Below are 450,040 nucleotides of genomic sequence, written 5' to 3' on the forward strand. Positions count from 1 at the left end.
GAGCAGCTCCCCGGCGCGCTCGGCGCGGCGCCGTCCCTTGGCGGTGCGGGCCACCGCGAGCGCCAGCCCGATGTTCTCGGCGGCGGTGAGGTACGGCAGCAGATTCCGCGACGTCTGCTGCCAGACGAAGCCGACGGTGTGCCGACGGTAGGCGACCCGCTCGCGCGACCGCATCGCGAGCAGGTCGTGACCGGCGACGTGGGCCGAACCGGCCGTGGCGGTGTCGAGGCCGGAGAGGATCGTGAGCAGCGTCGACTTGCCCGATCCGGACGCGCCGACGACGGCGACCATCTCGCCCGGATCGACCCGGAGGTTCAGCCCTTGCAGCGCCTGCACCTCGACGCCGTCGGCGCTGAAGATGCGCACGAGGTCGACGCAGCGGATGTGCGGTTCGACGGACCCGGTGACGACGGTCATCATTCCTCCTCCTTGCGCAGGGCGCGCGCGGCGCTCACCCGGCCGCCCAGCACGGCGGCGATCGCCGTCGCGAGCGCGGCGACGACGACCGATCCGGCGAGCACGGCCACGACGAGCGGCACGTCGATCGTGATCGCCGGCTGCGCGTCCCCGCCCGTGAAGCCGGTCAGGTCGATGCCGGGCAGCACCGCTAGCGGCATCACGACGCCGAGCACGGCGCCCACCACCACCGCGACGGCCGTCATCGGACCGAGCTCCCACGCGACCAGGCCGCGTTCGCCGCGGCGGCCGAGCCCGAGGGTGGCGAGCAGCGGCAGCAGGCGGGCCCGCGCCGGACGGCCGACGATGAGGGCGAGCACGAGGGCGAGGGCGGTCAGCAGGCTCGTGACCACGATGGCGCCGACGAGCGCGGTGATCAGACCCTGCGTGTCGGGGCGTGCGGCGAGGGCGCCCGAGAGCTGCTCCGGCGTCAGGACGACGGCGCCGTCGCCGGCGATCCGCTCGATCTCGGCCGACGCCGCCGCGCGGTCGGCGCCCGGCTCGAACCGGATGAGCACCTGCCGTGGGACGAGCGTGTCGGTGAAGGGCTCGGCGTTGACGCGATCGATCATGAGCCAGGCCGTCCGCTCGGCGAACGGCGTGCGGCCCTCGATGACGCCGACGATGTCGACGTCGTGCCCGTCCATCTCCACCGACTCGGCGTCGGCGAGCTCGCGGTCGACCGCCCCAGAGACGAGGAGCGGGACCGGCGCGTCGTCGTCCGCCTCGTCCGCGAGCGCCTCGGGCAGATCGAGGGCGGTCTCGTGATCGGCCTGCACGTCCCGCACCTGCTCGGTGTCGACCACGATGAGCGTGGTGGGGCTGTGCCGGCCGTCGACCTCGAGATCGGTCGGTGTCGTCGAGTAGACGAGGGCGGTCGCCGCGACGCCCGGGACGGCCGCGATCGCGTCCTGCTGGTCGAGCGTCAGCCAGAGCGATGTGAGGCTCGCGTCGGCGCCGACCCGGGCGGAGGCGGCGTGCTCGGCGCCCGCGCGGACCGTCCCGAGCACCACCGAGGAGAACACGGCCACCGCGACCCCGACCACGACGGCGAGCACCGGCACGAGTCCCGCGGACGGATCGCGGAGCGCTCGGGCGGAGCCGAGGAAGGGCACCAGCCCGGCGCGGGCCTTCTGGCGTCGGACGATCGCGGCCAGGGGGATCGGGTACGCGCGGAGGACGAGCACGCAGCCGGCGAGCGCCACCAGCAGCGGCACGGCGGCGAGGAGGGGATCGATGCCTGCAGCAGCTGGGGCGGCGGCGCCGTCCCGAGCGGCGCTGGAGCGGGCGGCCAGCAGGCCTACCGCGACGACGGCGACGATCAGCGCGAGCGCCTCCCACACCCACCGCCATCGCGAGGGTGCGCGGCCGAGGTCGGCGCGGGACCGTCGCATGGGGCTGAGCGCCGGGGCGGAGGCGACGAGGAGGACGGCGGGGGTCAGGGCGAACGCGGCCGCCACGATCCAGCCGCCGGTCGTCGTCTGGCCGGGGGAGAGGAGCAGGGCCGCGGTACCGCCGAGCACCGCGGCCGGGAGTCCGGCTGCGAGCCCTTCCGCCGCGAGCGCGCCCCGCAGCTGGCCATCGCTCGCACCGCGCGCCGCCGCGAGCTCGAGGCCTGCACGGCGACGCTCGAACACGACGCCGGCGGCGAGCACGAGCACGGCTGCCATGACGCCGACCGGGCCGGAGGCCACGGTCGCCAGCACCGCGTCGACGGCGCCCTGCTGGGCGAGCTGTTCGCGGATCAGGTCGGGCAGCGAACTCGTGAAGCCGACCGTGCCGACCGTGCCGTAGGTGCCGAACCACTGCCCGTCGCCGAGGGCGACGACGGAGCTGCCGAGCTCGCCGAGCTCGGCTTCGAGCCGCGCGAGGTCGGAGGAGGCGATGGCGTCGGGGACGACGGGGAGCCAGACCGACGTCGAGGACGGCAGGGGCTGGGTCTGCAGGTGCGCCCACGCGGCCGGGTCGACGAAGCCCATGCCCGTGATCTCCGGCGGAGCGAGGCCACGATCGATGACGGAGGGGCGCAGGGCCGTCGGCAGATGCGACCAGTACCCGTCGCCGGTGTCGACCGCCTCGACGGTGCCGACGAGCACGACCGGCAGCGTGCCGAGCCCGCCGAGGTCTGCGCTGCGCTGTTCGCCGACGGACCAGGCCATCCGCTCGGCGATCGGCGCGGCCATCACGAACTCGACGGGCTCGTCGATCCCCGGAGGTCGCGTGACCGTGCCGGGCCGGGTCACGTCGATCAGCTGCTCCTCGAGCGACGGCGCCGGCCCGGGGATCGGGGCGGGCCAGTCGCCCTCGAGCAGGCGGAGGTGCTCCCGCATGCGCGGGTCCACGCCGGGCTGGATGCGGGAGACGGGTCCGCCGGGCGCGGCGCCCGTCGGGAGCGCGATCGCCGGGCCTGAGACGAGCGCGACCTGGGGGTCGCCGACGGCGTCGCGGAGCGGGTGCGGCAACGCGTCGCGCACGCCGACGAGCCGCTCCTCCTGGCCGCCCCACACCGCGTCCACCGTCGGGTCGAGCGTCGTGCCCCCCTCCGACGGACCGAGCTGGGGTCGCTCGCGGTACTCCGCCGTGAGGTCGAGCTCGTAGGCCGTCGCGGACGACAGCCGGTCGACGAGGGCGCTCGTGTGCAGCGCCTCGACGGCGCGCGGCACGAGCACGGCGAGGAAGGCGCTGACGGCGACGAGCACGGCGAGGGCGACGGATGCTCCGGGCCCGGCGGTGAACGCCCGGCCGAGGAGCCCCGCAGCGCCGACGTGCGAGCGATGCGCGCGGCTCATGCGTCATCCCCCCGGGCGATCGCGCGGGCCGCCCGCCGGCCGACCGCGGCCGCCGTGAACCAGGCAACCGCGAGGGCCAGCGCCGCGAACGCCGCGATCGCGAGCGCCCACGGCGCCGCGGCGAGGCCGGCCTCGGTCGCGAGCGCGGCGGGCGCACCCGGCACGGCGGCGCGGACGAGGCCGGGCACCGTGAGCACGGCGGTCACGAGGCCGACCGCGATGCCGACGACGATCGAAGCCGTGAGCTGCCACGCGAGCTCGGCGAACCGGGCCCGCGCCTGCAGACGGGCCGGGACGCCCACCGCGCGCAGCACGGCCTCCTCCGAGAGGCGAGCGGCGCCGAGCGCAGAGGCGAGTGCGGCGAGGGTGACCAGTGCGAACGCGAGCGCGCCGCCGGCCGCGGTCCAGAGCCCCCATGCGGCGGGTGCCACCACTGCAGCGGCCGAGCCGGTCGAGCGGGTGGACGCGGTGAGCGGCACGGGCTGCGCGCGCTCGAGCGCCAAGGCGACCGCGGCGGGGTCGGAGGCGGCCAGCCAGCGTTCGTCGTAGCGGGGCACGGCGCCGCCCTCGGCGAAGGCGGCCGACTGCAGTGCGCCGAGGTCGGCGAGCAGATCGCCCGATCCGGGCAGGGCCGGCAGGTCGCCGACGACCGTGCCGTCGAGCTCGACGCCGCCCGCGACCACGCGGAAGGTCATCGGATCTCCTCGGCCCGCGTCGATGGCGGCGGCGAGGCGCGCGCTGAGCAGCACCGGGACGGTGCCCTCGGTCTCGGGCACGGCGAGCCTGGCGCTCGGCTCCTTCGCGGAGAGCGACACGTCGCCGGCGAGCTCGACCGGTTCGCCGGCCGCCGTGACCTCGGTCACGGTCGCGACGGGGTCGCCGAGGCCCTGTGATCCCGTCAGGCGCAGTTCGAGTCCGATGAGTTCCAGGCCGTCGACGTCGGGGAGGTCCGCGGCGAGGTCGGCGCCCGCTCCGACCGGGATGGTGCCGAGCGGCACCGTGGTCGCGGCGCCTTGCGGGCCGAGGAGCCACGCCCGTGCGGAGACCGTCCCCGGCGTGCCGGCCGGCGCGGCGATGTCGACGTGTGCGGCGAGTTCCGCACCTCGGGGCACCGGTCGACCGCCCGGCCCTTCGGCGAGCGACGCGACGCGCGGGTCGAGCGCCGCCGCGGTGCCCGGCGCGACCGTGGCGAGCTCCGATGCGGGCACCGCCACGAGCGTCGCGGCATCCGACCCGATCCGGACCTCCGCGGTGAGCGCGGGCGCACTCGAGGTGACGCCGTCGACGCGGAAGGGGTCGTCGATCGCGAGCGGGTCGGCCGCTGCGGCGCCGCCGCGTCCGGCGAGCTCGACGCGGACCTGACCTCCCTCGCGGGACGCCGCGACGCGGTCGTCGAAGCCCTGCCAGGCGCCCGCGAACGAGGCGGCGAGGGTGAGTCCTGCGATCGCGACGATGGTGACCAGCGCGGCCGAGGCGTACAGGGAGGGGCGGCGGGCGAGCTGCCGGACGGGCAGCGCCGGGGTGAGGCCCCGCTGCGGCCCCGCCGTCCGCTCGAGGATGCGCCCGGCCGGGCCGGCGCCGAGCAGGGCGATGAGGCTCAACGCCACCAGCACCAGCACCGGAGCGAGGACCGCGAACGGGTCGGTGCGGCCGCCGACGAGCGGGCCGCCGTGGAGGAGGAACTGCGAGAGCGCGACGGCGGCGAGCACCGCGACGAGCAGGGTGCCGCCCGCGGCGGCCAGACGCGGTGCGCGGCCGCTGTCGTCGCCTGCGCCGCGGACGATCGGCCGGTGCGCGCCCACCCACGCGATGCCGGCGACGATCGCGATGGCCGCCGCCGCGACGACCGCGCCGGTGGCCCACGCGATGGCCGCCTGGCGCGGCTCGCCTCCTCGCGCCGCTCCGAGCAGCGCCTCCGCGACGACGACGCCGAGCGCCGCCGACGGCGCGGACACGACGAGCACCTCCAGGGCCGTCGTCCAGGCCAGGCGGGCGGGGGATGCGCCGCGCGCGCGGAGCAGCACGGTCTCGCGGCGGCGCGCCTCGTCGAGGAGCGAGGCCAGTCGCCAGATCGCCGTGAGCCCGCCGACCGCGACGACCGCGAGGGCGAGGGGGGCGATCGCCCGGACCGCCGTGTCTGCGGCGACGAGCCGGCCTGCGGTGTCGCCGAGCCGTCCGGAGGTCGTGAGGCCGGTCTCGCCGATCTCGGGCTCGTCGCGGAGTGCGGGCTCGACCGTCGGGATGATCCGCGCGAGCTCGCCGAGGCGCTCCGCGCTCGGAGCCGGGCCGACCGTCGCGGTCCAGCGCACGCGCACCGCCGCGGGGAGCTCGGCGAGGACGGCCTCGTCGACCAGCATCGGGCCGAAGGCGTCATCGGTGACGCCGGCGGCGACGAGGGCGTCGCCGAACCAGGTCGGATCCCCGGGATCCACCGGCTCCCAGGTGCCCGTCACGAGCAGCCGCGCCCCGTCGTCGCCCACCGCGACGACGTCGCCCGGCTCGAGGCCGAGCTCGGCTGCGGCCGTCGCCTGGACCGCTGCGGCGCTGCTGCCCGCGGCGTCGGCGGCCGCGCGCGACGCGGGCGAGTCCGCCCAGTCGCCCGCCACGAGCCTCGCGCGTCGGGATGCCTCGGGGTCGGCGATCAGCACGACCGAGGCCGGCTCGCCGTCCGCGGCGAGCGGGTCGCCGTCGGCCGTCGCCGGCACCGGCTCGCTCGCGACCGAGCGGGACCACACCGCCCCGCGCGGCACCAGCATCCGGTCGAGCACGCCGGCCGCGGCATCCGCCTGCGCCTCGGCGTCGCGGTCGAGCCCGGTCTGCCAGCGCACCGCGCCGGCCTCGCCGCGCGCGGCGCCGACGCCCTGCGCCACGCCCGTCGCGGGGGCCGCGGTCAGGAGATCGGCGAGCCCCCCGCCGAGGCCGGCCGCGACGAAGACCGTCGCGGCGATGCCCGCGAAGACGCCGCCGCGCATCCATGCGCGCGCGAACGTCGTCCGTGCCGTTCCCACCGGGGGAGCTCCTCGTGTCCGGGTCGGCCGCCGGCGTGCAGGGGCCGGGCGGCGAATCCGGACAGACTACGCCGGAAACGGGACTTGCGTCCAGAGCGCGCACCTCCATATCCTGAAGGGCTGGCCGACGCGTGTTCCGCTTCGGCCCGACGCTTCGAGGACGCAGGAGGACATCATGCAGACAGCCGGTTTCGACGTCATCGTCACGGCGGTCCTCGGTGCTGCGCGTCCCGCGGCCCCGGCGTCCGAACACGCCCGGTAGCGGCCCGCCGAGCCCACCGTTCCCCGCCGGTCCGCCGGCCCCTCTCGAGCGCTCCGGCGCCGGACTTCGTCGTCCGTCGCGGACGCGCCGCCCTCCACCGCCATCGTCTCCGTTCACTCGACGCGCGCCGCCGCGCGCACCCGTGCGACCCATCCCGGAAGGACCCGGTCTTGACCGTCACCGACCACCAGCACCCGCCCGATCCCCAGGCACCCGACCAGGCGACGGGCCAGCGCCCGGGCGCCGTCCGAGCGCTCTGGCGGCTCCGCGAATACGTCGGCCCCGCCATCTGGGCCTTGGCGGCCAGCGCCGCGGCCGCGCTGCTCGCCCAGCTCGTCTCGCTCACCATCCCGCAGGTCCTGCAGTGGATCGTCGACGGGCCGCTCACCGACGGCGACCGCGGGGCCATCGTTCCGCTGTCGCTGCTGGTCTTCGGCCTCGGCGCCCTCGAGGCGGCGATGTTCGCGCTCCGGCGTTGGATCGTGCTCACCCCGAGCACGCGCGTGGAGGCCCGGATGCGCAACGCCCTCTACGCCAAGCTCCAGGACCTCCCCGTGAGCTTCCACGACCGCTGGCCGAGCGGCCAGCTGCTCTCCCGAGCGGTCAGCGACCTCGGCCTGGTCCGGCGCTGGCTCGCCTTCGGGCTCGTGCTGCTCGTGGTGAACCTCCTCGTCATCGTCATCGGCGCGGCGATCCTCATCTCCATGAGCTGGGTGCTCGGCCTCGTCTACCTCGCCTGCTCGGTCCCCCTCTGGATCGTCGGGTACCGGTTCGAGGGCCGCTACTCCGAAGTCAGCCGTCGCAGCCAGGATCAGTCCGGCGACCTCGCGACCGCCGTGGAGGAGTCGGTGCACGGCATCCGCGTGCTGAAGGCGTTCGGGCGCGGCAAGCACGCCCTGTCGACGTTCCGTGCGCAGGCCGAGTCGCTGCGCTCGACGGAGATCGAGAAGGCGCGTCTCGACGCGAACATCTGGGTGTGGATCCTCGTGGTCCCCGCCGTGGCGCTCGCGATCTGCCTCGTGCTCGGCGTCTGGCTCGCCGCGCAAGGCGAGCTCACCGTGGGTGAGCTCGTCGCGTTCTTCGCGACCGCGACCGTGCTGGCGTGGCCGATCGAGTCGATCGGCTTCCTGCTCGCGTTCTCGCTCGACGCCCGCACCGCGACCGACCGGTTCTTCGACATCCTCGACGAGCCGAACCGCGTCGGCGATCCGGCGCGACCCGTGTCGATCGAGCGTCCGCGCGGTGAGCTGGCCTTCACCGACGTGCACTTCCGCTACCAGGACTCGCCCGAGCGCTTCGGCGACCTGCTCGACGGCGTCGACCTCGTGCTGCGGCCCGGTGAGACGATGGCGCTCGTGGGCCTCACCGGATGCGGCAAGACCACGATGACCGCCCTCACGACGAGGCTCTACGACGTCACGGGCGGCTCGGTCACGCTCGACGGCGTGGACGTCCGCGCGCTCACGCGCGAAGAGCTGCGCCGGCACATCGCGATGGCGTTCGAGGACGCGACGCTGTTCTCGGCGTCGGTGCGCGAGAACGTGCTGCTCGGCCGCCCCGAGCTGGCCGGCGACGACCCCGAGACCCGGGCCGAGGCCGACCGGGTGCTGACCGAGGCGCTGCGCATCGCGCAGGCGGGATTCGCCTACGACCTGCCCGAGGGCCTCGAGACGAAGGTCGGCGAGGAGGGCATGAGCCTCTCCGGCGGCCAGCGTCAGCGCCTCGCGCTCGCCCGCGCGGTCGCGGCCGACCCGGCGGTGCTCGTGCTCGACGACCCGCTCTCGGCGCTCGACGTCGCGACGGAGGAGAAGGTCGAGGCCGAGCTCCGCTCGGTGCTCGCCGACACCACCGCGCTCATCGTGGCCCACCGGCCCTCGACGGTCATGCTGGCCGACCGGGTCGCGCTCCTCGAGGAGGGCCGCATCACGGCCGTGGGCACCCACCAGGAGCTGCTGCGCGACTCCGAGCACTACCGGTTCGTGATCTCCAGCCTGGAAGACGAGGAGCGCCGGGCCGAGGCCCAGGAGGCCGACCTGTTCGACGACGATCTCGACGACCGGAAGGAGGCCGTGCGATGAGCACCGTGTTCGGTGTGCAGGGCGAGGAGCGCCACGAGTACACGAAGGCCGAGTCCCGGCAGATCCGGCGCCGGAGCCTCCGGCTGCTCGGGTCGCTGATGCAGCCGCTCCGGCCGCAGCTGTGGCTCACGATGGCGGTCATCGTCGTTTCGACGGCCGCGCAGGTGGCGGGTCCGGCGATCATCGCGTACGGCATCGACCAGGGGCTGCCGGCCCTGCTGAAGCAGGACTGGATGCCGGTCGGTCTCGCGGGGCTGGCGTACCTCATCACGGGCCTCGCGGGGGCCTTCCTCGTGGCGGGCTACATCCGGCTGGCCGCGCGGATCAGCCAGGCCGTGCTGATCGACCTGCGGACGCGGGTGTTCCTGCACACGCAGAAGCTCTCGCTGGAGTTCCACGAGTCGTACACGTCCGGCCGCATCATCTCGCGGCAGACGAGCGATCTCGACTCCATCAGGGAGCTCCTCGACGAGGGCCTCAACCAGCTCGTCCGCGGCGTGCTCTACATGGTGTTCACGGCCGTCACCCTCGTCGTGATGGACGCGCTGTCGGGGCTCGTACTGCTCGGCGCGCTCGTGCCGCTGGTGTTCCTCACCCGCTGGTTCCAGGTGCGGTCGCAGCGTCTGTTCCGCCGGTCGCGCGTCGCGAGCGCGAAGCTCATCGTGCAGTTCGTGGAGACCATGACGGGCATCCGCGCGGTGCAGGCGTTCCGCAAGGAGCGCCGCAACGAGCACGAGTTCGGCGAGCTCGTCGAGGACTACCGCGACGTCAACGCCCGGGTGCTCGGCCTGTTCGCGGTCTACAACCCGTCGCTCGCCCTCATCGGCAACACCGCGGTCGCGCTCGTGCTGCTGATCGGCGGCTTCCGCGTCGTCGACGGCGCGCTCGAGGTCGGGGTGCTGCTCGCCGCGGTGCTCTACACGAAGCGCTTCTTCGACCCGATGGAGGAGCTGGCGATGTTCTACAACTCCTACCAGTCGGCCGCGAGCGCGCTCGAGAAGATCTCGGGCGTGCTCGAGGAGGAGCCGAGCGTGCCCGATCCGGTGAAGCCGGTCGACCTCTGGACGGCCGAGGGGAACATCCGGTTCGACGGCGTCGAGTTCGCCTACACCGCAGACCGGGTCATCCTGCCGCGGTTCGACCTGGAGCTGCCCGCGGGGCAGACGGTCGCGCTCGTGGGCTCGACGGGCGCCGGGAAGTCGACGCTCGCGAAGCTCATCGCGAGGTTCTACGACCCGACCGACGGGCGCGTGAGCCTCGACGGCGTCGACCTGCGCGACCTGCACCCGAAGGACCTCCGCCGGGCGATCGTGATGGTCACCCAGGAGGCATACCTGTTCTCGGGGACGGTGGCCGACAACATCGGCCTCGGGCGACCGGATGCCCCGTTCGAGGAGATCGTCCGTGCGGCGAAGGCGGTCGGCGCGCACGAGTTCATCGAGTCGCTGCCGAACGGCTACGACACCGACGTGAACAAGCGCGGCGGCCGCGTGAGCGCCGGTCAGCGTCAGCTGATCTCGTTCGCGCGCGCGTTCCTCGCGAACCCCGCCGTGCTGATCCTCGACGAGGCGACGAGCTCGCTCGACATCCCGAGCGAGCGCCTCGTGCAGGAGGGCCTGACGAAGCTGCTCGCCGACCGCACGGCGGTCATCATCGCGCACCGCCTCTCGACGGTCGCGATCGCCGACCGCGTGCTCGTGATGGAGCACGGCCGGATCGTCGAGGACGGTTCGCCGGCCGAGCTCATCCGCGGCACGGGCCGGTTCGCGGCGCTGCACGCGGCGTGGCGGGACTCGCTGGTGTAGTCACGCGGCTCGTCGACGGGGGCTGGCGGGCGCCGTCAGCCCCCGATCGTCGAGACCAGCACGCCGCCGCCGCCGCGGAGCACTCGCCACACGCTGCCGCTGCCCTCGACGCGGAGGCTGCCGTCGCCGACGATCAGGACGGTGCGCTCGTCGATGCCGAGCGCACCGTCGACGAGTCCGGCTTCGACCGCGGCGACCAGCCGGGAGAGCGTGCCGCGCTGCGCGACGTGCACGTCGACCGAGACGTCGACGAGGCCGATGCCGGGCTCCACCTCGAGCTCGGGGCCGGGCTCGTCGGGATCCTCGGGGCAGACGACCACGCCGTCGATGCGGGTGCCGCCGCCGAGGGCGCCCTCCGCGGCGACCATGGCACCGGCCGAGACGCCGAGATAGGGCACGCCGGACGCGACCTGGCGGCGCAGCTCGCCGAAGAGCGGTTCGAGCCCCGAACGGACCTCCTCGACGATGCCGCCGCCGACGAGGATGCCGTCGACGTCCGCGATCGCGGTCGGCGGCAGCTCCTCGCCGCCGGGCGAGCTCGTCACGTGCACCTCGACCTCGCCGGCCGCGGCGAGCACGCGGTGCAGCACCTCGGCGCGCTCGGGCCCGCCGGGGTGAATCGACAGGATGGCCACCCTCGGCACTGTGCGCCCTGCCGTACCGGCACGTGCCCCCGCCTCGGCGAGGAACGTGGCGTAGAGCGGGGCATCCGTCGGCTCCAGCGCGCCGCCGCCCAGCAGGTGGACGCTCACGCGGCGGCCTCCGCCGGCTGCCCGGAGGTGGTGGACGGGGAGGGGGAGGAGACCCGGTCGGCGATGACCGTGTGGTCCGCATCGATGCTCATCCCGCCAGCGTACGGGGGTCGCACCCCCTCGCCTACCGGCGGGCCGGCCTTCGGTCGACGAGGTCGCGGTCGGGCACGTCGAACTCGGCGCGGCGGAACTCCGGCAGCAGCCACACGCCGTTGGCCCACACGATGAGGAAGACGACGATCGCGAGGCCCACGCCGTGCTGCTCCGGGCGCCCGGCGAGCGCCATGACCTCGACGACGAGCGCGCCGGCGATCCAGGCGGCACCGGTCGAGATCACGGACACGGTGAACCAGTCCACCCAGCGGGAGCTCGCGCGAGCGGCGCGAGTGAAGGTGACCGGCAACCAGTCGGCCGTGAGCGCGACGGCCACGAGCAGTCCGCCGACCGCGAGGACGGCGAGGTCCTGCTCGAGCGGCGGGGCGAGCGCCGAACGCAGCCACGAGGGGGAGCCGGGGGCCTCGACCCAGAGGATCTGCGCGAGCGGCAGCAGCCCGCCGAGGACGACGAAGACGGCGACCGAGAGGTTGGTGCGCACGAGGCGCGGGGCGACCGTCGTCGGCCTGGCCCCGCTCGCGGCGCGGACGGCGACGCTCACGAGTGCGGCGACGACGAGCGCGCAGAGCACGATCATGACGAGGTTCGCCCGGGCGACGGCGATCGCGAGCGGGATGAGGCTCGCGGCCGCGACGGCGGCGTACTTGGCGGCCGGCCACCGGGACGCCCGGCGCGACGCGGCGGAGGCCGAGCGCCGGTCCCCGTCCGCGAGCCCCCGCTCGACCCGTGTCCAGCGGGTCCGCGCCCGGACCACACCCGCGATGAGCCCGACGGCACCGGCGGACGCGACCACGATCGCCGCGACGATCGAGCCCGTGGTCGGCGCGAACGCGCTCCAGGTGAGGAGCCACGCGGCGCCCGCGGTGAGGCCGGCCACGAGGGCGAGCCGCGGCGGATCGGCGACGGCGGGCACCGCCACGACGAGCGGACGGAGGACGGCGAACACGGTCTGCAGGGCGACGGCGAGGATGCGGTTCGCCGGCATCGCGGCCCGGTCGACGAGTCGGATGGCGCGCGAGGCGAGGGCGAACCGGTACCCGGGGCGGAGGTTCCACAGCGTGTCGGTGCCGGCGCGGAGGCGTGCGCGCCTCGCCGCGGCGGCTGCGGCGACGCTGGTCGCGACGGGGGCGTCGGCCGGCGGGGCATCCGTCGCCCGCTCGTCCACCGTGAGCGGGCTCAGACGCTCGCGCCGGTACGCCGCGTCGTCGCTCTCCTCGAGCACCGAGGCCTGCACGCGGTCGATGCGGGCGGCGAGAGCGGCCGGATCCGCGTCCGCGGCGCCGGCCTCGCCCGCGCGTGCGGACAGCAGGCGGACGATGCCGGCGGAGCCGTCGAGCCGCCCCCACCACCAGTCGTTCACGCGCCAGTCCTTGGCGAGGAAGCCGAGGAAGTTGCCGAACCCGTAGCCTGCGAGCTTCGTCTGACGGTCGAGCGGCGCCGGGTCGGGCGCGTTCAGCTGGGCGATCGCGTCGTCGACGTCGAGCCGGGGCGTCCGGAGCGTCGTCTGCAGCCGGGTGAGGAACCGGTCGCGCAGCAGCTCGGTGTACTCCTCGGGTGCGGCGGGCGGCTCGTCGACGCCGATGGTCCAGTAGTCCACGCGAGACAGGGACGCGGGCACGCCGAGCGGGTACGCGAGGGGTGCGAGGTCGATCGCCCGTGCGGGCACCGCGGCGGAGCGGGCGAGGGCACGCCACGGCGATCGACGCCACCGGTCGGCGACGCTCGCGTCGTGCGCATCGATCGACGCGTCGATCTCGGCGGTTCTGGCACAGAGCACGTCGAGGCAGCGGTCGAGCGCCCGCCAGTTCGCCTCGGCGTCCACGGCATCGGATGCCTCGAGCCAGACCCCGATCCATGCGTCGAAGTCGGCGGGGCCGGGTGGGCGTCCGGCGGGCAGCGTGCGCAGCACGTGCAGCAGCACCCGCTCGGTGAGCGCGTCGACGGAGCCCGAGGCGTCGGCGAGGGCGGCGTAGGCGTCCCGCCGCACGTCGGTGAGCGCGACGCCGCGCCGGCCTCCCGGCACCTCCGGAACCTGCTCGAGCTCGCGCGTCCAGGCCAGCACGCAGTTCGCGGCGTCGGCGAGCGCGAGGGGCGAGCGCAGCGCCGCCCCCGCCCGGTCGCCCGCGATCACGGCGAAGCGAGCGGTGGCGGCCTCGTCCAGCCCGGCGAGGAGCGTCCGGTCGACGGGCGTGTACCTGCGCCGCCGCCGGCTCGGCGATCGCAGCTGCCACAGCGACGGCTGGGCGAGCACGTCGGCGAGGTGCTCGCCCAGGTCGCCGCCCATGGACCGGACGTACGCGGCACGGCGGCGCGCGACGTCCTCGGCGCCTGCGCCCGCCGTGGCCACGAGGCTCGCGCCCGCGAGCCGGCGGCCGGCCTCCATCGCGCGCTGCCCGTTGAAGCGCTGCAGGTCGGATGCCTCGCGCGCGACGGATTCGCGGCGGAAGCTCTTGGCGAACATGGCGCCGACGGCGCGGAAGAATCGGGACGCGTCGGGGTCCCACGGGGCCGGGCCGCCGAGGGCTGGGTCGGGCTCGGGGTCGAGGAAGACGAGGATGCGGTCGGCGAGCCGGTCGCTCGGGCGGAGCTTCGCGGCCCGGAGCGCCCGGTCGATGGGGACGTTGTCGAACACGGCGCCGTCGATGACCCGGAACGGCTCGGCGGGCCGCGTGCGGTGGGCCGCGAAGGCGAACCGCAGATCGGCGCGTTCCGCGACGCTCGTCGCGGTGACCGCGGTCGCGCTCGCCGGGGTGCCGGCGGCCGCCAGCGGGTCGCCCGGGACGTCGGAGTCCTCCGGCCCCGGCCACTCCGTCGACCGGATGAGCGCCGGCTCGAAACCGCCGGCGAGCGACGAGGTCGAGCGGGCGGCGAGCGCCAGCTGGTCGAGCTGCGCGGCGTCGTCCTCGGCCTTGCCGGGATAGGCGAGCGCGTCGCGCCGGGGCACGAGGTTGTCGAGGTGGTGGGTGTCGCTGCCGACGAACCGGAAGTGTCCGCGCCCCTCCGAGGCATCCTCCTCCGCCTGGTCGGCCGCGTCGATCATCGTCGTCGACAGGTCGACGCTCACGTAGTCGGCGACGAGGTCGGGATGCCCCGCGCCCGACCCGTGCAACTCCTCGAGCGCCTCGCGGACGTTCCGCCGGAAGTAGTCCTCCCCGCGCATGAGCGCCAGCGGTCGCCACGCGCCGGGTTCGTGCAGCAGCCCCCAGAAGCCGCCGACCCGCCCCCACGTGCGAAGCAGGCCGTCGAGCGCGACGCCGGCCCGTTGGGCGACGGAGTAGACGACGGCGTTCAGGCCTCCCGCGCTCGCGCCCGCGAGCAGGTCGATCTCCACGCGGTCGTAGCCGGCACGGTCGAGCAGGTCGGCGTACTCCCGCACCCGGCGCTCGACGGCCGGCGTGAGTTCGGCGCCACGCGAGGCCGGCACCAGGGCCCACGTCTCGTCGCCGACCTCGAAGAGCCGGATGCGCCGGAGCAGGTCGAGCTCGGCGGCGACGCCGCCGATCCAGACCGCGAGGCTCACCCCGCCGCGCATCGCGAGCGCCACCCGGAGCGTGCGGCCCGTCGCGGGTCGGGCGCCGAGAGGGAGCGAGGCGGCGAGCGTCGCCCCGACCGGTACGGAGACGACGGTCGGGGGGCGGCGATCGGGGCCGGGATCGGCCGTGGCGGCGGCGTCGGCGGCGTCGGCGGGAAGGGTCATCCGTGCTTCCTCGGGGAAGGCGGCGCCGGACCGCGCCGCGGGCGTCACCAGCGTGGCACGCCGCGGGCCCCGTCGCATCGGGGTGTCCCCTGAACTGGGTGCGTCCGGCCGCCGCCGGGACGCGCTACGCTCACCGAATGCGGGGCGCGACCTCCCGAGGGTCGCGCATGCGCGGAAGCGGAACGGACGGAGAGGCGATGCAGGAGCCGACGGCGTCTCCGCTGCGGGTGGCCGTGGCCGATGACGCCCTGCTGCTCCGCGAAGGCATCCAGAAGGTGCTCGAGGGCGGCGGCATCGAGGTCGTGGCCTCCGTCGGCACCGGAGACGAGCTGCTCGAGATCGTGGGCGAGGGCGGCATCGACGCCGCGGTGCTCGACATCCGGATGCCGCCGAGCTACCGCGACGAGGGCATCGTGGCGCTCGAGTCCCTGCGCGGCTCGGGGTCCGAGATCGGCGTGCTGCTGCTGTCGATGTACGCGACGCCCGAGTACGCGCTGCGGGTCATGGGCGCCGGCAGCGGCACCGGGTACCTGCTGAAGGAGCGGGTCTCCGAGCCGCAGACCCTCGTGCGCGCCGTCGAGACCGTCGCCTCAGGCGGGTCGGTCGTCGACCCGGAGGTCGTCGAGCAGCTGGTGCAGCGCACGCGCGCCGACGACCCGCTCGCCCGGCTCACGGAGCGCGAGCGCTCGGTGCTCGAGCTCATGGCGCAGGGCTACTCGAACGGCGGTATCGCGCAGACCCTCTTCCTCGGCCTGAAGACCGTCGAGACGCACGTGCGCTCCATCCTGCAGAAGCTCGACCTCGAGGAGTCGCCCGAGCACCACCGGCGCGTGCTCGCGGTACTGACCCTGCTCGGCGCGAGGTGACCGGGGGCCGGCCGTGATGGCGCCCGGCCGGAAGCGGCGGATCGCGCTGCGGACGGTCACGATCGTCGGCGTCGTCGCGCTCAGCCTGGCGATGGAGGTGTCGGGGTTCCTCGCGACGCCCGCCTCAGAGCGCGAGGAGATCTCGTACACGACCCTGCACGCCGCCGTGCCGCTGGTGTTCGCCGCCTGTGCGGGCGTGGCCTGGAACATCGGTCCGACGCGGTTGCCAGCGAGGCTCATGATCGGGTTCGTCGTGCTGTGGATCCCGCAGTCGATCTACCACGTGATCGGCGACGTGGGCTGGCTGTGGCCGCTCGTGCGCGGCGTCGATCTCGGCTGGGCCGTGATCACCGGCGTGCTCGTGCTGATCTACCCCCGAGGGTGGCTCGCCGGGGCGTTCGAGCGGTGGATCGCCGGCATCGCCCTGGGCGCGTCGCTCGTGAACCTCGTGACCGTCCTGCTGTTCGGCTCGCCCGGGCCGGAGACCTGCGACTGCGTGGCCAACCCGTACCAGGTGGCCGAGGCGCCCGAGCTGTTCGGCATCCTCGACAGCGCGTACCGGGTGGTCGGCGGCGCGCTGGCGCTCGTGATCGCCGGGCGCCTGCTCGTGCAGTGGGTCCGCGGCAGCGTGCCGGCCCGCACCGTCGCCTTCCTCATGCCCCTCGCGCTCCTCGCGTGGGCGAGCACGCTGGCGGTGCAGGCCGCCACCTACGCCGCACAGACCACCTCGGGAGAGGTGCTCGCCACGATCTCGCTCATCGCGATCGCCTCGGTGCCCGTATCGTTCGTCGCCGGGATCTCCCACGCGAGGAACATGCGGGCCCGGGTCGCCGACCTCATGCGCATCACCCGGGAGGGCGCAGACCGCGGGCTCTGGGCGGAGTCGCTCGCGCGCACGCTCCGCGACGCCTCGGTCCGGGTGTACTGGTGGGACGAGGAGCGCGCGGGCTACTTCGACGCCGCGGGCACGCCCATCGGGCCGAAGGACGACCCGCGGGGGAGCCAGAGCATCCTGCCGGTCGCGTCGCCGCTCGGGGTGCCGATCGCGCTCATCCGGCACGACCGGGTCCTCACCGACAACATGCGCCTGCTCGACGGCGTCTCGAGCGCACTCCGGCTCTCGGTCGACAACGGCCGGCTGCGCTCGGAGATCGAGCGCACGCTCGAGCACGTGCGCCAGTCGCGCCAGCGCATCGTGGAGGCGGGTGTCGAGGCGCGGCGCCGCATCGAACGCGATCTGCACGACGGCGCCCAGCAGCGGCTCGTCTCGCTCGGCATGAGCCTGCGGCTCGCGGCCGACCGCGCGGGCGAGCTCGGCGATCCCGAGCTGCTCGGCGAGCTGGAGGCCGCGATCGACGCACTCGGCACCGGGCTGCGGGAGCTCCGGGAGCTCGCGCACGGCATCCATCCGAGCCTGCTCTCGGCCGGCGGTCTCGCGCTCGCCGTCCCCGAACTCGCCGGGCGCTGCCCGGTGCCCGTCGAGGTGGACGTGCAGGCGGAGGGGCGGTTGCCCGAGCTCATCGAGTCGACGGCCTACTTCGCGGTGGCCGAGCTGCTCGCGAACGTCGCCAAGCACGCGCGCGCGACCCGGGCGTGGGTGCGCGCGCACGTCTCCGACGGCGAGCTCGTGCTCGTCGTGCGCGACAACGGCGCGGGCGGCGCGACGCTCGACGGCGGTACCGGCATGCTCGGCATCGTCGACCGCGTCGAGGCGGTCGGCGGGACCTTCGACATCGACAGCCCGCCGGGCGCGGGCACGACCGCGACGGCGCGGATCCCGCTGGGCGATCAGGCGCCGCAGGCGGCGCCTGCCGCGGAGCCTCGCGCGGGGGTCGGCGTCGCGGAGGGGTGACCGGCGTCAGGGGCGCCAGCGGCAGCGCGCGAGCTCGATGCGGTAGCCGTCCTCGTCGTCGGCCGGTCGCACCGGGGTGCCCTCGCGGCGGTAGTGCGCCAGCGCGCGCTCGGCGTGCCCTGCCGGCGGTCGACCGCCCGCGCGGACGACCCGCCACCACGGCACGTCCGAGCCGTATCGCGCCATCACCTGGCCGACGGCCCGCGCCCCGCGGGAGCCGAGGAGCGCGGCCACGTCGCCGTACGTCGCGACCTGGCCGGGCGGGATGTCGGCGACCACGGCGAGCACCGCCTCGACGAACCCCTCGGCGCGGGGCATCCGCTCGGCGCCGGGCATCCGCTCGCGTGGCGACGGGTCGCCGGTGCGAGGCATCCGGTCTGGACGGGGCATCCCGCCGTCAGAGCGTGAGGGCCCCGATGACGTCGCCGTACGCGGTCTCGCCGACGTCCTGGAAGCCGATGCGGTGGAAGAACTCGCCTGGGCCCTCCTCACCGGGCTCCCACAGCACGGTGATGCGCTCGAAGCCGCGCGCCTTGGCCTCCTCGGCGAGGGAGGTGGCGAGGAATCGGCCGACGCCCTGACCCTGCACCTCGGCGTCGACGTTGATGCGCCAGATGCACGCGCGGAAGAAGTCGTGCTCGTTGTCGGGGTCGAAGTTGCCGTGGATGAATCCCACGACCTTCTCGTCGAGCAGGGCGACCCGCTGCCAGGCTGTCGCGGGGTTCACCACCGACGACTCCGCGGAGTACGTCACGGGGGCGATGAACTGCTCCTGCCCGGGCTTCAGCGACAACTGGTTCGCCGCGACGATGTTCGACGCGGACAGATCTTCGAGTCGCAGCTCAGCCATGGAGCAAGGCTAACCGCTCGCGCGGGCGAGCGCGACGGATGTCTCGTGCCGCGACCGGTTTGTCTCGATGTCGAGATATTCCGGCGACGCGGTAAGCTGGTCGGCGGCGTGCCGAGCCGCCCGCGAGACTTCCTCAAGCTCCCCCGAAAGAGATCCAAGGAGATTCCTCTTGTCCAAGATCAAGGTTGAAGGCACCGTCGTCGAGCTCGACGGCGACGAGATGACGCGCATCATCTGGCAGGCCATCAAGGACCAGCTCATCCACCCGTACCTCGACGTGAACCTCGAGTACTACGACCTCTCCATCCAGAAGCGCGACGAGACCGACGACCAGATCACGATCGATGCCGCGAACGCGATCAAGAAGCACGGCGTCGGCGTGAAGTGCGCGACGATCACGCCCGACGAGGCGCGCGTCGAGGAGTTCGGGCTGAAGAAGATGTGGAAGTCGCCGAACGGCACGATCCGCAACATCCTCGGCGGCGTCATCTTCCGCGAGCCGATCATCATCTCGAACATCCCGCGCCTCGTGCCCGGCTGGAACAAGCCGATCATCGTCGGCCGCCACGCCTTCGGCGACCAGTACCGCGCCACCGACTTCAAGTTCGAGGGCGAGGGCACGCTCACGATGACCTTCACCCCGAAGGACGGCTCCGAGCCGCAGTCCTTCGAGGTCTTCCAGGCGCCCGGTTCGGGCGTCGCGATGGGCATGTACAACCTCGACGAGTCGATCAAGGACTTCGCTCGCGCCTCGCTGAACTACGGCCTCGCCCGCAACTACCCGGTGTACCTCTCGACGAAGAACACCATCCTCAAGGCCTACGACGGCCGCTTCAAGGACGTGTTCCAGGAGGTCTTCGACACCGAGTTCAAGGAGGCGTTCGACGCCGCCGGACTCACCTACGAGCACCGCCTCATCGACGACATGGTCGCCTCTTCGCTGAAGTGGGAGGGCGGCTACGTCTGGGCGTGCAAGAACTACGACGGCGACGTGCAGTCCGACACCGTCGCGCAGGGCTTCGGCTCGCTCGGCCTCATGACCTCGGTGCTCACCACGCCCGACGGCAGCATCGTCGAGGCCGAGGCGGCGCACGGCACCGTGACGCGGCACTACCGCCAGTGGCAGCAGGGCAAGCCCACCTCGACCAACCCGATCGCCTCGATCTTCGCCTGGACGCGCGGCCTCGCGCACCGCGGCAAGCTCGACGGCAACCAGGAGCTCATCGAGTTCGCCGACACGCTCGAGGACGTCGTCATCAAGACCGTCGAGTCGGGCGCCATGACAAAGGACCTCGCGCTCCTCGTGGGCCCCGAGCAGGCCTACCAGACGACCGAGGAGTTCCTGAACACCATCGACGCGAACCTCAAGGCGCGCCTCGGCGCGTGATCGCGCGCCCGCCGGCCTCCGGGCCGTGCGGGCAGGCTCGAGCGAAGGGCCGGATGCCGCGGCATCCGGCCCTTCGCCGTCCCTCGGCGCGCCGCGCGGGTCGCGTTAGGCTGCGAACGGGGCGGCCCACGGGGGAGGGGTGTCATGCGGAGGATCTGGCGAGCGGCCGGCCGGTACTGGGTGGTGACGCTCACGATCGGCATCGGGCTGACGGGCATCCTGCTGTGGGCGCTCGGGTGGACCACCGCCGTCGCGTGGCTGTTCAGCGGCTACGCGCTCGCCGTGGCGGCCTGGCAGGGCGTCGGCATGGTGCGCGACCTCCTGCGCGGACATTGGGGCCTCGACATCCTCGCGGTCACGGCGATCGTCTCGACCGTGCTCGTCGGCGAGTACGTGGCCGCCCTCGTGGTCGTGCTCATGCTGACGGGCGGCGAAGCGCTCGAGGACATGGCGAACCGCCGGGCGAAACGCGAACTCGATGCGCTGCTGACGCGCAGCCCGCAGTCGGCGCACCGGATCGACGGCGACGAGATCGTCGAGGTGCACATCGACGACGTGGCGGTGGGGGACCGGCTGCTCGTCCGGCCGAGCGAGCTCGTCCCCGTCGACGCGACGCTCGTCTCGGCGGCGACGAGCGTCGACGAGTCCTCGATCACCGGGGAGTCGGTGCCGGTGGAGAAGCACGCGGGGGATCGGCTGCTGAGCGGCTCCGTGAACGGCACGCAGGCCGTGGAAGTGCGCGCGGAGGCGACCGCGAAGGAGAGCCAGTACCAGCAGATCGTCGCGCTGGTGGAGGGCGCGGCCCGGTCGAAGGCCCCCGTCGTGCGCCTCGCCGACCGCTACGCCGTGCCGTTCACCATCTTCTCGCTCGCCCTCGGCGCGCTCGCCTGGTGGCTCTCCGGCGATCCGGTGCGCTTCGCCGAGGTGCTCGTGCTCGCCACCCCCTGTCCGCTGCTGATCGCGGCGCCGGTCGCGTTCATCGGCGGGATGAGTCGCGCGGCGCGCAACGGGCTCATCGTGAAGTCGGGAGGGGTGCTCGAGCAGTTGTCGGCGGCGCGCACGGCGGTCTTCGACAAGACCGGGACGCTCACCTACGGAGCGCCGGAGCTCACCGAGGTGCGACCCGAGCCCGGCTTCGACGCCGATGGGCTGCTGCGCATCGTGGCGTCGGCCGAGCAGTACTCCTCGCACGTGCTCGCGGCGTCGCTCATCGCCGCGGCGAAGCGCCGAGGGCTCGACCTCGCCGACGCGGCTCGGGCGAGCGAGGCGGCCACGAACGGCGTGCAGGCGGAGATCGAGGGGCGCCGGGTGGTGGTCGGCAAGTTCGCGTTCGTGCGCGAGCACGCCCCCGAGGCGGAGCGGACCGAGATCGCGCCGGGCGAGCTCGCGATCTACGTGGCGGTCGACGGACGCTTCGCGGGCGCCCTGCTCGCGAGCGACCGGGTGCGCGCCGAGGCGCGCGGCACCCTCGAGCGGCTCGACCGGCTGGGCGTGCACCGCACGATGATGCTGACGGGGGACGCGCAGGCGACGGCCGACCACATCGCGGCGGAGGTGGGCATCGGGCGCGTGCGCGCCGACTGCCTCCCGGCCGACAAAGTGGAGGAGGTCGCGGGCATCGCGGAGCGGCCGGTGATCATGGTCGGCGACGGCGTGAACGATGCGCCGGTGCTGGCGGCGGCCGATGTCGGGATCGCGATGGGGGCGAAGGGGGCGACGGCCGCGAGCGAGTCCGCCGATGCGGTGGTCCTCGTCGACGACCTGTCGCGGGTGGCGAAGGCAGTCGAGATCGGCCGCGACACCGTGCGCATCGCGCTCCAGAGCATCTGGCTCGGCATCCTCGTGAGCATCGGGCTGATGCTCGTCGCCTCGTTCGGGGTGATCCCGGCGACGATCGGCGCGCTCCTGCAGGAGGTCGTCGACCTCATCGCGATCCTCGCGGCGCTGCGGGCGATCGGGGGCCGTCGCGACGCGCGGGAGGCGGGTGTCGCAGCGGGGCAGGGTCGCCCGGCGGAGGTCACGACTCGGTAACGAGCGGTCCGGTCGGCTTCCGATGCTTGCGCCAGGTTTGTTCGTAAGCTTTACTAACAAACGTGACTGCTACGGAAGCATCCCGGACGACGGCCCAGGCCGACTCCGCGGCCCCCGCGACGCCCGCCCCGGGCGTCGCCGCCGAGCTGCTCACCTCCCCGTACGGCGCCCACGCCGCGGGCGGCCGCGCACTCCGCGCCACCGCCAAGGTCCTGCCCGAGCACGCGCGGAGCCACAACCGCTCCCTCGTCCTGCAGACGCTCTACTCCGCCGGAGCCCGCAGCCGCGCCGACGTGGCCCGCGAGACCGGCCTCACCCGCGTCACCGTCTCCGACCTCGTCGCCGAGCTCATCGCCGAAGGACTCGTCGTCGAACTCGGCCAGCGCGAGGATGCGCGACCCGGCAAGCCCGCCACCCTCATCGACGTCGACCGCGCCGCCTTCCAGATCGTCGGCCTCGACCTCTCAGAGCACGACCAGCTGCGCGGCGCCGTCATCGACCTCGACCGCAACCTCGTCGCCCGCGCCGACGTGCCCCTCGACGGCGCCACCGGCGACGAGGCCACCGCGCTCGTCGTCGGCCTCGCCCGCCGGCTCGCCGACCTCGCGACCGCACCCGTGCTCGGTGTCGGCATCGGGACGCCCGGTGTGGTCGACGCCGCAGGCGTGGTGCGCTCGGCGCCGAACCTCGGCTGGACCGACGAGCCGCTGCAGGCCCTCGTCGGCGGCGCGCTCGGCGTCCCCGTGCACGTGGCGAACGACGCCAACGTCGCCGTCCTCGCCGAACACGGCGCCGGCGACGAGCGGGACCTCCTCCTCGTGAAGATCGGCCACGGCGTCGGCGCCGGCCTCATCGTCGGCGGCCGCCCCGTGCACGGCACCGACTTCGCCGCGGGCGAGATCGGCCACGTCGTGGTCGGCACCGACGGCGGGCCGCGCTGCGCCTGCGGCAAGCACGGCTGCCTCGAGGCGTGGGTCGCCGTGCCGCGACTCGTCGCCCAGCTCGCGGCCATCGAGGCCGACGGCGGCGAGGCATCCGCCCGCGACGACGTGCTGCGCGAGGCGGGCCGCCGGCTCGGCATCGTGCTCGCGCCCGTCGTGGGCGCCCTGAACCTGGCGGAGGTCGTGCTGAGCGGCCCCGCCGAACTGCTCGACGGGGCGTTCCACGACGCCGCCGTCGACACCCTCCGGAGCAGGACGATGGCGGAACAGCACCGTGATCTCCGGCTGCGGATGACCGAGCTCGGGCAGGACATCGTCCTGCGCGGCTCGGCCGTCATGGTCCTCTCAGGACAACTCGGGGTCTCCTAGAGCCCCACCCCTGCACCACACGGGTGCCAGCCCCCGCTGTCGCCTTCACCCCACGAAAGGAAGCAACGAAATGAGGAAACTCGGCATCGTGGCGCTCGGCGCCGCTGCTGCGCTCACCCTCGCCGGTTGTGCCACCTCCGGAGGCACGGACGCCTCCGAAGAGGGCGCCGAGATCCGCGTCTGGCTCGTCGGCACCGACACGCCCGACGAGGCTCGCGAGTACCTGAAGACCACGTTCGAGGAGGAGAACCCCGGTTCGACCCTCGTCATCGAGGAGCAGGCCTGGGAGGGCCTCGTCGACCGCCTCACCACGAGCCTCTCCGGCTCGGACAGCCCCGACGTGGTCGAGGTCGGCAACACGCAGGCCGCCGCCTTCACGTCGGCCGGCGCCTTCGCCGACCTCACCGAGCACTACGAGGAGCTCGGCGGCGACGACCTGCTCCCCGGCTTCGTCGAGGCGGGCACGTACGACGACAAGTTCTACGCCGCCCCGCTCTACTCGGGCTCGCGCCTGGTCTTCTACAAGAAGGACGCGCTCGCCGCGGCCGGCCTCTCGGTCCCGACCACGCTCGACGAGTACGTCTCGACGGGCGAGGCGCTCGCCGCCGCGAACCCCGGCAAGTCGGGCATCTGGTGGCCCGGCCAGGACTGGCGCAACGCCCTGCCCTTCATCTGGGAGAACGGCGGCGAGATCGCCGTGCCCGACGGTGAGGAGTGGGACGCGCAGCTCAGCTCGCCCGAGTCGGTCGCCGGCCTGAAGCAGGTCCAGGAGGCCATGACCAAGGCCTCGGTCGCGCCGAAGGACGCGAACGAGACCGGCCCCGAGGTCGGCTTCTGCGACGGCACCACGCTGCAGCTGTCGGCCCCGAGCTGGGTCAAGTGGTCGATCCTCGCCCCGGCCGACGCAGAGACGCCCGGCTGCCCCGACCAGGAGGCCAACCTCGGCGTCTACGCCCTGCCCGGCAAGGACGGCGGCGCCGCCCAGGTCATGGCGGGCGGGTCGAACATCGGCATCGCGGCCAAGTCGAAGCACCCCGAGCTCGCGCTCGAGGCGCTGAAGATCATCCTGTCGGACGAGTTCCAGACGATCTACGGCGAGAACGGCCTCGTGCCGGCCAAGCTGTCGCTCGCCGACACGCTCGGCACCGACGAGGTCGCGCAGGCGACCGCCGAGGCGGCCGGCAACGCGCGGCTCACCCCGGCGTCGCCGAAGTGGGCCGACGTCGAGGCGGCGCGCATCCTGGAGGACCTCTTCGTGAACATCGCCCAGGGCGGCGACGTGCAGTCGCTCGCCGAGGAGGCGGACACGCAGATCGAGGACATCCTCAACGGCTAGTCGGATCCCCGGATCCGGCTCGCGGTGCGGCGGCACACCCCCCTCCCCGCCGCCGCACCGCACCCCCGAACCGGGCGGCCGCCGCTCCACACACGGCGGCCGCCCGACCTTCGGATCGATGCCAGCGCATCGGCCCGATCGCCCGACCTCCAGGAGACATCCACCATGACCACGGTCGACCGCGGCGACGCCGCACCGAGCGCCATCGAGGGCGAGCGGATCGTCGCCCCCGTGCCGCCGAGCGCCGACGGGAAATCGCGCCAGCGCGCGGCCCGCCGCCGCGGCGGTCTCACGCCCTACGCCCTGCTCGTGCCCGCGAGCGTCGTGCTGGCCGCCATCGTCGGCTGGCCGCTCATCCAGCTCATCATCACCTCGTTCCAGGAGTACGGCCGCGCCCAGGTCTTCGGCGCCCCGCCCGAGTGGGTCTGGTTCCAGAACTACACCGATGTGCTCACCGACCCCGTGTTCTACACGGTGCTGCTGCGCACCATCGCCTTCGCCGCCGTGTGCGTCGTTCTCACCATGGTGGTGGGCACGCTCATCGCGCTCATGATGACCCGGCTGCCGAAGGCGTTCCGCATCCTGCTCTCCGTCGGGCTGCTCCTCGCCTGGGCGATGCCCGCCCTCACCGCGACCATCGTCTGGGGGTGGATGTTCGACACCGACTACGGCGTCATCAACCACGTCCTCGTGAACTTCTTCGGCCTCGAGGAGTTCTTCAAGCACCCGTGGCTGATCGAGCCGCTGAGCTTCTTCACCGTCGCGACGATCATCATCGTCTGGGGCGCGGTGCCGTTCGTGGCGTTCACGCTCTACGCCGGGCTCACCCAGGTGCCCGACGAGGTGCTCGAGGCCGCCCAGCTCGACGGCGCCGGCGCCGTCCAGCGGTTCCGCCTGGTGATCTTCCCGTACCTCAAGCCCATCTTCCTCGTCACGGCGATCCTGCAGATCATCTGGGACATGAAGGTCTTCACGCAGATCTTCGCCCTGCAGGACATCGGCGGCATCCGCGCCGAGACGAACACGCTCGGCGTGTACATCTACCAGGTCTCGATCGCCGGCGGCGAGTTCGGCATCGGCGGCGCGCTGGCCATCATCTTCGCGCTCATCATGATGTCGATCTCGGTGTTCTACATCCGGCACCTCATCAAGGAGGACGAGCAGTGAGCTCCGCCATCCAGGTCACCCCGTCCACGTCGCGAGCCACGGCGGATCCCGTCCGTGCGCGGCGCACGGGCGGCGGACGCCGGCGCATCGGCACGGTCGTCTACAGTGCGCTCGCCGTGCTGCTGTTCTTCGTGTTCGCGTTCCCCGTGTACTGGATGCTGAACACCTCGCTCCAGCCGAACAACGACATCCGCGGCTCCGAGATCCACTTCTGGCCCGATAACTTCACCCTCCGCAACTACGAGACCGTGCTGTTCGACCCGGGCCGCACGCCGTTCCTGCCCGCCGCGGCGAACTCGCTCATCGTGACGCTGCTGACCGTGGTGATCGCGCTCGTGTTCGCGTTCCTCGCCTCGGTGGCGGTCACCCGGTTCCGCTTCAAGAGCCGGCGGGCGTTCATCCTCGCGATCCTCACGATCCAGATGATCCCGGGCGAGGCGATGATCGTCTCGGTGTTCCGCGTCATCGACGGCTGGCATCTGCTGAACACGATCGCGGGGCTCACGATCGTGTACATCGCGGCGGTCCTGCCGTTCACGATCTGGACCCTGCGGGGCTTCGTGAACGGCGTGCCGGTCGAGCTCGAGGAGGCGGCGATGATCGACGGCTGCTCGAGGGCGGGCGCGTTCTGGCGGGTCACCTTCCCGCTCCTCGCTCCCGGCCTCGTGGCGACCGGCGTGTTCGGCTTCATCCAGGCCTGGAACGAGTTCCTCATGGCGCTGGTGCTGAACGCCCGGCCCGAGATGATGACCCTGCCCGTGTGGCTGCGCACCTTCCTCGTGGCGAACGGCACGACGAACTGGGCGGCGATCATGGCCGGCTCGACGCTCATGGCGATCCCCGTGATCGTCTTCTTCCTCATCGTGCAGGGCCGGATGACGAGCGGGCTCGTGAGCGGAGCGGTCAAGGGATGACCGAGCTCCACCGGACCGGCGCGGGCGAGGGCCTGCGCCGGGACATCCTCACGACGCTGCTGCCCGCCTTCGACGGTCCCGAGGCGCCGCAGTGGGTGCTCGACCTGCTCCGCGAGGGCCTCGGCGGCGTCTGCCTGTTCGGCTCGAACGTCGTCTCGCCGGGTCAGCTGGCCGCGCTCACCGCGGCGCTGCGCGCGGCCGGCCCCGAGTCGGTCGTCGCGATCGACGAGGAAGGCGGCGACGTCACCCGGCTGTTCTACGACCGCGGGGCGCCCTACCCGGGCAACGCGGTGCTGGGCCGGCTCGACCTCCTGGAGGCGACGGAGCAGGTCGCCCGCGAGGTCGGGCTCGCGCTCCGCGAGGCGGGCGTCACGCTCACCTTCGCGCCGGACGCGGACGTGAACTCCAACCCCGACAACCCGGTCATCGGCGTGCGCAGCTTCGGCGCCGACCCGGTGCTCGCCGCCCGGCACACGGCCGCCTGGGTGCGTGGGGTGCAGTCGACGGGCATCGCGGCGAGCGCCAAGCACTTCCCCGGGCACGGCGACTCGGCGACGGACTCGCACCTGGCGCTGCCGGTGCTCGACGTGCCCGAGCAGGTCCTGGTCGAGCGCGAGCTCGTGCCGTTCCGCGCGGCGATCGAAGCGGGCACCGCGACCATCATGACCAGCCACATCCTGCTGCCCCAGCTGGATGCGGACCTGCCGGCCACCCTCTCCCCGCGCATTCTGCACAGCCTGCTCCGCGGGGAGCTGGGGTTCGAGGGCGTCATCGTCACCGACGCCCTCGACATGCAGGGGGCGAGCGGCGAGCGCGGCATCCCGGAAGCTGCCGTGCTCGCCCTCGTCGCCGGCTGCGACCTGCTGTGCATCGGGTCGGATGTCGCGCCCGAGACGGTCGACGCGATCGTGGCGGCCGTGACGGCGGCGGTCGACGAGGGGCGCCTCTCGCCGGAGCGTATCGCGGATGCGGCAGCCAGGGTGCGCGCGCTCGCTCGCACCCAGCCGGATGCCTCGGAGCCTGGCGCAGCCGGCGGGACGGTGCAGCCCGCGCCCTCGCCGATGGGACCCGCCCAGGTGGCACGCGCCTTCGACATCCGCCCCGGCGCGCTCGACGCCCTGCGGGGCGCCCGGCGCGTCGGCACGGTGGTGCGCGTCGACACGACGGCGAACATCGCGATCGGCGAGGTGCCCTGGGGGCCGTTCGCCGCGGAGGCGGAGGCATCCGCCCCGTCGTGGCTGTCTCGGGCAGGCATCGTCGTGCTCGCCGCGGACGCGCCGCTCGCGGACCCCGCCGCGCTCCCCGGCCCCGTGCTCGTCGTCGGCAAGGATCTGCACCGGCACGCGTTCGCCGTCGCGGCGATCGAGGGCCTCCGGGCGGTCCGCGACGACGTCGTGACGGTCGACCTCGGCTGGCCGAGCACCGACCGCGCGGTCGCCGACCTCGCGACGTTCGGCGCCTCGCGCCTCGTGGGCGACGCGCTCATCGACGTCGTCGGTCGTGCGCTCGAGGCCGACCCGGCGGTGCTCGCGTGAAACTCGGCATCGACATCGGCGGCACGAAGACCGCCGCCGTCGCGATCGGCGCGGACGGCGAGCTCACCGACCAGTTGCGGATGCCCACCGGGTTCGGCGCCGATGCCGTCGTGGCCACGGCGCTCCGCACGGTCGAGCGCATGAGCGAGCTCGCGGGCGTCGAGGCGTCGGCGTTCCAGTCGATCGGGATCGGCATCCCGGGGGCGGTCGACAGCCGCACGGGCCGGGTGGCCCACGCCGTGAACCTCGGCCTCGAGGGGCTCGACCTCGGGCCGCGTCTGTCCGATCGCCTCGGCGTCGCCGTCCGCGTCGAGAACGACGTGAAGGCGGCCGCGCTCGGCGCCCATCACCTCCTCGGCGTGGCCGACGGACTCCGCACGCACTCGATGGCCTACCTGAACCTCGGCACCGGCCTCGCGGCCGGCATCGTGCTCGACGGCCGCCTGCTCCGCGGCGGGCACGGGGTCGCCGGCGAGATCGGCCACATCCCCGTCGATCCGGCCGGCGAGCTCTGCGGCTGCGGTCAGCGCGGATGCCTCGAGACACTCGCCTCCGGCTGGGCGATCGCGCGCATGTGGCCGACGCAGCACGCGCTGCCGGCTCGCGACGTCTTCGACCGCGCCGCGCTCGGCGACGCTCCTGCCGTCGCGGTGCGCGAACGCTTCCTCACCGGCGTCGCCGCGGCCGTGCGCCTGCTCGTCCTCACGACCGACGTCGACGACGTCGTCATCGGGGGCGGGCTCGCCGCGCTCGGCGACGAGCTCGTGACGGGAACGCGTCGTATCCTCGACGAGTGGAGCGCCGACTCGGCGTTCCTCGCTTCCCTCGGCCTCGCGCGGCGCGTGCAGGTCGTTCCCCACGGATTCCCGGCTGCGGCGGTGGGTGCCGCGCTGGTTGGAGAGGACCCATGGCAGAGATCGTGATCGTCCCGGGCGAGCAGGAGGCAGGCGACCTGGTCGCCGACGCCATCGTCGCCCTCATCAAGGCCAAGCCCGACGCCGTGCTCGGGCTCGCCACCGGGTCGACCCCGCTCGCGACCTACCGCGCTCTCGCCCGGCGCATCCACGACGACCGCATCGACGTCCGCGGCATCCGCGGGTTCGCGCTCGACGAGTACGTCGGCCTGCCCGCCGGGCACCCCGAGAGCTACCGCGCGGTCATCACGCGCGAGGTCGTCGAACCTCTCGGCCTCACGCCCGAGCTCGTCCGGGTGCCGAACGGCGACCCGGCCGGCATCGAGCACGCGGGCGCCGACTACGAGGCGGCGATCACTGCGGCGGGCGGCGTCGACCTGCAGATCCTCGGCATCGGCCGCACCGGGCACATCGGCTTCAACGAGCCGGGCTCGTCGCTCGCGTCGCTCACGCGCGTGAAGACGCTGACCGCTCCGACGAGGGCCGACAACGCGCGGTTCTTCGACTCGCCCGACGACGTCCCGATGCACTGCATCACGCAGGGCATCGGCACCATCCTCCGGGCGCGGCACCTCGTCCTCCTCGCCTTCGGCGAGGCGAAGGCGCCGGCCGTGGCCGCGGCCGTCGAAGGCCCGGTGTCCGCGAGCCAGCCGGGTTCGGCGATCCAGCTGCACCCGCACGCGACGGTCGTCGTCGACGAGGCGGCCGCCTCGCAGCTCGCCAACATCGACTACTACCGGCACGCGTGGGCGAACAAGCCGGCCTGGCAGGGCATCTGAGCGTCGCCGGGCGCTGAGCGTCGTCGGGCGCTGAGCGTCGTCGTAGGCTGAGCGAGCAAATGCCGCGGGTGCGGGGCATCCATTCGCGGCATCCTCCGGGTCAGCGGGGGAGGACGTCCGCGATCGCGGTGAGGTAGGCGTCCTCGTCGAACCCGTCGACGATCGCGCGCTGCACCATGAAGCCGGGCGCGACGCCGAGCACGACCGGGGCGACGCGGTCGGCCCAGGCGGCGGGATCGCCGTCGACCCGCCCTGGCTCGGCGCGCGCCCATTCGGCGAGCGCAGCGGCGACGGTCGCGCGCAGTTGCATGAAGACGCCGTTGGCGAGCCGGCGGATCTCGGGGTCGATGGCCGCCTCGGCCCAGAGCTGGACGAACAGCACGCTGAACGGCTCTCGGCGGATGCCGTCGATGAGGATCGCCATGACCTGCGCCGGGCCGAGGGGGGCGCCGCCGCCCCGGCCGGCCGCGAGCTCTTCGCGCCTGGCGGCGAGCACGGTCGCCGCGACCTCGGCGAAGAGCTCCTGCTTTCCGGCGAAGTGGCCGTAGATCGCCCCCGCGGACAGGCCGGACTCCTGGATGATGTCGGCCATGGAGGTGCCCCGGTACCCCTTCCGCGCGAAGCAGCGGATCGCGGCGCCGACGATCTCGGCGCGTCGGGCGACTCGGTGCGCCTCGGTGACCTTCGGCATCGGGGCCCTCCTCTCGTGGCTTGACAAGCATACGGCTCGGGCGGACTATAAAGAACGAGTATTCGTTTTTTATAGAGAGGCCCGATCATGTCGGCACCGCACATCGCCCCGCGATCTGCACCCCACACCCCGATCGCGCGCGTGGCAGCCCTCGGCCTCGTCCTCGCCGCCATCGTCTCGGTGCTCGTCCTCGCCTTCGCCTGGCCGTCGGTGACGGCCGAACCACGCGACCTCCCCGTCGCGATCTCCGGGACGCCGGAGGCGGTCGACCTCGCCCGGCAGGCCGTCGACGACGCCCAGCCCGGTGCGATCGCCTTCGATGAAGTCGACGACCGCGAGGCCGCCGTCGCCGCGATCCAGGCCCGCGACGTGTACGGGGCCGTGCTGCTCGGCCCGGAGGCCGAGGTGCTCACCTCCTCGGCCGCGAGCCTGCCCGTGAGCCAGCTGCTGAGCGGGGTCGCCGACCGCCTCGAGGAAGGCGTCAACGCGCAGGCCGCCGCCGCAGCGGCCGCCGCGGGATCGCCCGTCGCGCCACCGCACATCGAGGTCGAGGTGACCGACGTCGTGCCCCTCGCCGAGTCCGACCCCCGCGGCACCGGGCTCACCGCCGCGATGTTCCCGCTCGTGCTGGGCGGCATGCTCGGCGGCATCGCCGTCTCGCTCGCCGTCATCGGCGCCCTGCGGCGCCTGCTCGCGGTCGCGATCTACGCCGCCGTCGGCGGGCTCGCGCTCGCCGCCATCCTGGGCCCGTGGTTCGGCGGGCTGCAGGGCGAGTATTGGCTGAACAGCGCCGCCATCGCGCTCGCGCTCGCGGCGGTCGCCGCGCCCATCACGGGGTTCGTCGCCCTCATCGGCCGTGCCGGCATCGCCGTCGGGCCGGTCGTCATGCTCCTGTTCGCGAACCCCATCTCCGCGGCGGCCATGCCGAAGGAGTTCCTGCCCGCGCCGTGGGGCGAGGTCGGCCAGTGGTTCCCGCCGGGGGCCGCGGCGACCTTGCTCCGCGACCTCTCGTACTTCCCGGCGGCCGATCAGGCCTTCCCGTGGCTCGTGCTCGCGTGCTGGGCGGTCGGCGGTGCGCTGCTGTCCGTCGTCGGACACTTCCGCACCGCGGGCGGCGCCGAAGCGGACGCGGAGGCCGCCGAGGCGGTGTGAGCTCGGCGGTGTCGCCGGCGGATGCCGCGGCAGCGCCTCCGGTCCTTCGCCGTGTCGGCGGGATTCGCCGGTGCGGGGCGCGGCGCACCGGCGAATAGGGCCGACACGGGGCGCGATCGGCCGGGAAGCGGGCGCCGCGCCGACCGGGCGTCAGCCCGCGAACTCCTTGCGGCCGTTGATGATGCCGCTCACCGCCGCCACCACGGCGAGCACGACCGCGACGACGGGCTGGCCCATGATCCACCAGGCGATCGCGGCCGAGGAGAACACCGCGATCTCCACGATCGCCTTCACGAACGGATCGACGGCGAACACCGCCTTCGGCGACCGGAACAGGCCCCACAGCAGGATCGCCAGCAGCGGAGCGCCGATGCCGATGAGCACGCCGGGCCACGGCAGCGGGAACGCCGTGAAGCCGAAGATGCCGAGCGTGACGATCGCGAAGACCTCCAGGAGGAAGCGCAGGACGTCGTTCGGGCCGATCTTCGGCATGGGCTCGGGGGTGCGGTCGTTCACGACCGTCAAGCCTAACGCGACGCGGTCAGCGGAAGATGATGGTGCGTGCGCCGTCGAGCAGCACCCGGCGCTCGGCGAACCATTTCACGGCCTGGCTGAGGGTGCGGCTCTCCTCGTCCTGGCCGATGGCGACGAGCTCGGCGACGCTGCGGGAGTGGTCGACGCGCACGACGTTCTGCTCGATGATCGGGCCCTCGTCGAGGTCGCTCGTCACGAAGTGCGCCGTCGCGCCGATGAGCTTCACGCCTCGGGCGTGCGCCTGCCGGTAGGGGTTCGCGCCCTTGAAGCCGGGGAGGAACGAGTGGTGGATGTTGATGCACCGGCCGGCGAGGGCGTCGCACAGCTCGGGCGAGAGGATCTGCATGTACCGGGCGAGGACGACGAGCTCGATGTCGTGCTCGTCGACGGCCTCCAGCACGCGCCGTTCGAACGCCGCCTTCTCCTCGGGGCCGGTGACGGGCGCGGACTCGAACGGCACCGTGTAGAAGTCGACGAGGTCGCGGAGGGTGCCGTGGTTCGACAGCACGAGCGGGATCTCGATGGGCAGCTGGCCCGCCCGCTGCCGGAAGAGCAGGTCGTTGACGCAGTGGCCGGCGGTGGACGCGAGCACGAGGGTGCGGAGCGGGCGGCCGACCTCGTCGAGGTGCCAGGTCATGTCCCACTGCGCGACCACGGGCCGCAGCGCCTCCTCGAACTCGGCGCGACCGGCGGGCGACTCGACCTGGACGCGCATGAAGAAACGCCCGGTGTCGGCCGAGGCGAACTGCTGGCTCTCGGTGATGTTGCCGCGTGCCGCGACGATGGCTCCGCTCACCGCGTGCACGATGCCCGGACCGTCGGCGCAGGCGAGGGTGAACACCCAGTGGTTCAGGTGGCCGTCGGCGGGGGAGGAGGTCATCCAGCCAGCGTACAAGCCGCACGGGTACACTGATGGGTGGTCGGCGGTCCCCGCACGGCCCTGGGCGCGCACACGAGCGCGTAGTCGACCCGCCGCGGTGCACATTCCCGCCGGCGGGGAACGCCGTCGGAGAGACATCCTGATGTCCGTCACCGAATCCCCGCGCTCGCGCGCGACCGCCATGCCGTGGCCGGGCCTCGTCGCCCTCGCTGCGGCCGTCTTCCTGTCCATCACGATCGAGCTGCTGCCGACGGGCCTTCTGCCCGAGATGGGGGCAGGACTGGCGGTGCCGGCCGCCCTCATCGGGCTCACCGTCTCGGTGTTCGCGTTCACCGTCGTGCTCACGTCGACGACGCTGGTCGCCGCCACGAGCCGGATGCCCCGCCGCGGACTGCTCGTCGCGGTGCTCGTCGTCCTCGGCGTCTCGACCGCGCTGTCGGCGCTCGCGACCGAGTACTGGATGCTCATCGCCGCGCGCGTGCTCGGCGGCCTCGCCCACGGCGTCTTCTGGTCGATCGTCGCCGCGACGGCGTCCCGGCTGGTGCCCGAGCGGCTCATCGGTCGAGCGGTCGCGGTCGTGCTCGGCGGCGGCACGCTCGCGATGATCCTCGGCGTGCCCGCGTCGACGATCCTCGGTCAGGCGCTCGGCTGGCGCGCGGCCTTCGCGATCGTCGGCGGGCTCACCCTGCTCGGGGCGCTGGCGGTTCGGCTCGCGCTGCCGCGGGCCGAGGCCGGCGCGGCGCCCACGGCCGCGAGATACCGGCCGGGCGACCCCGGCTTCGCGTCGGTGCTCCTGCTGTGCGTGGTGACGGCCGTCACGATGCTCGGCCAGTACGCCGTGACGACGTACGTGGCGCCGCTCGTGACCGACCTGATCGGGCTGCCGGCCGGTGCCGTGGGGCCGCTGCTGTTCCTCTCGGGCGTCGCCGGCGCCGTCGGCCTCGTCGCCGCGGGATCTCCCCTCGCCCGCAACGCCACCGCGGCCATGCTCACCGCCCTCGGCGTCGCCGCCGTCGCCCTGGCCGTGCTCGGGCTCGCCATCACCCCCGTGGTCTCGGTGGCCGCGTTCGCCGTGTGGGGGCTCGCGTTCGGGGCGATCCCGCCGCTGCTGCAGACCCGGCTGCTCCGGACGGCGCCGCCGACGCACCGGGATGCCGCGAGCGCGCTGTACACCACGGCGTTCAACACCGGCATCGGCGGCGGCGCCCTCGTGGGATCGATCGTGTTCGGCGCGTTCGGGGTCGCCGCCCTGCCCTGGGGCTATGCCGCGGTCCTCGTCGTGGCGGCCGTGCTCGTCGCCGTCGGCGCCAGGTCGGGTCGCCGCGGCAGCCCGATCGGGGATGCCACGCCGCCGGCTCAGCCCGCCGGGACGAGTACGCCGACGCGGCCGTCGACGACGTAGCGCAGTTGCACCGCGGCCCCGGGTGCGAGCCATCCGCGGCCGCTGACGACGGCGCCTGCCTGCCCGGCACGTCCGTTGCCGCCGCGCAGCTCGACCTGGTCGATGACGACGCCGTTGACGAGCACCTCGACCTGGGAGTCGGCGAGGCCGGCGAACTCGCCCTGCACCACCCGCCCGCCGCCGCGGGAGGTGATGGAGAGTCCGGGCGTGACGAGGGGATCGCTCGCGGCCGCGGCGGGGCCGGAGGCGTTGCCCGCAGGATCGACCTGGGTCGCGATGACGTCAACCGCCCCGGCCGGCAGGCCGTCGAACGCGGCCTGCCAGGCACCGGCGCCGTCGGCGACGACGGTCGCCGCCCGGCCCGCGGCCGTCACGGTCACGGCGGCGCCGGGTTCGGCGACGCCGGCGACGATGGGGAACACCCGGCCGCCGGCCGTGTCGACGCGGGAGATGACGGGCGGGTCCGCGTGGGTGTCGGCCGGAGGTGGTGGCGGCGAGGGCGGGGGTGTGCTGCCGCCCGATGCGCCGCTCGTGCCGCCGGCCGCCCCCGTCGAGGCATTCGGGCCGTCGCCGGCGGCCGCGGCATCCGGCGTCTCGGCATCCCCGCCTCGCCCGGGGTCCGTCGGCCCGGCGATCGGGGCCGGGCCGGTGTCGCGGGGTGCGCCGGGGTCCGCGGATCGCCCGGCGCCCGGGTTCGCATCGTCGGTGTCGGCGGACGGCGGCGCGGCCACGGCGGTCGGCGACTCCGCGACGAGCTCGGCGGTGCCGCCGCTGACGGGAAGGATCGCGCCGGCCGTGATGGCCGCCGCGACCAGGAGTGAGCCGATGCCGCTCGCGGCCGCGATCCCGCCGATGCCCGCGGCCGCCGTGCCCCCGGCGACGCCGGCACCCGCGGCGCCCGCGGCGATCCCGGCGGCGCCGCCCGCTGCGCCCGCTCCGGCACCGGCCGCGGTCCCGGCCGCGCCCGTGGCCGCCGTCGCGCTCGTGGCACTCGCCGAGGCGACGCCGGTCGCGGTGCCGGCCGCAGCGCCCGAGGTGCCGGCGCCGGTCGTCGCGCTGCCGGCCGCGAGGGCGACCGCGCCTCCGGCCGCGCCGACCGCGAGGTCCGCGCCCGGCGCACCCTGCTGCAACCAGGCGGTGTAGGTGCTCGCGCCGGTCACGCCTGCCGCGAGCGGCAGGAGCACGAGCGCCAGGCGCGCGCCCACGTCGCGCGCCTCGGCAGCGACGATGGTGCATTTGGCGCAACGATCGAGGTGGGCGTCGACCTTGCCCGTGTCGCGTGCGCCGAGACGACCTCGCGTATAGGCGCCCAGACGGTCGATCGTCCACCGGCACTCCGGATCGTCGGCGGTTCGGAGGTGCGCGGTGATCCAGGCCTGACGGAGGCCCTCGCGTGCGCGGTATGCGAGGGCGGCGGTGCTGTTGGCGCTCATGCCCACGAGCGGGGCGATCTCGGCGGGGCTCATCTGCTCGACCTCGCTGTACCAGAGCACCTCCTGCCAGCGGGTCGGCAGCGATCGGAACGCCTGCGCCGTGAGGCTGCGATCGAGTGCGTCGAGCGAAGCGGCCTCCGAGCTCGACGGGTCCTCGAAGGACTCGAGGGTCTCCAGGGTGGTCTCGTGACGTGCCCGCCCCCATCCGGCGGCCGTATGGCGGATGGTCGTGAACAGGTACGGCCGGAATGCGCCGGTCGGTCCGCCGCCCTTCCGGATCGCGTCGAAGATGCGCGTGAACGACTCGGCGACGAGGTCGTCGGCGTCGAGCGTGCTGAACGAGCGTGCCACCGTGCGGCCGGCGGACGAATGCCGTCGCCAGAGCTCCGCGAAGGCGTCGTCGTCGCCGTGCCGGGCTCGTTCCACCAGCGCCGAATCGGCGATCGCCTGGTCGTTCGGCATGCCCGCACCTCCCTCGGGTCGCGGCCGGGTGCGCATATTCCATCAGAAATCTGAGGAATCCGCGTCATGATCCGGGTCGGATGGCCTCTCTCAGGGTGAGGACCTCCACCCCGGCGACCCGAACCGGACGTGGAGCGCCGGGTCGTCCCGGCGGCCGGTCGCCGAGTTGGGGGGCGATGCGCACCGGATCCGGCCGGGTCGCGAGCGAGGTGGGGAACACCGCTCGAGGCCCGGCCGCCTCACTCATCCGGCCGTCGTCGGCTCGTCAGACCAGGCGGCTCCCGGCACCCCAGACGGCCTCGACGCGGAGCTCGTCGGAGAGCAGCACGGCGTCGGCGGCGAAGCCGCGGTCGAGCCGGCCGAGGTCGTGCGCGCGGCCGATCGCGGCGGCCGGCGTCACGGTGAGGGCGCCCACGGCCTCCTCGAAGGGGATGCCGCACTCGACGACCGCCCGGCGCAGCGCGTCGTCCTGGGTGAGCGTGGAGCCCGCGATCGACCCGGTCTCGCGGAGGCGCGCGACGCCGTCGGCGACGACGACGCCGAGGGAGCCGAGCACGTAGTCGCCGTCGGCCGCGCCCGTGGCCGCCATCGCGTCGGTGATGAGAGCGACCCGGCCCGGGGCGCCCCGGAAGGCCAGTCGCACGACGTCGGGGTGCACGTGGACGCCGTCGTTCACGATCTCGAGGGTGACGTGATCGGCGTGCATGGCGGCCACGACCGGGCCGGGCGCGCGATGGTGGATGCCGCGCATGCCGTTGAACGCGTGGGTGAGCACGCTCGCGCCCGCCTCGAACGCGGCGAGTGCGGTGTCGTAGTCGGCGCTCGTATGGCCGACCGCGACGACGACGCCGGCGTCGGCGAAGCGGCGGATCGCGTGGGCGGCACCCGCGTGCTCGGGTGCGATGGTGATCTGGCGGAGCGTGCCGGCTGCCGCATCCAGGAGCACGTCGATCGCCGCGTCGTCGGCGGTGCGGAGCGCGCCGGGGTCGTGGGCGCCGCGGAAGTCGTGATCGAGGAAGGGGCCCTCGAGGTGGGCGCCGAGCACGCGAGGGTCGCGCGCGGCGACGCGGGCGACCGATGCCAGGCTCTGCGCGAGCGACTCGATCGGGGCCGACACCAGCGAGCAGACCAGCCGTGTGGTGCCGTGCGCGGTGTGCACCGAGAGCATCGTCTCGATGGCGGCCTCACCGTCTTCGACCGAGGCGCCGCCGGCTCCGTGCGAGTGCAGGTCGATGAAGCCGGGGACGAGCCAGCGCCCCGCGGCATCCGTCACGGCGGCGTCGGCCGGCAGGCCCTCGCGCCAGTCGTCGCCGATGCCGCGCCCGCCGACGAGGTCGCCGTCGAAGCGCACCCACGAGTCGGGCACGGTGTCGCCCCCGGAGAGGAGGCGGGCGGAGTGGATGACGGTGACGGGGGCGGTGCTCACGAGGCAACGATAACGTCGTACCCCGCGTCGATCAGCCGCGTGCGCTGCTCCTCCGCGACCTCGTCATCGGTGATCACCGTCTGGAACAGCCGCGGACCCCCGATGGAGGCGAAGGCCCGCTTGTCGAGCTTGCTGGAATCGACCACGAGCACCGCGTGCGCCGCGCGGCTCGCCATCAGCGCGTTCACGGCCGCCTCGCGCTCGTCGTGCGAGGTCGGCCCGAAGACCGGGTCGATGCCGTTCGCGCCGATGAACGCGAAGTCGAGGCTCACGTTGCCGAGGACCCCGTCGGTGTACGAGCCCACGAGCTCGTAGGAGCGGGCGTGGACGACGCCGCCGGTGACGACGGTCTTGATCTGCGGCCGCATCGCGAGCTGCATCGCGATGTTGATCGCATTGGTCACGACGGTGAGCCCCGGGTCGGGCGCAGGGTCCATGATGTCCGCGCGCGACATGAGCGCGTCGGCGATCGCGGTCGCGGTCGTGCCGCCGCACAGGCCGATGACCGCGCCGCGCGGCACGAGCTCGCTCGCGGCACGGGCGATCGCGGCCTTCGCGTCGGGGTTCTGCTGGTGCTTGTACCGGATGGGCAGGTCGTAGGCGACCGAGTGGGCGACCGCGCCGCCCCGAGTCCTCGTGAGCAGCTGCTGGCGGGCGAGGGCGTCGAGGTCCCGGCGCGCGGTGGCCGGAGACACCCCGAGACGCTCGACGATCTGGTCGACCTCGATCTGGCCGTCCTCGGCGAGGAGATCCAGCACCGAGCTCAGGCGTTCGGCACGATTCATCCGTCGGATCCTTTCAGCGCGAACAGCTCCAGCAGGCGAGCCGCCTCGACGGCGATGGCCTCCCGGCCCGCGGCGAGGTACTTCCTCGAGTCCACAAGGGCCGGGTCCGCGGCGAGCGCATCGCGGACGGCGCCGGTGAACGAACGATTGAGGTGCGTGGACACGTTCACCTTCACGAGCCCCGATCGGATACCGGCGACGAGGAGGTCGTCGGAGACCCCCGAGGAGCCGTGCAGCACGAGCGGCACGGGTACCGCCTCGCGGAGCCGCTCGATGAGCTCGAGGTCGATGAGCGCCGTGCGCTCCGTCATGGCGTGCGACGAGCCGACGGCGACGGCGAGGGCGTCGACGCCGGTGTCGGCGACGAAGGCCGCCGCCTCGGCGGGGTCGGTGCGGACCCCCGGCGCGTGCGCGCCGTCCTTGCCGCCGATCTCGCCGAGTTCGGCCTCCACGGCCACGTCCGCCGCGTGGGCGGCCTCGACCACCCGGCGGGTGACGGCGACGTTGTCCGCGAAGGGCAGTTTCGCGCCGTCGTACATCACCGAGCCGAAACCGAGCCCGATGGCCCGCAGGGCGAGCTCGGGGTCTTCCGCGTGGTCGAGGTGCACGGCGATGCGCGCGCGCGAACCGTCGGCGACGGCGAGCGTGGCCGCCGCGATCGGTTCGAGGCCGCCGTGGTAGCGCACGCAGTTCTCCGAGATCTGCAGGATGACGGGCAGGTCCGCCCGCTCCGCCGCGGTGGCGAGCGCCTCGGCGGTCTCGAGGTGGAGGACGTTGAACGCTCCGACGGCCCGGCCGGCGGCGGCGGCCTCGGCGAGCAGGTCTGCGGTGCGGGTGAGGGTCATCGGACGGGCTCCAGGATGATCTCGCGTTCCAGCGCGGCGTGGTCGGGGTGCAGGTCGCCCGCGAGGGGCATGAGGACGGCGGACGCCGACCACGCCGTGGCGCGCTGCGCCATCCGGGCGAGCGCGTCGGCGGCGAGCGCGTCGGGGTCGAGCACGTCGAGCGCGTCGGCGTCGAGCGCGTCGAGCTGCCCGAGCCGGGTCTCGGCGAGGGTCAGCGCGATGGCGGCGACGGCGGCGTCGCCCGCCCCGGTGGCGTTGCCGCGCAGCCGGCGTCCGAGCCGTGCGTGGATGCCGCCGTCGCGGCCGATCGCGAGGAGCCCGTCGGCGCCGAGCGAGGCCACGACGACGCCGGCGCCGAGCTCGAGCAGACGCCGGGCGCCCGTGAGCGGGTCGGTCTCGCCGGTGGCCTCGGCGAGCTCGTCCCGGTTGGGCTTCACGACCGAGGCGCCGGCGCGGGCGGCGGCGAGCAGCGCGTCGCGCGGGACGTCGGCGACCACCGGCCTTCCGGCGGCGCGGAGGCGGGCGATGAGGTCGCCCACCGACTCGGGCGACAGGCCGGGCGGCAGACTCCCGGAGACGGCGACCGCCGCAGCGGCGCGGCCGAGCCGTTCGGCCTCGGCGAGGAGCGCGCCGGCCTCGGCCGCCAGGAGCGGTGCGCCGAGCTCGTTCAGCACGGTCGCCTCGCCGGCCGCGTCGTCGACGATCGCGACGCTTCTCCGGGTCGTGCCCCGCATGGGGACGAGGCGATGCGGGATGCCGCTGCGCCCGAGCTCCTCGGTGAGCTCGGCGCCTGCGGCGCCGCCGCCGGTGGTGAGGGCGAGCACGTCGACGCCCTGTCCGTGGAGCACACGCGCCACGTTCAGTCCCTTGCCGCCCGCCCGGGCCGCGCCCGTCGCCACGCGGTGGGTCTCGCCGGGGCGCAGCTCGTCGGCGTGCCAGGTGAGGTCGAGCGCGGGGTTCGGGGTGACGGTGAGGATCACGGCGCAGACCCCTCGGGCGAGCCGATGCGGCCGGCGAGGTCGCGGGCGGCGAGCGCCGTGCCGAGCACGCCGGCGTCGTCGCCGAGGGCGGCCTTCACGAGCTGCGGGCGGCGATGGAAGGAGAGCAGTCTGTCGAGCCGGGCGGCCAGGGGGTCGAACAGCGCCGGCCCAGCTTCGGCGAGCCCGCCGCCGAGCACGATGACCTCGGGTGCGAGGATCGCGACCACGCGGGCCAGCTGCTCCGCGAGCGCCTCGACCGCCTGACCCCAGATCGTCGCGGCGAGCTCGTCGCCAGCTCGGGCGGCGTCGAGCACCTCGCGCGCGCCCGCGACCTCGCGACCCGACGCGGTGCGGTAGCGCCGCGCGATCGCCCCGGCGGACGCGATGGTCTCGAGGCATCCCACGGCGCCGCAGGGGCAGCGCTCACCCTGCGGATCGCTCAGCGCGTGGCCGAGCTCGCCCGCGTAGCCGCCTGCGGTGAGCGGCCGCCCGCCGACGATGGCGGCCGCGGCGATGCCCGTGCCGATGGCGAGCACGAGCACGTCGTCGTGGCCGCGCGCGGCGCCCAGTCGGTGCTCGGCCTCGCCGGCCGCCCGCACGTCGTGGCCGAAGGCGGTCGGCAGTCCGAGCGCGCGCTCCGCGAGGTCGCGGATGGGCGCGTCGCGCCAGCCCAGGTTGCTCGCGAACACGCCGACGCCCGCGTCGTCGTCGACCAGGCCCGGGACGCTGAGCCCGGCCGTGACCGGCACGACCTCCGGGAACTCTGCACGGTACGCGGCGGCGAGCCGGGCGATGCCGGCCACCACGGATGCGGCGGGGTCGGCGGCCTCGAGCGGCGTGGGCGTGCGCCGGAGTCCGAGCACGCGGCCTGACGCGTCGACGAGGGCCGACTTGGTGTCGGTGCCGCCGACGTCGAACGCGAGCACGGCGGCGCCCCGGCCGAGCGGGGCTCCGGCCGGGGCGGTCACCTCGTCGCGTCGGGCCATCAGGCGTCGAGGATGACGGAGCGGGTGAGGCTGCGGGGGCGGTCGGGGTCGAGCCCCTTCGCGACGGCACGCGCGAGCGCGACGCGCTGCGCGCGCACGAGCTCGGCCATCGGGTCGAGCGAGCCCGCCTCGAAGCGCGCACCGGTCGCGGCGACGTCGCCCGCGAGACCCTCGGGCGCCTCGCCGAACTGCCAGGTGACGCGGCCGGGTGCGGCGATGGCGAGCGGGCCGTGGCGGTACTCCATCGACGGGTACGCCTCCGTCCACGACTGCGAGGCCTCGCGCATCTTCAGCGCGGCCTCCTGGGCGAGGCCGTACGACCAGCCGGAGCCGAGGTAGGTGAACTGCTCGGCGTCGACGAGCTCGGGGGCGAGCTCCTCGCCGAGCGCCGTCCGGGCGTCGGCGACGGCCGCCGTGAGGTCTTCGCCGAGCGAGGCCCGGAACAGCGCGAGGGCGGTGGTCGCGAACCGGGTCTGCACGACGGACTCCTCGTCGGCGAACGGCAGCGTGACCGCCTCGTCGACCAGGCCGACGAGGGGGGACTCCGCGTCGCCGATGACGCCGATGGTGCGCGTCCGGCCGGCGAGCTGCTCGACGAGGCGCAGCACCTCGGAGGTCGTGCCCGAGCGCGTGAGCGCGACGACCGCGTCGTAGCCGCGGTCGAGGGGCGCCTCGGATGCCGCGAACGCGTCGGTCTCGCCGTGCCCCGACCGCTCGCGGAGCCAGGCGTAGGACTGGGCGATGAACCATGACGTGCCGCAGCCGACGACGGCGATGCGCGCGCCGCGGGCGGGCAGGAGCGCCTGGAGGTCGGTGAGGCCGGCGGCGCGCTCCCAGAGGTCGGGCTGGCTGGCGAGCTCGCGGGCCATGTGCGAGTCGGGCGCGGTCTGGTGGGTCACGGTGGCGGCTCCTGCGGGATCGAGAATCGGTGACCACTCGATGATTGCAGATGATCGTTGGATGTGTCTATCGATCATTCTCGCGCTCGCCAGTGCAGGCGCGGCGGAATGTCAGGACTCTGAACAAATTCTGATAACGAATGCCGCGCGACAGTTGACGCGCCCGCACCGGCGGCATAGATTCCCTACCCGAGTGAATGATCATGATCATTTCTCCCTTGAAACGTTCAGGAAACGTCATCGCAACGCGCTGACATCCGGAACATCGCACCGACGCGACCGCTCCACCCGCTTCGGTGCACCACCCACCAGAGTGAGGAATCAGCAATGAAGAAGAGCATGCGGTTCGGTGCCGCGATCGCGCTCGCCGCGACGGCGTCGCTGACGCTCGCGTCCTGCGGGTTCGGCGGCGGCTCGTCCGACGGCGGCGACGCCGACGGCAAGACCACCCTCGACCTGCTCGTGCCGAGCTACTCCGACAACACCCAGGCGCTGTGGGAGGACGTGATCTCCGGCTTCGAGGAGGCCAACCCCGACGTCGACGTCAAGCTCCAGGTCGAGTCGTGGGACAACCTCGAGACCGTCATCGCGACGCAGATCCAGGGCGGCGAGGCTCCCGACATCTACAACGGCGGCCCCTTCGCCGGGTTCGTCGCCGACGACCTGCTCTACCCGGCCGAAGAGGTCGTGTCCGCTGACGTCTACTCCGACTTCCAGGAGTCCTTCCTCGCCAACGCCGAGGTCGACGGCACCGCGTACGCGCTGCCGCTCATCGCCTCGGCCCGTGCGCTCTTCGTCAACAACACCCTGCTGCAGCAGGCGGGCGTGACCGCGCCGCCCACCACGTGGGACGAGCTGCTCGACGCCGCGACGAAGGTCTCCGCGCTCGGCGGGGGCGTCGCCGGCTACGGCATGCCCCTCGGCTCGGAGGAGGCGCAGGCCGAGGCGGCCGTGTGGCTCTGGGGCGGCGGCGGCACCTTCGGCGACGCCGAGGCCATCACGATCGACGACCCGTCGAACCTGCCGGGCGCCGAGCAGATCAAGAAGATGATCGACGCCGGGGCCACCCAGGCCGACCCGGGTTCGACCGACCGGTCGCCGCTCATGGACATCTTCGTCCAGGGCAAGATCGGCATGCAGGTAGGCCTGCCGCCGACCGTCGGCCAGATCGAGGAGAACAACCCCGAGCTGGACTACTCGATCGTCCCGATCCCCACGCAGGACGGCTCCGCCTTCACGCTCGGCGTCATGGACCAGCTCATGGCCTTCAAGAACGACGATGACAAGAAGGAGGCCATCACCGCCTTCCTCGACTACTACTACTCGGCCGACGTGTATGTGCCGTGGGTACAGGCCGAGGGCTTCCTGCCGGTCACGAAGTCGGGCGCCGAGCAGCTCTCGGGCGAGGAGGCGCTGAAGCCGTTCCTCGACGTGCTGCCCGACGCGCAGTTCTACCCGAGCACGAACCCGCAGTGGTCCGCGGCCGACTCGGCGTTCAAGGCGCTGTTCGGCCAGCTGCAGACCAAGCCCGCACAGGACGTGCTGACCGAGATCCAGGCGCAGGTCGACGCGGGCTGATCCCGCCCGACCGGGGTGCGTCGCCGCGTGCGGCGGCGCACCCCCGCCCCTGCATCGCCACGCACCATCGGAGGGATCGGTGACCGACCGCTCATGAGCACCACCACAGACACCGCGGCCGCCGTGGCCCAGCCGGGTCGGACGCGCGCCGGCCGCGGTACGCCGCCCGGGACTGCCGGCCGGCGCCCCGGGCCGCGCGACCTCGTTCGCGCCCTGCCCTGGATCGGCCCCGCCATCCTCCTCATCGTCGGCGTGGTCTTCTTCCCCGCCGGCGTCATGTTCTTCAACTCCACGCGCGACATCTCGATCTCGGGGCTCGACCAGGGCGGGGTGGGCATCGACAACTACGTCGAGGTCTTCACGTTCCCCTACTTCTGGCCCATCCTGCTGCGCACCATCGTCTGGGTCGTCGTGGTCGTCGGCGTCACGGTCGTGCTCTCGCTCGTGCTCGCCCAGATCCTCGACAAGGCGTTCCCCGGTCGCCGCATCGTGCGGCTCGCGGTGATCATCCCGTGGGCCGCCTCGGTCGTCATGACCACGATGGTCGTGTACTACGGCCTCGAGCCGTACTTCGGCATCATCAACACCTTCCTCGTCGACGTCGGCCTGATCGCGACGCCCGAGGGCTACGGCTGGACCCGCAACCCGGCGACCGCGTTCGCCTGGTCGATCGTGGTGGCCGTGTTCGTGTCGCTGCCGTTCACGACCTACACGATCCTCGCGGGGCTCGCGACGGTGCCGGGCGAAGTGCTCGAGGCCGCCAAGATGGACGGCGCAGGGCCCGCCCGTACCTACTTCTCCGTCGTGCTGCCGCAGCTGCGCGGGGCGCTCAGCGTCGCGGTGCTGATCAACATCATCAACGTGTTCAACTCGCTGCCGATCCTGAAGGTGATGACCGGCTCGATCCCCGGCTACGACGCCGACACGATCATGACGATGATCTTCAAGTACATCCAGAACCAGCACAAGGTCGACGTCGCGAGCGCGCTCTCCGTCGTCGCCTTCCTGATCGTCATCGTGATCGTCGCGGTGTACGTGAAGGTCGTCAAGCCCATGCAGGAGGTCTGACCCGTGGCCGTCACCGCCCCCGCATTCGAGACCATCGCCGCGCCCGCGGCATCCCGGCGACGTCGCCGCTACACCGCCGACCAGGTGAGCCTGCCGCGCCTGCTGCTGCGGATGCTCGCCGGCCTCGTCGTGCTCGCGATCTTCGTGCTCCCGTACACGATCATGTTCTTCGGCTCGGTGAAGACGAAGGCGCAGATCCGGTCGGTCGACCCGACGTACTTCCCGACCGAGTGGCACTGGGAGAACTACGTCACGATGTGGTCGACGCCCGAGACGCCGCTCGTGCAGAACCTCGTGTCGACGATCGTGATCTCGGTGTTCGCGACCCTGCTCGTGCTCGCGGTGGCCCTGCCGGCCGCGTACTACACCGCGAGGTTCCGGTTCCCCGGTCGGTTCGTGTTCCTCTTCCTCGTGATCATCACGCAGATGCTGCAGCCGGCGGTGCTCACTTCGGGCCTGTTCCGGCAGTTCGCCGCGCTCGACCTCCTCGACACCTGGGCGGCGATGATCTTCATCAACGCGGCGTTCAACCTCTCGTTCGCCGTGTGGATCATGCACTCGTTCTTCGCCGGCATCCCGAAGGAGGTCGACGAGGCGGCGCAGATCGACGGCGCGGGGCGGCTGACCGTGCTGTTCCGCATCAATCTGCCCCTCGTCTGGCCCGGCATCGTCACCGCGATCGTGTTCACCTTCGTGGCGTGCTGGAACGAGTTCGCCGCCTCGCTCGTGATCCTCTCGACGGCCGGCAACCAGCCGCTCTCGGTGGCGCTGACGAAGTTCGTCGGTCAGTACGAGACGAGCTGGCAGTACGTGTTCGGGGTCTCGGTGGTGGCGATCATCCCGGTCGTGGTGCTCTTCATGCTCATCGAGAAGCGCCTCGTCGGCGGCCTCACCGCGGGCAGCGTGAAGTAACGGCGGCCCGTCGCTCAGGCGGCGCCCTCGTCGGTCGTCCAGAGCCCGAGGACGTTGCCCTCCGGGTCGGCGAAGTACGCGAACCAGCCCATGCCGGGCACCGCGGCCCGCGGCGCGACGACCGTGCCGCCGGCCTCCACGACCCGCTCGAGCGCCCGGTCGACGTCCTCCACGTCGACCGTCAGCACAGGGTTCGTGAGCTGCCCCTCGCGCCGGAAGATGGCGCCGTTGATGGCGCCGGGCTCGAGCGGCTGGCCGGTCTCCTCATCGGCGGGCGTGGTGCGCACCGCGGTGTAGTCGTCCATGCCGGGGATCGGCTCGACGACCCAGTCGAAGGCCGAGCGGTAGAACTGCTTCGCCCGGTCCTGGTCGTCGGCCGGGATCTCGAAGTGCACGATGCCTGGCATGTCAGTTCCCTCTCGCGGCGCCCCCGCGCCGCTCCCGGCCGCAGGATAGCCCGAGCGATCCCATGCCGACAGTGGCGGCGGGACATCCGCCTCAGTCTGCCCAGGGCACCCCGCGCACCGGGTAGTAGACGGTGCCCGAGGCATCCCACCGTGTCGCGAGCGAGGCGACGCGCGCGAAGAAGTTCTCGTGGTCGCGCTCGCCGGCGGGCGACCAGCCGATCTCGGCGATCGCGGTGATCCGCGGGAAGGCCATGAACTCGACCTCGTCGATGGTGCGCATGGTCTCGGTCCAGATGGGCGCCTCGACGCCGAGGATGTCGGCCTCGCCGAGTCCGGGCACGATGTCGGCCGGCTCCCACGCGTACGCCTCGTCGAGGGTCGTCGGACCCTTCGCCCAGTCCTGTCCGAGCGTTCGGCCGAGGGCGGTCTGCGGGTCGTCGACGTACTTCATGTCGAGGTAGGCGGCGTCGGCGGGGGAGAGGATGACCTGTCCGCCCTGCTCGACGAACGACATCGTGAGGGGCACCGCCTCGTCCTCGGCCTCGACGAAGCTCCAGTACTGGCCGATCGTGCCGCGCGGCAGCTCGCGCGAGGCGCCCATCTCGTGCCAGCCGATCACGGTCTTGCCGGTGGACGCTCCGGCGGCGGTGATGCGGGCGAGCAGGTCGCGATAGTCCTCGGGCGTCGTCGCGAGCGACTCGTCGCCGCCCAGGTGCAGCCAGGGGCCGGGGGTGAGCTCGGCGACCTCGCGGGTGACGTCGGCGAGGAAGCGGTCGGTCGCCTCCGCGCGCTCGGGCGAGGCGCACAGCGAGGAGAAGCCGACCTCGATGCCCTGGTACGGGGCCGGGGCGACGCCGTCGCAGTTCAGCTCGGGGTAGGCGCTGAGCGCGGCGTTCGTGTGGCCGGGCAGGTCGATCTCCGGCACCACGGTGATGAAGCGCGCGGCGGCGTGCTCCACGATGCGCCGGTAGTCGTCCTTCGTGTAGAAGCCGCCGCGCTCGCCGCCGACGGACGTCTCGCCGCCGACCTCGGTGAGCGCCGGCCACGCATCGATCTGCAGTCGCCAGCCCTGGTCGTCGGTGAGGTGCAGGTGCAGCACGTTGAGCTTCAGCAGGGCGATCGCGTCGAGATAGCGCAGCACCTCCTCGACGGGCAGGAAGTGGCGGGCGACGTCGAGCATGGCGCCCCGGTACGTGAAACGCGGGCGGTCGTCGACGGATGCCGCGGGCGCGGCGAACCCGTCGGCGGGAGCGGCGCCCGCCGAGCCGGAGAGTTCGGCGGGAAGGAGCTGGAGGAGCGACCGCGTGCCGCGGAAGAGGCCCGCGGGGGCGGCTGCGTCGATGCGGGCGCCCGAACCGCCGAGTTCGAGGGTGTAGGCCTCGGCGTCGGGGCCGCCGAAGGCGGCGCCGGCGTCGAGCCCGGCGGCCGCGGCGTCTGCCCCCTCGGCGGTGGTCTCGCGCACCGCGAGCACGAGGTCGGCGGCTTCGCCCGCGCCGCCCTCGACGACGGGCAGCTCATAGCCCGAGCCGGCCCGGAGGGTCTCGGCGAGGAGCGCCGCGACATCGGCGGCGCCCGGCCCGTCGGCGATGATCCGGCTGTCGGGGGTGAGCCGGAACGGCTCGTCGGCCTCGCGCAGCTCGAAGGCGGTGGGGGCGGGGATGATGCCGGGCACGGCGTCTCCGTTCTGGTCTGGGCCGGTGCAGCCGGCGAGGGCGGAGGCCGCGACGAGGAGGCCGGTCGCGGCCGCCATGAGTCGGGCACGGGTCGTGCGGGTGCGTCGTCGCATGCGCGTCCTGTCGGTTGGACGGCAGGGCCGCCTGATGGAAGGAATCCTTACCAAAGGGCATCCTGCCACGATCGGGCCGCGGGCGACAGGGCGCCGCGCGATCCGGCGACGAACATGACGGTGAGGCCTCGGCGGCGAGGCATCCGTTGCTATGCTCGACACGTCGCGACTGGCGTTGAGATGGGCACCATCGGGGAGCGACTGGCACGGACCGACCGCACGCCTGGGCCGGTACGCGAGCTTCGGCGCTACGTCGCTCGAGGCAGCAACCTCATTGGTCCGTCCCATTCCCTGAAGGAGCCAGTCTTGGCCGAATCCGTCTTCAACCAGCCGCTCGCAGAGGTCGACCCCGAGATCGCCGAGGTGCTCGAGCTCGAGCTCGGTCGCCAGCGCGACTACCTCGAGATGATCGCGAGCGAGAACTTCGTGCCCGTCTCGGTGCTGCAGTCGCAGGGCAGCGTCCTCACCAACAAGTACGCGGAGGGCTACCCCGGCCGCCGCTACTACGGCGGCTGCGAGTACGTCGACATCGCCGAGTCGCTCGCGATCGAGCGGGCGAAGAGCCTGTTCGGCGCCGAGTACGCCAACGTCCAGCCCCACTCGGGCGCCACGGCCAACGCCGCCGTGCTCTCCGCGATCGCCACGCCGGGCGACACCATCCTCGGCCTCGAGCTCGCCCACGGCGGCCACCTCACGCACGGCATGCGCCTGAACTTCTCGGGCAAGCTCTACAACGCCGTCGCCTACGGCGTCGACCCCGAGACGTTCCTCGTCGACATGGACCGCGTGCGCGATGCCGCCCTCGAGCACAAGCCGCAGGTCATCATCGCCGGCTGGTCGGCCTACCCCCGCCACCTCGACTTCGCCGCGTTCCGTGCGATCGCCGACGAGGTCGGCGCGAAGCTCTGGGTCGACATGGCGCACTTCGCGGGCCTCGTGGCAGCGGGCCTGCACCCGTCGCCCGTGCCGCACGCCGACGTCGTCTCCTCGACCGTGCACAAGACCATCGGCGGCCCCCGCTCGGGCTTCATCCTGTCGCGCGACACCGAGCTCGCGAAGAAGCTCAACTCCAACGTCTTCCCCGGCCAGCAGGGCGGCCCGCTGATGCACGTCATCGCCGCGAAGGCGACGGCGTTCAAGATCGCCGCGACCGAGGAGTTCAAGGACCGCCAGGAGCGCACCCTCCGCGGCGCGCGGATCCTCGCCGAGCGCCTCACCGCCGACGACTCCCGCGCCGCCGGCGTCGACGTGCTCACGGGCGGCACCGACGTGCACCTCGTGCTCGCCGACCTCCGCAACTCCGAGCTCGACGGCCAGCAGGCCGAAGACCTGCTGCACGAGGCGCTCATCACGGTGAACCGCAACGCCGTGCCGTTCGACCCGCGCCCGCCGATGGTCACCTCTGGCCTGCGCATCGGCACGCCCGCGCTCGCCACCCGCGGCTTCGGCGATGCCGAGTTCACCGAGGTCGCCGACATCATCGCCGAGACGCTGAAGGGCGGGGCGGATGTCGCCGCGCTCCGCGCGCGTGTCGAGGCCCTCACGGCCGCGTTCCCGCTGTACCCGGGCCTGCAGCAGTAGGCGCGTCCGCCGCGCGGCGGGGTCCGCCCGCCGCGCGGCGCAGCACCTGCTCACCGATCCACTCATTTGGAGAAGCACATGACGGCCATCACGCTGGACGGCGTCGCGACCGCGACGGCCGTGAAGTCGGAGCTCGCCGGCCGGATCGCGCACCTGCGTTCGCGCGGGGTCGTGCCGGGACTCGGCACGCTGCTCGTCGGTGACGACCCGGGCTCGAAGTCGTACGTCGCGGGCAAGCACCGCGACTGCGCCGAGGTCGGCATCGAGTCGATCCGGGTCGACCTGCCCGCGTCGGCGACGACGGCCGACGTGCGCGCCGCGATCCGCGATCTCAACCAGGCTCCCGAGGTGACGGGGTACATCGTGCAGCTGCCGCTGCCCGCCGGTCACGACGAGAACGCGATGCTCGAGCTGATCGACCCCGACAAGGACGCCGACGGCCTGCACCCGACGAACCTCGGCCGGCTCGTGCTCGGCATCGAGGGCGAGCTGCACTCGCCGCTGCCGTGCACGCCGGCGGGCATCGTCGAGATGCTGCAGCGCTACGACGTGCCGATCCGCGGGTGCCACGTGACGGTCATCGGCCGCGGCCTCACGGTGGGCCGGCCCCTGGGACTGCTCTTCACGCGGAAGGGGCTGGATGCCACGGTGACGCTCACGCACTCGCGCACGGAAGACCTGGCGGCCGAGGTGCGCCGGGCCGACATCGTGGTCGCCGCGGTCGGCGTCCCGCACCTCGTGAAGCCCGAGTGGATCAAGCCGGGCGCCGCGGTGCTCGACGTCGGCATCACGCGCGTGCAGGACGAGGAGACCGGCAAGGGCCGGCTCACCGGCGACGTCGACCCCGCCGTGGCCGAGGTCGCCGGCCACCTCTCGCCGAACCCCGGCGGCGTGGGCCCGATGACCCGGGCGATGCTCCTCGCGAACGTCGTGAAGGCGGCCGAGTTCCGGCTCTCCTGAGCCGGCTGGCGAAACGAACGGATGCCCCGTGGCCTCGGCCGCGGGGCATCCGTCGTCGATGCGGGCCCTACGCCGGCGCGCGCCCGGCGGCTCCCCAGCTGTGTTCGATCGTGTCGAGCACCGCGTCGTAGACCGCGGGCCAGTCGGCGTCGTGCGGGGCGACGCGCGCGAGCTCGAGACTGACGGCACCGTGGACCTGCGCCCAGACGGCGACGGCGGCGCGGTCGACGTCGTCGGTGCCGGCGGCGGCGATCGCGGCGCGCAGCGGGCGCAGGGAGGCGAAGGCGGAGGCGGGGTCGGGTTCGCAGCCGGCGAAGTCCTCGAGGCCGCCGCCGAACATGAGCCGGTAGAGCGCGGGATGCGCGAGCGCCCACTCGCGGTAGGCGAGCCCGAGGGCGCGGAGTCCACCGGGGGCGGCCTGCTCCTGCGAGGCGCCGAACGAGGCGAAGCCGTGCTCGATGACGGCCGCGAGGAGTTCCCCCTTGCCGCCGTAGAGCGTGTAGATCGCGGAGGTCGAGGTGCCCGCCGCCTTGGCGATGTCCCGGAGGGCGGCGCGCGCCGCGCCGTCGCGGTCGACCACCTCGGCCGTCACCTCGAGCAGGCGTTCGCGGAGCGCGTCGTCGTAGAGCGGAGGCCTTGCCATGGGCACGATCCTACCGTAACGTCGTTTCATAACATCGTTACAGAGCGAATGGAGCCTCCGAGATGCAGCGAGAAGTCTTCCCCGGCCGGTACACCGCGGCGCCCGAGGGCGAGCGCGTCACCGTGTTCCTCATCGGCATGCGCGCCAACAGCTGGTGGCGCATCGGCCGCGTCCAGCGCGTCGCGAAGCAGATGCCGCGGATGCTCCGTCACCTGGTCGAGCACCCGGAGGCAGGCCTCCTCGGCTTCGAGAGCTGGGTCGGCCGCACGACGATCCTCCTGTCGTACTGGCGCAGTCCAGAAGACCTGCAGCGCTTCGCGGCCGATCGCGACGCGCCCCACCTCGAGCCCTGGCGCGAGTTCATGCGCACCGCGCTCGGCACCGGGCACGTCGGCGTGTGGCACGAGACGTACGACGTCCCCGTCGCCGACGCCGAGGCGGTCTACGCCGACATGCCCGCGTTCGGGCTCGCGAAGGCCACGGCGCACGTGCCGGTCGGTCCGGGAATGAACACGGCGCGGCAGCGGCTCGGGCGGCAGCGCCCAGCGGCAGCGGCCGCGGAGCCGGCCCCCGCAGGAACGGCTGCCACGGAAACGGTCGGCGCGGAACCGTCGGCTGCGCACGCGCCCGTCGGGTAGCGGCCGACCCCGCCCGGCCACCCGCGACCACCTCGTCGTTCACCGGCGGGCCACCGTCGCGCCACGTCGCAGACGTAGCGTGCCCGCATGGCTCGTCCGAACCCAGCCGCGCGCGACGCCGCGGTCGCGATCATCCCCGCCCGTGGCGGGTCGAAGGGGTTGCCCGGCAAGAACGTGATGCGCGTGGGCGGGGTGCCGCTGGTGGCGCGCGCCGTCGCCGCGGCACGGGCGGCCGAGACCGTCGGCCTCGTGGTCGTGACGACCGACGACGACGACATCGCCCGGGTGGCGCGGGCCGGCGGCGCCCACGTCGTGACGCGGCCGGCCGAGCTCGCGGGCGACACCGCGTCGAGCGAGTCGGCGCTCCTGCACGCGCTCGACGCCGTGCGGGCCGACCGACCCGAGCACGCCGGGGCGCCGGTCGTCCTCTTCATCCAGGCGACGTCACCGTTCATCGATGCGGCCGATCTCGACGCCGCGGTCGACCAGGTGGCCACCGGGGCCGCCGACAGCGTGTTCTCGGCGGTGCAGAGTCACGTCCTCCTCTGGCGCGAGGTCGCGGGCAGCGCGCACGCCGGCTTCGGCGCCGGCGCGATCGGCGTGAACCACGACGCCTCGGTCCGGCCGCGGCGGCAGGAGCGGCCCGCCGAGTTCCGCGAGACGGGGGCGTTCTACGCCATGCGGGCCGCCGGCTTCCGCGACGCCGGGCACCGGTTCTTCGGCCGCATCGGCGTCCGGCTCGTGCCCGACCTGCACGCCGTCGAGATCGACACCGCCGCCGACCTCGTCGTCGCGCAGGCGCTCGCGAACCTCATCGACGGCGCAGCCCACGGCATCGATGCCGACGCGGTGGTCACCGACTTCGACGGCGTGCACACCGACGACACCGCCATCGTCGGCGAGGCGGGCGTCGAATTCGTGCGCGTGAGCCGCAGCGACGGCCACGGTGTCGCCCGGCTCCGCGCGGCCGGCGTGCCGGTGCTGATCCTCTCCGCCGAGACCCACCCGGTCGTCTCCGCACGGGCGGCGAAGCTCGGCGTCGAGGTGCGCCAGGGCGTGGCCGACAAAGGCGCCGCGCTCCGGGACTGGGCCGAAGGGCGGGGCATCCCGCTCGATCGCCTCGCGTACCTCGGCAACGACCGCGGCGATCTGCCCGCGCTCGAGCTGGTGGGATGGCCCATCGCGGTCGCCGACGCCATCCCCGAGGTCAAGCGCGTCGCCCGCGTCGTGCTCGAGCGCGCGGGCGGGCACGGCGCGGTGCGCGAGCTCGCCGACGCCGTGCTCGCCGCACGCCACGTGGGGCGCCGCCCCGGCGACGGTTCGACGTCGGCCGCCGAACCGCCCACCGCCGAAGCGCCCGCGCCCGCCGGCACGCCATCCACCGCCACGAGCACCGCCACCGCCCTCGAAGGAGCCTGACATGTCCGTCCGTATCGGCCGCCACGAGGTCGGCATCGACCGTCCCGTCTACGTCATCGCCGAGATCGGCCTGAACCACAACGGCGACCTCGAACTCGCCAAGCGCCTCATCGACGTCGCGGCCGCCGCCGGCTGCCAGGCGGTGAAGTTCCAGAAGCGCACGCCAGAGCTCGCGACCCCCGAGCACATGAAGGAAGTCCCGCGCGAGACGCCCTGGGGCACGATGAGCTACCTCGACTACCGGCGCCGCGTCGAGTTCGGCCGCGACGAGTACCTCGAGATCGCACGGCACGCCGACCTCGCGGGGCTCGACTGGTTCGCCTCGCCGTGGGACGAGCCGTCGGTGGCCTTCCTCGAGGAGGCCGGTGCCGCAGCCCACAAGGTCGCTTCCGCGTCGGTGACCGACCTGCCGCTGCTCCGCGCCATCGCGGAGACCGGCAAGCCGGTGATCCTCTCCACGGGCATGTCGACGCTCGCCGAGATCGACGAGGCCGTCGACACCCTCGGCGGCCCCGACACCGGGCGGCTCGTCATGCTGCACGCCACCTCGAGCTACCCCATGCCGCACGAGGAGGCGAACCTGCGCACGATCGAGACGCTGCGCGGCCGCTACCCCGGCGTGCCGATCGGGTACTCGGGCCACGAACGCGGACTGCAGATCTCGCTCGCGGCGGTCGCGCTCGGCGCCGTCGCCGTGGAGCGGCACATCACGCTCGACCGCACCATGTGGGGCAGCGACCACTCCGCCTCCCTCGAGCCGCAGGGCCTGGAGCACCTCGTGCGCGACATCCGCATCATCGAGACCGCGATGGGCGACGGCGTGAAGCGCGTGTTCCCGGGGGAGCTCGCGCCGAAGGCGAAGCTGCGCCGGGTGCTGGTGTGACGGCGGGTCCTGCTTCCTCGGATGCCGCGCCACGGCGTCTGCTCGTCGTCAGCGACTCCGATTCGTACACCAAGTGGGGCGCGGCGCTCGCGTCGCGGCTGCCCGCGGGCTGGGAGGCGGATCTCGCGATCCTCGCCTCGAACGTGCGGCCGAGCGCTCGGCAGCTGGCTGCGGCCCTCGCCGGCACGAAATGGACGCCGGACGCTGTGCGCGACGTGCACCTCGACGACCTCTCGGACCTCGTCACCAGGGTGCGGCCTGACGCGGTCCTTCTCGCCATGCGGGGCCCCCTCGTGCGCGTCGCGGCGCCGCACCTGCACGCGCTCGCCGACCGGCCGGTGATCGTCTCGGGCTTCCCCGGCCTCACGATCCCCGCCGTGCCGAAGGCGATCATCTACCGCGAGCAGACCGACCTCGTCGTGCTGCACAGCCGCCGCGAGGTGCGCGACTTCACCGCGCTCGCCGAGGACCTGCCGGCCGCACCCCGGTTCGGGCTCGCGAGCCTGCCGTTCCTCGCGGCGGCCGCGGAGCTCGACCGGCGACCGGACGCCGCCGATGTCGTGTTCGCGGTGCAGGCGAAGGTGCCCGCGTCACGGGAGGAGCGCGTCGAGCTCATCGGGATGCTCGCCGGCGCCGCGCGGCTCCGCCCGCAGGGGCGTGTCGTGGTGAAGGTGCGCGCCCGTTCCGGCGAGGCGCAGACCCACGCCGAGGCGTACGACCTCGCCGAGCTCATCGCCGACCCGTCGGTCACGCGTGAGCTCGGGTTCACGCTGCCGCCGAACCTCGTCGTCGAGGACGGACCCATGGCCGCACACCTGGCGCGGGCCGCGGCGCTCGTGACGGTGAGCTCGACGGCCGTGCTCGAAGCGATCGCCGCCGGGGTACCGGCGCTCCTCCTCGAGGACTTCGGGGTCGGGGCGAGACAGCTGAACCTCGTCTTCGAGGGCAGCGGGCTCTTCGGAGACCGGGCCGACCTCGCCGCGGGGCGCTGGCGGACACCCGAACCGGCCTGGCTCGCCGACAACTACTTCCACGAGCCGGCGGCCGACGACTGGGTCGCCCGGCTGGACGAGCTCGTGGCCGGCCGCGCGGCGGCGCCGCTGCCCGCGCTGCCGCGCCGTCACAACCTGACGGGCGGCGCGCTGCGCCGCGCGTTCGAGCGGCGCAACATGCTCGGCGAACACGACCGGTCGCTGCTCGGCGCGCTCTCCCTCGTCGTCGCCCTGCCGTCCCGCGGCGCGGTGCGGGCGGTCCGCCGCCTGCGGCGCCGCCTGGCCGGGGAGGGTCAGCTGCCGGCGACCGGGTGAGTCGCGGCGTGCTCGTCGACGTGGCGGAGGTAGGCGGTCGCGTTCCGGCGGATGCCGTCGCGCTCGGCCTCGGTGAGCTCGCGACGGACCTTGGCCGGCACGCCGGCGACGAGTGAGCCCGGCGGCACGACGGTGCCTTCGAGGACGACCGCGCCCGCGGCGACGAGCGAGCCCTCGCCGATGACCGCGCCGTTCAGCACGGTGGCGCCCATGCCGATGAGGGAGTCGGCGCCGATCGTGCAGCCGTGCAGCACGGCGCCGTGCCCGACGGAGACGCCGGCGCCGACTGTGAGCGGGTACCCCGCGTCGACGTGGCAGACGACCGTGTCCTGCAGGTTCGCGTTCGCCTCCACGACGATCGGCTCGGCCTCGGCCCTGAGGACGGCGTTGTACCAGACGCTCGACCCGGCGCGGAGGCTCACCTGGCCGACGATGATCGCGCCCGCGGCGACGAACGCGGTCTCGTCGACGGAGGGAGCGGGGATGCCGGCGAGCGGGATGATGCGGGCGGTGGGGTCGGCGCTCATGCCGCCAGCCTACGGCGGCGCGCGAGGACGAGGAGCCGGATGCCCGCGCCGACGGCGAAGACCGCGACCCCGCCGACGACCGACGGCCAGGGAAGGGTAACGACGAGGACGAGGCATCCGATCGCGCCCGCGATGGAGAGCCAGCGGGGGATGCGTCGCTCGGCGGCCGGCTGGGTCGCGGCCGAGAGGTTCGCGACGAGGTAGTAGACGAGCACGCCGAAGCTCGAGAACCCGATCGCGCCGCGGAGGTCGACGACGAGCACGAGCACGATGATCGCCGCGGCGACCGCGACCTCGGCGACCCAGGGCACGCGCGCACGCCGGGAGACCGAGGAGAGCGCCGCGGGAAGCTCGCGGTCGCGCGCCATCGCGAGCGAGGTCCGCCCGATGCCCGCGACCAGTGCGAGCAGCGCGCCGAGGGCGGCCAGGGCGGCGCCCGCCTGCACGACGGGGATCGCCCACCCCCAGCCGGCGAGAAGGACGACATCGTCGAGCGGAGCGTCCGCCGCGGCGAGGGACGCGACGCCGAGGGCGCCGAGCAGGACGACGCCGATGACGGCGTAGAGCGTCACGACCGCGGCGAGCGAGAGCGAGATGGCCTTCGGGATGGTCCTGGCCGGGTCGACGACCTCCTCGCCGAGCGTCGCGACGCGCGCGTAGCCCGCGAACGCGAAGAACAGCAGACCCGCGGACTGCAGGACGCCGTAGGGCGTCACCGGCGGAAGCGCCGCCGCCGCGTCGGCGGAGTCGAACGCCGAGCCCTGGCGCGCGACGTCGACGGCGCCGGCCGCGATCACGATCGCGAGCACCGCGAGCACGACGGCCACGATGACGGTGGCCGCCCGCGCGGTCCGCGTGATCCCCAGGAGGTTGATGCCCGCGATGACCACGACCGCGGCGATCGCGACCGGGCGCTCCCACTCCGCGGGCACCAGGTAATCGGCCGCCGTCATCGCCATCGCCGCGCAGCTCGCGGTCTTGCCGACGACGAACCCCCAGCCGGCGAGGAAACCCGGCCACTCGCCGAGCCGGACGCGACCGTACCGGTACGCGCCGCCCGACTCCGGGTACCTCGCCGCCAGCTGGCCGGTCGAGCCGGCGTTCGCGAAGGCCACGAACGCGGCCAGTGCGAGGCCGAGCAGCAGCCACTCCCCGGCGACCGCCGCGGCCGGGCCGAAGGCCGCGAAGACGCCGGCGCCGATCATCGAGGCCAGGCCGATGGCGACGGCACCTCGCAGGGTCAGACGCCTCGCGAGGGCCGGTGCGCCGTGCGGGGTATCCGATGGGGTCGTCGAGCTCACCCACGCAGGGTAGCGGGTCGATACGATCGGCAGATGACCACGCCGTCCCACCCCGCCGTCGACCGTGTCACCGATGCCCTCCGCGCCGCCGGCGTCGAGCCCCGCATCACCTGGTTCGACGACGCCGTGACGACCGCGCAGCTCGCCGCCGACGCCCTCGGCATCGAGGTGGGCCAGATCGCCAACTCGCTCGTCTTCACGCTCGACGACGAGCCGATCCTCGTGCTCACGTCGGGTCGGCACCGCGTCGACACCGAGTGGCTCGGCGCCGAGCTCGGCGGCGTGATCGGGCGCGCGTCGAAGGAGACCGTGAAGGCCGCGACCGGTCAGGTCATCGGCGGCGTGGCTCCCGTGGGGCACCCTGCACCGGTGCGCACGTTCGTGGATGTCGCGCTCGCCGACTATCCCGAGGTGTGGGCTGCGGCCGGGCACGCGAAGACCGTCTTCCCGACGACGTTCGACGAGCTCGTCCGCATCACGGGCGGGACGCCCCGCGCCGTCGAGCCCGCCGAGGCCGGCGCCCGGGAGACCGGCGCCGCCTGAGGGCGGCTGCGGGGCCCGGGGGTCCCGCAGTGGTCCCGACGGGCCGGCTCAGACGTCCCGCCGCGCGCCCTGCGACGGCGAGACGGTGAACACGGTCGGCGCGCGGAACCCGCGCTCGGCGAACGCCGTGAGCACCGCCTCGCTCACGGCCGGCACGAGCGGCTTCGCGACGAGCGCGATCGCCGAGCCGCCGAAGCCGCCGCCCGTCATGCGGGCGCCGACGGCGCCGTGCCGCTGCGACGTCTCGACCGCGAGGTCGAGCTCGGGCACCGAGATCTCGAAGTCGTCGCGCATCGACACGTGCGAGGCATCCAGCAGGGTGCCGATCGCCGACGGCCCGCGCTCGCGCAGCGTTCGCACGGTGTCGAGCACGCGCTGGTTCTCGGTGACGACATGCCGGACCCGACGGAACGTCTCGTCGTCGAGGAGCTCGGCCGCCCGCGGAAGGTCGTCCACGTGCACGTCGCGGAGCGACTCGACGCCGAGGACGCGGGCGCCCTGCTCGCACGACGCGCGGCGGGCGGCGTAGCCACCCGTCGCGTGCGCGTGCTCGACGTGCGTGTCGACCACCAGCACCTCGAGGTCCTCCTCCGCGAAGCGGAGCGGGATGACCTCGGCGTCGAGGCTGCGGCAGTCGAGGAACACGCCCGCGTCGGTCTCCGCGAGGAGCGACGCCGACTGGTCGAGGATGCCCGTCGGAGCGCCCACGACCCGGTTCTCCGCGAGCCGGCCCACCTTCGCGAGCGTCGGCCGGTCGAAGCCGAGGCCCCAGTGCTCGTTCAGGGCGAGCGCGACCGCGCACTCGAGCGCGGCCGACGACGACAGGCCGGCGCCGACCGGCACGTCGGAGGTGAGGTGGAGGTCGACGCCGCGGACCTGCGACAGGTCGGCGCCGAACTCGCGGAGCGCCCACACCACGCCGAGCGGGTACGCCGCCCAGCCGCTCACAGCGTCGGGGGAGAGCTCGTCGAGGTGCAGCGACACCGCCTCGGGCGCGAACGCCGACGCCACGCGGATGACCCGGTCGTCGCGGTCGCCGAGCGCGACCTGGGTGCGCCGGTCGAGGCCGAACGGGAAGACGAAGCCGTCGTTGTAGTCGGTGTGCTCGCCGATCAGGTTGACCCGTCCGGGTGCGCTCCACACCCCGGCGGCCCGCCGGCCGTACCACTGTGCGAACGCGTCGAGCGCGAGCGCGGCGTCGGTCATACGTGAACCCCTTCGATCGCGGTGCGGAGCGCCTCGGCCTGCGCCTCGGGCGTGACGTCGCCGATCCAGGCGCCCATGGCCGCCTCGGAGCCGGCGAGGAACTTCAGCTTGTCGGCGGCGCGGCGCGGGCTGGTGAGCTGCAGCGTGAGGCGCACGTCGTCGCGGCGCTCATGCACGGGCGCCTGGTGCCATGCCGCGATGTACGGCGTGGGCGTGTCGTAGAGCGCGTCGACGCCGCGGAGGAGGCGGAGGTAGACCCTGGCGAGCTCGTCGCGCTCGGCGAGGGTCGTCTCGGCGAAGTCGGGCACGTGCCGGTGCGGCACGATGTGGACCTCGATGGGCCAGCGCGCGGCGAACGGCACGTACGCGCTCCAGTGCTCGCCCCGCAGGAGCACCCGAGGTCCGGCGAGTTCGCGCTCGACGATGTCGGCCATGAGCGTCGGGCCGTAGGCGTCGATCGCGTCGAGCAGACGCTGGGTGCGCGGCGTGATGTACGGGTAGGAGTAGATCTGGCCGTGCGGGTGGCCGAGCGTGACGCCGATCGCCTCGCCCCGGTTCTCGAACGGGAAGACCTGCTGTACGCCGGGGAGGGCGGAGAGCTCCGCGGTGCGCTGGGCCCACGCCTCGATCACGGTGCGCGCGCGGGAGACGCGCTGCGTGCCGAACGAGCCCTCGTGCTCGGGGGAGAAGCAGACGACCTCGCAGCGGCCGATCGACGGCAGGCTCCGCTCGAGGCCGATGCCGCGGGTCGCCTCGAGGGCGGCGGCCGGCGACCAGTCGTCGTCGGCGAGCCCGGGCCCGAAGGAGGGGGACTTGTTCTCGAACACGGCGACGTCGTAGCGGCTCGGGATCTCGGACGGGTTGCCCGGCGTCTGCGGGGCGAGCGGGTCGAGGTTCGCGGGCGGCAGGAAGACGCGGTTCTGCCGGTTCGCGGCGATGGAGATCCAGTCGCCGGTGAGCGGGTCCTGGCGCATGCTCGCGGTCGCGGGCCTCGGGTCGAGCTCGCGGGCGTCGATCGCCCGCTCGGCTCCGAGCGTGGTGTCGGCGTCGTCGAAGTAGAGCAGTTCGCGGCCGTCGGCGAGGCGCGAGCGGCGCACCGCGATGCGAGGGTCCAGGTCGGTCACGCGCCACACGATACGCGCCTTTCGTTTGGCAAACAACTCGGTTTCGTATTGCAAAGCGGATGCCTCCGCGGGACAATCGGCTCATGTCCGAGCCCCTCGACGCCACCGGCCGGCGGGAACTCGCGCTCGCCCTCGTCGCCGAACGCGGGTTCGTGCGCGTCGCCGACCTCGCCGCCGCCTTCGGCGTGACCCCGGTGACGGCTCGGGCCGACCTCGACGCACTCGAGCGCGGCGGTGCCATCCGCCGCGTCCACGGCGGAGCCGTCCCCGCCGGCGAGGCCCGGCCGGCCCGACCCGAACGCGAGCCGACCTTCGAGGAAGCGCTCGAGACCTCGGTGCGACCCCGCCGGGCGATCGGAGAAGCGGCGGCCGCGCACGTCCGCAGCGGTCAGAGCCTCATCCTCGACGTCGGAACCACCACGCTGCAGGTCGCCCGAGCCCTCCGCGCGCGCACCGACCTCGAAGACGTCACGGTCTTCACCAACGGGCTCTCGATCGCGCTCGAGCTCGAGCCCGAGATCCCCCGCTTCACCGTCATCGTCACGGGCGGCACGCTCCGGCCCAAACAGCATTCGCTGGTGCATCCCCTCGCCGGCTCCATGCTCGACGAGGTGCACGTCGACCTCGCCGTGATCGGATGCAACGGCGTCGACGCCGTCCACGGGGTGACGAACGCCAACCTCCCCGAGGCGCAGGTGAAGACGCTGATGCTGCGCGCCGCCGCCCGCGCGATCGTCGTCGCCGACGCCGCGAAGCTCGGCGAGGTCCACCTCGGCCGCATCGCCCCGGTCGACGCGTTCGGGCTGCTGATCACGGATGCCTCCGCCCCCGACGTGCTCGTCGACGAGCTCGAGGAGCGCGGCCTGCGCGTGGAGCTCGCGGGCACCGCGTCGGCACCCGCGGCCCGTGACGGCGCGGGTCATCCGACGCCATAGAGTGGTGGGCATGACGCTGCCCACTGGCGAACAGTACGTGCTCGAGACCTCGACCGCGAGCGGCGAGGTCCGGGCGACGATCACGGCGGTCGCGGCCGCCCTGCGGACCCTCAGCATCGACGGCATCGACCTGGTTCCCGCGTACGGCGAAGACCAGACGCCGCCCTCGGGAGCCGGCATCGTCCTCGTGCCGTGGCCCAACCGCATCCGCGACGGCCGCTGGTCGCACGACGGGGTCGACCACCAGCTGGCGATCACCGAGCCGAAGCTGAACAACGCCATCCACGGGCTCCTGCGCTACACCGAGTACCGCGAGGTCGAGCGCGAGCGCGACTCCGTCACCCTGGCGGCGACGGTCTACCCCCAGGCCGGCTACCCCTACCTCCTCGGCACCGCCGTCAAGTACGAGCTCGTCGCCGACGGCCTGAAGGTCACCCACTACCTCGAGAATCAGGGCGGCGAGGCCGCGCCGGTCGCGGTCGGCACCCACCCGTTCCTGAAGATCGGCGACGTCCCGACCGACGACCTCGTGCTGCGTCTCGACGCGGCCAGCCACATCGAGGTCGACGACCGCCTGCTGCCCACGGGCGAGGTGCCGGTCGCCGGCACGGAGTGGGACTTCCGCGAGGGCCGCCGCGTGGGCGACGTGCGCCTCGACGACGCCTTCGGCGAGCTCTCGAGCGACGAGGACGGCATCATCGAGCACACGCTCACCGCGCCCGACGGCCGCGAGGTGTCGATCTGGGCGGAGGAGGAGTTCGGCTACGTCCAGGTCTTCACGACGCGCGAGTTCCCCGGAGAAGACGGCGACACCGCGATCGCCGTGGAGCCGATGACCGCGCCCGCCGAAGCGTTCAACTCCGGGCGCGGCCTGCGCTGGCTCGACCCGGGCGAGGAGTGGCGCCTGAGCTGGGGCATCCGCTTCCGCGGCTTCACGCCCGCGGACTAGCGCCTGCGCGGCTCAGCGCACGCACGACCCCGAATCGACCGGGGCGTCGAGTGCGGGCGCGCCGGCCGCGATCGGCGCGAGCGTCGAGACCGGCACGGCGTAGCCGACGTTCGCGACGTCCTCGCTCTTGGCGAAGACGACCCCGCCGACCTCGCCGTCGAAGGTGAGCACCGGTCCGCCCGAGTTGCCGTGATCGACCTGCGCGGCGAGGGTCGTGACCTCCCGCGTCGAGCGCTCGCCGCCCTCCACGATCGTGAGCGGCGCGGTGGTCAGCACCTGCGCGGGGCGCAGCTGGTACGGCCCTCCGAACGGATACCCCGCGATCGCCGCCTGGGCGCCGTCGAGGCGTTCGTTCGCAAGTGCCAGGGGCGCCACGTCGAGCCCGTCCACCGCGATGACGGCGAGGTCGACCTCGGGATGGAACGCCACGACTCGACCCGGCAGCGCCCCGACGCCGGGAGCCTCGACGATGGGCTCGTCCACTCCTGCGACGACGTGCGCGTTCGTCACGACCCGGTCGGGTGCCGCCACGAACCCCGAGCCCGAGAGGCTGCGGCCGCACTCGAACGCGGTGCCCGTGATCCGCACCACCGATGCGCCCGCCGCCGCGAGCTCGGGGTCGTCGACCGAGCCCGACGGCGCCTCCGGCGCGACGGTCGGGCCGCCGAGCACCTCGCCGAGCCAGGGCAGCGCCCCGCCGATCGCCGCGGTGCGGAGCTCGGCCATGAGCGTCTTCGCGGGGGCGGGCGTCACCTGATCGATGCCGCGCACCACCCAGGATCCGGCCACGGCCGGCGAGAGCACCGGCACGCCGAGCGCCGTCACACCCGACGCGACGAGGGCGACGACGAAGGCGGTGACGAGGGTGTTGCCGATGGCGCCGAGCACCCGGTCGAGGACGCCGAGCTTCACGGCCTTCGCCCCGGAGCGCAGCAGCCGACCGAGGGTCGCGCCGAGCCAGACCCCCACCGCGAGCAGCACGATCGCGGCGCCGATCGCCGCTGGGACGCGCCACTCCGGCGCGGGCACGAGCGACGCCGCCCACGGCATCACGAAGTACGCCGCGATGCCGCCGGCCACAAGGCCCGCGAGGCCGGCCGCCGTGCGGAGCAGGCCGGCACGGAAGCCGTTCACGAGCGCGCCGAGGAGCACGAGGACGAGGACGACGTCGAGGAGCAGACTCCAGGTCATCCCACCACCCTCCCGCATCAGCCTGGGATCCGGCCCAGCGGGCCGGGGCCGGGCCCGGCTGGGGGGTCGGGTAGGGTCGGTATGCCCGCCGGCGGTCCGGCGCGGCTGGCACACGATGAGGAGTGACGGATGCGCGTCGGGATGTTCCTGAACTACGCGGGCGGATTCCGCGAGGCGGCCGACGAGGTCGCCGAGCTCGAGGCATCCGGCGTCGACCTCATCGCGGTGCCCGAGGCGTACTCCTTCGACGCCGTCAGCCAGCTCGGCTTCCTCGCGGCGCGGACCGAGCGGATGACCCTCATGTCCGGCATCCTCCAGCTCTACACCCGGACGCCCACGCTCACGGCCATGACGGCCGCCGGGCTCGACTACGTCTCCGGCGGGCGGTTCGAGCTCGGCATCGGGGCATCCGGGCCGCAGGTCATCGAGGGCTTCCACGGCGTCGGCTACGACGCCCCGCTCGGCCGCACGAAGGAGCTCGTCGAGATCTGCCGTCAGGTCTGGCGCCGCGAGCCCGTCGTGCACGACGGCCGGTACTACCGCATCCCGCTGCCCGAGGGTGAGGGCACCGGGCTCGGCAAGCCCCTGAAGCTGATCAACCACCCCGTCCGCGACCGCATCCCGATCACCGTCGCCGCCCTCGGCCCGAAGTCCGTCGAGCAGACGGCTGAGATCGCCGACGGCTGGCTGCCGATGTTCTTCCACCCCGAACGCGCCGGCGACGTCTGGGGCGAGGCGCTCGCCGCCGGGCGGGCCCGCCGCTCGCCCGACCTCGGGCCGCTCGACGTGTTCGCGAGCCCCGCGCTCGCGATCACCGACCGGCCGGAGCGCGCGCTCGCGGCCGTCAAGCCGAACCTCGCCCTCTACGTCGGCGGCATGGGCGCGCGCGGCAAGAACTTCTACAACGACCTCGTCGCGAGCTACGGCTTCGCCGACGAGGCGCGCGTCATCCAGGATCTCTACCTCGAGGGGCGGAAGGCCGAGGCCGTCGCGGCCGTGCCCGACGAGCTGGTGCGGGCCGTGTCGCTGATCGGCTCCGCGGGCGAGGTCGCCGAGCGGGTGGCCGCGTTCCGAGAGGCCGGCGTCACGACGTTGACGGTCACGCCGCTCGCCGAGTCGTCCGCCGACCGCATCGCGCTGATGCGCGCGTTCCGGGGGCTCGTGGGCTGAGCCCACCACCCACCGCCCACCGCCGACCGCTCACCGCCCGGCGATCCGGGGCGCCGTGTCCGGTCACGGCGCGCGCGGATCGACGGCTCGCGACTGATTGCGTCACGGGTCTGGTGTCCGGAGTGCCGCCCGGTCTAGCGTGAAGGCACGCACGACGCCGTGCGGAAGGGGACACCTGGGGAGGAGCCGCCGTGACGGGAGCGACCGGGTCGGAACGCGAGCGACGGGGTTCCGTCGCCGGCCGCGTTCCCTGCGCTCCCGTCGGGCGGTGCCCCGGGGTACGATCGGGCGCGTAGTGGCCGAGGACGGGCGCCCGGGTCGGTGGCAGGATGCAGACTCGGAGCTATGGATGAGAGTTCGCCCGTACCGCGCTCCGTGAGCCGGCAGGCTGAAGGTCGTTTCCGTGCCCCCGGGGAATTCCGACATCCCGACCCGCTGATTAAAAGTCAGCTGCTCTGCCTCTGAGCTACGGGGGCGTGCGTGTCGACGAAGTGGTGCTCCGCCTGCCAGCAGTCTAGGCCACAGGCGGATTTCAACGCTCGAAGGGCTTCCGCGGACGGCCTGCAGAACATCTGCCGGGACTGCAATCGCGTGAAGGCGCGCGCCTATTATCGGGCGCATCGCGAGCACCACGTCCGAGTGATCATGGCGCGGAAGGCGAAGATTCGAGAGGCCACCATCAGTCGGATCGCCGAGTACCTGTTGGAGCATCCGTGCAGGGATTGCGGCGAGGCGGATCTGCGCGTCCTCGATTTCGATCACCGGGAAGGTGTCCGGAAGACCGCGGAGGTGATGCGGCTGGTTCAAGACGGATACGCCTGGCCACGCGTCTCCGCCGAGATCGCGAAGTGCGACGTCAGGTGCCGCAACTGCCATGCGAAGGTGACGTACGACCGTCTCGGCGCGAACTGGCGCTCGGCGCTCATGTCGCGCCTCGATTGAAGCCCGGCCGCGACAAGTCGTCCTGCCGCGACCGGACTCCACGCCCCTCGGCCTGCCGCTCAGCGCCCCCGGCTGTGCGCGGCGCCCTTCAGCGGCACCACCGTGAGCTCGCCGTCCGCGAAGACGTTCGTCGTCACGTAGAGCGACTCGGCGCGGATGGAGACGGCGCCGGGGCTCGGCAGATCGATGACGGGCGCGGCGACGCCGCTGCCGGCGCGCACCACCGAGACGCGTCCCGTGCCGTCCCCGCCGAAGAGCTCGGCGACGTACACGTCTCCGTTCGGGGCGATGGCGAGGTTCGTGGCGCCCGCGAGGCCGGTCGCGAGCGTGGTGACCGCTCCCGAGCCGAGGTCCACGGCGACGAGCGAGCCGCGGGCGCCGAGCGACGGATCCTCCGGGCCGCCCGGGAGGAGGGTGACGAGGAGGCGCCCGTCGGGGGCGACCTCCACATCCGTCGGCACGGCCTCAGGGACGAACTGCTCGCCCGCGACGCACGCCGGGTAGCCGAACGCCCCGGCTAGCTCGGCGGTCGCGGTGATCGGCTCGCTGGGCGGCAGCACCGCGGCGACGGAGACCACGCCGTCCGTGACCGCCCAGACGGCGTTCGCACCGGCGTCGGCGACGTAGACGGTGTCGCCCGCGATCGCGCTGCCGTACGGGTGCACGTCGAGAAGGCCGGGGTACGCGGCGGGCGGGTGCTCGGCCGTGAAGTCGTCGAGGCAGTCGGCCGGCAGATCGGGGAATCCATAGGTCTGCCCGCCGTCGGGGTTGAGCTCGGCCTCGGCGGCGGCGAGGTCGCCGAGCCAGGTCGTCGTCCCGTCCGAGAGCTCGTACAGGTCGGACTGCGTGTGGTCCGGCGAGGTCTGCGCGTAGACGACCGCGCCTCCGGCGGCGGCGGGCGCGCTGAGCTCGTCGGCCGGTGCGAAGGCCAGCTCGGTGACGGCGCCCCGCTTGTCGACGAGGCTGAGCGTGCCCGGTCCGAAGTGCTGGGTGACCACGGCGCGTCCGCTGCCGTCGACGGCGAGGCCGAGTGGTCCGGCGAGTCCCGTGGCACGCACCTCGGGCGTGCCGATCGAGGGCGCGGCCGCCGCGGGCGTCGCCGCGGCGATCAGGGCGATGGCCGCGGCAGCAGCCGCGGCGGTCGCGAGGGTGCGGTGGGTCATGGCTGACGATCTCCTCGGGTTCATGCGATCGAGGCCGGGGGAAGGGCGGAGCGCCCGGGCGGGTACCCGGACGGATGCCGCCGACCGCGGGTCAGGCTACGCCCGAATGTGTCAGGTGTCGAGGAAACCTCAGTCCCCAGTCCGGGGGTCGCACCATCCGGCAACCGTTCGGGCGACCGAGTGCTGCAGCAGGACCAAGGGATCCCCAGGGCCTCGCGGACGTTCACCCGTGACGGCGCGTGAGGAGGCGGAGTGCGTCTGCTGACGCGAGGTCGTTCGGAGTGTAGATCTCGAGGCGGTGGTCCGGGCTGTCCGGCTGCAGCCACACCTGGTAGGCGACGTTCACGGCACCGACGGTGGGGTGCTGGAGATGCATGTCGCCGGTGGTGCAGTCGGTGACCTCTCCGGCCGCCCACAGCCGGGCGAACTGATCGCTGCGCATGGTGAGCTCACCGATCAGACTTGCGAGTCGTGCGTCGTCCGGGAAGCGGCCCGCGGTGAGTCTCAGGTACGCGACGTGGATGCGCGCGAGTTCCTGCCAGTTGCTGTGCAGGTCCCGTGTGAGGGGGTCGAGGAAGAACATTCTCGGGACGGAGGGGCGATGGTCCACGTCACTCGCCGCGCCGAAGTCCACGTGTTCGGCGAGCAGCGCATGACCGGCTCGGTTCCAGGCGAGCACGTCCCCGCGCCGGCCGAGGACGATGGCCGGCGTCGTGTCGGCCAGCGAGGCGAGCAGCGCCAGCACACGGGGGTGCGGGTGCTCCACGGGCGGTTCGACGAGGCCGGCTCGATCGGCCTGGCGGGCGAGGTTGTGCAGATGGGTCGTTTCGACGTCGTCGAGCTCGAGCGCACGGGCCAGGGCGTTCAGGACCTGCGCTGACGCCGAACCTGCTTGGTCCTGCTCGAGCCGCGTGTAATAGCCGGCGCTGACCCCGGCGAGGTGGGCCAGTTCTTCTCGGCGCAGGCCTGGAACGCGTCGGCGGTCCCCGTAGGTGCGCAGCCCGATCGCGTCCGGGGTGACCTGGTCGCGGCGGCTCTTCAAGAATGCTCCGAGGCTGTCCACGTCCTCGAGCGTAGACAAGGAGCGGCCGGGGTGGGTGTACCTGCTGGGTGTACCCATGCCAGGTGTCTGGCTGTCGCCATCCGGGGCCGGGAGCGTTGACGGTATGGCTCAACAACCTTCCGGCTCGCGGACGGGCAGCGTCCGCGCCTGGCTCGGTCTCCTCGTCGTTCTCGGCCCCGTCCTGCTGGTCTCCATGGACGGATCGATCCTGTTCCTCGCGATGCCCCGGGTCAGTCAAGCGCTGAGTCCCAGCGCGGACCAAGCTCTGTGGATCCTCGACATCTACGGCTTCGCCGTCGGATCCCTGCTCATCGCCTTCGGGAACATCGGTGATCGCTACGGACGCCTTCGCCTCCTCATGATCGGCGCGATCTTCTTCGGCCTCGCATCGGTCGCTGGGGCCTTCGCGCCGACACCGGAACTCCTGATCGCTGCGCGCGCCGTCATGGGCATCGCCGGAGCGACCCTTCTTCCGTCCGCTCTGGCGGTGCTGAGCGAGTTGTTCACCGACCCGAAGCGACGCGCCCAGGCCATCGGCATCTTCGCCGCCGCCTTCGCTGCCGGGTTCGCGGTCGGCCCGATCATCGGCGGGGTGCTTCTCGAGCGATTCTGGTGGGGGTCCGTGTTCCTGGTGAACCTGCCCGTCATCGGGCTGTTCCTCTGTCTCGCTCCCGTGCTGCTTCGAGAGGTCCGAACCACGCGTCCCGGACGGATCGACCCGATCAGTGTCCTGACCTCTGCGGGCGGGCTCCTGCTGGCGATCTACGGCATCAAGCACGCAGCAGCCGAGGGGCTGACCGTGTCCGCGGTCGCTCCCGCGGTCGCAGGGATCGCAGTGCTGACGTGGTTCAGCGTCAGACAGCGGCGGCTCGAGCACCCGCTCATCGACTTCTCCCTCTTCCGCGACCGGACCTTCACTCTCGCCATCGTCACCGGACTGCTGCCCCTCGCCGCGTGGTCGGCCGCGGCCTACCTGGCGGGGATCTACCTGCAATCCGTCCTTGGCATCCCGGTCCTGCGGGCGGCACTCCTCGCGCTGCCCGGGGCCGTCGTGCTGACCATCACCTGCATTGTCACTCCGATGATCATCGACCGCGTCGGCAAGCGCACCGCATTGCTCGTCTGTCACTTCTCCATCGCCGTCGGTCTGCTTCTGCTGCTTCCCACCACGGTCACGGGTGGGATCGGCTGGTTCGTCGCGTCCACCGCTGTGGCCGGCATCGGCTACGGCATCTCGTTCGCCGTCGTTGCCGACACCGCCGTCGCCGCGGTCCCGCCCGAACGCGCCGGGTCAGCGGGCGCGATCGCCGAGACCAGCAACGAGATCGGCAACGCGCTCGGCATCGCGGTGCTCGGATCGCTCGCTGCCGTGGTATTCCGCCTTCAGGGCCCCGACCTCGCCCCCACACTCGATGAGACGCTCCAGGTGCCCGAGTTGGCGACAGCGGTCGTGGTTGACGCCAAGTCGGCGTTCCTCAGCGGTCTGCACATCGCCGCAGCAACGGCCGGCTTCCTGCATTTCGTTCTCGGCATCCTCGCGTTGCGCTGGTTGCCCCGAGACCGCGTCGCCCAAACGGCTGATCGAGAAACGGCGCCGGCTCGTTGACCGGCGCCGCCGCCCCCGACCCTGGACTGGACGGTCTCGACGTGGCGGCGGAGGTGGGCGCTGACGCAGGAGTGCATGCGGGAAGGCGCAGGGCAAGATCCGGGAGGCCTCGTCGAACCCTCAGCCCCAGTCCGGGGCCGCACCCCCATCCGAGGAGTATCGTGTCCGGGATGGCCGCCGACTTCCACCGACCCACCCGGTTCCCGCCGGGCATGTTCGAGGGCTTCCAGGGCGGAGCCGATCCGGCTCACCTGAGTCGGGTCGCGCACGACACCGCGGCCGCCCTGCTCTCCCGCGTCCGCTCCGACCCCGACCCCGAGGTCGTGCAGCGCCTGATCTCGTACACCGACCGGCACGGCATCGACACCATCGCCGAGCTCTGGTCGCAGGCCTCGGCGAAGAGCCTGCCGGGCGCCCTGTGGCGCATCTACCTGCTGCGCACCCTCATCCGGCAGGACCCCGCCGGCACGAGCCTCGCCTTCCAGCGGGGCACGGAAGTCTCACGCACGATCGACCAGGTCGTCGCCGGCGCGGCGATCCCCACGGGTCCAGACGAGGTGCGCGAGCTCGCCGACACCATCCTGCACGGCGTGTTCACGGGCGACTTCGCAGTCGCTCTCGAGCGCGCGGCCGCGTTCTGCCGGGTCGCCGCGGCCGGCTACGCCGACCTCGCCGACGATGCGGATGCCGCGGACGCCGTTCGTCCCGACCGTCCGGCCGAGCTCACCAGGCGGGCGCTGCGTCTCACGGAGCTCGCCGACGAGCTCGCCTCGTGCGCGAGGCTCTGGCGGCACGACTCGCTCGACTGACCGACGACGCGCGCGTGGAATACCCGCCGGCAGGACTCCGTTACACTCGATGTGCCGGGCCGCAGTAACCCCGGGCTCCAACATTCGCCGCTTCGAGCGGCCTCGCGCCGAGAGGCGTTCTGCGGCCCGGTATTTCCATGCCCGGGCGCGGTTCCTCCGCCCGTTCCGGTGCTGCCGGGCCGTATCCCGGCCGCCTCCGGCGCGTAGCATCGAGGCATGCCCGAGACCGTGACCCTGCTCATCGATCCCATCGCCGCCGACGCCGAGGGCGCCGACCTCGCGAGCACGTTCCGCGCCGTCGATGCCGCCGAACCCGCGCTCCGGGTGGGCGAGCTGTCGACGCAGCGCGGCGACGGTATCTTCGAGACGATCGGCGTCGCCGACGGGCACGCGCAGGAGGTGCGCCCCCACCTCGAGCGGCTGCGCAACTCCGCGCGGATCTGCGAGCTCCCCGAGCCGAACCTCGCCCAGTGGGAGGCGGCGATCCAGACCGCGGTGGCGCAGCTGCCGCGCGACGGCGAGTTCGGGATCAAGCTGGTGCTGAGCCGCGGGGTGGAGCACGGCCCGGCGCCGACCGCCTGGCTCACGACCTCCCGCGCGGCCGACTTCACGGTGCCGCGTGAGCGCGGCATCCGGGTGGTGACCCTCGACCGCGGCTACGACCGCGGGGCGGCCGAGCGCGCGCCGTGGCTGCTCCTCGGGGCGAAGACCCTCTCGTACGCCGTGAACATGGCGGCGATCCGCGAGGCCAAGCGGCGGGGCGCGGATGACACGATCTTCGTGTCATCCGACGGGTACGTCATGGAGGGGCCGACCTCGAGCGTCATCCTGCGTCGCGACGGCGTCTACTCGACGCCCGCCCCGAGCGGTGCCATCCTGCACGGCACGACCCAGCAGAGCCTGTTCGAGCACCTCGAGGCGACCGGGCACACGCCCGAGTACCGGGACATCCCCGTCGACGAGCTGCGCACCGCGGATGCCGCGTGGCTGGTGTCCAGCGTGCGCCTCGCAGCCGGCATCACCGAGCTCGACGGCGAGCCGATGCCCTACGACGCGGCCACGACCGCGGAGTTCAACGCCTACCTGCTCACGCCGCGCGACTGAGCCGCAGCCGGCGACGGCGGCGAGTCGCGACTCGCCGCCGAGCGCCGATCATCCGAAGCGGCCGGAGACGTAGTCCTCGGTCGCCTGCACCGACGGGTTCGAGAAGATCGTCGTCGTCGCGTCGTACTCGATGAGCTTGCCCGGCTTGCCGGTGCCGGCGATGTTGAAGAACGCGGTCTTGTCGGAGACGCGCGAGGCCTGCTGCATGTTGTGGGTCACGATGACGATCGTGTACTGCTGCTTGAGCTCCTCGATGAGGTCCTCGATGGCGAGCGTCGAGATCGGGTCGAGGGCCGAGCACGGCTCGTCCATCAGGATGACCTCGGGGGAGACCGCGATCGCGCGGGCGATGCAGAGGCGCTGCTGCTGGCCGCCCGAGAGGCCGGAGCCCGGCCGGTCGAGGCGGTCCTTGACCTCGTTCCAGAGGTTCGCGCCGCGCAGCGACTTCTCCACCAGGTCGTCGGCGTCGGACTTCGAGATGCGCCGGTTGTTCAGCTTCACGCCGGCGAGCACGTTCTCCTTGATCGACATCGTCGGGAAGGGGTTCGGCCGCTGGAAGACCATGCCGACCTGCCGGCGGACGAGCACCGGGTCGACGTCGGGGTCGTAGAGGTTGTTGCCGTCGATCAGCACTTCGCCCTCGACGCGCGCGCCGGGGATGACCTCGTGCATGCGGTTGAGGGTTCGGAGAAAGGTCGACTTGCCGCAGCCCGATGGGCCGATGAACGCGGTCACGCTGCGGGGCTCGATCTCGAGCGAGACGCCCTCCACCGCGAGGAACTTCGAGTAGTAGACGTTCAGGTCTCGGACTTCGATGCGCTTGGACACGGGTTTCCTAACTGGCGGGACGGGGTCAGCGGCCGAACTTGGGGGCGAAGTACCGGGCGACGAGTCGCGCGATGAGGTTCAGCGCCATGACGATGAGGATGAGGGTGAGGGCACCGGCCCAGGCGCGGTCGAGGTACGCCTCGGGCGGATTGCCCTGGTTGGCGTACTGCGTGTACACGAACACCGGCAGCGACTGCATGCGTCCCTCGAAGAGGTTGTAGTTCATGCTCTGCGTGAAGCCGGCGGCGATGAGCAGCGGCGCGGTCTCGCCGATGACGCGGGCGATCGCGAGCATGATGCCCGTCGTGATGCCGGCGATGGAGGTCGGCAGCACCACCTTGACGATGGTGAGCCACTTCGGCACGCCGAGGGCGAGGGATGCTTCGCGCAGCTCGTTCGGCACGAGCCGCAGCATCTCCTCGCTGGAGCGCACGACGACCGGGATCATCAGGACGGCGAGCGCGACGGCGCCGGCGATGCCGAGGCGGACGCCCGGGCCGAAGAAGATCGCGAACAGGGCGTAGGCGAACAGGCCCGCGACGATCGAGGGGATGCCCGTCATGACGTCGACGAGGAAGGTGATGCCCCGCGCGATGCGGCCGCGGCCGTACTCGACGAGGTAGATCGAGGTCATGAGCCCGATCGGGATGGAGATGAGGGCCGCCGTCCCGGTCATCAGGAGCGTGCCGACGATGGCGTGCAGCGCCCCGCCGCCCTCGCCGGTGACGTTCCGCATCGACATGGTGAAGAAGTCGCCGTCGAAGCGGGCGAGGCCGAGGCTCAGGACGGTGATGGTGACCGAGATGAGGGGGATCATCGCGAGGAGGAACGCGCCCGTCACGAGGGCCGTGACCAGGCGATCGGTCGCGCGGCGCCGACCCTCGACGATCGAGGAGAACAGCCAGATCGTGGGGGCGTAGAGCACGGCGGCCACGACGATCGTCGCGATCCAGTTGAACTCGCCGGTGCCGATCGCGACGGCACCGAACAGCGCGGCCGAGACGACGAGGGTCGCCCCGAGGACGCCCCACGGCGCCCAGCCGGGCAGCCGCCCGGCGGTGAGCGAGTTCGCGATCGGCGCGGCGGCGGGCGCCGGGCGGCCGGTGTCGGGAGGCGTGGTCGTGAGGGTCATCAGTTGGCTCCCGAGAATTCCTTGCGGCGGGCCACGATCCAGCGGGCCGCGGCGTTCACCGCGAAGGTGACGACGAAGAGGATGAGGCCGGTGGCGATCAGCACGTTCACGTTGAGTGCGTACGCCTCGGGGAAGCTGAGGGCGATGTTCGCGGCGATGGTCGTCGGGTTCACGGAGGTCAGCAGCTCGAACGTGACCACGTGCGATGCCGAGAGCACCATCGCGACGGCCATGGTCTCGCCGAGCGCGCGGCCGAGCCCGAGGACCGAGGCGGAGATGATGCCCGGCCGGCCGAAGGGCAGCACCGCGGTGCGGATCATCTCCCACCGGGTCGCACCGAGCGCGAGGGCGGCCTCCTCGTGCAGCACGGGCGTCTGCAGGAAGACCTCGCGGCAGATGGCGGTCATGATGGGCAGCACCATGACGGCGAGCACGACCGCGGCGGTGAGGATCGTGCGGCCGGTCGCCGAGGCGTCACCCGCGAACAGCGGGATCCAGCCGAGGTACTCGTTGAGCCAGGCGTACACCGGCACGATCGCGGGGGCCAGCACGCCGATGCCCCAGAGGCCGAAGACGACCGAGGGCACCGCGGCGAGCAGGTCGACGACGTAGCCGAGCACCGACGCGAGCCGGCGCGGTGCGTAGTGCGAGATGAAGAGGGCGATGCCGATGGAGACGGGCACCGCCATGAGCAGGGCGAGGGCGGCGGCCCAGACCGTGCCGAAGACGAGCGGACCGACATAGTCCCAGAAGTTGGTCGGCAGGATCGAGGCGTCCTCGTTGGTGGCGAAGAGCGCAGGGATGGACTGGACGATGAGGAAGATCGCGACGGCGGCGAGCGTCACGAGGATCATCGAGCCGGCGAACAGGGCCGACCGTGAGAAGACGAGGTCACCGAGGCGGAGCTTCGCCTTGATCGGTGCGGGAGCGGTGCTCATCTGGCCGGGGTCCTCGGTTCTTTCGGGTCGGGGTGGGGGACGGGCTGAGCCCGGCCACGGGATCCGCGAGGATCCCGTGGCCGGGCCGATCGACTACTTGATGGAGTCGATCGCGGTCACGACCTGCTCGCGCAGCGAGTCCGAGATGGGCGCGGAGCCGGCGGCCTCGGCCGCGGCATCCTGACCCTCTTCGCTCGCCACGTAGGAGAGGTAGGACTTCACGAGCTCGACGTTGTCGGGCTCGGCGTACTCCTGGCACGCGATCAGGTAGCTGACGAGGACGATCGGGTAGACGCCGGCCTCGCTGGAGGTGCGGTCGATCTCGATCGCGAGGTCGCCCTCGGCGCGGCCCTCGGCGAGCGGGGACGCGTCGACGATGGCCGCGGCGGCCTCGGGCGAGTACTCGACGAACTCGTCGCCGACCTTGATCGCGGCGGTGCCGAGGTCACCAGCGCGCGAGGCGTCGGCGTAACCGATGGTGCCGGTGCCGTTGGTCACGGCGTCGACGACGCCCGAGGTGCCCTGAGCGGCCTCGCCGCCCTCGAACGGCCACACGCCGTCGGCCTCCCACGTCCACACGTCGGGCGCGGTGGCGCCGAGGTACTCGGTGAAGTTCTCGGTCGTGCCCGAGTCGTCCGAGCGGTGCACCGGGGTGATGGCCGCATCAGGCAGCTCGACGCCCTCGTTCGAGGCGGCGATGGCCGGGTCGTTCCACTTGGTGATCGTGCCGGCGAAGATGCCCGCGACGGTCTCCGGGTCGAGGTTCAGCGAGTCGACGCCCTCGAGGTTGAAGATCACGGCGATCGGCGAGATGTAGAGCGGCAGCTCGACGAGGTCGGTGTCGGGCGCGCACTTGGCGAAGCCGCCCTCGGCGAGCTCCTCGTCCTTGAACGCGCGGTCGGAGCCGGCGAAGTCGCTGGCGCCCTCGAGGAAGGTCTCACGACCGGCACCCGAGCCCGAGGGGTCGTAGTCGATCGTGACATCCGGGTTCGCCGTCTGGAACGCGGCGATCCAGGCCTGCTGCGCGCTGTCCTGCGACGAAGCGCCGGCGCCGACCAGGTTGCCCGAGAGGGACGAGGCCGACTCCGCGGGTGCGGCGCCGCCCTCGTTCGAGGCGCAGGAGCTGAGCGCGATGGCGGCGACCGCGGCGACGACCGCGGCGCGGCCGAGACGTGAGACGTTCACTGTGTTCCCTTCAGGGATGGTTTGCAGGATTCCGGGCCAGCACTCGGCCCGACGCTGCGACGCTAAGCGCCTCGGATGACGAGCATCCGTTACGAGAGTGAACGGCAGGTGAACGGGAGTGAACGCGCGGATGCCGCGCCGTGGGGCTACGCCCGTGCGGGATGCGCCGGATGCGTCTCGATCGCGACGATGCCGGAGCTCGGGTTCGTCGCGGAGAGGTGCACCACGCTGAAGGCGCCCGGCTCGAGGGCGGCCGCATCGTCGACGTAGCCGCCGAGCGGGGTGCCTGTGGCGAGGGCGATCTCGCGGAGGATGCCGGGCAGGACCGGGTTGTGGCTGCACAGCACGGCCGTGCGGCCGACGCGCACCCGTTTGCCCACGACGCGGCGCACCTCGTCGTGGCCGGCGTCCCAGGCGTCCTGGCTGATGCCCTCGTCGCGCTTGATCGGCACGCCGATGGCCGCAGCAAGCGGCGCCACGGTCGTGACGCAGCGCACGGCGGGGCTGGAGACGATCCGCTGCGGCGACCAGGCGGCGAGCGTCGTGGAGAGTCCGGCCGCCTGCTGCACGCCGAGCTCGGTGAGCGGTCGGGCGGCGTCGGCGCCGTGCCAGCCCGACCGGCCGACGGCCTTGCCGTGCCGGACGACGAGCAGCGAGAAGGTCGTGGTGACCTCCTGCTCGACGAGGCGCGCGAACGCGTCGAGGATGGCCACGTCGGGCTCGTAGCTGAGGTAGCTCCTCGCACGCTTGATGCTCACCCACTCGAGGGCGGCGATCTCGGAGTTCGGCCGGAACGTCGAGCGCTGCACGGCCTTCTCCGACACCTCGGCGGCCCAGTAGTGCACGACCTTCTCGCGACCGCTCGGCAGGCCGTAGCGCGACTCGCCGAGCGGCACGCCGAGCGCGACCTGGAGCCCGGTCTCCTCGGCGATCTCGCGCACCGCGGTCTGCGGCAGCGATTCGCCGGGGTCGACCTTGCCCTTCGGGATCGTGACGTCGCCGTAGACGGTGCGGTGCACGACGAGCACGTGCACCCGGCCGTCGATGACGCGCCAGCACACGGCGCCCGCTGCGTAGACCGCCGTCTCGACCGCGCGGGTCACCGCCGCTTCCCCGGTCGCGTGCGCTGGGCGATCTGCTGCATGAGCCGATTCTGCAGGTCGTCGAGCGGATGCCCCGACTCATCGACCGAGTGGCGCGTCCACGTGCCGTCGCCCTCGAGGTGCCACGAGCTCGTGCGCTCGTCGAGCGCCTGGTCGAACAACCCGTCGATCTCGGCGAGATGGTCGGGATCGGTGAGGCGGACGAGCGCCTCGACCCGCCGGTCGAGGTTGCGGTGCATCATGTCGGCCGAACCGATGTAGACCTGGGGGTCGCCGTCGCCGGCGAACGAGAAGATCCGCGAGTGCTCCAGGTAGCGGCCGAGGATGGAGCGGACGCGGATGTGCTCGCTGAGCCCTGGGATGCCGGGGCGGAGGCTGCAGATGCCGCGCACCCAGATGTCCACCGGCACGCCCGCGTTCGACGCGCGGTACAGCGCGTCGATGATCGCCTCGTCGACCATCGAGTTGACCTTGATGCGGATCCGGGCGGGCTTGCCGGCCTCGGCATTGCGGGTCTCGGCGGCGATGAGCTTCAGCAGGCCCTTGCGGAGGTGCAGGGGAGCGACGAGCAGCCGCTTGAACTTCTTCTCGATCGCATAGCCCGAGAGCTCGTTGAAGAGGCGCGTGAGGTCTTTGCCGACCTGGTCGTCGGCCGTGAGCAGGCCGAGGTCTTCGTAGATGCGGCTGGTCTTCGGGTTGTAGTTGCCCGTGCCGATGTGGCTGTAATGGCGGAGCTTGCCCTGCTCCTGCCGGATCACGAGCGCGAGCTTGCAGTGCGTCTTCAGTCCGACGAGCCCGTAGACGACGTGCACGCCCGCGCGCTCGAGCTTCCGCGCCCAGGTGATGTTGTTCTGCTCGTCGAACCTCGCCTTGATCTCGACGAGTGCGAGGACCTGCTTGCCCGCCTCGGCGGCGTCGATGAGGGCTTCGACGATGGGGCTGTCGCCGGAGGTGCGGTAGAGCGTCTGCTTGATCGCCAGCACGTTCGGGTCTGCCGCAGCCTGCTCGAGGAAGGCCTGCACACTCGTCGCGAACGACTCGTAGGGGTGGTGGAGCAGCACGTCCTTGCGGGAGACGGCGTCGAAGATGTCGGCCGTGCGGTTCGGCTCGGACGGCAGGAGCTGCGCGTTCGTCGCCGGCACGTGGGTGGGGTAGTGCAGCTCGGGGCGGTCGATCCTCGCGAGGTCGAACAGCCCGCCGAGGTCGAGCGGCGCGGGCAGGCGGAACACCTCCTGGTGGGAGATGTCGAGCTCGCGGACGAGGAGATCGAGCGTGACGTCGTCCATGTCGTCGCTCACCTCGAGCCGGATCGGCGGGCCGAAGCGGCGGCGCAGCAGCTCCTTCTCGAGCGCCTTGATGAGGTTCTCGGTCTCGTCCTCCTCGATCTCGACGTCCTCGTTGCGCGTCACCCGGAAGACGTGGTGCTCGAGCACCTCCATGCCGGGGAAGAGGTCGCCGAGGTGGTTGGCGATCAGCTCCTCGAGGGCGATGTACCTGGCGTCGTCGGCACGTTCGCTGTCGCTCACCGGGACGAACCGGGGCAGCATCTGCGGCACTTTGACGCGGGCGAACTCGAGTCGTCCGGTGCGGCTGTTGCGCACCCGCACGGACAGGTTCAGCGAGAGGCCGGAGATGTAGGGGAACGGGTGCGCCGGGTCGACCGCGAGCGGCATCAGCACCGGGAAGATCTGCTGGGCGAAGAAGCCGCGGAGGTGCTCGCGCTCGGCCTCGCCGAGCTCCGACCACGACACCACATGGATGCCGGCCTCGGCGAGGGCGGGCTTCACGAGCTCCTGGTAGACCGCGGCGTGCCGCTCCTGCAGCTCGTGCGCCGCGCGCGAGATGTCGGCGAGGACGTCGGTCGGGGCGCGGCCGACGTTCGTCGGCACCGCGAGGCCGGTGACGATGCGGCGCTTGAGCCCGGCGACCCGCACCATGAAGAACTCGTCGAGGTTCGAGGCGAAGATCGCGAGGAAGTTGGCCCGTTCGAGGACGGGAAGGCGCGGGTCCTCGGCGAGCTCCAGCACGCGCTGGTTGAAGGCGAGCCAGCTGAGCTCGCGGTCGAGGTAGCGCTCGGCGGGCAGCTCGGGCGCGCCCTCGACGTCGAAGGGCTCGAAGTCGTCGTCGAAGTCGCTGGCCGTGCGATCGTCGTCGAGGGTGTCCGTCATCCCCTCATCATGCCACCGGGCTGCGACGCGCCGGTTGCGCGCGGGTCAACGACGGATGACGCGTCCCGCGAGCGCGCGGGCGCTCGGTCAGGGCGCGACGGGCGCGCCCTCCTCCTCCTCGTGGACGTTGAACCGGTACCCGACGTTGCGGACGGTGCCGATGAGGCCGTCGAGGTCACCGAGCTTCGCCCGGAGCCGACGCACGTGCACGTCGACGGTGCGGGTGCCGCCGAAGTAGTCGTACCCCCACACCTCGCTGAGCAGCTGCTCCCGCGTGAACACGCGGGACGGGTGCGCGGCGAGGAAGCGGAGCAGCTCGAACTCCTTGTACGTCAGGTCGAGCGGTCGGCCGTGCACCTTCGCGGAATAGCTCGCCTCGTCGATGACGACCCCGGAGGTCTGGATGCGCTCGGAGGGGGCGGCAGACTGGGCGCGCCCGATCGCGAGGCGGATGCGGGCGTCGATCTCCGCGGGCCCCGCGCCCTCGAGCACGACGTCGTCGACGCCCCAATCGGGCGTGACCGCCGCGAGCCCGCCCTCGGTCACGATGAGCAGCAGCGGCGCGGACAGACCGGTCGTGCGGAGGATCTGGGCGAGTGCCTTGGCGGCGGCGAGGTTGGTGCGCGCGTCGAGCATGACGAGGTCGGACTCGGGCGCGCGCACGAGCTGCTCGGGCGACGCGGGGATCACCCGCGTTCGATGAGTCAGGAGCGACAGAGCCGGGAGGACGTCTTCGTCGGCCGCCGGCGACAGGATCAGCAGCTGCGCCACGCACACCCTCCAGTAGTAAGGTGCGGTCAATACTACGGGACGCCGGACGCTGGGTGACGCGCCCGGAAACGGGGAGTGATGGACACGAGTTCGACGAGCGCGCGCGGGGGCCGGACGGCGGTGGCGGTGGCCTGGGCGGTCGCCGCGGCCGGCTCGATCGCGGTCGTCGCCGGCGCGGCGGCCGGCGCCGCCTGGGTCACGGATGCCTCGCCGCTCGGCCGGTTCGGAGCGCTCGGCGTGGTCTTCGCGCTGGCGGTGCTCACGGCGCTCGTCGCGCAGCTCGCGACGAGGCGGCCGGAAGGCTTCGTCGCGCGGGCCAGCTGGGCGGTGGCCGGGGCCGCGGTGGTCGTCGCGCTCGCCGCAGCGGTGCTCGCCGCGACGCCCGCCGGCTGAGCGGACGCGGGGTAGACTCGCAGCATGTCTGAGCTGCTCGCCCTCGAACTCCTCTTCATCGGACTGCTCGGCCTCGCGACGCTCGCGATCGCCTGGATCTCCGGCGTCGTGGTCTACAAGCTCTTCAAGGGCCAGCGCTAAGCGCTGATGCAGGCGTGGCGATGATCGAGCTGCCCGTCGACCTTCCGGCCGAGCTCGTGCCGCTCTCCTGGCTCATCGGCGTGTGGGAGGGGTCGGGCGTCATCGACTACCAGGTCGGCGAGGGCAAGGTCACCCGCGAGTTCGGTCAGCGGGTGAGCTTCAGCCACGACGGGCTGCCGCACCTGAACTACACCTCCTACACCTGGCTCTTCCCCGAGGAGGAGGGCGGTGAGCCCACGCCGCTCGCGACCGAGACCGGGTACTGGCGGCTCGCGCGGGCGCTCGGCGAGGGCGATCAGGGGCCGGCGCTGCTGCCGGCCTCGGGCGAGCCCCGCTTCGCGACGGCCGAGCAGGTCGAGTCGCTGCGCAACGCCGACGGCGGGTTCGACCTCGATGTGTCGATCGCTCATCCGGCCGGCATCCTCGAGCTGTATCTCGGGCAGGTGAAGGGCCCGCGCATCGATCTCGCGACCGACGCGGTGATCCGTTCGGCGGGCGCGCAGGAGTACTCGGCGGCGACCCGGCTGTACGGCCTCGTCGAGGGGCACCTGCTCTGGGCGTGGGACATCGCGGCCCTGGGTCAGGAGCTGCGCACCCACGCTTCGGCCCGGCTGGCGAAGGCCGACTGATGACGTCCCCGTTCCTCTCGCTGCCCGGCGCCGTCCCCGCGGAGGGTGTCGACGACGGCGTCGCGGGCCACTACGGCAACCCGATCATCGAGCAGCGACGCCTCGAGCAGGGCCGGGCCGTCGTCGACCTGTCCGATCGCGGCGTCGTCACCGTGACGGGGCCCGACCGGCTGAGCTGGCTGCACTCGATGGCGAGCCAGGCGCTCGCCCGGCTCGCTCCCGGCGAGTCGGCCGAAGCCCTGCTCCTCGACGCCAACGGCCACATCGAGCACGTCGCACACGTGCTCGACGACGGCGTCACCACCTGGCTGGTCGTCGAAGGCGCCGAGGCCGCACCGCTCGCGGCATTCCTCGACCGCATGCGGTTCATGCTCCGGGTCGAGGTCGCCGACGTCTCGGCCGAGTGGGCCGTCATCGCGGCGATGGACGAGGCGGCGCTCGATGCGGCCGTGCCGGCCGCCGCCCCGGCGGGGGTCGCCCTCGACTGGGCGGACCCGTGGCGGGAGGCATCCGGGTACCAGTACTCGCACGAGGCGCGGCATCCCGCCGAAGCGTGGACGTGGATCGAGCGGGTCGTGCCGCGCACGGCGCTCGCCGACGCGGCGCAGGCCGTCGCGGCCGGGCGGATCGAGGCGGCCGGATCGCTGGCCGCCGAGGCGCTGCGCATCGCCGCGTGGCGACCCCGGTTCGCGACCGAGGTCGACGAGAAGGCGATCCCGCACGAGCTCGACTGGCTGCGGAGCGCGGTCGACCTCGGCAAGGGCTGCTACAAGGGGCAGGAGACCGTCGCCAAGGTGCTGAACCTCGGGCGCCCGCCGCGCCGACTCGTGCTGCTGCACCTCGACGGCAGCGACACGGTGCTGCCCACGGCCGGCGAGCCCGTCGTCGGAGAGAAGACCAGACCCGAGCCCGAGCCGGGCGCGGAGCCCGAGCGCCGCACCGTCGGCCGCATCACCTCGAGCGCGCTGCACCACGAGCTCGGGCCGATCGCGCTCGCCGTGATCAAACGCGCGGTGCCGGCCGACCTGCCGCTCATCGTCGAGAGCCACGGCATCGACGTCGCGGCCGCGCAGGTCGAGATCGTCCCGGCCGACGCCGGCGCCGCGGTCGACGTGCCGCGACTGCCGCGCCTCGGCGTGCGGCACTGAGCTCCGCCCCTCGCCACCGGCCGGCGGTTCGCGTGCGGCTCAGCGCGGCGCGACCGCGTCCCAGTCGACGGTGAGCTCGCCGAGCCGCCACCGCCGCACGCCGTCGCGGACGGGCCAGCCCTCGTCGCGCAGGGTGCGCGCCACCCGGATGAACCGCTGACTCGGCCCATGCACCGACCACGGCGCGTGCACCCGCCACGCGCGATCGAGGGCGGTCAGCAGCTCGTGCACACGTTCGCCCGGCACGTTGCGATGGATGAGCGCCTTCGGCAGCCGCTCGGCGACGATCGACGGCTGCTCGAGCGCGGTGAGCCGCAGACTGAGCGTGAACGTCGCCGGCCCGGATGCCCCGAGCCCGACCCAGCTCGCGACGCGGCCGAGCTCGTCGCAGGTGCCTTCGACGACGAGGCCGTCGGGCGCGATGCGGGAGGTGAGCCGGCCCCAGGCGGCGGCGACCTCGGCCTCGTCGTACTGGCGCAGCACGTTGAACGCGCGGATCACGGCGGGGCGCCGGCCCTCCGGCGTCGGCACCTCGAACCCGCCGAGGGCGAATGAGACGTCGAGGTCGGGCGGGAACGCCGACCGGCCGGCGCGCAGAGCCTCGAGCTGCGCAGTCGCGGTGCGCACGCGTGCCGGATCGATCTCGAGTCCGAGCACCTCGACGTCGGGCCGTGCGCGTCGCAGCCTTGTCGCGAGCTCGAACGCGGTCACGCCGCTCGCGCCGTACCCGAGGTCGACCACGAGCGGGTCGGAAGCCCGGCGCAACTGGGGCTGCACCGCGATCCACCGATCGACGCGGCGCAGGCGGTTGGTGTTCGTGGTGCCTCGCGTGACGGTTCCGACGGGCATGGCCCCCAGTCTCGCAGGCCATAGGCTGGTCGCATGCCTCACACCCTCGTGCTGCTGCGCCATGGCAACAGCGAATGGAACCAGAAGAACCTCTTCACCGGCTGGGTCGACGTGCGGCTCAGCGAGCAGGGCCGCGCCGAGGCCAAGCGCGCGGGCGAGCTGCTCGTCGAGAAGCAGGTGCTGCCCGACGTGCTCCACACCTCGGTGCTGACGCGCGCCATCCAGACGGCCGACCTCGCGCTCGAGGAGGCCGACCGGCTGTGGATCGACGTCCGTCGGTCGTGGCGGCTGAACGAGCGCCACTACGGCGCGCTGCAGGGGCTCGACAAGGCCGAGACGCTCGAGAAGTACGGGCCCGAGCAGTTCCAGCTGTGGCGTCGCTCGTTCGACGTGCCCCCGCCCCCGCTCGACGACGACGCCGAGTACTCGCAGGTCGGCGACCCGCGCTACGCGACCCTCACCGACGACGAGCTGCCCCGCACCGAGTGCCTGAAAGACGTCATCGCGCGCATGCTGCCGTACTGGGAGGAGGGCATCGTCCCCGACCTCGCCGCCGGCAAGACGGTCCTCGTCACGGCGCACGGCAACTCGCTGCGCGCGCTCGTGAAGCACCTCGAGGGCATCAGCGACGAAGACATCGCCGAGCTCAACATCCCCACCGGCATCCCGCTCGTCTACGAGCTCGGCGACGACTTCATGCCCACGAAGCCCGGCGAGTACCTCGACCCGGAGGCCGCCGCCGCGGGCGCCGCTGCGGTCGCCGCGCAGGGCAAGAAGTAGCCGCCCGCACCACGCGCGAACGGACGACGAAGGGCCCGGCGGTGTTCGCCGGGCCCTTCGCCATGTCTCGTCGTGGCGGCGTCTACTGCTCCGGCACCCAGTCGCCGGTTGCGAGGTACTGCACCTTCTTGGCGATGGAGACCGCGTGGTCGGCGAACCGCTCGTGGTACCGGCTCGCGAGGGTCGCGTCGACGGTGTCGATCGCCTCGCCCTTCCAGGTCTCGCCGAGCACCTTGTCGAAGACGCTGAGGTGCAGCGCGTCGATCTTGTCGTCCTCGTTGCGGATCTCCTCGGCGAGCTTGACGTCCTCGTTGCGCAGCAGCTCGGCGAGCTTGCGGGCGATCTCGACGTCGAGCCGGCCCATCTCCGCGAACGTCGACCGCAGCGACTTCGGCACGACCTTGTCGGGGAACCGGTAGCGGGCGAGCTGGGCGATGTGGGTCGACATGTCGCCCATGCGCTCGAGCGACGCGCTCACCCGGAGGGCGGACACCACGATGCGGAGGTCCCGGGCGACCGGCTGCTGCCGCGCGAGGATGGTGATGGCGAGCTCGTCGAGCGCGACGGTCGCCTGGTCGATGCGGGGGTCCTCGGCGATGACCTCCTCGGCGAGGCTCACGTCGGACTCGTTGAACGCCCGGGTCGCCTTGTCGATCGATTCGGCGACGAGGCCGGCGATCTCGACCAGGCCGTCCTGCACCTCCCGCAGTTCCTGCTGGAACACCTCACGCATGTACGAACCCCTTGATCTCCACCGCCCGCGCGACGCGCGCGGGCGCACCGGTTCCCTCCGGCCCCGGTCATCCTCCCGGCGGCGGGTGAACAGCAGGTGCCGCGAACCTGAACACTTCCTAACGTAGCGCCGTACGGGGCCATCCGGGCCGTGCGGCCCTTCACGTCTCGTTATCGTGGTGCACATGGAGTCCACCTGGCTGGTGCTCGCCGCCCTGGCCTTCGGCGTCTTCCTCGGCGCCGCGTTCATGATCGTGCTGCACGTCGCGGAGCGCCGCGGGAACGCCGCCGCGCGCGTCGTCGCCCCCACGATCCCCGACGGCGTGGGCCAGGTGCTCGACGTGCTCGAGTCGGCCGGGATCGTCCTCGATCCCTCGAACAACGTGCTCCGCGCCTCGCCGGGCGCCCTCTCCATGGGTCTCGTGCGCGACCAGTCGCTCGTGCACGCGGAGTTCGCCGACCTCGTCGCCGGCGTCCGGCGCACCGGGGAGCCCGCCGACGCCGAGGTGATCGTGCCGAGGGGCCCGTTCGGCCAGGCCCAGCTGCGCCTTCGCGTGCGCGCCGCGCGGCTCGGCACGAGGTTCGTGCTGCTGCTCGCCGAGGACCGCACCGAGGCGCACCGGCTCGACGAGGTGCGCCGCGACTTCGTGGCGAACATCAGCCACGAGCTGAAGACGCCGATCGCGTCGGTGAGCCTGCTCGCCGAGGCGATCGACATGGCGGCCGAGGAGCCCGAGCAGGTGCGCCGGTTCGCGAACCGGCTCAGCGTCGAGTCGGCGAGGCTCGCCCACATCACGAACGAGGTGATCGAGCTCTCGCGTCTGCAGGCGCAGGACGCGCTGCGACCCGATGAGCTCGTCGACGTCGACGACGCATGCCGGGCCGCCGTCGAGCAGAACCGCGTCGTCGCGGCGAGCAAGGGCATCGAGGTCGCGGTGCGCGCCAAGAGCGGCGCGCAGGTCTGGGGCGACCGCTCGCTCATGGTCGTCGCCGTGCACAACCTCGTGGCCAACGCGATCGCGTACTCGAACGAGGGCGGCCGGGTCGGCGTGGGCGTGCGCGTCGACGGCGCGATCGTCGAGATCGCGGTCACCGATCAGGGCATCGGCATCGCCGAGGAGGACCTCGATCGCGTGTTCGAGCGGTTCTACCGGGTCGACCAGGCCCGGTCGCGCAACACCGGCGGCAGCGGACTCGGCCTCTCCATCGTGAAGCACACGGTGCAGAACCTCGGCGGCGAGGTGCGCGTCTGGTCGCGCCCCGGCCGAGGAGCCACGTTCACGATCCGGCTTCCGATCGCCGAGCAGGGCGAGGCGATCCAGACGGATGCCTCCGGCTCCGCCGACGAGGCATCCACTTATGACGACCATGCGGCCGCACCGGCCGCCGCCCCCGGAGGAGCATCCGCGTGACCCGAATCCTGCTCGTCGAAGACGAGGCCGCCCTGAGCGAGCCGCTCGCGTTCCTGCTGGAGCGGGAGGGGTACGAGGTGGAGGTCGCCGCCGACGGCCGCGACGCGGTCGCCGCGTTCGACCGCGCGGGCGCCGACCTGGTGCTGCTCGACCTCATGCTGCCCGGCCTGCCCGGCACGGAGGTGTGCCGCGAGATCCGGAACCGGTCGAGCGTGCCGATCATCATGCTGACCGCGAAGGACTCCGAGATCGACATCGTCGTGGGCCTCGAGCTGGGCGCCGACGACTACGTCACGAAGCCGTACTCGACGCGCGAGCTGCTGGCCCGCATCCGTGCGGTGCTCCGGCGCCGGGTGGAGGCGCTCGACTTCGACGAGTCGGTGCTGGAGGGCGGCCGGGTGCGGATGGACGTCGACCGGCACACGGTCGAGGTCGACGGGGCGGCGGTGCAGATGCCGCTGAAGGAATTCGAGTTGCTCGAGCTGCTCATGCGCAATCCGGGCCGGGTGCTGACCCGCGGTCAGCTGATCGATCGCGTGTGGGGCTCGGACTACTTCGGCGACACCAAGACCCTCGACGTGCACATCAAGCGCATCCGCTCGAAGATCGAAGAGGTGCCGTCGGAGCCCGTGCAGCTCGTGACCGTCCGCGGCCTCGGCTACCGGTTCGAGGCGTAGCGCGAGCGGACCGCCGATCCGCGGCAGGCCGCCGCCGCGGCGCGGGCCGCCGCTAGGGCAGCAGGTCGGCGTACTCGGGCAGCGAGCCGTCGAGCACGGGCACGCGGAGCTCGACGCCCTCGGCGCCCTCGGCGGAGAAGTAGATCGAGACGAGCGCGCCGGGGTCGGCCGACAGTCCTTCGAGCGTGAGCGGCTCGTCGCCGTCGGCGCCGAGGACGACCTGGCTGCCGGCCTCGACCTCGAGGGTCACGGGCTCGCCGCCGTCGACGGGCTCGGCCGTGAGCTCGGCGTCGTCCTCGCCGGAGTTGGAGACGGTGAAGACGAGGCTCGCGTCCTCCTCGCCGGCCTCGGTGATCACGAGGATGTTGCGGAGGTCGAGGGTGCCGACGTTGGCGGAGATGCCGTCGCTCGCGTCGTAGTGCTCGGTCGTCGCCTGGTACGTGACCATCGAGCAGCCGCTTGCGCCGATGACGATGCCGAGAGCCAGGGCAGCGGATGCCGCGAGACGCGCCTTCACAGAACCTCCAAGTGCGTGAGCGCGCGAGGCTGCCGGCCCGGCGCGCAGGGTCGAGACGAGCATAGCCTACGGGCGGTCGCGAGGCCGGAGGCGGAACCTTAGCAGGTGAGCGGTGTGATAAACTGAAAGTTGCCGAAAGGACACCGATTCATGCTTTTTGAGGTTGGCGAGACCGTCGTTTACCCCCACCACGGCGCCGCAACGATCGTCGAAGTCAAGAAACGCGTCATCAAGGGCGAAGAGAAGCTCTACCTCAAGCTGAACGTCACGCAGGGCGACCTCGTCATCGAGGTTCCGGCCGAGAACGTCGACCTGGTCGGCGTGCGCGACGTCATCGGCAAGGAAGGCCTCGACAAGGTCTTCGAGGTGCTGCGCGCCCCCTTCACCGAGGAGCCGACCAACTGGTCGCGCCGGTACAAGGCGAACCTGGAGAAGCTCGCGTCGGGCGACGTGATCAAGGTCTCGGAGGTCGTCCGCGACCTCTGGCGCCGCGACCAGGACCGTGGCCTGTCCGCGGGGGAGAAGCGGATGCTGGCGAAGGCGCGTCAGATCCTCATCTCCGAGCTCGCGCTGGCGGAGAAGACCGACGAGGAGCAGGCCTCGGTCGTGCTCGACGAGGTCCTCGCCTCCTGATACCGCGATCGATGAGCGGTGGCCGCGGCCACCGCTCATCGTGCTGTCCGGGGCCGGCGCGACCGGTTTCGGCCGGCCGGATCGGGCCGTCCGGGTGGGGCCACCTGCCCCGATCCGGTGAGGTCAGCCGCTCGCGCCCGGAGGGTCGCCCGGAGCGAGATCGCCCTGTTCGGGCAGATCGCCGCGCTCGACCGGTTCGCGGTCGGGATCGATGACGGGCACGTCCGCGAAGAGCGCGTCGAGTTCGGCGGCGTTCGGCACGTGCACCCCCTCGGCGGCCTCGGCGAGCGCCGACGGCTCGGTCGCCGCCGTGCCCACGAGCCGCACCAGGGCTCCGTCGCGGGCGACGACGTATTCGTGTCGGCCGTTCGCTTCCCGGTGCCACACGTCGCCGTCGCGCGTGCACGCGACCTCCGCGTCGGGAGCCTCCTCGATCGGCAGCGCCTCGCATCCCGCTTCGTCGAAGGTGCCTCGCGCCGTCGTGAGCCGGATCTGGTCGCCGTCGGCCGCGGCGACGTAGATCGCCGACATCCCGTCGTCGCCGTACACGCCCACCGACTGCCCGGCGAGGTCGTAGCCCTCGATCGACGTCGTGGAGACGAGGTCGGGTGCGATGCCCGCCGCCGCGGCGCGGTCGGCGAGGTCCTCGGGTGAGGCGGCGGTCGCGCACCCCGTGAGACACGCGATCGCAGCCGCGGCCGCGATGGTCTGCAGTCGTCTCATCGGGCCAGCCTGCCACACGTGCACGGGCTAGGGTCGGAGCGTGAGCGCTTCGACCGTCGCCGTCATCGTCGTGGCCGCCGGCAGCGGCACCCGGCTCGGGCATCCCGAGCCGAAGGCCTTCGTATCCGTCGGCGGGCGGCCGATGCTGGCCGTCGCGGTGGATGCCGTGCTGGGCATGCGGGAGACGCCGCACCTGGTGGTCGTGGTGCCCGAGTCGCGCGTGGACGAGGCCCGCGAGCTCCTCGGCCCGGTGGCCGCCGCGGCCGACGCCCCGCTCGACGTCGTCGCAGGCGGCTCGAGCCGGCAGGACTCGGTGGCACGCGGCCTCGGCGTCGTGCCGCACCTGGTCGATACCGTGCTCGTGCACGATGCGGCACGGGCGCTGACCCCTGCGCTCGTGTTCGACGAGGTGGTGCAGGCGGTGCGATCACGCGGGCACGGGGTGATCCCGGCGCTCGACGTCGTCGACACCATCAAGCGCGTCGACGCCGGTCGGCGTGTGGTGGAGACCGTCGACCGGTCCGAGCTCGCGGCGGTCCAGACGCCGCAGGGGTTTCCGCGCGACGCCCTCGACCGGGGGTACGCGACCGCTGCGGAACGCGGTGCGGAGTACACCGACGACGCCGCCCTCGTCGCCGCCATCGGCCTCGCCGTCGACGTGGTCCCCGGCGATGCGCGCGCCTTCAAGATCACCGTGCCCGCCGACCTGGCCCGCGCCGACCGGCTCGTGCGCGATCGGGCCGGGCACGCCCGGGAAGCCGGCTCGCCGGGGGCGTCCGAGCGGTTCGCGGGGGCGGGAGCATCCGTGCCGGTGCCCGCAGCGCCACGGATCGGCACCGGCGTCGACGTGCACGCCTTCGCCGACGACCAGGCCACGCCCCTCTGGATCGCCGGGCTCGAGTGGCCGGGCGAGCGCGGGCTCGCCGGCCACAGCGACGGCGACGCCGTGAGCCACGCCATCGTCGACGCGCTGCTCTCGGCCGCGGGCCTGGGCGACCTCGGCAGCGTGTTCGGCACGGACGACCCCGAGCTCGCCGGCGCGCACGGCGAGGTCTTCCTCGCCCGGGCGCGGCAGCTCGTCGAGCAGGCGGGCTTCCGCATCGGCAACGTGAGCGTGCAACTGCTCGGCAATCGCCCGAAGCTCGCACCGCGGCGCGAGGAGGCGCAGCGCGTACTCTCGGGGGCGCTCGGCGCCCCGGTCAGCGTGGCCGCGACGACGACCGATGGCCTCGGGCTCACGGGCCGCGGCGAGGGGGTCGCGGCGATCGCGACCGCCGTCATCCTCCCGACCTGACCAGGCCGGGCGCGCCCGCCGCCGGTAGGCTTGACGGGTGACGCTCCGACTGTACGACACCAAGGCCCAGGCGCTTCGCGACTTCGTGCCCCTCCGCGAGGGGCACGTCGGCATGTACGTCTGCGGACCCACCCCGCAGTCGAGCCCGCACATCGGCCACCTGCGCAGCGCCCTCAATTACGACGTCATGCGGCGCTGGCTCTCCTACCGCGGCTACGAGGTGACCTTCGTCCGCAACGTCACCGACATCGACGACAAGATCCTCGAGGCCGTCACCGGCGAGCAGTGGTGGGCGCTCGCCTACCGCGTCGAGCTCGAGTTCTCGGCGGGCTACCGCGCGCTCGGCATTCTCCCGCCCACCTACGAGCCGCGCGCGACGGCGAGCATCATGCAGATGCAGGAGCTGATCGCCCGCCTCATCGAGCGCGGTCACGCGTACCCCGCGACGGATGCCTCCGGCGACGTCTACTTCGACACGTCGAGCTGGCCCGCCTACGGCGAGCTCACCCGGCAGTCGCGCGAGCACATGGAGGCCGCGCCCGACGCGGACCCCCGCGGCAAGCGCGACCCGCGAGACTTCGCGCTGTGGAAGGGCCGGAAGCCCGAGGAACCCGAGTCCGCCTCGTGGGAGTCGCCCTGGGGCGCCGGCCGCCCGGGCTGGCACATCGAGTGCTCCGCCATGAGCCGGCGTTACCTCGGGCCCGAGTTCGACATCCACGGCGGCGGACTCGACCTGCGGTTCCCGCATCACGAGAACGAGCTCGCCCAGTCCACCGCGGCCGGCGACGGCTTCGCGCGGTACTGGGTGCACAACGGCCTCGTGAACATCGGCGGCCAGAAGATGTCGAAGTCGCTCGGCAACTCCGTCTACGCCGCCGAGCTGCTCGAGCTCGCGTCGCCGCTGGCGATCCGCTACCTGCTGGGCGCCGCCCACTACCGCTCGACGCTCGACTACGGCCCCGGCGCCCTCGCCGAGGCTGAGGCTGCGGTCGATCGCATCCGCACCTTCCTCGCACGCGTCGAGCGCCGGCTCGCGGGCACCCGGTTCGCCGGGGAGGGCGCGCCCGTCGTGCCAGAGCCGTTCGCCGAGGCGATGGACGACGACCTCGGGGTGCCGCAGGCGCTCGCCGTGCTGCACGACACGGTGCGCGCGGGCAACCACGCCCTCGACGGCGAGCAGCTGCACGAGGCTGCGGCCGCGCACGGCCAGGTCGTCGCGATGGTCGGCGTGCTCGGCATCGATCCGCGCGACCCGCACTGGGCGACCGCGGAGCAGGGGCCGGCCGCCGCCGCCCTCGACGCGCTCGTCACGCGCCTCATCGACGACCGCCAGGCCGCTCGCCTGGCCAAGGACTACCAGGCCGCGGATCGCATCCGGGCCGAGCTCGCAGCCGCGGGCATCACCATCGAAGACTCGTCTTCAGGAACGCATTGGAGCCTCAGCTCATGAAGGGCAGCACCGGCAAGGGACGCGGCGGAGCCGTTCGCAAGAGCGGCAAGGGCAAGCAGGTCGGCACCGGCGGCCACGGCCGCAAGGCGCTCGAGGGCAAGGGCCCGACGCCGAAGGCCGAAGACCGCGCGTGGCATCCGGCCGGCAAGCGGAAGGCGGCTGAGGAGCGCTACAAGGCGGCGGGCGGCAAGGGCCGGCCGGCCGGGGCGAGCACCTCGAAGGGGGCGCCCCGCGGAGCCTCGGGCGCCGCGCAGCGTTCGCGGAGCGGCGACGAGTCGGAGATCGTGACCGGCCGCAACTCGGTCGTCGAGGCGCTCCGCACCCGCGTGCCGGCGACCACGCTGTACATCGCCGCTCGCATCGAGATGGACGACCGGGTGAAGGAAGCCGTGAAGCTGGCGACCAACCGCGGCATCCCGATCCTCGAGGTGATGCGTCCCGAGCTCGACCGCCTCGCCGGCGAGGGCGGTGTGCACCAGGGCCTCGCATTGAAGGTGCCGCCCTATGAGTACGCGCACCCGATCGAGCTGCTCGACGAGGTGCTCGCGAACGACGAGACGCCGCTGTTCGTCGCCCTCGACGGCATCACCGACGCCCGGAACCTCGGGGCGATCATCCGGTCGACCGCCGCCTTCGGCGGGCAGGGCGTGATCGTGCCGCAGCGGCGTTCCGTGGGCGTGAACGCCGGCGCGTGGAAGACCTCGGCTGGTGCCGCCGCGCGCGTGCCGGTCGCGATGGCCACGAACCTCACCCAGACGCTGAAGCTGCTGAAGGAGCGCGGCGTGTTCGTCCTCGGCCTCGACGGCGGCGGCGATGTGTCGCTGCCGGGCCTCTCGTGGGCCGACCGGCCGATCGTCGTCGTGGTCGGCTCCGAGGGCAAGGGCTTGTCGCGGCTCGTGACCGAGACGTGCGACGCCATCGTGTCGATCCCGATCAGCTCGGCGACGGAGTCGCTGAACGCCGGCATCGCGGCCTCGGTGACGCTCTACGAGATTTCGAAGCTGCGCGCCGCGGCGGCGCCCGACGCGGCCGCTGCCCCCCAGGGCTAGACCTTCGCGCGCCAGTCGCCCTCGTCGTCGGGATCGACGACGGGGATGGCCGCCGTGTCGATCGTCGGCATCGCGGTGGTGATCGCACCGGTCGGCGGGTCGATCATGGTCGCCTCGTCACGCCGGTGGCGGAGCACGGTGTTGATGTAGCTCGTCACGGCCTCGGCGAGCGGGATGTCGTGCCCCTCGCGCTGTGCCAGGAACCACCGGTGGTCGAGCAACTGGTGGAAGACCTCCGCGGGCTCGAGCTTGCCGCGCAGCTCGGTCGGGATGGCCCGCACCACCGGCTCGAACACGCGCATGAGCCACTCGTGGGCCACCATCTCCTCGTCGAGGTCGCCCTTGCCGTACGCCGCGCGGTAGGAGTCGAGGTCGTTGAGGAGCCGCCGGGCCTGGTTCTCCCCGGCGTCGAGGCCCGTGAGCCGGAGGAGGCGGCGCTGATGATGCCCGGCGTCGACGACTTTCGGCTGGATGCGGACCGTCGTGCCCGAGTCATCCGTCTTGATCGCCAGCTCCTCGATGTCGAAGCCGAGCTCGTTCAGCCGGTTGACCCGCTCGTTGATGCGCCAGCGTTCGGCCGTGGCGAACGACTCGACACCGGTCAGCTCGGTCCAGAGGCTGCGGTACGCGTCGACGATGCCGTCGGAGATGCGCACGGGGTCGAGCTCGTCGGCGACGCGGCCGCCAGCCTCGAGGTCGAGCAGCTCGCCCGCGATGTTGACCCGGGCGATCTCGAGGTCGTTCTCGCGTTGGCCGTTCGAGAGCCCGCCCTCGTAGAGCTTGCCGGTCTCGGCATCGACCAGGTACGCGGCGAACGCGCCCGCGTCGCGGCGGAAGAGCGTGTTCGACAGCGACACGTCGCCCCAGAAGAAGCCGACGATGTGCAGGCGCACGAGGAGGACCGCGAGGGCGTCGACGAGCCGCGTCGCGGTGTCGGGGCGGAGCGTCTGCGAGAACAGCGCGCGGTAGGGAAGGGAGAAGCGGAGGTGCCGTGTGACGAGGACGGGCTTCAGCGCCTCGCCCTCTGCGTCGGTGCGATTCGTGATGACGGCGACAGGGTCGACGCAGGGGATCTCGAGTCGCTGCAGGGTCCGCAGCATCTCGTACTCGCCCTTCGCCATCTCGGCGGTCGTCTCCTTGATCGCCACGACGTGGCCACCGAGGTGGGCGAAGCGCACGAGGTGACGCGAGATGCCCTTCGGCAGCGCCGCGATCGTGTCGCTCGGCCAGGCCTCGAGCGGGAGGTCCCACGGCAGGTCGAGGAGGGCCGGGTCGGCCATGGCCGAGGTGATCGAGAGGGAGCCGCTCATGGGTTCGATCCTTCCAGATGCGCCGGCGGCGCGTGCGCGGCGGAAACGACGGATGCCGGCCGGGCCGAAGCCCGACCGGCATCCGATCGATCTGCGGAGACTAGCTCGCGGCGACGCGGTGGCCGAGGCGCTCGCCCGACTCGGCGTCGAACACGTGGACGTGGTTCGGCGTCGGGGTGAGGTAGACCGTGTCGCCCGCGAACGGGTGGGTGCGGCCGTCGACGCGCGCGACGATGTCGGTGCGCTTGCCCTCGATGTCGGAGTGGCCGTAGAGGTAGCCGTCGGCGCCGAGCTCCTCGACGAGGTCGACCGTGACGGCCAGGCCCTCGCCCTGCGTGGTCGAGACCTGGATGTCCTCGGGGCGGACGCCGACGGTGACCTGCGTGCCCGCGTGCTCGAGCACGTCGCGCTCGACCGGCACGACCGCCGTGCCGAACCGGATGCCGCCCTCGGCGACGTCGGCGTGGAACAGGTTCATCGCCGGCGAGCCGATGAAGCCCGCGACGAAGACGTTGTTCGGCTGCTCGTACAGGTCGCGCGGGGTGCCGACCTGCTGGAGGACGCCGTCCTTCAGCACCGCGATGCGGTCGCCCATGGTGAGCGCCTCGGTCTGGTCGTGCGTGACGTAGACCGTGGTGACGCCGAGACGGCGCTGGAGCGAGGCGATCTGGGTGCGGGTCTGCACACGGAGCTTCGCGTCGAGGTTCGACAGCGGCTCGTCCATGAGGAAGACCTGCGGCTGACGCACGATCGCGCGGCCCATGGCGACGCGCTGACGCTGACCACCCGAGAGGGCCTTCGGCTTGCGGTTGAGGTAGGGCTCGAGGTCGAGCAGCTTCGCAGCCTCGAGCACGCGCGCGGCGCGCTCGTCCTTGCCGACGCCGGCGATCTTGAGCGCGAAGCCCATGTTCTCGGCGACGGTCATGTGCGGGTACAGCGCGTAGTTCTGGAAGACCATCGCGATGTCGCGGTCCTTCGGGGGCACGTCGGTGACGTTGCGGTCGCCGATGAAGATGTTGCCCTCGTTGACCTCTTCGAGGCCGGCGAGCATACGGAGCGACGTGGACTTGCCGCAGCCGGACGGGCCGACGAGGACGAGGAACTCGCCGTCGGCGATCTCGAGGTCGAGCTGGTCGACGGCCGGACGGGTGCCGCCCGGGTACAGGCGGGTGGCCTTGTCGAACGTGACTGATGCCATGGTTCTCTGGTTCTCCTTCACCGGCAGGTACGTGCCGGACGATCCGTAGTGATGGATGAGTGCGTCGCCAGCGACGCCCACTCAGTATCGCACGCGCGAACCGCCGCGCAAGCCGCGGCCGCCGGCCGGCGGCGGGGCATCCGTCTTGGGTGTTTCCCAGCCATCGTCCCTACTATCGTGGTGGCGTCCGCACGCATGGATGCGCGCGCCCCCACGGCCCGGTCGCTGCCTCAGCGCCAGGGGCTCCCACAGCACAGTCCGAAAGTGACCATCGATGAGCAACGGCGGTTCCAGTCAGCCACGTCCGACCCGTAACGAGCGCAGGGAGGCGGCCCGCGAGAAGGCGCGACTCCTCCGCGAGGAGCAGAAGCGGCGCGATCGTCGCAAGAAGGTGCTCGTGCAGGGCGGAGTGATCGTCGCCGTCGTGGTGATCGCCGGTCTCGTGGCCTGGGCCATCTTCAACAGCGTCAAGCCGGCCGGCCCCGGCCCGCGCAACATGGCGAGCGACGGCATCGTGCTGCAGGGCGTCGACGGCGCCATCACCGCGGTCGAGACGCCGGCGCTGCAGCCGGGCGACGACCCCGTAGCCACCGTGCAGGACGACAGCGGCGACGTCGCCAACATCGTCACCTACGTCGACTACCTCTGCCCGTTCTGCGGCCAGTTCGAGGCGACGAACGCCGAGACGATGCGCACGCTCGTCGAGTCGGGTGCCGCGACGCTCGAGGTGCACCCGATCGCGATCCTGACGAACAAGTCCGCGGGCACCCAGTACTCGCTCCGCGCGGCCAACGCCGCCGCGTGCGTCGCCGACCTGTCGCCCGAGTCGTTCTTCGACTACAACGCGATCCTCTTCGAGAACCAGCCCGAGGAGGGCTCCACGGGGCTCACGAACGATCAGCTGAAGCAGCTCGCGTCCGATGCGGGCGTCGGGTCGCTCTCGCAGGTGAACTCCTGCATCGACGACGTCCGGTTCAAGGCGTGGGTGCAGGACGCGACCACGCGCGCGCTGAGCGGACCCATCCCGAACTCCGACCTCGAGGCCGTCACCGGCACCCCCACGGTGCTCGTCAACGGCAAGCCGTACGAGGGTTCGCTCACCGACCCGGGCGAGTTCCAGGCGTTCGTGACGCAGGCCGCGAGCGAGAGCTCGCTCGAGGCCACGCCCACGCCGACCCCGGCACCGGCCCAGTAAGGTTCGACCACCGCGAGGCGGGTCCGGCGACGCCGGGCCCGCCTCGTGCGTTCCACGGGCAGGCCGCCGCCGGTCGGTAGGATGGGCTCGAGGCATCCCTCGCCGGCTTGGCGCAATTGGTAGCGCACCGCTCTTGTAAAGCGGTGGTTGCGGGTTCGAGTCCCGCAGCCGGCTCCATGGACGAGACATCCGCGACCCCGACGGGCACCATCGAGACGGCCGCGTCGGGGCAGGTGCATCCCCACGCCGAGCGGACCAGGCTCCCGGTCTGGGTCGCCGTCGGCATCGCGCTCGCCTGCGGCGCCGGCACGGCGGTGCAGTCCCGCATCAACGGCGAACTCGCGACCGAGCTCGCCGACCCGTACACGGCGGCCGCGATCTCGTTCGGGTCGGGGCTGGTCGTGCTGCTCGTGGCCCTCGCCTGCTGGCGGCCCGGACGGGCGGGGTTCGCGCGGCTGCGGGGCGAGCTCCGGCACCGCCGCATCGCCTGGTGGATGCTCCTCGGCGGGCTCGCGGGCGCGTACTTCGTGACGACGCAGGGCCTCTCCGCCGGCGTGCTGGGCGTCGCCGTGTTCACGGTCGCGATCGTGGCCGGGCAGACGGTCGGCGGACTCGTGTTCGACGTGGTCGGTCTCGGACCGGGCGGGCGTCGCCGGGTGACGTGGTCGCGCCTGGCGGGAGCGCTTCTGGCGCTGGCGGCGATCGGATGGGCGATGTCCGCGCAGCTCGTCCACGACGTGCCGCTGCTGCTCATGCTCCTGCCCTTCGCCGCTGGCATCGGTGCGGCGTGGCAGCAGGCGGTGAACGGCCGGGTCCGGGGCGCCGCGGACAGCGCGCTGACCTCCACCGTGCTGAACTTCGCCGTCGGCACGACGGCGCTGGTCGTCGTCATGCTCGTGCACGCCGCGGCGGTGGGATTCCCCGAAGCGCTGCCGTCGGAGCCGTGGCTCTACCTGGGCGGTGTGCTCGGCTGCCTGTTCATCGCCGGGCAGGCCGTCGTCGTGCGGGTGATCGGCGTGCTCGTGCTCGCCCTCGCGGGCGTCGCGGGGCAGCTCACGGCCGCGCTCGCGCTCGACCTGCTGCTGCCGACGCACGGGCGAACGGTCGACGCCGCCACGATCGGCGGCACGGTGCTCGCCCTCGCGGCGGTCGGGCTCGCGAGCCTGCCCCGCCGAATGCACCGGCACGTCGCGGCGGACGAGCAGGCGGCGGGCGCCGGTTCAGTGCAGTGAGCTGAGGCGCCCGGCGGTCGTCGCGGACGGGCGGGTCGTGCGCGCGCCCTCGGGGCGGCCGCCCACGTAGAGCCAGCCCATCAGCCGTTCGCCCTCGCCGAGTCCGTGCACAGCGGCGACGGCGGGATGCCTCGTGTAGGGGCCGGTGCGCCACATCACGCCCCAGCCCGCCTCGTCGAGGAGGAGGCTCAGCAGATGCCCGACGCCCGCGGCGACGGCCTCCTGCTCCCAGACGGGGACCTTCGGATGCCCCTCCGTCACCGAGGCGACGATGGCGACGAGCAGGGGCGCCCGCAAGGGCTTGGCCGCGAGCTTCGCGGCGGCCTCGCCCTCGGCGCCCGCGGCGGCGGCCAGGGCCGTCCCGAGCCGGGCCCTGGCGTCGCCGCGGACGGCGATCACTCGCCAGGGCGCGAGCGACGCGTGGTCGGCCACGCGGCCGGCGGCCTCGACGAGCGCGGCGAGCTCGTCGTCGCCGGGCGCGGCATCCGTCACCTTCGGCGACGAGCGCCTCGCGAGCGCCGCCTCGCGGACCGACGCCACGGATCAGGCCTCGGGGGTGAACCCGAGGGCCAGCGAGTTCATGCAGTAGCGGTCGCCCGTGGGCGTGCCGAACCCGTCGGGGAAGACGTGGCCGAGGTGCGACCCGCAGGCCGCGCACCGGACCTCGGTGCGGACCATGCCGAGCGAGGTGTCCTCGATGAGCTCGACGGCCTCGGGGCGGACCGACTCGTAGAAGCTCGGCCAGCCGCAGCCCGAGTCGAACTTCGTGCCGCTCTTGAACAGCTCGGCGCCGCACGCGGCGCAGGTGTAGATGCCGGCGCGCTCCTCGTCGAGCAGTTCACCCGTCCACGGGCGCTCGGTCGCGGCCTCGCGGAGCACCGCGTACTGCTCGGGGTCGAGCTCGGCGCGCCATTCCTCGTCGCTCTTCTCGACGCGGTATCCCATCGTTCTCCTTCCGCCCCGGCCGCTCGGCCGGGATCGCGGGCGCCGTTCAGCCTAGTCCCGCGCATGGTGCAACCCCCGTGAGCGTGCCGCTGTTCCCCGGTCGCCGCAGGTCTGCTCGCGGGCGCGCCGTCCGGCTCGGCGTGCTCCCAGGCGCCCACTGCCTAGGATGTGCTCGAACGCGCGGCGACGGGCCGGGCGACGAGGGAGGCGGCATGAGCGACGGCGCAGCGGCCTCCCGTCCGCACCGCGAGCCGGCCGACGCGCCACCGGGCGCGTCCGGGACGACGGAGCGCAGCACGCCGGCCGACGCGCTCGGAGACCTCGACCGCCGCATCCTCGCGTTCGAGTCGCGGTCCTTCGCGGATCCCGGCGCCAAGGCCGAGGCCGTCCGCGCCGAGTTCGGCATCTCCGCCGCCCGGTACTATCGGATCCTCGGCGGCCTCATCGACTCGCCCGCTGCGCTCCGGCACGACCCCATGCTCGTCAAACGACTGCAGCGGATGCGCGATGCACGCGCCGCAGCCCGCTCGCGTCGCACCCTGTCCCTCGGCCGGTCGATCGACTGACCCGGCCCCGAACCCACGACTGGACCCCATGGCTCAGAAGTTCCCCCGCGACCGGTTCGACCGCATCCCGCACGGCATGGAGCGCGTCGGCGCGCACCGGGCGCCTCGGCGGCCCGGTCAGGGCTGGATCACGTTCGGCTGGGCCGCCCTCGCGACCGTGGTGCTCGCGGCCGCCGGCATCGTCGGCGTCGTCGTCTTCAACGACCGGCTGAACTTCGGCGACGAGCCGCAGGCGTCGCAGGCGCCCGAGCCCACCGCGACGGCGGCGCCAACCGTGGCGCCCGACATCCCCGTCACGGTGCTGAACGGCACGGCCACGGCGGGCCTCGCGGCGCGCGCGGCCGAGACGCTGCAGGCGGCCGGCATCCCCGTCGGCGCCACCGCCAACGCGAGCGAGCAGGATCTCACCGAGAGCTACGTGTACTACGCCTCGCCCGAGCTCGAGGGCGCCGCGCGGGGCGTCGCGCAGGCCCTTCCGGAGATGGACGTGCGGCTCGACCCGAAGTTCGCCGAGATCGGCACGCCGCTCGCGGTCGTGCTCGGCGCCGACTACGCGACCGCCACCGGCGGCTGATCGCGCCCGGCCCTGCGGGCCCGAATCGTTGCCATTCTGCGACATTTCGCCGCGGAACCCCTCTTGTGCGCGCCCGCCGCGTCCCTCCAATCTGGAGAAGGTCGCTCGATCCCGTGTGGAACGCCACGCATCATCCGGTGCACGTCAGCACGAAGGGGGGCCCGGTACTGGCCGCAGGCACGTGCTGACGACACACTGCAACATGGGAGCAACGCATGGCGAACGGAACCGTCAAGTGGTTCAACGCTGAAAAGGGATACGGGTTCATCACGGTCGACGGCGGCGGCCAGGACGTCTTCGTCCACTACTCCGCGATCGACATGGCGGGCTACAAGGTCCTCGAGGAGGGCCAGCAGGTCGTCTTCGAGGTCGGCACGGGGGCCAAGGGCCCTCAGGCCGAATCGGTGCGCCCCGCCTGATCTCACTCGTCCCGGATGCGCCGCCCGATGCGTCGGGCGGCGCTTCCGTGTCTCCGGGCGGCGCTTCCGTGTCTCCGGGCGGCGGCAGTCGCGACACGCGGGCGACCCGCGCCGCGCGGAGAGCGGACCGGCGTGTCCGGTCCGGCTACGATGACGCCATGCCGGGGGGAGCCGCGCGTCCCGCGCCGAGGCGCGCGGGCGTCGCCATCGCGACGTCGATCGCGGTCCTCGCCGTCGCCGCGCTCGCGGGCTGCGAGCCCGCCGGTCCGGTGCCGACCGGCACGCCGGCCCCAGGCGCGGCGGCGCGACCCGTGCCCGCCGACCCCGCCCCGCCCGTCGCGGTCGCGTTCGCGCCGCTCCGCGGGACGCCCATGGATGCCTCGGCGCTCGACCATCCCTCCATCGCGGTGAAGATCGACGATCACGAGGAGGCGAGGCCCCAGATCGGCCTGAACCGCGCGGACCTCGTCTTCGAGGAGCTCGTCGAGGGCGGGCTCACCCGCTACGCCGCCGTGTGGCACGCCGACGTGCCGGAGGAGGTCGGTCCCGTCCGCTCGATCCGGCCGATGGATCCCGACATCGTGGTGCCCTTCGGCGGGCTCGTGGCGTACTCGGGCGGCCAGGAGCAGTTCGTGGCCATGATGGAGGACACCCCGGTGGTGAACCTCGTCTTCGACTTCGACGACTCGGGCCTCTTCACCCGTGCCGACGATCGCCCGTCGCCCCACGACGTGCTGCTCGCGGCGGACGAGGCCGTCGGCCGGCACACCGAGCTGGGTCCGCCGCCGGTGCAGTTCGCCTACGGGTCCACCGATCCGCTCGCACCGCTGGGCGCGGCGGCGACGCCGACGTCGCGCATCGACGCGGTCTTCTCCGAGTCGCGGTTCCCGTCGTGGGAATGGGATGCCTCCGCGGGCGTGTGGCTGCGGCTGCAGGAGGGCCGGCCCGACACCGACGCGTCGGGCGACCGGGTGCGCGCGACCAACGTCGTGACGCTGCGCGTCGCCATCGACTGGTCGTACGGGGATGTGCCGCGCACGGTGCTCGGCGGCGCCGGCGAGGCCTGGGTCTCGGTGGCCGGGCGGACGGCCCACGGCTCGTGGTCGAAGGCGTCGCAGGAGGCGCCGATCGTGCTGAGCGCCGACGACGGGTCGCCGCTCCGGCTCGCGCCGGGCACGACCTGGATCGAGCTCGTGCCCGTCGACGGGTCGGTCGGCTTCACGCCCTGATCGCGGTCGCGCGTGCGGCATCCGCTCGCTTGCACTCTCGAATCGAGAGTGCCAGAATCGGTGTTAGCACTCGTCTCATCCGAGTGCTAACCCCAGAATCTCCAGACGTCCGGGAAGGGACGAGAGACACACATGGCAAAGATCATCGCTTTCAACGAGGAGGCCCGCCGCGGTCTCGAGCGTGGCCTCAACACGCTCGCCGACGCGGTCAAGGTGACCCTCGGCCCGCGCGGCCGCAACGTCGTGCTCGAGAAGAAGTGGGGCGCCCCCACCATCACCAACGACGGCGTGTCGATCGCCAAGGAGATCGAGCTCGACGACCCGTACGAGAAGATCGGCGCCGAGCTCGTCAAGGAGGTCGCGAAGAAGACCGACGACGTCGCCGGTGACGGCACCACGACCTCGGTCGTGCTCGCCCAGGCGCTGGTCCGCGAGGGCCTCCGCAACGTCGCCGCGGGCGCCGACCCGATCAGCCTCAAGCGCGGCATCGAGAAGGCCGTCGCGGCCGTCTCCGAGGAGCTGCTCTCGGCCGCCAAGGAGATCGAGACCAAGGACGAGATCGCGGCGACCGCGTCGATCTCCGCCGCCGACCCCCAGATCGGCGAGATCATCGCCGAGGCGATCGACAAGGTCGGCAAGGAGGGCGTCGTCACCGTCGAGGAGTCGAACACTTTCGGCACCGAGCTCGAGCTGACCGAGGGCATGCGCTTCGACAAGGGCTACCTGTCGGCGTACTTCGTCACCGACCCCGAGCGCCAGGAGGCGGTCTTCGAGGACCCGTACATCCTCATCGCCAACTCCAAGATCTCGAACATCAAGGACCTCCTGCCGATCGTCGACAAGGTCATCCAGACCGGCAAGCAGCTCCTCATCATCGCTGAGGACGTCGACGGCGAGGCGCTCGCGACGCTCATCGTCAACAAGGTGCGCGGCATCTTCAAGTCGGTCGCCGTCAAGGCGCCCGGCTTCGGCGACCGCCGCAAGGCCCAGCTGCAGGACATCGCCATCCTCACGGGCGGCCAGGTCATCAGCGAGGAGCTCGGCCTCAAGCTCGAGAACGTCACCCTCGACCTGCTCGGCCAGGCCCGCAAGGTCGTCATCACCAAGGACGAGACCACCATCGTCGAGGGCGCGGGCGACCCCGAGCAGATCGCCGGCCGCGTGGCCCAGATCCGCCAGGAGATCGAGAACACCGACTCCGACTACGACCGCGAGAAGCTGCAGGAGCGCCTCGCCAAGCTCGCCGGCGGCGTCGCCGTCATCAAGGCGGGCGCGGCCACCGAGGTCGAGCTCAAGGAGCGCAAGCACCGCATCGAGGACGCCGTCCGCAACGCGAAGGCCGCCGTCGAGGAGGGCATCGTCGCCGGTGGTGGCGTCGCCCTCATCCAGGCCGGTGCGAAGGCCTTCGGCAAGCTCGAGCTCTCGGGCGACGAGGCGACCGGTGCGAACATCGTCAAGGTCGCGATCGAGGCTCCGCTCAAGCAGATCGCCCTCAACGCCGGCCTCGAGCCGGGTGTCGTGGCCAACAAGGTCGCCGAGCTGCCCGACGGCCACGGCCTGAACGCGGCGTCCGGCGAGTACGGCGACCTGCTCGCGCAGGGCATCATCGACCCCGCCAAGGTGACCCGTTCGGCGCTGCAGAACGCCGCGTCGATCGCGGGCCTCTTCCTCACCACGGAGGCCGTCGTCGCCGACAAGCCCGAGAAGACGCCGGCTCCGGTCGGCGACCCGACGGGCGGCATGGACTTCTAGTCCAGGGCGTCAGCCGACACACGAAGGGCGTCTCCCGAGCGGGAGGCGCCCTTCGTCGTGTCTCGCGCGGTGAGGTGGCGGCAGCGAGGACCGGCCGCGTCACCTGGCGAACAGTCGCGCGTTCGCCTGTTCGACGTCGAGGTACTGCGTGGCGGCGACGCCGAGCGCCCGGTTGAGCCCCGCGAGGCTCTGCTCGACCTGGAGCTGCGTGGCGCGCCAGTCGGAGACGGCCGCCTGGAACGCCGAGGCGGCCTGCCCCGACCAGGACGACTGCAGTCCGGTGAGCTGGCCCATGAGACTCGCGACATCGGCCTGGATGCGGCCCATCACGGCGTGTGCGGACTGGGTGGCGGCCTGCACCTGCTCGCCGTCGACGTGGTAGCTGGTCATCGGGTTCCCTTCGGTCGTGGTGGGCACCACGGTAGGGAGCCCGGCGGAGATCGCCGCCCGGCCTGCCAGGGTCCGTGCGCGTTCGCGAGCCCGGTCCGGTGTGGAGGGCGGGTCGGTCAGCCCTCGGCGACGCGCTGCGGTGCAGACGGCGAGCCCGCGAGCGGCAGGGATACGCGGAAGGTCGCGCCGCCGCCCGGCGTCTCGACGACGTCGACGGTGCCGTTGTGCGCGGCGACGATCGAGGAGACGATGGCGAGCCCGAGGCCGGAGCCGCCGGTCTCCCGTGTGCGCGACGTGTCGGCGCGCCAGAAGCGCTGGAAGATCTTCTCCCGGATCTGCGGAGGGATGCCCTCGCCGTGGTCGACGACCTCGAGCATCGCGCGATCGGCGTCGTCGTCGACCGACACGCGGATCTCGATCGGGCTGTCGATCGAGGTGAACCGCACGGCGTTGCCCATGAGGTTGGTGATGACCTGGCGCAGCTTGTTCTCTTCGGCGAGCACCACGGCACGTCGCACGGTCGCGGTCGGCGCGCCGGCTCCCGCTGCGGCCTGCGCGCCAGGGTCGGCCACGGCGGCTGCTGCGGACGCCGTCGGCGCCGCGATCTCGGCAGACGGCGCCGAGCCCGGGGCGGCGGCCCCCGCGTCGACCGGTGTCGCAGGGGCGCCGGCCTTGGACCGCACGCGCCTCCCGCGAAGGCGGGCCAGCGTCGCGCCGGCGAACGACAGGTTCCCTCTCGCGCCCTTCGCCGGAGCCGGGTCGAGCTCGACCTGGAGAACGGGCGCGGTGCCCGTGGCATCCGGTGCCCGGTCCTCGGGCGCGATCACGGTGACCACGCGTCCGGGGTTCGCCGCCATGGCGTCGAGGGCCGCGTCGCGCGCGAGCGGCACGAGGTCGACCTCGGCGAGCTCCAGCGGCTTCGCCTCGTCGAGGCGGGCGAGGGCGAGCAGGTCCTCGACGAGGCCGCCCATGCGGATGGCCTCCTTCTCGATGCGGTCCATCGCCTGCCCGACCTCCTCGGGCGTCTGCAGCGCGCCCATGCGGTAGAGCTCGGCGTAGCCGCGGACCGAGACGAGCGGGGTGCGCAGTTCGTGCGAGGCATCCCCGACGAACCGTCGCATCTGCTCGATGGTGCGCGCCCGGTCGCGGAACGCGCGGTCGATGCGGTTCAGCATCGTGTTGAGCGAGCGCGTGAGACGCCCGACCTCGGTGTTCGGCGTCGCCCCGCCGAGGCGCTGGCTGAAGTCGCCGTCGGCGATCGCCGCCGCCGTGCGCTCGACCTCGCGGAGCGGGGTGAACGTCGAGGTGACCATCATCCGCGTCAGCAGCGCGCCGATGAGGATGACCCCGAAGCCGAAGCCCAGGAAGATCGTGAGGTACGCCGCGAGCAGCCGCTCGCTCTCGGCGGTGGAGATCGCGATGAGGACGGCGACGTTCGTGCCGTGGTCGACCTGCTGCACCGTGATGACCGCGCGGTACACGGGATGCCCCTCGGCGTCGGGCAGTTCCTGGACGACGTACCCGTCGCGGTTGGTCTCCAGCACGTCCATCGTGGTCAGCTGCCGGGGGATCTTCGGCGGCACGTTGGGGTTCTCGCTCGACCAGTTGTCCTCGCTCAGCGAGCCGTCGGCGTCGTAGACCGCGATGAAGACGTCACGCGAGTTCCGGAACTCCTCCCTCAGCGACCCGCCGCTCGCCATCGTCGTCAGCTTGTGCTCGACCTGGCTCTCCACGTAGTTGCGCAGCATCGCCGCGGTGCCGATGCCCGAGACGAGCAGCCCGAGGGTCAGCATGAGCACCGTCACACCCGTGATCTTGGTGCGAAGGGAGATGCGGTTCCACCGCTCGGTGAGGCTCTGATGCATGGCGGGCCGAGTCTACGGACGCTCCCTGGACCGGCGCTGTGCCGACGGCCTCGTCAGGGCTTGGACGACTTCAGCATGTAGCCGAAGCCGCGCTTGGTCTGGATGAGGGGTTCACTCGAGTGCTGGTCCAGCTTGCGGCGCAGGTACGAGATGTAGCTCTCGACGATGCCGGCGTCGCCGTTGAAGTCGTACTCCCACACGTGGTCGAGGATCTGGGCCTTCGACAGCACACGGTTCGGATTCAGCATGAGGTAGCGCAGCAGCTTGAACTCGGTGGGAGAGAGTTCGACGGGCACGTCGCCGACGAGCACCTCATGGGTGTCCTGGTCCATGGTGAGCTCGCCGGTGCGGATGACGGCGTCCTCCTCGGCGTGCATGGTGCGGCGGAGGATCGCCTTGATGCGCGCCACGATCTCGTCGAGCGAGAAGGGCTTCGTGACGTAGTCGTCGCCGCCGACCGTGAGGCCCGTGATCTTGTCCTCGGTGTCGTCCTTCGCGGTGAGGAAGAGGATCGGGGCGGTGTAGCCCGCCGAGCGCAGCCGCTTCGTGACGCTGAAGCCGTTCATGTCGGGCAGCATCACGTCGAGGATGATGAGGTCGGGTTCCTCTTCGAGCACGGCGGAGATGGTCTGGGCGCCGTTGCCGACGGCGCGGACGGCGAAGCCCGCGAAGCGCAGGCTGGTCGTCAGCAGGTCGCGGATGTTGGGCTCGTCGTCGACGATGAGGATGCGTGGTCCGTCGCTCATGTCGCCATTCTCCTGCGGATCGCCTGGATCTTTGCTGAACATTCTTCGAGTGTCGCCGGATGCCTCGCCGAGAGCGGGTCGGGTCGGCCCGGGCCGACCCGGTCCGTGGAAGGATCGCAGGCATGGCTGGTGGAGAGCGGATCATCGTCGTCGGCGGAGGCATCGCGGCCGCCAGAGCGGTCGAGTCGGCGCGAGCCGCCGGGTTCGGCGGCGATCTCGTCGTGCTGACCGACGAGCGGCGCAGGCCCTACGAGCGGCCGCCGCTGTCGAAGGGGTACCTGCTCGGCACGGATGCCTCCTCCGCGGTGTATCCGCTCGACGCCGCGTGGTTCCGCGAGCATCGCGTCGACGTCCGCACCGGAGTCGCCGTGCGCGGGCTCGATCCGGCGGAGCACACGGTGGATGCCTCGGGCGAGACACTGCGATACGATCGGCTGCTGCTCGCCACGGGCTCGTCGCCGCGCCGGTTCGCCGGTCCCGGAGCCGGGCTCCGAGGCATCCATCACCTGCGCCGGCTGACGGACGCGACGGCGCTCCGCCGCGCGCTCACTGGCGGCGGGCGCCGCGTCGTCGTGGTCGGCGGCGGCTGGATCGGACTCGAGGTGGCGGCGGCCGCCCGTCGGCACGGCAACGAGGTCGTGGTCGTCGCGCGAGGCGTGCCCCTGGCGTCCGCGATCGGCGCCGAGCTCGGAGAGAGCTTCCAGGCGATGCACGAGGGCGAGGGCGTCCGCTTCCGCATCCCCGACCAGGTGACCGCGGTCCGGGGCGTGAACGGCCGGGTCGCGGCCGTCGTGCTCGGCACGGGCGAGGAGGTGTCGGCGGACGTCGTCGTGTTCGGCATCGGTGCGACGCCGAACACCCGGCTCGCGGCATCCGCGGGCATCGACGTGCGTGACGGCGTGCTCACCGACGCGAGCCTCGCCACCAGCGCACCGGACGTCTACGCGGCGGGCGACGTCGCAGCGACCTGGAACGAACGGCTGGGGCGCCATCTCCGCGTCGATCACTGGGCGAACGCCGACGCGGGCGGGCGCCTCGCCGGTCGGGCGCTCGCCGGGGAGGCCGTGCGCTTCGACGAGCTGCCGTACTTCTACACCGACCAGTACGACCTCGGCATGGAGTACTCGGGGTACGGTCAGCTCACGGCCGGCGCACCGCCGGTGATCCGCGGCGACCTCGCCGCGCGCGAGTACGTCGCGTTCTGGCTGGCCGACGGCAGGGTCGTGGCCGGCATGAACGTCAATGTCTGGGATGTCAACGCGGCCGTCCAACGACTCATCCGCTCGGAACGCGTCGTCTCGCCCGAGGAGCTCGCCGATCCGGCCGTCCCGCTCGACGCACTCGCCGGAGACGCGGCATGACCGGCGCGCGCGGAGCGGCGGCGTCCGGCATGCGACAGACTCCTGCTCGACTCGGGCGGCGACGGATCGGCCCGCGCGAGTTCGACTTCGATCGGCAGGTCGCCGTGATGGCGATCGTGAACCGCACTCCGGACTCGTTCTACGACCAGGGTGCGACCGACGCCCTCGACCTCGCGGTCGCGGCCGCCCGCCGGGCGATCGACGAGGGCGCCGACTGGGTCGACGTCGGCGGGGCCAAGTTCGCGCCCGGACCGCCGATCCCGGTCGAGGAGGAGGCCGAGCGCGTGGTGCCGGTGGTCGAAGCGCTCGCCGACGCGGGGGTCGTGATCTCGGTCGACACGTTCCAGCCCGAAGTCGCGCGGGCCGCCCTCGCCGCCGGGGCGCACGTCATCAACGACACCACGGGACTGCAGGACGCGGCCATGGCCGACGTCGTCGCCGAGGCGGGCGCCGCCATCGTCGTCACGCACAGCCTCGCGAAGCCGCGCACCCCGTACCCGTCCCCGCGGTACGACGACGTGGTCGCCGAGGTCTGCGCCTTCCTCCGAGAGCGCGTCGCGCTCGCCGAGGCGCGCGGCATCGCACCCGACCGGATCATCGTCGACCCCGGGCACGACCTGAACAAGCACACGCTCGACTCGCTCGAGCTGACGCGGCGGCTCAGCGAGGTCGTCGCGCTCGGCCGGCCCACCCTCGTCGCGCTCTCGAACAAGGACTTCGTGGGCGAGAGCCTCGGCCGCCGCGACCGGCGCGACCGGGTGGAGGGGTCCATCGCGGCCGCCGTCTACGCGGTCCTGCAGGGGGCGCGGATCGTCCGCGTGCACAACGTGCGGGAGACGGTCGACGCGATGCGCATGATCGAGGCGATCGAGGGATGGCGGGAGCCGGTCTTCCTCGAGCACAACCGCTGACCTGCACGACCGCTGAACCGCACAACCGCTGACCCGCACAACCGCTGGACCCGCACAACCGCTGACCCGGCGAGGAGGAGCCACCCATGACGATCGACCGAACGACGCTGCTCGACGCCTACGCCCTGCCCGACCGGTCGACCCCGCGCGTCCGCATGAACTTCGTCTCGAGCCTCGACGGGGCGGTGACGCTCGACGGGCGCAGCGGCCCGTTGGGCGACGAGGCCGACCGGCTCGCGATGCAGGTGCTTCGGACGCTCGCCGACGTCGTGCTCGTCGGAGCGGGCACGGTCCGCACCGAGGGGTACGGCGGCATCCGCGTCGGCGACGAGGACGCGGCCTGGCGTCTGGAGCACGGCCTGGCCGAGCAGCCCCGTTTCGCGATCGTCTCGTCGGCGCTCGAGCTCGAGCCGGGGCATCCGGTGTTCGCGAACGCGACGACGCGGCCGATCCTCGTCACGCACGCATCCTCGCCCGGCGAGCGCCGAGCCGCGCTCGGCGAGGTCGCCGATGTGCTCGTCTGCGGCCGCGACAGGGTGGAGCCGCACGACCTCGTCGGCGCCCTGGCCGACCTCGGCCTGCCGCAGGTGCTGTGCGAGGGCGGGCCGCATCTGTTCGGCACCCTGCTCGAAGCCGGCGTCGTCGACGAGCTGTGCCTCAGCCTCAGCCCGATGCTCGTCGCCGGCGACGCGGGCCGCATCGTGCGCGGCGCGCCGGAGCACGCGCGCCCGATGCGGCTCCGGCACGCGATCCCCGCGGACGACCTGCTGCTGCTGCGCTACGCGACGGTGTGAGCCGGACGCAGCGCGGTGTGATCGCAGCTACGCCGCGGCAGCCAGCGTGTGCGCGTCGAGGATGGTGTACGAGTAGCCCTGCTCGGCGAGGAACCGCTGCCGGTTCTGCGCGAAGTCCTGGTCGACGGTGTCGCGGGCCACGAGCGTGTAGAAATTCGCGGACAGACCCGACTCCTTCGGCCGGAGCAGCCGGCCGAGGCGCTGCGCCTCCTCCTGGCGTGAGCCGAACGAGCCAGAGACCTGGATCGCGACCGTCGCCTCGGGCAGATCGACCGAGAAGTTCGCCACTTTCGACACCACCAGCACCGGGGTCGTGCCGTCGCGGAACTCCTGGAACAGTCGCTCGCGCTCGTCGACGGGCGTGGACCCGGTCAGCTGCGGCGCACCGAGCGTCTCGGCGAGCTCGTCGATCTGGTCGAGGTACTGCCCGATGACGAGGATCCGCTCCCCGGCGTGCCGTTCGACGAGCTGGCGGACCACGTCAAGCTTCGCCGGCGCGGTGGCGGCGAGCCGGTAGCGCTCGTCGTCGGCGGCGGCCGCGTACTGCAGGCGCTCGCCCTGCGGCAGGTCGATGCGCACCTCGTAGCAGGCGGCGGGGGAGATGAAGCCCTGCGCCTCGATCTCCTTCCACGGCGCGTCGAACCGCTTCGGGCCGATGAGGCTGAACACGTCGCCCTCGCGGCCGTCCTCGCGGACGAGGGTCGCCGTGAGGCCGAGGCGGCGACGAGCCTGCAGCTCGGCGGTCAGCTTGAACACCGGGGCCGGCAGCAGGTGCACCTCGTCGTAGACGATGAGGCCCCAGTCGAGGGCGTCGAGGAGCGAGAGGTGGGCGTACTCGCCCTTCCGCTTCGCGGTGAGGATCTGGTACGTCGCGATCGTGACGGGCTTGATCTCCTTGACCTGACCTGAGTACTCGCCGATCTCCTCGGCCGTGAGGGTCGTTCGGCGCAGCAGCTCGTCGCGCCACTGCCTGGCCGACACGGTGTTCGTCACGAGGATGAGCGTCGTGGTCTTCGCCGTCGCCATGGCGCCGGCACCGACCAGCGTCTTGCCGGCGCCGCACGGGAGGACCACGACCCCCGAGCCGCCCTCGAAGAAGTTGTCGACGGCCTGCTGCTGGTATCCGCGGAGGTGCCAGCCGCTCTGCTCGAGTTCGATCTCGTGCGGCGTGCCGGGCGTGTACCCGGCGAGGTCCTCGGCGGGCCAGCCGAGCTTCACGAGCTCCTGCTTGAGGGCGCCCCGCGCCCACGGCGCCACGAGGAACCCGTGGTCGTCGATCCGCTCGGCGAGGAGGGGGGCGATGCGCTTCGCGCCCGAGACTTCGGTGAGCACGGCGATGTCGTCGGATCGCAGGCGGAGCGCGCCGTCGTCGGTGCGGTCGATCACGAGCCTGCCGTAGCGGGCGACGGTCTCGCGCATGTCGACGGACACCGTCTGCGGCACCGGGAACTTGGCGTAGCGCTCGAGCGTGCCGAGCATGTCGTCGGCCGTGTGCCCGGCCGCGCGGGCGTTCCAGAGGCCGAGCCTCGTGATGCGGTAGGTGTGCACGTGCTCGGGGGCGCGTTCGAGCTCGGCGAAGATCGCGAGATCGTGCCGCGCATCCTCGGCGAGCGGGTGCGCGACCTCGAGGAGCACGGTGCGATCGCTCTGAACGATGAGGGGGCCGTCTGACATGACCTACCAGTCTACGCCCGTTCGTCGGGAGTGGGGCCAGCGGGGCGACCGCGGCTACTCGGCGGGCGCGGGGCTCACCGCGGCGATCGCCGACAGCGGCAGCGTCCGCTCGATGTCGGCCTTCTTGTCGCGGGCGCGGAGCCGGCCGTTCGCGACGCTCGCGGGCGCGAGCAGGTAGTCGGAGGTCTGACCGCCCGGCATCCGGACGGTGACGGTGAGCGTCTCCTTCGCCCGTGCGGCCGCCTCGAGCTGCCGCGCGAGCCAGGCCTGCTCGGTGGCGGGCCCGTCGGCGCCTCCCTCGAGCCGGTCGAGCAGCTCGACCAACGGATCGGACTTGGGCGGGGCCGGCGGCGACGCCGCGAGCCGGTGGCGCTTCAACCGCACGATGCGTCCGTCGGCGTCTTCGGCCGCCACCGGGTAGCGGGCGTCGGAGAGTGCCCAGAACACCACGTCGGGAGCGAACCGCGAGAGCAGGCGGTGCTCGCCGACGCGGCGGAGCGCGAGCGGCGAAAGGGACTGGTCGACTTCGAGGGTTCCGATGAGCTGTGCGTCGTCGCTCCGGATCGACGCGCGGGCCGGCGCATCCGACTCGGGGGCGGCCGCGACCCGGACGCTGCCGAACCGGCGCGCGGCCTCGTGCACGACGTAGTCGAGCGGCTGCGGCAGCCCGGTCAGCGAGATCTGCTCGAGGAAGGACCGGATCGACTCGGCCGACTCGCCGGCTGCGAGCCCGCGATTGACGGATGCCGCGCTGACGCGATAGGTCGAGGCGAGGTCACGGGCCTCGAGGTCGGCGAAGCCGCGCAGGCGCGCGTCGATCGCGGGTTCGAGCGGCCCCGGGGCGACGATCGACAGATCGTGCTGGAGGTAGACCCGGTCGACCGGCGGCGGGAAGGTCGCGGCCAGTTCCGCCGCGGCGAGGTCGAGGCGGCCGGCGACGACGAGGCGGGCCGCGGCGACCGGTTCCCCGGAGACGGCGAGGCCGAGCGCCTCGGCTTCGTCGGCGAGCCGCTCGAGTCCGGCGTCGAGCCACGCGCCCCCCGCCGGGTAGAGCCAGCGCACGTCGTCGCGGAACGCCGTCGCCGACAGCGTCTCGCTCCGGCGGGCGACGAGCTCGCGCAGCGCCGGCGGGATCCGATCGCGCCAGCACTCGGCGAGCCGGCGCCAGCGCTCGGCCGCGGGCTGCATGACCCACGTGCCGCCGAGATCGGACTCGAGCCAGTAGGCCCCGTCGCGGGCGACCAGACCGGCTTCGACGGCGCGATGGAAGAGCCGGGGGATCTGGTCGAGCTCGACGCCCGTCGCCTCCGCGAGGCGTTTGGAGTCGGGAAGCGAGAGCCCGCCTTTCGCGAGCTCGCGCGCGGGCTGCGCGCCGAGGGCGGAGACGAGCTCGGAGGTGGCGATCACCGTCGAGTAGGCGGCCTCGGCGCCTCGGCGGGCGAGGAGGGTGCGATCCACTCCGTCGACCGGGGCGAGCACCGCGGGTGCGGGCGCTGCGAGCTCGGCGGCGGTCGGCAGATCGGCGCCCAGCCGTGGCAGCAGTCGTGCGGACAGGGCGGTGGGCACGTGCTGACGCCCGTCGCCGGCGACGATCAGCAGGCGCTCGGCGAGATCGCCTTCGAGCGCGGCGAGGCGCTCGAGGATCCAGGCGGATGCCTCGAGCCGATCGAGCTCCGCGGTCAGGTCGGCGTCGTCGAACGCACCGTCGGCGCCGGCCACCGTCGCCGCAGCCGCGAGGACGGCGAGGTGCGGCCGGTCGAGCCGGCTGATGGCCTCGTCGACCGAGTCGGGGGCGAGCAGTGCCTCCGCGAGGTCGAACGGGTCGCGGATGCCGCTCGGGTCGAACTCACGCGTCGCGAGCGCACCCGCGAGCTCCTCGCGCGACATCGCGCGGAGCCTCGCGGCGAGCTCGAGCATGGGCGGCCGTCAGGCCGAGTCCCGCCGGGACTCGCGCCGGCGTCTCGTGCCGTTGATGATGAGCAGCGTCACGAGGAGCAGGAATCCGACCGGCAGCCCGATGAGCGGGAACACGAGCACGAAGGGCCAGACGCCCTGCTCCGCCCAGCCCGTGTCGCCGGCGTTGGCGAACGAGCCGATCATGACGGCGAAGAAGGCGATGATCGAGGCGCCGACGACGCCCGCCACCATGTACGCGAGCACGCGCTCGACGCGCTGGCCGGAGATGGGCGCCTGATCAGTCACCGTCCCAGCTTAGGACAGCGCGCCGACGAGCGCCCGCGACCTAGACTGGAGGGGGACGGCGCCGCGGTTCGGCGCGCCGGAACGACAACGAGCGAGGTTCATCGATGCCCACCGGCAAGGTCAAGTTCTACGACGAGGACAAGGGATTCGGCTTCATCGCCGCCGACGACGGCCAGGAGGTCTTCCTCCACGCGTCGGCCCTGCCCGCCGGCGCGACCGTGCGTTCGGGCACCCGCCTCGAGTTCGGCATCGCCGACGGCAAGCGGGGCGCCCAGGCGCTCTCGGTGCGCGTGCTCGACGCGCCGCCGAGCCTCGTGAAGCTGCACCGGAAGCCGGCCGACGACATGGCGGTCATCGTCGAAGACCTCGTCAAGGTGCTCGACGGCGTGGGCGGCGACCTGCGCCGCGGTCGGTACCCCGACAAGGCGAAGGCGCGCACGGTCGCCGCCGTGCTGCGACGCGTCGCGGACGACCTGGATGCCTGAGATCGAGCCCCACACGGTGCAGACGTCCGGCGGCGAGCCGACACAGCCCGTCGCCGACGAGGTCCTGCTCGGGTCAGTCGCCCTCGCGCAGCGGGCACTGCTCGAGAACACGCCGCCCGAGACCGTCGGGTCGGTGATCGGCCACATCGCCGAGGACGAGCACGTGCTCACCCTCCTCTTCGCCGCCGACCTCCCCGGCTACCGCGGCTGGCATTGGAGCGTCACGATCGCGCGGGTCGAGGGCGCGGAGCCGACCGTGCTCGAGACCGAGCTGATGCCGGGCGAGCAGGCGCTGCTCGCGCCCGAGTGGGTGCCGTGGTCGGAGCGGCTCGCCGAGTACCGCGCCGCCCAGGAGCAGGCCGCGGCCGAGGCGAGCGAGCGCGGCGACGAAGATGAGGGTGACGTCGACGACCTCGACGACGATGCGCTCGGCGACGCCGACGGCTACGAGGGCGACCTCGACGACCCGGAGGGCGACGACGAGTTCGACGGCGACGACCACGGCGACGACGAGTTCGACGGCATCGACATCGACGCGCTGGCCGACCCGATCGAGAGCGGCGGAGCCGACGGATTCGACGGAGCCGACGAGGACGACGCCGGTCAGGCCGCCCGGGACTGACCCGTCGGTTCCTCGCGCCCGGCGCGCATCCGGCGCAGCTGCACGACCACGAGCCCGGCGATGCCGAGGCTCGCGCCGATGATCGACATGGGCACGAGCCATCCGTAGCCCGCGTCGTCGAGCGGTTCGCGGAACCACCAGAACGCGGCGAGCGCGACGAGCCAGCCGGCTGTGCCCGCGGCGACCGCCTTCCGGGCGTCGGCGCGTGCCGGCTCGGGGCCCGGCCGGCGCTCGTCCTCGTTCAGCCAGAGCCGCATCGGCCGGTCAGTCCAGGTGCTCGAGGACGAAGTCGATGCACGCGGTGAGGGCGCGCACATCGTCGGGCTCGATCGCCGTGAACGTCGCCACCCGCAGCTGGTTGCGACCGAGCTTACGGTACGGCTCGGTGTCGACCACGCCGTTCTCGCGCAGCACCTTGGCGATGCGCGAGGCATCCGTCTGCTCGTCGAAGTCGATGGTGACGACCACCTGCGACCGGTGCGCGGGGTCGGCGACGAACGGCGTCGCGACGGCGGATGCCTCGGCCCAGTCGTAGAGCACGCCCGAGGACTCCTTCGTGCGCGCGTCGGCCCAGGCGAGGCCGCCCGACGCGAGCATCCACTCGAGCTGGCTCTCGAGCAGCAGCAGGGTGGAGATCGCGGGCGTGTTCAGCGTCTGGTCGAGCCGGGAGTTGTCGACCGCCTGCTTCAGCGACAGGAAGTCGGGGATGTACCGGTCGCTCGCCGCGATGCGCTCCACGCGCTCGACGGCGGCGGGGGAGAGCAGGGCGAACCAGAGACCGCCGTCGGAGGCGAAGTTCTTCTGTGGTGCGAAGTAGTAGGCGTCGAACTCGGCGGCGTCGACGAGGATGCCTCCGGCCGCGCTCGTGGCGTCGACGACCGTCAGCGAGCCCTCGTCGCCCGCGACGCGGCGGACGGGCGCGGCGACACCGGTCGAGGTCTCGTTCTGCGGCCAGCCGTAGACGTCGACGCCGGCGACGGGTGCCGGCTCGCTGCGCGTGCCCGGCTCGGCCGTGCGCACGTCGGGGGCGTCGAGCCAGGGCGCGGCGGCGGCCTTGGCGAACTTCGCGCCGAACTCGCCGAACGAGCTCAGCTGCGCCCTCCGCTCGATGAGTCCGAAGGCGGCGGCGTCCCAGAAGGCGGTCGAGCCGCCGTTGCCCAGGACGACCTCGTAGCCGTCGGGCAGGGAGAACAGCTCGGCGAGGCCGGCGCGGACGCGGCCGACGAGCTGCTTCACGGGCGCCTGGCGGTGCGAGGTGCCGAGCAGCCGGGGGCCCTCGGCAGACAGGTGGGCCAGCTGCTCGGGCCGGACCTTCGACGGCCCGCACCCGAAGCGTCCGTCGGCGGGCAGGAGGTCGCTGGGGATGACGAGGCTCGGCATGGCGACGAGTCTAGCGAGGGGGCGCCGCCCGCTAGGCTGGATGACGGGCTGCGACAGGGAGGGAACTGGTGACCGATCTCATCGACACGACGGAGATGTATCTCCGCACCATCCTCGACCTCGAGGAGGAGCACATCGTGCCGCTGCGGGCCCGCATCTCCGAGCGTCTCGGCCACTCCGGGCCCACGGTCTCGCAGACCGTCGCGCGGATGGAGCGCGACGGCCTCGTCGTCGTGTCCGGCGATCGTCACCTCGAGCTGACCCCTGAGGGCCGCAGCAAAGCCATCCACGTCATGCGCAAGCACCGTCTCGCCGAGCGGCTGCTCGCCGACGTCATCGGTCTCGACTGGGAGTACGTCCACGACGAGGCATGCCGCTGGGAGCATGTGATGAGCGAGCAGGTCGAACGCCGCCTCATCGAGATCCTCGGCAACCCCACGCACTCGCCGTACGGCAACCCGATCCCGGGCCTCGACGAGCTCGGGCTCCCGCCTGCTCAGCCCTTTATGACGGGCGTCCGCAACGTCGTCATCGCGCTCGACGAGACCGGCGCTCCGATCTCCGGGGTCATCCGCCGGCTGGGCGAGCCCGTCCAGTTCGATCCCGAGCTGCTCGCACAGCTGAAGCAGGCCGGCATCGTGCCGGGCGCGTCGGCCCGGTTCACCGCCCAGGGCGGCTATGTGCTCGTCGAAGTCGACGGCATCGAGGGCGGTCTCGAACTGCCGACCGAGGTCGCCGCGCACCTCTTCATCGGCGACTGACCACGGCGACGCTGCCCGTGCCGCTCGCACGGGTTCGTGAACGCACCGTTATCAGGATGTGACATTCGGGCATCCCTCGCGTATCCTCGGTCGAGTCCTCCGGCAGAAGCCAGCCGGCGGGAACGAAGATCGAGGCGCCTCCACCATGGCCCACCGCTCGATCCGGTACCCGTGAAAGCGCCGTCGTGCGCATCCCAGGTGGGGCGACCTTCGCGTCGCGGGCGACGGAGGTACCCGTTTTGGCTCGTTCCCCCCGGCGCCGCGTGAGCGGCACCAGCCCCCGCAAGTCCCGCATCACCGACATCCGCCCCCGGAAGCCCTCGCGCTCGAAGGAGATCGCGACCGCGGCGGAGATCCCGAACCCCGGCCGCAGCACGCCGGAGATCGAGGCGGCGCTGCCGTCGACCCGGCGCCTGCGCCGCGGCGGCTTCGCCAATGTCGCGGTGATCGCCGTCTCCGCCGGCATCGTCGGCACGCTCGCGATCCCGGCGTACGCGATGGCGCCCGGTTCGGTCGGCCCCCAGTTCGGTCAGACCGACCAGGCCCGGCTCACCGAGGCCGCGGCGCAGTCCGTCGAGGTCGCCGACGACGTGATCGCGGCGCCCGTCTCGAAGGACGCGTTCTCCGCGGTCACCGGCGAGGAGATCCGCGCCGCCGCCGAGGCGGAGGCCGCCGCAGCAGCGGCCGCCGCGGCCCGCGCCGCCGCCGAGGCCCAGATGACCTCCTACGCGGCGTCCTACAGCGGTCCCTCGGTCTCCGACCTGCTGGCGAATCCGCCGTACCCGAACTTCGACCTCGCGAGCGTCTACAACGTGGCGACGCAGTACATCGGCACCCCGTACGTGTACGGCGGTGCGACGCCCGCCGGCTTCGACTGCTCGGGCTTCGTCATGTACGTGTACGCCCAGTTCGGCGTCTCGATGCCGCACTCCTCCGCCGGCCAGGGCGCCATGGGCACGCCCATCGCGGAATCCGCCGCGGTGCCGGGCGACCTCGTCATCATGTCGGGCCACGACGGGTTCTACGCCGGCAACGGCATGATCCTGCACGCCCCGTACGAGGGCGCATCCGTGCGGGTGCAGCCGATCTGGACCAGCTCCTACGAGATCGTCCGCATCGGCATCTGAGCGGTGAACACCGCGTGACACGAGCCGCGAATGGCGCGCCGGAGGGTTCCGGCGCGCCATTCGTCGCGTAGCCTGTGTCGTGACGAACCGCGAACCGGGAACGGAGCGAGGGTGATGATCGACGTGCAACGCATCCATTCCACGGATGCGCGCGCGCTCTTCGATCAGCGCCGCAGCAGTCGGGCGAGCGGGCGCCGGAGTCTCCGGAGCCACCGCGAGCCGCATGCCGACGGGCACTGTCCACTGGACGGTGCCCGTTCTTCGTTTTCCGGGCAGATGCCGCCTGCGCCGCGGCATCCTCGTGGTGCGTCGTTCCGTTCACGCGGCTGGAAGCCATCCAGCACCGATCGAAAGGCACTCCATGCGCACCCTCGTGCTCAACGCCGGCTATGAACCCCTCGCGGTCGTCTCGTTCAAACGCGCGCTCCTGCTCGTCATGCACGAGAAGGCGACCGTGGTCCTGCACGACGAGGGGCATCCGGTGCTCGGCACGAGCGGCGAGTGGGAACGGCCGAGCGTGATCGTGCTGACCCGCTACGTGCGCCCGCCGCGCGTGCACCGCGTGCCGGTGAGCCGACGCGGCGTGCTGCGACGCGACGAGCACCGCTGCGCGTACTGCGGGAAATCGGCGGCGACGATCGACCACGTGCTTCCGCGGTCCCGCGGCGGACGCGACACGTGGGAGAACCTCGTCGCCTGCTGCCTGCGCTGCAACAACGTGAAGGGCGATCACACGCCGGCCGAGATGGGCTGGCAGCTGCGGTTCACCCCGCGGATGCCGCGGGATCGGAGCTGGGTGGTCCGCGGGTTCGAGCGGCCGCTGCCGCAGTGGAGCGAATTCCTGCAGGCGGCGTGATCCGTTCGTGACATCGGTGCGGGCTGTGCCCTATGGTGGTCTGAGTCCGGAGCGCCACCCCCGCTCCAAGACGAGTCAGACTCCCGTCGCACGCCACCCCCGGGTGCGGACGGGCTCCGGAGGTCCAGTACGTGAGCGGTGACGTGACGAGCGGCGCGCAGCCGTCGAGCAGGGCAGCACGCCGCGCGGCCGAAGCGGCAGAGCCGCGCCGGAGCCGCCGCCAGCCGACCTCCGATCACGCCGCCGAGGCACCGACCACGACCGCCCGCCGGGCACGCGCATCCGCAGCTGCGGCGCGCTCCGTGCCGCGCGCACCGTCCGCGGTCACACATTCCGTCCCGCCCGCCTCGGGCAGCGCGACCGTCCGACGCAACGGTCCCGCGAGGGTCTTCGCCGCCATCCTCGTCGTTCCCGCGATCGTCGGCACCGTGGCCCTGCCCGCGTATGCGATCGGGCCGGGCGCGCCTGGATTCGGGGCGTCCGACCGGTTCAGCCTCACCAAGGCCGAGGCGCAGGACGTCGACGTCTCCGCCCTGGCGAGCGGGGCATCCGTCTCGGCCGACGCGTACTCGGTGCGGACGAAGGCCGAGATCGACGAGGAGGCTGCCGCCGCCGAGCGCTCCGCGGCTGCGAGCCTCGTCAACCGGCCGGGCGCGTACTACACCCCGGCCCAGCAGGCCGAGGGCGACGACTACCCGTGGTGGAACGAGACGCCCGACGACTACGGCGGCGGCCTGTCGCCGCTGCGCTACTACTTCCGCGAATGCGTCGACTTCGTCGCCTGGCGGATGAACCGCGACGCGGGCGTCACGAGCCCGCCCTGGAAGTGGGACTGGTCGAACCTCGCCTCCGGCAGCGCGTATGCGTGGGCCGACGAGTGGGTGTCACGCGGCCGCGCCACGAGCAGCGAGCCGATCGTCGGCTCGGTCGCCTGGTTCCCGTACAACCACGTCGCGTACGTGCAGGCCGTGAACGGCGACGGCACGGTCACGATCGAGGAGTACAACCAGAACTCCGACCACTCGTACCACGTGCGCACCATCCCGGCGAGCTCGGCGATCTACCTGTACCCGCCGGCCTGACCCGAGGCGCCTCCGGCTCGGAGACGCCGCACGGCCGAGAGGCCGCCCCGCCCTCAGAGTCGGAGAACGCAGGCCGGCGCCGGCGTCGCCGCGGTCGCGGCGACGCGCACCGGCGCACCCGAGGCGCCGAGCTCGACGACGGCGACCGAATCCGAGCCCTGATCGGCGACCACGACGAACCGCTCGTCGGCGGTGAGCTCGAGGTCGCGCGGGTGCACGCCGCCCGTGGCGAGCGAGCCGAGATGCCTGAGGGTACGGGCCGAGGCATCCAGGCGCAGGGTCTGCACGCCGTCGAGGTCGCGGTCGCCGATGACGACGATGCCCGCCCGGGTGATGCGGATGGCGGAGGCACCGAACCCGCGCGCCTCGACCTCGGGCCCGAAGGGCACGGTGGCGCCCTCGACGTCCGACGAGAGGTCGATGACGCTCGCGGTGCGGTCGAGCTCGTTGGCCACGACCGCGAGATCGCCGGAGATCGCGAGGTGGCGCGGGCCGGCCCCGGCGTGGAGCGCGATGTCCTCGCCCGTATCGTGCGACAGCGTGCCGTCGGCGGAGATCCGGACGACCCGGACGCGGTCGGCGCCGAGGTCGGGCACGAGCAGCCGGTCGCGTGCGGCGTCGACCGTGACCTGGTGCGGGTGCGGCGACTCCTGCCGGTCGGCCCTCGGCCCGCTGCCGGCGAACGCGATGGAGGAGACCAGTCTCCCGTCCGCGGCGCGGTGCGCGGTGACCCGGCCCCCCGAGTAGTTCGCGGTCACCACGAACTCGCCGTCGGCCGAGAACGCGACGTGGCAGGGGTCGGCGGCCCCCGTCGGGGTGGGGCCCGCGACGGGTGAGACCCCGCCCTCGTCGATGCGCCACATGGAGACGAGCCCTTCGGCGAGCTCGTGCACGATCGCCGCCGCGCCCTCGGCCCGGCGAGCGAGGAACATCGGGTTCACGCCGACGTCGACGGGCTCGCCGAGCGCGGCGCTGCCGTCGGCCGCGACGTCGAGCGGACGGATGCCTCGTGCCGGCGACCCGAGCGCGCCGACCGTGGACGCCCCGATCCAGAACCTCGTCGACCCGCTCATCCCGCTCCCGCCTGTCCGTCGGCGCGCGTCGGGCACGCCGACGGACAGGGTATCGCGAGCCGGTAGACTCGAGCGGTCAGCCTCTGTAGCTCAATGGAAGAGCAGTTCCGTCCTAAGGAAAGGGTTGGGGGTTCGAGTCCCTCCAGGGGCACCACGCCCGGCCTCGCCGGTCATCAGCTCAGCGCGCCTCGCCGGTGCATCCGCCCGTCGGCGTCCAGCTCGATGACGGTGTCGATGCCGACCCGCTCGAGGAACGGCCGATCGTGGCTCACGATGAGCAGCGCACCCCGGTAGCCGTCGAGCGCCTCCGCGAGCTGCTCGACGCTCGCGAGATCGAGGTTGTTCGTCGGCTCGTCGAGCACGAGCAGCTGCGCGGGCGGGTCGGCGAGCAGCAGCCGCGCGAGGCCGACGCGGAACCGCTCGCCGCCCGAGAGGCCTGAGACCGGGCGGTCGACGCTGGCTCCCCGGAGCAGCAACCGGGCCAGCTGGTTGCGGATATCGCCCGGCGCGCGGTCGGGCGCGACGGAGCGGACGTTCTCGAGCGCGCTCGCCGCCTCGTCGAGCCCGTCGAGTCGCTGCGGCAGGTACCCGACGCGGTCGGTCAGCAGCACCCCGGACGGCCGACCCCGAGTCGGCTCGGAGCGGGAGACGAGCTGCTCGAGCAGCGTCGACTTGCCCGCCCCGTTCGGGCCGACGAGCGCGACCCGCTCCGGCCCCTGAACGGTGATCGTCCGGTCGCCGTCGCGGAACTCCGCGATCCTCCGGCCGCGCGGCACGTCGGGGTCGGGCAGCTGGAGGTGGATGTGCTCCTCGTCGCGCACGCGCGCATCGGCGGCGTCGAGGGCGGCCTGCGCGGTGCGCACCTTGTCGTCGAGCGTCTGACGCAGCGAGCCGGCCGACGCCTGCGCGCGGCTCGCGCGGTTGCCGGCGAGGATCTTCGGGATGCCCCCGTCCTTCTGCGTCTTCCGGGCGGTGCGGTCGCGGCGGGCGAGCTTCGTCTCGGCCTCGACGCGCTGGCGCTTCTCTGCCTTCAACGCCTGCTGGGCGGTACGGGCCGCCTGCACGGCCGCGGCCTGTTCCTGGTCGCGTTGCTCGCGCCAGGCGCTGTACGGCCCGCCGACCACCTCGATGACGCCGTCGTGCAGTTCCGCGGTCTGCTCCATGTGCTCGAGGAGCTCGAGATCGTGGCTGACGACGAGGAGCGTGCCCGGCCACTCATCGACGAAGGCGGCGAGCTTCGCCCGGGTCGGCCGGTCGAGGTTGTTCGTGGGCTCGTCGAGCAGCGTGACGGTGGGTCGGCGGATGCGCAGGCCGGTGATGGCGATGAGCATCGCCTCGCCGCCGGAGACCTCGGCGACCCGTCGGTCGAGGTCGGCGGCGGAGAAGCCGATCTCGTGCAGCGCCTCGTCGGCGCGGGCTTCGATGTCCCAGTCGTCGCCGACGGCGTCGAAGTACCGTTCATCGACGTCTCCCGCTTCGATGGCCCGGAGGGCGGCCAGGGTGGCGTCGATGCCGAGGAGCTCGGCGATCGTCGTGGTGCCCGTGAGGGTGAGCGTCTGCGGCAGGTAGCCGACGTCGCCCACGACGTCGATCTGGCCGGAGGTGGGGGTGAGGATGCCGGCGATGAGGCGCAGGAGCGTCGACTTCCCGGCTCCGTTGCGCCCGATGAGGCCGGTTCGTCCGGTGGTGAAGGTGCCGCTCACATGGTCGAGCGCGACGGTGCCGTCGGGCCAGTCGAAGGTGAGGTCGTGAAGGGTGATCGCGGATCTGGTGGACATGCATGCTCCTGCGCGCGAGGGCGCGGTCGTGCTCGGTGCGGCCGGCGGATGCCTCGGGCGAGGCCGAGGAGCGGGCGGACGAGCGGGATCGAGGGACGGCGCGATGCGCCGGGGACCGCCGCGGCGGGTGCCGGAACGGGCGGTCGGGTGAGCGGGGGAGGCCTGGCTGTGCCGCGGGGCGCGATGCGCCCGCACACGGGGGTGGCCGCCGACGGCTCGGCGGCTAGGCTCTGTCGACCTCGATCTCCATGTCGACCAGGATATCAGCCGGAATCGAGGGAATGGCCGGCGTGGGCGGCGGGGCGGGCCGCGGCTCCATCGTCAACCCGCTGCCGCCCGCGCGATGAACCGGTAGCCTGAGGCATCCGAACGGGTGGGAGTCACCGATGGGGAAGCTGACCTACGATTCGACGATGGGCGTCGACTTCGACGATCGGCTGCTGGCGCACCTGCAGCTGGTCATCGGCGCGAAGCTGCGACGCAGCGAGTCGTTCTTCTTCAGTTGGCGCGACGATCCCGCGATCGGCGATGGGCGCAGCACGCTGTGGATGCATCCGACCATTCCGCTCGTGTTCAAGTACTCCGGCGGGAGGCCGCCGTCGATCAACCGGGCGTGGGTCGAGGCCCTCATGGAGACGGCGAATTCGCCGTCGGGTCTCGTGATCGTGCCCGAGCCGCCCGACACGGCAGGATGATCCGCGGAGGTGGCGGTGTGAAACGCGTGAACGTGCTCTACGACGGGCTGCAGTACTCGATCGGACAGGCCGACGTGGAGGCGCTCAAGGCCGAGATCGAGGCCGCCCACGTCGAAGGACGGCCGAGATGGGTGACCCTGAACCTCGGCGAGGGGCGGCCCCAGCCGGCGGAGGTGCTCATGGGGCCGGGCATCCCGGTCGCGATCGTGCCGATCCCTCCCGACGACTGAGCACGGACGACGCCGCGTCGCGATCCCCGGCCGCCGGTCCGGTCACGCTTCGGGCCAGTCGAACTCGCCCTCCACTCCGGCGGGATCGGCGAGCCCGGGTGGCCCCACCACCGGGCGCGAGGTGATCGCGGCGACCCTGCGGCGCAACTCGTCGACGGCATGCTCGTCGACCAGTTCGTCGCCATCGTCGGCCTCGAGCGGCTCGCTGACGAGCTGGCTCGCCGGGCCGACGAGGAGTGTCGCCCGGCTGAGGGCGCCGCTCGCGGTGCGGACCGGGATCTCGACGGATTCGGCCGTCCGGTGCTTGGCCAGCGCCTCCGCCAGGTCCATGAGCTCCTTGGCGATGGCCGTCCCCGTGACGACCTCGCCCCCGGCGTAGTGGATGCGCTGCATGCGTCAAGCCAACGGGACGCGGTCGGCGGAGGCAAGCGGGTTGCGCGAAGGCGGGTCAACGTGCAGAGGGATGCTCCGGCGCCGCCGGAGTCCGGTCCGCCGTGGTGGCCTCCGCGCGCAGGATCTCCCGGGTTCTGGCGTCGGCGATCCGCGCGCTGACCGGGCCGATGACGACGAGGGACGCCCACGTCCACCGGCCCCAGTCCGCCCCGAACGCGTACGCGATCGGGATCGACGCGAGGAATACGGCGGGCGTCGTCATCGCGTCCACCAGGTGGACGCGGTCCGCGCGGCGCGGCAGGGGGGCCCCGATCAGGCCGTCACGGCGGGCGATGAGGAACACCGCAGACTGCGCGATCACGGCGGCCGCGATGTTCACCGCGTACACCGCGATGGCGAGCGGGGTGTCTGCGGTGCCGGGGTCGCTGATGCCCTGCGTCGAGAACGGGATGAGCACTACGAAGAACAGCGCGACGAGGTTCGCCGTGAGAATGCCCGGACTCACGCCGGTGAAGCCGGAGCCGATCCGGTGGTTCGTCCGCCAGAACACGGCGATCACGACGAAGCTCACGGCGAAGCCGAACAGCTGCCAGCCGAGGCCGCTGCCGAGCCACGCGCCGAGGCTCCACCAGTCGGAGGCGTCCGGCGGGTCGATGTTCACGACGAGGAGCGTCAGCGCGAACGCGTACACCGCGTCGAAGAACGTGAACGCGCGCGCGAACTCCACGCTCTCGCGCCGATAGTGCGTGCGGCTCACGTCCCCCACGCATCGAGCATGTCGTGGATGCCTCGGGCGAGGCATCCGACGCGCCGACCGTCTGCGAGCGGCTCAGTCCCAGTCGACCGAGTGCGTCCAGCCGGCGAGGTAGGCCCGCTCGTTCTCGCTCAAGCGCACTCCGAGGCGGGGCACCGGCTGGTCGTCGAGCTCGCAGAGTTCCAGGATGCGCCGCACGACGACGTAGCGGAGCGGCGCGTTGGGGTTCTCGAGCACCTCGCGCTGCAAGGGCCGTTCGAGCATCGGCCACCAGAGGCCGATGGGGGGCAGGATCTGGCCAGTGCGCGGGCGCTCGGGCGCCGGGGGCTCCAGGATGGTGGTCATTGGGCACGCTCCTCGTGGGTCCGGCCGGTCTCGGTGTCGCGGACGACCACCTCTTCGTCGGGGTCTGCGTCCTGCTCGGCGCGCTGGTGCTGCTCCGAGGCACGGACTGCTTCGTCGAGCTCGTCCGCCGCGGCTGGGTCCTGGGGATCCGGTGTTGACATCGTGGGCTCCTTCGTCTCATCGGGCGCATACGACGCTGGATGCGCCCACCTCGAAGATAGGTCGGGCCCGTCGCGGCCATCAGGGGATTGACCGGCCAGGAGGCGGATGCTACCCATGACGGATGGACCTCCCGGTGATGCCGCCCGTCGCCCCCATGCTCGCGAAATCGGTGAAGGAGATCCCCGACGTCGGACACGTCGAACCGAAGTGGGACGGGTTCCGCACCATCGTCTTCCGCGACGGCGAGGAGGTCGAACTCGGCAGCCGCAACGAGAAGCCGATGACCCGCTACTTCCCGGAGCTGGTCGCCGAGCTGCGGGAGCAGCTGCCCGAGCGCTGCGTCGTCGACGGGGAGATCATCGTCGCGATCGACGGCCGGCTCGACTTCGACGCACTGCAGCAGCGCATCCACCCGGCCGACAGTCGCGTGCGGACGCTCGCCGAGCGAACGCCCGCCTCGTTCGTGGCGTTCGACCTGCTCGCCCTCGGCGACGAGGACCTCACGGGGCGGCCGTTCGCCGATCGCCGGGCGGCGCTCGTCGCCGCCCTCGAGGGTGCCGTCGATCCGGTCTTCGTCACGCCGGCCACCGCCGACCTGGAGCTCGCGGGCGACTGGTTCACGCGGTTCGAGGGCGCCGGCCTCGACGGTGTCGTCGCCAAACCGCTCGACGGCACCTACCAGCCCGACAAGCGGACGATGTTCAAGATCAAGCACGAGCGCACCGCGGACTGCGTCGTCGCCGGATTCCGCTGGCACAAGTCGGGCGGCGTGATCGGCTCGCTCCTGTTGGGCCTCTACGGCGACGACGGCCGGCTTCACCACGTCGGCGTCGTCGCCTCCTTCCCGATGGCGCGCCGTGCGAGCCTGGTCGCCGAGTTGGAGCCGCTCGTCGAGGACGACCTGTCGCGGCATCCCTGGGGCGAGTGGGCCGACCAGCAGGCGCACGCGTCCACCCGGATGCCGGGCGCCGTCAGCCGCTGGAGCGCCGGGAAGAACCTGTCGTTCGTGCCGCTCCGGCCCGAGCTCGTCGTCGAGGTCGCCTACGACCACATGGAGGGCGACCGGTTCCGCCACACAGCCCAGTTCCGTCGGTGGCGACCCGACCGGGAGCCGGCGAGCTGCACCTACGAACAGCTCGAATCGCCCGACGGGCTCGATCTCGGGGAGATCCTGCCGCTCGGCGGCTGAAACCCCGCTCAGAGCACCGCGCGGAGCCCGGCGGGGTTCGCCGTGTGGTGCTCGAACACGAGGTTCGTCTCGGTGAGCGCGACCGCGGGGTTCGCCGACAGGTTCTTCAGCACGAACTGTCGCACGTGCTCGCTGTCGCGCACGCGGACGTGGATGAGGAAGTCCTCGGTGCCGCCGAGGAAGAACAGCTGCGCCACCTCGGGCTGGCGGCGCAGCTCGTCGGAGATCTGCTCCATCAGGTGCCGGGCCCCGGGACGGATCCGGACGCTGACGAGCGCCTGCAGCGTGTACCCGAGCGCGGCCGGATTGATCTCGGCGGTGTAGCGCACGATCACGCCCCGCTCGCGGAGCGAGCGCACCCGGGCGAGACAGGTGGAGGGGGAGACCCCGACCGCGCGCGCGAGTTCGACGTTCGGCGTTCGGGCGTTCTCGTGGAGGAGCGCGACGATGCGCCGGTCGATGTCGTCGAGCGCGACCCCCGCTGCGCTGATCTGCGGTGCATCGGTCACGGCGCGGCATCCTTCCGAATGATCGAATGAGATGTCGCCATCCTACCGAACATCGTTCAGTAGACCTTCCGTATCCGCGAACAAGCGGCGACCATTGAGGCATCCATCCCCGGAGCATTCGGAGACCACCATGCACGTCGGCGTGCCAGCTGAGATCAAGAACAACGAGTTCCGCGTCGCGATGACGCCGGCGGGGGTGCACGCACTCGCCCTCCGCGGGCACCGCGTCGACATCCAGGCGGGCGCGGGCGCCGGCGCCGGATACACCGACGACGAGTACGCCGAGGCGGGCGCGACCATCGTCGCCACGGCCGATGAGGCGTGGGCCGCCGAGCTCGTGCTGAAGGTCAAGGAGCCCATCGAGGCCGAGTACCACCACCTCCGCGAGGACCTGACGCTCTTCACCTACCTGCACCTCGCCGCGGATCTCCCGCTCACGCGCGCGATCCTCGACTCGGGCGTCACCGCCATCGCCTACGAGACGGTGCAGCTGCCCGACCGCTCGCTGCCGCTGCTCACCCCCATGAGCGAGGTCGCGGGCCGGCTGGCGCCGCAGGTCGGCGCCGCCGAGCTCCACGCCTCCAAGGGCGGGCGCGGCGTGCTGCTGGCAGGCGTCCCGGGGACGAGCCCCGCGAAGGTCGTCGTGATCGGCGGCGGCGTCGCGGGCGAGCAGGCCGCCGCGACCGCACTCGGGCTCGGCGCCGACGTCACCGTCTTCGACATCTCGCTGCCGAAGCTCCGCGAGCTCGATGCCCGCTACGACCACCGCATCCACACGCTCGCCTCGAGTCCGTACGAGATCGCCCGCCAACTGAAGGACGCCGACCTCGTCATCGGTGCGGTCCTCGTCCCCGGCGCGGCCGCACCCAAGGTCGTTACCGACGACATGGTCGCCTCGATGAAGCCCGGCGCCGTGCTCGTCGACATCGCGATCGACCAGGGCGGATGCTTCGAGGGCTCGCGGCCGACGACGCACGCGGACCCGACGTTCCGGGTGCACGACGCCATCTTCTACTGCGTCGCGAACATGCCGGGCGCCGTGCCGGCGACCTCGACGCCGGCGCTCACCAACGCGACCCTGCCGTACGCGCTGAAGATCGCCGACCTCGGCTGGCAGGCGGCGCTCGCCGAGGACGCCGCGCTCGCCAAGGGCCTGAACGCCACGGGCGGCCGGCTGACGAACGAGGGCGTCGCCACCGCGCACGGGCTCGAGCTCGCCTCGGCGTGAGCCGGGCGGCCGCGTCGTGGCCCGTGACCGGGCGGCGCCGGCGCGGTGCGGGCGGGGGATGCCGTCGACCCGCTAGGCGAGGGAGAGGAACAGCTTCTCCAGCTCCTCCGGATCCAGCCGCTCGCCGGCGCCGGCGTCACGGGCGCCGGGCCGGCCACCCGTCGCCTCCTCGGCGAGACAGTCGCGCAGCGCCGACGAGATGATGGCGAAGCCGGCGCGATCGAGCGCGCTCGACACCGCGGACAGCCGGGTCACGACGGTGCGGCAGTCCGCACCGGACTCGACCGCCTCGATCACGGAGTCCAGCTGACCGCGTGCGCGCTTCAGGCGGTTCGCGATACGGCGCTGCGCGTCGTCCGACGCGAGGCCGCCGCTCATGCTCCCTCGCCCATCGTCACGGGCAGCCCGGCGCGGTACCAGGCGACGATGCCGCCGTCGATGTTCCACGCGTCGACGCCCTGCTGCTCGAGGTACTGCGTCGCCTGTGCGCTTCGCCCGCCGACGTGGCACAGGACGTACACGGGGCGGTCGCGCGGCACCTCGTCGAGCCGGGCGACCAGCTCGCCGAGCGGGATGTGCTGGGCGCCGTCGATGCGCGCCTGCTCGAGCTCGGACGCCTCGCGGACGTCGAGCAGGTGGGCGCCGGCGATGGCGTGGGCGTCGGTGGGGGAGATGGACTGCATGGGATGCCTCCTGGCGTGGGTCGTGGGCGGAGTGAAGGGCGCGGCGGTCACGCGGCGCGGGCGGCGTCCGCGGCTTCGGCGGCGTGCTGACGGGCGAGCCGTCCGGCGCGCCAGGTGAGGTAGCCGCCGTCGAGGTTCACGACGTCGTGGCCGAGCTCGGCGAGCAGACGGGCGGCGGTGTGCGCGCCCTGGCCGACGCGGCAATGGACGACGACCGGCCGCCCCGCGAACTCGAGGTGCCGGTCGCGGAGCGCTTCGACGGGGATCCAGGTGGCACCCGGGATGGTCCCCTCCGCGAGCTGACCCTCCGCGCGCACGTCGAGGAAGACGGCCCCCGCGGCGATCGCGTCGTCGAGCTCGTGCCACTGGATGGTGCGGTCGAAGCCGTCGGCGAGGTTGCGGTCGATGGCCCCGAGCAGGTTCACCGGATCCTTCGCCTGGCCGTACTGCGGCGCGTACGCGAGCTCGAGGTCGGCGAGGTCTCCTGCGGCGAGCCCTGCAGACATCGCGGTGGCGATGACGTCGATGCGCCGATCGACGCCGTCGGTGCCCACGGCCTGCGCACCGAGGATGCGGTCGGTGTCGGCATCGACGACGAGCTTCAGCGACATCGGCGCGGCGCCCGGGAAGTAGGTGGCGTGCGAGAAGGGATGCGTGTGGATGACTCGCACCCGGCGGCCGCGCGCAGCCGCCGTCGCTTCGCTCCATCCCGTCATCGCGGCGGTGAGCCCCAGCACGTCCACGATCGCCGTGCCGAGGGCCGCACGCGTCGGTGCCGGCGCGCCCGCGATCACGTCGGCGACTGCGCGGCCGTGGCGGTTCGCGAGCCCGGCGAGGGCGACGAGTCGCCCGCTGCCGTCGACGGCGTCGCGCTTCTCGGCCGCGTCGCCCACGGCGAAGATCGCGGGATCGCTCGTGCGGTGGTGCTCGTCGACCGCGATGCCGCCGGATGCCCCGAGCTCGAGTCCGGCCGCGACGGCCAGCCCGACCTCGGGCACGACGCCCATGGCCGCGATCACGACGTCGGCCGCGAGGGACGAGCCGTCGTCGAGGACGACCAGCCCGGTCCGGCTCCCGGCACGCTCGAGGTCGACCGCCGTCGCCTCCCGACCGAGACGGACGTCGACGCCGCGGCCCCGCACGTGCTCGACGAGCGGTGCCGCCATCTCCGGGTCGAAGCCGGGGAGCAGCTGCGCGGAGCGCTGGACGATGGTCGTCGCGAAGCCGCGCCGGTGGAGGTTGTCGGCGACCTCGACGCCAATGTAGCCGCCGCCGAGCACGACGGCTCGCGCCGGCCGGGCACCGGGAGCCCGCTCGACCGCATCGAGCGCGGCCATGATCTCGTCCAGGTCGTCGAGGGTGCGCAGGGCGAAGACGGGCGCACCCGCCGCGACACGCCCGGGCAGGCGCGGCGTCGCGCCGGGGGAGAGCACGAGCTCGTCGTACCGGAGGATCTCGTCGGGACCGCCAGCGTCCGGCCTGACGGGGCGCACCGTCACGGTCTTCGCGCCCCGGTCGATCGCGACCGCCTCCCGGTGGGTCCTGGCGTCGATGCGGAATCGCTCGGCGAGCCGCTCGGGCGTCTGCAGCGCGAGCCCGTCGCGATCGGCGATCACGCCCGACACGTGGTAGGGCAGTCCGCAGTTGGCGAAGGACACGGCGCCGCTGCGCTCGAGGACGACGATCTCGCGTCGTTCGTCGAGCCGGCGGAGCCGGGTGGCGGCGGACATGCCGCCGGCGACGCCGCCCACGATGACGGTCCGGGGTGCGCGGGAGTCGGTCTGGTGCATCCGACGAGGGTAGCCCGATACCCCCGGGGTATCCAAAACGACGCTTCACGGCGAAGTTGCGCGGATCCGGGTCATCCGGCACGTATCCTCCCAGTGTGCCGCGGCTCGATCGGAACCCAGATGAGCAGGACCTGCTCCCTCCCGTGCCCGACGCCGTCGCCGACGACCTCACGCCTGAACCCATGAACCAGCACCTCACCAGTCCAGACGGCCTCAGCCTCGGCGACCCCGCGCTCGTGGCCGGCAACGTCGCCGATCCGGCGCGCCGTCGCTGGATCGCCGAGCTCGCCGCCGTCGGCGGACGCTCGCCCCTCGTGCGGTTCGTCGACACCCCGCTCACCCGCATCGAGCTCTCCACGACGCATCCCGGCGGCCTGCCGCAGTTCATCACCGGCAAGTCGACCCTGCTGTCCAGCCTCATCCGCGACGAGCTCGCGCTGCGCAACGCCAAGCTCGCCGCCGCAGAGATCACGCAGAAGGGGATCGAGCTCCGCTCCGTCCGCGGCATCGAGTCGGTGCACCTCGCCATCGGACTCGCGACCTGGCGCAACGACGGCGAGGAGTTCCTCGCCCCGGTCCTCCTCCGACCGCTCGCGATCCGCAGGTACGGCCGGGACTTCGAGCTGAAGCTGAAGGGGCAGCCCTTCCTCAACCCGGCCCTCGCCCGGGAGCTCCGCGAGCAGTTCCAGATCACGCTCGACGCCGACGCGTTCGTCGCTCTCGCGATCTCGAACGGCGTGTTCAAACCGCAGCCCGTGATCGACCGGTTGCGCGGGCTCACCACCCACCTGCCGTGGTTCCGGGTCGCGCCGCGGCTCGTGGTCTCGAGTTTCGCCGAGGTCGGGCCGGCGATGGCCGCCGATGCCGCCGACCTCTCGCACCCGGTCATCGACGCCATCGCCGGCAACCCGGCCGCGCGCGCCGCGCTCACCGCGGCCCGGCGGGAGCCCGCCGCCCTCGTGCCGCAGGATCAGCGTCCGCCGCAGGGCGACCGCCTGCTCCTCGACGCCGACCCCGAGCAGGAGCAGGTCGTCGCGGAGATCGAGGCCGGCGCCTCGCTCGTCGTGAAGACGTTGCCGGGCACCGGTGGGACCCAGACCATCGTCAACGCCGTCGGCGCGCTCATCGCGAAAGACCGCCGTGTGCTCGTGGTCGGCGCCCGGAAGGCCAGCCTCGACGGCATCGCGCACCGCCTCGGTCAGGTCGGACTGGGGGGTGCGGCCGTCACCACCGCCGGGCTCCGGCGCGAGCTCATCCAATCGATCTCGCGCAACGAGAAGGCGGAGCGCCCGCGCGTCGCCGACGTCGACGACGCGCTCGTGCGGCTCCGGAAGGTGCTGCTCGACTACCGCTCCGCGCTCACCCGGCGCGACCCCGACCTCGGCGTCACCGTGATCGACGCGCTCGTCGAACTGTCACGGCTTGCCCAGCTCCGGCCCGCGCCGCAGACCACCGCCAGGCTCGATCACGCGTGCCTCGTGCGGATCGCCGACCAGCGGCCCCAGGTCGCGCGCGACCTCGTCCGCGCCGCCGCGCTGGGAGAGTTCAAGTACGGCCCTGGGGACTCGCCCTGGTACGGCGCCGTGTTCGACACGGCCGCTGAATCCGAGGCGGCGCACGCCCTCGCGAAGCGACTCCACCAGTCGGGATTGCCGCGGCTCCTCGAGCGCGGCCGCGCCCTGATCGCCCAGACGAGGCTCCGCCAGTTCGAGTCGGTCGCGGAGCTCGGGGTCTTCCTCCGGCTGCTCCTCGACGTGCGCGACACCCTCGACCGGTTCCGGCCCTCCGTCTACGACCGGCCGCTCGGCGAGCTCATCGCCGCGACGAGCTCGCGCCGCGACTCGCCCGGCATGTCCGGTGCGAACCGGCGGCGGCTGCGCCGGCACGCGCTGGAGTTCGTCCGGCCGGGCGTGCACGTCTCCGACCTCAACGCCGCCCTGCGAGGCATCCAGCAGCAGCGCACGCTCTGGCAGCGCTACTCCGAGGCCGGGGCGACGCCCGGCGTGCCCGTCGGAATCGACGACGTCCACGTCGCATACCAGACCGTGTCGGCCGACCTCGCCACCCTCGATGTGCCGCTCGGCGTCGAAGGGACGCCTCGGCAGCTCGCCGCCCGCCCCATCCGCGAGCTGACGAGTCTGCTCGCCGGGCTGGCCGCCGACTCCGAGGTGCTCGCGAACCTGCAGGAGCGCACCGCGCTGCTCACCAAGCTCCGCGACCTCGGCCTCGATCCGCTCCTCCGCGACCTCTCCGAGCGGCACGTGGTCGAGCACCGCGTGGCCGACGAGCTCGAGCTCGCATGGTGGCAATCGATGCTCGAGGGCGTGCTCGCGCACGACAAGGCGCTGCTCGGCGCGAACACGCAGGTGCTCGACCGGCTCGAGGCCGACTTCCGGCTCGTCGACGAGGCGCACGCCTCGGCCGGCGGACCGCTCGCCGCGTGGCGGCTGGCGGAGAACTGGAAGGTCGCGCTCGTCGACCACCCCGACGAGGCCGACCGGCTGAAGCGGATGCTGCGCAGCGACCGAGTGCGTCCCGCCGACCTGCAGGAGCAGGTGCCGCACCTGTTCCGCGTCCTGGCGCCGGTCTGGCTCGCCTCGCCGTACGAGGTCGACCGCATCGACGACCGCATCGCGTTCGACACCGTCGTGCTCGTCGATGCGGGCGCGACGACGATCGCCGAGAACCTCGGTGCCATCCGGCGCGCCAAGCAGGTCGTGGCCTTCGGCGATCCCGTGACGCAGACGCCGACGCTGTTCGAGACCGGCATCGACGGCGGCGAGCGGGTGGGCAGCGCCGACACCGCTCACGGCGTGGACGCCCTGCACGCCGACTCCGCGCTCGCGCGGCTCGGAGAACTGCTTCCCACCATGACGCTCACCCGCAGCTACCGTGCGGGCGGCGAGGACCTCGCCGAGCTCGTGAACCGCCGCTTCTACGGGGGCCGTATCCAGTCGCACCCGTGGGCGGGCAGCTTCCTCGGCCACGGCAGCCTGCGCCTGCACTACGTCGACGGCAACGGGCTGCCCGATCCGCTCACCGGAACGGTCGAGAGCCTCGACCAGGAGGTCGCGAAGGTCGTCGAGCTCGTCATGGACCACGCGGTGAAGCGTCCGCGGGAATCGCTGATGGTCATCACCGCGAGCCCGCGTCACGCCGCCCGAGTGCACCAGGCCGTGCTCGCCGCGTTCGCCAAGCGCACCGACCTGTCCGACTTCATCCTGAAGGATCGCGCCGAGCCGTTCACCGTGCTCACGCTCGAGCAGGCCGTCGCACAGAGCCGCGACCGGGTCGTGTTCTCGGTCGGGTACGGCCGCACCCCGCACGGCCGCCTGCTGTCGAACTTCGGCGCGCTCGGCGAGCCGGGCGGCGACCGACTCCTCGCCGTCGGCATGACGAGGGCCCGCCGCTCGATGGACGTCGTCTCGGCCTTCCGGCCCGACGACATCGACGAGGAACGGCAGTCGCACGGCGTGCTCGCCCTCGCCCAGGTGCTGAGCCAGACCGAGGAACGCCAGGCCAGGGACCCCGCGGGCACGGCACCCGACGCCATGCTCGTCGACCTCGCCGCGCGCCTCGAGCGCCGCGGACTTCGGGTGAAGCTCGATTACCGCGGCAGGTTGGCCCTCGCCGTCGCGCACGCCGGCAAGGCGGTCGTCGTCGAGACGGATGCCGCCCTGGCCGGGCAGAGTCTGCGCGAGTCGCTGCGGCTGCGGCCCGACGTGCTCCGGCGGTTGGGCTGGCACTACCTCCGGGTGCACAGCTTCGAGCTCTTCGGCAACCCCGACGCCGTCGCAGGCCGCGTCGCCGCGCTGCTCGGCAAACCGGATGCGGAGCCGGCGGCCCGAGCCGCGTCGTGACCCGCGGTCCGGATGCCTCGCCGGGGTCGTCGCCCGACGAGGAAGCAACGACCGGGGCCGAGCGACGCGAGCCGCGTCAGCGGATCGAACGGGTGCCGGGTCGCTCCCGCCGCGCCCGGCTCACGCCCGCGCCGGGCAGCGATCCGTCGCCGGAGTCCGGCGACGCCGGCGTCGAGGAGCCGCCGGCGCGGCCGGCCGGGTCTCCCGACGACGAGCGCATCACCCGCGAGCGCCCGCCGCACTGGTGACCAGCGCGGCGAGTCGGGCTCGCCGCTACTCGGTGTGCCTGCCCGCGCCGCTTCGGTGCGTGGGAAGCTCGCGGTCGGCGAGCAGATCGCGGATCTCGGCGAGCAGCGTGAGCTCCGACTCGGGCTCATCGGGGTCGGGCTCGCCCGACCGGCGTTTGGCCTCCGCGCGGTCCTTCAGCGTGTTCATCGGCAGCACGAAGACGAAGTAGACGACCGCGGCGACGATGAGGAACGTCAGGATCGCCCCGAGGACCGCCCCGAAGCGGATCTCGGCCGGCGCGCCCCCGTCGAGCGTCGGGATCTCGACGATCAGGGCCGAGTCGAGGCTGTCGGCCCGGAACACGGCGCCGATCAGCGGGTTGATGAGGTTCGCCACGATGGAGTTCACGACCGCGGTGAACGCGGCGCCGATGACCACGGCGACCGCCAGCTCGATCACATTGCCACGGAGGATGAACTCCTTGAACCCCTTGAGCACGGCGCCTCCCCGATTCCCCTGCGCGTCCGCCACGTCTAGGCCACGCTAGCCGACGAGCTCGAGCCGGTCGACGCTGACGAGGAGGAGCCGCCGCCGGACGACGCGCCGCCTCCGGAGGAGGAGCCCGAGCCCGAGGAGCCCGAAGCGGAGCCCGAGCCGCCGGACGAGCCATCCGACGACCCGCTGCCCGAACCGCCACTGCGGGAGTCGGTGCGGTAGAAGCCGGAGCCGTTGAACGTCACGCCGATGGTGTTGAAGAGCTTGCGGAGCCGACCGCCGCAGACCTCGCACGTGGTCAGGGCCTCGTCGGAGAAGGCCTGGTGGATGTCGAAGGCGTTGCCGCACTCGGTGCAGCGGTAGGAATAGGTGGGCATGGCGGTCTCTCGGCTGGACGGACTGAGCGGACTGGCCGGCCGGCGGCCGGCTCAGAAGGCGACGATGCGCGTCGGCGTCACGACGCCGTTCACCGGTTGATCGTGCACCTCGCGGGGCACGGACTCGACGAACTCGCTGTCGAAGACGACGGCGTACACCGGGGGACATTTTCCCATCGACCCCAGGGTCTTGTCGAAATAGCCCCGACCCCAGCCGAGCCGCATGCCGGTCGCGTCGATGGCCGCGGCCGGCACGACGATGAGGTCGACGTCGTTGATCGCCATCGGCCCGAGCAGCTCGCCCTCGGCCTCTGGCACCCCGGTCGGCCCCATCCGCTCGGTCTGCTCCTCGCCGACGGTCCAGTCGAGCAGGCCGTCTTCCCGGGTGATCGGGAAGAGCACGCGGATGCCCCTCGCCTCGGCCCAGTTCACGAACGGGCGGGTATCGGGCTCGGTCGGCATCGACAGGTAGCACGACAGCGACCTGGCTCCGGTGGAGCCGACGAGCTCCTGGAGTCGGGCGGTGAAGCCCTCGGTCGCGAGCTCCCGCTCATGCGCCGGCATGTTCTGGCGGCGCTCGCGCAGCTCGGCGCGGAGGATGCGCTTGACCACGTCGGGATCGTCGGGCATGGCACACATCCTAGGTGCACGCGCAACGGGCACCGGCTCGTCAGGGCCGGCCGGTACGCTGTGCCGCATGACGAAACGGATCACGAAGGCAGTCATTCCCGCGGCCGGGCTCGGCACCCGCTTCCTCCCGGCGACGAAGGCCATGCCGAAGGAGATGCTGCCGGTCGTCGACAAGCCCGCGATCCAGTACGTCGTCGAAGAGGCGGTCTCGGCGGGCCTCACGGACGTCCTCATGATCACCGGCCGCAACAAGAACGCGCTCGAGAACCACTTCGACCACGTCGCCGAACTGGAGTACACCCTCGAGGCGAAGGGCGACACCGCGAAGCTCGAGAAGGTCAACGAGTCGACCGACCTCGCCGACATGCACTACGTCCGCCAGGGCGAACCGAAGGGACTCGGCCACGCCGTCCTCCGGGCCGCGATGCACGTCGGCGACGAACCGTTCGCCGTGCTCCTCGGCGACGACATCATCGACGCCCGCGACGTCCTCCTCACCCGCATGCTCGCCGAGCAGGTCGGGCGCGACGCGTCGATCGTGGCGCTGCTCGAGGTCGACCCCGACCAGATCCACCTGTACGGCGCCGCCGAGGTCGAGCCGACCGACGACCCCGACGTGGTCCGCATCACCGGCCTCGTCGAGAAGCCGGCCAAGGAGGTCGCCCCCTCGAACCTCGCCGTCATCGGCCGGTACGTCCTGAAGCCCGAGGTGTTCGAGGTGCTCGAGCACACGGCGCCCGGCAAGGGCGGGGAGATCCAACTCACCGACGCGCTCATGGAGATGGCGGGCGACGTCGAGGGCACCGGCGGCGTGTACGGCGTCGTCTTCCGCGGTCGTCGATACGACACCGGTGACAAGCTCGACTACATCAAGGCGGTCGTCCAGCTCGCGGCGGACCGCGACGACCTCGGCCCCGACCTCCGCGCCTGGCTCGCGGAGTTCGTGGCCGCACCGGCCGACGGAGGCGCTACAGTCTGAGCATGCCCGCCGCCGTCCTGCCGACGCTCCGCGACGGCGACGTCACGCTCCGGCCCATCCGGGCCAGAGACGCCAAGCCGCTCGAACGTGTACTGCTCGACAACCGCGGGTGGCTGCGTCGCTGGGAGGCGACGTATCCGGGCGGCGGCGGCGTCATCGACACCCGCGCGAGCATCCGGAGCCTCACCGCGCACGCGCGAGCAGGCCACGGTCTGCCGTTCGTGATCGAGGTCGACGGGCGCCTGGTCGGTCAGCTGAACGTCTCGTCGATCGCGTACGGGTCGCTGTCGTCGGCGACGATCGGCTACTGGGTGGCACAGGATGTCGCGGGCCGGGGCATCACGCCCACCGCCGTCGCCCTCGCGACCGATTACTGCTTCCGCACGCTGCGGCTGCACCGCATGGAGATCTGCATCCGCCCGGAGAACGGCCCCTCGCTGCGCGTGGTCGAGAAGCTCGGCTTCCGGTACGAGGGGCTGCGGCGGCGATTCATCCATATCGACGGCGACTGGCGCGACCATTTCGCGTTCGCCCTGGTCGCCGAAGAAGTCCCCGGCGGTGTGCTCGCGAGGTGGCGCAGCGGGCGGGTGCCCGAGGGGGTCGCGCAGGTCTCGCCAGATGATCGAGCGGCCGCTGCGCACCCCCTCCGTCCGGCCGATCGCTGACACGCCCCGCGCCGAGTGGAGCCGTGACGCTCGCGTGACCTAGCGTTGACCCATGGACGCGATCGGCGGGGGAGTGCTCGTGGCGGTCGCCGCCGCACTCTGGATCGCGTACCTGCTGCCGACCTGGCTTCGGCGGCGCCAGTACCTGGCGACCGAGCGGAACGCGGTCCGCCTTCAGCAGACCCTCCGCATCCTCGCCGAGACGGCCGAGACGCCCGAGGCCGTGACGGTCGAGGCGACGGCACGCGAGGTCGTCGCTCAGCAGCGCATCCTCGCCGAGCAGGCCGAGACGGCGCGCCTCGAGGCCGAGGCGGCGGAGCAGCGGGCGATCGCCGAACGTCTGCACGCCGCGGAACTCGCCGCCGCCGCGCGAGCGGAGGCCGAGGCGGCCGCGGTCCAGGCGGCGGTCGCAGCGGACGCCCCTGCCCCCGCGTGGAGCGAGGAAGGCGCCGAGCGGGCGCCCGCCGGTGCGGCCGCCCGACGACGCGCCCGTCGCCGGCTCCGCCGTGCGAGGGCGCTGTGCACCCTCGTGATGCTCGTGTCGCTCATCGTCGCGATCGTCGGACTCGTCGGGTTGGCGGCGGGCGGTTCCGCCGTGCCCGGGTTGCTGGGAGCGGCGGGAGTCGCCGGTGGTCTCACCGGCACCGTGGTGCTGTCGCGCCGCCGCGTGTCCGCCCCGTCCGTCGCGGTCGCGGCTCCGGTCGCCGAAGCGCCGCCGTTCGAGCCGTTCGAGTTCGCCGAGCCTGCGCCGGTCGCCGAGGCGGTCGACGAGGGCTGGACGCCGAACGCGCTGCCGAAGGCCCTGCATCTCTCGCGGGGCACGATCGCCGCAGCGGCGATGGCCTCGATCGAGGCGGCCGAGCAGCTGCGCAAGGCGTCGCTCGACGCGGAGCTGGCCGAGCGCGCCGCGGCGCTCGCACCCGCCGTGCCGACCATCGCGGCCCGGCAGCAGGCGCCCGCTGCCCGCGTCGGACGACCGGTCGGCGATGAGCCCGTGGCAGAGACGCCGGCGAACCCGTACGCCCGCATGGGGGTCGTCGAGGCCGCCGAGCCCGGGTTCGAGAGCCTCGACGCCGTGCTCCGCCGACGTCGCGAAGCGGTCTGATCCGCTCCGCGACGAGTGGTTCGGAGCACCCCTCCGAGGGTGATAGAGTCGATGACGGCTCGGGCCCATGGCGCAGTTGGTAGCGCGTCTCGTTCGCAATGAGAAGGTCGGGGGTTCGAATCCCCCTGGGTCCACCACGACGAAAGGCCGGCGAATCGCCGGCCTTTCGCATTCCCGCCCTCAGTCTGCGGTGATTCCCTGCGGCAGTGCCGCATCGCCGACCCCCGAGATCGCCGTCAGCGTCGGATGCCCGGCGCCGAGCAGGACCGCGTCGCTCGAGGCGTCGAACTCGCCGTCGACGTCCGCGACGGTGAGCCGCACCTCGCCCTCGCCGGGCTTGGCTGCCGTCGTCTGCACGATTCCGAAGGCCGCGAGCGTGGCCGCACGCGGGGCCAGACGACCGGTCGCGGGCGTGTTCGGCACGTTGAGGTTCAGCACCGTGCCGGGGTCGCTCTCGAGCAGCGGCACCAGCAGCGGCACGGCGACCTCGACGGCGGCCTGCCAGTGGTGCGCGTCTGGATCCATCCCCACGTCGAGCGACACCGCCAGGCCCCGCGCACCGCTCGCGCCACCGGTGAGGGCGGCGCCGACCGTGCCGGAGTGCAGGATCGCACGACCGACGTTGGCCCCGCGGTTCACGCCCGACAGCACCGCGTCGGGGCGTGTGCCGAACGCCCCGTGCGCCGCGATGAGCGCGATGAGGGCGGGCGCCGCCTGCACGGCGAAGCAGCTGGCGCGCTCGAGGCCCGCGACCTCGCGGCGTTCCATGCTGATGCGGCCGTCGGCGTCGGCGCCGATGATGGACGCGCTGCTCCCGCTCGACTCGCTCGCCGGCGCCGCCACGATCACCGAGAATCCGGCGTCGAGCGCGGCGAGGGCGAGCGCGTACAGGCCGGGGGAGGCGATGCCGTCGTCGTTGGTGACGAGGACGGTGCGCTCGAGGGTCATCGGCCGACCTCCTCGACACGGCCGGCGAGGTCGTCGGGACTCAGCCGCCCCGCGTCGTCGCCGCGGAACGGTTCGATCCGCACCTCACGGCGGAGTCGCCGGATCGCCTCGGCGTCGCCGGAACCGAGCCCGTGTCTCGTGACGTTCAACGCACCCGCGGCGGCGCCGAGCGCGACGGCGTCGGCGAGGTCGTCGCCGTCGGCGAGCGCGGCGGCCATGCCCGCGGTGAAGGAGTCGCCGGCGCCGCGGGGATCGACCGCCTCCATGCGGGGCACGTGGACCCGAGACGCGCCCGCCTCGGTGACGAGCAGGGTCGGATGCCCCGCACGCGTCACGACGACGTGCCCGGCGCCCGCCTCGCGGAGTCGTTCGGCGCCCGCCGCCAGGGAGTCGGCGGATGCCTCGTCGGCGTGGCCGGAGGCCACGAGCTCCTCGTCGCTCACCTTCACCAGGTGCGCCCCGCCGGCCACCGCCGCGTCGAGGCGTCGGCCGGCGAGGTCGACGACCACGGGTTTGCCCGCGGCTCGCAGATCCGCGGACAGGCGACGGTACACGTCGTTGGGGAGGGTGTGCTCGTCCGCGGGGCCGGAGAGGACCACGAGGTCGGCCGCCATCGCCTCACGCAGCGTCACCGCGTACAGCTCGTCGAGGTCGTGTCGGGAGAGCGGGTCGCCGGCCTGCTCCAGGATGCTCGCACGCTCGCCGCTGCGTCGGTCGCGCACGTACCCCGCCCCTCGGCCGGCCCGTCGGACGGCCGAGAGCCGGACGCCGTCGTCATCGAGCAGGTGGCCGGCGATCGTGCCGAGCTCACCCGTGAGTGTGGCGCAGAGCGTGACATCGGCGCCGAGTTCGCGGAGCATCCGTGCCTGCCAGACGCCCTGCCCGCCCGCGTGCACGTGCAGGTCGGGGCCGGCGGCGTCGTCCTCGATCGTCACGGTGACGAGCGGCGCCGGGGCGAAGATCACGACGTGTCCCATGGTGGGCCTCCCTCCGAGACGTCCCGCTCGCGAGGGATCCTCGTCGCGCGGGGCATCCGTTCGCCTTCGACGGTACGTCGGGTCGTCGCGGGCCGCACGGGGTTCCGCCTGCGGGCGCACCGGCCTATCATGGCGCTCGCCGCGGATGGGCGGATTCGGATGCGCAGGCCCGCCGGTCGGTACCGGGTCGGCGCGGAGCCCGCGCGTAGGGTGGAGCCGATGGCCACGTCACTCGACACGCATTCGATCCCGCTCACGGCGCCGCAGCGCTGGCGCGCCTACTGGGTCTGCGTCGCGGTCGCGGCGCTCACCATCCTCGACCTGACGAAGGTGAACGTCGCCCTGCCCTCGATCGAGCAGGCCTTCGGGGTGGGCTCCACCGAGCTGCAGCTGATCGTCTCGGGCTACGTCCTCACCTTCGGCCTCACGCTCGTGCCCGCCGGCCGCATCGGCGACCAGCGCTCGCGGAAGGCGATGTTCCTCATCGGCCTCTCGGCGTTCCTCGTCACGAGCGTCGTCTGCGCGCTCGCGCCGAACGCCACGGTGCTGCTCGTCGGCCGGCTGCTCCAGGGCGTCGCCGCGGGCATCCAGATGCCGCAGGTGCTGGGCCTCGTGCAACAACTCTTCCAGGGGGCCGAGCGCGGTCGCGCCTTCGGCCTGTTCGGGGCGACGATCGGCATCTCCACGGCGTTCGGCCCGACGCTCGGCGGCCTGATGATCGCCCTCGGCGGCGCGACCGACGGGTGGCGCTGGATCTTCTGGATGAACGTCCCGCTCGTCCTGGTGGCGATCGTCCTCGCGATCCGGCTCCTGCCCGGCGCCCCCGACCGGCCGGCCCGCAAGCTCGAGCTGGACCCCGTCGGTCTCGGGCTCTTCGCGGTCACCGTGGTGGCCCTCATGTGGCCGTTCCTGTTCACCACCGGAGCGCCGACCGACGACCCCGCGAGGTGGTGGACGCTCATCGTGTTCGTGCTCGCCCTCACGGGGTTCATCGCGTGGGAGCGGCACTACGCAGCGAGCGGCCGGCACCCGCTCGTTCCGCTGTCGCTGTTCTCGATCAGCTCCTATCGCAACGGCACGGCGCTCGCCACGGCGTACTTCACGGCGATGCCACCGAGCTTCCTGCTGACGACGCTCTACCTGCAGCACGGTCTCGGCCTCGAACCGGTCTACGCCGGGATGGTCACCATCGGATTCGCGCTGACGAGCGCGGTGGCCTCGTGGTGGGGCGGCACGGTCGTCGACCGGATCGGCCGCCCGCTCGTCGTCTGGGGCATCATCATCCTGATGGCCGGCATCGGCGGCCTTGTGCTCGTCGCGCTCACCACGCCGCCCGCGGTCACGCCGTGGGCCATGGCGGGCACGATGGTCGTCGCGGGCTTCGGCGGCGGCCTCGTGATCTCGCCGAACCAGACCCTCACGCTGGCCGACATCCCCGTGCGCCAGGGCGGACTCGCCGGCTCGGTCGGTCAGCTCGGCCAGCGCGTCGGTGCGGCCGTCGGCACCGCGGTGGCCTTGTCGTTGTTCTACGCGACCATCTGGCGTGAGGGTGACGGCACGGGCGAGGGAGGGGATCTCACCGCCTTCCACCACGCCTACGGGTACGGGATGGCATCGGTGGCGCTGTTCCTCGCACTGGCGCTCGCGCTCGGCCTCGCCGATCTCGGCGCGAGGAAGCGGCAGCGCCGCACGCTGGGGGCTCGGGAGGCCTGAGCCGCCGCGGGACCGTCTCAGGCGACGGGGGCGTGCTCCGGCATCGGAGCATCCGAGAACGCGTGCCGCGGAACGAACGCCAGCAGCACGGCCGCGACCGCGGCCGTGAGGCCGCAGACCAGCCAGACCGTCACGTAGCCGGAGAACGAGCCCGCCGTGCCCTCCGCACCGGACGGGGTGCCGGCGGCGAGGTGACTGGCGAGCGCGATGCCGAACACGCACGACGCGATGGCGCCGCCGACGGTCTTCACCGAGTTCGTGAGCCCCGTCGCGACACCCGTCTGGTGCGCGGGCGCCGCGGCCGCCGCCGCGGCCGGGAGCGCCGCGACGAGCGCGCCCGAGCCGACGCCCGCGATCGCCATGTTGGTGACGGTCTGCGCGTAGGTGTCGTGCAGTGGCAGGAACAGCAGGTAGCCGACGGCGACGAGCCCGGCCGCGACCATGAGCGTGATCCGCGGCGTGAGCCGTCGCGCCGCCACCGGGTAGAGCAGCGCTCCCGCGATCATCGCGATGAGGTAGACGCCGATGAGCAGCGACGTGGCGAAGCCCTGCGTGCCGAGGCCGTAGCCGTACACCTCGGGGTCGGTCCGGGCGAACGTGGACAGCGGCGCCTGCGCCCCCAGCACGCTCACACCGAAGAGGCCGGCCGTGAGGAACACCGGCCAGAGCGACGGCGAGCGGAACATGCGCACGTCGATCAGCGGGTCGGGGTGACGCAGCTCCCAGCGGGCGAAGGGCACGACGAGGAGGATGCCGATCACCACGAGCGACCAGCCGAGCGGGTGCCCGACGCCGTTCAGTCGCAGGAAGCTCAGGCCGCCGGTGAGCGCCAGCAGCGCCAGCGACACGAGCGTCAGCCCCACGGTGTCGAGGCGGCCGCCCGCGAGGTCGGGCGACTCACGCACGCCGAAGCGGATCACCACGAAGCACGCCACGACGGCGAGCGCCGGCACCAGCAGCACGACCGTCAGCGGCAGCGCATCGATGAGCGCTCCGCCGACGAGCGCGCCGGTGATCGCGCCGAGCTCGAGTGCGGCGACGAGCACGCCCGCGGCCTTCGCGGTGAGGGAGGCCGGATGCCCCGCCGCCCGTGAGCGCGACCAGATCAACGCGACCTCGAGCGGCAGCCAGACGACGTAGAACCCCTGCAGCGCCCATGCGACGAGGAAGACCGCGAACGAATCGGTGAACGGCAGCACGAGCGACGCGGCGGCGGTGATCGCGGTCGAGATGAGGAGCATCCGCTTGTGGCCGACCATGTCGCCGAGCTTCGCGAAGGCGGGCACGACGAGCGCGGACAGGGCGAGCTGCGAGCCCTCGAGCCAGTTCACGTCGGCGTCGTGGATGCCGAGGTGGCGCGCGATGTCGGTGAGCATCGGGGTGTAGTAGCCCTGGATGATCCCGCTCGTGAACTCGACGAACGCGAGGAAACCGACGATCGCGGCCAGTGGGCCGAACAGGGCTGGGCGGGGCATCCGTGCTCCTCGAGGGGTGCCGGCCGGGCCGGCGTGCGGTGGGGGTGCGCTCACCCTATCCCGCCGGCGCGGCTCCGCAGCGCGCGCCTACGCGGCCAGATGCGCGGCGGGCGTCAGCAGCGCGCCGAGCTCGGCCGCCGAGAGGGCCTGGCCGAAGGCCGGATGTCCCGGCTCGAGCGCCACGCCGTGCGCGAGCGCGCCGCCGTCGACCGGGTCGAACCCGATGGCGTCGATGAGGCGGGCGACGACGGCGCGGGCATCGGCGTCGTCTCCGACGACGGCGAGGGCCCGGCGCAGCCGCGCCCCCGGAGGCAGCGCGTCGTCCTCCATGTCGTGGTAGCCGAGGTGGTTGAGGCTCTTCACCACCCGGGCAGCGGGGTTCCGCGCGGCGTTCAGCTCGCTCGTCGAGCGGGGATCCTCGTCGACCTCGGCGATGTTGCCGTCGACCGGGGGCCAGTAGTTCATCGCGTCGACGACGATCCGGCCGTCGAAGCGGTCCCACGGCACGCTGCCGGCCTTGCCGAACGGGACGGCGACGATGACCACATCGGCGAGCTCGACGAGTTCGTCGGGGCCGACCACGCGGGCGCCCGGCGCGACGACCGAGACGAGCAGGTCCAGTGCGGTCTGCCGCGGGGAGCCGGCGATGAGCACCTCGTGCCCTGAGGCGACGAGCAGGCGTGCGAGCGCGGTGCCCACCTTGCCGGCACCGAAGATCCCGATCACCGGTCGCTCCGTCACCTGCTCCTCACCTTCTGCTCGGCCGTCCGCGCACCTCGATTGCATGCGTCTTCATCGACAACGCCGCACGGCCGTCTCGGCATTCCCGACCCGCCATCCTGGCACTGGAGGCCGCAGGCGTCCTGGGAATAGTCTCGTGGCGCCACCGGTTCGGTCATCTCGATGCAGGTGCATGTATCTCATGCGCCCGAACGACGCCCGTCGGCGCACGAGACGCCCGCCGGGGAGAGGGAGCCACCATGACGCAGCAGGTCGAATTCGGACTCGACACCTTCGGCGATGTCACCCTGGGCCCCGACGGCGAGCCGCTGCCGCACGCGCAGGTCCTCCGCAACGTGGTCGCCGAGGCCGAACTGGCCGACAAGCTCGGCCTCGACTTCTTCGGAGTCGGCGAGCACCACCGTCACGAGTTCGCCATCTCCGCGCCCGAGGTCGTACTCGCCGCCATCGCAGGCCGGACCGAGCGCATCCATCTCGGTTCGGCGGTCACCGTGCTGAGCTCCGACGACCCCGTGCGCGTCTTCCAGCGGTTCGCCACGCTCGACGGGCTCTCCGGCGGGCGGGCCGAAGTCATCCTCGGACGCGGCTCGTTCATCGAGTCGTTCCCGCTGTTCGGCTACGACCTCAGCCAGTACCAGGACCTCTTCGAGGAGAAGCTGCAGCTGTTCGCCGCCCTCCTCCCGCAGGAGCCCGTCACCTGGGCCGGGAAGCTCCGTCCGGCGCTCACCGACCAGTCCGTGTATCCGCCCGTCGAGCACGGCCGGCTGAAGACATGGGTCGGCGTCGGGGGCAGCCCCGAGTCCGTCGTTCGGGCCGCGCACTACGGCCTGCCGCTGGTGCTCGCGATCATCGGCGGCTCGCCCGCGAGGTTCGCCCCGCTCGCCGACCTCTACCGGAAGGCGCTCGACCAGTTCGGCCACGAGCCGCAGCCTGTGGCGATCCACTCGCCCGGGTTCATCGCCGAGACCGATGACGAGGCGCTCGACACGCTGTGGCCGCACTACCGGTCGATCATGGACCGCATCGGCCGCGAGCGCGGCTGGGGTGCCACGACGCGCGACCACTTCGAGAACGAGGCCCGGCACGGCGCCCTCTACGCCGGCTCGCCCGAGACGGTGGCGCAGAAGATGGCGGGGGCGATCCGGGCGATCGGCGCCAGCCGTTTCGACCTGAAGTACTCCAACGGCACGCTCTCGCACGAGTCGATGCTCGCGAGCATCGAGCGATACGCCACGCAGGTGGTGCCGCGAGTGCGCGAGCTGCTCGCCGCTCAGCCGGCCTGACGCGCGCGCCGGCGCTTCACCGATTCGCGGAACCACGCGGCATCCGGGACCCGGGCGAGGAACGTGCCGGCGATGATGGTGATGAGCACGTACCCCGTCGCGAGCGGGGCGAGCTGTGGAGCGACGCCCGCGCCGACGGCGAGCCCGGCGATCACGATGGAGAACTCGCCCCGCGGAGCCAGCGCGAAGCCGGCTCGCCACTGGCCGAGCGTGCCCACGCCGGCCTTCCGCGCGGTGTACACGCCCGTCGCGAGCTTCGTGAGGATGGTGACGACGGCGAGGGCGAGGGCCGGCAGCAGCATCGAGACGAGCTCGGCCGCGTCGGTCGTGAGGCCGAAGAAGACGAAGAAGATCGCCGCGAACAGGTCGCGCAGCGGCGTCAGCACCTGGCTGGCGTTCTCGGCCACCCGTCCCGACAGGGCGATGCCGACCAGGAACGCGCCGACGGCGGCCGACACGTTGACCTCGGCGGCGAGACCCGCGACGAGCATGGTCAGCCCGAGTACGCCGAGCAGCAGCGGCTCGTACTGGTCGGCCGGGAACAGCTTGGACACGAGGTTCCCGTATCGGAGGGCGACGAAGAGGATGACGCTCACCACAGCGACGGCGATCGCGACCGAGATGGCGCCCTGCCACAGGCTGAGGCCGATGACGAGCGCCGACAGGATCGGCAGGTAGAAGGCCATCGCGAGGTCCTCGAGCACCAGCACGGCGAGGATGCCAGGGGTCTCTCGGTTGGAGAGGCGGCCGAGGTCGCGGAGGAGCTTGGCGATCACGCCCGACGAGGAGACCCAGGTCACCCCGGCGAGGGCGACCGCCGCCACCGGCCCCCAGCCGAGCAGCAGGGCGAGCGCCGCGCCGGGGAGGGCGTTCAGCAGCGCGTCGACGAGGCCCGCAGCGCGCGCCGACTTCAGGCTGCCGAACAGCTCGCTCGCGGTGTACTCCAGGCCGAGGAGCGCGAGCAGCAGGATCACGCCGATCTCGGAGCCCGTCTCGAAGAACTCCTCGCTCGCGTCGAACGGGATGAAGCCGCCGTCGCCGAAGGCGAGGCCGAGGAGGAGGTAGAAGGGGATCGCGGAGATGCCGATGGCGTTCGCGAGTCGCCCGAGCAGACTCATGCCGAGGAGGAGCGCGCCGGCTTCGATCAGGAGCAGCGTGGTCTCGTGCATGGCGGCCCCGGTCAGTCGGGGCCGTTGGCGAGCAGACGGGAGACCCCGTCGAGTCCTTCGCGAGTTCCGACGACCACGATGACGTCGCCCGCGCGGAGCCGCTCCGCGGGGGTCGGCGAGGGGATGACGCTGCCGTCCCTGACGATGGCCACGATCGACGCGTGGGTGCGCGTGCGGGCCTTGGTGTCGCCGAGGGTCCGGTTGAGGTAGGGCGAGTCCGTGGGCAGCGCGATCTGCTCGGTGTAGAGGCCAGCGGTCTCGTCCGACAGGCTCGTGAGGCGCGAGAGCATCACCGATGCGCCGAGCACATCGGCGAGGGCTGCGGCCTCCTCGTCGTTCAGCGGGACGGAGTTGCGGCAGGCGTCGGGATCGTCTTCGTCGAAGACGCCCAGGTCGCGTTCGCCGTCGCGATGCGAGACGACGCTGATTCGGCGACCGCCCTCGGTCACCAGGTCGTGCCGGACACCGATGCCGGGCAGGTCGACCTTCTCGATGCGAATACCCACGCCCGACATCGTAACCCCGCCGGAGGGTGTCGCCGCCCGGGCTACGGGCGCGGCGCCGAGGGCGGCACCTCCGTCGGCGTCGTCCTCGTCGTCATGACGAGGACGGGGGTCCCGCCGTCGTCGTCCGTCGCGAAGGAGACGCGCACCTCGCCGAGCTCGCCGGCGGAGGTCGCGTGCGTGCCGCCGCAGGGGATCGAGGCCGGGCCGTCGGGCAGCTCGGCGACCCAGCGGCGCCGGTCGGTGAGCCCGTCGCCGTCCCGCTCGACGCGTACGGCACCGCCGTCTGCGACCCATTCGGCGAGCGTCGCGTTCACGGAGGCGGCGAGCCCGTCGAGCGCGTCGGGCGACTCGAGGCTCGCCGTGTCGAAACCGGCACGGCGCAGGGACTTGTTCAGGCGGTACCGGTCGACGGAGCCGCCGGGCCCGATGCGGGAGGACTGGATGGCCGTGCCGTCGAAGTCCGGCGCGCCGAGGGCGTCGGGCCGAGGCGTCTTGCTCCATCGATCGGCGAGCGCCTGGTTCAGGGCGAGGGAGGCGAGGTGGCAGGCCGTGTGGCCGATGGAGAGGGCCCGGCGGTAGGAGGCATCCGCTTCGAGCTCGACCGCGTCGCCGATCTCGACCGCCGCACCATCCTCGACGACGTGCGCGACGAGGAAGCTCCACCCCTCGGTGCCCTTCCGCACGGGGATGTCGGCGCCGACGTGCAGCGCTGTGCCGTCGGTGGCGGCGAGCACGGCGTCGACGATGGGCAGCTCGAGGCCGCGGACGCGGAGCACACCTCGGTCGGCGGGCTGGTCGGGCCAGCCCGCGTCGACGGGATGGATGCTCGTCGCATCGGTGAACACGGCACGGCGGCCGTCGCCGAGATCGGCGACGTGCACGACCACGGCCTGCGAGACGAGCTCGCCGGCCGGGTAGGTGACGCGCGTGTCGGCGGTGGGCAGCGCCACCGTCAGGCGCCCTGGCCGCGGCCGAGGAAGCTGATCGGGATGGCCATCGCGAGGGCGATGCAGAGGATGCCGGCGACGAAGACGATCGCCTCGAACCCGGCGACGTGCGTGGCCGTGCCCATGAGCCACATCCCGAAGAGGAAGATGCCCATGGCGATGATGAACAGGATGCCGTTCACGGTGACCTCCAGCAGCGCGAGTTGCGCCTGACCCGGTGCGGCGGCGCGATCCGCCGCCAGTCTACCGACCGGCGGGATCGGCGCGACCGGCGGGAGCAGACCGAGGCGAGCCGACGGTCGCCGACTCAGCCGCCCGACTCAGCCGCCGACCGGCCCGATCCACGCCGTCGCGACGGTCGAGTGCGCCGACTCGTCGTCCGACGGGTGGAAGATGCCCGCGAGCACATCTCGGTAGAGCCGGCCGAGCTCGTTGCCGGCGAAGTACGACGAGCCGCCCGCCACCCGCACCGCCTGGTCGACGACGTGCTTCGCGGTCTCCGTCGCCCGCACCTTCGCGCCGGCGAGCTTGGCGAACCAGAACCGTCCGTGGTCGGCGAGCGCGTCGACGTCGCGGGCGAGCGAGGTGAGCTGCGGCTCGATGCCGTCGTACGCGAGGGCGGCATCCGCGATGCGCCAGCGGATGTCGGGATCGTCGGCGAGGGGACGACCGTCATGCTTCATGGAGGTGCGGCGACGCGCCGCGGCGATCGAGAGTTCGAGCGCGCGCCCGCCGATGCCGGTGTAGACGGCTGCGAGCAGGAGCTCGAAGCAGGCGAAGATGCCGAAGATGAGCGGGTCGGCGTTGGGACCCGGGTCGAGCCGGCGCACGATCCGATCGGGTGCGGCGAACGCGCCGTCGAGCACCGTCGTGCGGCTCTGGCTCGCCCGCATGCCCATGGTGTTCCAGTCGTCGAGCACCCGCACGTCGGGGTCCTCGCGGTCGATGAAGCCGTACACGAGCTTCGGCGCGTCCTCCGACGCGGTGTCGAGACCCATCGTGCCGAGCCTGGTCCAGGCGGGCGAGAGGGAGGTGAAGACCTTCCGGCCCGTGTACCGGTAGCCGCCGCCCGCCTGCGGCTCGGCGACGGTGCGCGAGCCGAAGAGCATGAGGTCGTTGCCGGCTTCGCTGATACCGAAGCCGAAGACCTCGCCGGCCGCCGCCTCGCGCTGCAGCCACTCGAGCCCGTCGTCGCCTCGATCGCGCAGCACCTTCGCGACCCCCGTCCAGACGAGGTGCATGTTCACCGCGAGGGCCGTCGCCGGGGCGGCTCCAGCGAGCCGGATCTGGGCGCGCACCGCGTCCTCCAACGACCAGCCGAGCCCGCCGAGGTCGGCGGGCACGAGGCCGCGGAGGTAGCCCGCCTCGCGGAGCTCCGCGAGGTCCTCGTCGAAGAAGGCGTTGCGTTCGTCGTACCCGGCCGCCCGTTCGCGGATCCGGTCGATGAGGTCGTCCGTGAGCAGCTGTTCGGGAGTCACGGCGCCAGCCTACGCCCCGGCGTCCTCCCGGTGCGGCGCCGGGCGGGCCTCGTCGCCGCCGGAGGCGCCCGAGGCGTTCGGCGTCGCACCTTCGCGCCGCTGGCGTCGGGCGCCTCGGGTGGCGAGGAGCACGACGACGAGCACGACGGCGGCGATCACCGCCGCGGCGAGGAGCCAGGGCAGGAGCACGCCGAGCACGACCGCGAGGCCGGCGAAGAACCCGGTGAGCGCCTCCCAGCCCGCGACCACGCCGTCCCAGAAGGTGTCGGGCTTCGGGTCGGGAGCGGCCTGCTCGGTCACGAGATCGACCGACAACGTCGAGTATTCGACCTGGTCGACGAGGAGGGCGCGCTGCTGGGTCAGGCTGTCGAGCTCGGCCTGCCGGGTCGTCAGCTCGGATTCGATGGCGATGAGGTCGGTCGTCGTGGTGGCCTGCGCGAGGAGCTCGGTGAGCCGGTCGACGGAGGTCGTGAGCGCCTCGATGCGGGCGTCGAGGTCCTGCCGCTGCTGAGTGACGTCTGAGGCGTTCATCGAGACCTGCGTCACGGTGCCGAGCTCGCGAAGCGCATCGACCACGCCGTCGAGGTCCTCGGCCGGGACGCGCAGCACCAGCTGGGCGTTTGCGGGCTGCACGTCGGTGCCCGGCGTCTCGGTGCGGCTGTCGATGCGACCGCCCGCCTCCGTCGCGAGGTCCGCGGCGTCGTCCGCGGTGGCGATCGGGTCGTCGACGGTGATGGAGACCCAGGCCGTCGTGATGACACTGCGGTCGGCGTCGGATGCCTCGGCCGTGAGCTCGCGCGCGCCGTCGGCGGTGCCGCCTGCCGAATCCTCCGGCAGCATCTCGACCGGAAGATCGGGCTGGGCCGGGGCCGGCTCCACACTGACCGTCGAGGCATCCTGGCCGCCGGCAGTGCATCCCGCGAGGAGCAGGGCGGCGAGGCCGGCGACGATGGCGGCCGAGCGGATTCGAGGCGTCGTGGCGGAGCGCATGCGCTCAGGGTAGCGGCCGGCTCGAGGGCCGTGTCTGGACGCCCGCTGGCAGTCCGGTCACGATCGGATTGCTGTTCGCTGGGAGTCGTCGGGCGGCCCCAACGAACGTCCGCCGTCGCGCGTTCGCGCGGCGACTCAGTCGTCGTCGGGATCACGCCCGGTGCGTTCGCCGGACTCGAGCGCGCCGATCGCCGCGAGGTCGTCGCCATCGAGCGCGAACCCGAACACGTCGAGGTTCTCGCGGATCCGCTCGGGCGTCGACGCCTTCGGGATGACCACATTGCCGAGCTGCACGTGCCAGCGGAGCACGACCTGTGCGGGCGTTCGCGCGTGCTTCGCGGCGATCCGGGCGAGCACCGGGTCGTCGAGCACCCGGCCCCGGGCGAGCGGTGACCAGGCCTCGGTGCGGATGCCCCTCGTATCGTGGAAGCGCCGCAGCTCAGCCTGGGGAAGCCACGGGTGCAGCTCGACCTGGTTCAGCACCGGAGCGACGCCGGTCTCGTCGATGAGGCGTTCGAGGTGGTGCGCGTGGAAGTTCGCCACGCCGATGGATCGGACCCGGCCCTCTTCCTGGAGTCGCACGAGGGCGCGCCAGGTGTCGACGTAGCGGTCGGTCGAGGGCACGGGCCAGTGGATGAGGTAGAGGTCGAGCAGGTCGAGTCCGAGCCGAGCTATCGAGGCGTCGAAGGCGCGGAGGGTCGAGTCGTAGCCGTTGTCGTCCTTCCACACCTTGCTCGTGACGACGAGCTCCTCGCGCGCGACGGGCGCATCGCGGACCGCCTCGCCGACCTCGCGCTCGTTGCCGTAGAACGCCGCGGTGTCGAGGTGCCGGTACCCGGCGTCGATCGCGGCGAGGCTCAGCCGGCGCGCATCTCCGGGCGGCACCTTGTACAGCCCGTAGCCGAGCTGGGGGATCGACGCGCCATCGGCCAGCGTCAGGCGGGGGGCGGGGGTGAGCGGCATGGGGGCTCCTTCGCGGATGCGTCTCAGCTGGGGGTGAGCGGCACCGGCTCGGTGTCGGGGATCGGGCTCGCGTCGCGGCCGCGGAGGTCGGGATGCCACGGCCGGCCGATGGACGCCGCCACGACGCCGAGGAGCGCCAGGCCCGTCGCGGCGATGAATGCGCCCTGCGCGCCGTACCCGTCGATGAGGAACCCGGCGAGCGCCGAGCCGAGCGCGGCGCCGATGAGCTGCCCGGTGCCGACCCAGCCGTACGCCTCCGCGGTGTCGCTGAACTTCACGCTGGCCGACACGATCGCGAAGAGCACCGCGAGGGCCGGGGCGATGCCGATGCCGGCGATGAGAAGGGTGAGGGACAGCCACCAGAAATCCATCACGAACGCGGCGAGCGCGGTACCGGCGAAGACGATGAGCATCCGGCGCGCGGTCGACCAGGGACTGATGGGCACGTGGCCGAGGAACAGACCGCCGGCGAGGCTGCCGATCGAGAAGATCGCGAGGACGAGGCCCGCCTCCGCTCCTCCGTGCCCGAAGACCGCGACGACGCCGGCCTCGATCGCGGCGCACGCGCCGATGAGGAGGAACCCGACCACGGTCGCGAGCAGCACCGCCGGGCGCGCGAGCACGACGCCGAAGCGGCGCTTCGAGCGCGGGATGCGCACGCGGCCGAGCTCGGGCGACGTGATGAACCAGATGCCGCCGCCCACCATCATCACGGCGGCGAGCAGGATGCCCCAGACCGTGCCGATCTGGGTGGAGACGAACGTCGTGACGACGGGGCCGACGACCCAGATGATCTCCTGCGCCGAGGCGTCGAGGGAGAAGAGGGGAGTGAGCTGACGCGAGTTCACCATCTTCGGGTAGATGGTGCGGACGGCCGGCTGCACCGGCGGGGTCGACAGGCCGCAGACCAGGCCGATCGCCATATAGAGCGGAACCGTGAGCGGCAGCACGCCGATGGCGACGACGGAGCCCGCGCAGACGATGAGCGTGATGATGAGCACGGGCCGCATGCCGAACCGGCCCATGAGCCGGCTGGTGAGCGGCCCCGCGACCGCCTGGCCGATCGAGGTGGCTGCGAGCACGAGGCCCGCGGACCCGTAGGAGCCCGTCTGCTGCTCGACGTGCAGCAGGAACGCGAGCGAGAGCATGCCGCCGGGGAATCGGGCGGTGAGCTGCGCGGCGATGATGCGCGCGACGCCCGGCGTCTTCAGCAGTTCCGAGTAGCTCCCCACAGTCATCCCAGCCTAGCGACGAGCGGCGACGCCGCCCGACGCGCCGCCAGCGCGGTCGGCGGGAGCGGCCCTCGGATTGGGGGTGGTCGCGCGTTCGTATTATGCTCGCCCGGGCGACGGAGCCGAGAGCGATCACGCTCGTCGTCGCCCAGTCCCATCGACGACAGAGGAACCACCCGTGCACACACCCCGCCTGCTGATCCCGGCCGCGCTCGCGGCGACCACCGCGCTGCTGTTCACCGGTTGCGTCGACAACACCGGCGGAGCCGCTCCCGAGTCGGACGCGCCCGCCTCGACGATCGAGGTCGACGGGGCCGCCGCGGCGCTCCTGCCCGACGAGATCAAGGAGGCCGGCGTCCTCGTCGTCGGCACCGACGCGGCCTACCCGCCGAACGAGTACAAGGACGCCGACGGCAACCCGATCGGCTGGGACGTGGATCTCGTCGACGCGCTCGGCGCGAAGCTCGGCCTCGAGGTGCAGTACGAGATCGCGAGCTTCGACAAGATCATCCCGTCGATCACGGGCGGCACGATGGACCTCGGCATGTCGAGCTTCACCGACAACGCCGAGCGCCAGAAGCAGGTCGACTTCGTCGACTACTACGAGGCCGGCATCCTCTGGGCCGCGCCCGCAGGCGAGACCGTCGACCCGGATGACGCGTGCGGCCTGAAGGTGGCGGTGCAGGCCACCACGTACGAGCACACCGACGAGCTCCCGGCGAAGAACCAGGCCTGCCTCGACGCGGGCAAGCCGGCCATCGACATCGTGCCCTTCGACACGCAGGATGCCGCCGCGAACGCGGTCGTGCTCGGTCAGGCCGACGCGATGAGCGCCGACTCGCCCGTGACGCTCTACGCGATCTCGCAGACCGACGGCAAGCTCGAGGCCGCCGGCGAGATCTTCGACTCGGCCCCGTACGGCTTCCCGGTGCAGAAGGGCTCGGAGCTCGCGGCCGCGGTGCAGGCGGCGATGCAGTCGCTCGTCGACGACGGGACCTACGAGGAGATCCTGGCCGAGTGGGGCGTCGAGGACGGCGGCGTCGACACGATCGAGATCAACGCGGGCAGCTGAGCATGACCGGGGGCGGCGAGGCGCCGACGACGAAGGTCGTCCGGCTGCGGCATCCGTGGCGCGTCGTCGTCGCGGTGGTGCTCGTCGCGCTGGTGGCGGTCTTCGTCATCGACGCGGCGCAGCGACCGGCGTTCGACTGGCCGGCGGTCGGCAAGTACGTCTTCGATCAGCGCATCACGCAGGCGGCGGGGTTCACGCTGCTGCTGACGGTACTGGCGATGATCATCGGCATCGTGCTCGGCATCGTGCTCGCGGTGATGCGGCAGTCGCCGAATCCGGTGCTGAAGTCGGTCGCGTGGGTCTATCTGTGGGTCTTCCGCGGCACGCCCGTGTACGTCCAGCTGGTGTTCTGGGGCCTCGTCGCCACGATCTACACCTCGATCGATCTCGGCGTGCCCTTCATGGAGCCGTGGGTCTCGTTCCCCACGGAAGCGGTGCTGAACGCCTTCTGGCTCGCCGTCATCGGGCTCGCCCTCAACGAGTCCGCGTACATGGCCGAGATCGTCCGCGCCGGCCTGCTCTCGGTCGACCCCGGCCAGCACGAGGCGGCGACCGCGCTCGGCATGGGCTGGGGCAAGACGATGCGCCGCGTGGTGCTGCCGCAGGCGATGCGCGTCATCATCCCGCCGACCGGCAACGAGGTCATCTCGATGCTGAAGACGACGTCGCTGGTCTCGGGCGTGCCGTTCACGCTCGAGCTGTACATGCGGTCCCGCGACATCTCGGTCGAGATCTTCAACCCGGTGCCGCTGCTGATCGTCGCCTCGCTCTGGTACCTCGCCATCACCTCGGTGCTCATGGTCGGGCAGTACTTCCTCGAGAAGCGGTTCTCCCGCGGAGTGGGCGCCCGGCCGGACGGCGCGGGCGGACCGGGTGCCGGCGGAGCGGCGGCGACGGGTGCGACGGCCTCGATCGACGCCGACCCCATCGACCCCGACGCCGCGATCGGCAGCAAGCATGGAGGCGACGCCCGATGACCGACCACGCCACCGGCGCTGCGGCGCCGTCCACCCCCATGGTGCTCGCCGAGCACGTCTCCAAGCGCTTCGGCTCGAACGAGGTACTGAAGGACATCTCGCTCGAGGTGCGGCACGGCGAGGTGCTGTGCCTCGTCGGTCCCTCGGGGTCGGGCAAGTCGACCTTCCTCCGCTGCATCAACCACCTCGAGCGGGTCTCGAGCGGCCGGCTCTCGGTCGACGGCGCGCTCGTCGGCTACCGGGAGTCGGGCGACACGCTCTACGAGCTGCACCCGAAGGAGGTTGCGAGGCAGCGCCGGGACATCGGCATGGTGTTCCAGCGCTTCAACCTCTTCCCGCACATGACGGCGCTCGAGAACGTGGCGGAGGCCCCGGTGCAGGTGAAGGGCGTCTCGCGCGCCCAGGCACGGGCGCGCGCGCTCGAGCTCCTCGACCGGGTCGGGCTCGCCGACCGCGCCGACTACTATCCCGCGCACCTCTCGGGCGGGCAGCAGCAGCGCGTGGCGATCGCCCGCGCGCTCGCCATGGACCCGAAGCTCATGCTCTTCGACGAGCCGACCTCCGCGCTCGACCCCGAGCTCGTCGGCGAGGTGCTCGACGTCATGAAGCAGCTCGCCGCGAGCGGCATGACGATGATCGTCGTCACGCACGAGATGGGCTTCGCGCGCGAGGTGGCTGACACGCTCGTCTTCATGGACGGCGGGGTCGTGGTCGAGTCGGGCGATCCGCGCGAGGTGCTCGCGAATCCGAAGCACCAGCGGACCCAGGCGTTCCTGTCGAAGGTGCTGTGACGCCCGGGCGCTCGCCGGTTCAGCCGGCGAGCGCCTTGGCGATCCGTTGCGGGGAGACCGGCTCGGCCGCCCGCAGTTCCTGGGCGAACAGGCCGATGCGCAGCTCCTCGAGCATCCACCGGGCCCGGACGAGCCGGTCGTCCGCGTCGGGAGGGATCGGCACGGTGCCGCCCGCCTTCGTGTATGAGGAGAGCGCCCCCTCGAACTCGGTCATGAACCGGCGGTCCCGCCCGGGGTCGGCCTGCAGCTTCCGCACGCGCAGCGTGATGCCCTCGAGGTAGCGGGGGAGGTGACGGAGCCGCTCGAGGCCCGTCGCCGAGACGAAGCCCGACGGCACGAGCGCTTCGAGCTGGGCGCGCGCGTCCGCGAGGGGCGACATCAGCGCGAGGCTCGCGGCCCGGCCGATGGCCTGGTCGGCCTCTCGGGCTGCGCGCAGGATGCGGCTCACGAGCGACACGGTGTCGAACATGCGCTCCATCACGGTCGCCGAGATCGCGTCGCGGATCGCGTCGAACTCCCCTCGCGTCCAGACGAGGCCGTCGGGATGCCGGGCGCGCAGCTCGGCGTCGACGACGGCGAGAAGGCAGTCGTCGAGCAGCGCCCGCGGGCCGGGGTACGCGCTCTGCGCGAGCCGCAGCTTCTCGTCGTTCGACAGGTGATCCTGCACGTACGTCACGGGGGAGGGTGTGGCGAGTACGAGCAGCCGGCGGATGCCTCGCCGCGACGCGGCATCCCGCTCTTCGGCCGTCGCGGTGAGCCGCAGCGACACCGAGGCCCCGTCGTCGACGAGGGCGGGGTAGGCGCGGATCACGTTGCCGACCTGGCGCGTGTCGACGTGCTCGGGGAGGCGCTCCCACTCCCAGGCGGTGAGGCCCGAGCGCTCGGCGATCGCCGGTGCCGGCACGCCGGAGGCTGCGCCCGAGGCGGTGCCGGCGCGTGCGCCGGTCGGGGTGCCGTTCACCTGTCCGCCGCTGCCCGGGGCCCCGCCCGCCGCGGCTTCGGTCCGACGTCCGCGCCCGCCGTCCTCGCCCCGGAAGGTCGACGCCACCGCGCGGGCCGCCCGACCGGCGAGGCGTGTCTGCAGCGCGGCGAGATCCTTGTCGGCGCCGACGGTCCGGCCGCGCTCGTCGACCGCGCGGAAGGTGATGCGCAGATGCGGCGGGACCCGTTCGAAGTCGAAGTCCGACGGGTCGACGGGCGCGAAGGTGAGCCGGCGGATCGCCTGGGCCACGACGGAGGCGAAGTCGTCGCGCGGCTCCCCGGTCTCCGGTCCCGGCGGCAGCTCCGCGGAGATCTTCGCCGCCCACTCCGCGGCGGGCACGACCTGCCGGCGGAGCACCTTCGGCAGCGTGCGCAGCATCGCGGTGATGAGCTCGTCGCGGAGGCCGGGCACCTGCCAGTCGAATCCCGCCGGTTCGAGCCGCGGCAGCAGCACCAAGGGCACGATGACGCTCACGCCGTCGTCCTCGGTGCCCGGCTCGAAGCGATACGCGAGGCGCAGCGTCTGGTCGCCTTGCCGCCACTGTTCGGGGTAGCCGGCGTCCTCGGCGTCGGGTGCGGTGTCGACGAGATCGGCCGCGCGCATCGTGAGCAGCTGCGGCTCCCGGCGGAAGGCGCCCCGCCACCACGACTCGAAGGCGCGCGCGTCGGTCGCCTCGGCCGCGACGCGGGCGTCGTAGAACGCGAAGACCGCCTCGTCGCCCGCGAGGATGTCGCGGCGTCGGGTGCGCTCCTCGAGTTCGCCGAGCTCGCGCCGCAGTTCGCGGTTGGCCCGGACGAAGGCGAAGACGCGGCGGTCGAGCCGGCTGAAGTCCCAGTCCTCCTCGACGAGCGCATGCCGGACGAACAGCTCGCGGGCGAGCGCGGCGTCGATCCGCGAGAGCTGGATTCGCCGCTTCGGCACGATCGGCACTCCGAAGAGCGTCACCTTCTCGTCGGCGACGGCGGACCCCTGCTTGCGCTCCCACCTCGGCTCGCTCCACGTCCGCTTCACGAGCGGCCCGGCGAGCGGTTCGGCCCACGCCGGATCGATGGCGGCGTTCGTCCGCGCGAACAGGCGGCTGGTCTCGACGAGCTCGGCGCTCATGATCGCCGCCGGCGGCTTCTTCGCGAGCGCGGAGCCGGGGAACACCGCGAAGCGGGCGCCGCGTGCACCGAGGAACTCGGCCTGCTGGCGCCGGCCCTTCCGCTCGCCGTCGCGGCCGGCTCCCGCGCCCCCTCGGCCGCTCGACGTGCGTGCGTCGTCGCGCAGGCCGATGTGGGAGAGGAGACCGGCGAGCAGCGCCCGGTGGATGCCGTCGGGCTTCGGCGGCCCCGCCTCGCCGGCCACGTGCAGGCCGAGCGGCTTCGCGAGCCGGACGAGCTGCCGGTAGAGATCCTGCCACTCGCGCACGCGGAGGTAGTTCAGGTACTCGGCCTTGCAGAGGCGACGGAAGGCGCTGCCCGAGAGCTCCCGCTGCTGCTGCTCCAGGTGGTTCCAGAGGTTCAGCAGGGTGAGGAAGTCGCTGGTCGGGTCGACGAAGCGCGCGTGCGAGGCATCCGCCTGCTCCCGCCGCTCCAGCGGCCGTTCCCTCGGATCCTGGATGGTGAGCCCGGCGACGATCGCGAGGACCTCACGGGAGACCCCCTGCGCCTTGGACTCCAGCACCATCCGCGCGAAGCGCGGCTCGATCGGCAGGCGGGCGAGCTGGCGTCCGACGCGCGTCAGCCGCGGGCCGCGTCCCTCGTCGTCGGATGCCTCGAGCGCGCTCAGCTCGCGCAGCAGCTCGAGCCCGTCGCGGACACCGCGCGAATCGGGCGGCGTCAGGAACGGGAACTCCTCGATGCGGCCGAGGCCGAGCGAGGCCATCTGCAGGATCACCGACGCGAGGTTCGTGCGCAGGATCTCGGGGTCGGTGAACTCGGGGCGACGCTCGAAGTCGTCCTCGGCGTACAGCCGGATCGCGATGCCGTCGCTCGTGCGGCCCGAGCGGCCGGAGCGCTGGTTCGCCGAGGCCTGCGAGATCGGCTCGATCGGCAGGCGCTGCACCTTCGAGCGCACCGAGTACCGGCTGATGCGGGCCGTACCGGCATCGATGACGTAGCGGATGCCGGGCACGGTGAGGCTCGTCTCCGCGACGTTCGTCGCGAGGACGACGCGGCGGCGCAGGCCCGCCACCTTCGACGGCTCGAAGACGCGGTGCTGGTCGGCGGCCGACAGCCGCCCGTACAGGGGTAGCACCTCGGTCTCCCCGCCGCCTCGCCGCATCGCGTGGGCGCGCACCGCCTGCTCGGCGTCGCGGATCTCGCCCTCGCCCGAGAGGAAGACGAGCACGTCGCCGCGCGGCTCGCGATCCAGTTCGTCGAGCGCGTCGAGGATGCCCCGCTGCACATCGCGATCGGATGCCGCGGCCCCCTCGTCGTCCGCGTCATCCGAGCCCGCACCGGCGCCGGGCTCGCCGACGAGCGGCCGGTACCGGATCTCGACGGGGTAGGTGCGCCCGGACACCTCGATGACGGGCGCCGGCACGCCCGCGGCATCCGCGAAATGCCGCGCGAAGCTCGCGGGGTCGATGGTCGCGCTCGTGACGATCACCTTGAGATCGGGGCGCCGGGGGAGCAGCCGCTTCAAGTAGCCGAGCAGGAAGTCGATGTTGAGGCTGCGCTCGTGCGCCTCGTCGATGATGATCGTGTCGTACCGGCGGAGGTCCCGGTCTCGGTGGATCTCGTTCAGCAGGATGCCGTCGGTCATCACCTTGATCTGCGTGCCCTCGCTCACCCGGTCGGTGAACCGCACCTGATAGCCGACCAATCCGCCGAGCTCGACGCCGAGCTCCTCGGAGATGCGTTCGGCGATCGTCCGCGCGGCGATGCGGCGCGGCTGCGTGTGCGCGATCGACTCCCGGCCGAGCTCGAGGCAGATCTTCGGCAGCTGCGTCGTCTTGCCCGAGCCCGTCGCCCCGGCGACGATCACGACCTGGTGCTCGCGCAGCGCGCGCGCGATCTCCTCCCGCTGCGCGGAGACCGGCAGCTCGGGCGGGTAGGTGATCGTCGCAGACATAGCCCTCCATCGTACGGCGCGCGTTGATCGCGGACGGCGAACCGGCTGTCGGATGCCGCTGCCCGCGTGATGGGATGGAGACATGACGGAATCGCTCGTGCCACGCATCCAGCTCAACGACGGCTACTCCATCCCCCAGCTCGGCTTCGGCGTTTTCAAGGTCGACCCGGGCGAGACCGAGCGCATCGTGCGCGACGCGCTCGAGGTCGGCTACCGGCACATCGACACCGCCCGCATCTACGGCAACGAGGAGGGCGTCGGCCGTGCGATCGCCGAGAGCGGCATCCCGCGCGAAGAGCTCTTCATCACGACGAAGCTCTGGAACGACGACCAGGGGACCCAGTCCGTCTTCGACGCGTTCGACCGCAGCCTCGAGCGGCTGGGGCTCGAGTACCTCGATCTCTACCTGATCCACTGGCCCACGCCCGCCCAGGACCGCTACGTCGAGACGTGGAAGGCGTTCGAGCGCCTCCGCGAGTCGGGGCGGGTGCGCTCGATCGGCGTCTCCAACTTCCTGGTTCCGCACCTCGAACGGCTGCTCGCCGAGACCGACGTCGTCCCGGTCGTCGACCAGATCGAACTGCACCCGTACCACCAGCAGCCGGCCACCGCGGCGTTCGCGGCCGAGCACGACATCCGCATCGAGGCCTGGGGCCCGCTCGGACAGGGGAAGTACCCGCTGCTCGAACTCCCCGAGGTCGCTGACGCGGCCGAGGCCCACGGGAAGACGCCGGCACAGGTGGTCATCCGCTGGCACCTTCAGCGCGGCAACATCGTCTTCCCGAAGTCCAACCGCCGCGAGCGGATGGTCGAGAATTTCGACGTCTTCGACTTCGAGCTCTCCGAGGCCGAGATGGGCGCGATCACCGAGCTCGAGCGCGAGGGGCGCGTGAGTGCGCACCCCGACGAGGTGAACTGACGGCGACGATCTTCCGCCCGACCAGGGCCTCCGGCGATCTGCCGGGGGCCCTTCGTCGTCCTGGGGCGCGGTGCTCCGGAGCGCGACACGCCCGGGATGCAAGGCTGATTTGGCGCTGAGCGCGGGCGGCACGTAGATTCTTACCTGTCGCCGCGGCGGGCCGGAGAAAGCGAGAAGCGCTCCGGGCCGACGAGCGAAGATCTTAGCCAAATAACCTCGAAGGCGCATTGCGACTCGGTGATTTCAAGCCTAAGATTGAACCTCCCACCTCATCAGTGAGATCTACTTCCGAGTCGGGCTCGAAGACTGGGAACCAGCCTCGAACACGAACCGCTCGGTTCTGGTCGAGTCTGTGAGGTGGTACGGTAGACAGGTTGCCCTGGGGGCAGGTCGTGAGACTGAAACCCCGGTGCGTCCGTTTCTTGAGAACTCAACAGCGTGCACTATGTTCAATGCCAATTTTTTGAACCCTGTCCTGCTCTTCGGGGTGGGTGGGATTCCTTTGATTGATGGACAATTTGATTTTTTGAGTCAGTTGTTTCTCTGTCAGTGATTTGAACTCCCTGGCCGCCTTCGGGTTGGTTGGGAACCATTTTTTTTTGGAGAGTTTGATCCTGGCTCAGGACGAACGCTGGCGGCGTGCTTAACACATGCAAGTCGAACGATGAACTTCCAGCTTGCTGGGGGGGATTAGTGGCGAACGGGTGAGTAACACGTGAGTAACCTGCCCTGGACTCTGGGATAACCCCGAGAAATCGGAGCTAATACCGGATAGGACCCTGTACCGCATGGTGTGGGGTGGAAAGTTTTTCGGTCTGGGATGGACTCGCGGCCTATCAGCTTGTTGGTGAGGTAATGGCTCACCAAGGCGTCGACGGGTAGCCGGCCTGAGAGGGTGACCGGCCACACTGGGACTGAGACACGGCCCAGACTCCTACGGGAGGCAGCAGTGGGGAATATTGCACAATGGGCGCAAGCCTGATGCAGCAACGCCGCGTGCGGGATGACGGCCTTCGGGTTGTAAACCGCTTTTAGTAAGGAAGAAGCCGCAAGGTGACGGTACTTGCAGAAAAAGGACCGGCTAACTACGTGCCAGCAGCCGCGGTAATACGTAGGGTCCGAGCGTTGTCCGGAATTATTGGGCGTAAAGAGCTCGTAGGCGGTTTGTCGCGTCTGCTGTGAAAACTAGAGGCTCAACCTCTAGCCTGCAGTGGGTACGGGCAGACTTGAGTGCGGTAGGGGAGACTGGAATTCCTGGTGTAGCTGTGGAATGCGCAGATATCAGGAGGAACACCGATGGCGAAGGCAGGTCTCTGGGCCGTAACTGACGCTGAGGAGCGAAAGCGTGGGGAGCGAACAGGATTAGATACCCTGGTAGTCCACGCCGTAAACGTTGGGCGCTAGATGTGGGGACCTTTCCACGGTTTCCGTGTCGTAGCTAACGCATTAAGCGCCCCGCCTGGGGAGTACGGCCGCAAGGCTAAAACTCAAAGGAATTGACGGGGGCCCGCACAAGCGGCGGAGCATGCGGATTAATTCGATGCAACGCGAAGAACCTTACCAAGGCTTGACATAACCGAGAACGCCCTAGAAATAGGGAACTCTTTGGACACTCGGTTACAGGTGGTGCATGGTTGTCGTCAGCTCGTGTCGTGAGATGTTGGGTTAAGTCCCGCAACGAGCGCAACCCTCGTCGCATGTTGCCAGCACGTAATGGTGGGGACTCATGTGAGACTGCCGGGGTCAACTCGGAGGAAGGTGGGGATGACGTCAAATCATCATGCCCCTTATGTCTTGGGCTTCACGCATGCTACAATGGCCGGTACAAAGGGCTGCGATGTCGTAAGGCGGAGCGAATCCCAAAAAGCCGGTCTCAGTTCGGATTGAGGTCTGCAACTCGACCTCATGAAGTCGGAGTCGCTAGTAATCGCAGATCAGCAACGCTGCGGTGAATACGTTCCCGGGCCTTGTACACACCGCCCGTCAAGTCATGAAAGTCGGTAACACCCGAAGCCGGTGGCCTAACCCTTGTGGAGGGAGCCGTCGAAGGTGGGATCGGTGATTAGGACTAAGTCGTAACAAGGTAGCCGTACCGGAAGGTGCGGCTGGATCACCTCCTTTCTAAGGAGCATCTGGAGATCTTCGGGTCTTCCAGGCATGCCGGTTCTGAGCGAACGTCTCAGCCGGCTGCTCATGGGTGGAACATTGACATAGGCATCCAGTTCAAGGGTTCTGGTTCAGTACGCCGTTTTCGGATGGTTGGAACGATCGGGTCCGGCGGGTTGGGTGCGTGCACGCTGTTGGGTCCTGAGGGACCGGGCGCGGTCCTCGCTTTTCGGGCGGGGGCTGGTTTGGACTCTTCAGGCCTTCATTCATGCCGGCGGGTGCTGGTGGTGGTGGGGGTTCTGGCCGTCTGTTGAGAACTACATAGTGGACGCGAGCATCTTAGATCAACCCTTTCGGGGGTTGGTCACATAGGTGAGTCGCCAGGATCGGGTGCCTTCGGGTGCTTGATGTTTGGCGTATTCACTGGTCAATTTCGAACGCATCCTTCGGGGTGTGTCCGATTCGATCGAACTCATGTGATTTCAAGTTTCTAAGAGCAAACGGTGGATGCCTTGGCATCTGGAGCCGAAGAAGGACGTCGTAATCTGCGATAAGCCTCGGGGAGTTGATAAACGAGCTGTGATCCGAGGATTTCCGAATGGGGAAACCCCGCCAGGCCCTTTGGGTGACCTGGTGACTCCCGCCTGAATATATAGGGCGGGTAGAGGGAACGTGGGGAAGTGAAACATCTCAGTACCCACAGGAAGAGAAAACAACCGTGATTCCGTAAGTAGTGGCGAGCGAACGCGGAACAGGCCAAACCGGTCATGTGTGATACCCGGCAGGGGTTGCATGGTCGGGGTTGTGGGACCTTTCGGGTCGATCTGCCGGTCGACCACGGTGACGTGCATGGTATAGGCGAACCGGATTGAAAGCCGGACCGGAGTGGGTGTGAGTCCCGTAGCCGAAATGCTGTGCAGCCCGGAGAGGTATCCCAAGTAGCACGGGGCCCGAGAAATCCCGTGTGAATCTGCCAGGACCACCTGGTAAGCCTAAATACTCCCAGATGACCGATAGCGGACAAGTACCGTGAGGGAAAGGTGAAAAGTACCCCGGGAGGGGAGTGAAATAGTACCTGAAACCGTTTGCTTACAAACCGTTGGAGCCTCCTTGTAGGGGTGACAGCGTGCCTTTTGAAGAATGAGCCTGCGAGTTAGCGATCTGTGGCGAGGTTAACCCGTGTGGGGTAGCCGTAGCGAAAGCGAGTCTGAATAGGGCGATTCAGTCGCAGGTCCTAGACCCGAAGCGAAGTGATCTATCCATGGCCAGGTTGAAGCGACGGTAAGACGTCGTGGAGGACCGAACCCACTTCAGTTGAAAATGGAGGGGATGAGCTGTGGATAGGGGTGAAAGGCCAATCAAACTTCGTGATAGCTGGTTCTCTCCGAAATGCATTTAGGTGCAGCGTTGCGTGTTTCTTGCCGGAGGTAGAGCTACTGGATGGCCGATGGGCCCCAACAGGTTACTGACGTCAGCCAAACTCCGAATGCCGGTAAGTGAGAGCGCAGCAGTGAGACGGTGGGGGATAAGCTTCATCGTCGAGAGGGAAACAACCCAGACCACCGACTAAGGTCCCTAAGCGCGTGCTAAGTGGGAAAGGATGTGGAGTTGCACAGACAACCAGGAGGTTGGCTTAGAAGCAGCCACCCTTGAAAGAGTGCGTAATAGCTCACTGGTCAAGTGATTCCGCGCCGACAATGTAACGGGGCTCAAGCACGCCACCGAAGTCGTGGCATTCGCACAAATCGATAGGCCTTCGTGGTCCAGTCGTGTGGATGGGTAGGAGAGCGTCGTGTGCTGGGTGAAGCGGCGGAGTGATCCAGCCGTGGACGGCACACGAGTGAGAATGCAGGCATGAGTAGCGAAAGACGGGTGAGAAACCCGTCCTCCGGAAGACCAAGGGTTCCAGGGTCAAGCTAATCTGCCCTGGGTAAGTCGGGACCTAAGGCGAGGCCGACAGGCGTAGTCGATGGACAACGGGTTGATATTCCCGTACCGGCGAAGAACCGCCCACATGAAATCAGGAGTGCTAAGCATCCCAAGCCGCGCGGATCCCTTCGGGGTGATGCGCGGGGCGGCATGCGACCCCATCTGGTGGAGTGAGCGTATTAACAGGTGTGACGCAGGAAGGTAGCCCAGCCCGGGCGATGGTTGACCCGGGGCAAGCGTGTAGGCCGAGCGATAGGCAAATCCGTCGCTCACACAGGCTGAGACGCGATGCGGATGAAAAGTGGGTGATCCTATGCTGCCGAGAAAAGCATCGACGCGAGGTTCTAGCCGCCCGTACCCCAAACCGACTCAGGTGGTCAGGTAGAGAATACCGAGGAGATCGAGAGAATCGTGGTTAAGGAACTCGGCAAAATGCCCCCGTAACTTCGGGAGAAGGGGGGCCTGAAGCGTGAACCCACTTGCTGGGGGAAGCGTGGATGGCCGCAGAGACCAGTGGGAAGCGACTGTTTACTAAAAACACAGGTCCGTGCCAAGTCGCAAGACGATGTATACGGACTGACGCCTGCCCGGTGCTGGAAGGTTAAGCGGAACGGTTAGCTCTTCGGAGCGAAGCTGAGAAGTTAAGCCCCAGTAAACGGCGGTGGTAACTATAACCATCCTAAGGTAGCGAAATTCCTTGTCGGGTAAGTTCCGACCTGCACGAATGGCGTAACGACTTCCCAGCTGTCTCAACCGCGAACTCGGCGAAATTGCATTACGAGTAAAGATGCTCGTTACGCGCAGCAGGACGGAAAGACCCCGTGACCTTTACTACAGCTTGGTATTGGTGTTCGGTGTGGCTTGTGTAGGATAGGTGGGAGACTTTGAAGCGGGCACGCTAGTGTTCGTGGAGTCGTTGTTGAAATACCACTCTGGTCACTCTGGATGTCTAACTTCGAACCGTGATCCGGTTCAGGGACAGTGCCTGGTGGGTAGTTTAACTGGGGCGGTTGCCTCCCAAAGAGTAACGGAGGCGCCCAAAGGTTCCCTCAACCTGGTTGGCAATCAGGTGGCGAGTGTAAGTGCACAAGGGAGCTTGACTGTGAGACTGACAGGTCGAGCAGGGACGAAAGTCGGGACTAGTGATCCGGCAGTGGCTTGTGGAAGCGCTGTCGCTCAACGGATAAAAGGTACCTCGGGGATAACAGGCTGATCTTGCCCAAGAGTCCATATCGACGGCATGGTTTGGCACCTCGATGTCGGCTCGTCGCATCCTGGGGCTGGAGTAGGTCCCAAGGGTTGGGCTGTTCGCCCATTAAAGCGGTACGCGAGCTGGGTTTAGAACGTCGTGAGACAGTTCGGTCCCTATCCGCTGCGCGCGTAGGAAATTTGAGAGGATCTGACCCTAGTACGAGAGGACCGGGTTGGACGAACCTCTGGTGTGCCAGTTGTTCCGCCAGGAGCACCGCTGGTTAGCTACGTTCGGAATGGATAACCGCTGAAAGCATCTAAGCGGGAAGCCGGCCTCGAGATGAGATTTCCATCCCTTCGGGGGAGAGGCTCCCAGTAGACGACTGGGTTGATAGGCCGGATGTGGAAGCAAGGACGAAAGACTTGTGCAGCTGACCGGTACTAATAAGCCGATAACTTGACAATCACTACACCCACACGAGTTTGAACTCATTCAAGCAAAGGCCGTGTGCGGTGGCCTACGGATTGCTCGCGTCCACTCTGTGGTTCCCAACAGACGGAACCCAACAAACTCAACACAGACACACCCCCACCCCACACACACACACGTGTGACCAGGGTCGGGGCACCGAGACCACCAACCACCCCCAGGGGTGTGCTTGGTACTAGAGTTTCGGCGGCCATAGCGCGAGGGAAACGCCCGGACACATTCCGAACCCGGAAGCTAAGACTCGCAGCGCCGATGGTACTGCAGGGGCGACCCTGTGGGAGAGTAGGACACCGCCGGACATCCATTCGAGGAGAGCCGCCCAGTGATGGGCGGCTCTTCTTGGTTTAAGCGCGCGTGCCGTGAGGCCACGGGGCCCTCGCGTGTCGGCCACGCGCCGTCGTCATCGAGGCGGCCCGCGCAGCGGGCGATCGGGTCTACCGTTGACGCATGGCCCTTCGACTCCAGCACGCGGTGAGCCCGTACCTGCGGGCCCACGCGGGCAACCCCGTGGACTGGCATCCATGGGGTGCGGAGGCGTTCCGCGAGGCTGCCGAGCGCGACGTCCCCGTGATCGTCTCCATCGGATACGCCACCTGCCACTGGTGCCACGTCATGGCCCGCGAGAGCTTCGAGGACCTGGAGACGGCGCGGATCATGAACGAGCGCTTCGTCTCCATCAAGGTCGATCGGGAGGAGCATCCCGAGGTCGACGCGAGCTTCCTCGCTGCGGCCAGTGCGTTCACGCGGCAACTCGGGTGGCCGCTCACCGTGTTCGCGGACCCGCAGGGGCGCACGTTCTACGCCGGCACCTACTTCCCGCCGCGGCCCGTGCAAGGGATGCCGGCCTTCCGCGACGTGCTCGACGCGGTGTCCGAAGCCTGGCGCGACCGCCGCGGCGAGCTCGAGCAGACCGCCGGCGCGGTCGCCGAGGCGATCGCCGCGGCATCCGTCATGCCGACCGGTGCCACGCTGCCGGATCACGCCGCACTCGACGAGGCGGTCGCACGCCTGGCGGCCGAGGAAGACGCCGAGCACGGCGGATTCGGCGGCGCGCCGAAGTTCCCGGTCGCTCCCGTGCTCGCCTTCCTCGCCGCCGGCGGCGAGCAGGCTCGGCGGCTGGCGCGCAGGACCATGCGGAGGATGGGGGCCTCCGCGCTCCGCGACCCCGTCGAGGGCGGGTTCTTCCGATACGCGACGCGGGCCGACTGGACCGAGCCGCACTACGAGCGGATGCTGTCCGACAACGCGCTGCTGCTCGGCGTCACCGCCGAGCTGCTGCGCTCCTTCCCCGACGACGTCGCACTGGCCGAGACCGCGCGCGGACTCATCCGGTTCCTGCTCGAGGTCATGCGCCTGCCATCGGGCGGGTTCGCGAGTGCACAGGACTCGGAGAGCACGATCGACGGCCGGCGAGACGAAGGCGGGTACTACCGACGCGATGCCGCGGGTCGTGCCGGGCTCGAGCGGCCGCCGCTCGACCAGAAGGTGCTCACCGGGTGGAACGGGCTGGCGATCGGCGCGCTCGCGCGCGCCGGCGCGGCACTCGGCGGAGTCGATGGCGAGGCCGCGCTCTCCGCCGCTCGCGAGGCGGCCACGATGATCCTCACCGAACACGTTCGCACCGAAGGACTGATCCGTGCCTCGCTGGGCGGCGAGCGATCGACGGCGACTGCGACGCTGGAGGACACCGGCATGCTCGCCGAAGGCCTCCTCGAGCTCGCGATCGCGACGGGCGAGCCCGACTGGGCGGTGCGGGCGCGAGCGCTCGTCGACTCCTCGCTCGACGCCGCGGCCGCATCGCGAGGTGCCGGCGGAGGTGAGGCATCCGTCTTCGCTGCGCCCGGTGGTGCCGACCCGGTGCTCGCCGGGCAGGGGCTCGCCATGCCGCCCGACCCCGCCGAGGGGGCGACGCCGTCGGGGCTCACCGCGACGGCACGCGCCGCGTGGCTCCTCTTCGTCCTCGGCGCCGGCGACCGCTACCGCGACGCCGCGCGCGCCGCAATGGGCTCCGTCGCGGAGCTCGCGGTCGCAAGGCCCATCGCGTTCGGGGGAGCGTTGCGGCTCATGTCGGAGCTCGCCGCGCCGCTCGTGCAGGTCGTCACGGTCGTCCCCGACGGCGCGGACGTCGCTGACGACGAACTCCTGGCGGCGACCAGGCGGCAGGAGGCATCCGTCGCCGTGGTGGTGACCGCGTCGCAGGCGACGGCGTTCGCGGCCGCGGGCTTCGAGCTCTTCGAGGCGCGGAGCTCGCGCGACGATGCGCCGACGGCGTACCGGTGCGAGGCATTCGTGTGCGCCCTGCCGGTGACCGACGTGCGTGCGCTCGAGCAGGCGGCTCGCTCGTGAATCCGATCGAGTGGCTCTTCGACGCGACGCTCACGATCGGGGACCAGCAGATCCTGTGGCGCGAGATCGTGGGCAACCTCTTCGGCCTCGCGAGCGCGCTCGGCGGGCTGCGTCGCAAGGTCTGGGCGTGGCCGGTGGGCATCATCGGCAATGCGCTGCTGTTCACGGTGTTCCTCGGCGCGGTCTTCGACACCCCGAACCCGGTGAACCTGCTCGGTCAGGCGGGTCGGCAGCTGCTCTTCATCGGCGTCTCGATCTACGGCTGGATCGCGTGGGCCCGTCATCGCGACACCGCGGGCGACGGGGCCGCGGTGGCGCCCCGCTGGGCCGGCTGGAAAGTCCGCGTCGCCCTCGGCCTCGGAATGGTGGGCGGCACGCTCGTGCTCACGCCGATCTTCCGGGCGCTGGGCTCGTTCGAGCCGGTCTGGGCCGACGCGTGGATCTTCGTCGGATCATTCCTCGCGACGTGGGGCATGGCGAAGGGCTGGACCGAGTTCTGGCTGATCTGGATCGCGGTCGACCTCGTCGGCGTCCCGTTGCTGATCAGCGCCGGGTACTACGCGTCCGCGTTGCTCTACGCCTTCTACGGCATCTTCACGTTCATCGGATTCCTGACCTGGATGCGCGTGCAGCGCCGGGCGGCCGGGTCACGGTCCGAGAAGGTCACTCGCACGGCGTGACGCGCGCGGTCACCAGGTCGGGGTGACGCGGTCGAGCATCGACCACACCGCCGAGGAGAGGTCGGGATGGTCGAGGGCGATGTCGCGGAGGATCTCGAACTCGAACCGTTTCGCGTCGCCCGCCCGAGCCGTGGGGTGATGCGCACGAGCCCGGGCGAGGCTCCAGCGCTCGGACTGGAGCCGCTCCTCGCGCAGGGTCGCGACGACCTGCTCGTCGACGGAAGGGAGATCGGGCAGGAACACCCACGGGTCTTCGCCGAGCCGGCAGCGGAGCTCGATGAGCGCCGCGAGCTCATCGCGGGCATCCTGCCGGAGCCGCTCGAGCGTGGTCGCCTCGGCCATTCGCGACCCTCCCCTCTCGCTGGTGTCGATGCTACCCAACCTACGTGGGACGTATGACGGCGGGGTTACGGTGCACGTCGCCGCGTGACGGTCAGGTGACGAGCAGGTGTCGAGCCGAGGCCGCGACGCGATGCCGGCGGCCGGGCACGCCTGGTTGAATGGGCGGGGAGGTGGCAGATGGTCCGCGACGAGTCCACGACGAGCGACCGGTTCCCGCGACGCTGGCGGTCCGACGAGCCCGCGGCGGAGACGATCGAGCTGGTCGACCGTCTGCGCGCCGATCTCGAGGCGGCGGCGTACACGGTGGCGGGCGTCGAGACGCTCTGGGACGGTACCGGGGAGATCGGTGCGACGCATCCCGGCGACGCCCTGCGCCGCGGTCACCGCGTGCCCGCCATGCGGGCGCTCGACGCGGCATCCGGTTCGCAGCCCGCGCTCGTCGCCCTCGTCCGGGCGTTCCTGCTCGGGCTGCCGCAGCCTGCACGCGAACTCCACGCGGCGCTGCCGGCGCTGGGGCTCGCGGGCGCCGTCGAGCTCGGCCTCGTCGAGGTCGACGCGGCCGGCGGCGACGAGCTCGCCCGCCCGCTCGTCGACCTCAGGCCCTACTCCTTCGCCGACGCCGCGGGCGAGGGCGAGTGGTGGATCGCGTCGGACCCGGGCGAGCTCGCCCGCGGCGACGCGCTGCCCGAGGACCACGTCCTCGGCGTCGGTGGGGCGACGACGACGCTGAGCGGCCTCCTGGTGCAGACGCCCGCGGGGCGCACCCTCGATCTCGGTACGGGCAGCGGCATCCAGGCCCTGCACGCGGCGCGCTTCAGCGACCGAGTGGTGGCGACGGATGTCTCGGAGCGTGCGCTCGCGTTCGCACGCTTCACCGCGCGATTGAACGGCGTGACCTCGATCGAGTTCCGCGCCGGCAGCCTCTACGAGCCGGTCGCCGGCGAGCGGTTCGACCGCATCGTCTCGAATCCGCCGTTCGTCATCACGCCGCGCCGCGCGGGAGTCCCGTCGTACGAGTATCGCGACGGCGGGCTGGTCGGCGATGCGCTCGTGCGGGCAGTGCTGACCGGTGCCGTCGAGCACCTGCGGCCCGGTGGCGTGGCGCAGTTCCTCGCGAACTGGGAAGTGCCGACGGGGGCCGCCGACGGCGCCGGCCTCGAGCGCGTCGAGGGCTGGCTGCGCGACGCGGGCGCCGAGTACTGGATCGTCGAGCGCGAGCTGCTCGACCCAAGTGAGTACGCGGAGACGTGGATCCGCGACGGCGGCACTCGTCCGGGTACCGGGGAGTTCGAGGCGCTGCACGCCGCCTGGCTCGACGATTTCGCCGAGCGCGGCGTCGCGCGGGTCGGCTTCGGGTACGTGCTGCTCCGCCGGCCCCCCGACGGCGCGGCCCCGAGGATGCGTCGCGCGGAGCGCCTGCACGGTCCGGCGGCGGCGAACCCCGGCGGGCTCGGCGCCCACCTCTCCGCCGTGCTCGAGGCATCCGATCTCGTGGACCCGCTCGACGACGCCGAGCTGCGCCGCCTCGTCGTCGGCGTGGCGCCCGACGTGACCGAGGAACGCCACCACTGGCCGGGCGCCGAGGCGCCGACGGCGATCCTGCTCCGGCAGGGCGGCGGCTTCGGTCGGACCATCGACGCCGGCACCGCCCTCGTCGCCCTCGTGGGCGCGGCGGACGGCGAACTGCCGCTCGGCCTGCTCTCCGACGCCATCGCCGACCTGCTCGAGGCCGACGGGATCGCACTGTGGAGCGAGCTCGCGCCGCAGGTGCGGGCGCTGGTGCACGCCGGGATGCTGCGCCCGGTGGCGCGCTGATCCGTCTGGGGCCGGCCGCCGGGCGAGCACCCGGGCGGCGCCGGTATCCTCGTGAGGCATCCTGAAAGCGAGCCCATGCCCGACAGTCCGCTCTCCGACTCCCCGTACGAGGTCCTCGGCGTCTCGATCGACGCTGACGAGGCGACCCTCCGCGTGGCGTACCGTCGCGCGCTCCGGCAGGCCCACCCCGACACGGGCGGGAGTCCTGCGGCGTTCCACGCCGTCCAGCGGGCGTGGGTGCTGATCGGCACGCCCGAGGCGCGAGCGGCGTTCGATCGCGGACGCGGCGGGGCCTCGGGCGATGGCGGCTCGCGTGAGGCGTGGGCTCCGCCGGCGCCACGGGCCCGACGGGACTCCCGGCCGCTCGCACGATCGCACGGCCACCCGGGCGGCTTCTCGCGCGAGCGCTACCTCACCCTCATCCGCGAGTGGGTCGGCCGGGGCGTGTCGCTCGACGACCCGTACGATCCCGCGCTCGTCCGCAGCGCACCACGCGACCTCAGGCACATCCTCGCGGACGCGCTCGCCGAGGAGGCGACGGCCAGAGCACTGCCGAACCTCGGCATCGCGTACACGATCTGGCACGACCTCGCGACGGATGCCGCGGGCCCGTCGGCGCCGCCGAAGCTCGACCACCTCGTGCTCGGGCCCACCGGGCTGTTCGCCGTGCAGTCCGAGGACTGGGGCGGTCCCGTGGCGTTCAAACGGGGTGAGCTCATCGGCGAAGCGCTCGAGGGGGAGCGGCCCGTCCGGGCGCTCGCGGCGCGAGCGAAGGCGATCGGGCGGGCGGCACGGGTGAAGCCCACGGCGCTCGTCGTCGTCGTGCCCGACGAGCACGCCGCCGAGCCGCTGCAGCTGGGCGGCAGCGTGCGCGGGGCGACCGTGGCGCTGGTGCGGAGGTCCCGGCTCGTGAGCGCCATCCGCGAGGGCCTTCCCGGCAGCGCGCACCTCGGCGGCACCGAGGTGATGGAGGTGCGGTCGCGCCTGCAGGCCGTGGTGCGCTTCGCATAGGGTCGGAAGCATGCCCGCCTCCAGCACCGACGCGTACGTCTCCGATTTCGCGGAGTTCATCCAGGCCTCGCCGTCCTCGTACCATGCGGCCGCCGAGGTCGCTCGCCGGCTCGAGGCCGCCGGGTTCGAACGGCTCGACGAACGCGACGCGTGGCCTGAAGGACCGGGGCGTCGCCTCGTCGTGCGCGACGGCGCCGTGATCGCCTGGGTGCAGCCGGCGGGAGCCGGTCCGGCCTCGCCCTTCCGGATCGTCGGCGCGCACACGGACTCTCCGGGCTTCAAGCTGAAGCCGAATCCGTCGAGCGAGTCGGCCGGCCTCAGCCAGGCCAACGTGGAGGTCTACGGCGGGCCGCTCCTGAACTCGTGGCTCGACCGGGAACTCGAGCTCGCCGGCCGCATCGTGACCGCGGACGGCACCGAGCACCTCGTGCGCACCGGGCCGATGCTGAGGATCCCGCAGCTGGCCGTGCACCTCGACCGGGAGGCGAACAAGGCGCTGACCCTCGACCGCCAGCGCCACCTCCAGCCGATCTGGGCGGCCGGCGAGCCGGGCGACGTGCTCGAGCTGCTCGCCGAGCACGCGGGGATCGAGGCGAGCGCGATCGCGGGCACCGACGTGCTCGTCGCGCCTACGACGCCGCCCGAGCGGTTCGGGCGGGGCGGCGCGTTCTTCGCCTCCGGCCGGCTCGACAACCTCACCTCGGTGTACGCCGGGCTCGTCGGCATCGCGGCCGCCGCGGGGCGCGCGGCCGGGTCGTCGGGCGCCGGGTCGGCGGGCGCCGGGTCGGCGTCGGCTGGCGAGGGTCTCGCGCACGTCAGCGTGCTCGCCGCGTTCGACCATGAAGAGCTGGGGTCGGAGTCTCGCTCCGGTGCGTCGGGGCCGTTCCTCGAGGACGTGCTGGCACGGGTCGCTTCGGGTCTCGGAGCGACCGACGATGAGCGGCGGCGGGCGTTCGCGGCCTCGTGGATCGTGTCGGCCGACGCCGGGCACGCGGTGCATCCGAACTACCCCGAACGGCACGACCCCGTGACCCGGCCGCTGCTCGGCCAGGGGCCGCTGCTGAAGCTGAACGCCAACCAGCGGTACGCGTCCGATGCCCACGGCGCCGCGCTCTGGGAGGCGGTCTGCCGCCGGGCGGGCGTCGAGACCCAGCCGTTCGTGTCGAACAACACCGTCCCGTGCGGCACGACGATCGGGCCGCTGTCGGCGACCCGGCTCGGCATCCGCACCGTGGACGTCGGGGTGCCGCTGCTGTCGATGCACTCGGCGCGCGAGCTGGCCCACGTCGACGACCTCGCTGCGCTCGGCCGAGCGATGGAGGCGTTCCTGGCGGAGGACTGATCGTCCGCCGAGGCGGGGGCTCCAGTCGGCGCGCCGCCGGCGGCGCCCGGCCCCGGCCCCGGCCGCGGCGCGGGGGATGGCACGATGTCGCGGCATCCGGACCGGATTTCTCGCCAGCAGGAGGCCGCGCGCCTGCCAGGATCGCCCCATGACCACCCCAGCAGCCGTCACCAGCCCGTTGTTCGAGCACGTCGCTCCCGCCGAGGCCGCGATCGCGCACTTCCGCGGCCGGTTGGGATTCGAGACGGACCCGTCCGACGTGCGCGCCGCACTCGCCGAGGCGGCGGAGACGGGATCCCCGCTCGGCTTCGTGCTCGTCGACACCCGGAGCGACGCCGCGTGGGTGCAGGGCCATGTGCCGGGCGCCCTGCACCTGCCGACCCGGCGCATCGCCGCCGAATCGGCGGGACTGCTCGAACCGGGCACGCCCGTGGTGGTCTACTGCTGGAGCCCGGGCTGCAACGGCGCAACGCGCGCGGCCCTCGAGTTCGCGCTCGCCGGCCACCCCGTGAAGGAGATGATCGGGGGGTTCGAGTACTGGGTGCGCGAAGGCTTCCCGTTCGAGACGGCCGAGGGCGTGAGCGCGGCGCGTCCCGACCCGCTGACGAACGTCTCCTCGTCGGGCCTGACGCTCGGCGATGCGGCGGAGGGCGCGATCAGCTGCGCGTGCTGACCCTCGACGCCTCGATCAGACGAGCGTGACGAGCGGCGCGTCGGGATCGGCGGCCCATTCGTCGAGCGACCCGTCGTAGACGGCGACGGAGGTGCGTCCCGCCTGCCGGAGCAGGAGGCCGACTCCCGCCGCGGCGATGCCGCCGCCGCAGTACACGATGACCGGGCGGGCACCGCCCACGCCGGAGAGCACGGCGTCGCGCGCGTCGCCGTCGACGAACGTGCCCCGCTCGCGGTCGACGGCCGCGCCGATCGGCATGCTCACGCTGCCGGGGATGTGGCCGCGGCGCGCGCGGCGACCGGTCTCGCCCGTGAAGTCGCTCCTCGGTGCGGCGCAGACGAGCGCGGCGTCCGAGGTGCCATCGAGCACCGCGCGGACATCGGCCGCGTCGGCCCACCAGCCCGGCCGCTCGTCGAGCGAGAGATCGCCCGCGGCGCGCGGCGACTCGAACCCGGTCTCGAGCGGGTGGCCCTCGCCGCGCCACCGGCCGAGCCCGCCGTCGAGCACGGCGACGCGGTCGAAGCCCGCCGACGTGAGCAGCCACCAGAGCCGCGCCGCCCAGTGTCCGAGTGTGCTGTCGTAGACCACGACGGTGCGGGTGTCGTCGATGCCGACCTCGCGGGCGGCCTCGGCGAGGCGGTCGGTGCCCGGGCGGGTGAACGAGAAGGCGCCGAGCGGGTCGCTGAACTGCTCGAGGAGGTCGGCGAAGACCGCACCCGGGATATGGCCATCGATGAGGTAGGCGTCGAGGCCGGAGAGCCAGCGGAAGCCGGCCTCGGTCTCCGCGCCGATGACGCTCGCGTCGACGACCACGAGCCGCTCATCGCCGAGGTGGCGGGCGAGCCAATCGGGGCCGACGAGGGCGGAGGGCAGCTCGAGTGCGGTCATGCAGGCACGTTAGCGGCGGGGCACCAGACCTCGCACGGGGTACGACACGGGCCGTAATGCCGGGTGCCGGCGGCGGCTCAGCACTCGATGACGTTGACGGCGAGCCCGCCCTCGCTCGTCTCCTTGTACTTCGTCATCATGTCGAGGCCGGTCTGCCGCATCGTCTCGATGACGGTGTCGAGCGACACGAGGTGTGTGCCGTCGCCGTGCAGCGCGAGCCGCGCCGCAGAGACCGCGGTGGACGAGGCGATCGCATTCCGCTCGATGCACGGCACCTGCACGAGCCCGCCGACCGGGTCGCAGGTGAGCCCGAGGTGGTGCTCCATCGCGATCTCCGCGGCATTCTCGACCTGGCGGGGCGTGCCGCCGAGGACCGCGCAGAGCGCGCCGGCGGCCATGGCGCACGCGGACCCGACCTCGGCCTGGCATCCGCCTTCGGCACCGGAGATGGACGCGTTCTTCTTCACGAGGCTCGCGATCGCCGCGGCGGTCAGCAGGAACCGGCGAATGCCCGCGCGATCCGCGCCGGGCACGAACCGGAGGTAGTAGTGGCCGACCGCGGGGATGATGCCCGCCGCGCCATTCGTCGGGGCGGTGACGACCCGCCCGCCCGACGCGTTCTCCTCGTTGACGGCGAGGGCGAAGGCGTGCAGCCACTCCGTCGACGTGTCGCGGACGTGCTCGTCGCGGTCGTACTCTTCAAGCCTGCGTCGCACCTCGGGCGCGCGGCGGCGGACTCCGAGGCCACCGGGCAGGGTGCCCTCGGTCGCCAGCCCATGGCTCACGCACTCGGCCATCGCGTCCCAGATGGCGTCCAGGCCCGCCTCGATGCCGGCCTCCCCGTGGACGGCGACCTCGTTGTACCGGGCGATGTCGCAGAACGAGACGCCGTGCTCGTCGCAGAGCGCGAGCAGCTCGGCCGCGCTGGAGTACGGCAGCGGATGCCGCAGCGCCTCGGATGCCTCGGGCGCGTCGCCGTCGCGCCGGATGAAGCCGCCGCCGACCGAGTAGTAGGTCTCCTCGGCGATGGGAAGCGCCCGGCCGTCGGCCCACGCCTGCAGGGTGAGCGCGTTCGGGTGGCCGGGCAGTCTCGTCCGCGGTTCGAGGGAGAGATCCGACCGGCGCATCAGGACGGGATGCCGCCCGGCGAGCCGGAGCGAGGCTCCCTCGTCGCCGAGCCGGCTCCATGCGCCGCGCACCTCGTCGGGATCGCAGTCGTGCGGCTGCAGGCCGGCGAGCCCCGCGACGACGGCGTCGGGCGTGCCGTGCCCGAGCCCGGTCGCGCCGAGCGAGCCGTAGAGCGAGCAGGTGACGCGCGTGACCTGTTCGAGCAGCCCGTCGGCGGCGAGCCGTTCGGCGAACGCCCGGGCGGCTCGCATGGGGCCGACGGTGTGCGAACTCGACGGGCCGATCCCGATCGAGAACAGGTCGAGGGCCGAGACGAACGCTGTCACCCCTCAAGGGTACGCGCGGACTCGTGCACGATTGCCTCGTTCCACCGCAGATTCTTTGCGTCGGACGCGGACGCGGCGCACGATCGCGGAGCCGAGCCGTGCGCCCCGCCGGGCGCCGCCGGCCGACGGCTCAGGTCCACGCACGTAGGCTTGACGGATGCCCGGAACCGACCGCTCGCCCGTCCGCGTCCGCCTCATGCACGACGAGGAGACCGACGCCGTCGTGGACCTCGTGCTCGGGGCGTACGCCGGCGATTTCGAGCTCGCGGACGGCTATCGCGCCGACATCGTGGCGGTCGCCGAGCGGGCCGCGGAGCACCAGGTCTGGGTCGCGGTCGACGCCGTCGACGGGACGCTGCTCGGCACGGTCTCGACTCCGCGTGCGGGCCGGGCGATCTCGCCGCTCGCGCGAGAGGGCGAACTCGACTTCCGGTTCCTCGGCGTCGCGCACGCCGCCAGGCGCAGCGGCATCGGCGAGGTCCTCGTCGCACACGTCGTCGGGCTGGCGAGGCAGCGCGGCCTCGGCCGTGTCGTGCTCAACACCGGGCCCGACATGATCGCCGCGCACCGGCTCTACGAGCGGCTCGGCTTCGCGCGGCTGCCCGAGCGCGAGTACCGGTTCGAACGCGCCGACGGGTCGGGCTTCCTCATGATGGCGTACGGGATCGAGATCGGCCAGGTGGACCCGCCGGAGGCATCCGACCCGCTCGCCGACCCCGGCGAGCTCAGCGCAGCGTCTTCCGCGCGGTGATCTGACCGGTGTCGAATCCGAGCAGGTGCAGCCCGCCGTGGAAGCGCGCGTGCTCGACCTTGATGCAGCGGTCCATCACCACGGTGAGGCCCTTCGCCTCGCCGTCGTAGGCGGCCTCCTCGTTCCAGATGCCGAGCTGCACCCAGATGGTCTTCGCGCCGGCGGCGACGACCTCGTGGACGACCTGCGGGATGTCGCTGCCGCGCCGGAACACCACGACGATGTCGGGCACCTCGGGCAGGTCGGCGAGGCTCGGATACGCCGGCTGCCCCAGGATCTCGGTCGCGTTCGGGTTCACGAAGTAGAGCCGGTAGTCGCTGGACTGCTGCAGGTAGGTGCCGACGAAGTAGCTCGACCGTGCGGGGTTCGGCGAGGCGCCGACGATCGCGACCGACTTCGCCGCGCGCAGGATCGCGAGGCGCTGCTTGGCGTCGGGCCCGACCCACGTGCGCTGGGAACGGAGCAGCTTGGCGAGCGGCGAGTCGGGGGCGAGCTCGCACGAGAGGCCGTTGACGAGGCGGACGGTCTCGACCTCTTCGCCCGCCGAACCTGCAGGGTCGGCGGTCGCCGTCGCCGTCGTCGTGACATCCTCGGTGGTGGTCATCGCGTGCCTCCCGTCGCGGCCGTGAGCGCCTGGTCGAGATCGTAGATGAGGTCGTCGGCGTCCTCGATGCCGACGGAGAGCCGGATGACGCCCGGCCCGACCCCCGCGTCGACCAGCTGCTGCTCGGTGAGCTGCGCGTGGGTCGTCGAGGCGGGGTGGATGATGAGCGTCTTCGCGTCGCCGATGTTGGCGAGGTGGCTCGCGAGCGAGACCTCTTCGATGACCCGCTGGCCGACCTCGCGGCCGCCCTTCACCTCGAAGCTGAAGACCGAGCCCGGCCCCTTCGGCAGGTACTTGCGCGCCCGCTCATGATGCGGGTGGCTCTCGAGCCCGGCCCACCACACGTGTTCGATCCGAGGGTCGGCTTCGAGCCATTCGGCGACGACGCGCGCGTTGTCGACGTGCGCCTGGATGCGGTAGGGCAGGGTCTCCACGCCCTGCGCGAGCAGGAACGCCGAGTGCGGGGCGAGCGTCGGGCCGATGTCGCGCAGCTGCTCCGCGCGGAGCCGGGTGAGGAACGCGTACTCGCCGAAGTTGCCCGACCACTGCAGGCCGCCGTAGCTCGGCACCGGCTCGCCGAACAGGGGGAACTTCTCGGAGTGCCAGTGGAAGCGGCCCGACTCGACCACGACGCCGCCGAGGGTGGTCCCGTGGCCGCCGAGGAACTTCGTCGCCGAGTGCGTGACGATGTCGGCGCCCCACTCGATCGGGCGGTTCAGGTACGGCGTGGCGATCGTCGAGTCGACGATGAAGGGGATGCCGTGCGCGTGGGCGGCGTCGGCGAGCGCCTCGAGGTCGGCGATCTCGCCCGACGGGTTCGCGATGGTCTCGACGAAGATCGCTTTGGTCTGCGGGGTGATGGCCGCGGCGTAGTCCTCGGCGTCCGACGAGCGCACGAACGTCGTCTCGACGCCGAAGCGGCGGAGCGTGACATCCAGCTGCGTGATGGAGCCGCCGTACAGGTTCGCGGAGGCGACGAGGTGGTCGCCGGCGCCGACGAGCGAGGCGAACGTGATGTACTGCGCCGACAGGCCGCTCGCGGTGGCCACGGCGCCGAGGCCGCCCTCGAGGCTCGCGACCCGCTCCTCGAAGCTCGCGACCGTCGGGTTGGCGAGCCGTGAGTAGATGTTGCCGTACTTCTGCAGCGCGAACCGCGCCGCCGCGTCGGCGGTGTCGTCGAACACGAACGCGCTCGTCTGGTAGATCGGGAGCGCGCGGGCGCCCGTCACGGGGTCGGGGATGTTCCCCGCGTGGATCGCACGCGTCTTGAAGCCGTATTCGCGGTCTGCCATGCGATCACGCTAGACGTCGGCGCCCGGCCCCTGTTCGGCGGGCGTAACGCGGGGCAACGGATGACCGGCCGTCGTCTCACGGCCCGCAGGTCGGTCTCCCATCTGCCCGTCGGTGAGCCTACGGGCGGGCGGCCACGACCTCATCGGTCGAGACGACCTCGGCGAACCCGCCGCCCGCGAGGTTCACGGCCGTCGCCCTCGCGAGCTCGGCCGCCGTGAGCCGGAGGCCGCCCGGCCCCTCGAGATCGAAGGTGTGCGTCGCGTCGAGCGGAACGACCACCCGGTAGCCGAGGTTGCCGCCCATGCGCGCGGTCGTCTCGACGCACATGTTCGTCTGGATGCCGCACAGCACGAGCTCGCGGATGCCCCGCGCCCGCAGCCACCCATCGAGGTCGGGGTCGCCGTAGAACGCGGAGTTCACGTGCTTGGACACGAGCAGGTCGTGCCGGGCGGAGGCGACGACGGGCTTCAGGGCGTTGCCCGGCGTACCGGGCGTCAGCGGCGAGCCGGGCGACCGCGAGTCGTGGCGCACGAGGACGATGGGGCGCGAGGCATCCGACCACGCGTCGACGAGGCGGGCGATGTTCGCCTCGGCGTCGGGGTTGTCTCTGGCGCCCCAGACGGGGTCGTCGAAGCCCTGCTGGACGTCGATGACGACGAGGGCGGCGTCGGGGGAGAGCTGCATGCGGCCATCCTGCCCGAGGCGCGGCCGCCGGCGCCGCGCGAGGGCTGCCGACCTTCGTCGGGTTCCTGCCGCGCAGCCCAGCTAGGCTCGCCGGATGACCGCCGCGCCCGTGCTCGAACACGCCATCCTGCCCGTCGTCCCCGGCCGGGAGGCCGAGTTCGAGTCGGCCTTCGCGGAGGCGAAGACGATCATCCAGGCGATGCCGGGGTTCATCGACCTCACGCTGTCGCGCTCCGTCGAGACGCCGAACGAGTACCTCCTGCTCGTGCACTGGGACTCCGTCGAGGCGCACGAGGAGGGCTTCCGCGGATCGGCCGAGTACGGACGCTGGCGGGAGCTCCTGCACGGGTTCTACGACCCGTTCCCGGTGGTGGAGCACTTCCGCTCGGTGCACAGGGCCTGATCAGGCCCACTTGCTACCCTGAGGGCAGGTCGTCGATCGACGATCTCCGGACGAGGGAACCCAGTACCCGGAACGCGACAAGACTGGCACTCAGGGAGTGATCGGTCATGGCGTGGGTCGTGCTCATCGTGTCGGGTGTCCTCGAGGCCGTCTGGGCCACGGCGCTCGGCAAGTCCGAGGGCTTCACGAAGCTCTGGCCGTCGGTGGTCTTCTTCGGCGCGCTCGCCCTGTCGATGGGCGGGCTGGCGTGGGCCATGCGTGACATCTCGACCGGCACCGCGTACGCGGTCTGGGTCGGCATCGGCGCGGCGCTCACGGTCGTGTGGGCGATGATCACCGGCGACACGGATGTCTCGTGGGTGAAGCTGCTGCTCATCGCGGGGCTCGTGGGCTGTGTCGTGGGGTTGAAGCTCGTCGACGGCGGCAGCGGGCACTAGGGGGCCGCCGCTCGCGGCAGGGTGTCAAGAAAGCTTGACACGGTGTCGAACTCTTCGTACATTTGCGAGTGTCAAGGATTCTTGACATCTCTGAAGGAGGCTCGCATGTCGTACGAGGAGAAGGGCGTCTGGTCGTTCCTGGCCGTCGCCGTGGTCGGCTACGGGGTGTACCTGTGGCTCGTGCTCCCGCAGCTCGCAGCGCGGTCGGTCGCCGAGATCGACTACGTGTCCCCGATGCTGTGGACCATCGGCGGCGCGATCGTCGCCGGCATCCTCGCCCGCATCCTGGTCGAGATCCTGAGCCCCAGCGAGCAGCGCGGTGCCGACCAGCGCGACCGCGAGATCGACCGCACCGGTGAACGGGTCGGCAACTCGTTCATCGTGATCGCCGCGCTCGCCGCCCTGCTGCTCTGCTGGGTCGAAGCCGACTGGTTCTGGATCGCGAATGTGATCTATCTCGGCTTCGTGCTCTCCGCGCTCCTGTCGAGCGTGACCAAGCTGGCGGCGTACCGGACCGGAGGCTTCCAGTCATGGTGAAGCCCACCCGCGTCACGAACTCCATCCGTGCACTGCGCTTCGCGCACGGCGAGCTCACCCAGGCCGAGCTCGCCGCCCGCATCGGGGTCACCAGGCAGACCGTCATCGCGATCGAGCAGGGGCGCTACTCGCCATCGCTCGAACTCGCGTTCCAGATCGCCCGCGTCTTCGGCGTGCCGCTCGACGACGTCTTCCAGTACCCCGACGACGAAGGGGGCCGCTGATGGTCGCGGCGGTCCGACGGGGTGCGCCCGGCTCGGCCGAGCCGCGCGCGCCCCACATGGCGGCCGTGGCGCAGCACCGGTACGGCGGTCCCGAGGTCCTCGCGCTCGAGGAGGTCCTCGCCCCGGCAGCCGGGGCCGGCGAGGTGCTCATCCGGGTCGCGGCGGCGGCGGTCAGCGCCGGCGACGTGCTCGTCATGCGCGGCGAACCCCGGCTCGTGCGGCTCGCGTTCGGCGTGCGTCGCCCCAAGCGGCCCACCATCGGTCGGGATGTCTCGGGCGAAGTGGTCGCCGTCGGCGACGGCGTGACCCGTTTCCGCGTGGGTGAGGCGGTCTTCGCCGAGTCGGACCAGGGCGGCTGGGCCGAGCTCGTCGCGGTGCCCGAGCGCTTCGTCGCTCACCGCCCGGGCTCCGTCGACGCCGCTCATGCGGCCGCGGTGCCGGTCTCGGGCACGACGGCGCTTCAGGGCCTCAGGCTCGCCGGCGTCCGCGCGGGCAGCCGGGTGCTCGTGAACGGCGCGTCGGGCGGTGTCGGCGGGTTCGCCGTGCAGCTCGCGGTGGCGCTCGGGGCCCACGTGACCGGGGTCTCCCGCGGAGCGAAGGCGGCCCATGTCCACGCCCTCGGCGCCGACCGCGTGATCGACTACCGCACGACCGACTTCACCCGCCAGACCGCGGCGTACGACGTGGTGTTCGACCTCGTCGGCGACCGGCCGCTCGGCGCGGTCCGGCGCACCCTGGCCCCAGGCGGCACACTGCTGCTGGCCTCGGGACGCGGCGGCCGCGTGCTCGGCCCGATGCGGCGCATCCTCGCGGCCGGCCTGATCTCGCCGTTCGTGCCGCAGCGGCTCCGCATCCTCACCGCCCGGCGCAACGGCGACGACCTCGCCGAGCTTGCACGGCGCATCGACTCGGGCGAGATCCGGCCGGTCGTCGACGAGGTGGTGCCGCTCGAGCGCGTCGCCGACGCGGTCCGCCGGCTCGAGGCGGGCGACGTGCGGGGCAAGCTGGTCCTCGCGATCGGTCGGCCGGCTAGCCCCAGGTCGGCAGCCAGAAGTGCAGACGGCGGAACTCGGCCGTGATGGGGATCGCCGACCAGATGGGGTAGAACCAGACGGTCACGGCCAGCACCCAGAAGAGGTACACGGCCACGATCGCGATGCCCCGTTGGCGCCGCCACGTGCGGTCGCTCGGCCGACCGAGCACCACGCCGATCGCGATCGCGAGCCCGAGGATCAGGTACGGCTCGAACACGATCGAGTAGAACTGGAACACCGTGCGGTCGAGGTAGCCGAGCCACGGCAGGTAACCCGCCGCGAGACCCAGCAGGGCGATGCCCACCTGCCACTCCCGATACCGGGCGAGCCGGTACACGAGGTACCCGCACGCGGCGGCGGCGGCCCACCAGATGAGCGGGTTGCCGATCCCCATGATCGACTCCACGCACTGGTCGCCGCACCCGGGCACCTCGCGGTAGTACATGTTGGTCGGCCGGACCATGAAGAGCCACGTCAGCGGGTTCGACTGCCACGGGTGGTCGCCGTGCACGCCGATATGGAACGTGTACGCCGACTGGTGGTAGTGCCAGAGCGACTGCAGCCACGTCGGCACCCACTCGAAGACCCCCGTCGCCCGGTTCGCCGGGTCGTCGGCCCAGTGCCGCGCGTAGCCGCCGTCGGTGAGGATCCAGCCCGTCCACGAGGCGAGATAGACCGCCGCGGCGACGGGAACGAGGAGGAGGAAGGAGACCGGGCCCTGTTTCAGCAGGGCGCCCGAGAGCCAGAACGGCACGCCGGCCCGGCGGCGCGCGAGCGCATCTTGAACGACCAGCCAGAGACCGAACGCGGCGAGGAACCACAGCCCCGACCACTTCACCGCGGTGGCGGCGCCGAACGCCGCGCCGGCCGCGACCACCCAGGGCCGGGCCCAGAGCGCCGGGCCGTATCCGGGTTCGCGCCCGCGCGCCGCGGCCTCGGCGAGCCGGGACTCGAGCACCCGCCACGACCGGTCGCGATCGAGGACGACGAACCAGACGCCGACGAGCGCCAGGAGCATGAGCCAGGTGTCGAGCAGCGCCACGCGCGACATGACGATCGCGTTGCCGTCGACGGCGAACAGCAGGCCGGCGATGACCGCCACCACCGTCGTGCCCGTGAACCGGCGGGCCAGCATCGTCACGACGAACACCGCCAGCGTGCCGGCGAGCGCCGTCGAGGCGCGCCACCAGAACGCGTCGCCGGCGCCGAAGGCCGCCATCCCCAGGCCGATCAGCCACTTGCCGAGCGGCGGATGCACCACATAGCTCGGGTCGTCGCCGAACAGCATGGTGTCGCCCCGCGCGAAGTCGGCGTCCGCGCCCTCGGGCCACGTCGACTCGTACCCCTGATGCCAGAGAGTCCAGGCATCCTTCACGTAGTAGGTCTCGTCGAACACGATCTGCTGGGGATGCCCGAGGTTCCAGAAGCGCAGGATCGCCGCGACGAGGGTCACCGCGATCGGCGCGCCCCAGGTCCAGAGCAACCGGCGCCGAGGATCGGAGAGGACGCGCGACCACCACGCGTCGAGCCGGGTCCCGCGGGGCTCGGGGACGGCCGGTTCCGGTTCCGTGCGCTGTCCAAGGGCGGCGTCCGGGACCGTCTCCGCGGCGGCATCCGCGCCCGGCTCCGGGGCGGCGTCCGCCTCGCGCGCGCCGGCCGCCGGATCCGCAGTCATGCGCCCCACCCTAGGACAGCTGCGCCAGACTGGGAGGCATGATCATCCTCGGCGCGACCCCGATCGGCAACCTCGGCGACGCGTCCGCGAGGCTGCGGGAGGCGCTCGAGCAGGCGCGGGTCGTGGCATCCGAAGACACGCGCGTCACCCAGCGCCTGCTGGCGGGGCTCGGCATCGCGAACCGGCCGCGGCTCATCGCGCTGCACGAGCACAACGAGCGGCAGAAGGCCGATGAGCTCGTGGAGCTGGCACGCGACGCTGACCTGCTGGTGCTCACCGATGCCGGAATGCCGACCGTCTCCGACCCCGGATTCCCGCTCGTGCAGGCGGCCATCGCGGCGGGCGTCGACGTCACCGCCATCCCCGGCCCATCGGCCGTGCTCACCGCGCTCGCCCTGTCGGGCCTGCCCACCGACCGGTTCGCGTTCGAGGGGTTCCTGCCGCGGAAGTCCGGGGAGCGGGGCCGGCGCCTCGCGGAGCTCGCCGGCGACCGTCGCACGCTCGTCTTCTTCGAGGCGCCGACCCGTCTCGCGACCTCGCTCGCCGCGCTCGCCGAGGCGTTCGGCCCCGACCGTCCCGCCGCGGTCTGCCGTGAGCTGACGAAGCTGCACGAGGAGGTGCGCCGGGGCCCGCTCGGCGAGCTCGTCGCGTGGGCGGAGGCGGGTGTGCGCGGCGAGATCTGCATCGTCGTGGGCGGCGCCGCGGCTGAGGCATCCGACCCGGTCGACGCGCTCGCGCGCGTGCAGTCGCTCGCCGCCTCCGGCACTCGGCTGAAAGACGCGGCCGCGCTGGTCGCCGCGGAGACGGGGCTCGGCCGGCGCGAGCTGTACGAGGCCGCGCTCGCCGCTCGCCGGGCGTAAGGCTCGCCGGGCGGCGCATCCCGCAAGCCCTAGCTCGCCGCCGCCCTCCGCGGGACAATGGACGCACGCCCGCGACAGCGGGATGGAGGTGCGACATGTCCCACGCGGTCAGGTACTCCCGTCACGGCGGCCCAGAGGTGCTCGAGGTCGCCGAGGTTCCGACACCCGATCCCGGCGAGGGCGAGGTGCTCGTCGAAGTCTTCGCCGCGGGCCTCAGTCCGGTCGACTCCGCGGTGCGTCGTGGTGCGCACCCCGATCGATGGCCGGTCGATCTGCCCGCCCTCGTCGGCCGTGAGTTCGCGGGCGTCGTCGCCGCCACCGGCCCCGGGGTGAGCCGCTTCTCGCGTGGCGACGAGGTCATGGGCTTCACCGACGACGGTGCGCAGGCCACCCACGTCGTCGCGCGCGAGCACGAGATCGTACCGAAGCCCGCGGGCGTCGGCTGGGAGGTGGCGGGATCGCTGCACATCGCGGGCACGACCGCCTGGACGGCCGTCGAAGGACTCGGACTGGGCCCTGACGACACCGTCGTGGTGACCGCTGCGGCCGGCGGCGTCGGATGTCTCGCCGTGCAGTTCGCCCGGCTGCGCGGCGCGACCGTGATCGGCACGAGCGCCGACGCCCGCTTCGACTTCCTCCGCCAGTTCGGTGCGATCCCCCTGGCCTACGGGCCGGGACTCGCCGAACGGGCGCGGCTCGCCGCGGGCGGGCGGCCGATCACCGCCTTCCTCGACTTCCTCGGGGGCGAGGCGGCCGCGGCGGTCGAGCTCGGGGTGCCCGGCCCGCGGATCCTGACGACCCTCGACTGGGACGCCGTCGCCGAGCACGGGGCGATCCTCGTCGAACCGGGCGATGCCATCGCGCTCGCCAGAGTCGCCCAGCAGGTCGCGGCCCGACGGGTGCGCCTGCCCATCGCGGACATCTTCTCGCTCGACGACGTCGTCGACGCCTACCGCGCCCTCGACCGGCGCGACGCGCCGGGCAAGATCGTCCTCGGCGTGCGGATCGTCGGCTACCCGGGGCAGCGGATCCGGGAACCGGCGATCAAGGAGCAGGACGTGACGCTCGGGGTGCCGACGCCGCACGAGCACCTGCAGGTCGAGGAGGCCGTGCCGCCCGCGCTTGCCGACGGGAGCGTGCGCCGCAGGCGGCGGGAAACACGCGGATCCCGCCCGTAGGATTGTCGGCATGGCCGACGGCTCCTCGTTCTACATCACCACGCCCATCTTCTACGTCAACGACGTGCCGCACATCGGTCACGCGTACACGGAGGTGGCCGCCGACGTCATCGCGCGGTGGCACCGGCAGGCCGGTGAGGACGCCTGGATGCTCACGGGCACCGACGAGCACGGCCAGAAGATCCTGCGCACCGCGACCGCCAACGGCGTGACCCCGAAGGAATGGGCCGACCGGCTCGTCGAGTCGGCCTGGAAGCCGCTGCTGCAGACCGTCGACATCGCCAACGACGACTTCATCCGCACGACCGACCCGCGTCACGAGGAGAACGTCCAGAAATTCCTCCAGCAGCTCTACGACGACGGCCACATCTACACGGGCGAGTACGAGGGCTACTACTGCGTCGGCTGCGAGGAGTACAAGCAGGAGTCCGAGCTCGTCGACGGCACCGGCGAGTACGAGGGCCAGCTCGTCTGCGCGATCCACTCCAAGCCCGTCGAGCTGCTGCACGAGAAGAACTACTTCTTCCGCACCTCGGCGTTCGCCGACCGGCTGCTCGCCCTGTACGAGGAGCGGCCCGACTTCGTGCAGCCCGAGTCCGCGCGCAACGAGGTGCTCGGCTGGGTGCGCTCCGGCCTCGCCGACCTGTCGATCTCCCGGTCGACGTTCGACTGGGGTGTGAAGGTCCCGTGGGACGACACGCACGTCGTCTACGTCTGGTTCGACGCGCTACTGAACTACATCACCGCCGTCGGCTACGGGCAGGACGACGCCGAGTTCGCCCGCCGCTGGCCCGCGCAGCACATCGTCGGCAAAGACATCCTGCGCTTCCACGCGGTCATCTGGCCCGCGATGCTGATGGCGGCGGGTCTCGAGGTGCCGCGCGGGGTGTTCGGCCACGGCTGGCTGCTCGTCGGCGGCGAGAAGATGTCGAAGTCGAAGCTCACCGGCATCGCCCCCGAGCAGATCACCGAGACGTTCGGCTCCGACGCGTTCCGGTACTACTTCCTCTCGGCGATCTCGTTCGGCCAGGACGGCTCGTTCTCGTGGGAGGACCTCGCGGCGCGCTACCAGGCCGAGCTCGCGAACGGCTTCGGCAACCTCGCCTCGCGCGTGATCGCGATGATCTCGCGGTACTGCGACGGCGTGGTGCCATCGGCGGGCGAGCTCACCGCGGCCGATATCGAGATCGGGTCGATCGAGGCCCGCGCGACCGCGGGCTCGTGGGAAGCGATCGAGCGGCTCGCCGTGCACGAGGCGATCGGCGCCGCCTGGGAACTCGTCGACGCCCTCAACGGCTACCTCACGAGCGAGGAGCCCTGGGCCCTCGCGAAGGACCCGGCCAACCGGGACCGTCTCGAGACGGTGCTCGCGGTGGCGTACCACGGGCTCGGCACGCTGGCCGTGCTGCTCTCGCCGGTGCTGCCCAAGGCCACCGGGAAGCTCTGGACCGCGCTCGGCGGCGCGGGCACGGTGCAGCAGCAGCGCATCGACCGCGCCCACGAGTGGGCCGTCGGCGAGCGGGTCGCGCCGCTCGAGGCGCTGTTCCCGCGGGTCGAGGTGAGCGAGTGACGGGGCACGGCCCCGCACCCGAGCACCTGCGCACCCGATCCGACGGACGCGAGGCGGGCGCGGCGGCGTACCCGCCGGCGCCCGAGCCGCTGCCCGTTGCGGTCTACGACAACCACACCCACCTCGAGATCGCCGACGGCGCACTGCCGCTCTCGGTCGCCGAGCACCTCGACCGGGCGGCGGCGGTCGGCATCGCCGGCGCCGTGCAGGTCGGCACCGACGTGGCGACCAGCCGCTGGTCTGCCGATGCGGCCGAGCATGACGCGCGGCTCCTCGCGGCGGTCGCGCTGCACCCGAACGAGGCGCCCGAGCTCGAGGCATCCGGCACGCTCGACGAGGCGCTCGCCGTCATCGACGAGCTCGCGGCCCGGCCCCGCGTGCGTGCGATCGGCGAGACCGGGCTCGACTTCTTCCGCACCGGCGACGGCGGCCGCGGCGCCCAGTTCCGCTCGTTCGAGGCGCATATCGACATCGCGAAGCGGCACGACCTCGCGCTGCAGATCCACGATCGCGACGCGGATGACGACGTCGTGGCGACGCTCCGCCGGGTGGGCTCACCCGAGCGCACCGTCTTCCACTGCTTCTCGGGCGGAGCCGAACTCGCCGAGCTTGCGGCATCCGAGGGCTGGTATTGCTCGTTCGCCGGCAACGTGACGTTCAAGAACGCCGAGAACCTGCGCGAGGCGCTCCGCGTGGTGCCTCGCGACCGGATCCTCGTCGAGACGGATGCCCCGTACCTCACGCCGACCCCGCTCCGCGGCCGCCCGAACGCGCCCTACCTCGTGCCCGTCACGGTGCGGTTCATGGCAGAGGTGCTGGACGCCCCGCTCGACGAACTCTGCGCCGACCTCGCGTCGAACACGCTCCGCGTGTACGGCTCGTGGCAGGATGAGCCCGTGCGGAATGTCGATCCGACCGGCCGAAACCTCGACGGGGCCTAGGAGTGCACCGGCACGAGGGCGACGCCGCCCCGACCCAGCCGCGGCTGCTCGGCCCCGCCGAGATCCGCGATCTCGCCGAGCTGCTCGGCGTCACGCCCACGAAGAAGCTCGGCCAGAACTTCGTCCACGACGCCAACACGGTGCGCCGCATCGTGCAGACCGCGGGCGTGCGCCCCGGCGAGACGGTGCTCGAGATCGGGCCGGGGCTCGGCTCGCTCACCCTCGGCCTGCTCGAGGCGGGCGCCGCGGTCGTGGCCGTCGAGATCGACGGCCGGCTCGCCGAGCAGCTGCCGCACACGGTGACGCTCATGCAACCGGGCACCGAGCTCACCGTCGTCCACGAGGACGCGCTGCGGGTGACCGACGTGCCGGGCGACCCGGTGCGGCTCGTGGCGAACCTGCCGTACAACATCTCGGTGCCGGTGCTGCTGCACCTGCTCGAGCACGTGCCCTCCCTCGCATCCGGCATCGTGATGGTGCAGGCCGAGGTCGGCTACCGGCTCGCCGCCGAGCCCGGTTCGAAGGTCTACGGCGGGCCGAGCGTGAAGGCCGCGTGGTACGGCGACTGGCGCATCGCGGGGCAGGTCTCCCGCATGGTGTTCTGGCCGGTGCCGAATGTCGACTCGGTGCTCGTCGGGTTCGAACGGCACGAGGTGCCCGGCACGGAGGCCGAGCGCCGCGCCACGTTCGAGGTGATCGACGCCGCCTTCGGGCAGCGCCGGAAGATGCTCCGCCAGGCGCTCGCCGGCGTGCTCGGCGGATCGGCGGCCGCGGCCTCGGCGGTGCTCGAGCGCGCGGGCGTCGACCCCCAGGCGCGCGGTGAGCAGCTGGGCGTGGCCGACTTCCTCCGGATCGCGCGGGCCGCGGCGCAGCCCTGACCCCGGCGCGGTACGGTGGCCGCATGGGGGAGCAGCAGGAACCGAACGACGCCGCGCACGAGCCGGAGACGGATTCGGAGCCCGAGCCCGAGACCGAGCAGCCGATCACGCAGCCGACCGAGCCGGAGGCCGAGTCGACCGAGCCGGACGCCGACCCCGTCTCCGCATCGACCGAGCAGGCCGGCGACGCCGCCGTGCTGGAGGCGACCGGACGCGACCGCGACGACTGGTTCGCGGTCCTCGACGAACACCAGGCGATGGAGTGGCCGCACCGCGAGATCGCGACCTGGCTCGTGGGCGAAGGCGTCGACCCGTGGTGGGCGCAATCGCTGACGGTGTCGTACGAGCAGGCGCGCGGGCTCCGCGCGCCCGGCCAGCGGCAGGACGGCACGTTCGAGACGAGTGTGTCTCGCACGGTCGAGCTGCGAGCCGTACGGGCCCTCGAAGTGCTCGCGGGCGTGGTCGAGGCCGAGCTCGGCACGCCGCCGCTCGCCCTGAACGTCGAGGCGAAGCATCCCACCGCCCGCTTCCCGCTCGACGACGGCGAGTTCGTGCTCGCGGCGGCGAGCCCGCGCGCCGACGGCCGCGCCACGATCTCGCTCACCCGGGGGCGGATGCCCGACGGGTCGCGCCTCGCCGAGGTCAAGGCCGAGCTCCGCGAGTGGCTCGGGCGAGTCGACTGAGCGCCGTCGGCTAGCGTTGAGCGCATGACCATCGCGGCGACCGACGAGGCGGTGCACGTCCGGGCGCCCGGCAAGATCAACCTGTTCATGCGCGTCGGCGACGTCGCGCCCGACGGCTACCACGACGTCGCGACCGCGTACCAGGCCGTGTCGCTCTACGAGGACGTGCGGGCCTGGCCCGACGACCGCATCTCGGTCGGCTTCTCCGGCAGCGTCGACACGAGCGACCTGCCGACGGATGACTCGAACCTGGCCGTGAAGGCCGCGAAGCTGCTGGCGAAGACCGCAGGCGTGCCCGGCGGCGTGCGGCTCGAGATCGCCAAGCAGGTGCCCATCGCGGGGGGCATGGGCGGAGGCTCGGCCGACGCCGCGGCGACGCTCGTCGCGTGCGACGCCCTGTGGGAGACGAACCTGTCGAAAGAGGAGCTGCACGCCCTCGCGGCGAGGCTCGGCGCCGACGTGCCGTTCGCGCTCACCGGCGGCACGGCGATCGGCACCGGCCGCGGCGACCGGCTGAGCCCGGCGCTCGCCACCGGCTCGTTCCATTGGGTGCTCGCGGTCGCCGACTTCGGCCTGTCGACGCCGGCGGTCTACCGCGAGCTCGACGTGCTCCGCATCGAGCAGGCCGGCCGGCCGGGCAGCTGGAGCGCGCCGGCGGGCCCTCCCGTCGTCGAGGCGAACGTGCTGCAGGCGCTCCGCGCGGGCGACCCGCTGAAGCTCGCGGCGGCTCTGCACAACGACCTGCAGGCCGCGGCCGTGCGGCTCGCTCCCGCGCTCGGCGAGCTCATCGACCTCGGCGAGCAGGCCGGCGCCCTCGCCGGCATCGTGTCGGGTTCGGGCCCGACGGTCGCCTTCCTCGCCGACGGCGCAGACGACGCGATCGCCCTGCAGGTGGCGCTCTCGGCGGCCCGCGTGACGGCCGTGCACGCGCACGGCCCCGTGCACGGGGCTCGCATCCTGCACGGCTAGGCTCGTCCGGTCATGGCACACCTCCTCGGCGCCGAGCGCCTCCACCTCGAGTTCCCGACCCGCACCGTCTTCGACGAGGTCACCCTCGGTCTCGACGAGGGCGACCGGGTCGGCGTCGTCGGCCGCAACGGCGACGGCAAGTCGACCCTGCTGAAGCTGCTCGCCGGCCGGATCGAGCCCGACTCCGGCCGGGTGACCGTGCGGCGGGGCATCCGCATCGGCATGCTCGACCAGGCCGACGCCGTCGACCCGCAGCTGACGGTCGCGGAGGCCGTCGTCGGCGGCATCGACGAGCACGTGTGGGCGGGTGATCCTAAGGTGCGCGATATCCTCGCCGGGCTCCTCGCCGACGTGCCGTGGCAGGCCAGCGTGGGCGATCTCTCGGGCGGCCAGCGTCGCCGCGTCGGTCTCGCCGCGCTCCTCGTCGGCGACTGGGATGCGATCTTCCTCGACGAGCCGACGAACCACCTCGACGTCGAGGGCATCGCCTGGCTCGCCCGGCATCTGAAGAGCCGGTGGCCGGCCGGGCAGGGCGCCGTCGTGGTGGTCACCCACGACCGCTGGTTCCTCGACGAGGTCTGCACGGACACCTGGGAGGTGCACGACGGCATCGTCGAGCCGTTCGAGGGCGGGTACGCCGCCTACGTGCTGCAGCGCGTCGAGCGTGACCGCAGGGCCGCCGCCTCCGAGGCGAAGCGCCGCAACCTCATGCGCAAGGAGCTCGCGTGGCTCCGGCGGGGGGCGCCGGCGCGCACGGCGAAGCCGAAGTTCCGCATCGAGGCGGCGAACCAGCTCATCGAGCAGGAGCCGCCCGTCCGCGATCGCGTCGAGCTCAGCCGGCTCGCGGTCTCCCGGCTCGGCAAGGACGTCGTGGACCTCCTCGATGTGGGCGTCGAGTACCCCGCGACGGAGGGCGGCACCCGCACGGTGCTCCGCGACATCGAGTGGCGCATCGCGCCGGGGGAGCGGACCGGCATCCTCGGCGTGAACGGTGCAGGCAAGTCGACGCTGCTGGGGCTCGTGACCGGCGCGGTGCAGCCGACGAGCGGCCGCGTGAAGCGCGGCAAGACCGTGCGCTTCGCGACGCTCAGCCAGGAGCTCGCCGAGCTCGCGGAGTGGGGAGACGAACGCGTGAGCGCGGTCGTCGCGGCGCAGCAGCGCAGCTACACGATCGGCACGGGATCGAAGGCGGTCGAGCTGACCCCGGGGCAGCTGCTCGAACGGCTGGGGTTCACGAACGCCCAGCTCGCCACACCCGTGAAGCAGCTCTCGGGCGGCCGGAAGCGGCGGCTGCAGCTGCTGCTGATCCTCCTCGAAGAGCCCAACGTGCTGATCCTCGACGAGCCGACCAACGACCTCGACACCGACATGCTCGCGGCGATCGAGGACCTCCTCGACTCGTGGCCGGGCACGCTGCTCGTCGTCAGCCACGACCGCTACCTCGTGGAGCGGGTGACCGACCAGCAGTACGCCATTCTCGACGGGCATCTCCGGCATCTGCCCGGCGGCGTCGACCAGTACCTCGACCTGCGCCGCCAGGGCGAGGCGGCGGGCGTCGCGAGGGCCGCCGCCGAGCGGAGCGGCAGCGGGACGGGCGGTGGCGCGGCCGTCGCAGCGGATGCCTCGCCGGCCGGGGAGCCGGCGCTGTCGGGCGCCGACCGCCGGGCGGCGGAGAAGGAGCTCGCCTCGATCGATCGCCGCCTGGAACGGCTCCAGGCGGAGATCGCCGCTCAGCACGAGAAGCTCGCACGGCACGACCAGTCCGACTACGTGGGGCTCGGGGCGCTGGGCGACGAACTCTCGGCGCTCGAGGCGTCCGTGGCCGAACTCGAAACGCGCTGGCTCGAAGTATCCGAGCGTTTGGAGTCATAGGGTCGCAGGATCTGTGACGCTTCGTGACCACGTGGTGATCCGAGCGCAGATCCTTCACGTACGGTGGAACGGCACCCGCGATCGCGGCATCGACGCCCCCACCGACACCCTCCGTGGCGGAGCCATGCCTGCCCACGCCGACCAGCGGCCCGATCGCGTGCGCCACCGAGAGAGGAACCCCATGTCACGCCGCATCACATCCCGCCGTCTCACCACCGCCATCGCCGCTCTCGCGACGGTGCCGCTCGTCGCCGCGCTCGCCGCGTGCGCGTCGCCCGCGTCCGGCGGGTCGGATGCCTCCGGCTCCGACGACGTCGTCCGCATCGGCGTCGTGGGCAAGGGCGACCCCCAGTGGGCCGCGTTCGAGGAGGCCGCGGCCGACGAGGGCATCACCATCGAGATCGTCGACTTCGGCGACTACGCCCAGCCGAACCCCGCCACGACCGAGGGCGAGCTCGACCTCAACCAGTTCCAGCACATCGTCTACCTCGCCGACTACAACGTGTCGGCCGGTGAGGACCTCACCCCGATCGGCTCGACCGCGATCTACCCGCTCGGCCTCTACTCGACGAAGTACGACTCCGTCGACGACATCCCCGACGGCGAGACGGTCGCCGTGCCGAACGACGCCTCGAACCAGGCCCGTGGCCTCCTCGTGCTGCAGTCGGCCGGCCTCATCGAGCTGAAGAGCGGCGGCACGATCTTCTCCGACCTCGCCGACGTCGACGAGGCGAAGTCGAAGGTCAAGGTCACCGCGCTCGAGGCCTCGCTCACGCCCACGTCGCTGCCCGACGTCGCCGCGGCGATCATCAACAACGACTTCGTCGGCGACGCGGGGCTCTCCTTCGACGACGCGATCGCGCAGGACGACCCCGAGGACCCGAACGCGCTGCCCTACGTCAACATCTTCGCCACCCGCGCGGAGGACAAGGACAACGAGACCTACCTGAAGCTCGTCGAGATCTTCCAGACCGACCCCGAGGTGCAGGCCGGCCTGCTCGAGGCCTCCGGCGACACGGCGGTCGCGGTGACTACCCCGGTCGCCGACCTCGAGGAGTCCCTCGCCAAGGTCGAGGCCGACACGAAGGCCGCGAAGGGCTGACCAGTCCGATCGCTCGTTCGAGCGATCGCCGCACGAACGGGCGGTGGCGTCGGGATCCGGCCCCACCGCCCGTCGGTGCGTGTGAGGTCGGTGCGTGAGAGAAGGAGCATCCAGATGGCGCTCGTCGCCCTGAAGAACGTCACCAAGACGTACCCGCCGAGGGCCAAGGGCGGGCACGAGGTCGTCGCCGTCGACGACGTCACCCTCGAGGTCGAGGCGGGCGACGTGTACGGCATCATCGGCTACTCGGGTGCCGGCAAGTCCACGCTCGTGCGGCTCGTGAACGCCCTCGAGCCGGCGACCTCGGGCAGCATCCGCGTCGACGGCCGGGAGATCACCGGCCTGCCGGAGCGCGAGCTGCGCGGCATCCGGCTCGGCATCGGCATGATCTTCCAGCAGTTCAACCTGTTCAACTCCAAGACGGTGCACGCGAACGTCGCCTACCCGCTGCAGGTCGCCGGATGGTCGAAGTCCGAGATCGCCGCCCGCGTCGCCGAGCTGCTCGAGTTCGTGGGCCTGCGGGACAAGGCGCGGAACTACCCCGACCAGCTCTCGGGCGGGCAGAAGCAGCGCGTGGGCATCGCCCGCGCGCTCGCCACGTCGCCCCGGCTGCTGCTCGCGGACGAGGCCACGAGCGCGCTCGACCCCGAGACGACGCAGGAGGTCCTCGACCTGCTGAAGCGGGTGAACCGGGAGTTCGGGGTCACGATCATCGTGATCACCCACGAGATGGACGTCATCCAGTCGATCGCCACGAAGGTGGCCGTCATGGACGGGGGCCGAGTCATCGAGAACGGCGACGTGTTCGACGTCTTCTCCGACCCGCAGAACCCCTCCTCGAAGCGGTTCGTGTCGACGGTGATCAAGGGGGTGCCCTCGCCCGCCGAGCTCGCGGTGCTGCGCGAGCGCCACGAGGGGCGGATCGTGACGATCTCGTTCCGCGACGGCGACGCGTCGCAGGCGCAGGTCTTCCTCGAGCTCGCGAACGCGGGCCTCGACTTCGAGCTGGTCTACGGCGGGATCAACGACATCCAGGGCCGCGCCTTCGGGCACCTGACCCTCGCGATCCGAGGTGCGGCGAGCTCGATCGACGCCGCGCTCGCCTCGATCGCCGACCGCGCCGACGTGACGGAGGCCCGCTGATGGATCGCCTGTTCGAGCTCGGCAGCGAGTTCTGGGTCGCCGCCGCCGAGACGCTGTACATGGTGGCCCTCACGCTCCTCATCGGCGGCTTCTTCGGGCTGCTGCTCGGGATCGTCCTCTACTCGACGAGACCCGGCAGCCTGCTGTCGAACCGGCCTGTGTTCACCATCGTGAACGTCGTCATCAACTTCTTCCGGCCGATCCCGTTCATCATCTTCCTCGCGGCGATCCAGCCGCTCGCGCGGTACGTGATCGGCGTCGGCATCGGCAACAACGCGCTGATCTTCTCGCTGTCGATCGCGTCATCGTTCGCGATCGCGCGGATCGTCGAGCAGAACTTGATCACCGTGTCGCCGGGCGCGGTCGAGGCGGCGCGCGCGATGGGTGCCGGGCCGTTCCGCATCCTCCGCACCGTCGTGATCCCCGAGGCGCTCGGCCCGCTCATTTTGGGGTACACCTTCGTGCTCGTCGCGATCGTCGACATGACCGCGATGGCGGGCTTCATCGGCGGCGGCGGGCTCGGCAACTTCGCCCTCGTCTACGGGTACCGCCAGTTCGAGCCGGCGATCACGTGGGCCGCGCTGCTGCTCATCGTGGTGTTCGTGCAGGGGCTGCAGTTCTTCGGCAACTGGCTCGCGCGGAAGGTGCTGCGGCGCTGAGCCGCGGCCGCCGGCACCCGCGCCGACGGCCCGGCAGACGGATGCCCCGGACCGCTCGGTCCGGGGCATCCGTGTCGATCGACGGGGTCAGTGGCCGCTGCCGACTCCGGTGAGCTCGTTCGGGACGTGCGGCAGCTCCGCCGTGCGGACGACCTCGGCGGCCTCCAGGTCGACGACGTGCACCGCGGATGCCTCGGGGTCGGTGACGAGCACGCGGTGGCCGTCGACCGTGATCGTCGGCCGTGGCGACTGCCAGTCCATGGGCTCGGTCCACGGCTCGACCACGGGGATCCGGTTCACGACCGCGCCGGTCGCGGGGTCGATGACGTGGATGGCGCCGTCGGTGCCGAGGACGAGGGCCTCACCGTGGGCGCCGCGCGCCAGGGACCGGAACGTGTAGCTCGTGCCGAGGTCGACGAGGCGGAGGGCGGTCGCGGGATCCGCGCTCGCCGTGTCGATGAGCGCGATGCGCGTGGGACGCTCGAGTTCGGCGTCGGGGTCGGTCTTGTAATCGCCGAGGACCACTGACGACTCGGGGCTGCCGGCCTGGTTGCCGATGCGGCCGTAGGCGTCGGGGGCGGCGATCTTCGTGAACGCGCCGTCGCGCCAGACGACGGCGCCGTCTTCGCAGCCGAGCACGACCACGCCGCCGGCCGCGACGGTCTCGCCGTGCACGCCGGGGCAGGCGTCGGTGCGGGCGATCTCGGCGCGGTCGGCGTCGAGCACGATCGCCCCCGAGCGGGAGTCTTCGGTGCCGACCGTGGTGAGCAGGCCGCCGTCCTCGAGGGCGACGGCGACGCCGTGGTGGGCGGCGGCGCTGCGGTACGTCTCGGTGTCGACATCGTCGACGGCGTCGGCGTTGCGGAGGTCGTCGGACTCGAACAGGGCCACCTCGCCCGTGCCGTCGGCGAAGAGGGCGGTCGTGCCAGCGTGCACCGTGACGTGGCCGGGGTGCTCGGCGGGGAACACGAGATCGGTGAGCTCCGGCGCCTCGGCGTAGAAGTGGTCGTGGTCGCCGTGCTCCTCGACGGTCACGCCGGTGTCGAGCACGCGGAAGCCCTCGTCGGTCGAGACGAAGACGCGGCGGCCGTCGCCCGCGGGGTTCACGCGGAGGAAGCCCTCCGCGGGCAGGTCGGCGACGACCTCGAGCGTGTCGCCCTCGAGGACGAGCACACCGCCGTCGTAGGTCGCCACGAGGCGCGTGGCGGCGACCTCGGTCTCGCCCGTCGTGTCGGTGCCGGAGCCGGATGCGGTGGAGGGCTCGGCGCGGCCGCCGGCGCAGGCGGTGAGCGCCAGAGCGAGCGCGGCGGCGCCGGCGCTCGCCGCGAGGAAAGTGGTCGGTCGGGATCGTCGGATTGCGGTCATGGCGGCCACCGTATCGTTAACGATAATCATTCTCAAAACGGCGCCGGCACGAATTCGGCCGACCCCCGCGTTCCACGAGACGGCGGTGCGCTCAGTCGAACCCGAGGCTGAGCTTGCGGAGAAGTCCCGCGAGCCGCTTCTGCTCGGCCGCGGGCAGGGTCTGCAGCAGCTCCGCCTCCGCGTCGACGAGCCGCGTGATGGCCGCATCGACCCGGGTGAGCCCCGCCCCGCTCATCTCCACGAGGATGCCGCGGCCGTCGCGCGGGTCGGTCTGCCGGGTCACGAGACCCCGCTCGACGAGCCGGTCGATGCGGTTGGTCATCGTGCCGCTCGAGACGAGCGTCTGCTGCAGCAACGACTTCGGCGACAGCCGGTACGGCGAGCCCGCCCGGCGCAGCGCCGACAGCACGTCGAACTCCCACGACTCCAGCTCCGACCGGGCGAACGCCTGCTTCCTCGCCCGGTCGAGGTGCTTCGAGAGGCGGGCGACGCGCGAGAGCACCTGCAGCGGCGCGAAGTCGAGATCGGGTCGCTCGCGCTCCCAGTCCTCGACGATGCGGTCCACCTCGTCTGCTTCGGTCACCCGTTCATTATGGTCGCGCCGGAGCGGTGGAGCGGGATGCCGCGGCCCGCGGCATCCCGTCGCCGCATGGCAGACTTGAGGGCGCGCGAGCGGCGGGTCGACCCGCCCGGCCCGCGCGGTCCGCCATGGTGTAACGGCAGCACGACAGCCTTTGGAGCTGTGAGGACCAGGTTCGAATCCTGGTGGCGGAGCATGACCGATGAGAAGCTCGCGATCGTCGTCCTCGCCGCAGGGCAGGGCACCCGCATGAAGTCCGCCCTGCCCAAGCTGCTGCACCCGCTCGCCGGAGCGCCGATCGTGGCGCACGTGCTCGCCACCGCCCGCGCCCTCGACGCCGCCCGGGTGCTCGCCGTCGTCCGCCACGAGCGCGACCTCGTCGCCGCCGCCGTCGAGGCCGAACTGCCCGGCACGGTCATCGTCGACCAGGACGACGTGCCCGGCACGGGCCGCGCCGTCGAGCTCGCGCTCGACGCCCTCGGCGACTTCGACGGCGAGGTGCTCGTGCTGAACGGGGACGTGCCGCTGCTGAACGCCGACACCCTCGCCGGGTTCCTCGCGCAGCACCGCGGCACGGGCGTCGCGGCATCCGTGCTGTCCGCGCACTACGCCGACCCGAGCGGCTACGGGCGCATCGTGCGCTCCGGCGACGGCGCCTTCGACCGCATCGTCGAGCAGAAGGACGCCTCCGAGGCCGAGCTCGCACTCGACGAGATCAACGCCGGCATCTACGCGTTCGGCGCCGGGGCACTCCGCGACCAGCTCGCGAACCTCACCACCGACAACGCGCAGGGCGAGAAGTACCTCACCGATGTCATCGGGCTGCTCCGCGCGGCCGGGTCCGAGGTCGAGGCGCTGCCCGTGTCCGAGCCGTGGCTCGTCGCGGGCATCAACGACCGCGCCCAGCTCGCCGAGACCGCCGCCCGGCTGAACGCGCTCATCGTGCGCGGCTGGCAGCTGAACGGCGTCACGATCGAAGACCCGGCGACGACCTGGATCGACCTCGCCGTGCGCATCGAACCCGACGTCACGATCCGCCCGGGCACCCAGCTGAAGGGCGCGACCGCGATCGCCACCGGCGCCGTCGTCGGCCCCGACACGACCCTCGTCGACTGCGAGATCGGCGCGAACGCCGAGGTGAAGCGGACCGACGCCACGCTCGCCGTCATCGGCGAGGGCGCGTCGGTCGGCCCGTTCGCCTACCTGCGCCCCGGCACCGTGCTGGATGCCTCGGGCAAGATCGGCACCTTCGTCGAGACGAAGAACGCCCGCATCGGCCGCGGCAGCAAGGTGCCCCACCTGTCGTACATCGGCGACACCGAGATCGGCGTCGAGTCCAACGTCGGCGCCGGCTCGATCACGGCCAACTACGACGGCGTGAACAAGCACCGCACCAGCATCGGATCGCACGTCCGCACGGGCTCGCACGGCGTCTTCGTCGCGCCCGTTACGATTGGAGACGGCGCGTACACGGGAGCCGGCACGGTCGTCCGAAAGGATGTCCCCGCCGGGGCGCTCGCCATCAACGTCGCGCCCCAGCGCAACATCGAGGGTTGGGTCGAGCAGCACCGCTCGGGCACCGCGGCCGCGGAAGCGGCAGCGGCGGCACGGGAGGCCCGGGAGACCGACGTCGACTGACACCGGAGCCGGTGGGAAAAGGACAGCACATATGTCGGGAATCGAGACCACCGGATCCAAGAGGCTCGTCCTCGTGTCGGGGCGGGCGCACCCCGCCCTCGCCGAGCAGATCGCGGCCGAGCTCGGCAGTGAGCTCGTGCCGACCGATGCGCGCACCTTCGCCAACGGTGAGATCTACGCCCGGTACGACGAGTCGGTGCGCGGCGCCGACGCGTTCGTGATCCAGTCGCACACCTCGCCGATCAACGAGTGGCTCATGGAGCAGCTCATCATGATCGACGCGCTGAAGCGCGCGTCTGCCAAGCGCATCACCGTGGTCTCCCCGTTCTACCCCTACGCCCGGCAGGACAAGAAGGGCCGCGGCCGCGAGCCCATCTCGGCCCGCCTCGTCGCCGACCTGTACAAGGCGGCCGGCGCCGACCGCATCATGTCGATCGACCTGCACGCGGCGCAGATCCAGGGCTTCTTCGACGGTCCCGTCGACCACCTGTTCGCAATGCCCGTGCTGCTGAACCACTTCAAGGAGCAGCTCGATCCCGCGACGCTCACCGTCGTCTCGCCCGACATGGGCCGGGTGCGGGTCGCCGACATCTGGAGCGACAAGCTCGGCGCGCCGCTCGCGATCATCCACAAGCGCCGCGACCCGCTCGTGCCGAACCAGGTCTCCGTGCACGAGATCGTCGGCGACGTGCACGGCCGGGTGTGCCTGCTCGTCGACGACCTCATCGACACGGGCCGCACCATCGTCAAGGCCGCCGAGGCGCTGAAGGCGAACGGTGCGATCGGCGTGGTCGTCGCCGCCACCCACGCGGTCTTCTCCAACCCGGCGACCGAGATCCTCCAGTCCGACTTCATCGACGAGGTGGTCGTCACCGACACGCTGCCGATCGCCGAGGAGAAGCGCTGGGACCGCCTCACGATCCTGCCCATCGCGCCGCTGCTCGCGCGGGCGATCCACGAGGTCTTCGAAGACGGCTCGGTGACGAGCATGTTCGACGGCGCCGCGTAGGAGTCCGCATGTCGCAGGCCATCACGACCCCGCGCCCCTGGCTCGCGAGCTACGCCGATGGCGTCCCGCACGACATCGACGATCCCACCGGGTCGCTGTACGACCTCATCCGGGAGTCCGTCCAGGCCTACCCCGACCGGCCGGCGCTCGAGTTCTTCGGCCGCACGACGACGTACGCCGAGCTCGGCGCCGAGATCGAGCGGGTCGCAGAGGGCCTGCGCATCCTGGGCGTGCAGAAGGGCGACCCCGTCGCGCTCGTGCTGCCGAACTGCCCGCAGCACATCGTCGCGTTCTACGCGGTGCTCCGGCTCGGCGGCATCGTGGTCGAGCACAACCCGCTGTACACGCCGCGCGAGCTCCGGCACCAGTTCGAAGACCACGGCGCGCGCATCGTGATCGCCTGGGACAAGGTCGTCGACACCGTCCAGGCCTTCCCAGCCGACGTCCGGGTGCAGGAGATCGTCTCGGTCGACGTCACGCGGGCCATGCCGTTCGGCACTCGGCTCGCCCTGCGGCTGCCGATCGCGAAGGCGCGCGAGTCGCGCGCGGCGCTCACGACGAAGGTCCGCGGCACCACGCGCTGGGAGGAGCTCGCCCGCTCGGAGCCCATCGATCCGCACATCATCGCGCCCGAGGCATCCGATGTCGCGCTGATCCAGTACACCAGCGGCACGACCGGCAGCCCCAAGGGGGCGACGCTCACGCACGCGAACCTGCTGGTGAACGCCGCGCAGGCGCGCGCGTGGGTGCCGCAGGTGCCGCGGGGCAACGCCGTCGTGTACGCGGTGCTGCCGATGTTCCATGCGTACGGGCTGACGCTCTGCCTCACCTTCGCGATGAGCATGGGCTCGCGGCTCGTGCTGTTCCCGAAGTTCGAGCCCGACCTCGTGCTGAAGGTCGTGAAGCGGCATCCCGCGACATTCCTGCCCGCGGTGCCGCCCATCTACGACCGGCTGACGAAGGCCGCCGCCGCCGAGGGCGTCTCGCTCGAGGGCATCGAGATCGCCATCTCGGGTGCGATGCCGCTCTCGGCCGAGGTCGTCGAGCCGTGGGAGGCCGCCACCGGGGGCTATCTCGTCGAGGGCTACGGGCTCTCGGAGTGCTCGCCGGTGCTCATGGCGAACCCGGTCGCGCCGAACCGGCGCGCCGGCACCGTCGGCTTGCCGCTGCCGTCGACCGAGTGCCGGGTCGTCGACCCCGACGATCCGATGACGGATGTCGCGCCCGGCGCCGAGGGGGAGCTCGTAGTCCGCGGGCCGCAGGTGTTCACGGGCTACTGGAAGAAGCCCGAGGAGACCGAGGCGGTCTTCGTGGCCGACCCCGACGGCGGTGCGCCGTGGTTCCGCACCGGCGACATCGTGTCGATCGACGCCGACGGCTTCGTGCGCATCGTCGACCGCATCAAGGAGCTCATCATCACGGGCGGCTTCAACGTCGCCCCGAGCGAGGTCGAGGAGGCGATCCGCCAGCACCCCGACGTCGAGGACGTCGCCGTCGTGGGCCTGCCCGACGAGCACTCGGGCGAGCGGGTGGTCGCGGTCGTCGTGTCCCGCGAGGGCGCGACGTTCGACGAGGCCGCGATCCGGGCGTTCGCGCGCGACGGGCTGGCCGCGTACAAGGTGCCGAAGCGGGTCGTGCAGGCCGACGACCTGCCGCGCTCGCTCATCGGCAAGGTGCTGCGGCGCGAGGTGCGCAACTCCCTCCTGAACGGCTGACGGTGGCCTTCCTGTCGCCCGACACCGCGGCCGCGCTCGAGCGGCTGGCAGCGCTCGAGCGAGGCGGCGCGGTCGACCCGCTCGACCGGCTGCGAGGCATCCGGGAACTCGCCGTCGCGTTGGAGGCAGACCCGGCCGCGCTCGACGCCGCCAGGGACGCGCTCGCGAGCGGCGCCGACTGGGAGACGATCGGGAAGGCGGCGGCGCTCAGCGCCTCGGCGGCCAAGTACCGCTGGGCGGGCGACGATGCCGCGATCGCCGAGCGCCAGGAAGCGAGCCGCCGGCGGAAGCGCGATCGGCCGTCGAGCCGGCCCACCGACCTGCCGGGGCTCTCGGTGTCGGAGGCGGCGGCGAAGCTCGGGGTGACGCCGCAGGCGATCTACCAGCGGGTCTCGCGCGGGCTGCTGCGCGCCGAGACCGTGCAACTGCCCGACGGGCGCACGTACAAGCGGGTCTTCCCCGACGAACCCGTCGACGGGGGCGCGGCGGGCTGACGCCACGGCGAGCACGGGCGGCCGTGTGCGACGTCAGACGCCGCGCTCGCCGGGAAGCGGCGCCGCCGGCACCGACGGCACGAGGCCGAGGTTCGCGATCACCCGGTCGCCGCCCGGCCGTTCGGCGGTGCAGATCCAGCCGGGGCCGGCCGGCCCGAAGACCTCGAACGACACACGTGAGCCGGTGGCGTGGTCGTCGAATCGTGCCACGGTGATCCGGCAGGCGCGGTCGGCCGAGCTCTGCGCGACGGCGGCGAGCGACAGCACGAGGGGGGCGACCATCGCGACGAGCGCGACGACGACGACCCAGCGGAGCATCCGCTGACGGCGGGCGCCGCGCACCGGACCGGCCGCGTCGTCGGCGCCGTCGTCGGGACCGCCCGGCGCGAGCTCGGGCGGCAGCCCGCCGCCGCTCACGTCGCGCTCCGTTCGACGAGCACCGAGGCGACGCCGCCCGCGGCGGCGAGCACGGCGGCGGCCGTCACCCCGGCGAGGGCGCCGCGCGGCGGCGTGATGGTCAGCTCGGCGCCCGCGAGCTGGCGACGGCGGACCGCCGCGATCACGACGACCGCGCCCGCAGTGCCGAACAGCAACACGCCCACCGCCACGAGCCACGGCTCCCCGGCCACGAGGCCGGCCCGCAGCGACAGCAGCGCGTTGGCCGCGACGGCGAAGGCGGTACGGCTCCACGACAGGGCCGTGCGCTCGGGTTGGAGACCCGGGTCGGCGGTCGCGGCGAGGCGGAAGGGCGGCATGGCGACGGATCAGCTCGGCAGGAGGAGGAAGACCGTGAGGACCGCGGCCGTCACGAGGCAGACCACGGCGAGCACGACGATCACCCAGCTGTACGGCAACGGGCGTCCGTGGCGGATCGCGATCTCGTTCGCACGCCACCTCGTATACGCGAGCACGCTGAGGATCGCCGCCATCACGCCGAGGACGACCGCGAGGATCACGACGGCCGAGCGCGGCCCGAGCCCGACGGTGAACTGGTGCAGCAGCACGCCGCCCGCGAGCAGCGCGAGCGCCGTGCGGATCCAGGCGAGGAAGGTGCGCTCGTTCGCCAGGGTGAACCGGTAGTCGGGATCTTCGCCCTCACGTCGCCAGGCCGGCTCGCGCATGCCCACCCCCTCGTCGTCGGAGGGCGACGGCCCGGCGGTGGCGACCCGCCGGCCGGGCGTCGCCCGTCAGCGGCAGCCTAGTGCGACGACGGGGTCGTCTCGATTTCGGAGCGGTCGCCCGACCAGAGGGTGTGGAACACGCCGGGCTCGTCGACCCGCTGGTAGGTGTGCGCGCCGAAGAAGTCGCGCTGACCCTGGATGAGCGCGGCGGGCAGGCGCTTCGCGCGCAGCCCGTCGTAGTACGCCAGCGAGGAGGAGAACGCCGGAGTCGGGATGCCCGCCTGCGCGGCCGTCGCGACGACCCGGCGCCAGCTCTCCTGCGCGCCGGCGACGGCGTCGCGGAAGTACGGCGCCACGACGAGGGCGACGAGTCCCGGGTCCTCGGCGTAGGCCTCGGCGATGCGGTTCAGGAAGCGGGCGCGGATGATGCAGCCGGCGCGCCAGATCTTCGCGATGTCGCCCTTGTGGACGTCCCAGCCGAACTGCTCGGCGCCGGCGACGATCTCGTCGAAGCCCTGCGAGTACGCGATGATCTTCGACGCGTACAGCGCTCGGCGCACGTCCTCGATGAAGGCGTCGGCGTCGTCGACGGTCCAGTCGCCCGAGGGGCCGGGCAGGTCGGCCGCCGCGTCGCGCTGCGCGCGCTTGGACGACAGGCTCCGCGCGAAGACGGCCTCGGCGATGCCGGAGGTCGGCACGCCCAGGTCGAGCGCGTTCTGCACCGTCCACGCGCCCGTGCCCTTCGCGCCCGCGGCGTCGAGGATGACGTCGACGAGCGGCTCGCCGGTCTTCGCGTCGACCTGGCGGAGCACCTCGGCCGTGATCTCGATGAGGTAGCTCTCGAGCTCGCCGGTGTTCCACTCGGAGAACACGTCGGCGATCTCGGCGGGCGACTTGCCGGTGCCCTGGCGGATGAGGTCGTACGCCTCGGCGATGAGCTGCATGTCGGCGTACTCGATGCCGTTGTGCACCATCTTCACGAAGTGGCCGGCGCCGTCGGTGCCGACATGCGTGACGCACGGCTCGCCGTCGGGGGCGACTGCGGCGATGGTGCGGAGGATCGGCCCGAGCGTCTCGTACGACTGGGCGGTGCCGCCGGGCATGAGGGACGGGCCGTTCAGCGCGCCCTCCTCGCCGCCGGAGACGCCCATGCCGACGAAGTGGATGCCGGTCGGCGCGATCTCGGCCTCGCGGCGGATCGTGTCGTGGAAGTTGGCGTTGCCGCCGTCGACGATGATGTCGCCCGGCTCGAACCGGCTCACGAGCTCGGAGATCACCGCGTCGGTGCCCTTGCCCGCCTGCACCATGATGACCGCCGTGCGGGGCTTGGCGAGCGAGGCGACGAACTCGTCGTAGCTCTCGCTCGCGACGAACCCGGCCTCGGGGTGCTCGCCGGTGAGGGTGCGCGTGCGCTCGGGGGAGCGGTTGAAGACCGCCACCGTGTTGCCCTCGCGGCTGGCGAGGTTTCGGGCGAGGTTGGAGCCCATGACGGCGAGGCCGACGACCCCGATGTTCGCGCTGGCGGTTTCAGGCACTGACAACTCCTCGTGCAGAAGGCGGATTCGCTTCCCAGCGTAGTGTCCGCACCCTCACCGTTGCGCCCTGTTGCCGTGAGCCGGGTCCGCCCGTCGCGGGCTCGCGGGCGGCTGCGTGCGCGCGGCGACCCATCAGGTAGACTGACCCACTGAACTTCGGCGAGGGATGCCTCGCGCCGGGCGTGCCCGGCGAGGCATCCGTGATCGACGCGGTGGAAGGCTCACGGCACTTCCTCACGCTCCAGCGGCTGCGGCCGTGCGTTCGAGTTGAAGACACACCCATCATGAATCGGGCCGGTGAGCCCTGAAGGAGGTCCGCAATGGACGAGGACAACAAGATCGAGGCCGGCGTCCGCGAGTCGTTCGGCAAGGGTGCGGCGCGCAAGCTCCGCGCGGCCGGCAAGGTCCCCGCGGTGCTGTACGGCCACGGCACCGACCCCAAGCACCTGACGCTGCCCGCGCACGAGACGGGCCTGCTCATCCGCAAGGCGAACGCCGTGCTCGACCTCCAGATCGAGGGCAAGAGCCAGCTCGCGCTCGTCAAGGACGTCCAGAAGGACCCGGTGCGCCAGATCATCGAGCACCTCGACCTCATCGTCATCAAGCGCGGCGAGAAGGTCCAGGTCGAGGTCCCGGTGCACGTCGAGGGCGAGCCCGCGGCCGGCACCATCGCCGACCTCGACGCGCACACGCTGCTGCTCGAGGTCGAGGCCACCCACATCCCCGAGAACGTCGTCGTCTCCGTCGAGGGTCTCGAGGAGGGCGCCCAGATCCACGCCGGCGCCGTCGAGCTTCCGAAGGGCGCGACGCTCGTGAGCGACGCCGAGACGCTCGTCGTGAACGTGCACACCCCGCAGAAGGTCGACCTGGGCGAGGAGCCCGCGGCCGAGGAGGCCGCCGAGGCCGAGGCGCCCGCCGAGGAGTCGGCCGAGTCCGCCGAGTAATCCACTCGCATCCCTCCGGCCCCGGGCCCGCCGTCGCGGCGGACCGGGGCCGGTTGCGTCGGCGGCGTCGGGCGACCCGCGTCCGCCGACCACCCGGGCCGCCCGGGTACCCTCGATGAGGGCCCGCATGGGTCCGATTCCCCCGATCGGAGTGCGATATGGCGTGGTTCCGCCGGGCGCACGCACGGAAGGACCTGGCGATGGCCGAGAACACCTGGCTGGTCGTGGGCCTCGGCAACCCCGGCGCCCAGTACGCGGGCAACCGCCACAACGTCGGCCAGATGGTCGCGGACGAGCTGGCGACCCGGCTCGGCGCGGCGTTCAAGAGCCACAAGACCCCGTCTCGGATCGCCGAGGGCTTCGTCCGCCCCGGCGGGCCGAAGCTCGTGCTGGCGAAGCCGAACAGCTACATGAACACCTCCGGTGGCCCGGTCTCGGCCCTCGCGAAGTTCTACGGTGTGCCGGTCGAGCGGCTCATCGTCGTGCACGACGAGCTCGACATCCCCTTCGACACCGTGCGTCTCAAGCGCGGCGGCGGCCACGGCGGCCACAACGGGTTGCGAGACATCCAGAAGGCGATGGACTCGCCCGACTTCACGCGCGTGCGCGTGGGCATCGGGCGCCCGCCCGGCCGGCAGGACCCGGCCGACTTCGTGCTGAAGGACTTCGCCGGGCCCGAGCGGCAGACCCTGCCGAACCTGCTCGCCGACGCGGCGGACGCGGTCGAGGCGATCGTGGAGGACGGGCTCGTGGCCGCGCAGCAGCGCTTCCACGCTCCGGCGTAGGCGCGTCTCGCCCGCTCAGCGGACGAATCCGGTGTGCAGCCGGCCCCCGGCAGCGTTCAGCTCCGCGAAGGCCGCCGCGGCGAACGCATCGACCTCGCCCGCGAGATACGGGTCGACGAGGCGCGCAGCCCGCTCGGCGTCCCACGCCCGCAGTTCTCGGGCGAGGTGTTTGCCTGCACCCAGCCACCGGTGATTCGTCACCAGCGCGAGCTCGGCGACCCGCTGCAGCAGGGTGTCGGCGACGATCCGTCGCTCGAGCGGGTCGGCGGTGTCGGCCAGGTCGTCGAGCAGATCGGTGATCGCGTAGCGCAGCAGGTCGATCTCGTGCGGTGCGGGCCGGGGTCCGCTCGCCATGATCGGGGCCCACACTCCGCGGAGCGCATCGAGCCGGCGGTCTCCGCGCAGCGTCCGGCCCTGCAGCAGCATGCGCACGATCACCGGCCGCCACTCGGCAACGCCGCGACGCGCCCAGTGGTCGAAGCCCTCGGGTGTGTAGGCGAAGACCTCGATCGCCTCGCCCTCGTGCGCGAATGTCGCGGCGAGACTGTCGGCACCGTCGCCCAGGAACCCGTCGTCACCGAGCAGGAGCAGATCGATATCGCTGGTGGGCGTGCGCTCGCCGCGTGCCGTGCTGCCCGCGACGATCACGCTCGTCGCTCCGGGGAAGCGCTCCGCGGCGAACCGCCCGACGAGCCCGTCGTACACGTCCTGCATGGTTCAGATCAGGCCGCGGAGGAAGTCCTCGGGGCTCGTGCCCGCCGCCCTCGCACGCTCGACCAGCCGCGTGTGCTCCTCGGTCGTCAGTTCGAGCGTCATCGTCAGCCAGTCGGCCGCCGGGTCGTCGAAGTCGAACAGCGCGGCATCCGCCGTGAGCGGGGACTCGTCTGCGGCCGGCTCGGCGAGGGTCGCGCGTGCGGCGTCGGCCTCGGCGGCGGTATCGGCCTCGGCGGCGGTATCGGCCTGCGCTGCCGCGTCGGCCCGCGCCGCGACGTCGGCCTCGGCGACCGCCTCGACGACCTCGGCCGGGGCGTCGACGGCCTCGCACGCGCCCGTCCAGCCGGGGCCCGCGGGGATCTCCGCGCCGCGCTGGTAGGCCGTCGCGACCGCACGGGCGCGCGCGTCGGCCGCCTCGTTGAGCTCGTGGCCGACGTGCCCGCGCACCCACTCGAACCGGTAGCGCCGACCCGCCAGTGCCGCGTCGAGCTCCTGCAGCAGGTCGACGTTCATGACCGGCTTGCCGTCGGCCTTCCGCCAGCCCTTGCGCTTCCAGCCCGCCATCCACTTGGTCACGGCGTTGATCACGTACTGGCTGTCGCATTGCACGAGCAGCTCGTCGTCGAGGTGCGCGGTCGCGCGGAACAGCTCGAGCACGGCCTTCAGCTCGCCCTGGTTGTTCGTCGCGTGCTTCCACCCGCCCGCGGCCCAGCACCCCTCGTCGACGTACCAGGCCCAGCCCGCCGGGCCCGGGTTGCCGAGCGCGGATCCGTCGGCGGCGGCGATGATCATGCGGGTGGGTCCTTCCGTCGGCGGGTCGTGCGGCGCCCATGCTACCGGCGTGCGCCGACGGGGGAGCGACCTCGCGGCGGGGCAGCCGGAGCCGGGCGTGTCGGCGGCGGCGCGTAGACTGCTCCGGTGAGTCTGCAGGGTCTAGCCACCGCGCTGTCGCGCGCCGACACGGTCGACCGGGCGCTCGCCGAAGCCCTCCGCAGCGCCGATTTCTCGGCGCCGACCGGGCTCGATCCCGCGTTGCTCGCGGGCCTGCTCGAACGTCGCTCCGCCGCGGGTCTCCCGCCGGCGATGCTCGTCATCACGCCCACCAGTCGTGAGGGGGAGGCGCTGCGCGCCTCGCTCGCCCCGTACCTGCCCGGCGCCGAGCTGCTCGAGTTCCCCGCGTGGGAGACGCTGCCCCACGAGCGGCTGAGCCCGTCGGCTGAGACGGTCGGCCGTCGGCTGCACGCCCTCCGCCGGTTCCGCGAGTGGAGTGCCGCGCGCGAGGCCGGCGATGCGGGGCATCCGCTCGTCGTCGTGGCATCCGTGCGCGCCGCGCTGCAGCCGCTCGCCGACAACCTCGGCGATCTCGAGCCGATCGTGCTGACCCCCGGTGGCCGCGGCCACGACCTCGCGCGCATCGCCGAGCAGCTCGTCGACCTCGCGTACGCGCGCGTCGACATGGTCTCCCGACGCGGCGAGTTCGCCGTGCGCGGCGGCATCCTCGACGTCTTCCCGCCGACCGCCGACCACCCGGTGCGGGTCGAGTTCTTCGGTGACGAGGTCGAAGAGCTGCGGGCCTTCTCCGTCGCCGACCAGCGTTCGCTGCCCGAGCCCGTCGACCGCGTCGAGCTGGCGCCCAGTCGTGAACTGCTGCTCACCCCCGGGGTGCGGCAGCGGGCGCGCGAGATGCAGCACGAGTTCCCGACGCTCGCGGGCATGCTCGAGAAGCTCGGCGAGGGCATCCCCGTCGAAGGCATGGAGTCGCTCGCGCCGGCGCTCCTCGACCGGCTCGTCCCGCTCACGCACTACCTGCCGACCGGCGCCGCGGTGGCCGTCGTCGAGCCCGAGCGGGTCGCGAGCCGCGCCGCGAACCTCGGCGAGACGAACCGCGAGTTCCTCGCGGCGGCCTGGAGCGCGGCGACGCTCGGCGCCGAGGCGCCGATCGACCTCGCCGCGGGCGACTTCCTCACCGTCGGGGCCCTGCGCGAGGCCGCCCAGTTCAGCGCCCCCGGCGAACCCGACCCGCAGCGCGTGTGGTGGACCCTGTCGGCATTCGACGCGGGTGAAGCCGGCGAGGACGCCGCCGCCGATCCCGCCTCGGGCGGCTCGTCCTACGTCAGGCTCGCCGCGTCGGCGATGCCGAGCTTCCAGGGCAACGTCGACGGCGCGGTCCAGCACGTGGCCGGGCGACTCCGCGACGGGTGGAGCCTCGTCATGGCCGCCGCCGGGCTCGGACTCGTCGAGCGCGCCCGCGATGTGCTCGCCGAGCACGGCCTCGCCGGCCGCATCGTCGACGAGGTGCCCGCCGAGCTGGAGCCCGGCGTCGCCTACCTCGTGCAGGCCGATGCGGCGCGAGGGTTCGAACTCGCGGAGGCGAAGCTCGGGCTCATCGCCGAGGCCGAGTTCTACGGGCGCAGCGCCGGCTACGACGCCCGTCAGGGCAAGAAGCTCGCGAGCCGCCGCCGCAACGTCGTCGACCCGCTGCAGCTGAAGGCCGGCGACTACGTCGTGCACTCGACGCACGGCATCGGGAAGTTCGTCGAGATGGTGCAGCGCGAGGTCGCGACGGGCACCCGCCCGAAGGGCCCGAGCCGAACCGCGGGCATCCAGCAGCAGCCGACGGCCGTCCGCGAGTACCTGGTGCTCGAGTACGCGCCGTCCAAGCGCGGTCAGCCGGGCGACCGGCTGTTCGTGCCCATGGACCAGCTCGACCTGCTCTCGCGCTACGTGGGCGGCGAGGCGCCGTCGCTGTCGAAGATGGGCGGCAGCGACTGGGCGCAGGCCAAGGGCCGGGCGCGCAAGGCCGTCCGCGACATCGCCGTCGAGCTCGTGAAGCTGTACTCGGCCCGCATGGCCGCCAAGGGGCACGCGTTCGGGCCCGACACGCCCTGGCAGCACGAGCTCGAAGAGGCGTTCCCGTTCGCCGAGACGCACGATCAACTGCAGACCATCGACGAGGTGAAGGCCGACATGGAGCGGCCCATCCCGATGGACCGGCTGCTCGCGGGCGACGTCGGCTTCGGCAAGACCGAGGTCGCCGTGCGCGCCGCGTTCAAGGCGATCCAAGACGGCAAGCAGGTCGCGATGCTCGTGCCGACGACCCTGCTCGTGAAGCAGCACCTCGACACATTCGCCGAGCGATACGCCGGCTTCCCCGTCCACGTGCGCCCGCTCAGCCGGTTCCAGACCGACAAGGAGGTGCGCGAGACCCTCGCCGGCCTCGCCGACGGCACCGTCGACATGGTCATCGGCACGCACCGCATCCTCACCGAGCAGGTGAAGTTCAAAGACCTCGGGCTGCTCATCATCGACGAGGAGCAGCGGTTCGGCGTCGAGCACAAGGATGCGCTGAAGAAGCTGAAGACCAACGTCGACATCCTCGCGATGAGCGCCACACCCATCCCGCGGACGCTCGAGATGGCGGTCACGGGCATCCGCGAGATGTCCACGCTCGCGACACCCCCGGAAGACCGCCACCCGATCCTCACGTACGTCGGCCCGTACACCGACCAGCAGGTCGCGGCGGCCATCCGGCGCGAGATGCTGCGCGAGGGCCAGGTCTTCTTCGTGCACAACCGGGTCTCCTCGATCAACCGGGTCGCGGCGCAGCTGGCCGAGCTCGTGCCCGAGGCGCGCATCGCCGTCGCCCACGGCCAGCTCAACGAGCACGTGCTCGAGCAGATCGTGAACGACTTCTGGGAGCGCAAGTTCGACGTGCTCGTCTCGACGACGATCATCGAGACCGGCCTCGACATCTCCAACGCGAACACGATCATCATCGACCGGGCCGACAAGTACGGCCTGTCGCAGCTGCATCAGCTGCGCGGCCGTGTGGGGCGCGGGCGCGAGCGCGCGTACGCCTACTTCCTCTACGACCCGAACAAGCCGCTCTCCGAGACCGCGCACGACCGGCTCTCCACCATCGCGACGAACAACGAGCTCGGCGGAGGCATGCAGATCGCCCTGAAAGACCTCGAGATCCGCGGTGCCGGCAACCTGCTCGGCGCCGAGCAGGCCGGCCACATCGCCGGGGTCGGGTTCGACCTGTACCTCCGGATGATCGGCGAGGCGGTCTCGGCGTTCCGCGGCGAGGTCGCCGAGGGGCAGACCGAGCTCCGCCTCGAGCTGCCGGTCGACGCGCACATCCCCGAGGAGTACATCGGCAGCGAGCGCCTGCGCCTCGAGGCCTACCAGAAGCTGTCGGCCGCGAGCGGCCCGGCGGCGAAGGAGGGGCAGATCGACGCGGTGCTCGAAGAGCTCGTCGACCGCTACGGCGAGCCGCCCGAGCCGGTCGAGCACCTCGTGTCGATCTCGCGGCTGCGTCGCCAGGCGCAGCTCGCCGGGCTCAGCGACCTCATCGCGACCGGCACGAAGCTGCGGATCGCCCCGGCGAAGATCCCCGACTCGCGGCGGGTGCGCCTCGAGCGGCTGTATCCGGGCGCGAAGCTGTTCGCGCAGAACGACGTGATCCTCGTGCCGTTCCCGACTCCGGGCGGCGAGGCCCCGGGCGATGCCGACCTGATCGAGTGGGTGTCGCGCCTGCTCACCGCGATCTTCCCGGTCGAGCCGGCGCCGCCCGCCGAGCCGGCGGCGAGCGCCGCGACGACGGCCTGAGCAACGACCCGGCCAGCCGAGGTCTGCGGCGCTACGGCGCCAAGTGCCCCCACTCGGCGAGGAACTCCTCGACGCTCATGCGGTCGAGGTCGGCGCGGATCTCGAGCAGGAGCCGATCGGCCTCCTCGAGCGACCCGGCCGGGGTGCGGAGCACCGGGGCATCCGTCTCGCGGCGCACGACGACGAGATCGGCGACCGACGGGCCGCCGAGCCCGGTCGCCTCGCCGAGGGTGAGCACCGCGAAATGGAGCGCCTTGCGCAGCCCGCGGTGGCGGGGCGGGCGCAGTTCGGCGGCGAGGTGGCGGCTGGCCGGGTCGTCGGAGCGCACGGACCCAGTCTGCCTCACCGGGAGAAGGCGCCGCCGACGCCCGCACGAGCGCCGCGCTGCCGCCGGTAGTGCCGGGAGCGAGCCGAGACGGCGATCGCCGACACCACGATCGCGACGCCCGAGCCGAGCAGTACGGCGAGCGTGCCCTCGTCGGCGACGCCCGGGTGGCGGGCGAAGGCGAGCTCGTTCATCAGCAGCGACACGGTGAAGCCGACGCCGCCGAGCGCGCCCACGACCGCGAGGTCCGCGAAGGTCAGCGGCGTGCCGGAACGCCGTCGCGCCACGAGGCCCGAGAGGCCGCCGACGAGGGTGATGCCCACGATCTTGCCGACGGGGAGGCCGACGAGGATGCCCCAGAACGCCGGGTCGAGTTCGGAGGGGCTCACCTGCGGGACGGGCACCATCGCGGCGGTGAGGGCGAACAGCGGCAGGATGACGCCGTTGGACCACGGCTCGAGCGTGTGCGCCGACCGGCCGCCGGGGCGGCGCGCCATGACGAGGCCGAGCGCGACGCCGGCGATGGTCGCGTGCACGCCCGACTGGAAGACGAAGTACCAGGCGAGGACGCCGAGGATGACGAGGAGGGCGACGATCGGCCATTGCGGGCGGCGGGCGAGGATCCACGCCGAACGCGGCTTCATCACGCGGCTGACGGCACCGAACAGGGCGATCGCGATGCCGGCCAAGCCGAGGGCGGCGAGGTCGACGTCGGCGGTGAAGAAGAACGCGATGATGAGGATCGCGATGAGGTCGTCGATGACGGCGAGGGCGAGCAGGAACACGCGCACCCGCATCGGCAGCCAGCGTCCGAACACGGCGAGGATGCCGAGCGCGAACGCGATGTCGGTGGCGGTCGGGATGGGCCAGCCGTTGGCGGTCTCCGTGCCGCCCGCGAACGCGAGGAACACCAGGGCGGGAACGACGACGCCGCCGACGGCCGCGATCGCGGGAAGCAGCGCCTTCGACAGCGAGTTGAGCTCGCCGATGACGAGCTCGCGCTTCAGCTCCACGGCGACGATGAAGAAGAAGATCGCGAGCAGCCCGTCGCTGATCCAGTGGCCGACCGAGAGCTCGAGGCCGAGCCACGGCAGGTCGAGGTGGGCGTGCTTCAGCTCGACGAGCGCCGACCCGAACGGCAGGTTGGCGAGGAGCAGGCCGAGGCTGGCCGCGGTGAGGAGGAGGATGGCGGCGAGCCGCTCGGATCGGAGGACGTGCATGTGGCCCCTGTTCGGTCGGCCCGGTCTGGCGTCGACGCACCGGGTCGCTGACGGATGTCGGCGCTCGCGCGCCGGCCGACCAGACTTCCCGGCTCCCCGGGCGTCAGTCTACCGGCGGGCTCCGGCGACGTAGGCTGGCCGCATGTCGGATGCCGCGAACCCTGCCCCCGGCGAGCGCGGTGCGAGCCCGCACCCGGGGCTCGACGAGCTCGTCGCGACCGTCGCGCTGCTGCGCGCCCCGGGCGGGTGCCCGTGGGACGCCGAGCAGACGCACGAGAGCCTCGTGCAGTACCTCGTCGAGGAGTGCTGGGAGCTCGTCGAGGCGATCGAGGCGGGCGATCGGGCCGAGATGATCGAGGAGCTCGGCGACGTGCTCTACCAGGTGCTGTTCCACGCCGATCTCGCGGCGCACACCGACGGCGAGCGGTTCGACATCGACGACGTCGCCCGGCATATGACGGCGAAGATGGTGGCGCGGCATCCGCACGTCTTCGGCGACCGCGAGGCGGCGACCGCCGAAGACGTCGTCGCATTCTGGGACGAGCTGAAGGCCGACGAGAAGCCGCACCGCACGAGCGTGCTCGACGGGGTTCCGAGGGGCATGCCCGCGCTGGCGCTCGCTGCGAAGATGCTCGGCAAGGCGGAGAAGGCGGGCGTGCACGTCGCGCCGGGTGCGGATGCCGCGCCGCGGCCGTTCCCCGACGACGAGGCGGGCCTCGGGGAGGAGCTGCTCCGCCTCGTCGCGACGGCGAGGTCGCGGGGGCTCGACGCCGAGCGGGCGCTCCGCGGTGCGCTCCGCGGGCTCGAGGACGAGGTGCGAGCCGCCGAGGCGAGCGGGGCGGCCGGGGCGGCCGGGGTGGTCGACGCGCCTCGCGGCGCGGCGACCTGACCCGACCGCCATCGACTCGGGGCCGCGGCCTGCGTCAGCCGCGCCCCAACCCGTCGCGCCACGACGGGTGCGCCGGCCGCCAGCCGAGCCGACGCGCCGCGGCGTTGTCGGTCACGCGCGCGGGTCCGCGCGACCCGGTCCGCGGCGTCCCGGCGAAGCCGGCCCGGCGCGCGAGCACGGCGGCCCACTCGTCGAGCTCGGTCGGGTCGTCGTCGACGAGATCGACGACGCCGGGCGGCCAGTCGAGTGCGGCGACGACGCCGGAGGCGGCGTCGTCGACGTGCAGCCAGTTCGTGGTCGGTGCGATGGCGTCGACGACGCCGTCGCGGGCGAGCGCGGTGAAGGCGCCGTCGGCGGCGTACCAGGTGCCGGGGCCGTAGAGCAGCCCGAACCGCAGCACGACGCCGCCCGGGTGGGCGAGCGCGGCGTGTTCGAGCGCGGCGACCGGCGCGTCGTCGGGCGCCCACGAGATGCTCTCCGCGATGATCCGGCGGGCCCCGGCCGTCGTTGCGCGCGCGAAGAGCGCCGGCGCGCCCTCCTGCCGCAGCCGGGCGTTGGCCGCGTAGTCGAGCGAGGCGAGATCGGTGGCGAGGAAGACGACGGTCGTCGGGCGCACGGCGTCGAGGACCTCGTCGATCGAGTCGGGGTCGAGCACATCGAGCACCGCGCCGTGCGCGCCGTGTCGCTCGACGGCGGCCAGCCGGCCCGTGCGACGGGTCGTGCCGTGCACCTCGTGCCCGGCGGCCACGAGGGCGCGGGTGGTCGGCGCGCCGAGCACGCCCGTCGCGCCGACCACGAGGACGCGCTCCCGGCCGGCAGGAGGTGTGGAGGGGGCGGCGGAACCGGCGGCGGAGGCTCGCCCGGCCGCGGTCCGCTCCGCGTTCGAATCGCTCACGCCGCCGATCCTTCCACCGAGCGGCGGTAGAGCGCGACGATCTCATCGGCACCGAGTTCGGCGCCCGTGCGCTCGGCATGCTCCTGGACGACGGCGGCGAACGCCCGCTCCGCGGCCGGGTCGAGCACCACCCCCGTCTCGCGCTCGAGCAGGTAGCCGATGCCGCCCTTGCCCGACTGGCTGTTGACCCGGACGACGGCCTCGTAGCTCCGGCCCACGTCGGCCGGGTCGATCGGCAGGTACGGCACGTCCCACGGGGCATCCCGTTCGTCGAGGCCGAGCTCGGCGGCGCGGGCGGCGTGGTGCGCGAAGCCCTTGCGGATCGCATCCTGATGCGTGCCCGAGAAGGCGGTGTGCACCAGGTCGCCCGCGTAGGGGTGGCGCACGTGCACGGGCAGGCGGTTGCAGTGCTCGACCGTGGCCCGCACCTCGTCGAGCCGCGAGAAGTCGATCATCGGGTCGACGCCCTGGGCGTGCAGGTTCAGGCCGAGTGTCACGAGGTCGACGTTGCCCGTGCGCTCGCCGTTGCCGAAGAGGCATCCCTCGACCCGCTGCGCGCCCGCGAGCACGGCGAGCTCGGCGCAGGCGACGCCCGTGCCGCGGTCGTTGTGCGGGTGCACCGACAGGATGACCCCGTCGCGCCGGGGGAGGTTGCGGTGCATGTGCTCGATCTGGTCGGCGTAGACGTTCGGGGTCGCGACCTCGACCGTGGCGGGCAGGTTGAGAATCACCGGGCGATCGGGCGAGGCGTCCCAGATGTCGGTGACGACGTCGGCGAGCTCGAGCACGAAGTCGGGCTCGGTGAGGTTGAAGACCTCGGGCGAGAACTCGAACCGCACGCGCGCGTCGTCGCCCGCGGCACGACGCACCCGCGCGCTCTCCTCGGCGACGAGCGCCGCGAGCTCCTGCCGGTCGCGGCGCAGCACGCGGTCCCGCCAGGCGGGGGCGGTCGCCACGTAGAGGTGCACGACGACGTCGTTGCGGATGCCTCGGATCGACTGCATCGTGCGCTCGACGAGCTCGCGCCGGGCCGGGGCGAACACCACGAGGGTGACGTCATCGGGGGCCTCGTCGGTCTCGGCGAGCAGGCGCACGAAGTCGTAGTCGGTCTGCGAGGCCGACGGGTAGCCGATCTCGATTTCGGTGTAGCCCATGCGCACGAGCTCGCGGAAGAAGCGCAGCTTGCGCTGGGGGTCCATGGGCTCGGCGAGCGCCTGGTTGCCGTCGCGAAGGTCGACGGGCACCCAGAGCGGCGCGCGCTCGATGCGGGCCGACGGCCACCGGCGGGCCTCGGGCTCGGGCACGGGGACGCGCGCGAACACGTCGCGGTAGCGGTGCGACGGCATCGCCGAGGGGCGCTGCCGGTTCCAGCGCGGCGCGGCCGGAAGGGTCGGCGCGGCCGGAACGGTCGGCGCGGCGGTGGACGGGGTGGGTTCGGTCATGACGGATGCTCCTTGCCTGGTGTCGGACGACCGGCCTGGAGACGAACCCCGCGTCGAGGCAGCCGGTCGGTCAGCCCTCGCCGCGGCGGCGAAGGAGGAGGAGACCGTGGAACTGCATGTCGGGTAGGCTAGCGCAGGTCAGGTTGTCAGACAAGTAGGGATGCCACGTGGTGAGACTCGCGCTCCGGTCGCTACCCGTCCAGGCTGCGGAGCAGCTCGAGGCGCGCATCGTCGCGGGGGAGTGGCCGGTCGGCTCGCGGCTCCCCGGCGAGACCGCGCTCGCCGCCGAGCTCGGCGTCGCTCGCTCGACGGTCCGCGAGGCCCTGCGCATGCTCGTCGTCCGCGGCCTCGTCGAAAGCCGCCAGGGCGCGGGCAGCTTCGTGCTGCGCGAGCACGCCGACCCCGACTGGGCGCTCGCCGTGCGCCGCGCCCGGGTCGAGGAGGTGCTCGAGGTGCGCGAGGCGATCGAGGTGCAGGCCGCGCGGCTCGCGGCCCGACGCCGCGACGACGACGACCTCGCGCGCCTGCGCGACGCGCTCGAGGCCCGCGCCGCCGCCGTCGTCGACGGCGACGACACCGCGTACGTCGATGCCGACCTCGCCGTGCACCACGGCATCGTTCTGGCCGCGCACAACGATCTGCTGGCCGCCCTCTTCGACGAGGTGCGGCCGAGGCTGCGTTCGGTCATGCTCGAGATGCTCGCGCTCGGCTCGGCCGATCCCGCGTACCGCGCCGACCAGGCCGAGCACGAGGAGCTCGTCGCGGCGATCGCCCACCGCCGCGACGAGGAGGCGGCCGCGCTCGCCGAGGCGCACTTCGCGGCGATCAGGCGACGGCAGCGCTGACGGCCGGCGTCGCACGGGGTTCCCGCCGCGCATCCGGCGCGCGCCGGACTGGAAGAATGGTCGGCATGGCCGCTTCCGTCACCCCGCCGCGCGGCATGCGCGACTTCCTGCCCGCCGAGAAGGCCCGCCGCGAACACGCCCTCGGCGTGATCCGCCGCGTGTACCGCTCCCACGGCTTCGACGAAATCGAGACTCCCGTCATGGAGGAGGCCTCGCGCCTGCACGCCGGCCTCGGCGGCGACAACGAGAAGCTCGCCTTCGCGGTCATGAAGCGCGGCCTCACTCCCGACGACCTCGCCGCGGCCGCGGCATCCGGCGACGCGCTCTCGCTCGCCGATCTCGGGCTGCGCTACGACCTGACGGTCCCGCTCGCGCGCTTCTACGCCACCCACCAGGCGGCGCTGCCGCCCGTGTTCCGCTCGATCCAGATCGCACCCGTGTGGCGGGCCGAGCGACCGCAGAAGGGGCGCTACCGCCAGTTCGTGCAGTGCGACATCGACATCATCGGCGAGCCGGGCCGGCTCGCCGAGCTCGAGCTGCTCACCGCAACGGTCGCGGCCCTCGACGAGCTCGGACTCGCCGGCTGCGTCATCCGGCTGAACGACCGGCGCATCCTCGCCGGCATCCTCTCGTCCTGGGGTGTCCCCGAGGACCGCCGCGAGCGCGCCCTCATCACCATCGACAAGCTCGACAAGATCGGCCCCGACGGGGTCGCGATCGAGCTGCGCGAACTCGGCGTGACGGAGGCGGATGTCGCGGACGAGCTGCGCGCGCTGGCGGGCGCGGACTGGCACCTCGCCGACGGCGTCGTGCCGCCGCCCGCGTGGCTCGACCTCGACGCGTACGCCGACCTGCGGGAGCTCCGCGACGCCCTGCCCGGCGCGGCGATCGAGTTCGACCCGACCCTCGTGCGGGGCATGGGCTACTACACGGGCACCATCTTCGAGATCGCCCACCCCGACTTCGGGTACTCCCTCGGCGGCGGCGGCCGGTACGACCACATGATCGGGCGGTTCCTCGGCCGCGAGGTGCCCGCGTGCGGCTTCTCGATCGGGTTCGAGCGCATCGTCGACCTGCTCGCGGTGGCCGACGCCGACCGTCCGCGCGCCGTGGTCCTGGTCCACGACGCCGACGTCCCGGCCGCGACGCTGATCGCGCTGAAGACCGAGCTCGTCGCGTCGGGGGCGCGTGTGCGGCTCGAGCGGCGGGCGAAGAACCTGCGGGCCCTGCTCGACCGGGTGACGGCCGACGGCTTCGACGCGTTCGCGACCGTCGACGCCGGGACGACGGATGCCTCGTCGCTGTCGTTCCGCGACCTCGGCGCGTAACCGGCCCCCGCGCCACCCCTAGACTTGCTGGCGGATCACGACGGAGTCGTCCGAAGCCAGTTCCCATCACAGAGGAGATCACTGTGGCATTCATCGAAGCTGTAGGCGCCCGCGAGATTCTGGACTCCCGCGGCAACCCGACCGTCGAGGTCGAGGTGCTGCTCGACGACGGTTCGCTCGCGCGCGCGGCGGTGCCCTCCGGCGCCTCGACCGGCGCGTTCGAGGCGTACGAGCTGCGCGACGGCGACGCCGACCGCTACCTCGGCAAGGGCGTGCAGAAGGCCGTCGACGCCGTGCTCGACGACCTCGGTCCCGCGATCGAAGACCTCGACGCCGCCGATCAGCGTCTCGTCGACGCCGCCCTCATCGAGGCCGACGGCACCGAGAACAAGAGCCGCCTGGGCGCCAACGCTATCCTCGGCGTGAGCCTCGCGGTCGCGAAGGCCGCCGCCGACTCGGCCGACCTGCCGCTGTTCCGTTACCTCGGCGGCCCGAACGCGCACGTCCTGCCCGTGCCGATGATGAACATCATCAACGGCGGCGCGCACGCCGACACCGGGGTCGACATCCAGGAGTTCATGGTGCTGCCGATCGGCGCGCCTACCTATTCCGAGGGCCTCCGCTGGGGCGTGGAGACCTACCACGCGCTGAAGAGCCTGCTGAAGTCGAAGGGCCTGTCGACCGGCCTCGGCGACGAGGGCGGCTTCGCGCCCGACTTCGAGCACAACCGTGCCGCGCTCGACTTCATCTCCGAGGCGATCGGCAAGGCCGGCTTCACGCTCGGCACCGACATCGCGCTCGGGCTCGACGTCGCGGCGACCGAGTTCTTCGACAACGGCGTCTACCGCTTCGAGGGCAAGGACCGCACCTCGGCCGAGATGAGCGCGTACTATGCCGAGCTCGCCGACGCCTACCCCCTCATCTCCATCGAGGACCCGCTGGCGGAGGACGACTGGGAGGGCTGGGCCAAGCTCACCTCGACCCTCGGCTCGAAGCTGCAGCTCGTGGGCGACGACCTGTTCGTCACGAACCCCAAGCGCCTCGCCGACGGCATCGCGCGTCACGCGGGCAACTCGATCCTCGTGAAGGTGAACCAGATCGGCACCCTCACCGAGACCCTCGACGCCGTGAAGCTCGCGCAGCGCGCGGGCTACACCGCGGTGCTCTCGCACCGGTCGGGTGAGACCGAGGACACCACGATCGCCGACCTCGCGGTCGCGACCGACTGCGGCCAGATCAAGACGGGCGCGCCCGCCCGGAGCGAGCGGGTCGCCAAGTACAATCAGCTTCTGAGGATCGAAGAAGAGCTCGGCGACGCCGCGGTGTACGCGGGCCGCTCGGCGTTCCCGCGCTTCACGGCGTAACAGGCCCCGGAGGCATCGGGACGGGGGCGGCCGAACGGCCGCCCCCGTCCGTCGTTCCGGGCCGACAGCTGAGGAGGCGAGATGAGTGCAGCACCCCGGCGCCCGTCCGACCCCTCGCGACCCGGCCGGAAGGCGACCGGCGCCCGGCGCGCCGAGTCCGAGCCGGCGAAGCCGCCCCGCCGCGAGGCCGCCCCGGCGAAGGCGCCTCATGGGCCGGCCGTCGGCGCGGTGCGATCGGGCTGGCTGAGTGGCATCCGGCTCTCGGGCTTCTCGGTCATCATGATGGGCGTCATCGTCCTCGCCGTCGTCGTCCTCGCGCCCACCATCGCCGCCTTCGCCGAGCAGCGCCGGCACATCGCCGAGCTGCGCGCCGAGGTCTCCGCCCAGGAGGCCGAGGTGCAGGAGCTGCGCGAGCAGCGCGAACGCTGGAACGACGAGACCTTCATCATCACCCAGGCGCGCGAGCGCCTCTCGTACGTGCTGCCGGGGGAGGTCAGCTACCTCGTGATCGACGATCGCACCGAGGCCGCGAAGGCGGAGACCGGCGCGCCCGTCTCGGCCGAGGTCACCGAGCGGAAGGGCGACTGGATGCGCACCCTGCTCACCTCCGTGATGACGGCGGGCCTCGCGCCCGACGCGGCAGGAGCGGGCGGATGACCCGGCCGCCGTTCGAGCCCGTCGCCGAGCGCGACATCCGCATCGTGTCGGCCCAGCTCGGCCGCCCCGCCCGCGACGTGGTCGGCATCGCCGCCCGGTGCGTGTGCGGCGCCCCGACGGTCGTCTCCACCAAACCGCGGCTGGCCGACGGCACCCCGTTCCCGACGTTCTACTACCTGAGCCACCCGGTGGCGACGGCGGCGATGAGCTCGCTCGAGGCGGGCCAGCTGATGGTCGAGTGCAACGAGCTGCTCGCCGCCGACCCCGAGATCGCGGCGGCGTACGCCCGCGCGCACGACGACTACCTCGCCGACCGTGCGCACTACGGCGAGGTCGCCGAGATCGCCGGCGTCTCGGCCGGCGGCATGCCGACCCGGGTGAAGTGCCTGCATGCGGTCGCCGCGCACGCGCTCGCGGCGGGGCCCGGCGCGAACCCCATCGGCGACCTCGCGCTCGCCCGCTCCACGTGGAGCCCCGACGTGTGCCAGTGCCCCGACTACGGGCTGGGTGACGAGGAGCCGTCGGCGTGACCCGGCGCCGCCTGCTCGGCACCCTCGCGACCGTCGCTGCGACGGTCGCGCTCCTCGGCGTCGGAGCGGCCCCCGCCCACGCCGACCTCGTCCGCGACCACGAGTACTGGCTCTCCGAGTACGGCTTCACCAACGCCTGGACCACCTCTCGCGGCAGCGGGGTGAAGGTCGCCGTCATCGACACGGGGGTGAACGGCAACGTCGCCGAGCTCCGCGGCGTCGTCGTCGACGGCACGGATGTCTCCGGCATCGGCTCGGCCGACGGTCAGACGCCGGTGGGCTCCGACGACGAGCACGGCACGATGGTGGCCTCGCTGCTGGCGGGCCGCGGCACGGGGGAGGGCAACGGCGTGATCGGCGTCGCGCCCGAGGCATCCCTGCTGTCCGCCTCGGTCGCCTTCGGCACCGAGACGGGCGCGGCGAAGTCGAACGACGACCAGATCGCCGAGGCGGTGGTCTGGGCGGTCGACCACGGGGCGGATGTCATCAACATGTCACTGACGCGGAACACGCGCGACTGGCCCGAGAGCTGGGACGCGGCGTTCATGCACGCGTTCGAGAACGACGTCGTGGTCGTCGCCGCGGCCGGCAATCGCGGCAGCGGCACGAGCGAGGTCGGCGCGCCCGCCACGATCCCCGGCGTGCTCACCGTCGCGGGCGTCGACCGCGAGCAGAACGCGAGCTTCGACGCGAGCTCGCAGGGCATCACGATCTCCGTCGCCGCGCCGAGCGAAGACCTCGTCGGTGTGCTGCCCGACGGCAGCTACTCCATCTGGGACGGCACGAGCGGCGCGGCACCGCTCGTCTCCGGGCTGGTGGCGCTCGTGCGGGCGGAGTTCCCCGACCTCGACGCGGGGAACGTCATCAACCGCATCATCAAGACGGCGCAGCCGAAGGGCGACACCGTGCCGAGCCCCCTCTACGGGTACGGGCTCATCGACCCCGTCGCCGCGCTCACGGCCGAGGTCGCCGCGGTCGACCAGAATCCCGCCGACCAGCTGGCGGACTGGATCCGGCTGCACCGGCGCGCGGCGGGCGAGGCGACGCAGACCCCGCAGGCGCCCGAGACCATCACCCCCATCGCCGACCCCGTCCTGCCCGGCTCCGACAGTGCGAAGACGCTGCTGCCGACGCCGTGGACCCTGGCCTACATCACGGTGCCGCTCTCGCTGGTCGCCGGATTTGGTACGCTAGCAGCGCTGTTGGGCATCGGCGCCACTCGGCACACCAAGCGGACTGCACGCAGTCGCGAGCAGTGATCGCATACCTGAGAGTTCAAGGAGTCCATTCACCGTGCCCAAGATTCTGATCGTCGGCGGTGGCTACGCGGGGTTCTACACGGCGTGGAAACTCGAGAAGTGGCTTCGCCCCGGCGAAGCCGAGGTCACGGTCGTCGATCCGCTGCCCTACATGACCTACCAGCCGTTCCTCCCCGAGGTCGCGGCCGGGTCGATCGAGCCCCGCCACGCGGTGGTCGCGCAGCGCCGGCACCTGAAGAAGACCAACGTCATCACCGCGAAGGTCACCCGCATCGACCACGCGTCGAAGACCGCCACGATCACGCCCGAGGTGGGCGAGCCGTGGGAGTTCGCGTACGACGTCGTCGTGGTCACGGGCGGTGCGGTCTCGCGCACCTTCCCGATCCCCGGCATCGCCGACCAGGCGATCGGCCTGAAGACCATCGAGGAGGCCGTCGCCGTGCGCGACCGCGTCCTCACGAACTTCGACAAGGCCGCGGCGCTGCCGCCCGGGCCCGAGCGCGAGCGGCTGCTGACCTTCGTGGTCGTCGGCGGCGGCTTCGCCGGCATCGAGGTGTTCGCCGAGCTCCGATCGTTCGCGAGCGCGCTGCTGAAGTACTACCCGCAGCTCACCTTCGACGAGACGCACTTCCACCTCATCGAGGCGATGGGCCGCATCATGCCCGAGGTCTCGCTGCCCACGAGCCACTGGGTCATCAAGCACCTCGCCCAGCGCGGCGCCGAGATCCACCTCGACACGCAGCTCACGAGCGCCGTCGACGGCCGCATCGAGCTGTCGACCGGCGAGAGCTTCGACTCCGGCCTCATCGTGTGGACCGCCGGCGTCATGGCCAACCCGGCGATCGTGCGCACCAGCGACCTCCCGGTCGAGGAGCGCGGCCGCATCAAGACCCGCGCCGACCTCCGCGTGGGCGATGACGACGACTTCGTCGCCGACGCCTGGGCGGCCGGCGACATCGCCGCGGTGCCCGACCTCACCGGCGGCGGCGTCGGCGGGTACTGCGTGCCGAACGCGCAGCACGCGGTCCGCCAGGGCAAGCTGCTCGCGAAGAACATCGTCGCCGTGCTCCGCGGCGAGGAGCCCAAGGAGTACTTCCACAAGAACCTCGGCGCGGTCGCCGGCCTGGGCCTCGGCTCGGGCGTGTTCCAGTCGGGCAAGCTCGCCATCAAGGGCCTGCTCGCGTGGTTCGCCCACCGCGGCTACCACGGCCTCGCCATGCCGAGCTGGGAGCGCAAGTTCCGCGTGTTCTGGGGCTGGTGGAACAACTTCTGGCTCGGCCGCGACATCGTCTCCCTGTCGGCCACGCAGCACCCGCGTGCCGCGTTCGAGGCGTTCGCCGCACGCCCGAAGCCGCCGGCCGCCGAGGCTCCGGCCCCGTCGGTGCCCGCCTCGTCCGCGAAGGCCGATGCGAAGACCGCCGCCGCTGTCGAGGCGAAGTCCGCCGACGGCGCGAAGGCCGAGGCCGTCGCGGCGAAGTAGCGCCCGCTCAGTAGTCTGGAACGCGGTGGTGCCCTCGGGCGTCACCGCGTTTCCGGTTCTCCGGGCCGTGCGGCACGGTCTGCGCGGCACGGCGACCGAAGCGGCTCCCGTAGCCCAACGGCAGAGGCAGGCGACTTAAACTCGCTTCAGTCTGGGTTCGAATCCCAGCGGGAGCACCTGGTCGCGCCGCGCCGTCAGCGCAGATGGTCGAGCCGGCGCAGGATGAGCCCCTCACGGAGGGCCCAGGGCGAGACCTCGAGCTCGGAGACGCGGAACGCCCGCATCGCCTCGCTCAGCACGACGGCGCCCGCGACGATCTGGAACGTGCGATCGGTCGTGATGCCCGGCAGGGCGGGGCGCGCCTCCGCGGGGATGCGGGCGAGCCGCGGCGTCCAGTCGTCGAGCTCCTTGAGCGAGAGCACCGCTCGCTCGGCGGCGCCCGGGCCGTCGCTCGTCGTCCCGGCCAGTCGCGCGAGCGAGCGGATCGTCTTGGACGAGCCGACGATGTGGTCGGCACGCGGCTTCATCGGGAAGTCGGAGACGACCTCCGCGAGCACCTCCCGGGCATGGCGTCGCAACCGCGCGACCTGCTCCTCCGTCGGCGGGTCGTCGGGCAGGAACTCGACGGTCGAGCGCCCGGCACCCAGGGGAACCGACAGCGCCACCTCGGGATCTTCGTCGAGTCCCTGCGCGATCTCGAGCGAGCCGCCGCCGATGTCGAAGAGGAGGATCCGGTCGGCGGACCAGCCGAACCAGCGGCGGACGGCGAGGAAGGTGAGCCGGGCCTCGTCCTCGCCCGAGAGCACCTGCAGTTCGACGCCGGTCGCGCGGGCGATCTCGGCCAGCACGGCTTCGCCGTTCGCCGCCTCTCTGATCGCCGAGGTCGCGAACGGCAGCAGGTCTTCGATGCCGTCGGCGCGAGCGGCCTCGACCGCCGTGCGGATCGCGTCGACGATGCTCTCCACACCGGCCTCGCTGATCGACCCGTCGGGCTCGAGGTAGCGCATGAGCCGCAGCACCGCCTTGTGCGAGGCCGCCGGGATGGGGCGCGCGCCGGGGTGCGCGTCGACGACGAGCAGGTGGACGGTGTTCGAGCCGACGTCGAGGACTCCGAGACGCATGATGCGAGGGTAGCGACCTTCGTGCATACTGGTGCGACTGGGACGAATGTCCCACTTCGTGCGGCGACGGGGTCGGAAGGAGCGAGATGACGCGTATCCCGGCTCCCGAGCGTCGTGAGGCCCTCGTCGAGGCCGCGCTCCGCGTGGTCTCACGGGAGGGCATCGCGCGCGCCACGACCCGGCGCATCGTCGCCGAGGCCGGGATGAGCCTCGCGAGCTTCCACTACGCGTTCGACTCCCGCGACGAGCTCATCGACGAGCTCATCCGCACCGTCGTCGCGCGTGAGCAGCAGGCGGTGGTGCCCGAACTGCTGCCCGGAGTGTCGCTCCGCGAGCTCCTCCAGACCGGCATCGAGCGCTACCTCGCGCATCTCCGGTCCGACCCCGCGCACGAGCAGGCCATGCTGGAGCTCACCCAGTACGCGTTGCGCGACCCTGAGCGGCATCCGCTCGCCCTGGCGCAGTACGCCAGGTACACCGATCTCGCGGTCGACGCCCTGGAACGCGCCGCCGCGCACTCCGGTGCCACCTGGCGGGTCCCCGTCGACCAGGTGGCGCGGGTGCTCGTCGCGTTCACCGACGGCCTCACGATCACCTGGCTCGTCGACCGCGACGACGAGGCGGCGCGCCGCGTCGCCGCTGCGGCCGCCGACGCCCTCTCGAGAATGGCGGATGCCCCATGACCGACCTCGACGCCGCGACCGCTCCGGCCGGCGGGGCCTTCGACGAGCCCACGCGCCGGGTCGGCGCGGGCTGGATCGCCGCCTTCGCCTCGGCGTGGCTCGGCATCTGGATGGCGCAGCTCACGCCCGTGCAGCTGCTCCTGCCGGCGCAGATCGACGCGGTGCTGCGCCCGGAGCAGTGGACCGACAGCGTGCTGGCGTTCGGGGTCGTCTCGGGGGTCGCGGCGGTGTTCACGATCGTGGCGTACCCGGTGACCGGTGCGCTCTCCGATCGCACCGCGTCGCGGTTCGGCCGGCGCCGGCCGTGGATCGCACTCGGCGCGCTGGTGTTCGCCGCGTCGCTCGTGGTGCTCGGCTTCCAGACCGAGCTGTGGGCGATCGGTGCGGCCTGGGTCGCGGCCACGATCGGGTTCTGCGTTGCGACCGCCGCGCTCACGGCGACGATCTCCGATCAGGTGCCGGTCGATCAGCGCGGATTCGTCTCCGGCTGGATGTCGGCCCCGCAGTCCGTCGGCATCATCGTCGGACTCGTGATCGTGACGATGCTCATCACCGGCGCCGAGGCGGGCTATGCCGTGCTCGCCGGCGCGCTCCTCCTCCTCGTGCTGCCGTTCCTGCGCGTGCCCGACCGGCCGCTCGCGGGCGGAGAGCGCCGACGGGTCACAGCACGTGGCATCCTCGCCTCCCTGTGGATCAGCCCGCGGGCGTATCCCGACTTCGGCTGGACGCTCACGAGCCGCGTGCTCGTGTCGATCGGGAACGCGCTCGGCACGAGCCTGCTGCTGTACTTCCTCATGTTCGGGTTGCGCGACCCGAACGCCGAAGACGACCTGCTCGTGCTGACGCTCGTCTACATGGTGTTCGTGATCATCGCCTCACTGGTGTTCGGCCGACTCTCCGACCGGCTCGGGCGCCGCAAGGCTTTCGTGTTCGTAGCATCCGTGCTGCAGGGGGCGGCCGCGCTGCTGCTCGCGCTGGTGCCCGATCTCACGACCGCGATGATCGCCGCCGGCCTGCTCGGCCTCGGCTACGGGTGCTTCCTGTCGGTCGATCAGGCGCTCGCGACGCAGGTGCTGCCCGACCCGGCGGCCCGCGGCAAGGATCTCGGCATCATGAACATCGCCACGGCGGTGCCCCAGGCCGTCGGACCGCTCATCGGCGCGCTCGCCGTCGTGTGGACCGGTTCGTTCACCCTCGTGTTCGTGCTGAGCGGCGCCTGCGCCGTCGCCGGCGCGATCGCGGTCTCCCGAGTCAGGAGCGTGCGATGACCCTCGACCTCGCCTCACCGTCCGGTGCGTCGCAGGCGGATGCCTCGCGCCCGGCGACCTGGTCCGACCCGGCGGCCTACTGGCCCGAGCTGACGCGCGCGACATGCGGCCTCGACGCGCCGGTGGGCGTGCTGCACCTCGGCGCACTGCGGCACAACGCGGCCGATATGGCGCGCCGCGCGCACGGCCGGCCGATCCGGGTCGCCTCGAAGTCGATCCGCGTGCGCGCGGTGATCGAGGCACTGCTCCGGCTGCCGGCGTACCACGGCGTCCTCGCGTACACGCTCGCCGAGGCGATCTGGCTGGCGTCCAGCGTCGACGACCTCGTCGTCGGATATCCGACGGCCGAGCGCGAGAGCCTCCGCCGGCTCGGCACCGACCCCGACCTCGCCTCGCGGATCGCGATCATGGTCGACTCGCCTGCGCAGCTCGACCTCGTCGATGCCGTCCTTCCCCCCGGCCGCCGCGAAGAGGTGCGCGTCTGCCTCGAGCTCGACGCCTCGTGGAAGGCGCCGGTGCTCGGGCATCTCGGCGTGCGCCGGTCGCCCGTGCATGCGCCGGCCGACGCCGGCGCGCTGGCCGCCTACATCGCGGAGCGGCCCGGGTTCCGCCTCGTCGGGGTGATGGCGTACGAGGCCCAGATCGCCGGTGTCGTGAACCGTCCCGAGGGGCGCCCGGTCGAGGGCGCCGTGAACCGGTGGATGCAGTCGCGTTCGATGCCCGAGCTCGCCGAGCGTCGTGCGCTCGCCGTCGAGGCCGTGAGACGGCACGCCGACCTCGAGTTCGTGAACGGCGGCGGCACCGGTTCGCTCGAGTCCACCGCGGCGGATGCCTCGGTCACCGAGATCGCCGCCGGGTCGGGCATCTTCGGCGGGCATCTCTTCGACGGCTATGCGCACTTCACGCCCGCACCGGCTGCGGCCTTCGGCCTCGACGTCGTGCGGCGGCCCGGGCCCGACCACGCGACGGTGCTCGGCGGCGGCTGGATCGCCTCCGGCCCGCCGGCGCACGACCGGCTGCCGAAGCCCGTCTGGCCCGAGGGGCTCGAGTACGTGGCGCGGGAGGCGGCGGGCGAGGTGCAGACGCCGCTGACGGGCGACGCCGCCCGGTCGATGCGGGTGGGCGACCGGGTGTGGTTCCGTCACACCAAGTCGGGCGAGCTCTCGGAGCACCTCGACGCCTTCCAGCTCGTCGACGACGGCGAGATCATCGACGAGCTCCCGACCTACCGGGGAGAGGGGAAGACGTTCCTGTGACGGCGAGCGGAGCACTGTGGCGCAACTGGGGCCGGAGCGAGCAGGTGCGTCCGCACCGGGTGGAGCGGCCGGCGACCGTCGAGGCGGTGCAGCGCGCGGTCTCCGCCGCCGCGGCATCCGGGTTGCGGGTCAAGCCGGTCGGCGCGGGTCACAGCTTCACCGGCATCGCCGTGGCGCCCGACGTCCAGCTCGATCTCGGCGAGCTCACCGGGGTGCTCGACGTCGACGAAGGCGCCGGCCGCGTGCGGCTCGCCGCGGGGACGCGACTGCATCAGCTGCCGAAGCTGCTCGCCCCGTACGGCCTCGCGATGGCGAACATGGGCGATATCGACCGGCAGACGATCGCCGGTGCGATCTCGACCGGCACCCATGGCACGGGGCTCGGGTTCGGGGGCCTCGCCACGCAGGTGGTCGCCGCCCGGCTCGTCACGGGGTCGGGCGAGGTGCTGGAGGTGAGCGAGACGAGCCGCCCCGAACTGCTGCCCGCCGTCCGGCTCGGTCTCGGCGCGCTCGGCGTCCTGGTCGACGTCACACTGCAGCTCGTCCCGCGCTTCGTCCTCCACGCCGTCGAGCAGCCCGAGCCGCTGGACGCCGTCCTCGACGATTGGGAGCGGCGGGTCCGAAGCGCCGACCACTTCGAGTTCTACTGGTTCCCGCACACCGACACCGCCCTCACGAAGACGAACACGAGGTTGCCCGGGGACGCGCCCCGCGACCCGCTCGGCCGCATCTCGCGGTGGGTCGACGACGAGCTGGTCGCCAACGGCGCCTACCGCGCGATCTGCGCGCTCGGGCGCACCGCGCCGGGCGTCACCCCGTTCTTCGCGAGGCAGGTCGACAAGCTGACGGGGGACCGCGAGTTCACCGACTTCTCGCCCGCGGTGTTCACGACGAACCGGTCCGTCCGGTTCCGGGAGATGGAGTACTCAGTGCCGCTGGATGCGGTGCCGGCCGCGTTCCGCGAGGTCTGCGACCTGATCGAACGGCGCGGCTGGCGGATCAGCTTCCCGATCGAGGTGCGGGCGGCCGCACCCGACGAGAACTGGTTGTCGACCGCCTACGGCCGCGAGTCGGGGTACATCGCCGTGCACCGCTACTTCCGCGAGGATCCCGCCGAGTACTTCGGGGCGGTCGAGGAGATCATGCTCGCCCACGGCGGTCGCCCGCACTGGGGGAAGATGCACTCGCTGGGCGCCGAAGCGCTCGCCGAGCGCTACCCGCGCTTCGACGACTTCCTGGCGGTCCGCGACGAGCTCGACCCCGAACGGCGGTTCGGCAACGCGTACGTGGAACGCGTGCTCGGCGGCTGACCGGCCCTGATTCCGGGCCGCACGCTTCCTGCCAGTCCCATGGGAAACCCGGGGGCACGCGGACGCCCTCGGTAGGATGAGAAGACCGTCCGAATCACCCCCATCGCGTGCAAGGAGCCCGGCCATGGAATGGCTCATCCCCGTCCTCATCGTCGTCGCGCTGGTGGTGATCGTCGGCATCTATCTGTGGGCGACCTACAACTCCCTGGTCACGCTGAACGTCCGCGTCGACGAGGCGTGGAGCGACATCACGGTGCAGCTGAAGCGCCGCGCCGACCTCATCCCGAACCTCATCGAGACGGTGAAGGGCTACGCGGCGCACGAGAAGTCGGTGTTCGAGAACGTCACCCAGGCGCGTGCCGAGACGCTGCAGGCGCAGGGCCCGGCCGAGGCATCCGCAGCCGAGAACCACATGCAGCAGGCGCTGAAGTCGATCTTCGCCGTCGCCGAGGCGTACCCGCAGCTGCAGGCGAGCCAGAACTTCCTCCAGCTGCAGGCCGAGATCGTCGACACGGAAGACAAGATCCAGGCGTCGCGCCGGTTCTACAACGGCGGCGTCCGCGAGCTGAACACGAAGATCAAGGTCTTCCCGAACACGCTGTTCGTGCGCGGCCTCGGCTTCCACGAGCGCGACTTCTTCGAGGTCACCGAGGCGGCGGCGATCGCCGAGCCGCCCCGCGTGCAGTTCTGACGCCGGAGCGCTGACCGCACCCGATGTACCGCGCGATCGCCAAGAACAAGCGCAACACCGTCTTCACGATCCTGCTGTTCCTCGCCATCATCGGCGGCCTGGGCTGGCTCGCCGCAGCGATCTACGGTGATCTCACGATCGTCATCGTGACCTTCGTCGTCGCGATCGGCTACGCCCTCATCCAGTACTTCACGGCCGACAAGCAGGCCATCGCGATGTCGGGGGCGATCGAGATCCGGTCGAAGGCGGAGCATCCCCGGCTCTGGCGCACCGTCGAGAATCTGTCGATCGCGACGGGCACGCCGATGCCGAAGGTGTACGTCATCTCGGACCCGGCGCCGAACGCGTTCGCCACCGGACGCGACCCCGAGCACGCGATCGTGGCCGCCACGACCGGGCTCCTCGAGATCATGGACGACGCGGAGCTCGAGGGGGTCATGGCCCATGAGCTCGGCCACGTGCGGAACTACGACATCCGGCTCTCGATGATCGTCTTCGGGCTGGTCGTCGCCATCGGTTTCATCTCCGACCTGCTGGTGCGCATGGCGTTCTTCGGCGGCAACCGCAACAACAACGCCAACCCGATCGTGCTCGTCTTCGGCATCGTCGCGATGCTCGTGGCGCCGCTGGTCGCCTCGCTCGTGCAGCTCGCGGTGTCGCGCCAGCGCGAGTACCTCGCCGATGCCACGGGCGCGATGACCACGAGGCATCCTGACGCGCTCGCCCGGGCGCTGCTGAAGCTCGAGGCCTACGGCCGCCCGATGAAGCGGCAGAACACCTCGATGGCGCACCTCTGGATCGCCGACCCGCTGAAGCCGGGCGTCATCGACCGGCTGTTCGCCACGCACCCGCCGATCCCCGATCGCGTGAAGCGGCTGCAGGAGATGGGCGGCGGCTTCTAAGCGGGCGACCCGACGGATGCCCCGAGCTCGGCGGCGAGTGCGGGGGAGAGGTCGCCCCGCCCCGCGAGCACGACGTCGTCGAGCCCCTGCCACTGGGCGGCCGCCCGCAGCATGGGCGCGAGCCGCGCGGCGGTCTCGGCGGGCGCGGTCGGTTCAGCCCAGGCCGACTGGACGCGCAGCACCCCGGCCTTGCGGTCGCTCTTCAGGTCGACCCGGCCGACGACGTCGTCGTCGATGAGGAGCGGAAGCGAGTAGTAGCCGAACTTCCGTTCGGGCTCGGGGGTGTAGATCTCGATGCGGTAGTGGAAGTCGAACAGGCGCTCGGTGCGGGGCCGGAACCAGACGACGGGGTCGAATGGCGAAAGGAGCGCCGCGGCGTCGATGCGCCGGGGACGCCGCGCATCGCGGTGCACCCACGCCGGAGCAGGGCGGTTGCCGGTCTGCCAGCCCGGCACGGTGACCGGCTGCAGGACGCCGGCGTCCACCAGGTCGGCGATGGCGGGCTTCACCTGGGCGCGCGTGGTGCGCCAGTAGTCGGCGAGATCGGCCTCGGTCGCGATGCCGAGCGCGGAGGCCGCGCGGGCGACGAGCTCGCGGAGCGCGTCGGCGGCGAGCACCTCGAGGTCGAGCACCTCGGCGGGCAGCGCCTGCTCGGGCAGCGCGTAGACCCGTTCGAACCTGCGCCGCTCGACGCAGACCACCTCGCCGGTGCGGAACATCCACTCGAGCGTGCGCTTCACGTCGGACCAGCCCCACCAGGGCCCGCGGCGCTCGTTGGCGTCGTGCTCGATCTCGCTCGCCCGCATCGGGCCCTTCTCGCCGAGCTCGGCGATGAGCCAGGTCGCGAGCTGACGGTTCTCGGCGACCCAGCCGCCCCAGTCACTGCCCTTGCGCCGGTACTCGTCGCGGCGGAAGGCGAAGAGCGGCCACAGGTCGCGCGGGATGTAGGCGGCCTGGTGCGCCCAGTACTCCATGAGGCGCCCGCGGCGCCCATTGGCCATGCGGTCGAGCAGCTCGCGGTCGTAGCCGCCGAGGCGGCTGAACGCCGGGAGGTAGTGGCTGCGCTCGAAGACGTTCACGGAGTCGATCTGGAGCAGCCCCAGCCGGTCGACGATGCCCGCGACCTGCCGCGTGCCGGGGGTCGTGCCGACCTGAGGCCGTCCGAATCCCTGCGCCGCGAGTGCGATCCGTCGGGCGAGGGCGGGGCTGATGCGCTCGGCGCGGGCATGCTCGTCCATGGTGTCCCGAGCGTAGCGCGGGCTCCCGACACCGCATGCCGGCGACGGAATCCACCCGCCCTAGACTGGAGCGATGACGGACTCGAAGGGGCGGGCTCGGGCCAGGTTCGTGAGGCGTCGCGGGCGTGAGACGCCCTCGGGTGAGGCCGCGGGCACCGTGGCGCCCGTCGTCCGCACCGACGTGGCCGAGGCGGTGCCCTACGGCATGCGGCTCGCCGCCGCCTGGTCGTGGCGCCTGCTCCTCGTGGGCGGCGTGCTGGCGGTGGTGGTCTTCCTCATCATCCAGCTCCGGCTCATCGTCATCCCGGTGCTCGTCGCCGTCCTCCTCGGCGCCCTGCTCGTGCCGTTCTCGCAGTTCCTCCAACGGCATCGCTGGCCGAAGTGGCTCGCCGTGACCGTGGCGATGCTCTCGGCCCTCGCGGTCGTCGGGGGACTGCTCACCCTCGGCATCACGCAGATCGTCCGGGGCTCCGACGAGTTGGCTGCGCAGTCGCTCGTCGCGTGGGAGGACTTCCGGGAGTGGCTGCTCGAAGGCCCCTTCCACATCACCGAGGCGCAGCTGAACGACGCCGTCGCCCAGGTGGTGACGGCCATCCAGGAGGACACGGGGGTGCTCTTGAGCGGAGCCCTCTCGGTCGGCTCGTCGCTCGGGCACTTCCTGGCCGGGCTGCTGCTCACGCTCTTCGCAACCCTGTTCATCCTCATCGACGGGCGGGGCATCTGGAACTGGCTCGTCGGCATCTTCCCGCGGCGTGCCCGCGCCGCCGTCGACGGCGCAGGGATCGCCGGCTGGACGACCCTGCAGAACTTCGTGAAGGTGCAGATCCTCGTCGCCACGATCGACGCGATCGGCATCGGGCTCGGCGCCTTCCTCCTCGGCCTGCCGCTCGCCGTGCCGATCGCGATCCTCGTGTTCCTCGGCTCGTTCATCCCGATCGTCGGCGCCGTGGCCACCGGCGCGCTCGCGGTTTTCGTCGCGCTCGTCTACAGCGGGCTCTGGCCGGCCGTCATCATGCTCGCCATCGTGCTGCTGGTGCAGCAGGTCGAGGGCCATGTACTGCAGCCGCTCATCATGGGCACGGCCGTCAAGGTCCACCCGCTCGGCGTGGTGCTCGCGGTCGCGACCGGTTCCCTGCTCGCGGGCATCCCCGGCGCGCTGTTCGCGGTGCCGGTGGCGGCCGTGCTCAACGTCATGATCGTGTACGTCGCGAGCGGCGTGTGGAAAGCCGAGGCGCCCCCGGGCGCGATCGAGGTCCGCTCGCCGCTCTGGCGGACGGTGCCACAGAAACCGCCGGCCTTCGGACGAGGAGACGCACGCACGTGACACAGGGGTACGCGGGGCCGACGCTCGCCGAGTTCGAGCAGGCGGCCCAGACTGTGGCGGCGGTCGCACGCCGCACCCCGATGGAGTCCTCCCGGTTCCTCGCCGGCGAGCTCGGGGTGCAGGTCTTCCTGAAATGCGAGAACCTGCAGCGGACCGGCTCGTACAAGCTCCGCGGGGCGTACAACCGCATCTCGGCGCTGAGCGACGAGGAGCGGGCGCGAGGCGTCGTGGCGGCCTCCGCGGGCAACCACGCGCAGGGCGTCGCGTTCGCCGCTCGAGAGCTCGGCATCCGGGCGACGATCTTCATGCCGGTCGGGGTGACGCTGCCGAAGCTCGACGCCACGCGTGCGTACGGTGCCGAGGTCGTGCTCAGCGGCGACTCGGTCGGCGAGACCCTCACGGCCGCGGCCGCATTCGCCGAGGAGACGGGCGCGGTCATCATCCCGCCGTTCGATCACCACGACGTGATCGCGGGGCAGGGAACGCTCGGGCTCGAGATCCTCGAGCAGGCACCGGATGCCGCGACCGTCGTCGTGCCGATCGGCGGCGGGGGACTCGCGGCCGGCATCGCGAGCGCCGTCAAGCAGCGCGCGGCCGAACAGGGCCGGCGCATCCGTGTCGTGGGCGTGCAGGCGGAGAACGCCGCGCCCTACGTCGCGTCGATCGCGGCGGGCCTGCCGCGCGAGGTGCCCGTCGTGCCGACGATCGCCGACGGCATCGCGGTCTACCGGCCCGGCGAGCTGAACTTCGAGATCATCCGCGAGGCGGTCGACGACGTCGTCACCGTCACGGAAGACGACATCGCGCGGGCGCTGCTGGTGCTGCTCGAACGGGCCAAACTCGTCGTCGAGCCGGCCGGCGCGGTCTCGGTCGCCGCCCTCATGACCGGCAAGGTGGTCTCCGAGGGCCCCGTGGTGGCGCTGCTCTCGGGCGGCAACATCGACCCGCTGCTCATGCAGCGCGTCATCGCGCACGGGCTCGCGGCATCCGACCGGTATCTGACGCTCTCCATCGGCATGCCCGACCGGCCGGGGCAGCTCGCGCGCATCGCCGAACTGCTGGCGGGCGCGAACGCGAACGTGGTGGAAGTGCTGCACACCAGGCACGGCTCGGGGCTGCAGATCTCCGAGGTCGAACTCGAGGTCTCGGTCGAGACCCGCGGGCCCGATCATCGCGCCGAGGTCGTCGAGGTGCTCCGCCGCGCGGGCTACGAGCCCGTCGTGCGCACGAAGTAGGGGCGGCGAAGCCCGGCCGGGCGCCCGCCGATCTCGATGGGGTGGGCGCCCCGGCGGACTGCTACTGGCCGCCCCAGGTCTCGACCTTGACGATCTCGACCGCGATCTCGCGCCCGTTGGGCGCGGTGTACGTCGCCTGCTCGCCGACCTTCAGGCCCAGGATCGCGGCGCCGAGGGGCGACTGCTCGCTGAACACGTCGAGCTCGGAGTCGCCGGCGATCTCGCGGCTGCCGATGAGGAAGGTCTCCTCGTCGCCCGCGATGACGGCGGTGATGACGGTGCCGGACTCGACGATGCCCTTCGACGCGGGCGCCTCGCCGACCTGCGCGGTGCGGAGCAGCTCGGTGAGCTGGCGGATGCGGGCCTCCTGCTTGCCCTGCTCGTCCTTCGCGGCGTGGTACCCGCCGTTCTCCTTGAGGTCGCCCTCCTCGCGAGCGGCCTCGATGCGCTTGGCGATCTCCTCGCGGCCGGTCGTCGACAGCTGCTCGAGCTCGGCGGCCAGTCGATCGTAGGCCTCCTGGGTGAGCCAGGTGACGGTGGCTTCCTGCGCCATGGTGCACACTCCTGTGGTCAGACGTGTCCGAATAGACGTGTCGCCCCGGTGACCACCGAGGCGAAGCTCCTATTCTACGTGAGCCAGCAGTGCTCGACCAAACCCGTGTTCGCCTCCTGAGCGACCCGCACGGTCTCGGTGAAACTGCGCGTGTACCGGTCGGAGGCGGGGATCTCGACGACCTTCCAGCCGACCACGGTGAAGTCCTCGTTGAGCGCTTGCACGACGCAGGCGGTGTCGTTGCCGGCCGGGACCGAGAGACGCCAGCTCACCTCGACCGCACGCTCGTCGTTCATCAGGGTGTGGCCGGTGCCCGCGACCTCCACCGTCGGCTTCTGGCCGTCGAGCCCGGCCCAGACGACCCATGCGACGAGGATGACCGCGAAGACGACCCCGCCGATGAGGAGCATCCACCGATCGCGGCGACGGCGACTCGGGGTGCGGCCGTAGCGCTCGGCGATCGCATCGGGCGCGAGGCTCACTCCCGGCTCCCTCCGGATCGGATCGACTAGGCTTTCCCCCAGCCTAACCCGGCTCGGGAAGGCTCTCTCCCAGCGAAGGAACCGCCCCTCGTGCACCAGCTCGCCCTCTGGATCGTGACCGCCTCCACCGAGGACGAGTTCGACCCGAACGACGTCACGCCCGGGGTGATCGGCTTCGTCCTGACCATCCTCGTGATGATCGCCGTGCTGCTGCTGGTGCTCGACATGGTGCGGCGGATCCGACGGGTCAACTACCGGGCCGAGGTGCGCGAGCAGCTCGAGGCCGAACGCCAGGCTGCGGAGGCCGAGCAGGCCGGCGACGCCGACGGCGAGTCGGTCGACGGGGGAGACGACCGCCCGAAGGGCTGACGCTCCACCCGGCCGGGCTTCACCCCACGTGGTACGCGGGGTCGAGCGCGATCAGCAGGGTGGCCGTCCAGTGGCACATGAAGGCCAGCACGGTGCAGACGTGGAAGATCTCGTGGAAGCCGAAGTGGCCGGGCCACGGGTTCGGCTTCTTCACGCCGTACACGACGGCGCCGATCGTGTAGAGCACGCCGCCGACGATCACGAGCACCATCATCGCGACGCTCGCCGCGAGGAGGTCGCCCAGGTACATGACGGCGGCCCAGCCGAGGAGCAGATAGATCGGCACGTACAGCCACCTCGGCGCCGTGATCCAGAACACCCGGAACCCGATGCCGAGGAGGGCCCCGCCCCAGACGACGCCGAGCAGCAGCCAGCCCTTGTCGGGCGGGAGGGCCAGGATCGCGAGCGGGGTGTACGTGCCCGCGATGAGCAGGAAGATGTTGGCGTGATCGATCCGCTTCAGGATCACCTTGGTCCGCGGCCGCCAGTCGAACCGGTGGTACAGGGCCGAGTTGCCGAAGAGCAGCATCGACGTGAGCATGAACACTGCAGACGCCCACTTGGCCGGCGCGCCGTGCGCGAGCACGATCAGCACGATGCCCGCGGCGATGGTCACCGGGAACGTCCCGGCATGGATCCAGCCGCGCCACGTCGGCTTCAGCTCCGCCGGATCGGCGACCGAGGCGTCGAGCAGCGGGATGTTCGGCAGGTCGGGGCCGCCCCGGTCGTCGCGGGCGACCGCGGCGTCGCCGGCATCGAGCTCGGACACCGGATGCCCGAGGTGCTCGGCGACGTCTTCGGGGCGGCGGCGGCGGTCGGTGGAAGCCATGGGGAAAGCGTAAGCGCAGGCGGTCACGGCATGCTGTGAGGCGGAGGTAGCGTAGTGCCGTGCAGAACAGCGATCGGTCCCGAGGTCGCGGCATCCTCTACCGGCTCTACGAACGCCGGCTCCGCAACGACCTCGGCGACGCCGCCGCGATTCCGCGGCACGTGGCGATGATCATCGACGGCAATCGTCGATGGGCGAGGCAGCTCGGCTACGACTCGGCCGCCCACGGGCACCGGGCCGGCGCCGCGAAGGTGCGGGAGTTCCTCGAGTGGTGCGACGACCTCGGCATCCAGGTCGTCACGCTCTACCTGCTCTCGAGCGACAATCTGTCGAACCGGGAGTCGGCCGAGCTCACCGACCTCATCGAGATCATCGCCGAGCTCGCCGAGGAGCTCAGCCACTACCGAGACTGGCGGGTGCAGCACGTCGGCAGCGATCAGGGGCTCCCCGGACCGCTCGTCGCGGCGCTCGACGCCGCCGAGCAGCGCACGGCCGACAAGCGAGGGCTGCACGTCAACCTCGCCGTCGGCTACGGCGGGCGCACCGAGATCACCGATGCGATGCGCGCCATCGTGGCCGCCCATCACGCGGAGGGACGCAGCCTCGAGGATCTCGCTGAGCGCCTCACCCCCGAGCTCATCGGCGAGCACCTCTACACGGGCGGTCAGCCCGATCCCGACCTCGTCATCCGCACCTCCGGCGAGCAGCGCCTCAGCGACTTCATGCTCTGGCAGGCCGCCCACAGCGAGTTCTACTTCGTGGAGGCCCTCGGACCCGACCTCCGGCGCGTCGACTTCCTGCGGGCGATCCGCGACTACTCGAAGCGGCACCGCCGCTTCGGCGGGTGACATCCCGTCGCTCGTGTCTGCCAAGATATGCCTCGGAGAAGGGGGCACTCTCAGGTGACCATCGAAGACTTTCAGGCCGGGTTCGGCGAAGAACCCGGATACCTCGACTACGGCCGGGTCGGCCCGCTGTCGCGCGCGGTCGTCGAGGAGACGACCGCGTTCGGGCTCGTGCTCGAGCGCGCGAGGCACGGCAGCATGGACGCGTTCGGGGAGCAGGACGCCCGGGTGCGCGCCGCGGCGGCGGCGGTGACCCGGTTCCCCGCCGAGCAGATCGTGTTCCAGCCGAACGCGACGCAGGGCCTCATGCACGCCATGTTCGGGCTCACGGGCACGGTGCTGCTCTCGCCCGACGAGTTCCCGAGCCTGCCCATCGCCGCGGTCCGTGCCCAGGAGGCGCTGCACGTCGTGCAGCCGGCCTGGCTCGAGACCGACCACGGCAAGGTCACGCCGGCCGGCATCCGCGACCAGCTCGAGCAGAACGTGGCCGCCGTGGCGGTGAGCCTCGTCGACTCGCGTACGGGCTACCTGTGCGATCTCGAGGGCATCCGTCAGGTCATCGGCGACCGGCTGCTCATCGTGGACGCCATCCAGGGCTTCGGCGTCGTCGACGCGCCGTGGGAGGCCGCCGACATCATCACCACCGGCGGTCAGAAGTGGTGCCGCGCCGGGTGGGGTACCGGCGTGCTCGCCCTGTCCGAACGCGCCCTCGACCGGCTCACGCCCGTGTTCTCCGGATTCACGGGCACCGAGGAGTCCGAGCCGTGGGGCTACGTCCCGCCGCCCGCCGACGGCGCCTCCGCCTACCGCGTCTCCAACCCCGACCCGATCGCCGAGGCCAGGTTCGCCACGGCCCTCGAGGAGATCGACCGCGTCGGCGTCGCCGAGATCAGCCGCGCCATCGCCGAACGGGTGAGCCTCGTCATCGAGCTCGCCGACGAGTTCGCGATCCCCGTCTCGAGTTCGCGCGACGAGCAGGAGCGCGCCGGCATCGTCGTGCTCTCGCCGCCCGTCGAACAGGTCACGCTGCTCACCGCGTCGCTGCACAACCACGGCGTCACCGCGACGACGCGGCTCGGCTCCGTGCGCCTCAGCGTGCACGCGGCGACGAGCCCCGAGACCCTCGACATGCTCCGCGCCGCGTTCGTCTCGTACGCGACCGCCGCCACCTACTGACGCCGTCGGCAGGATCCGCCGGCGCCGCTGACCGAGGCGGTCGCGCCGATGCGATCGGATGCCTCCGACGAGGCATCCCGCCGCTCGGTGCCGCTTCGTGAACGAGCCATGACGCCCCGCGTGTCGCTGCCACGGATTCGCCCCCGCGGACGTACCGTCGGCACATCGGGCAAGTCGCCCGATCGAGTCGGCTCGTGAACCGCTCGTGGGAGGATCGCCGGCCGGCGCGAAGAGCCGAGCGGAAGCGCTCGGGGCGGGAGCGGTCGTGGCAACAGGTGCAACTTCCCAGTCCGACGGTCGGCAGACGGGCGCGCAGGCGCGCTCGCGGGTCGCGTCCTCACACGCGGCGGCGCAGGCCGAGCGGACCTATGTGCTCGACACGTCGGTGCTGCTGAGCGATCCCCGGGCGCTATTCCGGTTCGCCGAGCACGCCGTCGTGCTGCCCGTGGTCGTCATCACCGAGCTGGAGGCCAAGCGGAACGACCCGGAGATCGGGTACTTCGCCAGGCAGTCGCTGCGGATCCTCGACGAGCTGCGGATCGAGCACGAGCGGCTGGACTTCCCGATCCCGGTCGGCGACGGCGGCTCGCTGCGGGTCGAGCTCAACCACTCGAGCCCGTCGGTGCTGCCGAGCGGGCTGCAACTCGGCGACAACGACTCCAGGATCCTCGCGTGCGCCGCCAACCTCGCCAACGACGGGGTCGCCGTCACCGTGGTCTCCAAAGACCTGCCGCTGCGCGTCAAGGCCGCCGCGATCGGCATCGACGCCCAGGAGTACCGCGCCGAGCTCGCCGTCGACTCCGGGTGGACGGGGATGGCCGAGGCCACCCTCGGCTCCAACGACATGGCGAAGCTCTACGAGCACGAATCGCTCGTCGTCCGCGAAGCCGTCGGGATGCCGGTCAACACCGGGCTCGTGCTGCATTCCGACCGCGGCTCCGCCCTGGCCCGCGTCACGGGTGACGACGGCGCCGTCCGCCTCGTCCGCGGCGACCGCGAGGTCTTCGGAGTGCACGGCCGGTCGGCGGAGCAGCGACTCGCGATCGACCTCCTGCTCGACCCCGAGATCGGCATCCTCTCGCTCGGCGGCCGCGCCGGCACCGGCAAGTCGGCCCTCGCGCTCTGCGCCGGCCTCGAAGCCGTGCTCGAACGCCAGCAGCACAAGAAGATCATGGTCTTCCGTCCGCTGTACGCCGTGGGCGGCCAGGAGCTCGGCTACCTGCCGGGCGACCAGGTGGAGAAGATGAACCCCTGGGCGCAAGCCGTCTTCGACACGCTGGGCTCGGTCGTCTCCGACAACGTGCTCGACGAGGTCGTCGACCGGGGCATCCTCGAGGTGCTGCCGCTCACCCACATCCGCGGCCGGTCGCTGCACGACGCGTTCGTGATCGTCGACGAGGCGCAGTCGCTCGAACGGAACGTGCTGCTCACGGTGCTGAGCCGGATCGGGCAGAACTCCCGCGTCGTGCTGACCCACGACGTCGCGCAGCGCGACAACCTCCGCGTCGGCCGGCACGACGGCGTCGCGTCGGTGATCGAGACATTGAAGGGCCACCCGCTGTTCGCGCACGTGACGCTCACGCGCAGCGAGCGGTCGGCGATCGCCGCGCTCGTGAGCGAGATGCTCGACGGGGCGGAGCTGGCGTGACGGGCTGATGGCGAGGGTTCCGCCGATCCGCTCCGACGCGCTCGACGGGGCGTCCTACGATCCCGAGCGCCGGGTGCTCACCGTGCAGTTCGAGTCGGGCTCGGTGTACGAGTACTTCGACGTCGAGCCCGAGCTCGCGCTCGAGCTCGAGGCTGCGCAGCCGCACCCGTGGCGTGTCGTGGGGGAGCGCGTGAAGCAGCACCGGTTCCGCCGTCTGAACTGACGGCGTCGGGATCCGCGGTCGGGCGGCGGGGCACCCTGCGCCCGGCGGCGGCGACGGCGATGCTCGCTCGTCGGGGCGCGCGCGTCACCCGATGGGCGGCGGCGGCGTGGTGCCGGCGTCGCCGATCGAGGTCGTCAGCACCTCGAGGGCGTCGATGAGCGCCGCGGTGGCGTCGGCGCCGAGCTCGGCGCGCAGACGCCGGTCGAAGGCGACCGCGTCATCGCGCATGCGGGTGAAGGCGGCGCGGCCCTCCGCCGTGAACTCGATGCACTGCACCCGACGGTCGTCGGGGTCGCGCGTGCGCTCCACGAGGCCGCGATCCTCGAGGTTGCGCAGGTGATGGGTGAGGGTCGCGTCGCTGATGCCGACCGCGCGCGCCAGCTCTCGCTGGGTGGGGTGGTCGGCCCCGTCGAGCGCGAGGAAGATGAACCACGTCGCGCGGTTCCCGCCGTGGTCGGCGAGGATGCGCTCGAACTCGCGGTGCACGACCTGCGTGGCATCCCACAGGGCCATGCCGATCGGTCGGACGCCTCGGGTCTTCATAGCCGGAAGTCTAGGCCATTCGATGCAAAAACATTTGATATCAAATCGTTTGATGTCTAACGTTATCGACACCACCAGAGATCGCTCCGGAAAGGACCCAGACGGATGACCCGCTCCGACATCGCCGCATCACCCCTCACCGACCGCCTCCCCGCCGTGCTCGGGGATCGCCTGATCACCGCGGCGCACGAGGAGTTCGCACCGCTCGCCGCGACCACGTTCACCGGCGACGACCGGACACCCGAGGTCATCGCCCGGCCTCGCAACGCAGCCGAGACCGCCGAGGTCGTGCGACTCGCCGCCGAGGGCGCCATCCCGTTCGCCGTCCGCGGCGGAGGCCACGCGTACCACCGCCGATCGAGCGTCGCCGGCGGACTCGTCCTCGACACCCGGCTCCTCGACGGCATCGACCTCGACCCCGACGCCCGGATCGGCCGCGCCGGCGGCGGCGTGCTGGCCGGTGCCTACACCACGGCGGCGGGCGCGTTCGGGCTCGCGACCGGGTTCGGCGACACGGGCAGCGTCGGCGTCGCGGGGCTCACGCTCGGCGGCGGCATCGGCCACCTCAGCCGACGCGACGGGCTCGCGATCGACAACCTGCTCGCCGCCGAGCTGGTCCTCGCCGACGGCCGCGTGGTGCGCGCGAGTGCCGACGAGCACGACGACCTGTTCTGGGCGCTGCGGGGCGGAGGCGGAAACTTCGGAGTCGTGACCGCCCTCGAGTTCCGGCTGCACCCCACGGCGACCATCGTCGGCGGGTTCCTCGCGTTCGAGTCGTCGCCCGACGTCCTTGCGGCGCTCGTGCGGGCCGGTCAGGAGGCGCCCGACACCCTCTCCGTCATGGTGAACGCCATGCTGGCGCCGCCCGCGCCGTTCCTGCCCGTCGAGGTGCACGGCCGCCCGATCGTCGCGGCGCTCGTCTGCTTCTCGGGCGCGCCCGAGGACGCCGATGCCGTCCTCGCACCGTTGCGCGCGGCAGGCACCCCGATCGCCGACCTCGTGCGCCCGCAGGCGTACCCCGAGCTCTTCGCGGGACCGCCGGCACCGTCCGGGCTGCGCGCGAGCATCCGCACCGGGTTCCGCGACGAGCTCGACCCGGCCTGGGCCGCCGCCGCGCTCGACGCGATCGGCACGGCGGCCACGCCGGGCGCGATCGTCAACGTGCGGGTGATGGGCGGCGCCATCGGCCGGGTCGATGCCGACGCCACCGCGTTCGCGCACCGCGACCGCGGGCTCATGGTCACGGTCGTCGGGTCGCAGCCCGACCCGAACGGCGCCGACGGACGCGAGTGGGTCGACGCCACGGCGGGCCGGCTGGGCGTCGCGACCGGCGGATCGTACGTCAACTTCATCGGCGACGACGACCCCGACGGGGCTGCGGCGGCCTACCCCGAGGCGACGCTGCAGCGGCTCGCCGAGGTGAAGCGCCGGTACGATCCCGAGAACCTGTTCCGCTCGAACCACAACATCGCGCCCCAGGGCTGAGCGACGCCGGGCATCGGCGCAGACGACGGATGCTCCGTGCCGACCAGCGGCACGGAGCATCCGTGTGCGGGCGACGCCCTACTTCGCCTGCGGCGGACGCGTCATCGACAGCAGGTCGAGCGCCTGGTCGAGCTGCTCCTCGGTGAGCTCGCCGCGCTCGACGTAGCCGAGGTCGATCACGGCCTCGCGCACGGTGATGCCCTTGGCGACCGAGTGCTTGGCGATCTTCGCGGCGGCCTCGTACCCGATGAGCTTGTTCAGCGGGGTCACGATCGACGGAGACATGCCCGCGAGCGCCGCGACGCGCTCGCGGTTCGGCTCGAGCCCGGAAACCGTCTTGTCGGCGAGCACGCGGACCGAGTTCGCGAGCAGGCGGATGGACTCCAGGAGCGCGGTGCCCATGACGGGGATCTGCACGTTGAGCTCGAACGAGCCCGACGCGCCGCCCCACGCGACGGTGGCGTCGTTGCCGATGACCCGTGCCGCGACCATGAGCACGGCCTCGGGGACGACGGGGTTCACCTTGCCGGGCATGATCGACGAGCCGGGCTGGAGGTCGGGGATGAAGAGCTCGCCGAGGCCGGTGTTCGGGCCGGAGCCCATCCAGCGGAGGTCGTTGCAGATCTTCGTGAGGCTCACCGCGATGGTGCGGAGGGCGCCGGAGGCGTCCACGAGGCCGTCGCGGTTGGCCTGCGCCTCGAAATGGTCGGCGGCCTCCACGATCGGCAGCTCGGTCTCCTGCTGCAGCAGCTCGATCACGAGCTGCGGGAAGCCGGCCGGGGTGTTGATGCCCGTGCCCACCGCCGTGCCGCCGAGCGGCACCTCGGCGACGCGGGGCAGCGCGGTGCGGACCCGCTCGATGCCGAGGCGGATCTGGCGTGCGTAGCCGCCGAACTCCTGCCCGAGGGTGACCGGCGTCGCGTCCATGAGGTGCGTGCGGCCCGACTTCACGAGATCGGCCCAGGCCGCAGCCTTCTCCTCGAGCGCGACGGCGAGGTGGTCGAGCGCGGGGATGAGCTCGTCGATGAGCGCAGCGGTGACGGCGATGTGCACCGACGTCGGGAACACGTCGTTCGAGGACTGCGACGCGTTGACGTGGTCGTTGGGATGCACGTCGCGGCCGAGCTTCTGCGTCGCGAGGGTCGCGAGCACCTCGTTCATGTTCATGTTCGAGCTCGTGCCGGAGCCGGTCTGGTACACGTCGACCGGGAAATGCTCGACGAAGCCGTGACGGCCCGCGATGACGTCGTCGGCCGCCTCGACGATGGCCTGGGCCAGGTCGGCCTCGAGCACGCCGAGCCGGGCGTTCGCCTGCGCCGCCGCCTTCTTGATGCGCGCGAGGGCGGCGATCTGCGCCGGCTCGAGGCCGTGCCCCGAGATCGGGAAGTTCTCGACGGCGCGCTGGGTCTGCGCCCGGTACAGGGCGGACGCGGGCACCCGCACCTCGCCCATCGTGTCGTGCTCGATGCGGTAGTCGGCGGCGTTGTCCACCACGTGCGTGTTCCCTTCGCTTGCGTTTGGCTTCGGCGTGCTGCCGGATGCCTCGGCCGTTCGCGCGGCGCGGACGCTGAGCGTCAGATGCGGCCGACGACGACGTCGGTCTCGGCGCGGCCCTCGACGAGCCGGTAGTTGGCGCCGACGACTGCCAGCCTACCCGCTGCCACCGCGTCGCTGATCATCTCGCTGCGCTCGAGCAGCTCGTGCACGGTGTCGCGCAGGTGCTCGCGGCCGACGAAGCCCGCGTCGACGTGCGACGTGTCGACCGGGGCGCCGTCCTCGGTGCCCGTGACCCGTCGGACGGCGGGGACGATGCGCTCCACGAGTCCCGCGATGTAGGGCGGAAGCGGCGCCGCGTCAGCGGCCGTCGAGTCGATCGCGGCCCGGACCGCGCCGCACTCGTCGTGGCCGAGCACGAGGATGAGCGGGACGCCCAGCACCCCGACGGCGTACTCGAGCGAGCCGATGATCGAGTCGCCCATCACCTGGCCCGCGTTGCGGACGACGAATGCGTCGCCGAGGCCGAGGTCGAAGATGATCTCGGCGGCCAGGCGAGAGTCGCTGCAGCCGAAGATCGCGACGCGGGGGGTCTGCCCGACGGCGAGCTCCGTGCGTCGCTCGACGTCCTGATGCGGGTGCGAGGGCTTGCCCGACACGAAGCGATCGTTGCCGAGGCGGAGTTCCCTCCAAGCCTCGGCGGGGGTCACGGTGCGCTGCTGCGCGTCGTTCACGGGCGCTCCTCTCGCTGCCGGCGCTACTCCTGCGCGGCGATCGTGGGGGTGAGTGCCTCGGCGAGGATCTCGAACTCGTCGGGCGTGGCGGTGCCGAGCAGCACGAAGGTCGTGCCGTTCGCCTCGGTGGTGAGGCCGTACCGCGCGTTGCCCACGTCTTCGGAGGATTCGCGGTTGTCGTAGACGGTCCAGTCGACGCCGTCGATCGTCGTGGTGCCGGTCGCGAGCGTCCGGGCGAGGAGCCCGGCGACCCACGTGGGGTTCGCGCCCTCGGCCTGCGAGAGGCCGATGTACTCGTCGCTCGGGGTGAGGTAGCCGACGTACCAGGCGGTCACATCGTCGACCTCGCTGCGCCGGATCTCGGCGGCGTTCGCGCGCCATCCTTCGGGCAGCTCGGGCACCGCGAGCGGATCGCCCATCGAGGCCTGCGCCTGCTCCGCGGTGCCCGCGACATCGACGTCGCGCTCGATCGGCGTGTCGCTCCGCGGCACGATGAGCACGATCACGAGGACGACGATGAGGCTCGCGCCGAGCGCGAGGACGAGGTTCAGCACGGTCTGGCGCTGACGGTGCTTGCGGCTGTTCTCGGCCTTGCGGGCCGCCGTCTCCTCGGGCGTCTCGGGGCGGCCGAGCTCGGCGACCACCCGCGGCGGACGGGAGGAGGCCATCAGCCGGCCTGCTCGTCGCTCGGACGGGAGCCCGCGCGGGCCGCCTCGAGGCGGGCCTTCGCGCCGACGAGCCACTCCTCGCAGCGGGCGGCGAGCGCCTCGCCGCGTTCCCAGAGGGCGAGCGACTGCTCGAGCGTCGCCGACCCCTGCTCGAGCTCGGCGACGACCTGCACGAGCTCGTCGCGCGCCTGCTCGTAGCTGAGCTCGGCGACATCCGCGGGGGTGGGCATGACAGCCATTCTATTCGGCGCCGCCGACGGCCTCCGCCGCCGCGGGGCGGTGATCGGATGCCTCCCCCTCGGACACCGCCGCGAGCGTGCCGCCGGCGAGCGTCAGGGTGAGGGCCTCGCCGGCCGGGGCATCCGACGCCTCCCGGAGCACCCGGCCGTCGGCGCCCTGCGCGATCGCGTACCCGCGGTCGAGCGTCGCCTGCGGCGACAGCGCCCGGAGGTGCGTGCGGAGCGCGCTCACGCGCGCCTGCTGGCGCTCGAGCTGGCGCTCCACGAGGTCGGTGCCGCGGGCGACCCACCGGGTGAGCTCCTCGGCGCGCCGGTCGATGATCCAGTCGGGCGTGGCGAGCGAGGGCCGCGACCGGAGGTGGGCGATGCGATCGGTCTCGCGCGTGAGGATGGCCGACAGGCGCATGCCGAGCCGCGCGCGAGCGTGCTCGACGCGCGCGAGCTCCTCCGTCACATCGGGCACCACGCGCTTGGCCGCATCGGTCGGCGTGGAGGCACGCAGGTCGGCGACCTCGTCGAGGAGCGGCCGGTCGGCCTCGTGGCCGATCGCCGACACGATCGGGGTGGATGCCGCGGCCGCGGCCCGCACGACGCGTTCATCGCTGAAGCCGAGGAGGTTCTGGAAGTCGCCGCCGCCGCGCGCCACGATGATGACCTCCACCTCGGGGTCGGCATCCAGACGCTCGATGGCGCGCACGACCTCGGGCACCGTGCGATCGCCCTGGACGGCCGCGTACACGGTGCGGAACTCCACGGCCGGCCACCGCAGGCGGGCGTTGCGGAGCACGTCCTGCTCGGCGTCGGAGTCGCGACCGGTCACGAGCCCGATCACGCGGGGGAGGAAGGGCAGCGGGCGCTTGCGGTCGAGCGCGAACAGGCCTTCGGCCGCGAGCTGGGCGCGCAGCCGCTCGAGTCGTTCGAGCAGATCGCCGAGGCCCACGTGGCGGAGGTCGTAGACCTGCATCGTGAGCGAGCCGCCCTTGACCCACCAGCTGGGCTTCACGAGTGCGACGACACGGTCGCCCTGCTTGAACTGCTCGGTGAGTCGCGCGCGCACCGACGACCAGATCGTGAACGACACCGTGGCGTCGACGTCGCAGTCTTTGAGCTTGCCGTACACGTTTCCCGCCGACACGCCCCACTGGGTGAGCTCGCCCTCGACCCAGACGGTGCCGAGCCGGTCGACGTACTCCTTGAGCTTGCCCGAGAGCACCGACACGGGCCACGGCGTCTCGCGCGTGGTGGGGCCTTGGGCCAACGGTCGCTCCCAGCCGCTCGTCATCTGCCGCCGCGTAGGATGGGCACCGTGACGAGCACGACGGAAGCCCCGCGGATCGGCCTCGGCATGCCGAGGATCCCGAGCGTGCGAGGCCGGCTCAAGGATATCCCCGTCCCCGGACGCAAGCGCGTGCTGCTCGCGGCGCCCCGCGGCTACTGCGCGGGCGTCGATCGGGCGGTCGTCGCCGTGGAGAAGGCCATCGAGCACTACGGCGCCCCGGTGTACGTGCGCAAGCAGATCGTGCACAACATCCACGTCGTCACCGAGCTCGAGAAGCAGGGCGCCGTCTTCGTCGACGAGGTCGACGAGGTGCCGGAGGGTGCGCACGTGGTCTTCAGCGCCCACGGCGTCTCGCCCGCGGTCGTGAACGCCGCGGCCGATCGGGGCCTGCACGCCATCGACGCGACGTGCCCGCTGGTGACGAAAGTGCACCGCGAGGCGGTCCGCTTCGCGCGCGACGACTTCGAGATCCTCCTGATCGGTCACGAGGGCCACGAAGAGGTCGAGGGCACGGCGGGCGAGGCGCCCGACCACGTCACGCTCGTGAACAGTCCCGACGACGTTCCGAACATCGAGGTCCGCGACCCCGACAAGGTGGTGTGGCTCTCGCAGACGACGCTGTCGGTCGATGAGACGATGGAGACGGTCCGGCGTCTGCGCGAGCGGTTCCCGAATCTGCAGGACCCGCCGTCCGACGACATCTGCTACGCCACGCAGAACCGCCAGGTCGCAATCAAGAAGGTCGCGCAGGACGCCGATCTCGTGATCGTCGTCGGCTCGGCGAACTCCTCGAACAGCGTGCGGCTCGTCGAGGTCGCGCTGGAGTACGGCGCGAAGGCGGCCTACCGCGTCGACTTCTCATCGGAGATCAAGCAGGAGTGGCTCGAGGGCGTCGAGACCATCGGCGTCACGAGCGGGGCGTCCGTGCCCGAGGGGCTGGTGCAGGAGGTGCTGCTCGAGCTGGCCGACGCGGGGTACGCCGACGTCGCCGAGGTGAAGACGGCCGAGGAGGACCTCATGTTCTCCCTGCCGAAGGAGCTCCGCCGCGACCTCGCGGGCAACCGCGACGAGCGGGCCCTCGGCGGTCGCACGCGCGCCGCGAACGCCTGAGCGGGGTCAGCCGCGCCGAGCGCGCGTGATCGCCCCGCTCACGGCGCGGGGGTCGGCACCGAGCTGAGCGTCCGGTAGAACTCGGGATCGCTCGCGAAGACCACCATGCCGACGACGAGCACGACGATGAAGGCCGCCACCCCGGCGAGCACCGGCACCCACCAGGCGAGCCGCCCCTGGCGCATCCGCGCCCGAGACCACAGCAGGGCGCCCAGCCACAGCCCGAGCTGCAGCGCGACGCCGAGGCCGATCGCGACGGGCACCACGGGGCCCGGGGTGAACGATGCCGGCGGCTCGGTGCCGAGCACGGCCGCGGACAGGCGCGCCGATTCGAGCACGCTCTGCGGCAGCACGAGCAGCGAGAACGCGTTGTACAGCGCCCCGAGCGCGCCGAAGACGAGCAGCGCGATGGTCCAGCCTCGGTCGACGGGATGCGCCGCCGGTGCGCCGTCGGGGAAGCCGGAGGCTGCGGGCGCCGCCGTCGGCGGTGTCGCGGGCTCAGCCGCGGACTCGCGCTCGGCGGGCGGCTGCCAGCTCCAGCCGGGAGGGGCGTACTCGCCGTAGCGCGGACGGGGCCGCTCGTCGGCCGGTCCTCCGCCGGGAGGCGTCCCGTCGGCGGATGCGTCGGGCGTTCGAGCGGCCTCGTCCTGCGACATCCGGTGCCTTACGCCGTGATCGACTGCCCGGCGGAGCCGAGCTGACGGGTGGACTCGCCGACGCGCGCCGCCATCGCCGACTCGGCGACCTTGCCCCACGCGCGCGGGTCGTACTGCTTCTTGTTGCCGACGCCGCCGTCGACCTTCAGCACGCCGTCGTAGTTGGCGAACATGTAGCCCGCGATCGAACGCGTAAAGGCGTACTGGGTGTCGGTGTCGATGTTCATCTTCACGACGCCGTTGGCGACCGCCTCGGCGATCTCCGCGTCGGTCGAGCCGGAGCCGCCGTGGAAGACGAGGTCGAGGGGCTTCGGGCCGGTGCCGTACTTGGCGGCGAGGCCGTCCTGGATCTCCTTGAGCAGCGACGGGCGGAGCTTGACGTTGCCCGGCGCGTAGACGCCGTGCACGTTGCCGAAGGTGAGGGCGGCCATGTACCGGCCCTGCTCGCCGAGGCCGAGCGCCTCGACGGTCGAGATCGCGTCCTCGAGGGTGGTGTAGAGCGCCTCGTTCGAGCCCTCGTGCTTGACGCCGTCCTCCTCGCCGCCGACGACGCCGATCTCGACCTCGAGGATCGCGTTGATCGCCTTCATCCGGGGCAGGATCTCCTTGGCGATCTCCAGGTTCTCGTCGAGCGGCACGGCCGAGCCGTCCCACATGTGCGACTGGAAGATCGGGTTGCCGCCGGCCTTCACGGCCTCCTCCGACGCCTCGAGGAGCGGGAAGACGAAGTCCGCGAGGGCCGGCTTCGGGCAGTGGTCGGTGTGCAGCGCGACCGTGATCGGGTACGACTTCGCGACCTCGTGCGCGAAGCGGGCGAAGGCGAGCGCACCGGTGGCGCGGGCCTTCACGGTGTGGCCGGCGAAGTAGTCGGCGCCGCCTGTGGTGACCTGGATGATGCCGTCGGAGCCCGCCTCGGTGAGGCCCTGCAGCACCGCGTTGAGGGTCTGCGACGAGGAGACGTTGAACGCCGGGAACGCGAAGCCCTTCGACTTCGCGGTGTCGAGCATCTCGGCGTACTGCTCGGGGGTGGCGATGGGCATGGACGCTCCTTCGAAGACGAGGTGGGTTCGCGCACGAGTCTAGCCAGTCGCGAGCCCGCCTCGAATCGGCCGGAACCGGTGGCCGGCGCGCGGCCCGGGGGCCTCGGTGCGGCCCGTCGCCCGTAGCGGCGCGAGGATGGAGGCATGCACGAGCGACTCGCCGACGGCTTCCTCCACGCCTGCGCGGCCGCGGCGCGCACCGCGCTCCCGCTCGTCGGCGCCGGCGACGGCGACGCGGTCGACGGGGCGGCCGTCGCGGCGCTCCGCGCAGGGCTCGACGACCTGCCGATGTCGGCGCGCGTCGTCGTGGGCGAGGGGGAGAAGGACGGCGCGCCCATGCTCGCGCCGGGGGAGCGGCTGGGTCGCGGCGGTCCCGATGCGCCGGCGTTCGACCTCGCGATCGATCCGGTCGACGGGACGCGCCTGGCCGCGGCGGGCCGTTCCGGAGCGCTCGTCGTGGTGGCGGTCGCGCCGCGCGGCGCACTCGCCGACCTCGCCGCGGCGCACTACCTCGAGAAGCTCGCGACGTGGCTGCCCGCAGCACGTCAGGCGGATGCCTCGGGCGACGGCCCCGCGCCGCTCCTCGAACGTCTGCCGTGGCTGGTGCACCGGATCGCGGCGGCTCGCCAGGTCGATGCCGGGCAGGTGGTCGTCGCGGTGCAGGACCGGCCGCGGAACCGGGCCTACGCGGACGCCGCCGCCGGGGCGGGCGCTCGCGTCGAGCTGTTCGAACACGGCGACGTCGAGCGGACGTTCCGGGCGGCCCGGCCCGGTCACGGCATCGACATCGTCGCCGGCATCGGCGGCGCGCCGGAGGGCGTGCTTACGGCGGTCGCCGTGCGCTCGCTCGGCGGCGACCTGCGGGTCCGGCCCGCCCCGCAGTCGGAGGCCGAGGCAGGGCGGATCCTCTCGGCTGGGATCGCGCCCGATCGGGTGCTCGGCCTCGACGACCTCTGCGCCGCGAGCCCCGGCGAGGAGACGGTGTTCGTCGCCGCGGTCACCCAGGCCGACGTCGGGGTCCCGTTGACCGGTGCGACCCGTCGCGGGCGAGGCATCCGCGTCGCGGCCTGGACGTCGGCTCGGCCCGCCGACGCGGTGACCATCGACTTTCCCGACGGTTAAGAACGCCCGATCTTGCACGGACGTGCGGGCCTCAGGCGGGCTCCGGTGAAGGCCCCGCGGCTAGGCTCGAATCGGTGGGAGACCCCGCCGACCGGCCCCGGAAGGACCTCGAAGGTGAGCACCGACGACAGCCTCTACCTGCACCCCGACCGCAACATCGCCCTCGAGCTCGTGCGCGCGACCGAAGCCGCCTCGATCCGCGCCTACCCATGGATCGGGCGGGGCGACAAGATCGGAGCCGACGGCGCCGCCGTCGACGCGATGCGTGCCTTCCTCGGCACCGTGAACTTCGACGGCGTCGTCGTGATCGGCGAGGGCGAGAAGGACGAGGCGCCGATGCTCTTCAACGGCGAGCGGGTCGGCAACGGGCGCGGACCCGCGTGCGACATCGCCGTCGACCCGATCGACGGCACCTCGCTCACCGCAGCCGGGCGGCAGAACGCCCTCTCGGTGATCGCCGTCGCCGACCGCGGCACCATGCTCGACGCGTCGAGCGTCTTCTACATGGACAAGATCGTGACGGATGCCTCGGGCAAGGGCGTCGTCGACATCCGCAAGCCGATCGGCGAGAACCTCCGCGCGCTCGCCGCGGCGAAGGGCAAGCAGGTCGGCGAGCTCCGCGTCGCCGTGCTCAACCGGCCTCGGCACGAACAGCTCATCGCCGACATCCGCGAGGCCGGGGCGGGCACCCGGCTGATCAGCGACGGCGACGTCGCGGGCGGCATCAACGCCGCCCGGTACGAGTCCCGCATCGACATGTGCGTCGGCATCGGCGGCAGCCCCGAGGGCATCACGACCGCGTGCGCGATCAAAGCGCTCGGGGGCTTCATGCAGGGCCGGCTCGCCCCGAAGGACGACGCCGAGCGCGCCCGCGGCGAGGCGGCGGGGCTCGACTGCGACCGCGTGTACGAGCTCGACGACCTGGTGCGCAGCGACAACACCTTCTTCGTCGCCACCGGTGTCACCGACGGCGAGCTCGTCGACGGCGTGCGGAAGAAGGGGCCCGTCATCCGCACGGAGTCCATCGTGCTCCGAGGCCGCTCCGGCACGATCCGCCGCATCGTCGCCGACCACCTCGTCGAGAAGTGGCTCGACGAGGGCGACCGCTGACCCAGCCCTCGTCGCGCGGTCGTGGTCGACGGCGTGGGCGGCATCCGCGATGATGAGCGGATGACTCGCGCCGAGCGTCTCCCGCGCGCCCTCCGACCGTTCGGCTCCGGGCAGTACCGCCTGCTCGTCGCCGCGCTCGCCGCATCGCTGCTGTCGTCGGGCGCCTGGCTGGTCGCCGCGGTCTGGCAGGTCGTCGAGCTCGGCGGCTCGCCGATCGACCTCTCCCTCGTCGCGACGGGGTCGGCCCTCGGGCTCGTCGCCGCTGTGCTCGTCGGCGGTGTCGCAGCCGATCGCATCCCGCAGCGGCGGATCCTGTTCGTCGTCGAACTCGTCCGCGGCGGCGCGTTCGCGGTCGCGGCGCTCCTCGCCGGCACAGGCATCGTCGAGGTGTGGCACATCGCTGCGATCTCGTTCGTCCTCGGCGTCGCCGACGGGTTCTTCTACCCGGCGTACTCGGCGTGGCTGCCGTCGCTGCTGCCAGCCGACCACCTCCTCGCGGCGAACGGCATCGAGGGGGTGCTGCGACCGGCCGTCATGCAAGCGGCGGGCCCCGCACTCGCGAGCGCGCTCATCGCGGTGCAAGCGCCGTGGCTCGCGTTCGCCGTCGTGGCGGTGCTGCAGGCCGCTGCGGCCGGCGTGCTTGCCCTGATGCGGACGACCGCCGTCCGCCGCGACTTCGAGGTCACGGACGCGCACCCGTTCCGTCAGGTGGTGGGCGATTTCCGCGACGGGTTCGCGTACCTCGTACGCACCCGGTGGCTGTTCGCGACCCTGGTGTTCTCGATCGTGCTGGTGTTCCTCATCATGGGCCCGATCGAGGTGCTCCTCCCGTTCGCGGTGAAGGATCAGACGGGTGGCGGCGCCGGCGCCTTCGCGCTCGTGCTCGCCGCGTTCGGGCTCGGCGGCGCGGTCGGCTCGCTGGCCGTGGCCTCGCTGCCGCTTCCGCGGCGCTACCTCACGCTCATGATCCTCGCGTGGGGGGTCGGCTGCGTGCCGCTCGCGATCATCGGCTTCACGTCGTGGCTCTGGGTCATGGTGGTCGCCGTCTTCATCGTCGGCGTGCTGTTCGATGGGGCGCAGGTCGTGTGGGGCACCCTGCTGCAGCGCCGAGTGCCTCCGGCGATGCTCGGCCGCGTCTCGAGCCTCGACTTCTTCGTCTCGCTCGCGCTGATGCCGATCTCGATGGCGGTGGCCGGCCCCGTGGGCGAGGCGATCGGGCTCGCACCGGCGTTCCTCATCGCCGGGCTCGTCCCGCCGTTCCTCGCGCTGGCGACGCTCGCGTTCGCCCGGCTCGGCCGGGACGAACTCGCGCACCCGCTCGATGCGGCGCCGCCGGATCCGACGATCGTGACCGGGCCGGAGGCCGCCGCAGGATTCGAGGCGCCGGCCGACGAGCGGCAGCCCGGGGTGCCGGGCGAGGAACGGCAGCCCGAGGCACCCGAACGCTGAGGGTGGCGGCCGGGGCCGGCACGTGGAAGGCTGACGCCACCGGATGAGGGGAGTCCGCAATGGTGGAGATCCGCGACGCGTTCCCCGGGTTCAGCGTGAACGACGTGAAGGCCGCACGGCGGTTCTACCGCGAGGTGCTGGGACTCGGGGTCGCCGATGAGATGGGCGGGCTTCGGCTGACGTTGCCGTCTGGGCAGTCCGTGTTCGTGTACCCGAAGGACGATCACGAACCCGCGTCGTTCACCATCCTGAACTTCATGGTGGGTGACATCTCGCAGACGGTCGACGACCTGAACGCCGCGGGCGTGGTGACGAAGATCTACACCGAGGGCTTCGCGTTCGGCACGGATGAGCGCGGGATCAACTGGGGGTCGAAGTCGGGTATGGGCCCCGACATCTGCTGGTTCAAGGATCCGGCGGGAAATGTGCTGAGCGTCATCCAGGAGTAGCAGTTCGCCGCGCGGAGGCGCAGCGCGGCGCAGGCCGCAGCCGAAGCCGGCCCGCGTCGGGGCCCGAGGCCGGGCGCGCTCGAGCGGCGCTCAGATCGAGCGGATCTCGGGGTCGATGTCGGCGATCAGCGTGTCGTGGTGCACGACGATCTCGGCTTCCACATCGACCTCGACCTCGAGGTCGGCCTCAGCCTCGAGCTCGCCCGCCGAGGCGGCGGCGGCCGTGAACTCGTACGCCGCCAGTTCGCGCGGGCTCTCTTCGATGCCCTCGAGGGTGGCGAGCACCTTCGTCTCGTCGAGCGCCTTGAGCTTGCGGGCGGTCGGCAGCACGCGCGACTCGAGCGAGCCGACGAAGGTGTTGTAGTCCTTCACGGTGCGCTCGATCGTGCGGCCCAGCTTTTCGATCTGGCCGGCGGTCGTGGCCAGGCGCGAGTAGAGCTCGCGGCTGAGGTCGAAGAGAGTCTGCGCCTCCTTGGTGAGCACGTCCTGCTGCCAGCTGAACGCGACGGTCTTCAGCACCGACCAGAGCGTGACCGGCGAAGCGAGCGCGACACGCTTCGCGAACGCGAACTCGAGCAGCGACGGGTCGGCCTCGAGGGCGCTCGAGATGAGCGACTCGCTCGGGATGAAGGCGATGACCATCTCGGGCGAGGCGCCGAGGCCCTCCCAGTAGGTCTTTCCGCCGAGGGCGGTGATGTGGTCGCGCACGGCCTTGACGTGCTGCTTCATGAGGGTTTCGCGGCGCGCACCGTCGGCGCCGGTCGCCGTGGCGGCGATCTGGCTGGCTTCGAGGTAGGCGTTGAACGGCACCTTCGCGTCGACGGCGATGTGCTTGCCGCCCGGCAGATGGATGACCATGTCGGGCCGGCCTGCGCCGGCGTCGGTCGTGATCGACCGCTGCGTGTCGAAGTCGACGCGCTCGATGAGCCCGGCCGCCTCGACGACGCTTCGCAGCTGCGTCTCGCCCCACACTCCGCGCGTGCTGTTCGACCGGAGCGCAGAGGCCAGCGACTCAGCCGTCGAGCGCAGGCGCTCCTCGTTCTCGGCGGCGATCTTCAGCTGCTGGCTGAGCTCGCCGTGCTGCTGATGGCGCTGCGTCTCGAGGGCGGTCACCTTGGACTGCATCTCGGTGAGCGTCTGCTTGACGGGGGCGAGGGCTTGCAGCACCTTGCTCTCCGCCGCCTCGCGCGCCTCGCGCTCCTGCTGTTCGGCCCGCTGCCGCTCGACGATCTCGCGGTACTGCTGCCTGGCGGACTCGATCTGCTCGCGGAGCCCGGCCGTCGTGGCGTCGAGCGCAGCGAGCTCCGCGCGCAGCTCGGCCTGCACCTGCTGCTCCTCGGCGCGGATGCGCGCCTGCTCCGCCGCGTGCGCGGCGTGGACGCCGGCGAGCTCGGCGTGGTGCCGCGCCTCGACGAGCGCCGGGTCTTCGGCCGGCGGCATCGCCGAGCCGGCCTCGGTCGCGCGGCGCGAGGCGACGAACCAGGTCGCGAGGGCGCCCAGGGCGCCGCCGACGACGAGGCCGATGACGAGCAGCAGGATCTCCATGCCGACGAGTGTCGCAGCCGCCGCCGACATCCGCGCGGAACCGGCGCGGCGCGGGCGAACCCCGTCGACTACTGCAGCGCCATAGGCCCGTGCACCGCGGCTCTCCGGCGGGAGGCCGCGACGCCGAGGGCGCCGGGGCGCACGGCGGTGCGGCGGGCCAGCCGGTCGAGATCGTCGACCTCGTGGCGCTTCGCCGCGTGCACCACGATCGCCGCGCAGGCGAGTGCGTCATCGAGCGCGTTGTGGTGCGAGAAGTCCTCGAAGCCGGCGGCCATCGCCGCCGACGGCAGCCGGTACGAGTCGAGATGGTAGGTCTTCCGCGCCACCTGCAGGCTGCAGAGGTAGGCGTGATCGGGGACGTCGATCGCGAACGCCTCGCACGTCTTCTGGATGACGCCCATGTCGAAGCCCGCATTGTGCGCGACCAGCCAGTCGTCGCCGGCGAACGCGCGGAAGGACGGCATGAGCTCGGCCCACGTCGCGGCATCCGTCACCATGTCGGGCGTGATGCCGTGGATCCGCACGTTCCACTCCGAGAACTCGTCGTGCGGGAACGGCGGCCGCAGCAGGTGGTACGCCCGGTCGACGACGCGCCCGTCGCGCACCTTCACCAGTCCCACCGAACACGCGGACGCTCCGGACGAATTGGCGGTCTCGAAGTCGATCGCGGTGAAGTCCACTGGCATGTCCCGCATCGTGCCACGTGCCGCCGACGGTTGACGGATGCCTCGCCGCGGGCGTGGAATGGGCGCGAGGACCCGCCCGGAAGGGAGGCCGAAATGGCCGAGGCATCCGACCCATCGCTCGTCACCGACCCCGCCGACCCGGCGACCCGGCGGTCGGCGAGATCGTTCGGCCTCGCGGCATCCGTCTACCAGACGGCCCGGCCGGGGTACCCGGCCGAGGCGGTCGCGTGGCTCATCGGCGATGCCGAGCGCGTGCTCGACCTCGGCGCGGGCACGGGCAAGCTCACCGAGGCGCTCGTCTCCCTCGACCGCGAGGTGATCGCCGTCGACCCCGTCGAGGAGATGCTCGAGGAGCTGGAGGTGCGCGTCCCCGGCGTGCCCCGCATCCTCGGCGTGGCCGAGGACATCCCGATCGAGGACGACTCGGTCGACGCCGTCGTCGCCGGGCAGGCGTGGCATTGGTTCGAGGCCGACCGTGCCGTCGCGGAGATCGCGAGGGTGCTGAAACCCGGCGGAGTGCTCGGACTGGTCTGGAACAGCCGCGACACCCGCGCGGGGTGGCTGCACGAGGCCGGTGAGCTCATGCACGAGCGGCACGACGCGAGCGTCACGTTCGAATCGTACGTCCGCATCGGCCCGCCGTTCGGGGCCATCGAGGAGCATCAGGTCGAGTGGGTCGAGACGATGACGCGCGCGCGGTTCCTGGACCTCGTCCGCTCGCGGTCGGCCTTCATCACCGCCGGCGAGGCCGAACAGCAGTCGACGATCGCGGCGATCGAGATGCTGCTCGCCACTCATCCCGACGTCGCCGGCGCCGCTGAGCTCGCGGTGCCCTACGTGACCCGCTGCTTCCGCGCCCGGCTCGGCGGCTGAGCGATCACGTGCGCGACTCGCCGTCGACGCGGTCGAGCCAGTCGACGAGCAACGCGTCGAGCAGCGTCGGCCGTTCGATCTGCAGGTTGTGACCCGCGACGTCGAGCACGGCGAAACTCGCGTGCGGGTAGTGCTCGAGGAGGTCCCACTGGTCGAGGTAGCCCGTCACGTTGTCTTGGCGGCCCGTCACGATCAGTGTCGGCGCGAGGAGTGGCCCGTCCGACTCGGGCGGGCTCGTCAGCGCATACGCCGACCGGATGCGCGCCACCGCTGCCTGGTCGGCGCGCGAGAGTCCCGGGGCGATCTCGGCGCGGAACCGGCGCCAGGTCTCGGGCGACTGGACGACCGCGATCTCGGTGAAGTCCGCCGCCTCGGCCGGGTCGAGGCCGGCGACGAGCTCAGGGTCGGACCGGCGGACCTCCAGCGGCGGTACGCGTCGATCGTGCGACTCGACCGCGGTGCCCATCGGGCAGATGAGCGCCAGGCCGAGCACTCGGTCGCGCCTCCGGTTCGCGATCGCCCGCGCGAGATATCCGCCGAAGGACTCACCGACGAGAAGGAACGGCGCATCGCCGATCGCCTCGTCGAGGAACTCCTCGACGCGCGCGAGCACGTCGTCGGTGCTCGAGACGCCGTCGCCGGGTGAGCGGCCGAGCCCCGGCAGGTCGGGATACAGGCGGCGGATGCCGCCCCGGGCGGACAGCACGGGCTCGAGGCATCCGCTCATCAGCTCATGGTCGACGGGGAATCCGTGCAGAGCGACGAGCGGGACGCCGTCGCCGCGATCGAGGGCGTTGAGACGGTGGGTCACGTCCGCCACAGTAGGCGCCGCCGCCGACATCGGGTGCACGGGTCGCGGCAGGTAGGCTAGACGCCCGTGGCACTCACCATCGGAATCGTCGGCCTCCCCAACGTCGGCAAGTCGACGCTGTTCAACGCTCTCACCAAGAACCAGGTGCTCGCGGCGAACTACCCCTTCGCGACCATCGAGCCGAACATCGGCGTGGTGAACCTGCCCGACCCGCGGCTCGAGGTGCTCGCCGGCATCTTCGGCTCGGAGCGCATCCTGCCGGCCACCGTCTCGTTCGTCGACATCGCCGGCATCGTCCGCGGCGCGAGCGAGGGCGAGGGGCTCGGCAACAAGTTCCTCGCGAACATCCGCGAGGCCGATGCGATCGCGCAGGTCGTGCGCGGCTTCAGCGACTCCGACGTCGTGCACGTCGACGGCGCCGTCGACCCGAAGGCCGACATGGAGACCATCAACACCGAGCTGATCCTCGCCGACCTCGAGACCCTCGAGCGCGCCATCACGCGCTATGAGAAGGAGGTCAAGGGCAAGAAGCTCGACCCGTCGGTGCTCGCCGCCGCCGTCGAGGCTCGTGACGCCCTGCAGGCCGGCACGCCGCTCTCGGCGACCAAGATCGACCTGGAGCCCGTCAAGGAGCTCGGTCTGCTCACCGCGAAGCCGTTCATCTACGTCTTCAACGTCGACGAGGACGTGCTGACGGATGCCTCGAAGAAGGCCGAGCTCGCAGCGCTCGTCGCGCCGGCCGAGGCTGTCTTCCTCGACGCGAAGATCGAGTCCGAGCTCATCGACCTCGACCCGGCCGACGCGGCCGAGCTGCTCGCCTCCACCGGGCAGGAGGAGTCGGGCCTCGACCAGCTCGCGCGCGTCGGCTTCGACACGCTCGGCCTGCAGACCTACCTCACCGCCGGCCCCAAGGAGTCGCGCGCGTGGACCATCCGCAAGGGATGGAAGGCGCCGCAGGCGGCGGGCGTCATCCACACCGACTTCGAGCGCGGCTTCATCAAGGCCGAGGTCATCTCGTTCGACGACCTCGTCGCCGCCGGCTCGGTCGCCGAGGCCCGCGCCAAGGGGAAGGCCCGCATGGAGGGCAAGGACTACGTCATGCAGGACGGCGACGTCGTCGAGTTCCGGTTCAACGTCTGACGAAGCACCGGGGGACCGCGCGCCCTCTCGTCGGCACGGCTGGCTGATCCTCGAGGCCACGCGATCGCACCATGAGGGACCGACGAGTTCCCCGCTCAGCGACCCCGCGGCCGATGCGTGAGAGCTCCCGCAGACCGCGCCGCCGGCGCCAGTCGTCGGGCTACCGCCACTGTCTGGTTCAGACGATCGCCGTCCTTGCCCATACACTGCGAAGTGCGAATGCCTTGGGGGAGGTGCGGCCGAGGGGGCCGCTCGCGTGAAGGAGGGGGGCCCGCATGGGTCGGAAGACGCTGCTGCTTGCAATCGCACTGACTGCAGCCTGTCTGTCGGGAATCGCCGGAGCCGCTCCGGCGATCGGGGCCACATGGGGCGCGCCGTCACCGCATATCGCGCCGAGTACGGACGCGGCCGACGAGCCCCCGCCACCCGCTGAGGAGAGTGATCCGTTCGCCACGGATCCGTCGGCGACGGATCTGCCGGCGACGGATCCGCCCCCGACCGTGCCGGTGCCGACGGTGCCGGCGCCGGCGCCCTCGGCCCCCGACGAGGTAGCTCCCTCGCCGGAACCGACGGTGGTTCCCCCTGGCGATCCCGGGACGACCTCAGATGGGGCGACGCTCCGAGCCGCCGCTACCGTCATCGAGCCGTTCGGGGCTGGAACGCACCGCCTCGCCGGTGCCGATCGGTTCGCCACCGCGGTCGCGATCTCGGGCCGGTTCCAGCCGGGTGTGCCCGTCGTCTATCTTGCGACCGGCCTCGACTTCGCGGATGCCCTCGCGGCGGCGGCCGCCGCCGCGAGGCAAGGCGGACCGCTCCTGATCACGACGCCCGACGTGCTGCCGGCGGTCATCCGCGACGAACTGATCAGGCTCGCACCAGCACAGATCGTGGTCGCGGGCAGCGAGCTCGCGATCTCGCCGGCTGTGTTCGCCGAGGTGGCGACGCTCGCTCCCGTCGTGCATCGGATCGGCGGAGCGGACCGCTACGAGACCGCGGACCTGCTCATCGACGGGGCGTTCCCGGTGGCAACGCAGGCGTATGTGGCCACCGGCCGGGCGTTCCCCGACGCTCTCGCCGCGTCTGCTGCAGCCGCGGAGATCGACGCCCCCGTCTTCCTCATCGACGGACTTGCCGCAGTCGTTCGCGATGAGAGCATCGCCCTCATGCGCTCGCTCGGCGTGCGAACAGTCCGCATCGCCGGCGGCGATGCCGCTGTGGGAACTGCGCTCGAACGCGACCTCGACGCAGCTGGATTCGCCGTCGTGCGCCATCAGGGTGCCGATCGGTACCAGACCGCCGCAGCCATCAACGAGGCAGTGTTCGGCGACGAGGCCTCGATCCCGGCGGCCTTCTTGACGACCGGAGGCGACTTCGCGGACGCGCTCGGCGGCGCTGCGCTTGCCGGCGGCATCGGCTCGCCGATCTACTTGGTCCGGACCGAGTGCGTGCCGCCGGAGGTAGCCGACGCGCTCGTGGGCCTGGCGCCCAGCGCCAGGGTCGTCCTCGGCGGGCTGGAGTCAGTCGGCGAGCCCGTTGCGCGCGGCATCGAGTGCGCCGTCGTGTGGACGAAGCCCGCGACCGGCCGCATCACCGACGGTTTCGGTCCGCGCGCCCCGATCTGCACGCCGGGCGGGTGTACGCAGTCGTTCCACCGCGGCACCGACATCGCCACCGGATGCTGGGCGCCGATCCGCGCCGCCTCCAGCGGCCGTGTCGTGACGGCTGGCGTCGTCGGAACCTACGGCAACTTCGTGAAGATCGATCACGGCAGCGGCATCCAGACCGGCTACGCGCATCTGTCCAACGGTGGCGTCCTGGTGCGCGTCGGGCAGTACGTTCAAGTCGGAGATCAGATCGGCTGGTCCGGAGCGACGGGGGCGGCCACCGGCTGCCACCTCCACTACGAGGTCTACGTGAACGGCAGCCAGGTCGACCCGGTTCCCTTCATGCTGTCGAGGGGGGTGATGCTCGGCTGATCGAGGCGCGACGTCCCCCGCGCGACGGCCAATCGCGCACCGCCCCCGTCCAGGGCGGATCAGTCGGGCGTCGTCTCCGAGCGCAGACGCGGCTCCGTTCGCCGGCGCGGGGTGAACCCGGCCTTGTCGGCGTAGAAGGAGCGGATGCGGTCCATGTCGTGCGAGACGTCGCCGGTGAGCTCCATCGTCGGGCCGAGCCCCGTGGTCATGGTCGTGCGATCCACATAGCCGAGGGTCACCGGCATCCCGGCGTCGCGGGCGATGCGGTAGAAGCCCGACTTCCAGTACTCGTTCGCCCCCCGCGTGCCGTCGGGCGTGACCACGAGGCCGAAGACCTCGCCGGCCCGCACACGCGCCACCACCTCGTCGACGACGCGTCCGGCATCGGCTCGGTCGACGGGGATGCCTCCCAGCCGACGCATGATCGGACCCCGCCAGCCCGCGAAGAGGCTCTGCTTGCCGAGCCAGCGCACGTCGATGCCGAGCTGCCAGGCGATGGCGAGCATGAGCACGAAGTCCCAGTTCGAGGTGTGCGGCGCGCCCACGAGCACGGTGGGGCGCGTCGGCGCCGGTTCGGTGACCAGCTTCCACCGGCTGCAGGCCCAGAAGAGGCGGGAGACGAGTCGACGGAGCATCCGGCCACGGTACGCGACCGCGTATGGCGGCCGCGGCATGCGCACGCGACGCGTCAGGCCTCGGGCAGATCGTGGCAGACGACGTCGGTGATCCAGGCGTCGGCGTAGTCGTCGTGGCCGTACACGAGCGGGACCAGCTCGCCCGCGCCGATCGCGGTGAATCGGAGGGTCCGCGTCTCTTCGGGCTCCATCACGCTCGGGTCGGATGCGAAGCCGACCCACACGGTGAGGACGTTGCAGTCGGCTTCGGGGAAGATCGCTCCCTCCCAACAGCCCTGCTCGAACTCGACGGGGCAGTCGGCCGCGAACCGTCCGTCTGTGTAGTACTCGAGCTCGGCCGGGAACGTGAACGCGGTCGCACCGGAGCCGTAGTGGATGACGCCGTCATCGCCGGTGCCGTCGCCGCCGACCGGTGCCGCAAGGGTCATCCGGTCGAGCACGGCCGGGAGGGCGAAGGCGATGCCCGCCGCGAGTCCCAGGACGAGCACGGCTGCGGTCGCCGCGATGCCCGCGATCCATCCGCCCGACAGCCCCCGGGACGGCCGCGGAGGCTGCGTGAACGCCTGCTGCGGCGCGATGGTCTCGAGCAGCACGCGGCGGGCTTCTCCGAGCGTCTCGGCCCAGCCCACGGCCGCGCGCCGGCCTTCGTCATCCGGGTAACGCGACGGATGTCTCGCCCAGAGCTCGGCCCGGAACGCCTCCTCGACGGTCGTCGGGGTGAGCGGGGCGACGGGGTCGAGGCGCAGCAGGGTGCGCGCGGTGTTCGGGTCCACGCCGTGATCATATGGCCGCGGTGAGTGGGGCGTACAGCGGCCGGGGTGATCGTCATGGCCGCGCCCGACGCCGCGGACCGTGACGGCGTCGGCGGCCTGTGCGATGCTGACGGCATGCCCGAATCACCGGAGGTGCAGGCACTCGCCGAGGAGCTCGACGAACGGCTGCGCGGGCGCACGATCACCGGCGTCGACGTCCTGGAGTTCCGCGCGGCGAAGACCAGGTCGCGTCCGCCGTCCTCGCTCGAGGGCGAACGCATCGCCGGGGTGACCCGTCACGGCAAGCTCCTCGACGTCGCGGTCGAGGCCGGCGCGCACCTCGTCGTCTCTCTCGGTCGTCATGGCTGGGGGAGATGGGCCGACGAGACGGCGGATCCCGCGCCCGGCGAGCGTCCGCCCGCACTCGTCTCGATCGGCTTCGACGAGGGGCCCGCGCTCGAGCTGACCGACGCCGGCGGCTGGGTCTCGCTCGGGCTCTGGGTCGTCGACGACCCCCGCGAGGTGCCCGCGATCGCGAAGCTCGGCCCCGACCCCGCCGACGAGTCGTTCACGCGAACCGACTTCGACGAGGCGTTCGTCGGTCGGCGCAAGCAGACGAAGGCCGTGCTGCAGGAGCAGGAGTCGCTCGCCGGCATCGGCAATGCGTACTCCGACGAGATCCTCCACCTGGCGAAGGTCTCGCCGGTGGCGCACGCCTCGACCCTGACGGGCGAGGAGCTCGACCGCCTGTTCGCCGCCACGACGGGCGTCGTGCGAACGGCGATCGCCGAGCGGCGGGGCATCCCCATCGACCAGCAGAAGGCGGCCAAGGTGGCCGCGATGCGCGTGCACGGCCGCACGGGCGAGGCGTGTCCCGTCTGCGGTGACGAGATCCGTGATTTCTCCTTCGCGAGCACCACGGCGCAGTACTGCCCGACCTGCCAGACCGGCGGCGAGCGGCTGCCGTTGCGTCCCGCGTGAGCGCCGGTCGCCGGGGGCGCTCGACGCAGCTCGGCCGCATCGGCCATCATGGGGGACGATGACGACTGACACCGCCCGGCTGCTCCGGGCCTACGACGACCAGCTCCGCACCGACGCCGAGACGCCCAGCGCGATCGCCGTCACCCGATCCGGGCCGCTGCGCCTCGTGACCTTCGCCGGTGGCCGCGGGTTCGTTACCTACCGCGACCTCGGCGGCGCCGACGCGGCAGAGGTGGCCAGGCTGGTCGAGACCGCGGTCGCCCACTACCTCGCCGACCCCGCGATCGACCGCGTCGAGTGGAAGACGCGTGGACACGATCACGCGCCGGGCCTGCACGACGCCCTTCTCGCGAACGGGTTCTCGCCCGAGGAACCGGAGTCGATCATGGTCGGCGAGGCGACCGCGCTCCTCGCCGAGGTGGAGCTTCCCGCCGGCACCACGCTGCGGAAAGTCACCGAGGAGGCCGACGTGCGGGCTGCGAGTGCGATGGCCGACATCGCGTTCGGCGACGCCGTCGACCCCGGACAGGCTGACGCACTCCTGCGCCGCCTGGCTCGGGACGACGGCATGGAGATCTGGGTGGGCGAGGTCGACGGCGAGATCGTCACCACCGGCCGCTTGGAACCGGTGGCCGGGACGGAATTCGCCGGGATCTGGGGTGGTGCCACTCTGCCGGCCTGGCGCGGGCGCGGCATCTACCGAGCCCTCACGGCCGCTCGGGCGCGGTCGGCGATCGCCGGGGGCAAGCGCCTCATCCACAGCGATTCGACCGAGTACTCCAGGCCGATCCTCGAGCGCTCGGGTCTCGTGAAGGTCTCGACGACGACGCCGTACCAGTGGCGGCGGCCGCAGGCCGCGTGAGGGCAGCCGGCGCCGGCTCAGGCCGCGTGCGACCGGTCGTCGACGCGGACTCGGCTGACCGCCTCGGGCGCTGAGGTGAAGCGCCCGGCGCGGCCGTCGGTCGTCACGTACTGCACGCGGATGCCTCGCCCGATGCGCGCCAGCTTCGTGACCTCGTACTCGCGCCCCGAGGTGTTGACGAGCGTGTCGCCGACTCGCAGGTAGCGAGTCTGTCGCAGTTCGATGGCCTCCATGCTGAGAGTGTCTCAGCAGCCACTGACATCGCGACTGCGCCCCCGGTGCGGATCAGGACCCCGGAGCGACGCACTCCACATCCTGGATCCAGCCGAATCGGTAGTCGTCGTCCGCGAAGGTGACGTAGGTGGGGCTCCCTGATTTCGCGTCGTCGAATGTCAGCCGCTCGACCGCGTCGGGGACCGTGGCGGTGTACTCGTCGGTGTACCCGACGGTGACCACGAGGCGTGCGCAGTCGGCTTCCGGAAGAACCGCCATCTGCCAGCAGCCCCGGACTTCGTCGGGCGGGCAATCCTGCCAGAGCCGCCCGTCCGAATAGACCTCGAGGCCCGCCGGGAAGCTGTAGGCGGTGTAGTCGGCGTCGTACCGGTCGGTGGCGATCTCCGACTGCGCCTCCTGTCGTTCAGCCGCGGTCGATGCGGCCGAAACGGCTGCGGAGGCGAGGAAGAGCCCCGCCGCGAGGACCGCACCCAAGCCGGCGATCGACCCGGCGACGATCCCGACGACCACCCAGGGGCGCCGCCTGGCGCGCGGATCGCCCGGGGTCGGGGCGGGCGGGGTGGCCGGCGTGCCGGCGTTGATCAGGCTCTCGCGCGCCGCCGACAAGGTGCGGGCCCACGCCTCGGCTTCGCGTCGCTCCTCGCCCTCCGGGTATCGGGAGGGATGGCGGTCCCAGGTCGCCGCCAGATACGCCGCGTCGATCTCATCGAGCGTGACCGGGTGGTCGGGCGGGAGGCGCAGCAGCGCGCGTGCGGTGTTCGGGTCCACAGCGCGATCATAGGGGGCCGCCTGCCTGTCGGTGACACCCGCCATCGCAGCGGGGAGAGATGGAGATTTCGGGCGGGATGTCGGTGGGCGGGTGCAGGATGGAGGGGTGCCTGAGCTGCCCGAAGTGGAGGCGCTCGCGCGGTTCCTCCGCGAGCGCGCGGTGGGCCATGCCATCGCGTCGGTCCGGCTCGCGTCCATCTCGGCGCTGAAGACGTTCGATCCGCCCGTGCAGGCGCTCGAGGGTGCGGTCGTCGACGGGGTCGCCCGGCACGGCAAGTTCGTCGACCTCGACGCGGGCGGCGTCCACCTCGTCTTCCACCTCGCGCGGGCCGGATGGCTCCGCTGGTACGAGGAGGTGCCTGCGACACCGGTGAAGCCCGGCAAGTCGCCGCTCGCCCTGCGGCTGCGGTTCGACGACGGGGCCGGGTTCGACCTCACCGAGGCGGGCACCAAGAAGTCGCTCGCCGTGTATGTCGTCCGCGATCCCGCGGAGGTGCCGGGCATCGCCCGCCTCGGGCCCGACCCGACCGCGCCTGGCTTCAGCCTCGACGACTTCGCGGCGGTGCTGGCCGGTCGGCGCACGCAGGTCAAGGGCGTGCTGCGCGACCAATCGGTGTTCGCGGGCATCGGCAACGCCTACTCCGACGAGATCCTGCACGCGGCCCGGATGTCACCGTACGCGTTGGCCGCGAAGCTCTCACCCGAACAGGTCGAAACGCTCTACCGGGCGATGCGCGAGACCCTGGCCGAGGCCGTGGAGACGGCTTCGGGCCGGCCGCCCGCCGAGCTGAAGGACGCGAAGCGGCGCGGCATGCAGGTGCACGGCCGAACAGGAGAGGCCTGCCCGGTGTGCGGCGACACGGTGCGTCAGGTCATCTTCGCCGACTCGACGTTCCAGTACTGCCCCACGTGCCAGACGGGCGGAAAGCCGCTCGCCGATCGGGTGCTGTCCCGGCTCGTGAAATAACGAGGGTATGCGCAACGCGCCGACGCCGGTCGGCGCGTCGCGGATACTCGCACGGATCCGCTGCTCGGCCAGGATGAACGGATCAGCTGGCGCGTTCAGGTGCGCGGATCGCCGTCGGTGCGGCGGCCCTCCTCAGGACGGACCGTCGTCGCGTCGGCGCGCGAGTCGCCGACCGCGGCGTCGTCGGTCGCGCCGGCCGCATGGCGCGGCACGCCGCCGTCCGCAGTCCGGTCCGACCGGTCGCGATCGGCGGTGACATCCGGGTCGAGGTCGTCCGCCTTCCTCAGCCGCGCGTCCGTCTCGTCCCGCAGCTGCGCCGCCTCCGCGCCGCGCGACTCGCTCTCGCGCGCGAGCCGGTCGGCTTGGAGCTGAGCGGCGCGGGCATCCGCCTCGGCCTTCGCCGCTGCGGCGGCGGCCTGCGACGCCGCCACGTCGTGCGCGGCGGCGCGCTCCTGCGTCTGCTGCGCTTCGGCGCGGATCTCTGCGGCCTTGCGGCGCTGCTGCTCGGCTCGCGCCTCCCGTGCGCGTCGCGATGTCAGGGCCACGACGATCGCGATGATGACGATGACGACGACGATCGCGACGATGATCCAGATCACGGTGCTGGTGTCCATGGCTGTCCGCCTCCTCGGTCGGGTTCCCCGACAGTCGACCGCGGATGTCCGCGGCGCGGCAACGGGTTGCGTGGGGCCCTCGGTTGCGCCATGATCCCTGCGATCATGAGGGGGTGACGTCTCCCGATGTGCGCTGGCCGCGGCCGGCGGGTCCGCTCGTCCTCCGGCCCGCGACCGATTCCGACCTCGACGAGGTCCTGCGCTGGCGCAACCGCCCCGAGGTGACGCGATGGTTGCTCCGGACGGAGGTCGACCCCGACGCGTTCCGGCGCGTCTGGCGCGAGCGGGCCGTCGACCCGACCGACCATGCGGCCGTCGCCCTGCTCGGCGATCGGGTCGTGGGTACCGCCTCGTTGCAGGTCGTCGACGCGATGGGCCAGATGCACGTCGATCCCGGACCGTGGCGAGGTGCCGAGGCCGAGCTCGGCTACCTCGTCGACCCCTCCCACGCGGGTCGCGGATTCGCCACGGCCATCGCCGGTGCGATGCTCGACCTTGCCTTCGGCGAGCTCGGCGTGCACCGCGTCACGGCCGGCTGCTTCGCCGACAACAGCGCATCCTGGCGCGTCATGGAGAAGCTCGGCATGCGCCGCGAGCAGCACGGCGTGCAGGATTCCTGGCATGCCGAGCTCGGCTGGGTCGACGGGTACACCTATGCGATGCTCGCCGAGGAATGGCAGCGGAGCCGGCGCACCGCCACTGGTGAGGGCGCCGCGTGAGCGCAGATCCGCTCGTCGCGCGCCTGCGGGCGGCGGGGTGCGTGTTCGCCGAGGAGGAGGCTGCCCTGCTCCGTGGCGCCGCCGCCGACGATGCGGCCCTCGAAGCTCTCGTCGCGCGCCGCGTCGCGGGGGAGCCGCTGGAGCCCCTGCTCGGATGGGTGGAGTTCAGCGCGCTCCGGATCGAGGTGGTGCCCGGCGTCTTCGTGCCGCGGCGTCGCACCGAGGCGCTGGTGACCGAGGCGGTGCGGCTCGCACGCGAGGTGGCTTCGCCGGTCATCGTCGACCTCTGCTGCGGCGTCGGCGCGATCGGTGCGGCCGTCGCGGCCGGTGTTGCGCCGAGGCCGTTGGGCCGCCTCGTCGCCGCCGACATCGACCCGCTCGCAGTCGAGGTCGCCCGGCGCAACCTGCGTCCGTTCGGTGGTGAGGCCGTGGTCGGCGACCTGTTCGCCGCGTTGCCAGGGGAGCTGGCTGGATTCGTCGACCTGCTCGTCGTGAACGCGCCGTACGTTCCCACCGCCGACATCGGATGGATGCCACGCGAGGCGCGCGAGCACGAACCGATGCGCACGCTCGACGGCGGGACCGACGGATTGGACGTGCACCGGCGGGTGGCCGCCGGTGCACGTGATTGGCTGGTGCCGGGCGGGCGGGTGCTCATCGAGACCAGTGAGGCGCAGGCCGGGCGGACCGCCGACGCGCTCGCCGAGGCGGGTCTGACGACCCGGATCGGGGTCGATGCTGAGCGGGGCGGCACCTACGCCGTCGGGACGGCGCCGCGCTGACGCCGACCACGTCCGGCGTGCGGTCGTTCCAGACCGGTGACGCGGCCTGTCACGACGGACGCCGCGCGGCGAGGATGGCCGACACCTCGTCGTCGCTCGTCTGAGTGAAGTCGAGGTAGTGCATTCCGACGGCCATGAACCCGGTGGGCGTCGCCAGGCACACGACGTCGTCGGCCTCGGGCACGGCGGCGTCGACGCCGGGCGGTCCGACCGGAGCGGCGAGGACGACCCGCTCGGCGCCGAGCGCCCTCGCGATGCCGCAGGCGACCCGCGCAGTCGCCCCGGTCGCGACTCCGTCGTCGACGATGACGGCGGTGCGCCCGCGGAGATCGACGGCGTGCCGGCCGCCTCGGAACCGTTCGACCCGCGCCGCGACTTCCGACCGCTCACGCCGTTCGATCCGATCGAGCTCGTCGCCGCTCGCATGCGCCGCCCGGCGCAGTTCCGCATTCCAGACGGCTGCCGCATCCTCGCCCACCGCCCCGATCGCGACCTCCGGCTGCCCGGGCATCCCGAGCTTTCGTACGACGAGCACGTCGAGCGGGGCGTCGAGCGCTCGCGCCACCTCGTCGGCGACGGGCACTCCGCCGCGCGGCAGTCCGAGTACCACGGGCCGGTCGAGCCGGCCGTCGCTGGCAAGGTCGGCGAGCCGGGCACCGAGCCTCCGGCCGGCGTCCCGCCGGTCGCGGAACCGCTCCATGGGCGACATCCGAACCGAGTTCGGGTGACGCGTCAACCCCCTGTCTCCCCGCTCTCCGAACCGGTAGTGTCGCAGCCACGACGGGAATCGGAACGTGGTGCTCGGAGGGCCTCGCGCGGGGGTGCGGGACGTCATCGAGATCACGGTGGCCGGTCGGGGGACCGGCTCGGCGGGCGGTGCTGGGGGCATCGCCCGCCCTTTCCCGTGCCCGGATCGTGCAACGGGACGTTCGAGTCGAGGAAGCATCGCCTACACTGATGGAACCTTCCCCCTGAGCGGGGAACCCGTTCAGACCGGGATCGGCGGTGCCCCCCTTGATGCCGCCGGTCGGCTTGGAGTGTCCCCGTGGGTCGTCACAGCATCGCTGCTCCGGCGAGTAAGCCGGGCCGCCGCGCCCTGATCCTGTCCATCGTCGCTGCCGTCGCGGTCGTCGGCGTCGTCGCATCCGGGGTGTACCTCTGGGTCGGCGGCCACCTGAACCCGCTGTTCGCGGCGGCGGAGCCGGGCTGTGAGACACCCGACGAACTGCTGATCGTCGCCGACACCTCGATCGCTCCGGTGCTCTCTGACGTCGCGGCGGAGTTCGACGCGTCGGGCGACCTGTGCGTGAGCACGGAGGTGCGGGCGCAGGATGCCGCGGACACGGCGGCCGTCGTCGCCGGCGGCGGTCTCGATGCCGACGCCTGGGTGCCCGATTCCAGCGTCTGGATCGACCGCGTCGCGGCGACCGCGTCCTCGCTCGGCCAGCCGGCGCCCGCGGTCGAGGCTCGGGAGTCCGTGGCGAGCTCGCCGGTCGTCTTCGCCGTCCCGGCCACCCGCGCCGAAGAGGTCGTTGCGGCCGAGCCCGCGAGCTGGACCCGGGTGCTCACGGGCACCCTGCCGGCGATCATGCCCGACCCGGAGGCATCCGCGTCGAGCCTCGCCGGTCTGCTGGCGCTCCGCGCCCACGCGTCGCCCGCCGATCCGCGCGCCTTTCCCGGCGCGATGATCGCGCTCGGCAAGGCGATCCCGGCATCCACGAGCGCAGCGTTCAGTGCGGTGTCGTCCGCGCCGCAGGCGAGCGTTGTGATCACCAGCGAGGCGCAGCTGGCCGCGTACAACCTCGACGACCCCGCGGAGCAGCTGGTTGCGGCGTACCCGGCCGACGGCACCGTGTCGCTCGACTACCCCTTCCTCGTGCTGGCGCCGGAGGACGGCGGTGCGGATGCCGCGTCCGAGAGCGAGACCGCCGAGCCCGGCGACGCCGCCGGGGAAGCCACCGGAGACGGAGCGGACGAGGCCGCGACGCAGCCCTCGCACGCCGAGCTCCTCGACCGCTTCGAGCAGGCGGTCCGCGACGCGAGCGACCGGTTCCTCGCGGCCGGGTTCCGCGCGCCCGACGGCAGCGGCGAGCTCGACGTGGCGGGCGTGGGCGCGACGGCCGCTCCGCCGGCGGCCCCGCTCGACGGCGCCGCCCAGCTCGAGATCCTCCGCGCGTGGGGTGTGCTGACGCTCCGGTCGCGCATGCTCGCCGTGATCGACGTGTCGGGCTCCATGGAGGAGCCCGCCGAGAACGGCTTGCGTCGCATCGACATCTTCCAGCAGGCCGCCATCGGAGCCATGTCCAAGTTCTCGGGCGAGGTCGAACTCGGGGTATGGGTCTTCTCCACGGCGCGGAACGGCGACCTCGACTACGAGGATCTCGCGCCGATCGCCCCGCTCGCCGACCAGGCGCACACCCAGGGCATTCAGCAGATCATCGGTTCGCTGCCGGCCCGCCTCGGCGGGGCGACCGGCCTCTACGACACGACGCTCGCGGCGGTCCAGCGCGTGCGTGAGACGTACGACCCGGAGAAGGTCAACTCGGTGCTGCTCATCACCGACGGCAAGAACGAGGACGAGAACGGCATCTCCCTCGAGCAGCTGCTCGGCGAGCTGCAGAAGATGAACGACCCGGCGAAGCCGGTGCCGGTCATCATGATCGGCTTCGGTCCCGACACCGACCTCGGCGCGATGCAGCAGATCGCGAAGACGACGGGCGGGGCGGCGTATTCGGCCTCCAAGCCGGAGGATCTCGGTCTCGTGCTCGTGGACGCCCTGACGCAGCGCACCTGCCGGCCGAACTGCGGCTGAGCGGAAGACGGAGCGGGGCCCGGTGGCGAACCACCGGGCCCCGCTCCGTGCGTGGGTTCGTGTCGTCGGAAGGGCGCGACGCGTCAGTGTCCGACCGGCGCGCCTTCGGCCATGTCGGCCGGCTTCCGCACGAACAATGCGCCGACGATGGCGGCGATCGAGATGATCGCCCCGACCGTGAAGGCACCGCGGATGCCCGCGGCCTGAGCGGCGAGGTCGCCCGCGCCGGCCGCGGCGGCCGCGGTCTCCCTCGCCGCCATGACGGTGATGAAGAGCGCGGTGCCGACGGCGCCGGCCACCTGCTGGATGGTGCCGATGATGGCGGAGCCGTAGGAGTAGAACCGGGGTTCCACCGACCCGAGCGCCGAGGTGAACAGCGGCGTGAACATGAACGCGAGCGCGACCGACATCACCAGGTGCAGCCCGAGCACGAGCCAGAGCGAGGTGTCCTCGCCGACCATGGTGAGCGACCACAGCACGGCACTTAGCACGACGCTCGCCGGCACGAGCAGCGGCGTGGGCCCGAACCGGTCGAAGAGCCGCCCGACCGTCGGGCCGAGCAGCCCCATGAGCAGGCCGCCGGGAAGCAGCATCAGGCCGGTCTGCAGCGGCTCGAGCAGTAGCACGCGCTGCAGGTAGAACGGCAGCACGATGATGGTGCCGAACAGCGACGCCATGAGCACGACCATCATGCCGACCGAGATCGAGAAGTTCTTCGACCGGAAGGTGCGCAGGTCGAGCAGCGCGCGGTCGCGGCGCTGCAGCAGCAGCTGCCGCCAGATGAACGCGCCGAGCGCGAGCCCGCCCACGACGAACGCAGCCGGCAGCGCCCACGCAGGGGTCGCCGACGCGTCACCGCCGCCTTCGCCGCCGATGAGGCTCAGACCGTACACGAGGCCGCCGAAGCCGAACGCGGACAGCACGACCGACCAGAGGTCGATCGGCAGCTTCCGCGGCTCGTTGACCGTCTCGACCTTGCGCGCCCCGATGACGAGCATCACGACCGCGATGGGCAGGACGAGCCAGAACATGAAGCGCCAGCTGAGCGTGTTGAGGATGATGCCCGAGATGGTGGGGCCGACGGCGGGCGCCACCGACATCACGATCGAGACGCGGCCCATGAACCGGCCGCGGTCGCTCGGAGCGACGACCGTCATGAGGGTGGTCATGAGCAGCGGCATCATGATCGCCGTGCCGCTCGCCTGCACGACGCGGGCCGCGAGCAGCACCTCGAAGCCGGGAGCCAGCGCGGCGAGGAGCGTGCCGGCCGAGAACAGGCTCATCGCGGTGATGAAGATCGGCTTCGTCGGGAAGCGCTGCAGCAGGAAGCCCGTGATGGGGATGACGACGGCCATGGTCAGCATGAACGCCGTCGTCAGCCACTGGGCGGCCGTGACGGAGATGTGGAGGTCGTCGACGAGGTGCGGCACCGCGACGCCCATGATCGTCTCGTTGAGGAAGACGACGAAGGTCGCGGCGAGCAGGAGCCAGATGACGCGGGTGTTGCGGGCGCCGTGGTCGGGCTGGTGGGCCCGGACCGCGGCGTCCTCCGCGGCGGCGCGCGGGCTGTCGGCGAGGTGGGTGGGTTCGGCCGACGTCGAGCCGGAGGGCTCGAGGTCGACGGAGTCGAGGTCGGATACGGCGCGTTCGGTCACGGAGCGGTTTCCCATCGGTCGCGGCGCTCGACGGCGCCGGGCAGTCACGGCGTCGTCGGAGTGAGGGTGGGTGGAGCGAGACGGAACGGGCGGGCTCGTGGCCCAGTCGTTCCGGTAGACAGGCACAACCTCGTGGCGAGGAGGTGCTATTCCCGTTCGCGGCGAAGGATAGGAACGTATGCAGTTCGTGCGCGCGCGAGGCGGGGATCAGGGAGCGGGCGCGGGCCCGTCGGTCGGCGACGGCTCGGGGAGCCATCCGTCGAGCAGGCCCTCTTCGGGAGCGAGCTCGGTCTCTTCGCGGCGCTCGCGTTCGGCGTCGTCGCGGGCCAGGCCGGCCCGCTCGGCGTCGGCCGCGTCGCGGGCCTCGGAGTCTCGGTCAGGCGTCTGGTCGGTCATGCCGCCACGATACCGCGCACGGCCGACACTGCTCTGGCCACCGCGTCTGCGGCGAGCGAAACCTCCTCGGCCGTGGTCTCCCGGCCGAGGGTGAACCGCACGGCCGTCTGCGCCAGTTCGGCGGGCACGCCCATCGCGGTGAGCACATGCGAGGGCTCGTCGCGTCCGGCGGCGCACGCCGAGCCGCTCGAGGAGAGGACGCCGTCGCGTTCGAGCTCGAGCAGCACCGCCTCGCCGGCGGCGCCGGGGAAGACGAACGACGCCGTGCCCGGGAGCCGGGCCACCCGGTCGCCGGTCAGCTCGGCGCCGGGGATCTCGGCGAGCACCCGGTCGACGAGCGCCTCGCCGAGGGCGCGGACCCTGGCCGAGGCATCCGCTCGTTCCTCCTCCGCGAGGCGCAGCGCGGTCGCGAACGCCACGGCACCCGCGACGTTCTCCGTGCCGGATCGGCGACCGCGCTCCTGGCCGCCGCCGTGCAGCACGGGCTCGATCGGCAGCCGTCCGCGCACGATCAACGCCCCCGTGCCCTTGGGCGCGCCGACCTTGTGTCCGGCGAGCGAGAGCGCGTCGGCACCGAGCCCGTCGAGGCCGAGCGGCAGCCATCCCGCGGCCTGCACGGCGTCGGTGTGCACGGCCGCGCCGGCCGCGTGCGCGATGCGTGCGAGCTCGGCGACCGGCTGGACCGTGCCGACCTCGTTGTTCGCCAGCTGGACGGACACGAGCGCGGTGTCGGGCCGGATGACCCGGGCCAGGGCATCCGGGTGCACGAGGCCGCCGCGGTCGACGTCGACCACCGACACCTCGAAGCCGTGCCGGCGCTCGAGGAAGCGTGCGGACTCCAGCACCGCCTCGTGCTCGATCGCCGAGACGACGACGTGCCGCCCGCGGGGTGTCGCGAGCGCGAGCCCCTTCACGGCGAGGTTGTCGGCCTCGGTGCCGCCGCCCGTGAAGACGGCGTCACCGGGCCGTGCCCCCACGACCGCGGCGACCTCGGCCCGGGCCCACTCGAGCGCCCGGGCCGCCTCGTCGCCGAGGCGATGCCGGCTCGACGGGTTGCCGAACGCGCCCGTGAGGTAGGGCCACATCGCCTCGAGCGCCTCGCGGCGGACCGGCGAGGTGGCGGCGTGGTCGAGGAAGATCACCTGGGGCTCCGTTCAGCCGATCGCGATGTCGAGTCCGAGGTCGAGCGAGCGCACAGAGTGGGTCAGCGCGCCCACCGAGATGACGTCCACGCCCGTCGCGGCGATCTCCGCGACCGTCTCCAGCGAGACGCCGCCCGACGCCTCCACGATGGCGCGGCCGGCGATGCGGGCGACGCCCTCGCGCAATTCGTCGGGTGTGAAGTTGTCGAGCATGACGGTGTCGGCTCCGCCGGCGAGCACGGCGTCGATCTGGTCGAGCCGGTCGACCTCGACCTCGAGGTGGGCGGTGTGCGGCATCCGCTCACGCGCGGCGCGGAGGGCGCTCGCGAGGTCGACGCCGCCGGCGGCGAGCACCGCGAGGTGGTTGTCCTTCGCCATCACCGCGTCGGAGAGGCTCCGGCGGTGATTGCGGCCGCCGCCGTCGCGGACGGCCTGCCGCTCCAGGCTGCGCAGGCCCGGCGTGGTCTTGCGGGTGTCGACGATGCGGGCGGTGGTGCCCGCGACGGCGGCGACGTAGGTCGCGGTGAGCGTCGCGATGCCGGACATCCGCTGCACGAGGTTCAGGGCGACGCGTTCGGCGCGGAGGATGCCCCGCGCCGGGCCGGTGACGCGCGTCAGCACGGCTCCGGCGTCGAAGCGGTCGCCGTCCGCGGCGAGCGGCTCGACGGCGATGCGCGGGTCGGCCAGGCGGAACGCCGCGGCGAAGACGTCGACCCCCGACAGCACGCCCGCTTCACGCGCGACCAGGTCTGCCGCGGCGGTCGCCGTCTCGGGGATGAGGGTTTCGCCCGTGAGGTCGCCCCACGGGGCGTCCTCGTCGAGCGCGGCGCCCACGATCCGTTCGATCTCGCGTCGGTCGGTCATCAGGCGGCCTCCAGCTCGGGTGCGGTGGATGCCCCGGCCGGGGCATCCGATCGGAAGTGGGCGCCGACGCTCTCGCGACGTGCCAGGGCGGCGTCGACGGTGAGCCGGGCGAGGTCGAGCAGGTTGCGGTCCTCCGCACTCGCCCGGTCGACGGGGTCCGGCGCGCGCCAGGCGGCGAGCCGGGCGGATGCCTCGGCGAGACCCGCCGCGTCGCGTTCGAGGCCGGCCCGGGTCCACATGAGCTGCTGCAGTGCGGCGCGGTCGACCGTAGGCGCCTCCGCCCGGATCGCAGCCGGGGCCGACCGTCGGGCCGCGTCTGCCGGATCGCTCGAGTCCGCGGCGCCGGCCTGGCGGGTGGCATCCTCAGCAGCGGCTCCGCCGGCTAGCGCGCGTGCCGCTCGGTCGGCGAAGACCGCGGCCTCCAGCAGCGAGTTCGAGGCGAGCCGGTTCGCGCCGTGCACGCCCGTGCGGGCGCACTCGCCCACGGCGAGCAGGCCCGGAAGGCTGCTCCGGCCGTCGAGGTCGGTGATGATGCCGCCCATGGCATAGTGCGCGGCCGGGATGACGGGGATGGGTTTCCGCGACCAGTCGAAGCCGGCATCCCGCGTCACCCGGTCGAGGCCGGGGAACCGGCGGGCGAGGAACGCGCCGCCGAGGGCGGTCGCGTCGAGCAGCACGGCGGAGCCGCCCTGCTCGGCCATACGACGCCAGCTCGCCCGGGCGACGACGTCGCGAGGAGCGAGTTCCGCGCGCGCGTCGACGGCGGGCATGAATCGGATGCCCCGCGCGTCGAGCAGTACCGCCCCCTCGCCGCGGACGGCCTCGGAGATGAGCGGCGTGCCCGGCGCCGCGAGCGCTGTCGGGTGGAACTGGGTGAACTCGAGATCGGCGACCGCCGCGCCCGCCCGCCACGCTGCGGCCACGCCGTCGCCGGTCGCGACGGCCGGGTTCGTCGTATGCCGGTAGAGGCATCCGCTGCCGCCCGTCGCGAGCACCACGGCGTCGGCGCGATGCTCGGCGACCGTGCCGTCGGCGTGCAGGATCGCCGCGCCGGTCACGCGGCCGCGCTCGACGAGGAGGTCGACGAGCATCGCCCGCTCGACGATCGAGACGGCGCGGCGGCGGACGGTGGCCACGAGCGCCTGCTCGATCGCCGCGCCGGTCGCGTCGCCGCCCGCATGCACGATGCGGGCGCGGGAATGCGCGGCCTCGAGCCCGCGGTCGAGGCCCGACTCGCCGCGATCGAACTCGACGCCGAACCGGATCAGGTCGCGAACGCGCGCCGGGCCCTCGTCGCAGAGCACGCGGACGGCGGCGGGGTCGCCGAGACCGGCGCCGGCTTCCAGCGTGTCGCGGAGGTGCCGCTCGACCGAGTCGTCGGGGAAGAGGGCCGCGGCGATACCGCCCTGCGCGTAGCGCGTGCTGCCCTCGGCGAGGTCGGCCTTGGTCACGAGCTCCACGCGGTGCCCGGCGTCGGCGGCGCGCACCGCGGTCCACAGCCCCGCGATGCCGCCGCCGACCACCAGGACGTGCCCCATGTCAGGCCCCGGCGGCACTGGTGGTCTGTGCGCCCGGCTTGGCTGCGAGCATGCGCTCGAGGGCGACGCGTGCCGGCGCGGCCACCGCGTCGGGCACGGTGATGCGATTCACGACGCGGCCGGCGACGAGCTCCTCCAGCACCCAGGCGAGGTAGCCCGGGTGGATGCGGTACATCGTCGAGCACGGGCACACGACCGGGTCGAGGCAGAAGATCTCGTGCTCGGGATGCTCCGCCGCGAGGCGCTGCACGAGGTTGATCTCGGTGCCGATGGCGAACGTCGACCCGGCGGGTGCGGCCTGGATGGCCTTCACGATGAAGTCGGTCGAGCCCGCGGCATCCGCGGCGTCGACGACCGGCATCGGGCACTCGGGATGCACGATGACCCGCACGCCGGGCTGCGACGCCCTGGCCGCCTCGATCTGGTCGACGGTGAAGCGCTTGTGGACCGAGCAGAAGCCGTGCCAGAGGATGACGCGGGCGTCCTCGAGGTCGGTCGCCTCGTTGCCGCCGAGGGGTTTGCGCGGGTTCCACATCGGCATCCGCTCGACGGGCACGCCCATCGCCTTCGCCGTATTGCGGCCGAGGTGCTGGTCGGGGAAGAACAGCACCCGCTGCCCGCGCTCGAACGCCTGCTCGAGCACCGTGCGCGCGTTGGAGGACGTGCACACGATGCCGCCGTGCCGGCCCACGAAGCCCTTCAACGCGGCGCTGGAGTTCATGTAGGTGACCGGGATCACAGGCACCCGGCCGTCGGCGTCGACCTCGTCGAGGCCGCCGTAGACCTCGGCGAGCTGCTCCCAGCATTCCTCGACGCTGGACTCGTCGGCCATGTCGGCCATCGAGCAGCCGGCCGCGAGGTTCGGCAGGATCACGGCCTGCTCGGGGCGCGAGAGGAGGTCGGCCGTCTCGGCCATGAAGTGGACGCCGCAGAAGACGATCGCCTCGGCGTCGGGGCGGGTGAGCGCCGCGTTCGGGAGCTGGAAGGAGTCGCCCACGAAGTCGGCGTGCCGGATGACCTCGTCGCGCTGGTAGAAGTGACCGAGCACGACGACGCGCTCGCCGAGGGTCGCTTTCGCGGCCTCGATGCGCGCGTGGAGTTCGTCATCCGACGCACGGCGGTACGCCTCGGGCAGCGAGCCCTGGCGCGGCGAGCCGGCCGGGATGACGTCGCCCATGGACGCGCCCGGCCCGTAGCCGGCCGGGCCGGCGTCGAACTCCCACGGTCCGCGGGCGAGCTCGGGGGAGCACGCCGCGCCGGCCGCGGCGCCCGTCGAAATGAGACGGATGCTGCGATCGACGGATGCCGCGTCGCGGAGCTCGTCGGCGGTGATGGTCATGGCCGTGGCCTTTCTTCTCGGAGCGCTTGGTCCGCCCGGAACGGCTCGTCCGCCAGGAACGGCTCGCCGGTGCGCCGACCTGCGGGTGCGGTGTCGTAGCGGTAGAGCTTCGGCGGCCGATGCGGGGTGCCGGCGACGACCTCCCCGGTCTCGCGCAGGCCGCCCGACGCGAGCATCGTGCGCCGGAAGTTCGCGGGGTCGAGCCCGCGCTGCAGCACGGCCTCGTACACGGAGCGGAGCTCGGCGAGGGTGAACGTCTCGCCGAGCAGCGCGTGGGCGATCTCGGAGTACTCGACCTTGGTGCGCAGGCGCCAGAGCGCGTACTCCACGATGCGCCGGTGGTCGAAGGCGAGCTCGGGCAGGTGGTCGGCGGGCACCCAGCGCACGTTCGGGCCGGTCGCGGCCTTGGCCGCTTCGTCGCTTCGTACGAGGGCCCAGTAGACGACGGAGACGACGCGCTCGTCGGGGGAGCGGTCGACCTCGCCGAAGGTGTACAGCTGCTCGAGGTAGGTGGGGGCGAGCGCCGTGGTCGCGCGGAGGGTCCGGGCGGCGGCGGCCTCCAGCTCTTCCGCCGCGGGCAGCCAGCCGCCGGGCAGCGCCCATCGGCCGAGCTGCGGCTCGCGGGTGCGGCGGACGAGCGGGATCCAGAGTGCCGGCCGCCCGCTCGCGTGGTCGGGGCGGAGGGCGAAGATCACGGTGGACACGGCGAGCCGGATCTCGGGCACGGGTCTGGCCACGGGACACCTCGCCTTCCGATCGGGGAAACCGAACCTTCGAGTCAGCCTGACTCGAAGTGGGGATGCGCTCAGCTTACAGTCATCCCGACCAGAACCGGGAATCGCCGCGATCGATGGGCCCGGGGCATCCACCCGCTAGACTGACCGGACAATCTCACACCGGGCCATCGACGCGTCGCGGGAGAGCCGGCAGCCCAGCCATCGGCAGGGCCGGCCGGCACCGAAGGAGCAAGCCTCCCCGCCAATCTCTCAGGTCACACACCGCGATGACGAGGCCGCTCTGAAAAGTGGATCGAGCAGGCTCTGCCTCGTCCCGCCCAAGGTGAAAGCGCCCGAGCCCGACCGCTCGGCGTGAAACTCTCAGGCCCATGACAGAGGGGGAGTTCTCAACAGCGGCATCCGCCGCGCGATTCGCGCGACCCAGGAGAACTCGTGACCACATCAGGCCCCACCCGGGCGCGGCTCAGCCCGCTCGACGCCGTGCACCGCGCCGCCGGCGCATCGTTCACCGACTTCGCCGGCTGGCAGATGCCCGTGCGGTACTCCTCCGACCTCGCCGAGCACAAGGCCGTCCGCGAGCACGCCGGGCTGTTCGACCTGTCGCACATGGGCGAGATCTTCGTCGTCGGCGCCGAGGCCGGCGCGGCCCTCGACCACGCGCTCGCCGGCAAACTCTCGGCGATCGCCGAGGGCCAGGCGAAGTACTCCCTCCTCCTCGCCGAAGACGGCGGCATCATCGACGATCTCGTCGTCTACCGCACCGGCGACGACCGCTTCATGGTGGTGGCCAACGCCGCCAACCGCGAGACCGTCGCGGCCGAGCTGACCGCGCGGGCCGACGGGTTCGACGCCTTCGTCTCCGACGAGAGCGACGACATCGCGCTCATCGCCCTGCAAGGTCCGGACGCGCTCGCCGTGCTGCTCGAGACCGAGGGCTTCGGCGTCGACGGCCCCGGCAACGACGACGAGGACTTCGACCGCACGCTCACCGAGCTGAAGTACTACCGCGCGTTCGCCGCGACCTTCGACGGCGAGCCGGTGCTGGTCGCCCGCACCGGCTACACCGGCGAGGACGGATTCGAGCTCTACCTCGCGCCCGAGCGTGCGGCCCGGCTGTGGGAGGCGCTCCGCGAGACCGGCGGGCCCCGCGTCGTGCCGTGCGGACTCGCGAGCCGCGACACCCTCCGGCTCGAGGCCGGCATGCCGCTGTACGGGCACGAGCTGACCCGCGACACCCTGCCCGTGCAGGCCGGTCTCGGCCGCGTCGTCGCGCTGTCGAAGGACGGCGACTTCGTCGGCCGCGCCGCCGTCGAGCGCGGCCCCGGCGAGGATGCCCCCGTGCTGGTCGGCCTCACCGCCGAGGGTCGCCGGGCTCCGCGCGCCGAGTACGAGATCTACGACGGGCCCGGCGAGGACGCCGTGCGCGTCGGCGTCGTGACGTCGGGGGCGCTGTCGCCGACGCTCGGCCACCCGATCGCCCTCGCCTACGTCGCGCCGGGGGCCGCCGAGCCCGGCACCACGCTGCACGTCGACGTGCGCGGCACGCGCGTGCCCGCCGCCGTCGTCGCGCCGCCGTTCTACCGCCGCTCCGCGTGAGCCGCGGCATCCCGTCAGCCACCACCGACCCAGCACGCCGTCAGCCGCGATCGAGGAGACACCCATGACCGACGTCACCGCCCTGCAGTACACCGAAGAGCACGAGTGGGTGCGCCTCGACGGCGACACCGCCGTCATCGGCATCACCGACTACGCCGCCGAGAAGCTCGGCGACGTCGTCTACGTCGACCTGCCCGCCGCGGGCACCGCCGTCAGCGCCGGCACCGTCGTCGGCGAGATCGAGTCGACCAAGTCGGTCGGCGAGCTCTTCGCCCCCATCGACGGCGAAGTCGTCGAGGCGAACCAGGCCGTGATCGACTCGCCCGAGCTCGTGAACTCCGACCCGTTCGGCGAGGGCTGGCTGCTGAAGATCTCCGCCGGCGAGCTGCCGAAGCTGCTGAGCCACGCCGAGTACCGCGCCCTCGTCGGCGAGTAAGGAACGACCCGCCCGATGAGCACCTCCTCGACGTACGACCTCGACGCCTTCGGGCGCCGCCACATCGGCACGACGCCGGCCGACCAGCAGCGCATGCTCGATGCGCTCGGCTACGACTCGCTCGACGCCCTGATGGATGCCGCCGTGCCGACCTCCATCCGCATGCGCGAGGTCGTCGACTCCGCGATCCCGGCCGCGGCGACCGAACGCGAGGCGCTCGCCGAGCTGCGGGCACTCGCCGAGGCGAACACGGTGCGCACGTCGATGATCGGCCTCGGCTACTCCGGCACGATCACGCCGGCCGTGATCCAGCGGAATGTGCTCGAGAACCCGAGCTGGTACACGGCCTACACGCCGTACCAGCCCGAGATCAGCCAGGGCCGGCTCGAGGCGCTCATCAACTTCCAGACCATGGTCGAGGACCTCACCGGCCTCGACATCGCGAACGCGTCGATGCTCGACGAGGGCACGGCCGTCGTCGAGGGGATGCTCCTCGCCCGGCGCGCCTCGAAGTCCGCGTCGAACCGCTTCGTGGTCGACGCGGACGCGCTGCCGCAGACCCTCGCGCTGCTCGAGTCGCGCGCCGACGCCGTCGGCATCGACCTCGTCGTCGCCGAGCTCGGCGAGCACACCGATGTCGCCGCGCTCGGCGAGCACTTCGGGCTCTTCGTGCAGTACCCCGGGGCGTCCGGGCGGGTCTGGGACCCGGCATCCGTCATCGCGGCCTCGAAGGCGCAGGGCGCCCTCGCCGTCGTCGCGGCCGACCTGCTCGCGCTCGCGCTCATCACGAGCCCCGGCGAGCTCGGCGCCGATGTCGCGGTCGGCACCTCGCAGCGCTTCGGCGTGCCGATGGGCTTCGGCGGTCCGCACGCGGGATACATGGCCGTCCGCAAGGGGCTCGAGCGGCAGCTGCCGGGCCGCCTCGTCGGGGTCTCGGTCGACGCGGCCGGACACCCGGCCTACCGGCTCAGCCTGCAGGCCCGCGAACAGCACATCCGCCGCGAGAAGGCGACCTCGAACATCTGCACCGCCCAGGTCCTCCTCGCCGTCATGGCGTCGATGTACGCCGTGTACCACGGGCCGCGAGGCATCCGGCACATCGCGGTCTCGACCGCGCAGAAGGCGCGGGCACTCGCCGGGGTGCTGACCGGGTACGGGCTGACGCTCGCGAACGAGGGCTACTTCGACACGCTCGAGGTGCATGTGCCCGGCCTCGCCCGCACGGTGGTCGAGCGCGCCCGCGACCTCGGCCTGCACCTGTGGGAGACCGACGAGGCGACCGTGCACGTCGCCGTCGATGAGACGACCACCCCCGCGCAGCTCGCGCTCGTCGCGCGCGCGTTCGGGCTGCCCGACGAGACCGAGGTCGTCGTCGAGGTCGCCGAGCAGCCGGCCTCCGTGCCCGCCGCGCTCCGGCGCACGTCGTCGTACCTCACCCACCCCGTCTTCAACACGCACCAGTCCGAAACGCAGATGATGCGGTACCTGAAGACGCTCGCGGACCGCGACTACGCCCTCGACCGCGGCATGATCCCGCTCGGGTCGTGCACCATGAAGCTGAACGCCGCGACCGAGATGCAGGCGGTCACGTGGCCGGCGTTCGCGGAGCTGCACCCCTTCGCGCCCGAGGCCGACGTGGTCGGCTCCCTCGGCCTCATCGAGCAGCTCGAGACCTGGCTCGCCGAGGTGACGGGGTACGACACCGTGTCGCTCCAGCCGAACGCCGGCAGCCAGGGCGAGCTCGCGGGCCTCCTCGCGATCCGCGGCTACCACCTCGCGAACGGCGACACCGAGCGCGACCTGTGCCTCATCCCGTCGAGCGCCCACGGCACCAACGCGGCCTCCGCGGTGCTCGCCGGGATGCGCGTCGTCGTGGTCGCCACCGACGAGCTCGGCAACGTCGACCTCGCCGACCTCCGCGCCAAGATCGCCGAGCACGCCGACCGTATCGCCGCGCTCATGATCACCTACCCGTCCACCCACGGCGTGTACGAGCACGACGTGCGCGACGTCTGCCAGGCGGTGCACGACGCCGGCGGCCAGGTGTACGTCGACGGAGCCAACCTGAACGCCCTCCTCGGCTTCGCCCGATTCGGCGACTTCGGCGGCGACGTCTCGCACCTGAACCTGCACAAGACGTTCTGCATCCCGCACGGCGGCGGCGGCCCGGGCGTCGGCCCGGTGGCGGCGAAGGCGCACCTCGCGCCGTATCTTCCGGGTCACCCCCTCGCGCAGCGTGCGGACCACGCGGGCGGCGTCGTGCACGGCGGCGGCCCCGTGTCGGCCGCGCCCTACGGCAGCCCCTCGATCCTGCCGATCTCGTGGGCGTACGTGCGCATGATGGGCGCCGAGGGCCTGCGGCAGGCCACCGCCTCCGCCGTCCTCGCCGCAAACTACGTCGCCGCGCGACTTCGCGAGCACTTCCCGGTGCTGTACACGGGCGAGCACGGCCTCGTCGCGCACGAGTGCATCCTCGACCTGCGCCCGCTCACGGCCGCGACCGGCGTGACGGTCGACGACGTCGCGAAGCGGCTCATCGACTACGGCTTCCACGCGCCGACCATGTCGTTCCCCGTCGCGGGCACGCTCATGGTCGAGCCCACCGAGTCGGAGGACCTGGCCGAGCTCGACCGGTTCGTCGAGGCCATGGTCGCGATCAAGGCCGAGGCCGACGCCGTCGGACGAGGCGAGTGGCCGGCCGAGGACAACCCGCTCCGGAACGCGCCGCACACGGCCGAGTCGGTCATCGCGGGGGAGTGGACGCACCCGTACACGCGCGAGCAGGCCGTCTACCCCGTGCACTCGCTCGTGCGGAACAAGTACTGGGCCCCGGTGCGGCGCATCGATCAGGCGTACGGCGACCGCAACCTCGTCTGCGCGTGCCCGCCGGTGGAGGCCTTCGCGTAAGACGGTTGCCGGCCGCGGGCCGTGCCGAGGCCCGCGGACGGTTCAGGCGCGGACGGGGCGCATCCGGACCGTCGCGTGCCGCCCGCGTTCGGTGAGGACGCGGGCGGCGCGGCGGCGCGCCTGCTCGGTGGCGCGCCGCTCGGCGGCGGCGAGCTCCCGCTCGTCCGGGGCGAGGAGGTGCTCGGTCGCGTGGTGGGCGAGGAGGCCGGCGGCGTAGGCGTGTGCGAGGTCCATGGATCGAGGCTCGCCCCGGCTGCGCTCCGCCGGAACCGGGCGGTCACGCAGTCCGCCCCCGGGAGTACACTGAGGATCTCTCGGTTAGGGGGCCGCGAATGATCTCCGTCGATCTCGTCGCCGTACTCGCGAGCGTCGCCTTCGTGGGCGCGATCGTCGGGTCCACCCTGCTCGCCTCGGACGGGCTCGGGCTCGACCGACGGGCCGCGATGCTCGAACGACGCGATCCCGGCACCGCCGAGGCGCTCCGCCGGGCCGGCGCGATCGGCGACTACTCGCGCGGCGGCATCTTCGGCGACGAGGCCTTCGCGGCGGTGTGCACCCCGACGAGACGATCGGCGCTCGACATGGCGCGCGTGCGCGCCACCGACTCCGACCTGCGCATCGAGCCGCCCGAGGAGGCGCTGCCGCCGATGCCCGCCACGGTCGTCGCGCTGGCCAGCGGGACGCACGTCGCGACGAGGCATCCGTCGCCCGCCGGCTCGCCCGCCGGCCCGGCGGCACCGCGTCCCGCGGCACCAGCGGTCACGCCGACGGGGGAGCGAACAGCGCCGGCCACCACATCGCCGCGAGCGGATACCCGATGAAGGAGACCAGGTCGAGCACCCAGTGCGCGACGACCAGCGGCATCGTGCGGCCCCACCGCGTGTAGCACCAGCCGAAGACGATGCCCATCGCCACGTTGCCCGCGAACGGGCCGAAGCCCTGGTAGAGGTGGTACGTGCCCCGCAGCACGGCGCTCGAGAGGATCGTCGCCCACGGCCCCACGCCGAGCTCCCGCAGTCGCGTGAAGAGGTAGCCCACCACGATGACCTCCTCCGTGAGCGCCGCCTTCAGCGCGGCCAGCACGAGGATCGGGATGGTCCACCAGTGCGCGTCGAGCGGCGCGGGCACGACCGCCACGGTGAACCCCAGCGCGCGCCCGGCCGCGTAGAGCGCGAGACCAGGGACGCCGATGACGGCGACGAGCGCGAGTCCGGATGCCGCATCGCGACCCGGCCGGGTGAGGTCGAGCCCGATGCGTCGGAAGGGGTCGACGCCCGGCCGCCACAGCAGGTACAGCACGAGCGCGACGACGGCGAGGCCGAACACGACGTCGAGGAACTGGTAGGTGAAGTCGAGCCACTCGCGGCTCGACCGCGACTGATTGATCGCGGCCGACTGCTGCGACAGCGGCGTGTCGGCCGTCAGGCGCGCCACGATCGAGACGATCGAGTACACGGCGGATGCCCCGAGCGACAGCGCCAGCACGATGGCGACCTCGATCCGCAGGCGAACGGCCCTCTGCATGCAGGAATCCTCGCATGGAGCGGCCGCACGCAAGAATCGTGCGCGCCGCGACGGAATCGACCCGACCCGCGAGTGCCTCAGGTTTCGCGTCGGTAACGGTTTGCCATTGGGTTTGGACTCGGACCTCGCAGGTTCGTAGTCTCGGGGTACCCGCGCGCGCACTGCCATAAGCCGTGTCGTCGTCGCGCACATCTCACAGGAGGAACATTGAAGATCAAGAGAATCGGCGTCGCCGCCATTGCTCTTGCCGCCGCCGGCGCGCTGACGCTGGCGGGCTGCACGAGCGGCGGCACCGAGCCCACCGAGGGTGCGAGCTCGTCGGCCGTCATCACCACGAACGGCTCCGAGCCGCAGAACCCGCTGGTCCCGACCAACACCAACGAGGTCGGCGGCGGCAAGATCCTCGACGCCATCTTCGCCGGCCTGGTCTACTACGACGCCGAGGGTGCCGCGCACAACGACGTCGCGGAGTCGATCGAGACTGAAGACGCGCAGCACTACACGATCAAGCTCCGCGAGGGCCTGACCTTCTCGAACGGCGAGCCCGTCACGGCGAACTCGTTCGTCGACGCCTGGAACTACGGCGCCGACACCGCCAACGAGCAGCTGTCGCAGTACTTCTTCGAGTCGATCGAGGGCTTCAGCTACGACGAGTCGGTGCCCGAGCTGCCCGGCCTCGTGGTCGTCGACGACACCACGTTCGAGGTCACGCTCAAGCAGCCCGAGTCGGACTTCCCGCTCCGCCTCGGCTACTCGGCGTTCTACCCGCTCCCCGAGTCGGCCTTCGAGGACCTCGAGGCGTTCGGTGAGAACCCGGTCGGCAACGGCCCGTACATGCTCGACGGTGAGGGCGCCTGGAAGCACAACGAGGAGATCAACCTCGTCGTGAACCCCGACTACGACGGTCCCCGCACCGCGCAGAACGGCGGCCTCGACATCATCTTCTACGCCACGCAGGACGCGGCCTACGCCGACCTCCAGTCGGGCGCCCTCGATGTGCTCGACGCCATCCCCGACAGCGCGCTGGAGATCTACGAGGACGAGTTCGAGGGCCGCTCGGTCAACCAGGCCGCCGCGATCTTCCAGTCGTTCACCATCCCGGGCCGCCTCCCGCACTTCTCGGGTGAGGAGGGCCAGCTCCGCCGCGCCGCCATCTCGAAGGCGATCAACCGCGAGGAGATCACCGAGGTGATCTTCGCCGGCACGCGCACCCCGGCGCACGACTTCACGTCGCCGGTCATCGACGGCTACTCCGAGGACATCCCCGGCGCCGACGTGCTCGACTTCGACCCCGACGCCGCGAAGGAGCTGTGGGCCCAGGCCGACGCCATCTCCCCGTGGACCGGCACCTTCCAGATCGCGTACAACGCCGACGGCGGCCACGCGAGCTGGGTCGACGCCGTGTCGAACCAGCTGAAGAACAACCTCGGCATCGACGCGTCGGGCGCTCCGTACCCGACCTTCGCCGAGGCGCGCACCGAGATCACCAACCGCACCATCCAGACCGCGTTCCGCAGCGGTTGGCAGGCCGACTACCCGGCGCTGTTCAACTTCCTCGGGCCGCTGTACGGCACGGGCGCGGGCTCGAACGACGGTGACTACTCGAACCCCGAGGTCGACGCGCTCCTCAAGGAGGGCCTCGCCGAGACCGACATCGACGCCGCCAACGAGAAGTTCCAGGCCGCGCAGGAGATCCTCTTCAAGGACCTCCCCGCGATCCCGCTCTGGTACTCGACGGTCAACGGCGCGTGGAGCGAGGCGGTCGACAACGTCGAGTTCGGCTGGAACTCGGTGCCTCTCTACCACGAGATCACCAAGAGCGAGTAATTCTCGATCGAAGACCGCCTGGGGTTAGACTCTCAGACGGCCGTGGGGCGGCAGCCGGTAGGTTGCCGCCCCACTCCCACGTATCCGCGCGGTGCGCGTTCGGCGTAGCATCGTGTGGTCACTCGCATCACGGTGAGGTTTCTTCCAACATGTCCTATTCCGCGGAAAGCGGGGCCTGATCCATGGCCGGCTACATTCTGCGCCGACTGCTCCAGGCGATCCCTGTCCTGCTCGGCACCACGTTCCTGATCTACTTCATGGTCTTCGCCATGCCGGGTGACCCCATCGTCGCCCTGTTCGGCGACAAGACACCGCCCCAATCGGTCATCGACAACCTGCGCGAGCAGTACAACCTCGACAAGCCGTTCATCGTCCAGTACTTCATCTTCCTGGGGGGCATCTTCCAGGGCGACTTCGGCACCTCGTTCTCCGGCGAGCCCGTGTCCGACATCCTCGCCCGCACCTTCCCGGTGACGCTGCAGCTGGCGATCATGGCGGTCATCTTCGAGATGGTGGCCGGCATCACGATCGGCCTCGTCTCCGGCCTCCGCAAGGGCGGCATCTTCGACGCGAGCGCGCTCGTCGTCAGCCTGATCCTCATCTCGCTGCCGATCTTCGTCGTCGCGTTCGTCTGCCAGTTCGTCTTCGGCGTGCAACTCGGATGGTTCCCGACGACCGTGGGCAGTGGCGCCCCGCTCGGCGACCTCGTGCTGCCCGCGATCGTCCTCGCGACGATCAGCTTCGCCCAGATCGTCCGACTGACGAGGGCGTCGGTCATCGACACCCAGGGCCAGGACTTCGTCCGCACCGCCGCGAGCAAGGGCCTGTCGCGCAGCCGCATCGTCCCCGTGCACGTCCTCCGCAACTCGCTCATCCCGGTCGTCACCTACCTCGCCGTCGACTTCGGCGTGCTCATGGTCGGCGCGACGGTGACCGAGGGCATCTTCAACGTGCCGGGCGTCGGCCGCACCCTTTACCAGGCGATCATCCGAGGCGAGGGACCGACGGTCGTCTCCTTCGTGACCGTCATGGTGCTGATCTACCTCGTGGTGAACCTGCTGGTGGATCTGCTGTACGCCGTTCTCGACCCGAGGATCCGCTATGCCAAGTAACACCAGACCCGATCAGCAGCACTTCGTCGCGGCCGTCGAGGACACCCCGCTCGTCGCCGTCGACTCCGTCAAGGCCGAGGGCAAGCCGTCGAACCTCTGGCGCGACGCCTGGGCCGACGTGCGCAAGCGCCCGATGTTCTGGATCTCCGCCGCGCTCATCCTGCTCGTGGTGGTCGTCGCCCTGTTCCCCGGCCTGTTCACGCAGACCCCGCCGAACAACGACTGCCAGCTCGCCAACTCCAACGGCGGGCCGACGGCGGGGCATCCGCTCGGCTTCACCAAGCAGGGCTGCGACATCTACTCGCGCATCGTGCACGGCACGTCGACGTCGCTGTCGGTGGGCCTCATCGTGACGTTCCTCGTCGCTGTGCTCGGCATCGTCTTCGGCGCGCTCGCCGGCTTCTACGGCGGCTGGGTCGACTCGGTGCTCTCGCGCCTCGGCGACATCTTCTTCTCGATCCCCTACATCCTCGCCGCCGTGGTCATCATGTCGGTGTTCTCGCAGTACGCGAACGTGTGGGTGATCTCACTCGCGATCGGCATCTTCGCGTGGCCGGCGACGGCCCGCGTGCTGAGAGCCGAGATCCTGAGGGTGAAGAACTCCGACTTCGTGATGGCGGCCACTGCGCTCGGCGTCTCGCGCTTCCGTATCCTGCTGCGCCACGTGCTGCCGAACTCGATCGCGCCCGTCATCGTGATCACCACGATCTCGCTGGCGTCGGCGATCGTCGCGGAGGCGACCCTGTCGTTCCTCGGCGTCGGCCTGCCGCCGTCGACGATGTCGTGGGGCAATGACATCTCCGCCGCCCAGACCAGCCTCCGGACGGCGCCGCAGACGCTCATCCTCCCCTCGATCGCCCTGTCGGTGACCGTGCTGAGCTTCATCATGCTCGGCGAGGTCGTCCGCGACGCGCTCGACCCGAAGGCGAGGGCCCGTCGATGAGCGACATCTCGAACGGACAGCACGTGCAGCAGCCCACCCACGGGGAGCGTCCGCTCCTCGAGATCAAAGACCTGCAGGTCGCCTTCAACACCCAGGAGGGCAAGGTCACCGCGGTCGACGGCGTGAACATCACGCTGTACCGGGGCCAGAGCCTCGCCATCGTGGGGGAGTCGGGCTCCGGCAAGTCGACGACGGCGCACGCGATCATCAACCTCCTGCCCGGCACCGGCCACATCGCCGGCGGTCAGATCCTTCTCGACGGCCAAGACCTCACGAAGGCGTCGAAGAAGGAGATGGAGTCGATCCGCGGTCGCAAGATCGGCTTCGTCCCGCAGGACCCGATGTCCAATCTCAACCCGGTGTGGTCGATCGGCTTCCAGGTCGAGGAGGCCATCCAGGCCAACGGCATCGCCTCCGGCCGCAAGGCCGTGAAGCAGCGCGCCATCGAGGTGCTGAAGCAGGCCGGCCTGCAGGACGCCGACCGGCGCCTGCGGCAGTTCCCGCACCAGTTCTCGGGCGGCATGCGTCAGCGCGTGCTCATCGGCATGGGCCTCGCGGCCGACCCGCAGCTGCTCATCGCCGACGAGCCGACCTCGGCGCTCGACGTCACGGTGCAGCGGGTCATCCTCGACCACCTCGAGTCGCTCACCCGCGAGCTCGGCACCACGCTGCTGTTCATCACGCACGATCTCGGCCTCGCGGCCGAGCGTGCCGAGCAGCTCGTCGTGATGTACAAGGGCAAGGTCGTCGAGTCGGGTCCGTCGGTCGAGATCCTGCAGAACCCGCAGCACCCGTACACGCAGCGTCTCGTCGCCGCCGCGCCGAGCCTTGCCTCGCGCCGGATCCAGGCGTCGGGCAGCATCCACGCCGCCGAGACGGCGATCGCGGAGGAGGCGTCCGACGCCGCCGGCGAGGCGATCGACCTCATCGCGACCGCTGAGGCACGTGCCGAGGCCGTCGAGGCCGCGGCCGCCGCGCCGCCCGCGATCGTCGTGGAGAATCTGACGAAGGTCTTCAAGATCCGCGGCTCGGGCGACTTCAAGGCCGTCGACGACGTGTCGTTCCAGATCGCCCGCGGCACGACCACCGCACTGGTGGGCGAGTCGGGGTCGGGCAAGTCGACCGTGGCGAAGATGCTGCTGAAGCTCGAGGATGTCACGAGCGGCAAGATCCTCGTCGGCGGGAAGGACCTCGCGTCGCTGTCCGGTCAGGAGCTGTTCCAGCTCCGCAGCCGCATGCAGCCGGTCTTCCAGGACCCGTACGGCTCGCTGAACCCGCTCCGCAACATCGGCAACACGATCGCGGAGCCGCTGTTCACGCACAAGGTCGGCGACCGCAAGTCGCGTCGCGAGCGTGTGTACGAGCTGCTCGACCAGGTCGCGCTGCCGCGCACGCTGGTCGGCCGCTACCCGAACGAGCTCTCGGGCGGCCAGCGGCAGCGCATCGCGATCGCGCGTGCCCTCGCCCTGAAGCCCGAGATCGTCGTGCTCGACGAGGCGGTCTCCGCGCTCGACGTGCTCGTCCAGGCGCAGATCCTGCGTCTGCTCGCCGACCTCCAGGCCGAGCTCGGGCTCACGTACCTCTTCATCACGCACGACCTCGCGGTCGTGCGCGTCATCGCGGACAACGTCTGCGTCATGCAGAAGGGGCGCATCGTCGAGGCGGCGTCGACCGACGAGGTCTTCGACCACCCGAAGGAGCAGTACACCAAGGATCTGCTCGCGGCGATCCCGGGGGCGAACATCCCGCTCGGCGCGTAGCGGCGCACGTCTCGAACGCCCGGTCCGGCTCCATGCCGGACCGGGCGTTCGGCGTTCTCGCGGCAACGCGCGCTAGGCTGGACGGGCGCGCACCGTCATCGTCGGCTTCCGCGCTCCCACAGACTCCCATCCAGCGCACCCGCGCGGCCCCGGCGAGCCGGCTCCCGGCCCGCCGCCGACGGATGCCCCACCGCGAGGACACCACCCATGGCCAAGGCCACCCGCAACGACCTGCGCAACGTCGCGATCGTCGCCCACGTCGACCACGGCAAGACGACCCTGGTCGACGCCATGCTGAAGCAGACCCACTCGTTCGCCGATCACGCCCACGTCGACGAGCGCGCCATGGACTCCAATGAGCTGGAGCGCGAGAAGGGCATCACAATCCTCGCGAAGAACACCGCGGTGGAGTACAACGGGGCGCACGCGGCATCCGGCCCCGTGACGATCAACGTGATCGACACGCCCGGCCACGCCGACTTCGGCGGCGAGGTCGAGCGCGGCCTGTCGATGGTCGACGGCGTGGTCCTGCTCGTCGACGCGAGCGAGGGCCCGCTGCCGCAGACCCGGTTCGTGCTCCGGAAGGCGCTCGAGGCGCGGCTGCCCGTGATCCTCCTGGTCAACAAGACCGACCGCCCCGACGCGCGCATCGACGAGGTCGTCGCCGAGAGCCAGGACCTCCTGCTCGGCCTCGCTTCCGACCTCGCCGACGACGTGCCCGACCTCGACCTCGACGCCATCCTCGACGTGCCCGTCGTCTACGCCTCCGGCAAGGCCGGCCGTGCCTCGACCACGAAGCCCGAGAACGGCCAGCTCCCCGACAGCGAAGACCTCGAGCCGCTGTTCGAGGCGATCCTGCAGCACATCCCCGCCCCGACGTACGACGACGAGGCGCCGCTGCAGGCGTGGGTGACGAACCTCGACGCGTCGCCGTTCCTCGGCCGCCTCGCGCTGCTGCGCGTCTTCAACGGCCGCATCAAGAAGGGCCAGACGGTCGCCTGGGTGCGCCACGACGGCTCGCACTCCAACGTCCGCATCACCGAGCTGCTGAAGACGAAGGCGCTCGAGCGCCACCCCGCCGAGGAGGCGGGACCCGGCGACATCATCGCCGTCGCGGGCATCGAGGAGATCACGATCGGCGAGACGCTCGCCGACCCCGAGGACGTGCGCCCGCTGCCCGCGATCCACGTCGATGACCCCGCGATCTCGATGACCATCGGCACGAACACGTCGCCCCTCGTCGGCAAGGTGAAGGGCCACAAGCTCACGGCGCGCATGGTGAAGGACCGCCTCGACCGCGAGCTGGTCGGCAACGTGTCGCTCAAGGTCCTCGACATCGGCCGCCCCGACGCGTGGGAGGTGCAGGGCCGCGGTGAGCTCGCGCTCGCGATCCTCGTCGAGCAGATGCGCCGCGAGGGCTACGAGTTGACCGTGGGCAAGCCGCAGGTGGTCACGAAGACCGTCGACGGCAAGGTGCACGAGCCCTACGAGCACCTCACGATCGACGCGCCCGAGGAGTACCTCGGTGCGATCACGCAGCTGCTCGCGGCGCGCAAGGGCCGCATGGACGGCATGTCGAACCACGGCACCGGCTGGGTGCGCATGGAGTTCATCGTGCCGAGCCGCGGACTCATCGGCTTCCGCACGGAGTTCCTCACGATCACGCGCGGCACGGGCATCGCCAACGCGATCTCGCACGGCTACGACGAGTGGGCGGGCGCGATCACGACGCGCAGCAACGGCTCGATCGTCGCCGACCGCGCCGGCGTCGTCACGCCGTTCGCGATCATCGCCCTCCAGGAGCGCATGACCTTCTTCGTGAACCCGACCGAGGAGGTCTACGAGGGCATGGTCATCGGCGAGAACTCCCGCGCCGACGACATGGACGTGAACATCACGAAGGAGAAGAAGCTGACGAACATGCGTTCGTCGACGGCCGACACCTTCGAGTCGATGACGCCGTCGCGCCAGCTGACGCTCGAGGAGTGCCTCGAGTTCGCCCGCGAGGACGAGTGCGTCGAGGTCACCCCCGAGAAGGTGCGCATCCGCAAGGTCGAGCTCGACGCCACGGCGCGCGCGCGTGCCGCGTCGCGCCTGAAGAAGCAGGGCTGAACGCCGGCGCGCTATCGACGACGTGACGGATGCCCCGTGCCGGACGGCGCGGGGCTTCCGTGCGTCCGGCGGCTCCGAACGCCGTTCGGTACGTTCGCATGGATGGGATGCCCATGCAGCGGGCAGGTTCTTCTCAGGGTCGATGCGTACCGTGGCGGGGTCCGTTACCGGTTCGTGATCATTCGCGTCCCCCAGATCGCGGTACCGACGCCCCCGACCCCCGCGCTTCCCCCCATATGAGCACCAGCCCCCACGGCCGCCGCGCGGCCGCGCGCCCCCGCGCCCTCACCCTCCGCACCCCGACCCCCGCACCGGCCTCCGACTCGGCCCGGCGCTCGACGGGCGGCCGCCGAGCAGCGCCGTCCGGTCGATCCCGGCCCGTCGCCCGCCCGGCCGTCGCCCGCCGCTTCACCCCGCGCGACGGCCTCGCCGCGCTCGCGATGACCTTCGCCGGTGGCCTGCTCTTCGTGACGAGCGTGCCCGCCCTGGCCATCACCGCGACGGCGGAGGCTCCCGTCAACAACGTCTACGAACCGGTCGTGGCCGACGAGATCGTCGCCGCCCCGCAGCAGCTCGAGCCCGCGGCCGACGCCGGGCCCGTCGCGCTCGCGCCGGAGGCGTACGCCGTCGAGGCGGCCCCGCCGCCCATCCAGTCGAGCGTCGCCAGCCTCGGCACCGTCTCGCTCGTCAAGTCGGATGCGATCGTCTGGCCCGTCGTCGACCCGTCGCGCACGAGCTCGGGCTTCGGCCCGCGCGAAGCGCCATGTGCGGGCTGCTCGACGAACCACGACGGCGTCGACTTCACGCCTGGCGCCGGCACCCCCGTCATGTCGATCGCCGACGGCGTCGTGGTGCTCGCCACCGAGAACGGCGGCGGGCTCGGCGTCAACGTCGAGGTGCAGCACAACATCGACGGCGAACTCATCACGAGCTCGTACGCCCACATGCAGTACGGCTCGCTCGCGGTCACCGTGGGTCAGCAGGTCACCGCGGGGCAGCAGCTCGGACTCGTCGGCTCGACCGGCCAGTCGACCGGGCCGCACCTGCACCTCGAGATGTTCGGCGCCGACGGCGTGCGCTTCGACGGGATGGCCTGGCTGCACGCTCGCCTCGGCTGAGCCGGCTGAGCCGGCCGAGCCGGGTGAGCCGGCCGAGCCGGGTGAGCCGGCCGATCCGGCCGAGCCCGCTCAGCCGGTGGCGGAGTCGGTGAACCGCGGTTCCCGCTTCTCGAGGAACGCGGCGACGCCCTCGCGCTGATCGGCCGTGCCGAATGCGTCGCGGAAGCCCGCGATCTCGAGTTCGGTGGCGGTCGCCGTCGGCGTGCCCGCCGCAGACACGAGCACGCGCTTCGCGAGCGCGACCGCGGAGGCGGAGTTCGCGGCGACGAGGTCGAGCGTCTCCCGGGCGCCGGCGAGGAGCGCGTCGCGGTCGGCGAACCGCTTCGCGACCAGGCCGATGGCGACCGCCTCGTCCGTGCCGATCTGACGACCCGTGTAGATCAGCTCCTTCGCGCGGGCGGCGCCGACGGCTCGGGGCAGGCGCACGGTGCCGCCGAAGCCCGGGATGAGGCCGAGTTTGACCTCCGGCTGGCCGAAGCGCGAGGCATCCGTCGCATAGATGAGGTCGCACGCGAGCGCGAGCTCGAGCCCGCCGCCCAGCGCGAACCCGTCGACGGCGGCGATGACGGGCACGGGCAGCGCCTCGACGGCGGCGGCGACGGCGTGGCCGCGCTCGGCCGTCTCGGTGCCCTGCTCGGGTGTGAGCCCGGTCATGGCGCGGATGTCGGCGCCGGCGACGAACGCCCGGCCGCCTTCACCCGCGAGGATGACGCCCGCGAGGTCGCCGGGCTCGTCCGAGAGCTCGGCGAAGACCCGGGCCAGCTCGTCGAGCACCTCGGGGGAGAGGGCGTTCAGGCTCTTCGGCCGGTCGATCACGACGGTCGCGATGCGGCCGTCGCGCTCCACGCGGACGGCGGGCGACGGCTGCTCGTCCGCGGGGCGGGCGGGGGACTGGTCGGTCATCGTCGATCCTCTCCGGTCGGTCGGCCGCCGGGCGTGCGGCCCCCGTTCACGGTACGCCATGCGCGCCGCCGGCTCACGGCGGGCCGCGATCGCCCGACTAGACTCGCGGGATGTCCGATCTGCGCTCCAGCGGCCGCAATCCGTTCGTCGTGGGCATCGTGGCGTTCCTCGTCGGCGCCCTCTACGGCGCGGTGGGCACCATCGGCCATCGGCATCAGCTCCGCGTCGGCGAGCTGGTGATCCCATGGGGCATCGCGGCCGCGCTGATCGGCGTCGCGGCTCTGCTCGTCGGCCTCCGCCTCCTCCTGCCCGGGCGGCTCGCCGCCGCCGCGGCGGGCGTCGGCGTGATCGGCGTGGTCGCGCTCCTCTCCCTGCCGGGGCTCGGCGGCACCATCCTCATCCCAGCCACGATCGAGGGCACGGTCTGGGCCGTCGCTCCCGCGGTGATCGGGGTGCTCGTCGTCGCGTGGCCGACGATGTCGACGCTTCGTCGCACGACGACGCACGCGGCATCCGGCGACCCGGCCGCGGCATAGACTGGATCCTGTCAGCCGCTTCGAAGGGACAGCGCCCACCGTGACCTACGTCATCGCCCTCCCGTGTGTCGACGTCAAAGACCGCGCGTGCATCGACGAGTGTCCCGTCGACTGCATCTACGAGGGCGAGCGCTCGCTCTACATCCACCCCGACGAGTGCGTCGACTGCGGCGCGTGCGAGCCCGTGTGCCCCGTCGAGGCCATCTACTACGAAGACGACCTGCCCGACGAGTGGGCCGACTACTACAAGGCCAACGTCGAGTTCTTCGACGAGATCGGTTCCCCCGGCGGCGCGGCCAAGGTGGGCGTCATCCCCAAGGACCACCCGATCATCGCCGCCCTCCCGCCCCAGGGGCACTGATGGGGCTCGGGCCGCTGCCCGACTACCCGTGGGATTCGATGGGCCCGTACCGGGCCCGTGCTGAGGCACATCCCGACGGGCTGATCGATCTGTCGATCGGTTCACCCGTCGACCCGACGCCCGAGCTGATCCGCTCGGCCCTCGCCGACGCGACGGATGCGCACGCCTACCCGGCGACGGCCGGCACGCCGGCGCTCCGCCGGGCGATCGTCGACTGGTTCGCGCGGCGTCGCGGCGTGACGGGGCTCGACGAGGCATCCGTGCTGCCGACCATCGGCTCGAAGGAGCTCGTGGCGCTGCTGCCGTTCCTGCTCGGACTCGGCGCCGGCGACGTGGTCGTCCACCCTCGGGCGGCATACCCGACGTACGAGATGGGCGCGGTGTTCGCGGGGGCGACGGCGTTCGCGTCCGACGATCCTGCCGAGTGGCCTGCGGCGACGCGGCTGATCTGGCTGAACAGTCCCGGGAACCCCGACGGCCGCGTGCTCGGTCTCGACGAGCTGCGAGCAGCCCGCGCCCGCGCGCGCGAGCTCGGCGCGTGGATCGTGGGCGACGAGTGCTACGCCGAGCTCGGCTGGGAGGGGGAGTGGGCGACGGGCGCCGTTCCGAGCCTGCTCGACCCGCGGGTCACGGGCGGCGACCTCGAGCGCACGCTCGCCATCTATTCGCTCTCGAAGCAGTCGAACATGGCGGGGTACCGCGCCGCGTTCATCGCCGGATGCCCCGCCTCGATCGAGCGGCTCACGACGGCGCGCAAGCACGCCGGGCTCATGCTGCCGGCGCCGCTGCAGGCGGCGATGACCGTCGCCCTCGGCGACGACGAGCATGTCGCAGCGCAGAAGGACCGGTACCGAGTCCGTCGCGACCTGCTGAAGCCGGCGCTCGAGGCGGCCGGGTTCCGCATCGACCGGAGCGAGGCCGGGCTCTACCTGTGGGCGACCGAGGGGCGCGACGCGTGGGACTCGATCGGTCGGCTCGCCGATCTCGGCATCCTCGCGGGCCCCGGCCACTTCTACGGGGTGCACTTTCCCCAGCACGTCCGGCTCTCGCTCACGGCGACCGACGAGCGCGTGGCATCCGCCGCCGCCAGGCTGGGCACGTCGGCGCGGTGATCTCCGCGGCACGGCCCGGCGACAACCGGACGCAGGCCGGCCGGCGCATCCGGCCGACTGTGCGAACAGGCAACGGACGCCCGGTTGCCTTGGCGGATGCCACAGTGTGCCGCGGGCGCGTCTAGGCTGTAGTGGGCCGATGGCGCCGCCCGGGCGCCCGGCAGGAGAAGGTGACCGCGCAAGTGACGATCACAGGAGGCGCCGTGAGCGACGTCGAGAACCCCGCGGGAGGGCAGAGCCCCCTCACCGCGACGCTGAACTTCCCCGGCGGCACCGCGGAGTTCCCGATCCGGACGGCCGTCGAGGGCAACTCGAGCCTCGACCTGTCGACGCTGACCCGGCAGACCGGGTTCACCGGCCTCGACTACGGCTTCGTGAACACCGCGTCCACGCGCTCCGCGATCACCTACATCGACGGCGAGCAGGGCATCCTCCGCTACCGCGGCTACCCCATCGAGCAGCTCGCCGAGCACTCCACCTACCTCGAGGTCGCCTGGCTGCTCATCTACGGCGAGCTGCCCACGGCCGACCAGCTCGCCGAGTTCGACGAGAAGATCCGCCGGCACACGCTGCTGCACGAAGACCTCAAGCGGTTCTTCTCCGCGCTTCCGCACACCGCGCACCCCATGGCCGTGCTCTCGAGCGCGGTCTCGGCGCTGTCGACGTACTACGAGGACTCCTCCGACCCGCACGACCCCGATCACGTCGAGCTCACCACCGTGCGCCTGCTGGCCAAGCTCCCCGTGATCGCCGCCTACGCGCACAAGAAGAGCATCGGCCAGGCGTTCCTCTACCCCGACAACTCGCTGTCGTTCGTCGAGAACTTCCTGCGGCTGAACTTCGGCAACCTCGCCGAGCCGTACACGATCGAGCCGACGCTCGCGCGGGCGCTCGACCGGCTGCTCATCCTCCACGAAGACCACGAGCAGAACGCCTCGACCTCGACCGTGCGTCTCGTCGGCTCGACCGGCGCGAACCTCTACGCGTCCATCTCGGCCGGCATCCAGGCGCTCTCGGGCCCGCTGCACGGCGGAGCGAACGAGGCCGTGCTGCAGATGCTCGCCCGTATCCAGGACTCGGGCGAGGGTGTCGCGAAGTTCGTCGAGCGCGTCAAGCGCAAGGAAGACGGCGTGAAGCTCATGGGCTTCGGGCACCGGGTCTACAAGAACTACGACCCGCGCGCGAAGATCGTCAAGCAGTCGGCCGACGCCGTGCTCGAGGGCCTCGGCGTGAATGACCCGCTGCTCGACATCGCGAAGGAGCTCGAGCAGTTCGCCCTGGAGGACGACTACTTCAAGGAGCGGCGGCTCTACCCGAACGTCGACTTCTACACCGGCGTCATCTACAAGGCCATGGGCTTCCCCACGCGCATGTTCACCGTGCTGTTCGCCATCGGCCGGCTCCCCGGCTGGATCGCGCACTGGCGCGAGATGAACCTCGACCCGCAGACGAAGATCGGCCGCCCGCAGCAGCTGTACACGGGCGAGGCGGAGCGCCGCTACCCGGGCGCGTAGCGCGAGGCATCCGATCGCCGAAGGGCCGCACCACCACGGTGCGGCCCTTCGTGTGTCGCCGGTCGCGAACGGCGAAGGGCGGCGAGCGGCGGCCTCCGCGGTGTCACTGCGCGGGCTGCAGGGTCAGGGTCGCGCGCGCGGCGCGCTCGACCGCCTCCGCGCTGAAGGGCCAGTCGAGCAGTTCCCCGCGCTGCCAGCTGGGCGCCTGGTCGGCGTAGTGCGGGTGGAACGCATGGCCGGACGCGCCCGTGAGGTTCACCCAGCGGGAGCGGTCGAAGTCGGCGAGGTCGACGATCATGCGCATCGAGGGCACCCAGTGCACGTCGTAGCCCTCCGACGCGTCCCAGCCGATGGCGTTCGCGATCGCCGAGCCGCCGCCGACCTCGTACGGACCGCGGTTGAAGAGCCACTCGATCGGGGCGATGCCCGACTCGCCGAAGCTCTGGTTCGTCAGCGTGAGCGTGTGCAGGCGCCCCCACCGCCAGCGCTCGGCGTCGCCGCCCATCCGCCGGCTCGCCTCCTGCCAGGCCGCATCGAGGGCAGCGGCGATCACCGCGTCGCGTCCGGATGCCCCGGTGTCGGCGTCGCTCCACCACGCGGCGTCGGGCTCGTCGAGGAGACCGCCGACGACGGCGAACCAGCGGTCGCCGCCGGCAGGGTGGGTGCCCTCGGGGAGCCCGCGGAACATCCGGTCGAGCAGGGTGCGCCAGAAGACGGCGAAGTAGGCGGCCTCGGCGCTGTCGACGTCGGCGCGCGCGTCCCAGTCGGCGAGCAGCGCCTGGCCCTTCGCCGCATCGCCGTCGAGGTCGAGCTCGGCGATCACCGGCAGGAAGGCGGCCGCGTTGGCATCGGCCGTGTCGAGCTGGATGTCGGCGAGGTCGTCGGCGGTGATCGGCTCGCCGTCGGCCAGGAGGCCCTGGATGCGTCGTTCGATGGCCTGCGCCCGGTAGCCGAGGTCCCAGTCCTGCGTGAGCATCGGGCCCGACGCGGACGAGACCGCGTTGTTCGCGGTCACGAGGTAGCCGCGCTCGGGGTTGAACACGCTCGGCAGTTGATCGAACGGGATGGTCCCGGCCCAGCCGTTGCCGCTCGTCCAGCCGGGCAGGGGGACGGTGCCGTCGCCCGAGAGACGAATCGGGATCTCGCCGGGCGCCTGGTAGCCGATGTTGCCGTCGACGTCGGCGTAGACGAGGTTCTGCGCGGGCACGTCGAACTGCGACGCGGCGAGACGGAACTCCTCCCACGTCTGGGCGCGATCGAGGGTGAAGATCGCGGCGGGGGTGGTGCCGGGGGTGAGCGCCGTCCACTGCAGGGAGAGCTCGAGCCCGCCCTCGCCGACGCCGGCGGCGGCCGGGTACTCGTCGCCGATGCGCGCGAAATCGCCGCCGAGGTCGGTGACGATGGGGCCGCGGGCGGTGGAGCGGACCGTGATCGTCTCCGGCTCGCCGCCTGCGACCTCGATGGTCTCCTCGCGGAGCGTCAGCGGCCGCAGGGCACCGTCGAGCTCGTACTCGTCGCCCTGGACCTTCTCGAGGAAGAGGTCCGCCACGTCGGGACCGAGGTTCGTGAAGCCCCAGGCGATGCGCTGGTTGTGCCCGATGATGACGCCCGGCAGGCCGGCGAAGGTGTAGCCGGCCACGTCGAAGCTGCAGTCCTCGTCGAGCTCGGCGCAGCCGATGGCCTGCTGCGTCCAGACGGACGGCATCGCCGCGCCGAGGTGCGGGTCGTTGGCGAGCAGCGGCATGCCGGTGTCGGTGAGCGCCCCCGAGACGACCCACGAGTTCGAGCCGATCTCGTTGCCGGCGGGGCCGATGAGGGCCGGCAGGCCGTCGAGGGTCGCGCGGAGCGCGGCCACTGCGCCGGCGTAGCCGGAGGAGACGCCGGCGGCCGCGGCATCCGCGCCCGCATCGCCTGCCGCGGCATCCGCGCTGTCGCCGTCCGCTTCGTCGGCCGGCGCGGGCGCAGGATCGCCCTCGAGGATCGTCGGCATCTCGCCGTACGCGAAGCGGGGGTGGAGCCGCTCGACCTCCTCCGGCGGCAACTCGGTGGCCAGCAGCGCACGGTCGATCTCGTCCTCGAGGTTCGACCGGAGGTCCCAGGCCATGGCCTTCAGCCACGCGATCGAGTCGACCGCGCCCCACGGCTCGGGCCGATACCCGGGGTTCTGCAGCGCGAGCACGCCGTACTCGAGCGAGAGGTCGACGCCCTGCCGCTCGTCGAGATAGGCGTTCACTCCCTCGGCGTAGGCGTCGTAGTAGCCGCGCGTGGCCTCGTCGAGCAGCGCGTACTCCTGCTCCGCGACCCCCCGCCAGTCGAGGGTGCGGATGAACGCGTCGGTGGCCACCTGCGACTGCCCGAACAGCTCGGCGAGCCGGCCCGCGGTCACATGCCGCCGGAAGTCCATCTCCCAGAAGCGGTCCTGCGCGTGCACGTACCCCTGCGCGAGGAAGAGGTCGTGGTCGTTCGCCGCCACGATGCGCGGGATGCCGGCGTCGTCGCGCGTCACCGTGACGGGCTCCCTGAGCCCCGGCACCTCCATCCCGCCGTCGGTCGTGGGGAATGAGCGCTGGACGACCCACCACCCGAGTCCGGCCCCGGCGGCCGCGATCACGAGCACCGTGATCAGCAGCCCGACGAGGAACGACACCCACCGGCGCCGGCCGGTCCGAGGCTCGTCAGTGCCCACGTCACTCCTTCGTGCGTCGCATGGCGACGGCCGCCACCCGGCGGCCTGAGGGAATCACTGTACCCGACCCGGACCGCCCCGGAACGGCGGCCTCAGGCGTGCAGCGCGGCGTTCAGCGCGACGCCCGCTCCGGAGCGCTCGAGCACCTCCACCTGACCGGTGAGCGAGTTGCGCCGGAAGAGCAGATTAGGTACGCCCGACAGCTCGACGGCCTTGACGATCCGCGGCGTTCCGCCCGCGCCCCCGAGGAGGGAGACCTTCGTGCCGGCGGTGACGTACAGCCCGGCCTCGACGATCGAGTCGTCCCCGATCGAGATGCCGATGCCCGAGTTCGCGCCGAGCAGCGCGCGCTCGCCGATGGCGACCCGCTGCGTGCCCCCGCCCGAGAGCGTGCCCATGATGGATGCCCCGCCGCCGATGTCCGACCCGTCGCCCACGACGACGCCCTGCGAGATGCGGCCCTCGACCATCGAGGCGCCGAGGGTCCCGGCGTTGAAGTTCACGAATCCCTCGTGCATGACGGTCGTGCCCGGCGCGAGGTGAGCGCCGAGCCGCACCCGCGAGGCGTCGGCGATGCGCACCCGCTCGGGGGTGACGTAGTCGAGCAGGCGCGGGAACTTGTCGAGCCCGGTGACGTGGATGCCGGCGCGCTGCAGCGCGGGACGGAGCCGCTCGAGGTCGGCGGGCAGCACCGGCCCGGCGTTCGTCCAGGCGACGTTCGGCAGGTGCGCGAAGACCCCGTCGAGGTTCACGGTGTTGGGCCGGGCCAGCAGGTGCGAGAGGAGGTGGAGTCGCAGGTACGCGTCGGACGTCGACGCGGGAGGCGTGTCGAGGTCGATCTCGACGGTGACGACCTCGATCGTCACCGCGCGTCGCTCGTCGGCCCCCGCCGCTGCGACGAGCGCGGCGTCCGGCGCGTGGTCGTCGGGCTTCGCCCCGAGCGCGGGCGCCGGGTACCAGGTGTCGAGGACCGTGCCGTCTGAGGCGATCGTCGCGAGACCGTGGCCCCAGGCGGGGCGAGCAGGGGCGGAGGCGGTGGCGTTCGCGGGCATGCGACCAGCGTAACGAGGCCGCGAAGCCCGTGACGCGGCATCCGTAGACTGACGTCATGGCCGAACCGACTGCGCCCGCGCTCGACCTCACCGCCGACTCCGTCGCCATCACGCAGGCGATCTGCGACCTCCCCAGCGTGTCCGGAGACGAGGCGGCGCTCGCCGACGCGATCGTCGCCGCGCTGGCGGATGCCCCGCACCTCGAGGTCATCCGCGACGGCGACACCGTCGTCGCCCGTACGAACCTCGGGCGCGAGCGCCGGGTCGTCATCGCGGGGCACCTCGACACGGTGCCGATCAACCGGAACCTGCCGACCCGGTTCCAGACGATCGACGGCGAACGCCACCTCTGGGGCCGCGGCACCGTCGACATGAAGGCGGGCGTCGCGGTGCAGCTGAAGCTCGCGGTCGAGCTCGCAGCCCCCGCGTACGACATCACCTGGATGTGGTACGACCACGAGGAGGTCTCGGCCGAGCTCAACGGGCTGGGCCGGCTGGCCAGGCACCGGCCCGACCTGTTCGCCGGCGACTTCGCGATCCTCGGCGAACCGTCGAACTCGCGGGTGGAAGGCGGGTGCAACGGCAACCTCCGCGTCGAGCTGCGCGCGTATGGCGTGCGCTCGCACTCGGCGCGCAGCTGGGTCGGGGAGAACGCCATCCACAAGCTGGCGCCCGCGCTCGAACGGCTCGCGACGTACGAGCCCGCGACCGTCGAGGTCGACGGCCTCGCCTACCGCGAGGGCCTGAACGCCGTGGGCATCACGGGCGGCATCGCCGGCAACGTCATCCCCGACGAGGCGATGCTGCACGTCAACTACCGGTTCGCGCCGAACCGTTCGGTGGCCGAGGCGATCGAGCACATCCGCGATCTGTTCCCCGAGTACGAGCTCACCGTCGTCGACGAGGCCGAGGGGGCCCGGCCGGGTCTCGACGCGCCGTTCGCGCAGCGCTTCGTCGAGGCGGTGGGCGGTCCCGCGCACCCGAAGTACGGCTGGACGGATGTCGCGCGGTTCAGCGCCATGGGCATCCCCGCCGTGAACTTCGGCCCCGGCGACCCGCTCAAGGCGCACGCCGACGACGAGCGCGTCGCGACCGACCAGATCCTCTCCTGCGAGCGAGCGCTGCGTGCCTGGCTCACCGACGCCGTCTGAGGGGCGCCCCGAGGCGGGCACGGGCGCGGTGACGACGCGAGAGCCCGACCCGTTCCGCGTGCACCGCTGGTCGCCTCGGGTGCGCTGGCGCCTGCTGCCGTGGTGGGGACGGGTCGTCGTCGTGTACGCGTCGGCCCGGGCGGTCACGACCCTGTTCCTGCTCGTCCTCGCGGCAGCGCAGGGCCCGAACGCGTGGACGGGTGCGTCCCCGGGGCTGTTCGCGTACTCGAATCTCTGGGATGCCAGGTGGTACGCCCTCATCGCGCACGCCGGCTATCCGAGCGAGCTCCCGCTCGACGACGCCGGCCACGTCGCGGAGAACGCCTGGGCGTTCCTGCCCGTCTACTCGGCCGTGGTCCGGCTCGTCACCCTCGTCGGGGTGCCGTGGGACGTGGCATCCGTGCTCGTCTCGCTCGCCGCCGGGCTCGGTGCGGCGCTCGTGCTCCACCGGCTGATGAGCCGCTTCCTCGAGCCCGACCGGGCCCTCTTCGCCGTCGTGCTCTTCTCCATCGCGCCGGTCGCGCCGATTCTGCAGCTCGGGTACGCCGAGTCCCTCGCCTTCCTCTGGCTCGCCCTCGCCCTGCTGCTGCTCGTCGACCGTCGATACGGATGGCTCGTCCCGGTCATCGCGCTCTGGGCGTTCACGCGGCCCGGGACCCTCGCCTTCGCGCTCACGCTCGGACTGCATTGGATCGTGCGGTTCGCTCGGCGCGAGACCGAGCCGTTCCCGGTCCGCGAGCGGGTGACCGTCGCCCTCGTGGCCGCGTTCGCCGGCATCGCCGGACTGGCGTGGCCCGCGATCGCCTGGGTCGCGACGGGTGATGCGGCCGCGTACTTCGACACCGAGCTGGCGTGGCGCGCCGCGTACATCGGGTACGGCGAGCTCGTCCCGTTCACCGCCTGGTTCCAGGCGGCGGTGTGGTGGACCGGATTCGTCGGGCTGCCGACCTGGTGGGGCGTCGCCGCGGTGATCGTGCTGGTGCTCGGATTCGCCGTCATGCTCTTCCTGCCGGCGGTCCGGCGCCTCGGCGTCGACATCCGGCTGTGGCTCGCGAGCTACGGGCTGTACCTGCTCGCCGTGTTCTTCCCGCAGTCGAGCACGTTCCGACTCCTCGCCCCGATGTTCCCGCTCGTCGGGGCGCTCGCCGCGCCGCGAGCCAGGTGGTACCGCTGGTCGATCGTCGCGGTCTCGCTCGCGCTCCAGTTCGGCTGGCTGTGGCTCTGCTGGGCCATCGTCGGCCGCGACTGGTCGCCGCCCTGAACCGGCGAGCGCTCTCCACAACGCGCGCAGCGATTTCCCAGCCTTCGCGTTCGCGGGGGATAATGGAGACTCAGCCACGAAAGGGGTAGCTCAATGGCGGCCATGAAGCCACGCACCGGAGACGGGCCTATGGAGGCTGTGAAGGAGGGGCGACTCATCATCGTGCGCGTACCGCTCGAGGGTGGGGGGCGACTCGTCGTCTCGGTGAACGACGCTGAGGCCAAGGAGCTCTACGACGTCCTCGGCGGCGTCGTGAACCCCGCCTGACGCGGGGTTCGGTGTCCGGGCCGCCCGGCCCGCCGGTGCAGACCGGCGGCCGGGCGGCCCGGACGCTCAGCGGATCGCGGTGGGTGCGGACGCGCCGAGCTCCGTCACGGACCGACCTGCCGTCTGCGCGGCGGGGCCGGTCAGCGCGTGCGGCCGCGCGCTAGGCGCCGAGCTTCACGATCTGCAGCAGTCCGTCGCCCGCCGGCGAGATCGACGTGACCACCGCCGACGAGCCCGCGAGCTCGCCGATGAGCGTGCGGAACGCCGTCGCGGTCTCGTCGCGCTTCGCCGGATCCGCGACCCGGCCCTTCCAGAGCGCGCGCGCGACGATGACGCTGCCCTTCGCCTTCGCGAGCCGCAGGCCGTGCTCCACGTACTCGATGACGTTCGGGGCGTCCGCGTCGAGGAAGACGAGGTCGTAGCTCGCCTCGTTCATCCGCGGGAGCACCTCGCTCGCCCGGCCCGTGATGAGGCGGACCCGCGCGGGCGCGATGCCAGCGTCCGCGAAATGCTGCCGGGCGTGCTGCTGGTACTCGGTCTCCGTGTCGATCGACGTCAGCAGTGCCGTGGGCGCCGCCTGCAGCAGCCACAGCCCCGAGACGCCGATGCCGGTGCCGACCTCGATGATCGACTCTGCCCGGGACGCGGCCGCGATGACGGCGAGCTGCGCCCCCACCGCGGGCGAGACGGGCTCGACGCCGAGCTCGAGGGACTGCTGGCGCGCGCGGGCGATGATGTCGTGCTCGACGACCGACTCGTCGACGTACTTCCAGTTCAGGTCGTGTTCGGACACGTTGCGGCTCCCTGCAGTGACTCAACCCCCAAGGATAGGGGCGCGAACCCCGTCGCTGCGGACGCCTCGCCGCCCTCTATCCTGGAGGGGTGTTCGGTCTGACGTTCGAGAAGCTCCTCATCATCGGGGTGATCGCCGTCTTCCTCCTCGGCCCCGAACGCCTGCCGCACTACGCGGCGAAGCTCGGGCAGCTGGTGCGCTCCCTGCGAGATCTCGCCAACGGCGCCAAAGACCGGATGCGCGACGAGATGGGCCCCGAGTTCGACGACGTCGACTGGAAGAAGCTGGACCCCCGCCAGTACGACCCGCGTCGGATCATCCGCGAGGCGCTCTCCGACGTCGACCCGTTCGCCGAGCCCGAGCGGCCCGTCGTCGCGAGAGCGTCGGTGAACGAGAACTCCGCCTACCTGCAGCGCAAGCGCAAGCGGGAGGCGCTCGGCGCCGGCGAGATGGCACCGTACGACTCGGAGGCGACCTGACCGGCGTCCGTCTTCCGGACTCCGGCGGGCCGGCATCTCGCTGGCTCTGACCTCTGACCTCTGACCTCTGACCCGGCCGGCGCCGCTGGCGTCGCTCGAATCGATTCGATACAGTCGTGGGCGGTGACTTCCCCCGCGCCCGTCGTGGAGCCCCCACCCGTCCTCACACCCACGCCTCCACCGAGAATCCACATGGCCAGAACCCTCACCACCGGCGCGCCGTGGCGCGTCATCACCGTCTTCGCGGTGCCCCTGCTCATCGGCAACGTCGTGCAGCAGCTGTACCAGATCGCCGACGCGATCGTCGTCGGTCGGCATCTCGGGGTCGACTCCCTCGCCGCCGTCGGGGCGACGGGCAGCCTGCTCTTCCTGCTGCTCGGGTTCGCCTGGGGGGTGACGTCGGGCTTCGCGATCCCGACGGCCCAGGCGTTCGGCGCCCGCGACCACGCCGCCGTGCGGCGCTCGGTGGCCATCGGCACGCTGCTCACGGGCGCCATGAGCGTCGTGCTCACGATCGGCGCGCCGCTGCTCGCCGGACCCGCGCTGCAGCTCATGCAGACGCCGGAGGAGCTGCTCCCCGAAGCGACGGTGTTCACCCAGGTGAGCTTCCTCGGCTCTGCCGCTGTCATGTTCTTCAACTACCTGTCGGCGATCATCCGCGCCGTCGGCGACTCGCGCACCCCGCTCGTCTTCCTCACGCTCGCGTGCGCGCTCAACGTCGCGCTGGTCCTCGTGATGGTCGGCGTGCTGGAGTGGGGCGTCGCGGGCGCTGCGCTCGCGACGGGCGTAGCCCAGGCGGTCTCCGTCCTGCTCTGTCTCGAGTACGTGCGCCGACGCCTGCCGATGCTGCATCTGCGGCGCGAGGACTGGCGATTCTCCCGGGCCGAGTTCTCCGAGCACCTCCGCGTCGGCCTCCCTATGGGGTTCCAGGCCTCGATCATCGCGATCGGCACGCTCACGGTGCAGGTCGCGCTGAACGAGCTCGGCGCCGGCGCGGTCGCCGCCTATACGACGGCCTCGCGGGTCGACTCGCTGGCGGTGGCGTTGCTGCAGTCCATCGGCCTCGCCGTGTCCATGTTCGCGGCGCAGAACCTCGGCGGCCGCCGGCCGGATCGCATCCGTCGCGGCGTCGTGCAGGCCGTCTGGATCTCGATCGGCGTGAGCGTCGTGCTCGGCGCCGTCCTGATCGCCTTCGGCGCCGACCTCGTGCGACTCTTCGTCGACGAGGGCTCCGACGCCGTCGTCGCGGACGCGGCGACGATGCTCGCGGTGAACGGATTCCTGTACGCCTCGCTCGGTGTGCTCTTCGTGCTCCGCGGGGCCCTGCAGGGGCTGGGGCACACCCTCGTGCCGACGCTCACGGGCGTCGTCGAGCTCGTGATGCGCGTGCTGGCCGCCATCGTGCTCGGCGCGGCGTTCGGCTTCGTCGGCGTGGTGTGGAGCAACCCGCTCGCCTGGCTCGGCGCGGTCGCGCTGCTCCTGCCGGCGTACCTCCGCGAGCACCGCAAGCTCGGGCGCATGCGCGTGGAGCCGCGGACCGCGACCCCGACGACGCCGATCGCGGTCGTCGGCCCCGTCGACGGCTCGATGACGGTCGACGCCGTCGTCACGGGGGCCATCCCGGTGCAGGCACCGGTCGACGCGGTTCGGTCGCCGTTCCGGCGCCGTGCGGCCCGGGCGGCCCGCCAGCGGTCGAAGAGCCGCTGAGGCCCGACCCCGGTCAGGCCAGACCCCGGTCAGGCCCGGCGGATCGCCTTCAGCACCCGGGCGAGCAGCAAGAACGGTCCGGCGAGCACGCGGAACTCGCCTCCCGTCCGGGGCAGCTGAAGCAGCCCCGTCGCCCGCGACACCGTGACGGGCTCGACGAACCGCAGCAGCCCTTCGCGGCCGTTGCGCCGGCCGACCCCCGACGCCTTGACGCCGCCCATCGGCGCGGCCACCGAGGAGAACGAGCCCCGGTAGCCCTCGCCGAGGTTCACGCTGCCGGCGGCGAGCGAGTCGGCGATCCGCCGCCCGCGCGACGTCGAACGCGTGAGCACCGACGCGTTCAGCCCGTACTCGCTCGCGTTCGCCGCGAGCACGGCCTCCTCGTCGCTGTCGACCACGTACAGCGAGGCGATCGCGCCGAACGTCTCCTCGCCGTACACGCGCATCTCGGGGGTGACCCCGGTGAGCACCGTGGGGGAGAAGCACCACGGCCCGACATCCGTGCGCGGTTCGCCGCCGACCAGCACGGTCGCGCCCTTCGCGACGGCGTCGTCGAGGTGGGAGCGCACCCGCTCGAGCTGCGCCGAACTCGCGAGCGAGCCGAAGTCCGACTCGAAGTCGAGCGAGGTGCCGATGCGGGCGTCGCGCAGCCGCGCCACGAGCGCGCGCTGGAACGGGCCCGCGATGCGCCGGTGGACGTAGATGCGCTCGATCGAGACGCAGAGCTGACCCATCGCGGCGAAGCACGCGTACGCGGCGTCCGCGGCGGCCTGTTCGGGGTCGACGTCGTCGAGCACGATCATCGCGTTCTTGCCGCCGAGTTCGAGCGAGGCGCCCACGAGACGGCGGCCGGCCTTCTCGGCGATGCGCCGCCCGGTCGCGGTGGAGCCGGTGAAGCAGATGTAGTCGACCTCGTCGGTGAGCGCTTCGCCGGCCTCGGCCGCCTCGCCGGCGACGACGGCCCAGAGCGCCTCGGGCACGCCCGCCTCGATGAACGCGCGCCGCAGCGCGAGGATCGACAGCGCGCCCTGGTCGTCGGCCTTCTGCACCACGGCGCATCCGGCCGCGAGCGCAGGCACGACGTCCATCGCGGCGAGGCTCAGCGCGTAGTTCCACGGCGTGATGACGCCGACGACGCCCTTCGGCGCGTAGCGCACGCGGGTCGAGACGACGAGCGGGATGCCCCCGCGTGCGCGCCGGCCACGCAGCGTCGCCGCGGCGGTGAGCGCGTTGTAGCGAGTCACGGATGCCGCTTCGAAGACCTCCTCGAGCGCCTGGCCGCGGGTCTTGCCGCTCTCGGTCTGGATGAGGTCGAGCAGCAGGTCGCTGCGCTGCAGGATCAGGTCGTGGGCGCGCAGCAGCACCCGGCGCCGGTGGGCGAAGCCGGCGCGTGCCCAGGCGAGCTGGGCGAGCCTCGCCCGCGAGACGGCGTCGCGCACGTCGTCTCCGCTCGAGCGCGGCAGGTCGTGATGCGGCTCACCCGTCGCGGGGACGGGCACGGAGATGGTGTCGGAGCCTGACGCGACCACATCGTCGGCGAGGCTCGCGAACAGGGCGGGGGAGGCCGTCTGGGCGCGCATGCGCACAGTCTAGGTCACCTGACCCACTTCGGCTCGGGGCATCCGCGCAGCCCTCGCTCGCGACCACTACACTGCCCCCATGACCGCACCGGAGCGTCCCCTCCCGCGCGGCGTCGTGGCGAGGTACGCGATCGGATCGATCGGCACCGGCGGGTTCGCGACGCTGCCCGGGCTCGTGCTCGTGTACTACCTGACCGACACGCTGGGCGTCGCCGCGCTCGCCGCGGGTCTGGTCGTGACGGCCGCGAAGGTGTGGGACGTGGTGATCGACCCGTTCATCGGCGAACGGAGCGATCGCGCGCTGGCCCGCACGGGCACCCGGCGCACGTGGATGCTCGCGGGTGCCGCACTGCTGCCCGTGGGCTTCGCGCTCACGTTCGCCGTTCCCGCCGGCATCGGCCCCGTCGGGTCGGCGATCTGGGTGTGCCTGGCGTTCCTCGCGACCGCCACGGCGTTCAGCGTCTTCCAGGTGCCCTACCTCGCGCTGCCGGCCGAGCTCACGGCGGGGTACGACGACCGCACGCGGCTGCTGACCTGGCGGGTCGTGGTGCTCACGGTCGCGATCCTCGCGTTCGGGGCGGGAGGTCCGGAGGTCCGTGCCGCGTTCGACGACGAGCACGTCGGCTACCTGGTGATGGCGATCGTCGCCGGCCTCGCGATCGGCGCCGGCATGCTGGTCGCGTCGACGACGGCGGTGCGCCGCGCGCCCCGACCCTCCGCGGCGGCCGGGGCGCCCGGCGGGGGCCTCCGTGACGGATACCGTGAGGGGCTCGACGCGCTCCGGCGCAGCGCCCCGTTCCGAGCGCTCCTCGCGACGTTCGTGCTGCAGGGACTCGCGACGGGGCTCATGCTCGCCGGCGCCCAGTTCGTGGCGACCTGGGTGCTGCGTTCGGAATCCGCCGTGACGCTGCTCTTCGTCGCGCTCATCGCGCCGGCGGTGCTCTGCGCGCCCCTCTGGGCCGCGCTCGCGCGGCGCGTCGGGAAGGAGAGCGGGTTCGCCATCGCGAGTTCCGTCTTCGCGGTCGCCGCCCTCTCCCTGGTCGGCATGCTGTGGACGCCGGGCGCGTGGGTGTACGTGCCGGTCGGCGTCGCGGGTGCCGCGTACGCGGGCATGCAGTCGCTGCCCATGGCCATGCTCCCCGATGTGATCTCGCACGACGCCGCACGGCACGGCGCCGACCGGGCCGGCAGCTTCAGCGGCGTCTGGACCGCGGGCGAGACGGCCGGCATGGCGCTCGGCGCGACGCTGCTGTCCATCGTGCTCGCCGTCACGGGCTACCTCGAGTCCACGGGGGCCGAGGTCGTCGAACAGGGCGCCGGCGCCGTCGCCGGCATCGTGATGAGCTTCAGCGTGCTGCCGGCCGCGCTCGTCGCCCTGAGCCTCATCGCGCTCCGCGGGTACCACCTCCGGCGCGACGACGTCGACGGCACCACCACCCCGGCGGAGCTCGCCGCCGATGCCGCGCCGGCGACGGGCGCACCCCAGGAAGGAAGCCGATGACCGAGCTGCGCCGCGACCCCGCCGCCATCCTGGAGGAACTCCGCGCCCTCCGCGACGCCGATGCGCCGACGCACGGCGGCCACATCCTCTCCTACGTGTACGACTCCGGCGTCGCAGAACTCGACGCGCTCGCGGCCGACGCCGCCCGGCTGGTGCAGCCGGTCAACGGGCTCGACCCGACGACCTTCACCTCGGTGGCCGCCCTCGAGTCCGCGGTCGTCGGGTTCGCCCGCGACGCGTTCAACGGCGATGACGAGGTCGTCGGTTCGGTGACGTCCGGCGGGACCGAGAGCTGCCTGCTCGCGGTGAAGTCGGCGCGCGACGCGTGGCGGGCGGCACGGGCCGGCACTCCCCGGACCCCGCGGCTCGTCGCCCCGGTCACGGTGCACGCGGCCTTCCAGAAGGCGGCCGCCTACTTCGGTCTCGCGCTCGATCTCGTGCCGGTCGACCCCGCGACGGGCAGCGCGCCGGTCGCGGCGATCGAGGAGCGGCTGGGCGACGACGTCGCGCTCGTCGTCGTGAGCGCCCCGTCGTATCCCTTCGCGACGATGGATCCGGTCGCCGACGTCGCGGCCGTCACCTTCCCGAGGGGCATCTGGCTCCACGTCGACGCGTGCATCGGCGGCTTCGCGCTCGCCTTCGGCCCGGAGCATCCCGGTGCGGCGCCCTGGGATTTCCGCGTCCCCGGCGTGACGACGCTGTCGGCCGACCTGCACAAGTACGGGTACGCCCCGAAGGGCGTCTCGGTGCTGCTGACGCGCGGACGCGACCGCCAGCGACGGCAGTACTTCGCGACGACGAGGTGGCCGGGCTACCCGGTGGTGAACCCCACGATGACCGGCTCGAAGCCGGCCGGCCCGCTCGCCGCCGCCTGGGCGATCATCCAGGCGCTCGGCGCCGACGGGTTCGCCGAGCTCGCGGCGCGCGCCGCGCTCGCCGCCGACGCGCTCCGTGAGACCGTCGAGGGCATCGAGGGGCTCCGCGTCGTCGGAGAGCCGGCCGGCCCGCTCCTCGCCGTCGCCACGGACGAGACGCTCGCCCCCGACCGCCGCGTCGACCCGCACCACTGGGCGGACGCCGCCCGCGCACTCGGCTGGCACCTGCAGCTGCAGCCGGGCCTGACCCAGGACGGAGCCGACCCGCTCCCGCGCACGACCCACCTCACGATCACGCCCGTCACCGCCGACGTGCTGGGCGAGCTTCGTCCCGCCCTGCGGGCCGCGGCCGACGAGGTGCGCGGGGTGCCCGCCGCGGACGGCCGGATGCTCCTCGCCGAACTCGCCGGCGGGCCGGAGGGCGCCGCGGCGCTCGCAACATCGGCGTCCGGGCTCGACAGCGACGGAGCGGCCCTGCTGCTCGCCTCGTTCGGTCTGCTCGGCGGGGCATCCGCGTTGCCCGATCGGATGGCGCCCGTGCTCGCACTGGTCGAGGCGCTGCCGCCCGAGCTGTCTGAGCGGCTGCTCGTCGAACTCCTCGCCCGGGTGGTCGAGCCGCCTGCGCGCGGCGGGAGCCGCTGAGTCCGGGGTCGGAGGTTCGCTGAGGCCAGGGTCCCGGCCTCGGCAAGCTCCGGCCGCGTCGGCCCGCCGCGGCCGACGCAGCCGCCCGCTCAGCTCGACGGCAGGCCGCAGCGCTCGGTGAAGTAGTCGAAGAGGTCCTGCTTCAGCGCGGGCCCGGACCGGACTTCGTAGAGTCCGCTCCACCCGTCGCTTGTGGTCACCTCGATGGGGATGATGGTGCCGCGCTTGTCCTCCGCACCGGCGTGGGGATCGCAGCGAGCCGGACGCACCGGCAGCTCGATGGTCGACGCCGACCCGCCGCCCTCGATGGTCGCGGTCACCGGCCAGTCGAGCCCGCCCTCCGCCGAGAGCAGGGTCGTGCCGAGCACCTGGTGCACCTCGACGCTGCCCTCGGCGCCGGCGACGGGCGCGACGGCGAGGTCGAGCACCGCTCGCCGCTCGGTGCCGGACCCCGTCGACCGCAGCCGTTCCGGAGGGGTGATCGCCACGATCTCCTCGACGGCCGCGGCGAGGCAGCCGGTGTGCTGCACGCGGGCGATCGTGTCGTACGGATCCGTCGCCGGCACGCGGCCGGCGACCGACGCATCACCGAGCTGGGCCTCGATGACGATCGACGGCGGGTCGGCCACCACCTCGTCGCAGGTCGGGCCGGGCAGGTCCATGCGGTAGGCGACCGAGCGGCCCGGCGGAACGCGTTTGGGCCCCTGGAGCTCGAGCTCGTCCTCCAGCCCGGCGGAGGCGACCGTCAACCGGTCGATCACGAGCGTCGTGTCCGCGCCGTTGTCGACCTGCACCACCAGCCGCCCGTCGACGACGTCCTGCCGGCTCTGCAGCACGCTCGCGGTGATCTCGCCGGGCACGGCTCCGTCTGGTTCGGCCGCGACGGCGCAGCCCGCGGTCACCGAGACGGCCGCGACGACGACCGAGGCCGCGAGACACCTCGTGCGGGTGACGGCGCGGCGGCGGGGCATCCGGTCACCGAACCGAGACGTCGAGTCGGCGGCCCTGCAGGGAGCGGGGACGGGCGGCGAGCGCGGCGGCGACCTGCTCGATCGCACGCGCCGCGGGGTCGTCGGGTGCGGTGGCGACGACCGGCGTGCCGGCGTCGCCGCCCTGCCGAAGCGCCACGCTGAGCGGCACGCTCGCGAGGAGGGGGACGGCCTCGGGCTGACCCTCGGAGAGCCGGCGGGCGACCTCGGCCCCGCCGCCGGCGCCGAAGAGGTCGATGAGCGCGCCGTCGGCGCTGGTGAACGCCGCCATGTTCTCCACCACGCCCACGACTCGCTGACCGGTCTGCCGTGCGACCACGCCCGAGCGCTCGGCGACGTCGGCGGCGGCCGGCTGCGGCGTCGTCACGACGACCACCTCGGCGTTCGGCAGCAGCTGCCCGAGCGAGATCGCGACGTCGCCCGTGCCGGGCGGCAGGTCGACCAGCAGCACGTCGAGGTCGCCGAAGTAGACGTCGGTGAGGAACTGCGACAGCGTGCGATGCAGCATCGGCCCGCGCCAGGCCACGGCGACGGATGACGCGCGCCCGCCGGGCTCGGCCGGTTCGACGAACATGCCGATCGAGATGACCTTCACGCCGTGGGCGACGGGCGGCAGGATCATGTCGTCGACCCGGGTCGGCCGCGCGGCGTTGCCGTGCTCGTCGACGAGGCCGAGGAGCGCGGGGATCGAGAAGCCGTGGACATCGGCGTCGACGAGCCCGACCGCCAGGCCGCGCGCCGCCAGGGCGACCGCGAGGTTCGCCGTGAGCGTCGACTTGCCGACACCGCCCTTGCCGCTCGTGATGGCGATCACCCGGGTCAGCGTGCCGGGGCCGAACGGGTTGCCGCGCGCCGCGCGTCCGCCGCGGAGACGCTCGGTGAGCGCCGCCCGCTGCTCCGGCGTCATCACCGAGAGCACCACCTCGGCGTTGCCCCGGCCGACGACCGTCTCGGCCGCCTCCCGGGCGTCGCGCTCGATGCGATCGCTCGCGGGGCATCCGACGATCGTGAGGCGCACGTCCACCCTGACCCGGCCCGCGTCGTCGGCCGTGACACCGCCGACCATGTCGAGCTCGGTGATCGGTCGGCGGATCTCGGGGTCGACGACCGCGCCGAGGGCGGCGTGCACCCTCGCCTCGAGCGATGCGCGGTCGGGCGCCGGGTCAGGAAGCGGGGGCAGGGGCACGCTCGGCGTCCTCCTCCTCGTCGCGACGGTCGAGCTCCTCCAGCACCTGCCGGAGCTCGGCGCGGATGAACTCCTTCGACGCGAGATCCTTCACGGCGAGCCGGAGCGCCACGACCTCGCGGGCGAGGTACTCGGTGTCGGCGAGGTTCCGCTCGGCGCGCTGGCGGTCCTGCTCGATCTGCACGCGGTCGCGATCGTCCTGCCGGTTCTGCGCGAGCAGAATGAGGGGCGCCGCGTACGACGCCTGCAGCGACAGCACGAGCGTCAGGGCGATGAACCCGTAGTCGGCGCGGTCGAACTGCCACTCGGCGGGAGCGAGCGTGTTCCACAGCATCCACACGAGCACGAACAGCGACAGGCCGAGCAGGAACCAGGGGGTGCCCATGCCGCGCGCGACCCACTCGGTGAACCGGCCGAACCGGTCGCGGTCGCCTGAGCCCCGGAAGGCGGGCGATCGCCGCATGCCCTTCGGGGTCTCGAATCGCCGGTCGTCGACGTCAGCGCGTGCCATCTCCTGCCCTCCTTCCGTGGTGGATCGGGATGCTTCCCGTCGCCAGCTGTGCGCGCGCGGTCGCGCGCCTGGTCACCTCGTCCTCCTCGGGATGACTTCGCCAGTCGTCGGGCAGGAGGTAGTCGAGGACGTCGTCGATGGTCACCACCCCGACGAGTCGGTGCTTCTCGTCCACGACCGGCACGGAGACCAGGTCGTAGCTGGCGAGGATGCGGCTCACCTCGGCGGCCGACGTGTCGGCGGTGACCGGCTCGAGGCCCTGGTCGATGAGCGAGCCGAGGCGCTCGTGCGGCGGGTAGCGGAGCATCCGCTGGAAGTGCACGACGCCGAGGAACCGGCCGGTGGGCGGCTCGTAAGGCGGGAGGGTCACGCACACGGCGGCGCCGAGCGCCGGCGGGAGGTCGTGCCGGCGGATGAGCGCGAGCCCCTCCGCGACGGTCGCGTCCGCGGACACGATGATGGGCTCGGTCGTCATGAGGCCGCCGGCCGTGTCCGGACCGTACGCGAGGAGGAACCGGACGTCCTCCGCCTCCTCCGGCTCCATGAGCTCGAGCAGGTGCTCGCCGCGCTCCTCGGGCAGCTGGGCGATGAGGTCGGCGGCGTCGTCAGGCTGCATGTGATCGAGCACGTCGGCGGCGCGGTCGTCGCCGAGGCCGGCGAGGATGTCGACCTGGTCGGACTCGGGCATCTCCTCGAGCACGTCGGCGAGACGGTCGTCTGGCAGTTCCTCGGCGACCTCCTGCCGGCGCTGCGGCGGCAGGTCGAGCAGGGTGTTCGCGAGGTCCGCGGGCTTCAGCTCCGAGTAGGTGGCGATGAGCTGTTCGGCCGACTGCGCCTGACCGGCCTGCGCGGCCTCGCGCACCTCGCGCCACGTCACGTACGCCGACGGGCCCTTCGAGAAGGGCGATGCGCCCTTGGGGCGGCGCACGAAGAGCTGGGAGACCTCCCACTCGCCGGGCTCCTGCTCCTCGATCGCGACATCCTCGATGGTCGCCTCGCCTGAGCCGTCGTTGAAGGCGACCTTGCGGCCGAGCATCTCGGCGATGACGCGCACCTCGCCGCCGCGCTGCTCGAATCGGCGCAGGTTGATGAGCCCGGTGGTGATGATCTGCCCGCCGCCGATGGAGGTCACGCGGCCGATGGAGAGGAACACGCGGCGTTTGCCGGGGATCTCGACGATGAGCCCCACGACGCGCGGCGCGTCGGACTTGCGGTAGACGACGAGCACGTCGCGCACCCGGCCGACCCGATCGCCTGCGGGGTCGAAGACGGCGCACCCGGCGAGTCGGGCGACGAAGACTCTCGTGGCGCTCACGCCTACCAACTTAGCCCCCGACAGCTGGAATCCGGCCGCGACCGCAGCCCCCGTGGGACAATGACCCGATGAGCACTCCGAGCCCGTTCGGCGGCCGCGCCGCCCAGGCGTTCCCGACCCTTCCGAAGGGCGAGACCGTCGCGAGTTTCGAGACCTATCAGGAGGCGCAGGCGGCGGTCGACCGTCTCGCGAAGGCGGAGTTCCCGGTGAAGGAGCTGTCGATCGTCGGCACCGACCTGACGAGCGTCGAGCGCATCACCGGCAAGCTGACGTGGGGTCGGGCGGCCGGCGCCGGCGCGCTGTCGGGCGCCTGGTTCGGCCTGTTCCTCGGTCTGCTGTTCTTCATCTTCTCGCCGACGGGTGCGGGGCTCGGCATCCTCGCCTCCGCGGTCCTCATCGGCGCGGGATTCGGCATGATCTTCGGCCTCGTCTCCTACTCCGCCAACCGGCGCCGGCGCGACTTCACCTCCGTCATGCAGGTGCTGGCCACGCGGTACGCGATCATCGCCGACCCGGCGCACGTCTCGCGAGCCCGCGACGTGCTGGGCGTCGACGCCCCGGCCGCGCCGCCTTCGGCGCCGACCTCGTCGGCGTCCTCCACAGCCGGTACCGGCGAGGCGGCCCCGCGGACGTACGGCGAGGCGACGGATGCCGCGCGCCGGGCCCGCGCGGCGGCCGAGGCAGCGGAGGCCGCGCCGGCGCGCCCGCGGTACGGCGAGCTGGCTCCCGAGCCGGGAGACGCCTCCGACCACGGCCCCGAGGCCACGGACGGCCGCGCCGCGGACGGCGGCGCCACACACGGCAGCGCGGCGGACGGCGGCGCCACGGGGCGCGAGCGCACGACCGGCGGTACGGGCGACGCCGACGGGCGCTGAGGCATCCGGCTCCCAGCCCTCGGTCGGATTCGCCGCCTATCGTCTCCCGCATGGTGAGCGAGGAGGAGCTCCGCCGCGACATCGCGAACGGTGAGCGACGCGACCGGCCCGTGCGCGTGGCGCTCCGGCGCCTCCGCGCCGGCATCGACCGGCATCCGCGGCTCCGGACGGTCTACCGTGCCGGCGTCGGCGTCCTCGGCGGCGTGATCGCGGTCGGCGGCCTCGCGCTCGTCCCGCTTCCGGGTCCGGGCTGGCTCGTCGTCTTCCTCGGCCTCGCCATCCTCGGCACCGAGTTCGCCTGGGCGAGGCGCGCCGCCGTCTTCATCAAACGGGCGCTCGACCGGTTCTGGACGTGGTGGCGCGCGAGACGCGCCCGCCGCGCCGAGAACTCCGGCTGACGCCCGTCGGCCCGATCAGCGGCGCCGTGCGCCCGCTGACCGGCCGAGCGGTCCCGATCAGCGCTGCGCCTGGCGCACCCACGCCTCGACCTCGTCGGCCGTGCGCGGGATGCCCGCCGACAGGTTCTCCGCGCCGTCGGCCGTCACGAGGATGTCGTCCTCGATGCGCACGCCGATGCCGCGGAACTCCTCGGGGACCGTGAGGTCGTCGGGCTGGAAGTAGAGACCCGGCTCGATGGTGAAGACCATGCCGGCCTCCAGCACGCCGTCCATGTACAGGTCGCGGCGCGCCTGCGCGCAGTCGTGGACGTCGAGTCCGAGGTGGTGGCTCGTGCCGTGCACCATGTAGCGGCGGTGGAACTGGTTCGAGGGGTCGAGCGATTCCTCGGCCGACACCGGCAGGAACCCCCACTCGGCCGTGCGACGGGCGATGACCTGCATCGCGGCGGCGTGGATCTCGCGGAAGACGATGCCGGGTCGCACGATCGCGAACGCCGCGTCGGCCGCCTCGCGGACCGCCTCGTAGACCTGCCGCTGCACGTCGGAGAAGGTGCCGTTCACCGGGAACGTGCGGGTGATGTCGGCCGTGTAGTACGAGTCCATCTCGACGCCGGCGTCGAGGAGCACCAGGTCGCCGGGCACCACGGGCCCGTCGTTGCGAGTCCAGTGCAGGATCGTGGCGTGGGGACCGGCCGCGGCGATGGAGCCGTAGCCGACGTCGTTGCCGTCGAGGCGCGCCCGCGTGGCGAACACGCCCTCGATCACCCGCTCGCCGCGCACCTCGGCCGTGATCCGGGGCAGCTCGGAGAGCACCTCGGTGAAGCCGCGGCTCGTGGCCTCGACGGCGGCGCGGAGCTCGGCGATTTCGAAGTCGTCCTTCACGAGGCGGAGTTCCGAGCAGACCCGCGCGAGCTCGCCGTCGGGCTCGTGGTCGGCACCGACCTCGAGGCTGAAGGGCGCGTCCTGGGCGTTCGTCGAGAGCGCCTCCTCCGCCGCGAACCGGATCCGGGCGTGGTCGACGCGCTCGGTCAGCGCGGCATCCGCCTCGCGGAGCACGAGGGTCGCGGTGTCGACGCGGTCGATGACGGCGTCGAACTCGCCGATGTCGCGCGTCGCGACGCCGAGGTCGGCCGCGACGTGCGCGAGCGACGGACGGGGGCCGATCCAGAACTCGCCGATCGCCGGGTTGGCGTAGAACTCGTCGGAATCGCGGCCAGCACGCTCGCGGAAGTAGACGGTGGCCAGGTGGCCCTCGCCGCCCTCGGGCTCGAGGACGAGCACGGCGCCCGGCTCGGAGTCCGATCCCCAGCCGGTGAGGTGCGCGAACGCCGAGTGCGCACGGAACGGGTACTCGGTGTCGTTCGCCCGCTGCTTGAGGTCGCCGGCGGGGATGATGAGCCGCTGGCCGGGGAAGGCCTGGGAGACCGCGGCGCGCCGCGCCGCCGCGTAGGCCGCCTGAGCGCGTGCGGGCGGGAGCGCTTCGTCGCGCTCCGCCCAGCCGCTGCTGATGAAGTCCTTGAACCGCTCGGAACCGGGCGTCGTCGAACGGTTCGCGTTGCGGTCGCGCTCGTCGGTCGCCGTCTCGGTCAGCTCGGGCTCGACGGGCGCGGTGGAGGTGTCGGTGGTCTCGGACATGGCATCCATTCTCGCACCGCCCGCTGGCCGGTGGCGCGGCGTCGGGCCGTCAGCCCGCGCGCACCAGCGTCGCGACGATCGGCCGGTGGTCGCTGCCGGCGTCGTCGAACTCGCCGAGGACCCGGAAGCTCGCGACCTCCCAGTTCGGCGTGGCGAGCACGTGGTCGATCGGGCTGCCGAGGACGGGGGGCAGATCCGTCGGCCACGTCCCGAGCCCGGCGGCGCCGCCCGCCCGCGCCGCGTCGCTGCAGCGACCGAGATCTCCGCCGTCGACGCCGCGGCCGGCGAAATGATCGAGCGTGGCGTTGAAGTCGCCGGCGAGGATGACGTCCTCGCCGGTGCAGAGACCGGCCAGGTAGTCGAGGTCGCTCCGCCAATTGCGCAGCTCCCACCGGATCGGCGCGACCGCGTGCACGGCGACGATGCGGGGGCCGTCGCCGTCGACCGGTTCGGCCACCACGGTCGGCAGGGTGTTCGTATTGCCCGGAGGGCCAGGCCACTCCGCCGACACCACCTCGTAGTCGCCGAGGTCTGGGCTGATCAGCAGCGTCGTCGATCGTGCCTTCGCGATGTCGTCGAAGGCGAGCGTGTGCACCCACATCGGCCGCCCGCCGTCGCGCATCGCGACCGCGACGTCCTCGCCGAGCGGGTCGGTGGTCTCGGGCAGCGAGATCACGTCGGCGCCCTCCCGCAGCGCGAGATCGGCGATGGTCTGCGCGTCGGGGACCTCGCCGAGCGTGTTCCAGGCGAGCACCGTCACCGCGTCGGCATCGGATGCCTCGGCCGGTGCCGCGCTCGAGCCGAGCCCGCGCATGGCGAGCACGGCCACGTTGCCGGCCGCGAACAGCGCGAGCACGCTCGCCATGGCGATGCCGAACCGGCGCGTCCGGCGGGGAAGTGCCAGCAGCGCGAAGAGCGCCGCCGCGGCGATCCCGGCGGCCGCTGCCGAGCCGCGGAGCGCGACCACGTGCGCGGAGATCCACTGGTTCTGCAGCCCGAACGCCTGCGGCCACACGAGGATCGCCGCGATGGCGGCGGTGACGACGACGGCGGCCCAGCCGAGGATGCGGGGGAGCATTCTTCCCACCCTAGCCACCAGAACGGGGCACGTCCGGGGCCGGGCGCTGGCGATCGCCTGGGAGTCGGCCGGGAGCCCGCTTGTAGCATGAGGGGATGCGTGCAGACGGGACCCGGGCCATCGGCGAAGCCGACCTGCACGTGCACTCGGTGGTGTCGGACGGCACCGAGACGCCGGGCGCACTCCTCGCGGAGGCGGCATCGATCGGGCTCGGCGCGATCGCGCTCACCGATCACGACTCGACCGCCGGATGGGCCGAGGCCGCCGCCGCGGTGCCCGGCACGGGCGTGGCGCTCATCCCCGGCATGGAGCTGTCCACGCGCGAGGGGTTCACCAGCGTGCATATGCTGGCCTACCTCGTCGACCCCCTCGATGAGGGCCTGATCGCCGAGACCGCACGTATCCGTGAGTCCCGCCTCACCCGTGCGGAGGAGATCGTCCGCCGCATCTCGCGCGACTACGACCTCAGCTGGGACGACGTGCTCGCCCAGACCATCGAGGGCACCACCATCGGTCGCCCGCACATCGCCGACGCGCTGGTCGCAAGGGGCCACGTGGCCACGAGGTCGGCGGCGTTCTCCGGCATCCTGCACCCGCGGGCCGGATACGCCCAGCCGCACTACGCCCCCGACCCGCTCACCGCGGTGCGCCTCATCCGGGCCGCCGGCGGGGTCCCCGTGCTCGCACACCCGGGAACGAGGGGCGCGGAGCGGGTCATCCCGGAGGAACGGCTCGCCCAGCTCGTGGACGCCGGACTCTTCGGCCTCGAGGTCGACCACCCCGAGAACCGGCCCGACGCCAAGCCGCGCCTGCGGCAGCTCGCCGAGCGGTTCGGCCTCGCGGTCACCGGGTCGAGCGACTACCACGGGTCGGGAAAGCCGAATCGGCTGGGGGAGTGCCGGACGAGCGCCGACGTCGTCGCCCGGCTCGTCGCGGAGGGCACGGGCTCGGCGCCCGTGCTGCCGTAGCGGCGGCGTCCACCGCCAGCCACTCCGGGAATCCGCCGTCGATGCCCCGCGTCAGCCGGGCACCGACGACGCTGCGTCTCAGCCCTGCTGCGCGGGCGCGGCCTGACCGCCACCCGACGACGAGCCCCGGCGGCGGCGGCGCCGGCGGGGCGCCGCGGCGTTGCCGTCGTGGTGCTCTCGGCCCGCGCCGTCGTGCGTGCCGGAGCCCGGGGCCTTGGTCTCGGCGTCCGCCGAGCCGGCCTCCCGCGAGGACGCCCTGCTCTGGTCGGCCGTGGCCGACGAGGCATCCGTCTCGGGTCGCCCGCCGCGGGTCCGGCGTCGCGACCGGCTGCGCGAGGACCGCTCGCCCGACTCGCCGGCGTCGCCCTCACGGCGCTCGCCGCTCCGGCCGGAACGCTCCCGGCCGGACTCGCCGCGGCCCGACTCGCTGCGCCCGGCCGTCGCGGCCCGCGGGGCCGCGGCGGCGGGCTTCAGCCGCCCCTTCGTGCCCTCGGGGATGTCGAGGTCGGTGTAGAGGTGCGGGCTCGACGAGTACGTCTCGACCGGCTCGGGCTGGCCGAACTCGAGCGCCCGGTTGATGAGCGCCCACTTGTGCAGGTCGTCCCAGTCGACGAAGGTGACCGCGATGCCCGTCTTGCCGGCACGTCCCGTGCGACCCGCGCGGTGCAGGTACGTCTTGTCGTCGTCGGGGATCGTGTGGTTGATGACGTGCGTCACATCGTCGACGTCGATGCCTCGCGCCGCGACATCCGTGGCGATCAGCACGTCCTTCTTGCCGGCCTTGAACGCGGCCATCGCGCGCTCGCGCTGATCCTGGTTCAGGTCGCCGTGCACGGCCGCGGCGTTGAAGCCGCGGTCGTTCAGCTCCTCGACGAGCTTCGCCGCCGCCCGCTTCGTGCGCGTGAAGATGACGGTCTTGCCGCGGCCCTCGGCCTGGAGGATGCGGGCGATCACCTCGTCCTTGTCGAGCGAGTGCGCCCGGTAGACGAGATGCTTGATGTTCGCCTGCGTCAGCCCCTCATCGGGGTCGTTCGCGCGGATGTGGATCGGCTTCGACATGAAGCGGCGCGCGAGCGCGACGATCTGGCCCGGCATCGTGGCCGAGAACAGCATGGTGTGCCGCACCGCCGGCGTCTTGGAGAAGAGCTTCTCGATATCGGGCAGGAAGCCGAGGTCGAGCATCTTGTCGGCCTCGTCGAGCACCATCTCCTGGACCTGCCCGAGGTTCAGCAGCCGCTGGCTCGCGAGGTCGAGGAGACGCCCGGGCGTGCCGACGACGATCTGCGCGCCGGCTTTGATCTGCTCGATCTGCCCCTCGTACGCCTTGCCGCCGTAGATCGCGACGACCTTCGTCGGGCGGTTCGAGGTCGCGAGCTCGAGGTCTTCGGTGACCTGGACGCACAGCTCGCGCGTCGGCACGACGACGAGCGCCTTCACGCCGGGCTCGGGGTCGTCGCCCAGCCGCTGGATGAGCGGCAGGCCGAAGCCGAAGGTCTTGCCGGTGCCGGTCTTGGCCTGGCCGATGATGTCCTGCCCGGAGAGGGCGAGGGGGATGGTCTGCTCCTGGATGGGGAAGGCATCGACGATGCCCTTCCCGGCGAGTGCGTCGACGATGTCTGACGCCACGCCGAGTTCGGTGAACGTGGTCACGGGAAGTTTCCGCCTGTCGGTCTTGCTCGGGTGCGCCCTGATCTCTTCCGCAGGCGCACGGTCGCGGTTCCATCGCCCGCGTACGCAACCCAGCCTAACGGAGTCGAGGATGCCTCCCCCGTTATGCTGTCCTGCGTGGTGCTCTGGTCAGCAAGGCGCGGTTCGCGCGAGACGCCGCGGCTCCGCCCGCGTGTGGCGCCGACCGACCTCGCCAGGGTCGACTTCACCGAGCTCGTCCCCGAGCCGGTCGCCTTCCTCGGCCAGGCCGCGTACATCCAGCTCGAGGCGTTCGAGAACCTCGCCCGCGCCGTGGCCACCGCGCCCTCGATCGACTCGAAGGAGGGCCTGTCGGCCGCGGCCGGTGTGGCGCTGCGCAAGCACCACGCCCTCATCGCCGAGCTCCGTCGCGAGGGCGTGGAGCCCGTCGAAGTGATGGCGCCGTTCGCGCCCGCGACCGACCGGTTCCGCGAGGCGACCGCCGGCGCCGACTGGTACGAGCTGCTGCTCGGCATCCACGTCACCACGGGCATGCTCGACGACTTCTTCGCCCGGCTCGCCGCAGGGCTGCCGCACGAGGTGGGCGACCGCGTCCGGCGCATCCTCGACGAGCAGGGCGCGGCGGAGGTGCTCCAGCGGGAGCTCGGGCGGGCGATCGCCGAGCAACGGGGGCTCGCCGACCGGCTGGCGCTCTGGGGCCGCAGCCTCGTCGGCGACACGCTGCTCATCGCACGGTCGGCCCTCCGCGGGGCCGAGCCCAGCGGCCGGTTCGACGAGGACGTCGAGCCCGTCTTCACCGAGCTCATCGCCGATCACACGCGCCGCATGGACGCGCTCGGCCTCACCGCCTGAGCGCTCGTCCTGAAGGGCTGCCGGGTTTCACGGCCTGAGCGCTCGCGCAGGGCGGCGTTCCCCGGTGGACGACGTGGCGACCGAGCGCGCGGCCTCAGCGCGCGACGGCCGCGCCGGGGCGCGACAGGCGCTCGAAGAGCGCGGCATCCGCCCGCTCGCGACGCGGCCCGATGAGGAGCACGGATGCCACGACCGCCGCGCCAGCGGCGACGAGGGAGACGACCCAGATCCAGCCGCCGTCCCAGGCCCAGCCGAGCCAGGTGAGGCCCACCCACACGACGGCGGCCACGGCCGCCCCGATGGCCGGCACGAGCACGCTGCCGTACGTCTGCCGGCGCGGCAGCGTGTAGCGCGCGATGGCGCCGAGGATCGCGCCGCCGAGCGTCACGAACAGCAGTTCCATCAGGCGACGAACCCGATGCGGCGGGATTCCTCCGAGCCGATCTCGATGTAGGCGAGCGCCGCGGCGGGCACCACGTAGACCGTGCCCTTGTCATCGGCGAGCTTGAGCAGCGAGGACTGCCCCGAGAGCGCGGCCTCGACGGCCTGCTGGATCTCGGCGGCCGTCTGGGACGACTCGAACCCGAGTTCACGAGGGGAGTTCTGGATGCCGATGCGAACGTCCACGATGCGCCTTTCTGTCGTGCTTGCAACACTATGGCACGCCCGATGGGAGCGTCCCGCCGTTCACTGTCGGCAGAACGGGTTAGCGTGACGGCATGCCCCGCACCACCCCGTCGCTCGAGCTCGCCGCTGGCGCTCCCGACCGCGCCGCGCAGCCTGCGTCGGCCCTCGCCCGCGCCGACGTCGATCCGGCCCGGGCACACGTGCTCGGGCTGCCCGACGGCGTCTCGGCCGCGGTGTTCGGCGCCCCCGGCTCGGGCAAGACCTCGCTCGCCGTCGAGCTCGTCGCCGACCGCGTCGAGCGGCGCGGCTACGACGTCGACGAGGTGCTCGTGGTCTCGGCGAGCCGGGCCACCGCGACCGCGCTCCGAGACCGCATCGCCGTCCGTCTCGGCGTCACCACGCGCGGCCCCATGGCGCGCACCGCGAACTCGATCGCCTTCCAGCTCGTGCGGGCGCGCACGGGTCGCCCCGTGACGCTCCTGACGGGCGCCGAGCACGACCAGCTCATCGGCGAGCTGCTCGAGGCTGCGGCCGCCGACGGCGGCGGGCCCGCCTGGCCCGACCCCCTCGGCGACGACGTCCGGCGGCTGCGGGGATTCCGCTCGGAGCTCCGCGAGCTCGTCATGCGGGCCGTGGAGCACGGCGCCGACGGGCCGGCGCTCCGAACGCTCGGGCAGGCGGCCGGGCGGCCCGAGTGGGTGGCGGCCGGCGACTTCCTCGACGAGTACGCCGAGGTGAAGGAGCTCGTGCGGGGCGCGCAGTACGACTCGGCCGAGCTCGGCGCGTACGCGGCCGCGATCCTCGCCGAGTCGGCGGCGGGCGACCCCGAGGCCGAGCTGGCGCTCGGCACCCTCGCGAAGCTCAGGCTCGTCGTCGTCGACGACGCGCAGGAGGCGACGCAGGCCACCGCCGCGCTGCTCGCCGGATTCGCCGCGCGCGGGGTCGCGGTCATCGCGCTCGGCGACCCCGACATCGCCGGCAACGGCTTCCGCGGCGGGCGCCCCGAGCTGCTCGGCTCGCTCGGCGCCATGCTCGGCGGACGCGCCGTCGAGCGCATCGACCTCGGCGTGCGCCACCGCGGGCGGCCGGCGCTGCACGCGCTCGTCGCCGAGGTGACGAGCCGCATCGGCGTCGCCCTCGGCGGCAGCCACCGCGCGGCCGCCGGGCTGAGCGACGCCGTCGCCGGCGCGAAGCCCCACGACGACGACCCGCTCGCACCCATCCTCGGCATCGAGGCGCCGTCGCACGCGGCCGAGTGCCAGTCGATCGCCGCGCTCCTCCGGGAGCGGCACCTGCTCGGAGGCATCCCGTGGTCGTCGATGGCGGTCGTGCTGCGCTCCGGCGGCGACGTGCCCGCGTTCGAACGCGCCCTCGCGCTCGCCGACGTGCCGACCGCGGGTGCCGTCGCCCGGATGCCGCTCCGCGACGCGCCCGTCGCGGCGGCGCTGCTGCGCGCCGCATCGCTCGCCCTCGGCCGCGACGAGCTCACCGGGCCGCTCGCGGTCGACCTGCTCACGGGTCCGCTCGGTCGCCTCGACGCGGTGGGGCTGCGCCGCCTGCGGCTGGCGCTCCGGCACGAAGAGCTCGCCGCGGGCGGCGACCGCACCGCCGACGAACTGCTCGTCGATGCGCTCGACGCACCCGGCGGGTTCGAGACCATCGACGCCGCGCCCGCGCGGCGGGCGGGCCGGCTGGCGAAGCTGCTCGCCGCGGCGAGAGGCGTCGCGACCCGCGGCGGCACCATCGAAGAGGTGCTGTGGGCGCTCTGGGACGGCAGCGGGCTGGCCTCGGAGTGGGGCGCGCAGTCCACCGGCACGGGGGTGCTCGCCGAGGAGGCGAACCGATCCCTCGACGCGGCGGTCGCGCTCTTCGCCGCGGCGCAGCGGTTCGTGGAGCGCTCGCCGGGCGCGCCGCCCGCTCGGTTCGTCGACGAGGTGCTCGCGAGCGAACTGCCCGAAGACTCGCTCGCACCGCAGCGCACCGCCGAGACGGTCTTCGTCGGCACGCCCTCGGCCCTCGTCGGGCGGGAGTTCGACGTCGTGGTCGTCGCGGGCCTGCAGGAGGGCGTCTGGCCGAACCTGCGGCCGCGCGGCACGCTGCTGCACGCGGCGCTGCTGCCGCGCGCCATCGCCGCCTGGCGTTCCGGCGAGCCGATGCCAACCCCCGACACGGCCGCCGAGGCGCGTGCCTCGGTCCGGAGCGACGAACTGCGCCTGTTCGCGCTCGCGATCTCGCGAGCCAGGCGCCAGCTGGTGCTCGCCTGCACGGCGAACGACGACGAGCAGCCGTCGGTGCTCATGGGATACGCCCCGCAGCGCATCCGGCCCTCGCGGCGGCGGCCGCTGCACCTGCGCGGCCTCGTCGGAGCGCTCCGGCGCGAGGCCGTCGATGCGGGGTCCGGCGAAGCGGCGGCCGCGCTCGCGCTGCTGGCCGAAGCCGGCGTCCCCGGTGCGCATCCCGACGAGTGGTACGGCCTCCGCGAGCCGTCGACCACGGTGCCGCTCGTCGACCTCGACCACGACCCCGAGGCCGTGGTCGACGTGTCGCCCTCGCAGATCGACCGGGCCGAGGAGTCGCCGCTCGGCTGGTTCGTCGACCACATCGCCTCGCCGCCCTCGGGCCTCGCCGCCTCGATCGGCACGATCGTGCACGCCGTCGTCGAAGCCGCGGGCGCGCGCACCGACGGCGACATCGGCGTCGAGACGCTCTGGGCCGACGTCGAGGCGAGGCTCGAGACCCTGCGGTTCGAGGCCGGATGGGTCGCCGAGCGCGAGCGGCGCGGCGCGCGGCGGATGACCGAGGGCGCTGCCGGATACCTCGCCGCCTTCGCCGACGACGGCAAGGTCCTGCTCGGCGCCGAGGGCCGGTTCACCCTCGTCGCCGGACGTGCGCGGCTCACCGGCACCATCGACCGCGTCGAGGCCTCGCCCGACGGCACGACCGTCATCGTCGACCTGAAGACCGGTTCGCGGCCGCCGACGGGTCCCGAGACCGCCGGGCATCCGCAGCTCGCGGCGTACCAGCTCGCGGCGCGGGGCGGCGTGGTGCCGAACGCCGGGCGGCTCGGCGGCGCGAAGCTCGTCTACGTCGCGAAGCCCGCCGGTGGCGCCGCGTACACCGAGCGCGCGCAGCAGCCCTTCGACGACGAGGCCGAGGCGGAGTTCCGCGGCCGGCTCGACGCGGTCGCGCGCACCATGGCGGGCTCGAGCTTCGAGACCTCGGCCGAGCTGCCGTTCCGGTCGCGCTTCGCGGGCTGGCACTACCGCGTGCAGATCGTGCCGGCGGTGTCGGCATGACCGCCCGCGCCATCGCCGCGGCCGAGATCGCCGACCGGCTCGGACTGCACGCCCCGACGCCCGAGCAGCGCGCCGTGATCGAGGCCGACCCGACGGGGCGTCACCTCGTCGTCGCGGGTGCGGGCAGTGGCAAGACCGAGACCATGGCCAACCGCGTGGTGTGGCTGCTCGCCAACGGCCACGTCGACGTGCCCGAGGTACTCGGCCTCACCTTCACCCGCAAGGCCGCCGGCGAGCTCGCCGACCGCATTCGCGAGCGGGTGGCGCAGCTCGTCGCCGGCGGCATCGCCGACCTCGACCTCGACCCGCTGGAAGCGGCCTCGGTCGGCACCTACCACTCCTTCGCGAGCGCGATCTACCGCGAGCACGCGCTGCTCATCGGCCGCGAACCCGACGCGGCCGTGCTCGGCGAGGCATCCGCCTGGCAGCTCGCGCGCCAGGTGGCCGCCTCGTCGTCCGACCCTCGGCTCATCGAGCTCGACCTCTCGCTCGACCGGGTGACCGCGGCCGTCCTCTCGCTGAGCCGCGCGCTCGCCGAGAACGTCGCCGACGCGCGCGACGTGCGCGCGTGGACCCGCGATTTCCTCGCGATGGCCGATCTGCCCATCGGGCGGCCGCGGAAGCGCACGCCCTTCGAGTCGTTCACGAAGGCGCTCGGCGTCGTCGACGCGCTGCCGCCCCTCCTCGAGCTCGCCGACGCCTACGCTGCGGCCAAACGCGAGCGCGGCTACGTCGAGTTCTCCGACCAGGTGGCGCTCGCGCTCACGATCTGCGAGGGGCATCCCGAGGTCGTCGCGGGGTACCGCGAACGGTACCGCTCGGTGCTGCTCGACGAGTATCAAGACACCTCGGTGGTGCAGACGCGGCTGCTCGCGGTGCTCTTCGGCGGCACCGCGGTCATGGCCGTCGGCGACCCCGACCAGTCGATCTACGGCTGGCGGGGCGCGAGCGCGGCGAACCTGGCCCGCTTCGGCCGCGACTTCGGCGGCGACGCCGGCGCTTCGGTGTTCGACCTGTCGACGAGCTGGCGGAACCCGCGGATCGTGCTCGACGCGGCGAACGCGCTCATCGCGCCGCTCGATTCGGGCGTGGCCAAGGCGCCCCTCGGCGCCTCGCCGTTCGCCGGGGCGGGCCGGCTGGAGGTGGCCTGGCACGAGACCATCGACGAGGAGGCCGCCCACGTTGCCGACTGGTTCGCCGCCCGCGTGCTCGGCCGGGGCGACGCGGCTCCCACCGGGGCCCTGCTGTGCCGGACGTTCGCGAACGTCGGCGTGTTCGCCCACGCCCTCCGCGAGCGAGGCGTGCCGGTGCACATCCTCGGCATCGCCGGCCTCCTCGATCAGCCCGTCATCGCGGATCTCGTGTGCGCGCTCCGCGTCCTGCACGACCCCACCGCCGGAGCCGAGCTCATCCGGCTGCTCGCTGGTGCCAGATGGCGTATCGGGGCGGCCGATCTCGCCGCACTCCGCGGGCTGGCGCGCTGGCTCGCCGAGCGCGACGCGGCCAGTCGGCGCCTCGAACCCGACGTGCGCCGCGGCATCCGGGATTCGATCGCGCCCGAGGAGTCGCCGTCGATCGTCGACGCCCTCGACATGCTCACCTCGACGCCCGACGAGCATCGCGCGCTCGCCGGGTTCAGCGCGGCCGGCCTCGCTCGCCTGCGGCGCGCGGGCGCCCAGCTGCAGTCGCTCCGGCGTCGCGCGGGGCTCGGCCTGGTGGACTTCGTCGCGCTCGTCCAGCAGGAGCTGGTGCTCGACATCGAGGTCGACGCGAACGGCGACCAGCCGCTCGGCCGGCCGAGCCTCGAGGCGTTCGACGATCTGCTCTCGGGTTTCGTCGAGGTCTCGGAGCAGCCCACGCTCGGCGCGTTCCTCGGCTGGCTGACCGAGGCCGAGCAGCGCGACCGTCTGGCGCCCCGCCAGGACGAGCCCGAGCCCGGTGCCGTGCAGGTCCTCACGATCCACGGGTCGAAGGGACTCGAGTGGGACGTGGTCGCGATCCCGCGGCTGGTCGACGACGAGCTGCCGGCGAAGCCGCGGACGACGGCCGGATGGCTCGCGGTCGGCGAGCTTCCGAACGACTTCAAGGGCGACCGCGACGAACTGCCCGAGCTGATGTGGCGGGGGTCGCAGTCGCAGCACGAGTTCGATGAGGCGATGACCGCCTTCCGGGCCGAGAACGCGGCACGCGACGCGGAGGAGGAGCGGCGCCTCGCCTACGTCGCGGTCACCCGCACGCGCGACGAGCTGCTGCTCACCGGCTCGTGGTGGGCGACGCAGAAGACGCCTCGGCAGCCGAGCCCGTACCTGCGCGAGCTCGTCCAGGCGGGCATCGTCTCAGGCGAGGCGCTCCCCGCGGCATCCGCGTTCGAGCAGAACCCGCTCGCCGAGCGCAGCTCGACGGTGGTCTGGCCGCTCGACCCGCTGGGCCCGCGCCGGCCACGGGTCGAGGCCGCCGCGGATGCGGTGCGGCGTGCCGCCGAACGGCCGACGGGGGCGGGCATCGGCCCGGCGCTCCGAGCCGAGCTCGACCTGCTGCTCGAAGAACGCCGTCGCCGGCTTGCGGGTCCCGACGCGCCGGCGATCCCCGTGCGCGTGCCCGCATCGAGGTTCAAGGACTACGTCGACGATCCGGCGGCCGTCGCCGAGCAGTTGCGGCGGCCCATGCCGCAGCGGCCGTTCCGGGCCACCCGTATCGGCACGCTCTTCCACCGCTGGGTCGAGCACCGGGCGACCGGCGAGGGGGACGCCGAGTCCATCGACGCGCTCGATGGCGTGCCGCTGGATGAGCTCGCCTGGGCGGACGACGCGGTGGGCGCCGCCGATGAGCGGCTGCCGGATCCGGCGCCCGAACGACTCAGGGAGCTCCAGGCGACGTTCGAGGCGTCGCCGTGGGGCGGGCTGCGGCCGTCGGCCGTCGAGCTCGAGCTGCACCTGCCGCTCGGCGCGCACGTGTTCGTCTGCAAGCTCGACGCGGTGTACGAGATCGCGCCCGATTCGGAGCTGGGCGCGGCGGGCATCCGGGCCCAGGTCGTCGACTGGAAGACCGGCAAGGCTCCGCGCGACGCCCGCGACCTCGAACTGAAGCAGACGCAGCTGGCCCTGTACCGGCTCGCGTACTCGACGTGGTCGGGCCTGCCAGTCGAGGCGATCGACGCGTGCTTCTACTTCGTGGAGGACGACCGGGTCATCCGTCCGGGCGAGCTCTCCGACGAGGCCGCGCTTCGTGCGGCATGGGCGGCTGCGGTCTCCGACGGCACGGTCGAGTCCGAAGACCGGCACCGCGGAATGCGCCACGACTCGGCCGCGCGCGCCGTCGGCGCCGCGGGCGGGCCGGGCGCGAGCGCCCAGAGCGTCGGCTGAGGCGCGCAGAGCCTCGGCTGAGGCGCCGCGAGCGGAGGACTCAGCTGCCGGATGCCGCGGCCGACGGCCCCCGGCCTTCCCCGGAGGCGCGACCGTCGCCCTGGCGCGCGGAACCGCCGGTCGCGTCGCGGTCGCGGTCGCCCGTCGCCGCGTCTCCGCGGTCGGCATCGCCGCCGGCGTCCTCCGAGCGCGCCGGGTCGTCCGCCCCGGTCACCGCGCCGGGAGGTGCGTCGCCGTCGCGCGGCGCCGCGTCGCCCCAGTCGCTGAGGTCGAGCGGGATGGGCGCGGTGAGATCGCCGACGGGCGCCTCATCGCCGACGCGCTGCAGGTCGGAGAAGTCGTAGGCGTCGGTGAGAAGGGCGCCGCCCGCCTCGCGCGGCACGTGATCGCGCGGTGTCTCGTCGAGCAGCCGCTCGACGTCGCCCACGGTGAGGATCGGCCCGGTCTCGGCCGCGAGCGGCTCGCTCGACTGGTCGTGCACGCTCGAGACGAGGCCGTCGAGGAGGCCGACGGCGTCGGCGATGATCGTGTCGTCGTGCGTGTCGACGCCGTGCAACAGCCAGCGTGCGAGCTCGAGCTCGGCGTGGAGCAGCGCGCGACGGGGCAGGTGCTCATCGGCGCCGCCGTCACGGGCGACGAGGTAGGCCTCGAGCGCCCGGTCGGCTGCGGCGCCGCGCGAGGTGAGCAACCAGTGCAGGTCTTGAGCCGGGTCGCCGACCGCGAGCTGCGACCAGCCGATGATGCCGGTCACGTGTTCCCCGGCCACGAGGATGGAGTCGGCGCTGAGCGACCCGTTCACGACGGTCGGCTCGAAGCGCCAGAGCGCCGCGTCGTCGGCCGCCTGCTCCCAGCGGCGCAGCAGCGCCGCGGGGAGTCTGCCCGTGTCGGCCGCGCGGCCGATCAGCGCGATCGCGTCGTCGCGGCACTCGGCCGCCGAGCGGCGCGGCAGCCCGGCGTCGGCCACGAACCCGCTCGGCAACGCGTGGATCGCGGCGACGGCGAGGCCGACGGACTCGGCGAGCCGGGATTCGGCCGTGAGCTCGTCAGCGCTCCGGGCGTCGCCCGGCACGTATTCCGTGACGACGGCGCGGGTGCCGTCGATGGGCGCCTGGCCGACGAAGTCGGGCACGTCGAAGGGCAGCCGCGACCGGATGCCGGGGGTCAGCGCGCGCAGCGCGACGAGGTCGGCGGATTGCTCCGTCTCGGCCGCCTGCGAGCGCGGCACGCGGATCACGAGGTGGCGCCCGTCGGCGTCGCGGAGCAGTACGGCGTCGAACCCGCCCTGCGCCCCGCGGGTGTGCGGGGCCGCGGCCCGCACCTCCAGTCCGGGCACCGCCGCCGTGGCCAACGCGGCTAGAGTGAGAGGGGGTCTGGCCATGGCACACAGCTTAAGCAGGCATCCTCGCCCGAGCGGCGACCGCCACGCCTTCCCGCCGACTCCGTCAGAGCCGCGTCGAGAGGTGGATGTTGCATGCACGCCGTGCCGCCGCTCGCTCGCACCCTGATCGATCGCGACGGCGAGGCTCGTGCCGACGGCGATCTCGCCGAGCGCTTCGACGCCGACCCGCGCGCGCGCATCGTCTCGGTGCACGCCGGCCGCCTGCTCGTCGCCCAGCAGGTGGAGGGGTCGCCGGTCGCTCTGGATCAGCGGCATCCCTCGACCGCGCCCGAGCCGATGCTCCGCGTCTACCTCGGCCGTACCGTCCCGGCCGGCGCACCGGTCGAGGTGCGCGTGTTCGACGAGGCGGGTGCCGAGGCGGTCGAGCCCGAAGCGGCTCGGTGGCAGAGCCTGCGGGCCCTCGCACCCGTGCTCGACGACGCCGACGCGAGCCTCGCGACCGAGGCCGTCGCGCTCGCGAACTGGCACGAGCGGCATCCGCGCTGCCCGCGCTGCGGCGGCGCGACCCACCCGGTGCAGGCCGGCTGGGCGCGGCGGTGCGAGGTCGACGACAGTCTGCACTTCCCGCGGACCGACCCAGCGGTCATCGTGCTGGTGACCGACGACGACGATCGGGTGCTGCTCGGTTCGAACGCGCTGTGGGAGCCCGGCCGGTTCTCGCTGCTCGCCGGCTTCGTCGAGCCGGGCGAGTCGCTCGAGGCGGCGGTGGTCCGCGAGATCGGCGAGGAGGCCGGTATCGCGGTCGACCGGGTGGAGTACCGGGCGAGCCAGCCCTGGCCCTTCCCGGCGAGCATCATGCTGGGCTTCACCGCCCGCGTGGCGGCCGGCGCGCACGCCGGCGAGGCCCGACCCGACGGCGAGGAGATCCTCGAGCTGCGCTGGTTCGGTCGCGACGACCTCGCGGCCGCGACCGACGACCTCGTGCTGCCAGGCCCGGCCTCGATCGCGCGCTGGCTGCTGGAGCAGTGGTACGGCGGACCGATCGACTCCCAGACCCCGTGGACGACCGGATGACCCCCGCCGACGCCGACCCGTTGCTCGCCGGCCTCGACGACGAGCAGCGCGTCGCGGCCGAAGCGTTGCTCCGGCCGGTGTGCGTGCTGGCCGGCGCCGGCACCGGGAAGACCCGGGCGATCACCCACCGCATCGCGTACGGGGTCGCATCCGGGGCGTACGACCCGAAGCGGATCATGGCCCTCACCTTCACGGCCCGCGCGGCCGCGGAGCTCCGCGGCCGGCTGCACACGCTCGGTGCCGGCCAGGTCCAGGCGCGCACGTTCCACGCGGCCGCTCTCGCGCAGCTCGGCCACTTCTGGCCCCTCGTCGTCGGCGGCCCGGCGCCGCGCGTGCTCGACTTCAAGGGCCGGCTGCTGGGGCAGGCAGCCGAGCGGGCGAAGGTGCGGGTCGACACGGCGACGCTGCGGGATGTCGCGGCGGAGATCGAGTGGCGCAAGGTGCAGCTGCTGAGCCCCGCCGAATACGAGCAGCGGCTGCCGTCGCGGGGCATCCCCGGGCAGCTGTCGGCCGAACAGCATCTCGCGATCGTCGCGGCGTACGAGCAGCTGAAAGACGAGCGCCGCATGCTCGACTTCGAAGACGTGCTGCTCGTGACGGCGGGCATGATCGAGACCGAGCCGGCGGTCGCCATGCAGGTGCGCGAGCAGTACCGGCACTTCGTCGTCGACGAGTACCAGGACGTCTCGCCGGCGCAGCAGCGGCTGCTCGAGCTGTGGCTCGGCGATCGTCGCGACCTCTGCGTCGTCGGCGACGCGAGCCAGACGATCTACTCGTTCGCCGGGGCGACGAGCGAGTACCTCCTCGGCTTCGAACGCACCTACCCGGATGCCACGATCGTGCGGCTCGAGCGCAACTACCGCTCGGAGCCGCCGATCGTGGAGACCGCGAACCGGCTGATGCGGGGCCGCGCGGGAGCGCTACGGCTGCGTGCGGCCGTGGCGGCCGCGGATGCTCCTGAGCCAGGCCCGACCGCGGCGCGGAGCGTCGCCGAGCCCGAGCTCCGCGAGTACCCCGACGATCTCACCGAGGCCCGCGGCGTCGCGGCGCGAATCCGCGAGCGGCTCCGGGCCGGGGCGAAGCCCGAGGAGATCGCGGTCCTCATCCGCGTGAACAGCCAGTCCGCACTCTACGAGCAGGCGCTCGAAGAGGCCGGCGTGCCGGTGCGCGTGCGCGGTGCGCAACGCTTCTTCGACCGGCCCGAGGTGAAGGAGGCCGTGCACCACCTGCGCGCGCAGGCGCTCGTGCCGGCCGAGGAACCGCTCTTCAAGTCGGTCAGCGACGTGCTGCGCGGACTCGGGTGGTCGGCGCAGCCGCCCGCAGGGCCGGGCGCGGTGCGGGCCCGCTGGGAGTCCCTGAACGCGATCGCCCGGCTGGTCGACGATGTGCCGCCCGGTACGACGTTCCGCGCGTTCACCGACCAGCTCCGGGCCCGGGCCGAGAGCCACCACGAGCCGACCCTGGAAGCCGTCACGGTCGCGACGCTGCACTCCGCGAAGGGCCTCGAGTGGCCCGAGGTCCACCTCGTCGGCCTCTCGGAGGGGCTGCTGCCGATCGCCTACGCCAAGGGGCTCGAGGCCGTCGACGAGGAGCGCCGACTCATGTACGTCGGCATCACGCGGGCACGGCGCCGGCTCGAGCTGAGCTGGGCCCGGCAGGCCGGTGGCTCCCGAGGGGAACGGGAGCCGTCGCGGTTCCTCCGGGAACTCGGCATCCGCACTCCGGATGCGACTCGTGACGGAGCACCTGCGGCGCGGCCCCGTCGGACGGGATGAGCCGGGAGGTTCCCGCGTCGCCGGGTCGTCCGCTCAGCAGGTCGTCGACCGCACGTGCGGCAGCGACGGCCGCCTCGAGCTCGATGCGCGCCGACCGCGGCGCCGGCGGCTGATCGACGAGCTGGGCGGCGATCGCGGGCCACGCGGCATCCGCGTCGCGTCGCTCGAGGTCGAGGCAGCGCAGGCACGCCGTCTCACCCGGCACGACGAGGGGCCCCACCACGGCGCCGTCGTCGGTGAAGAGCACGGGAAGATGGGGGACGTCGCGCCGCAGCAGCGGCAGGTGACGCATCGGCGGGATGACCCGCTCGGCGACGAGCACGACGACCGCGGCTCCGCTCGCCGGATCGTGGTCGGGGGCCCCGTCGGGAGCGGCCTGCCCGGCGCCCGGCCCGACGACCCGGTGCCCGAGGAGCGCGAGCGCGTGTCCGATCGTCAGCGCGGTACGCCCGGCGCCGTCGACCGCCACGACCGCCGGGATGCCCGGGGAGCGGGTGCGTGAGGCGGCCTCCGGCCCGGGCGCGCCGTCGTCATCGGCGCAGAGCGCCGGTGCGAGGGTGTCGAGCAGGGCGGCCACCGTTGCGGGCGGAGCCTCGAGGCCGGTCGCGACCGCGGCGAGGGTCGACTCGCTCACCCCGCGCCGGAGCAGCCGGACGAGATCGAGCTCGGCGCTGGACGGGTGCTGCAGCACGGCTCGCGCGCGGGGTGCGCCGAGCTGGAGCTCGTGCGGCGAGCGCCACACGACGGCGAGGCGGGGATCGATCTGCGGCGGCATGCGCCGAGCATGCCCGACCCGCCGCTCGGCCCGGGCCGATCATCCACAGGGCGCGCCCGGGTCCGGCCGAGCCGAGCCGGTGTCGCGTCGGGGTGAGGCCCGGCGTGACCCGTTCAGCGAGCCGGCGGCTCCTCGCCGTCCTCGCCGGGAGCGGTCGGCGTCTCCCCGCGGAGCAGCTGCTCGAGCGCCTGATCGAACTCGTCATCGGCCTCCGCGCCCGAGGTGTCGGCCCCGGTGAGGCGCGCGACGAGAGCGGCGGGGTCGTCGAGGTCGGCCGCCGTCGGCAAGAGGTCGGGGTGCGCCCAGAGTGCGTCGCGCGCCTCGACGCCGACGGCCTCGGTGACCCGTCGCCACATCGCGGCCGCGTCGCGGAGCCGGCGCGGGCGGAGCTCGAGGCCCACGAGGGTCGCGAGCGCCGACTCGGCCGGGCCGCCCGACGCACGGCGGCGTCGGATGGTCTCGGCCACCTGGGCCGCCTTCGGCAGGCGGCTCGTGGCATCGGCCGTGGCGACGTCGACCCAGCCCTCGACGAGCGCGAGCATGGTCTCGAGCCGGTCGAGCGCGGCCTGCTGCCCCTCGCTGCGCGGCCGGATGAGCTCGCCGTTCACGACCGCCTGCCGCAGTTCGTCGGTGTCGCTCGGGTCGAAGCCCTCGGCGAGCCGCTCGAGCCGGTCGGTGTCGATGTCGATGCCGCGCGCGAAGGTCGTGATCGCCGTGATGAGGTGCAGGCGCAGCCAGCGGGCGTGCCGGAACAGCCGCGCGTGCGCGAGCTCGCGCACGGCGAGGTAGAGCTCGACCTGGTCGGCCGGGATCTCGAGGTCGCGGCCGAACTCGGCCACATTCTGCGGCAGGAACGCGGCGCGGCCGTCTTCGATGAGCGGGATGCCGATGTCGCCGCCCGAGACCACCTCCGTGGCGAGCTCGCCGACGACCTGCCCGAGCTGCATCGCGAACAGGGTGCCGCCGACGCCCCGGAGCATCCGGCTCGCACCCTGGATCATGCCGCGCATCTCTTCGGGCGCCTGTTCGGCCATCACGCGGGTGAGCGAGTCGGCGATGCTCAGCGCCACCGGCTCGGCGAGCTGGGTCCAGACGGGCATGGTCGCGGCGACCCAGGCCCGCCGGGTGAGCAGCTCGGGGCCGCTCGGCAGCGCCGAGACGTCGACCGCCTCGTCGAGCCAGAGGGAGGCGACCTGGAACGCCTGGTCGAGCCGAGCGCGCTCGTCGTCGGCGATCTGGCGCTGCTCCGCGGAGGCGCGCTGCTCGCCCTGGCGCAGCGCGATGGACCAGTCGATGCCGTCGCCGGCACTCGCCATCGCCTGCTGGAGCTGGGCGAAGATCGCCTGCAGGCTCGCCGGGTCGCTCGGCAGCCCTGCGGCGCCGGCCAGGCGAGACGGGTCGATGCCGCCACCGCCCGACAGCAGCTCGCGGAGCATCTCGCGGAACTCCTCCTCGGGGTTCCGGTCGCCCCTGTCGTCGCCCATGTCGTCGCGGTCGGCCACGGCAGCCACCTCCCAATCGCGTTCCTTCCACGCTAGCGCCGCGCTCCCGGCCCGACCCTGGGAAATGGCCTAGGCTGGCTCTTCGGGTGTCCGCCCTTCGCGAACAGCGCCGGAGCCCGTTCGATCACCGCCGGAAGGATGACGGTTGAGCATCTTCGACGACGAGGCCCTCCGCTCGGAGGACCCGCGTTCGCGGACCGAGCCCGCGCCGCTGCGGCGGCCCCTCCGCGAGCGCGCCGGCTGGTGGGCAATCGGCATCGCGGTCGTCATCGCGGTCGTCTTCGCCTTCCTGCCCTCGCCCTACGTGATCCAGCAGCCCGGGCCGGTCTACGACACCCTCGGCACCGCCGACCACGACGGCGAGCAGGTGCCGCTGATCGAGATCCCCGATGAGACCACGTATCCGACCGGGGGAGAGCTGAACCTGCTGACCGTCAGCGTCGTCGGCCGTCCGGGCGCGACGCCCAGCTGGCTCGACGTCCTCGGCACCTGGTTCGACCCGACCCGTGCCGCGATCCCGCAGGAGGAGGTCTTCCCGCCCGGCATCACCCAGGAGGACCGCGAGGCGCGCAACGAGGCGGCCATGGTCGACTCGCAGCAGGACGCGATCGCGGCCGCCCTCGTCGAGCTCGGGTACGACTTCCCGCGCGAGGTGACGGTCGCGAGCGTCATCGACGACTCGCCGGCGGCGGGCGTGCTCGAGGAGGGCGATGTCGTCGAGACCGTCGACGGTCGCGAGGTGCACTCGGTCGACGAGCTGCGCACGGCCGTCTCGGAGCACGGAACGGATGCCCCGGCGAGCCTCACGGTCCTCCGCGACGGCGAGGAGCTCGCGCTCGAGGTCGTCCCGGTCGAGCGCGACGGCGTCACCGTGCTCGGCATCGGCGTGCGCATGGCGTACGAGTTCCCGATCGACGTCGAGATCCAGCTCGACAAGGTCGGCGGCCCGAGCGCCGGCATGATGTTCGCCCTCGGCATCGTCGACAAGCTCACGCCGGGCGAGCTGACCGGCGGCGAGGTCTTCGCCGGCACCGGAACGATCGACTCCTCCGGCGCGGTGGGGCCGATCGGGGGCATCCGTCAGAAGCTCTGGGGCGCCGAGCGCGAGGGCGCCGACTGGTTCCTCTCGCCGGTCGCGAACTGCGGCGAGGTCGTCGGACATGTCCCCGACGGCATGCGCGTGTTCTCGGTCGAGACGCTCGATCAGGCTCGAGAGATCGTCGAGGCCGTCGGCGAAGGCGAGGACCTCTCGGGCTTCCCCGGGTGCGAGGCCCCCGCCAGCTGATTCCAAGCCGGGCACGCCTAGGATGGATGCTCGATCCCGTTCCGACCGAACATGAGGCCGAGAGTGTCAGCACAGACGCACGAACCGAGGACTTCGCGCCGTCGCGCGCCCATCGCCATCACGATCGGCGTCGTCGCCGTGCTCGTGATCGCCTTCTTCGTCTTCGCGGGGTTGTACGCCGACGTGCTCTGGTACGACCAGCTCGGCTACCTCGGGGTGCTCACTACCGAGTGGGTCTCGCGCGTCGTGCTCTTCGTCATCGGGTTCCTCGCGATGGCGGTTCCGATCTGGGCGTCGATCCAGATCGCGTACCGCACGAGGCCGGTGTACGCGAAGCTGAACAGCCAGCTCGACCGCTATCAGGAGGTGTTCGAGCCGCTCCGCCGCCTCGCGATGTACGGCATCCCGGCGATCCTCGGCATCTTCGCCGGCGTCGCGACGTCGACGCGGTGGGAGCTCACCCTCACCTGGCTGAACCGCACGCCGTTCGGCGAGACCGACCCCCAGTTCGGCTTCGACATCGGGTTCTACGTCTTCGAGCTGCCGTTCTACCGGTCGGTCGTGGGCTTCGCCTCCGCCGTGGTGCTGCTCTCGGCGATCCTCGTCGTGGCGACGAACTACCTCTACGGCGCCATCCGGATCTCCGGCCGCGAGGTCGTCATCTCCAAGTCCGCGCGCATCCAGATCGCGGTGACCGCGGGGCTGTACCTGCTGCTGCAGGCCGTCAGCATCTGGTTCGACCAGTACGCCACCGTCACCGAGCAGGGCTCGCTCATCACCGGTGCGGCCTACACCGACGTGAACGCCGTCATCCCGGGGCGGGGCATCCTCGCCGCCATCGCCGTCGGCGTCGCGATCCTGTTCTTCGTCACCGCCGTGATCGGCCGCTGGCGGCTGCCGCTCGTCGGCACCGCGCTCCTCATCGTCTCGAGCCTCATCATCGGCTCGCTGTACCCGTGGGTCGTGCAGCGCTTCCAGGTCGACCCGAGCGAGCGTGCGCTCGAGGAGCCCTACATCCAGCGCAACATCGACCTCACCCGCGACGCGTACGGCGTCGCGGACATCGAGGAGATCCCGTACGAGGCGAAGACAGACGCCGAGCCCGGCGCGCTCCGCTCCGACGCGGAGACGACGGCCTCGATCCGCCTCATGGACCCGGCGATCATCAGCCCGGCGTTCAACCAGCTGCAGCAGTTCCGGCAGTACTACCAGTTCCCGAGCGACCTCGACGTCGACCGGTACGAGCTGGAGGACGGCAGCACGCAGGACACCATCGTCGCCATCCGCGACGTCGCGCTCGAGGGCCTCGGCGACGCGAACACCTGGTACAACTCGCACATCGTCTATACGCACGGCTACGGTCTCGTCGCCGCGGCGGGCAACCAGCGCTCGGCCGACGGACAGCCGGTGTTCCTGCAGTCGGGCATCCCGTCGACGGGTGCGCTCGGCGACTTCCAGCCGCGGGTCTACTTCGGCGAGAGCTCGCCCGATTACTCGATCGTGGGCGCGCCCGAGGGCGCCGACCCGGTCGAGCTCGACTACCCGGGCGGCTCCGACGGCGCCGACCAGACGCAGACCACGTTCGAGGGCGACGGCGGGCCGAAGCTCGACAACGCGTTCACGAAGCTGATCTACGCGCTGAAGTTCCAGTCCGAGCAGATCTTCCTCTCCGACGCGGTGACGACCGATTCGCAGATCCTGTACGACCGCAACCCGCTCGACCGGGTGCGCAAGGTCGCGCCGTACCTCACCCTCGACTCCGACACGTATCCCTCGGTCGTCGACGGACGGATCGTCTGGATCGTCGACGGGTACACCCTGTCCGACCAGTACCCGTACTCCGACAAGGTGAGCATGAGCGAGGCGATCGCCGACAGCGACCTGCCGACCCCGACGCTCGCGTTCGACGAGGTGAACTACATCCGCAACTCGGTGAAGGCCACGGTCGACGCCTACGACGGCTCGGTCACGCTGTACGCGTGGGATGAGCAGGACCCGATCCTCGAGACCTGGCAGAAGGTCTTCCCGTCGACTCTGAAGCCGATGAGCGAGATGTCGGGCGAGCTGATGAGCCACGTGCGTTACCCGGCCGACCTGTTCAAGGTGCAGCGCGCGGTGCTCGGGCGCTACCACGTCGACCAGGCGGGCGCCTTCTACTCGCGCGAGGACGCGTGGACGACGCCGAAGGACCCGACGGCGCCCGAGAGCAGCGCGCTGCTGCAGCCGCCGTACTACCTGACCATGCAGATGCCGGGCCAGGAGGCGCCGAGCTACTCGCTGTACTCCACGTTCATCCCCGAGGCTCGCGGCGCCCAGAGCCGCAACGTGCTGCGCGGGTACCTGGCGGTGGACTCCGATGCCGGTTCGGAGGCGGGCGTCCGTTCCGACGGCTACGGCAAGCTGCGCATGCTCGCCCTGCCGGAGGACGACAACGTCCCGGGTCCCGGTCAGGTGCAGAACACGTTCGACTCCGACCCGACCGTCGGACGCGAGCTGAACATCCTGCAGCAGGGCCAGTCGACCGTGACGAACGGCAACCTGCTGACGTTGCCCGTCGGCGGCGGCCTGCTCTACGTGCAGCCCGTGTACGTGCAGTCCTCGGGCGGCACCGCGTATCCGCTGCTGCAGAAGGTGCTCGTCGCCTTCGGCGATCAGATCGCCTTCCAGGACACGCTCGACCAGGCGCTCGACGTGCTGTTCGGCGGCGACTCGGGAGCTGCGGCCGGCGACCAGGAGGTCGAGCCGGGCACCGAGACCCCTGCACCGGACGGCGGCACCGGCGAGGGTGAGGGCGAGACCGAGCAGCCCACCGAGAACAGCGAGCTGCAGACGCTGCTGAACCGGGCCCAGCAGGCGCTCGAGAACAAGCAGGCCGCGCTGCAGGCCGGCGACTGGACGGCGTACGGCGAGGCCGACGCGGAGCTCGCCGAGATCGTCTCGGAGCTCGTCGCGCTCGCCGGTGAGGACGGGGCGAGCACGGGCACGCCGTCGACCCAGACGCCGTCCACCGAGGCGCCGAGCGCCGGCTGATGGCCGACGTCGACGTACGCAGCGGTGAGTGGCTCGATGACAATCGGGCCAACTGGGACGAACGCGTGCCGGTGCACGTCGGCTCGGAGTTCTACGACCGGTCGACGCTGCGCGCCGGCGGCAGCCAGCTCGATCCGATCGCCGCGGCCGGCGTCGCCCGCCTCTTCCCAGAGGGCCTCGACGCCGTGCGGGTGCTGCATCTGCAGTGCCACTTCGGCTCGGACACGCTCTCGCTCGCGAACCTGGGCGCGGAGGTCATCGGCCTCGACTTCTCGGTGCCGGCGATCGAGGAGGCCAGGCGCATGGCCGACGAGCTCGGTCTCAGCCGGCGGGCGCGGTTCATCGAGGGCAACGTCTACGACGCCCGCCGGCTGCTGCCTGAGCCCGAGTCGTTCGACCTCGTGTTCGTCACCTGGGGCACCATCACGTGGCTGCCGGATGTCGCGGAGTGGGCGAAGATCGTCGCCTGGTTCCTGAAGCCGGGCGGGCGGCTCTATTTCGCCGACGCGCACCCGACGGCGTGGATGTTCGACTACGCGGACGAGCCCGATTCGGAGGCGGGCGCGCCGGCCTCCGATGTGCCGGCGGATGAACCGGCCGCATCGCTGCCGGTGGTGAAGTACCCGTACGGGGAGATCGGCGCCGACATCCTCGAGGATCCCGCCGACTACGCCGACCCTGACGCGGTCCTCCAGCACGCGCGCACGTGGGAGTGGGCGCATCCGCTCAGCCAGACCATGGGGGCGCTCCGCGACGCCGGGCTCGTGATCGAGGAGTTCGAGGAGCACTACCGGCTGCCGTGGCGGATCTTCCCGCAGACGGTGCCGCTCGGCGAGGGCATGTTCGGCTGGCCCGATCGCCGGTGGATCCCGCTCGCGGCGGAGATCGTGGCAGTGCACCGGCCGGAGACGGCCCGGCGGGACGCGTAGCCCGCCGCGCCGTCTCGTCCGGCACCGCGCGCGACGGCCGGTCGCCGTGCGGCGACCGGCCGCCGTGCGGCGACCGGCCGCTCCGTCCTCAGTCGAGCGGGCCGGGCGCGGCGCCGCGAAGCGTGTCGCCCAGGGTGTCGCCCAGTTCGTTGCGCCAGTCGCCCGAGACATCCCACCACATGGCGCCGCCGTAGCCCTCGCTCGCGACCCACTCGGCCTTCGCCTCCACCGATGCCGGCGTATCGAGGCTCCACCATTCGCCGGTGGCGGCGTCGTAGCGCCAGGCGGCTCCGACCTCGGCGTCGAAGAACTCCTCACCGACGTCGCGGAGCTGGAAGTACGGCTTCGTGCCGATCGAGGCGGTCGCGGGCTGCCACGCCTCGGCGCCGTTCTCGACACCCGTCCAGCCCTGGCCGTACGCGGCGAGTCCGGCGTTCAGCTGCTCGGGGCGTGCCCCGGCGGCGAGGAACGCCTCCACGGAGTTGTCGAGCGCGAGTCCCCAGTTCTGCGTGCCGTCGGGGTGGAGGTTGCCCTGGTGGCCGGTCAGGTTCGGCACCCAGCCGCCGTGGTAGTCGTAGCCCTGCACGTTGAGGAAGTCGACGGCGGCGAACAGGCGCGGGTCGAGCCATCCGCCCGCATCGCGGTTCCACCCGCCCGCCGGCGCGAACGCGGTGAGCAGGTAGTCCTCGCCCGTCTCGGCGCCGAGCGCGTCGAGCTGGGCGCGGAACTCCTCCATGAGCGCGAGGAAACGCTCGGCGTCGTCGGGGGAGGCATTCGGGGTCTCGCCGCCGCGCACCGGCCACTCCCAGTCGACGTCGATGCCGTCGAAGATGCCGGCTGCGGCGCCCTGGCCGCCCTTGCCGTCGATCACCGGCAGGTTGCCGCGGAGGTAGAGGTCGATGCAGCTCTCGACGAGCGCGGCGCGGCGTTCGGGCGTCGCCGTGGCCTCGGAGAAGTGGTCGGACCAGGTCCAGCCGCCGAGCGAGATGAGGATCTTCGTGTCGGGGCTGACCTCCTTCAGCTTCCGCAGCTGGTTGAAGTTGCCCGACAGCCGGTCCTTCGGCTTGTCGTGCTTGCCGTCGACGGAGTCCTGCTTCGAGACGAGCCGCAGGTAGTCGTTGAACGCGTCGCCCTCGCCGGGCTGGGTGGTGATGTCGCAGGTGAGGTCGGCCGTCACGTTGCCGAAGGCGTAGTTCAGGTGCGTGAGGTCGTCGAGCGCGCCGGTGCGCAGGAGGTCGGCGACCTGGTAGTCGCGCGTGACCGGGGAGTCGGCCATGAGGTAGCCGACGGCGCGGTAGCCGTTGATGTCGCTCGGTCCCGCGACGGGCGCGGGCTTCTTGCCCGCCGCGACGGCAGCTTCGCCGGGGGAGCCGGGTGCCGCGATGGCCGGTGCGGCGAGCGAGACGCTCGCGATGGCCGCCGTCGCGACGGCGAGGGATGCCCCTCGGAGCACGTGTCTGAACCTCATCTGGATCCTCATCGATCGGGCCCGCCGGGCGGGCGATGGTCGTGGTGATCGGACGGTAGCAACGCGCAGTCGAGTATGGAAGGAGTCCTAACGAATAGTTCGGAAGCGTGCATCGAAGCGCGGTTCGGATGTCGCGAACCTCCAGCTGATCGCGGGAGGTGTGCACGAGCTGCAACGGCGCTGCGATGGCGGGGAGCCACGCGCAACCGGGGAGCGCACGGTCCTCGTGCCTCCGGATTCCCCCTGCACGCCGCTCTCGAATAACCGTGCTCGCTGGCTCCCGGCGCTCGATTCGACGTCGCCCGAAACGCATGCTAGAGTCTTCTCTTGTGCCGCGGGGTGGAGCAGTTCGGTAGCTCGCTGGGCTCATAACCCAGAGGTCGTAGGTTCAAATCCTGCCCCCGCAACCAACGAGGCCCCCGAGATCATCGATCTCGGGGGCCTTTCTTCGTCTCCGGTCGATGCGCTCCAGCTTCCGCGGGCGCTACGCGGCGGCCGCGGCGTCAGGCCCGGGTCGTCTCACTGACTCGAAGATGCGCGCGAAGCCCTCAAGGCCGTGTCCGGCGTCGCGCTGGCGCGCGATGAGGGACTGCACCATGGCGAGCGGTTCGGACCCCACGCCGGCTGCGGCTGCGGCCTCGACCAACTTCGACAGGTCGGAGAAGTCGAGGCTCTGCTGACCCGGGACCGTGTAGTCGCCGCCGTCGATGACCCGGCCGAATCCTTCGAGCTCGTGCGCCATCGCCGACAGCCACCCGGCAGAACGTTCGGCGAACGCGGTGGCGGAGACACCTGCGGTCGCGACCAGCGCCGCCCCCTGCATGTAGCCGGCGAACATCACGTACATCGCCGAGAGCAGGGCGATGTCGTAGAGCGACGCGAGGCCGGGGTCATCCCCGAGGTGGCTGCTCGTTCCCCACCGGTCGAAGACCTCCCGATACCGCTCGAACGCGTCGCGGTCGCCGCTGTAGAGGATCTCGCTGCCGGGGCCGCCGATCATCGACGGGACCGCCATGATGCCGCCGTCGAGCGACGTGAAGCCGCCGGCCTGCGCCCACCGGCCGAGCTCGCGGGCCTGGTCGGGCGAGGTCGTCGTCAGATTCACCAGCACGCGGCCGCGCAGGCGGTCGACGATCGGGTCGAGCGTCTCGTGCACCGAATCGTGGTCGAACAGGCAGACGACGACGAGTTCCGAGGCGTCGATCGCGGCGGCCGCGCTCGACACCTCGAGGACTCCCGCCTCGACGAGCCGATCGGCCCGGCCGGGGGTGCGGTTCCACACCGTGAGCGGGTGGCCGGCGTCGAGCAGGGCGGTCACGAGGGCGCGCCCCATCTCGCCGAGACCGAGGATGCTGACGGTGATGGGATGACTCATGCCGGTGCCTTTCATTGGGGAGAACCTCGCTGGGCGACATCCGTTCTCGTCGCCACCAGCATGCTGGCGGCCCACAGTGGAACCCGCAAGTACCCACTATTTCGTTCGATACATACCAACTGGGAAGTATTGGGTGCGCGGCCGCTGCGGGTGGGCAGGAGTGATTTAGCGGCTAAACTACAGGCGTGACGACCATCGCCCTCTTCGGCGCGACCGGCAAGACCGGCCGCCGCATGCTCCGCCGCGCCCTCGACGCCGGCTACGACGTCCGCGCGCTCGTGCGGAACCCCGACGCGCTCGACGTGCAGCACGAGCGCCTCACCGTCATCCGCGGCGACGTGCTCGACCCCGCCGCGGTCGACTCCACCGTCGGGGGCTCCGACGTCGTGCTGAGCCTGTTCGGCCAGGTGAAGGGTTCGCCGAAGACGCTGCAGGCCGACGGCACGCGCAACATCGTCGCCTCGATGCGGGCGCGCGGCGTGCGCCGAATCGTGACCCTGTCAGGCGGCGGGCTCCGCGCCGAGGAGGACCGGCCCAAGGCGCCCGATCACGTCATGCGGTTCCTGCTGAAGACGATGGCCGGCCACGTGCTCGCCGACGCGGAGGCGCATCTCGACGTGCTGCGCGCGAGCGGCCTCGACTGGACCGTCGTGCGCGGGCCCCGGCTCCTCGAGACGCCGGGGGCGGGCACCTACCGGGTGGGCTGGGTCGGCGTCGGCACCGGCATGCAGATCAGCCGCGACGACCTGGCCGACTTCATCCTGACCCAGGTCGACGACGACCGGTTCATCCACCGGATGCCGTTCGTGAGCGCCTGATGACCGGCGGAGGGCAGCAGGAGGACGCCGCCCGCCGCGCGAACGCCGCGCGGGTGCTGGAGTCGGTGACCCTCCTCGGCCGGGCGATCGCGGCGGAGCGGCGCACGCCGTTCGAGGGATTGACGCTCACCCGCTCCCAGCTCGAGACGCTGTTCCTGCTCGCCCACAGCGCTGCGCCGCTGACCCCCGGCCGAGTCGCCGATCGGCTCGGGATCACGCCGGGTGCGGTGACGCAGCTCGTCGACGGACTGAAGGCCGAGGGCCTCGTCGAGACCGACCGGCATCCCGACGATGCGCGGTCGCGCGTGCTGCGACTCACCGCGGGTGCCGCGCAGCAGGTCGAGCGCTTCGAGGCCGACACGACCACCCGGCTCCTGCCGGTGTTCGAACAGCTGAGCGACGATGAACTCGACCAGCTCGCGCGCCTCCTGCGCGCGCTGACCGACGAGGAGCCGGCATGACATCGAACGACGCGGTCTTCGTGGCGGGAGCGACGGGGATCGTCGGCGGCGCCGTCGCCCGGTCACTCGTCGATCGCGGCGTGCCGGTCGTCGCCGCCGTGCGAGACGAAGCGGATGCCGCGCGCCTGCCCCACGGCGTCACTCCGAGGAGCTTCGACTTCGGCATGACGCCCGCGGAGCTCGACTCGGCGCTCGAGGGATGCGACCGGCTGTTCCTCATGCGGCCGCCCGCGATCGAGGACGTGCGCACCTACCTCTTCCCGCTCGTCGATGCCGCGAAGCGGCGCGGCATCCGCCAGCTCGTGTTCCTCTCCCTCCAGGGGGTACAGGCGAATCGCAAGACGCCGCACCACGCGGTCGAGCAGTACCTGCGCGAGACGGATGCCCCGTACACGAGCCTCCGACCCAACTTCTTCATGCAGAACCTGTCGACGACCTACGCCGACGAGATCCGCGAGCACGACGAGATCTTCGTGCCCGCCGGACGCTCGTTCACCGCGTTCATCGACGCGGAGGACATCGGTCGCGTCGCCGGTGCGGTGTTCACGTCGCCGGGCCACCTGCGGAAGGCGTACACCCTGTCGGGAGAGCAGTCCCTGACGTACACGAAGGTCGCGCGGATCCTCTCCGACGTCCTCGGCCGTGGCATCCGGTACGCCCGCCCCAGCGAGCGGGAATACCTCGCCCGCCTCGAGGCGCAGGGCGCGCCTGCCGACTACGTCGCGGTGCAGCGGATGATCTACCGGGTCGTGCGGTTCAACGTCTCCGCGTTCCCGAACCGGATGGTGCGCCGCCTCACCGGGCGTCCGGCGGCGACGTTCCGGGAATTCGCCGAGCGGGAACGCGGCGCGTGGGAGCGGCCCGCGGGCTGAGGGCGCTCACCCGGTCCCGGCTGGGCTCGCAGCAGGGGCGCCGGCCCGGCGGCCGACGCGCGGTACCCAGCACCGCACCTCCGCCCGATATCGTTCGAAGGCGTCGCCGAAGCGGTGTGCGAGGTTGGCCTCCTCGTGCGGTCGCACCATGAAGTTCCACACGAGCGACCCGATGAGCGCGTACATCACGACCAGCCAGGACGACAGGATGACGCCCACGGCGACGCCCTGCAGAATGCCGGAGACGGCCATGGGATTGCGCACGTAGCGGTAGGGGCCGGCGATGACCAGGCGGTTCGGCATGGCGGAGGGCAGAGGTGTGCCGTCGCCGCGCGTGGACATCGCGCCGGCCGCCCAGAGCCCGAGCGCGCTGGCGAGCACCAGGACGCCCGCACCTGCGAGGCGGACGTACGCGGGCGCGGGCGCGTGGACGCCCCACCGCATTTCCAACGCCAGCAGGGCGAGCGGCGCCACCACGAGGAACAGGCCCCAGAAGACCGTGATCTGCACGGCGGTCGCCGCGATGCGACGGCCGGGCCGAGCGCCCGGGACCGCCGGTCGGAAGCGGAACGGGCCGAAGATGATCCACTCCGTCGGTACCCGCCCGAACCGCATCAGGCAGAGGGCCGCGAGCGACCCGCCCGACGCGGCGGCCATGAGGAGCACGCCCCAGCCCGCCTCGGTCGTCACGGTGGCGTACGCCGCGAGGGTGGTCGTGACGAGCAGGGTCCAGCCCGTCGTGATCACGGCGGCGGGACTCGACCCGAGCGCCGCCGCTGCGGACGCCCCGACGAACAGCGGCACATCCACGACCGCGACGAGCACCGGGTCGAGCCCGCCGAGCGTGAGCTCATGCACGAGCGGCGAGACGAAGACGGCCACCCACCAGAGCGCGCCGGCCGCCGCCTGCGCCGCGAAGTACGCCCGTCCCCACCGCATGACCGCACGATAACACCGGTCCGGCGGGCCACCACGCCTCAGCCGCTCGTCAGCACCGCCAGCCGCTCCGTGGCCCTCGTCATCGCGACGTACCGGTCGACGGCGCCTTCGATGCCGCCGCCGAACTGTTCGGGGTCGACGAGGACGACGAGGTCGAACTCGAGTCCCTTCGCGAGCACCGGCGTCAGCGACCGCACGCGGCCGGTCGGCGTGAACGACGCATCGCCGATGACGCAGGCGACGCCCTCGTCGTGGCCCGCCAACCAGTCGGCGAGGATCCGGTCGCGCTCGCCGAGGGAGCCGTGGTGCACGGGGATCCCGCTGCTGCGGATCGAGGTTGGGACGTTCGCATCGGGCAGCGCCCCGCGGATGACGGGCGCCGCCTCGGCCATCACCTCGCTCGGCGTTCGGTAGTTGATCGTGAGGGAGGCGATCTCGATGCGGTCGAGGCCCACGCGCTCGAGCCGCTCCTGCCACGACTCGGTGAAGCCGTGCCTCGCCTGGGCGCGGTCGCCGACGATGGTGAAGCTCCGCGACGGGCACCGGGCGAGCAGCATCTGCCACTCGGCGTCGGTGAGCTCTTGCGCCTCGTCGACGACGATGTGGGCGAACGGGCCGGCGAGCTGATCGGGGTCGACGGGCGCGAGCGTCGAGGCGTCGTCGAGCGAGTTGCGCGCGTCCTGACCGCGGAGGATCTGCATCACGCCGAGCTCGGAGTCGTCGGTGCTGACGAGGTCGTCGATGACGCGGGTCATCCGTTCCCGTTCGGCGGCCCGTACCGCCTCGTCGCGATGCCGGCGACGCGTCGCCTCGGGGTCGCCGATCCGGCGGCGAGCGGCGTCGAGGAAGGGCAGATCCGCCGTCGTCCAGGCGCGCGCATCGCCGCGCTGCAGCAACCGCACCTCGTCGGGCGAGAGCCACGGCGCGCACCGCGCGAGGTAGGCGGGCGACGACCACAGGTCGGCGACGACGCCCACCGGATCGAGCAGCGGCCACGCCCGGTTGAACGCCGAGCGCAGGCCGTCGTCCTGCTGCAGCGCGCGGCGGAGGAGCGACTCGGGGACGTCCTCGTCGTGCTGGTCGACGATGATGCGCAGCAGCTCCTCCCACACCTCGTCTCTCGCATCGTTGTGCGGTGTGCCGCGTTCCGGCGCGTCGAAGGCCTCGGCCCAGTCGTCGGGGCCGAGATGCGCGTCGGCCCACGGTGTCTCGACCGTCAGCCAGGCCGTCGGCGGGACCTCGTGGTAGCGCACCGCGGACTCCACCGCGTGCACCAGCCGCGCCCACGACTTCAGCGCCGCGACCCGGTCGTCGGGTTCCGGCCCGGCCGCCGCGCCTTCGGGCACGAGGTGCCGCAGCGTGCACGTGGCCACGCCCTCCTCGCCGAGGCCGGGCAGCACTTCCGACACATAGTCGAGATACGGCTGGTGCGGACCCACGAAGAGCACGCCGCCGCGACGATGCCCGAGCCGCGGATCGGAGTAGAGCAGGTACGCCGTGCGGTGCAGGGCGACGACCGTCTTGCCGGTGCCCGGCCCGCCGTCGACGACGAGCGAGCCGCGGGAACCGGCGCGGATGATGGCGTCCTGGTCGGCCTGGATGGTGCTCAGCACATCGCGCATGCGGTCGGACCTGGTGCTCGCGAGGCTGGCGATGAACGCCGACTGGTCGTCGAGTGCGGCATGCCCCTCGAGACCGTCGGGGGTGAACACCTCGTCCCAGTAGTCGGTGATGCGTCCGTCGGTCCAGCGGTAGCGGCGGCGGCTCGCGAGGCCCATAGGGTCGGCGTGCGTCGCGCCGAAGTACGGCTCCGCGGCGGGGGAGCGCCAGTCGACGAGCAGCAGCTCGCCGTCCTCGTCGGTGAGCCCGATGCGGCCGATGTAGACCGGGCGGCCGTCGTCGGCGGCGACCATGCGGCCGAGGCACAGGTCGAGCCCGTAGCGGCGCAGCGTGCGGAGGCGCCCGGTGAGCCGGTGGATCTCGAGATCGCGCTCGAGGGCCGCCTGTCCGCCGCGCTCCGGCTGCCTGCGGACGGCGTCGAGACGGTCGGATGCCTCGGTGATGGACTGCTCGAGGCGGGCGGCGATGGCGGCGAAGTGCCGCTCATCGGCCTCGATGAGCAGCGGGTCGGACTTGGCGGCGAGTCGGTCGGGCAGGTCGAAGACGTAGATGGACAGCGCGGCTCCTCGGTCGTGTGACTGGGTCGGTGATCTCGGTGATCTGGCTGGGTGAACTGGACGGCCGTCCATTGTGCGACGTCAGGGGGACCTTGCGGCAAGGCCCCCCGTGCCCGATAATCTGAAAGTGGAGAGCTTCGTGCTCTCCATTCGCATGTGCGGCTCGCAGGTGCGGCCGAGGTGGGCCCGTGCCACCCCCTTTCCGCTCGCGCGCGGCGGTCGTAGGGTGTCGCGCATGAACGAGTATCGGGTGGGTTACTTCGTCGGGTCGCTGTCGGCGTCCTCCATCAACCGCGTGCTCTCGCAGGCGCTGATCCGGCTCGCGCCGGACGGGCTGGCGTTCACCGAGATCCCGATCGGCGATCTGCCGCTCTACAACCGCGACTTCGACGTCGACTACCCGCCCGAGGCGCGTGCGCTCAAGCAGCGCATCGCGGAGTCCGACGCGCTGCTCTTCGTCACTCCGGAGTACAACCGGTCGATCCCGGGCGCCCTGAAGAACGCGATCGACTGGGCGTCGCGGCCCTGGGGCACGAACTCGTTCGACCACGTGCCGGCGGCCGTGATCGGGGCGTCGCCGGGCGCGATCGGCACGGCGCTCGCCCAGCAGAGCCTGCGGTCGGTCCTGAGTTTCTGCAACGCCAGGCAGATGACGGCGCCCGAGGCGTACCTGACCTTCCGCGAGGGACTCTTCGAAGACGACGGCACGGTGACGGATGCCTCGACCGAGGAGTTCCTGCGATCGTTCATGACCGAGTTCCGCGATCACATCGAGCGCGTGCTCACGGTGCTGCCGCGACGGTGAGGATTCGGGGCGGGTGAGCGCGGCCTACGATGGCCGCATGTCGACGCCGACCACCCGTGCCGCGCTCGAGGCCGCCGCCGTGCGCGGCTTCCGCGAACTCGATACCCGGATCGAGTCCATCCCCGAGCCGGCGCGTTCCGCGCCGTTCGCGCCCCGGGCCGAGCCATCCGCCTCGGCGCCGCCGCGCGACCGCGACCTGCAGGACGTCGTGAACCACCTGCACGCGTGGCATCTGCTGCTGCTCGGCTGGCTCGACGCGGATGCCGCGGGAACCACGGTCGCCTACCCGGCCGAGGGGTTCACGTGGGACGCGCTCGAGGTGCTGAACCTCGAGCTCCGCGATCGCCACCGCATCGACTCCCGTCGCGCTGCCAGTGCGCTCGCGAAGGCGCGCGACCGGTTGCGTGCGAGCCACGTCGACGTGCTCACCCGGCTCGAGGCGCTGAGCGACGCCGACCTGTTCGAGCCGGGGGGCCGGGCCTGGCTCGGCGGCCCGCTCGCCGAGCCGGTGCACGAATGCCTGGGCGGCCACTACGCGTGGGCCGTGGACGCGATCGAGGCGGCCCGCGCGTAGCGCGGACCGCCCCGATCAGCACGGGCAGAGGCCGGTCAGCCCTTGCCCTTGCCGGTGTTCGTCACCGTGAGCGAGTAGCCCGCGTCGAGCGAGTCCAGGTCGCCCGTCGGCAGGTTCGACACCAGCGTCGCGAAGTCGCGGTTCGCGCCGTTCGCGCACTTCGTCTGGAACCCGCCCTGCGAGATGGCGTCGCCTGTGAGCCGGTAGACGTGGTTGCCCGCCTCGTCGACGATCTCGTACGACGCGTCGACGCCCGGCGTGAGGTCGCAGCTGGCGACGACCTGCAGGGTCCAGTTGTTGTCCTGGAGCCCGGTCGTCTCGAGCCACTCGCCCTCCGCCGAGGAGAGCGTCGCCGGCTGCCCGTTCACGAGCACGTCGTCGACGAACCAGCCGGTGTCGAGGTACGCGGCGTCGGTCGAGTAGCGGAACCGCACATCGGTCGTGCCGGCCGGCAGCTGCGCCGTGTAGTGCACATACTCCGGCTCATCGACGAAGTAGACGCCGCCCGACGTGCCCGTGAGGCCGTTGCCCTCGGTGTTGCCGCCGTGCGGGTCGTCGTCGCTCGTGACGACCTGGCCCGAGTCATCCGTCAGCGGCACGGTGACCCACTCGCCGCCGACCAGCGCCTCGACGAAGCCGTAGTCCCAGCCCTCCTCGATGAAGTGCCAGTTCCAGAAGTCGAGCGTCGTCGCCTCACCGGTGACATCGACATCGAGGACATTCTCCGACTGGCTCTCGTACCCGGCGTACCAGTGCGTGTCGCCCGAGTGCGGCGCGATCTGGGTGACGTCGTCGCCGTCGAGCGCGACCGTCACGGTCGGGCCGGGGTTGCGGAACCGCTCGACCTGGATGCCGTACGGCAGGGCGACGGGCGACTGACCGTTCGTGCGGCGCTGCCACTTCGCGTCGGGCTGGGCGCCCTGGCTCGAGCCGCGGCCCTCCCAGAACTGGTCGTCGGCGATGTCCATCGTCCAGGTCGTCGACGCCGGGTCGCCGAAGTCGACGGCCTTGATGTCGAAGCGCTCGGATGCCTCGTCGTCGAGGTACACCGCGACGGCCCAGTCCTGGTACAGCTCCGCGGCCGTGCGGAGGTCGCCGCCGGTCTCGGCGTTGAACGTGTCGATCGCCGCCTGGACGCCGGCCATGCCGTCGGCCTGCTCCTCGAAGATGCGCTTGATCAGCAGGTCGCCGCCCGCGGCGTCGTACTGCAGGTCGGGCTCGTAGGTGCCGTCGCCGTTGCCGCCGGCCTGCTCCCAGAGGTACTGGAAGAAGGTGTACGCGGCGCCGTAGTTCTCCAGGCCGCCGCCCCATCTCGTGAGCGAGGTCTCGGCGTAGAACACCTGGTGGTACGTCAGATGCGATCCGCCGACGTCGTAGCCGTTGAGGAACACCGCGAAGTCGGCGAGGCCCTCGTCGACCCAGGAGAGCTCGCCCGGGTCGCTGTAGTTGTGCAGCAGGTGCTCGAGCTCGTGGGCGATGACGCCCTCGTAGAGGGTGGGCTGGTCGTTCTCGGGGTCGTCGTCGTTCCACGGCGAGTCGGCCGGACCCACGCGGTTGGCCCAGTCGAACGCGTCGATGACGATGGTGTTCATCCCGGCGGACTCGATGAAGTCGGGGGCGAAGTACCCGGCGGTGTAGCTCGTCTCGGCGCAGTCGTAGTACTGGTCGTCCTGCACGTTGTAGACGACCATGACCAGCGAGTCGCTCGCGGGCTCGTCGGGGTCGGCCGCGTCCATCGGCCCGTAGTGCTCTTCGTCGACCGCGACGATCTGGTTCGCCAGCTGGTCGCCCATGTAGTCGATCTGCGCCTGCGTCAGCACATAGTCGGAGACCGACGAGTCGGCGCACGGGACGAACTCGTCGCCGGGGTTGTGGTCGAACGCGGGGTCGAGGCTCGCCACGCCGGTCGGCGCGGTGCCGTCGAGCGGCGTGCCGGTCGGGACGTAGATGTACACGGGCGTGCCGTCTGCCGTGACGCCCGCGTACACGCGGGTGAAGTCCTGGTCGTAGGTGCCGCCGGCGGCGCTGTCGTTGATGGGCAGTGTGAGCGTCGGCTCGCCCGGCAGGTTCAGGTGGTCGTCGGCCTGGGCCGGCGCGGCGCCTGCGGCGAGGAGTGCGAGCGCCGCGGCGCCCGCCAATCCGGCCGCAGCCGCCCGATGTGGTGATCGGAGCACAGCGGTGTCCCTCCTGGTCGTGGATCCGCCGGGCGGTGCTTCGGTGCGCGTGCCGGGCGGAGCCGGTTCTTCGGGTGGGCACCCGGGTCGGGCGCCCGCGAACGCGCATAGTCAATCACCGCGGTTCGCGCAGTGGAAGGGGGTTCCCGTGCAGAAGCTGCGAGCCTCCGCCACGGGGCGGGCCGCCGTAGGCTGACGTCATGTCCTCCGACCTCCAGGCCGACGGCGCCGCCGACGCCCTCCAGCCCGCCGCGGTCGCCGTGGCCGTCGCGCAGTTCGCCGCCGTGGCGGACCCCGACGCCAACCTGGCCGAGATCGACCGGCTCGCGCGACGCGCGGTCGAGCGGGGAGCGCGCGTCGTCGTCTTCCCCGAGTACTCGATGAGCTTCACCCCCGAGCCCGGCCAGGAGATGCTCGACGCCGCCGAACCGCTCGACGGCGAGTTCGTGCGTGCGCTCGGCGATCTCGCCGCGGAACTCGGCGTGCACCTCGTGGCGGGTGTGATCGAGCAGGCGGCCGACCGCGGGCGGTTCCACAACACCGTCGTGGCGCTCGACCCCTCTGGCGCCCTGGTCGCCCGGTACCGCAAGCTCCACCTGTACGACGCCTTCGGGCAGCGGGAGTCCGACGTGGTGCAGCCGGGCGCGATCGAGCCGCCGGAGCTGTTCGAGGCGGGCGGGCTCCGGTTCGGGCTGCAGACCTGCTACGACGCGCGCTTCCCCGAGGTCACCCGTCGTGTCGTCGATGCGGGCGCCGACGTCGTGTGCATGCCCGCGGAATGGGTGCGCGGTCCGCTGAAGGAGGCGCACTGGCGCACGCTCACGACCGCACGCGCGCTGGAGAACACCGTCTACGTGGCCGCGGCCGACCAGGCGCCCCCGGTGAGCGCGGGCAACAGCATGATCGTCGACCCGATGGGCGTCGAGCTCGCGACCATCGGGGAGGAGACCGACGTCGCCGTCGCGTGGCTCTCGCGGGAACGCCTCGACGCGGTGCGCCGGGTGAATCCGGCGCTCTCACTGCGGCGGTTCGTCGTCGTCGAGCGCTGACCCGCCCCGGCCGGCGGCAGGCGGTATGCGGCAGGCCTCAGGCGGTGGACGTCAGCCGGCGCCCAGCCGGCTGAGCCGGGCCGAGGCCGCTTCGAGCACGTCGAGGCGCTTGCAGAAGGCGAAGCGCACGAGGCTCGCGACGTCGCCGCGCCGCTCGGGGCCGACGAACGCGGAGACGGGCACGCCGACCACGCCCGCGAGCTCGGGCAGGCGTCGGCAGAACGCGTCGGCGTCGTCCACGCCGAGCGGTGCGGCGTCGGCCACGATGAAGTAGCCGGCGCCGGGCAGCGCGATCTCGAACCCCGCGGAGGTGAGCCCCGAGGCGAGCACGTCGCGCTTCCGCCCGAGGGCGCCCGCGAGTCCGGCGAACACGGCGTCTGGCAGGCCGAGCCCGGTGGCGATGGCGGGCTGGAACGGCGCGCCGTTCACGAAGGTCAGGTACTGCTTGACGGCGAGCACGGCCGTCACCAGGTGGGCCGGCGCGGTGAGCCAGCCGATCTTCCACCCCGTCGTCGAGAACGTCTTGCCGCCCGAGGAGATGGAGATCGTGCGCTCGCGTGCACCCGGGAGGGTCGCGACCGGCACGTGGGCGCCCTCGAACACGAGGTGCTCGTAGACCTCGTCGGTGACGATGAGGGCGTCGTGCCGCTCGGCCAGGGCCACGACCAGCTCGAGCGTCGGGACGTCGAGCACCGCGCCCGTGGGATTGTGCGGAGTGTTCACCAGGATGAGCCGGGTCCGGTCGGTGACCGCGGCGCGGAGCTCCGCAGGGTCGGGCGCCCAGTCGGGGAAGCGCAGTGGGACGGTGCGGAGCACGCCGCCCGCACGTGCGACGAGCGCGGCGTAGGCGTCGTATGCGGGCTCGAAGGCGACGACCTCGTCGCCCGGCTCGACGAAGGCGAGGATGGATGCCGCGAGCGCCTCGGTCGCGCCCGCCGTCACGAGCACCTCGGTGTCGGCATCCGTCGCGAGGCCGTACCAGTGCGCCTGGTGACGAGCGATCGCCTCCCGGAGGACGGGCAGGCCGCGGCCCGGCGGATACTGGTTCACCCCGTCGGCGATCGCCTGGCGCGCGGCCTCGAGCACCTCCGAGGGGCCGTCCTCGTCGGGGAAGCCCTGCCCGAGGTTGATCGCGCCGGAGGCCGCCGCGAGCGCGCTCATCTCCGCGAAGATCGTGGGCCGCACGGTGCCGTCGGAGCCGAGCAGGCCGGCCCCGGCCGCGGTGCGCTGCCAGGGGGCGAGCCGGTCGGGGGGAGGGGCATCCGTCACGTTCACACCGTACGTCAGGGTGCGGCGGCTACGCTGATTCCTCGCGTCCGGATGACTCCCGGTGAAGGGATAGCGGACTCATAGACTTCGCCGATGCCCTGCACAGACTGCCCGTCGAGCATGGGGATCGCTTGGAAGGAGCAGACATGACCGACAACCAGCACGACCCGGCGCTGCGCGGCGAGACGCAGGGGGAGCCCGAGGAGCTCCGGCAGGCGGCAGCGGCCGCGCCGGAGGTGCCGGCTCCGGTCGAGGAGCCCGCGACCGACGCGACCGCGACGTCACGGCCCGCCGCCGAGACGGCGCAGCAGCCGGCTCCGGCGCAGCCCCAGCCCGCCGCAGCCGCACCGGCACCGCAGCCGCAGCCGCCGGCGCAGCCGACCGGCACCGTCTACGCCCCCGGCCAGACCCCGCAGCCGTACCACGCGCCGCAGTACAGCCACCAGCCTCCGGCATACGCCGCTCCCGGTGCCACGCAGCCTACCCAGCCGCTGCCCGGCAACGTGCCGCCCGGCAGCGTGCCCCCCGCCTTCGGCGGTCCGGCGGCGCCCGCCGCCTCCGAGCCGAAGCCCCGCCGTGCCGGCTTCGGCATCGCCGCCGCGATCGTCGCCGCCGCCCTCATCAGCGGCGGGGCCGGCGTGGGCGTCGGCGCGGCCGTCGTGAGCAGCCAGGCCTCCTCCGACGCGGGGAACGGCGGCAGCAGCAGCCCCGAGAGCATCGTCGTGAACGACACCGACTCGGTCAACCAGATCACCGCGGTCGCCGCGAAGGCGAGCCCCAGCGTCGTCACCATCTCCGTGCAGGGCGGCCAGGCCGGCGGCACCGGATCCGGCATCATCCTCTCCGAGGACGGCTACGTGCTGACCAACACCCACGTCGTCACGCTCGACGGCACCACCGGGGACCCCGCGATCCAGGTGAAGACCAACGACGGCCGCCTCTACACGGCCGAGCTCATCGGCACCGACCCGCTCTCCGACCTCGCGGTCATCAAGCTGGCGGATGCCTCGGGCCTTGAGCCGCTCGAGTTCGCCGACTCCGACGAGCTGAACGTCGGCGACACCGCCATCGCGATCGGCGCGCCGCTCGGCCTGTCGGGAACCGTGACGAACGGCATCGTCAGCGCCCTGAACCGCAGCATCGACGTGCAGTCGTCGGCGGCGCCCGAGACGCCCGACGACAGCGAGGGCGACGACCAGGAGCAGCAGGAGGGGCAGAGCCCGTTCGACTTCTGGAACTTCGACGTCCCCGGCGAGCAGGACCAGCAGCAGCGTTCGGCGTCCGGCGGGACCATCTCGATCCCGGTCATCCAGACCGACGCGGCGATCAACCCGGGCAACTCGGGAGGCGCGCTGCTCGATGCCGAGGGCAAGCTCATCGGCGTGAATGTGGCCATCCTCTCGGCCGGCGGCTCGTCGACCGAGGCGGGCAACATCGGCGTCGGTTTCGCCGTGCCGGCGAACCTCGCCGAGCGCGTCGCCAAGGAGCTCATCGAGAACGGCTCGGCGACGCACGGGCTGCTGGGTGCGACCGTCACGAGCGCGCAGACCGCCGAGGACGCCTCCACCGTGGGCGCCCTGATCACCGAGGTGTCGCAGGGCGGGGCGGCCGAGTCGGCCGGCCTCCAGGCCGGCGACGTCGTGACCGAGTTCAACGGCATCCCGATCACCGACCAGACCGACCTCACCGCGCAGGTGCGCGCTCAGGAGGGCGGGGCGAAGGCCGAGCTCACCTACGTGCGCGACGGCGAGGCGAAGACCGTCGACGTCACGCTCGGCACGTTCGAGGGCTGAGACCCGTCAGTGACCGCCCGGAGGGCCGGCGCCGCGAGGCGCCGGCCCTCCGCGGCGTCTCAGGGGACGACTGCTAGGCTCGATCGACCGAGCACGAGTGAGGACCATTGCCCCAAGAGTCACCGGAGGCGACCACGTCGCCTGCCGCCGGCGTCTCCTACGTCATGCCGGTGCTGAACGACGCGTCCCACGTCCGCCAGGCGGTCGAGTCGATCCTCGAGCAGGACTACTCCGGCCCGGTCGAGGTGCTCATCGCCCTCGGCCCGTCGATCGACGGCACCGCCGAGCTGGTCGGCGATCTCGCCGGCAGCGACCGCCGGGTTCGGATCCTCGAGAACGAGGTCGGTTCCACGCCCGCCGGCCTCAACATCGGCATCCGGGCCGCACGCTACCCGGTCATCGTGCGCGTCGACTCGCACTCGATGCTCCCGAGCGACTACACCCGGATCGCCGTCGCGACGCTCGAGCGCACGGGCGCCGACAACGTCGGCGGCATCATGGCCGCCCACGGCGAGACCCCGTTCGAGCGGGCGGTCGCGCTCGCCTACGGCACGAAGGTCGGGCTCGGCGGCACGCCGCTGCACGTCGGCGGAGCGGAAGGCCCCGCCGAGACGGTCTACCTCGGCGTGTTCCGCGCTTCGGCACTGCATCGCGTCGGCCTCTTCGACGAGGACATCAAGCGCGGGCAGGACTGGGAGCTGAACCGTCGCATCCGCGAGCAGGGCGGCGTCGTCTGGTTCACGCCCGACCTGTCGGTCACCTACCGCCCGCGCTCCAGCCTCGAGCGGCTCGCGAGGCAGATGTTCTCCACCGGGCTCTGGCGCGGCGAGCTCGCCCGCCGGTTCCCGGCCGCCAACGGCATCCGCTACTTCGTCCCGCCGGCGACGCTCGTCGGCCTCGTCCTCGGTACCCTGCTCGGCATCGCCGGCATCGTCCAGGCCGTCGCGGGCGCCCAGCCATGGCTGCTGCTCGGCTTCGCCGTGCCCCTCGTGTACGCGCTCTTCGTGGTCGGCGCGACCGTCAGGTACGCTCGCGGAGCGGGTGGCGCGACGGCGAGCCGATTCCTGGTGGTGCTGCCGTGCATCCACCTCGCCTGGGGCGCCGGGTTCGTCCTCGGGTTTCTGTCACTGGCGCGCAATATCGCCGCCCACACGGGAAGGTGAGCCGATGACCGCTTCCGCACTCGAGCGGCCGGGGAGCATCGCCGAGCTCAAGGCCGTCACGCAGCCGCCTGAGGTCCGCGGCCGCCGCAACGCCGAGCACTGGACGGCCTCGCTGTACCTCAGGCGCCTGTCGCCCTATCTCACCTGGGTGCTCCTGAAGACGCCGATCTCGGCGAACGGCGTCACCTTCCTCATGATCCTCGTCGGCTGGTCGACCGCGGCGGTGCTGCTGATCCCCGGCATCTGGGGTGCGCTGCTCGCGGTCGTGCTCGGGCAGCTGCAGATGCTCGTCGACTGCTGCGACGGCGAGGTCGCGAGGTGGCGACGCACCTCGTCGCCCGCCGGCGTCTTCCTCGACAAGGTCGGCCACTACACGACCGAGGCGCTCATCCCGCTGGCGCTCGGCATCCGGGCCGCGGCGTATCCGCTGGAGTTCCCCGCGGACTTCCTCTGGACGACGATCGCGGCGCTGCTCGCGCTCGTCATCGTGCTGAACAAGGCGCTGAACGACATGGTGCACGTCGCACGTGCGAACGCGGGGCTCGCGAAGCTCGCCGACACGCACGGTGAGACCGCGCCGCGCAGCGGCCTCGTGGCGAAGCTCCGCAAGGCCGCGCGCTTCGTGCCGTTCCACCGGCTGTACCACTCCGTCGAACTCACGCTCATCGCGCTCGCCGCGGCGCTCGTCGGCCTCGTCGCGGGTCAACCGCTCGTCGACCGGGTCGTGGTGGCCGCGCTGCTCCCGCTCGCGGTGCTCGCGCTCGCGGGCCACTTCGTGGCGATCATGGCGAGCCGCCGTGTCCGCGCCTGAGCCGGCGCACCGCTGCCCCGATCCCGGCGCGGAGGGCGCCGCGCCGCGCATCGGCGTCGTGGTGCTCACGATGGGCCGCCGCCCCGACGACCTCGTCCGGGGCATCCGCAGCGTCCTGGCGCAGCGCGACGTCGTGACGGACGTCGTCGTCGTCGGCAACGGCTGGGATCCGGCGACGAGCGATCCGCCGCTGCCGCCCGCCGTGGCGACGGTGCATCTGCCCGAGAACCTCGGCATCCCCGCCGGACGCAACCGCGGGGTGCCGCACGTGACGGGCGACCTGCTGTTCTTCCTCGATGACGACGCGTTCCTGCCGCACCACGACTTCCTCGCCCGCGGCGCGCACATGCTCGCCGACCGGCCCGAGCTCGGCCTGATCCAGCCTCGGGTCGTCGACCCCGAGGGGCTCGTATCTCCGCGTCGCTGGATCCCGCGCATCCGCAAGGGCGACCCGGCGCACTCCTCGCCCGTGTTCAGCTGCTGGGAGGGCGCCGTGCTGCTGCCCCGCGCGGTCTTCGACCAGGCCGGTGGTTGGGGCGACCCGTACTTCTATGCGCATGAGGGCATCGAACTGGCGTGGCGCGTCTGGGACACGGGCCGCATCGCCTGGTATGCGGGCGACCTCGAGGCGGGGCATCCGGTCATCGACCCGGCCCGTCACGCCGAGTACTACCGGCTGAATGCGCGGAACCGCGTGTGGCTCGCCAAACGCAACCTCCCTGCGGTGCTCGTGCCGTTCTACGTCGGCTCATGGACGGCGGTGCAGGTGCTGCGCTGGGCGCGGCATCCGTCACGGCTGCGCGCCTGGTTCGGCGGCTGGGCGGCGGGCTGGCGCGAGCGGCCCGGCGGTCGGCGGCCCCTGCGCTGGCGCACCGTGTGGCGGATGACCCGTGCGGGGCGTCCGCCCGTGATCTGAGCGCTCCGCCCCCGTAACGATCGCCTGACAGTCGGCTCCCGCCGCACCTCGACGGACATGGCTCCGCGCGGAGGTCGTTACCCTTGGACAGTGGGATTGAGGACTGACGCCAGGCGAGCCGTGAAGCTCGCGAAGAACGTCGTGGCATCGCGGCGGGCGCAGCGCGCACTGCAGGCGAAGCTCGCCGCGCAGCCCCCGCTCGAGCCGCACCGCTACCGCATCGGGGTGTACTTCGCCGACGGCAAGGTGAACCTCTACCAGCTGCGGCAGTGGTATGCGCCGCTCGCCGAACTCGCGAAGACGCACCCCGTGCTCATCCTCAGCCGCGCCTCGGGTGCCGCCCTCACCCTCCTCGACGAGTCGCCGCTGCCCGTCGCGTACGTGCGCCGCGTCGCCGACCTCGAACGCGTCATCCACGAGCAGGACCTGCACCTCGTGCTGTACGTGAACCAGAACGCGAAGAACTTCCAGATGATGCGTTACGGGCGCCGCTGGCACGTGTTCATCAACCACGGCGAGTCCGACAAGATGTACATGACCACCAACCAGTTCAAGGCGTACGACTACGCCCTGATCGCGGGGGATGCGGCGAGGGCCCGCCTCGAGAAGGTGCTCTGGGACTACGACTTCGACAAGCGGGCCATCCCGATCGGGCGTCCGCAGGCCGATCACTACCTCGACGGCACCCCGCTGCCGTATCCGCAGGACGACCGCGAGGTGGTGCTGTACGCGCCCACGTGGGAGGGCGACCGCGGTGCGGCGGCCTACGGGTCGATCGCGAGCCACGGCGTGCATCTCGTGCGGGCCCTGCTCGCGACGGGCCGGCACCGGGTCATCTACCGGCCGCACCCGAGGTCGGGGGTCGTCGATCCGGCGTACGCGGCCGCCAACCGGGAGATCATCGACGCGATCCGCCAGGCGAACGTCGAGGACCCGTCAGCTCATCACATCTACGATCACGGTCCCGCGCTCGGCTGGCAGCTGGCCGCCGCGGATGTCGCGATCGTCGACATCTCCGCGATGGTCTACGACCGGCTCGCGGCGGGCAAGCCGCTGCTCATCACGCGCCCGGTGAACCCCGCCGCCGAGATCGACACCGGGGGCTACCTGCAGGCGTGCGAGTGGCTCGTCGCGGGGCCGGGCGAGGCGATGCTGGCCCGGGTCGACGAGGTCGCCCACGATCGCGAGGCGCTCGAACGGCTCGGCCACTGGGTGCAGCGCTACTTCGGCGACACGACGCCGGGGGCGACGACGGCCCGGTTCCACGCTGCGATCGAGCATCTGCTGGCCGAGTGGGAGCGCTTCGCGGCGCTGCACGCAGGCGACGAGGCCATCGACGATCACGACGTCGAGGCCGAGCGTGCCGAGGACGACCTCGAGGCGACGGCTTAGGAGGCCGCCGGTCCGGATCCTTCGGTCGGTGCCGCGGGATCGGCGGGCCCGGTTCCGTCGGAAGGTGCGGCAGGGGCGGTGGGCTCCGCGCCTTCGCGCTCGACCTCGGCCGAGGCATCCGGCTCATCCGCGCGGCGACCGAGCGCGCCGCGCGCGACGCGACCGGTCGCCTGGCCGGCGGTGCGGATGCCTCGGGCCGACGCCTTCGCGAGCGAGCCGAGCGTGCCGCCCACGGCGTGGCCGACGCGTCGGCCGGCGGCCTGGAGCAGGCCGTCGTCCCCGTGCGGCTCGAGCTCGGCGGGCAACGTGTCGGGCGCGTGCCCGAAGGCGAGCCGCGACTGGGCGAGCACGCGCCGGCCGAGGACGTGGTTGCCGATGCCGCCGACAGCGGCGCCGACCCCGAAGGGGAGCGCCTTGCCGATCCAGCCGGCACCGCCGCGCACGGCGAACTGCTTCAGGAAGACGTGCCGGAGCCGGTCGACGACCGTGCCCATCATCGCCTTGGGCAGCGTGTTGGTGATCAGCTCGCCCCAGTAGGCGTTGCGGGCGATGCCCGTGCCCGACGCCTGCGCCGCGAACTGGCGCACGAGGTCGCTGCCCTCGCGGCCCAGCATGAGGGTCATCACCAGCGCGCGCGCCCGCTCGGGGTTCTCGACGGGGATGCCGTGCACCTCGGCGACCGACTGGGCGAACAGGGCGGTCGCCTCGAGGAACCCGGCGGTCTCGACGCCCGACAGGGCGAGCGTCACGCCGGTGCCGATGCCCGGGATCACCGCGGTCGCGCCGACCGCGGCGCCGCCGGTGGTCACGGCGGCGAGATAGCGCTGCTCGAGGATGCGGACCAGGCGGTCGGGCGGGGCATCCGGGTGGCGACCGCGGATGCCGCGCAGATGGGCGACGACGACGGGGCGCTGGATGGCGAGGACGGCGTCGATGCCGCGCTCCATTCCGTGGGCGCGGCCGTCGTCTGCCGCCGGGGAGCCGGTTGCGCCGGCGCCTGCGGCGGTCGCGCCGGGCTCGTGCGGCGCGTCCGTCCCCATCGAGGTGATCCTGTGCACACGGTCGGGCATGGGCCGATCATAGGCGGCGCCGATCGGCGTCGGCCGTGAGTCGCCGCCCCTTGACATGGGGGACGTTCGGGACATGGGGGACGTTCGGGACATGGGGGACGTTCGGGACATGGGGGACGTTCGGCTACCCCCCGAAGTGAGGGTTTCTCTTGTCTGAGCATTCGCAAGGGGAGTACAACGGTCCGTGGTGCACGCAGCGCACGCGTGGGCCGGGGGACATACCACGGGGGTTCAACATGCGTGCCCATTCGCACCCGAACGGATCGGCCGGCACACGAGCAGGAGCGGCGATCATCGCCGTGACCGCCGCGTGGGCGCTCGGCATCACCGGGGCCGTCGCCCCGGCCGCGGCCGAGGATCTCATCGTCGAGCCCGACGACGTGGTCAGCGCCAGAGCCGGCATCGCGGCACTCGCCGCCGTCGCGCTCGCCGACTACGAGGACACCGGCCCCCTCGCCGAGTCGTTGCCGCTCGCCGACACGTCGCCCGGGGTGGCGCCCGTCCTGCCGGGCGCCGGGCTGCAGCTGGCCGTCACGCTCGAACAGGGCGTCAAGGACGCCCTCGTCGCCGCGCCGCCCGTCGCCGGCCTCGGCGACCTCATGGGCCAGGTCGACGCGCTCGACGCGGACGTGGCGGGCACCGGACTCGACGTGTCGGTCTCGAACCTCGTCGCCGACGGCGACGCGCGCGGCTTCGACCTGACGCTCCGCGTCTCCCGCACGCTCGACGTGCCGCTCGCGGTCACCGATCCGAGCGGCCCCGGCGGGCAGCCGCTCACGCTGAAGACCGCCGAAGCCGACCCGGCGCCCTACGACGTGGCCTTCGAGTTCACCGGCCGCGTGCGCACCGACGCGCTCGGCACCCGGTTCTGGCTCGACACCACCGACGGCGAGCCCGACGTCGCCCTCACCGCGGCGATCGCCGGCGACCAAGCGTTCGCCTTCCCCGGCGGCTCCGCCGCCATCGGCGTCGGCGACGTCGAGATCCTCGGCGGCAGCACCATCGACGTGGATGCATCGTGGACGGGCACCATCGACGACACGAACGCCGACGGGCGCCTCACCATGTTCGAGCCCGCCCTCGAGGGCGGTGAGGTCACCCCGGGGGAGCTGACCGCCCCCGCAGAGCAGCTCACCGCGTTCGCCCTCTCCGGCACCGCCGCCGCCGACCTCCGCTTCGGATCCGAGCTGCTCGGCCTCACCTCCTCGCCGTCGCTCGTGCTCGACGCCGATCTCGCGTCGGTGCCTGAGCCGCTCGCCGAGCTCACGGCGAGCGAGGACGATCTCGCGGCGTTCGAGGCGTTCACGCGGATCGGACCCGTCGACCTCGTCTCCGGCCTCGTGCAGTACGGCACGCTCCTGCGGGCCCTGCAGAAGCACCCGAACGTCGATTCGGCCCTGCCGCTCGCGAGCGGAACCCTCGCCGACCTCTACGACCTCGGCGGCGAGTTCGCGAAGCTCGCCGAGGACCTGCTGGTGATCAGCCCCGACCCGGATCCCGACCCCGCCGACCCGCAGCCGCTCATCGACGTCGGCATCGCCACCGTCGGCGACCTGGCCGACCGGATCGAGAGCGACATCCCGGGCGCTCCGGCGATGATCACGCCGCAGTTCGACCGCGACGACGCGTCGGTGCGGCTCGACTTCACGATCCACACCGATCTCGACGGCACCGCGGACGTGGCACCCGTGCTCGACGACCAACAGCCCGACGACACCCCGCCGCCCGGGCAGACCGCGTTCGGCGACCAGCTGCTCGACAGCACGGGCCTCCGCGGCGTCACCGCGAGCGGCGACCCCGTCGCGGCACCCACCGACGTCGCCGTCGACATCGACCTGCCCATCGTGATCGACCTCGCCGAGGCCGAGGCGGCGGGCGACGACCCCGACACCGCCGTCGTCGAGTTCGAGTCGCCCATGGTCTACGAGCGTTTCGAGACCGAGCTGATCGACGGCGCCGAGCTCCGGCTCACGCAGGAGACCACCGCCGACGTGCGGGGCGAGGGCCAGCTCGGCTTCGTGCCCGCGACGGTGACCGGCACCTGGCGCCTGCTGCAGGACGGCTCCGCGGCGACCACGGTCGCCGACGTCGACCCCGCAGCGGGGAAGACGGCGACGCCGCGCCTCGTGGACCTCATCTCGGGCCTCTACGACCGCGACGGCGAGCCGGCCGCGTACCCGGTCGCCGTCGCCGAACGCCGGGCCGCGATCGACGCCGACTACACCGTCGACGGCCACGGCGAGCTCGTCGACGAGCACCTCACCGACGAGGCCGGCACCTTCACCGTCGACGGCACCGGATTCGACCACACCGCGTACACCGTGGCGATCGGCAACGACGCCATGCGGCTGCTCCAGGCGCTGAACGTCGACACCTCGGAGCCCGACCGGCTGCTCGGCCGCGCCCTCGACGGCCTCGGCGCCGTCGTCGACGCGCTCGACACCGTCGACAGCGTCGTCGGCGCGCCGACCGTGCCGTTCCTGAACCGCGGCATCGACCGGCTCATCCAGGACGCGACCGGCCTCCGGGAGCGCTACAACGACTTCCGCGGCGGGCTTCTGCCCGTCGACCTCGGCGACCTCGAGACCGGCCTGCAGGACGCGCTGCTGCTCGACGTCGGCTTCCGGCTGCGCGACCTCGATCCCGGTTCGGGTGTCGAGCCGGCGCTCGTGGCTGCGGTGAGCGGCGAGCGCACCGAGGCGGACGACATCCCGCTGTCCTTCATCGACGGCTCCATTCCCGCGATCGCCGGCACGGAGGGCGAGGGGGCCCTGCACGCCGAGCTGACCGCCGAGCTCGATCTGGGCGTGGTCATCGGGCTGGAGCCCGGCGACGCGCCCGCGCCGCCGCAGCTGCTCGACTCGAGCCGCATCGCCGTGACCGCGGAGGTCACCGAGACCGAGCCCGGGTCGACGCAGCTCGGCGTGCACCTCGGTCCGTTCGCTGCGCAGCTCGGTGATGCGACGAACCACACCGGCCGCATCGCGCTCGGTGTGCGGTTCGCGCTCGAGCGCTCCGACGCGCCCGCGCCGGGCGACCCGGCCGAGGCGCCGATGGCCGTCGGCGACTTCTTCGGCGGCACGTTCGGGTTCACCGCCACGTCGCCCGCCGAGGGCGGCCAGGTGACCTGCGACGCCCCCGGACAGACGCCCGTGACGGGTACCTTCGCGTGCCTCGCGATGCCCGTGCTGGTCGATGTCGGTTCCGGCCTCGCGCTGCCGAGCGGTGCCGACCCGGCGGCGCCGACGGCCGACGACTACCTCACCGTGTCCTACGACGACCTCGCGTCGGCCCCGACCGTCGATGCGCCGGACGCACTGGCGAACGTGCTCGATGCCGCGTCGTTCAGCTTCGACAGCTTCGAGGACGGTCTGAAGTCGATCAGCAAGATCCTCGGCCTCGCCATCACGGCGAGCCAGGCGGGCGGGGAGCTTCCGGTCGTCGGGAAAGACCTGACGAAGCTCGCCGACGGCCTCACCGAGGTGAAGGCGTTCCTCGACGACCCGCAGCTGCCCGGCGTGGGCGGGGCGACCGTCACCGAGGTCGTCGACGGCGCGAACGGCGTGCGGGCGATGCTCGCGCAGGAGTTCATCTCCGCCGGCGTGCTGCGCGACAGCGACTACCAGGCGGTCGGCGTGTGGGCCGGCGACGCCGACGACGTGCCGAGCGCGACCGACATCCGCGTCGTCGCGATCTGCGACGACGGCGGCACCGAGGCGCTGTGCGACGGCACCGAGTCGCTCCTCGCGCTCGTCGACCTGCGCTTCGAGCTCGAACTCGGCCAGGGCGCGCGCGACCTCGCCGGCAGCGGATGCCCCGTGGGCGATGCCGCGGCCTGCCCGGGTGTCGCGAACATCCCGCTGAGCCTCGGCCTGCCCGGCCTGCCGTTGCAGCTGACGGGCGACGTCACGGCGAGCGCGGGCTGGACCGTCGAGCTCGGCTTCGGGATCTCGCGCGATGACGGGTTCTACCTGCTCGACAACCCGGTGCCGGGCACCGGCGCGGCCGACCCCGTCGGCGGCGACGGCAGCGAGAACGACGGCCTCGACGAGGTGCGCATCAACCTCGGCGCGAACCTCACGCCCGGCGTGCCGGTCACGGGACGCATCGGCTTCATTGGCATGCAGGCCACCGACCTCGACGACGGGGCCACGCCGAGCGGTGCCCGCCTGACCGCGCAGCTCGGGCTCGCGGCGCCGTCGTGCGCGCCGCTCGATGCCGCCACGTACGGTGCGGGCCTCGCGGCACCCGGCGACCATTGCACCGGAGTGCTGCCGATCACCGCGTTCCTCTCGGGCGACATCGGGAGCCTGCTCGCGGCGCCCAGCATCGAGGGCGGCATCGACCTGAAGCTCAAGATCGACACCGGGATCGCGAACGGCGGCAATGTGAACACCACGCTGCCGACCTTCACCGCCGAGTTCACGCTGGGGTGGACGTTCGAGGGCGCAGACCTCGGCGATCCCGCCATCGCCCTCGACAAGATCGGCGTCGCGCCGGGCCAGATGTTCACCCGCCTGTTCGGCGACGTGCTGGAGACCCTCGACCCGATCCTCGCGCCGACCAAGCCGGTGCGCGAGTTCCTCTTCTCGCCGATCCCCGTGATCAGCGACGTCTCCGAGCTCTTCGGCGGCGAACCTGTGACGATGGTGGACCTTGCCGAGCTGTTCGGCGTGGTCGACGTATCGCTCCTGGAAGACATCGACCAGGTGTTCGACTTCCTGGAGCTCGTGCAGGGCCTGGCCGACGGCGAACCGTTCATCCTCGTCGAGCACCTCGCGCTCGACTCCGCGACGGCCAGGGGAGCGCCCCTCACGCAAGATCAGGCGCTGACGGCCATCGATGGCGGCGGCGGAGCCATCTCGCTCGCCAACGACCCCGAGGAGAAGGTCGGCGCCGCGCTCGGCGGGGCATCCGACGACTTCGGCAAGGTGCGCGAGCAACCGGGCGACGGCTCAGGCACCGACTTCTCGTTCCCGATGTTCGACGACCCGACGTGCCTCGTGGGGCTGCTGCTCGGCAAGGACTGCTCGGTCGTCGAGTGGCGGCCCGACCCGCTCGCGGTGCACATGGAGTACACGCAGAGCTTCGGCCCGTTCTTCGGCGTGCTGTACGTCACCATCGGCGGTGCGCTCGACGTGCAGGCCGAGGTCGGCGCGGGCGTCTCGACGCGCGGCGTGCGGATGCTCGCGGAGTCGATCATCGGCGGCGAGGTCGACAGCCCGCTCGACGCCGCGGCGAAGGCGGGCTCGGCGTTCCTGCAGAGCCTGTACCTCACCGACCTCGACGCCGAGGGCAAGGACATCCCCGAGTTCAGCGTCTCCGGCACGATCACCGCGGGCGCGAAGCTCGACATCTTCATCGCCGAGGCGGGGGTGAAGGGCGGCATCACCGCGACCTTCGGCCTGAACCTGAACGACACGCCCGAGGCCGACGGCCGGATGCACATCGACGAGATCGTCGCGAAGTTCAAGACGCCGATCTGCCTCTTCGACATCGAGGGCAAGCTCGTGGCCTTCCTGGAGGTGTACGCCGAGTTCGGGCCGTGCCCGTTCTGCTACTCCGACTCGTGGCGGCTCGCGGAGATCACCCTGTTCGAGTTCTCCTCCTCGTGCGAGGAGCAGACCCCGGTGCTCGCGAGCGAGGAGGACGGCTGGGTCGTGCTGAACGTCGGTCCGCGGGCCGCCAGCCATCGCGGTGCGCTGACCGAGATCGTGAACGAGGCGTACACGGTGCATCAGCTGAGCGCCGCGCCGGACGGCGGCGGCGTGTACGAGTTCAGCATCAGCGCTTTCGGCTACACCGAGACGCGCTCCGGTGTCGGCGTGCGTATCTTCGACGCCGGCGACGGCAACGACTCGTTCCTGTTCAACGGATCGGGGGCCGGCGCCACGCCCGGCGACCTGAACCCCGAGGCCGAGACTCCGCCTGAGGACGGCGTCTGGACGTTCAGCGCGCCCGTCGACGCCCAGACGCTCGGCGTCGGCGACGACCGCATCGTGACCGGGTCCGGCGCGGACGTCGTGAACGGCGGCGACGGGGCGGACACGATCAACGTCGGCGACGGTCAGAACACCGCCTCCGGCGACCACGCCGACGGCACGGGCAGCGGCCCTGACACCGTCACCGGCGGCCGCGACGTCGACACGCTGCGCGGCGGCGGCGACGCCGACACCGTGGACGGCGGACTCGGCGCCGACCGGCTGCTCGGCGACGCCGGCAACGACACCCTCCGCGGCGGCAAGGACCTCCTCGTCGTCCCGCCGGGGACGACCCCGCCCGCCGACGCGGCACAGCAGAACCAGCTCGACGGCGGCGACACCATCGTCGGCGGCGACGGCAACGACAGCATCGCGGGCGGGAGCGGCGTCGACCGGCTCTTCGGCGACGCCGAGGTCGCGACGGGCGACGACGCGGCATTCGCCGCGGCGATCCGCGACGAAACGCCGACCGCGGGGGCCGGTGACGGGAACGACCGCATCGAGGGCGAGGGCGACACCGACTGGCTCTTCGGCGGCGGCAAGGAGGACCTCCTCTACGGCGGCTTCCGCCTCGTCGCGGCAGGCACCGATGCGTCGGCCGACCACATCCAGGGCGGCGACGGCGGCGACCAGGCGTACGGCTCCGGCGGAGCCGACGACCTCTGGGGCGGCCGCGGCGCCGACCAGGTCTGGGGCGAGGACGGCGACGACCAGCTGCACGGCCAGTCCGACGGTGATCCCGACGTGCGCGGCGGGCCGGGTGCCGACCTCGTCTGGGGCGGCGGGGGCGACGACGCGCTCTTCGGCGACGACGGCGACGACGAGCTGATCGGCGACGGCGACGGCGCGGCGGATGCCGGTACCACGGGCGCCGACCGCACGGACGGTGGAGCCGGGGCGGACCTCGTGCTCGGCGACGACGGCACCATCGTCGGCGCGCCCGGCAGCCGGGTCGCGCAGCCGAGCGAGACCGCTGGTGCGGGCGACCCGTCGCTCGCCGGCGGCGCCGGCGCCGACCGGATCTACGGCGAGGGCGGCGGCGACACCGCGTTCGGCGGCGGCGATGACGACCTCGTGCACGGCAACGGCGGCGACGACGTCCTCCAGGGCGAGACCGGCGATGACGAGGTCTGGGGCGACGGCGACGCCGACCAGGCCTACGGCGGGCCGGGGGCCGACGTCGTGCTCGGCAACGGCGCATCCGACGCGGTGCACGGCCAGGAGGGCATCGACCTCGTAGTCGGCGGCGGCATCGCCGTGAACGCGGCGGACGCCGGCGACACCTTCTTCGGCGGACCCGACCACGACCGCGGCTACGGCGACGACATCACCGTCGACGCGGGCGCGAACGGGCGGCTCGACGCGCTCGACGCGGTGACGATCGCGCCGTCGGGCGATGCGACGACGTACGGCCCCGACACCGGCGACGGCGGGACGGGCCGTGACGAGCTCCACGGACAGGATGCCGGCGACCTGCTCTTCGGCGCGGAGGACTACGACCAGGTCTTCGGCGAGCTCGACGGCGACCAGCTCGTCGGCGGAGCCGGCCCCGACGACCTCGTGGGCGACCGCGGCACCGTCGCGCCGCCCGCGCGGCTCGTCGGCCCGCCCTCGGGCGGCTGGCAGCCGGGCACGCCGAACGGCTCGCCGGCGACCGACATCGAGCTCGTGGCGCCGGGCGCCGGCGGCGACGACCTCATCTGGGGCGACTTCCGCGGGGCCGGCGACCCATGGCCGAGCGGGGGCGACGACCGGGCCTTCGGCGGCACCGGCGCCGACACCCTCCGGGGCGGCGCGTACGATGACCGCCTCGAGGGCAACGACGGGCAGGATCGGATCTTCGGGTTCGACGAGGAATCGGATGTCTCCGTCCCCGACGGCACCGACGGCGCCGACGACCTGATCGGCGGCTCGTCGCCCGTCAACCCGCTGGCCGACCCGGACGGCGCGAACGCCGCGCCCGACGAGGGCGAGCTCGAGATGGAGGGCAACGGCGCCGACGACGTGATGACCGGCGACAACGCCGTCCTCACACGCGAGGCCGACGCCGACGACCCCGACACCTGGCGGACGGACCCGGTGACCGGTGGCGTCTTCCGCGAGGTGCAGCTGCTCGACACCGAGAAGACCGGGGCGGCGCTCGACGCCGTCTCCGGCGGCGATCTCATGCACGGCAACGCCTCGAACGACCGGATGTTCGGCGAGGGCGGCGGCGACCGGGTGAAGGGCAACGGCGCGGACGACCTCGTCGAGGGCAACCAGGACGGCGACTGGCTCGAGGGCAACGCCGCGGAGGACGACCTCATCGGCGGTTCGAGCTTCCCGGATCAGCCCGACACGGGCGACGTGCTCTGGGGCGGCGGCGGGGCCGACGTCATCGCGGGCGACAACGCGTGCATCGTGCGCGACGTGCCCGGGGTCGCGTTCGAACCGGCGTCGTGCCCGGCGCTCGACGACCCGGCGCCCGCCGAGTTCCACTACGTGACGAGCCAGCTCGGCGTGCAGACGCAGCGCGGCCTGGTGCTGCACGACCTCGACGGGCCGGTGGCGAGCGAGTCGGGTCGCGACCTGCTGAACGGCGGGTCCGGCGTGGACGCGGAGTTCGGGCAGGACGGCAACGACTTCCTGTTCGGCGACGGCGGCGCGGACTTCCAGCACGGCAACGGCGGCGCCGATGTGGTCGTCGGCGACCGGGCGATCGACCAGTACGGCGGCATCCTGCTCCCGCCCGAGGTCGGCGGCACGCTGCCGGCGTTGATCGCCCCGCCGGCGGGCCTGCCGGGCGCGCCGAGCGCGGGAGCCGACCTCGTCGGCGCCGCAGAGGCCGACGGGCAGGACGACCAGTTCGGCGGATCGAACCTGGCCGGCCACCGCGACTCCGGGGACTGGCTGTTCGGCGACGGTGAGGCCGACTTCCAGCTCGGCGACAACGGCGAACTGAACCGGACCATCGAGGACGGCGCCTACGCCGTCTCCGAGGAGCGCTACCCGGGCAATGAGGCGCCCGACGACGGCTCTGCGGTCATCGAGCGCGAGGTCACCCGGTACGACGTGGGTGCGCCGGCGGCGGCCGGCGTCTGGGGCGACGACCTCGTCTTCGGCGGCGACGGCACGAACCCGCTCATCTCGCAGGGCGGCGACGACGGCGACGACAGCCAGTGGGGTCAGGACGGCGCCGACCGGTTGTTCGGCGAGGACGGTGCCGACGACCAGTACGGCGAGCTCGGCGCGGACACCATGTGGGGCGGCGCCGGCGAGGACGCCATGGTCGGCGACCGCGGCGGCGTGCAGACGCGCTTCGTCGAGGCCGACGGCAGTGACGCGGGCGATCCCGACATCCTGACGCACACGAGCCAGGGCCCTCCCGGCATCAACCTCGGCGGGCCGGACTCCGGCGCACAGGACGCGGTGCTGCACCCGTTCGAGGCGCACCCGCTCTACCGCGGCACCTCGCTGACGCACGACCGCGACGGGTCGCCGCTCGAGGCGGGCGGTCACGAGGCGGGCAGCGCCGACCGGATGCGCGGCGGGCCCGGGCACGACTCGATGCACGGCGGCGAGGGCGCCGACCTCATGAACGGCGACTCCGGCGGCGACTACCTGTACGGAGACGACGGGGCGGACGTGATGTGGGGCGGGCGCGGCAACCCGCAGGTCGGCACACCCGATCTGCCGGGACGCAACGAACCGGGCCAGCTCGGGCAGTGGATCGACGTCGCGTTCGCGGGCTACGGAGCCGACGCCACCGAGGCGGGAGCCGACATCGTCGACTACCAGCCGCGACCCGGCACCGATCCGCAGGCCTGGTTCGACCAGGTCGCCGCGTACGCCGACACCGCACCGGGCAACTCGGGCTCGGAGACGCGCCAGCACCACCACGGCACAGACTGGATCTACGGCGGCTGGGACCGCGACGTGCTGCAGGCGGATGTCTCGGCCAACGGCCCGAACGACGGCGACAAGCTGCTCGACTGGGGTGGCGCGTACAACCTGTACACCGCGTGCAACTCGGCGTACGGCGGCTGGAACGACGTGCGCAAGCTCGACCCGAACAACCTCACGGGGCTGGAGAAGCTGGCCTACGTGACCGGCGCGCGCACCGACTTCGAGGGTGCCCCGACCCTCGCCGACGTGCAGCAGCTCGACGGATCGGCGGCACGCGAGGCGGCGATCGTCTACCAGAAGGATCTGAAGCACAACTCCGGCAAGGCGTTCTCGGGCACGCCGGGGCACTTCCAGCAGATCATCTGCACGGCCGACTGATCAGGCCGGGTGCGCAGCGCGATCGCTCACGGGTCGCGCTGCGCACCGGCGCCGGCTGCCTCGGCCGTTTCACGCCGCGCCGCTTCGAGCCATCGCCGGCGACTACGAGTTGTGGTCGGCGTTGTAGCGCTCGAGCACGTCGTCGAGCGGGCCGTCGAGCACGAGGGCGCCGCCGTCGAGGTAGAGGCCGCGGGTGCAGAAGCGGCGGAGGTCGCGCTCGTTGTGGGAGACGAAGAAGAGGGTCCGGCCGCCGGCGAGGAGCTCCTCGATGCGCGCGTAGCACTTCTCGCGGAACGCCTTGTCGCCGACGGCGAGCACCTCGTCGACGAGCAGGATCGGTTCCTCGAGCTGCGAGATGACGGCGAACGCGATCCGCACCTTCATGCCGCTCGACAGGTGCTTGTAGGGGGTGTCGACGAAGTCGCCGATGCCGGCGAAGTCGAGGATCTCGTCGAACTTCGCGTCGACCTGGGCGCGGGTCATCCCGTGCAGGCCGGCGGTGAGGTAGACGTTGTCGCGGACGGTGAGGTCGTCGACGAAGCCGCCGGTGATCTCGATGAGCGGCGCGACGCCGTCTTCGACGAGCACGGAGCCCTCGTCGGGCAGCATGACCCCCGCGACGAGCTTCAGCAGCGTCGACTTGCCCTGGCCGTTCCGCCCGACCACGCCGATGGCTTCGCCGGGGCGCACGTCGAACGTCACGCCGCGCAGCGCCCAGAACTCGCCGGGGCGGGTGCGCCGGCGCTTGCCCGACAGGAGGTCCTTGAACGAGCGCCGCCCGCGGCGGTTGCGCCGGAACCGGACGCCGAGCCCGTCGACCCGGATCGCGTACTCCGGGCCGGCGCCGGGTGCCGTCGGCACCGTGGTCGAGGCATCCGTCATCAGATCTCCTTCAGCACCTGACGCTCGCTGACCCGGAAGACCCAGAGTCCGATCGCGAGCAGCAGGGCCGACATCGCCGCGGCGACGCCCACCTCGAACCAGCTCAACTGCTCGGGGAAGAAGCCGGAGCGGTAGAGCCCGAAGATGCCCGTGAGCGGGTTGAACGCGGCCCAGAACTGCATGCCGTCGGGGAGGTCGGTGGCGCCGTAGATGATCGGCGTCGCGTAGAAGAGGAAGCGGAGCACGAGTTTCACGGCGCGCTCGAGGTCGCGGAAGAAGACGACGAGCGGGGCGACGATGAGCGCGACGCCCGCGGTGAGCACGGCCTGCAGCAGCATCGCGAGCGGGAAGAGCGCGAGCTCCCAGGAGACGCCGGCCTGGAACACGACGGCGAACAGGGCGAGCACCGGCAGGGCGAGCACGAACTCGATGCCCTTCGACAGCACGATGCGGTTGACCCAGATGGTGCGGGGAATCATCGTCGAGCGGACGAGTTTCGCGTCCTTCAGGAACGCGCGCGTCGAGTCGGAGACCGCGCCGTTGAACCACATCCACGGCAGCAGCGCCGAGAGCAGGAAGACGATGTACGGCTGCTCGCCGACGGTGCGGTCGAACACCTGGGTGAAGACGAACCAGTAGATGCCGGCCATGACCAGCGGATCGAGCACCGACCACACGTACCCGAGCGCTGAGGTCGAGTACCGCACCTTCAGGTCGCGCGTCGTCAGGAGCCACAGCGAGTGCCGGTAGCGCGACCACCACGTCCGCTGCAGCGGATGCGTCTCGGCGTAGCTCGTCACGCCCCCATCGTAGATGCCGTGCGGCGGTAGGTTTGCTGTGGGGGCTCGTGCGCGTGCCGGCCCCGGAAGGAGCGTTGTGCACCGCACCAGTACCCGGGTCCTGCTGAGCTGTGCGGCGATCGGCGTGGGCGGCGGCGTCGTCGCCGGGGCATCCGGCTACCTGGCGGCCGCCTTCGCGGTGTTCGGCCCGCTCTTCTACGGCCTGACGGCCGGCTCGCACTTCCTGCCGAGCGTCGTCGCGCTCGCGCTGCTGAAGCGTCCCGGCACTGGCCTGCTCGCCGGGCTCATCGCGGGCCTCGTGGGGGCGGCGTTCGCCCCGTGGTGGTTCTGGCGCTACGTCGGCACGGGCCTGCTCGTCGGCGCGCTGCTCGAGCTGCCGTTCCTCATCGCCCGCTACCGCCGGTGGGATCCTTGGCTGTTCTACGTCTCCGGCGGCTTCGCCGGCCTCGTGCTCGCCATCGGCGTGTTCTTCGCCCTCGGCGCCGAGCACTACGCCTGGTGGGCGTGGGCGATCGCGCTGGCGTGCTGGGTCGGCAGCCCCGTCCTGTTCATCTGGATCGGCCGGATCATCGCGCGCGCCCTCGAACGTGCCGGCGTCGCCAGATCGCTCACCCGCACCCGCGCCTAGCTGCGATGCGGGGGCGCATCACGGCCCCGGAACGACGAAGAGCGGATGCCTCGCGGCATCCGCTCCTCTGCTGTGGTGCAGGATTCGTCGACGATCAGACGAAGTGGTTCGCCCGCTCGAGGTCTTCGGCGAAGTCGATCTCGACCGCGTAGAGGTCGGACACGTCCATCGGCTCGACGAGGAGGCCGTTGCGCTCGATCGCGAGCTCGAGGCCGCGCTCGAAGTAGTCCTGGTCGCCGACCCGCTGCAGGTGGGCGAGGAAGGTCGCCTTGTCGCCGCTGGAGATGTAGTTGATGCCGACGGCCTCGCCGAGCCCGCCGCGGACGGTCTTGGAGAGCTCCTTGATGTAGCCCTCGGCGCTCGTGGTGTACTTCACCTCTTCGTCGGAGACCTTCGCCGTGTTCACGGTGACGAACGACTGGTCGCGCTCGATGAAGGGCAGTGCGCGGTCGAGGATGCGCGGGTCGAACACGACGTCGCCGTTCATCCAGAGCACGCCGCCGGGCTGCGACGCCTGGAGCGCGCGCATCAGCGACTTCGACGTGTTCGTCTGGTCGTACTCCTCGTTGTAGACGAAGGACGCCTGCGGGAACGCCTCGATGATGTGCTCGAGCTTGTAGCCGACGACGATGGTCACATTCGGCTTGGGGCCGAAGGCGTGCTCGATGTTGTCGAACTGCTGGCGCATGATGGTGCGGCCGTCGCTGAGTTCGGTGAGCGGCTTGGGGAGGGATCGCCCGAGCCGGCTCCCCATGCCGGCTGCGAGAATCACGATCTGGGTGGTCACTGCATCTCCTTCGGTGGTTCGGATGCTGCGTCGGGACCGATCTCGTTCGTGGATCGTTCGCCCGTCGTTCACCCGGAAGTACGAATGTGGACACGCCGTTATGCCGGAGTTCAGCCTACCGGAGGCCCCACGCCCGCCAGCGGGAACGGTGGACGGTCGTCACGCGATCGTGACCGTTCGTACAGGAGACGTTCAGGATCGGATCAGCCCCCGGGATGATTCCCTCGCACGGGGGAGGACGGAGGACCGGCTCCGTTGATACCGTTGCCGGGTGACTTCAGTTCCGCGCTCAGAACACGACGACGAGGCTCGCGAAGGCACCGGCCGGGGGGCGTCCGCAGGGGCGACGCCGCGCACCGGCCGGACCGCCCGCGGCGCCTCGGCCCGCAGTGCGTCGAGCGCTGCGACCGAGGCGGCCGAATCGACCGCGACGGCGCAGGAGACGGATGCCTCGGCCGCCGTGCCCGAGGCGGCGAAGCCGGCCGCGAAGCGCGCGCCGGCGAAGAAGTCCGCCGCGAAGACGGCCGCGGGAGCGGGGGCGACGACCGCCGCGGCGAAGAAGCCCGCCGCGACGCCGAAGCGGACGACCGCGGCGAAGCGCACGCCGACGGCATCGACCGGCGCCGCCGCTGCGGAGGCGACCTCCGAGCCGGCCGCCGGCTCCAAGCGCACGCCCGCCTCGCGCACCGCCTCGAAGTCCGCCGCGGCTGCGCGTGGCCAGGCGGCACGCACCACCAAGACCACCGCGGAGAAGGGCGCCGCTGCGACGAAGGCCGCGCGCTCACGCGCCGCGGAGTCCACCGCGCGCAAGCGCCAGCCGCGCATCGCGGCGTCGATCACCACGGAGACGACCGCCGCCGAACGGCCGCGGAAGACGGGGGAGGAGGCCGTGGTCGCCGCCGCGGTCGCCGCGGACGTGCCCGAGGTCGTGGAGCTCGACGAGACGGCGGCCACCGCCACGTCGGTGGACCCGGCTCCGGTCGAGGCCGAGGCGCCCGCTGAAGCCGAGCCGGCCGTTGCGGCCGAGGCGTCTGCTGAAGCCGAGCCGGCCGTTGCGGCCCAGGCGCCCGCTGCGGCCGAGGTCGCCGTCCCCGCGGCAGCAGAGCCGGCGGACGAGGCATCCGTCATCGCGGAGCCGGCCGCCGACGCGTCCGTGGCCGAGGCGCCGGTCGCTGAGGCATCCGTCGCGGCGTCCGACAGTGCGGTGGCGGTGATCCCGGCGCCGGCCGCCAAGCCGGCGCAGCGGAAGAAGCGCACGCTGCGGGTCGCCCGCGAGGCGCCGCCCGCCGACGCACCGACGGTGCTGCAGGTCGAAGGGCTCGTGAAGCGCTTCGGTCCGAACGTCGCCGTCGACCAGATCTCGCTCGACGTGCGGGCCGGTTCGTTCTACGGCGTCGTCGGACCGAACGGCGCCGGCAAGACGACGACGCTGTCGATGGTCACCGGGCTGCTGCGCCCCGACGAGGGCGTCGTCCGCATCCACGGCATCGATGCCTGGGCCGACCCGAAGGCGGCCAAGCGCGCGACGGGCGTGCTGCCCGACCGCCTCCGGTTGTTCGACCGGCTCACGGGCGCCCAGCTGCTCGACTACTCCGGGACGCTCCGCGGACTCGACCACCGCACGGTGCGCGAGCGCTCGGTCGACCTCATCAACGCGTTCGGCCTCGAAGACGCGGTCGACCGCCTCGTGGCCGACTACTCCGCCGGCATGACGAAGAAGATCGCCCTCGCCTGCGCCATGATCCATTCGCCCCGGCTGCTCGTCCTCGACGAGCCGTTCGAGTCGGTCGACCCGGTGTCGGCCGCGAACCTCACCGAGATCCTCGAGCGCTACGTCGCCGGCGGCGGCACCGTCGTGCTCTCGAGCCACGGCATGGACCTCATCGAGCGGGTCTGCGACTCGGTCGCCATCGTGGTGGCAGGCCGAGTCCTCGCTCAGGGCACCCTCGACGAGGTGCGCCAGGGAGAGACCCTCGAAGACCGGTTCGTCGAGCTCGCGGGCGGGCGCAAGGCAGCGGAGGGGATGGAATGGTTGCACAGTTTCTCCGACTGAAACTGCGGCTGCTCGCGAACATCTTCAAGCGCAGCCCGTGGCAGGTCGTCGGGATCGCGATCGGTCTCGTGTACGGGCTCGGCCTCGCCGGGCTGCTCTTCTTCGCCATGGTGGGCCTGCGCTTCGTCGACGACGTGACCGTCATCCGCGACGCCTTCATCGTGGGCGGTGCTGCGACCGTCATCGGGTTCATCATCTTCCCGCTGGTGTTCGGCGTCGACGACACCATGGATCCGCGGAAGTTCGCCCTCTTCGGCATCCCCGACCGCACCCTCGCGTTCGGGCTCGGCGTGGCCGCGCTGATCGGCGTGCCGGCGCTGGTGCTCGCCATCGTGCTCCTCGGCACGGTGATCACGTGGTCGCGCGGCGTCGGCGAGACGCTGCTGGCGATCATCTGCGCGGCCATCGCGTTCGCGACGTGTCTGCTGATCGCCCGGGTCGCGACCGCGACGGGCTCGATGCTCCTCTCGAGCCGTCGAGCGAGGGAGTTCTCCGGGGTCCTCGGTCTCCTGCTCATCGTGGCGCTCTCTCCGGCCATCGTGCTCCTCGTCACGCTCGACTGGGCCGAGTCGGGGCTGCTCGTGCTCGGCGCGATCGCCGACATCCTCGGCTGGACGCCGTTCGGCGCCGCCTTCGCGGTGCCGGGCGACGCCGCCGCGGGCGCGTGGGGCGCCGCCCTGCTGAAGCTCCTCATCGCCGCAGCGACCCTCGGCCTCATCTGGCTCGCCTGGCAGAAGCTGGTCGCGGTCATGCTCGTGACGCCGAGCCACGAGGGCTCGGTGAAGAGCTACCGGGGCCTCGGCTGGTTCGACCGGCTGCCGCACACGGCGACCGGCGCGATCGCGGCCCGCAGCTTCACGTACTGGTTCCGCGACGCGCGCTACTGGGTGTCGTTCATCATGATCCCCGTCGTGCCCGTGCTCGTCATGGTGCCACTCGCGATCGCCGGCGTGCCCGGCGACTATCTGCCGCTCATCCCCGTCCCGCTCATGTCGCTCTTCCTCGGCTGGGGTCTGCACAACGACACCGCGTACGACTCGACCGCGGTGTGGCTGCACATCGCGTCCGGCGTGCGCGGCGCGGCCGACCGCTTCGGCCGGATCATCCCGGTCCTCGTCGCGGGCATCGTGGTCATCGGGCTCGGCAGCGCGATCACGGCGCTCGTGCTCGATGACTGGCGGATGGTGCCGAGCGTCATCGGTGTCAGCACGGCGCTGCTGCTCGCCGGTCTCGGGGTCGGCGCGGTGAGCAGCGCACGGTTCCCGTACCCGGCCGTGAAGCCCGGCGACAGCCCGTTCCAGCAGCCGCAGTCGACCGGAGCGATCACCGCGCTCGTGCAGTCCATCACGATGTTCGGCTCGCTTCTCATCGCCCTGCCGGCGCTGGCGTTCGGGGCCCTCGGCATCCTCGTCGACCCCGAGTGGCACCTGCTCTCGCTCGCGTCCGGTGTGGTGCTCGGCGTGCTGACGCTCATCTGGGGCGTGTTCTTCGGCGGCCGCGTCTTCGAGCGCCGCGGGCCGGAGATCCTGCAGGCCGCGCTCCGCGCGTAGCCGCGTAGAATCGAGCGCATGTCCGAGACCGTGCTGCCCGAGACCCCGCGCGCGAGCATCGCCGATCCCGACCAGCCCGGCGGCGGCACGAGCGTGCTCGACCGCGAGCTCGAGAAGCTCCTCGAAGAGGAGCACATCGAGCCCGGCGACCACGAGCGCTTCTCCCACTACGTGAAGAAGGAGAAGATCCTCGAGTCCGCCATCACCGGCAAGCCGGTGAAGGCGCTGTGCGGCAAGAAGTGGACCCCGGGGCGCGACCCCGAGAAGTTCCCGGTGTGCCCCACCTGCAAGGAGATCTACGAGCGGATGAAGCAGGGCTGAGCCCGCTTCGCGCTCAGCTCACCGGTAGACCGTCGGGATCGCCGGTTCGCCGCGGCCGAGCCGGAACGCCTCGATCGGCAGCTCCTGCATGACCTCGGCGCGGTGCGCACGAGCGGCCTCCGTGCCGGCGATACCGGTGTACGAGGCATCCGCCACGCCGCCCGACATCAGCTGCACCATCAAGGGGCGGAGGCGCTCGTCGGGCGCGAACTCGTCCTCCCCGTCGGGACCGTCGCCGATGAAGACCAGCTCCTCGCGCGCCGTGCGCGTGGAGTCGAGGCGGCGGGCCGCGTTCTTCCGGCCGCCGACCGACGTCTTCGAGGCGGAGGCCTTGGCGACCGCGACCCACTCGCCGTCGTCGTCGCGACGCGCGACGAGCTTGAACACCATGCCCGCGGCCGGGAAGCCCGAACCGGTGACGACCGCCGTGCCGACGCCGTACGAGTCGACCGGGGCGCCCGAGAGGGCCGCGATCGTGAACTCGTCGAGATCGCTCGTCACGGTGATCTTCGTGTCCACGGCGCCGAGCGCGTCGAGCTGCTCGCGGACGGACGCGACGACCGTGGGCAGGTCGCCCGAGTCGATGCGGACGGCCCCGAGCTCCCGGCCGGCGACCCGGACCGCCGTCTCGACGCCCTGCTCGATGTCGTAGGTGTCGACGAGGAGCGTCGTCTTCGGCCCGAAGGCCTCGACCTGGGCGCGGAACGCGGCCTCCTCGCTGTCGTGCAGGAGGGTGAACGCGTGCGCGGCGGTGCCCATCGTCGGGATGCCCCAGGTGCGGCCCGCCTCGAGGTTGCTCGTCGCGTCGAAGCCCGCGATGTAGGCGGCGCGCGCCGCGGCGACGGCGGAGCGTTCGTTCGTGCGGCGCGAGCCCATCTCCGCGAGCGGTCGGCCGAGCGCCACCGAGACCATGCGGGCGGCCGCGCTCGCGACCGACGAGTCGTAGTTCAGGGTCGAGAGCACCAGCGTCTCGAGCATGACCGCCTCGGCGAAGCTCGCCTGGATGGTGATGAGCGGCGAGCCGGGGAAGTACGCCTCGCCCTCGCGGTAGCCCCAGATGTCGCCGCGGAACCGGTAGTCGGCGAGCCAGTCGAGGGTCGCGGGCCGCACGACCTCGTGCTCGCGGAGCCACTCGAGCTCGGCGTCCTCGAACCGGAACCGTTCGATGAGCTCGAGCAGGCGTCCCGTGCCGGCGACCACGCCGTACCGGCGCCCGTCGGGCAGACGCCGCGCGAACGCCTCGAAGAGGCTCTCCCGGTGGGCGGTGCCGTCCTGCAGGGCGGCGTCGACCATGGTGAGTTCGTAGCGGTCGGTGAAGAGGGCAGCTGAGCCGGTCACGGGATGAAGCCTAGCCAGGTCGGGCGGGGAGGTCCGCATCCGCGCGGCCCGGGGGCGAGGCATCCGCCGTCTAAGCTTGACGATCGTGACGGACGCACCGATCGGCATCTTCGACTCCGGCGTCGGCGGGCTCACCGTCGCGCGCGCGGTCATGGATCAGCTGCCGAACGAGTCCATCCTGTACGTCGGCGACCTCGAGCATTCGCCCTACGGCCCGAAGAAGATCGCGGATGTCCGGCGCTACGCGCTCGCCGTGCTCGACGACCTCGTCGCCCAGGGCGTGAAGATGCTCGTCATCGCGTGCAACACCGCCTCGGCGGCCATGCTCCGCGACGCCCGCGAGCGCTACGACGTGCCCGTCGTCGAGGTGATCCAGCCGGCCGTGCGGCGAGCCGTGGCGGCCACGAAGTCGGGTCGGGTCGGCGTGATCGGCACCCAGGGCACCATCCAGTCGCGCGCCTACGACGACGCGTTCGCCGCGGCCCCGCACCTCGAACTGTGGTCGCAGGCGTGCCCGCGGTTCGTGGAGTTCGTCGAGGACGGCGTCACGACCGGCGACGAGGTGCTCTCGGTCACCGAGGAGTACCTCGCCCCGCTGCAGCGCGCCGGCATCGACACCCTCGTGCTCGGCTGCACGCACTACCCGTTCCTCAAGGGCGCGATCTCCTACGTCATGGGGGAGGACGTCACGCTCGTCTCCAGCGACGTCGAGACCGCCAACGACGTCTACCGCGTGCTCGTGGGGCGCGGCCTGGAGCGCCGGGCCGCGACGCCGCCGACGCACCGCTACGAGGCGACGGGGGAGTCCACGAGCGCCTTCCTCGACCTCGCCAACCGTCTCATCGGCCCGCAGGTGCCGAGTGTCGAGCTCGTGCAGACGGGCGCCATCCACCTTCCGAAGGGACTTCTCTCGTGACCGAATCCGCAGCCGACCTCGTCCGCGCCGACGGGCGCACGCCCGACCAGCTGCGCGAGGTGACCATCGAGCGCGGCTGGTCGGCGCACGCCGAGGGCAGCGCCCTCATCTCGTTCGGTCGCACCAAGGTGCTCTGCACGGCCAGCTTCACGAACGGCGTGCCGCGCTGGATGAACGGCACCGGCAAGGGATGGGTCACCGCCGAGTACGCGATGCTGCCCCGGTCGACCAACACGCGCAACGACCGCGAGTCGGTGAAGGGCCGCATCGGCGGCCGCACGCACGAGATCAGCCGGCTCATCGGCCGCAGCCTCCGCGCCGTCGTCGACACGAAGGCGCTCGGCGAGAACACCATCCAGATCGACTGCGACGTGCTGCAGGCCGACGGCGGCACTCGCACCGCGGCCATCACGGGCGCCTACGTCGCGCTCGCCGACGCCATCGAGTGGGCCCGCGGCAAGAAGTTCATCGGCCAGCGGGCGACGCCGCTCATCGACACCGTCTCCGCGGTCTCGGTCGGCATCATCGACGGCACCCCGATGCTCGACCTCGCGTACGTCGAGGACGTGCGCGCCGAGACCGACATGAACGTCGTCGCCACGGGCCGGGGCCTGTTCGTCGAGGTGCAGGGCACGGCTGAGGGCGCGCCCTTCGACCGGCGCGAGCTCGACGCCCTGCTCGACCTCGCGCTCGGCGGCACCGCCGAGCTCGCCCGCATCCAGACCGCGGTGCTCGCCGCGCACGACGAGGCGGCCGGCGCGTGAGCGAGGCATCCTCGACGCTGGAGGTCGTGCTCGCGACGCACAACCAGCACAAGGTGGCCGAGTTCCAGCGGATCCTCGGCGAACGGATGCCCGGACTCACCGTGCTCGCGTACGACGGCCCGTCGCCGGTGGAGGACGGCACGAGCTTCGCCGAGAACGCGCTGATCAAGGCGCGGGCCGCCGCCGCGCACACCGGGCGGATCGCGCTCGCCGACGACTCGGGCATCTGCGTCGACGTGATGGGCGGCGCGCCGGGTATCTTCTCCGCGCGCTGGGCCGGCAGCCGGGCCGGCGACGAGAACAACCTGCGGCTCCTGCTCGACCAGCTGGCCGATGTGAAGCGCCCCGACCGCGGCGCATCCTTCCGCTGCACCATCGCGCTCGTCGTGCCCGACGCGCTGGTGCCGGGCGGCGAGGAGGTCGTCGCCGAGGGGCGCTGGCCCGGTGCCCTCGCCTACGAGCCTCGCGGCTCGCACGGCTTCGGCTACGACCCGATCTTCGAGCCCGAGGGGCGTGAGGTCACGGCGGCGGAGCTCGCTCCCGAGGTCAAGAACGCCGAGAGCCACCGGGCGCGGGCGTTCGCCGCGCTCGTGCCCGAACTGGAGCGCGTCGCAGCCGGGCTCCGCTGAGAACGCGACTCATTCCTATCTCGGCCTGATCGGGCGTTTCCGGCCTACGCTGGACGTGATGAGCCACGATCACGCGCACGACCACGCCGGCACCGCCACCCGCACCAGGCTGCTGACGGCGATCGGCATCATCGGCGCGTTCCTCGTGGTCCAGGTCGTCGGCGGCCTGCTGAGCGGATCGCTCGCACTGCTCGCCGACGCCGGGCATATGGCGAGCGATCTGCTCGGCCTCATCGTCGCGCTCGTCGCGGCGCTCGTGGCGGCGCGTCCGGCGACCGACCGCCAGACGTACGGCTTCCGCCGGTTCGAGGTGTTCGGCGCACTCGTGAACGGCGTCATCCTCACGGTCGTCGCGGTCTCGGTCGCATGGGGCGCGATCGGCCGGCTCGTCGCGGGCGGCGAGGGCGAGGCGCACGAGGTGCAGGGCCTGCCCATGCTCGTCGTCGCCGTCGTGGGCCTGCTCGCCAACATCGCGGCGATGCTCGTGCTGCGGGCCGGCGCATCCACCTCGATCAACCTCAGGGGCGCCTACCTCGAGGTGCTCGGCGACACCGTCGGCTCGGCGCTCGTCATCGCGGCGGCGATCGTCATCCTCACCACCGGGTGGGATGCCGCCGACCCGATCGCCTCCCTCGCGATCGCGGCCCTCATCCTGCCGCGCGCGATCGTGCTGCTGCGCGACGTGATGCACGTCCTCAGCGAGTCGGCACCCGCTGACACCGATGTCGCCGAGATCCGCGAGCACCTGCTCGGCGCACCGGGGGTGGTCGCCGTGCACGACGTGCACGTCTGGCAGATCACGTCGGGTCAGCCGGTGTTCACGGCGCACGTCGAGGTCGATCCCGAGGTCTTCGCCTCAGGCCGTGCAGGCGCGCTCCTCGACGAGCTCGGCGGCTGCCTGTCGGCGCACTTCGACGTCGAGCATTCGACGATCCAGCTGGAGCCCGCCGGACGTGCGGATCAGGAGCACGCCTCCCACCGGTGAGTTCGCGGCGTGCCGGGCCGCGGGCGTGAGGCTACTTCTCGTCGTGCTGGGGGCCGCGCTCGAACACGTCGGGGTCGAGCACGAGCTGCTCGGCCTCCGCCTCGTCGGTGACGACGTCCTCGCCGGCGCGTGCGGCCTTCTTCGCCTTCGACCGCTCGCGCAGGTAGTGCCAGAGCGTGACGATGGCCGTGCCGCCGACCGCGGCGAGCAGGATGAGGTCGATGTACTCCTTGACGAGGTCGCCGACGACCGGGATGAACCCGATCGCGTAGCCGAACATCGTCAGGCCGAAGCCCCAGAGGATCGCGCCGATGAGGTTGTAGAGGGTGTACTTGCCCTTGTTCATGTGGCCGACGCCGGCGGCGACGGGCGCGAAGGTGCGCACGATCGGCACGAAGCGGGCGAGGATGATGGTGAGCCCGCCGAAGCGCTCGAAGAAGGCGTTGGTGCGTTCGACGTTCTTCACCGAGAAGAGGCCGGACTCCTTGCGTTCGAAGACCGCAGGGCCCGCCTTGTGCCCGATGTAGTACCCCACCTCGCCGCCGACGAACGCCGCCAGACCGATGAGCAGCGACACCCACCACACCGAGATGCCGAATACGCCGTTCGGGCCGCCCGCGCCGGCGTGCGAGAGCAGGCCGGAGATGACGAGCAGGGTGTCGCCCGGCAGGAGGAACCCGACGAGGAGGCCGGTCTCGGCGAAGACGATGAAGCAGACGACGAGCAGAGCCCACGGGCCCGCGCCCGCGATGATCGTCTCGGGGTCGAGCCACGGGATGAGCGCGGTGTGGATCACGTCGGGATGCTCCTGTCGTCGGCGGACGCGGGAGCGCCTCGCGTCACGTGCGGCGGGGTTTCGTGCAGTCTACCGAGCGGATGCGTCGGCGGGATGGGGGGTCGCCCTGAATCATCCGAGCGGATGACCCGCGCGGGGCATCCCGGCCGTCACGCGGCGAGCGCCTCGAAGATGGCGCCGTTCAGTCGGAACGAGGCCCGCGCTTCCTCGATCAGCACGTCGACCTGGTCGGGCCGCAGTGCGAGGGCGTTCATCGCCTCGCGGTAGCGCCGCTTGTAGCGCACGACGCCCTCATCGCCGAGGTCGAAGTCGTAGAAGCGCAGCTGGTCGGCGGTGGCGCCGTAGTGGCGGGCCACGAGTCTCGCGATGGCCTGCCCGCCCGAGAGGTCGCCGAGGTACCGGGTGTAGTGGTGGGCGAGATACCGGACGTCGTCGTCGGAGATCGCCCGCAGGTGCGCCGCGTACGCGGCGGTGGCGACGAGCGGCGGATGCGTCTCGCGCCAGTCGGCGGCGCCGAGGGCCGCGAGGTCGGACTCGATGGCCGCGAGGCGGGCGAGCGCAGGGTCGAAGACGGCGGCGTCACCGGGCCGTGCGCCGCGCTCCTCGAGCGCTTCGTACACCCAGCCGAACTGCGCGAGGTACCGCGTGTAGTCGCCGAGCGACAGCTCGCCGCCCATGAGCCGGGTGATGAAGCCGCGGGACTCGGCGTTGCGGTGGTCGTCGGCGGTCGCCGCACGCACGAGCGCGGCGACGTCCAGCGGTTCGGCGGGAGCGTTCGTCTCGGCGGGGGGAGCGATGGTCATTCGGGTGCCCTTCGAGGTGAGGTTAGGCTTGCCTCACACACTACGGGATGCCTCGATGCGGCGGAACCACGATCGGATGTCGGCGGCCGCCCGTACGCTCCCCGCATGGAGTACGGCCTCATCTACACCGGCACCGACCCCGACCTCGCGGTGGAGTTCGCGGCGCTCGCCGAACGGCACGGCTGGGACGGGTTCTTCGTCTGGGAGGGCATCTGGGCGACCGACCCGTGGGCGACGCTCGCCGCGGCGGCGATGGTCACCGAACGCATCCGGCTCGGCACGATGCTCACGCCGGTGCCCCGCCGCCGGCCGTGGGAGCTCGCCGGTCAGACGATGACCGTCGACCGGCTCTCGAAGGGGCGCGTCATCCTCTCCGCCGGACTCGGGGTGCCCGAGTCGGTGGAGCAGCGGTTCTGGATCTTCGAGTCCGATCCCGGGCGGCGCGAGCGCGCCGAGCTGCTCGACGAGTCCCTCGACCTGCTCGAGCACCTCTGGCGGGCCGAGCCGTTCGAGTACGACGGCGCCCACTACCGTGCGCAGCGCACCGACGAGATGCTCCCGCTGCCGACGATCCAGCAGCCGCGCATCCCGACCTGGGTCGTCGGCGTCTGGCCGCGGCCGAAGTCGATGCGGCGCGTCGCCCGGGCCGACGGCTGGATCCCGAACTACGCGCCTCCCGGCACGGAGATCACCGCCGAGGCCCCCGGCTACACGCCCGAGGTCGCCGCTGAGGCCATCGCCTGGATCCGCCGGGAACGCGAAGCTGCAGGGCTCGGCGATCGTCCCTTCGCCATCACGCAGGAGGGCACCACGAGCGCCACGGATGCCGAGGCCGCCGCGGCGACCGTGCGGCCGTGGGCTGAGGCGGGCGTGACCTGGTGGCTCGAGTCCGACTGGTCCATCCCGCCCGAGCGCATCGAAGCCGTCACGCGCGAGCGCATCGAGGCGGGGCCGCCGAGGCTCTGAGCGAGCCCGTCACCCCGCGACGGCGCCGCACCGCCAGCACGGCGTCGCGCCGACCCCCTCCACGAACGCGCCGCACTCGCACACCCGCGACAGCCAGCACGCCGGATCGCCGCCCGAGTCCGGTTCGGAATCGGGATGGCCCGGCGTCACATTCGGGGCATCCTCGGTCATGCGCCAATAGTCTCAGGCCGTGGCATCCGCAGACCAGGTCGTCATCGAGCCGAGCGTGCTCTACGTGGGCACACCGACCTACCTCATCGCGACCGAGAATCCCGACGGGACGGCGAACCTCGCGGCCGCCTCGTCGTACTGGGCGCTTGGCCGCATGCTCGTGCTCGGCATCGAGGTCGACGGACAGACGGCCGCGAACCTGCTCGTGCGGCCCGACCTCACGGTGAGCTTCCCGTCCGCGCCGCTCTGGCGGGCGGTCGCGCGCCTGTCCGACCTGACCGGGCGCGACCCGGTGCCGGCCGCGAAGGCGGCCCGCTACCGCTTCGAACCCGACAAGTTCCGCGCGGCCGGGCTCACGCCGCGCGCGTCCGATCTCGTCGGCCCGCCCCGGGTGGCCGAATGCGCGCTGGCGTTCGAGGCCCGCGTCCGACGCGCGACCCCCGGACTCGACGGCAGCTACCTCATGGTCGAGGCCGAGGTGCTGCGCGTGCACGCCGACCGCGCCGTGCTCGACCCCACGGGGCAGCACATCGACCCCACGGCCTGGAACCCGCTCGTGTACGCGTTCCGCCACTTCTTCGAACGCGGCGTCGAGGTCGGATGGCTCGCCTCGAGTCCGACGGCGCCGCACCCGCCCGTCCTCGACTGAGGCGGGGTGAGTGGGTCGACACCGCCCCCTCCCGTTGCATCCGGTGTTCCCTCATCCGGCAAGCCCGGGCTCGGAGTCGACCCACTCGCGTGAGTCGACTCGGCCGGAGCGGCATCATGACGCGAGTCGGGAGGAGTATTTTCCGATCAGCCGGTGACGGTGACCGGGACCGTGGCGCCGACGCGGTCGCCGGCGGTGTACCGGGCCTTGATGCCGGACAAGTCCCACGAACCGATGAACGGGACGAAGTCGGTGATGCACTCGCCCGGGCCGATCGTCGTTTCCAGACTCCACGAGGGGAAGCGGATCTCCACGTCGGCAGCCTCCCTGCCGCACGTGGTTACGCGCGCGAGGAGGCCGAAGATGGGGTCGACGACGAGGCCTTGGACCGTTACCTGCGGTGCGAGCAGTTCTATCGACGCCACGGCACGGGTCGACACGTTGCCGGCGACATCCACCTGCCACGTTTCGAGCGTGGACGGCCCCGCGGGGAGATCAGTGAGCGTGAGTTGCCACGCGCCTGACGCGTCGGCCGTCGCCGATGAGGTGACGCCACCGGCCATCACGGTGACGGATGCCCCGGGCTCGGCTCCTCCGGAGACGATGGGCATCACGAGCCCGTCGAGGGTGTCGACGCTCGCGATCGACGGGGGAGCCGCCGACGTGTCGCCCGGCTGGGCCGGAGTCGTGGGAACGGTCGGTGTTCCACCTGGGGCCGGCGCCTGCGGCTCGGCCGGTTCGGGCTCGGCCGGTTCGGCTTCAGTGTCGTCCTCGAGCGGCGTGGGCGCGACCACAGGCGGCGGCGCGACCGCGGCGGGCGGCTTCGCGACGTCGGGCTCTTCGGCGGTATCGGGAGACGAGCCCGTAGTGGACGAGCCCGAGCCTGGAGCATCCTCGGCGGCCTCGGCGATCGGCGCCGAGGTGGGCGCCTCCGCGGCGGGCGCGACCGCCGGCAGCACGAGCGCCGTGGCGAGCACGCCGACCGCCAAGACGCCCACGCCGCCGACCACGAGTCCGGTGGTGACCGAACTGCTCGACGACCCGGCGGAGGCTCCGCCCGACGCACCGCCCGACGCGCCGCCGGATGCCCCTCCGGTCGCCGCGATGGTGACCGATGCCGACATCGCGACGCCGGCACCGACGCCGGCCGCGAGATCCGCGCCCGGCGTACCCTGCTGTAGCCAGGCGGTGTACGTGCTCGCGCCCGTGATGCCCGCCGCCAGGGGCAGCAGCACGAGCGCGAGACGCGACCCGACCTCGCGCGCCTCGGCCGCGACGATCGTGCACTTGGCGCAGTCGTCGAGATGGCGGTCGACGCGGCCGGTGTCGCGGGGGCCGAGCTTGCCGCGCGTGTAGCTGCCGAGCCGATCGATGGTCCAGCGGCACTCGGGGTCGTCGGCGCCCTTCAGGTGGGCGCGGATCCAGGCCTGACGCAGCCCCTCCCGTGCGCGGTAGGCGAGGGCGGCGGTGCTGTTGGCGCTCATGCCGACGAGCGGGGCGATCTCGGCGGGGCTCATCTGCTCGACCTCGCTGTACCAGAGCACCTCCTGCCAGCGGGTCGGCAGTGAACGGAACGCCTGCGCCGTGAGGCTGCGATCGAGCGCGTCGAGGGTCGTCGACTCGGTCGTCTCCTCGGCCTCGAACGACTCGAGCGTGTCGAGCGCCGTCTCGCGGCTGCGGCGCCCCCACGTCGCGGCGGTGTTGCGGATCGTCGTGAACAGGTAGGGCCGGAACGCGCCCGTGGGGCCGCCGCCCTTGCGGATCGCGTCGAAGATGCGCGTGAACGACTCGGCGACGAGGTCGTCGGGGTCGAGACTGCTGTACGAGCGCGCGACCGTGCGACCGGCGCGCGCGTGCCGGCGCCAGAGCTCGGCGTACGCGTCGCCGTCGCCCGAGCGCGTCCGTTTCACCAGGTCGGCGTCGGGCAGGGTCGTCACGGCACGCACGGGGCGGTCCTCTCGGGTGGTCGGGGAGCGGGGATCCGGGTCTGGTCCCCGCTGGTGCAGACGCCGTCGGCCCCCGGATATGACGCGAGCTGGCGTCATCCGTGGGGACGGCTGTGCCGTTCGGGTGTCACCGATGCGGCGTTCGCGAGCAAAGGGGGTATCGTCGTCGCGGAGCTTCCATTGTTCCACCCCGCCGCGCGGGCGATCCGGGGCGTCGACGAAGACGTCGGCGGCTCCGTCGAGAACTCGCGCGGCGGCATCTCGCTCCCCGCGCCGGTCGACCGGCGCACGGAGCCCGGCGACGAGGCATCCGTTCCCGTGCCGCCGCCCCTCAGTCGACGCCCGCGCCTCGCTGTCGCACGTCGAGCCGGTATCGGCGCTTGCCGGAGGACGCAGCGTCGAGTCGGTCGTAGAACCGGATGGCGTCGACGTTCCACTCCGGCGTCTGCCACTGCAGCTCGCCGAGGCCCTGCGCGGCCGCCAGGTCGACGGCCGCGTCTACGAGACGCTGACCGACACCGCGGCCGCGGGCCTCCGGCCGCAGGTAGAGGCAGTCCAGATGCAGGTACTCGCCGGCCGCCCAGGTGGATGCCTCGCGCGAGCAGGTCGCGTAGCCGATGAGTTGCCCGTCCGCGAGCGCGACGAAGCCGTATAGCCGCGGAGACGGCTCGAAGAGGAGGCGCTCGAGCGCGGGGAGGGTCGTGGTCGGGCGCGGTGCGCGCTCGAACGCGGCGTGGTCGTGGATGAGCTCGATCAGCCCGGGCAGGTCGGCACGTTCCACCTCACGGATGCCGCGGCGCTCGCGCGCCGGGGTCATTCGAGGACCGGCGTGAGGAAGCGCCGCTCGTATCGGCGGATGCAGCCGGTCTCAGCCGCCAGGCGGAAGGCGTCCTGGCATTCCGGGTCGGTCTTCGACGCGATCCGGTACTGCTCGTACGCGGCGAGCGACGGGAAGGAGAACAGCGCGAACGCTTCGTCGCTGTCGCCCTCGCTCGGCAGGAAGTAGCCGTGGTGCGTGCCGCCGAGCCGGTTCACGAGGTGGATCCACCGCCGCCCGTACTCTTCGAAGTCGTCGAGCTTGTCGGCGTCGATCTCGTATCGCAGGTGCACGGTGATCATGCCTCCACCCTGCCAGGGCGGTCGGTTCGAGCCCGGTACGGATGCTGCCAACGTTGCGGCGATGCGCGCCAGTTCCGTGGTGACCGTCGCGCGGGGGCATGCGTCGGTACGTCGTGCGGAAGGAGGGACTTGAACCCTCACGCCCGAAGGCACAGGAACCTAAATCCTGCGTGTCTGCCGATTTCACCACTCCCGCGAGTGCTCGAACAGTCTAGGCGCGGTGGTCGAGACCGGTCAGTCGGCGTCGCGGCGGTCGCCGAAGAGCATGCGGGCGAGCACGACGAGCATCACGACGAAGGCCGCGATGATCGGCAGGGGCGACCAGACCCAGCCGGCGGTGAAGCCGACGATGGGGGTCGCGACGATCGCGACGGTCCAGATCGCGGCGGTGTAGATGCCGAAGCGTGCCGCGGACGCGGGGTCTTCTTCGAACCGGTTGGGCGGCGTGCTCTCGTGGTGGTACCGGAGCACCCACGCCTTGTGCCGGTTCGTCTGCGTCGCGCCGAGGAAGCTCAGCACGCCGATTGCGGCGACGGCGGCCACGGCCGGCACGGCGATCCAGCCGAGCTCGAGATACAGGAGGACGACGGGGATGAGCGCGAGCGCGAGGAGCAGCACCCCGGTGGCGGCGCCGTAGCCCCAGGCTCGTGCGGCGGGCATCGGATGGTTGGTCGTCGTCTCCTGGCGGAGCGCGTCGCCGGTGACGAGCCCGAGCGCGATGCCGAAACCGAGGGCGAGCCCCACGAGCGCGCCGACCGGGAGCGGCAGCACGGGGGTCAGCCCGAGGACGAGCAGCACGAGCGCGGCCGCTCCAAGGATGGCGAGCAGCACGGTGCGCACCACGAACCCGGGCTTCGGTCGCACGCGCTGGACCGCCATCGCGAGCTGCGCGCGCTGACCGGATGACCCCGGTGTACGGGATGCCGCAGGCGCCGGGCTCGAGGCATCCGTGCCGCCGATGATCTCGTCGAGGTCGCCGAGCTCGGCGAACGCGCGCCTCGCGGCGTCGCCGGGGGCGACGCCGGCCGCTTCGAGCTCGGCCTGGCGGGAGAGCAGGCTGTCGCGCAGCTCCTCCTTCAGGTCTTGCAGATCGGGCGTGACCTCGACGCCGGCGAACGCCTCGTCGAGGAGGCGGTGGATGTCTCCGCCGCGGCGGGCGGGCTGGTCGGTGGTCATCGGTCGGAGCCTTTCGTGCTGCCGGGCGTGGTGCCCAGGAGGGAGTCGATGATGCCGCGGGTGGCGACCCAGGCGGCGACGTTCTGCGTGAACGCGGCGCGGCCCGCGTCGGTGATGCGGTAGTACTTGCGGCGGCCGCCCTGCGACTCGTCGCCCCAGTACGCCTCGGCGAGGCCGTCGCGCACGAGCCGGCGGTAGCTCGCGTAGAGCGTCGCCTCCTTGATCTCGTACGTGCCGCCCGTGGCGTCGCGGATGAGCTTGTAGATCTCGAAGCCGTAGCTGTCGTGGCGGCGGAGCACGCCGAGCACGATGGTGTCGGTGTGGCCGCGGAGGAGGTCGGCGGCGAACGCGTCGTCCGCCGCGGCATCCTTGTTCTGGATCATGAGAGGTACTGTACCAGATCAAGTAATGGTCCGCGCGGATGCCGCGCTCCGTGGTCCCCGCCGTGCAGGGGCGTTGTGGATAACTCCCGGGCGGCGCGACGGGTGCTCAGGAAGATGGAGGGCATGTCCGACCCCGTGCGCACCATCGCCGAGCGCGTGCGCACCAGGGTGCTCCGCGAGGGCGTCGATCTCGGCGGTGATGATTCGCTCGCCGTGCGGTACGCGCGCGAAGAAGTCCGACGCTACAACGAGCTCGCGCTCGGCGGCGTGCACGACGGCCTGCACGACGAGCTCGGCACCGAGCGCGACGTCGTCGCCGAGCTCACCGGGTACGGACCGCTCCAGCCGTTCTTCGACGACCCCGGCGTGGAGGAGATCTGGGTCAACGGCCCGACGCGGGTGTTCGTCGCCCGCAACGGCGTCGCAGAGCTCACGAACGTCGTGCTCGGCGAGCGGGAGCTCCGCGCACTCGTCGAGCGGATGCTGCAGCATTCCGGCCGTCGCGTCGATCTCTCGTCCCCGTTCGTGGATGCCTCGCTGCCCGACGGATCGCGACTCCACGTCGTCATCCCCGACGTGACCCGCCAATGGTCGGTCAACGTCCGCAAGTTCCAGCGCCGAATCCGAACCCTGCCGCGTCTCGTCGAACTCGGGTCGCTCAGCCGCGAGGCGGCGGAGTTCCTCCGGATGGCCGTGCTCGCCGGGGCCAACATCCTCGTCTCCGGGGCCACGCACACCGGCAAGACGACGATGCTGAACGCGCTCATGTCCAACAGTCGGCCGGGGGAGCGGGTGGTCACCGTCGAGGAGACCTTCGAGCTCGACCTCGACGTCCGCGACCTCGTCGCCATGCAGTGCCGGCAGCCGAGCCTCGAGGGCACGGGCGAGATCACACTGCGCCGGCTCATCAAGGAGTCGCTGCGCATGCGGCCCGACCGCCTGCTGGTCGGCGAGGTGCGCGAGGCCGAGAGTCTCGACCTGCTGATCGCCCTGAACTCCGGCGTGCCCGGCATGTGCACGATCCATGCAAACAGTGCGCGCGACGCGCTCGTGAAGCTCTGCACGCTGCCATTGCTCGCCGGTCGGAACATCGACTCCGCCTTCGTCGTTCCCACGGTGGCGAGCTGCATCGATCTCGTCGTGCATCTCTCGATCGATCGCGGCGGTGTCCGCCGGGTCGAGGAGATCTCGGTCACGACCGGGCGGGTCGTCGGAGGCGCCGTCGACGCCGAGGCCGTCTTCGAGCGCACGGGCGGCGAGCTCGTCGCGACGTCGGCGCGGCCCCCGCGGCTCCAGAAGCTCCGCGGCGCGGGGTTCGACCCCGAGATCGTGCTGAGCGCATGAGCATCGTCCTCGGTGCGCTGCTCGGCATCGGCCTCCTCCTCGTCGCCTCGCCGCTCCTCTGGCCCGACCGCGGTCTCCCACGCACCCGTCGAGCGGGGGCGGCATCGGTCCGCGACGAGCTCCAGCTCGCCGGCCTCGGCTCGGTGCCGATCGGAGTGGTCGCCGCCGTTGCCGGCCTGCTCGGGGTCATCGCCGCGGCGCTCGCGCAGGCCGTGTTCGGCCTGCCCGTGCTCACCGCCGTCGCAGGCGTGCTGGGGCTGGCGAGCGTGCCGGCCGCCGTGCACGCCCGCGCCATCCGTCGTCGCGCCGCCAACCGCGCGGTGTGGCCCGAGGTCGTCGATCACCTCGTCGCCGCCGTGCGCGCGGGCATGTCGCTGCCCGACGCGGTCGGTGCGCTCGGCACGCTCGGTCCAGTGGCCACGAGGGCACCGTTCGCCGCGTTCGACGCCGAGTACCGGCGCACCGGCAACTTCGGCGTAGCAGTCGATCGGTTGAAGGCGCGACTCGCCGACCCCGTGGCCGACCGCATCCTCGAGACCCTGCGCATGGCCCGCGAGGTCGGCGGGAGCGAGATCACCCAGGTGCTCCGCGGTCTCTCGGGATACCTCCGGGAAGACGCCGCCCTCCGAGCCGAGGTGCGGTCACGGCAGTCCTGGATCCGCAACGCGGCGCGGCTGGGCGTCGCGGCGCCGTGGCTGCTCCTGCTCGTCCTCGCCGCGAAGCCCGAGACCCTCCGGGCCTACGACTCGCCGATGGGGTCGGCGCTGCTCCTCACCGGACTCGTGCTCACCTTCGTCGCGTACCGGTCGATGATCGCGCTCGGTCGAATTCCCGAGGAGCGGCGGTGGTTCCAGTGACCGGCGTCTCAGGCCTCGCGATCGTCGCTGGCGCCGTCCTCGGACTCGGCCTCTGGCTGCTGGTCTCGGCCATGCCGCGCGTCGGCCGCCCGCGGCTCATGGAACGCGTGGCACCATACGTCGCCGATTTCTCCGACGGGGCTCGGGCGAGTCTGGAGCGGCGGGTCGTCGACCCCACACCGGTGCTCGGGCTCCTCGTGCTCCCCGCGGGCCGGCGACTCCGCGACGGACTGTCACAGCTCCTGGGCGGCAACGAGACCATCGCCCGACGCCTCCGGCAGGCTGGATCGACGAAACGCGTCGAACGGTTCCGCGCGGAGCAGCTCGCGTGGAGCGCGGCCGCGTTCGCCGTGGCGACCGCGCTGGTGCTCATCTCGCCGTCGCTTCAGGCGCTGCCGACAGTGATCCGGATGGTCGCTCCGGTCGTCGCCGCCGCGCTCGGGGCGGTCGCCGCCGACTGGCTGCTGCAGCGTGCCGCCCGCCGTCGTCTCGCCCGCATCTCGGCAGAGCTCCCGACCGTGCTCGAGTTCCTCACGCTGAGCCTCACGGCCGGAGAGGGCATCTTCGACGCGATCCGTCGGGTGGCGCGTGCCGGCTCGGGGGAGCTGCCCGCCGAGTTCGCGCGCGTCATCGCAGCCGTCGGCACCGGCGTGCCGGTGGCGTCCGCGCTGCGCGAGCTGCGCGACGCCCTCGCACACCCGGCGCTTTCGCGTGCGCTCGACCAGATCCTCGGCGCACTCGAGCGAGGCGCGCCGCTCGCCGGCGTGCTCGCTGCCCAGGCAGGCGACGCCCGCGAGGAGTCCAAGCGCACCATCATCGAGCTCGCCGGTCGCAAGGAGATCGCGATGCTCGTGCCGCTCATCTTCCTGATCCTGCCGGTGACCGTCGCGTTCGCACTGTTCCCCGGCTACCTCGTCCTGCAGACGGGCTTCTGACCCGTGACCGTCCCATCCGCTCCACCTCAGATCACCGAAGGGATCTCCCATGCGACGACTCCAGCAGCGACTCCTCGCCGCCTCCGTCCGCCTGCGCGACGAGCGAGGCGACGTGCCCGGCTGGGTGCTGATCACCCTCATGACGGCCGGACTCGTCATCCTGATCTGGGGACTCGCGGGCGATGCACTGACGAACGTGTTCGAGAGCGCGATGGAGCGCGTCATCGGCATGTGAGCCGGCTGCGGCTCGCCGACGAGCAGGGCTCGGCGGTCGCCGAGTTCTCCCTCGTCCTCGTGCTGCTCGCCGCGCTCCTGCTCGCGGTGCTCCAGCTCGCCCTCGCCTTGCACGTCAGGAACACGCTGCTCGATGCCGCAGCCGAAGGCGCGCGGTACGCCGCGCTCGCCGGCGCGAGCGACGGCGACGGAGTGCAGCGCACGCGTGAGCTCATCGCCGCGGCCGTCGCGGAGACGTACGCGGGCGACGTCACCGCGCGGCGCACGGCGATCGGCGACGTTCCCGTGGTCGCCGTGACCGTCCGCGCCACCATGCCCGTGATCGGCCTGTTCGGCCCGGAAGGCGCGATGGAGGTGACCGGACATGCGGCGCTCGAAGCCGTCGAGTGAGCGACGCTTCGGCGACGAGCGAGGGTCGGCGTCGCTGGAGTTCCTGACCGTGGGGCTCATCCTGCTCGTCCCGCTCGTGTACCTCGTGCTCGCGATCGCCTCCGTGCAGGCCGGCGCGCTCGCCGTCGAGGGTGCCGCGCGCCACGCGGCCCGGGTGGCGGTGCTCGCCGCGGATGACTCGGCCGCGCGCACGGCCGTCGACCGGGCCGTCCGGATCGCGCTCGAGGACTACGGCGTCGACGCCGGCCGGGCCTCCGTCGAGGTCACCTGCGATCCGGCCTCAGCCTGTACGCAGCCCGGCGCGCGCGTCCGAGTGGACGTCGACGCGGCCGTGGTGCTGCCGCTCGTGCCCGACGTCTTCGGCCTCGACCGGTTCGGCAGTGTGCAGGTCTCGGCCTCGGCCACCCAGACCGTGTCGAGATTCGCGGAGGGGCTCCGATGACGCGCAAGGCAGCGATGCGGATGCGGCACCGACCGACCTCCCGCTCCGACCGCGTCGCCGACGAGGAGGGCTCGACGCTGCCCCTCGTCATCTTCTTCGGCGTGCTCGCGATCGTGCTGATCGTGGTCGTCGTCGCCTCGACATCGCTCTACCTCGAGCGGAAGCGGCTGTTCACCGTCGCCGACGGCGCCGCGCTGGCGGCATCCGAAGTGTGGTCGCTCGAGACGGTCCGCGTCGACGGCGATGCGTTCGCATTCGACCTCGACGACGAGGCGGTGCATGATGCAGCGGCCGCCTACCTCGCCGATGCCGCGACGGAGCTCGACGACGTCGAGCTCGTGCACGCCGGCTCCACCGACGGGCGCACGGCCACCGTCACGCTCCGCACCGTCTGGCGGGTCCCGATCGCCAACGACCTGCTGCCGGTGGAGGTGCCGATCGAGGTGACGGCGACCGCCCGGTCGGTGTTCCACTGACCGCACCCCGCCGACGCGCCACGTCGCGGAAGCCGGCCCGGCACGAGACATCCGCTTGACTGGATGGATGACCGAACTGAACGCCGACCAGCGCCGCCTCCTCGATCCGCCGAACTACGGCATGCTCGCTACGATCCGCCCCAACGGCACCGCCCAGGTCAACGCCATGTGGTTCGAGCTCATCGACGGCACGCTGCGCTTCACCCACACCACCAAGCGCGGCAAGTACCGCAACCTGCAGCAGAACCCCAACATGACCCTCGCCGTGCTCGACCCCGACGACCCCTTCCACTACACCGAGGTCGTCGGCCGCCTCACCGAGACCATCCCCGACCCCGAGGGCGAGTTCTACGTGCGCCTCGGCCGCCGATACGGCAACGCCGAGCAGGAGGCGCCCGCCGACAAGGCCGACCGCGTCATCCTCGTCATGAGCATCGACAAGGTCCACACCCACTGACGTAGGCGCTCGCCGCCCGGGGGAAGGCCTCGGGCGGCGAGCCGCTGAGCACACAGACGGGATGCCCCGCCCCAACGTTCCACCGCCCCTGGTCGTTTGCAGAAGTAGACGGGAACGACCGACAGGTCGACGAGCGAGGGAGCGGTCGCATGAGCGCGCAGCACGGCACGGCACACCAGGCGAGGCGGCGCCCGGCGCCCCTCGCGGCACTGACGGCACTCGCCGCGCTCGCGCTCGCCGGGTGCGCGCAGCTCGGCATCGTGATCCCGCATGCGGCGCCCGACGGACCCGATGCGGAGCCGGCGCCGGCGGTCGACTGCCGCACCGAGGGCTACTGGCCCGACGGCCAGCTCGCGACGCCCCGCCCCGGCGAGCCCGAGATCCCGACGCCCGGCCGGGTGCCCGACGGGTTCGAGGCAGTCGCGGCGCTCCGCTGCACGACCGACTTCCCGGAACCCGGCGACCCCGTCGAGGAGCACAATATCTTCGTCGAGCGCTTCGAGGGCGACCTCGACCCGCTCCTCACCGCACTCGCCGGACCCGACGACGAGGCATCGGGTGACGTGTTCTGCCCCGCCGACCTCGAGCTCGTGCCGCCGCTCTGGCTCGAGGCATCCGACGGCACGCTCATCCCGGTGCACTACCCGCGCACCGTGTGCGGCAAGACGAAGCCCGGCGTGCACGAGGCGCTCGACCGGCTCGAGATCGTCGAGCGCACCGTCATCGAGGAAGACGCAACGCGGTAGCAGCCGCGTCGGCGAGCCCGACCCTCAGCGCCGCCGCTGATGCGGCACGTACCGCGGCACCCACCGCCACAGCATCGCGGCGCCGACGAGGCCGAGCACGCCGATCACGACGTTCGCCGCCATGATCGACACGATCGACGTGATGGCCGAGATCGCGAGCGGTGCCCCCGCGCTGCCGACATCGGCGATCGTGCGGAACGCGCCGAGGAACGGCGCCGGGTTCTGCTTCGGCGCGAGATCGGCGCCGAGGGTCATGATGATGCCGCTCGTCACCCCGTTCGCAAGGCCCAGCCACACCGCGAGCACCGTGAACCACGCCGCCGCCTCGGGCAGGTCGTGCGTGAACGCCAGCGCGATATGCCCCACCGCCATGCCGACGAGGCCCGGGATCGCGCTCCACAACCGGCCGAAGCGGTCCATGATCTGGCCGCTCACGTAGAACATCGCGAAGTCGAGCGTGCCCGAGATGCCGATCACGATCGCCGCCTGCTCCGGCGGCATGCCGATCGACACCGACCACAGCGGCAGCACCACCGTGCGGCTCGCGCGGAGCGCGGCGAGCAGCCCCACCCCGGTGCCGATGCGGGCGAGCACGCCGCGGTGATCGCGGATCGCCCGGAACACGCTCGCCGACGACTCCTGCGCCGCCTCCGCCTCGCCTGCGGTGAGCGGCCGGCCCGAGGCATCCGTCACCGGAGCAGCAGACACGGATGCCTCGCGCGCGACCCGCGCCGCACCGAACACCCGCTCGGGGTCGGGCAGCAGCACGAGCACGCCCACGACCGCGAACGAGGCGGCCACCAGCACCCAGAAGACGGCCTCGTTCGACCCCGTCCACGCGATGATCGCGGCCGCGACGAACGGGCCGACGGCCCACCCCGCACGGAACACGCCGCCGAGCGTCGACAGCGCCCTGGCGCGCACCCGCACCGGGGCGTAGCTCGTGAGGAACGCGTGCCGTGCGAGGCCGAACACCGCCGCCGCGAGCCCCAGGAGCACGACGCCGACACCGAGCGCCCAGACCTCCTGCACGCCGAGGGCGAGCAGCACGCCGATGACCGCGAGCATCGCCGCACCGATCATCGCGGGCCGCTCGCCGATGCGCGCCACGACCCACCCTGCGGGCAGGTCGCCGAGCAGCTCGCCGACCATGACCAGCGCCGCCACGAGCCCCGCGAGCGCCAGCGACGCACCGCGGTCCGTCGCGACCAGCGGGATCACGGGGATCATCGCGCCCTCGCCGATCGAGAACACGAGCGTCGGCAGGTACACCGGGAGGATGATCGAGCGCCAGGAGAAGGGGGAGGGCGCGGCGGAACTCATCGCTTCGACGCTACACCCGCCCGCGCGGGCCCCCGATCCCGCACGACTAGGCTGGACGGGACATGTTGGATCAAGACTTCACGCAGGCGCTCCAGGCCCTGCGCTCCACGTTCCGCGACATCCGCGCCGTCGTCGACGTCGACGCCCTCGAAGCCGAGGTGGCCCGCCTCTCCGAGGCCGCCGGCGCCCCCGACCTCTGGGACGACGCCGCGCGCGCGCAGAAGGTCACGAGCGAGCTCAGCCACCGCCAGGCCGAGCTCAAGCGCATCACCGAGGTCGAGCAGCGGCTCGACGACCTCGAGGTGCTCGTCGAGCTCGCGAACGAGGCCGATGACGACGAGGCATCCGACGAGGCCCGCGCCGAGCTCGCCGCGCTCACCAAGACCATCGGCGACCTCGAGGTGCAGACCCTGCTCGACGGCGAATACGACGAGCGCGGCGCGGTCGTCACCATCCGCTCGGGCGCCGGCGGCGACGACGCCACCGACTTCGCCGAGATGCTCATGCGCATGTACCTGCGCTGGGCCGAACGCCACGACTACCCGGTGAAGGTGCTCGACACCTCCTACGCCGAAGGCGCCGGCATCAAGTCGGCCACGTTCGAGATCGACGCGCCGTACCTCTACGGCACCCTCTCGGTCGAGGCCGGCACGCACCGCCTCGCCCGCATCAGCCCCTTCGGCGGCGCCGACAAGCGGCAGACCAGCTTCGCGGCCGTCGAGGTCATCCCGATCATGGAGGAGGCGCAGGAGGTCGAGATCCCCGAGACCGACATCCGCGTCGACGTCTTCCGCTCGTCGGGCCCCGGCGGCCAGTCGGTGAACACCACCGACTCCGCCGTGCGCATCACCCACCTTCCGACCGGCATCGTCGTCTCGATGCAGAACGAGAAGAGCCAGATCCAGAACCGCGCCGCCGCCATGCGCGTGCTGCAGACCCGGCTCCTCCTGCAGAAGCGCGAAGAGGAGGCCGCCCAGAAGAAGGAGCTCGCCGGCACCATCACCGCGAGCTGGGGCGACCAGATGCGCTCGTACTTCCTCTACGGCCAGCAACTCGTCAAAGACCTCCGCACCGGCTACGAGGTGGGCAACCCCGCGACCGTGTTCGACGGCGACCTCGACGGGCTCATCGCCGCCGGCATCCGGTGGCGTAAGCGCAAGGACGACGACTAGCCCCGCGGCGGGGGGTGTCGCTCCGCTGAATCGCCGCGAGGCTGCTTAGGCTCGAACCCGATGATCCGCTTCGACTCCGTGACCAAGACCTACCCGGGTCAGGCCAGGCCCGCCCTCGACGCCATCGCCGTGGAGATCCTCCGCGGCGAGTTCGTGTTCCTTGTCGGCGCCTCGGGCTCCGGCAAGTCGAGCTTCCTCCGGCTCATCCTCAAAGAGGAGAAGCCGACGAAGGGGCAGATCCACGTCCTCGGGCAAGACCTCGGCACGATCTCCAGCCGCAAGATCCCGTACTTCCGCCGCAGCCTCGGCGTCGTCTTCCAGGACTTCCGGCTGCTCCCGAACAAGTCGGTCTACGACAACGTCGCGTTCACGCTGCGGGTCATCGGCAAGTCGCGAGGGTACATCCAGTCGGCCGTGCCGGAGACCCTGAAGCTCGTCGGCCTCGAGGGCAAGGAGCGGCGGATGCCGCACGAGCTCTCGGGCGGTGAGCAGCAGCGCGTCGCGATCGCGCGTGCCATCGTGAACAAGCCGCAGATCCTCCTCGCCGACGAGCCGACGGGCAACCTCGACCCGGTCACGAGCGCCGGCATCATGACCCTCCTCGAGCGCATCAACGCGGGCGGCACCACCGTCGTCATGGCCACGCACGAGGCCGGCATCGTCGACCAGATGCAGCGCCGCGTCATCGAGCTGTCGGCCGGTCAGATCGTGCGCGACGAGCGCGACGCCGGCTACGACGGGCAGACCGTGCGCGACGTCGAGTACGAGCCGGTCACCGAGAGCGCGTCGCCCTACGGCGCGGCCCGCCGGCCCACCGAGACGGATGCCTCGCCCGCCACGGATGTCCCCGCCGAGGCGGCGCCCGTGACCGCCGTCGCGCCCAAGGTGACCCCGGAGATCATGCGCGACGCCGCCCCCCTCTATGTCGAACCCGAGGCCACCGACGAGGTGACCGAGGCGGCCGCCGAGATCACCGCGGCCGCGACCGGGCAGATCCAGCTCGACCGCGACCAGCTGAAACCCGGCGCGAAACCCGGCGGCGAGCCATCCGAACATCTCACCCTCGCCGAGCGGCTGGGGCTGCGCGCGCCCGGCGGCCCGCGCAAGGACGACACCGACCAGGAAGTGGGGCCGACGTCATGAGGGCCGGGCTCGTGCTCGCCGAAGCCGCGAACGGTCTGCGGCGCAACGCCTCGATGGTCGTGTCGGTCGTGCTCGTCACGTTCATCTCGCTCACCTTCGTCGGCACCGCCGCGCTCATGCAGCTGCAGATCGGTCAGATGAAGGGCTACTGGTACGACCGGGCGCAGGTCGCCGTGTACCTGTGCACCGACGTGTCGACGGCCGCCGGCTGCACCGACGGTGAGGCGACCAAGGAGCAGAAGGCGGCCGTCGAGGCCCAGCTGGCCTCCGACACGTTGAAGCCGTACATCGACGAGTTCACCTTCGAAGACCACGAGCAGGCGTACGCGAACTTCCAGGAGCAGTTCGAGGGCACCCCGGCCGCCGACTACGTCACGCCCGAGGTGCTGAACGAGACGTTCTGGGTGAACCTCGTCGACCCGTCGGAGTCCGACGTCATCGCCGAGGCGCTCGCGGGTCTCGCTGGCGTCGAGCAGGTCGTCGACCAGCGCCGGTACCTTGACCAGATCTTCGACGTGCTGAACGCGGCGAGCTTCACGGCCATCGCCATCGCGGCGATCATGCTCGTCGCCGCAGCCCTGCTCATCGCCACGACCATCCGGCTCTCCGCGTTCTCGCGCCGGCGCGAGCTCGGCATCATGCGACTCGTCGGTGCGTCGAACCGGTTCATCCAGACGCCGTTCGTGCTCGAGGGCGTGTTCGCCGGGCTCATCGGGTCGCTGCTCGCGGGCGCCGCGGTCGTCGCGATCGTGCAGTTCTTCGTGCAGGGCTACCTCGCGCAGACCCTGTCGTTCACCTTCGTCGACCTCGGCGAGGCGTGGCTCGTGGTGCCGCTGCTCATCCTCGTCGGCGTGCTGCTCGCCGCCGTGTCGGCGGGCATCGCGATCCGCCGCTACCTGCGCGTGTAGCGCCGAGGCGCCGTTCGTCGGCTAGACTGAACGGCTGCTCGGGCGTCACGCCGGGGCATCCGTCATCGCATCGGCCCCGACGAAGACGACACCAGCGAGAGGAGCGAGCCGTGCCCAGGGAACGCGGTCAGAAGGTCGTCGCGACCAACCGCAAGGCGCGGCACGACTACACCATCGAGGACACCTACGAGGCCGGCATCGTGCTCTCGGGCACCGAGGTGAAGTCGCTCCGCGAGGGACGCGCGTCGCTCGTCGACGGGTACGCCTTCATCGACGGCGGCGAGATGTGGCTCGACGCGGTGCACATCCCCGAGTACACCGAGGGTACGTGGAACAACCACGCCCCGAGGCGCAAGCGCAAGCTCCTGCTGCACAAGCAGGAGATCATCAAGATCAGCCACCGCACGAAAGACGGCGGCTACACGCTGATCCCGCTGTCGATCTACTTCAACGACGGCCGGGCGAAGGTCGAGCTCGCGGTCGCGAAGGGCAAGCGCGAGTACGACAAGCGGCAGGCGCTGCGCGAGCGGCAGGATCGCCGCGAGGCCGATCGGGCGATGGCGAGCCGGCGGCACCTGGGGGAGTAGGCACCCCGGCACGCGTCAGGGATGCTCCCGGCCCACCCTCGCCGGCCCGAGGTAGGCTCGGCCGGGTGGAGATCTCGACCCGCATCCCGGTGCCAGGCACGTTCAACTTCCGCGACGTCGGCGGACTGCCCGCGCTCGGCGGCACCGTGCGCGACGGCGTGCTCTTCCGCTCCGACGGGCTCCACCGGCTCGGCGACGAGGGACGGGCCGCGCTCGGCCGGCTCGGCGTCGGCGTCGTCATCGACCTCCGCGACGACAACGAGGCGCAGATCATGCCCGACGACCTCGACGGGCTCGACGTCGAGGTGCGGCGCCTTCCCGTCTTCGAGGGCTCCGGTGCGTCGCAGGGGGCGGCGGGCATCACGCTCGAGGCGCTGTACACGCGCATCGTGACCCAGCACTCCGGCATCGTCGTGAGCGCCGTGCGCGAGATCGCCTCGGCTCGCGACCGGTCGGTCGTCGTGCACTGCACGGCAGGCAAAGACCGCACCGGCGTCGTCGTCGCGCTGACGCTCCTCGGGGTCGGCGTCGACCGCGACGCCGTCGTCGAAGACTACGCGCGCACCGAGGCGAACCTCGCCGGACCCTGGCTCGAGGAGATGGTCGGACTCGTCGGGCGGTACGGCGTGCCCGACACCCCCGAGCTCCGCGTGCTCATGGGCGGAAGCCCGCGCGGCGCGATCGAGTCGGCCATCGACCTCATCGAACGCGAGCACGGGTCGACGAGGGAGTACCTGCTCGCCTCCGGGCTCGCGCTCGACGAGCTGTCGGCGCTCGAACGGCTGCTCGTCTCCGGCGACTGACCGGGGCGCCGGCTCGGCCGCGGCCCAGCGGGCGACGCCTCCCCGCGGGCGACGCCTCCCCGCGGGCGACGCCGCGTGGCTGACGACGCTCAGCGGCCGGCTGCGCTCACCCCTTCGCCTCCGCGGCGAACCGGGCATCGACCCGGGCCTCGATGACGAGATCCGCCGGCGCGAACTCCGTGGTCGGCGCACCGCCAGGGGCCCCGCCGAAGGCCGCCGGCGCCGCCATCCGCGCCATCGCGGCCATCGGTGCGGCCTGCGCGGCCGACAGCATGCCGTGGTCGGCGAGCTCCACGGGCACCGGGCGCGAGGCGCCGAGCGCATCGGCGTAGACGGAGGCCTTGGCGACGGCGTCCTCCACGGCCGCGCGCTGCGCTCGCTCGCGCACCACCGCGAGTGTGGCATCCGTCAGCCGCCAGTCGACACCGTTCACCGTCAAGAAGTCGCGCGCCCCGGCGTCGGCCAGCCACTCGCCGACGCGATCGAGATCCTGGAACACGACCTGCACGTCGGCCCGCACCTCGTGCACGAGCGGGAGCCGGCGGCCCTCGGTGTTCCACGGGCGGTGCGACCACACCCGCAACTGCTCGGCCGACCAGCGCTGCAGCAGGCCGTCGGTTTCGAGGGCGCGCAGCTCGGCGAGCAGCTGTTCGTGCGCGGCCGCGGTGTCGCGGAGCACCCGGTCGCGCTCGGGGCCGGAGCCGCCGACGCCGATGAACACCGCCGCGAGCTCGGGCGCGACGCGCTCCTCGGCGCGGCCGGTGACGGAGATCAGGGTGCTCACGGGTCCTCCTCGGATCGGGAATGGCGCGCCGCCCGCGCCTGTTCTAGACTGTAAGGCCGCGCACTCCACATTCGGTGAGCGCGGGTTGGCAATTCCACAGTGTGCGACGACGGCCCGCCGACGTCCTGTCGAACGACAGCGACTCGGTGACCCATGGGGATGATCGGTTTCGACATCGCCTGCGAAACCGCGAGAAGCGGGCCGAGGATGCAGGGTTATCTCGTGAACGCTCCCTGCGAACCAATAACTGCCAATCAGAAGCAGTCCGACTTCGCTCTCGCTGCGTAAGCAGAGTTGAAAGTCCGTCAGCCCGGGTTCGTTCCCGCCCCGGTTGCTGGCGTCATCTAGGGAACTCGCTGCGCACCGTCGCCTGAGCGGTGTGCGGGACTTTCTTCAGGCTGGGCCTGTCGACTCGGTTGCCTGTGGCAAGGGTCGGGGCCGATGAGAACGCCACACAGGATGCGCCCGGAGAAGGCGCGGAATCACAGCGATGGACGGGGGTTCGATTCCCCCCATCTCCACCATCGGCCGTCGTCGCACACGGATCCCGAACGGGCGGTCCGGCTTTCGAGCCGGGCCGCCCGTTCGCGCTTCCGGGGATGCTTCGCATCCGTGGCGGGTCAGAACCGGTTGCCGAGCGCCTTGGCCTTCAGCGCCTCGTACTCGCCATCCGTGATGACGCCTTGGTCGCGCAGCCCCTTCGCCTTCGCGATCTCGTCGCTCGGGCTCGCGAACGACACCGAGCGGATGTACTCGTCGGTGTCCTCCTTGAACTCCTGCTGCTGGCGCACCGAGCGTTCCGCCATGCCGCGCCCGCGAGCGATCAGGTAGACGAGGCCCGTGAGGAAGGGCACGAAGACGAGGAAGACGATCCACACCGCCTTCCACCAGCCGTTCAGTTCACGGTCGCGGAACAGGTCGATGACGATCGAGATGAGCACCCAGAGGTACGCGACGTACGCGAACATCCAGAGGAAGAACCAGAACCAATCCCAGAAACTGCTCCACAGCTCCATTGACGGCCCCCTCCCATCGGGCGGGGGCGGTGCGTCCCCGCGATGGTGCCACCGTACCGCGCGTGACCGGCCTCAGTCGGTGAAGGCGCTCCGGCAGTACTCGCAGTCGCCCTCATCGCAGAACCAGGTCTCGGGCCGGTGCTCGTCCATCGGTGCACATCCTCCATCGGACACGTCGTGCGGGTCGCCGCGTCGGCGGTGATCAGGCGATCCTGCCACGACGCACTCGCGCCCGGCATCGCCATGACGGTGAACCGTCGTGTGCACGCTGTGCACGATGGCGAATGCCGGGCGCGAGGCATCCGTGGTGTCGGGTCAGTACGCGGCGCCCTGCAGGGTGCCGGTGACAGGGCCCGCCGGGTCGTAGATCACGCAGGCGACCTCGCGGTCGTCGAGCTGCTCCCAACTCTGCTGCGTGGGCCGGTAGGAATAGAAGTCGAGCGTCGAGACGTCGTAGGCGATGCCGGCGAACGCCTCGAACTGCGCGAGGCATCCCTCGTCGGAGAGCTGCTGGATCTGGTCCTCGCCGGGGAATTCGTCGCCCGTGAGCTGGTGGGTGCCGTACACCTCGTCGTCGTGGGGCTGGTCGCAGGGCACGACGGGCACCTCGCTGACCTCGCCCTCGTCGACGCTCGAGAGGCAGTCGCCCACGCGCAGCGTGAACACGTCGAGGTTGCCCTCCTCGACGACCTCCTGGGTGGTGTCGTCGCGCTCGGCCTGCGGCTTGGGCATGAACTGCTCGAGGATGGCCGTGCACCCGGCGAGCGGGATGACGGCGGCCAGCGCGAGCGCGGCGATCGCGGTGCGCAGGGAGCGGCGGGCGGGGGATGACACGGGTTGCCTCCAGGCTCGTGGGCTCCGGCGCGCGGGACGACGGCCCGATTGGCGGGCCGGCGACCGGAGGGGATGCCGTCAGCCTATGGGTTCGCTGTGAGGCGCGGAAGAGCGAAACGCGAGAGCTCGGCGTGTCGCGGGCCCGGTCCATGCGGGCGCATCGGTTCTCGGCCGGCGCGCTGTCTGGATCGGTCGCGGCGCTACGCGGCGGCGGGCCGCTCTGCGCCCGCAGCCGCGCGCAGCAGGTCGGCCGCGAGGGCGACCGCGGGGTGCGTGCGCATCGCGCGCTTGACCTTGAGCATGATGCGGCGGCGGAGCGCGGCGTCGTCGACCGGCACGGCTACCAGGCCGTCTGGCACACGGTGCGCCCCGAGTGCGGGCACGACCGTGACGCCGAGGCCCGCGGCGACGAAGTCGAACGCCGACGGGTAGTCGGGCGCGGCGACGCGGAAGGCGGGGGAGAACCCGTGCGCCGCGCACGAGGCGAGCAGGATGTCGCGGCACGGCCCCTGGGCGTGATCGTTGTCGATCCACGATTCTCGGGCGAGCTCGGCCATCGTGACGGCCGGGCGCCCGGCGAGTGGATGCGTGTCGGCGACGACGGCGCGGTAGCCCTCGGTGCGCAGATGCTCGACGTCGTAGCCGTCGACGGCTCCCTCGGCGACGGCCGGATCCCGGTCGGCGCGGACGGACTCGGCGACGTACACCTCGAGGTCGAGGTCGACGGCGCGGGGGCCGCGGAGCTCGGCGATGCTGAACTCGACGTGGAGCCCGGGGAACTCTTCGCCGAGCCGTGAGACGATCGCCGGCATCCATGCCCGGTTCGCCGATTGGAAGCAGCCGATGCGCAGTGTGCCGCTCCGCCCTGCACGGAGATCGTCGGCGAGGCGGTCGAGATCGGCGAGCTGGTCGAGGACACGCGCCGCGCGGTCTGCGACCGCGATGCCGGCGGCCGTCGGGCGGATGCCTCGTCCGTGGCGCTCCATCAGCACGAGGCCGGTCTCGCGCTGCAGGGCGCTGACGTGCTGACTGACGGCCGACGGGGTGTACCCGAGGCGCGCGGCTGCGCCGTTGACGGAGCCGCTCTGCACGACGGCGCGGAACACCCGGAGGCGCTGGGGATCGACCATGGGACGAGCGTACAGAGCTGCTGAACGAATCGATAGAACCGTTCGCTTGTCTTGAATGATCGGATGCTCCACGCTGGAGCCATGCGCTCGGAACCAGCAGCCCTCACTCGCACGCCCCCGGCCGGAGCGCCGGCTCCTCGGCTCGACTGGAGGGTGGCCACCGCGATGGGCATCGTGCTGGTCCTCTGGGCGTCGGCGTTCATCGCCATCCGGGCGATCGGCGACGACATCACGCCCGGCGCACTCGCGCTCGGCCGCCAGCTCGTCGGCGCGGTCGTGCTCGTCGCCATCGCCGCCTGGCGCCGGCCGCCGCTGCCCCGCGGACGCGGGCTCGCGCTCGTCGCGCTCTACGGGCTGCTCTGGTTCGCCGGCTACACGCTCGTGCTGAATCTCGCCGAACGTCACCTCGACGCGGGCACGACCGCGATGCTCGTGAACATCGCCCCGCTCCTCGTCGCCCTCGTCGCGGGCGTCGTCCTGCGCGAAGGGTTCCCGAAGCCGCTCATGATCGGCATCGGCGTCGCGTTCGCGGGCGTCGTGCTCATCGCCTCCGGCGGCGTCGGACCGCACAGCGATCCGCTCGGCATCGCGCTCGGGCTGCTCGCTGCCGTGCTCTACGCCTCGGGCGTGCTCGTGCAGAAGGTCGCCCTCCGCACGACCGACGCGCTCGGCGCCACCTGGGTCGGCTGCGTCGTCGGCGCGATCGCGCTGCTGCCGTTCCTGCCCGAACTCATGCAGATCGGGGAGGCGCCGCCCTCGGCTATCCTCGCGACGGCATACCTCGGCGTCTTCCCGACCGCCATCGCGTTCATCCTCTGGGCGTACGTGCTCCAGCGGAGCCCGGCGGGAACGACCGCCGCGGCCACCCTCGCGGTGCCCGCGATCGTCGTGCTCTTCTCCTGGCTGCTGCTCGGCGAACTGCCCACCCTGCTCGGCCTCATCGGCGGCGTACTCTGCCTCGCGGGTGTCGCCTGGAGCCGGCGCCCCGACCCGCGACGCGCCGCCCGTCAGGAGCCGGCGCGTCAGCGCGCGGCGGGTGAGTAGCCGGCGCGTCAGTAGCCGGCGCCGGCGAGCGAGCCGGTGACCGTGTCGGACGGGTTCCAGACGACGCACGCGACGCGGCGGTCGCCGCTCGACCACGCGGCCTCGTCGGGGTGGAACGTGTAGACCTCGAGCACCGACTCCGCGAACGGGATGCCGATGAAGGCCGCGAACCGGTCGAGGCAGCCGGCCCGTGCCGCGCCCTCGACGGCCGAGTCGCCGGGGAAGGCGCCGTCCGCCAGATCGAAGACCGCGTACACCTCGTCGTCGTGCTCCTCGTCGCAGGAGACGATCGTCTCGGGCCCGGGCACGGCGTCCTTCCGAGCGTCCAGACACATCCCGAGCTCGGGTTCGAAGGGCGCGGGCGACCGCACCGCGGCGCGCTCCTCGGCGCCGGCCGCGGTCGGCGACGGCGTGCCCGCCGTCGCGCTCGCCGGCGGCGTCGTCGCGGACGCCCCGTCGCTCGGTGTCGGGGCGCCGGTGGCGCCGGAGCATCCGGTGAGGGTGACCGCGGCGAGCAGCAGGACGCCCGCGAGGCGGATGCGACGAGACGCGGTGCCCGTCGTCTCGCGCTCCTGGGACGAGCGCACGGTCAGCTCTGCTCGCCCTCGCCGAGCGCAGCGAGCACCGAGTCGTGCAGTCGCCCGTTCGTCGCGAGCGCGCTGCCGTGGCCCGCTCCCGCCCGTCCGTCGATCGCGGTGAACCGTCCGCCGGCCTCCTCGACGATGGGGATGAGGGCCGCGAGATCGTACACCTTCACGTCGAACTCGCCCGTGATGTCGATGAGGCCCTCGGCGAGCAGCATGTACGACCACAGGTCGCCGTAGGCGCGGTCGCGCCAGACGCCTTCGGAGAGCCGCAGCAGCCGGTCGAGGTATCCGGCGTCGCGCCACTGCGCGAGGCTCTGGAAGCTGAGCGAGGCGTCGCGGAGCTCCGTCACCGCAGACACCCGGATGCCTCGCGGCTCGGCGCCCGGGGCATCCGTGGTCCACGCGCCCGCGCCGCGTGCCGCCCACCAGCGCCGACCGAGTGCGGGCGAGGACGCGACGCCCAGCACCGGCTCGCCGTCGATCGCGAGGGCGATGAGCGTGCCCCACACCGGCACGCCGCGAAGGAAGTTCGCCGTGCCGTCGATCGGGTCGATGATCCACTGGCGTCGCCCGGTGCCCTCCGTGCCGAACTCCTCGCCCAGGACGCCGTCACTCGGGCGGGCCGCCGCGAGCTGCTCGCGGATCGCACGCTCGACGGCGAGGTCGGCCTCGGTCACCGGGGTGCGGTCAGGCTTGGTCGACACCTCGAGGTCGACGGCGCGGAACCGGCCGAGCGAGATCTCGTCGGCGCGGTCGGCGAGCTGGAGGGCCAGGGCGAGGTCGTCGGCGAGGGAGGGGCCGCCGGCGGAGATGAGAGAGTCGGTGGTCACCGGTTCAGGCTAGCCGAGGGGCCGAGACGGGCTCGGGGCCGTCTCGAAGCGCCCGACGGCCCCGTCGACCCGCACGGACGCGCTCGATTGGCGCAACCCCGCCTCGACCTGATAACGTGGTCCCTCGGTTCGGGGTGTTCGAAACCCGGCCGAAATGCACCTCTAGCTCAATCGGCAGAGCAACTGACTCTTAATCAGTGGGTTCAGGGTTCAAGTCCCTGGGGGTGCACCAGAGAAGCCCCGGCGAGGAATCGCCGGGGCTTCGTTCGTTCCGGGCCTCGCGCCCGTCTCGCTGCCGCCGGACGCGCCGTCCCGCGGGCGGTTCAGTCGTCCACTCCGCGCGCCGCGAGCGCCTCGCCCATCGCGTCGGCGGTCTGCAGGGCGCGAACGACCACGGGCACCGCGACGGCTCGGAGCGACGACTCGGCGCCGCGCGCCTTCCGCGCCTCGAGCACGGCGCGGACGATCTCGTGCATGAGCGGCACGGCGCGGATCGTCATCGCGAGCACGAGGCCGACGCGGTCGGCGTCGACGCGCGAGCCGAATGGGCGGAGGCCGCGCTGCACCGCATCCAGGATCTCCGAGACCTGAGTGGTGAGGGTGAGCAGCGCCGCGAGGGCGACGCAGACGAGCACGCGCAGCGCCATCGTGAGCGCCGGCTCCCACCCCTGGATCAGCCAGTTGATCACGCCGGCGACGAGCACCAGCCACAGCACGGGCAGCACCTGCGCGGCCGCGAGGCGGGGCGGGATGCCGCCGACGGCGAACAGGAGCACGGTGACCCCCGCCGCGCCGAGGAGCCACGGCCAGCCCGGGAGGAGCGCAACGACGAGCACCGCGACCGCGAGTCCGGCGAGCTTCCACCCGGCGGCCGCCCGGTGCAGCGGCGACCGCCCGGGAGCGACGAGGCCGATCACGAGCGTCCTGGGGCTCCGGCGCCGACGAGTTGGCGGTAGGCCGCGAGCGACTCGGCCGGCGGACCGTCGGCGACGATCCGGCCGGCCTCGACGACGAGCACCCGGTCGAAGCCCTCGAGGGACTCCAGCCGGTGCGTGACGAGCACGAGCTGCTGGTCGAGCGCCGCGAAGTGGCGTTCGACGAGGGCCGAGTTCCTGGCATCCAGCAGCGTCGTCGGCTCGTCGGCGACGACGATCGCGGGCTCGGCGACGAGGACCGCCGCGAGGGCGAGCAACTGCTTCTGCCCGCCCGAGAGCCGGTGCGCCGGCCGGTCGGCGAGGTCGCGGAGCCCGAACCGATCGAGCGCCCGCTCCACGCGCGCCGCGGCGACCTCCGGCGGCAGGCGCAATCGACGCAGCGAGAACGCGACGTCTTCGCGGACGGTGGGCATCACGATCTGGTGATCGGGGTTCGTGAACACGAACCCCACCCGCCGCCGCACCTCACGCCCTTGCTTCGCGACGTCGAGGCCCTCGACGAGGACTCGCCCGGCCGAGGGCGAGAGGAGCCCGTTCACCAGCCGGACGAGCGTCGACTTGCCCGACCCGTTCGCCCCGACCACGCCGATGCGCCGCTCGGTGAGGCGCAGGTCGATGCCCTCGAGCACCGGCCGGTCGTCGTAGCGGTGCGCGACGCCCTCGAAGACGATCTCCGGCATCAGGCGCGGCGCTCCACCTCGTCGACGGATGCCTCGGCCGCAGCGTCGCCCGTGAGCGACCGGCGGCGCCACGGCCACTCGCGCGGCGCGATGAGTCCCGGCCATGCGCGGTGCACCCCGGCCGCGACCGCGGCGGCGAGCACGGCCTTCACCACGTCGCCGGGCAGGAACGGCAGCGCACCCACCAGGAACGCCTGACCGAACGGCAGGCCGGTCGCCGCCATGAGCCACGGCAGCCCGACGAGGTAGACGACGACGATGCCGCCGGCGGCGGTCGCGAGGAGCAGCGGCCAGAAGTGCAGTCGCGGCGCGAGCCGTGCCGCGAGCCAGCCGATCACGAACGCCCCGGGCACGAAGCCCACGAGGAAGCCGCCGGTCGGGCCGGCGAGGACGCCCAGACCGGCCGCACCGCCCGCGAGGATGGGCAGGCCGGCGAGGCCCAGCACGGCGTAGACGAGGACGGCGAGCGCGCCCTTCCGTGCGCCGAGGATCGCTCCCGCGAGCATCACCCCGAGCGTCTGCAGGGTGATCGGCACGCCCACGCCGACCGGGATGGCGCCCGGAAGCGTGAGGCCGGCGATGAGCGCGGCGAAGACGGCGATCTGGGCGAGGTCGCGGGCGGTGTGCCGGGCGGCGGCGGGCGCGGATGCGGTCGTCATGGTTCCCCTGTTCGGTCGAGGCTCGGCGGTGCGGCCGGTCGGGCGGTGTGCCCGGGCATCACGCTACGAACGAGGGGGAGGGGCGTTCTCGAGGTCGCCCTACAAGATTCGGGCGGAGAGTTTGGAGGCGAGCGGTCGCCGACCGGTCAGGCGGCGGCTTCGAGCTCGACGCGTTCGATCGACGGCACGGATGTCTCGGCGTCGGCGTCGTCGCGGACCGGCTCGGCCCACACGACGAGCGGAGCGGGGCTCCAGGCGAGGGCCATCGACTCCTCGCCCTCGGGTACCACGACGGCGACGGTCTCGCGTTCGTCGAGGATAACGCGGGTGAGGTCGGCCGCGATCTGGTGGGTCACGACGGCGTCGAAGATTCGGTCGGTGTCGCCGGGGGTGCGGCGGACGAGGGCCCACTGGCCGTTCGGGCCGATGAACTCGGAGAGCTTGGCGTTCAGGAGCTCGAAGATGTGCTCGCCGCGCAGGTCGGCGGCCGACGCGCGAGGCGCCGGGGTGACGTGGGCGGCCTCGGCGGACTGCTTCGCACGGCGGCGCCAGCGGCGGAACATCGGTGGCCCCTCTCAGGTCTGGGTCGGGCGGCTCATGCCCGTGTCCCAAGTCTCGTGCACGGCCGCGGCGGCACGCCAACTGACACGCCGTCGGCGGCGCATGCGTTCGCGACGGGATGCCGCGGACGTCAGGAGAGGAGCTCGCCGTCCTTCGCCTCTTCGGCGACGGTCCCGATCGCGATCGCCAGACTCGCGGCCCACGAGATCCACATGAGCAGCAGCCGCCAGTCGCGGGGGCCGGCGGCCGTGGCGCGGACCACGCCGATGCCGCTGAAGATCGCACTGACCACGGCTCCGCTGAACAGGTACTTGCGCATGACGCCACGCTACCCGCTCGCGCCGACGGGCTGGGAGTCATCCGTGAATCTGACCGATCGGGCAGGATCTGACCGATCGGTCAACTAGCGTCGGAGCATGCCCACCGACCTCCATGCGACGTCGCGCGTGCGCGCCGCCGACGAGTTGAAGCACGTCGCGCTCGAACAGTTCGCCTCTGCGGGGTTCGCAGCCACGTCGCTGCAGACGATCGCCGACCACGCCGGGTACTCCAAGTCGAGCGTGCTCTACCACTACGCCTCCAAGGAGGCGCTGCTCGAGGCCGCCATCGAACCGGCCGTGGCCGAGTTCGAGCACGTGCTCGACGACTACCTCGCCGGGCGCGGCAGCGGTCGCCGGCGGCTGCTGGTCGATCGCGTCGTCGACCTGCTGCTCGCCCACCGCGAGGCCGTGCACGTGTTCCTCATCCAGGGGCAGAGCCTCGCGGATCTGCCGATCATCGCCCGCGCGAACGCGGCCGTGCGCCGGCTCGCCCGCACCATCGGCGAAGAGCGCGAGTCGGTCGCCGACCAGGTGCGCTTCGGCATCGCGCTCGGCGGCGCGGCCTTCCTGCTCACGGCCGGGCGCAGCTTCGCCGACGCCGACACGCTGCCCGACGACGAGGCGCTGCGCGACGCCCTCCGCTCGGTGCTCGCCGACCTGCTCGCGCCGTCGCGCCGCCCGGCACCCGGCAGCTCCACCACGCCCGACCACGACTGAGAGAGACATCCCGTGGCCCTCCTCCTGCACCGCATCGGACGCTTCGCCTACCGTCGCGCGTGGCTCGTCGTCATCGGCTGGGTCGTCGCGCTCGGCGCTCTGCTCGGCCTGGGCCTCGGCCTCGGCGGCCAGCTGCAGGAGTCGTACTCCATCCCGGGCACCGAGTCGCAGGAGGCGATCGACCAGCTCGCGGCCGTGTTCCCGCAGACGGCGGGCGCCTCGGCGAAGGCCGTTATCGACGCGCCCGACGGCGACTCGGTCGAATCCGACGCGAACCGTGCCGCGATCGAGGCGATGGAAGCGGAGCTCGAAGGCATCGACGGTGTCGCGAGCGTGCTGGGCCCGTTCGACGAGTACGCCGGCGACCAGGTCTCGGGCGACGAGCGGACCGCGTACATCCAGGTGACCTTCGACGGTGCCGTCTCCGACGTGACCCAGGCCTCGCTCGACGCCGTCACCGCCGCGGGCGAGCTCGGCGAGGACGCCGGCCTCACGGTCGCGTTCGGCGGCGAGGTGTTCCAGGAGACCACGTTCGGACTCACCGTCACCGAGGCGCTCGGCGTCCTGTTCGCGGGCGTCGTGCTGTTCATCACGTTCGGGTCACTGGTGAGCGCCGGGATGCCGCTGCTCACCGCGCTCGTCGGCGTGGGCGCCGCCTTCGGCGGCATCTCCATCGTGGCCGCGTTCGCGACGGTCTCGAGCACGGCGCCGATGCTCGCGGTGATGATCGGGCTCGCAGTCGGCATCGACTACGCGCTGTTCATTTTGTCGCGGCATCGCACGCAGCTCGCCAGAGGACAGGATGCCGAGGAGAGCGCGGCCGAGGCGGTCGCTACGGCGGGCGGCGCGGTCGTGTTCGCCGGGCTCACCGTCATCATCGCCCTGCTCGGGCTGCTCGTCGTCGGCATCCCGTTCCTCAGCGTGATGGGCGTCGCGGCCGCGTTCGCCGTCTTCATCGCGGTCGCCGGCGCCGTCACGCTGCTGCCCGCGCTGATGGGGCTGCTCGGCGACCGGCTCGCTCCGAAGCCGGGCAGCCGGGCCGCGCGCCGGGCGACCGCGGCCGATGACGGCGGCCGGCCCACGATGGGCCGCCGCTGGGTGCAGACGGTGCTGAAGGCGCCGGTCGTGTTCGTGCTGCTGGTGGTGGGCCTGCTCGGCGCGGCGGCCGTGCCGGCCGCGAGCCTCGACCTCAACCTGCCCGCCGGCAACGGCGAGCCCGGCTCGAGCCAGCGCGAGGCGTACGACCTCATCGAGACGGGCTTCGGACCCGGCTACAACGGGCCGCTCATCGTGACGGTCGACATCACCCAGACGACCGACATCTTCGACGACCTCGACGCCATCGGCGCGCGCATCGCCGAGCTCGACGGCGTCGCCTACGTCGGCCAGGGGCTGCCGAACGAGACGGCCGACACGGCGATCATCCAGGTCATCCCAGACAGTGCGCCCGACGACCCCGAGACCAAGCAGGTCGTGCAGGAGATCCGCGACCTCGAACCGTCGATTCAAGACGACTACGGCACACCCATCGCCGTCACGGGCTACACGGCCGTGTCGATCGACATCTCCCAGCGGCTCACCGACGCCCTCGTGCCGTTCGCGCTCATCGTGGTCGGCCTGTCGATCGTGCTGCTGCTCATCGTGTTCCGGTCGGTGTTCGTGCCCGTGAAGGCGGCGCTCGGCTTCCTCCTGTCGGCGTTCGGCGCCATCGGCGCGACCGTCGCCGTCTTCCAGTGGGGATGGTTCGCCGACCTGCTGCACATCGAGCCCGGGCCGATCCTGAGCTTCCTGCCGATCCTGCTCATGGCGGTGCTGTTCGGCCTCGCGATGGACTACGAGGTGTTCCTCGTCTCCGGCATGCGCGAGGAGTACGTGAAGACGGGGGAGCCGCGCAGTTCGGTCGTGCACGGCTTCCAGCACGCCGCCCGGGTGGTCACGGCGGCGGCCCTCATCATGTTCTTCGTCTTCTTCGCCTTCGTGCCCGAGGGCAGCGGCGTCATCAAGGGCATCGCGTTCGCGCTCGCCGTCGGCGTCGCGTTCGACGCGTTCCTCGTGCGGATGACCCTGGTGCCGGCGGCGATGGCGCTCGCCGGACGCGGCGCCTGGTGGCTGCCGCGCCGACTCGCACGCCTCCTGCCCGACGTCGACATCGAGGGCGAGGGCCTGCGCGCCCACCTCGAGCAGGCCGAGTGGGCGACGTCGCGCCGAGGCGCGGTGCTCGCCGAGCACGCCGTGTTCGGGCTCCCCGAGCGGCCCATCGGCCCGATCGACCTCGACGTCCCTGCGGGCGGACTCCTGCTCGTCGAGGGCGAGCCGGTCGACCGCCGCATCGTCATGGCCACTCTCGCCGGCCGGCTGGAGCCGGTGGAGGGCCGGGTGGCCGTGCTCGGCGCGCCCCTGCCGACCGACGCGCGCCGCGTGCAGCGGCAAGTCGCCATCGCCGAGCTCGACACGGGCGCCGGGCCCGGCCGCAGCCCATCACGGAGCGCCGGCGAGGTCATCGGCGCCAGAGCGGATGCCACGCGCCCCTGGTACCGGCTCACCGCGTCGCGCGCCGTGGTCGACGACTGGCTCGACCGGCTGGGCGAGGCCCGCGACCCGGGCGGCAGTGCCATCCGGCCCGGCACGCCGGTGACCGCGCTCGGGGCCGTCGACCGGTCGCTGGTCGCGCTCGCCGCCGCGCTCGCCGAGGAGCCGCGGGCGGTCGTGATCGACCTCGACGACGAGACCGGCGCCGACGGCGCCCGGTTCTGGGCGGCTGCGGCCCGGCTCGTGCCCGCCGGCACCACCGTCATCGCCGGCGTCGACCCCGGCCACGGCGCCGCCGCCTTCGCCGCCCGTGGCATCCGAACCATCCGTACCGGCCCCGTTCTCCAGGAGGCGTCCCGATGAGCACCAGACTCGACGCGCTGCTCGGCAGCACCCCCAGGCAGCGGCGACTCCGCTTCGGCGGCCTGCTCGCCGCCGTGCTCGTCGTGCCGCTCGCCGTCGCCGGACTGGTCTCCGGCGCGCTCGGCGGAGCCGCCGACCGGCTCGAGTCCATCCCCGCCGTCGTGGTGAACGACGACGAGATGGTCACCACGACCACGCCCGACGGCGAGGAGCAGTCGGTGCTCGCCGGGCGCCTGCTCGTGACCGAGCTCACCGGCGAGGGCGGCACCGGATTCGACTGGTCGATCACCAACGACGAGGAAGCCGCGGCGAAGCTCGCCGACGGCGAGGTGTACGCCGTGCTCACCATCCCGCCCGGGTTCTCGCAGTCGATCACCTCGATGTCGGGCAGCGACCCGACGAAGGCCGAGCTCTCGATCCGCACCGACGACGCGCACGGCTACCTCGCCGGCGCGGTCGCGCAGTCGGTCGGCACCGCGATGAGCGCGGCGTTCGGCCAGGAGATCACGGCGCAGTACCTCGAGGGGTTCTACGGCAACCTCGCGACACTCGGCGGATCGCTCGGCGACGCCGCCGACGGCGCGGCCGAGCTCTCCAGCGGTGCCGGCGAGCTGGCCTCCGGCGTGCAGCAGCTCTCGCAGGGCATCGCCCAGGCGGCGAGCGGGGCCACGGATGCCGCGGCCGGGGCGAGCGCGTACGCGGACGGTGTCGCGCAGTACACCGCGGGCGTCGACGGGATCGCGTCGGGGCTCGCGGACCTGAACGCCGGTGCGCAGGGCCTCGACCGGATCTCCGACGGCTGGGACGCGTACACCAGCGGCATCACGACCGGCGTCGGCGAGGCAGACCGGTACCTCGGCTCGGCCACGCAAGGCCTGCAGGACTTCATCGCCGCGAACCCCGAGATCGCCGCCGAATACCCCCAGCTCGCGACGGCCGTCGGCGCGATCGACGGCGTGCGGGGCGAGCTCGGCCAGCTCGCGACCGGCGGACAGACGCTCGCCGCGAGCTCGCGGGCGGCGATCGACGGGACCCAGTCCGGCATCGCGCAGCTCGCGGACGGCGCGGCACAGGTCTCGGCCGGCTCGCCCGAGGTCCGTGACGGCGCCGGCTCGCTCGCCTCGGGCGTCGGCGAACTCGCCACCGGGCTCGACCAGCTCTCGGCGGGCGCCTCCGGCGCGGCATCCGGCGCCTCGCAGCTGGCCGGCGGCAGCACCGAACTCGCCGACGGACTCGCGCAGGGCGCCGAAGGCGCATCCGCGCTCACCGACATCGACGCCGAGCGCACCGCCGACGTCGTCGCAGAGCCCGTCGTCGTCGACACCGCGCGCGACCACGAGATCGGCTCCACCGGTGAGGTGATCGGCATGCTGTTCGTGCCCATCGGGCTCTGGGTCGGCGCGCTCGCCCTGTTCCTCGTGTTCCGCCCCATCCCGCGGGAGGCGCTCCGCAGCACGACCTCGACCGGCGGCCTCGTCTGGCGCGCGCTCGCCAGGGCGTCGCTCGTAGGGCTGGCGCAAGCGGTCGCCGTCGTCGCCCTCCTGCACACCGCGCTCGGGGTGTCGTGGTCGCTCGCGCCGCAGACGCTCGCCTTCTCGGCGCTGCTCGCGGTCGTCTTCACCGCGCTGCACGCCTTCCTCACGACCTGGCTCGGACGAGCGGGGCTCCTCGTCTCGCTCGTGCTCGTCGCCCTGCAGCTCGCGGCGACCGGCGGCCTCTACCCCGTCGAGGTGCTGAGCGGGCCGTTCCAGGCGGTCAGCCCGCTGCTGCCCCTCACCTGGGCCGTGCAGGGCATGCAGGCCATCGTGTCGGGCGCCGGAGGCGGTGCCGTCGCGGTCGCGGCGGGCGTGCTCGCGCTGTTCGGCATCGGCGCGGTGCTGCTCACGACCGCGGTCGTCGCGCGGCGGAGGGGCATCCGATCGACGGGCTTCGCCGCCGCGGCACTGGGATAGCCTGAGAGGAGCGCGAGGAGGCAGACGCCGAGATGACGAACACCCCCGAACCAGACGACCTGTACGTCGATCACGCCTACGACATGGTCGTGGTCTCCAACCGGCTCCCCGTGGACTACCGCGAGGGCCCCGGCGGCGAGACCGAATGGCGGAGTTCGCCAGGCGGCCTCGTCACCGCGCTCGAGCCCGTCATGCGCGCCGCCGACGGCGCCTGGGTCGGCTGGGCCGGCGTCGCCGACCGCGAGTTCGACCCGTTCGAGCACGACGGCATCTCGATCATCCCGGTACCGCTCTCGGCCGACGAGCTCGAGGACTACTACGAGGGCTTCTCCAACGACACGCTCTGGCCGCTGTACCACGACGTGATCGCACCGCCCTCGTTCCACCGCGAATGGTGGGACGCCTACGTCCGCGTCAACCGCCGCTTCGCCGAGGCCGCCGCGCGCGCCGCCGCAGAAGGCGCGGTCGTCTGGGTGCAGGACTACCAGCTTCAGCTCGTGCCACGGATGCTCCGCGAGAGCCGGCCCGACCTCGTGATCGGCTTCTTCAACCACATCCCGTTCCCGGCGTACGGCATCTACTCCCAGCTGCCGTGGCGACGCCAGGTCATCGACGGGCTGCTCGGCGCCGACGTCATCGGCTTCCAGCGCGCCGCCGACGCGGGCAACTTCTCCCGCGCCGTCCGCCGGCTCTTCGGCTACACCACCCGCGGCACCGTGATCGAGGTGCCCGAGCCCGACGGCGAGGTGCGCCGCGTCGTCGCCCGCCACTTCCCGATCTCGATCGACGCCGGCGGGTTCGAGGAGCTCGCCCGACGGCCCGACATCCAGGCGCGGGCGCGCCAGATCCGCGAGGAGCTCGGCAACCCGAAGACGGTGATGCTCGGCGTCGACCGGCTCGACTACACCAAGGGCATCCGGCACCGGCTGAAGGCGTTCGGCGAGCTGCTGCGCGATGGGCGCCTGAACGTCGAGGACGTCACCCTCGTGCAGGTCGCGAGCCCGTCGCGGGAGCGCGTCGAGACCTACCGGCAGCTCCGCGACGAGATCGAGCTCATGGTCGGACGCCTGAACGGCGACTATTCCACGCTCGGCCACCAGGCGATCGCCTACCTCCACCACGGCTACCCGCGTGAGGAGATGGTGGCCCTCTACCTCGCCGCCGACATCATGCTCGTCACCGCGCTCCGCGACGGCATGAACCTCGTGGCCAAGGAGTACGTCGCCTGCCGGTTCGACAACGACGGCGTGCTGCTGCTCAGCGAGTTCACCGGCGCGTCCGACGAGCTCAGGCAGGCCGTGCTCGTGAACCCGCACGACATCGAGGGACTGAAGGATGCGATGACGGAGGCCGTCGCGATGCCGCAGCGCGAACGCTCCCGTCGCATGCGGGCCCTCAGGAAGCGCGTGCGCGACAACGACGTGGCGAACTGGTCGGCGACGTTCCTGAAGGCGCTCACCGGCTCGGGCCAGGTCACCGCCGGCATCCCCGACTCGCTGCAGGCCGCCATCGCGCACCTCGCGGGCGCCGAACGCCTGCTCGTCGCGCTCGACTTCGACGGGACGCTCGCGCCGCTCGTCGACCGGCCCGAGGATGCGCGCGCCACCGACCGGGCGCTCGAGGCCATCCGCCGGCTCGCCGCCATCGAGGACACCCGCGTCGCGATCGTCTCCGGCCGGGCGCTCGACAGCCTCGGCGAGGTCGCCGACCCGCCGACCGGCACGCTGCTGAGCGGCTCCCACGGCGTCGAGCTGAAGCTCGACACGGGGCCCATCCAGATCGACCTGCGCGACGCCGAGCTCGCGAAGCTCGACCGCCTGAACGAGATCGTCGAGTCGGTCGCCTCCGGAGCCGACGGCGCATGGATCGAGCGCAAGCCCGCCGGCCTGGCGCTGCACACCCGGCGCCTCAGCGCCAACGACGGCGTCGCCCTCCAGCACGACGCGAAGGAGCGGGTCGAGGCCGAACTGCTCGGCATCACCGTCCGGACCGGCAAGGCCGTGCTCGAGTTCGCCGTGCGCTCCAGCGACAAGGGCGAGTCGCTCAACCGGCTGCGCCAGCACGTCGGTGCGAGCGTCGTGCTCTACATCGGCGACGACGTCACCGACGAGGACGCGTTCGCCGCGCTCGACGGCGACGACGTGGGCGTGAAGGTCGGTCAGGGCAAGTCGCTCGCGGCCCACCGGGTGCGCAGTCCGGAGGAGGTCGCGGAGCTCCTGGAGCGCCTCGCCGACGCCCGTGACGCTGCGCGCGGAGGGGCATCCGCCTGGACATAGACTCGTTCCATGTCCTCCCAGATCGACCCCAAACCGCGTAGCCGCGTCGTCACGGACGGCATCGAAGCCATGACCAGCCGGGGCATGCTCCGGGCCGTCGGCATGGGCGATGCGGACTGGGACAAGCCGCAGATCGGCATCGCCAGCTCGTGGAACGAGATCACCCCCTGCAACCTCTCCCTCGGCCGCCTCGCGCAGGCAGCCAAGGAGGGTGTGCACGGCGGGGGAGGCTACCCGCTGCAGTTCGGCACCGTCTCTGTCTCCGACGGCATCTCCATGGGCCACGAGGGCATGCACTTCTCGCTCGTCTCGCGCGAGGTCATCGCCGACTCCGTCGAGGTCGTCATGCAGGCCGAGCGCCTCGACGGCTCGGTGCTGCTCGCCGGCTGCGACAAGTCGATCCCGGGCATGCTCATGGCCGCCGCCCGCCTCGACCTCGCGAGCGTCTTCCTGTACGCCGGGTCGATCGCGCCGGGCTGGGTGCGCCTGTCCGACGGCACCGAGAAGGACATCACGATCATCGACTCGTTCGAGGCGGTGGGCGCCGTCAAGGCCGGCAAGATGAGCGAGGCCGACGCCAAGCGCATCGAGTGCGCGTTCGCGCCCGGCGAGGGCGCCTGCGGCGGCATGTACACGGCCAACACGATGGCGTCGGTGGCCGAGGCGCTCGGCCTCTCGCTGCCGGGCTCCGCGTCGCCCGCCTCGGCCGACCGACGTCGCGACTACTACGCGCACCGCTCGGGTGAGGCCGTCGTCAACCTGCTGAAGCTCGGCATCACGACCCGCCAGATCCTCACCAAGGAGGCGTTCGAGAACGCGATCGCCGTGGGCATGGCGCTCGGCGGCTCGACCAACATCGTGCTGCACCTGCTCGCCATCGCCCGCGAGGCCGACGTCGAGCTCACGCTCGACGACTTCAACCGCATCGGCTCGAAGGTGCCGCACATCGGCGACCTCAAGCCGTTCGGCAAGTACGTCATGAACGACGTCGACCGTCGCGGCGGCGTGCCGGTGCTCATGAAGGCGCTCCTCGATGCGGGCCTGCTGCACGGCGACGTGCTCACCGTCACGGGCAAGACCATGGCCGAGAACCTCGCCGAGATGGACCTGCCGCCGCTCGACGGCGAGGTGCTGCACACCCTCGACGACCCGATCCACGAGACCGGCGGGCTCACGATCCTGCACGGCTCGCTCGCCCCCGAGGGCGCCGTCGTGAAGACCGCCGGATTCGACGCCGCGGTCTTCGAAGGCCCCGCGCGCGTGTTCGAGCGCGAGCGCGCCGCGATGGACGCGCTGACCAACGGCGAGATCGCCGCGGGCGACGTCGTCGTGATCCGCTACGAGGGCCCGAAGGGCGGGCCCGGCATGCGCGAGATGCTCGCGATCACCGCCGCCATCAAGGGCGCTGGGCTCGGAAAAGATGTACTACTCTTGACGGACGGTCGATTCTCAGGCGGCACAACCGGCCTGTGCATCGGCCATCTGGCACCCGAGGCGGTGGACGCAGGTCCGATCGCCTTCGTGCGCGATGGTGATCTGATTCGGGTCGATATCGCAGCTCGTTCCATCGACCTACTGGTCGACGAAGCCGAGCTGGCAGCCCGCCGCGACGGCTGGGCTCCGCTTCCCCCGCGCTACACCCGAGGCGTCCTCGCGAAGTACTCCAAGCTCGTGCGTTCTGCCGCCGAAGGCGCCACGACGGGCTGAGTGCTGCGCCCACCCGCACACCGTCCAGCAGAAGGAACCGTATGTCCACGGAATCATCACCCGTGCCATCGCCCGCGAACGTGCCCTCGAGCGCGCCCGAGCTGATCACGGGAGCCGAGGCGGTCGTCCGCTCGCTCGAGCTGCTCGGCATCACCGACGTGTTCGGTCTGCCGGGCGGGGCGATCCTGCCCGTCTACGACCCGCTCCTCGACAGCCGCCGGCTCCGGCACATCCTCGTCCGGCACGAGCAGGGCGCCGGCCACGCGGCCGAGGGCTACGCCTCGTCCAGCGGCAAGCTCGGCGTCGCGATCGCGACCTCCGGCCCGGGGGCGACGAACCTCGTCACCGCGATCGCCGACGCCCACATGGACTCGGTGCCCCTCCTCGCGATCACCGGTCAGGTGTTCTCGAACCTCATGGGCACCGACGCCTTCCAGGAGGCCGACATCGTGGGCATCACGATGCCGGTCACCAAGCACAGCTTCCTCGTGAAGGATCCCGCCGACATCCCCGCGACCATCGCGGCCGCCGTGCACATCGCGACGACCGGCCGCCCCGGCCCGGTGCTCGTCGACATCACGAAGGACGCCCAGCAGGCGACGTTCCCGTTCCAGTGGCCGCCGAAGGTCGACCTGCCGGGCTACCGGCCGATCACGAAGGCCCACGGCAAGCAGGTCGCTGCCGCGGCGCAGCTGATCGCGGAGGCCAAGCGCCCCGTGCTCTACGTCGGCGGCGGAGTCATCCGCTCCGGGGCATCCGATGAACTGCGCACCCTCGCGGAGGCGACGAACGCGCCCGTGGTGACGACGCTCATGGCTCGCGGCGCGTTCCCCGACTCGCACCCGCAGCACCTCGGCATGCCGGGCATGCACGGCACCGTGCCCGCGGTGCTCGCGCTGCAGGAGTCCGACCTGCTCGTCGTGCTCGGCGCGCGCTTCGACGACCGCGTCACGGGCAAGGCGTCGCTCTTCGCGCCGAACGCGAAGGTCGTGCACGTCGACATCGACCCGGCCGAGATCTCGAAGATCCGCACCGCCGACGTGCCGATCGTGGGCGACCTGAAAGACGTGCTCGTCGACCTCGTCGCCGCGTACCGGTCGGCGACCGCCGAGACGACGCCCGACCTCGAGGAGTGGTGGGCGACGCTCGACGGGCTCCGCACGGAGTACCCGCTCGGGTACGCGCCGACCTCCGACGGCCTGCTCGCGCCCCAGTACGTGATCGAGCGCATCGGCGAGCTCACCGGACCCGAGGGCGTGTACGCCGCAGGCGTCGGTCAGCACCAGATGTGGGCCGCGCAGTTCATCAAGTACGAGCGACCGAACTCGTGGCTGAACTCCGGCGGCGCCGGCACCATGGGCTACGCCGTGCCCGCGGCGATGGGGGCGAAGGTCGCCCAGCCCGACCGCGTGGTGTGGGCGATCGACGGCGACGGCTGCTTCCAGATGACGAACCAGGAGCTCGCCACCTGCGCCCTGAACGACATCCCGATCAAGGTCGCGATCATCAACAACTCCTCGCTCGGCATGGTGCGCCAGTGGCAGACCCTGTTCTACGACGGCCGGTACTCCAACACCGACCTGAACACCGGCCACGACTCGGTCCGCATCCCCGACTTCGTGAAGCTCGCCGAGGCGTACGGCGCGCTCGGCATCCGCGTGACGAAGCCCGGAGAGGTCGACGACGCAATCAAGCTCGCGCTCGAGACCAACGACCGCCCGGTCGTGATCGACTTCGTCGTCTCGGCCGACGCGATGGTGTGGCCGATGGTGCCGCAGGGCGTGTCGAACAGCTACATCCAGTACGCGCGCGACCACGCGCCCGCGTTCAGCGAGGAGGACTGACCATGTCGACCCACGTGCTCTCCCTCCTCGTCGAGGACAAGCCCGGCCTGCTGACCCGCGTCGCGGGCCTGTTCGCCCGCCGCGGGTTCAACATCGAGTCCCTCGCGGTCGGTCACACCGAGATCGAGGGTCTGTCCCGCATCACGGTCGTCGTCGATGTGGAGGAGCTCCCGCTCGAGCAGGTCACGAAGCAGCTGAACAAGCTCGTGAACGTGATCAAGATCGTCGAGCTCGACCCCGCGCAGTCGGTGCAGCGCGAGCACCTGCTGATCAAGGTGCGCGTCGACAACACCACGCGCTCGCAGGTGCTCGAGGCCGTGAACCTCTTCCGTGCCCGCGTGGTCGACGTCGCGACCGACGCGCTCGTGATCGAGGTCACGGGCGATTCCGGCAAGACCCAGGCGCTGCTGCGCGTGCTCGAGCCCTACGGCATCAAGGAGATCGCCCAGTCGGGCCTCCTCGCGATCGGCCGCGGCGGCAAGTCGATCACCGAGCGCGTCTTCCGAAGCTGACCAGACCACCACCAAGGAGAAAGAACAGCACATGGCTGAGATCTACTACGACAAGGACGCCGACCTCTCGCTCATCCAGGGCAAGAAGGTCGCCGTCATCGGCTACGGCTCGCAGGGCCACGCGCACGCGCAGAACCTCCGCGACTCGGGCGTCGAGGTCGTCATCGGCCTCAAGGAGGGCTCGAAGTCGACGGCGAAGGCCGAGGAGGCCGGCTTCGAGGTGAAGTCCGTGGCCGACGCCGCGGCCGGCGCCGACGTCATCGTGATCCTCGCGCCCGACCAGTACCAGCGCCACATCTACGCCGAGTCCATCAAGGACAACCTCGCCGAGGGCAAGACCCTCGTCTTCGGTCACGGCTTCAACATCCGCTTCGGCTACATCGAGGCCCCCGAGGGCGTCGACGTGATCATGGTCGCCCCGAAGGGCCCGGGCCACACCGTGCGCCGCGAGTACGAGGCCGGACGCGGCGTGCCCGTCATCGTCGCCGTCGAGAAGGATGCCTCGGGCCAGGCGTGGCCGCTCGCGCTGAGCTACGCCAAGGCCATCGGCGGCCTCCGTGCCGGCGGCATCAAGACCACGTTCACCGAGGAGACCGAGACCGATCTCTTCGGAGAGCAGGCGGTGCTCTGCGGCGGCGTGTCGCAGCTCATCCAGTACGGCTTCGAGACCCTCACCGAGGCCGGCTACCAGCCGCAGGTGGCGTACTTCGAGGTGCTGCACGAGCTGAAGCTCATCGTCGACCTCATGTGGGAGGGCGGCATCGCCAAGCAGCGCTGGTCGGTCTCCGACACGGCCGAGTACGGCGACTACGTCTCGGGCCCGCGCGTGATCGACCCGCACGTCAAGGAGAACATGAAGGCGGTCCTCGCCGACATCCAGGACGGCACGTTCGCCAAGCGCTTCATCGCCGACCAGGACAACGGCCAGCAGGAGTTCCTCGAGCTCCGCGCGAAGGGCGAGGCGCACCCGATCGAGGCGACCGGCCGCGAGCTCCGCAAGCTGTTCGCCTGGAACGCGTCGAACGACGACGACTACGTCGACGGCGAGGTCGCGCGCTAAAGAGCGGACCCGCGCCGTCGCCGCAGTCGTCACGACGACGCTGCGCCCATGATGCGCCGGCCTCCGGCCGGCGCATGCCGACGGCGAGGTCGCGCGCTAAAGCGATCCGACGGCGAGGTCGCGCGCGCGCGACCGTCGCTCCGCCGAGGGCGGGGCCGGCTCCGGCCGGCCCCGCCCTCGTGCGTCTCGGGGGAGCGTCGCCGGTACCCTGATCGGATGACCCGAGCGCCCCTGCCCGTCGAGATCGCCGTACAGGATGCCGCGGGCGTCCGCATCGCCCTCGAGGCAGGTGCCGCCCGCATCGAACTCTGTCAGGCGCTCGGCCTCGGCGGGCTGACGCCCTCCGCCGGCCTGATCGAGGCGGCCGTCGACCAGGCCCAGCAGGCCGCGGCTGAGCGATTCGTCCACGTCCTCGTCCGCCCGCGCGGCGGCGGGTTCGTGTACGACGAGGAGGAGCGGTCCGTCATCGAGCGGGACATCCGTGCGGCGCGCGCGCTCGGCGCGCACGGCGTGGTCGTCGGCGCCCTCACCGAGCGCGGTGAGCTCGACGCCGACGCCATCGCGCGCTTCGTCGAGGCCGCCGACGGGATCGACGTCACCGTGCACCGCGTGGTGGACGCTGCGGCCGACCCGGCGGCCGCCGTGCGGGCGGCGCAGGCCGCCGGCGCCCGCCGGGTGCTGACCTCCGGCGGTGCGCAGGATTGCCGCGCGGGACTCGACCGGCTGGCCGAGTTCGTCGAGGAGACGACCGACCTCGAGATCATGGCGGGCGGCGGCGTGCGGATCGCGGACATCGCCGAGCTGATCTCCGCCGGCGTCCACGCGGTGCACCTCTCCGCGCGCGGCACCACGAGCCGCGGCGGCGCGAGCGGGCCGGGCGGCGGCGTCGACGGGTTCGATATCACCGACCCCGGGCTCGTCCGTGCGGCCGTCGCGGCGGCCGCCGCAACGCCACGTGGCGGGGCCACCGGTCGATAGGGTGGGCGCATGACCCGCGACCCCGACGACGACGCGCTCCGCTGGGAGGGCGACGACGATCCCACGCTGGCGCCCGGCTGGAAGCGCGTCGGCGCCGCCGCCGACGGCTCCGCCTCACGGGCCGGATCGACCTCCGACCCGGGCGACGCCGATGTCGCCGATTCCGCTGCCACAGGCGAGGGCGAGGAGGCGGATCGGGACACGACCGGGGAGACCGCTCAGCGGGCGGATGCCTCGCGCCAGACCGGCTCGGTCGAGCTGGTCGTCCTCGGGGTCCTCGGCGGCGTCTACCTGCTGTACACGATCGGGTGGCTGCTGACCGCGATCCGGGCGACGCCGCCCGGCTTCAGCGTGCTGGGCGACGTCATGTACGAACTCGGTCTCTGGTTCGCCGTCGCCGCCCCGCTCCTGTGGTTCGGGCTGGTCTTCCTGCTGGTGCGCCGGGCGACGCTCCGGCTCGTGTGGCTCGCGGTGGGGGCGGTCGTGCTCGTCCCGCTCGCCTTCGTGGTGGGGGTGACCGCATGAGCGCCGCCGAGACGGCCGGCTCCGAGCCGGTGACGAGCGCCGAGGCGCCCGGTCGCACGCAGCCGCTGTGGCTCCGGGTGACCCTCGCGGTCGCCTTCGGCCTGTTCTTCGCCTACGACCTCTGGGAGGTCGTGGAGAGCCTCGTGCAGCTGTTGAGCATCGGCGTGACTTTCACGGTCGTCGGGTGGATCGTGATGGGTGCGGCGCTCGTCGCGCCGGTCGCGTGCTTCGTCGGGGCGTTCCTCCTCGGCCGGCGGCGGAGCGTCCTCGTGTCCGCGCTGTGCTATCTCGGCGGACTCGCGGTGTCGGCGGCGCTGTTCACGTCGCTCTCGGTGCTCCTGCTCATCGCGGGCTCGTTCGCCTGAGCCGCGACATCCGGTATCGACCGACGAGGTCGGCATCCGGCGTCACACGACGAGCCGGGCATCCGCGCTCAAGTAGCATGTCGGGGTAGGCGCCCCGACGGCGTGTGGCGCATCCCACCGCAAGCCGCCGCCTCGCGCGCGCATCGCCCCGAAGGAACCGTTCGTGTCAAAGCCGGTCGTGCTGATCGCCGAAGAACTCTCGCCCGCCACCGTCGACGCCCTCGGGCCCGACTTCGAGATCCGCACGGTCGACGGCACCGACCGTCCGGCGCTGCTGTCGGCGATCTCCGAAGCCGATGCCATCCTCATCCGGTCCGCGACGCAGGTCGACGCGGAGGCCATCGCGGCCGCGCCGAAGCTGAAGGTGGTCGCGCGTGCCGGTGTCGGGCTCGACAACGTCGACGTGAAGGCGGCGACGACCGCCGGCGTGATGGTCGTGAACGCGCCGACCTCGAACATCATCTCCGCGGCGGAGCTCACCATCGGGCACATCCTGAGCCTCGCCCGGCACATCCCGGCGGGCCACGCCTCGCTCAGCGCGGGGGAGTGGAAGCGTTCGGCGTACACCGGCACCGAGCTCTACGAGAAGACGGTCGGCATCATCGGCCTCGGCCGCATCGGCGCGCTGATCACCGCGCGCCTCCAGGCGTTCGGCATGGAGGTCATCGCGTACGACCCGTACATCACGGCGGCGCGCGCGCAGCAGCTCGGCGTGCAGACGGTCTCGCTCGACGAGCTGCTCGAGCGCAGCGACTTCGTCACGATCCACATGCCGCGCACACCCGAGACCCTCGGCATGATCGGCGCGGAGCAGCTCGCGAAGATGAAGCCGACCGCGTACGTCGTGAACGTGGCGCGCGGCGGCCTCATCGACGAGCAGGCCCTGCACGATGCCCTCGTCGCGGGCACCATCGCGGGCGCCGGGCTCGACGTGTTCGTGAGCGAGCCGCCGAAGGAGTCGCCGCTGCTCGGCCTGCCGAACATCCTCGTGACGCCGCACCTCGGCGCGTCCACCGACGACGCGCAGGAGAAGGCGGGCGTGTCGGTCGCCAAGTCGGTGCGCCTCGCCCTGGCTGGCGAGCTCGTACCCGACGCGGTGAACGTCGCCGGCGGCGTCATCGACCCGTACGTCCGCCCCGGCATCCCGCTCGTGGAGAAGCTCGGCCAGCTCTTCTCCGGGCTCGCGCACGGCGCGCTCACGAGCCTCGACATCGAGGTGCGCGGCGAGCTCGTCGACTACGACGTGAGCGTGCTGAAGCTCGCGGCGCTGAAGGGCGTGTTCACCAACGTCGTCTCCGAGACCGTCTCGTACGTCAACGCGCCCCTGCTCGCCGAGCAGCGGGGCGTGCAGGTGCGTCTCATCGCCGAGGGCGAGAGCCCCGAGTACCGCAACGTGATCACGCTCCGCGGCGCGCTCTCCGACGGGCGGCAGGTCTCGGTGTCGGGTACCCTCACCGGCACCAAGCAGGTCGAGAAGCTCGTCGGCATCAACGACTACGACGTCGAGGTGCCGATCGCGAAGCATCACATCGTGATGCTGTACACCGACCGTCCGGGCATCGTCGCCGTGTACGGCGGCGAGTTCGGCGACGCGGGCATCAACATCGCCGGCATGCAGATCGCTCGTCGCGAGGCGGGCGGCCAGGCGCTCAGCGTGCTGACCGTCGACTCGCCGGTACCCGCCGAGGTGCTCGAGCGGGTGCGGGCGGCGATCGATGCGACCGCCCTCGTCGAGATCGACATCACCGAGGACTGACGCTCCGACGACGCACGACGGCCCGGATGCCTCGCACCGGGCCGTCGTCGTCTGCCGGGCTACTCGCGGCCGGTGCGGCGCGCGGTTTCGTCGCGCGCCACGCGCTCGAGCAGGTCGACGAGCGCGTCCATCTCGTGCGACTCGACGGCGGCGGTGTCGACGTCGTCGCCTCGGGCGTCCGCTCGGAGCGCCGCGTGGTAGTAGAGGCCGTCGCCGATGAGGGTGATGGCGAGCGCGACCGTGGGGTCGCCGACCTCGCGCTCGAGTTCGTCGAGCCAGCGCCGGCGCACCTCGTCGATCGCCTGCGCGGTCGCGCGGTCGCCGCCCTGGGCGAGGCGGACGGCGGCGACGAAGGTGCGGTCGAGGGCGGTCTCGAGCTCGGTGGAGGAGCGGACGAAGTAGGAGATGGCGCCGTCGGGCGCGCCGTGGATGCGCTCGACGTCGTCGTCGACCAGGCGGTGGAGCCGCTCGACGAGGCCGGCGATGAGGGCCTGCCGCGAGGCGAAGTGGTAGAGCAGGCCGCCCTTGGAGACGCCGGCCGCCCTCGCGGTCGCGTCGAGCGTGGCCGTGCGCTCGCCGTCGGCGATGATGAGGCGCTCGAATGCGTCGAGGACGGCCTCGCGGGCGGCTGGTGGTCGGCTCATGACTCGATTGTCGGGGATGCCGCGTGACGTCGGGGGTTCACGTCTGTTACTATACCAGCCGGACGGTATAGAAACCCAGCCACGAAACCGAGTACGAGATGACGAACGACCGCACGACCACGCCCGCCCACGAGACCGCACTCGCGGGCGAGACATCGCCCGCGGAGGCATCCATCACCCGTGCGCCGCGTCGCGCGTGGGTCGCCCTCGCCGTCCTCATGCTGCCCGTGCTGCTCGTCTCGGTCGACAACACCGTCCTCAGCTTCGCGCTGCCCGAGATCGCGCGCGACCTCGGGCCGACGGCGGCCGAGCAGCTCTGGATCATCGACGCCTACCCGCTCGTGCTCGCGGGCCTGCTCGTCGCAATGGGCTCGATCGGCGACCGCGTCGGTCGCCGGAAGCTCCTGCTCATCGGCTCCATCGGCTTCGCGCTGGTCTCGGTCGCCGCGGCCTTCGCGCCGACCGCGGGACTGCTCATCGCCGCTCGCGCGGCCCTCGGCTTCTTCGGTGCGATGCTCATGCCTTCGACGCTCTCGCTGCTGCGCAGTGTCTTCCTCGACCGCGAACAGCGCCGGCTCGCCATCGCGATCTGGGCGACCGGGTTCGCGGCCGGCAGCGCCCTCGGCCCGCTCGTCGGCGGACTGCTGCTCGAGCACTTCGCGTGGGGATCGGTGTTCCTCCTCGCCGTGCCGGTGCTCGTGCCCCTCGTCGTCCTCCTGCCGCTGCTCGTGCCCGAGAGCCGCGATCCGGCGCCCGGCCCCGTCGACGTGCCGAGCATCCTGCTCTCGCTCGGCACGATGGTGCCGGTCGTGTACGGCATCAAGTCGCTCGCGACCGAGGGCGTCGCCGGCTTCGGCATCCAGGCGATCGTGCTCGGCGTGTTCCTCGGCTACCTGTTCGTGCGCCGGCAACTGCGGCGGCCGACGCCCATGCTCGACATGCGGCTGTTCCGGCAGGGCACGTTCGGGGGAGCGGTGCTGGTGAACCTCTTCTCGGTGATCTCGCTCGTCGGCTTCCTGTACTTCGTCTCGCAGCACCTGCAGCTCATCGCCGGCCTCACGCCGGTGGCGGCGGGCCTCGCGCTCGCGCCGGGGCTCATCGCGATGATCATCGCCGGCCTCGTCGTCGTGCCGATCGCGCGGCGCGTGCCGAGCCGGGTGCTGGTTCCCGTCGCCCTGACGCTCTCCGCCGGCGGGTACCTGCTGGTGGCGTTCACCGCCGGCAGCGAGTCGATCGGCCCGGTCATCGTGGCGTTCGTGCTGCTCGGCGTCGGCATCGGCGCCGCCGAGACGGTGTCGAACGAGCTCATCCTCTCCAGTGCGCCCGCGGCCAAGGCGGGCGCCGCCTCAGCCGTCTCCGAGACGGCGTACGAGCTCGGCGCGGTCCTCGGCACGACGGTGCTCGGCAGCATCCTCGCCGCGCACTACGCGTCGGCGCTCGTGGTGCCGAACGGACTCACCGCCGCCCAGGCCGAGGCCGCCCGCGAGACCCTCGCGGGAGCGATGGCGACCGCCGAGGCGCTCCCGGACACGGTCGCCGCGGCGCTCCAGACCTCCGCCGCCGCCGCATTCGACGGCGGGGTCGTCGTGACCTCGCTCATCGGCGTCGCGCTGATGGCCGCCGCCGCCCTCGTCGCCGCGCTCACGCTCGGGCGCACGCCGAAGCCCGCGGCCGAATAGGCCGCGGGCTCCCGGGTGCGTCCCCCGCCCCCGTCTGCTCGACGCGTGCGTCCCTTAGTACGTCTCGGGCGTCGAGGTCTCGTCGCGGGTCACGCGCTCGCCCGTCGCCGGGTCGACCGCGGTCCGCGAGGTGCTGATGCTCCGCCGGCGGCGGGCGATCAAGATGATGCCGAGCACGATCACGACCGCGCCGGCGGCCATCAGGATGTAGCCGACCATCTGCAGGTCGATCCAGTCGACCGTGACGTTGAGCGCGAATGCGAGGATCGCGCCGATGGCGAAGAGAACGATGCCGAGTCCGAGACTCATCTGGCCCTTCCTTTCCCGGCGTGGTCGGGTGCCGCGCCGTGCCCGTGGCCCGTGCCACTGATCGTCACGCTACCCACGCCACGGGCTACGCTGGGAGGGCTGGCGCACGAAGGAGAAGCATGGTACGGACGGTCAAGCTCGCGGTCATCCCCGGAGACGGCATCGGCCCCGAGGTCGTCGCAGAGGCGCTGAAGGCCCTCGACGCCGCGACCGCCGGCACCGACGTGTCGTTCGAGCAGACGCCGTTCTCGCTCGGTGCGGGCCGCTATCTCGAGACCGGCGACGTCCTCACCGACGACGACCTCGCCGCGATCGCCTCGCACGACGCGATCCTGCTCGGCGCGGTGGGCGGCGCGCCCGGCGACCCGCGCCTCGCGGGCGCCAACATCGAGCGGGGCCTGCTGCTGAAGCTCCGCTTCGAGCTCGACCACTACGTGAACCTCCGGCCCACGGTGCTCTACCCCGGCGTCGAAAGCCCCCTCGCGAACCCGGGCGACGTCGACTTCGTCGTCGTCCGCGAGGGCACCGAGGGGCCCTACGTCGGCAACGGCGGCGCGATCCGCGTCGGCACCCCGCACGAGACGGCCAACGAGGTGTCGGTGAACACCGCGTACGGCGTCGAACGGGTCGTGCGCTACGCCTTCGCCGAGGCATCCCGACGCCGCAAGAAGCTGACCCTCGTGCACAAGACCAACGTGCTCGTCTTCGCGGGCTCCCTCTGGAAGCGCCAGGTCGACGCCGTCGCCGCCGAGTTCCCCGACGTCGCCGTCGACTACCTCCACGTCGACGCCGCCACGATCTTCCTCGTCACCGATCCTGCTAGATTCGATGTCATCGTCACGGACAACCTCTTCGGCGACATTCTGACCGACCTCGCCGGCGCGATCAGCGGCGGCATCGGACTCGCAGCCTCGGGCAACATCAACCCCGACGGCCGGTTCCCGAGCATGTTCGAGCCGGTTCACGGTTCCGCACCCGACATCGCCGGGAAGGGCATCGCCGACCCGACCGCGGCCATCGGCTCGGTCGCGCTCCTGCTCCGCCACCTCGGCGAGACGGATGCCGCGACCCGAGTCGAACGCGCGATCGCGGCCGACCTCGCCGAGCGCGGCGACGCGCGGCGCACGACCTCCGAGGTCGGCGACGCGATCGCCGGCCGCATCGCCGCCGGCGCCGCGGTGCCCGTGCCCTAGATCCGACGCATCCACACCGCACCTCTGAAAGGGATGGCGACATGACCATCGACCTTCCGCTCCAGGCCCCGTCCGCCGCAGGCCTGACCTGGAACATCACCCGCAACGACGAGGCGAAGTCCGACGCCGAGCGTCAGGCGATCCTCGCCGACCCGGGCTTCGGCAACCACTTCACCGACCACATGGTCGACCTCTGCTGGTCGGAGAAGGGCGGGTGGCACCGGCCGCGCGTCTCGCCGTACGGGCCGATCCAGCTCGACCCGGCTGCGGCCGTGCTGCACTACGCGCAGGAGATCTTCGAGGGACTGAAGGCCTACCGGCACGCCGACGGGTCGATCCACACGTTCCGCCCGTACGAGAACGCGGCGCGCATGCAGCGCTCCGCGCACCGCATGGCGCTGCCCGAGCTGCCGGTCGAGGTCTTCATCGACTCGCTGAAGCAGCTCATCGCGGTCGACGGCGACTGGGTGCCGACGGCAGATGAGACGAGCCTGTACCTGCGACCGTTCATGTTCGCGAAGGAGGCGTTCCTCGGCGTCCGCCCGGCGAAGAAGGCGGCGTACTACCTCATCGCGAGCCCCGCCGGTGCGTACTTCCCGGGCGGCGTGCAGCCCGTGAACATCTGGCTCTCGACGAACTACGCCCGAGCCGGCAAGGGCGGTACGGGCGCGGCCAAGACGGGCGGCAACTACGCGTCGAGCCTGCTGCCGCAGGCCGAAGCGTACGAGAAGGGCTGCCAGCAGGTGCTCTTCCTCGACGAGGGCCGCTACCTCGAGGAGCTCGGCGGCATGAACGTCGTGCTCGTCCGCAGGGACGGCACCCTGGTCACCCCCGAGTCCGACTCCATCCTCGAAGGCATCACCCTCGCCTCGATCCTGCAGCTGGCCGCCGACCGCGGGCACCAGGTGGAGCAGCGCCGGGTCACCATCGACGAGTGGCGCGAGGGCGCGGCATCCGGCGACATCATCGGCGCGTTCGCCTGCGGGACCGCCGCCGTGGTGGTGCCCATCGGGCGGCTCCTCGCCGAGGACTTCGAGATCGTGCACCACGGCCCCGAGTCCGAGGAGCTCGCGCTCTCGCTCCGCAGCGAGCTCACCGGCATCCAGTACGGCCGCGTCGAGGACCGGCACGGCTGGATGCTGCGCCTCGACGCGTGAGCACCATCGCTCCCGGCGACGGGGCGGATGCCGCGGCGTCCGCCGTGCGCATCCGCCCCTTCGCCCTCGCCGACACCGAGACCGTCGTCGCCCTCTGGCGCGCGTGCGGGCTCGTCGTGCCCTGGAACGACCCGTATCTCGACATCGAGCGGAAGCTCGCGGTGCAGCCCGAGCTGTTCCTGGTCGCCGAGGCGGCCGGTGGGCAGGGCGGCGTCGTGGGCACGGCGATGGTCGGCTACGACGGGCATCGGGGCTGGGTGAACTACCTCGCCGTCGACCCGGGCCTGCGTCGCGGCGGGCTCGGCCGCGTGCTGATGGGCGAAGCCGAGCGCCTGCTGCTCGAGCGCGGCTGCCCGAAGCTCAACCTCCAGGTGCGCTCGACGAACGAGGAGGTGCTCGAGTTCTACCGCCGCCTCGGCTACGCGCCCGACGCCGCCGTGAGCCTCGGCAAGCGGCTCATCCCCGACGCGCCCGCGAACTAGGCTGGGCGTCATGAAGGTCGCGCGGTTCAGCCACGGTGAGTCCATCTCGTTCGGGATCATCGACGAGGAGGAGCACGACCTCGTCGTGCTGAAGGGCGATCCGCTCTTCGCCGGGTTCGAGACCACGGGCGAGCGGGTGCCGCTCGCCGACGCGAAGCTGCTGGCCCCCGTCATCCCGCGGTCGAAGGTCGTCGCCGTGGGGCGGAACTACCGCGAGCACGCGGCCGAGTTCGGCAACGAGGCACCGGCCGAGCCGCTGCTGTTCCTGAAGCCGAACACGTCGGTGGTCGGGCCGGGTGACGCCATCGTGCTGCCGCCGCAGTCCTCGCGCGTCGAGCACGAGGGCGAGCTGGCCGTGATCATCGGCCGCATCGCGAAGAACGTGGCCGAGGCCGACGCCGAGGACGTGATCTTCGGCTACACCGTCGCCAACGACGTGACGGCCCGAGACCTGCAGCGCTCCGACGGGCAGTGGACCCGGGCGAAGGGCTTCGACACGTTCTGCCCGCTCGGCCCGGTCATCGCGACCGACGTCGACTTCCAGTCGGGCACCATCGAGACGAGCGTGAACGGCGAGCGCCGGCAGGAGGGCCGCCTGGCAGACATGGTGCACTCCGTGCCGGCCATCATCGCCTACGCGTCCGCCGTGTTCACGCTGCTGCCCGGCGACGTGATCCTCACGGGCACGCCCGCGGGCGTCGGCCCGCTCGTGGCGGGCGACACCGTCGAGGTCACGGTCTCCGGACTCGGCACGCTGTCGAACCCCGTGCGCTGACGCGGCTCAGCGTCCGAGCGCCGAGGCCGCGAGCTCGACGTCCTCGTCGTCGTTCCAGAGGTGGAACGCCACGCGCGCGCGGCCGGCGCGCCCCGAGGCGACGAGTCCCGCACCCGTGAGCGCGGCGAGGTCGTCGCCGTCGGCGTCGGGCCAGGTGACGATGGCGCTGTCGGATGCCTCGAGCCCGAGACGCTCCCGGTGCGCGTTCGCGAGACGCACGTCGTGGTCGCGGACGCCGGCCTGGTCGAGTTCCGCGGCCTGGCGGAGGGCGATCTCCGCGCCCGCCCACGCGTGCCACGCGGGGGAGACGTCGAAGCGGCCGGCATCGGCGGCGAGGTGCAGGTCGGGGCCGTAGCAGGACGCCCACGGGTCGGCGCCCGAGTACCACCCGGCCGTGTGCGGGGTGAGGTCCGCGATCGCGCGGTCGCTGAAGGCCGCGAACGCCGCGCCTCGGGGCGCGGAGAGCCATTTGTAGGCGTGGCAGACGAGCACGTCCGCGTCGAGGTCGTCGGTCGGCATCCATCCGGTCGCCTGGGTCGTGTCGAGCAGGAGGAATGCGCCCGCGTCGCGTGCGGCGCGTGAAACCGCGGTCGCGTCGGCGACCTCGCCCGTCGCGGACTGCACGAGCGATGCGGAGACGATCGACGTGCCCGGCCCGATCTCGTCCGCGAGCGCATCGAGCGGCACGTGGCGCACGCGGAGATCGCCGCGCGCGAGGAACGGCGCGACGATCGAGCTGAAGTCGCCGTCGATACAGACGACCTCCGCGCCCGGAGCGGCGGAGGCGGCGACGAGTCCGGCGAACACCGACACCTGCGAGCCCGTCGCGACGCGCTCGGGCCGGGTGCCGAGGAGGGTGGCGGCGTGGCCTCGGGCGCGCTCGACGACGGAGGAATACTCGGCGGCGCTGGCGCGGCCGCCGGCCCACCGCTCGAGGTCGGTCGCGAGGGCCTCGCGCGTCGCCGCGCTCGGGAGGCCCAGCGTGCAGGCGGCGAGGTAGCCGCGGCCGGAGGCGTACTGCGTGCGAGCGGGGTGCATGCCTCCAGTCTCGAAGCGCTCGACTCATTCGACAACGGCAGGTGTTCAATGCAAGAGATAGGCAGAGGTTATGATTCGCGCATGACGGATGCCTCCACCGAACGCCTCGCCGCGGCCATCGATCTGCAGACCGTGCGCATCGTGCACGCCGTGGCCGAGCACGGCTCGCTCACCGCGGCCGCGACCGCGCTCGGCTATAGCCAGCCGGCCGTGAGCCAGCAGGTGCGCCGGTTCGAGCAGCGCACGGGCGTGGCCCTCGTGGAGCGTGCGGGGCGGGGCATCCGGCTCACCGAAGCCGGGCGCGTCCTCGCCCGGCACGCGCGCGGCGTCACCACCTCGCTCGAAGCGGCCGCGGGCGAGCTCGCCGAACTGCAAGGCCTCCGCACCGGGCGTCTCCGGCTCGTGGCCTTCCCGTCGGCATCGCCGACGCTCGTGCCCCGGCTCATCGCGACGCTCGGGGCGAGCCATCCCGGTGTGGCGATCACCTACGTCGAGGCGGAGCCCCCCGAGGCGGTCGACGCCGTGCGCCGTAACCGCGCCGACCTCGCCATCACGTTCAGCTATCCCGGCGACCGCGACGACCCGCACCGGGCGAGCGCGAGGGGGCTCGCCGTGCGCGACTACGGGGCGGAGCCGATCCGCTTGGTGCTGCCGGCGGGGCATCCGCTCGCCGACCTCGCGGACGTGCCGCTCGAGCGGCTGGCGGCGGAGCCGTGGATCGCGGGATGCCCCCGCTGCCGGGGCCATCTGCTGGAGCTCGCCGCTGCCGCGGGCTTCGCGCCGCGCATCGCGTTCGAGACCGACAACTTCGTCGCCGTCGAGGGCATGGTCGCCCAAGGGCTCGGGGTGGCGCTGCTGCCGGGGCTCGCGCTGCAGGCGACGCCGCGGAACCCGGGCGTCGTGGTGCGCCCGACGGCTCGAGAGGACGTCCGCTCGCTGCACCTCGTGACCGCGCGAGGGGGCGAGCGCGTGCCCGCCGTCGCCGCCGCACTCGCCGCGCTGACGGCGCTCGCACCCGTCGGCGGGCCCCCGGATCACCTCGGTAGCATGGACGACGATGTCTGACACGGCCCACCCCACGACCACCGCCACCGGAAGCGACATCCGTGTGCGCTTCTGCCCGTCGCCCACCGGCACCCCGCACGTCGGGCTGGTGCGCACGGCCCTCTTCAACTGGGCGTACGCGCGCCACACGGGCGGCACCTTCGTGTTCCGCATCGAAGACACCGACGCCGCGCGCGACAGCGAGGAGAGCTACGAGCAGATCCTCGACGCGCTCACCTGGCTCGGCCTCGACTGGGACGAGGGCATCGGCATCGGCGGACCGCACGAACCCTACCGCCAGTCGCAGCGCGGTGAGATCTACGCCGACGTCATCGCGCGGCTGAAGGCCGCCGGCCACCTCTACGAGAGCTTCTCGACCGCCGAGGAGATCGATGCCCGCAACGAGGCCGCGGGCCGGCCCAAGCAGCTCGGCTACGACAACTTCGACCGCGACCTCACCGACGAGCAGCGCGCCGCCTTCCGTGCCGAGGGTCGCGAGCCCGCGCTGCGGCTCCGGGTGCCCGATGTCGACCTGGGCTTCGACGACCTCGTCCGCGGACGCATCGACTTCCCCGTCGGCTCGACGACCGATTTCGTGCTCGTGCGCCCGAACGGCGCCCCGCTGTACACGCTCGTGAACCCCGTCGACGACGCGCTCATGGGCATCACGCACGTGCTCCGCGGCGAAGACCTCCTCTCCTCGACGCCCCGGCAGATCGCGCTGTACCACGCGCTCATCGACATCGGAGTCACCACCTTCGTGCCGCGCTTCGGCCACCTGCCGTACGTCATGGGGGAGGGGAACAAGAAGCTCTCCAAGCGCGACCCCGAGTCGAACCTGTTCCACCACCGCGACCGCGGCTTCATCCCTGAGGGGCTGCTCAACTACCTCTCCCTCCTCGGGTGGGGCTTCTCGGCCGACCGCGACGTGTTCAGCCGCGACGAGCTCGTCGCCGCCTTCGACGTGGCGAACGTGAACCCGAACCCCGCCCGCTTCGACCTGAAGAAGGCGGAGGCGATCAACGGCGACCACATCCGACTCCTCGACGCGAGCGACTTCGCCGCCCGCACGGTGCCCTACCTCCAGGCCGCCGGCGCCGTGTCGACCCCGATCACGCCCGCGCAGGAGGCGGTCCTCGCCGAGGCCGCGCCGCTCGTGCAGGAGCGCATCGCGCTGCTCGGCGAGGCGCCCGGCATGCTCGGCTTCCTGTTCACGGATGCCTCGGGCCTCACCCTCGACGACGACGCCGTCGGCTCGCTGCCCGACAACGCCGGCGAGGTCGTCGCAGCGGCCCGCGAGGCGCTCGACCGCCTCCCCGCCGAGGCTTGGGCCACTGCCGAGATCGAGGAGGCGCTCCGCGGCGCGCTCGTCGACGGCCTCGGCCTCAAGCCGCGGGTCGCGTTCGGCCCCGTGCGCGTCGCGATCTCCGGCCGGCGCGTCTCGCCGCCGCTGTTCGAGTCGATGCAGATCCTCGGCAAGGTCGACTCGCTCGCGCGCCTCGACGGCCTCGCAGCGCGCCTCGGGCGCTGACGGTCGCTCGGTTTGGAGGCTGCTCGATCGTCGGCTAGAGTAGCTTCTCGGCCCGAGACCGCGGTTTCAGGCCATTGGGGTATGGTGTAATTGGCAACACGGCTGATTCTGGTTCAGTTGTTCTTGGTTCGAGTCCAGGTACCCCAGCGTTGAAGAACCCCCGCTCAGGCGGGGGTTTTCGCGTGTCAGGCACCCCACCGCCGGGTCTCAGACGACCCCGGCCTGCACGGGTTGGCTGCGCCCCATCGGGCGGCCGTCCTCCGGTGCCACGGCCCCGATCGTCACCCTGCGTCGCGCAGGCCCCGCCCGAGTTGCATCCGTCGTCGCCGTTTGTCACGCTGAGGGCGTGCCGTCGCCCTCTCGTTCCGTGTTCGCGGATGTCTCGTGGAAGCGGCTGCTCTGGTACGTCGCGGGCGCCCTCGTGCTGCTCGCCGGCGCCGTGCTCGTCGCGCGTGCCCTGCGGGGCGTGGCCGCCGTTCAGGACTTCATCGAGACGTACCCGGGCCACAGCGACGTCCCGGAGGGCACACCGGTGGGCCTGCCGGCCTGGCTCGGCTGGCAGCACTTCTTCAACGCCTTCTTCCTGGTGATGATCGTGCGCACCGGCCTCCTCGTCCGCTCGAAGCAGCGGCCGCCGGCGTTCTGGACGCGCGACAATACCCGGTTCCCGCGCACCGCCGGCACGCCCAGGCGGCTCGGCATCTCGGTGTGGCTGCACCTCACGGTCGACGCGCTGTGGGTGCTGAACGGCGTCGTCTACGTCGTGCTGCTCTTCGCGACGGGGCAGTGGCTCCGCATCGTGCCCACCGACTGGTCGGTCGTGCCGAACTCGATCTCGGTCGTGCTGCAGTACCTCTCGCTCGAGTGGCCGGTGGAGAACTCGTGGGTGTCGTACAACGACGCGCAGGTGCTGGCGTACTTCGCGGTGGTCTTCATCGCGTCGCCGGTCGCGATCGTGACGGGCCTCCGGCTCTCGCCGGTCTGGCCGATGCAGGGGCGCTGGTCGCGCCTGCCGAGCGAGCGCGTGGCCAGAGCCGTGCACTACCCGACGATGCTGTTCTTCCTGCTGTTCACGTTCGTGCACGTCGTGCTGGTGCTCACGACGGGGATGCTGCGCAACCTCAACCACATGTACGCCGCGCGCGACGCCGACGACTGGATCGGGTTCGTCGTGTTCGCTGGGTCGGTCGTCGTGCTCGTCGCCGGCTGGTTCCTCGCGCGGCCCCTCGTGCTCGTGCCGCTCGCGGAGCGCTTCGGGACGGTGAGGCGGATGCCGCAGCCCCCGTCGCCCACGCGCGAACCGGCGTCACACGGGCGATCCTGAGCACCGCGCAAGCCCCCGCGCCGCGGCTGGACAACTCCGGCCCGCTGCGCTTGCATGGAACCACGTAACGCGAATGGGGGGTGGTGTCGCCATGGACCATGACCTCGACGACGGGGCATCCGCCCCGCTCGGCCGGAACAAGCGCAGTCGCGACTTCGAGGAGACGCGGACGCCGCTGGGCGTCCTCGGCGGGTTCCTCGGCATGGTGCTCGCGAGCGCCGCGGCCGGCGCGCTCGTCGCGACCGCGGCGGCGCCGGCGCTGTCGCTGGTCGGGGTCACCGCCTCCAGCACCATCGGCATGTTCGAGAACCTTCCCGGGTACCTCGAGATCGGCGAGCTGTCGGAGAAGAGCGACATCTACGCCACCGCGAGCGACGGCACGCCCGTGCACCTCGCGTCGTTCTACGACCAGAACCGCATCAACGTGGGCTGGGACCAGGTCAGCCAGTTCGTGAAAGATGCCGCGGTCGCCGGCGAGGACCCGAGGTACTACGACCACGGCGGCATCGACCTGCAGGGCACCATCCGCGCCGCCGTGACCACCGCGACGGGACGGGAGACGCAGGGCGGGTCATCCATCGCGCAGCAGTACGTGAAGAACGTGCGCGTGCAGGAATGCGAGCGCGAGGCCGCGACCGTCGCGCTCGAAGACCTCACCGAGGAGGAACGCGCGGCCCTCACCCCCGACGAGCGGTTCGCGCTCATCGAGGAGGAGAAGCTCGCCTGCTACGACAGCGCCACCGAGACGACGATCGACCGCAAGCTCAAGGAGATGCGGCTCGCGATCGGCGTCGAGAAGCGCTACACCAAAGACGAGATCCTGCTCGGGTACCTGAACATCGCGGGGTTCGGCGGCACGGTGTACGGCATCGAGGCGGCCGCGAACTACTACTTCTCCACGACCGCCGCGAACCTCACGCTCGCGCAGGCCGCATCGCTCGTGGCGATCGTGAACAACCCGGTGAAGTTCCAGCTCGACAAGCCCGACGACGCCGAGAACGGCGCGGCGAACGGGTATGCGGCGAACCTCGCGCGGCGCAACTACATCCTCGACCGCATGCTCGAGTTCAAGAAGATCACGCAGGCGCAGTACGACGAGGCCGTCGCGACGCCCGTGCAGCCCGTGATCCAGGAGCCGAGCACCGGGTGCCAGACCGCGGGCGGTTCGGCGTACTTCTGCGATTACGTCACCCACATCCTCGAGAACGACCCCGCGTTCGGCGACGACCCCGAGGAGCGATTCCTCAACTTCCGCCGCGGCGGATTCGATGTGTATACGACGCTCGACCTCGACCTGCAGGCCGCCGCCGAGCGCGCCATCGCCGAGAACGTGCCGCAGACCTACCCCGGCTGGGATGTCGGCGGCGTGATCTCGAGCGTGGAGGTTGGCACCGGCCGCGTCCTCGCCATGGCGCAGAATAAGAACTACAGCCAGGACCCCGCGGTCGTCGCCGGCCGGCCCGAGTTCACCGGCATCAACTACAACACCGACTACGACTACGGCGGATCGAGCGGCTTCCAGCCGGGTTCGAGCTACAAGGTCTTCACGCTCGCGCAGTGGCTCGCCGAGGGGCACGGCCTGAACGAGCGGGTCGACTCGCGTCGGAAGAGCAACTGGGGCGCGTTCCGCGACAGCTGCCAGGGAACGCAGTTCGCAGAACCCGGCTGGAACCCGCGCAACGACGCGAACGAGCCAGGGGCGAACTACACGGCGCTGGAGTCCACGATCGGCTCGATCAACACCGGATTCCTCGGCATGGCGAAGCTGCTCGACCAGTGCGGCATCGCGAGCACCGCCGAGGCCTTCGGGGTGCATCGGGCCGACGGCGACCCGCTCGTGCACTATCCGTCGGCCGTGCTCGGCATCAACGAGGTCGCCCCGCTCAGCATGGCCATCGCGTTCGCCGGCATCGCGAACAACGGCGTCTCGTGCTCGCCGGTGGCGATCGACCGTATCGTCGGCCGCGACGGCGAGGAGATCGCGCGGCCGCAGACCACCTGTACGCAGGCGGTGGCGCCCGAGGTGGCCGCGGGGATGCACTACGGCCTCCGCCGCGTGATGACGAGCGGCACCGGCCAGACGTCGGCGGCCAACACCGTGCCCTCCGTACCACTCATCGGCAAGACCGGCACGACCGACGGCGCGAAGGACACCTGGATGGTCGGAGCGAGCACGCGAGTCGCCACGGCGGCCGCCGTGGTGAGCGTCACGGGCGAGGCCAACCAGCGCGGCATCTACTTCGACAGCGGGCAGGCCGCACAGGCGAGGCACCGGATGTTCCCGACCGTGATGTCGGTGGCCGCGGCCAAGTACGGCGGCGACGGCTTCTCCGAACTCGGTCCGGGGCCCGTGGTCGCGCGCCCCGGCGGGCCGCCGCCCACCACCGAACCGGCTCCGGAGACGACAGAACCCGCTGACACGGGCGACGGCGAACAGCTTCCGCCTGCCGAGCCGCCCGCTGACGGCGGGGGAGGCGGGCCCGGCCCCGATGGCGGCGGCGGTGACGGCCAGGGCGACGGCGGGCCGGGCGGCGGCCGCGATGACGGCGGCGGTCGCGGAGGCGGCGGAGGCCGAGGCGGCTGATGATGAACGAGGGATGCCCCGGGCGGGGCATCCCTCGTTGTCATTCGCCGCGACGGGGCGACCGACCCGTCGCGATCAGAAGTCGAGCGTGTCGCCCGGCTCGAGCGCGAAGTACTCGCCCCCGCCCTGCTCGGTCGCCCACTTCAGCCGGGCGTTCGAGGACTCCTTCCCCGCGCGCGAGAGCATCATCTCGTGCGTCGGGAAGGCGCGCTTCGGCGCCACCTCGACGACGTAGTCCATCGCCTCCGAGATCTTCATCCACGGTGCTCCGGCCGGAGCGGCGAGCACCTCGACCTCGACGTCCTCCGGCACCGTGAACGAATCGCCCGCGTAGTAGAGGCGTTCGTCGACGAGCACGCCGAGGTTGTCGACCACCGGGATCGAGGCGTGGATGACGGCGTGCCGGCCGCCGAAGAACCGCAGCCGGAACGGCGCGACCTCGACCGTGTCGCCGGCGTGCACCTCCTCGACGGCGACACCCTGCTCGGCCGCCGCGCGGACCACTCCCGGCGGACCGAAGACCCGCAGCTCGGGATTCAGGTCGGCGATGCGGGCGAGCTGTTCCGGTGTCCAGTGGTCGTCGTGCTCGTGCGTGATGACGACGGCGACGGCGCCGGCGGCCTCGGTGATCGGCGTGGTGAACTTGCCCGGATCGATGAACAGGCGCGACCCGGAGTTCTCGATGATGAGGGCCGCGTGCTCGAGCTTGGTCAATCGCATCCTCCGAGCCAACACGAGCCGATGCCGACCGCGCAAGCGGGTGCATTGCGGCCCGCGTCGTGCTCCGCGCCGGGGTGCTGCCAGAATCGCAGAGTGACCCGACCCCCCGCGCGACTGCTCGTCGCCGTGAACCCCGCTGCGGCCTTCGGCCGGAACCTCGACGTCGGGCCCGCCGTGGTCGACCGGCTGCTCCGCGTCGGGTACGAGGTGACGATGCTGCGCGAGGCGAACGTCGAACTACTCCGGCGCGAGGCCGAGCAGGCCGTCGCGCAGGGCACCGACGGGGTCGTGGTCGTCGGCGGCGACGGCATGGTCTCGCTCGGTGTCAATCTGCTCGCGGGCACCGGCGTGCCGCTCGGCATCGTCGCCGCGGGTACCGGCAACGATCTCGCCCGCGGGCTCGGCCTGCCGTTCGACGACCCCGCGCTCGGCACGGAGGCGCTCGTCGAGGCGCTCCGGCACCCGCCGCAGGCGATCGATGCGGCGAGGGTCCGGCACGGTGCGCACACCACCTGGTACGCCGCGGTGCTCTCCGCCGGCTTCGACGCGGTCGTGAACGAGCGCGCGAACCGGATGATCCGGCCCCGCGGACCGAGCCGGTACACCCTCGCCCTGCTCCGAGAGCTCGCGACGTTCCGGCCGCGCGAGTACGTCATCACCATCGACGGCGTCCGCCGCGAGCAGCGCGCCATGCTCGTCTCGGTGGCGAACAACCCGTCGCTCGGCGGCGGCATGCGCATCGTGCCGCAGGCCGACCTGGCCGACGGCCTGCTCGACGTGTTCATCGTGCATCCGCTGAGCCGTGCGGGGCTGCTCGCGGTCTTCCCGAAGGTGTATTCCGGCACCCACGTCGAGCATCCCGCGGTCGAGTTCGTGCGAGCCCGGACCGTGCGGATCGAGGCATCCGATGTCGTCGCGTACGCCGACGGCGAGCGGATCGGGACCCTCCCGGTCGACGTCGAGGTCGTGCCGGGGGCGCTCTCCGTGTTCGCCTGAACCGGGCCGGCCGCGGGTGCCGCCTCGATTTGGAAACGCCCCGAAAGGTGTGTCATACTCTTCGAGTTGCCGGAACACGGAACGAGATTCCGAGACACACGGCCCCATCGTTTAGCGGCCTAGGACGCCGCCCTCTCACGGCGGTAGCGCGGGTTCAAATCCCGCTGGGGTCACCACTCGGCAACACGGCGGAACGCCCTCGCGAAAGCGAGGGCGTTCGTCGTTTCCGGGGCGGTTCGTCGTTTCCGGGGCGGTGCGTCGGTTCCGGCCGCTCGTCGCCGAGATCGGAGGAGGCGCCGAGCCGAGGCATCCGACCCGGCGCCTCGCACCTCACTCGGCGCGAGCGCCTCCGACGGCGGCCGGCTCGGGCTCGACCTCGCCGAGGCCCTGGCGGGCGTTCGGATACGCGACCGGCACGCCGTCGTGCACCTCGTGCGGCGACACCTTGTGGTACGACATGCGGTCGATGAGGGCGAGCGCGAGCGCGCTCAGGATGAACACCGAGTGGATGACGACCTGCCACAGCACGCCGTCCCACGTGTAGTCCTGACCGGTCTCCGTGCCGGCCGCGACGCCGCCCCTCATGTCGCCGACCTCGATGAAGGTCTTCAGGAGGTGGATCGACGAGATGCCGATGATCGCCATCGCGAGCTTGACCTTCAGCACGTTGGCGTTCACGTGGCTCAGCCATTCGGGCTGGTCGGGGTGTCCGTCGACCTGGATCCGCGACACGAACGTCTCGTAGCCGCCGATGATGACCATGATGAGCAGGTTCGCGATCATGACGACGTCGATCAGCCCGAGGACGGCCAGCATGATGTCGGCCTCGTCGATGTCCTCGGGGTGGGCGATGACCCCCTCGGCGAGATGCCAAAGCTCGATGACGAAGACCACCACGTAGATCGCCTGCGCCAGGATGAGGCCGAGATAGAGGGGAGCCTGCAGCCAGCGGCTGGTGAAGATGAGTCCGCCGACGGCGCGCGACCAGGGGGCGGTGCGGTACGTCGTCGTCGGGGGATGGGGCGGGGGCGTCGTCTTGGCGCTCACGGGTCTCCTTCTGGATGCGGGACTCCAGCCTAGGGCGGGGCATCCGATAGACTCCCGGGAGCGAAGGGGAGTATCCCGCGGGGCGAAAGTCCCGGGCCACGATCGTCAGTACGAGCGCCGCAGACGCCGCTCCGGGCGTGGAGGCGCACCGTCGGTGCGACCGGGAGAGACTTTCGGCCTCATCTGACCCATCTCATCTCCCGGAAGGCCGCCTGTTGCTCGAGCTCCCCGCCTGGTTCGAAATCGGATCCCTGATCGTCCTCACGCTCATCCTCGTGGGCGACCTGCTCCTCGTGCTGAAGCGCCCGCACGTGCCGTCGTTCAAGGAGTCGACCCTGTGGGTCGTCTTCTACGTGGTGCTCGCGCTGATCTTCGCGGGGCTGATGTTCCTCCTCGGCGACGCCGAGCACGGCGGGCAGTTCCTCGCCGGCTGGCTCACCGAGTACAGCCTGTCGATCGACAACCTGTTCGTGTTCGTCATCATCATGGCGAGGTTCTCGGTGCCGCGGAAGCTGCAGCAGGAGGTGCTCATGGTGGGCATCATCATCGCGCTGGTGCTCCGAGGCATCTTCATCCTGCTCGGCGCCTCGCTCATCGAGAACTTCAGCTGGATCTTCTACATCTTCGGCGCCTGGCTCGTGTGGACGGCCATCCAGCAGGTGCGCGGCGACCATGAAGACGAGGACTCCGAGACGTTCGTCGTCCGGATGCTCCGCAAGCGCGTCAGCCTCACCGACGAGTACGACGGGGTGAAGCTTCGCACCACGATCGACGGCAAGCGGTTCTTCACGCCGATGCTCATCGTCTTCGTCGCGATCGGCACCA

General features: G+C 72.2%; 407 protein-coding genes, 11 tRNA genes, 3 rRNA genes, 1 other RNA gene, 2 pseudogenes and 2 riboswitches (2 of these 426 cut by a window edge). Of the genes and pseudogenes, 244 read left to right on the top strand and 180 right to left on the bottom strand.

The features are described 5' to 3' along the window. The 3 genes in view from ABIQ69_RS04685 to ABIQ69_RS04695 are tightly spaced (each overlapping or abutting the next) and all read right to left on the bottom strand, a layout consistent with a single transcriptional unit that may run on beyond the window. On the bottom strand, positions 1–417 hold the start of the coding sequence (locus tag ABIQ69_RS04685) for an ABC transporter ATP-binding protein (RefSeq protein WP_350349226.1). 579 nt of this gene lie to the left of the window's left edge; 417 of the gene's 996 nt are visible here — the first part of the coding sequence; the start codon lies at positions 415–417; the stop codon falls past the left edge of the window. Next, a complete protein-coding gene (locus ABIQ69_RS04690) occupies positions 417–3,245 on the bottom strand; it encodes a hypothetical protein (protein ID WP_350349227.1) in 2,829 nt (942 codons plus the stop codon). Before ABIQ69_RS04690 ends, ABIQ69_RS04685 begins: the two co-directional genes overlap by 1 nt. Continuing rightward, the gene (locus tag ABIQ69_RS04695; RefSeq protein ID WP_350349228.1) at positions 3,242–6,253 is read right to left on the bottom strand and encodes an FtsX-like permease family protein; all 3,012 of its coding nucleotides are present in this window, start codon (positions 6,251–6,253) and stop codon (positions 3,242–3,244) included. Before ABIQ69_RS04695 ends, ABIQ69_RS04690 begins: the two co-directional genes overlap by 4 nt. Positions 6,254–6,802: 549 nt before the next feature. On the opposite strand from ABIQ69_RS04695, the gene ABIQ69_RS04700 reads away from it, so the two are divergent. Continuing rightward, positions 6,803–8,593, top strand: coding sequence for an ABC transporter ATP-binding protein (locus tag ABIQ69_RS04700; RefSeq protein WP_350350078.1), 1,791 nt, complete (start codon positions 6,803–6,805; stop codon positions 8,591–8,593). After that, positions 8,590–10,398: an ABC transporter ATP-binding protein gene (locus ABIQ69_RS04705; RefSeq protein ID WP_350349229.1), complete on the top strand. Its 1,809-nt coding sequence runs from the start codon at positions 8,590–8,592 to the stop codon at positions 10,396–10,398. The genes ABIQ69_RS04700 and ABIQ69_RS04705 overlap by 4 nt, the downstream gene beginning before the upstream one ends. A gap of 35 nt (positions 10,399–10,433) precedes the next feature. Here the strand turns inward: ABIQ69_RS04705 and ABIQ69_RS04710 are convergent, their stop codons facing one another. Continuing rightward, positions 10,434–11,150 carry a Type 1 glutamine amidotransferase-like domain-containing protein gene (locus ABIQ69_RS04710; RefSeq protein WP_350349230.1) on the bottom strand — a complete coding sequence of 239 codons (717 nt, stop codon included), beginning with the start codon at positions 11,148–11,150 and terminating at the stop codon, positions 10,434–10,436. A gap of 124 nt (positions 11,151–11,274) precedes the next feature. Then, positions 11,275–14,961 (bottom strand): DUF3376 domain-containing protein, encoded by a 3,687-nt coding sequence (locus ABIQ69_RS04715; RefSeq protein WP_350349231.1) that lies wholly within the window; start codon positions 14,959–14,961, stop codon positions 11,275–11,277. A 197-nt stretch (positions 14,962–15,158) separates the two neighbouring features. On the opposite strand from ABIQ69_RS04715, the gene ABIQ69_RS04720 reads away from it, so the two are divergent. Both ABIQ69_RS04720 and ABIQ69_RS04725 read left to right on the top strand, forming a co-directional pair. Beyond that, entirely contained in the window at positions 15,159–15,827 is a 669-nt protein-coding gene (locus ABIQ69_RS04720; RefSeq protein WP_350349232.1) for a response regulator transcription factor, read from the top strand. A 16-nt stretch (positions 15,828–15,843) separates the two neighbouring features. Beyond that, entirely contained in the window at positions 15,844–17,679 is a 1,836-nt protein-coding gene (locus tag ABIQ69_RS04725; protein WP_350350079.1) for a histidine kinase, read from the top strand. Between the two features lie 6 nt (positions 17,680–17,685). On the opposite strand, the gene ABIQ69_RS04730 is transcribed toward ABIQ69_RS04725, so the two are convergent. Both ABIQ69_RS04730 and ABIQ69_RS04735 read right to left on the bottom strand, forming a co-directional pair. Continuing rightward, positions 17,686–17,997 carry an MGMT family protein gene (locus ABIQ69_RS04730; protein ID WP_350350080.1) on the bottom strand — a complete coding sequence of 104 codons (312 nt, stop codon included), beginning with the start codon at positions 17,995–17,997 and terminating at the stop codon, positions 17,686–17,688. Positions 17,998–18,076: 79 nt separating this feature from the next. Beyond that, positions 18,077–18,529, bottom strand: coding sequence for a GNAT family N-acetyltransferase (locus tag ABIQ69_RS04735; protein ID WP_350349233.1), 453 nt, complete (start codon positions 18,527–18,529; stop codon positions 18,077–18,079). 169 nt (positions 18,530–18,698) lie between these two features. On the opposite strand from ABIQ69_RS04735, the gene ABIQ69_RS04740 reads away from it, so the two are divergent. The 9 genes from ABIQ69_RS04740 (at position 18,699) to nagB (ending at position 29,902) form a co-directional block, all read left to right on the top strand. Continuing rightward, positions 18,699–19,916 (top strand): NADP-dependent isocitrate dehydrogenase, encoded by a 1,218-nt coding sequence (locus tag ABIQ69_RS04740; protein WP_350349234.1) that lies wholly within the window; start codon positions 18,699–18,701, stop codon positions 19,914–19,916. Positions 19,917–20,060: 144 nt separating this feature from the next. Continuing rightward, positions 20,061–21,947, top strand: coding sequence for a heavy metal translocating P-type ATPase (locus tag ABIQ69_RS04745; protein ID WP_350349235.1), 1,887 nt, complete (start codon positions 20,061–20,063; stop codon positions 21,945–21,947). Between the two features lie 146 nt (positions 21,948–22,093). After that, positions 22,094–23,257: an ROK family transcriptional regulator gene (locus tag ABIQ69_RS04750; RefSeq protein WP_350350081.1), complete on the top strand. Its 1,164-nt coding sequence runs from the start codon at positions 22,094–22,096 to the stop codon at positions 23,255–23,257. 70 nt (positions 23,258–23,327) lie between these two features. Further along, a complete protein-coding gene (locus ABIQ69_RS04755; RefSeq protein WP_350349236.1) occupies positions 23,328–24,593 on the top strand; it encodes an extracellular solute-binding protein in 1,266 nt (421 codons plus the stop codon). A 165-nt stretch (positions 24,594–24,758) separates the two neighbouring features. Beyond that, positions 24,759–25,760 (top strand): sugar ABC transporter permease, encoded by a 1,002-nt coding sequence (locus ABIQ69_RS04760; protein ID WP_350349237.1) that lies wholly within the window; start codon positions 24,759–24,761, stop codon positions 25,758–25,760. 86 nt (positions 25,761–25,846) lie between these two features. Beyond that, a complete protein-coding gene (locus ABIQ69_RS04765; protein ID WP_350350082.1) occupies positions 25,847–26,674 on the top strand; it encodes a carbohydrate ABC transporter permease in 828 nt (275 codons plus the stop codon). Further along, positions 26,671–28,209 (top strand): glycoside hydrolase family 3 N-terminal domain-containing protein, encoded by a 1,539-nt coding sequence (locus tag ABIQ69_RS04770; RefSeq protein WP_350349238.1) that lies wholly within the window; start codon positions 26,671–26,673, stop codon positions 28,207–28,209. Before ABIQ69_RS04765 ends, ABIQ69_RS04770 begins: the two co-directional genes overlap by 4 nt. After that, positions 28,206–29,132 (top strand): ROK family protein, encoded by a 927-nt coding sequence (locus tag ABIQ69_RS04775; RefSeq protein ID WP_350349239.1) that lies wholly within the window; start codon positions 28,206–28,208, stop codon positions 29,130–29,132. Before ABIQ69_RS04770 ends, ABIQ69_RS04775 begins: the two co-directional genes overlap by 4 nt. Continuing rightward, positions 29,117–29,902 carry a glucosamine-6-phosphate deaminase gene (gene nagB / locus ABIQ69_RS04780; RefSeq protein WP_350349240.1) on the top strand — a complete coding sequence of 262 codons (786 nt, stop codon included), beginning with the start codon at positions 29,117–29,119 and terminating at the stop codon, positions 29,900–29,902. The genes ABIQ69_RS04775 and nagB overlap by 16 nt, the downstream gene beginning before the upstream one ends. A 100-nt stretch (positions 29,903–30,002) precedes the next feature. On the opposite strand, the gene ABIQ69_RS04785 is transcribed toward nagB, so the two are convergent. Further along, a complete protein-coding gene (locus tag ABIQ69_RS04785; RefSeq protein WP_350349241.1) occupies positions 30,003–30,593 on the bottom strand; it encodes a TetR/AcrR family transcriptional regulator in 591 nt (196 codons plus the stop codon). Between the two features lie 141 nt (positions 30,594–30,734). Here ABIQ69_RS04785 and ABIQ69_RS04790 point away from each other — a divergent pair, with 141 nt between their 5' ends. Continuing rightward, positions 30,735–31,745, top strand: coding sequence for a hypothetical protein (locus ABIQ69_RS04790; RefSeq protein ID WP_350349242.1), 1,011 nt, complete (start codon positions 30,735–30,737; stop codon positions 31,743–31,745). Positions 31,746–31,895: 150 nt separating this feature from the next. Here ABIQ69_RS04790 and ABIQ69_RS04795 read toward each other — a convergent pair whose 3' ends face one another. Continuing rightward, positions 31,896–32,261, bottom strand: a complete 366-nt coding sequence (locus ABIQ69_RS04795) for a YrdB family protein (protein WP_350349243.1) — start codon at positions 32,259–32,261, stop codon at positions 31,896–31,898. Between the two features lie 25 nt (positions 32,262–32,286). After that, positions 32,287–33,159, bottom strand: coding sequence for a formyltetrahydrofolate deformylase (gene purU, locus ABIQ69_RS04800; protein WP_350349244.1), 873 nt, complete (start codon positions 33,157–33,159; stop codon positions 32,287–32,289). Positions 33,160–33,301: 142 nt separating this feature from the next. On the opposite strand from purU, the gene ABIQ69_RS04805 reads away from it, so the two are divergent. Continuing rightward, positions 33,302–34,561: an MFS transporter gene (locus ABIQ69_RS04805; protein ID WP_350349245.1), complete on the top strand. Its 1,260-nt coding sequence runs from the start codon at positions 33,302–33,304 to the stop codon at positions 34,559–34,561. On the opposite strand, the gene ABIQ69_RS04810 is transcribed toward ABIQ69_RS04805, so the two are convergent. The 7 genes from ABIQ69_RS04810 to ABIQ69_RS04840 form a co-directional block, all read right to left on the bottom strand. After that, on the bottom strand, positions 34,516–36,456 hold the full coding sequence (locus tag ABIQ69_RS04810; protein WP_350349246.1) for a sigma-70 family RNA polymerase sigma factor: 1,941 nt from the start codon (positions 36,454–36,456) through the stop codon (positions 34,516–34,518). The two genes, ABIQ69_RS04805 and ABIQ69_RS04810, sit on opposite strands and share 46 nt — an antisense overlap. Before the next feature lie 265 nt (positions 36,457–36,721). Continuing rightward, complete coding sequence (gene nagA, locus ABIQ69_RS04815; protein WP_350349247.1) at positions 36,722–37,882, bottom strand: N-acetylglucosamine-6-phosphate deacetylase; 1,161 nt, start codon at positions 37,880–37,882, stop codon at positions 36,722–36,724. Beyond that, entirely contained in the window at positions 37,879–38,667 is a 789-nt protein-coding gene (locus ABIQ69_RS04820; RefSeq protein ID WP_350349248.1) for a DeoR/GlpR family DNA-binding transcription regulator, read from the bottom strand. The genes nagA and ABIQ69_RS04820 overlap by 4 nt, the downstream gene beginning before the upstream one ends. Further along, positions 38,664–39,512 (bottom strand): class II fructose-bisphosphate aldolase, encoded by an 849-nt coding sequence (locus ABIQ69_RS04825; RefSeq protein WP_350349249.1) that lies wholly within the window; start codon positions 39,510–39,512, stop codon positions 38,664–38,666. The genes ABIQ69_RS04820 and ABIQ69_RS04825 overlap by 4 nt, the downstream gene beginning before the upstream one ends. Next, positions 39,509–40,492 (bottom strand): hexose kinase, encoded by a 984-nt coding sequence (locus ABIQ69_RS04830; RefSeq protein WP_350349250.1) that lies wholly within the window; start codon positions 40,490–40,492, stop codon positions 39,509–39,511. The genes ABIQ69_RS04825 and ABIQ69_RS04830 overlap by 4 nt, the downstream gene beginning before the upstream one ends. After that, positions 40,489–41,478, bottom strand: a complete 990-nt coding sequence (locus tag ABIQ69_RS04835) for an ROK family protein (RefSeq protein ID WP_350349251.1) — start codon at positions 41,476–41,478, stop codon at positions 40,489–40,491. Before ABIQ69_RS04835 ends, ABIQ69_RS04830 begins: the two co-directional genes overlap by 4 nt. Next, positions 41,478–42,347, bottom strand: a complete 870-nt coding sequence (locus tag ABIQ69_RS04840) for an SIS domain-containing protein (RefSeq protein ID WP_350350083.1) — start codon at positions 42,345–42,347, stop codon at positions 41,478–41,480. The genes ABIQ69_RS04835 and ABIQ69_RS04840 overlap by 1 nt, the downstream gene beginning before the upstream one ends. 357 nt (positions 42,348–42,704) lie before the next feature. On the opposite strand from ABIQ69_RS04840, the gene ABIQ69_RS04845 reads away from it, so the two are divergent. The 3 genes from ABIQ69_RS04845 to ABIQ69_RS04855 all read left to right on the top strand — a co-directional run bounded on the left by ABIQ69_RS04845 (position 42,705) and on the right by ABIQ69_RS04855 (position 45,935). Then, positions 42,705–43,955: an extracellular solute-binding protein gene (locus tag ABIQ69_RS04845; protein WP_350349252.1), complete on the top strand. Its 1,251-nt coding sequence runs from the start codon at positions 42,705–42,707 to the stop codon at positions 43,953–43,955. Positions 43,956–44,048: 93 nt separating this feature from the next. Further along, the gene (locus ABIQ69_RS04850) at positions 44,049–45,023 is read left to right on the top strand and encodes a sugar ABC transporter permease (protein WP_350349253.1); all 975 of its coding nucleotides are present in this window, start codon (positions 44,049–44,051) and stop codon (positions 45,021–45,023) included. Positions 45,024–45,026: 3 nt separating this feature from the next. Continuing rightward, entirely contained in the window at positions 45,027–45,935 is a 909-nt protein-coding gene (locus ABIQ69_RS04855; RefSeq protein ID WP_350349254.1) for a carbohydrate ABC transporter permease, read from the top strand. Positions 45,936–45,949: 14 nt separating this feature from the next. Here the strand turns inward: ABIQ69_RS04855 and ABIQ69_RS04860 are convergent, their stop codons facing one another. Together ABIQ69_RS04860 and ABIQ69_RS04865 are read right to left on the bottom strand one after the other, a co-directional pair. After that, entirely contained in the window at positions 45,950–46,342 is a 393-nt protein-coding gene (locus ABIQ69_RS04860) for a VOC family protein (protein ID WP_350349255.1), read from the bottom strand. A gap of 91 nt (positions 46,343–46,433) precedes the next feature. After that, positions 46,434–48,128, bottom strand: a complete 1,695-nt coding sequence (locus ABIQ69_RS04865) for a family 20 glycosylhydrolase (protein ID WP_350349256.1) — start codon at positions 48,126–48,128, stop codon at positions 46,434–46,436. Between the two features lie 306 nt (positions 48,129–48,434). Between ABIQ69_RS04865 and glyA the strand changes: the two genes are divergently transcribed. Next, the gene (glyA, locus tag ABIQ69_RS04870; RefSeq protein WP_350349257.1) at positions 48,435–49,709 is read left to right on the top strand and encodes a serine hydroxymethyltransferase; all 1,275 of its coding nucleotides are present in this window, start codon (positions 48,435–48,437) and stop codon (positions 49,707–49,709) included. Positions 49,710–49,787: 78 nt separating this feature from the next. Then, positions 49,788–50,669 carry a bifunctional methylenetetrahydrofolate dehydrogenase/methenyltetrahydrofolate cyclohydrolase gene (locus ABIQ69_RS04875; protein ID WP_350349258.1) on the top strand — a complete coding sequence of 294 codons (882 nt, stop codon included), beginning with the start codon at positions 49,788–49,790 and terminating at the stop codon, positions 50,667–50,669. Positions 50,670–50,736: 67 nt separating this feature from the next. Here the strand turns inward: ABIQ69_RS04875 and ABIQ69_RS04880 are convergent, their stop codons facing one another. Then, positions 50,737–51,312, bottom strand: a complete 576-nt coding sequence (locus ABIQ69_RS04880; protein ID WP_350349259.1) for a TetR/AcrR family transcriptional regulator — start codon at positions 51,310–51,312, stop codon at positions 50,737–50,739. Positions 51,313–51,374: 62 nt separating this feature from the next. On the opposite strand from ABIQ69_RS04880, the gene ABIQ69_RS04885 reads away from it, so the two are divergent. The 4 genes from ABIQ69_RS04885 to ABIQ69_RS04900 all read left to right on the top strand — a co-directional run bounded on the left by ABIQ69_RS04885 (position 51,375) and on the right by ABIQ69_RS04900 (position 55,559). Further along, positions 51,375–51,950 (top strand): DUF4188 domain-containing protein, encoded by a 576-nt coding sequence (locus ABIQ69_RS04885; protein ID WP_350349260.1) that lies wholly within the window; start codon positions 51,375–51,377, stop codon positions 51,948–51,950. Positions 51,951–52,037: 87 nt separating this feature from the next. Further along, positions 52,038–53,369 (top strand): acylneuraminate cytidylyltransferase, encoded by a 1,332-nt coding sequence (locus tag ABIQ69_RS04890; RefSeq protein WP_350349261.1) that lies wholly within the window; start codon positions 52,038–52,040, stop codon positions 53,367–53,369. A 1-nt stretch (position 53,370) separates the two neighbouring features. Beyond that, entirely contained in the window at positions 53,371–54,252 is an 882-nt protein-coding gene (locus tag ABIQ69_RS04895) for an N-acetylneuraminate synthase family protein (RefSeq protein ID WP_350349262.1), read from the top strand. Beyond that, entirely contained in the window at positions 54,249–55,559 is a 1,311-nt protein-coding gene (locus ABIQ69_RS04900; RefSeq protein ID WP_350349263.1) for a DUF6716 putative glycosyltransferase, read from the top strand. The genes ABIQ69_RS04895 and ABIQ69_RS04900 overlap by 4 nt, the downstream gene beginning before the upstream one ends. Here ABIQ69_RS04900 and ABIQ69_RS04905 read toward each other — a convergent pair. Further along, entirely contained in the window at positions 55,538–56,086 is a 549-nt protein-coding gene (locus ABIQ69_RS04905; RefSeq protein ID WP_350349264.1) for a gamma carbonic anhydrase family protein, read from the bottom strand. The genes ABIQ69_RS04900 and ABIQ69_RS04905 overlap by 22 nt on opposite strands. Then, complete coding sequence (locus ABIQ69_RS04910; protein WP_350349265.1) at positions 56,083–57,387, bottom strand: APC family permease; 1,305 nt, start codon at positions 57,385–57,387, stop codon at positions 56,083–56,085. The genes ABIQ69_RS04905 and ABIQ69_RS04910 overlap by 4 nt, the downstream gene beginning before the upstream one ends. A 33-nt stretch (positions 57,388–57,420) precedes the next feature. On the opposite strand from ABIQ69_RS04910, the gene ABIQ69_RS04915 reads away from it, so the two are divergent. Beyond that, positions 57,421–57,930 (top strand): YbaK/EbsC family protein, encoded by a 510-nt coding sequence (locus ABIQ69_RS04915; RefSeq protein ID WP_350349266.1) that lies wholly within the window; start codon positions 57,421–57,423, stop codon positions 57,928–57,930. A gap of 48 nt (positions 57,931–57,978) precedes the next feature. Here ABIQ69_RS04915 and galK read toward each other — a convergent pair whose 3' ends face one another. Then, positions 57,979–59,136: a galactokinase gene (galK, locus tag ABIQ69_RS04920; RefSeq protein WP_350349267.1), complete on the bottom strand. Its 1,158-nt coding sequence runs from the start codon at positions 59,134–59,136 to the stop codon at positions 57,979–57,981. Next, positions 59,133–60,260 carry a galactose-1-phosphate uridylyltransferase gene (gene galT, locus ABIQ69_RS04925; protein ID WP_350349268.1) on the bottom strand — a complete coding sequence of 376 codons (1,128 nt, stop codon included), beginning with the start codon at positions 60,258–60,260 and terminating at the stop codon, positions 59,133–59,135. The genes galK and galT overlap by 4 nt, the downstream gene beginning before the upstream one ends. An 83-nt stretch (positions 60,261–60,343) precedes the next feature. Here galT and ABIQ69_RS04930 point away from each other — a divergent pair, with 83 nt between their 5' ends. Together ABIQ69_RS04930 and ABIQ69_RS04935 are read left to right on the top strand one after the other, a co-directional pair. Beyond that, positions 60,344–61,195, top strand: coding sequence for a DeoR/GlpR family DNA-binding transcription regulator (locus tag ABIQ69_RS04930; RefSeq protein WP_350349269.1), 852 nt, complete (start codon positions 60,344–60,346; stop codon positions 61,193–61,195). Between the two features lie 10 nt (positions 61,196–61,205). Continuing rightward, complete coding sequence (locus ABIQ69_RS04935) at positions 61,206–62,144, top strand: aldose 1-epimerase family protein (RefSeq protein WP_350349270.1); 939 nt, start codon at positions 61,206–61,208, stop codon at positions 62,142–62,144. Between the two features lie 12 nt (positions 62,145–62,156). Here ABIQ69_RS04935 and ABIQ69_RS04940 read toward each other — a convergent pair whose 3' ends face one another. Beyond that, the gene (locus ABIQ69_RS04940) at positions 62,157–63,335 is read right to left on the bottom strand and encodes a MarP family serine protease (RefSeq protein WP_350349271.1); all 1,179 of its coding nucleotides are present in this window, start codon (positions 63,333–63,335) and stop codon (positions 62,157–62,159) included. 129 nt (positions 63,336–63,464) lie between these two features. On the opposite strand from ABIQ69_RS04940, the gene ABIQ69_RS04945 reads away from it, so the two are divergent. Next, the gene (locus tag ABIQ69_RS04945; RefSeq protein ID WP_350349272.1) at positions 63,465–64,505 is read left to right on the top strand and encodes an LLM class F420-dependent oxidoreductase; all 1,041 of its coding nucleotides are present in this window, start codon (positions 63,465–63,467) and stop codon (positions 64,503–64,505) included. Positions 64,506–64,909: 404 nt separating this feature from the next. Here ABIQ69_RS04945 and ABIQ69_RS04950 read toward each other — a convergent pair. Next, positions 64,910–64,981 (bottom strand) — tRNA-Lys (locus ABIQ69_RS04950). Between the two features lie 4 nt (positions 64,982–64,985). On the opposite strand from ABIQ69_RS04950, the gene ABIQ69_RS04955 reads away from it, so the two are divergent. Continuing rightward, positions 64,986–65,447 carry a hypothetical protein gene (locus tag ABIQ69_RS04955; protein WP_350349273.1) on the top strand — a complete coding sequence of 154 codons (462 nt, stop codon included), beginning with the start codon at positions 64,986–64,988 and terminating at the stop codon, positions 65,445–65,447. A gap of 59 nt (positions 65,448–65,506) precedes the next feature. Here ABIQ69_RS04955 and ABIQ69_RS04960 read toward each other — a convergent pair whose 3' ends face one another. Together ABIQ69_RS04960 and ABIQ69_RS04965 are read right to left on the bottom strand one after the other, a co-directional pair. Then, complete coding sequence (locus tag ABIQ69_RS04960; RefSeq protein ID WP_350349274.1) at positions 65,507–66,610, bottom strand: ScyD/ScyE family protein; 1,104 nt, start codon at positions 66,608–66,610, stop codon at positions 65,507–65,509. Positions 66,611–66,833: 223 nt separating this feature from the next. Further along, positions 66,834–67,673 (bottom strand): helix-turn-helix transcriptional regulator, encoded by an 840-nt coding sequence (locus ABIQ69_RS04965; protein WP_350349275.1) that lies wholly within the window; start codon positions 67,671–67,673, stop codon positions 66,834–66,836. Positions 67,674–67,707: 34 nt separating this feature from the next. On the opposite strand from ABIQ69_RS04965, the gene ABIQ69_RS04970 reads away from it, so the two are divergent. The 3 genes from ABIQ69_RS04970 to ABIQ69_RS04980 all read left to right on the top strand — a co-directional run bounded on the left by ABIQ69_RS04970 (position 67,708) and on the right by ABIQ69_RS04980 (position 71,192). Then, on the top strand, positions 67,708–69,279 hold the full coding sequence (locus ABIQ69_RS04970) for an MFS transporter (protein ID WP_350349276.1): 1,572 nt from the start codon (positions 67,708–67,710) through the stop codon (positions 69,277–69,279). Between the two features lie 170 nt (positions 69,280–69,449). Beyond that, positions 69,450–70,088: a DNA-directed RNA polymerase subunit beta gene (locus ABIQ69_RS04975; RefSeq protein ID WP_350349277.1), complete on the top strand. Its 639-nt coding sequence runs from the start codon at positions 69,450–69,452 to the stop codon at positions 70,086–70,088. 216 nt (positions 70,089–70,304) lie between these two features. After that, positions 70,305–71,192 (top strand): aminodeoxychorismate lyase, encoded by an 888-nt coding sequence (locus tag ABIQ69_RS04980; RefSeq protein WP_350349278.1) that lies wholly within the window; start codon positions 70,305–70,307, stop codon positions 71,190–71,192. A gap of 48 nt (positions 71,193–71,240) precedes the next feature. Here ABIQ69_RS04980 and pstB read toward each other — a convergent pair whose 3' ends face one another. The 7 genes from pstB to ABIQ69_RS05015 form a co-directional block, all read right to left on the bottom strand. Beyond that, positions 71,241–72,020, bottom strand: coding sequence for a phosphate ABC transporter ATP-binding protein PstB (gene pstB / locus ABIQ69_RS04985; RefSeq protein ID WP_350349279.1), 780 nt, complete (start codon positions 72,018–72,020; stop codon positions 71,241–71,243). 25 nt (positions 72,021–72,045) lie between these two features. Then, positions 72,046–73,152 carry a phosphate ABC transporter permease PstA gene (gene pstA, locus ABIQ69_RS04990; protein WP_350349280.1) on the bottom strand — a complete coding sequence of 369 codons (1,107 nt, stop codon included), beginning with the start codon at positions 73,150–73,152 and terminating at the stop codon, positions 72,046–72,048. Next, on the bottom strand, positions 73,152–74,090 hold the full coding sequence (pstC, locus tag ABIQ69_RS04995; protein WP_350349281.1) for a phosphate ABC transporter permease subunit PstC: 939 nt from the start codon (positions 74,088–74,090) through the stop codon (positions 73,152–73,154). The genes pstA and pstC overlap by 1 nt, the downstream gene beginning before the upstream one ends. Positions 74,091–74,183: 93 nt before the next feature. Beyond that, on the bottom strand, positions 74,184–75,275 hold the full coding sequence (pstS, locus tag ABIQ69_RS05000) for a phosphate ABC transporter substrate-binding protein PstS (RefSeq protein ID WP_350349282.1): 1,092 nt from the start codon (positions 75,273–75,275) through the stop codon (positions 74,184–74,186). Positions 75,276–75,421: 146 nt separating this feature from the next. After that, positions 75,422–76,378, bottom strand: a complete 957-nt coding sequence (locus ABIQ69_RS05005) for an NUDIX hydrolase (RefSeq protein WP_350349283.1) — start codon at positions 76,376–76,378, stop codon at positions 75,422–75,424. Continuing rightward, positions 76,375–78,546: an RNA degradosome polyphosphate kinase gene (locus ABIQ69_RS05010; protein WP_350349284.1), complete on the bottom strand. Its 2,172-nt coding sequence runs from the start codon at positions 78,544–78,546 to the stop codon at positions 76,375–76,377. Before ABIQ69_RS05010 ends, ABIQ69_RS05005 begins: the two co-directional genes overlap by 4 nt. A gap of 87 nt (positions 78,547–78,633) precedes the next feature. Next, positions 78,634–79,317, bottom strand: a complete 684-nt coding sequence (locus ABIQ69_RS05015; RefSeq protein WP_350349285.1) for a response regulator transcription factor — start codon at positions 79,315–79,317, stop codon at positions 78,634–78,636. 78 nt (positions 79,318–79,395) lie between these two features. Here ABIQ69_RS05015 and ABIQ69_RS05020 point away from each other — a divergent pair, with 78 nt between their 5' ends. The 3 genes from ABIQ69_RS05020 (at position 79,396) to ABIQ69_RS05030 (ending at position 81,628) form a co-directional block, all read left to right on the top strand. Next, positions 79,396–79,710, top strand: coding sequence for a hypothetical protein (locus tag ABIQ69_RS05020; protein WP_350349286.1), 315 nt, complete (start codon positions 79,396–79,398; stop codon positions 79,708–79,710). 161 nt (positions 79,711–79,871) lie between these two features. Next, complete coding sequence (locus tag ABIQ69_RS05025; RefSeq protein ID WP_350349287.1) at positions 79,872–80,480, top strand: FABP family protein; 609 nt, start codon at positions 79,872–79,874, stop codon at positions 80,478–80,480. Beyond that, positions 80,480–81,628 (top strand): folate-binding protein, encoded by a 1,149-nt coding sequence (locus tag ABIQ69_RS05030; protein ID WP_350349288.1) that lies wholly within the window; start codon positions 80,480–80,482, stop codon positions 81,626–81,628. The genes ABIQ69_RS05025 and ABIQ69_RS05030 overlap by 1 nt, the downstream gene beginning before the upstream one ends. Positions 81,629–81,667: 39 nt before the next feature. Here the strand turns inward: ABIQ69_RS05030 and ABIQ69_RS05035 are convergent, their stop codons facing one another. Beyond that, positions 81,668–82,477, bottom strand: a complete 810-nt coding sequence (locus ABIQ69_RS05035) for a class I SAM-dependent methyltransferase (RefSeq protein ID WP_350349289.1) — start codon at positions 82,475–82,477, stop codon at positions 81,668–81,670. A 33-nt stretch (positions 82,478–82,510) separates the two neighbouring features. On the opposite strand from ABIQ69_RS05035, the gene ABIQ69_RS05040 reads away from it, so the two are divergent. Then, complete coding sequence (locus ABIQ69_RS05040; RefSeq protein ID WP_350349290.1) at positions 82,511–83,257, top strand: phosphoglyceromutase; 747 nt, start codon at positions 82,511–82,513, stop codon at positions 83,255–83,257. Between the two features lie 82 nt (positions 83,258–83,339). Here the strand turns inward: ABIQ69_RS05040 and phoU are convergent, their stop codons facing one another. Next, positions 83,340–83,990 (bottom strand): phosphate signaling complex protein PhoU, encoded by a 651-nt coding sequence (gene phoU / locus ABIQ69_RS05045; protein WP_350349291.1) that lies wholly within the window; start codon positions 83,988–83,990, stop codon positions 83,340–83,342. Between the two features lie 184 nt (positions 83,991–84,174). On the opposite strand from phoU, the gene ABIQ69_RS05050 reads away from it, so the two are divergent. Together ABIQ69_RS05050 and ABIQ69_RS05055 are read left to right on the top strand one after the other, a co-directional pair. Further along, positions 84,175–85,401 (top strand): ATP-binding protein, encoded by a 1,227-nt coding sequence (locus ABIQ69_RS05050; RefSeq protein WP_350349292.1) that lies wholly within the window; start codon positions 84,175–84,177, stop codon positions 85,399–85,401. Next, positions 85,398–86,078 (top strand): response regulator transcription factor, encoded by a 681-nt coding sequence (locus ABIQ69_RS05055; protein WP_350349293.1) that lies wholly within the window; start codon positions 85,398–85,400, stop codon positions 86,076–86,078. Before ABIQ69_RS05050 ends, ABIQ69_RS05055 begins: the two co-directional genes overlap by 4 nt. Before the next feature lie 52 nt (positions 86,079–86,130). On the opposite strand, the gene ABIQ69_RS05060 is transcribed toward ABIQ69_RS05055, so the two are convergent. Next, the gene (locus tag ABIQ69_RS05060; RefSeq protein ID WP_350349294.1) at positions 86,131–86,595 is read right to left on the bottom strand and encodes a hypothetical protein; all 465 of its coding nucleotides are present in this window, start codon (positions 86,593–86,595) and stop codon (positions 86,131–86,133) included. A gap of 150 nt (positions 86,596–86,745) precedes the next feature. Here ABIQ69_RS05060 and ABIQ69_RS05065 point away from each other — a divergent pair, with 150 nt between their 5' ends. Then, on the top strand, positions 86,746–87,228 hold the full coding sequence (locus ABIQ69_RS05065; protein WP_350349295.1) for a CarD family transcriptional regulator: 483 nt from the start codon (positions 86,746–86,748) through the stop codon (positions 87,226–87,228). Positions 87,229–87,351: 123 nt separating this feature from the next. Here ABIQ69_RS05065 and ABIQ69_RS05070 read toward each other — a convergent pair whose 3' ends face one another. Then, positions 87,352–87,951 carry a hypothetical protein gene (locus tag ABIQ69_RS05070; RefSeq protein ID WP_350349296.1) on the bottom strand — a complete coding sequence of 200 codons (600 nt, stop codon included), beginning with the start codon at positions 87,949–87,951 and terminating at the stop codon, positions 87,352–87,354. A 40-nt stretch (positions 87,952–87,991) separates the two neighbouring features. Between ABIQ69_RS05070 and ispD the strand changes: the two genes are divergently transcribed. Genes ispD through rlmB form a run of 3 tightly spaced genes read left to right on the top strand, consistent with a single transcriptional unit; the run spans position 87,992 to position 91,744 of the window. After that, the gene (ispD, locus tag ABIQ69_RS05075; protein WP_350349297.1) at positions 87,992–89,245 is read left to right on the top strand and encodes a 2-C-methyl-D-erythritol 4-phosphate cytidylyltransferase; all 1,254 of its coding nucleotides are present in this window, start codon (positions 87,992–87,994) and stop codon (positions 89,243–89,245) included. Positions 89,246–89,282: 37 nt separating this feature from the next. Continuing rightward, positions 89,283–90,695: a cysteine--tRNA ligase gene (cysS, locus tag ABIQ69_RS05080; protein WP_350349298.1), complete on the top strand. Its 1,413-nt coding sequence runs from the start codon at positions 89,283–89,285 to the stop codon at positions 90,693–90,695. Beyond that, positions 90,692–91,744 (top strand): 23S rRNA (guanosine(2251)-2'-O)-methyltransferase RlmB, encoded by a 1,053-nt coding sequence (rlmB, locus tag ABIQ69_RS05085; protein ID WP_350349299.1) that lies wholly within the window; start codon positions 90,692–90,694, stop codon positions 91,742–91,744. Before cysS ends, rlmB begins: the two co-directional genes overlap by 4 nt. Here rlmB and ABIQ69_RS05090 read toward each other — a convergent pair. Beyond that, a complete protein-coding gene (locus ABIQ69_RS05090) occupies positions 91,741–93,054 on the bottom strand; it encodes a DUF4032 domain-containing protein (protein WP_350349300.1) in 1,314 nt (437 codons plus the stop codon). The two genes, rlmB and ABIQ69_RS05090, sit on opposite strands and share 4 nt — an antisense overlap. Positions 93,055–93,154: 100 nt before the next feature. Next, positions 93,155–94,252 carry a sn-glycerol-3-phosphate ABC transporter ATP-binding protein UgpC gene (gene ugpC / locus ABIQ69_RS05095; RefSeq protein ID WP_350349301.1) on the bottom strand — a complete coding sequence of 366 codons (1,098 nt, stop codon included), beginning with the start codon at positions 94,250–94,252 and terminating at the stop codon, positions 93,155–93,157. A 274-nt stretch (positions 94,253–94,526) separates the two neighbouring features. On the opposite strand from ugpC, the gene ABIQ69_RS05100 reads away from it, so the two are divergent. The 3 genes from ABIQ69_RS05100 to ABIQ69_RS05110 all read left to right on the top strand — a co-directional run bounded on the left by ABIQ69_RS05100 (position 94,527) and on the right by ABIQ69_RS05110 (position 96,679). Then, complete coding sequence (locus ABIQ69_RS05100) at positions 94,527–95,447, top strand: thioredoxin domain-containing protein (protein WP_350349302.1); 921 nt, start codon at positions 94,527–94,529, stop codon at positions 95,445–95,447. 101 nt (positions 95,448–95,548) lie between these two features. After that, positions 95,549–95,624 (top strand) — tRNA-Thr (locus ABIQ69_RS05105). Next, positions 95,624–96,679, top strand: a complete 1,056-nt coding sequence (locus ABIQ69_RS05110; protein ID WP_350349303.1) for a DMT family transporter — start codon at positions 95,624–95,626, stop codon at positions 96,677–96,679. Before ABIQ69_RS05105 ends, ABIQ69_RS05110 begins: the two co-directional genes overlap by 1 nt. Here the strand turns inward: ABIQ69_RS05110 and ABIQ69_RS05115 are convergent. Further along, the gene (locus tag ABIQ69_RS05115) at positions 96,668–97,219 is read right to left on the bottom strand and encodes a nitroreductase family protein (protein ID WP_350349304.1); all 552 of its coding nucleotides are present in this window, start codon (positions 97,217–97,219) and stop codon (positions 96,668–96,670) included. The two genes, ABIQ69_RS05110 and ABIQ69_RS05115, sit on opposite strands and share 12 nt — an antisense overlap. A 3-nt stretch (positions 97,220–97,222) precedes the next feature. Then, entirely contained in the window at positions 97,223–97,624 is a 402-nt protein-coding gene (gene msrB, locus ABIQ69_RS05120) for a peptide-methionine (R)-S-oxide reductase MsrB (protein WP_350349305.1), read from the bottom strand. Positions 97,625–97,836: 212 nt separating this feature from the next. On the opposite strand from msrB, the gene ABIQ69_RS05125 reads away from it, so the two are divergent. From ABIQ69_RS05125 to groL, 5 genes are all read left to right on the top strand, one after another. After that, on the top strand, positions 97,837–98,190 hold the full coding sequence (locus ABIQ69_RS05125) for a DUF3263 domain-containing protein (RefSeq protein ID WP_350349306.1): 354 nt from the start codon (positions 97,837–97,839) through the stop codon (positions 98,188–98,190). Positions 98,191–98,218: 28 nt separating this feature from the next. Next, the gene (locus ABIQ69_RS05130; RefSeq protein WP_350349307.1) at positions 98,219–98,764 is read left to right on the top strand and encodes a LytR C-terminal domain-containing protein; all 546 of its coding nucleotides are present in this window, start codon (positions 98,219–98,221) and stop codon (positions 98,762–98,764) included. Positions 98,765–98,979: 215 nt separating this feature from the next. Continuing rightward, positions 98,980–99,183, top strand: a complete 204-nt coding sequence (locus ABIQ69_RS05135; RefSeq protein ID WP_153685455.1) for a cold-shock protein — start codon at positions 98,980–98,982, stop codon at positions 99,181–99,183. Positions 99,184–99,341: 158 nt separating this feature from the next. After that, on the top strand, positions 99,342–100,412 hold the full coding sequence (locus ABIQ69_RS05140; protein ID WP_350349308.1) for a DUF3048 domain-containing protein: 1,071 nt from the start codon (positions 99,342–99,344) through the stop codon (positions 100,410–100,412). A 132-nt stretch (positions 100,413–100,544) separates the two neighbouring features. Beyond that, positions 100,545–102,164, top strand: coding sequence for a chaperonin GroEL (groL, locus tag ABIQ69_RS05145; RefSeq protein WP_350349309.1), 1,620 nt, complete (start codon positions 100,545–100,547; stop codon positions 102,162–102,164). Positions 102,165–102,263: 99 nt separating this feature from the next. Here the strand turns inward: groL and ABIQ69_RS05150 are convergent, their stop codons facing one another. The 3 genes from ABIQ69_RS05150 to ABIQ69_RS05160 all read right to left on the bottom strand — a co-directional run bounded on the left by ABIQ69_RS05150 (position 102,264) and on the right by ABIQ69_RS05160 (position 105,165). Next, the gene (locus ABIQ69_RS05150; protein WP_350349310.1) at positions 102,264–102,554 is read right to left on the bottom strand and encodes a WXG100 family type VII secretion target; all 291 of its coding nucleotides are present in this window, start codon (positions 102,552–102,554) and stop codon (positions 102,264–102,266) included. A 116-nt stretch (positions 102,555–102,670) separates the two neighbouring features. Then, the gene (locus ABIQ69_RS05155; RefSeq protein ID WP_350349311.1) at positions 102,671–104,419 is read right to left on the bottom strand and encodes an ATP-binding protein; all 1,749 of its coding nucleotides are present in this window, start codon (positions 104,417–104,419) and stop codon (positions 102,671–102,673) included. 53 nt (positions 104,420–104,472) lie between these two features. Continuing rightward, positions 104,473–105,165: a response regulator transcription factor gene (locus tag ABIQ69_RS05160; RefSeq protein WP_350349312.1), complete on the bottom strand. Its 693-nt coding sequence runs from the start codon at positions 105,163–105,165 to the stop codon at positions 104,473–104,475. A 122-nt stretch (positions 105,166–105,287) separates the two neighbouring features. On the opposite strand from ABIQ69_RS05160, the gene ABIQ69_RS05165 reads away from it, so the two are divergent. From ABIQ69_RS05165 to ABIQ69_RS05175, 3 genes are all read left to right on the top strand, one after another. Then, positions 105,288–106,526 (top strand): FAD-dependent oxidoreductase, encoded by a 1,239-nt coding sequence (locus tag ABIQ69_RS05165; protein WP_350349313.1) that lies wholly within the window; start codon positions 105,288–105,290, stop codon positions 106,524–106,526. A gap of 29 nt (positions 106,527–106,555) precedes the next feature. Next, entirely contained in the window at positions 106,556–107,437 is an 882-nt protein-coding gene (gene folP / locus ABIQ69_RS05170; RefSeq protein WP_350349314.1) for a dihydropteroate synthase, read from the top strand. A gap of 86 nt (positions 107,438–107,523) precedes the next feature. Next, complete coding sequence (locus tag ABIQ69_RS05175) at positions 107,524–108,231, top strand: pyrimidine reductase family protein (RefSeq protein WP_350349315.1); 708 nt, start codon at positions 107,524–107,526, stop codon at positions 108,229–108,231. A 27-nt stretch (positions 108,232–108,258) separates the two neighbouring features. On the opposite strand, the gene ABIQ69_RS05180 is transcribed toward ABIQ69_RS05175, so the two are convergent. The 3 genes from ABIQ69_RS05180 to ABIQ69_RS05190 are packed head-to-tail and all read right to left on the bottom strand — an operon-like array spanning position 108,259 to position 112,107. Beyond that, positions 108,259–109,905, bottom strand: coding sequence for a DNA repair helicase XPB (locus ABIQ69_RS05180; RefSeq protein WP_350349316.1), 1,647 nt, complete (start codon positions 109,903–109,905; stop codon positions 108,259–108,261). Positions 109,906–109,959: 54 nt separating this feature from the next. Beyond that, a complete protein-coding gene (locus ABIQ69_RS05185) occupies positions 109,960–111,822 on the bottom strand; it encodes a helicase-associated domain-containing protein (RefSeq protein WP_350349317.1) in 1,863 nt (620 codons plus the stop codon). A gap of 9 nt (positions 111,823–111,831) precedes the next feature. Further along, on the bottom strand, positions 111,832–112,107 hold the full coding sequence (locus ABIQ69_RS05190; protein ID WP_350349318.1) for a hypothetical protein: 276 nt from the start codon (positions 112,105–112,107) through the stop codon (positions 111,832–111,834). A gap of 104 nt (positions 112,108–112,211) precedes the next feature. On the opposite strand from ABIQ69_RS05190, the gene ABIQ69_RS05195 reads away from it, so the two are divergent. Continuing rightward, positions 112,212–112,592, top strand: a complete 381-nt coding sequence (locus ABIQ69_RS05195) for a cold shock domain-containing protein (protein WP_350349319.1) — start codon at positions 112,212–112,214, stop codon at positions 112,590–112,592. After that, a complete protein-coding gene (locus ABIQ69_RS05200; RefSeq protein ID WP_350349320.1) occupies positions 112,585–113,214 on the top strand; it encodes a DUF3027 domain-containing protein in 630 nt (209 codons plus the stop codon). The genes ABIQ69_RS05195 and ABIQ69_RS05200 overlap by 8 nt, the downstream gene beginning before the upstream one ends. On the opposite strand, the gene ABIQ69_RS05205 is transcribed toward ABIQ69_RS05200, so the two are convergent. Together ABIQ69_RS05205 and serC are read right to left on the bottom strand one after the other, a co-directional pair. After that, positions 113,196–113,471: a DUF2530 domain-containing protein gene (locus tag ABIQ69_RS05205; RefSeq protein ID WP_350349321.1), complete on the bottom strand. Its 276-nt coding sequence runs from the start codon at positions 113,469–113,471 to the stop codon at positions 113,196–113,198. The two genes, ABIQ69_RS05200 and ABIQ69_RS05205, sit on opposite strands and share 19 nt — an antisense overlap. A gap of 7 nt (positions 113,472–113,478) precedes the next feature. Beyond that, positions 113,479–114,594, bottom strand: coding sequence for a phosphoserine transaminase (gene serC / locus ABIQ69_RS05210; RefSeq protein WP_350349322.1), 1,116 nt, complete (start codon positions 114,592–114,594; stop codon positions 113,479–113,481). Between the two features lie 68 nt (positions 114,595–114,662). Between serC and ABIQ69_RS05215 the strand changes: the two genes are divergently transcribed. From ABIQ69_RS05215 to ABIQ69_RS05230, 4 genes are all read left to right on the top strand, one after another. Continuing rightward, entirely contained in the window at positions 114,663–115,355 is a 693-nt protein-coding gene (locus ABIQ69_RS05215) for a metal-dependent transcriptional regulator (RefSeq protein WP_350349323.1), read from the top strand. Positions 115,356–115,618: 263 nt separating this feature from the next. Beyond that, positions 115,619–116,482 (top strand): C40 family peptidase, encoded by an 864-nt coding sequence (locus ABIQ69_RS05220; RefSeq protein ID WP_350349324.1) that lies wholly within the window; start codon positions 115,619–115,621, stop codon positions 116,480–116,482. A 361-nt stretch (positions 116,483–116,843) separates the two neighbouring features. Beyond that, a complete protein-coding gene (locus ABIQ69_RS05225) occupies positions 116,844–117,338 on the top strand; it encodes an HNH endonuclease (protein ID WP_350349325.1) in 495 nt (164 codons plus the stop codon). A gap of 302 nt (positions 117,339–117,640) precedes the next feature. After that, a complete protein-coding gene (locus tag ABIQ69_RS05230) occupies positions 117,641–118,420 on the top strand; it encodes a CHAP domain-containing protein (protein WP_350349326.1) in 780 nt (259 codons plus the stop codon). Between the two features lie 53 nt (positions 118,421–118,473). On the opposite strand, the gene ABIQ69_RS05235 is transcribed toward ABIQ69_RS05230, so the two are convergent. Further along, a complete protein-coding gene (locus ABIQ69_RS05235) occupies positions 118,474–119,493 on the bottom strand; it encodes a beta-propeller fold lactonase family protein (RefSeq protein WP_350349327.1) in 1,020 nt (339 codons plus the stop codon). Positions 119,494–119,572: 79 nt separating this feature from the next. Here ABIQ69_RS05235 and ABIQ69_RS05240 point away from each other — a divergent pair. Beyond that, positions 119,573–119,647, top strand: a tRNA-Arg gene (locus ABIQ69_RS05240). A 19-nt stretch (positions 119,648–119,666) separates the two neighbouring features. On the opposite strand, the gene ABIQ69_RS05245 is transcribed toward ABIQ69_RS05240, so the two are convergent. Further along, positions 119,667–121,271, bottom strand: coding sequence for an ABC-F family ATP-binding cassette domain-containing protein (locus ABIQ69_RS05245; protein ID WP_350349328.1), 1,605 nt, complete (start codon positions 121,269–121,271; stop codon positions 119,667–119,669). A gap of 386 nt (positions 121,272–121,657) precedes the next feature. Here ABIQ69_RS05245 and ABIQ69_RS05250 point away from each other — a divergent pair, with 386 nt between their 5' ends. Then, on the top strand, positions 121,658–121,966 hold the full coding sequence (locus ABIQ69_RS05250; protein ID WP_350349329.1) for an ATP-dependent DNA ligase: 309 nt from the start codon (positions 121,658–121,660) through the stop codon (positions 121,964–121,966). 17 nt (positions 121,967–121,983) lie between these two features. Continuing rightward, positions 121,984–122,196: a hypothetical protein gene (locus ABIQ69_RS05255; protein ID WP_350349330.1), complete on the top strand. Its 213-nt coding sequence runs from the start codon at positions 121,984–121,986 to the stop codon at positions 122,194–122,196. 42 nt (positions 122,197–122,238) lie between these two features. On the opposite strand, the gene ABIQ69_RS05260 is transcribed toward ABIQ69_RS05255, so the two are convergent. From ABIQ69_RS05260 to ABIQ69_RS05275, 4 genes are all read right to left on the bottom strand, one after another. Beyond that, positions 122,239–122,589, bottom strand: a complete 351-nt coding sequence (locus ABIQ69_RS05260; protein ID WP_350349331.1) for a hypothetical protein — start codon at positions 122,587–122,589, stop codon at positions 122,239–122,241. A 55-nt stretch (positions 122,590–122,644) separates the two neighbouring features. Further along, on the bottom strand, positions 122,645–123,355 hold the full coding sequence (locus tag ABIQ69_RS05265; protein ID WP_350349332.1) for a TMEM175 family protein: 711 nt from the start codon (positions 123,353–123,355) through the stop codon (positions 122,645–122,647). Positions 123,356–123,418: 63 nt separating this feature from the next. Further along, positions 123,419–123,688, bottom strand: a complete 270-nt coding sequence (locus tag ABIQ69_RS05270; protein ID WP_350349333.1) for a hypothetical protein — start codon at positions 123,686–123,688, stop codon at positions 123,419–123,421. Continuing rightward, positions 123,685–123,849: a hypothetical protein gene (locus tag ABIQ69_RS05275; RefSeq protein WP_350349334.1), complete on the bottom strand. Its 165-nt coding sequence runs from the start codon at positions 123,847–123,849 to the stop codon at positions 123,685–123,687. Before ABIQ69_RS05275 ends, ABIQ69_RS05270 begins: the two co-directional genes overlap by 4 nt. A 122-nt stretch (positions 123,850–123,971) precedes the next feature. Between ABIQ69_RS05275 and ABIQ69_RS05280 the strand changes: the two genes are divergently transcribed. Continuing rightward, the gene (locus ABIQ69_RS05280; RefSeq protein WP_350349335.1) at positions 123,972–125,039 is read left to right on the top strand and encodes an ATP-dependent DNA ligase; all 1,068 of its coding nucleotides are present in this window, start codon (positions 123,972–123,974) and stop codon (positions 125,037–125,039) included. 8 nt (positions 125,040–125,047) lie between these two features. Here the strand turns inward: ABIQ69_RS05280 and ABIQ69_RS05285 are convergent, their stop codons facing one another. Beyond that, positions 125,048–125,548 (bottom strand): Lrp/AsnC family transcriptional regulator, encoded by a 501-nt coding sequence (locus ABIQ69_RS05285; protein WP_350349336.1) that lies wholly within the window; start codon positions 125,546–125,548, stop codon positions 125,048–125,050. 130 nt (positions 125,549–125,678) lie between these two features. On the opposite strand from ABIQ69_RS05285, the gene ald reads away from it, so the two are divergent. Beyond that, positions 125,679–126,776 carry an alanine dehydrogenase gene (gene ald / locus ABIQ69_RS05290; RefSeq protein ID WP_350349337.1) on the top strand — a complete coding sequence of 366 codons (1,098 nt, stop codon included), beginning with the start codon at positions 125,679–125,681 and terminating at the stop codon, positions 126,774–126,776. Positions 126,777–126,848: 72 nt separating this feature from the next. Here ald and ABIQ69_RS05295 read toward each other — a convergent pair whose 3' ends face one another. Genes ABIQ69_RS05295 through ABIQ69_RS05305 form a run of 3 tightly spaced genes read right to left on the bottom strand, consistent with a single transcriptional unit; the run spans position 126,849 to position 129,249 of the window. Further along, positions 126,849–127,154, bottom strand: coding sequence for a metal-sensitive transcriptional regulator (locus ABIQ69_RS05295; protein ID WP_350349338.1), 306 nt, complete (start codon positions 127,152–127,154; stop codon positions 126,849–126,851). Further along, the gene (locus tag ABIQ69_RS05300) at positions 127,151–127,459 is read right to left on the bottom strand and encodes a rhodanese-like domain-containing protein (RefSeq protein ID WP_350349339.1); all 309 of its coding nucleotides are present in this window, start codon (positions 127,457–127,459) and stop codon (positions 127,151–127,153) included. The genes ABIQ69_RS05295 and ABIQ69_RS05300 overlap by 4 nt, the downstream gene beginning before the upstream one ends. A gap of 47 nt (positions 127,460–127,506) precedes the next feature. Beyond that, on the bottom strand, positions 127,507–129,249 hold the full coding sequence (locus tag ABIQ69_RS05305) for an FAD-dependent oxidoreductase (RefSeq protein ID WP_350349340.1): 1,743 nt from the start codon (positions 129,247–129,249) through the stop codon (positions 127,507–127,509). Between the two features lie 182 nt (positions 129,250–129,431). Here ABIQ69_RS05305 and ABIQ69_RS05310 point away from each other — a divergent pair, with 182 nt between their 5' ends. Next, positions 129,432–133,109, top strand: a complete 3,678-nt coding sequence (locus tag ABIQ69_RS05310) for an AAA family ATPase (protein ID WP_350350084.1) — start codon at positions 129,432–129,434, stop codon at positions 133,107–133,109. Then, entirely contained in the window at positions 133,106–133,357 is a 252-nt protein-coding gene (locus ABIQ69_RS05315) for a hypothetical protein (RefSeq protein ID WP_350349341.1), read from the top strand. Before ABIQ69_RS05310 ends, ABIQ69_RS05315 begins: the two co-directional genes overlap by 4 nt. A 25-nt stretch (positions 133,358–133,382) precedes the next feature. Here the strand turns inward: ABIQ69_RS05315 and mscL are convergent, their stop codons facing one another. The 3 genes from mscL to ABIQ69_RS05330 are packed head-to-tail and all read right to left on the bottom strand — an operon-like array spanning position 133,383 to position 134,839. Continuing rightward, positions 133,383–133,835, bottom strand: coding sequence for a large conductance mechanosensitive channel protein MscL (mscL, locus tag ABIQ69_RS05320; RefSeq protein ID WP_350349342.1), 453 nt, complete (start codon positions 133,833–133,835; stop codon positions 133,383–133,385). A 35-nt stretch (positions 133,836–133,870) separates the two neighbouring features. Continuing rightward, positions 133,871–134,209 (bottom strand): FmdB family zinc ribbon protein, encoded by a 339-nt coding sequence (locus ABIQ69_RS05325; RefSeq protein ID WP_350349343.1) that lies wholly within the window; start codon positions 134,207–134,209, stop codon positions 133,871–133,873. Between the two features lie 51 nt (positions 134,210–134,260). Then, a complete protein-coding gene (locus ABIQ69_RS05330; RefSeq protein WP_350349344.1) occupies positions 134,261–134,839 on the bottom strand; it encodes a 5-formyltetrahydrofolate cyclo-ligase in 579 nt (192 codons plus the stop codon). A 67-nt stretch (positions 134,840–134,906) separates the two neighbouring features. On the opposite strand from ABIQ69_RS05330, the gene galU reads away from it, so the two are divergent. The 4 genes from galU to ABIQ69_RS05350 all read left to right on the top strand — a co-directional run bounded on the left by galU (position 134,907) and on the right by ABIQ69_RS05350 (position 137,725). Next, a complete protein-coding gene (gene galU, locus ABIQ69_RS05335) occupies positions 134,907–135,818 on the top strand; it encodes a UTP--glucose-1-phosphate uridylyltransferase GalU (protein ID WP_350349345.1) in 912 nt (303 codons plus the stop codon). Between the two features lie 2 nt (positions 135,819–135,820). Beyond that, the gene (locus tag ABIQ69_RS05340) at positions 135,821–136,483 is read left to right on the top strand and encodes a GNAT family protein (RefSeq protein ID WP_350349346.1); all 663 of its coding nucleotides are present in this window, start codon (positions 135,821–135,823) and stop codon (positions 136,481–136,483) included. Positions 136,484–136,535: 52 nt separating this feature from the next. Then, a complete protein-coding gene (locus ABIQ69_RS05345; RefSeq protein ID WP_350349347.1) occupies positions 136,536–137,588 on the top strand; it encodes a hypothetical protein in 1,053 nt (350 codons plus the stop codon). A gap of 61 nt (positions 137,589–137,649) precedes the next feature. Beyond that, positions 137,650–137,725: transfer RNA gene (locus ABIQ69_RS05350), tRNA-Ala, on the top strand. A 43-nt stretch (positions 137,726–137,768) separates the two neighbouring features. On the opposite strand, the gene ABIQ69_RS05355 is transcribed toward ABIQ69_RS05350, so the two are convergent. Both ABIQ69_RS05355 and ABIQ69_RS05360 read right to left on the bottom strand, forming a co-directional pair. Beyond that, positions 137,769–138,536: a 5'/3'-nucleotidase SurE gene (locus ABIQ69_RS05355; RefSeq protein ID WP_350349348.1), complete on the bottom strand. Its 768-nt coding sequence runs from the start codon at positions 138,534–138,536 to the stop codon at positions 137,769–137,771. Continuing rightward, positions 138,533–139,513: a PfkB family carbohydrate kinase gene (locus tag ABIQ69_RS05360; RefSeq protein WP_350349349.1), complete on the bottom strand. Its 981-nt coding sequence runs from the start codon at positions 139,511–139,513 to the stop codon at positions 138,533–138,535. The genes ABIQ69_RS05355 and ABIQ69_RS05360 overlap by 4 nt, the downstream gene beginning before the upstream one ends. Positions 139,514–139,732: 219 nt before the next feature. Here ABIQ69_RS05360 and ABIQ69_RS05365 point away from each other — a divergent pair, with 219 nt between their 5' ends. Next, entirely contained in the window at positions 139,733–141,226 is a 1,494-nt protein-coding gene (locus ABIQ69_RS05365; protein WP_350349350.1) for an MFS transporter, read from the top strand. A 17-nt stretch (positions 141,227–141,243) separates the two neighbouring features. Here ABIQ69_RS05365 and ABIQ69_RS05370 read toward each other — a convergent pair whose 3' ends face one another. Both ABIQ69_RS05370 and ABIQ69_RS05375 read right to left on the bottom strand, forming a co-directional pair. Next, the gene (locus ABIQ69_RS05370) at positions 141,244–142,701 is read right to left on the bottom strand and encodes an MFS transporter (RefSeq protein ID WP_350349351.1); all 1,458 of its coding nucleotides are present in this window, start codon (positions 142,699–142,701) and stop codon (positions 141,244–141,246) included. An 87-nt stretch (positions 142,702–142,788) separates the two neighbouring features. Beyond that, positions 142,789–143,442 (bottom strand): NAD(P)-binding domain-containing protein, encoded by a 654-nt coding sequence (locus tag ABIQ69_RS05375; RefSeq protein ID WP_350349352.1) that lies wholly within the window; start codon positions 143,440–143,442, stop codon positions 142,789–142,791. Positions 143,443–143,681: 239 nt separating this feature from the next. Here ABIQ69_RS05375 and ABIQ69_RS05380 point away from each other — a divergent pair, with 239 nt between their 5' ends. Further along, positions 143,682–144,725, top strand: coding sequence for an LLM class flavin-dependent oxidoreductase (locus tag ABIQ69_RS05380; RefSeq protein WP_350349353.1), 1,044 nt, complete (start codon positions 143,682–143,684; stop codon positions 144,723–144,725). Here ABIQ69_RS05380 and ABIQ69_RS05385 read toward each other — a convergent pair. The 8 genes from ABIQ69_RS05385 to ABIQ69_RS05420 all read right to left on the bottom strand — a co-directional run bounded on the left by ABIQ69_RS05385 (position 144,713) and on the right by ABIQ69_RS05420 (position 152,010). Next, positions 144,713–145,894 carry a cation:proton antiporter gene (locus ABIQ69_RS05385; RefSeq protein WP_350349354.1) on the bottom strand — a complete coding sequence of 394 codons (1,182 nt, stop codon included), beginning with the start codon at positions 145,892–145,894 and terminating at the stop codon, positions 144,713–144,715. The genes ABIQ69_RS05380 and ABIQ69_RS05385 overlap by 13 nt on opposite strands. An 11-nt stretch (positions 145,895–145,905) precedes the next feature. After that, positions 145,906–146,400, bottom strand: coding sequence for a cation:proton antiporter regulatory subunit (locus ABIQ69_RS05390; RefSeq protein ID WP_350349355.1), 495 nt, complete (start codon positions 146,398–146,400; stop codon positions 145,906–145,908). A gap of 41 nt (positions 146,401–146,441) precedes the next feature. Then, positions 146,442–147,350, bottom strand: coding sequence for a metal-dependent hydrolase (locus tag ABIQ69_RS05395; protein ID WP_350349356.1), 909 nt, complete (start codon positions 147,348–147,350; stop codon positions 146,442–146,444). Between the two features lie 2 nt (positions 147,351–147,352). Next, positions 147,353–147,529: a hypothetical protein gene (locus tag ABIQ69_RS05400; protein WP_350349357.1), complete on the bottom strand. Its 177-nt coding sequence runs from the start codon at positions 147,527–147,529 to the stop codon at positions 147,353–147,355. A gap of 138 nt (positions 147,530–147,667) precedes the next feature. After that, positions 147,668–148,825, bottom strand: a complete 1,158-nt coding sequence (locus ABIQ69_RS05405; RefSeq protein WP_350349358.1) for an acyl-CoA dehydrogenase family protein — start codon at positions 148,823–148,825, stop codon at positions 147,668–147,670. 9 nt (positions 148,826–148,834) lie between these two features. Beyond that, positions 148,835–149,815 (bottom strand): DUF4349 domain-containing protein, encoded by a 981-nt coding sequence (locus ABIQ69_RS05410; protein WP_350349359.1) that lies wholly within the window; start codon positions 149,813–149,815, stop codon positions 148,835–148,837. A 135-nt stretch (positions 149,816–149,950) separates the two neighbouring features. Next, a complete protein-coding gene (locus ABIQ69_RS05415) occupies positions 149,951–150,778 on the bottom strand; it encodes an aldo/keto reductase (protein WP_350349360.1) in 828 nt (275 codons plus the stop codon). A 23-nt stretch (positions 150,779–150,801) separates the two neighbouring features. After that, complete coding sequence (locus ABIQ69_RS05420) at positions 150,802–152,010, bottom strand: MFS transporter (RefSeq protein ID WP_350349361.1); 1,209 nt, start codon at positions 152,008–152,010, stop codon at positions 150,802–150,804. A gap of 178 nt (positions 152,011–152,188) precedes the next feature. On the opposite strand from ABIQ69_RS05420, the gene ABIQ69_RS05425 reads away from it, so the two are divergent. Genes ABIQ69_RS05425 through ABIQ69_RS05435 form a run of 3 tightly spaced genes read left to right on the top strand, consistent with a single transcriptional unit; the run spans position 152,189 to position 154,850 of the window. Continuing rightward, the gene (locus ABIQ69_RS05425; protein ID WP_350349362.1) at positions 152,189–153,082 is read left to right on the top strand and encodes an ABC transporter substrate-binding protein; all 894 of its coding nucleotides are present in this window, start codon (positions 152,189–152,191) and stop codon (positions 153,080–153,082) included. A 2-nt stretch (positions 153,083–153,084) separates the two neighbouring features. Continuing rightward, positions 153,085–154,059 carry an amino acid ABC transporter permease gene (locus tag ABIQ69_RS05430; protein WP_350349363.1) on the top strand — a complete coding sequence of 325 codons (975 nt, stop codon included), beginning with the start codon at positions 153,085–153,087 and terminating at the stop codon, positions 154,057–154,059. After that, a complete protein-coding gene (locus tag ABIQ69_RS05435) occupies positions 154,056–154,850 on the top strand; it encodes an amino acid ABC transporter ATP-binding protein (RefSeq protein WP_350349364.1) in 795 nt (264 codons plus the stop codon). Before ABIQ69_RS05430 ends, ABIQ69_RS05435 begins: the two co-directional genes overlap by 4 nt. A gap of 19 nt (positions 154,851–154,869) precedes the next feature. Here the strand turns inward: ABIQ69_RS05435 and hrpA are convergent, their stop codons facing one another. Further along, positions 154,870–158,889 (bottom strand): ATP-dependent RNA helicase HrpA, encoded by a 4,020-nt coding sequence (gene hrpA / locus ABIQ69_RS05440; protein ID WP_350349365.1) that lies wholly within the window; start codon positions 158,887–158,889, stop codon positions 154,870–154,872. A gap of 82 nt (positions 158,890–158,971) precedes the next feature. On the opposite strand from hrpA, the gene ABIQ69_RS05445 reads away from it, so the two are divergent. The 6 genes from ABIQ69_RS05445 to pnuC all read left to right on the top strand — a co-directional run bounded on the left by ABIQ69_RS05445 (position 158,972) and on the right by pnuC (position 168,550). Beyond that, positions 158,972–159,808 (top strand): aldo/keto reductase, encoded by an 837-nt coding sequence (locus ABIQ69_RS05445; RefSeq protein ID WP_350349366.1) that lies wholly within the window; start codon positions 158,972–158,974, stop codon positions 159,806–159,808. Between the two features lie 596 nt (positions 159,809–160,404). Next, positions 160,405–161,929 (top strand): 16S ribosomal RNA (locus ABIQ69_RS05450). Between the two features lie 465 nt (positions 161,930–162,394). Then, positions 162,395–165,499, top strand: a 23S ribosomal RNA gene (locus ABIQ69_RS05455). A 207-nt stretch (positions 165,500–165,706) separates the two neighbouring features. Then, positions 165,707–165,823 (top strand): 5S ribosomal RNA (gene rrf / locus ABIQ69_RS05460). The 16S, 23S and 5S rRNA genes sit together here, the layout of an rRNA operon. 148 nt (positions 165,824–165,971) lie before the next feature. Beyond that, entirely contained in the window at positions 165,972–167,870 is a 1,899-nt protein-coding gene (locus ABIQ69_RS05465) for a DUF255 domain-containing protein (protein WP_350349367.1), read from the top strand. After that, on the top strand, positions 167,867–168,550 hold the full coding sequence (gene pnuC, locus ABIQ69_RS05470) for a nicotinamide riboside transporter PnuC (protein ID WP_350349368.1): 684 nt from the start codon (positions 167,867–167,869) through the stop codon (positions 168,548–168,550). The genes ABIQ69_RS05465 and pnuC overlap by 4 nt, the downstream gene beginning before the upstream one ends. 9 nt (positions 168,551–168,559) lie before the next feature. Here pnuC and ABIQ69_RS05475 read toward each other — a convergent pair whose 3' ends face one another. Next, positions 168,560–168,892, bottom strand: a complete 333-nt coding sequence (locus tag ABIQ69_RS05475) for a hypothetical protein (RefSeq protein ID WP_350349369.1) — start codon at positions 168,890–168,892, stop codon at positions 168,560–168,562. Positions 168,893–169,069: 177 nt separating this feature from the next. Between ABIQ69_RS05475 and ABIQ69_RS05480 the strand changes: the two genes are divergently transcribed. The 4 genes from ABIQ69_RS05480 to ABIQ69_RS05495 all read left to right on the top strand — a co-directional run bounded on the left by ABIQ69_RS05480 (position 169,070) and on the right by ABIQ69_RS05495 (position 173,733). Then, positions 169,070–170,707: a methyltransferase gene (locus ABIQ69_RS05480; protein ID WP_350349370.1), complete on the top strand. Its 1,638-nt coding sequence runs from the start codon at positions 169,070–169,072 to the stop codon at positions 170,705–170,707. Between the two features lie 75 nt (positions 170,708–170,782). Further along, on the top strand, positions 170,783–171,718 hold the full coding sequence (locus ABIQ69_RS05485) for a DnaJ domain-containing protein (RefSeq protein ID WP_350349371.1): 936 nt from the start codon (positions 170,783–170,785) through the stop codon (positions 171,716–171,718). A 10-nt stretch (positions 171,719–171,728) separates the two neighbouring features. Next, positions 171,729–173,060: a M18 family aminopeptidase gene (locus ABIQ69_RS05490; protein ID WP_350349372.1), complete on the top strand. Its 1,332-nt coding sequence runs from the start codon at positions 171,729–171,731 to the stop codon at positions 173,058–173,060. A gap of 148 nt (positions 173,061–173,208) precedes the next feature. Continuing rightward, positions 173,209–173,733 (top strand): rhodanese-like domain-containing protein, encoded by a 525-nt coding sequence (locus tag ABIQ69_RS05495; RefSeq protein ID WP_350349373.1) that lies wholly within the window; start codon positions 173,209–173,211, stop codon positions 173,731–173,733. Positions 173,734–173,748: 15 nt separating this feature from the next. Here the strand turns inward: ABIQ69_RS05495 and ABIQ69_RS05500 are convergent, their stop codons facing one another. Then, positions 173,749–174,621 (bottom strand): rhodanese-like domain-containing protein, encoded by an 873-nt coding sequence (locus tag ABIQ69_RS05500; protein ID WP_350349374.1) that lies wholly within the window; start codon positions 174,619–174,621, stop codon positions 173,749–173,751. Positions 174,622–174,698: 77 nt separating this feature from the next. Then, positions 174,699–176,075 carry an L-serine ammonia-lyase gene (locus ABIQ69_RS05505; RefSeq protein ID WP_350349375.1) on the bottom strand — a complete coding sequence of 459 codons (1,377 nt, stop codon included), beginning with the start codon at positions 176,073–176,075 and terminating at the stop codon, positions 174,699–174,701. A gap of 157 nt (positions 176,076–176,232) precedes the next feature. Between ABIQ69_RS05505 and ABIQ69_RS05510 the strand changes: the two genes are divergently transcribed. After that, entirely contained in the window at positions 176,233–176,826 is a 594-nt protein-coding gene (locus tag ABIQ69_RS05510) for a GNAT family N-acetyltransferase (RefSeq protein WP_350349376.1), read from the top strand. Here the strand turns inward: ABIQ69_RS05510 and ABIQ69_RS05515 are convergent. From ABIQ69_RS05515 to ABIQ69_RS05525, 3 genes are all read right to left on the bottom strand, one after another. Next, positions 176,801–177,292 carry a CoA-binding protein gene (locus ABIQ69_RS05515; RefSeq protein ID WP_350349965.1) on the bottom strand — a complete coding sequence of 164 codons (492 nt, stop codon included), beginning with the start codon at positions 177,290–177,292 and terminating at the stop codon, positions 176,801–176,803. The genes ABIQ69_RS05510 and ABIQ69_RS05515 overlap by 26 nt on opposite strands. A 134-nt stretch (positions 177,293–177,426) precedes the next feature. Beyond that, on the bottom strand, positions 177,427–178,722 hold the full coding sequence (locus ABIQ69_RS05520; protein WP_350349377.1) for an O-acetylhomoserine aminocarboxypropyltransferase/cysteine synthase family protein: 1,296 nt from the start codon (positions 178,720–178,722) through the stop codon (positions 177,427–177,429). 118 nt (positions 178,723–178,840) lie between these two features. Then, positions 178,841–179,407 (bottom strand): cysteine hydrolase family protein, encoded by a 567-nt coding sequence (locus ABIQ69_RS05525; protein ID WP_350349378.1) that lies wholly within the window; start codon positions 179,405–179,407, stop codon positions 178,841–178,843. Between the two features lie 94 nt (positions 179,408–179,501). On the opposite strand from ABIQ69_RS05525, the gene ABIQ69_RS05530 reads away from it, so the two are divergent. The 5 genes from ABIQ69_RS05530 to ABIQ69_RS05550 all read left to right on the top strand — a co-directional run bounded on the left by ABIQ69_RS05530 (position 179,502) and on the right by ABIQ69_RS05550 (position 182,087). Next, on the top strand, positions 179,502–179,810 hold the full coding sequence (locus tag ABIQ69_RS05530; RefSeq protein ID WP_350349379.1) for an antibiotic biosynthesis monooxygenase: 309 nt from the start codon (positions 179,502–179,504) through the stop codon (positions 179,808–179,810). Between the two features lie 24 nt (positions 179,811–179,834). Next, a riboswitch (guanidine-III (ykkC-III) riboswitch) is annotated at positions 179,835–179,901 on the top strand. Between the two features lie 16 nt (positions 179,902–179,917). Continuing rightward, a complete protein-coding gene (locus ABIQ69_RS05535; RefSeq protein ID WP_350349380.1) occupies positions 179,918–180,247 on the top strand; it encodes a multidrug efflux SMR transporter in 330 nt (109 codons plus the stop codon). 105 nt (positions 180,248–180,352) lie between these two features. Continuing rightward, a complete protein-coding gene (locus ABIQ69_RS05540) occupies positions 180,353–180,784 on the top strand; it encodes a hypothetical protein (RefSeq protein WP_350349381.1) in 432 nt (143 codons plus the stop codon). Then, positions 180,778–181,008, top strand: coding sequence for a helix-turn-helix transcriptional regulator (locus tag ABIQ69_RS05545; protein WP_350349382.1), 231 nt, complete (start codon positions 180,778–180,780; stop codon positions 181,006–181,008). Before ABIQ69_RS05540 ends, ABIQ69_RS05545 begins: the two co-directional genes overlap by 7 nt. Beyond that, positions 181,008–182,087 carry an NAD(P)-dependent alcohol dehydrogenase gene (locus ABIQ69_RS05550; protein ID WP_350349383.1) on the top strand — a complete coding sequence of 360 codons (1,080 nt, stop codon included), beginning with the start codon at positions 181,008–181,010 and terminating at the stop codon, positions 182,085–182,087. The genes ABIQ69_RS05545 and ABIQ69_RS05550 overlap by 1 nt, the downstream gene beginning before the upstream one ends. Here the strand turns inward: ABIQ69_RS05550 and ABIQ69_RS05555 are convergent. Beyond that, a complete protein-coding gene (locus tag ABIQ69_RS05555; RefSeq protein ID WP_350349384.1) occupies positions 182,038–183,717 on the bottom strand; it encodes a phospholipid carrier-dependent glycosyltransferase in 1,680 nt (559 codons plus the stop codon). The genes ABIQ69_RS05550 and ABIQ69_RS05555 overlap by 50 nt on opposite strands. A gap of 38 nt (positions 183,718–183,755) precedes the next feature. Between ABIQ69_RS05555 and rsmI the strand changes: the two genes are divergently transcribed. From rsmI to ABIQ69_RS05610, 11 genes are all read left to right on the top strand, one after another. Further along, positions 183,756–184,577 (top strand): 16S rRNA (cytidine(1402)-2'-O)-methyltransferase, encoded by an 822-nt coding sequence (gene rsmI / locus ABIQ69_RS05560; protein WP_350349385.1) that lies wholly within the window; start codon positions 183,756–183,758, stop codon positions 184,575–184,577. A 95-nt stretch (positions 184,578–184,672) separates the two neighbouring features. Next, positions 184,673–185,755, top strand: a complete 1,083-nt coding sequence (locus ABIQ69_RS05565) for an NADP-dependent oxidoreductase (RefSeq protein ID WP_350349386.1) — start codon at positions 184,673–184,675, stop codon at positions 185,753–185,755. Positions 185,756–185,765: 10 nt separating this feature from the next. Next, positions 185,766–187,325, top strand: coding sequence for a methionine--tRNA ligase (gene metG, locus ABIQ69_RS05570; RefSeq protein ID WP_350349387.1), 1,560 nt, complete (start codon positions 185,766–185,768; stop codon positions 187,323–187,325). Positions 187,326–187,351: 26 nt separating this feature from the next. Continuing rightward, positions 187,352–188,266 carry a TatD family hydrolase gene (locus tag ABIQ69_RS05575; RefSeq protein WP_350349966.1) on the top strand — a complete coding sequence of 305 codons (915 nt, stop codon included), beginning with the start codon at positions 187,352–187,354 and terminating at the stop codon, positions 188,264–188,266. Between the two features lie 2 nt (positions 188,267–188,268). Then, positions 188,269–189,144 carry a 16S rRNA (adenine(1518)-N(6)/adenine(1519)-N(6))-dimethyltransferase RsmA gene (rsmA, locus tag ABIQ69_RS05580; RefSeq protein ID WP_350349388.1) on the top strand — a complete coding sequence of 292 codons (876 nt, stop codon included), beginning with the start codon at positions 188,269–188,271 and terminating at the stop codon, positions 189,142–189,144. 23 nt (positions 189,145–189,167) lie between these two features. Next, the gene (locus tag ABIQ69_RS05585; protein WP_350349389.1) at positions 189,168–189,827 is read left to right on the top strand and encodes a hypothetical protein; all 660 of its coding nucleotides are present in this window, start codon (positions 189,168–189,170) and stop codon (positions 189,825–189,827) included. A 24-nt stretch (positions 189,828–189,851) separates the two neighbouring features. Continuing rightward, positions 189,852–190,796: a 4-(cytidine 5'-diphospho)-2-C-methyl-D-erythritol kinase gene (locus ABIQ69_RS05590; RefSeq protein ID WP_350349390.1), complete on the top strand. Its 945-nt coding sequence runs from the start codon at positions 189,852–189,854 to the stop codon at positions 190,794–190,796. Between the two features lie 12 nt (positions 190,797–190,808). Further along, a complete protein-coding gene (locus tag ABIQ69_RS05595) occupies positions 190,809–192,668 on the top strand; it encodes an ABC-F family ATP-binding cassette domain-containing protein (RefSeq protein ID WP_350349391.1) in 1,860 nt (619 codons plus the stop codon). A gap of 181 nt (positions 192,669–192,849) precedes the next feature. Beyond that, a complete protein-coding gene (locus ABIQ69_RS05600; protein WP_350349392.1) occupies positions 192,850–193,770 on the top strand; it encodes a MetQ/NlpA family ABC transporter substrate-binding protein in 921 nt (306 codons plus the stop codon). 114 nt (positions 193,771–193,884) lie between these two features. Then, a complete protein-coding gene (locus tag ABIQ69_RS05605) occupies positions 193,885–194,913 on the top strand; it encodes a methionine ABC transporter ATP-binding protein (RefSeq protein ID WP_350349393.1) in 1,029 nt (342 codons plus the stop codon). Next, on the top strand, positions 194,913–195,572 hold the full coding sequence (locus tag ABIQ69_RS05610; RefSeq protein WP_350349394.1) for a methionine ABC transporter permease: 660 nt from the start codon (positions 194,913–194,915) through the stop codon (positions 195,570–195,572). The genes ABIQ69_RS05605 and ABIQ69_RS05610 overlap by 1 nt, the downstream gene beginning before the upstream one ends. Positions 195,573–195,659: 87 nt before the next feature. Here the strand turns inward: ABIQ69_RS05610 and aztD are convergent, their stop codons facing one another. Both aztD and ABIQ69_RS05620 read right to left on the bottom strand, forming a co-directional pair. Then, a complete protein-coding gene (aztD, locus tag ABIQ69_RS05615) occupies positions 195,660–196,937 on the bottom strand; it encodes a zinc metallochaperone AztD (RefSeq protein WP_350349395.1) in 1,278 nt (425 codons plus the stop codon). A gap of 91 nt (positions 196,938–197,028) precedes the next feature. Further along, on the bottom strand, positions 197,029–197,520 hold the full coding sequence (locus tag ABIQ69_RS05620) for a MarR family transcriptional regulator (RefSeq protein WP_350349396.1): 492 nt from the start codon (positions 197,518–197,520) through the stop codon (positions 197,029–197,031). A gap of 119 nt (positions 197,521–197,639) precedes the next feature. Here ABIQ69_RS05620 and ABIQ69_RS05625 point away from each other — a divergent pair. From ABIQ69_RS05625 to ABIQ69_RS05645, 5 genes are all read left to right on the top strand, one after another. Continuing rightward, positions 197,640–197,711, top strand: a tRNA-Gln gene (locus ABIQ69_RS05625). A gap of 1 nt (position 197,712) precedes the next feature. After that, positions 197,713–199,155: a bifunctional UDP-N-acetylglucosamine diphosphorylase/glucosamine-1-phosphate N-acetyltransferase GlmU gene (glmU, locus tag ABIQ69_RS05630; protein WP_350349397.1), complete on the top strand. Its 1,443-nt coding sequence runs from the start codon at positions 197,713–197,715 to the stop codon at positions 199,153–199,155. Positions 199,156–199,186: 31 nt separating this feature from the next. Beyond that, positions 199,187–200,164: a ribose-phosphate diphosphokinase gene (locus ABIQ69_RS05635; protein WP_350349398.1), complete on the top strand. Its 978-nt coding sequence runs from the start codon at positions 199,187–199,189 to the stop codon at positions 200,162–200,164. 8 nt (positions 200,165–200,172) lie between these two features. Then, the gene (locus ABIQ69_RS05640) at positions 200,173–201,879 is read left to right on the top strand and encodes a long-chain-fatty-acid--CoA ligase (RefSeq protein WP_350349399.1); all 1,707 of its coding nucleotides are present in this window, start codon (positions 200,173–200,175) and stop codon (positions 201,877–201,879) included. Positions 201,880–201,881: 2 nt separating this feature from the next. Then, complete coding sequence (locus ABIQ69_RS05645; RefSeq protein WP_350349400.1) at positions 201,882–202,373, top strand: hypothetical protein; 492 nt, start codon at positions 201,882–201,884, stop codon at positions 202,371–202,373. Positions 202,374–202,406: 33 nt separating this feature from the next. Here the strand turns inward: ABIQ69_RS05645 and ABIQ69_RS05650 are convergent, their stop codons facing one another. From ABIQ69_RS05650 to gndA, 4 genes are all read right to left on the bottom strand, one after another. Further along, positions 202,407–202,790 carry a hypothetical protein gene (locus tag ABIQ69_RS05650; protein WP_350349401.1) on the bottom strand — a complete coding sequence of 128 codons (384 nt, stop codon included), beginning with the start codon at positions 202,788–202,790 and terminating at the stop codon, positions 202,407–202,409. Next, positions 202,787–203,128: a DUF202 domain-containing protein gene (locus ABIQ69_RS05655; protein ID WP_350349402.1), complete on the bottom strand. Its 342-nt coding sequence runs from the start codon at positions 203,126–203,128 to the stop codon at positions 202,787–202,789. The genes ABIQ69_RS05650 and ABIQ69_RS05655 overlap by 4 nt, the downstream gene beginning before the upstream one ends. A gap of 9 nt (positions 203,129–203,137) precedes the next feature. Beyond that, positions 203,138–203,494, bottom strand: coding sequence for a DUF202 domain-containing protein (locus ABIQ69_RS05660; protein ID WP_350349403.1), 357 nt, complete (start codon positions 203,492–203,494; stop codon positions 203,138–203,140). A gap of 77 nt (positions 203,495–203,571) precedes the next feature. Next, positions 203,572–205,029 (bottom strand): NADP-dependent phosphogluconate dehydrogenase, encoded by a 1,458-nt coding sequence (gene gndA / locus ABIQ69_RS05665; RefSeq protein WP_350349404.1) that lies wholly within the window; start codon positions 205,027–205,029, stop codon positions 203,572–203,574. 320 nt (positions 205,030–205,349) lie between these two features. On the opposite strand from gndA, the gene ABIQ69_RS05670 reads away from it, so the two are divergent. Further along, positions 205,350–205,973: a 50S ribosomal protein L25/general stress protein Ctc gene (locus ABIQ69_RS05670; RefSeq protein ID WP_350349405.1), complete on the top strand. Its 624-nt coding sequence runs from the start codon at positions 205,350–205,352 to the stop codon at positions 205,971–205,973. A gap of 200 nt (positions 205,974–206,173) precedes the next feature. Then, complete coding sequence (gene pth, locus ABIQ69_RS05675; protein ID WP_350349406.1) at positions 206,174–206,758, top strand: aminoacyl-tRNA hydrolase; 585 nt, start codon at positions 206,174–206,176, stop codon at positions 206,756–206,758. Positions 206,759–206,773: 15 nt separating this feature from the next. On the opposite strand, the gene ABIQ69_RS05680 is transcribed toward pth, so the two are convergent. After that, positions 206,774–207,472, bottom strand: a complete 699-nt coding sequence (locus ABIQ69_RS05680) for a nucleotidyltransferase domain-containing protein (RefSeq protein ID WP_350349407.1) — start codon at positions 207,470–207,472, stop codon at positions 206,774–206,776. A 3-nt stretch (positions 207,473–207,475) separates the two neighbouring features. Next, a complete protein-coding gene (locus ABIQ69_RS05685; RefSeq protein ID WP_350349408.1) occupies positions 207,476–208,264 on the bottom strand; it encodes an RNase H family protein in 789 nt (262 codons plus the stop codon). A gap of 126 nt (positions 208,265–208,390) precedes the next feature. On the opposite strand from ABIQ69_RS05685, the gene mfd reads away from it, so the two are divergent. Further along, a complete protein-coding gene (gene mfd / locus ABIQ69_RS05690) occupies positions 208,391–212,083 on the top strand; it encodes a transcription-repair coupling factor (RefSeq protein WP_350349409.1) in 3,693 nt (1,230 codons plus the stop codon). A gap of 31 nt (positions 212,084–212,114) precedes the next feature. Here the strand turns inward: mfd and ABIQ69_RS05695 are convergent, their stop codons facing one another. Together ABIQ69_RS05695 and nhaA are read right to left on the bottom strand one after the other, a co-directional pair. Further along, positions 212,115–212,411 (bottom strand): hypothetical protein, encoded by a 297-nt coding sequence (locus tag ABIQ69_RS05695; RefSeq protein ID WP_350349410.1) that lies wholly within the window; start codon positions 212,409–212,411, stop codon positions 212,115–212,117. Between the two features lie 14 nt (positions 212,412–212,425). After that, a complete protein-coding gene (gene nhaA, locus ABIQ69_RS05700; RefSeq protein ID WP_350349411.1) occupies positions 212,426–213,628 on the bottom strand; it encodes a Na+/H+ antiporter NhaA in 1,203 nt (400 codons plus the stop codon). 142 nt (positions 213,629–213,770) lie between these two features. Between nhaA and ABIQ69_RS05705 the strand changes: the two genes are divergently transcribed. After that, complete coding sequence (locus ABIQ69_RS05705; protein WP_350349412.1) at positions 213,771–214,517, top strand: MazG family protein; 747 nt, start codon at positions 213,771–213,773, stop codon at positions 214,515–214,517. Positions 214,518–214,551: 34 nt separating this feature from the next. Here the strand turns inward: ABIQ69_RS05705 and ABIQ69_RS05710 are convergent, their stop codons facing one another. Continuing rightward, complete coding sequence (locus tag ABIQ69_RS05710; protein ID WP_350349413.1) at positions 214,552–215,412, bottom strand: NAD(P)-dependent oxidoreductase; 861 nt, start codon at positions 215,410–215,412, stop codon at positions 214,552–214,554. Continuing rightward, positions 215,409–216,854: a 2-isopropylmalate synthase gene (locus ABIQ69_RS05715; protein ID WP_350349414.1), complete on the bottom strand. Its 1,446-nt coding sequence runs from the start codon at positions 216,852–216,854 to the stop codon at positions 215,409–215,411. The genes ABIQ69_RS05710 and ABIQ69_RS05715 overlap by 4 nt, the downstream gene beginning before the upstream one ends. A 167-nt stretch (positions 216,855–217,021) precedes the next feature. On the opposite strand from ABIQ69_RS05715, the gene ABIQ69_RS05720 reads away from it, so the two are divergent. The 8 genes from ABIQ69_RS05720 to ABIQ69_RS05755 all read left to right on the top strand — a co-directional run bounded on the left by ABIQ69_RS05720 (position 217,022) and on the right by ABIQ69_RS05755 (position 224,493). Next, on the top strand, positions 217,022–217,699 hold the full coding sequence (locus ABIQ69_RS05720; RefSeq protein WP_350349415.1) for an FCD domain-containing protein: 678 nt from the start codon (positions 217,022–217,024) through the stop codon (positions 217,697–217,699). A 65-nt stretch (positions 217,700–217,764) separates the two neighbouring features. Further along, positions 217,765–219,027, top strand: coding sequence for a histidine--tRNA ligase (gene hisS, locus ABIQ69_RS05725; protein ID WP_350349416.1), 1,263 nt, complete (start codon positions 217,765–217,767; stop codon positions 219,025–219,027). Between the two features lie 83 nt (positions 219,028–219,110). Further along, entirely contained in the window at positions 219,111–220,391 is a 1,281-nt protein-coding gene (eno, locus tag ABIQ69_RS05730) for a phosphopyruvate hydratase (protein ID WP_350349417.1), read from the top strand. A gap of 81 nt (positions 220,392–220,472) precedes the next feature. Further along, positions 220,473–221,048 carry a septum formation initiator family protein gene (locus tag ABIQ69_RS05735; RefSeq protein ID WP_350349418.1) on the top strand — a complete coding sequence of 192 codons (576 nt, stop codon included), beginning with the start codon at positions 220,473–220,475 and terminating at the stop codon, positions 221,046–221,048. After that, positions 221,045–221,578, top strand: coding sequence for a DUF501 domain-containing protein (locus ABIQ69_RS05740; protein ID WP_350349419.1), 534 nt, complete (start codon positions 221,045–221,047; stop codon positions 221,576–221,578). Before ABIQ69_RS05735 ends, ABIQ69_RS05740 begins: the two co-directional genes overlap by 4 nt. Continuing rightward, positions 221,575–222,837 (top strand): S8 family serine peptidase, encoded by a 1,263-nt coding sequence (locus ABIQ69_RS05745; RefSeq protein ID WP_350349420.1) that lies wholly within the window; start codon positions 221,575–221,577, stop codon positions 222,835–222,837. Before ABIQ69_RS05740 ends, ABIQ69_RS05745 begins: the two co-directional genes overlap by 4 nt. 34 nt (positions 222,838–222,871) lie before the next feature. Further along, positions 222,872–224,317, top strand: coding sequence for an NAD(P)/FAD-dependent oxidoreductase (locus tag ABIQ69_RS05750; protein WP_350349421.1), 1,446 nt, complete (start codon positions 222,872–222,874; stop codon positions 224,315–224,317). Between the two features lie 103 nt (positions 224,318–224,420). Continuing rightward, a tRNA-Leu gene (locus ABIQ69_RS05755) sits at positions 224,421–224,493 on the top strand. Between the two features lie 18 nt (positions 224,494–224,511). Here the strand turns inward: ABIQ69_RS05755 and ABIQ69_RS05760 are convergent. Further along, complete coding sequence (locus ABIQ69_RS05760) at positions 224,512–225,438, bottom strand: Ppx/GppA phosphatase family protein (protein ID WP_350349422.1); 927 nt, start codon at positions 225,436–225,438, stop codon at positions 224,512–224,514. Positions 225,439–225,524: 86 nt separating this feature from the next. Between ABIQ69_RS05760 and ABIQ69_RS05765 the strand changes: the two genes are divergently transcribed. The 6 genes from ABIQ69_RS05765 to ABIQ69_RS05790 all read left to right on the top strand — a co-directional run bounded on the left by ABIQ69_RS05765 (position 225,525) and on the right by ABIQ69_RS05790 (position 231,548). Next, positions 225,525–226,121 carry a TetR family transcriptional regulator gene (locus tag ABIQ69_RS05765; protein ID WP_350349423.1) on the top strand — a complete coding sequence of 199 codons (597 nt, stop codon included), beginning with the start codon at positions 225,525–225,527 and terminating at the stop codon, positions 226,119–226,121. Next, a complete protein-coding gene (locus ABIQ69_RS05770) occupies positions 226,118–227,389 on the top strand; it encodes an MFS transporter (RefSeq protein WP_350349424.1) in 1,272 nt (423 codons plus the stop codon). The genes ABIQ69_RS05765 and ABIQ69_RS05770 overlap by 4 nt, the downstream gene beginning before the upstream one ends. After that, positions 227,386–228,645, top strand: a complete 1,260-nt coding sequence (locus ABIQ69_RS05775; protein ID WP_350349425.1) for an amino acid deaminase/aldolase — start codon at positions 227,386–227,388, stop codon at positions 228,643–228,645. The genes ABIQ69_RS05770 and ABIQ69_RS05775 overlap by 4 nt, the downstream gene beginning before the upstream one ends. Beyond that, positions 228,642–229,955, top strand: a complete 1,314-nt coding sequence (locus tag ABIQ69_RS05780) for a D-arabinono-1,4-lactone oxidase (RefSeq protein ID WP_350349426.1) — start codon at positions 228,642–228,644, stop codon at positions 229,953–229,955. The genes ABIQ69_RS05775 and ABIQ69_RS05780 overlap by 4 nt, the downstream gene beginning before the upstream one ends. Before the next feature lie 124 nt (positions 229,956–230,079). Further along, positions 230,080–230,646, top strand: a complete 567-nt coding sequence (locus tag ABIQ69_RS05785; protein WP_350349427.1) for a LemA family protein — start codon at positions 230,080–230,082, stop codon at positions 230,644–230,646. A 23-nt stretch (positions 230,647–230,669) separates the two neighbouring features. Next, positions 230,670–231,548, top strand: coding sequence for a M48 family metalloprotease (locus ABIQ69_RS05790; RefSeq protein WP_350349428.1), 879 nt, complete (start codon positions 230,670–230,672; stop codon positions 231,546–231,548). On the opposite strand, the gene ABIQ69_RS05795 is transcribed toward ABIQ69_RS05790, so the two are convergent. Next, positions 231,545–232,786: a crosslink repair DNA glycosylase YcaQ family protein gene (locus ABIQ69_RS05795; RefSeq protein ID WP_350349429.1), complete on the bottom strand. Its 1,242-nt coding sequence runs from the start codon at positions 232,784–232,786 to the stop codon at positions 231,545–231,547. The two genes, ABIQ69_RS05790 and ABIQ69_RS05795, sit on opposite strands and share 4 nt — an antisense overlap. 73 nt (positions 232,787–232,859) lie before the next feature. Here ABIQ69_RS05795 and ABIQ69_RS05800 point away from each other — a divergent pair, with 73 nt between their 5' ends. Together ABIQ69_RS05800 and ilvA are read left to right on the top strand one after the other, a co-directional pair. Next, complete coding sequence (locus ABIQ69_RS05800; protein WP_350349430.1) at positions 232,860–234,110, top strand: AI-2E family transporter; 1,251 nt, start codon at positions 232,860–232,862, stop codon at positions 234,108–234,110. Beyond that, positions 234,107–235,345 carry a threonine ammonia-lyase gene (gene ilvA / locus ABIQ69_RS05805; protein ID WP_350349431.1) on the top strand — a complete coding sequence of 413 codons (1,239 nt, stop codon included), beginning with the start codon at positions 234,107–234,109 and terminating at the stop codon, positions 235,343–235,345. The genes ABIQ69_RS05800 and ilvA overlap by 4 nt, the downstream gene beginning before the upstream one ends. Before the next feature lie 61 nt (positions 235,346–235,406). Here the strand turns inward: ilvA and greA are convergent, their stop codons facing one another. After that, positions 235,407–235,898 carry a transcription elongation factor GreA gene (gene greA / locus ABIQ69_RS05810; RefSeq protein WP_350349432.1) on the bottom strand — a complete coding sequence of 164 codons (492 nt, stop codon included), beginning with the start codon at positions 235,896–235,898 and terminating at the stop codon, positions 235,407–235,409. Between the two features lie 74 nt (positions 235,899–235,972). Then, the gene (locus ABIQ69_RS05815; protein WP_350349433.1) at positions 235,973–236,380 is read right to left on the bottom strand and encodes a DUF4307 domain-containing protein; all 408 of its coding nucleotides are present in this window, start codon (positions 236,378–236,380) and stop codon (positions 235,973–235,975) included. Positions 236,381–236,470: 90 nt separating this feature from the next. On the opposite strand from ABIQ69_RS05815, the gene ABIQ69_RS05820 reads away from it, so the two are divergent. Next, a complete protein-coding gene (locus tag ABIQ69_RS05820; protein WP_350349434.1) occupies positions 236,471–236,749 on the top strand; it encodes a hypothetical protein in 279 nt (92 codons plus the stop codon). A 19-nt stretch (positions 236,750–236,768) separates the two neighbouring features. Here the strand turns inward: ABIQ69_RS05820 and ABIQ69_RS05825 are convergent, their stop codons facing one another. Beyond that, positions 236,769–237,458 carry a hemolysin III family protein gene (locus tag ABIQ69_RS05825; RefSeq protein ID WP_350349967.1) on the bottom strand — a complete coding sequence of 230 codons (690 nt, stop codon included), beginning with the start codon at positions 237,456–237,458 and terminating at the stop codon, positions 236,769–236,771. 179 nt (positions 237,459–237,637) lie between these two features. On the opposite strand from ABIQ69_RS05825, the gene ABIQ69_RS05830 reads away from it, so the two are divergent. From ABIQ69_RS05830 to ABIQ69_RS05845, 4 genes are all read left to right on the top strand, one after another. Beyond that, the gene (locus tag ABIQ69_RS05830; RefSeq protein ID WP_350349435.1) at positions 237,638–238,426 is read left to right on the top strand and encodes an isoprenyl transferase; all 789 of its coding nucleotides are present in this window, start codon (positions 237,638–237,640) and stop codon (positions 238,424–238,426) included. Positions 238,427–238,480: 54 nt separating this feature from the next. Beyond that, positions 238,481–239,599, top strand: coding sequence for an aminotransferase class V-fold PLP-dependent enzyme (locus ABIQ69_RS05835; RefSeq protein WP_350349436.1), 1,119 nt, complete (start codon positions 238,481–238,483; stop codon positions 239,597–239,599). A 265-nt stretch (positions 239,600–239,864) separates the two neighbouring features. Continuing rightward, the gene (locus tag ABIQ69_RS05840; protein ID WP_350349437.1) at positions 239,865–241,247 is read left to right on the top strand and encodes a PhoH family protein; all 1,383 of its coding nucleotides are present in this window, start codon (positions 239,865–239,867) and stop codon (positions 241,245–241,247) included. Positions 241,248–241,254: 7 nt separating this feature from the next. Beyond that, positions 241,255–241,470 carry a KTSC domain-containing protein gene (locus tag ABIQ69_RS05845; protein WP_350349438.1) on the top strand — a complete coding sequence of 72 codons (216 nt, stop codon included), beginning with the start codon at positions 241,255–241,257 and terminating at the stop codon, positions 241,468–241,470. 84 nt (positions 241,471–241,554) lie between these two features. Here ABIQ69_RS05845 and ABIQ69_RS05850 read toward each other — a convergent pair whose 3' ends face one another. Further along, complete coding sequence (locus tag ABIQ69_RS05850; RefSeq protein ID WP_350349439.1) at positions 241,555–242,013, bottom strand: MarR family winged helix-turn-helix transcriptional regulator; 459 nt, start codon at positions 242,011–242,013, stop codon at positions 241,555–241,557. A gap of 105 nt (positions 242,014–242,118) precedes the next feature. Between ABIQ69_RS05850 and ABIQ69_RS05855 the strand changes: the two genes are divergently transcribed. Further along, entirely contained in the window at positions 242,119–243,498 is a 1,380-nt protein-coding gene (locus ABIQ69_RS05855; protein WP_350349440.1) for an FAD-binding oxidoreductase, read from the top strand. Positions 243,499–243,576: 78 nt separating this feature from the next. Here the strand turns inward: ABIQ69_RS05855 and ABIQ69_RS05860 are convergent, their stop codons facing one another. From ABIQ69_RS05860 to xseA, 5 genes are all read right to left on the bottom strand, one after another. Then, positions 243,577–244,992 carry a class II fumarate hydratase gene (locus ABIQ69_RS05860; protein WP_350349441.1) on the bottom strand — a complete coding sequence of 472 codons (1,416 nt, stop codon included), beginning with the start codon at positions 244,990–244,992 and terminating at the stop codon, positions 243,577–243,579. 80 nt (positions 244,993–245,072) lie between these two features. Continuing rightward, entirely contained in the window at positions 245,073–245,726 is a 654-nt protein-coding gene (locus ABIQ69_RS05865; RefSeq protein ID WP_350349442.1) for a carbonic anhydrase, read from the bottom strand. A 23-nt stretch (positions 245,727–245,749) separates the two neighbouring features. Beyond that, entirely contained in the window at positions 245,750–246,394 is a 645-nt protein-coding gene (locus tag ABIQ69_RS05870; RefSeq protein ID WP_350349443.1) for a DUF4245 domain-containing protein, read from the bottom strand. Then, entirely contained in the window at positions 246,394–246,624 is a 231-nt protein-coding gene (locus ABIQ69_RS05875) for an exodeoxyribonuclease VII small subunit (RefSeq protein WP_350349444.1), read from the bottom strand. The genes ABIQ69_RS05870 and ABIQ69_RS05875 overlap by 1 nt, the downstream gene beginning before the upstream one ends. A gap of 10 nt (positions 246,625–246,634) precedes the next feature. Next, entirely contained in the window at positions 246,635–247,891 is a 1,257-nt protein-coding gene (gene xseA / locus ABIQ69_RS05880; protein WP_350349445.1) for an exodeoxyribonuclease VII large subunit, read from the bottom strand. Positions 247,892–247,978: 87 nt separating this feature from the next. Between xseA and ABIQ69_RS05885 the strand changes: the two genes are divergently transcribed. Continuing rightward, the gene (locus ABIQ69_RS05885; protein ID WP_350349968.1) at positions 247,979–249,022 is read left to right on the top strand and encodes a 4-hydroxy-3-methylbut-2-enyl diphosphate reductase; all 1,044 of its coding nucleotides are present in this window, start codon (positions 247,979–247,981) and stop codon (positions 249,020–249,022) included. A 38-nt stretch (positions 249,023–249,060) separates the two neighbouring features. Here the strand turns inward: ABIQ69_RS05885 and ABIQ69_RS05890 are convergent, their stop codons facing one another. Further along, complete coding sequence (locus ABIQ69_RS05890) at positions 249,061–249,678, bottom strand: DUF6264 family protein (RefSeq protein ID WP_350349446.1); 618 nt, start codon at positions 249,676–249,678, stop codon at positions 249,061–249,063. Positions 249,679–249,686: 8 nt separating this feature from the next. After that, positions 249,687–250,721 (bottom strand): annotated as a pseudogene (fbaA, locus tag ABIQ69_RS05895) (class II fructose-bisphosphate aldolase); the annotation flags it as partial. 141 nt (positions 250,722–250,862) lie between these two features. On the opposite strand from fbaA, the gene ABIQ69_RS05900 reads away from it, so the two are divergent. From ABIQ69_RS05900 to ABIQ69_RS05915, 4 genes are all read left to right on the top strand, one after another. Further along, positions 250,863–251,840, top strand: coding sequence for a fructose-bisphosphatase class II (locus tag ABIQ69_RS05900; RefSeq protein WP_350349447.1), 978 nt, complete (start codon positions 250,863–250,865; stop codon positions 251,838–251,840). Positions 251,841–251,954: 114 nt separating this feature from the next. Beyond that, positions 251,955–252,950: a class II fructose-bisphosphatase gene (gene glpX, locus ABIQ69_RS05905; RefSeq protein WP_350349448.1), complete on the top strand. Its 996-nt coding sequence runs from the start codon at positions 251,955–251,957 to the stop codon at positions 252,948–252,950. Positions 252,951–253,010: 60 nt separating this feature from the next. Next, the gene (locus tag ABIQ69_RS05910; RefSeq protein ID WP_350349449.1) at positions 253,011–254,399 is read left to right on the top strand and encodes an MFS transporter; all 1,389 of its coding nucleotides are present in this window, start codon (positions 253,011–253,013) and stop codon (positions 254,397–254,399) included. 59 nt (positions 254,400–254,458) lie between these two features. After that, positions 254,459–254,848 carry a VOC family protein gene (locus ABIQ69_RS05915; protein ID WP_350349450.1) on the top strand — a complete coding sequence of 130 codons (390 nt, stop codon included), beginning with the start codon at positions 254,459–254,461 and terminating at the stop codon, positions 254,846–254,848. Between the two features lie 90 nt (positions 254,849–254,938). Here ABIQ69_RS05915 and rmuC read toward each other — a convergent pair whose 3' ends face one another. Both rmuC and ABIQ69_RS05925 read right to left on the bottom strand, forming a co-directional pair. Continuing rightward, a complete protein-coding gene (gene rmuC, locus ABIQ69_RS05920; RefSeq protein ID WP_350349451.1) occupies positions 254,939–256,393 on the bottom strand; it encodes a DNA recombination protein RmuC in 1,455 nt (484 codons plus the stop codon). A gap of 68 nt (positions 256,394–256,461) precedes the next feature. After that, entirely contained in the window at positions 256,462–257,079 is a 618-nt protein-coding gene (locus ABIQ69_RS05925) for a 3'-5' exonuclease (protein WP_350349452.1), read from the bottom strand. 93 nt (positions 257,080–257,172) lie between these two features. Here ABIQ69_RS05925 and ABIQ69_RS05930 point away from each other — a divergent pair, with 93 nt between their 5' ends. After that, positions 257,173–257,952 (top strand): class I SAM-dependent methyltransferase, encoded by a 780-nt coding sequence (locus ABIQ69_RS05930; protein ID WP_350349453.1) that lies wholly within the window; start codon positions 257,173–257,175, stop codon positions 257,950–257,952. A gap of 4 nt (positions 257,953–257,956) precedes the next feature. On the opposite strand, the gene ABIQ69_RS05935 is transcribed toward ABIQ69_RS05930, so the two are convergent. Further along, entirely contained in the window at positions 257,957–258,763 is an 807-nt protein-coding gene (locus tag ABIQ69_RS05935; RefSeq protein WP_350349454.1) for an alpha/beta hydrolase, read from the bottom strand. A gap of 66 nt (positions 258,764–258,829) precedes the next feature. On the opposite strand from ABIQ69_RS05935, the gene ychF reads away from it, so the two are divergent. Next, a complete protein-coding gene (gene ychF, locus ABIQ69_RS05940; RefSeq protein WP_350349455.1) occupies positions 258,830–259,903 on the top strand; it encodes a redox-regulated ATPase YchF in 1,074 nt (357 codons plus the stop codon). 275 nt (positions 259,904–260,178) lie between these two features. Further along, the gene (locus ABIQ69_RS05945) at positions 260,179–261,879 is read left to right on the top strand and encodes a cell wall-binding repeat-containing protein (protein WP_350349456.1); all 1,701 of its coding nucleotides are present in this window, start codon (positions 260,179–260,181) and stop codon (positions 261,877–261,879) included. A 59-nt stretch (positions 261,880–261,938) separates the two neighbouring features. On the opposite strand, the gene ABIQ69_RS05950 is transcribed toward ABIQ69_RS05945, so the two are convergent. Both ABIQ69_RS05950 and ABIQ69_RS05955 read right to left on the bottom strand, forming a co-directional pair. Continuing rightward, positions 261,939–262,514 carry a 1-acyl-sn-glycerol-3-phosphate acyltransferase gene (locus ABIQ69_RS05950; protein ID WP_350349457.1) on the bottom strand — a complete coding sequence of 192 codons (576 nt, stop codon included), beginning with the start codon at positions 262,512–262,514 and terminating at the stop codon, positions 261,939–261,941. Positions 262,515–262,567: 53 nt separating this feature from the next. Then, on the bottom strand, positions 262,568–263,287 hold the full coding sequence (locus tag ABIQ69_RS05955) for a hypothetical protein (RefSeq protein ID WP_350349458.1): 720 nt from the start codon (positions 263,285–263,287) through the stop codon (positions 262,568–262,570). Between the two features lie 114 nt (positions 263,288–263,401). Here ABIQ69_RS05955 and ABIQ69_RS05960 point away from each other — a divergent pair, with 114 nt between their 5' ends. Both ABIQ69_RS05960 and ABIQ69_RS05965 read left to right on the top strand, forming a co-directional pair. Next, entirely contained in the window at positions 263,402–264,247 is an 846-nt protein-coding gene (locus ABIQ69_RS05960; protein ID WP_350349459.1) for a DNA-formamidopyrimidine glycosylase family protein, read from the top strand. 58 nt (positions 264,248–264,305) lie between these two features. Next, positions 264,306–265,109 (top strand): GNAT family N-acetyltransferase, encoded by an 804-nt coding sequence (locus ABIQ69_RS05965; RefSeq protein WP_350349460.1) that lies wholly within the window; start codon positions 264,306–264,308, stop codon positions 265,107–265,109. A gap of 17 nt (positions 265,110–265,126) precedes the next feature. Here the strand turns inward: ABIQ69_RS05965 and ABIQ69_RS05970 are convergent, their stop codons facing one another. Then, entirely contained in the window at positions 265,127–265,342 is a 216-nt protein-coding gene (locus tag ABIQ69_RS05970) for a hypothetical protein (protein ID WP_350349461.1), read from the bottom strand. Between the two features lie 52 nt (positions 265,343–265,394). Beyond that, the gene (locus tag ABIQ69_RS05975) at positions 265,395–266,156 is read right to left on the bottom strand and encodes a hypothetical protein (protein WP_350349462.1); all 762 of its coding nucleotides are present in this window, start codon (positions 266,154–266,156) and stop codon (positions 265,395–265,397) included. Between the two features lie 61 nt (positions 266,157–266,217). Here ABIQ69_RS05975 and ABIQ69_RS05980 point away from each other — a divergent pair, with 61 nt between their 5' ends. Beyond that, the gene (locus ABIQ69_RS05980; RefSeq protein ID WP_350349463.1) at positions 266,218–267,078 is read left to right on the top strand and encodes a DNA-formamidopyrimidine glycosylase family protein; all 861 of its coding nucleotides are present in this window, start codon (positions 266,218–266,220) and stop codon (positions 267,076–267,078) included. A 95-nt stretch (positions 267,079–267,173) separates the two neighbouring features. On the opposite strand, the gene ABIQ69_RS05985 is transcribed toward ABIQ69_RS05980, so the two are convergent. Next, the gene (locus ABIQ69_RS05985) at positions 267,174–267,692 is read right to left on the bottom strand and encodes a hypothetical protein (protein ID WP_350349464.1); all 519 of its coding nucleotides are present in this window, start codon (positions 267,690–267,692) and stop codon (positions 267,174–267,176) included. Between the two features lie 113 nt (positions 267,693–267,805). On the opposite strand from ABIQ69_RS05985, the gene ABIQ69_RS05990 reads away from it, so the two are divergent. Together ABIQ69_RS05990 and ABIQ69_RS05995 are read left to right on the top strand one after the other, a co-directional pair. Beyond that, positions 267,806–268,411 carry a GNAT family N-acetyltransferase gene (locus ABIQ69_RS05990; protein ID WP_350349465.1) on the top strand — a complete coding sequence of 202 codons (606 nt, stop codon included), beginning with the start codon at positions 267,806–267,808 and terminating at the stop codon, positions 268,409–268,411. Further along, positions 268,408–269,193, top strand: coding sequence for a putative protein N(5)-glutamine methyltransferase (locus ABIQ69_RS05995; protein ID WP_350349466.1), 786 nt, complete (start codon positions 268,408–268,410; stop codon positions 269,191–269,193). Before ABIQ69_RS05990 ends, ABIQ69_RS05995 begins: the two co-directional genes overlap by 4 nt. Before the next feature lie 49 nt (positions 269,194–269,242). Here ABIQ69_RS05995 and ABIQ69_RS06000 read toward each other — a convergent pair whose 3' ends face one another. Continuing rightward, on the bottom strand, positions 269,243–269,893 hold the full coding sequence (locus ABIQ69_RS06000) for a phosphoribosyltransferase family protein (RefSeq protein ID WP_350349467.1): 651 nt from the start codon (positions 269,891–269,893) through the stop codon (positions 269,243–269,245). Between the two features lie 345 nt (positions 269,894–270,238). Between ABIQ69_RS06000 and ABIQ69_RS06005 the strand changes: the two genes are divergently transcribed. Beyond that, positions 270,239–272,005 (top strand): VWA domain-containing protein, encoded by a 1,767-nt coding sequence (locus ABIQ69_RS06005; protein ID WP_350349468.1) that lies wholly within the window; start codon positions 270,239–270,241, stop codon positions 272,003–272,005. 83 nt (positions 272,006–272,088) lie between these two features. Here ABIQ69_RS06005 and ABIQ69_RS06010 read toward each other — a convergent pair whose 3' ends face one another. From ABIQ69_RS06010 to ABIQ69_RS06040, 7 genes are all read right to left on the bottom strand, one after another. Then, positions 272,089–273,660 carry a DHA2 family efflux MFS transporter permease subunit gene (locus tag ABIQ69_RS06010; protein ID WP_350349469.1) on the bottom strand — a complete coding sequence of 524 codons (1,572 nt, stop codon included), beginning with the start codon at positions 273,658–273,660 and terminating at the stop codon, positions 272,089–272,091. 207 nt (positions 273,661–273,867) lie between these two features. Then, positions 273,868–274,056 (bottom strand): hypothetical protein, encoded by a 189-nt coding sequence (locus tag ABIQ69_RS06015; protein ID WP_350349470.1) that lies wholly within the window; start codon positions 274,054–274,056, stop codon positions 273,868–273,870. Further along, the gene (locus ABIQ69_RS06020; protein WP_350349471.1) at positions 274,053–275,198 is read right to left on the bottom strand and encodes a cysteine desulfurase family protein; all 1,146 of its coding nucleotides are present in this window, start codon (positions 275,196–275,198) and stop codon (positions 274,053–274,055) included. The genes ABIQ69_RS06015 and ABIQ69_RS06020 overlap by 4 nt, the downstream gene beginning before the upstream one ends. 12 nt (positions 275,199–275,210) lie before the next feature. After that, on the bottom strand, positions 275,211–276,062 hold the full coding sequence (gene nadC, locus ABIQ69_RS06025) for a carboxylating nicotinate-nucleotide diphosphorylase (protein WP_350349472.1): 852 nt from the start codon (positions 276,060–276,062) through the stop codon (positions 275,211–275,213). After that, positions 276,062–277,600, bottom strand: coding sequence for an L-aspartate oxidase (gene nadB / locus ABIQ69_RS06030; protein ID WP_350349473.1), 1,539 nt, complete (start codon positions 277,598–277,600; stop codon positions 276,062–276,064). The genes nadC and nadB overlap by 1 nt, the downstream gene beginning before the upstream one ends. Before the next feature lies 1 nt (position 277,601). Then, positions 277,602–278,939, bottom strand: a complete 1,338-nt coding sequence (gene nadA, locus ABIQ69_RS06035; protein ID WP_350349474.1) for a quinolinate synthase NadA — start codon at positions 278,937–278,939, stop codon at positions 277,602–277,604. Then, on the bottom strand, positions 278,936–279,676 hold the full coding sequence (locus tag ABIQ69_RS06040) for an NUDIX domain-containing protein (RefSeq protein WP_350349475.1): 741 nt from the start codon (positions 279,674–279,676) through the stop codon (positions 278,936–278,938). Before ABIQ69_RS06040 ends, nadA begins: the two co-directional genes overlap by 4 nt. A 168-nt stretch (positions 279,677–279,844) precedes the next feature. Beyond that, positions 279,845–279,950, top strand: a riboswitch (glycine riboswitch). 158 nt (positions 279,951–280,108) lie between these two features. Here ABIQ69_RS06040 and gcvT point away from each other — a divergent pair. The 3 genes from gcvT to gcvP all read left to right on the top strand — a co-directional run bounded on the left by gcvT (position 280,109) and on the right by gcvP (position 284,615). Next, on the top strand, positions 280,109–281,272 hold the full coding sequence (gene gcvT / locus ABIQ69_RS06045) for a glycine cleavage system aminomethyltransferase GcvT (RefSeq protein WP_350349476.1): 1,164 nt from the start codon (positions 280,109–280,111) through the stop codon (positions 281,270–281,272). Positions 281,273–281,336: 64 nt separating this feature from the next. Continuing rightward, positions 281,337–281,708 (top strand): glycine cleavage system protein GcvH, encoded by a 372-nt coding sequence (gene gcvH / locus ABIQ69_RS06050; RefSeq protein ID WP_350349477.1) that lies wholly within the window; start codon positions 281,337–281,339, stop codon positions 281,706–281,708. A 15-nt stretch (positions 281,709–281,723) separates the two neighbouring features. Next, a complete protein-coding gene (gene gcvP, locus ABIQ69_RS06055) occupies positions 281,724–284,615 on the top strand; it encodes an aminomethyl-transferring glycine dehydrogenase (RefSeq protein ID WP_350349478.1) in 2,892 nt (963 codons plus the stop codon). A gap of 42 nt (positions 284,616–284,657) precedes the next feature. On the opposite strand, the gene ABIQ69_RS06060 is transcribed toward gcvP, so the two are convergent. Beyond that, positions 284,658–284,849 (bottom strand): hypothetical protein, encoded by a 192-nt coding sequence (locus ABIQ69_RS06060; RefSeq protein ID WP_350349479.1) that lies wholly within the window; start codon positions 284,847–284,849, stop codon positions 284,658–284,660. A 98-nt stretch (positions 284,850–284,947) separates the two neighbouring features. Here ABIQ69_RS06060 and ABIQ69_RS06065 point away from each other — a divergent pair, with 98 nt between their 5' ends. After that, positions 284,948–285,436 carry a hypothetical protein gene (locus ABIQ69_RS06065; RefSeq protein ID WP_350349480.1) on the top strand — a complete coding sequence of 163 codons (489 nt, stop codon included), beginning with the start codon at positions 284,948–284,950 and terminating at the stop codon, positions 285,434–285,436. Here the strand turns inward: ABIQ69_RS06065 and ABIQ69_RS06070 are convergent. After that, positions 285,375–286,139 carry a CPBP family intramembrane glutamic endopeptidase gene (locus tag ABIQ69_RS06070; protein ID WP_350349481.1) on the bottom strand — a complete coding sequence of 255 codons (765 nt, stop codon included), beginning with the start codon at positions 286,137–286,139 and terminating at the stop codon, positions 285,375–285,377. The genes ABIQ69_RS06065 and ABIQ69_RS06070 overlap by 62 nt on opposite strands. Positions 286,140–286,346: 207 nt before the next feature. Here ABIQ69_RS06070 and ABIQ69_RS06075 point away from each other — a divergent pair, with 207 nt between their 5' ends. The 6 genes from ABIQ69_RS06075 to ABIQ69_RS06100 all read left to right on the top strand — a co-directional run bounded on the left by ABIQ69_RS06075 (position 286,347) and on the right by ABIQ69_RS06100 (position 295,011). Next, positions 286,347–287,966: an ABC transporter substrate-binding protein gene (locus ABIQ69_RS06075; protein ID WP_350349482.1), complete on the top strand. Its 1,620-nt coding sequence runs from the start codon at positions 286,347–286,349 to the stop codon at positions 287,964–287,966. Between the two features lie 182 nt (positions 287,967–288,148). After that, positions 288,149–289,078: an ABC transporter permease gene (locus ABIQ69_RS06080; RefSeq protein WP_350349483.1), complete on the top strand. Its 930-nt coding sequence runs from the start codon at positions 288,149–288,151 to the stop codon at positions 289,076–289,078. Beyond that, positions 289,068–290,021 carry an ABC transporter permease gene (locus ABIQ69_RS06085; RefSeq protein ID WP_350349484.1) on the top strand — a complete coding sequence of 318 codons (954 nt, stop codon included), beginning with the start codon at positions 289,068–289,070 and terminating at the stop codon, positions 290,019–290,021. The genes ABIQ69_RS06080 and ABIQ69_RS06085 overlap by 11 nt, the downstream gene beginning before the upstream one ends. Next, on the top strand, positions 290,018–291,781 hold the full coding sequence (locus tag ABIQ69_RS06090; RefSeq protein WP_350349485.1) for an ABC transporter ATP-binding protein: 1,764 nt from the start codon (positions 290,018–290,020) through the stop codon (positions 291,779–291,781). The genes ABIQ69_RS06085 and ABIQ69_RS06090 overlap by 4 nt, the downstream gene beginning before the upstream one ends. Positions 291,782–291,988: 207 nt before the next feature. Then, positions 291,989–293,893 carry a translational GTPase TypA gene (gene typA, locus ABIQ69_RS06095; RefSeq protein WP_350349486.1) on the top strand — a complete coding sequence of 635 codons (1,905 nt, stop codon included), beginning with the start codon at positions 291,989–291,991 and terminating at the stop codon, positions 293,891–293,893. 236 nt (positions 293,894–294,129) lie between these two features. Further along, the gene (locus tag ABIQ69_RS06100) at positions 294,130–295,011 is read left to right on the top strand and encodes a peptidoglycan DD-metalloendopeptidase family protein (protein WP_350349487.1); all 882 of its coding nucleotides are present in this window, start codon (positions 294,130–294,132) and stop codon (positions 295,009–295,011) included. Positions 295,012–295,080: 69 nt separating this feature from the next. Here ABIQ69_RS06100 and ABIQ69_RS06105 read toward each other — a convergent pair whose 3' ends face one another. Further along, positions 295,081–295,914, bottom strand: coding sequence for an enoyl-CoA hydratase-related protein (locus tag ABIQ69_RS06105; protein ID WP_350349488.1), 834 nt, complete (start codon positions 295,912–295,914; stop codon positions 295,081–295,083). Positions 295,915–296,024: 110 nt separating this feature from the next. Here ABIQ69_RS06105 and ABIQ69_RS06110 point away from each other — a divergent pair, with 110 nt between their 5' ends. The 4 genes from ABIQ69_RS06110 (at position 296,025) to ABIQ69_RS06125 (ending at position 299,437) form a co-directional block, all read left to right on the top strand. Beyond that, positions 296,025–296,450, top strand: a complete 426-nt coding sequence (locus ABIQ69_RS06110; RefSeq protein WP_350349489.1) for a hypothetical protein — start codon at positions 296,025–296,027, stop codon at positions 296,448–296,450. Positions 296,451–296,490: 40 nt separating this feature from the next. Then, positions 296,491–296,811 carry a ferredoxin gene (gene fdxA / locus ABIQ69_RS06115; protein ID WP_350349490.1) on the top strand — a complete coding sequence of 107 codons (321 nt, stop codon included), beginning with the start codon at positions 296,491–296,493 and terminating at the stop codon, positions 296,809–296,811. After that, entirely contained in the window at positions 296,811–297,923 is a 1,113-nt protein-coding gene (gene dapC / locus ABIQ69_RS06120) for a succinyldiaminopimelate transaminase (RefSeq protein ID WP_350349491.1), read from the top strand. Before fdxA ends, dapC begins: the two co-directional genes overlap by 1 nt. Before the next feature lie 254 nt (positions 297,924–298,177). Continuing rightward, entirely contained in the window at positions 298,178–299,437 is a 1,260-nt protein-coding gene (locus tag ABIQ69_RS06125; RefSeq protein WP_350349969.1) for a citrate synthase, read from the top strand. Between the two features lie 103 nt (positions 299,438–299,540). On the opposite strand, the gene ABIQ69_RS06130 is transcribed toward ABIQ69_RS06125, so the two are convergent. Together ABIQ69_RS06130 and dapD are read right to left on the bottom strand one after the other, a co-directional pair. Further along, the gene (locus ABIQ69_RS06130) at positions 299,541–302,123 is read right to left on the bottom strand and encodes a penicillin acylase family protein (protein WP_350349492.1); all 2,583 of its coding nucleotides are present in this window, start codon (positions 302,121–302,123) and stop codon (positions 299,541–299,543) included. A gap of 92 nt (positions 302,124–302,215) precedes the next feature. Continuing rightward, a complete protein-coding gene (dapD, locus tag ABIQ69_RS06135) occupies positions 302,216–303,175 on the bottom strand; it encodes a 2,3,4,5-tetrahydropyridine-2,6-dicarboxylate N-succinyltransferase (RefSeq protein WP_350349493.1) in 960 nt (319 codons plus the stop codon). 56 nt (positions 303,176–303,231) lie between these two features. Here dapD and dapE point away from each other — a divergent pair, with 56 nt between their 5' ends. From dapE to ABIQ69_RS06150, 3 genes are all read left to right on the top strand, one after another. Beyond that, positions 303,232–304,326 (top strand): succinyl-diaminopimelate desuccinylase, encoded by a 1,095-nt coding sequence (gene dapE / locus ABIQ69_RS06140; RefSeq protein ID WP_350349494.1) that lies wholly within the window; start codon positions 303,232–303,234, stop codon positions 304,324–304,326. Beyond that, complete coding sequence (locus tag ABIQ69_RS06145) at positions 304,301–305,587, top strand: hypothetical protein (protein WP_350349495.1); 1,287 nt, start codon at positions 304,301–304,303, stop codon at positions 305,585–305,587. Before dapE ends, ABIQ69_RS06145 begins: the two co-directional genes overlap by 26 nt. Positions 305,588–305,680: 93 nt before the next feature. Next, positions 305,681–305,854 (top strand): DUF3117 domain-containing protein, encoded by a 174-nt coding sequence (locus ABIQ69_RS06150; RefSeq protein WP_067875042.1) that lies wholly within the window; start codon positions 305,681–305,683, stop codon positions 305,852–305,854. 160 nt (positions 305,855–306,014) lie between these two features. Here ABIQ69_RS06150 and ABIQ69_RS06155 read toward each other — a convergent pair whose 3' ends face one another. After that, positions 306,015–306,647 (bottom strand): O-methyltransferase, encoded by a 633-nt coding sequence (locus tag ABIQ69_RS06155; protein WP_350349496.1) that lies wholly within the window; start codon positions 306,645–306,647, stop codon positions 306,015–306,017. Positions 306,648–306,736: 89 nt separating this feature from the next. Here ABIQ69_RS06155 and ABIQ69_RS06160 point away from each other — a divergent pair, with 89 nt between their 5' ends. Both ABIQ69_RS06160 and ABIQ69_RS06165 read left to right on the top strand, forming a co-directional pair. Beyond that, complete coding sequence (locus ABIQ69_RS06160; protein WP_350349497.1) at positions 306,737–307,126, top strand: sec-independent translocase; 390 nt, start codon at positions 306,737–306,739, stop codon at positions 307,124–307,126. A gap of 192 nt (positions 307,127–307,318) precedes the next feature. After that, complete coding sequence (locus ABIQ69_RS06165) at positions 307,319–308,833, top strand: MATE family efflux transporter (RefSeq protein ID WP_350349498.1); 1,515 nt, start codon at positions 307,319–307,321, stop codon at positions 308,831–308,833. 29 nt (positions 308,834–308,862) lie between these two features. Here ABIQ69_RS06165 and ABIQ69_RS06170 read toward each other — a convergent pair whose 3' ends face one another. After that, a complete protein-coding gene (locus ABIQ69_RS06170; RefSeq protein WP_350349499.1) occupies positions 308,863–310,413 on the bottom strand; it encodes a succinic semialdehyde dehydrogenase in 1,551 nt (516 codons plus the stop codon). Between the two features lie 79 nt (positions 310,414–310,492). Between ABIQ69_RS06170 and ABIQ69_RS06175 the strand changes: the two genes are divergently transcribed. Both ABIQ69_RS06175 and ABIQ69_RS06180 read left to right on the top strand, forming a co-directional pair. Continuing rightward, complete coding sequence (locus ABIQ69_RS06175; protein WP_350349500.1) at positions 310,493–311,914, top strand: MFS transporter; 1,422 nt, start codon at positions 310,493–310,495, stop codon at positions 311,912–311,914. After that, entirely contained in the window at positions 311,911–313,431 is a 1,521-nt protein-coding gene (locus ABIQ69_RS06180) for an aminotransferase class V-fold PLP-dependent enzyme (RefSeq protein WP_350349501.1), read from the top strand. The genes ABIQ69_RS06175 and ABIQ69_RS06180 overlap by 4 nt, the downstream gene beginning before the upstream one ends. An 89-nt stretch (positions 313,432–313,520) precedes the next feature. Here the strand turns inward: ABIQ69_RS06180 and ABIQ69_RS06185 are convergent, their stop codons facing one another. Genes ABIQ69_RS06185 through ABIQ69_RS06200 form a run of 4 tightly spaced genes read right to left on the bottom strand, consistent with a single transcriptional unit; the run spans position 313,521 to position 317,432 of the window. Continuing rightward, the gene (locus tag ABIQ69_RS06185) at positions 313,521–314,402 is read right to left on the bottom strand and encodes a hypothetical protein (protein WP_350349502.1); all 882 of its coding nucleotides are present in this window, start codon (positions 314,400–314,402) and stop codon (positions 313,521–313,523) included. 4 nt (positions 314,403–314,406) lie between these two features. Further along, complete coding sequence (locus tag ABIQ69_RS06190) at positions 314,407–315,600, bottom strand: P-loop NTPase (protein WP_350349970.1); 1,194 nt, start codon at positions 315,598–315,600, stop codon at positions 314,407–314,409. After that, positions 315,584–316,117, bottom strand: a complete 534-nt coding sequence (locus tag ABIQ69_RS06195) for a DUF1003 domain-containing protein (RefSeq protein WP_350349503.1) — start codon at positions 316,115–316,117, stop codon at positions 315,584–315,586. Before ABIQ69_RS06195 ends, ABIQ69_RS06190 begins: the two co-directional genes overlap by 17 nt. Beyond that, a complete protein-coding gene (locus ABIQ69_RS06200; RefSeq protein WP_350349504.1) occupies positions 316,104–317,432 on the bottom strand; it encodes a CBS domain-containing protein in 1,329 nt (442 codons plus the stop codon). Before ABIQ69_RS06200 ends, ABIQ69_RS06195 begins: the two co-directional genes overlap by 14 nt. Before the next feature lie 68 nt (positions 317,433–317,500). On the opposite strand from ABIQ69_RS06200, the gene ABIQ69_RS06205 reads away from it, so the two are divergent. After that, positions 317,501–318,307: a general stress protein gene (locus tag ABIQ69_RS06205; RefSeq protein ID WP_350349505.1), complete on the top strand. Its 807-nt coding sequence runs from the start codon at positions 317,501–317,503 to the stop codon at positions 318,305–318,307. A gap of 50 nt (positions 318,308–318,357) precedes the next feature. Continuing rightward, positions 318,358–318,705 carry a TIGR02611 family protein gene (locus ABIQ69_RS06210; protein ID WP_350349506.1) on the top strand — a complete coding sequence of 116 codons (348 nt, stop codon included), beginning with the start codon at positions 318,358–318,360 and terminating at the stop codon, positions 318,703–318,705. A gap of 57 nt (positions 318,706–318,762) precedes the next feature. On the opposite strand, the gene ABIQ69_RS06215 is transcribed toward ABIQ69_RS06210, so the two are convergent. Continuing rightward, positions 318,763–320,340 carry an aminopeptidase P family protein gene (locus ABIQ69_RS06215; RefSeq protein WP_350349507.1) on the bottom strand — a complete coding sequence of 526 codons (1,578 nt, stop codon included), beginning with the start codon at positions 320,338–320,340 and terminating at the stop codon, positions 318,763–318,765. A gap of 49 nt (positions 320,341–320,389) precedes the next feature. Further along, complete coding sequence (locus ABIQ69_RS06220; protein ID WP_350349508.1) at positions 320,390–321,418, bottom strand: endonuclease/exonuclease/phosphatase family protein; 1,029 nt, start codon at positions 321,416–321,418, stop codon at positions 320,390–320,392. A 95-nt stretch (positions 321,419–321,513) separates the two neighbouring features. On the opposite strand from ABIQ69_RS06220, the gene ABIQ69_RS06225 reads away from it, so the two are divergent. Next, positions 321,514–322,386, top strand: a complete 873-nt coding sequence (locus ABIQ69_RS06225) for a PHP domain-containing protein (RefSeq protein ID WP_350349509.1) — start codon at positions 321,514–321,516, stop codon at positions 322,384–322,386. Positions 322,387–322,464: 78 nt separating this feature from the next. Here ABIQ69_RS06225 and ABIQ69_RS06230 read toward each other — a convergent pair whose 3' ends face one another. Further along, entirely contained in the window at positions 322,465–324,036 is a 1,572-nt protein-coding gene (locus ABIQ69_RS06230; RefSeq protein WP_350349510.1) for a DEAD/DEAH box helicase, read from the bottom strand. Positions 324,037–324,171: 135 nt separating this feature from the next. Here ABIQ69_RS06230 and ABIQ69_RS06235 point away from each other — a divergent pair, with 135 nt between their 5' ends. Next, positions 324,172–324,885 (top strand): ferritin-like fold-containing protein, encoded by a 714-nt coding sequence (locus ABIQ69_RS06235; protein ID WP_350349511.1) that lies wholly within the window; start codon positions 324,172–324,174, stop codon positions 324,883–324,885. A gap of 94 nt (positions 324,886–324,979) precedes the next feature. On the opposite strand, the gene ABIQ69_RS06240 is transcribed toward ABIQ69_RS06235, so the two are convergent. Together ABIQ69_RS06240 and ABIQ69_RS06245 are read right to left on the bottom strand one after the other, a co-directional pair. Continuing rightward, the gene (locus ABIQ69_RS06240) at positions 324,980–325,288 is read right to left on the bottom strand and encodes a hypothetical protein (protein ID WP_350349512.1); all 309 of its coding nucleotides are present in this window, start codon (positions 325,286–325,288) and stop codon (positions 324,980–324,982) included. Further along, positions 325,288–325,512 carry a DUF3107 domain-containing protein gene (locus ABIQ69_RS06245; protein ID WP_350349513.1) on the bottom strand — a complete coding sequence of 75 codons (225 nt, stop codon included), beginning with the start codon at positions 325,510–325,512 and terminating at the stop codon, positions 325,288–325,290. Before ABIQ69_RS06245 ends, ABIQ69_RS06240 begins: the two co-directional genes overlap by 1 nt. Positions 325,513–325,604: 92 nt before the next feature. On the opposite strand from ABIQ69_RS06245, the gene ABIQ69_RS06250 reads away from it, so the two are divergent. After that, the gene (locus tag ABIQ69_RS06250) at positions 325,605–328,808 is read left to right on the top strand and encodes a PD-(D/E)XK nuclease family protein (protein ID WP_350349514.1); all 3,204 of its coding nucleotides are present in this window, start codon (positions 325,605–325,607) and stop codon (positions 328,806–328,808) included. Next, a complete protein-coding gene (locus tag ABIQ69_RS06255) occupies positions 328,805–332,170 on the top strand; it encodes an ATP-dependent DNA helicase (RefSeq protein WP_350349515.1) in 3,366 nt (1,121 codons plus the stop codon). Before ABIQ69_RS06250 ends, ABIQ69_RS06255 begins: the two co-directional genes overlap by 4 nt. A 40-nt stretch (positions 332,171–332,210) precedes the next feature. Here ABIQ69_RS06255 and ABIQ69_RS06260 read toward each other — a convergent pair whose 3' ends face one another. Next, positions 332,211–333,518, bottom strand: a complete 1,308-nt coding sequence (locus ABIQ69_RS06260) for a phosphotransferase (RefSeq protein ID WP_350349516.1) — start codon at positions 333,516–333,518, stop codon at positions 332,211–332,213. A gap of 123 nt (positions 333,519–333,641) precedes the next feature. Between ABIQ69_RS06260 and nudC the strand changes: the two genes are divergently transcribed. Both nudC and ABIQ69_RS06270 read left to right on the top strand, forming a co-directional pair. Continuing rightward, entirely contained in the window at positions 333,642–334,583 is a 942-nt protein-coding gene (gene nudC, locus ABIQ69_RS06265; protein WP_350349517.1) for an NAD(+) diphosphatase, read from the top strand. After that, a complete protein-coding gene (locus ABIQ69_RS06270; RefSeq protein ID WP_350349518.1) occupies positions 334,580–336,358 on the top strand; it encodes an ATP-dependent helicase in 1,779 nt (592 codons plus the stop codon). Before nudC ends, ABIQ69_RS06270 begins: the two co-directional genes overlap by 4 nt. On the opposite strand, the pseudogene ABIQ69_RS06275 reads toward ABIQ69_RS06270, so the two are convergent. Next, a pseudogene (locus ABIQ69_RS06275) lies at positions 336,342–337,133 on the bottom strand (hypothetical protein); the annotation flags it as partial. The gene ABIQ69_RS06270 and the pseudogene ABIQ69_RS06275 overlap by 17 nt on opposite strands. A gap of 113 nt (positions 337,134–337,246) precedes the next feature. Beyond that, complete coding sequence (locus ABIQ69_RS06280) at positions 337,247–338,617, bottom strand: zinc-dependent metalloprotease (protein WP_350349971.1); 1,371 nt, start codon at positions 338,615–338,617, stop codon at positions 337,247–337,249. A gap of 163 nt (positions 338,618–338,780) precedes the next feature. On the opposite strand from ABIQ69_RS06280, the gene ABIQ69_RS06285 reads away from it, so the two are divergent. The 3 genes from ABIQ69_RS06285 to ABIQ69_RS06295 all read left to right on the top strand — a co-directional run bounded on the left by ABIQ69_RS06285 (position 338,781) and on the right by ABIQ69_RS06295 (position 343,879). Continuing rightward, positions 338,781–339,920 carry a PDZ domain-containing protein gene (locus ABIQ69_RS06285; protein WP_350349519.1) on the top strand — a complete coding sequence of 380 codons (1,140 nt, stop codon included), beginning with the start codon at positions 338,781–338,783 and terminating at the stop codon, positions 339,918–339,920. A 63-nt stretch (positions 339,921–339,983) separates the two neighbouring features. Further along, positions 339,984–342,950 (top strand): UPF0182 family protein, encoded by a 2,967-nt coding sequence (locus tag ABIQ69_RS06290; protein WP_350349520.1) that lies wholly within the window; start codon positions 339,984–339,986, stop codon positions 342,948–342,950. Then, complete coding sequence (locus ABIQ69_RS06295; RefSeq protein ID WP_350349521.1) at positions 342,950–343,879, top strand: methyltransferase domain-containing protein; 930 nt, start codon at positions 342,950–342,952, stop codon at positions 343,877–343,879. Before ABIQ69_RS06290 ends, ABIQ69_RS06295 begins: the two co-directional genes overlap by 1 nt. Positions 343,880–343,967: 88 nt before the next feature. On the opposite strand, the gene ABIQ69_RS06300 is transcribed toward ABIQ69_RS06295, so the two are convergent. Further along, positions 343,968–345,347 (bottom strand): glycoside hydrolase family 18 protein, encoded by a 1,380-nt coding sequence (locus ABIQ69_RS06300; protein WP_350349522.1) that lies wholly within the window; start codon positions 345,345–345,347, stop codon positions 343,968–343,970. A 333-nt stretch (positions 345,348–345,680) separates the two neighbouring features. Between ABIQ69_RS06300 and ABIQ69_RS06305 the strand changes: the two genes are divergently transcribed. After that, positions 345,681–345,757, top strand: a tRNA-Met gene (locus tag ABIQ69_RS06305). A 74-nt stretch (positions 345,758–345,831) separates the two neighbouring features. Here ABIQ69_RS06305 and ABIQ69_RS06310 read toward each other — a convergent pair. Further along, positions 345,832–346,722, bottom strand: coding sequence for an NAD(P)-binding domain-containing protein (locus ABIQ69_RS06310; protein WP_350349523.1), 891 nt, complete (start codon positions 346,720–346,722; stop codon positions 345,832–345,834). A gap of 185 nt (positions 346,723–346,907) precedes the next feature. Between ABIQ69_RS06310 and ABIQ69_RS06315 the strand changes: the two genes are divergently transcribed. The 3 genes from ABIQ69_RS06315 to ABIQ69_RS06325 are packed head-to-tail and all read left to right on the top strand — an operon-like array spanning position 346,908 to position 348,873. Then, positions 346,908–347,540: an SDR family oxidoreductase gene (locus ABIQ69_RS06315; RefSeq protein WP_350349524.1), complete on the top strand. Its 633-nt coding sequence runs from the start codon at positions 346,908–346,910 to the stop codon at positions 347,538–347,540. After that, positions 347,540–348,001 carry a MarR family transcriptional regulator gene (locus tag ABIQ69_RS06320; protein WP_350349525.1) on the top strand — a complete coding sequence of 154 codons (462 nt, stop codon included), beginning with the start codon at positions 347,540–347,542 and terminating at the stop codon, positions 347,999–348,001. Before ABIQ69_RS06315 ends, ABIQ69_RS06320 begins: the two co-directional genes overlap by 1 nt. After that, positions 347,998–348,873 carry an SDR family oxidoreductase gene (locus tag ABIQ69_RS06325; protein WP_350349526.1) on the top strand — a complete coding sequence of 292 codons (876 nt, stop codon included), beginning with the start codon at positions 347,998–348,000 and terminating at the stop codon, positions 348,871–348,873. Before ABIQ69_RS06320 ends, ABIQ69_RS06325 begins: the two co-directional genes overlap by 4 nt. Before the next feature lie 6 nt (positions 348,874–348,879). Here ABIQ69_RS06325 and ABIQ69_RS06330 read toward each other — a convergent pair whose 3' ends face one another. Together ABIQ69_RS06330 and helR are read right to left on the bottom strand one after the other, a co-directional pair. Beyond that, on the bottom strand, positions 348,880–349,812 hold the full coding sequence (locus ABIQ69_RS06330) for an isoprenylcysteine carboxylmethyltransferase family protein (protein WP_350349527.1): 933 nt from the start codon (positions 349,810–349,812) through the stop codon (positions 348,880–348,882). 38 nt (positions 349,813–349,850) lie between these two features. Next, complete coding sequence (gene helR, locus ABIQ69_RS06335; RefSeq protein WP_350349528.1) at positions 349,851–352,061, bottom strand: RNA polymerase recycling motor ATPase HelR; 2,211 nt, start codon at positions 352,059–352,061, stop codon at positions 349,851–349,853. 163 nt (positions 352,062–352,224) lie between these two features. On the opposite strand from helR, the gene ABIQ69_RS06340 reads away from it, so the two are divergent. Continuing rightward, entirely contained in the window at positions 352,225–352,794 is a 570-nt protein-coding gene (locus tag ABIQ69_RS06340; protein WP_350349529.1) for an NADPH-dependent FMN reductase, read from the top strand. Positions 352,795–352,831: 37 nt separating this feature from the next. Next, the gene (locus tag ABIQ69_RS06345; protein ID WP_350349530.1) at positions 352,832–353,368 is read left to right on the top strand and encodes a ClbS/DfsB family four-helix bundle protein; all 537 of its coding nucleotides are present in this window, start codon (positions 352,832–352,834) and stop codon (positions 353,366–353,368) included. A 35-nt stretch (positions 353,369–353,403) separates the two neighbouring features. On the opposite strand, the gene ABIQ69_RS06350 is transcribed toward ABIQ69_RS06345, so the two are convergent. Beyond that, complete coding sequence (locus ABIQ69_RS06350) at positions 353,404–355,542, bottom strand: hypothetical protein (protein ID WP_350349531.1); 2,139 nt, start codon at positions 355,540–355,542, stop codon at positions 353,404–353,406. Between the two features lie 200 nt (positions 355,543–355,742). On the opposite strand from ABIQ69_RS06350, the gene ABIQ69_RS06355 reads away from it, so the two are divergent. Next, positions 355,743–356,591 carry a carbon-nitrogen hydrolase family protein gene (locus ABIQ69_RS06355; RefSeq protein ID WP_350349532.1) on the top strand — a complete coding sequence of 283 codons (849 nt, stop codon included), beginning with the start codon at positions 355,743–355,745 and terminating at the stop codon, positions 356,589–356,591. A gap of 51 nt (positions 356,592–356,642) precedes the next feature. On the opposite strand, the gene ABIQ69_RS06360 is transcribed toward ABIQ69_RS06355, so the two are convergent. Next, positions 356,643–357,860 carry an aminotransferase class I/II-fold pyridoxal phosphate-dependent enzyme gene (locus tag ABIQ69_RS06360; protein ID WP_350349533.1) on the bottom strand — a complete coding sequence of 406 codons (1,218 nt, stop codon included), beginning with the start codon at positions 357,858–357,860 and terminating at the stop codon, positions 356,643–356,645. Positions 357,861–358,006: 146 nt separating this feature from the next. Between ABIQ69_RS06360 and ABIQ69_RS06365 the strand changes: the two genes are divergently transcribed. The 5 genes from ABIQ69_RS06365 (at position 358,007) to ABIQ69_RS06385 (ending at position 363,935) form a co-directional block, all read left to right on the top strand. Beyond that, complete coding sequence (locus tag ABIQ69_RS06365) at positions 358,007–359,653, top strand: trypsin-like peptidase domain-containing protein (protein WP_350349534.1); 1,647 nt, start codon at positions 358,007–358,009, stop codon at positions 359,651–359,653. A gap of 164 nt (positions 359,654–359,817) precedes the next feature. Beyond that, on the top strand, positions 359,818–360,816 hold the full coding sequence (locus ABIQ69_RS06370; RefSeq protein ID WP_350349972.1) for a glycosyltransferase family 2 protein: 999 nt from the start codon (positions 359,818–359,820) through the stop codon (positions 360,814–360,816). 4 nt (positions 360,817–360,820) lie between these two features. Then, positions 360,821–361,627, top strand: coding sequence for a CDP-alcohol phosphatidyltransferase family protein (locus ABIQ69_RS06375; protein WP_350349535.1), 807 nt, complete (start codon positions 360,821–360,823; stop codon positions 361,625–361,627). Between the two features lie 70 nt (positions 361,628–361,697). Next, positions 361,698–362,543 carry a glycosyltransferase gene (locus tag ABIQ69_RS06380; protein ID WP_350349973.1) on the top strand — a complete coding sequence of 282 codons (846 nt, stop codon included), beginning with the start codon at positions 361,698–361,700 and terminating at the stop codon, positions 362,541–362,543. A 90-nt stretch (positions 362,544–362,633) separates the two neighbouring features. Then, the gene (locus tag ABIQ69_RS06385) at positions 362,634–363,935 is read left to right on the top strand and encodes a CDP-glycerol glycerophosphotransferase family protein (RefSeq protein ID WP_350349536.1); all 1,302 of its coding nucleotides are present in this window, start codon (positions 362,634–362,636) and stop codon (positions 363,933–363,935) included. Here the strand turns inward: ABIQ69_RS06385 and ABIQ69_RS06390 are convergent. Next, complete coding sequence (locus ABIQ69_RS06390; protein ID WP_350349537.1) at positions 363,932–365,005, bottom strand: hypothetical protein; 1,074 nt, start codon at positions 365,003–365,005, stop codon at positions 363,932–363,934. The genes ABIQ69_RS06385 and ABIQ69_RS06390 overlap by 4 nt on opposite strands. Before the next feature lie 299 nt (positions 365,006–365,304). Here ABIQ69_RS06390 and ABIQ69_RS06395 point away from each other — a divergent pair, with 299 nt between their 5' ends. Continuing rightward, positions 365,305–375,249 (top strand): hypothetical protein, encoded by a 9,945-nt coding sequence (locus tag ABIQ69_RS06395; RefSeq protein ID WP_350349538.1) that lies wholly within the window; start codon positions 365,305–365,307, stop codon positions 375,247–375,249. Positions 375,250–375,351: 102 nt separating this feature from the next. On the opposite strand, the gene ABIQ69_RS06400 is transcribed toward ABIQ69_RS06395, so the two are convergent. After that, positions 375,352–376,131: an ABC transporter ATP-binding protein gene (locus tag ABIQ69_RS06400; protein ID WP_350349539.1), complete on the bottom strand. Its 780-nt coding sequence runs from the start codon at positions 376,129–376,131 to the stop codon at positions 375,352–375,354. After that, positions 376,131–376,931, bottom strand: a complete 801-nt coding sequence (locus ABIQ69_RS06405; protein ID WP_350349540.1) for an ABC transporter permease — start codon at positions 376,929–376,931, stop codon at positions 376,131–376,133. Before ABIQ69_RS06405 ends, ABIQ69_RS06400 begins: the two co-directional genes overlap by 1 nt. Positions 376,932–377,007: 76 nt before the next feature. On the opposite strand from ABIQ69_RS06405, the gene ABIQ69_RS06410 reads away from it, so the two are divergent. Then, a complete protein-coding gene (locus ABIQ69_RS06410) occupies positions 377,008–377,559 on the top strand; it encodes an ECF transporter S component (protein ID WP_350349541.1) in 552 nt (183 codons plus the stop codon). 94 nt (positions 377,560–377,653) lie between these two features. Here the strand turns inward: ABIQ69_RS06410 and ABIQ69_RS06415 are convergent, their stop codons facing one another. Then, positions 377,654–378,346: a phosphocholine cytidylyltransferase family protein gene (locus ABIQ69_RS06415; RefSeq protein ID WP_350349542.1), complete on the bottom strand. Its 693-nt coding sequence runs from the start codon at positions 378,344–378,346 to the stop codon at positions 377,654–377,656. Positions 378,347–379,274: 928 nt separating this feature from the next. Here ABIQ69_RS06415 and ABIQ69_RS06420 point away from each other — a divergent pair. Genes ABIQ69_RS06420 through ABIQ69_RS06430 form a run of 3 tightly spaced genes read left to right on the top strand, consistent with a single transcriptional unit; the run spans position 379,275 to position 382,270 of the window. Beyond that, positions 379,275–380,399 carry an ABC transporter ATP-binding protein gene (locus ABIQ69_RS06420; protein ID WP_350349974.1) on the top strand — a complete coding sequence of 375 codons (1,125 nt, stop codon included), beginning with the start codon at positions 379,275–379,277 and terminating at the stop codon, positions 380,397–380,399. Further along, positions 380,375–381,949 carry a hypothetical protein gene (locus tag ABIQ69_RS06425; protein ID WP_350349543.1) on the top strand — a complete coding sequence of 525 codons (1,575 nt, stop codon included), beginning with the start codon at positions 380,375–380,377 and terminating at the stop codon, positions 381,947–381,949. Before ABIQ69_RS06420 ends, ABIQ69_RS06425 begins: the two co-directional genes overlap by 25 nt. An 18-nt stretch (positions 381,950–381,967) precedes the next feature. Then, entirely contained in the window at positions 381,968–382,270 is a 303-nt protein-coding gene (locus ABIQ69_RS06430; RefSeq protein WP_350349544.1) for a DUF3039 domain-containing protein, read from the top strand. A gap of 18 nt (positions 382,271–382,288) precedes the next feature. On the opposite strand, the gene ABIQ69_RS06435 is transcribed toward ABIQ69_RS06430, so the two are convergent. Then, positions 382,289–383,608, bottom strand: a complete 1,320-nt coding sequence (locus tag ABIQ69_RS06435; RefSeq protein ID WP_350349545.1) for a nicotinate phosphoribosyltransferase — start codon at positions 383,606–383,608, stop codon at positions 382,289–382,291. A gap of 85 nt (positions 383,609–383,693) precedes the next feature. Here ABIQ69_RS06435 and murI point away from each other — a divergent pair, with 85 nt between their 5' ends. From murI to ABIQ69_RS06455, 4 genes are read left to right on the top strand one after another with little or no spacing between them, the layout of a single operon-like run. Then, a complete protein-coding gene (gene murI, locus ABIQ69_RS06440; protein WP_350349546.1) occupies positions 383,694–384,524 on the top strand; it encodes a glutamate racemase in 831 nt (276 codons plus the stop codon). Then, complete coding sequence (gene rph / locus ABIQ69_RS06445) at positions 384,521–385,288, top strand: ribonuclease PH (RefSeq protein WP_350349547.1); 768 nt, start codon at positions 384,521–384,523, stop codon at positions 385,286–385,288. The genes murI and rph overlap by 4 nt, the downstream gene beginning before the upstream one ends. After that, positions 385,285–385,917: an RdgB/HAM1 family non-canonical purine NTP pyrophosphatase gene (rdgB, locus tag ABIQ69_RS06450; RefSeq protein ID WP_350349548.1), complete on the top strand. Its 633-nt coding sequence runs from the start codon at positions 385,285–385,287 to the stop codon at positions 385,915–385,917. Before rph ends, rdgB begins: the two co-directional genes overlap by 4 nt. Positions 385,918–385,975: 58 nt before the next feature. Further along, positions 385,976–386,902, top strand: coding sequence for a cation diffusion facilitator family transporter (locus ABIQ69_RS06455; RefSeq protein WP_350349549.1), 927 nt, complete (start codon positions 385,976–385,978; stop codon positions 386,900–386,902). A gap of 31 nt (positions 386,903–386,933) precedes the next feature. On the opposite strand, the gene ABIQ69_RS06460 is transcribed toward ABIQ69_RS06455, so the two are convergent. Together ABIQ69_RS06460 and ABIQ69_RS06465 are read right to left on the bottom strand one after the other, a co-directional pair. Further along, positions 386,934–387,695, bottom strand: a complete 762-nt coding sequence (locus tag ABIQ69_RS06460; RefSeq protein WP_350349975.1) for a VTT domain-containing protein — start codon at positions 387,693–387,695, stop codon at positions 386,934–386,936. Positions 387,696–387,847: 152 nt separating this feature from the next. Further along, positions 387,848–388,501 (bottom strand): biliverdin-producing heme oxygenase, encoded by a 654-nt coding sequence (locus ABIQ69_RS06465; RefSeq protein ID WP_350349550.1) that lies wholly within the window; start codon positions 388,499–388,501, stop codon positions 387,848–387,850. A gap of 105 nt (positions 388,502–388,606) precedes the next feature. Between ABIQ69_RS06465 and ABIQ69_RS06470 the strand changes: the two genes are divergently transcribed. Together ABIQ69_RS06470 and ABIQ69_RS06475 are read left to right on the top strand one after the other, a co-directional pair. After that, a complete protein-coding gene (locus tag ABIQ69_RS06470; RefSeq protein WP_350349551.1) occupies positions 388,607–389,467 on the top strand; it encodes an LLM class flavin-dependent oxidoreductase in 861 nt (286 codons plus the stop codon). Between the two features lie 190 nt (positions 389,468–389,657). Then, complete coding sequence (locus ABIQ69_RS06475) at positions 389,658–390,287, top strand: flavin reductase family protein (protein WP_350349552.1); 630 nt, start codon at positions 389,658–389,660, stop codon at positions 390,285–390,287. A 146-nt stretch (positions 390,288–390,433) separates the two neighbouring features. Here the strand turns inward: ABIQ69_RS06475 and ABIQ69_RS06480 are convergent, their stop codons facing one another. From ABIQ69_RS06480 to ABIQ69_RS06505, 6 genes are all read right to left on the bottom strand, one after another. Next, positions 390,434–392,233, bottom strand: coding sequence for a sigma-70 family RNA polymerase sigma factor (locus ABIQ69_RS06480; RefSeq protein ID WP_350349553.1), 1,800 nt, complete (start codon positions 392,231–392,233; stop codon positions 390,434–390,436). A 331-nt stretch (positions 392,234–392,564) separates the two neighbouring features. Continuing rightward, positions 392,565–393,050, bottom strand: coding sequence for a GNAT family N-acetyltransferase (locus tag ABIQ69_RS06485; protein WP_350349554.1), 486 nt, complete (start codon positions 393,048–393,050; stop codon positions 392,565–392,567). Further along, positions 393,047–393,352 (bottom strand): NIPSNAP family protein, encoded by a 306-nt coding sequence (locus ABIQ69_RS06490; RefSeq protein WP_350349555.1) that lies wholly within the window; start codon positions 393,350–393,352, stop codon positions 393,047–393,049. Before ABIQ69_RS06490 ends, ABIQ69_RS06485 begins: the two co-directional genes overlap by 4 nt. 114 nt (positions 393,353–393,466) lie before the next feature. Further along, positions 393,467–393,548, bottom strand: a tRNA-Leu gene (locus ABIQ69_RS06495). A gap of 38 nt (positions 393,549–393,586) precedes the next feature. After that, a complete protein-coding gene (locus tag ABIQ69_RS06500) occupies positions 393,587–394,528 on the bottom strand; it encodes a permease prefix domain 1-containing protein (RefSeq protein ID WP_350349556.1) in 942 nt (313 codons plus the stop codon). Next, positions 394,525–394,911, bottom strand: a complete 387-nt coding sequence (locus ABIQ69_RS06505) for a PadR family transcriptional regulator (RefSeq protein ID WP_350349557.1) — start codon at positions 394,909–394,911, stop codon at positions 394,525–394,527. The genes ABIQ69_RS06500 and ABIQ69_RS06505 overlap by 4 nt, the downstream gene beginning before the upstream one ends. 123 nt (positions 394,912–395,034) lie before the next feature. Here ABIQ69_RS06505 and ABIQ69_RS06510 point away from each other — a divergent pair, with 123 nt between their 5' ends. The 9 genes from ABIQ69_RS06510 (at position 395,035) to ABIQ69_RS06550 (ending at position 400,792) form a co-directional block, all read left to right on the top strand. Next, positions 395,035–396,255 (top strand): ATPase, T2SS/T4P/T4SS family, encoded by a 1,221-nt coding sequence (locus tag ABIQ69_RS06510; RefSeq protein ID WP_350349558.1) that lies wholly within the window; start codon positions 395,035–395,037, stop codon positions 396,253–396,255. Further along, entirely contained in the window at positions 396,252–397,112 is an 861-nt protein-coding gene (locus tag ABIQ69_RS06515; RefSeq protein ID WP_350349559.1) for a type II secretion system F family protein, read from the top strand. The genes ABIQ69_RS06510 and ABIQ69_RS06515 overlap by 4 nt, the downstream gene beginning before the upstream one ends. Beyond that, a complete protein-coding gene (locus ABIQ69_RS06520; RefSeq protein ID WP_350349560.1) occupies positions 397,100–398,047 on the top strand; it encodes a type II secretion system F family protein in 948 nt (315 codons plus the stop codon). Before ABIQ69_RS06515 ends, ABIQ69_RS06520 begins: the two co-directional genes overlap by 13 nt. Positions 398,048–398,096: 49 nt before the next feature. Further along, positions 398,097–398,282 (top strand): hypothetical protein, encoded by a 186-nt coding sequence (locus tag ABIQ69_RS06525; protein ID WP_350349561.1) that lies wholly within the window; start codon positions 398,097–398,099, stop codon positions 398,280–398,282. Then, positions 398,279–398,671 carry a TadE/TadG family type IV pilus assembly protein gene (locus ABIQ69_RS06530; protein ID WP_350349562.1) on the top strand — a complete coding sequence of 131 codons (393 nt, stop codon included), beginning with the start codon at positions 398,279–398,281 and terminating at the stop codon, positions 398,669–398,671. Before ABIQ69_RS06525 ends, ABIQ69_RS06530 begins: the two co-directional genes overlap by 4 nt. Beyond that, on the top strand, positions 398,646–399,113 hold the full coding sequence (locus ABIQ69_RS06535) for a hypothetical protein (RefSeq protein WP_350349563.1): 468 nt from the start codon (positions 398,646–398,648) through the stop codon (positions 399,111–399,113). The genes ABIQ69_RS06530 and ABIQ69_RS06535 overlap by 26 nt, the downstream gene beginning before the upstream one ends. Further along, positions 399,110–399,589, top strand: coding sequence for a pilus assembly protein TadG-related protein (locus ABIQ69_RS06540; RefSeq protein WP_350349564.1), 480 nt, complete (start codon positions 399,110–399,112; stop codon positions 399,587–399,589). The genes ABIQ69_RS06535 and ABIQ69_RS06540 overlap by 4 nt, the downstream gene beginning before the upstream one ends. Positions 399,590–399,656: 67 nt before the next feature. Further along, entirely contained in the window at positions 399,657–400,046 is a 390-nt protein-coding gene (locus ABIQ69_RS06545; protein ID WP_350349565.1) for a PPOX class F420-dependent oxidoreductase, read from the top strand. A gap of 149 nt (positions 400,047–400,195) precedes the next feature. After that, positions 400,196–400,792, top strand: a complete 597-nt coding sequence (locus ABIQ69_RS06550; RefSeq protein WP_350349566.1) for a hypothetical protein — start codon at positions 400,196–400,198, stop codon at positions 400,790–400,792. 24 nt (positions 400,793–400,816) lie between these two features. Here the strand turns inward: ABIQ69_RS06550 and ABIQ69_RS06555 are convergent, their stop codons facing one another. Next, positions 400,817–402,115 carry an MFS transporter gene (locus tag ABIQ69_RS06555; protein WP_350349567.1) on the bottom strand — a complete coding sequence of 433 codons (1,299 nt, stop codon included), beginning with the start codon at positions 402,113–402,115 and terminating at the stop codon, positions 400,817–400,819. A gap of 62 nt (positions 402,116–402,177) precedes the next feature. Between ABIQ69_RS06555 and prfB the strand changes: the two genes are divergently transcribed. From prfB to ABIQ69_RS06580, 5 genes are all read left to right on the top strand, one after another. Further along, the gene (gene prfB, locus ABIQ69_RS06560) at positions 402,178–403,287 is read left to right on the top strand and encodes a peptide chain release factor 2 (RefSeq protein WP_350349568.1); all 1,110 of its coding nucleotides are present in this window, start codon (positions 402,178–402,180) and stop codon (positions 403,285–403,287) included. Positions 403,288–403,347: 60 nt separating this feature from the next. Continuing rightward, the gene (ftsE, locus tag ABIQ69_RS06565) at positions 403,348–404,430 is read left to right on the top strand and encodes a cell division ATP-binding protein FtsE (RefSeq protein ID WP_350349569.1); all 1,083 of its coding nucleotides are present in this window, start codon (positions 403,348–403,350) and stop codon (positions 404,428–404,430) included. Further along, positions 404,427–405,338: a permease-like cell division protein FtsX gene (gene ftsX / locus ABIQ69_RS06570; protein ID WP_350349570.1), complete on the top strand. Its 912-nt coding sequence runs from the start codon at positions 404,427–404,429 to the stop codon at positions 405,336–405,338. The genes ftsE and ftsX overlap by 4 nt, the downstream gene beginning before the upstream one ends. A 110-nt stretch (positions 405,339–405,448) precedes the next feature. Next, entirely contained in the window at positions 405,449–405,925 is a 477-nt protein-coding gene (gene smpB / locus ABIQ69_RS06575; RefSeq protein WP_350349571.1) for an SsrA-binding protein SmpB, read from the top strand. A 65-nt stretch (positions 405,926–405,990) separates the two neighbouring features. After that, the gene (locus ABIQ69_RS06580; RefSeq protein WP_350349572.1) at positions 405,991–406,728 is read left to right on the top strand and encodes a tyrosine-protein phosphatase; all 738 of its coding nucleotides are present in this window, start codon (positions 405,991–405,993) and stop codon (positions 406,726–406,728) included. A gap of 106 nt (positions 406,729–406,834) precedes the next feature. On the opposite strand, the gene ABIQ69_RS06585 is transcribed toward ABIQ69_RS06580, so the two are convergent. Then, positions 406,835–407,512, bottom strand: a complete 678-nt coding sequence (locus tag ABIQ69_RS06585) for an SIMPL domain-containing protein (protein ID WP_350349573.1) — start codon at positions 407,510–407,512, stop codon at positions 406,835–406,837. 155 nt (positions 407,513–407,667) lie between these two features. Between ABIQ69_RS06585 and ssrA the strand changes: the two genes are divergently transcribed. After that, positions 407,668–408,036: a transfer-messenger RNA gene (gene ssrA / locus ABIQ69_RS06590) on the top strand. Between the two features lie 96 nt (positions 408,037–408,132). Here ssrA and ABIQ69_RS06595 read toward each other — a convergent pair. The 3 genes from ABIQ69_RS06595 to ABIQ69_RS06605 all read right to left on the bottom strand — a co-directional run bounded on the left by ABIQ69_RS06595 (position 408,133) and on the right by ABIQ69_RS06605 (position 410,492). Then, positions 408,133–408,528, bottom strand: coding sequence for an SHOCT domain-containing protein (locus ABIQ69_RS06595; protein WP_350349574.1), 396 nt, complete (start codon positions 408,526–408,528; stop codon positions 408,133–408,135). 315 nt (positions 408,529–408,843) lie between these two features. Continuing rightward, a complete protein-coding gene (locus tag ABIQ69_RS06600) occupies positions 408,844–409,362 on the bottom strand; it encodes a septum formation family protein (protein WP_350349575.1) in 519 nt (172 codons plus the stop codon). A 200-nt stretch (positions 409,363–409,562) separates the two neighbouring features. Further along, positions 409,563–410,492 carry a LysR family transcriptional regulator gene (locus tag ABIQ69_RS06605; protein ID WP_350349576.1) on the bottom strand — a complete coding sequence of 310 codons (930 nt, stop codon included), beginning with the start codon at positions 410,490–410,492 and terminating at the stop codon, positions 409,563–409,565. A gap of 153 nt (positions 410,493–410,645) precedes the next feature. Between ABIQ69_RS06605 and ABIQ69_RS06610 the strand changes: the two genes are divergently transcribed. Beyond that, positions 410,646–411,536, top strand: a complete 891-nt coding sequence (locus tag ABIQ69_RS06610; RefSeq protein ID WP_350349577.1) for a DMT family transporter — start codon at positions 410,646–410,648, stop codon at positions 411,534–411,536. A gap of 8 nt (positions 411,537–411,544) precedes the next feature. Here ABIQ69_RS06610 and ABIQ69_RS06615 read toward each other — a convergent pair whose 3' ends face one another. Both ABIQ69_RS06615 and hisN read right to left on the bottom strand, forming a co-directional pair. Further along, positions 411,545–412,123, bottom strand: a complete 579-nt coding sequence (locus ABIQ69_RS06615; RefSeq protein WP_350349578.1) for a septum formation family protein — start codon at positions 412,121–412,123, stop codon at positions 411,545–411,547. A gap of 2 nt (positions 412,124–412,125) precedes the next feature. Then, positions 412,126–412,953, bottom strand: a complete 828-nt coding sequence (gene hisN, locus ABIQ69_RS06620) for a histidinol-phosphatase (RefSeq protein WP_350349579.1) — start codon at positions 412,951–412,953, stop codon at positions 412,126–412,128. 156 nt (positions 412,954–413,109) lie between these two features. On the opposite strand from hisN, the gene ABIQ69_RS06625 reads away from it, so the two are divergent. Further along, positions 413,110–413,185: transfer RNA gene (locus tag ABIQ69_RS06625), tRNA-Lys, on the top strand. A gap of 91 nt (positions 413,186–413,276) precedes the next feature. Here ABIQ69_RS06625 and ABIQ69_RS06630 read toward each other — a convergent pair. The 5 genes from ABIQ69_RS06630 to ABIQ69_RS06650 form a co-directional block, all read right to left on the bottom strand. Next, entirely contained in the window at positions 413,277–413,870 is a 594-nt protein-coding gene (locus ABIQ69_RS06630) for a CbiQ family ECF transporter T component (protein ID WP_350349580.1), read from the bottom strand. Further along, positions 413,867–414,568, bottom strand: a complete 702-nt coding sequence (locus tag ABIQ69_RS06635; protein ID WP_350349581.1) for an ABC transporter ATP-binding protein — start codon at positions 414,566–414,568, stop codon at positions 413,867–413,869. Before ABIQ69_RS06635 ends, ABIQ69_RS06630 begins: the two co-directional genes overlap by 4 nt. Continuing rightward, positions 414,568–415,227 (bottom strand): biotin transporter BioY, encoded by a 660-nt coding sequence (locus ABIQ69_RS06640; RefSeq protein ID WP_350349582.1) that lies wholly within the window; start codon positions 415,225–415,227, stop codon positions 414,568–414,570. The genes ABIQ69_RS06635 and ABIQ69_RS06640 overlap by 1 nt, the downstream gene beginning before the upstream one ends. A 146-nt stretch (positions 415,228–415,373) precedes the next feature. Next, a complete protein-coding gene (locus ABIQ69_RS06645) occupies positions 415,374–415,790 on the bottom strand; it encodes a hypothetical protein (RefSeq protein WP_350349583.1) in 417 nt (138 codons plus the stop codon). 128 nt (positions 415,791–415,918) lie between these two features. Further along, the gene (locus ABIQ69_RS06650; protein ID WP_350349584.1) at positions 415,919–416,107 is read right to left on the bottom strand and encodes a hypothetical protein; all 189 of its coding nucleotides are present in this window, start codon (positions 416,105–416,107) and stop codon (positions 415,919–415,921) included. A 97-nt stretch (positions 416,108–416,204) separates the two neighbouring features. On the opposite strand from ABIQ69_RS06650, the gene ABIQ69_RS06655 reads away from it, so the two are divergent. The 12 genes from ABIQ69_RS06655 (at position 416,205) to serA (ending at position 432,692) form a co-directional block, all read left to right on the top strand. Beyond that, positions 416,205–416,825, top strand: a complete 621-nt coding sequence (locus ABIQ69_RS06655; protein WP_350349585.1) for a TetR/AcrR family transcriptional regulator — start codon at positions 416,205–416,207, stop codon at positions 416,823–416,825. A 12-nt stretch (positions 416,826–416,837) separates the two neighbouring features. Continuing rightward, a complete protein-coding gene (locus tag ABIQ69_RS06660; protein ID WP_350349586.1) occupies positions 416,838–419,717 on the top strand; it encodes an MMPL family transporter in 2,880 nt (959 codons plus the stop codon). Next, complete coding sequence (locus ABIQ69_RS06665) at positions 419,714–421,669, top strand: YhgE/Pip family protein (RefSeq protein ID WP_350349587.1); 1,956 nt, start codon at positions 419,714–419,716, stop codon at positions 421,667–421,669. Before ABIQ69_RS06660 ends, ABIQ69_RS06665 begins: the two co-directional genes overlap by 4 nt. A gap of 32 nt (positions 421,670–421,701) precedes the next feature. Continuing rightward, complete coding sequence (locus tag ABIQ69_RS06670) at positions 421,702–423,945, top strand: bifunctional alpha,alpha-trehalose-phosphate synthase (UDP-forming)/trehalose-phosphatase (protein ID WP_350349588.1); 2,244 nt, start codon at positions 421,702–421,704, stop codon at positions 423,943–423,945. A gap of 9 nt (positions 423,946–423,954) precedes the next feature. Beyond that, on the top strand, positions 423,955–425,652 hold the full coding sequence (gene ilvD, locus ABIQ69_RS06675; protein WP_350349589.1) for a dihydroxy-acid dehydratase: 1,698 nt from the start codon (positions 423,955–423,957) through the stop codon (positions 425,650–425,652). 41 nt (positions 425,653–425,693) lie between these two features. Beyond that, the gene (locus ABIQ69_RS06680; protein ID WP_350349590.1) at positions 425,694–427,496 is read left to right on the top strand and encodes an acetolactate synthase large subunit; all 1,803 of its coding nucleotides are present in this window, start codon (positions 425,694–425,696) and stop codon (positions 427,494–427,496) included. Between the two features lie 2 nt (positions 427,497–427,498). Then, positions 427,499–428,008, top strand: a complete 510-nt coding sequence (ilvN, locus tag ABIQ69_RS06685) for an acetolactate synthase small subunit (RefSeq protein ID WP_350349591.1) — start codon at positions 427,499–427,501, stop codon at positions 428,006–428,008. Positions 428,009–428,039: 31 nt separating this feature from the next. Beyond that, positions 428,040–429,068, top strand: a complete 1,029-nt coding sequence (ilvC, locus tag ABIQ69_RS06690) for a ketol-acid reductoisomerase (protein ID WP_350349592.1) — start codon at positions 428,040–428,042, stop codon at positions 429,066–429,068. 216 nt (positions 429,069–429,284) lie between these two features. Next, positions 429,285–430,046: a copper homeostasis protein CutC gene (locus ABIQ69_RS06695; protein WP_350349593.1), complete on the top strand. Its 762-nt coding sequence runs from the start codon at positions 429,285–429,287 to the stop codon at positions 430,044–430,046. A gap of 9 nt (positions 430,047–430,055) precedes the next feature. After that, positions 430,056–430,571: a DNA polymerase III subunit gamma/tau gene (locus ABIQ69_RS06700; RefSeq protein ID WP_350349594.1), complete on the top strand. Its 516-nt coding sequence runs from the start codon at positions 430,056–430,058 to the stop codon at positions 430,569–430,571. After that, positions 430,568–430,936, top strand: coding sequence for a hypothetical protein (locus tag ABIQ69_RS06705; protein WP_350349595.1), 369 nt, complete (start codon positions 430,568–430,570; stop codon positions 430,934–430,936). Before ABIQ69_RS06700 ends, ABIQ69_RS06705 begins: the two co-directional genes overlap by 4 nt. A 163-nt stretch (positions 430,937–431,099) precedes the next feature. Beyond that, a complete protein-coding gene (gene serA / locus ABIQ69_RS06710; protein ID WP_350349596.1) occupies positions 431,100–432,692 on the top strand; it encodes a phosphoglycerate dehydrogenase in 1,593 nt (530 codons plus the stop codon). A 59-nt stretch (positions 432,693–432,751) separates the two neighbouring features. On the opposite strand, the gene ABIQ69_RS06715 is transcribed toward serA, so the two are convergent. After that, positions 432,752–433,336 (bottom strand): TetR/AcrR family transcriptional regulator, encoded by a 585-nt coding sequence (locus tag ABIQ69_RS06715; RefSeq protein ID WP_350349597.1) that lies wholly within the window; start codon positions 433,334–433,336, stop codon positions 432,752–432,754. A 98-nt stretch (positions 433,337–433,434) separates the two neighbouring features. On the opposite strand from ABIQ69_RS06715, the gene ABIQ69_RS06720 reads away from it, so the two are divergent. Then, positions 433,435–435,015: an MFS transporter gene (locus ABIQ69_RS06720; RefSeq protein ID WP_350349598.1), complete on the top strand. Its 1,581-nt coding sequence runs from the start codon at positions 433,435–433,437 to the stop codon at positions 435,013–435,015. A 54-nt stretch (positions 435,016–435,069) separates the two neighbouring features. Here the strand turns inward: ABIQ69_RS06720 and ABIQ69_RS06725 are convergent, their stop codons facing one another. Beyond that, the gene (locus tag ABIQ69_RS06725) at positions 435,070–435,324 is read right to left on the bottom strand and encodes a DUF6458 family protein (protein ID WP_350349599.1); all 255 of its coding nucleotides are present in this window, start codon (positions 435,322–435,324) and stop codon (positions 435,070–435,072) included. A 119-nt stretch (positions 435,325–435,443) separates the two neighbouring features. On the opposite strand from ABIQ69_RS06725, the gene ABIQ69_RS06730 reads away from it, so the two are divergent. From ABIQ69_RS06730 to ABIQ69_RS06745, 4 genes are read left to right on the top strand one after another with little or no spacing between them, the layout of a single operon-like run. Next, positions 435,444–436,517, top strand: a complete 1,074-nt coding sequence (locus ABIQ69_RS06730) for a 3-isopropylmalate dehydrogenase (protein ID WP_350349600.1) — start codon at positions 435,444–435,446, stop codon at positions 436,515–436,517. 41 nt (positions 436,518–436,558) lie between these two features. Beyond that, the gene (locus tag ABIQ69_RS06735) at positions 436,559–437,674 is read left to right on the top strand and encodes a branched-chain amino acid aminotransferase (RefSeq protein ID WP_350349601.1); all 1,116 of its coding nucleotides are present in this window, start codon (positions 436,559–436,561) and stop codon (positions 437,672–437,674) included. Next, positions 437,671–438,156 carry a GNAT family acetyltransferase gene (locus ABIQ69_RS06740; protein WP_350349602.1) on the top strand — a complete coding sequence of 162 codons (486 nt, stop codon included), beginning with the start codon at positions 437,671–437,673 and terminating at the stop codon, positions 438,154–438,156. The genes ABIQ69_RS06735 and ABIQ69_RS06740 overlap by 4 nt, the downstream gene beginning before the upstream one ends. 10 nt (positions 438,157–438,166) lie before the next feature. Further along, on the top strand, positions 438,167–438,931 hold the full coding sequence (locus ABIQ69_RS06745; RefSeq protein ID WP_350349603.1) for a fumarylacetoacetate hydrolase family protein: 765 nt from the start codon (positions 438,167–438,169) through the stop codon (positions 438,929–438,931). 6 nt (positions 438,932–438,937) lie between these two features. Here the strand turns inward: ABIQ69_RS06745 and ABIQ69_RS06750 are convergent, their stop codons facing one another. Continuing rightward, on the bottom strand, positions 438,938–439,969 hold the full coding sequence (locus tag ABIQ69_RS06750; RefSeq protein WP_350349604.1) for an aminotransferase class V-fold PLP-dependent enzyme: 1,032 nt from the start codon (positions 439,967–439,969) through the stop codon (positions 438,938–438,940). A gap of 81 nt (positions 439,970–440,050) precedes the next feature. Here ABIQ69_RS06750 and ABIQ69_RS06755 point away from each other — a divergent pair, with 81 nt between their 5' ends. The 5 genes from ABIQ69_RS06755 to ABIQ69_RS06775 all read left to right on the top strand — a co-directional run bounded on the left by ABIQ69_RS06755 (position 440,051) and on the right by ABIQ69_RS06775 (position 446,452). Further along, complete coding sequence (locus tag ABIQ69_RS06755) at positions 440,051–441,034, top strand: LysR family transcriptional regulator (protein WP_350349605.1); 984 nt, start codon at positions 440,051–440,053, stop codon at positions 441,032–441,034. Next, entirely contained in the window at positions 441,027–442,544 is a 1,518-nt protein-coding gene (gene gltX, locus ABIQ69_RS06760; protein ID WP_350349606.1) for a glutamate--tRNA ligase, read from the top strand. The genes ABIQ69_RS06755 and gltX overlap by 8 nt, the downstream gene beginning before the upstream one ends. Positions 442,545–442,619: 75 nt before the next feature. Further along, positions 442,620–442,691 (top strand) — tRNA-Gln (locus ABIQ69_RS06765). Between the two features lie 199 nt (positions 442,692–442,890). Next, on the top strand, positions 442,891–443,868 hold the full coding sequence (locus ABIQ69_RS06770) for a hypothetical protein (RefSeq protein ID WP_350349607.1): 978 nt from the start codon (positions 442,891–442,893) through the stop codon (positions 443,866–443,868). A gap of 91 nt (positions 443,869–443,959) precedes the next feature. Further along, a complete protein-coding gene (locus tag ABIQ69_RS06775) occupies positions 443,960–446,452 on the top strand; it encodes a transglycosylase domain-containing protein (RefSeq protein ID WP_350349608.1) in 2,493 nt (830 codons plus the stop codon). A gap of 75 nt (positions 446,453–446,527) precedes the next feature. Here ABIQ69_RS06775 and ABIQ69_RS06780 read toward each other — a convergent pair whose 3' ends face one another. Then, entirely contained in the window at positions 446,528–447,172 is a 645-nt protein-coding gene (locus tag ABIQ69_RS06780) for an MBL fold metallo-hydrolase (RefSeq protein ID WP_350349609.1), read from the bottom strand. Between the two features lie 93 nt (positions 447,173–447,265). Here ABIQ69_RS06780 and ABIQ69_RS06785 point away from each other — a divergent pair, with 93 nt between their 5' ends. Both ABIQ69_RS06785 and ABIQ69_RS06790 read left to right on the top strand, forming a co-directional pair. Then, the gene (locus ABIQ69_RS06785; protein WP_350349610.1) at positions 447,266–448,168 is read left to right on the top strand and encodes a diacylglycerol kinase family protein; all 903 of its coding nucleotides are present in this window, start codon (positions 447,266–447,268) and stop codon (positions 448,166–448,168) included. A 100-nt stretch (positions 448,169–448,268) separates the two neighbouring features. Beyond that, positions 448,269–448,344 (top strand) — tRNA-Glu (locus ABIQ69_RS06790). A gap of 154 nt (positions 448,345–448,498) precedes the next feature. Here ABIQ69_RS06790 and ABIQ69_RS06795 read toward each other — a convergent pair. After that, positions 448,499–449,215, bottom strand: a complete 717-nt coding sequence (locus ABIQ69_RS06795; protein WP_350349611.1) for a TIGR00645 family protein — start codon at positions 449,213–449,215, stop codon at positions 448,499–448,501. Between the two features lie 212 nt (positions 449,216–449,427). Between ABIQ69_RS06795 and ABIQ69_RS06800 the strand changes: the two genes are divergently transcribed. Further along, positions 449,428–450,040: the 5' portion of a TerC family protein gene (locus tag ABIQ69_RS06800; RefSeq protein ID WP_350349976.1), read on the top strand. The gene runs 428 nt beyond the window's last position; 613 of the gene's 1,041 nt are visible here — the first part of the coding sequence; the start codon lies at positions 449,428–449,430; its stop codon lies beyond the right edge, outside the window.

It is taken from the genome of Agromyces sp. G08B096, assembly GCF_040267705.1.
Taxonomy (GTDB): domain Bacteria; phylum Actinomycetota; class Actinomycetes; order Actinomycetales; family Microbacteriaceae; genus Agromyces.

What these genes read in the sequence shown, in the direction of transcription:
- ABIQ69_RS05090 (WP_350349300.1), bottom strand. Translation starts at nt 93,054, where the DNA reads ATGAGCGGCTCCCTCTCGATCACCTCGGCCATGGCCGACCCGGCCCTC.
- ABIQ69_RS06705 (WP_350349595.1), top strand. Translation starts at nt 430,568, where the DNA reads ATGAGCGCCGCCGAGACGGCCGGCTCCGAGCCGGTGACGAGCGCCGAG.
- ABIQ69_RS05070 (WP_350349296.1), bottom strand. Translation starts at nt 87,951, where the DNA reads ATGAGACGACTGCAGACCATCGCGGCCGCGGCTGCGATCGCGTGTCTC.
- ABIQ69_RS05275 (WP_350349334.1), bottom strand. Translation starts at nt 123,849, where the DNA reads ATGTCAACACCGGATCCCCAGGACCCAGCCGCGGCGGACGAGCTCGAC.
- ABIQ69_RS06195 (WP_350349503.1), bottom strand. Translation starts at nt 316,117, where the DNA reads ATGGCACGCGCTGACGTCGACGACCGGCGATTCGAGACCCCGAAGGGC.
- ABIQ69_RS06065 (WP_350349480.1), top strand. Translation starts at nt 284,948, where the DNA reads ATGATCTCCGTCGATCTCGTCGCCGTACTCGCGAGCGTCGCCTTCGTG.
- ABIQ69_RS04890 (WP_350349261.1), top strand. Translation starts at nt 52,038, where the DNA reads ATGGCTCGTCCGAACCCAGCCGCGCGCGACGCCGCGGTCGCGATCATC.
- ABIQ69_RS06110 (WP_350349489.1), top strand. Translation starts at nt 296,025, where the DNA reads ATGTCCGATCTGCGCTCCAGCGGCCGCAATCCGTTCGTCGTGGGCATC.
- ABIQ69_RS04930 (WP_350349269.1), top strand. Translation starts at nt 60,344, where the DNA reads ATGTCCGAGCCCCTCGACGCCACCGGCCGGCGGGAACTCGCGCTCGCC.
- ABIQ69_RS06015 (WP_350349470.1), bottom strand. Translation starts at nt 274,056, where the DNA reads ATGACCGACCAGACGCCTGACCGAGACTCCGAGGCCCGCGACGCGGCC.
- ABIQ69_RS06370 (WP_350349972.1), top strand. Translation starts at nt 359,818, where the DNA reads ATGCCGGTGCTGAACGACGCGTCCCACGTCCGCCAGGCGGTCGAGTCG.
- ABIQ69_RS06330 (WP_350349527.1), bottom strand. Translation starts at nt 349,812, where the DNA reads ATGCGGTGGGGACGGGCGTACTTCGCGGCGCAGGCGGCGGCCGGCGCG.
- ABIQ69_RS05355 (WP_350349348.1), bottom strand. Translation starts at nt 138,536, where the DNA reads ATGACCCTCGAGCGCACCGTCCTCGTCACCAACGACGACGGCATCGCC.
- ABIQ69_RS05540 (WP_350349381.1), top strand. Translation starts at nt 180,353, where the DNA reads ATGTCGTACGAGGAGAAGGGCGTCTGGTCGTTCCTGGCCGTCGCCGTG.
- ABIQ69_RS05020 (WP_350349286.1), top strand. Translation starts at nt 79,396, where the DNA reads ATGGACACGAGTTCGACGAGCGCGCGCGGGGGCCGGACGGCGGTGGCG.
- ABIQ69_RS04945 (WP_350349272.1), top strand. Translation starts at nt 63,465, where the DNA reads ATGCGCGTCGGGATGTTCCTGAACTACGCGGGCGGATTCCGCGAGGCG.
- ABIQ69_RS05490 (WP_350349372.1), top strand. Translation starts at nt 171,729, where the DNA reads ATGCCCGCCTCCAGCACCGACGCGTACGTCTCCGATTTCGCGGAGTTC.
- aztD (WP_350349395.1), bottom strand. Translation starts at nt 196,937, where the DNA reads ATGACCGCAATCCGACGATCCCGACCGACCACTTTCCTCGCGGCGAGC.
- greA (WP_350349432.1), bottom strand. Translation starts at nt 235,898, where the DNA reads ATGGCGCAGGAAGCCACCGTCACCTGGCTCACCCAGGAGGCCTACGAT.
- ABIQ69_RS05970 (WP_350349461.1), bottom strand. Translation starts at nt 265,342, where the DNA reads ATGGAGGCCATCGAACTGCGACAGACTCGCTACCTGCGAGTCGGCGAC.
- nadC (WP_350349472.1), bottom strand. Translation starts at nt 276,062, where the DNA reads ATGACCGACCGACGCGAGATCGAACGGATCGTGGGCGCCGCGCTCGAC.
- ABIQ69_RS05465 (WP_350349367.1), top strand. Translation starts at nt 165,972, where the DNA reads ATGGCCCTTCGACTCCAGCACGCGGTGAGCCCGTACCTGCGGGCCCAC.
- ABIQ69_RS06490 (WP_350349555.1), bottom strand. Translation starts at nt 393,352, where the DNA reads ATGATCACCGTGCACCTGCGATACGAGATCGACGCCGACAAGCTCGAC.
- ABIQ69_RS06515 (WP_350349559.1), top strand. Translation starts at nt 396,252, where the DNA reads ATGAGCATCGTCCTCGGTGCGCTGCTCGGCATCGGCCTCCTCCTCGTC.
- ABIQ69_RS06345 (WP_350349530.1), top strand. Translation starts at nt 352,832, where the DNA reads ATGTCGACGCCGACCACCCGTGCCGCGCTCGAGGCCGCCGCCGTGCGC.
- ABIQ69_RS06500 (WP_350349556.1), bottom strand. Translation starts at nt 394,528, where the DNA reads ATGACCACCGACCAGCCCGCCCGCCGCGGCGGAGACATCCACCGCCTC.
- ABIQ69_RS06720 (WP_350349598.1), top strand. Translation starts at nt 433,435, where the DNA reads ATGACGAACGACCGCACGACCACGCCCGCCCACGAGACCGCACTCGCG.
- ABIQ69_RS05140 (WP_350349308.1), top strand. Translation starts at nt 99,342, where the DNA reads ATGCCGGGGGGAGCCGCGCGTCCCGCGCCGAGGCGCGCGGGCGTCGCC.
- ABIQ69_RS06550 (WP_350349566.1), top strand. Translation starts at nt 400,196, where the DNA reads ATGAGCGCGCAGCACGGCACGGCACACCAGGCGAGGCGGCGCCCGGCG.
- ABIQ69_RS06310 (WP_350349523.1), bottom strand. Translation starts at nt 346,722, where the DNA reads ATGAGTCATCCCATCACCGTCAGCATCCTCGGTCTCGGCGAGATGGGG.
- ftsX (WP_350349570.1), top strand. Translation starts at nt 404,427, where the DNA reads ATGAGGGCCGGGCTCGTGCTCGCCGAAGCCGCGAACGGTCTGCGGCGC.
- ABIQ69_RS05300 (WP_350349339.1), bottom strand. Translation starts at nt 127,459, where the DNA reads ATGCAGTCCATCTCCCCCACCGACGCCCACGCCATCGCCGGCGCCCAC.
- ABIQ69_RS05610 (WP_350349394.1), top strand. Translation starts at nt 194,913, where the DNA reads ATGGATCGCCTGTTCGAGCTCGGCAGCGAGTTCTGGGTCGCCGCCGCC.
- ABIQ69_RS05385 (WP_350349354.1), bottom strand. Translation starts at nt 145,894, where the DNA reads ATGCACGAGACCACGCTGCTCCTGATCGAAGCCGGCGCGCTCCTCCTC.
- ABIQ69_RS05130 (WP_350349307.1), top strand. Translation starts at nt 98,219, where the DNA reads ATGGCTCAGAAGTTCCCCCGCGACCGGTTCGACCGCATCCCGCACGGC.
- ABIQ69_RS05735 (WP_350349418.1), top strand. Translation starts at nt 220,473, where the DNA reads ATGAGTGCAGCACCCCGGCGCCCGTCCGACCCCTCGCGACCCGGCCGG.
- ABIQ69_RS05875 (WP_350349444.1), bottom strand. Translation starts at nt 246,624, where the DNA reads ATGCCCACCCCCGCGGATGTCGCCGAGCTCAGCTACGAGCAGGCGCGC.
- ABIQ69_RS06735 (WP_350349601.1), top strand. Translation starts at nt 436,559, where the DNA reads ATGACCATCGACCTTCCGCTCCAGGCCCCGTCCGCCGCAGGCCTGACC.
- ABIQ69_RS05765 (WP_350349423.1), top strand. Translation starts at nt 225,525, where the DNA reads ATGACGCGTATCCCGGCTCCCGAGCGTCGTGAGGCCCTCGTCGAGGCC.
- ABIQ69_RS05715 (WP_350349414.1), bottom strand. Translation starts at nt 216,854, where the DNA reads ATGACCGAACCCACCCCGTCCACCGCCGCGCCGACCGTTCCGGCCGCG.
- ABIQ69_RS06755 (WP_350349605.1), top strand. Translation starts at nt 440,051, where the DNA reads ATGACGGATGCCTCCACCGAACGCCTCGCCGCGGCCATCGATCTGCAG.
- ABIQ69_RS04820 (WP_350349248.1), bottom strand. Translation starts at nt 38,667, where the DNA reads ATGAATCGTGCCGAACGCCTGAGCTCGGTGCTGGATCTCCTCGCCGAG.
- ABIQ69_RS06365 (WP_350349534.1), top strand. Translation starts at nt 358,007, where the DNA reads ATGACCGACAACCAGCACGACCCGGCGCTGCGCGGCGAGACGCAGGGG.
- galK (WP_350349267.1), bottom strand. Translation starts at nt 59,136, where the DNA reads ATGACCGACGCCGCGCTCGCGCTCGACGCGTTCGCACAGTGGTACGGC.
- ABIQ69_RS05280 (WP_350349335.1), top strand. Translation starts at nt 123,972, where the DNA reads ATGGACCTCCCGGTGATGCCGCCCGTCGCCCCCATGCTCGCGAAATCG.
- ABIQ69_RS05235 (WP_350349327.1), bottom strand. Translation starts at nt 119,493, where the DNA reads ATGAGCGGGTCGACGAGGTTCTGGATCGGGGCGTCCACGGTCGGCGCG.
- ABIQ69_RS06775 (WP_350349608.1), top strand. Translation starts at nt 443,960, where the DNA reads ATGGACCATGACCTCGACGACGGGGCATCCGCCCCGCTCGGCCGGAAC.
- ABIQ69_RS05205 (WP_350349321.1), bottom strand. Translation starts at nt 113,471, where the DNA reads ATGCGGCTCTGGCTGAACGAGGACGAGCGCCGGCCGGGCCCCGAGCCG.
- ABIQ69_RS05770 (WP_350349424.1), top strand. Translation starts at nt 226,118, where the DNA reads ATGACCGACCTCGACGCCGCGACCGCTCCGGCCGGCGGGGCCTTCGAC.
- ABIQ69_RS04850 (WP_350349253.1), top strand. Translation starts at nt 44,049, where the DNA reads ATGAGCACCACCACAGACACCGCGGCCGCCGTGGCCCAGCCGGGTCGG.
- ABIQ69_RS04825 (WP_350349249.1), bottom strand. Translation starts at nt 39,512, where the DNA reads ATGACCCTCACCCGCACCGCAGACCTGCTCGCCGAGGCCGCCGCCGCC.
- ABIQ69_RS05930 (WP_350349453.1), top strand. Translation starts at nt 257,173, where the DNA reads ATGGCCGAGGCATCCGACCCATCGCTCGTCACCGACCCCGCCGACCCG.
- ABIQ69_RS06340 (WP_350349529.1), top strand. Translation starts at nt 352,225, where the DNA reads ATGAACGAGTATCGGGTGGGTTACTTCGTCGGGTCGCTGTCGGCGTCC.
- ABIQ69_RS06430 (WP_350349544.1), top strand. Translation starts at nt 381,968, where the DNA reads ATGTCCGAGACCGTGCTGCCCGAGACCCCGCGCGCGAGCATCGCCGAT.
- ABIQ69_RS05410 (WP_350349359.1), bottom strand. Translation starts at nt 149,815, where the DNA reads ATGCGCTCCGCCACGACGCCTCGAATCCGCTCGGCCGCCATCGTCGCC.
- ABIQ69_RS05975 (WP_350349462.1), bottom strand. Translation starts at nt 266,156, where the DNA reads ATGGCGGGTGTCACCGACAGGCAGGCGGCCCCCTATGATCGCGCTGTG.
- ABIQ69_RS04885 (WP_350349260.1), top strand. Translation starts at nt 51,375, where the DNA reads ATGCAGCGAGAAGTCTTCCCCGGCCGGTACACCGCGGCGCCCGAGGGC.
- ABIQ69_RS05960 (WP_350349459.1), top strand. Translation starts at nt 263,402, where the DNA reads ATGCCCGAATCACCGGAGGTGCAGGCACTCGCCGAGGAGCTCGACGAA.
- ABIQ69_RS05180 (WP_350349316.1), bottom strand. Translation starts at nt 109,905, where the DNA reads ATGTCAGACGGCCCCCTCATCGTTCAGAGCGATCGCACCGTGCTCCTC.
- ABIQ69_RS05065 (WP_350349295.1), top strand. Translation starts at nt 86,746, where the DNA reads ATGCTTTTTGAGGTTGGCGAGACCGTCGTTTACCCCCACCACGGCGCC.
- ABIQ69_RS05480 (WP_350349370.1), top strand. Translation starts at nt 169,070, where the DNA reads ATGGTCCGCGACGAGTCCACGACGAGCGACCGGTTCCCGCGACGCTGG.
- ABIQ69_RS05670 (WP_350349405.1), top strand. Translation starts at nt 205,350, where the DNA reads ATGGACGAGGACAACAAGATCGAGGCCGGCGTCCGCGAGTCGTTCGGC.
- ABIQ69_RS05530 (WP_350349379.1), top strand. Translation starts at nt 179,502, where the DNA reads ATGACCGCCGCGCCCGTGCTCGAACACGCCATCCTGCCCGTCGTCCCC.
- ABIQ69_RS04690 (WP_350349227.1), bottom strand. Translation starts at nt 3,245, where the DNA reads ATGAGCCGCGCGCATCGCTCGCACGTCGGCGCTGCGGGGCTCCTCGGC.
- ABIQ69_RS05565 (WP_350349386.1), top strand. Translation starts at nt 184,673, where the DNA reads ATGTCCCACGCGGTCAGGTACTCCCGTCACGGCGGCCCAGAGGTGCTC.
- ABIQ69_RS05305 (WP_350349340.1), bottom strand. Translation starts at nt 129,249, where the DNA reads ATGCACCAGACCGACTCCCGCGCACCCCGGACCGTCATCGTGGGCGGC.
- ABIQ69_RS05125 (WP_350349306.1), top strand. Translation starts at nt 97,837, where the DNA reads ATGAGCGACGGCGCAGCGGCCTCCCGTCCGCACCGCGAGCCGGCCGAC.
- nadB (WP_350349473.1), bottom strand. Translation starts at nt 277,600, where the DNA reads ATGGGGCACGTCCTGGTGGTCGGCGGCGGCATCGCGGGGCTGTGGACC.
- ABIQ69_RS06300 (WP_350349522.1), bottom strand. Translation starts at nt 345,347, where the DNA reads ATGAGGTTCAGACACGTGCTCCGAGGGGCATCCCTCGCCGTCGCGACG.
- ABIQ69_RS06715 (WP_350349597.1), bottom strand. Translation starts at nt 433,336, where the DNA reads ATGAGCCGACCACCAGCCGCCCGCGAGGCCGTCCTCGACGCATTCGAG.
- pstA (WP_350349280.1), bottom strand. Translation starts at nt 73,152, where the DNA reads ATGACCCTCACGACCACGCCTCCCGACACCGGCCGCCCGGCGCCCGCC.
- ABIQ69_RS05635 (WP_350349398.1), top strand. Translation starts at nt 199,187, where the DNA reads ATGTCGGGAATCGAGACCACCGGATCCAAGAGGCTCGTCCTCGTGTCG.
- ABIQ69_RS06605 (WP_350349576.1), bottom strand. Translation starts at nt 410,492, where the DNA reads ATGGTCGATCCCCAGCGCCTCCGGGTGTTCCGCGCCGTCGTGCAGAGC.
- gcvP (WP_350349478.1), top strand. Translation starts at nt 281,724, where the DNA reads ATGAGCACCTCCTCGACGTACGACCTCGACGCCTTCGGGCGCCGCCAC.
- ABIQ69_RS05915 (WP_350349450.1), top strand. Translation starts at nt 254,459, where the DNA reads ATGGTGGAGATCCGCGACGCGTTCCCCGGGTTCAGCGTGAACGACGTG.
- ABIQ69_RS04915 (WP_350349266.1), top strand. Translation starts at nt 57,421, where the DNA reads ATGACCACGCCGTCCCACCCCGCCGTCGACCGTGTCACCGATGCCCTC.
- ABIQ69_RS04720 (WP_350349232.1), top strand. Translation starts at nt 15,159, where the DNA reads ATGCAGGAGCCGACGGCGTCTCCGCTGCGGGTGGCCGTGGCCGATGAC.
- ABIQ69_RS05165 (WP_350349313.1), top strand. Translation starts at nt 105,288, where the DNA reads ATGGCTGGTGGAGAGCGGATCATCGTCGTCGGCGGAGGCATCGCGGCC.
- ABIQ69_RS05340 (WP_350349346.1), top strand. Translation starts at nt 135,821, where the DNA reads ATGCCCGCCGCCGTCCTGCCGACGCTCCGCGACGGCGACGTCACGCTC.
- ABIQ69_RS06725 (WP_350349599.1), bottom strand. Translation starts at nt 435,324, where the DNA reads ATGAGTCTCGGACTCGGCATCGTTCTCTTCGCCATCGGCGCGATCCTC.
- ABIQ69_RS05270 (WP_350349333.1), bottom strand. Translation starts at nt 123,688, where the DNA reads ATGACCACCATCCTGGAGCCCCCGGCGCCCGAGCGCCCGCGCACTGGC.
- ABIQ69_RS06400 (WP_350349539.1), bottom strand. Translation starts at nt 376,131, where the DNA reads ATGACGGATGCCTCGACCACGGTGCCGACGGCACCCGGCGCCGGCCCG.
- ABIQ69_RS04895 (WP_350349262.1), top strand. Translation starts at nt 53,371, where the DNA reads ATGTCCGTCCGTATCGGCCGCCACGAGGTCGGCATCGACCGTCCCGTC.
- typA (WP_350349486.1), top strand. Translation starts at nt 291,989, where the DNA reads ATGGCCAAGGCCACCCGCAACGACCTGCGCAACGTCGCGATCGTCGCC.
- ABIQ69_RS04725 (WP_350350079.1), top strand. Translation starts at nt 15,844, where the DNA reads ATGGCGCCCGGCCGGAAGCGGCGGATCGCGCTGCGGACGGTCACGATC.
- ABIQ69_RS06780 (WP_350349609.1), bottom strand. Translation starts at nt 447,172, where the DNA reads ATGCGATTGACCAAGCTCGAGCACGCGGCCCTCATCATCGAGAACTCC.
- ABIQ69_RS06250 (WP_350349514.1), top strand. Translation starts at nt 325,605, where the DNA reads ATGCCCCGCACCACCCCGTCGCTCGAGCTCGCCGCTGGCGCTCCCGAC.
- ABIQ69_RS05850 (WP_350349439.1), bottom strand. Translation starts at nt 242,013, where the DNA reads ATGAAGACCCGAGGCGTCCGACCGATCGGCATGGCCCTGTGGGATGCC.
- nhaA (WP_350349411.1), bottom strand. Translation starts at nt 213,628, where the DNA reads ATGCACGTCCTCCGATCCGAGCGGCTCGCCGCCATCCTCCTCCTCACC.
- ABIQ69_RS04755 (WP_350349236.1), top strand. Translation starts at nt 23,328, where the DNA reads ATGAGGAAACTCGGCATCGTGGCGCTCGGCGCCGCTGCTGCGCTCACC.
- ABIQ69_RS06670 (WP_350349588.1), top strand. Translation starts at nt 421,702, where the DNA reads ATGACGAACACCCCCGAACCAGACGACCTGTACGTCGATCACGCCTAC.
- ABIQ69_RS04715 (WP_350349231.1), bottom strand. Translation starts at nt 14,961, where the DNA reads ATGACCCTTCCCGCCGACGCCGCCGACGCCGCCGCCACGGCCGATCCC.
- ABIQ69_RS05800 (WP_350349430.1), top strand. Translation starts at nt 232,860, where the DNA reads ATGACGGACTCGAAGGGGCGGGCTCGGGCCAGGTTCGTGAGGCGTCGC.
- ABIQ69_RS06640 (WP_350349582.1), bottom strand. Translation starts at nt 415,227, where the DNA reads ATGACGACCGCATCCGCGCCCGCCGCCGCCCGGCACACCGCCCGCGAC.
- ABIQ69_RS05790 (WP_350349428.1), top strand. Translation starts at nt 230,670, where the DNA reads ATGTACCGCGCGATCGCCAAGAACAAGCGCAACACCGTCTTCACGATC.
- ABIQ69_RS05655 (WP_350349402.1), bottom strand. Translation starts at nt 203,128, where the DNA reads ATGCCGCCCTTCCGCCTCGCCGCGACCGCCGACCCGGGTCTCCAACCC.
- ABIQ69_RS05475 (WP_350349369.1), bottom strand. Translation starts at nt 168,892, where the DNA reads ATGGCCGAGGCGACCACGCTCGAGCGGCTCCGGCAGGATGCCCGCGAT.
- ABIQ69_RS06215 (WP_350349507.1), bottom strand. Translation starts at nt 320,340, where the DNA reads ATGTCCGAGACCACCGACACCTCCACCGCGCCCGTCGAGCCCGAGCTG.
- ABIQ69_RS04880 (WP_350349259.1), bottom strand. Translation starts at nt 51,312, where the DNA reads ATGGCAAGGCCTCCGCTCTACGACGACGCGCTCCGCGAACGCCTGCTC.
- ABIQ69_RS05430 (WP_350349363.1), top strand. Translation starts at nt 153,085, where the DNA reads ATGACCGGGGGCGGCGAGGCGCCGACGACGAAGGTCGTCCGGCTGCGG.
- ABIQ69_RS06470 (WP_350349551.1), top strand. Translation starts at nt 388,607, where the DNA reads ATGGAGTACGGCCTCATCTACACCGGCACCGACCCCGACCTCGCGGTG.
- ABIQ69_RS05435 (WP_350349364.1), top strand. Translation starts at nt 154,056, where the DNA reads ATGACCGACCACGCCACCGGCGCTGCGGCGCCGTCCACCCCCATGGTG.
- ABIQ69_RS06655 (WP_350349585.1), top strand. Translation starts at nt 416,205, where the DNA reads ATGCCCACCGACCTCCATGCGACGTCGCGCGTGCGCGCCGCCGACGAG.
- ABIQ69_RS05775 (WP_350349425.1), top strand. Translation starts at nt 227,386, where the DNA reads ATGACCCTCGACCTCGCCTCACCGTCCGGTGCGTCGCAGGCGGATGCC.
- ABIQ69_RS06730 (WP_350349600.1), top strand. Translation starts at nt 435,444, where the DNA reads ATGGTACGGACGGTCAAGCTCGCGGTCATCCCCGGAGACGGCATCGGC.
- ABIQ69_RS05445 (WP_350349366.1), top strand. Translation starts at nt 158,972, where the DNA reads ATGACGGAATCGCTCGTGCCACGCATCCAGCTCAACGACGGCTACTCC.
- ABIQ69_RS04865 (WP_350349256.1), bottom strand. Translation starts at nt 48,128, where the DNA reads ATGCGACGACGCACCCGCACGACCCGTGCCCGACTCATGGCGGCCGCG.
- pth (WP_350349406.1), top strand. Translation starts at nt 206,174, where the DNA reads ATGGCCGAGAACACCTGGCTGGTCGTGGGCCTCGGCAACCCCGGCGCC.
- ABIQ69_RS05550 (WP_350349383.1), top strand. Translation starts at nt 181,008, where the DNA reads ATGGTCGCGGCGGTCCGACGGGGTGCGCCCGGCTCGGCCGAGCCGCGC.
- ABIQ69_RS05705 (WP_350349412.1), top strand. Translation starts at nt 213,771, where the DNA reads ATGTCGGATGCCGCGAACCCTGCCCCCGGCGAGCGCGGTGCGAGCCCG.
- metG (WP_350349387.1), top strand. Translation starts at nt 185,766, where the DNA reads ATGGCCGACGGCTCCTCGTTCTACATCACCACGCCCATCTTCTACGTC.
- ABIQ69_RS06325 (WP_350349526.1), top strand. Translation starts at nt 347,998, where the DNA reads ATGACATCGAACGACGCGGTCTTCGTGGCGGGAGCGACGGGGATCGTC.
- ABIQ69_RS05680 (WP_350349407.1), bottom strand. Translation starts at nt 207,472, where the DNA reads ATGCAGGACGTGTACGACGGGCTCGTCGGGCGGTTCGCCGCGGAGCGC.
- ABIQ69_RS05900 (WP_350349447.1), top strand. Translation starts at nt 250,863, where the DNA reads ATGCACGAGCGACTCGCCGACGGCTTCCTCCACGCCTGCGCGGCCGCG.
- ABIQ69_RS05545 (WP_350349382.1), top strand. Translation starts at nt 180,778, where the DNA reads ATGGTGAAGCCCACCCGCGTCACGAACTCCATCCGTGCACTGCGCTTC.
- ftsE (WP_350349569.1), top strand. Translation starts at nt 403,348, where the DNA reads ATGATCCGCTTCGACTCCGTGACCAAGACCTACCCGGGTCAGGCCAGG.
- ABIQ69_RS06255 (WP_350349515.1), top strand. Translation starts at nt 328,805, where the DNA reads ATGACCGCCCGCGCCATCGCCGCGGCCGAGATCGCCGACCGGCTCGGA.
- ABIQ69_RS06175 (WP_350349500.1), top strand. Translation starts at nt 310,493, where the DNA reads ATGACCGCACCGGAGCGTCCCCTCCCGCGCGGCGTCGTGGCGAGGTAC.
- ABIQ69_RS06090 (WP_350349485.1), top strand. Translation starts at nt 290,018, where the DNA reads ATGAGCGACATCTCGAACGGACAGCACGTGCAGCAGCCCACCCACGGG.
- ABIQ69_RS06635 (WP_350349581.1), bottom strand. Translation starts at nt 414,568, where the DNA reads ATGCCGGAGATCGTCTTCGAGGGCGTCGCGCACCGCTACGACGACCGG.
- ABIQ69_RS05520 (WP_350349377.1), bottom strand. Translation starts at nt 178,722, where the DNA reads ATGGCAGACCGCGAATACGGCTTCAAGACGCGTGCGATCCACGCGGGG.
- ABIQ69_RS06100 (WP_350349487.1), top strand. Translation starts at nt 294,130, where the DNA reads ATGAGCACCAGCCCCCACGGCCGCCGCGCGGCCGCGCGCCCCCGCGCC.
- ABIQ69_RS05925 (WP_350349452.1), bottom strand. Translation starts at nt 257,079, where the DNA reads ATGCCAGTGGACTTCACCGCGATCGACTTCGAGACCGCCAATTCGTCC.
- ABIQ69_RS05250 (WP_350349329.1), top strand. Translation starts at nt 121,658, where the DNA reads ATGGGGAAGCTGACCTACGATTCGACGATGGGCGTCGACTTCGACGAT.
- nudC (WP_350349517.1), top strand. Translation starts at nt 333,642, where the DNA reads ATGCACGCCGTGCCGCCGCTCGCTCGCACCCTGATCGATCGCGACGGC.
- ABIQ69_RS05155 (WP_350349311.1), bottom strand. Translation starts at nt 104,419, where the DNA reads ATGCATCAGAGCCTCACCGAGCGGTGGAACCGCATCTCCCTTCGCACC.
- ABIQ69_RS05605 (WP_350349393.1), top strand. Translation starts at nt 193,885, where the DNA reads ATGGCGCTCGTCGCCCTGAAGAACGTCACCAAGACGTACCCGCCGAGG.
- ABIQ69_RS06295 (WP_350349521.1), top strand. Translation starts at nt 342,950, where the DNA reads ATGGCCGACGTCGACGTACGCAGCGGTGAGTGGCTCGATGACAATCGG.
- ABIQ69_RS05110 (WP_350349303.1), top strand. Translation starts at nt 95,624, where the DNA reads ATGGACGAGACATCCGCGACCCCGACGGGCACCATCGAGACGGCCGCG.
- gltX (WP_350349606.1), top strand. Translation starts at nt 441,027, where the DNA reads ATGTCTGACACGGCCCACCCCACGACCACCGCCACCGGAAGCGACATC.
- ABIQ69_RS05495 (WP_350349373.1), top strand. Translation starts at nt 173,209, where the DNA reads ATGACCACCCCAGCAGCCGTCACCAGCCCGTTGTTCGAGCACGTCGCT.
- ABIQ69_RS04835 (WP_350349251.1), bottom strand. Translation starts at nt 41,478, where the DNA reads ATGGCCCGACGCGACGAGGTGACCGCCCCGGCCGGAGCCCCGCTCGGC.
- ABIQ69_RS05910 (WP_350349449.1), top strand. Translation starts at nt 253,011, where the DNA reads ATGACTCGCGCCGAGCGTCTCCCGCGCGCCCTCCGACCGTTCGGCTCC.
- ABIQ69_RS06595 (WP_350349574.1), bottom strand. Translation starts at nt 408,528, where the DNA reads ATGGAGCTGTGGAGCAGTTTCTGGGATTGGTTCTGGTTCTTCCTCTGG.
- ABIQ69_RS06270 (WP_350349518.1), top strand. Translation starts at nt 334,580, where the DNA reads ATGACCCCCGCCGACGCCGACCCGTTGCTCGCCGGCCTCGACGACGAG.
- glmU (WP_350349397.1), top strand. Translation starts at nt 197,713, where the DNA reads ATGACCGATGAGAAGCTCGCGATCGTCGTCCTCGCCGCAGGGCAGGGC.
- ABIQ69_RS05040 (WP_350349290.1), top strand. Translation starts at nt 82,511, where the DNA reads ATGCCTCACACCCTCGTGCTGCTGCGCCATGGCAACAGCGAATGGAAC.
- ABIQ69_RS04730 (WP_350350080.1), bottom strand. Translation starts at nt 17,997, where the DNA reads ATGCCCCGCGCCGAGGGGTTCGTCGAGGCGGTGCTCGCCGTGGTCGCC.
- ABIQ69_RS05740 (WP_350349419.1), top strand. Translation starts at nt 221,045, where the DNA reads ATGACCCGGCCGCCGTTCGAGCCCGTCGCCGAGCGCGACATCCGCATC.
- dapC (WP_350349491.1), top strand. Translation starts at nt 296,811, where the DNA reads ATGGGGCTCGGGCCGCTGCCCGACTACCCGTGGGATTCGATGGGCCCG.
- ABIQ69_RS06080 (WP_350349483.1), top strand. Translation starts at nt 288,149, where the DNA reads ATGGCCGGCTACATTCTGCGCCGACTGCTCCAGGCGATCCCTGTCCTG.
- ABIQ69_RS04745 (WP_350349235.1), top strand. Translation starts at nt 20,061, where the DNA reads ATGCGGAGGATCTGGCGAGCGGCCGGCCGGTACTGGGTGGTGACGCTC.
- msrB (WP_350349305.1), bottom strand. Translation starts at nt 97,624, where the DNA reads ATGGGATACCGCGTCGAGAAGAGCGACGAGGAATGGCGCGCCGAGCTC.
- ABIQ69_RS06170 (WP_350349499.1), bottom strand. Translation starts at nt 310,413, where the DNA reads ATGCGCGCCCAGACGGCCTCCCCCGCCCTGTTCGCGAGCCTCGCCGAC.
- ABIQ69_RS06680 (WP_350349590.1), top strand. Translation starts at nt 425,694, where the DNA reads ATGTCCACGGAATCATCACCCGTGCCATCGCCCGCGAACGTGCCCTCG.
- ABIQ69_RS05965 (WP_350349460.1), top strand. Translation starts at nt 264,306, where the DNA reads ATGACGACTGACACCGCCCGGCTGCTCCGGGCCTACGACGACCAGCTC.
- prfB (WP_350349568.1), top strand. Translation starts at nt 402,178, where the DNA reads ATGTTGGATCAAGACTTCACGCAGGCGCTCCAGGCCCTGCGCTCCACG.
- ABIQ69_RS05330 (WP_350349344.1), bottom strand. Translation starts at nt 134,839, where the DNA reads ATGCCCGACGATCCCGACGTGGTCAAGCGCATCCTCCGCGCCGAGCTG.
- ABIQ69_RS05585 (WP_350349389.1), top strand. Translation starts at nt 189,168, where the DNA reads ATGGGGGAGCAGCAGGAACCGAACGACGCCGCGCACGAGCCGGAGACG.
- ABIQ69_RS05785 (WP_350349427.1), top strand. Translation starts at nt 230,080, where the DNA reads ATGGAATGGCTCATCCCCGTCCTCATCGTCGTCGCGCTGGTGGTGATC.
- ABIQ69_RS05135 (WP_153685455.1), top strand. Translation starts at nt 98,980, where the DNA reads ATGGCGAACGGAACCGTCAAGTGGTTCAACGCTGAAAAGGGATACGGG.
- ABIQ69_RS05200 (WP_350349320.1), top strand. Translation starts at nt 112,585, where the DNA reads ATGCCTGAGATCGAGCCCCACACGGTGCAGACGTCCGGCGGCGAGCCG.
- ABIQ69_RS04905 (WP_350349264.1), bottom strand. Translation starts at nt 56,086, where the DNA reads ATGAGCGCCGACCCCACCGCCCGCATCATCCCGCTCGCCGGCATCCCC.
- ald (WP_350349337.1), top strand. Translation starts at nt 125,679, where the DNA reads ATGCACGTCGGCGTGCCAGCTGAGATCAAGAACAACGAGTTCCGCGTC.
- ABIQ69_RS04975 (WP_350349277.1), top strand. Translation starts at nt 69,450, where the DNA reads ATGGCCGCCGACTTCCACCGACCCACCCGGTTCCCGCCGGGCATGTTC.
- ABIQ69_RS05025 (WP_350349287.1), top strand. Translation starts at nt 79,872, where the DNA reads ATGATCGAGCTGCCCGTCGACCTTCCGGCCGAGCTCGTGCCGCTCTCC.
- ABIQ69_RS04810 (WP_350349246.1), bottom strand. Translation starts at nt 36,456, where the DNA reads ATGCCGAACGACCAGGCGATCGCCGATTCGGCGCTGGTGGAACGAGCC.
- ABIQ69_RS04735 (WP_350349233.1), bottom strand. Translation starts at nt 18,529, where the DNA reads ATGGCTGAGCTGCGACTCGAAGATCTGTCCGCGTCGAACATCGTCGCG.
- ABIQ69_RS06220 (WP_350349508.1), bottom strand. Translation starts at nt 321,418, where the DNA reads ATGCTCCCCCGCATCCTCGGCTGGGCCGCCGTCGTCGTCACCGCCGCC.
- nadA (WP_350349474.1), bottom strand. Translation starts at nt 278,939, where the DNA reads ATGACCATCACCGCCGACGAGCTCCGCGACGCGGCATCCGTCGATCGC.
- ABIQ69_RS06535 (WP_350349563.1), top strand. Translation starts at nt 398,646, where the DNA reads ATGCGGCGCTCGAAGCCGTCGAGTGAGCGACGCTTCGGCGACGAGCGA.
- ugpC (WP_350349301.1), bottom strand. Translation starts at nt 94,252, where the DNA reads ATGGCATCAGTCACGTTCGACAAGGCCACCCGCCTGTACCCGGGCGGC.
- ABIQ69_RS05500 (WP_350349374.1), bottom strand. Translation starts at nt 174,621, where the DNA reads ATGACCGCACTCGAGCTGCCCTCCGCCCTCGTCGGCCCCGATTGGCTC.
- ABIQ69_RS05325 (WP_350349343.1), bottom strand. Translation starts at nt 134,209, where the DNA reads ATGCCCACCTATTCCTACCGCTGCACCGAGTGCGGCAACGCCTTCGAC.
- ABIQ69_RS05030 (WP_350349288.1), top strand. Translation starts at nt 80,480, where the DNA reads ATGACGTCCCCGTTCCTCTCGCTGCCCGGCGCCGTCCCCGCGGAGGGT.
- ilvD (WP_350349589.1), top strand. Translation starts at nt 423,955, where the DNA reads ATGTCCTCCCAGATCGACCCCAAACCGCGTAGCCGCGTCGTCACGGAC.
- ABIQ69_RS05660 (WP_350349403.1), bottom strand. Translation starts at nt 203,494, where the DNA reads ATGCGCGAGCCGGCCTGGCGACGTGAGGGCGAAGATCCCGACTACCGG.
- ABIQ69_RS05555 (WP_350349384.1), bottom strand. Translation starts at nt 183,717, where the DNA reads ATGACTGCGGATCCGGCGGCCGGCGCGCGCGAGGCGGACGCCGCCCCG.
- ABIQ69_RS06085 (WP_350349484.1), top strand. Translation starts at nt 289,068, where the DNA reads ATGCCAAGTAACACCAGACCCGATCAGCAGCACTTCGTCGCGGCCGTC.
- ABIQ69_RS05245 (WP_350349328.1), bottom strand. Translation starts at nt 121,271, where the DNA reads ATGTCCACCAGATCCGCGATCACCCTTCACGACCTCACCTTCGACTGG.
- ABIQ69_RS04705 (WP_350349229.1), top strand. Translation starts at nt 8,590, where the DNA reads ATGAGCACCGTGTTCGGTGTGCAGGGCGAGGAGCGCCACGAGTACACG.
- ABIQ69_RS06465 (WP_350349550.1), bottom strand. Translation starts at nt 388,501, where the DNA reads ATGACCATCGCTCCCCCCGCCGAGACGAACGCTCCCGCCGAACCGCTG.
- ABIQ69_RS06205 (WP_350349505.1), top strand. Translation starts at nt 317,501, where the DNA reads ATGAGCACTCCGAGCCCGTTCGGCGGCCGCGCCGCCCAGGCGTTCCCG.
- ABIQ69_RS05195 (WP_350349319.1), top strand. Translation starts at nt 112,212, where the DNA reads ATGCCCACCGGCAAGGTCAAGTTCTACGACGAGGACAAGGGATTCGGC.
- ABIQ69_RS06505 (WP_350349557.1), bottom strand. Translation starts at nt 394,911, where the DNA reads ATGATCCAGAACAAGGATGCCGCGGCGGACGACGCGTTCGCCGCCGAC.
- ABIQ69_RS05185 (WP_350349317.1), bottom strand. Translation starts at nt 111,822, where the DNA reads ATGCTCGAGCTCGCCGCGAGGCTCCGCGCGATGTCGCGCGAGGAGCTC.
- ABIQ69_RS05295 (WP_350349338.1), bottom strand. Translation starts at nt 127,154, where the DNA reads ATGAGCGGCGGCCTCGCGTCGGACGACGCGCAGCGCCGTATCGCGAAC.
- ABIQ69_RS05890 (WP_350349446.1), bottom strand. Translation starts at nt 249,678, where the DNA reads ATGTCGCAGGACGAGGCCGCTCGAACGCCCGACGCATCCGCCGACGGG.
- ABIQ69_RS06745 (WP_350349603.1), top strand. Translation starts at nt 438,167, where the DNA reads ATGAAGGTCGCGCGGTTCAGCCACGGTGAGTCCATCTCGTTCGGGATC.
- ABIQ69_RS06485 (WP_350349554.1), bottom strand. Translation starts at nt 393,050, where the DNA reads ATGACCCCGGCGCGCGAGCGCCGCGGCATCCGTGAGGTGGAACGTGCC.
- ABIQ69_RS05035 (WP_350349289.1), bottom strand. Translation starts at nt 82,477, where the DNA reads ATGCCCGTCGGAACCGTCACGCGAGGCACCACGAACACCAACCGCCTG.
- gcvH (WP_350349477.1), top strand. Translation starts at nt 281,337, where the DNA reads ATGACCGACGTCACCGCCCTGCAGTACACCGAAGAGCACGAGTGGGTG.
- ABIQ69_RS05855 (WP_350349440.1), top strand. Translation starts at nt 242,119, where the DNA reads ATGACCCGCTCCGACATCGCCGCATCACCCCTCACCGACCGCCTCCCC.
- ABIQ69_RS06210 (WP_350349506.1), top strand. Translation starts at nt 318,358, where the DNA reads ATGGTGAGCGAGGAGGAGCTCCGCCGCGACATCGCGAACGGTGAGCGA.
- helR (WP_350349528.1), bottom strand. Translation starts at nt 352,061, where the DNA reads ATGGACGGCCGTCCAGTTCACCCAGCCAGATCACCGAGATCACCGACC.
- ABIQ69_RS06225 (WP_350349509.1), top strand. Translation starts at nt 321,514, where the DNA reads ATGCGTGCAGACGGGACCCGGGCCATCGGCGAAGCCGACCTGCACGTG.
- ABIQ69_RS04845 (WP_350349252.1), top strand. Translation starts at nt 42,705, where the DNA reads ATGAAGAAGAGCATGCGGTTCGGTGCCGCGATCGCGCTCGCCGCGACG.
- ABIQ69_RS05050 (WP_350349292.1), top strand. Translation starts at nt 84,175, where the DNA reads ATGGAGTCCACCTGGCTGGTGCTCGCCGCCCTGGCCTTCGGCGTCTTC.
- ABIQ69_RS06425 (WP_350349543.1), top strand. Translation starts at nt 380,375, where the DNA reads ATGGTTGCACAGTTTCTCCGACTGAAACTGCGGCTGCTCGCGAACATC.
- ABIQ69_RS05795 (WP_350349429.1), bottom strand. Translation starts at nt 232,786, where the DNA reads ATGGACGAGCATGCCCGCGCCGAGCGCATCAGCCCCGCCCTCGCCCGA.
- ABIQ69_RS05950 (WP_350349457.1), bottom strand. Translation starts at nt 262,514, where the DNA reads ATGCTCCGTCGACTCGTCTCCCGCCTCTTCTGGGCCTGCAGCCGGTGG.
- ABIQ69_RS05845 (WP_350349438.1), top strand. Translation starts at nt 241,255, where the DNA reads ATGGCGAGGGTTCCGCCGATCCGCTCCGACGCGCTCGACGGGGCGTCC.
- groL (WP_350349309.1), top strand. Translation starts at nt 100,545, where the DNA reads ATGGCAAAGATCATCGCTTTCAACGAGGAGGCCCGCCGCGGTCTCGAG.
- ABIQ69_RS06070 (WP_350349481.1), bottom strand. Translation starts at nt 286,139, where the DNA reads ATGCAGAGGGCCGTTCGCCTGCGGATCGAGGTCGCCATCGTGCTGGCG.
- ABIQ69_RS04760 (WP_350349237.1), top strand. Translation starts at nt 24,759, where the DNA reads ATGACCACGGTCGACCGCGGCGACGCCGCACCGAGCGCCATCGAGGGC.
- rmuC (WP_350349451.1), bottom strand. Translation starts at nt 256,393, where the DNA reads ATGGAGATCCTGCTGCTCGTCATCGGCCTCGTCGTCGGCGGCGCCCTG.
- ABIQ69_RS05360 (WP_350349349.1), bottom strand. Translation starts at nt 139,513, where the DNA reads ATGGGACACGTCGTGATCTTCGCCCCGGCGCCGCTCGTCACCGTGACG.
- ABIQ69_RS05160 (WP_350349312.1), bottom strand. Translation starts at nt 105,165, where the DNA reads ATGAGCGACGGACCACGCATCCTCATCGTCGACGACGAGCCCAACATC.
- ABIQ69_RS05945 (WP_350349456.1), top strand. Translation starts at nt 260,179, where the DNA reads ATGGGTCGGAAGACGCTGCTGCTTGCAATCGCACTGACTGCAGCCTGT.
- ABIQ69_RS06645 (WP_350349583.1), bottom strand. Translation starts at nt 415,790, where the DNA reads ATGTTCCGCCGCTGGCGCCGCCGTGCGAAGCAGTCCGCCGAGGCCGCC.
- galU (WP_350349345.1), top strand. Translation starts at nt 134,907, where the DNA reads ATGACGAAACGGATCACGAAGGCAGTCATTCCCGCGGCCGGGCTCGGC.
- ABIQ69_RS05415 (WP_350349360.1), bottom strand. Translation starts at nt 150,778, where the DNA reads ATGCCGCTCACCCCCGCCCCCCGCCTGACGCTGGCCGATGGCGCGTCG.
- ABIQ69_RS05525 (WP_350349378.1), bottom strand. Translation starts at nt 179,407, where the DNA reads ATGCAGCTCTCCCCCGACGCCGCCCTCGTCGTCATCGACGTCCAGCAG.
- ABIQ69_RS05260 (WP_350349331.1), bottom strand. Translation starts at nt 122,589, where the DNA reads ATGCAGCGCATCCACTACGCCGGGGGCGAGGTCGTCACGGGGACGGCC.
- ABIQ69_RS06185 (WP_350349502.1), bottom strand. Translation starts at nt 314,402, where the DNA reads ATGCCCCGCCGCCGCGCCGTCACCCGCACGAGGTGTCTCGCGGCCTCG.
- ABIQ69_RS05010 (WP_350349284.1), bottom strand. Translation starts at nt 78,546, where the DNA reads ATGACGGACACCCTCGACGACGATCGCACGGCCAGCGACTTCGACGAC.
- ABIQ69_RS05535 (WP_350349380.1), top strand. Translation starts at nt 179,918, where the DNA reads ATGGCGTGGGTCGTGCTCATCGTGTCGGGTGTCCTCGAGGCCGTCTGG.
- folP (WP_350349314.1), top strand. Translation starts at nt 106,556, where the DNA reads ATGCGACAGACTCCTGCTCGACTCGGGCGGCGACGGATCGGCCCGCGC.
- rsmI (WP_350349385.1), top strand. Translation starts at nt 183,756, where the DNA reads ATGATCATCCTCGGCGCGACCCCGATCGGCAACCTCGGCGACGCGTCC.
- ABIQ69_RS06695 (WP_350349593.1), top strand. Translation starts at nt 429,285, where the DNA reads ATGACCCGAGCGCCCCTGCCCGTCGAGATCGCCGTACAGGATGCCGCG.
- ABIQ69_RS05640 (WP_350349399.1), top strand. Translation starts at nt 200,173, where the DNA reads ATGTCGCAGGCCATCACGACCCCGCGCCCCTGGCTCGCGAGCTACGCC.
- ABIQ69_RS06280 (WP_350349971.1), bottom strand. Translation starts at nt 338,617, where the DNA reads ATGGGCGACGACAGGGGCGACCGGAACCCCGAGGAGGAGTTCCGCGAG.
- ABIQ69_RS06540 (WP_350349564.1), top strand. Translation starts at nt 399,110, where the DNA reads ATGACGCGCAAGGCAGCGATGCGGATGCGGCACCGACCGACCTCCCGC.
- ABIQ69_RS04960 (WP_350349274.1), bottom strand. Translation starts at nt 66,610, where the DNA reads ATGACCCACCGCACCCTCGCGACCGCCGCGGCTGCTGCCGCGGCCATC.
- ABIQ69_RS05175 (WP_350349315.1), top strand. Translation starts at nt 107,524, where the DNA reads ATGACGATCGACCGAACGACGCTGCTCGACGCCTACGCCCTGCCCGAC.
- ABIQ69_RS06455 (WP_350349549.1), top strand. Translation starts at nt 385,976, where the DNA reads ATGAGCCACGATCACGCGCACGACCACGCCGGCACCGCCACCCGCACC.
- ABIQ69_RS04980 (WP_350349278.1), top strand. Translation starts at nt 70,305, where the DNA reads ATGCCCGAGACCGTGACCCTGCTCATCGATCCCATCGCCGCCGACGCC.
- ilvN (WP_350349591.1), top strand. Translation starts at nt 427,499, where the DNA reads ATGTCGACCCACGTGCTCTCCCTCCTCGTCGAGGACAAGCCCGGCCTG.
- ABIQ69_RS04805 (WP_350349245.1), top strand. Translation starts at nt 33,302, where the DNA reads ATGTCCGTCACCGAATCCCCGCGCTCGCGCGCGACCGCCATGCCGTGG.
- ABIQ69_RS06375 (WP_350349535.1), top strand. Translation starts at nt 360,821, where the DNA reads ATGACCGCTTCCGCACTCGAGCGGCCGGGGAGCATCGCCGAGCTCAAG.
- ABIQ69_RS06240 (WP_350349512.1), bottom strand. Translation starts at nt 325,288, where the DNA reads ATGGAACTGCTGTTCGTGACGCTCGGCGGCGCGATCCTCGGCGCCATC.
- ABIQ69_RS04875 (WP_350349258.1), top strand. Translation starts at nt 49,788, where the DNA reads ATGACGGCCATCACGCTGGACGGCGTCGCGACCGCGACGGCCGTGAAG.
- purU (WP_350349244.1), bottom strand. Translation starts at nt 33,159, where the DNA reads ATGACCTCCTCCCCCGCCGACGGCCACCTGAACCACTGGGTGTTCACC.
- ABIQ69_RS05485 (WP_350349371.1), top strand. Translation starts at nt 170,783, where the DNA reads ATGCCCGACAGTCCGCTCTCCGACTCCCCGTACGAGGTCCTCGGCGTC.
- ABIQ69_RS06060 (WP_350349479.1), bottom strand. Translation starts at nt 284,849, where the DNA reads ATGGACCTCGCACACGCCTACGCCGCCGGCCTCCTCGCCCACCACGCG.
- ilvC (WP_350349592.1), top strand. Translation starts at nt 428,040, where the DNA reads ATGGCTGAGATCTACTACGACAAGGACGCCGACCTCTCGCTCATCCAG.
- ABIQ69_RS06700 (WP_350349594.1), top strand. Translation starts at nt 430,056, where the DNA reads ATGACCCGCGACCCCGACGACGACGCGCTCCGCTGGGAGGGCGACGAC.
- ABIQ69_RS04785 (WP_350349241.1), bottom strand. Translation starts at nt 30,593, where the DNA reads ATGCCGAAGGTCACCGAGGCGCACCGAGTCGCCCGACGCGCCGAGATC.
- ABIQ69_RS05370 (WP_350349351.1), bottom strand. Translation starts at nt 142,701, where the DNA reads ATGCCCCGCCCAGCCCTGTTCGGCCCACTGGCCGCGATCGTCGGTTTC.
- ABIQ69_RS04940 (WP_350349271.1), bottom strand. Translation starts at nt 63,335, where the DNA reads ATGACCTGGAGTCTGCTCCTCGACGTCGTCCTCGTCCTCGTGCTCCTC.
- ABIQ69_RS06510 (WP_350349558.1), top strand. Translation starts at nt 395,035, where the DNA reads ATGTCCGACCCCGTGCGCACCATCGCCGAGCGCGTGCGCACCAGGGTG.
- ABIQ69_RS05885 (WP_350349968.1), top strand. Translation starts at nt 247,979, where the DNA reads ATGCCGAGGATCCCGAGCGTGCGAGGCCGGCTCAAGGATATCCCCGTC.
- serC (WP_350349322.1), bottom strand. Translation starts at nt 114,594, where the DNA reads ATGCCGAGCCTCGTCATCCCCAGCGACCTCCTGCCCGCCGACGGACGC.
- ABIQ69_RS05150 (WP_350349310.1), bottom strand. Translation starts at nt 102,554, where the DNA reads ATGACCAGCTACCACGTCGACGGCGAGCAGGTGCAGGCCGCCACCCAG.
- ABIQ69_RS06665 (WP_350349587.1), top strand. Translation starts at nt 419,714, where the DNA reads ATGAGCACCAGACTCGACGCGCTGCTCGGCAGCACCCCCAGGCAGCGG.
- ABIQ69_RS05685 (WP_350349408.1), bottom strand. Translation starts at nt 208,264, where the DNA reads ATGATCATCGCCGCCGCCGACGGATCCGCGCTCGGCAACCCGGGCCCG.
- ABIQ69_RS06545 (WP_350349565.1), top strand. Translation starts at nt 399,657, where the DNA reads ATGACCGAACTGAACGCCGACCAGCGCCGCCTCCTCGATCCGCCGAAC.
- ABIQ69_RS06555 (WP_350349567.1), bottom strand. Translation starts at nt 402,115, where the DNA reads ATGAGTTCCGCCGCGCCCTCCCCCTTCTCCTGGCGCTCGATCATCCTC.
- ABIQ69_RS05100 (WP_350349302.1), top strand. Translation starts at nt 94,527, where the DNA reads ATGAGCAACGGCGGTTCCAGTCAGCCACGTCCGACCCGTAACGAGCGC.
- ABIQ69_RS05365 (WP_350349350.1), top strand. Translation starts at nt 139,733, where the DNA reads ATGGCCACGTCACTCGACACGCATTCGATCCCGCTCACGGCGCCGCAG.
- ABIQ69_RS05225 (WP_350349325.1), top strand. Translation starts at nt 116,844, where the DNA reads ATGCGCACCCTCGTGCTCAACGCCGGCTATGAACCCCTCGCGGTCGTC.
- ABIQ69_RS06320 (WP_350349525.1), top strand. Translation starts at nt 347,540, where the DNA reads ATGACCGGCGGAGGGCAGCAGGAGGACGCCGCCCGCCGCGCGAACGCC.
- nagB (WP_350349240.1), top strand. Translation starts at nt 29,117, where the DNA reads ATGGCAGAGATCGTGATCGTCCCGGGCGAGCAGGAGGCAGGCGACCTG.
- dapD (WP_350349493.1), bottom strand. Translation starts at nt 303,175, where the DNA reads ATGCCCGCGAACGCCACCGCCTCCGCCCCTGCTCGCCCCGCCTGGGGC.
- ABIQ69_RS06000 (WP_350349467.1), bottom strand. Translation starts at nt 269,893, where the DNA reads ATGGAGCGGTTCCGCGACCGGCGGGACGCCGGCCGGAGGCTCGGTGCC.
- ABIQ69_RS05380 (WP_350349353.1), top strand. Translation starts at nt 143,682, where the DNA reads ATGACGCAGCAGGTCGAATTCGGACTCGACACCTTCGGCGATGTCACC.
- ABIQ69_RS06355 (WP_350349532.1), top strand. Translation starts at nt 355,743, where the DNA reads ATGTCCTCCGACCTCCAGGCCGACGGCGCCGCCGACGCCCTCCAGCCC.
- ABIQ69_RS06650 (WP_350349584.1), bottom strand. Translation starts at nt 416,107, where the DNA reads ATGCGCAAGTACCTGTTCAGCGGAGCCGTGGTCAGTGCGATCTTCAGC.
- pstC (WP_350349281.1), bottom strand. Translation starts at nt 74,090, where the DNA reads ATGAGCACCGCTCCCGCACCGATCAAGGCGAAGCTCCGCCTCGGTGAC.
- ABIQ69_RS05345 (WP_350349347.1), top strand. Translation starts at nt 136,536, where the DNA reads ATGGACGCGATCGGCGGGGGAGTGCTCGTGGCGGTCGCCGCCGCACTC.
- ABIQ69_RS06380 (WP_350349973.1), top strand. Translation starts at nt 361,698, where the DNA reads ATGGGCCGCCGCCCCGACGACCTCGTCCGGGGCATCCGCAGCGTCCTG.
- ABIQ69_RS06105 (WP_350349488.1), bottom strand. Translation starts at nt 295,914, where the DNA reads ATGACCGACCAGTCCCCCGCCCGCCCCGCGGACGAGCAGCCGTCGCCC.
- ABIQ69_RS05510 (WP_350349376.1), top strand. Translation starts at nt 176,233, where the DNA reads ATGCCCGGAACCGACCGCTCGCCCGTCCGCGTCCGCCTCATGCACGAC.
- ABIQ69_RS06165 (WP_350349498.1), top strand. Translation starts at nt 307,319, where the DNA reads ATGGCCAGAACCCTCACCACCGGCGCGCCGTGGCGCGTCATCACCGTC.
- ABIQ69_RS05870 (WP_350349443.1), bottom strand. Translation starts at nt 246,394, where the DNA reads ATGGCCTCCTCCCGTCCGCCGCGGGTGGTCGCCGAGCTCGGCCGCCCC.
- rlmB (WP_350349299.1), top strand. Translation starts at nt 90,692, where the DNA reads ATGAAGGGCAGCACCGGCAAGGGACGCGGCGGAGCCGTTCGCAAGAGC.
- ABIQ69_RS06750 (WP_350349604.1), bottom strand. Translation starts at nt 439,969, where the DNA reads ATGCACCCCGCTCGCACGCAGTACGCCTCCGGCCGCGGCTACCTCGCC.
- dapE (WP_350349494.1), top strand. Translation starts at nt 303,232, where the DNA reads ATGGCCGAACCGACTGCGCCCGCGCTCGACCTCACCGCCGACTCCGTC.
- ABIQ69_RS04935 (WP_350349270.1), top strand. Translation starts at nt 61,206, where the DNA reads ATGACGCTGCCCACTGGCGAACAGTACGTGCTCGAGACCTCGACCGCG.
- ABIQ69_RS05595 (WP_350349391.1), top strand. Translation starts at nt 190,809, where the DNA reads ATGGCACACCTCCTCGGCGCCGAGCGCCTCCACCTCGAGTTCCCGACC.
- ABIQ69_RS05590 (WP_350349390.1), top strand. Translation starts at nt 189,852, where the DNA reads ATGACCATCGCGGCGACCGACGAGGCGGTGCACGTCCGGGCGCCCGGC.
- ABIQ69_RS06390 (WP_350349537.1), bottom strand. Translation starts at nt 365,005, where the DNA reads ATGCCCGACCGTGTGCACAGGATCACCTCGATGGGGACGGACGCGCCG.
- phoU (WP_350349291.1), bottom strand. Translation starts at nt 83,990, where the DNA reads ATGCGTGAGGTGTTCCAGCAGGAACTGCGGGAGGTGCAGGACGGCCTG.
- ABIQ69_RS06150 (WP_067875042.1), top strand. Translation starts at nt 305,681, where the DNA reads ATGGCGGCCATGAAGCCACGCACCGGAGACGGGCCTATGGAGGCTGTG.
- ABIQ69_RS05600 (WP_350349392.1), top strand. Translation starts at nt 192,850, where the DNA reads ATGTCACGCCGCATCACATCCCGCCGTCTCACCACCGCCATCGCCGCT.
- ABIQ69_RS05985 (WP_350349464.1), bottom strand. Translation starts at nt 267,692, where the DNA reads ATGGACACCAGCACCGTGATCTGGATCATCGTCGCGATCGTCGTCGTC.
- ABIQ69_RS05310 (WP_350350084.1), top strand. Translation starts at nt 129,432, where the DNA reads ATGAACCAGCACCTCACCAGTCCAGACGGCCTCAGCCTCGGCGACCCC.
- hisS (WP_350349416.1), top strand. Translation starts at nt 217,765, where the DNA reads ATGGCCGCTTCCGTCACCCCGCCGCGCGGCATGCGCGACTTCCTGCCC.
- ABIQ69_RS04860 (WP_350349255.1), bottom strand. Translation starts at nt 46,342, where the DNA reads ATGCCAGGCATCGTGCACTTCGAGATCCCGGCCGACGACCAGGACCGG.
- ABIQ69_RS05760 (WP_350349422.1), bottom strand. Translation starts at nt 225,438, where the DNA reads ATGCGTCTCGGAGTCCTCGACGTCGGCTCGAACACCGTCCACCTGCTC.
- ABIQ69_RS06180 (WP_350349501.1), top strand. Translation starts at nt 311,911, where the DNA reads ATGACCGAGCTGCGCCGCGACCCCGCCGCCATCCTGGAGGAACTCCGC.
- ABIQ69_RS06525 (WP_350349561.1), top strand. Translation starts at nt 398,097, where the DNA reads ATGCGACGACTCCAGCAGCGACTCCTCGCCGCCTCCGTCCGCCTGCGC.
- hrpA (WP_350349365.1), bottom strand. Translation starts at nt 158,889, where the DNA reads ATGTCTGCGACGATCACCTACCCGCCCGAGCTGCCGGTCTCCGCGCAG.
- ABIQ69_RS04770 (WP_350349238.1), top strand. Translation starts at nt 26,671, where the DNA reads ATGACCGAGCTCCACCGGACCGGCGCGGGCGAGGGCCTGCGCCGGGAC.
- ABIQ69_RS04840 (WP_350350083.1), bottom strand. Translation starts at nt 42,347, where the DNA reads ATGGCCCGCGAGCTCGCCAGCCAGCCCGACCTCTGGGAGCGCGCCGCC.